We start from the raw sequence: 461,373 nt of genomic DNA, 5'->3' as shown, positions 1-461,373 counted from the left end.
GCTGTTTGATAAGCTGGAGTACGCGTTCCCCGATCGCCATATTACATTGTGGTTCTGGCTGGTGGAAAACTGGCAGGGTGAGCCGTGGGGAAAAGAGGGGCAACCGGGACGATGGGTCGCGCAGAATGCGCTGATTGCCGATGAATTCCCCCCGGCGAATGCACCGGTTATCGAAAAATTAGTACAAACCCCGCAGGCCTGATAAGCGCAGCGCATCTGACATTGTGCATGTTAATTGTCGGATACGGCTTCGCCTTATCCGACCTACAGTTATGCGCGCAGAGTTACTGCGGGTTTTCACTCCAGTCGTCGCTATCGGATAAGTCACCTGCGCTTGGAATGCGTTTCTCTTCTGCCGCCCATTCTCCTAAATCAATCAGCTGGCAGCGCTTAGAGCAAAACGGACGGTACGGGCTTTGCTCGCCCCAGACTACAGGTTTCTGGCAGGTGGGGCAGTTAACGATAGTTTCTTCAGACATAGTGTCTCCTTAGCAACAAGCCAGTTCGAAATCCAGACGTTCAGGAATAACGCCATTCTCGCTATCCAGCGGCACAAAGCGGATGGCAAAGCGGCTCTTATGCCCGGAAATTTGCGGATAAAGCTGTGAGGAGAGATCCAACTGTAAGCGCAGCAGATCGGCATCTTCACCGTTATCCTGGTAGAAGCCATTAAGGCTGGTCTGCTTGCGAAAAGGTGCGGAATTACGAATCAGATCGAGGATCAGATCCAGCGCCTGATTCAGCGGTTCAAGGCTGTTAAGCCAGAGTTCTACCTGTGCGTCGCGCTGCTGCTGTGGCGCATGGAGCCACATGTGTAGCGTCGGCAGATCGAAACTGCAACAGCCGCCAGGAATGCTTAAACGCTGACGCACAAGGGCAATGAGGCGATCTTCACGCAGGAATTGGCCGATACGCGGGGCGGCCATCAGAATGCTGCCGCTGTTTTTCAATTGCTGACGCACTGCATCAATGCGGTTCTGGTCAACGCCCGGCACTTCACTCCAGGCCTGCAATTTACGTTGCTGGCGTTCCAGCTCTTTGAGCATCTCTGTGCGAACGTCGCCGCGTTCAAACACATCCAACAAGTCCCCTAAATTACGAAAAAAATGTAATGCGCTGGCGTGATCCGTGATGGGGAGTTGAGTACGAAGCTGCTGGTTAAGAAATTCAATACGCAGCCAGGTACGCATTTTTTCGTTCAGGGGGTGCTCAAAAAGGATGTGGGTGTGCATTAAGGTTTTTCCTGTGATACAGCCTGTGCCGCGAGCTCAAGATAGCGTGCGTGAAGGCGGGCAACATCCGAAGCGATGGCTTCTGGTGTGCCGTTGTTATCAATGACGTCATCAGCCACCGCAAGCCGCTGTTCGCGCGTCGCCTGGGCGGCAAGTATATGCTCAGCATGCTCCCGCGACACCTGGTCGCGCTGCATGGTACGAAGAATTTGCGTATCGCGTGTAACATCCACCACCAGCACGCGATCGGCGCGGGAAGCGAGATTGTTTTCCACCAGCAGGGGAACCACCCACAATACGTACGGCGAGGTGGCCTGCGCCATTTGCTGCTGGGTTTCTCGCTGAATAAGCGGGTGAAGCAGGGCGTTAAGCCAGGCTTTTTCATCAGGGTTAGCGAAGATTCTCTCGCGTAAGACGCGGCGGTTAAGTGCGCTATCCGGTGTCAGGGTTTGAGGGCCAAAGTGCTCCACAATGGCATCTAACGCCGGGGTTCCGGGTTCGACAACCTGACGGGCGAGGATATCGGCATCAATAACGTTAATTCCCAGGTGAGAAAATGCATCAGCGACGGTACTTTTGCCACTGCCAATGCCACCGGTTAACGCTACGGTATACGCCATTCCTGTGAATCCTGATGAGAATTGATTTGAAAAATCAATTGGTTAAAAACAAAACACTTCAGCGCCTTTTGGTGTGCGCTCATGTTCACCGAACTGATGGTAAATTTATAGGATTGTAGCGTAAAAAAAGTGAAAATCGCAGTCTTGCGAAGCCCTGATTAGTGCGTATGATAACGTTACTGGAGTTGTGCTCTTATAATTAATGCCATTAACCCCAGGAATCCGCACATGCGTATCGAAGAAGATCTGAAGTTAGGTTTCAAAGACGTTCTTATCCGCCCTAAACGCTCTACTCTTAAAAGCCGTTCCGATGTTGAACTGGAACGCGAATTCACCTTTAAACATTCTGGTCAACGCTGGTCAGGTGTGCCGGTTATTGCCGCGAATATGGATTCCGTGGGTACCTTTGCAATGGCAAAAGCGCTGGCGTCTTTCGATATTCTGACCGCAGTACATAAGCATTACAGCGTGGAAGACTGGAAAGTTTTCGCTCAGAACGAATCCGAAGATGTGCTGAAACATGTGATGGTGTCCACCGGCACGTCTGACGCCGATTTCGAAAAAACCAAACAGATTCTGGCGCTGCACCCGATGCTGAATTTCGTGTGCATCGACGTCGCAAACGGCTACTCCGAGCACTTCGTTCAGTTCGTTGCGAAAGCGCGTCAGGCCTGGCCAACCAAAACTATTTGTGCGGGTAACGTGGTCACCGGCGAGATGTGCGAAGAGCTGATTCTGTCCGGTGCGGATATCGTCAAAGTGGGTATTGGCCCGGGTTCTGTTTGCACCACGCGTGTAAAAACCGGCGTCGGTTATCCGCAGCTTTCCGCAGTCATTGAGTGCGCAGATGCAGCGCATGGCCTTGGCGGTCAAATCGTCAGCGATGGCGGTTGTACGGTTCCGGGCGACGTGGCGAAAGCGTTTGGCGGCGGCGCTGACTTCGTGATGCTCGGCGGTATGCTGGCAGGCCACGATGAGAGCGGCGGCACCGTGGTAGAAGAGAATGGAGAAAAATTCATGCTCTTCTACGGCATGAGCTCTGAATCTGCAATGAAGCGTCACGTTGGCGGCGTTGCGCAGTATCGCGCTGCGGAAGGGAAAACCGTTAAGTTGCCTCTGCGTGGCCCGGTAGATAATACCGCGCGCGATATTCTTGGCGGCCTGCGTTCAGCGTGCACCTACGTTGGGGCTTCTCGCCTGAAAGAGCTGACTAAACGCACTACCTTTATCCGCGTGCAGGAACAAGAGAACCGCGTGTTCAACAGCCTGTAATGCGTTGCGCTGGCGCTTCCCGCGCCAGCGCTTATCCCGCACCGCTAATTGCCTCTCCCAAATGAAATATCGGCAGATACATCGCCACCACCAGCGTGCCAATAATGGCGCCGGTCACCACCAGTAGCATGGGTTCCAGCAGTGATGTCAGATCTTCCGCTAGTTGATGCGTTTTCTCACTGTGATAGTCCGCCAGATTTTTCAGCATCTGATCCAGCGCGCCGGACGCTTCCCCGGTTCTTACCAGTTGAATACACAGTGGCGTGAAAACATGAACGTTTTCCATCGCCTGCCAGATGGGGCTTCCCTGCGATATGTCATGATGAAGTCTGCTAATGACGTCCCGCCAGAGCGGTTGAGTGACCGTTTCCCCGACGGTATCCAGCCCCTGTAAGAAGGCGATGCCCGCACTTTGCGTCAGTGAAAGTACGGTAAAAATGTGGCTCAGCATCTGCCCGCGCACCAGATTGCCCATCACCGGCAGAGAAAGCGCGACCTGCGCCTGAAACCGCTGCCAGCGGGGATTGGTTTTCAGTATTCTGCCGGGAAGAAAAGGCAGCGTCAGGAACAGCGCAATCCACCCGTAGTGCAGTTTAACGGCATCCGCCATGTTCATAACGACTTGCGTGAGCATGGGCAGCGGCGTATTAAAGGTGCGATAAATCGCCGTAAATTCCGGCAGCACAAATCCCAACATCGCCACTACCACAGCGATGGCCAGCAGCAAAATGATGCACGGATAGCGCAGCGCTTTTTTCACCTTCTGCGTAATAGCCTGTTGCGCTTTTTGCTGCTGCGCCAGTGCGCGACAGCAGATATCCAGCTTGCCCGTTACCTCCCCGGTGCGGATCATCGCCAGATAGAGCGGGGGAAAAGCTTCCGGCCACTGCCGCAATCCGTCGGAAAGCGAAACCCCTTCCGCCAACCGTTGAGAGAGCGTGCCGAGCAAGGCCTGCCACTGTGGTACAGGATGCTGACGAGCCAGCATTTCCAGCCCATCCGAGAGCGTGAGCCCGGCTTGCAGCAGTGTCGCCAGTTGCTCGATAATTTCGCAGCGCCAGTTTGTGCGCCAGTACGACGTCCTGAGGGTACAGCGGCGTAGCGCCAGCGCGGTAATACCCTGCTTCTGCAATAAAACCAGTGCCGCCGGGCGATTAGGTGCCCACAGCGTTCCATTCCTTTCTTCACCGTGATGCGACAGGCCGCGCCAGCGCCAGAAGTGATTAGCCGCCATGCGGAAGCCCCATCACGCGCAGTAACTCTTCCTGGGTTGTAAGCCCGCGCTCTACGGCCATACAACCGTTCTCAAACAGTGTTGTCATGCCCGCCAAACGCGCTTTCTGCACCAGTTCTTCGGTTCCGCGACCTGCGGCAATGGCGTGGCGCAGATCGGTGTTAAGCGGTAGGATCTCGAAGATCGCCGCACGCCCCAGATAACCGTGATAACAATGCTGGCAACCAGCCGCCTGCCAGTGCGGCAATGCGCGGGGCCAGAGCGCGCGGGGTAGCGGTGCTTCTACACCGTTTTTCTCCCGGCAGTGCGGGCACAGCTTACGTACCAACCGTTGGGCAACCACAAGCTGGAGCGCTGATGAGATCATCCAGCGCGCCACGCCCATTTGTTCCAGGCGCACCAGCGTTTCAACGGTGGAATTGGTGTGCAAGGTAGAAAGCACCAGGTGCCCGGTTTGCGCGGCTTTGATGGCAATTTCTGCCGTTTCACCGTCGCGAATCTCGCCCACCATCACAATATCCGGATCCTGGCGTAACAGGGCGCGCAGTACGCTCTGAAAGGTCAAACCGGCACGAGGATTAATTTGCGTTTGATTCAGCCCTTCGATGGGGATTTCAACGGGGTCTTCCACGCTGCAAATATTGATGTCGCTGCGATTACGTTGTTGCAGGGCACTATACAGTGTCACAGTTTTACCGCTGCCCGTCGGCCCGGTCACCAGGATAAGCCCCTGGGGTTGATTGAGCGCATCAGCAAACAGTGCCAGTTGATCGCCGCTCATACCGAGCTGATGGATATCCAGCGCCTGTTCAACATTGTGCAGCAGGCGCAGTACCACCTTTTCACCGTAACGACACGGCAGCGTGGCGATACGAAAAGAGACGGACTGACCGGCGAGCTCCACGGTAAATTGCCCGTCCTGGGGTAGGCGACGTTCGGCTATATCAAGATTGCCTAACACTTTCAGACGTGCAGTGAGCGTTGCCGCCAGCGAAAGCGGTAGCGTAGAAAACACATGCAGCACGCCATCAACGCGTAACCTGAGACGCAGGTGATGCTCACCCGGTTCAAAATGGATATCTGATGCGCGCTGCAGCAATGCCTGTTCCAGCGTGCGATTCAGCAGATCGACCGCGCTGCGAGAATCATCATTGGCGGCAGGCTGGCTGGCGGTTGCTGTAAGCTGTAAGTGCTTATCCATCCTCTCCTGACTCCAGCACTCGATATCGACGCGTTTTTGTGTCGCAAAACGCAGGGCGTCCATCAGTTCATCCGATGGCGCACCGACAACGGCAATACTTAACACGCTCTGATCGTTGCTAATCAACTGGGCGTGATGTTTTTTACACAGTGCGAGAAGCTGATCCTGTTTCATCGTCGCCTCCGGTTTACTGCGCATCGAAGCGGAAAACATCTTCGCAGGCCTGCTTAAGGGCGCTGTCGCTCTGAATGTTGCAAACGCGAGTCCAGCCGGTCACGCCGTTGGCGTTATCCCAGCCAGGCGTCATGGTGACCGACAGGCCGTTCAGGCTCTCCTGGCCGGTGAGAACAACCACGCCTTTGGCGATACTCATGCCAGAGACATAACGCGTGGTGGTGGGCGAGGGAATGCCGTTACTGCCGCCATCGCAACTGTTCAGCCCGCCGTGGTCGAGGGCGCACAGTTCAATGGCCGTGCGATAGGGGACGAAGGTTTGCAACATGTCGGTGAGCGCGGCTTTGCGCAGGTAGTTTTGGTACGCCGGGATCCCGATGGCGCTTAAGATGGCGATGATGCCGATCACCACCATCAGCTCGATAAGGGTAAATCCTTTTTGCTTTTCCATAATGCACTCCTGGTTGAGATGGCGGGAGTGTGTCAGAGCCGTGAAGCGGGTGCGAGGGGCAAAAATCAATTCAGGAAAGCGCGTTCCAGAGCGTTTTCATGCGTTGCAGAAGACGACATGAAAAATGGAAGGGGATGCGGAAAATGACTGGAGGGGATGTGCTTGTCCGGCCTGCACAGCGAGCAGGCCGGATTGCGGGAACTAACGGAAACGCATGGAGAGGTCTAACGCGCGGACGTGCTTGGTCAGTGCGCCAACGGAGATATAATCCACGCCGGTTTCGGCGAATTCGCGAATGGTGTCAAAGGTTACGTTGCCGGAGACTTCCAGTCGAGCCCGGCCATTAGTGATGGCGACAGCCTGGCGCATCAGTTCCGTGTCAAAGTTATCGAGCATGATGATATCGGCACCGGCTTTCAGCGCGTCTTCCAGCTCTTCCAGGTTTTCTACTTCCACTTCCACCGGCACATCCGGGTGCAGCCAGAAGGCTTTTTCCACCGCCTGACGCACGGAGCCAGAAGCGATGATATGGTTTTCTTTAATCAGGAACGCATCGGAAAGACCCAGACGGTGATTCGCGCCGCCGCCGCAAAGCACGGCGTATTTTAGCGCGGTGCGTAGGCCTGGCAGCGTTTTGCGGGTATCGAGTAATTGCGTTTTAGTGCCTTCCAGTAAATCGACATAGCGACGCACTTCACTGGCAACGCCCGAGAGGGTTTGCACGAAATTGAGCGCGGTGCGTTCACCGGTCAGCAGGACGCGGGAAGGGCCATCGATTTCAAACAGCGGCTGGTTGGCTTTCAGCAGGTCGCCATCGTCTACGTGCCACGTCAGCGTGACATCGTCGCCCGCCAGTTGAATAAATACCTCTTCAACCCAGCGCTTTCCGCAGAAGACGCCGTCTTCACGGGTGATCACTACCGCGTGAGAGCGCGTTTCTGCTGGCAGAAGTTGTGCGGTAATGTCGTTATTGGCATCCACTTCTCCGCCCAGATCTTCACGGAGCGCCTGTGCCACGGCGTTGGGAATGTCGAGATTGATACGTTCCAGAAGCGCGTCACGTCGGTGGTCTGGGTTGTAGCGGCGAGGCGGCATGATAAAACTCCAAATTGGTAACGATTCGAAAGGTTTAAACATGCTACTCTGAACCGAGAATCAGCACCACACATAAGGAGATCCAGCATGTTGTTAGATGAGGGATGGCTGGTGGGCGCGCGTCATGTACCGTCGCCACACTTTGACTGCCGCCCGGACGATGAAACCCCGTCATTGCTGGTTGTTCATAATATCAGTTTACCCCCTGGCGAATTTGGCGGCCCATGGATAGATGCGCTGTTTACCGGCACGCTCGACCCGAACGCCCATCCTTTTTTCGCCGAGATCTCCCATCTGCGCGTTTCTGCCCATTGTCTGATTCGCCGCGATGGGGAAATTGTGCAGTATGTTCCTTTCGATAAGCGCGCCTGGCACGCGGGGGTGTCCGAATACCAGGGCCGCGAGCGCTGTAATGATTTTTCGATTGGCATTGAGCTGGAAGGCACCGATACGCTGGCCTACACCGATGTGCAGTATCAGCAACTGGCGGCGTTAACCCAGGCGCTGATAACGATTTATCCGGCAATCGCCGATAATATGGCAGGACACTGTGATATCGCACCCGTGCGCAAAACCGATCCGGGCCCGGCGTTTGACTGGGCTCGTTTTCGCGCACTGGTCGCCCCTTCGTCAGATAAGGAGATGACATGACGCTGTTTACCACGTTGCTGGTACTGATTGCCGAGCGTTTATTCAAGCTCGGCGAGCACTGGCAGCTCGACCATCGGCTGGAAGTGTTGTTCCGCCGTATCAAACGCTTTTCCTTTGCTGCCACACTGCTGATGACGGCGGTAGCGATGGTGGTGGTGTTTTTAATTCAGCGCGCGCTCGACGGGCTGCTGTTTAACGTGCCGCTGCTGGTGTTCTGGATTTTACTCGGCCTGCTGTGCATTGGCGCAGGGCGCGTGCGGCTGCACTATCACGCATACCTGAAGGCGGCATCGCTCAATGATAGCCACGCGCGTGATGCGATGGCCTGCGAGTTGACGATGATCCACGGCGTGCCATCGGGATGCGATGAGCGCGAGTTTCTGCGCGAGCTGCAAAATGCGCTGATGTGGATTAACTACCGCTTCTACCTTGCCCCGCTGTTCTGGTTTGTTGTTGGCGGCCCGTGGGGGCCGGTGCTGCTGATGGGCTATTCGTTCCTGCGCGCGTGGCAGTCCTGGCTTGCGCGTTATCAGACGCCACATCATCGTTTGCAGTCAGGTATCGATGCCATTTTGCATATTGTGGACTGGATCCCGGTGCGGCTGGTGGGCGTGGTTTACGCGCTGCTTGGTCATGGTGAGAAGGCGCTGCCTGCGTGGTTTGCTTCGCTGGGCGATCGCCATACTTCGCAATACCAGGTGCTGACGCAACTGGCACAGTATTCGCTGGCGCGTGAGCCGCACGTTGACCGCGTTGAGACGCCAAAAGCGGCGGTATCGATGGCGAAGAAAACCTCGTTTGTGGTGGTGGTGATTATGGCGCTGCTGACCATTTATGGGACGTTGGTGTAAGGATTCATGGAGTGGTGCGGGTAGCGCCGGATGCGCTGACGCTTATCCGGCCTACGGGGGGATTTGTCTGCCCGGTATGCGCGAGCGCTCCCGGGCAACGGCTTAGATCGTATCCGCAGGCGGCACGCCGAAATCCGGCATGCCATCTTCCTGCCAGCGCACCAGTTTCAACCGCGTATGGCGATTCGGATCATATAACGGGTCGCCTTCAATCTCCGTGTAATTCCTCGCGTGATACACCAACACATCCTCGCCATCAGGCGTTTGGGTAAAGCTATTATGCCCGGGCCCGTACTGGCGGTTTTCATAACTGGTGGTGAACACCGGCTGCGGTGATTTATGCCAGTTTCCCGGCGTCGTCATATCGGCGTTAAAATCAATCCACAGCAGACCCATGCAGTAGTTTTCATCCGTAGCGCTGGCTGAGTAGCTGACAAAGAGCTTATCGCCATGCACCAGCACCGCGGGCCCTTCGTTGACCAGAAAACCCCGACACTCCCACTCGAACTCTGGTTTACTGAGCATCACCGGTTCACCTTTTATCGTCCACGGGTTTTCCAGTTCAGCCAGATAGATGTTGGAGTTTCCGGCAATCTCCGGCGATTTTTGCGCCCACAGATACCACTGTTTTCCCTGATGATGGAATGTGGTGGCGTCCAGGCTGAAGGTATCGAACGGGGTTTTTACCTGGCCCCGCTCAACCCATTCTCCGCTGAGTGGATCTGCATCATCGCATGTCAGCGCATACATCCGGTGCTGGAACATGCCCAGAGAGTCCAGCGCCTGCGTAGGTGCGGCGGCGAAGTAAATCACCCATTGACCGCCAATCTTATGCAGTTCCGGTGCCCAGATAAGCTCGCACATCGGGCCGCTTTCGGGTTTACGCCAGACAACAACCGGTTCGGCACTGCGCAGCCCGTCAAGGCTGGCGGCGCGGCGGATTTCCAGCCGGTCGTACTCCGGCACCGAGGCGATAAAGTAGTACGCTCCCTGATGCTGCAAAATGAAGGGATCGGCGCGTTGTTCAATAAAAGGATTGGGCCAGTGATTCATTATGCTTTCCTTACGTGCTCGGTGATTTTTTCTGCCTGGTATTCATTCAGTTCACGATAGTTTTCGCGACGTTTTTCCAGATCGGACTGAATCTGTTTCATCAGTTCACGGTCAACTTTCAGCATCCGCACAATTCCGGCGGTAATCAGATACCCGACGCCTGGAATGACGGTAAACAGCAGCATGATACCGTTGAGCGTAGTTTCGCTTTGCTGCTTCGCGCCTGCATCGTAGCCATACCAGGAGAGCAGGAAGCCCACCATTGCGCCTGCAATCGCCAGCCCGACCTTAAGGAAGAAGAGGTTACCGGAGAAGCTGATCCCGGTAATACGTTTACCGGTTTTCCACTCGCCGTAGTCATCGACGTCCGCCATCAGCGACCAGTGCAGCGGGGAAGGGATCTGGTGCAGGATATTGAGCAGGAAGTAGAGCACCACGATCATGACCGTCGCGTGCGGGTCGAAGAAGTAGAAGGCGATAGAGAAAATCGCCAGCGCGATGTTAGTCCAGAAGAAGACCTTGAGCTTACACCAGCGGTCGGTGAGCACCTTCGCCAGCATACTGCCGAACATCATCCCGACGACGCCGAGGCTGATAAACAGCGTGGCGAAATGTGTGCTTTGGCCCATCACCCAGGTCACGTAGTACATGGTTGCTGCCATGCGGATAAAGCCCGGACAGACGTTGCACAGCGTCAGCAGCAGGATACGTACCCACTGGTCGTTTTTCCACACATCTTTCAGGTCTTGTTTCAGCTCATCGTTGGTCTGCACAGCGGGTTTAACGCGCTCGCGCACCGTGGCAAAGCAGAACAGGAACATACACATGCCGATAAAGGCCAGCACGGTCATCGCCATCTGGTAGCCTTTAGCTTTATCACCACCGCCAAACCAGTCCACCATTGGAAGCAGGGTCAATGACAGCAGCAACGTGGCGATACCGACCAGCACGAAGCGATAAGACTGACAGGCGACACGCTCTTTTGGGTCATTGGTGATGACGCTACCCAACGAGCAGTAAGGAATATTGATGGCGGTATAGGTAATCGATAGCAAGAAGTAGGTCACAAAGGCATAGATAACTTTGCTGCTATAAGTCCATTCCGGCGTGGTAAACATCAGTACGCTGAATAACGCGTAGGGGAACGCCATCCACAGTAACCATGGACGAAATCGCCCATATTTACTGCGGGTACGGTCGGCGAGCGCCCCCATAATGGGATCGGTGACGGCATCAATGACGCGAACGGAAAGCAGCAGAACGCCGACCAGCGCCGGGGCGAGACCAAAAATATCAGTATAAAAATAGTTAACGAACAGCATGATAGCGCCGAAGATGATGTTACATCCGGCATCTCCCATGCCATAACCAATTTTCTCTTTGATTGATAACTTATTGTTATTCATTGCCGAAACTCCCTCTGACGGTATGGAGAGAATTATTGGCTGGTGGCCCGCGAAATGCGTTGCAGTATAACGGCGAGGATATGGACTAAATAGCTGAGCAGAGGAAAGTGTGAAGCGGGTAACAGAGTCGGCCCCTTCCACAGGGAAGGGGCCTGAGAAGCGATTAATGTGCCTTCACGGCCGTTTTCGCACCCTTCTGTTTCACCATAAAGCCGACGCCCAGAATGCAGATCCATACCGGGATCAGGTATACGGAAATCGCCATGCCCGGCGTCATCAGCATGATAACCAGCACTGCGACCATAAACAGCAGGCAAACCCAGTTGCCAAGCGGGTAGAACAGCGCCGGGAAGCGCGGTGTAACGCCCTGTTGCTGTTTCGCTTTGCGGAATTTCATGTGTGCAAGGCTAATCATCGCCCAGTTGATTACCAGCGCGGAGACCACCAGCGCCATCAGCAGGCCGAATGCAGATTCCGGTGCCAGGTAGTTGATCAGAACGCACAGCGCGGTCACCACGGCGGAAACCAGAATGGTATTGACCGGTACGCCGCGTTTATCAACGGAGAGCAGCGCTTTTGGCGCATTTCCCTGCTGGGCCAGGCCGAACAGCATGCGGCTGTTGCAGTAGACGCAACTGTTGTAAACGGAAAGCGCGGCAGTCAGAACCACAACGTTCAGTGCGTTAGCCACCAGGGTATCGCCCAGTTCGTGGAAGATCAGAACAAACGGGCTGACATCAGCGGTGACGCGCGTCCACGGCAGCAGAGAAAGCAGAACCGCCAGTGAACCCACATAGAAAATCAGAATACGGTAAATCACCTGGTTGGTGGCTTTTGGAATGCTTTGCTCCGGGTTATCGGCTTCTGCGGCGGTGATACCCACCAGCTCAAGCCCACCGAAGGAGAACATGATGATAGCCATCATCATTACCAGGCCTTGCATGCCGTGCGGCAGGAATCCGCCCTGTTCCCACAGGTTGCGAACCGTCGCCTGAGGGCCCGCGTTACCGCTGAAAAGCAACCAGCCGCCGAACAGGATCATCCCGACAACGGCAACCACTTTAATGATGGCGAACCAGAACTCCATTTCACCAAACACTTTTACATTGGTGAGGTTGATGGCGTTGATCAGAATAAAGAAGGCCGCAGCGGAAGCCCAGGTCGGGATTTCCGGATACCAGAACTGGATGTATTTACCGACCGCGGTGAGTTCCGCCATGGCAACCAGTACGTACAGTACCCAGTAGTTCCAGCCTGACGCGAAGCCGGCGAAGCTGCCCCAGTATTTATAAGCGAAGTGGCTGAATGACCCGGCTACCGGCTCTTCGACGACCATTTCACCCAACTGGCGCATGATCAGGAAGGCTATAAAGCCTGCAATGGCATAACCCAGAATAATGCCCGGACCGGCTGACTGGATAACGGAGGCACTGCCGAGAAACAGGCCGGTACCGATAGCTCCACCCAGCGCAATCAGCTGGATATGGCGGTTTTTGAGGCCGCGCTTCAGCTGGTCGCTGTGCTGTTGACCTTCCATCATGAAACCTCGTGTGTGGTTGTTATTTGTACGTGTGTAATCAAGGAATTCCGTTTCCTGTATTTTTATGTTTACGAAAGAGAGCTAACAAAAATGAGAGGAACTCTTTCGTCCTGGGAAGAATAGTGGTAAGCGCACTGAAATGCACCTGCTTTATGAATGGTTGATGACGGATTGAATAAAAAGAAACCAGTTGTAAGTGTAGCAGCCTGCCCCAGAAGTGGGTAAGCATGTACGTTTAATCAACAATAAATGCATAAATATTCAATTGTTGGTGAAGTGAAACGCTTCAGTTTGCGTAGTTTTCGTATATTTTTCGTTAATTGTACTTCCAACGTGGTAAAGACATTTTTTGTGCAAGGTTACAATTCTGAAACATCATTTCTGTAATGGTGTTAAAAAGTGCGTGGTTTACTGATTTCAATCAAAACCTGTATGGACAGAAGGTGAATACTTTGTTACTTTATCGCTACGAACTTGAAATTGGTAAGACCAATTGACTCCGGGCTAATGGCAGGTACAGGGAACTATGGCCTACAGCAAAATCCGCCAACCAAAACTTTCTGATGTGATTGAGCAGCAGTTGGAGTTTTTGATTCTTGAGGGGACGTTACGCCCCGGCGAAAAACTTCCACCTGAACGCGAACTGGCGAAACAGTTCGACGTATCCCGTCCCTCGCTGCGTGAGGCGATTCAACGTCTCGAAGCGAAAGGGTTACTGCTTCGTCGCCAGGGCGGCGGGACTTTTGTACAAAGCAGCCTGTGGCAGAGCTTCAGCGATCCGCTGGTTGAGCTTCTGTCCGACCACCCTGAATCCCAGTTTGATCTGCTTGAAACCCGTCACGCGCTTGAAGGTATCGCGGCCTATTACGCGGCACTGCGCAGCACTGATGAAGATCGCGAACGTATTCGTGAATTACATCAGGCCATCGAACGGGCTCAACAATCGGGCGACCTCGACGCGGAGTCGAGCGCCGTCGTCCAGTATCAAATCGCCGTGACCGAAGCCGCCCACAATGTGGTGCTGCTCCATTTGCTAAGGTGTATGGAGCCGATGTTGGCACAAAACGTTCGGCAGAACTTCGAGTTGCTGTATGCCCGTCGGGAGATGCTTCCGCAGGTCAGCAATCATCGCACCCGAATTTTCGAGGCGATTGTCGCCGGTGAGCCGGAGCAGGCGCGTGAAGCGTCGCATCGTCACCTGGCCTTTATTGAAGAGATTTTGCTGGACAGGAGTCGTGAACAGAGCCGTCGTGAACGCTCGTTACGTCGCCTGCAACAGCGCAAGGATTGAGTTTTTTCTGGCAGCGGTTTTACCAGAAGATGAGAAAAGCGCCATCAGGCGCACGGCAACTAAACACAGAACCTGTCTTATTGTGTTTTCTCATGAAAGCACAATGGGACAGGTTCCAGATAAATCAACGTACTAGATAGATAAGGAAAACCCCATGTCAGAACGTTTCCCAAATGACGTGGATCCGATCGAAACTCGCGACTGGTTACAGGCGATCGAATCGGTTATCCGTGAAGAAGGTGTTGAGCGCGCTCAGTATCTGATCGACCAGGTGCTGTCTGAAGCCCGTAAAGGCGGCGTTCAGGTAGCTGCTGGTGCAGGTGCTAGCGGTTATGTAAACACTATTGCCGTTGAAGACGAACCGGAATACCCGGGCGATCTGGATCTGGAACGTCGTATTCGCTCTGCTATCCGCTGGAACGCGATCATGACCGTTCTGCGCGCATCCAAAAAAGATCTGGAACTGGGCGGCCACATGGCATCCTTCCAGTCTTCCGCAACCTTCTACGAAGTGTGCTTCAACCACTTCTTCCGTGCACGCAACGAGCAGGATGGCGGCGATCTGGTTTACTTCCAGGGCCACATCTCTCCGGGCGTTTACGCACGTGCGTTCCTTGAAGGTCGCCTGACCGAAGAACAAATGAACAACTTCCGTCAGGAAGTTCACGGTAAGGGCTTGTCCTCTTACCCGCACCCGAAACTGATGCCGGAATTCTGGCAGTTCCCGACCGTATCAATGGGTCTGGGCCCAATCGGTGCGATCTACCAGGCTAAATTCCTGAAATATCTGGAACACCGTGGCCTGAAAGATACCTCTAAACAAACCGTTTACGCGTTCCTCGGCGATGGCGAGATGGACGAACCGGAATCCAAAGGTGCGATCACTATCGCCACCCGTGAAAAACTGGATAACCTGGTCTTCGTGATCAACTGTAACCTGCAGCGTCTGGATGGCCCGGTCACCGGTAACGGCAAGATCATCAACGAACTGGAAGGCATCTTCGGTGGTGCTGGCTGGAACGTTATCAAGGTTATCTGGGGTAGCCGTTGGGATGAGCTGCTGCGTAAAGACACCAGCGGTAAACTGATCCAACTGATGGAAGAAACCGTCGACGGCGATTATCAGACCTTCAAATCCAAAGATGGCGCGTACGTGCGTGAGCACTTCTTCGGTAAATATCCGGAAACCGCAGCCCTGGTTGCAGACTGGACTGATGAGCAGATCTGGGCACTGAACCGTGGTGGTCACGATCCGAAGAAAGTCTACGCTGCACTGAAAAAAGCGCAGGAAACCAAAGGCAAAGCAACGGTTATCCTGGCCCATACCATTAAAGGTTACGGCATGGGTGATACCGCGGAAGGTAAAAACATCGCTCACCAGGTTAAGAAAATGAACATGGACGGCGTGCGTTACATTCGCGACCGTTTCAATGTGCCGGTGACCGACGAGCAGGTTGAAAACCTCTCTTACCTGACCTTCCCGGAAGGTTCTCCAGAGCATACTTATCTGCACGCACAGCGTCAGAAACTGCACGGTTACCTGCCGAGCCGTCAGACCCACTTCTCTGAGAAGCTGGAACTGCCGACTCTGGAAGATTTCGCGCCGCTGCTGGAAGAGCAGAACAAAGAGATCTCTACCACTATCGCTTTCGTTCGTGCCCTGAACGTGATGCTGAAGAACAAGTCGATTAAAGATCGTCTGGTTCCAATCATTGCTGATGAAGCGCGTACTTTCGGTATGGAAGGTCTGTTCCGTCAGATTGGTATTTACAGCCCGAACGGCCAGCAGTACACCCCGCAGGACCGTGAGCAGGTTGCTTACTACAAAGAAGACGAGAAAGGTCAGATCCTGCAGGAAGGTATCAACGAACTGGGTGCTGGCGCATCCTGGCTGGCTGCTGCGACCTCTTATAGCACCAACAACCTGCCGATGATCCCGTTCTATATTTACTACTCCATGTTCGGGTTCCAGCGTATCGGTGACCTGTGCTGGCAGGCAGGCGACCAGCAGGCTCGCGGCTTCCTGATCGGTGGTACTTCTGGTCGTACGACCCTGAACGGTGAAGGTCTGCAGCACGAAGATGGTCACAGCCATATTCAGTCTCTGACTATCCCGAACTGTATCTCTTACGATCCGTCTTACGCGTACGAAGTTGCGGTCATCATGCATGATGGTCTGGAACGTATGTACGGTGAGAAACAAGAGAACGTTTACTACTACATCACCACGCTGAACGAAAACTACCACATGCCGGCAATGCCGGAAGGTGCTGAGGAAGGTATCCGTAAGGGTATCTACAAACTCGAAACCGTTGAAGGTAGCAAAGGTAAAGTTCAGCTGCTGGGCTCCGGTTCTATCCTGCGTCACGTTCGTGAAGCAGCACAGATCCTGGCGAAAGATTACGGCGTAGGTTCTGACGTTTATAGCGTAACGTCCTTCACTGAACTGGCGCGTGATGGTCAGGATTGTGAGCGTTGGAACATGCTGCACCCGATGGAAACCCCGCGCGTTCCGTACATCGCTCAGGTGATGAACGATGCTCCGGCTGTGGCTTCCACCGACTATATGAAACTGTTCGCTGAGCAGGTTCGTACTTATGTACCGGCTGATGACTACCGTGTACTGGGTACTGATGGCTTCGGTCGTTCCGACAGCCGTGAAAACCTGCGTCACCACTTCGAAGTTGATGCTTCCTATGTGGTTGTAGCGGCGCTGGGCGAACTGGCTAAACGTGGCGAAATCGATAAGAAAGTGGTTGCTGACGCAATTACCAAATTCAACATCGATGCAGAAAAAGTTAACCCGCGTCTGGCGTAAGAGGTAAAAGAATAATGGCTATCGAAATCAAAGTACCGGATATCGGGTCTGATGAAGTTGAAATCACCGAGATCCTGGTCAAAGTGGGCGACAAAGTTGAAGCTGAACAGTCGCTGATCACCGTAGAAGGCGATAAAGCCTCTATGGAAGTTCCGTCTCCGCAGGCTGGCGTGGTTAAAGAGATTAAAGTCTCTGTCGGCGACAAAACCGAGACCGGTAAACTGATCATGATTTTCGATTCCGCCGATGGTGCAGCTGACGCTGCACCTGCCAAGGCAGAAGAGAAGAAAGAAGCGGCTCCGGCAGCAGCACCTGCTGCGGCAGCGGCGAAAGACGTTCACGTACCGGATATCGGCGGCGACGAAGTTGAAGTCACTGAGATCATGGTTAAAGTGGGCGACACCATCGCGGCTGAACAGTCTCTGATCACCGTAGAAGGCGACAAAGCCTCTATGGAAGTACCGGCTCCGTTCGCGGGCGTGGTAAAAGAGATCAAAATCAATACCGGCGATAAAGTGTCTACTGGCTCGCTGATCATGGTCTTCGAAGTGGCGGGTGAAGCAAGCGCTGCGGCTCCGGCGAAAGCGGAAGCTGCACCGGCGGCGGCTGCTCCGGCTGCATCCGGCGCGAAAGATGTTAACGTACCAGATATCGGTGGCGACGAAGTTGAAGTTACCGAAGTGATGGTTAAAGTTGGCGACAAAATCGAAGCTGAACAGTCTCTGATCACCGTAGAAGGCGACAAAGCCTCTATGGAAGTGCCGGCTCCGTTCGCGGGCACCGTAAAAGAGATCAAAATCAGCACCGGCGATAAAGTGAAAACCGGCTCCCTGATTATGGTCTTCGAAGTGGAAGGCGCTGCGCCTGCCGCGGCTCCGGCTGCTGCACCGGCTCAGGCTGCTGCTCCGGCACCTGCGGCCGCTCCGGCTCCGGCAGCGAAAGCTGAAGGCAAGTCTGACTTCGCAGAAAATGACGCTTACGTCCACGCAACGCCGGTGATTCGTCGCCTGGCACGCGAATTCGGCGTGAACCTGGCGAAAGTGAAAGGTACGGGTCGTAAAGGCCGTATCCTGCGCGAAGACGTTCAGGCTTACGTGAAAGACGCGGTGAAACGTGCTGAGTCTGCACCGGCTGCTGCCACCGGCGGCGGTATCCCGGGCATGCTGCCTTGGCCGAAAGTGGACTTCAGCAAGTTTGGTGAAATCGAAGAAGTTGAACTGGGCCGTATCCAGAAAATCTCTGGTGCTAACCTGAGCCGTAACTGGGTGATGATCCCGCACGTTACGCACTTCGACAAAACCGATATCACCGATCTGGAAGCGTTCCGTAAACAGCAGAACGCTGAAGCTGAGAAGCGCAAACTGGATGTGAAATTCACCCCGGTTGTGTTCATCATGAAAGCGGTTGCCGCGGCTCTGGAACAGATGCCTCGCTTCAACAGCTCTCTGTCCGAAGATGGCCAGAAACTGACGCTGAAGAAATACATCAACATTGGTGTGGCGGTTGATACCCCGAACGGCCTGGTGGTTCCGGTCTTTAAAGACGTGAACAAGAAGAGCATCACCGAGCTGTCTCGCGAATTGACCACCATCTCCAAAAAAGCGCGTGATGGTAAGCTGACGGCTGGCGAAATGCAGGGCGGTTGCTTCACTATCTCCAGCATCGGCGGCCTGGGTACGACCCACTTCGCACCGATTGTTAACGCGCCGGAAGTGGCTATCCTCGGTGTCTCCAAATCGGCAATGGAGCCGGTCTGGAACGGGAAAGAGTTTGTACCGCGTCTGATGATGCCTATCTCTCTCTCCTTCGACCACCGCGTGATCGACGGTGCTGATGGTGCGCGCTTTATCACCATCATCAACAACACACTGTCTGACATTCGTCGCCTGGTGATGTAATCGAAAAAGCCGGCCTGACGGCCGGCTTTTTTCTGATAATCTCGTTGTCGTTTTGGGGTTATTAGCAACAAAGGACAAAATCGTTTGCCGTTTGTTGTTTCAAAATTGTTAACAATTTTGTAATATAAACGCGGATAGAACGTCCCGGTGGATATGGGCGACAAGAGTACCCAGGACCGCCGGAAATAATTAAGAGGTCATGATGAGTACTGAAATTAAAACTCAGGTCGTGGTACTTGGGGCGGGCCCGGCAGGCTACTCTGCTGCTTTCCGTTGCGCGGATTTAGGTCTGGAGACCGTCATCGTAGAACGTTACAGCACCCTCGGCGGTGTTTGTCTGAACGTCGGCTGTATCCCTTCTAAAGCACTGCTGCACGTAGCAAAAGTTATCGAAGAAGCCAAAGCACTGGCTGAGCACGGTATCGTCTTCGGCGAGCCGAAAACCGATATCGACAAGATTCGTACCTGGAAAGAAAAAGTTATCACCCAACTGACTGGCGGTCTGGCCGGTATGGCCAAAGGCCGTAAAGTGAAAGTGGTTAACGGTCTGGGTAAATTTACCGGGGCGAACACCCTGGAAGTGGAAGGCGAAAACGGCAAAACCGTCATCAACTTCGACAATGCAATCATCGCGGCGGGTTCCCGTCCAATCGAACTGCCGTTTATTCCTCATGAAGATCCGCGCGTGTGGGATTCCACCGATGCGCTGGAACTGAAAGAAGTACCGAAACGTCTGCTGGTTATGGGCGGTGGTATCATCGGTCTGGAAATGGGTACCGTGTACCACGCGCTGGGTTCAGAGATTGACGTGGTTGAAATGTTCGACCAGGTTATCCCGGCTGCCGACAAAGACGTGGTGAAAGTCTTCACTAAACGCATCAGCAAGAAATTCAACCTGATGCTGGAAACCAAAGTAACTGCCGTTGAAGCGAAAGAAGACGGTATTTACGTTTCCATGGAAGGCAAAAAAGCACCTTCTGAAGCACAGCGTTACGATGCCGTGCTGGTGGCAATCGGCCGAGTACCGAACGGTAAAAACCTCGACGCAGGCAAAGCAGGCGTGGAAGTGGACGACCGTGGCTTCATCCGCGTTGACAAACAGCTGCGCACTAACGTGCCGCACATCTTTGCTATCGGCGATATCGTCGGTCAGCCGATGCTGGCGCACAAAGGTGTTCATGAAGGCCACGTTGCCGCTGAAGTTATCGCAGGTAAGAAACACTACTTCGACCCGAAAGTTATCCCATCCATTGCCTACACTGAACCAGAAGTGGCATGGGTTGGCCTGACTGAGAAAGAAGCGAAAGAGAAAGGCATCAGCTACGAAACCGCCACCTTCCCGTGGGCAGCTTCTGGCCGTGCTATCGCTTCTGACTGCGCAGACGGTATGACCAAACTGATTTTCGACAAAGAATCTCACCGTGTTATCGGTGGTGCGATTGTCGGCACCAACGGCGGCGAGCTGCTGGGCGAAATCGGTCTGGCTATCGAGATGGGTTGCGACGCGGAAGATATCGCGCTGACCATCCATGCTCACCCGACGCTGCACGAATCTGTTGGCCTGGCCGCAGAAGTGTACGAAGGTAGCATCACCGACCTGCCAAACCCGAAAGCGAAGAAGAAGTAAGTTTCTGCGCGACGACGCCTGATGGCGCTTCGCTTATCCGGCCTACGATTAGGGAGGCCGAATAAGGCGTCAGCCGTCATCCGGTAAATAAAAAGCGGCTAACCAGCCGCTTTTTTTACACCTGTTACTCTTCCGGTTGCCACGGTGCCTGCGTGTCAAAACGGGTTATTGCCGCTACGTTCTTCGCCGTTTCCTCACCGAAGTCTGCCTGATAGACCCGATCGTCCTGGCTGACAATAAAGCTCATTACTCCAGTTTCGCCATACTCCACCGGCCAGGCTATCAGGGCAAAGCCGTCGGATTGATTACTGTCGATAATGCGAAAACGGTAGCCGTGATAACCTTCTCCCGGCATCACCGGGCTGAACGCTGGCCCCAGCGGGCTCGGTGCTTCGCCGGGCTGTATCGGCCAGTAAAGTCCGTCCTGCTGACCGGCGCTACTGATAAGCTTGCTGGCGTAACGCTGTTTTCTCAGATGGTAATCTTCCTGCGCATCAACGTAGGCGTGCATTGCACCAATCGCCGAAAGTTCGTTGCGCCCGATGGTGCGGGTAATGATTTCATCCTGCGCCGCCTGCATATCAAAATGCCAGCCCGCCTCGGTTTTGACGATCGGCAAGGGGAGCTGCCAGTTATCGGCACCGACATTGATATGCGCAGTATCGCCTTGTTGATCGATGCGATGGCTGATTTTCCAGTCACGTTCAAAACGGGCGACGGCTTCTGGGTCTGCGCCATCCGGCGGTAAAAATTGCCGCCAGTCATCGCCCAACAGCGCGGTAAGCTGTGGTTCATTGCGCGTGGTGACCGCATCGGCAAAAGCTGTTGCGGCGTCGAGGGGATGAGCAAACTGCTGCTGGGCAAAACTCACCAGGGGAAGCGAGAACAGCAGCGAGCTGAGAAAGATCTTTTTCATGATGTGCTCTCTTATCGACGGTGAAATTCACGGTGTTCAGCAGCCCGTTCACGAAGGGCTTCATGGTTGCTGTTACGCACAATGTTACGGCTCTGCTGCCCGCGCTGCGCCTGTTGCTGCCAGGAGGGCCCGCGACTTTCGTTGCCGCTAAAAACATTGTCATGTCGTGTATTCACATGCTGACGGACGTTTTCCTGACGTTGCTGGCGCTGTTCCGGTGTGGTAGCGCTACGCCGTTGCTGCACCGCTTCCTGCCGTTGCTGGCGCTGTTCTGGCGTACGACTATTGAGCCGCTGGTGTATTTGCGCTTTTGATGCTTCACGCTGCGTGGACGTGCGCGGCGTGTCGTAACCACGGTAGTTATCGCGTTGGGCAATGTGCTGTAGCTGTTTCGATGCCGCCTGACGCTGCGCATCTTTTTGCACAGCGGCGATCGGCTGAGACGGCGTTTTAATACCGCCTTCCGCCAGTTTATTCATCGCTGCCTGGCGTTGGCTGTCGCGGGTTACCGGCGTCTGGGTTGCGCTCAGGCCGCCCGATACGTTGGTTGGGTGAAACTGATTTGCCACGCTGTGATTGGGGTAGGGCACCTGATTACGGTACGCCGGGTTATGCTGCCAGCGCAGGGTTTGCCCATTCAAATTCTGCCCCGTGATGTGGTTGAAATTATTGACGTTAATGTTGATGTTATCGCCATTATGGTTATAACCATCCCGGTGATAATCATCATCGTCATGATGATGATGATGGTCGTCGTCATCGTCCCAGTCGATATTGCTGAATAGCGCGTAGGTGGTGGCGACGCCCAAACTGTAGCCAAAGCCTTTTACCAGACTGTTGGTAAACTCTTCGCCGGGAGACGGGGGAATATACACGGGCGGGTAGGCGGGTGTTGGCCAGGTGCCGTACACCGTTGACGGATTGTAGCTCGGCACGTACACCACCTGTGGGTCGGCAGGCTCGATTTTAATGATTGTTGACGATGACGGAGCCGATTTTTGCACGGTTGTTTGCGTGGCGGGCGCCGCAGTTGAGGCCGGGGCAACCGCCGCTTTCGGCACGCTGGTGACCGTTTGCTGTGGCGTCGACTTTAACGCGCCGGTTTGCTGCGCCAGGGCACGCAACTGCTGTACCGCATCCATCACATCCTGCGGCTGTGCCAGGAAGGCATTACCCAGATTTTCGACCCAAACCGGATCCTGCCCCATCATGGACATCAACGTTGGGAAGGCGACCAGCGATTTTACGCTCGCATCCCACGGTTGGTCAGACACGCCCTGAATCGCGGCGTCCCCCTGCAGCGAGGGATGATCCTTCGACCACTGAGCCGCCTGAACGACATTCGCCGGATAGGTGGCAGCCATCAAGACCTGTGACAGCAGGGCGTCAGGGTAAAGCGCAATCGGGGCGACCCATTGGTTAATTTGCGCGGGTGTGTAGGTGGTTTTCACCTCAGGAGCGGTTACCGGTGCTGGCGTGGTCACCGGTGCGGCAACGGCAGCCGCGGGCACGGACGCAGGTTCTTCCGGCGCGCGGCTTTTGACGTACAGCGTACCGGCTGCGGCAAGCAATCCCGCGCTGCATATCAGCGCGAGGACATGAGGCTTAAAGGGCAGGTTCATAGTTATACTCCCGATTTCGGAAGAAATCGTCTGATCGAAGCGCCTGCATTTGGCAGGGATAATGGAGCGTGAGTATAAAGAGACGATAGTTTAATTTTTGACTAATCTTGGGATAAATTGCGCCGATGAATAATCAAGGCAGGGAATTATGTGAGCAAACATTGCAGCTAAAAATTCCCCGTTTAAGGGAAGGGTACTGTTTATAGACCATCCTTAACGATTCAGCCAATATTTTATGTTGCTTTTTTGTAAACAGATTAACACCTCTCTAAAATCCTGCTATTCTGCCCATTGCGGTACCCGGCATACCCCCTACAAACTGCTGTCTCACAGGAGCGTGAAGAAGAGCCGACCGCATATGACAATGAGAGCGAGGAGATACCGTCGTGCTAAAAGAATACCGTGAGCACGTAGCTGAGCGTGCCGCTGAAGGGATTGTTGCAAAACCCCTGGACGCAACCCAAATGGCCGCGCTGGTTGAGCTGCTGAAGAACCCGCCTGCTGGCGAAGAAGAATTCCTGTTAGACCTGTTGATTAACCGTGTACCGCCGGGCGTTGATGAAGCTGCCTACGTCAAAGCCGGATTCCTTGCTGCTGTCGCCAAAGGCGAAGCGACTTCCCCGCTGATCACTCCTGAAAAAGCTATCGAACTGCTGGGCACCATGCAGGGCGGCTACAACATTCATCCGCTGATCGACGCGCTGGACGATGCGAAACTGGCACCGATTGCTGCCAAAGCGCTCTCTCACACCCTGCTGATGTTCGATAACTTCTACGATGTAGAAGAAAAAGCGAAAGCGGGCAACGCTTACGCGAAGCAGGTAATTCAATCCTGGGCTGATGCCGAATGGTTCCTGAGCCGTCCGCCGCTGGCTGAAAAAATTACCGTTACCGTCTTCAAGGTGACCGGTGAAACCAACACCGATGATCTTTCTCCGGCACCGGATGCCTGGTCGCGCCCGGATATCCCGCTGCACGCGCTGGCGATGCTGAAAAACGCCCGTGAAGGGATCGAACCCGATCAACCGGGCGTGGTGGGCCCGATCAAACAGATCGAAGCGTTGCAGGAAAAAGGTTTCCCGCTGGCTTATGTGGGTGATGTTGTCGGCACCGGTTCTTCACGTAAATCTGCGACCAACTCCGTGCTGTGGTTCATGGGTGACGATATCCCGTATGTACCGAACAAACGCGGCGGTGGCCTGGTTCTCGGCGGTAAAATCGCACCTATCTTCTTTAACACCATGGAAGATGCGGGCGCGCTGCCAATTGAAGTGGACGTTAATGACCTGAACATGGGCGACGTGATTGACGTTTACCCGTTCAAAGGCGAAGTGCGTAATCACGAAACCGGTGAACTGCTGGCAAGCTTTGAACTGAAAACCGACGTGCTGATTGATGAAGTGCGTGCCGGTGGTCGTATCCCGCTGATCATTGGTCGCGGCCTGACCACCAAAGCGCGTGAATCTCTCGGCCTGCCGCACAGCGATGTGTTCCGTCAGGCGAAAGACGTGGCGGAAAGCAACCGTGGTTACTCGCTGGCGCAGAAAATGGTTGGCCGTGCCTGCGGCGTGAAAGGCATTCGTCCGGGCGCGTACTGCGAACCGAAAATGACGTCTGTCGGCTCCCAGGACACCACTGGCCCAATGACCCGTGATGAACTGAAAGACCTGGCGTGTCTGGGCTTCTCTTCTGACCTGGTGATGCAGTCCTTCTGTCATACCGCGGCGTATCCGAAGCCGGTTGACGTCACGACCCACCACACCCTGCCTGACTTCATCATGAACCGTGGCGGTGTTTCTCTGCGTCCGGGCGATGGCGTAATCCACTCCTGGCTCAACCGTATGCTGTTGCCGGATACCGTCGGTACTGGCGGTGACTCCCATACCCGTTTCCCGATTGGTATCTCCTTCCCGGCGGGCTCGGGTCTGGTCGCGTTTGCTGCCGCCACCGGCGTGATGCCGCTGGATATGCCGGAATCCGTTCTGGTGCGCTTCAAAGGCAAAATGCAGCCGGGGATCACCCTGCGCGATCTGGTACACGCGATCCCGCTGTATGCGATCAAACAAGGCCTGCTGACCGTGGAGAAGAAAGGCAAGAAAAACATCTTCTCTGGCCGCATCCTGGAAATCGAAGGTCTGCCGGATCTGAAAGTCGAGCAAGCGTTTGAACTGACTGATGCGTCCGCTGAACGTTCTGCTGCCGGTTGTACCATCAAGCTGAACAAAGAGCCGATTATTGAGTATCTGAACTCCAACATCGTTCTGCTGAAGTGGATGATTGCTGAAGGTTACGGCGACCGCCGTACCCTGGAACGTCGTGTTCAGGGCATGGAAAAATGGCTGGCGAACCCTGAGCTGCTGGAAGGCGATGCGGATGCGGAATACGCGGCGGTGATCGACATCGATCTGGCGGATATCAAAGAGCCGATTCTGTGTGCGCCGAACGATCCGGATGACGCGCGTCTGCTCTCTGACGTTCAGGGCGAGAAGATCGACGAAGTGTTTATCGGTTCCTGCATGACCAACATCGGTCACTTCCGTGCCGCCGGTAAGCTGCTGGATGCGCATAAAGGCCAGCTGCCGACGCGCCTGTGGGTGGCGCCACCAACCCGTATGGATGCCGCGCAGTTGACGGAAGAGGGCTACTACAGCGTCTTCGGTAAGAGCGGTGCGCGTATCGAGATCCCGGGCTGTTCACTGTGCATGGGTAACCAGGCGCGTGTGGCAGACGGCGCGACGGTGGTGTCTACCTCGACCCGTAACTTCCCGAACCGTCTGGGTACTGGCGCGAACGTCTTCCTGGCTTCTGCGGAGCTGGCCGCCGTCGCGGCGCTGATTGGCAAATTGCCAACGCCGGACGAGTATCAAACCTATGTCGCACAGGTGGATAAAACCGCGGTCGATACTTACCGCTATCTGAACTTTGACCAGCTTTCTCAGTACACAGAGAAAGCGGACGGGGTGATTTTCCAGACTGCGGTTTAAGGTTTTAGTCTGCTGTGAAAAGCCACTTCTTTTACGAAGTGGCTTTTTTTTGCCGGATGACGGCTGCGTCTTATCCGGCCAACACGTTCTGCAATATCTTGTGTAGGCCGGATAAGGCGTTTCCGCCGCATCCGGCATGAACAACGCGCACTTTATCATCAATTTGGCCTGCTATTACAGGTGCTGTTTATTTTTTCCCACAACTCTTTTCCTGCATAGTGGCAACGACTTCTTTTGCTTTCCCTGATGCAATAAAATCGTGTAGTTTTTTTGCGTTGGAGTCATTTGGTGCTTTTTTGAGTTGGGTATCTAAAGTGTTGAGCGCTTTTTTATTTTTACCAGAAATAACGTAAGCCGTGGCTAATAAAATTGATGCTCTATTATTTCCTGTTTCCACAGATGCACTCAGATGCTCGATTGATTTATCAATTTGGCATGTATTTAATAGCAATATCCCATAGTAAAAATGGGCATCGGGATCATTGGGTTTCAATGACAGCATGTGTTCGTACTGTTTTTCGGCTGTGGCCCTGGCATCTGAAACTCCAATGCCATAGGCCATGTGGTTAACGAGGGCAGTTCGACCAAGTATTTGATAATTTGGGTTTGGCATCGTTCTGATGTAATTATTTAGCAGTTTCATCAGGACTTGAGTATCGCGGAGGGCGCGCTTTTGATCTTCAAGAGAATCAAATCGTGGTGACAATGGTGCAAAGCTATGTTTGTAGATATCTAAAAATACCTGGTCAAGATAACCAACATCGAATTGATATGTTTTTCCCGATTTTGTTTCCGTGACCGGCAGGATTTTTTTAAGGTCATAATGACCATAGGGTTCTGCAAGTGTCGATGTGGAAATAATTATAGTGAATACAAGAGTGAGTATCCCTTTGAAATATGAATGCATACATCCAATCTCCTTAATAATTTTAATCATCAACGAGATAATATTTTGAAAACGCAATATGAGTAAGATCTTTTGCCTACGATGTCTTTATCTGGACAAGGGGAGGAGTGCTCGGCAAAACAGAAAGTGACACGCAGTTATCAGGCTTCGCCTGGAGAAACGCGTGTGTTGTGGGGGGGCAACTTTATGACAGGTCAACAATCGATGCATCCGGCGCCATTATGCTCAGAAGTTGACCCATCGCCCCTCTTTCGCCTCCGAGAGGCACTTTATTTCCATTCCTTCAACCCGCTCCGCTTTTATTCTTCCTGGCGACTGCGATAATTACAGCATGGGTACAATGCAGCGCTGACGCATTGCCTTTGCAGAGGAAGACGATTATGGATTACGAATTTCTGCGCGACGTTACCGGAGGGGTAAAGGTGCGTATGTCGATGGGCCACGAAGTGGTCGGTCATTGGTTTAACGAAGAAGTCAAAGAGAATCTGGCGCTGTTGGATGAAGTCGAAGAGGCGGCGCGTGCGGTTAAAGGCAGCGAGCGCACCTGGCAGCGCGCGGGCCACGAATACACGCTGTGGCTGGACGGTGAAGAGGTAATGATCCGTGCAAATCAGCTTGAATTTACCGGCGACGAGATGGAAGAGGGGATGAACTACTACGACGAAGAGAGTTTATCCCTGTGCGGCGTCGAAGATTTTTTACAGGTAGTGGCGGCCTATCGCGATTTTCTGCAGCAGAGATAAGCATCGATCGGCTTCATCGCATAAAGGCCATCGTTGTCGGTGAAGTCGTTGCTTTCTCAGAGAGGAAAATCCTTAGCGATATGGCATCATGGTATCAGGACAAATGATTTCAGGATATTGAATGTGAAAGCGGTAACGCTCTACGACGTGGCAACTCATGCTGGCGTTTCCTATCAAACGGTCTCCAGAGTGGTGAATCAGGCCGAACACGTTTCCGCGAAAACGCGAGCGAAAGTTGAAGCCGCCATGAAGGAGCTGAATTACATTCCTAATCATGCCGCGCAGCAACTTGCGGGTAAACAGTCACCGCTGATTGGCGTTGCAACGATAAATCTGGCGCTGCATGCGCCGTCGCAGATTGTTGCGGCGATAAAATCACGCGCCGATCAGTCTGGTGCGAGTGTGGTTATTGCCATGGTTGAGTCTGGCGGTGTGGAAGCGTGTGAGAAGGCCGTGCATAACCTGCTGGCCCGACGCGTAACCGGCATTATCATTAATGTTCCGCTGGAGAATGACGATGCGCTGAGCGTTGCCCGTGCGGCCGGGAACGTGCCGGTGCTTTTTCTGGATGTCTCTGAGCGTACGCCGGTTAACAGTATTGTTTTCTCGCATGATGAGGGCGCGCGTCTGGGCGTGGAGCATCTTGTGGCGCATGGCCATCAACGTATCGCGTTATTCTCCGGCCCCACCTCGACCTCTGTGTCAGCTCGCCTGCGTCTGGCAAGCTGGCATGAGCATCTGGAGCGTCATCAGCTACAGCCTTTCGCCGTGCTTGAGGGAGACTGGAGCGCATTATCCGGGTTTCAACAGACGCAGCAGATGTTGCTTAATGGCATGATTCCCACGGCGATGTTAGTCGCCAACGATCAAATGGCGCTGGGCGTTATGCGTGCCATCACTGAACATGGCCTGCGCGTAGGAACGGATATCTCGGTCATTGGTTATGATGATACCGAGGACAGTTCTTGTTACATACCGCCCTTAACAACCATTCGTCAGGATTTTCCTGTTCTCGGGCGAGGAAGTGTCGACCGACTTTTAGCGATGTCCGCCGGCCATAGCGAATCCGGGAATCAGCTTTTGCCTGTTTCTCTCATCCAGCGCAAAACCGTACGCAGGCCCAACACCGAGAGCGTCTCGGGGGAAATGCTGGCCGAGTCGTTAATGCAGTTGGCGAGGCAGGTTTCACGTTTGTAATTCATCCCATCTCTTCCTCCGCTGGCGCAATTAATTTTGAGCCAGCTCACTAATTTCTGAGTACCTCCTTTACGTAAATTGTGGATTCGCGATATATGTACAAAAAATTGTGAGCGAGTAACATAACCCGTAAAGGATAACGCAATGACTTCAGAACAGGATTCACTGGCTGCCGTGCTGGCACGGCGGGACTGGGAGACGCCCGGTGTGACGCAACGTAACAGAATGGCGGCGCACCCGCCTTTTTGCAGTTGGCGATGTGTCGAGGGCGCTCAAAGAAACGAAAGGTCGGATCGGCTGGTAAGCCTGAATGGCGACTGGCAATTCTGCTGGTTCCCTTCGCCCGAGTCGGTACCGGAAAGCTGGTTGCAGGCGGATCTGCCTGATGCCGATACTGTTCCGGTGCCGTCTAACTGGCAAATGCTGGGCTATGATGCTCCCATTTATACCAATGTCACTTATCCGATCCCGGTAAACCCCCCTTATGTTCCTGACCAAAATGCCACTGGTTGTTATTCGCTCACATTTTGTGTGGATGATAAATGGTTAGCCGAGGGGCAAACGCGGGTTATTTTTGACGGTGTGAACTCCGCATTTCATTTATGGTGCAATGGGCACTGGGTCGGCTATGGACAGGACAGCCGGTTGCCGTCTGATTTTGACCTTACAGCATATTTGCAAGCGGGTGAAAACCGGCTGGCGGTTCTGGTGCTGCGCTGGAGCGACGGCACCTATCTTGAAGACCAGGATATGTGGCGGATGAGCGGCATTTTTCGCGACGTCTCCCTGTTACATAAACCGTCGCTGCAAATTGCGGATTTCCACCTCAATACCCATCTTAATAGTGAATACAATCGTGCGCGTCTCGAAGCGGAGGTTCGCATTGCTGGTTACGTCCAGCATGATGTGCAGATTGAACTGCATTTGTGGAAAGGGCAATCGCTTATCGGGCAGGTCAGCGCGCGACCAGGCAGCGCCCCCGTTGATGAGCGCGGTAACTATGCTGAACGTGCCACGCTCTGTTTGCCGGTTGAGCATCCCGCGTTATGGAGCGCGGAAACGCCTGAACTGTATCGGGCCGTCATTCAGTTGCGCACTGCCGATGGCGAATTAATCGAGGCGGAAGCCTGCGATGTAGGTTTTCGCGACATTCGTATTGAAAATGGGTTGTTACGGCTTAATGGCAAGCCGTTACTGATTCGCGGCACCAATCGCCATGAACATCATCCTCTGAACGGGCAGGTGATGGATCGTGAAACCATGATCCAGGATATTTTGTTATTGAAGCAAAATAACTTTAACGCCGTGCGCTGTTCGCACTATCCCAACCATCCATTGTGGTACACCTTGTGTGACCAGTATGGTTTGTACGTCGTGGATGAAGCCAATATCGAAACTCACGGTATGGTACCGATGAATCGATTAACTGATGACCCGGACTGGTTGCCCGCGATGAGCCAACGCGTAACGCGTATGGTGCAGCGCGATCGTAACCATCCCTGCATTATCATCTGGTCATTAGGGAATGAATCCGGACACGGAGTGAATCATGATGCGCTCTATCGTTGGCTGAAGTCTGAAGATCCCACCCGACCGGTTCAATATGAAGGGGGCGGCGCGGATACGGCGGCGACGGATATTATTTGCCCGATGTACAGCCGTGTCGATCAGGACCAGGCATTCGACGTCGCGCCGAAGTGGTCTATCAAAAAATGGCTTTCTCTGCCCGGCGAGCAGCGTCCACTTATCCTCTGCGAGTATGCGCACGCGATGGGCAATAGCTTTGGCGGCTTTGCTAAATACTGGCAGGCGTTTCGACAATATCCGCGCCTGCAAGGCGGATTCGTTTGGGACTGGGTGGATCAGTCATTAATTCAATATGACGAAGACGGAAAACCATGGTCAGCTTACGGTGGCGATTTTGGCGATACGCCGAACGATCGTCAGTTCTGTATGAATGGTCTGGTCTTTGCCGATCGCACGCCTCACCCGGCGCTTTATGAAGCAAAACACGCGCAACAGTTCTTCCAGTTCCACCTGTTGCCCGGTGATAAGCGCAGTATCGAAGTCGTGAGTGAATATCTGTTCCGCCACAGCGACAATGAAATCCTCCACTGGACGTTAAAGCGTGAGGGCAATGAACTTGCTCACGGGGAGGTGGTGCTGGATATCGCGCCGCAAGGGCGTCAGGTCATTACGCTGCCAGAGGTATCAATACCGCATGCGCCCGGACAGTTGTGGCTGACGGTACGCGTGGAGCAACCGCGCGCCACGGCATGGTCGGAGGCGGGGCATATCAGCGCATGGCAGCAGTGGGCGCTGGAAGAGTCATTGGCGGCGAACCGTCCTCCGCTCGCTGATGACGTGCCCACGCTTTCAGCCAATCAGAATGAATATGTCGTAACCGTTGGCGAAAAGCGGTGGCAATTCTGCCGCCAGCAGGGCTGGCTGACGCAGTTGTGGAAGGGTGATGAAAAACAGCTTCTCACACCGCTTACCGATCAGTTTACGCGGGCGCCGCTTGATAATGATATCGGGGTCAGTGAAGTGACGCGGATTGATCCCAATGCATGGGTGGAGCGCTGGAAAAAGGCTGGCCATTATCGTGCCGAGCCGGTGCTTTTAGCCTGTCAGGCCGATGCTCTCTCAGATGCAGTCCTGATAACCACAACACATGCCTGGCAATATCAGGAGGCCACACTGTTTATCAGCCGCAAAATCTACCGGATTGATGGCCACGGTAAAATGCAGATTGATATCAGCGTCGACGTTGCCAGTGGAACTCCCTACCCCGCACGCATTGGTCTGACATGCCAGCTTTCGCAGGTTGAGGACACCGTGAAATGGCTTGGACTGGGGCCGCATGAAAACTATCCGGATCGTTTAAGCAGCGCCTGTTTCGATAGCTGGGAGCTTCCGCTTGATGCTATGCATACGCCATATGTATTTCCAGGTGAAAACGGTCTGCGCTGCGGTACGCGGCAATTGCGTTATGGCACACATCAGTGGCGTGGCGACTTCCAGTTCAATATTGGTCGTTATAGCCAGAGGCAATTGATGGAAACAACCCATCGCCATTTGCTGCAGGAAGAAGCGGGAACCTGGCTTAATCTTGACGGCTTCCATATGGGGGTTGGTGGGGACGACTCCTGGAGTCCTTCCGTATCGCCAGAATTCCAACTAAGTGCGCGTCATTATTATTATCAGATCGTTTGGGAATAATAATGTGAAAATTTATTCGAGTTGAAGAATAAAATGAAAATTGGGCAGGTGTGAACCTGCCCACCTTAGTGCAAGGATTTTTTATGTATTATCTCAAGAATACCAACTTTTGGATGTTTGGCTTTTTCTTCTTTTTCTATTTCTTTATCATGGGCGCATATTTTCCCTTTTTTCCGATCTGGTTACATGATATCAACCACATCAGTAAGGGAGACACCGGGGTCATCTTTGCCTGTATCTCATTTTTCTCGCTATTGTTTCAACCGATTTTTGGTTTAATGTCGGATAAATTGGGTTTACGAAAACATCTGCTGTGGGTTATTACCGGGATGTTGGTTATGTTTGCCCCTTTCTTTATTTATGTTTTTGGGCCGTTATTACAGTTTAATATTTTACTTGGTTCTATTGTGGGCGGCATTTATCTTGGCTTTATTTATAATGCGGGTGCCCCAGCGATTGAAGCCTATATTGAAAAAGCGAGCAGGCGTAGCCATTTTGAGTTTGGTCGGGCGCGAATGTTTGGCTGTGTGGGCTGGGCGCTTTGTGCGTCGATTGTTGGCGTCATGTTCACAATCAATAATGAATTTGTTTTCTGGCTGGGTTCCGGGTGTGCAATTGTACTTGCGGTATTGCTCTATTTCTCTCGTACGGATGCCTCTTCTTCAGCAACGGTCGCCGATGCGGTTGGTGCGAACTCGTCAGCTTTTAGTGTTAAACTGGCTCTGGAGCTATTTAAACAGCCCAAATTGTGGTTTCTATCGCTGTATGTGGTCGGAGTATCCTGCACCTATGATGTGTTCGATCAACAGTTCGCCAATTTCTTCACCTCCTTTTTCGCAACCGGAGAGCAGGGCACGCGGGTCTTCGGCTACGTCACGACAATGGGAGAATTGCTCAACGCCTGTATTATGTTTTTCGCTCCACTAATCGTAAATCGAATTGGGGGGAAGAATGCTTTGCTGGTGGCGGGAATGATCATGTCTGTCCGTATTATTGGTTCTTCTTTCGCGACTAGCGCGGTTGAAGTTGTTATTCTTAAAACGCTGCATATGTTTGAAATCCCTTTCCTGATAGTTGGGTGCTTCAAATATATTACCAGCCAGTTTGAGGTGCGTTTTTCTGCCACTATTTATCTGGTTTGCTTCTGTTTTTTCAAACAGTTGGCGATGATGTTTATGTCGGTGCTGGCTGGTAATATGTATGAAAAAATAGGTTTCCAGGGGGCTTATTTAGTTTTAGGACTGATTGCGCTGGTCTTTACCCTTATCTCAACCGTAACGTTAAGCGGTGCCGGGCCACTGAGCATTGTGCGATCTTCGCAGACGAAAAGTATAAGTTGATACGCAGGAGGCGGAAATGACATTATCAATGAGACAGCGAATCAAAGAGGGAATGCTGTTTACTGATTTAACCGAGGGTTTACCGGAGGAGCGCCTGCGTGGGAAGGAGCTCATGTATGAATATAACCATACCCGTCCCTCAGAGGAAAACCGACGCAGAGAATTAATAGAGAGAATTTTTGCTAAAACGGGGGATAATGTCTGGATTGAACCACCAATGTATTTTTCTTACGGTAAGAATATTACGCTTGGTGAAAATTTTTATGCCAATTTCAATTTGACAATTGTCGACGATCATACGGTAACCATCGGTGATAACGTCATGATCGCGCCCAATGTAACCATTTCTGTTACCGGTCATCCTGTGCATTATGCCCTACGTACACATGGTGAAATGTTCTCTTTCCCTGTCACGATCGGTAATAATGTCTGGATTGGCAGCCATGTTGTCATTAATCCGGGCGTGACCATTGGCGATAATTCGGTCATCGGTGCGGGAAGTGTGGTGACAAAAGATATTCCTGCTAATGTTATCGCGGTTGGCGTGCCCTGCCGGGTTCTCAGGGAAATTACATCGCGTGATAAAGAGTATTACTATCACGACTTAAAAGCTGAGTCGTGACACTGTTTTCATCGTTGTAACAGAATCGGGGCATATTGCCCCGATTCAGTGTTACACCGTCGGTATATTGCGCGCGTAATAAATCTCGCGCATTTCTTTCCATAGCGCAGCGGTAATGTCTTTGCGCTCAATGTCGGTTAAATCTTCCGGTTTGGTGTGGAACATATAGTGTTTCAGGTCGAACTCTTTGAGCATCATCTTGGTGTGGAAGATGTTCTCCTGATACACATTCACATCCACCATGTCATACAGCGACTTCATGTCATCTGACATAAAGTTCTGAATCGAATTAATCTCATGATCGATAAAGTGTTTCATGCCGTTGATATCGCGGGTAAAACCGCGTACGCGATAATCAATGGTGACGATATCAGATTCAAGCTGGTGAATAAGGTAGTTCAACGCATTTAGCGGTGAAATGACGCCACAGGTCGAGACTTCGATATCCGCGCGGAAGGTACATAAACCGCTTTCCGGGTGACTTTCCGGGTAGGTGTGCACGCAGATGTGGCTCTTATCGAGATGCGCCACCACCGCTTCCGGTAGCGGGCCGGGATGTTCGGTTTTATCAATCAGCTTCGGGTCGACGGGTTCTTCGCTCACCAGAATGGTGACGCTCGCGCCCTGCGGTTCATAATCCTGGCGGGCGATATTGAGTATGTTCGCGCCGATGATGGAGCAGGTTTCTGACAGGATTTCGGTCAGACGATTGGCATTGTAGAGTTCATCGATATAGGCGATGTAACCATCGCGCTCTTCTGCGGTTTTTGCGTAACAGATATCGTAAATGCAAAAACTCAGGCTTTTGGTCAGGTTGTTAAAGCCGTGCAGCTTCAGTTTTTTCAATTTTCCTCACCCCCTTAGCGTCACTGTCCAGACAGTGCGTCATGTAGATATTGCGGCAGCGCGAACGCCGCGGTGTGAATAGCCGGGTTGTAGTAGCGACACGCAAGCTTCGCGGTATGGAAGCGCGCCTGAATTATCTCGGCTGATAAATGGCGCAGCGCCGGGTTATCGGTCGCCCAGGCGAAGGTCATAATGCCACCATAATAGGTGGGGATTGCCGCCTGATAGAAACTCACATCATCAAAGTAGTGGCTCAGTTTGCGATGGCTATCGAGCGCCTCGTCCTGCTGGAGGAAACAAACACCGTTTTGCGCGACGAAGATCCCGCCAGGGTTCAGGCAGCGTTTACAGCCTTCATAGAACGCCGAGGTGAAAAGGCTTTCGCCGGGGCCAATCGGGTCGGTACAGTCGGAGATAATCACGTCGAAGGTTTGCGACGTTTGATTGACGAAGTTCACGCCATCATCAATCACCAGCGTAAAGCGCGGATCGTCGTAGGCTCCGGCACTATGATTAGGAAGATACTGGCGGCAGAACGAAACCACGCCTGCATCGATTTCCACCATAGTGATGGTCTCGACGTTCTTATGTCGACTAACCTCACGCAGCATCGCACCATCACCGCCACCAATAATGAGCACATGTTTCGCGTGACCATGGGCCAGCAGCGGAACGTGGGTCATCATTTCATGATAGATAAATTCATCGCGTTCGGTGGTTTGTACCACGCCATCCAGCGCCATTACGCGGCCAAAGGCGGCGTTCTCGAAAATGATCAAATCCTGATGATCGGTTTTCTCATGGTAGAGCACGTTTTCCACCGCAAAATACTGACCAAACTGGTCATGCAGCGTTTCGTGCCACAGGGTGTTATCGGTCATCGTTTGAACCCTCCATTGTTAACACCTTTGAAACAGGCGCAACATAATAGCTAACAATGACCGTGGGCGCACGGTCGTTTTTTCAGCAGGAAGGTAGAGCGTGTTATTTCACGTAGGCGAGAAGGCTCAGGGAGTCGCGAGCCAGCGATTTGCATTTTTTCGCGGTTGGGATACCGATACCACTGAGATCGCGATAGCTGTCTTCGCCGAGCGATTTCATATCGAAGGTGTCGTAATTGCTGAGATCCCACTGATTTTGCTGGGCAAAGAAAACGAGGGCGCGACGAATCTGGCCATTAGGGAGATTTTGGTAACCACAGTCGTTTTTCAGGAACACAAACACCGCAGTGAGATCGGCCATGTCTTCTGCTTCAGACTCGCTTAATGCATAGCTGTGGCTGGACGCAGTCAACAAACATCCAAGCAGCATTGTACGGAAAAACGTCTTCATTTCTTCTACCTTACCTCGTCGAGATTCAACGTTAGCACACTTCCAGACGGTACGTAGAGCCTTTTTCGACGCTTCTTACTTGACCTTCCCGCAAGGGTAGGGTTTAAGCTCAAATATTCACCCGCAGCCAGCAAAAGGATGTAATGATGCACCGTCGTGAATTTCTGAAATTGAGCGCCGCCGTCAGCGTGGCGAGCGCGTTACCGCTCTGGAGTCGCGCCGTTTTCGCCGCCGATCGTCCTGCGCTTCCCATTCCCCCTTTGCTTGCCGCTGATGCGCGCAGCCAGGTGACGCTCACCGTCCAGGCAGGAAAAACGCAGTTTGGCGCTAAAACCGCTACGACATGGGGTTATAACGGCCACTTACTCGGCCCGGCACTTCAGTTGAAGAAGGGGAAACCCATCACCGTCAATATCCATAATCAACTGGCGCAAGAGACTACCGTTCACTGGCACGGGCTTGAGATCCCGGGGGAAGTCGACGGCGGCCCGCAGGGCATTATTCAACCAGGCGGTAAACGCACGGTCAGTTTCACGCCTGACCAACGTGCGGCGACCTGCTGGTTTCACCCACATCAGCATGGCAAAACGGGTCATCAGGTGGCGATGGGACTGGCGGGATTGGTCTTGATTGAAGATGACGATATTCGTCGCCTGATGCTGCCAAAACAGTGGGGCATTGATGATGTGCCGCTCATTATTCAGGACAAAAAATTTAACGCCGAGGGCGAAATTGATTATCAACTTGATGTAATGACTGCCGCTGTCGGTTGGTTTGGCGACACGCTGCTGGCCAACGGTGCTATCTACCCGCAGCACGCGGCACCGCGCGGCTGGCTGCGCTTGCGCCTGCTTAACGGTTGTAATGCGCGTTCCTTGACGATTGCTGCCAGCGATAATCGCCCGCTGTATGTGGTGGCAAGTGATGGCGGTTTGCTCCCGGAGCCGGTCAAAGTCACGGAATTGCCGATGCTGATGGGGGAGCGTTTTGAAGTGCTGGTTGAGACCCGCGACGGGAAACCGTTTGATATCGTGACGCTGCCGGTAACTCAGATGGGAATGGCCGTTGCGCCCTTCGATAAAGCGCATCCAGTTCTGCGCGTACAGCCCGTTACTATCAATGCATCGGGTGAATTACCGGATGTGCTCTCTTCACTGCCTGCTCTGCCCTCATTAGACGGCCTGACCGAACGCAGACTCCAGCTTTCTATGGATCCGATGCTCGATATGATGGGCATGCAGGCGCTGATGAAAAAGTATGGCGCGAGCGCGATGGGCAACATGCAGCACGGTGAGATGATGGGCCACGGTAATAGGGATCATGGCAACATGGGCCATATGAATCATGGCGGCGGGGGTTTTGACTTCCACAATGCTAACCGTATTAACGGCAAAGTGTTCGACATGAGCACGCCGATGTTTGCCGCCAGTAAGGGTCAGTATGAGCGCTGGTTTATCTCCGGCAAGGGCGACATGATGCTGCATCCGTTCCACATTCACGGTACACAGTTCCGGATTGTGTCGGAAAATGGCAAGCCGCCTGCGGCGCACCGCTCGGGATGGAAAGATACGGTTCGTGTGGAAGGGGATGTCAGTGAGGTGTTAGTGAAGTTCGATCATGAAGCGCCGAAAGAGCATGCCTATATGGCGCATTGTCATCTGCTGGAGCATGAGGATACGGGGATGATGCTTGGGTTTACGGTGTAAGAAATGCCCTCACCCTAACCCTCTCCCACAGGGAGAGGGAACCGATTGTGCTCAGGTTTTCTCCCTCTCCCTGTGGGAGAGGGGAACGGATTGTGCCCTGGTTTTCTCCCTCTCCCTGTGGGAGAGGGCCGGGGTGAGGGGAGGCAAATTACTTCACATCATCCGGCAGCGCATACGCGACAATATAGTCGCCCATCTTCGTACCAAACGAACCATGTCCGCCTGCGGAGATGACCACGAACTGCTTGCCATTCGCTTCATACGTCATCGGCGTCGCCTGACCACCTGCCGGTAAACGACCCTGCCACAGTTTTTCACCGTTGCTCATGTTATACGCGCGCAGATAGTTATCAGCGGTTGCCGCGATGAACAGAACGTTACCTGCAGTAGAGATTGGCCCGCCCAGCATCGGCATACCCATATTAAACGGCACAGGAACTGGCATCGGGAACGGCATGCTGTCCTGCGGGGTACCGATACGTTTTTTCCATACCACTTCGTTCGTTTTCAGATCCAGCGCGGAGATGTAACCCCAGGCTGGCTGTTTGCAAGGCAGACCAAACGGCGACAGGAACGGGTTCAGGGTAACGCCGAACGGCACGCCATACTGCGGCTGAATACCGGATTCGGTACCGCTACCTTTCGCGTCTTTCGGCGGCTCCATTGGGTTGCCAGGGCCACGTGGGATCAGTTTTGAGACAAACGGCAGTGCCATCGGGTTGGCAATCGCTACCTGACGGTTCGGGTCAACGGAGATACCGCCCCATTCGAACATCCCCAGGTTACCCGGGAATACCAGTGTGCCCTGCTCAGACGGCGGGGTGAAGATTCCTTCATAGCGCATCTGGTGGAACATCACGCGGCACACCAGTTGGTCGAACATGGTGGCGCCCCACATATCCGCACCGGTTAAATCTTTCTTCGGACGGAAGCTGAGATCCGAGAACGGCTGCGTTTTGGTGACGTAATCACCTTTCGCCGCGCCCTGCGGAACCGGTTTTTCCGGCGCCGGGACGACCAGCTCGCCGTTACGACGATCCAGAACGAAGATGTTACCCGTTTTCGCCGGCGCGTAAATAACCGGGACTTTCTGGCCTTTAACCGTAATATCCGCAAGCGTCGGCTGGGACGGCATATCCATATCCCACAGATCGTGGTGAACGGTCTGGTAACTCCACACCAGTTTCCCGGTAGTGGCATTGAGTGCCACGATAGAGCTGGCATAGCGTTCCTGCTCCGGTGTACGGTTGCCGCCCCAGATATCTGGGGTGGTCACGCCCATCGGCAGATAGACCAGATCCAGTTTCGCGTCATACGCTGCCGGTGCCCAGGAGTTCGGCGAGTTAAAGGTAAAGGTGTGTTCATCCGACGGAATGGCGTTCGGATCTTTCGCGCCCGGATCAAAAGCCCACAACAGCTTACCGGTGTTCACGTCGAAGCCACGAATAACGCCAGACGTTTCACGTGTCGAGAAGTTATCCGTCACCGAACCGGCAATGACGATGGTTTTATCGGTAATAATCGGCGGAGAAGTTGGTTCATACAGGCCCGGCGTAGTATCCGGCATGTTGGTCTGAAGATTAAGGATCCCTTTATTGGCAAAGGTCTCACACAGTTTGCCGGTTTCGGCGTTGAGGGCAAACAGACGACCATCGTTCACCGGTAAAATAATGCGACGCGGGCAGTCTGCCATGACATCGGGACTTGCCGTTTCGGCACGCGCTTCGTGGTAAGAAACACCACGGCAGGTGACGTGCTGGAAGCTCGGATTGGAGTTGAGTTGCGGATCAAAGTGCCATTTTTCTTTCCCGGTTGCCGCATCCAGCGCGAACAGACGCTGGTGGGCGGTACAAAGATAAAGCATGTTGCCGACTTTAATCGGTGTCACTTCATTGGTCAGCTCACCCGGATCGTCTTCGCGTTTAAGATCGCCAGTACGGAACACCCAGGCTTCTTTCAGCTTGTGGACGTTATCCGCGTTGATCTGCTTAAGCGGAGAGAAACGCTGGCCTTCCTGATTACGGCCATAAGCAGGCCAGTCTTGATCCGCCACGGTGGAAATCGGCTCGGCAGTTGTCGCTTCGGCGTTTAACGTACCGTTCACTTCCTGCGGGTCATTGAAGCCAGCCCAGGTCAGGATGCCGCCGCTAATCAGTAGCGCCACCACCAGCGCGGCAACGGCTCCGCTGGATGGGATAATCAGGCGACGCCAGACAAATGGCAAAATCAGCCAGATACCGAAGAAGACCAGAATATCGCTGCGCGGGGTCAGCGCCCAGAAGTCGAAGCCCACTTCCCAGACGCCCCAAATCATGGTCGCCAGCAGGAAAGCAGCATAAAGCCAAAGCGCCGCACGTTTGCTACGCCACAGCATCACCGCCACGGCCAGCATCACCAGGCCGGCGATAGGGTAGTACCAGGAGCCGCCAATCGCGACCAGCCAGCCTCCTCCGATGAGAAGATAGAGCCCACAGATAGCCGCAAAAACGGCCGTGAGCACCACGAGTAACCGTGGTTGTTGTGATTTTGTTTCTGCCATAGAGAATACTCGCGTCAGTTTGTTAATTATTGCTTTCAATTGATTATAGGATTTAACAACTGTGACGGGTATCACAAAATTTGCTTTATTATCCAATTCAGCGGAGAAATCGATTTGCTGGTATACTGACGCGCTTGCCGAACGATGCCTGCGCGTAGCGCCGGGATATCGATAGATTTACCTATAAAATCATATGGTTAGTTTTATGAAACATACTGTGGAAGTGATGATCCCGGAAGCGGAGATCAAAGCGCGTATCGCTGAATTGGGCCGTCAAATTACTGAGCACTACAAAGACAGTGGCAGTGAAATGGTGTTAGTGGGTTTGCTGCGTGGCTCATTTATGTTCATGGCTGACCTGTGCCGTGAAGTGCATGTCTCCCATGAAGTCGATTTTATGACGGCTTCCAGCTACGGCAGCGGTATGTCCACCACGCGTGACGTCAAAATCCTCAAAGATCTGGACGAAGACATTCGCGGTAAAGATGTGTTGATCGTGGAAGACATCATCGACTCCGGGAACACCCTGTCGAAAGTCCGTGAAATTCTTAGCCTGCGTGGGCCAAAATCATTGGCAATCTGTACGCTGCTGGATAAACCGTCCCGCCGCGAAGTCAACGTGCCGGTTGAGTACGTGGGCTTTGCCATTGAAGATGAATTTGTCGTGGGATACGGCATCGATTACGCACAGCGTTATCGCCATCTGCCATATGTCGGGAAAGTGGTTCTGCTGGACGAGTAATCGTCGTTTGGTGTCGGGTAGCGCTTCGTTCGTCCGACCTACCTATCTAAGCCGGGTGAGGCGATGCCGCCGCCCGGCTTTTTAACAGATGTTACTTGTGGTTGGCGTGTTTCAGCTTGAGGTTAGAAATCCCGTTGCGATAACGCTGCTCCAGGGTTTCACGGTTGGTTGCCGTCACATCAAGATCGCGCAGCAGGCCATCGTGAATGCCGTAGGCCCAGCCGTGAACGGTGACTTTCTGCCCACGTTTCCACGCTGACTGCATAATGGTAGAGTGACCCAGGTTATACACCTGCTCCATCACGTTCAGTTCGCAAAGCGTGTCCAGACGGCGCTCCTGCGGCATTTCACCGAGCAGAGAACTGTGTTTGAACCAGATATCGCGAATGTGCAGTAGCCAGTTGTTGATAAGGCCGAGCTCCGGGTTTTCAACCGCTGCCTGAACACCGCCGCAGCCATAGTGGCCGCAGATAATGATATGCTCAACTTCCAGCACATCCACAGCGTACTGAACCACGGAAAGACAGTTCAAATCGGTGTGAATGACCAGGTTGGCAACATTTCGGTGAACAAATAATTCGCCCGGCTCAAGACCGGTTAAACGTTCGGCGGGAACGCGGCTGTCGGAACATCCAATCCATAGAAAGCGCGGTTTCTGCGCTTGCGCCAGTTTCTCGAAAAATCCGGGGTCCTCTTCCACCAGCATTTTTGACCATAGTTCATTGTTGCTGATGAGTGTATCTATGTTTTTCATGGAGGTTAACGACCTGTAACCAAGTAAGTGCGTTGCGCTAATATAGGTCAACTCAACTTTTTTTAAAACCATACATTGAACGCAAGAATTCAAAAGAGATATTCAATGACCATTGCACTGGAACTAAAACAGCTCAAAAAAACCTATCCTGGGGGTGTCCAGGCACTGCGCGGAATCGATCTGCAAGTGGAAGCCGGAGACTTCTACGCGCTGCTCGGGCCGAACGGTGCGGGGAAATCAACCACGATTGGTATTATCAGCTCACTGGTGAATAAAACGTCCGGCTCTGTGAGCGTGTTTGGCTACGATCTGCAAAAAGATGTGGTGAACGCCAAACGCCAGCTTGGCCTCGTGCCGCAGGAGTTTAACTTCAACCCCTTTGAAACGGTGCAACAGATTGTGGTGCACCAGGCGGGCTACTACGGTGTTGAGCATAAAGATGCCATTGAACGCAGTGAAAAGTATTTAAAACAGCTCGATCTGTGGGAAAAACGCAACGAACGTGCGCGTATGTTATCGGGTGGGATGAAGCGTCGTTTGATGATTGCTCGCGCCTTGATGCACGAGCCAAAACTGCTGATTCTGGATGAACCCACCGCAGGCGTGGATATCGAACTTCGCCGCTCAATGTGGGGTTTTTTGAAGGATTTAAACGACAAAGGCACCACGATTATTCTCACCACTCACTACCTGGAAGAGGCGGAAATGTTGTGCCGCAACATTGGCATCATTCAGCACGGTTCGCTGGTGGAAAACACCTCGATGAAGAACCTGCTTTCAAAGCTTAAGTCGGAAACGTTCATTCTCGATTTAGCGCCGAAGAGCCCGCTGCCAACGCTTGATGGCTATCAGTATCGTCTTGTCGACACCTCAACTTTAGAAGTGGAAGTACTGCGTGAGCAGGGAATTAACAGCGTGTTCGCCCAGCTTAGCGCGCAGGGTATTCAGGTATTAAGTATGCGTAACAAAGCGAACCGACTGGAAGAGCTGTTTGTCTCGCTGGTCCATGAAAAACAAGGAGAGCAGGCATGATGCAGCTTTATTGGGTGGCCCTGAAAAGTATCTGGACCAAAGAGATCCACCGTTTCATGCGTATCTGGGTGCAAACGCTGGTGCCGCCGGTCATCACCATGACCCTCTACTTTATTATCTTCGGTAATCTGATTGGCTCACGTATCGGTGAAATGCATGGTTTCAGCTATATGCAGTTTATTGTGCCGGGGCTAATTATGATGTCTGTTATCACCAACGCCTACGCCAACGTTGCCTCTTCATTCTTTAGCGCTAAATTCCAGCGCAACATTGAAGAGTTGCTGGTCGCACCCGTACCGACGCATGTGATTATCGCCGGTTATGTTGGCGGTGGCGTGGCGCGCGGGTTATGTGTGGGCATTCTGGTGACGGCCATTTCCCTTTTCTTTGTGCCGTTCCAGGTGCATTCATGGGTATTTGTCGCGTTAACGCTTCTCCTGACGGCGGTGCTGTTCTCGCTGGCGGGCCTGCTCAACGCAGTTTTTGCGAAAACCTTTGATGATATCAGCCTGATTCCGACTTTCGTGTTGACACCGCTTACCTATCTCGGCGGGGTGTTCTATTCCCTGACGTTACTGCCGCCGTTCTGGCAGGGGCTGTCGCATCTGAACCCGATTGTCTACATGATAAGCGGCTTCCGCTATGGCTTCCTTGGCATTCACGATGTGCCGCTGGTCACCACCTTTGGCGTGCTGGTGATTTTCATCGTCGCCTTCTACCTGCTGTGCTGGTATCTCATCCAGCGCGGACGCGGCCTGCGTAGTTGATTCGCCACTCCCCCGGGTTTTCCCGGGGGAAAAATTAGAGCGTTATCACCGTTATTTCTCCTTATTCCCGCTACAGTATGCTTTTACCAGGGAGGTAAGTCGCTATGTTGGGTTGGGTAATCGCCTGTCATGACGATCGGGCAGAGGAATTGCTCGAACGTCTGGAGAAAAAATTTGGTTCGGTAGTCCAGTGCCGGGCGGTGAATTACTGGCGCGGAATGAGTTCCAATATGCTCAGCCGCATGATGTGCGACGCGTTACATCAGGCAGATTCCGGTGATGGTGTCATTTTTCTGACCGATAAAACCGGCGCAGCGCCTTATCGCGTTGCGGCTTTGATGAGCCATAAGCACGATCGTTGCGAAGTGATTTCGGGTATCGATTTTCCTTTACTCGCCCAGTACTATCCGCTGCGGGAAACGCTCAGCAGCGAGGATTTTCGTAATGCCATTGTTGATCGTGGCCCGGCGGGGGTCAGTAGCCTGTGGCATCAGCAACAAAAAAATCCGCCCTTCGTTCTGTTACATGACGCGTATAAATATTAACCGTATTCATTGATGTTGCTTTTGTTACAATAGCGGCAGTTTTTTGCTGCGGTTTTTATCCATGTTAATGCGCATTGTATTCATGCTGACGTTGCTGCTCTCCAACGGCGCGGCGGCAGCCCTGACGGCCCCGCAAGGGCTTCCTCCTCGTTATATGCAAACCACTGAAGATGCGGCAGTCTGGGCGCAGGTGGGCGATCGTGTTATCACGGTCGGCAATATTCGCGCAGGGCAAATCCTTGATGTGGTGCCTACGTCTGCGGAGTATTACGAATTTCGCTTCGGATTTGGCACCGGGTTTATCGATAAAGATCACCTTGAACCGGTACAGGGGCGACAGCGCGTTGAGGATGGACTGGGCGATTTACATCGGCCAACCAGTAACCAGAACCTGATAACCTGGAAAGATACACCGGTCTATAACGCGCCGGATGCTGGCAGCGCGCCGTTTGGTACGCTGGCGGAAAATCTGCGCTATCCTATTCTGAGCGCGCTAAAGGGGCGGCTGAATCAAACCTGGTATCAAATCCGCATTGGTAATCGGCTGGCCTACGTCAGTTCGCTGGATGCGCAGATGGATAACGGTATTCCGATGCTGACCTATCATCACATCCTGCGTGATGAAGAAAATACGCGCTTCCGTCACACCTCGACCACCACCTCGGTGCGCGCTTTCAGTAACCAGATGACCTGGTTGCGCGATCGGGGGTATGCCACCCTGAGCATGTATCAACTGGAAGGCTACGTGCGCAATAAAATGAACCTCCCGGCGCGGGCGGTGGTGATCACCTTTGATGATGGCCTGAAATCGGTCAGCCGTTATGCGTATCCGGTGCTGAAGCAGTACGGCTTCAAGGCAACGGCGTTTATTATCTCGTCGCGCATAAAAGCGCATCCGCAAAAGTGGGACCCGACATCACTGCAGTTTATGAGCATTTCAGAACTACGTGGTATTCAGGATGTATTTGATTTTCAGTCACATACCCACTTCCTGCATCGCGTCGATTATTCTCGTCATCCGATTCTACTGAGTCGCAGTTACCACAATATTCTGTTTGATTTTAAACGTTCACGTCGGGCACTGGCGCAGTTTAACCCGCATGTGCTCTATCTCTCTTACCCGTTTGGCGGCTATAACGCTGCGGCAGTGCAAGCGGCAAACGACGCGGGATTCCATCTGGCGGTCACGACGGTGAAAGGGAAGGTGAAGCCGGGGGACAATCCGTTCCTGTTGAAACGACTCTACATTTTAAGAACGGATTCACTGGAGACCATGTCGCGGCTGGTCAGCAACCAGCCGCAGGGGTAGAGGAATCAGGCAACCTGAACCGGAATGGCTTTTGCGGTGCGTTTCATCTCATTGTCGCCTTCAAAGTAAGCGACTTTCGGACGCCAGGTACGGGCTTCTTCATCTGGCATGGTGACGAAGCTTGCAATGATCACAATATCGCCCACTTCGGCGCAGTGTGCAGCCGCACCGTTCACCGAGATGATGCGAGAACCGCGCTCTGCCGCAATCGCGTAAGTGGAAAAGCGCTTACCATTAGTCACGTTCCAGATATCAATGGCTTCGTTTTCAAGAATACCGGCAGCGTCAAGGAAATCCTGGTCAATGGCGCAAGAACCTTCGTAGTGCAGGTCAGCCTGGGTCACTTTGACGCGATGGAGCTTACCTTGCAGCATAGTGCGAATCATAACTTCTACCTTTCTACCATAACGATAACAAAGCTGATGTGAATATCAGCTTCAGGAAATTCCTGGCAGTATTGCCCGATTTTGGTTGGGTGTCTACTCATCTGGTGTCGTTTCTTCGCACAGTTTGCGTACAGCTGCGAGAAACTGACGGTAACGAATGTATCTCTCTGATTTTTATCCCGAGTCGTCTCGAGGCGTTAACATTGCCTTGCTGACGTTGGGTTGCTGTTCCAGCGATACTGCGCGCACGGGATGAATGGCTAAGGCCGGGATAATGCAAAGAGTCGCCAACACGCCGCATGATGCGGTATTCAAACAGTTTTTGACGCACACCGATACGGCACGTGATTTTCTGGATATTCATTTGCCGCAGGACATTAAAGCGATTTGCGATCTCAGTACGCTCAAGCTGGAGTCCGGGAATTTTGTCGAAGAGAGTTTACAGGAGCAGTACTCTGACGTGCTTTACTCCGTATCGATGCAGGGGCATTCAGGCTATCTGCATATTCTGCTCGAACATCAAAGTACGCCGAGTAAGAAAATTGCCTTTCGGATGATGCGTTATGCCATTGCCGCCATGCAACGCCATCTTGAGGCGGGTTTTCAGCAGTTGCCGCTGGTGGTGCCTATCCTTTTCTATCAGGGGAAAACATCCCCTTATCCCTACTCAATGTGCTGGACGGATATGTTTGCCTCGCCGGAACTGGCTCGACGCCTTTATTGCGAGCCGTTCCCGCTGGTGGATGTCACCACCATTCCGGACGATGAAATTATGCAGCATCGCCGCGTGGCGATACTTGAACTGCTGCAAAAGCATATTCGCCAGCGCGATTTAATGAAAATGCTGGAGGATCTGGTCACCCTTTTAAGCGCGGAGTACACTAGCGAAAGTCAATTAATCACGCTGGTAAACTATATGCTATTGCGTGGTCATACTGACCAGCCGAAACTATTTTTCCGTGAACTGGGAAGGCGTTTGCCAAAGGAGAAGAAGATGGGAACTGTTGCTGAGTGGCTTGAAGAGCAGGGGATATTAAAGGGAATACAGCAAGGTATGCAACAGGGCGAAAGCAATGCCACGCAACGTGTTGCGGCACGCATGTTGAAAAGCGGCATGTCGCCAGAACTGGTTGCTGAGATGACTGACCTAACCCGCGAAGAAATCGATAAAATACCCGACTGGCGCTGACCGCTGTCAGCGCCAGTTTCGGTCAATCAGCCTAATTCGACAATTTTGTTGTCGATGAGGCGAGCCTGTCCGAGCCATGCGGCCATCAGGATCACCGCACGTTTGCTGCTGTCGGTCAGGTCGAGCAAAGTATCGGCATCGCGGATCTGAATGTCGTCGGCGCGGAAGCCTTTTTCATTCAGATCCTGCTCTGCGATGGCGATCATTTCCTGCTGATCGCGTTCACCGTTTTGCAGTTTTTCAGCCACGCTACTCAGCACTTTATATAAGCCTGGCGCGATCTTACGTTGATCCGCCGTCAGGTAACCGTTACGTGAGCTGAGCGCCAGGCCGTCTTTGGCGCGAATAATCGGCACGCCCACGATTTCAATATCGAAGCCCATATCGGCAACCATTTTGCGAATCAACGCCAGTTGCTGAAAATCTTTTTCGCCGAAGCAGGCGATATCCGGCTGAATCAGGTTAAAAAGCTTGCTGACGATAGTTGAAACGCCGCGGAAGTGCCCCGGTCGGCTGGCACCTTCGAGCATGGTTGAGAGACCCGGTACATCGACAAAAGTATGGTTCTCAGTGCCCTGCGGATAGATTTCCTGCACAGAAGGTGCGAAAACGAGATCGACTTTGCGCTTGTTCAGCTTCTCGCTGTCTTCCTGCAAGGTGCGCGGGTAGCGAGCCAGATCTTCCGGACGATCGAACTGCATCGGGTTAACGAAAATACTGACCACTACCACATCCGCACGTGATTTTGCTTCGTCGACCAGCTTCATGTGGCCATCGTGCAGGTTGCCCATGGTGGGCACCAGCGCCACGCGCTTGCCTTCCATACGCAGACGGCGGATATGCTGACGCAGCAGCGGCAGGGTTTCGATAATTAACACAACGTGACTCCTTAATGGAAACTGTGTTCTTCGCCCGGATAGACACCGGACTCCACTTCAGCCATATACTGCCGCACGGCAGCACGGATGTCGCCCGTTTCGGCGAGGAAATTTTTGGCGAATTTGGGGATATGGCCGCCGGTTATTCCGAATGCGTCGTGCATCACCAGAATTTGTCCATCGGTAACGTTACCTGCGCCAATACCGATAACCGGGATCGCCAGCGCTTCGGTAATGCGTTTCGCCAGCTCAACCGGCACACATTCCAGTACCAGCAGTTGCGCTCCCGCGGCTTCCAGGGCCAGCGCATCGCTCAGCAACCGATCGCCCGCATCGCCACGGCCCTGCACTTTATACCCGCCGAAAACGTTGACCGACTGCGGGGTTAAACCCAGATGACCACACACCGGTACGGCGCGCTCGGCCAGCATTTTGACCGTATCGGCAAGCCACGCGCCGCCTTCAATTTTGACCATGTTCGCGCCCGCGCGCATCACGATAGCCGAGTTTTCAAACGCGTGTTCCGGCGTGGCATAAGCCATAAACGGCAGATCGGCCAGCAGCAGGCAGTTTGGTGCACCGCGACGCACGGCGGCAGTGTGGTAGGCGATGTCTTCAACGGTTACGGGCAGCGTGGATTCGTGCCCCTGCACGGTCATGCCCAGCGAATCGCCGACCAACATCACGTTCAGCCCTTCATCAGCAAACAGTTTGGCGAAGCTGTAGTCGTAAGCGGTAATGGTGGCGAAGCGTTTTTTTTCTTGTTTGTATTTGTTCAGTAAGGAGATGGTGGTCGGTTTCATCATAACCCCTGTTAGCCATAAGTGTTATCGATAGGATTGGCGCATTGTAGGGGATGTGAGTGATGAGTGTTAGCCCTTTATGGTCAAAACCGGCAGGCTGACCTGCCGGTGGTTTCTCAGGGGTAGGTGATAGAGAACGTGGCGGTAGCTTTGAAGTCTCCCCCAACGATCTGTTGATTACCATCCTGCTTAAGTGTGGCGGTAAAGTTCATTACCTGACTCCCCGGTGTTCCGTCAGCGCCGGTGCCAATGATTCCGTTAGAGGCGTCGGCGGTATCGGCATAGGCTTTATAAACCGACGAGATATTATTAGGCTCAAGAATGGTTTCCGGGAAGTGTGAGTTAGTCGCCCCCTTAATTTCGACGCCAACCCCACGGGCATTATTCGTGGTGAGCGTGTTACCGAGCAGTGAAGGTGAAGTAGCAGGAGACGCCGTTGTCAACTTCACCTCAATATTGGTCACCCGATAGCAGTTTTGTAGATTAATGGAAAAGGGAACACTGTTTGCACCGTCAATAACCTCTTTGGGGCTATACTCGCCGAGGCTTACCGTATCCCCATTGGTAACGCTATTACCGCTAAGCGTGGCTGTTTGACAGGTTGGCGAACTTAACGTGATATTAGTAAGGTCGAATTTTTGAAAAATAGATTTTGAAAAAATTCCGTTCCCAGGCGAAAGGTTGGTCAGTTCATAGTGATAGGGGCCATTACTCAGAAGTTCAACGCTGCCAGTGGTGCCTGGATTGAACGTGTTGTCGTTATAAAACTCGATCTTAATGTCGCTGCCAAATCCACCGACGGAAACATAGGAGCCAACGGGAGCTTCACAAATTGTATGTTCTGGGATTAGCGCTAAAGATTGTTGTTCGCTATCCCCAACATAAATATCTACATCAGACGATACCTTCCAGGAGCTGACATTAGTCATATGCATTCTGAAATATAATCCAGTGATGTTGGTCTTAAATAATTTATGCCCTTCAGGCGCAGCAACAGGTGCGGGAACGAAATGGCTGGTGAGCGTAATGGGCGACATAGTGCCGCCCTGTGCGCAATACAGCACACCGGTTCCTCCTTTTTGAGAGGTATCAACTCTCCCCAAAGACAGTGTTATATTGCTCGATTGTAAATTGGCTGCCCTCGGGATCACAAGTTGGCTTGCACCACCGGAGGAAACGATATTGGTGGCATAGCCATCTCCAGTTGGGCCACCATTATCCGATGTTTTGTCACCATTCATATCCTTACTCCCGACGATAAGCGTATCGTTTGAGGCATTGGCACAATGGATATATCCCAATAACAGGATGAGTAAACCCCTTCGCCATTGTGTACTTCCTGAATGTTTTTTTATCTTATCCATTTTTTTCATCCTTGAGAAAACATCGATATAAAATATGCGGCGTTAATCATAATAGGCAGAGACAAAAACGCTGGTTTTAACGACGCCACTGCCAGCCGCTTGTGCGGGATCAACTTTTTGCATTCGTGCGTGAAAACGGTAGGTTGCATTGCTTAATTCGCCCGCACTGACGGGATAAATACTTTGAGAATGACCTTGTGCATCAAGGACGTTAAAAATATTTTGTGCATCCTGCGTTGATAAAATTACCACCCCGACGTTTTGTGCGCCGCTACTCTGTTGGTTAATAAAAACCTGCTGATTGGCGGGTGACAACGCTCCCGATACAGGTAAAAAATCAACCGTCAGATGGGATGGAGTTTTACCACTACTTTGTACACAGTTATTGACGGTGATACTGAAGGGGGCACCGCCTGAATAGAGTTGGTTCACATCAGTATTGCGCTCAAGGTCATTAAGAGTGACGGTTCCAAGGTTGATCTGACCGCCGTTACTGAATGAGATCTGACAACTGGTATTAATAATTGTGGCGGTCATATTTAAATCCGTTGTTGTCGCCACTGCGGTGAGCGAAAACAAGGATCCGGTGACAAGAGCGCAGAAATTAAGTTTCATCTTCAATTACTCATAAGTCACGGTGAAAACCGCGTGGGTGGAGAATTTGCCTGCGTTGACGTCCGCGAGCGTGCTGTTTGCGGCAATCACCATCCTGGCGCTTAACGGCCAGCGGGTAACATTCGCACCAGAGGCTTGTGACACATCGACGATAGTGGTTGGCGGTGTCTTGCAATGGAGTTGAAGAGCACCCGCCCCCTCAGGCTGATTCGTCGTCCATACTTCGGCAGACGCGCCGGTCGCCGCATCACTACCTGACAATGCGTTGCGATAGCCGCCTCCGGTGCTGGCGGAACCATCACAGCCGGTTTGCGGCGACAGCGTCACGCTGGCCTGATGCTTAACCAGCCCCTCACACTGAGAGAACACCAGACTGAAGCTTTTAGTTTTGCTTTTATTGGCCAGTTTATTGAGATACACATCACCCAGATCGATAGTCGTGGTGAGTTGATCTTGTGCATTATGTAATTCTGCAGTACAGGTACTTGCCGTGACGGTTGTCCTGGCGGTCAACGTCAATGAGTTTGGGCCAGCAAGGCTGCAACTTATATTGGTGGCGACAAACAAAAAAAATAGCGTAATTCGTTGATAAAACATGAACTATTTCCGTTAGTTATAATTAAAAACGAACGTGGCTTTGGCCTGAAAAGCCCCGGGACTGATATCGTTAGCCGCATTTAGCTGACGGATAATCCCGGTGAGTTCCATCCCTTGAGCGATTTCATCGGTTGTCCAGTCAACATAGGTGCTTCCATCAAGCGTGAAGCGCGAATTATCATCTTCGCCCCGGCGTTTAAAGCCGACGCCAATACCGCTCGCATCAGCCGAAGAAGCATTATCATTAATTAATAAGGTATTTGATTCCCCGCTACGGTTGCCGTTGATGGTCATCTTAATGCTCGAAATATCGTTATTGCAGTTGGTGGGCGTCACCTTAAAACTGGCCTCGGTAAGTGCGCTTTTCTGGGTGATATCTGCAACACCCATTGTCGGGAAATCGAGATAGTAATTACCGCTGGCAGCGTCGCCGCTGACCGCCGATCCGCTTAACGCGCTAACCCCCATTGCACAGGTTGTCTCTTTGACTGTGGCGGTGAAGTTCACCGTTAACTCCGTCGCCGATAAACATAAAGGTGCCTGTAGCGTTATCAACAACAGAGGCAGTCGTAAATTTACTTTCATGTGCTCTCCAGTCGTGTTAGTTCAATATGCAAGGCACGGCGTTCAACACGACGGTTTTACCTGCCATGGTCGGAGAAGACGGCACCTGGTAGTGAATACGACACTGTCGCTGACGGTTATTTTCCTGCCATGTCACAACCAACTCCCCTTGTTGTTCAATACCCCGGATGAAGGCCTGACTTCCCTGGCCTACGGAACCGAGCGAGAGCCCTTTACTGTCCGTAACATCGGCAGCAAACGGCACGGGCTTGTTATCGCTGCGTATCAGATTAAGGATGGCTGAACGACCGCTATCGGTATCAAAGTGACTGAAAACAACCGAGCCCTGCCGCGGGATAGCGACGGTACTGGTGCTTTTCAGCTCCACATCGTTATCCAGTTCCTCAACGTTGAGTGCGACGGTGTTCTCACGGTAAGGCGAGAGAGAGCTTGTAACTCCATAGCCAAAGCGATCGACCGTACTGTTGCCATAGTTAATGCTTGCGCCCTGTGCGCCTTCCGCATTGACCAGCGCCAGCGTGTCGGAGTCGGTAAAGCTGTCATTGGTAAAGGTCAGCCCATGCTGATGAAGAACAAAGCCGCCGTCAGTGCTTACGCCGTACTGGCGTGAGTGGTCGCTGCTGGCGGAGGCTGAACCTGATAATGTGCCCCATGGCGATTCGTAACTGACAAAGCTGCTAATGGTTTTGAGATCGTCGCTATCCTTCATGGTGCTATAGGCTGTGTTCACACTGTAGTTCCAGCGGTTGTCCTGGCTGTAACCAATTGCGCTGGCGTTATACTGCGAACTGCCCTTGAGATCGGTGTTAACGCTGGTGTTCAGCGTTCTGAACCCGCCTTGCTGGCTACTCCGACCCAGTAGCTTATCGAGCGGTATAGATAAACTCAGATAGACCGAATCGTCTTTATTGTTATCTTCATCGTAGGTGCGCTGCAGGCTGATGCTGTAGCTTGCCCAGCTAAAGGCGTTGCTATAGCCCAGTGCAAAGCTGCTTTGGGATTCACCGGTTACCCAATAGTCCGTCCAGGTACCGTTCAGATAAAACGATCCATAATCGCGATCGCCATTTTTGAGTGACTGGTTAAGGCTGACGCTAAACTGGTTTTTCATTCGGCCATAGCTACCGGGCCCCTGATAATCGCTGTCATAAGGATGGTTGGCCGAGTCGATAAGCGTGAGGGCATCATTAAGACCCAGATAGTTTTCGGTCGAGTAGCGATACGCCGCGATATTGAGCGAGGTTTCCGTTGGCGCGAAATATTTGTTCCACGAAATACGGTAGCTCTGGCCTTTATAGGTTTTGTCCTCCGGAATTTCGGTATGCGACTGGGTCACATCGAAAGAGAATGCCCCGATAGAGGTGTTCATACCCACACCCAGCAACCCAGCCCAATAACCGTTATCCGTCGCCTGCAAACCGGTATATCCGGTAAAGGTGTTCGTCAGGCCGTAGTAGTAAGTTCCCTGGATAAGATTAGGCTTATCTCTGAGATCATCTTTGTTGACCTCACCGGCGCTAAAGTCCCATTTCCCCACGCCAGGGCGCATCATTTGCATGACAGATGAGTAGGCCTGAGAAAAGGTTTTTTTCGACCCATCTGATTCGGTGATAGTGACTTCAAGATCGGCGCCGTAGCCGGCAGGCGTCAGGTCATCAATGGCAAATGGCCCCGGCGGAACGGTGGTTTCGTAAATCTTATAACCGTTCTGAGTGATGGTGACTTTGGCGTTGGAGTTCGCCACGCCGCGGATAACCGGTGCATAAGACGCGAGTGTCGGCGGCAACATTCGGCTTTCGCTGTATAAACGCACGCCGCGAATGCCGACAGAGTCAAAGGTTTCACCGGTAGTGTTGGTTTCACCCATCACTAACTGCGAGCGCAGTTTAGGAATATCGCGCTGCAGGTATTTATCTTGAAACTCGAAGCTGCCGCCTTTGTCTTTGTCCCAGGAATAGTTGCCGTGGGAGCGGAAGTGCCAGCCCCACAGGTTGATCCCGCCCATCAGGCCCGCGTAGCTGCTTTCTGTGGTTTGCCCGGTTGTTTCGCTTCGCCAGCCGTTCACCGTATAAGAGAGCATCGCCGCATTGATGCCTTCATCCCAAAGGGAAGGATCGACATAGTTGGCATAGGTTTTTTGCAGCCAGATTTGCGGAACGGCGATATCGAGCCGCTGATCGTTACTGTTGTAGGCCACGCTGGACTGAGGAATTGCCACGGCCAGGTTGAGGCAACTCTGTGCCGCCTGTTCACGTTTCTGAAAGATTGCGTTGTCCGCCAGATTATCAGGCACCCGGATGTGGAGTTGCAGTAAAGTATTTGGCGTTATACAGGCCTGGGCGCTTTTGCCTTTTTCGGTTTCGATAAAGTCCAGTTTCAGGCTGCTGGTGGCCTGTTCGTTAATGTAGACGCTGACATCATAGCGGCCAGGCAGCGCGGGGTTACCTTCACTGTAACGTGCAACATTGATGTTTCTCGCACCGGCACCCATCAAAAAAGTGTTGTCAAACTCAACAGTTTCTTCCGCTGCCAGGGCATTCTGCGCGCACGACATCAGCCCAGAGGCAATCAGACAGGCGAGGGGTGACAGACGAAGCTTTCTGTCGTTGGATGACCGTTTCATTTCCGCAATCCCTGCTTGGTTTTCTCTAAAGATCAAAGTTTGGTTTTACCATCAATCGCGCCGCCAAAATCATTGATGGCGGAGTACTCGACAACGGCATTCGACGGTGGGGTTGTAAGCCCTTTAACGGCCATTTCAGCACTGCTTTTGGGGGCGACCATGCTGGATTCAACCAGGTATTTTTTGCCGTTAACTGACACATTGACGCCGCTAAACGAAACATAAAATGGTGTGGGGTTGGTTGCTGATAGCAGCACTTTTCCAGCCGCGGAGTGCAAACGCCAGGTGAGCTGTTTTACCGCCTCAGGTGCGTTTCCACTTAGGCCCTCCGGGCGATAAAACAGTTTGATTCGCGTGCGAAAAGCGAGTTGAAGAATGTTTTTATCTTTCGCTTCGGCATCGCTCACTTTTGGCGGCACTTCCAGCGCATTAAACCAGAACACACTCTCCCGATCGGTGGGTAATGTTTGTGAGTTATTCCAGGCGATTTTTACCGTCTGGCCACGTTTGGCATCCACCCGGGAAACCGGTGGCGTGACGGTGAAAGGCACGGCGATGGTACTGGGATCGGCATTTTCGCTGCCTGTATCGATCCACGTTTGGACTAATAACGGACGTGAGCCTTTATTTTCCATGCGTAACGTCACGTCTTTTTGCGCGGCATTATAAATAATGCGGGTGCCTGAGAGCACAATGTCGGCGTGTGCGGATAAACTCGCCCCTGTCATAAGCAGAGCCAGGGTAAATTGACGCATCCTTGTCATAATGATGTCCTTTTATAATTGTGGCGTGCAGTAGAGCACCAGTGCACGCCAAAAACGTTTTACTGATAGGTAACGGTGTAAGCTGCGTTGGTTTTAACAAAACCGGCCGTCACAGCGGTCGCGCTATCTTCTTTTACGTAAGATGCTTTGAAGTTGTAAGTCGCTTTTTTGTTATCAAAGGCTTTAACTTTTACATCCGTAGAGTCGTTAATTTTTACCTGTTCAACGGTAGAGGCGTCTTTTAAATAATGAACCGCTACTGCAACACCGGTTGCCGCCTGGTTAACGGTGTGATCGTTATTCAGCGTTCCCTGGCTATTGCTGAAGAAAACGGAGCCCATACTTAAGTTCGCACTACCTGTAACGGTTGCTTTTGAGCAGTCGACGGTGATTGAGAAAGCTTCAGGTTTTGCACCCACAGCGCTGGCGCTTACGACGCCCGCGTTGGTCACTTCCGCGGTGGTTGCCGTTTGCAGGGTAATCTGACCATCCTGCGCGCCGCCATCAACGTGCAGGTCGCAGGTGTTGTCACTGACCAAACCGGCAAAGTCCAACTGACCGCCATCCAGCGCAAAAGCGGAACTGGTAAACAAGACTAATGCCGCAGCAATAGCACTTTTCTTTAACATGATAATGTCCTTATAAATAAATGAAGGTGAAAAACGTCACCTGAATTAATTATAAAAAAGATATTTTTTGATTAAAAATAAATGAGGTGAATTATAGGAGGGTTCCTTATTTATATATTCAAGTTGTGTATGCTTTATTTTCTTTTTTAGATTTTTTTTGGAAGTTTTAAGATGTTTCAGAAAGGGGGGCGCTGGTCGCGCCGGGTAGGTGATGGGGGGAAGTGGAGGTGAAAAGCAGCCTGGGTAGGCTATTTAAGCTATTAACCAAATGAGGTATATAATTTTTCTATTGGTTTTCATTTGTTGTTAAGCTTTCTTATATTATTTATGCAAAAGATGGTTGTGCATCTCTTTTAATAAAATTAAAAGCAGAAATAAGTATAATTCAAGGGTAAGGGCTGGTTTAAAATGATTCTCATGCAAGAATAACGAATTGAGGAAATGAATATCTTTAATGAGCGCTTTCTGCCTTTCACATCTTCATGACCATTGCGCCGGGCAACAGGTTTGCAAAGCGGTCAATCTGTCTCGTAATGTTTCACCGTCCGGAAACGCCAGTTCCGGCGCAATCTCAAACAGCGGCCACAGCATAAATCCACGATTTTTCATATCGTAGTGCGGAACTGTCAGACGCTCGGTGTGAATCACTGCATCGCCAAACAGCATGATATCGAGATCGAGTGTGCGTGGCCCCCAGCGTTCCGCTTTACGGACGCGGCCCTGCTGCAGTTCAATACGTTGAGTATGGTCGAGAAGCTCTTCAGGAGTAAGCGTGGTTTCCAGCGCCACAGCGGCGTTGAGGTAGTCTGGCTGATCCTGCGGCCCCAGCGGCGGGGTACGGTAAAAAGAGGAGAGCGCGACAATCCGGCTTTGTGGGATTTCACCCAGCGCCTGAATTGCCGCATTGACCTGCTCCAGCGGAGAGGCCAGATTGCTGCCGATTGCGATATACGCAAGGGTCATGCGTTGTTGCTCTCGCGACGCGGCGCGCGTTTACGCGGGCGACGGTGGCGACGGCGGGTATCCGGCTCGTCACCCAGATTGGTGAGCATATCTTTCTGTGCCGGCGGCGCGGCCACCTGAAACTCGCCCCACCATTGGGTAAGACGTTGCAGCTCGGTGTTGCGTTCCGCTTCGGCGCGCAGCGCCAGCAGATCGTAGGCAGCACGGAATTTTGGATGCTCCATTAACTTCCACGCGCGTTTGCCCTGACGGCGAGACATGCGCAGTTGTAGTTGCCAGATATCGCGAATCAGCGAGGTAATGCGTTTTGGAATGGCAAGCGATCGGCAGGCTTCATCCAGCACGTCGTTCATCGCCAGTGCGAAAGCATCATGATACGTCAGGCCGCTTTCCTGGGTAATTTTCTGCGCCATCTCCAGCAGTGGATACCAGAACATTGCCGCGAACAGGAATGCCGGGTTCACGCGCATATCGTTACGAATGCGGTTATCGGTGTTTTTAAAGACCTGGCTGATAATCCGTTCCATCGCGCTGTCGCCTTCTTCGGTGAAGTAGCGAGTGATGGTCGGGAAAAGCGGCTGGAACAGGTTGTATTCGCGCAGCAGCTTATAGGTATCGTAACCGTAGCCTGCCTGCAGCAGTTTCAGCGACTCTTCAAACAGGCGCGCTGGCGGGACGTCGTTGATCAGTGTCGCCAGACGAGGAATAGGTTCTGCGGTCTCTTCGCTGATGCGCATGCTCAATTTGGCGGCGAAACGCACGGCGCGCAGCATTCGCACCGGATCTTCGCGATAACGCGTTTCCGGGTCGCCAATCAGACGAATTACGCCTTCTTCGAGGTCCTGCATGCCGCCGACGTAATCACGCACGGTGAAATCGGCCACGCTGTAATACAGGCTGTTAATGGTGAAGTCACGGCGCTGGGCATCTTCTTCGATAGAGCCGAAGATATTATCGCGCAGCAGCATGCCGTTTTGCCCGCGCTGAGAGGTGGTTCGGTCAGATTGCGCCTCTTCGTGGTGCCCGCGGAAGGTGGCAACTTCTATAATTTCCGGGCCAAACATGACGTGGGCCAGACGGAAGCGACGACCGACCAGACGGCAGTTGCGGAACAGTTTGCGCACTTGTTCCGGCGTCGCGCTGGTGGTGACATCGAAATCTTTTGGTTTTTTGCCCAGCAGCAGGTCGCGAACGCCGCCGCCAACCAGGTAGGCTTCATAACCTGCCTTATTCAGACGATAGAGAACCTTCAGGGCGTTTTCGCTGATATCTTTGCGGGAAATAGCGTGCTGCTCGCGCGGAATGACCGTCATTTGAGGACGGGCGACGGCATTGGCTGCCTCGCTTTCCTCACGGCTTAGCACCTTGCGGCAAAAATTAGCGACTCGGGTAAAAATGGTACACCTCGGTAGTGTCAGTCTTATGGACTAAAAAAATAGCGGCTAATCATAGCTCAGCATCATGCATTTGAGAATGGCGGATTTACAATCGCCCTTCCGGCACGGTGTCAAGCGTCCAGTTATCTACAGCATTTTTCAGTAATTCGGCAAGCGTAAGATCCTGCCACGGTATCACAACGTCCTGCCCTAAAAAGCGTAGCGCCTGGGTTAATACGGGGCGAGGATCGCCTTGTGGCAAGGCAGGCGCATGATTTTGCTTGGAAAGTTTAGCGCCTTCTGCGTTGAGCGCCAGCGGAAGATGAATATAGCCGGGCTCGGGCCAGGCAAAATGACGATAGAGAGAAATCTGGCGCACCGTCGGTTCGATTAAGTCTGCGCCGCGGACAATTTCCGTTACGCCCTGGAAGTGGTCGTCGACCACGACAGCGAGATTATAGGCAAACAGACCATCACGGCGATGAATAATGAAATCTTCCTTTGCCAGACGCGGATCGGCGTGAATGATACCGCGCAGATTATCGTGGAATGCCAACACGGGCTCATTCTGACGAATACGCAGCGCGGCGTTTGCCGCACCAGGGGATAAATCCCGGCAGTGTCCATCATACATGCCGCCAATACTCTGAATGCGCGCGCGGGTGCAGGTGCAGTAATAGCTGAGCCCTTGCTGATGCAGCCAGGCCAGCGCCTCGCGATAAGCGTCATGACGTTGCGATTGCCACAGCACGTCACCATCCCACTCCAGTCCATAATGTTCCAGCTGGCGCAAAATTGTGGTTGCGGCACCGGGAACTTCACGAGGAGGGTCGATATCTTCAATGCGAACCAGCCAGCGACCCTGCAGAGCGCGAGCCTGGAGATAGCTGCCGAGTGCGGCGACCAGCGAACCAAAATGCAGCTCACCAGAGGGGGAGGGGGCAAATCGCCCGATGTAAGGTTGTGATGACATGATTGACTGATTATAGAAACGGCAAGGCGGGAATCGCTCCCGCCTTGAGAATAGTAATGATCATTGGCGCTTGATTAGCCAGCCATCTGTTTTTCGCGGATTTCCGCCAGCGTCTTGCAATCAATGCACAGATCGGCAGTTGGACGCGCTTCCAGACGACGGATGCCAATTTCGACACCGCACGATTCGCAGAAGCCAAAATCTTCGTCTTCTACTTTCTTCAGCGTTTTCTCGATCTTTTTAATCAGCTTACGCTCGCGATCGCGGTTACGCAGTTCGAGGCTGAACTCTTCTTCCTGGGCTGCACGGTCTACCGGATCCGGGAAGTTGGCCGCTTCATCCTGCATGTGTGTAACGGTGCGATCGACTTCATCCCGAAGTTGATTACGCCATGCTTCCAGAATACGACGGAAGTGTGCCAGCTGGGCTTCGTTCATATACTCTTCGCCCGGCTTCTCCTGGTACGGCTCCACCCCAGCGATGGCGAGAATACTCAGGGACGATGTTTTACGGTTTTGCCCTTCTTGCATGTTGCTTCTCCTTAACACGCACTATCGATCCCCGTGTTCGGGGGAAAAATCAGGCCGCTATAAATAGCAGATGCGATTCCGTATGGCAATTATCTAAACGTAACACTTGACAATGCTGTGAGGAAAAGCGTATTTGCGACGCAGCCCGAACACTAAATATCCAGATCACACCCGTGGTAACGTGACGGGCAACGGTGATCTCAGAGTGATGTTATTGGCAGAAAGTTCCGCTTTATAAGCCAGAATCTCCACCCCCCGTTTATGTGCTTCCGCTAATAATTGTGCGTATTGAGCATCAATATGGTGTGCAGGTGCGAAATATTCAATGGCTGAGTGTAAAACAGTGAACAATAACACCGCCCGATCGCCCGCTGCGACAACGCCCATCAGCTCGCGTAAATGCTTCTGCCCGCGCAAGGTCACTGCATCCGGGAAGTAACCGTACTCCTTTTCCGCCAGCGTGACCGATTTCACTTCAATATAGCATCGCGGGCGATCATCTGCCTGTAACATAAGGTCAATTCTGCTGCCCTCTGCACCATATTTCACTTCACTTTTCAGCGAACTATAGCCTGTAAGGGCTGGGATCGTTTCAGAGAGTATCGCCTCTTTGGCAAGCTGATTAGCGCGTTGGGTGTTCACACAAATGAATGCACCGTTTTGGGTTTGCGTAATTTCCCAAGTGTGCGGATATTTGCGTTTAGTATTTTCTGATGTGGAATACCACACGGTATCGCCAGGCGTAGCACAACCGGTCATCGCACCGGTATTTGGGCAATGAAGGGTGAGGGTTTCACCTTCCGGCGTGACCACATCGGCGAGGAACCGTTTATAGCGTTGAATCAGCGTGGCATGCTGGAGAGCGGGCGTAAAATCCATAAGGCGTCCTTGATTATTCTGAAAGTGTCCAGCGCTGGAGCGGGGTATAACGCGTTCGACCGTTAATGAAGTTCGACTCATAGAGCACAAACTCGCTCACCGGGATTTCCCAGTGAAATCCTGGCGCCGGAATTGGCACCGCATGCGCCGTATTGCGTAGCAGCGTTAAATGCGGGTGAAACGGCTGCGGGCTCTGATAACAGCCGCTGCGTGCCGCCTGAGCACGCAGCATATTAGCCAGCTGTAACATCCCGCGCGGCGGTTGACGGGTTCCCAGCCATACTACGCGTGAACGCAACCATTGGCCGGCATCGTCCAGGTGCAGGGTAAAGCCCGGCTGGCGGATGCGCCCCGCGAGTTTTGCCAGCGCGGCCTGCTTTTCAGCGCTCACTTCCCCCAGGAACGCCAGAGTGATGTGCATATTCGCCGCCGCCACCGGCCTTCCGGCATCATCCGGAAAGTTTTCCGCTCGCCAGCGCACAATCTGGCGCTGGATTTTGGTCGGGATCTCAATGGCGAAAAAGACTCTTTTCGACTCAGACATAGTGGGTACTCGGTAATGAATTGTGGCGATGCTACAATGTCCGCCTTTCAATGTTAACCCTTTGGAGCCAAACGTGTCGCAGTTGCCGGTCGCCGCTGTTCTTCCCGATCTTCTTTCTGCCCTGGCGAACGCGCCTGCCGTACTGCTTAACGCGCCGACGGGGGCGGGAAAATCGACGTGGCTACCGCTGCAAATTTTACGCGAAGGCAATATTAGCGGGCGGGTTATCCTGCTTGAGCCGCGCAGGCTGGCGGCGCGTAATGTCGCGCAGCGGCTGGCGGAACTGCTCGGTGAAAAGCCCGGTGAAACCGTTGGTTACCGGATGCGCGCGGAAACCTGCGTCGGGCCGGCTACGCGTCTTGAAGTGGTGACTGAAGGCATTCTGACGCGCATGATCCAGCACGATCCTGAACTGTCGGGCGTGGGGCTGGTGATCCTCGATGAGTTCCATGAGCGTAGTTTACAGGCGGACCTCGCGCTGGCATTGCTGCTCGACGTTCAGCAGGGGCTGCGTGACGACCTGAAGCTGCTGATTATGTCTGCCACGCTGGACAACGATAAGTTGCAGCGCTTGCTGCCTGATGCGCCGGTCATCATCTCCGAAGGGCGTGCGTTCCCGGTGGAACGTCGCTATCAGGCGCTGCCCGCCCACCAACGTTTTGATGAAGCTGTGGCTATCGCCACGGCGGAACTACTCCGCGCAGAGCCTGGCTCGCTGCTGCTGTTTTTACCCGGTGTGGGTGAAATCCAGCGTGTTCAGGAGCATCTGGCCTCGCGTATAGCGTCCGACGTTCTGCTTTGCCCGCTTTATGGCGCGTTGTCGCTTGGCGAGCAGCGTCAGGCTATTCTTCCTGCGCCTGTCGGCAAGCGTAAAGTCGTGCTCGCCACCAATATCGCTGAAACCAGTCTGACTATCGAAGGTATCCGTCTGGTGGTCGATTGCGCGCAGGAGCGGGTTGCGCGATTTGATGTGCGCTCCGGGTTGACCCGGCTGGTGACTCAACGTGTCAGCCAGGCATCGATGACCCAGCGCGCAGGCCGCGCAGGGCGACTGGAGCCCGGTATCTGTTTACATCTGCTGGGAAAAGAGCAGGCGGAACGCGCGGCGGCGCAAAGCGATGCGGAGATTCTGCAAAGCGATCTCTCTTCGCTTCAACTGGAGCTGTTGCAGTGGGGCTGCTATGACCCGCTGCAGTTAAACTGGCTGGATGCGCCACCGGCGGTCAATCTAGCTGCGGCAAGGCGCTTACTGACGCAGCTTCAGGCGCTGGACGGCGAACGTCTGACGGCACAGGGGCAGAAAATGGCGGCGCTGGGTAATGACCCGCGTCTGGCGGCAATGCTGATTGCCGCGAAAAGTGATGATGAGGCTGCCACGGCGGCCCGACTGGCGGCGATTCTGGAAGAGCCGCCGCGCGGTGCGGGTAGCGATCTGGGACACGCGTTTTCGCGCAATCAATCGAACTGGCAACAGCGTAGCCAGCAGTTGCTCAGGCGTTTGAACCGGCAGGGCGGAAAACCGGATAGCGACGCCATTCCCGCGTTGCTGGCGCAAGGTTTTCCTGACCGTATCGCCCGCCGACGCGGGCTGGATGGGCGCTATCAACTGGCGAACGGCATGGGTGCAATGCTCGATAGCGATGATGCGCTAAGCCGCCATGAGTGGCTGATTGTGCCGCTGCTGTTACAGGGCAATGCATCGCCCGATGCGCGTATTTTACAGGCTTACGCGCTGGATATAGACGTACTGGCGGCGCAGTGCCCGCAGTTAATTGAACAGTCCGATACCATCGAATGGGACGACGCGCAGGGTACGCTGAAAGCCTTGCGCCGTAGCCGCGTTGGGCAACTGACGATAAAAGTTCAGCCGCTGGCGAAACCGTCGGAAGACGAGCTGCATCAGGCGATGCTCAACGGTATTCGCGATAAAGGCTTAAACGTTCTGAACTGGACAGAAGACGCTGAGCAGCTACGCTTGCGTCTGCAATGCGCCGCGCGCTGGTTGCCGGAAGAAGCCTGGCCTTCAGTCGATGAGGCGTCGTTGCTGGCGGAGCTCGAAGCCTGGCTGCTGCCGCATATGAGTGGCGTGAAATCTCTACGAGCGCTGAAAAATGTCAATGTCAGGGAGGCATTACAGGCCTGGCTTCCGTGGTCATTACGACAACGTCTGGATAGTGAGCTACCAACTCATTACACTGTGCCCACCGGCAGCCGAATTGCAATTCGCTACGATGATGAAAACCCGCCTGCGCTGGCGGTGCGAATGCAGGAGGTGTTTGGTGAGGCGAGCACGCCAACTATCGCTCAGGGGCGGGTGCCGCTGGTGCTGGAGTTGCTCTCCCCGGCGCAGCGTCCTTTGCAGATTACGCGCGATTTAAGTGCGTTCTGGCAGGGGGCGTACCGGGAGGTGCAAAAAGAGATGAAAGGGCGCTATCCGAAACACGTCTGGCCGGACGACCCGGCGAACACCGCGCCGACGCGGCGGACGAAAAAGTATTCGTGAAAGGTTTTCCCCCTCTTCCTCAAGGGAGAGGGGACAGATTGTGCACATTGGTAAATTCAGTGCATGTTTTCCCCCTCTCCCTGTGGGAGAGGGCCGGGGTGAGGGCATCAGCGCGCACGTTTCCCCCTCACCCTAACCCTCTCCCTCAAGGGAGAGGGGACAGATTGTGCACGTTGGTAAATTCAGTGCATGTTTTCCCCCTCTCCCTGTGGGAGAGGGCCCGGGTGAGGGCATCAGCGCGCATGTTTCCCCCCTCACCCTAACCCTCTCCCTCAAGGGAGAGGGGACAGATTGTGCACGTTGGTAAATTCAGTGCATGTTTTCCCCCTCTCCCTGTGGGAGAGGGCCGGGGTGAGGGCATCAGCGCGCATGTTTCCCCCCTCACCCTAACCCTCTCCCTCAAGGGAGAGGGGACAGATTATGCACATTGGTAAATTCAGTGCATGTTTTCCCCCTCTCCCTGTGGGAGAGGGGATAGAACGAGCGAAATTTGAGAGATATCTTCTTCTGTTCCAAAACAGAAGAACTGAGAATCAGGCCTTTGCGCCTGAATGTTGCGGAGAGAAAGCATGGCGGGGAATGACCGCGAGCCGATTGGACGTAAAGGCAAGCCTGCGCGTCCGGCGAAACAAAAGGTGAGCCGTCGTCGCCTCAGAGATGAGGATTACGACGACGATTATGAGGATGACTATGAGGATGATGAGCCAATGCCACCACGTAAAGGAAAGGGCAAGGGCGGCAAGCCTCGTAGAAAACATGGCTGGTTCTGGCTGCTGGTGAAGCTGGCTATCGTTTTTGCTGTTCTGTTGGCGATTTACGGTGTCTATCTTGACCAGAAAATTCGCAGCCGTATTGATGGCAAAGTCTGGCAACTGCCGGCGGCGGTGTATGGCCGCATGGTTAACCTTGAGCCCGATATGCCCATCAGTAAGAAAGAGATGGTGCAACTGCTGACGGCAACACAGTACCGCCAGGTGACCGCGATGACGCGTCCAGGCGAATTTACCGTGCAGGCCAACAGTATTGAGATGATCCGCCGTCCGTTTGATTTCCCGGACAGTAAAGAAGGGCAGGTGCGCGCGCGTCTGACCTTTGATGGCGATCACCTCGAAACCATAGAGAACATGGAGAACAACCGTCAGTTCGGCTTCTTCCGTCTCGATCCGCGTCTGATCACCATGCTCTCTTCGCCAAACGGCGAACAGCGTCTCTTTGTGCCGCGCAGCGGTTTCCCGGATCTGCTGGTGGATACCCTGCTGGCGACCGAAGACCGTCACTTTTACGAGCATGATGGTGTAAGCCTCTACTCGATCGGTCGTGCGGTGCTGGCAAACCTGACGGCGGGCCGTACGGTGCAGGGGGCGAGTACGCTGACGCAGCAGTTGGTGAAAAACCTGTTCCTCTCCAGCGAACGCTCCTACTGGCGTAAAGCCAATGAAGCGTACATGGCTGTGCTGATGGATGCTCGTTACAGCAAGGATCGCATCCTTGAGCTGTATATGAACGAAGTGTACCTCGGCCAGAGCGGCGATAACGAAATTCGCGGTTTCCCGCTGGCGAGCCTGTACTACTTTGGTCGCCCGGTGGAAGAGCTGAGTCTCGATCAGCAGGCGTTGTTGGTCGGGATGGTGAAAGGCGCCTCTATCTACAACCCGTGGCGTAACCCGAAGTTGGCGCTGGAGCGTCGTAACCTGGTGTTGCGTTTACTGCAACAGCAGAACTTTATCGACCAGGAATTGTACGACATGCTCAGCGCCCGTCCTCTGGGTGTGCAGCCGCGCGGCGGGGTGATTTCACCGCAGCCTGCGTTCATGCAGATGGTGCGCCAGGAGCTGCAGGCAAAACTGGGCGATAAAGTGAAAGATCTCTCCGGTGTGAAGATCTTCACCACCTTCGACTCGGTGGCGCAGGATGCGGCAGAAAAAGCGGCGACGGAAGGTATTCCGGTACTGAAGAAACAGCGTAAGCTGAGCGATCTTGAAACGGCGATGGTGGTTGTCGATCGCTTCAGTGGCGAAGTTCGCGCGATGGTTGGGGGCGCAGAGCCACAGTTTGCCGGGTATAACCGCGCAATGCAGGCACGTCGTTCTATCGGCTCGCTGGCAAAACCGGCGACCTATCTGACCGCGTTAAGCCAGCCGAATCAGTATCGTCTGAACACCTGGATTGCCGATGCGCCGATTTCTCTGCGTCAGCCAAATGGTCAGGTGTGGTCGCCGCAGAACGATGACCGTCGCTTTAGCGGTCAGGTGATGCTGGTGGATGCACTGACGCGTTCGATGAACGTGCCGACGGTTAACCTTGGTATGGCGCTGGGCTTGCCGGCAATTACCGATACCTGGCAGAAACTGGGCGTGCCGAAAGATCAGCTGCATCCGGTTCCGGCGATGATCCTGGGCGCACTGAACCTGACGCCGATTGAAGTGGCACAGGCGTTCCAGACTATCTCCAGCGGCGGTAACCGCGCGACGCTCTCTGCATTACGTTCGGTGATCGCGGAAGATGGTACGGTGCTGTATCAAAGCTATCCGCAGGCCGAGCGTGCCGTTCCGGCGCAGGCGGCATACATGACGTTATGGACCATGCAGCAGGTTGTTCAGCGTGGTACCGGTCGTCAGCTGGGAGCGAAATATCCGGGCCTGCATCTGGCGGGTAAAACGGGTACCACCAACAACAACGTCGATACCTGGTTTGCCGGCATTGATGGCCGCGAAGTGGTGATCACCTGGGTCGGCCGTGATAACAACCAACCGACGAAACTGTACGGTGCAAGCGGTGCGATGTCGATTTACCAGCGCTATCTGGCGAACCAGTCGCCGATTCCGCTGGTGCTGACGCCGCCGGAAGATATTGTGGATATGGGCGTCGATTACAACGGAAACTTCGTGTGCTCTGGCGGCTCGCGTATGTTGCCGGTGTGGACGACTGACCCGGATGCACTCTGCCAGCAGGGTGAGATGATGCAGCAGCAACAGGAGCAGCAGTCGGGCAATCCGTTCGACCAGTCCTCTCAGCCGCAGCAACAGCAGCAACCACAAGAGCAACCGAAGAAAGAAGAGAAAGACGGCGACGGTGTCGCTGGTTGGATCAAGGATATGTTTGGCGGTAATTAATACCGTTAACGCGCAAAGCCCGCTGAGTAAAGCGGGCTTTTTTATGGGCGATTGTCAGAATCTCGTAATCACTAAAATCAATCTATTAACCCTCTGTTTTCATCTGGTTATTTCTTGAACCTTTAATCCACAACCACCCCTATATTGCTTGCTATATCGCCGCCGTTTGGCCTATTATTCGGCGGTTATAATAATAATTCTCGTTTACGTTATCATTCATCATTCCATCAGAGATATACCAATGGCGCATCTGAAAACTGCTCAGCCAAACCACTCGCTGCGTAAAATCGCAGTCGTAGTAGCCACAGCGGTTAGCGGCATGTCTGTCTATGCACAGGCGGCGGTTCAACCGAAAGAAGAAACTATCACCGTCACTGCGGCTCCTGTTTCCCAGGAAAGTGCGTGGGGGCCGGCTCCGACAATCGCGGCTAAGCACTCGGCAACTGCCACCAAGACCGACACGCCGATTGAGAAGACGCCACAGTCTGTTTCGGTAATTACACGTCAGGAAATGGATACTCGTCAGCCTACTACCGTGAAAGATGCAATGGCCTATACGCCGAGCGTTTTCTCAACCCGTGGTAGCTCTTCCACTTATGATGTTGTTTCTATTCGCGGATTTACTGCACCGACCACCGTAAACACCAACCAGTATCTGGACGGTATGAAACTTCAGGGTAATAACTATTCTGAAGTCTCGATGGACCCCTATTTCCTGGAACGCGTTGAAGTTATGCGCGGGCCAACCTCAGTGCTGTATGGCAACAGCAACCCAGGCGGCATCGTGAGCATGGTCAGCAAACGCCCGACCACCGAACCCCTGCGTGAAATTCAGTTTAAAATGGGCACAGATAACCTGTGGCAAACCGGCTTTGACTTCAGCGACGCGATCGACGATGCGGGCGTGTGGTCCTACCGTCTGACCGGTTTAGGCCGCAGCCAGGACACGCAGCAGGAGATGGCGAAATCAACCCGCTACGCGATTGCGCCTTCCTTCAGCTGGCGTCCGGATGATAAAACCGACTTCACTTTCCTGAGCAACTTCCAGAGCGATCCGGATGCGGGTTACTATGGCTGGTTGCCGCGCGAAGGTACGGTAGTTCCTTATGTTGATGCTAACGGTAACTCGCATAAGCTGCCGACCGATTTCAACGAAGGCGAGAAAGATAACAAGATGCAGCGTCGCCAGCAGATGGTGGGCTACAACTTCTCTCACGCGTTTAACGATACTTTCACCGTGCGCCAGAACCTGCGCTACGACCAGGTGAAAACGCTTTATAAAGCGGTGTACGGTTTTGGCTACGACGGCGCGGGTAAAATTAACCGCAACTACGTTCGTTCTGACGAAGCGCTGAATGCCTTTACCGTTGATACGCAGCTGCAATCCAACTTTGCCACCGGTGATGTTGACCATACGCTGCTAACGGGCGTCGACTATTCACGTATGCGTAATGACGTTGACGCGCTTTATGGTTCCGCCAGCCCGTTAGACATGAGCAACCCGCAGTATGGTAATGCGAATGTGTCCATCAACTTCCCATACGCGGTACTCAACCGTATGGAACAGACGGGCCTCTACGCACAGGATCAAATCGAGTGGGATAAGTGGGTGCTGACGCTGGGGGGGCGCTACGACTACGCGAAAACCTCAACTCTGACCCGTTCAAGCAATTCGTTAGCCGAGAAGAACGACCAGCAGTTCACCTGGCGTGGTGGCCTGAACTACCTGTTCGATAACGGTATTTCTCCGTACTTCAGCTACAGCGAATCTTTCGAGCCGACCTCTGGCTCAACGAAAGAAGGCACGCCGTTTGATCCGTCTCGCGGTAAGCAGTACGAAGCGGGCGTGAAGTATGTGCCTAATGACAGACCGATCGTGCTGACGGCGGCGCTGTACCAGTTGACGAAGAATAAAAACCTGACGGCGGATCCGAACGATCCAACCGGTCTGTACAGTGTACAGGCGGGTGAAATTCGCTCTCGCGGCGTGGAGCTGGAAGCAAAAGCGGCGCTGAACGCGAACATCAACCTGACGGCGGCCTACAGCTACACCGATGCAGAATATACGGAAGATACCATCTTCAAAGGTAAGCGTCCGGCGGAAGTTCCGCGTAACCAGGCTTCTCTGTGGACGGACTATACCTTCTACGATACCGTCCTGAGCGGGCTGACCTTCGGTGCGGGTGTTCGTTATACGGGCTCAACGGTGAGCTACTACAAAAACGATACCTCCACAGGCAAGAAAAACGATTCGTTCAACGTCGGTAGCTACACCGTGGCGGACGCGATGGTCAAATACGATCTGGCGCGTTTCGGCCTGCCGGGGTCGTCTGTTGCCGTGAACGTCAACAACCTGTTTGACCGTGAATATGTCTCCAGCTGTTATAGCGAATATGCATGCTACTGGGGTGCGGAACGTCAGGTTGTCGCGACGGCGACTTTCCGCTTCTAATCTCTCCTATCGGGCGCGGTTTATCCGCGCCCTTTGACAAGTTGACGGCTATGCAGGACATCACAACCCCTCCAGATACCACCTTTACACTCGATAACGTCTCGTTTCGGGTTCCTGGTCGCACGCTGCTTCATCCTCTCTCGCTCACCTTCCCGGTGGGAAAAGTGACTGGCCTTATCGGCCACAACGGCTCCGGTAAATCGACGCTTTTGAAAATGCTCGGTCGTCATCAGCCACCGTCGGAAGGCGAGATCCTGTTGGATGGTCAACCGCTCGATAGCTGGAACAGCAAAGCGTTTGCCCGTAAAGTCGCCTATCTGCCGCAGCAGTTGCCGCAGGCGGAAGGGATGACGGTGCGCGAACTGGTGGCGATTGGCCGCTATCCCTGGCACGGGGCGTTGGGGCGTTTTGGCGTTGCCGACCGCGAAAAAGTGGAAGAAGCCATTACCCTGGTTGGGTTAAAACCGCTGGCCAATCGGCTGGTGGATAGCCTCTCCGGCGGCGAACGTCAACGGGCGTGGATTGCCATGCTGGTGGCGCAGGACAGCCGTTGTTTGTTGCTGGATGAACCGACCTCCGCGCTGGATATCGCGCATCAGGTCGATGTATTGGCGCTGGTGCATCGCTTAAGCCAGCAGCGTGGGCTGACGGTTGTGGCCGTACTGCACGATATCAACATGGCCGCGCGCTACTGTGACTATTTAGTGGCGCTGCGCGGTGGCGAGATGATTGCTCAGGGCACGCCTGCCGAGCTGATGCGCAGCGAAACGCTGGAACATATTTACGGTATTCCGATGGGGATACTGCCACACCCGGCAGGTGCTGCGCCGGTAAGTTTTGTCTATTGATGGGTACCTCCTCTTTGATTAGCCGTCGACGTTTACTGACGGCGATGGCTCTCTCGCCGCTGCTCTGGCAGATGCGCCACGCGCAGGCGGCGACGGTCGATCCTCACCGTATTGTGGCGCTGGAGTGGCTCCCGGTTGAGCTGCTGCTGGCGCTGGGCGTCACGCCTTATGGTATTGCCGATATCCCAAACTATAAGCTGTGGGTGAATGAACCCGCACTGCCGGATTCGGTGATCGACGTTGGCCTGCGCACCGAACCCAACCTCGAACTGCTTACCCAAATGAAACCCTCGTTTCTGGTCTGGTCGGCGGGCTATGGCCCCTCAGCCGAGACGCTGGCGAAAATTGCGCCAGGGCGCGGCTTTGCCTTCAGCGATGGGAAAAAGCCACTGGCGCAGGCGCGTCACTCGCTTGTTGAAATGGCGCAACTTATTGGCCGCGAGCCGCAGGCGCAACAGCACCTGCGGGAATATGATGCCTTTGTTGAAAGCCTGAAGCCGCGTTTCACGATGCGCGGCGATCGCCCGTTATTGATGGTCACCCTGTTGGATGCGCGTCATATGCTGGTTTTCGGGCCGAACTGCCTGTTCCAGGAGATGCTCGATTCACTTGGCGTTAAAAATGCCTGGCAGGGCGAAACTAACTTCTGGGGCAGCGTGGCGGTGGGTATCGACCGACTGGCCGCCTACAAAGATGCGGATGTGCTCTGCTTTGACCACGGCAACGACCCGGAAATGCGTAAGCTGATGGCGACGCCGTTGTGGCAGGCCATGCCCTTTGTGCGGGCCCATCGTTTTCAGCGCGTACCGGCGGTCTGGTTCTACGGCGCGACGCTTTCGGCGATGCACTTTGGCCGCGTGCTGGATAACGCGCTGGGAGGCAAAGCGTGAGGAATAAAATCTCCCCGTTTGCTGCCCTGTTGCTGGCGTTGCTGTTTTTCGTCGCGTTGGCGTTAACCTGGTTTAACTTCAATGTCGCGCTGCCGCGTGGGCAGTGGTTGCAGGCGCTTCGTCAACCGAATATCGATTCTATCGACCAGATGTTGTTCCATTACAGCCTGGCGCCGCGTCTGGTGATTTCACTGCTGGTGGGCGCGGGGCTTGGGCTGGTCGGTGTCCTTTTCCAGCAGGTGTTGCGAAATCCACTGGCTGAACCGACGACGCTTGGCGTGGCGACCGGCGCGCAGTTAGGCATGACTGTCACCACGCTGTGGGCGATCCCTGGTGTGTTGGCCTCGCAGTTTGCCGCATTGGCCGGAGCCTGCATTGTGGGGGCGCTGGTGTTTGGCGTGGCGTGGGGTAAACGACTTTCCCCGGTGACGCTGATTCTGGCGGGGCTGGTGGTCAGCCTCTACTGCGGTGCCATCAACCAGCTTATGGTGATTTTCCATCATGACCAGCTACAAAGCATGTTCCTGTGGAGCACCGGCACGCTGACGCAAACTGACTGGAGTATCGTCGAACGCCTGTGGCCGCAGCTGCTGGGTGGGGTGATGCTCACGCTGTTGCTGCTGCGACCGCTGACGCTGATGGGGCTGGATGACGGCGTGGCCCGCAACCTGGGGCTGGCGTTATCGCTGGCGCGCCTGGCGGCGTTGACGCTGGCGATTGTCATCAGCGCTTTCCTCGTTAACGCGGTAGGCATTATCGGCTTCATCGGCCTGTTTGCGCCGCTGCTGGCGAAAATGCTCGGCGCGCGCCGCCTGCTGGCGCGATTGATGCTGGCGCCGCTGATTGGTGCGCTCATTCTCTGGCTTTCTGACCAAATTATTATCTGGCTCACTCGCGTATGGATGGAGGTCTCCACCGGCTCAGTCACCGCGCTGATAGGTGCGCCGCTACTGCTTTGGTTGCTACCGCGTCTGCGAAGCATGACCGCACCGTCGATGAATGCCAGCGATAATGTTGCTGAGGAGCGTTACCACGTGCCTGCGTGGGCCATCGCCGGGCTGGTTGTTCTGCTGGTGGCGATTTTTGCCGCGCTGGCGTTTGGCCGTGATGCCGGGGGCTGGCACTGGGCGAGCGGCACGCTACTGGATGAACTGCTGCAATGGCGCTGGCCGCGCGTGCTCTCTGCATTGATCGCCGGGATGATGCTGGCGGTGGCGGGCTGTATTATTCAGCGACTGACGGGCAATCCGATGGCAAGCCCGGAAGTCCTGGGGATTAGCTCCGGTGCCGCGTTTGGCGTGGTGCTGATGCTGTTTATCGTACCGGGTAATGCTTTTGGCTGGCTGCTGCCCGCGGGGAGCATCGGCGCGGCGGTCACGCTGCTGATTATTCTGATCGCCGCCGGACGCGGTGGCTTTTCGCCGCACCGCATGCTGCTCGCGGGGATGGCGCTCAGCACTGCCTTTACCATGTTGTTGATGATGTTGCAGGCGAGCGGCGATCCGCGCATGGCGCAGATCCTGACATGGATTTCGGGTTCAACCTATAACGCAACCGGGACGCAGGTGCTGCAATCGGCGCTGGTGATGGCGGTGCTATTCTTGCTGGTACCGTTGAGCCGCCGTTGGCTGACCATTCTGCCGCTCGGTGGAGATACCGCGCGGTCTGTGGGCATCGCTCTGACGCCTGCGCGAATTGCGCTGTTGTTGTTGGCAGCCAGCCTGACGGCAGCGGCCACGCTCACCATTGGCCCGCTGAGTTTTGTTGGCCTGATGGCGCCACATATTGCGCGCATGATGGGCTTTCGCCGCACAATGCCGCATATCGTGATGTCTACGCTGGTGGGGGGATTACTGCTGGTGTTCGCCGACTGGTGCGGGCGCATGATGATGTTCCCGTATCAGATCCCGGCAGGGTTGTTGTCGACCTTTATCGGTGCGCCGTACTTTATTTATTTGCTGAGAAAGCAGAGTCGTTAGAAAAGACCCTCACCCCGGCCCTCTCCCTGAGGGAGAGGGGGAAAACTAGCGCTGGTCGGTTCCCTCTCCCGATGGGAGAGGGTTAGGGTGAGGGGGGTTACAGCTGCGCAAACACCTTACGCGCCGCATCAATCGTCTTATTGATATCCTCCGGCGTGTGCGCCACGGACATAAAGCCCGCTTCAAACGCTGACGGCGCCAGGTAAATACCTTCGTCCAGCATCAGATGGAAGAAACGCTTGAAGCGCTCAACGTCGCACTTCAGGACATCCTGATAGCAGGTTACTGTTTTCGTGTCAGTGAAGAAAATCCCGAACATCCCGCCAACATGGTTAACCACCAGAGGAATGCCTGTCTCTTCAGCGGCTTCCAGCAAACCTTCTGCCAGTTGAGTGGTGAGTTCGTCTAAGGTTTCGTGAACGCCAGGTTGTGCCACCTGCGTCAGGCATGCGTAGCCTGCAGCCATCGCAATTGGGTTACCGGAAAGCGTACCTGCCTGATACACCGGGCCGGTTGGTGCTAGTGCGTCCATTACGTCCCGGCGTCCGCCGAATGCGCCCACTGGCATACCGCCGCCGATGATTTTGCCAAGGCAGGTCAGGTCTGGGACGACATTATAGTAAGACTGCGCACCCGCCAGGGCGACGCGGAAGCCGGTCATCACTTCATCGATGATCAACAGCGCGCCAAATTCATCGCACAGTGCGCGCAGGCCCGGCAGGAATTCCGGCAGCGGCGGCACACAGTTCATGTTGCCCGCGACCGGTTCCACGATGATGCAGGCGATCTCCTGAGGGAACTGCTCGAACGCCTCGCGCACGGAGGCGAGATCGTTATAGGTACAGGTCAGCGTGTGTTTGGCAAAATCTGCCGGGACGCCTGGGGAATTGGGCTGGCCGAGGGTCAGTGCACCTGAACCGGCTTTTACCAGCAGGTGGTCGGCGTGGCCGTGGTAGCAGCCTTCGAATTTGATGATTTTATCGCGGCCTGTGAAGCCACGCGCCAGGCGAATGGCGCTCATGGTTGCTTCCGTACCGGAATTCACCATGCGTACCATGTCCATGGTCGGCACCAGTTCGGTCACCAGTTCCGCCATTTTCACTTCCATTTCGGTTGGCGCACCGAAGCTCAGGCCTCGCTCGGCGGCTTCAATCACCGCGTTACGAATGGTCGGGTTGTTGTGTCCCAGCACCATCGGCCCCCAGGAACCAACGTAGTCCACATAGGCTTTGCCGTCCGCATCATACAGGTAAGCCCCATCCGCACGTTCGATAAACAGCGGTGTGCCACCTACGCCGGTGAAGGCGCGTACCGGTGAGTTGACGCCGCCGGGAATAAGTTTCCGCGCTGCGTTGTAGAGGTTTTCCGATTTGCTCATGAAACGGCTCCTGATTCGGGGGAGGAAAATGATTAACGGGCTATTCTAATTATTCCAGGAAGGTTATGAAAGTTTTGCCGAAATGAAACACCTGGCGATTCAGGGGAATTTTTACGCGACGAGGGGCGAGAGGCCCGCTAGAATGCCCCCTTCGGATTTGTATTACCAATTAATGATAAGCAGATGAAAGCAGATTCTTCCTCTTTTGAGTCACAGCAAGTCGCGCGCTTACGTCGTGGCGATACGATACGGCGGTTGTTGAACCGCGATAAAACGCCGTTAAAAATTTTGTTGATGGCCGCGCTGGTCGGCACCGTCGCGGGTTTCATTGGCGTGGCGTTCGAAAAAGCGGTGAATTGGGTGTCGAACCTCCGGATGGCGTCGATTGCCCACGTTGCTGATCACTGGTTTATCGTCTGGCCGCTGGCCTTTATTCTTTCTGGGCTGCTGGCGATGGTGGGCTACCTGTTGGTGAGGCGCTTTGCACCGGAGGCAGGCGGTTCGGGCATTCCTGAAATTGAGGGCGCGCTGGAAGAGTTGCGTCCGGTGCGCTGGTGGCGCGTGCTGCCAGTGAAATTTATCGGCGGGATGGGGACGCTTGGGGCCGGAATGGTACTCGGGCGCGAAGGGCCGACGGTACAAATCGGCGGTAACATCGGGCGCATGATTGGCGATATCTTCCGTATGCGCAGTGCCGAAGCCCGCCATACGCTATTAGCAACCGGCGCGGCGGCGGGGCTGTCGGCGGCGTTTAATGCCCCGCTGGCGGGCATTCTGTTCATCATTGAAGAGATGCGTTCGCAGTTTCGCTATAACCTGGTCTCTATTAAAGCGGTATTCACCGGCGTCATCATGTCGAGCATCGTGTTCCGCATCTTTAACGGCGAGACGCCGGTTATTGAGGTGGGCAAACTGACCAACGCGCCAGTGGACACACTGTGGCTTTATCTGGTGCTGGGGATGATTTTTGGCATCGTCGGCCCCATTTTTAATACGCTGGTGCTGAGAACGCAGGATATGTTTCAGCGCATTCACGGCGGCGAAATCAAAAAATGGGTGTTAATTGGGGGCCTGATAGGCGGCCTGTGCGGCGTGCTGGGGTTGATTGAACCTGCGGCGGCGGGCGGTGGTTTTAACCTGATTCCCATCGCGGCGGCAGGCAACTATAGCGTAGGTTTGCTGCTGTTTATCTTCGTCGCGCGCGTGCTGACCACGTTGCTGTGTTTTTCCTCCGGTGCGCCGGGTGGGATTTTCGCCCCGATGCTGGCGCTTGGCACGCTGCTGGGCACCGCGTTTGGTATGGCGGCCATGAATGTTTTTCCGGGCTACCATCTTGAAGCGGGCACGTTTGCTATCGCTGGTATGGGCGCATTGATGGCCGCGTCGGTGCGTGCGCCGCTGACCGGTATTGTGCTGGTGCTGGAGATGACCGACAATTATCAGCTCATTTTGCCAATGATTATTACCTGCTTAGGTGCCACGCTATTAGCGCAGTTCCTGGGTGGAAAGCCGCTCTACGCCACGATCCTGGCGCGAACGCTGGCGAAACAGGAAGCAGAGCAGGCGGCAAAAGCGCAGACAGCGGCAGGGCAGAATACTTGAACGAATTACCAGGGTATTAGATAATGACCAAAAGAATCGGGTTATTATTTGCCCAGATTACAGTATCAATGGGAGCAAAAAATGAGTGATGACGTAGCGCTGCCGCTGGAGTTTACCGACGCCGCAGCCTCTAAAGTAAAAAACCTGATTGCGGATGAAGACAATCCGAACCTGAAACTTCGTGTCTACATCACCGGTGGTGGTTGCAGCGGCTTCCAGTACGGCTTTACCTTTGACGATCAAATCAACGAAGGCGATATGACCATCGAAAAACAGGGCGTTGGCCTGGTCGTTGACCCGATGAGCCTGCAGTATCTGGTCGGCGGTTCTGTTGATTACACCGAAGGTCTGGAAGGTTCCCGTTTTATCGTGACCAACCCGAACGCGACCAGCACCTGCGGCTGCGGTTCTTCGTTCAGTATCTGATACTTGCCGGGCTATCCGGCAAAGAAAATAATACCGCTCAACAGAAGTGGTAAATATAAAAAGCCTGAATACCTTTGGTGTTCGGGCTTTGTTTTTATGGCTAATAACGCGGAATGTAACTTTTTAATATTAAAGGATTTAATTATGAAATGCGTTAAATTAGCGGCTATTTTGGCATTTACTTTGGCGGGTTCACACAGCGCAATGGCTCTGGATATTCAGCCCGGTGAATGGGTTACTGACCATAATGGTAAAACAAAAGTAACTTGTTACGACGCCACAGCAATTAAACATCTGAAAGAGATGAAAAAAGGCAAAAAAATTAAAGCAGGGAAATGTGTTACGGACATTAAGGACAATAGCAGTACGCATCAGAACACAGAGACCTACTGTAAGACACCCGACAAAGAGTTTTTGATTGCGATGGACATGACAAAAACGAGCGAAACCGAGGTGAAGATCAAGGTGAAGATGGATATTACTCTTGATGGTAAAACATCGAGCGCGGAAGAGGAAATGGTGCAAAAATTTGTTAGCGCACAATGCACTGCCCCATCGAAGTCAACGGCCAAATAATCATCCTTGTCTTTTAGGTTGATAGCGTACTCGACTTAATGCTGCTTATACCGTTCGATAGAAGCGGTAAATATAAAAAGTACCTGAGTGCTAACAGTGCTCAAGCGTGTTTAAAGGCTAATAACACGGAATGTAATTTTTTAATATTAAAGGACTTAATTATGAAGCGCGTTAAATTAGCGGCTATTTTTGCATTTACTCTCGCGGGTTCACAAAGCGCAATGGCTCTGGATATTCAGCCTGGTGAATGGGTCAGGGAAAGTACGGGGAAAACTACCCACGTATGCTATACGGAAAAAATGGTTGCACATTTGAAAAAAATTTCCCCAGGTAATGAAACCACCAGGGAAGGGTGTACGAATAAATATACTAAAAATACCGATACCTTACTGGTAAACGAAACCATCTGTTATAAGCAAGACACTAAAATGCACTCTGTGGTAGAGGAGAAAAAAATCAGCGATACCGAGGTCCGTATGAACATAAAAATGGATCTTGAGAGCGGCGGTAAGAAGTCGAGTTTTAGCACCGAAAGCGTGGAGAAGTTTGTCGGAAAAGAGTGCTCAGAAGCCTCGAAAGGGAAGGCGCAGAAATAATTGTCAGGCCCGATGGTGTTGCGCTATCGGGCTTAATCACATCATTTCCCCGGTTCATCCAGCGCAAAGGTCGGCAACTTCAGATGCCAGTGGATCGCCGCCAGACGAATCACCAGCGTCACTACCATGCCAATCATACTGGCGCTCTCCAGCGGAACGTTGAAGGTATAAAACGCCGTGGCGTGGACGATGCCGCCGATGATACAGGCGGTGGCATAAATTTCCGTTCGCAGGATCATCGGCACTTCGCGCGCCAGCACGTCGCGGATAATCCCGCCGCCGACGCCCGTGATCACCCCCATACAAACGGCGACCAGCGGCCCGGTTTCAGCAAGAAACGCTTTATTTACACCGATACCGACAAACACCGCGAGGCCGACGGCATCCAGCACCGGTAATACCCACTTTGGAAGGCGGCGTGGTTGACGCACCAGCACGATAGTGAGCATACAGGTGACCATCGCCACGACCAGATCGGTAGGATCTTTTACCCAAAAGACCGGGCCGTGATCGAGCGCCATATCGCGGATCGTTCCGCCACCGACGGCGGTGACTACGCCCAGCACCAGCACGCCAAACGGGTCCATACGCAGTTTACCGGCGAGCAGAACGCCGGAAACGGCAAAGACAATTGTGCCAAGAATATCCAGCCAGTAGACGAGCATATTCCGAATTAACCTATCAATTAACCTGCGCGAGGGCAGTACAGAGTTGTTTCGCGGCGAGGATAATACGTGGGCTTGCACGTTCAAACCAGTCGCTATTGAGAGGAATCACCGGGATTGTGAGCTGACTGCCCCAATACTGCTCGATTTTAGGAATTTGACTCGCACCGCCGGCGACCACAATCGCCTGTGGCTGGCGTGTAAGCACCTGCTCTCGGCTCACCTGAGGCCAGGGAACGCGGCTGTCGGCGAAGATGTTTTCACCCCCGCACATTTCCAGCACCTGATTCTGAATCGCGGCTTTGTTGCTGGTAAAGATAGGATTGAACCCGAACTGCAGAAATACCCGTTTTTTGGGCTGATTTGCATAGCGGGCTTTGAGTTCGGCGTAGTCGCGCAGCAACTGGCTTGCGGCCTGTTCCGCTTTTTCGGGGTGTGGGCTCCACTGGGCGATTTCGCGCAGCGTAGCGGCAATGCTTTCCACCGTATGGTTGTCTATCCACACGACTTTAATGCCCAGAGAGCTCAACTGGTTAACCTGTCGCTCGGCGTTCCCTTCACGCCAGGCAAGCACGACATCGGGCTTTAGCGCCACGATACGTTCCAGGTTAATTCCCTGCCATGAAGCGACCTGTTCAATATGCCTGGCCTCGTCAGGATAATCAGAGTAGCTGCTGACGCCAATCGGCGTGATCCCGGCGGCAAAAGCCAGTTCGGTATTGGCAGGGGAGAGAGTAATCACCCGCGGCGCGGCGCAAAGCCACGCCGGGGCAACCAGTGCGAGGGCAAGAAGCCCCGCAAGCCACGGCTTAACCACGCGCCAGCTTCTGCACCAGGGCTTCCACCATCAGGGTGGATTGTTTTGCCGCAACCGCCAGGAACTCATCAAAACTCAGGTGAGACTGCTGGTCAGCGACATCGGAGATGGCGCGAACCACCACGAACGGGACGTTAAAGTTGTGACAAACGTGCGCGATGGCGGTCGCTTCCATCTCAACGGCAACTGCCTGCGGGAAGTTGTGACGGATCTTCGCCAGGCCTACGGAGCCGTTGATGAAGGCGTCGCCGCTGACGATCAGGCCGCGTACCGCATTCAGATTTAATGCCTGAATGCACTCTTGCGCCGCAGAGATCAGTTTTTCGTCAGCTTTAAACCCTGCCGGGCAGCCTGGAAGCTGACCAAACTCGTAGCCGAACGCGGTTACGTCCGCGTCGTGATAGCGCGCTTCATCGGAAACGACGATATCGCCCACCTTCAGCGTCGGTGCCAGGCCGCCTGCAGAGCCGGTGTTGATAATCACGTCCGGCTGGCAACGTTCCAGCAGCAGGGTTGCGCCCATCGCGGCAGCGACTTTACCGATACCGGATTTCAGTAACGCGACATCCACCCCGTTAAGCTGACCCGTATAAATTTCACTTCCGCCGATGGAGAGCGTTTCACGGTTTTCGATTTTGTCACGCAGCAGCGTAACTTCTTCTTCCATTGCGCCAATGATGCCGATTTTCATAGATTTACTCGCGATATGCCCTATTTGGATGCATAGTCTACCATGGGGTTCAGGGGAAGCGCATTTCTCGCGATGGAGAGGCTATGGCAAAGATTGATTTTCGCAACAAAATTAACTGGGGTCGGCGCTACCGCTCGCCAGAAGGCTTCAGCTCTGAGCATGAAATTCTGCAAATATTCGAAAGCGATCGCGGGCGCATCATTAACTCCCCGGCGATTCGTCGTTTACAGCAGAAAACCCAGGTTTTTCCACTGGAGCGCAACGCTGCCGTGCGTACGCGCCTGACTCACTCACTGGAAGTGCAGCAGGTGGGGCGTTATATCGCGAAAGAAGTGCTCAGCCGTCTGAAAGAGAAAAAGCTGCTGGGGGCTTATGGGCTGGATGAGCTGACCGGGCCGTTCGAAAGCATCGTAGAGATGGCCTGCCTGATGCACGACATTGGTAACCCGCCGTTTGGTCATTTTGGCGAGGCGGCAATCAATGACTGGTTCCGCCAACGGCTGGTTCCGGCTGATGCCACCCAACAGCCGCTAAGCCACGATCGCTGCGTGGTTGCTACTTTGCGCTTACTGGAAGGCGATGAGACGCTGAATGATTTGCGGCGAAAGGTACGTCAGGATCTCTGTCATTTCGAAGGTAATGCGCAGGGGATTCGTATGGTGCATACGTTAATGCGCATGAATCTTACCTGGGCGCAGGTCGGTTGTATTTTAAAATATACTCGCCCCGCCTGGTGGGCCAGCGATGTGCCGGCAAGCCACAGCTATTTAATGAAAAAACCTGGCTATTATTTGGCCGAAGAGCACTATATTGCGCGCTTACGTAAAGAACTGGATTTAGCTCCTTACAATCGTTTTCCCTTAACCTGGATTATGGAAGCAGCGGATGATATCTCCTATTGTGTAGCAGATCTTGAGGATGCGGTGGAAAAACGTATCTTTAGCGTCGAGCAGCTTTATCAACATTTACATGATGCCTGGCCTGAACATGGTAAAGGTTCTTTGTTCGCGCAGGTGGTCGAAAATGCCTGGGATAAATCGCGATCCAATTCATTAAGTCGCAGTACTGTCGATCAGTTCTTTATGTATTTGCGCGTCAATACATTAAATAAGCTGGTGCCCTTCGCCGCCCAACGTTTTATTGATAATTTGCCAGAAATCTACCGCGGCGACTTTAATCATGCGCTGCTGGAAGATGAAAGCGATTATAGTCAGTTACTCGATCTTTATAAAAAAGTAGCTATAAAACATGTGTTTAGTCATTCTGATGTCGAGATGCTTGAGCTTCAGGGGTACCGGGTGATTAGCGGGTTGCTGGAAATCTATTCTCCCCTGTTGAAATTATCGCAAAGTGACTTCACGTTGTTGGTTGAGAAAGAGCGTATCGTTTCACTGCCGATAGAATCGCGCCTGTTCCAGAAACTCTCGCGTAACCATCGACTGGCGTATATCGAGGCCGTAAATAAAGTCGCGCGTGACGCAGCAGAATTCCCGGTGATGGAATACTATTATCGCTGTCGCCTGATTCAGGACTATATCAGTGGGATGACCGATCTCTACGCGTGGGATGAATATCGGCGTCTGATGGCGGTGGAATAACCACGAGTTTTGTAAAGATGAACAATAAATTTTTACTTTTTCCAGCGTGTTAAGCGCGGAACTTAGCGTTAGAAAATGACTCTGATAGTCACGTACACAGCAACTTTGCATAATCTGAAATTGAGATTGAAACACATGAAAAAAACCACGTTAGCAATGAGTGCACTGGCTCTTAGTTTAAGTTTGGCATTGTCTCCGTTGTCCGCTAGCGCGGCTGAGACGGCGTCATCCGCCACTACCGCACAGCAAATGCCAAGCCTGGCGCCAATGCTGGAAAAAGTGATGCCGTCCGTAGTCAGTATCAACGTTGAAGGCAGCACGACCGTGAATACCCCACGTATGGGGCGTAATTTCCAGCAGTTCTTTGGCGACAATTCACCGTTCTGCCAGGACGGCTCTCCGTTCCAGAACTCGCCATTCTGCCAGGGCGGTGGGCCTGATGGTGGACAGGGCGGTGGCCAGCAGCAGAAATTCCAGGCGCTGGGTTCGGGCGTCGTGATTGATGCGGCGAAGGGCTATGTTGTGACTAACAACCATGTCGTCGATAACGCGACGACCATTAAGGTGCAACTGAGCGATGGGCGTAAATTTGACGCCAAAATCGTCGGCAAAGATCCGCGCTCCGATATTGCGCTGATCCAGATTCAGGATCCGAAAAACCTGACGGCAATTAAGATGGCAGATTCCGACGCGCTGCGCGTGGGGGACTATACCGTCGCTATCGGTAACCCGTTCGGTCTGGGTGAAACCGTGACCTCCGGTATCGTTTCGGCGCTGGGTCGTAGCGGCCTGAACGTTGAAAACTATGAAAACTTTATCCAGACCGATGCGGCGATTAACCGCGGTAACTCCGGCGGCGCGCTGGTGAACCTGAACGGGGAACTGATCGGTATCAACACCGCGATTCTGGCACCTGACGGCGGCAACATTGGTATTGGTTTCGCTATCCCGAGCAATATGGTGAAAAACCTGACCTCGCAGATGGTGGAATTCGGCCAGGTGAAACGCGGCGAACTGGGTATCATGGGAACCGAGCTGAACTCCGAGCTGGCGAAAGCGATGAAAGTTGACGCTCAGCGCGGCGCATTCGTAAGCCAGGTAATGCCGAACTCTTCCGCAGCAAAAGCGGGGATTAAAGCGGGTGATGTGATCACCTCCCTGAACGGTAAACCAATCAGCAGCTTCGCGGCACTGCGCGCGCAGGTTGGCACCATGCCAATCGGCAGCAAAATCAGCCTTGGCCTGCTGCGCGACGGCAAACCGGTCACCGTGAGCCTGGAACTGCAACAGAGCAGCCAGAATCAGGTTGATTCCAGCTCCATCTTCAGCGGTATCGAAGGGGCGGAAATGAGCAATAAAGGCCAGGAAAAAGGCGTTGTGGTTAACACGGTGAAAGCCGGTTCCCCTGCGGCGCAGATTGGCCTGAAAAAAGGTGATGTCATTGTGGGGGCGAACCAGCAAGCGGTGAAAAATATCGCTGAGCTGCGCAAAATCCTCGACAGCAAACCGTCCGTCCTGGCGCTGAACATTCAGCGTGGTGATAGCTCTATCTACCTGTTGATGCAGTAATCCCCTCTGCCAACCCTTTCCCTTTTCGGGGAAAGGGTTTTCTTATTGTTCTGTGAAGCCTTCCACAACTCCATATTTCTCACCCAGGCTTTGTGCATTTGCACAGTGCGGCGGTTAGCCATCTTTCTTATGCTGTAACCTGCTCACAGGAGGATTACATGGCTGGCTGGCATCTTGATACCAAAATGGCGCAGGATATCGTGGCGCGAACCATGCGCATTATCGACACCAACATCAACGTCATGGACGCCCGTGGTCGCATCATCGGTAGCGGCGATCGCGAGCGTATTGGTGAATTGCACGAAGGGGCGCTGTTGGTGCTTTCTCAGGGCCGCGTGGTGGACATTGACGATGCGGTCGCCAGGCATCTGCACGGCGTGCGTCAGGGGATCAACTTGCCGCTGCGACTGGAGGGCGAGATTGTTGGCGTTATCGGCCTGACTGGCGAGCCGGAGACGCTGCGTAAATACGGCGAACTGGTTTGCATGACCGCCGAAATGATGCTCGAACAGTCACGTCTGATGCACCTGCTGGCGCAGGATAGCCGTCTGCGTGAAGAGCTGGTCATGAACCTGATTCAGGCGGAGGAGAATACGCCCGCGTTAACCGAATGGGCGCAACGTCTGGGTATCGACTTGAACCAGCCGCGCGTGGTGGCGGTGGTGGAAGTGGACAGCGGGCAGCTTGGCGTGGATAGCGCAATGGCCGAGCTTCAGCAGTTGCAAAATGCGCTAACGACGCCTGAGCGTAATAACCTGATCGCGATTGTTTCACTGACTGAAATGGTGGTGCTGAAACCGGCACTGAACTCGTTTGGCCGCTGGGATGCGGAAGATCACCGCAAACGCGTCGAGCAACTCATCACGCGGATGAAAGAGAACGGACAGCTGCGTTTTCGTGTTTCGCTGGGTAACTATTTCACCGGGCCGGGCAGCATTGCGCGTTCTTACCGCACGGCGCGCACTACTATGATGGTGGGAAAACAGCGCATGCCGGAAAGCCGCAGCTATTTTTATCAGGATCTGATGCTACCCGTGCTGCTCGATAGTCTGCGCGGTGGGTGGCAGGCCAATGAGCTGGCCCGCCCGTTAACGCGTCTAAAAGCGATGGATAATAATGGATTACTCAGACGAACCCTGACGGCGTGGTTTCGCCATAATGTGCAGCCACTGGCGACATCGAAGGCGCTGTTTATACACCGTAATACGCTGGAGTATCGTCTGAATCGTATCTCGGAATTAACGGGGCTGGATTTGAGTAATTTTGACGATAGGTTGTTGTTGTATGTGGCGTTGCAGCTCGATGAGCAGCCGTAGCGGAACCGCGAATCACCCTCACCCTGAGGGAGAGGGGAGCGACGGTGCCATGGGCTAAATGTGTGCGGTTTTCTCCCTCTCCCTGTGGGAGAGGGCCGGGGTGAGGGGCTATTTATTCCGCGTCAGTTTTTCCAGATCCGCTTCAATCTCGCTGATCTTATTGGTCACCACTGATTCCAGGTGACGCAGATCGTCCAGGATCTTACGCTTAAGATCCACCTCGGTGCGATCGCGCTGACAAATCTGATCCAGTTCATCAATCACATAGCGCAGGTTAGGGCTAATCTCCTGCACCTCTTTGTATCCCTGTCCAACGCCGTCGGCAGCAACGGTTTTGCGCTGGCGCGGATACTTAAACTTCACGCTTTTGGCGAAAAACTCACCCTTATCCTTCTGGAAGTAGATTTTCAGGATATCGTTGTTGGCTTCCTGCCGGAGGCTGTAACGATCGATTTCATCAGGATTGGTAATGCCCAAACTTTTCAGATTATCGTACATAGCGGTACCCTTGCTGTAATTTACCTATTGAATAATCAGTGAAAAAACCGTTTTCCGCCAGTTTGGAACGAAAAAAAAGCGGGGTAGCCCCCGCTTTAGCCTCTATCTTAATCGATAGTTCGCAGCAGTTCGTTGATGCCCACTTTGCCACGAGTTTTGGCGTCGACTTTCTTCACGATGACCGCGCAGTACAGGCTGTATTTGCCATCTTTTGATGGCAGGTTGCCGGAGACGACAACGGAGCCCGCCGGAACGCGGCCATAAAAGACTTCGCCGGTTTCGCGGTCGTAGATTTTGGTGCTCTGGCCCAGGTATACGCCCATGGAGATAACAGAGCCTTCTTCCACAATCACGCCTTCAACGACTTCAGAGCGAGCGCCGATGAAGCAGTTGTCTTCGATGATGGTTGGGTTAGCCTGCAGCGGTTCCAGTACGCCGCCGATGCCGACGCCGCCAGACAGGTGAACGTTTTTACCGATTTGCGCGCAGGAGCCAACGGTTGCCCAGGTGTCAACCATGGAACCTTCGTCAACGTATGCGCCGATGTTAACGTAGGACGGCATCAGCACGGTGTTGCGCGCGATATACGCACCCTGACGAACGGCCGCAGGTGGAACCACGCGGAAGCCTTCTTTCTGGAAGCGCGCTTCGTCGTAGTCAGCGAATTTCATCGGCACTTTATCGAAGTAGCGGCTTTCCGCACCATCGATAACCTGGTTATCGTTAATACGGAAAGAGAGCAGAACCGCTTTCTTCAACCACTGGTGAGTGACCCACTGGCCGTCAATTTTTTCAGCGACACGCAGCGCGCCGGAATCCAGTAATGAAATAACCTGGTTTACCGCTTCGCGGGTTACGGTGTCGACATTGTTTGGGGTAATGTCGGCGCGACGCTCGAAAGCGGACTCAATAACGTTCTGTAATTGCTGCATTGTTACTCTTTCCATCTGTGTAAAAAAAATGATTACCCTTTATCGTTTGGATTGAGGGCTGCTGTCAACCGTTGTTGTACCTCTAATTGCAGCGCATTATTAAGCGCACGCCGGTCGGCGGTGGCGATTATAAATAAATCTTCTACTCGTTCACCAATTGTCGTAATTCTGGCCCCGTGAAGAGAAATTCCGAGGTCGGCAAACACTTTCCCGACACGTGCCAATAGCCCTGGCTGATCGAGCGCAATCAGTTCGAGGAAAGATTTCCGGTCAGTATGCGTTGGCAGGAAATTCACCTCGGTATCGACGGAGAAGTGACGCAATTTTGCCGGCTGACGACGCGGCTGCGGTGCCTGCCAACTGCGTTGGGTAATGGCCTGTTCCAGCCCAAGACGAATAGCCTCATGGCGATCGGATGAGAGCGGGCTACCGTCGGGTTCCAGCACGATAAACGTATCCATTGCCATGCCGTCACGGGTGGTGAAAATCTGCGCGTCGTGCACGCTGAGGTTACGTCTGTCCAGCTCTGCACAGACCGCCGCAAAGAGGTAAGGGCGATCCGGGCTCCAGATGAAAATCTCGGTGCCGCCACGGGTGGCCTGCGGGCTTAACAGGATCATCGGTTCTGTGAGATCGTGCTGCAACAGGTGGCGGGCGTGCCAGGCAAGCTGATTTGGCGTGTGACGCACAAAGTAATTGGCGCGGCAGCGGTTCCAGATTTGATGCAGCTTCTCTTCGTCAATGTTATCCATGCGCAGCAGGGCCAGCGCCTGCATCTGGTGATGACGCACGCGTTCGCGCATATCCGGCGTGTTATCCATTCCCCGGCGCAGCTGTTTTTCGGTGGCGAAATAGAGTTCGCGCAACAGGCTTTGCTTCCAGCTGTTCCACAGGGTTTCATTGGTGGCACAAATATCAGCAACCGTCAGACACACCAGATAGCGCAGACGGTTTTCCGTTTGCACCAATTCAGCAAACTGTTTAATGACTTCCGGATCCTGAATATCACGCCGCTGAGCGGTGACGGACATTAGCAGATGATGGCGCACCAGCCAGGCAACCAGTTGCGTTTCGCGAGAATTCAGGCCGTGCAGTTCGGCAAACTTCAGCACGTCTTCCGCACCCAGAATGGAGTGATCCCCCCCGCGTCCTTTGGCGATATCGTGAAACAGTGCGGCTATCAGAATCAGTTCAGGATGGGTAAGACGCGGCCAGAGATCGACGCACAGCGGGTGGCGCGGGCGCGTCGCTTCTTCGGCAAAGCTTTCCAGTTTAAGCAGTACGCGAATGGTGTGTTCATCGACTGTGTAGGCGTGGAACAGGTCAAACTGCATTTGACCGACAATGTGCGACCACTGCGGCATATAGGCCCACAGCACGCTATGGCGATGCATCGGAAGCAGGCCGCGTTTCACTGCGCCGGGATGGCGCAGCATGCTGAGGAAAATCGAGCGGGCTTCCGGGATATAGCACAATGGCTGCGCCAGATGACGACGCGCATGGCGCAGGTGGCGCAGGGTTGTGGAGTAAATCCCGGTAATGGTGCTGTTGCGCACCATAATAAAGAACATGCGCAGAATCGCCTGCGGTTCGCGGATAAATAGCGTGTCATCGCGCAGGTCGATAAGCGTGCCGCGTAGCTGAAAATCATCGTCAATCGGGCGCGGTTTTTCATCTTCCGTCAGGGCGAGAATCGCCTCGTCAAAAAGCTGAAGCAGCATATGATTGAGCTCGCCGACGCGGCGCGTCACGCGGTAGAAATCCTTCATCATGTGTTCAACCGGCTGATTGCCTTCGCCGCCGTAGTTAAGGCGCTGGGCGACGCTAAGCTGGCGGTCGAACAGGAGGCGGTTGTCGTAGCGGTTGAGTTCAAGATGCAGGGCGAAACGGATTCGCCACAGCAGATGCAGACACTCATTGAGTTCGTTACGCTCGGCTTCGGTCAAAAAGCCAAAACCGACCATTTCATCCAGCGAGGTGGCGCCAAAGTGACGGCGAGCGACCCACTGTAAGGTGTGGATATCCCGCAGGCCGCCGGGGCTGCTTTTTATATCCGGCTCAAGATTATAGCTGGTGCCGTGATAGCGCTGGTGACGTGCGTTTTGCTCTTCCACTTTCGCCGGGAAGAATTTTTCTGACGGCCAGAAGCCTTCGCTGAAAATGTGTTTTTGCAGTTCCAGGAACAGGGCGACGTCGCCAATCAGCAGGCGTGATTCAATCAGATTGGTGGCGACGGTCAGATCTGAAAGACCTTCCAGCAGGCACTCTTCCAGCGTTCGTACGCTATGGCCCACTTCCAGCTTAAGATCCCAGAGTAGCGTTAATAGCTCGCCAATTTTCTGCGCCTGTTCATCGGGCAGTTTCTTACGGCTTAAAATCAGGAGATCGATGTCGGAAAGCGGATGTAATTCACCGCGTCCGTACCCGCCAACGGCAACCAGCGCGGCGTCTTCCACTTCACCAAAACCGTATTGAAGCCAGAGGCGCTGCAGGAGCTGGTCGATGAATTCGGTGCGCGCTTCGATGAGCTGTTCGGCGGAAATGCCGCTGTCAAAGGCTTCTCCCAGCCACCGCTGGAAAGCATCAAGATGGGCTTTGATGGTGGCAATGTTCAGCATATCCGCAGGCCAGGCACCGGGATTCTGCGGCTGATTGGGAAGGGTGGGGAGTGCGGTATTCGCGAGCTGTTCAGGAAGAGTTTTCATTGATGTTTGCGCCACCCATATAAAAAGCCGGATGACGGCGCAAGCGCCTTATCCGGCCTACTGGAGAGAGCAATTTGTAGGCCTGATAAGATGCGTTGGCATCGCCATCAGGCAAATCAATTATTCGTCGTGCGAGATAACCGCCGGGATGGTGTCATCCTTGCGCAGCGTCAGAATTTCGCAGCCGTTTGCGGTTACCACAATAGTATGCTCGTACTGAGCAGACAAGCTGCGGTCTTTGGTTTTTACCGTCCAGCCATCTTTCATCGTGCGGATGCGGTAATCACCGGCGTTCAGCATCGGTTCGATGGTGAAGGTCATGCCTTCTTTCAGTACCACGCCGCCGTCATCTGCATCATAGTGCAGTACCTGCGGTTCTTCGTGGAAGCCGCGACCGATACCGTGACCACAGTATTCGCGTACCACCGAGAAACCTTCTGCTTCCGCGTACTTCTGAATCGCCGCGCCGATGGTGCGCAGGCGGATGCCCGGTTTTACCATTTTGATGCCCAGATAGAGGCTTTCCTGGGTGACGCGGCACAGGCGCTCGCCCAAAATGGTTGGTTTGCCGACGATGAACATTTTTGAGGTGTCACCGTGGAACTCGTCTTTAATAACGGTTACATCGATGTTAACGATGTCGCCATCTTTCAGATGTTTAGCATCGTCGGGGATCCCGTGGCAGACCACTTCGTTAATAGAGATGCAGACTGATTTTGGATAACCGTGATAGCCGAGGCAGGCGGAGATCGCATGCTGGTGGTTGACGATCCAGTCATCGCAGATGCGATCCAGCTCGCCGGTGCTCACGCCCGGTTTGATGTGCTGCTCGATCATCTCCAGCACTTCGGCTGCCAGACGACCCGCGACGCGCATCTTTTCGATTTCTTCAGGTGTTTTAATAGAAATAGCCATGGAGTTTGTCCATCAGGGTCGAATTTATCGACAATAATTGTGTAAGTGCTATCAATGTTAACAGTCTGAAGCATCCACTACCAGATTGAGAATCAGTTACAGCATAGAGTGCCAACAATTATTGGTGTCTGCGGCGTATTTGTGGTATAAAGCGCGCCGGACTTCCGTTCCATTTGATATACACAGAATGGACTGAAGCGACAATCTCACTTTGTGTAACAACACACACGTATCGACACATGTTCCGGGGTGCCCTTCGGGGTCGGTAATATGGGATACGTGGAGGCATAACCCCAACTTAATCTATAGAGGTTTTAAATCATGGCAACTGTTTCCATGCGCGACATGCTCAAGGCTGGTGTTCACTTTGGTCACCAGACCCGTTACTGGAACCCGAAAATGAAGCCTTTCATCTTCGGCGCACGTAACAAAGTTCACATCATCAACCTTGAGAAAACTGTACCGATGTTCAACGAAGCGCTGGCTGAACTGAACAAGATCTCTGCTCGTAAAGGTAAAATCCTTTTCGTTGGTACTAAACGCGCTGCAAGCGAAGCGGTGAAAGAAGCTGCTAACAGCTGCGACCAGTTCTTCGTGAACCATCGCTGGCTGGGCGGTATGCTGACTAACTGGAAAACCGTTCGTCAGTCCATCAAACGTCTGAAAGACCTGGAAACTCAGTCTCAGGACGGTACTTTCGACAAGCTGACCAAGAAAGAAGCGCTGATGCGTACTCGTGAGCTTGAGAAACTGGAAAACAGCCTGGGCGGTATCAAAGACATGGGCGGCCTGCCGGACGCACTGTTCGTTATCGATGCTGACCACGAACACATCGCAATCAAAGAAGCGAACAACCTGGGTATTCCAGTGTTCTCTATCGTTGATACCAACTCCGATCCAGACGGCGTTGATTTCGTTATCCCGGGTAACGACGATGCAATCCGTGCTGTAACCCTGTACCTGAGCGCTGTAGCGGCTACCGTTCGTGAAGGCCGTTCTTCTGACCTGGCTTCCCAGGCTGAAGAAAGCTTCGTAGAAGCTGAGTAATAAGGCTTGATAACTCCCCCGAAAGTGTCCGAGTTGCAGTAACGAGTAATGTCTACGTGCTGCGGCTCATAACTGGAAGGGGAGAGCCCTTATAGACCAGGTAGTACACGTTTGGTTAGGGGGCCTGTTTATGGCCCCCTTTTTTCACTTTTATATCTGTGCGGATCAACGCCGGGCAGATCAAATCTTCCGAGGATTTTAGAATGGCTGAAATTACCGCATCCCTGGTAAAAGAGCTGCGTGAACGTACCGGCGCAGGCATGATGGATTGCAAAAAAGCACTGACTGAAGCTAATGGCGACATCGAGCTGGCAATCGAAAACATGCGTAAATCTGGCGCGATCAAAGCGGCTAAAAAAGCTGGCAACGTTGCTGCTGACGGCGTGATCAAAACCAAAATCGAAGGCAACTTCGGCGTGATTCTGGAAGTTAACTGCCAGACTGACTTCGTTGCTAAAGACGGTGGTTTCCAGGCGTTCGCAGACAAAGTTCTGGACGCAGCTGTTGCTGGTAAAGTAACTGACGTTGAAGTTCTGAAAGCACAGTTCGAAGAAGAGCGTGTTGCACTGGTTGCTAAAATCGGTGAAAACATCAACATCCGTCGCGTTGCAATCCTGGAAGGCGACGTTCTGGGTAGCTACCAGCACGGTGCGCGCATCGGTGTTCTGGTTGCGGCTAAAGGCGCTGATGAAGAGCTGGTTAAACACCTGGCGATGCACGTTGCTGCAAGCAAACCAGAATTCGTTAAACCAGAAGACGTGTCTGCTGAAGTGGTAGAGAAAGAATACCAGGTACAGCTGGACATCGCGATGCAGTCTGGTAAGCCGAAAGAAATCGCAGAGAAAATGGTTGAAGGCCGCATGAAGAAATTCACCGGCGAAGTTTCTCTGACTGGTCAGCCTTTCGTAATGGACCCGAGCAAAAACGTGGGCCAGCTGCTGAAAGAGCACAACGCTGACGTGACTGGCTTCATCCGCTTTGAAGTGGGCGAAGGCATCGAGAAAGTTGAAGCTGACTTCGCAGCAGAAGTTGCTGCAATGTCTAAACAGTCTTAATTGCACTGTTCGGAGCCGCCTCAGGGCGGCTCCTTTTTGTACCCGTCATGTGAAAATCAGCCAGCTCTTATAGGGGCAAATCGGCAGGAAGCGCATGATGTCACCTGATTTAAATCATCCCATTCGTGACACTCGCAGGAAAGAAAATGGCTACCAACGCAAAACCCGTCTACAAACGCATTCTGCTTAAACTGAGCGGCGAAGCATTGCAGGGGACTGAAGGTTTCGGTATTGACGCAAGCATCCTTGACCGTATGGCGCAAGAGATTAAAGAACTTGTTGAACTGGGCATTCAGGTTGGCGTAGTGATTGGCGGCGGTAACCTGTTCCGCGGTGCAGGTCTGGCGAAAGCGGGTATGAACCGCGTTGTGGGCGACCACATGGGCATGCTGGCCACGGTAATGAATGGCCTGGCAATGCGTGACGCACTGCATCGCGCCTATGTGAACGCTCGCCTGATGTCTGCCATTCCGCTGAACGGCGTGTGCGACAACTATAGCTGGGCAGAGGCGATTAGCCTGCTGCGCAACAACCGCGTGGTGATCCTCTCCGCAGGTACCGGTAACCCATTCTTCACAACTGATTCCGCAGCGTGTCTGCGCGGTATTGAAATTGAAGCCGACGTGGTACTGAAAGCGACTAAAGTCGACGGTGTGTTTACCGCTGACCCGGCGAAAGATCCTACGGCGACCATGTACGAACAGCTGACTTACAGCGAAGTACTGGATAAAGAACTGAAAGTCATGGATCTGGCGGCGTTTACGCTGGCTCGTGACCACAAATTGCCGATTCGCGTATTCAACATGAACAAACCTGGCGCGCTGCGTCGCGTGGTCATGGGCGAAAAAGAAGGCACTTTAATCACGGAATAATTTCCGTCGAGGCCAAATACGGGTAAGATTCCGCTTTAATCATGCGGGTCACATACCCGGTGGCATATTTTAAACAGGACTATACTTAGCGCATCTGTGCTACCGTCTGGTCTGACTGAGACAAGTTTTCAAGGATTCGTAACGTGATTAGCGATATCAGAAAAGATGCTGAAGTGCGCATGGACAAATGCGTAGAAGCGTTCAAAAACCAAATCAGCAAAATACGCACGGGTCGTGCTTCTCCCAGCCTGCTGGACGGCATCGTCGTTGAGTATTACGGCACCCCGACTCCGCTGCGTCAGCTGGCGAACGTCACTGTAGAAGATACCCGTACACTGAAAATCAACGTGTTCGACCGCTCTATGGGCCCGGCTGTTGAGAAAGCGATTATGGCGTCTGATCTTGGTCTGAACCCAAGCTCTGCAGGCACCGACATCCGCGTTCCGCTGCCGCCGTTGACTGAAGAGCGCCGTAAAGACCTGATCAAAGTGGTGCGTGGTGAAGCTGAGCAGGGACGTGTCTCTGTGCGTAACGTCCGTCGCGACGCGAACGACAAAGTGAAAGCGCTGCTGAAAGACAAAGAGATCAGCGAAGATGACGATCGCCGTTCTCAGGACGACGTGCAGAAACTGACCGATGCTGCTATCAAGAAAATTGACGCGGCGCTGGCAGAAAAAGAAGCGGAACTGATGCAGTTCTAATCTGCATTCGTTTGCAGGAAAAAAACGCCGTACAGGAAGCGTATCGCTTTGCTGGCGGCGTTTTGCATTTATACTCTTCACCCTTCAAGTCGCTAAGCTGGACCTTTCATGAAGCAAATAACCGTTCTTGGCTCAACGGGCTCAATTGGCTGTAGCACGCTGGATGTTGTGCGCCATAACGCTGACCATTTCTCCGTAGCCGCGCTGGTTGCCGGTAAAAACGTTGAACGCATGGTCGAGCAGTGTCTGGAGTTTTCCCCGCGTTTCGCGGTGATGGATGACGCCCATAGCGCCGAGGCGGTGAAAATCGCCCTGCGTGAACACGGCAGCCGCACCGACGTCATGTGTGGGCAACAGGCGGCGTGTGAAGTGGCCGCGCTGGATGACGTTGATCAGGTGATGGCCGCCATTGTTGGCGCGGCGGGTCTGGTACCGACACTTGCCGCGATTCATGCCGGCAAAACGGTTTTACTGGCGAACAAAGAGTCGCTGGTGACCTGCGGACGCCTGTTCCTGGAAGCGGTAAAAGCCAGCGGTGCGCAACTTTTACCTGTCGACAGCGAACATAACGCTATCTTTCAGAGTTTGCCGCAAACTTTTCAGCAAGACCTGGGGTACGCTGATCTCGGGCAGCATGGCGTTACGTCCATTCTGCTTACCGGGTCTGGTGGCCCGTTCCGTGAGACGCCAATCAGTGAACTGCGCGCAATGACGCCGGATCAGGCTTGTCGTCATCCGAACTGGTCGATGGGGCGCAAAATTTCCGTCGATTCGGCCACCATGATGAATAAAGGTCTCGAATACATTGAAGCCCGCTGGCTGTTCAACGCCTCTGCCGCACAAATGGAAGTGGTGATTCATCCGCAGTCGGTGATCCACTCGATGGTGCGCTATAAAGACGGTAGCGTCATTGCGCAACTGGGCGAGCCGGATATGCGCACGCCTATCGCCAATGCGATGGCCTGGCCGGGGCGTGCAGATTCCGGCGTTAAACCGCTCGATTTCTGCAAGCTGGGCGCACTGACGTTTAGCGAGCCGGATTACGATCGTTATCCTTGCCTTAAGCTGGCGATGGACGCGTTTGAACAGGGGCAGGCAGCGACCACCGCACTGAATGCGGCGAATGAAATTACCGTTGCCGCGTTCCTGGATTCGCAGATTCGCTTTACTGATATCGCGGCGGCGAACCTGGGTGTGCTCGATGCGATGTCGCTTGCGGAGCCGCAGTCCGTTGATGAGGTGCTGGCGATTGACGCGCGTGCGCGTGATGTGGCGCGAAAACAAGTGATGCGTTTCGCAAGCTGAGGATTATCAGCCTGGGAACTGTCATGGTATTTGTTAGCGTCTGGCTTCAGTGATATAGTCTGCGCCACCGATTGCGCCTCTATTTTCAGGGGCAATCGTGAAAGCCGTGCTTCAACACGGCTTTTTTGCGACAGAAATATCAGTATTCCGGGGTACCGCTCATTCCTTTTCATGGACTAAAAACGCGTTATGTTGTCTGCTAATCAACCAATCAGCGAAAATGTGCCTGCCCACGGGTGTCGCCATGTGGCTATCATCATGGACGGCAATGGTCGCTGGGCGAAGAGACAAGGGAAGATTCGCGCCTTTGGACATAAAGCCGGGGCGAAGTCTGTTCGCCGCGCCGTGTCGTATGCGGCGAATAATGGCATTGAAGCATTAACCCTTTATGCGTTCAGCAGTGAAAACTGGAACCGCCCCGAGCAAGAAGTTAGCGCATTGATGGAGCTTTTCGTGTGGGCGCTGGATAGCGAAGTCAAAAGCCTGCATCGCCACAATGTGCGGTTGCGTATCATCGGTGATACCAGCCGGTTTAACGCCCGCCTGCAGGAGCGCATCCGAAAGGCGGAAGCGATAACCGAAAATAATACCGGGCTGACGTTGAATATCGCCGCTAATTATGGTGGCCGTTGGGATATTATTCAGGGAGTTCAGCGATTGGCTGAACAGGTTCAGGAAGGGTTACTCCGTCCCGATCACATCAGTGAAGATCTGCTGAGTCAGCAAATCTGCATGCATGAACTGGCTCCCGTAGATTTAGTAATTAGGACAGGGGGAGAACATCGAATCAGTAATTTTCTTATCTGGCAAATCGCCTATGCTGAACTTTACTTTACCGATGTTCTTTGGCCCGATTTCGATGAACAAGACTTTGAGGGTGCGCTGCATGCTTTTGCGAATCGCGAGCGTCGTTTCGGCGGCACCGAGCCTGGTGGCGAAAAGGCCTGATGGGGGTAGCTTTTGCTGAAGTATCGCCTGATTTCTGCATTAATTTTAATACCCGTTGTTATTGCGGCGCTGTTTTTGCTGCCGCCAGTCGGGTTCGCCATTGTTACGCTGGTCGTCTGTATGCTGGCCGCGTGGGAATGGGGACAACTGAGCGGATTTAGCTCGCGTACGCAGCGGGTATGGCTGGCGGTACTTTGCGGCCTGTTGTTGGCGGTGATGCTCTTCTTGCTTCCTGAGTATCATCATAACCTTCATCAACCGGTTGTAGAGATTTCGCTGTGGGCCTCTCTGGCGTGGTGGGTTGTGGCGCTGGTACTGGTGTTGACCTATCCGGGTTCAGCGGCGTCATGGCGTCATTCAAAAACGCTGCGTCTGCTGTTTGGCCTGCTGACTATCGTGCCGTTCTTCTGGGGTATGGTCGCGTTACGCGCATGGCATTATGACGACAACCACTACAGCGGTGCGCTGTGGCTGCTGTATGTCATGATCCTCGTCTGGGGGGCGGATTCCGGTGCGTATATGTTTGGCAAGCTGTTTGGCAAGCATAAGCTGGCACCGAAGGTTTCTCCGGGGAAAACCTGGCAAGGATTTATCGGTGGCCTGATTACAGCCGCAGTCATTTCCTGGGCCTATGGATTGTGGGCAAATCTGGACGTAGCCCCCTCAACGCTATTAATATGCTCCATTGTCGCCGCGCTGGCTTCTGTGCTGGGCGATTTGACCGAGAGCATGTTTAAACGTGAAGCCGGTATCAAGGACAGTGGACATTTGATCCCCGGTCACGGCGGAATTCTGGACCGAATTGATAGCCTGACGGCGGCGGTTCCCGTATTCGCGTGCTTGCTGTTGTTAGTTTTCAGGACGATTTAACGGATGGGTCTATGCTGAGCATACTCTGGAATCTGGCGGCATTTATTGTTGCCCTGGGTGTATTGATCACCGTCCATGAATTTGGTCACTTCTGGGTTGCTCGCCGCTGTGGCGTTCGCGTGGAGCGTTTTTCTATTGGTTTTGGGAAATCGCTCTGGCGTCGCGTTGATAAACACGGCACCGAATTTGTTATCGCCCTTATCCCCCTGGGCGGTTACGTCAAAATGCTGGATGAGCGCGTCGAGCCGGTTGCGCCGGAGATGCGTCATTTCGCATTCAACAACAAAACGGTCGGCCAGCGTGCCGCCGTTATTGCTGCCGGCCCTGTCGCTAACTTCCTTTTTGCTATCTTCGCTTACTGGCTGATGTTTATCATTGGCGTTCCTGGCGTGCGTCCGGTTGTCGGTGAAATAACCCCCAATTCGATTGCGGCAGAAGCACAAATTGCACCAGGCACGGAACTAAAAGCCGTAGATGGTATCGAAACGCCTGATTGGGATGCAGTGCGTTTGGCGATGGTCGCGAAAATTGGCGACGAGCGTGCCACCCTCACTGTTGCTCCTTTCGGGAGTGAACAGCGTCAGGATAAAATCCTGAATTTGCAGCACTGGGCGTTCGAACCGGATAAAGAAGATCCTATCGCTTCACTCGGTATTCGTCCGCGCGGTGCGCAGATTGAACCTGTTCTCGCTGAGATTCAGGCCGACTCTGCTGCCAGCAAAGCCGGTTTGCAAGCTGGCGACAGGATCGTTAAAGTCGATGGTCAGCCGCTGGAAAACTGGATGATGTTTGTCACGCTGGTGCGTGATAACCCCGGTAAAGGACTGCGGTTAGATATCGAAAGACAGGGGAGTCCCTTGTCTTTGACGCTGATACCGGATACAAAACACGGTAACGGAAAGGCGGAAGGGTTTGCGGGTGTGGTACCAAAAGTTATCCCGCTACCTGACGAATACAAAACAGTGCGCCAGTATGGGCCGTTTAGCGCCATCGCTCAGGCCACGGATAAAACGTGGCAGTTGATGAAGCTGACGGTTAGCATGCTGGGCAAATTGATCACCGGTGACGTCAAACTGAACAACCTCAGTGGGCCGATTTCGATCGCTCAGGGGGCTGGGATGTCAGCGGAGTACGGGTTGATTTACTATCTGATGTTTCTTGCGCTCATCAGTGTGAATCTGGGTATTATCAACCTGTTCCCGCTCCCCGTGTTAGATGGGGGACATCTGCTGTTTTTGGCGATTGAAAAGCTGAAGGGCGGTCCGGTATCCGAGCGAGTTCAAGACTTTTGTTATCGCATTGGCTCAATACTGCTGGTGCTGTTAATGGGGCTTGCACTTTTCAATGATTTCTCTCGGTTATGAGAGTTAGTTAGGAAGAACGCATAATAACGATGGCGATGAAAAAGTTGCTTATAGCGTCGCTGCTGTTTAGCAGCGCGACCGTATACGGTGCTGACGGGTTCGTAGTGAAGGACATTCATTTCGAAGGCTTGCAGCGAGTCGCTGTTGGTGCGGCCCTCCTCAGTATGCCAGTACGTCCTGGTGATACCATAACTGATGACGATATCAGTAATACCATTCGCGCACTGTTTGCCACTGGCAACTTTGAGGACGTTCGCGTTCTGAGAGACGGCGATACGTTACTGGTTCAGGTCAAAGAGCGTCCAACGATTGCCAGCATCACCTTCTCCGGCAACAAGTCGGTGAAAGATGACATGCTGAAGCAGAACCTTGAAGCATCAGGCGTTCGGGTTGGTGAATCTCTTGACCGCACCACCCTTTCGGATATCGAAAAAGGGCTCGAAGACTTCTACTACAGCGTGGGTAAATACAGCGCAAGCGTTAAAGCCGTTGTCACCCCGCTGCCACGTAACCGTGTCGATCTGAAACTGGTCTTCCAGGAAGGCGTCTCCGCGCAAATCCAGCAGATCAACATCGTGGGCAACCACGCGTTCAGTACGGAAGATCTCATCTCAAACTTCCAGTTACGTGATGAAGTGCCATGGTGGAACGTCGTCGGCGATCGTAAATATCAGAAACAGAAACTGGCGGGCGATCTTGAAACCCTGCGCAGCTACTATCTGGATCGCGGTTACGCACGTTTCAACATCGACTCCACGCAGGTGAGCCTGACGCCAGATAAAAAAGGCATCTACATCACCGTTAACGTGACGGAAGGCGATCAATACAAACTCGATAGCGTGCAGGTGAGCGGTAACCTTGCTGGTCACTCCGCTGAAATCGAAGCGCTGACCAAAATCGAGCCGGGCGAGCTGTATAACGGCACCAAAGTGACCAAAATGGAAGATGACATTAAAAAGCTTCTGGGTCGCTATGGTTACGCTTATCCGCGCGTTCAGTCTCAGCCGGAAATCAACGATGCGGATAAAACCGTTAAGCTGCATGTGAACGTTGACGCGGGTAACCGTTTCTACGTGCGCAAAATCCGCTTTGAAGGTAACGACACCTCCAAAGATGCCGTTCTGCGTCGCGAAATGCGTCAGATGGAAGGGGCATGGCTGGGTAGCGATCTCGTTGACCAGGGTAAAGAGCGTCTGAACCGTCTGGGTTACTTCGAAACCGTCGATACCGACACCCAACGCGTACCGGGCAGCCCGGACCAGGTGGATGTGGTTTACAAGGTGAAAGAGCGTAACACCGGTAGCTTCAACTTCGGTATCGGTTACGGTACGGAAAGCGGCGTCAGCTTCCAGGTTGGCGTACAGCAGGATAACTGGTTAGGTACGGGCTACTCCGTGGGTATCAACGGCACCAAGAACGACTACCAGACTTATTCTGAGTTTTCTGTGACCAACCCGTACTTTACGGTCGATGGCGTGAGCCTCGGCGGTCGTATCTTCTACAATGACTTTAAAGCGGATGATGCAGACCTCTCCTCCTATACCAACAAAAGTTATGGTGTAGATGGCACGCTGGGCTTCCCGATCAACGAATACAACACGCTGCGTGCAGGTCTGGGCTATGTGCATAACGACCTGTCTAACATGCAGCCGCAGGTAGCGATGAACCGTTATCTGGATTCCATTGGTCAGAATGCCAGCAAAACGTCTGATGATAATAACTTCTCGGCGGATGACTTCACCTTCAACTATGGTTGGACGTATAACAAACTGGACCGCGGTTACTTCCCGACGGACGGTTCGCGCGTTAACCTGAACGGTAAGGTCACCATTCCGGGCTCTGATAACGAGTTCTATAAAGTCACGCTGGATACCGCGTCCTACTTCCCAATTGATGACGACCACAAATGGGTTGTTCTGGGTCGTACACGTTGGGGTTACGGTGATGGCCTGGGCGGTAAAGAACTGCCGTTCTATGAAAACTTCTATGCCGGTGGTTCCAGCACCGTACGTGGCTTCCAGTCGAACAACATCGGTCCTAAGGCGGCTTACTATGGCCCGGGCACCGATAACTGTGAAACCACCAAAGACGGTAAACCTGGTATCTGTAATTCAGATGATGCAGTCGGCGGGAACGCCATGGCTGTTGCCAGCATGGAACTGATTGTACCTACGCCGTTCGTGAGTGATAAATACGCGAACTCAATCCGTACGTCCGTCTTCTGGGATGCGGGTACCGTGTGGGATACAAACTGGAAAGACACTGCAGAGACGCGTGCCGCGGGGATCCCTGATTACAGCGATCCAAGCAACATCCGTATGTCTGCGGGTATCGCATTACAATGGATGTCCCCATTGGGGCCGTTGGTCTTCTCCTACGCCCAGCCGTTCAAGAAATACGATGGAGACAAAGCCGAGCAGTTCCAGTTTAACATTGGTAAAACCTGGTAATTGCTCACTTGCAAAGGAATGCAGTGCAGTGTAGTGACGCTGTATAGGCATAGCGTTAAGTGGCCTTCGGGCCACACAAAAAACGGTACCTTCGGGTACGCATGGGATGGTAAGGAGTTTTATTGTGAAAAAGTGGTTAGTAGCTGCAGGTTTAGGTTTAGCAATGGCTGCGTCTGCTCAGGCAGCAGATAAAATCGCAATTGTTAACATGGGCAACCTGTTCCAACAAGTTGCACAGAAAACCGGTGTTTCCAGCACGCTGGAAAATGAGTTCAAAGGCCGTGCCAGCGAACTCCAGCGTATGGAAGGCGACCTGCAGTCTAAAATGCAGCGTCTGCAGTCCATGAAAGCCGGTTCAGACCGCACCAAGCTGGAAAAAGACATCACTTCTCAGCGTCAGACTTTCGCACAGAAAGCTCAGGCATTTGAGCAGGATCGCCAGCGTCGTACCAACGAAGAGCGCGGCAAACTGGTTACCCGTATCCAGACTGCTGTGAAATCTGTTGCAAATAGCCAGAGCATCGACCTGGTTGTTGACGCTAACGCCGTTGCATTCAACAGCAGCGATGTGAAAGACATCACCGCTGATGTACTGAAACAGGTTAAATAAGTAATGCCTTCAATTCGACTGGCTGATCTCGCGCAGCAGTTGGATGCGGAATTACACGGTGATGGCGATATCGTCATCACCGCTGTCGCGTCCATGCAATCCGCGACCACAGGCCATATTACGTTCATGGTGAATCCTAAATACCGTGAGCACCTGGCCGCTTGCCAGGCCTCTGCCGTCGTCATGACCGCAGACGATCTTCCTTTTGCCAACAGCGCGGCGCTGGTAGTGAAAAATCCCTACCTGACTTACGCCCGTATGGCCCAAATTTTAGATACTACGCCGCAACCGGCGCAGGATATCGCTCCCAGCGCAGTCATTGACTCTACGGCGACGCTTGGCAAAAACGTCTCTATCGGCGCGAACGCGGTGATTGAATCTGATGTCGTGCTTGGCGATAACGTGGTGATTGGCGCTGGCTGTTTCGTCGGTAAAAAGACGAAAATCGGCGCAGGTTCACGTCTGTGGGCAAACGTAAGCATTTACCACGACATCGAGATCGGTGAGAATTGCCTTATCCAGTCCAGCACCGTGATCGGCGCGGATGGGTTTGGTTATGCCAACGATCGCGGTAACTGGGTTAAGATCCCACAATTAGGTCGCGTGATTATTGGCGACCGCGTGGAGATCGGTGCCTGTACCACCATTGACCGTGGCGCACTTGACGATACGGTGATCGGCAACGGTGTTATCATTGATAACCAGTGCCAGATTGCACATAACGTGGTGATTGGCGACAATACCGCCGTCGCCGGTGGCGTCATTATGGCCGGCAGCCTGAAAATTGGCCGTTACTGCATGATTGGCGGTGCCAGCGTCATTAATGGTCACATGGAAATTTGCGACAAGGTCACAGTAACCGGCATGGGCATGGTGATGCGCCCGATTACTGAGCCTGGCGTCTATTCTTCTGGTATTCCGCTTCAGCCGAATAAGGCGTGGCGTAAGACAGCAGCACTGGTGATGAATATTGATGATATGAGCAAGCGTCTGAAGGCTATAGAGCGCAAGATCAATCAACAAGACTAAACAGTCACCCACATTGGATTGTCGCCGAATTTATTGGGCTAAGCCCTGTGATGACGGAGCGACATTTATCGGCCTGTCGGCTTTCTGAAAATCCGGCAGGCCGTGTTATTATTGCCATTCAGTATATTTTGACAGGAAGAGTATTTTGACTACCGACACTCATACTCTGCACATTGAAGAGATTTTAGAGCTTCTGCCGCACCGTTACCCGTTCTTACTGGTTGATCGCGTGCTGGATTTTGAAGAAGGTCGTTTTCTGCGCGCAGTGAAAAACATTTCCGTAAATGAGCCGTTTTTCCAGGGGCACTTCCCTGGTAAGCCGATTTTACCTGGCGTGCTGATTCTGGAAGCGATGGCGCAGGCGACCGGTATTCTGGCGTTCAAAAGCGTGGGTAAACTGGAACCAGGCGAACTTTACTACTTCGCAGGTATCGACGAAGCGCGCTTCAAGCGCCCGGTGGTGCCTGGCGATCAGATGATTATGGAAGTCACCTTCGAGAAAACCCGTCGCGGCCTGACTCGCTTTAAAGGCGTTGCGCTGGTTGACGGCAAGGTTGTTTGCGAAGCGACTATGATGTGTGCGCGTAGCCGGGAGGCCTGATCCGTGATTGATAAAACCGCCTTTATCCATCCTACCGCCATTGTTGAAGACGGTGCCGTAATCGGTGCTAACGTTCACATTGGCCCGTTTTGTATTGTGGGGTCCAACGTCGAAATCGGCGAAGGTACCGTACTGAAGTCTCACGTTGTTGTTAACGGCATTACCAAAATTGGCCGTGATAACGAGATTTATCAGTTCGCCTCCATCGGTGAAGTGAACCAGGATCTGAAATACGCTGGGGAACCGACTCGCGTGGAGATTGGCGATCGCAACCGCATTCGCGAAAGCGTCACCATTCATCGTGGCACAGTACAGGGCGGTGGATTGACGAAGGTGGGTAGCGATAACCTGCTGATGATCAACGCGCACGTCGCGCATGATTGCCAGCTTGGCGATCGCTGTATCCTTGCCAACAACGCCACGTTGGCAGGCCACGTAACGCTCGACGACTATGTGATTATCGGCGGTATGACTGCAGTCCATCAGTTCTGCATTATTGGTGCACACGTGATGGTTGGCGGTTGTTCCGGCGTTGCGCAGGACGTTCCACCGTTCGTGATCGCGCAGGGCAACCATGCCACGCCGTTTGGGGTGAACATCGAAGGTCTGAAACGTCGCGGCTTTAGCCGTGAAGCGATTACTGCTATCCGTAATGCGTACAAAGCCTTGTACCGTAACGGTAAAACGCTGGATGAAGCGAAAGTAGAAATCGCTGAACTGGCTGAGCAGTATCCGGAAGTTAAAGCGTTCACGGAATTCTTCGCGCGTTCAACTCGCGGTTTGATTCGTTAATGACTGAGCAGCGTCCATTAACGATTGCCCTGGTCGCCGGAGAAACTTCCGGCGATATTCTTGGCGCTGGCCTGATCCGTGCCCTCAAGGCGCGGGTTCCCAATGCGCGGTTTGTCGGCGTTGCCGGCCCGCGTATGCAGGCAGAAGGCTGTGAAGCCTGGTATGAAATGGAAGAGCTGGCGGTGATGGGGATTGTCGAAGTCCTCGGACGTTTGCGTCGTCTGTTACATATTCGAGCCGATCTCACAAAGCGTTTTACTGACCTGCAACCCGATGTTTTCGTCGGCATTGATGCCCCAGATTTCAACATCACTCTTGAGGGGAACCTGAAGAAGCAGGGCATTAAAACCATTCACTATGTCAGCCCGTCCGTCTGGGCCTGGCGACAGAAACGCGTTTTCAAAATAGGCAGAGCCACCGATCTGGTGCTCGCATTTCTGCCTTTCGAAAAAGCGTTTTACGACAAATTTAATGTTCCCTGCCGCTTTATTGGCCACACCATGGCCGACGCCATGCCGCTGGATCCCGATAAAAACGCGGCGCGGGATGTGCTGGGTATTCCACATGATGCGCACTGTCTGGCCCTGCTGCCGGGTAGTCGTGGCGCGGAAGTGGAAATGCTCAGCGCTGATTTTCTGAAAACGGCGCAAATTCTGCGTCATCACTATCCGGATCTGGAAGTGGTGGTCCCGCTGGTGAATGCCAAACGCCGTGAACAGTTCGAACGTATTAAAGCCGAGATTGCGCCGGATCTGCATGTTCACCTGCTGGATGGCATGGGGCGTGAAGCGATGGTTGCCAGCGATGCGGCACTGCTGGCCTCAGGCACGGCGGCACTGGAATGCATGTTGGCAAAGTGCCCGATGGTGGTGGGTTATCGCATGAAACCGTTCACTTTCTGGCTCGCGGAAAGACTGGTTAAGACGGATTATGTGTCGCTGCCTAACCTGCTCGCCGGACGCGAACTGGTCAAAGAGCTGTTGCAGGATGAATGCCAACCGCAAGCGCTTGCCGATGCGTTGTTGCCGCTATTGGCGAATGGTAAAACCAGCCACGCGATGCACGACACTTTCCGCGAACTGCATATGCAAATCCGCTGTAATGCCGATGAGCAGGCAGCTGACGCGGTTCTGGAGTTAGCACGATGATTGAATTTGTTTATCCGCACACACACTTAGTGGCTGGTGTGGATGAAGTTGGCCGTGGCCCGTTGGTCGGCGCTGTGGTGACTGCGGCGGTGATCCTCGATCCCGCTCGCCCGATTGTAGGGCTGAATGATTCCAAAAAGCTGAGCGAAAAGCGCCGACTGGCGCTGTTTGATGAAATCAAAGAGAAAGCGCTCTGCTGGAGTCTGGGGCGCGCAGAACCCCATGAAATCGACGAACTGAACATTTTGCATGCCACGATGCTGGCGATGCAGCGCGCCGTTGCGGGCTTGAGCATCGCGCCGGAATATGTGCTGATAGATGGTAACCGTTGCCCTGCATTACCGATGCCCTCAATGGCGGTGGTGAAGGGGGACAGCCGCGTGGCGGAAATTAGCGCCGCGTCTATCATCGCGAAAGTGACGCGCGACGCCGAAATGGCTGCCCTTGATGGTATATTTCCGCAGTACGGCTTTGCCCAGCATAAAGGCTACCCAACCGCTTTCCATCTGGAAAAGCTGGCAGAATACGGTGCCACCGAGCACCACCGACGCAGTTTTGGCCCGGTCAAACGGGCGCTGGGTCTGGTATCCTGACTCTATCTACGCCCTCAGTAAGCAACGCGGGATCTAACAATGGCTGAACCACGTTTCGTACACCTTCGGGTGCACAGTGACTACTCCATGATCGATGGCCTGGCGAAAACGGCGCCGCTGGTGAAAAAGGCGGCGGCGTTAGGCCAGCCGGCACTGGCGATCACCGATTTCACCAACCTCTGTGGTCTGGTGAAGTTTTATGGTGCAGGCCATGGTGCGGGGATCAAACCGATCGTCGGTGCCGATTTCCATGTGCAGTGCGATCTGCTTGGCGATGAACTGACACAGCTCACCGTGCTGGCCGCCAATAATACGGGCTACCAGAACCTGACGCTGCTGATATCGCGCGCCTATCAGCGTGGCTATGGCGCTGCTGGCCCGTGGATCGATCGCGACTGGTTAGTCGAACTGAAAGAGGGGCTGATCCTGCTCTCCGGTGGTCGCATGGGCGACGTCGGGCGCTGCCTGCTGCGTGGCAATACGCAACTGGTGGAAGAGTGTGTTTCATTCTATGAAGAACACTTTCCGAACTGCTACTTCCTCGAACTTATTCGTACCGGTCGGCCGGATGAAGAACCTTATTTGCATGCTGCCGTTGCGCTGGCGGAAGCACGCGGTCTGCCAGTCGTTGCAACCAATGATGTCCGTTTCCTGGAAAGCGGTGACTTTGACGCCCACGAAATTCGCGTTGCCATCCACGATGGCTTTACGCTTGATGATCCGAAACGTCCGCGCAATTATTCGCCGCAGCAGTATATGCGCAGCGAAGAGGAGATGTGCGAGCTGTTTGCCGACATCCCGGAAGCGCTCGAAAATACCGTCGAAATAGCTAAACGTTGTAACGTCACGGTACGTCTGGGTGAATACTTCCTGCCGCAATTCCCGACCGGGAATATGAGCACCGAAGACTTCCTGATCGCTAAATCACATGAAGGCCTGGAAGAGCGTCTGGCGTTTCTGTTTCCGGATGAAGAAGAGCGTAAAAAGCGTCGGCCTCCGTATGACGAGCGTCTGGAAACGGAACTCAAAGTTATTAACCAGATGGGCTTCCCCGGTTACTTCTTGATCGTAATGGAATTTATCCAGTGGTCAAAAGATAACGGTGTGCCGGTTGGGCCAGGGCGTGGTTCCGGTGCGGGTTCTCTGGTGGCGTACGCGCTGAAAATTACCGACCTCGACCCGCTGGAATTTGACCTGCTGTTCGAACGTTTCCTTAACCCGGAACGTGTCTCAATGCCTGACTTCGACGTTGACTTCTGTATGGAGAAACGCGATCGGGTTATCGATCACGTAGCGGAGATGTACGGTCGTGACGCGGTATCGCAGATCATCACCTTCGGTACGATGGCGGCAAAAGCGGTTATTCGCGACGTAGGTCGCGTGCTCGGTCATCCCTACGGCTTCGTCGATCGCATTTCAAAACTGGTGCCACCCGATCCCGGGATGACGCTGGCGAAAGCCTTCGAAGCGGAACCTCAACTGCCGGAAATCTACGAAGCGGACGAGGAGGTCAGAGCGCTGATCGACATGGCGCGCAAGCTGGAAGGTGTTACCCGAAACGCCGGTAAGCACGCCGGTGGTGTGGTGATCTCGCCGACAAAAATCACCGATTTTGCGCCACTTTACTGTGATGAAGCGGGTCAGCACCCGGTTACCCAGTTCGATAAAAGTGACGTCGAATATGCGGGGCTGGTGAAGTTTGACTTCCTGGGGTTGCGAACCCTGACCATCATCAACTGGGCGCTGGAGATGATCAACGCCCGCCGCGAGAAAAATGGCGAGCCGCCGCTGGATATCGCCGCCATCCCGCTGGATGACAAAAAAAGCTTCGACATGCTGCAACGCTCGGAAACCACAGCGGTATTCCAGCTTGAATCGCGCGGCATGAAAGACCTGATTAAACGTCTGCAACCTGACTGCTTCGAAGATATGATTGCTCTCGTGGCCCTGTTCCGTCCGGGCCCGTTGCAATCCGGGATGGTAGATAACTTTATCGACCGTAAGCACGGTCGCGAAGAAATTTCCTATCCGGACGTTCAGTGGCAGCACGAATGCCTGAAACCGGTACTGGAGCCGACCTACGGCATTATCCTGTACCAGGAACAGGTGATGCAGATTGCCCAGGAGCTGTCCGGCTATACCCTCGGCGGCGCGGATATGCTGCGTCGTGCGATGGGTAAGAAAAAGCCCGAAGAGATGGCCAAGCAGCGCGGCGCGTTCGAAGAAGGTGCGAAAAAACGCGGTGTTGATGGCGAACTGGCGATGAAAATCTTTGACCTGGTGGAGAAATTCGCCGGTTACGGGTTTAACAAATCGCACTCCGCCGCCTATGCGCTGGTCTCCTACCAAACGCTTTGGCTAAAAGCGCACTATCCGGCAGAGTTTATGGCAGCGGTAATGACCGCGGATATGGACAACACCGAGAAGGTGGTCGGGCTGGTGGATGAGTGCTGGCGAATGGGGCTAAAAATCCTGCCGCCTGATATTAACTCCGGTTTATATCATTTCCACGTTAATGATGACGGGGAAATCGTGTATGGTATCGGCGCGATTAAAGGCGTGGGTGAAGGGCCGATTGAGGCTATCATCGAGGCGCGTAACAACGGCGGCTATTTCCGCGAACTGTTCGACCTGTGCGCGCGTACAGATACTAAAAAACTGAATCGTCGCGTGCTGGAAAAACTGATCATGTCCGGCGCGTTCGACCGGCTTGGCCCGCACCGTGCGGCGTTGATGAACTCGCTTGGCGATGCGCTGAAAGCCGCGGATCAACACGCGAAAGCGGAAGCTATCGGGCAGGCCGATATGTTTGGCGTGCTGGCGGAAGAGCCGGAACAGATTGAACAATCCTACGCCAACTGCCTGCCGTGGCCGGAACAGGTGGTGCTGGATGGTGAACGGGAAACGTTGGGTCTGTACCTGACGGGGCACCCGATAAACCAGTATTTAAAAGAAATTGAGCGCTATGTCGGAGGCTACAGGCTAAAAGACATGCATCCGACAGAACGTGGTAAAGTGACCACGGCTGCGGGGCTCGTCATTGCCGCGCGGGTAATGGTCACCAAGCGCGGCAATCGTATCGGCATCTGCACGCTGGATGACCGTTCCGGACGTCTCGAAGTGATGTTGTTTACCGAGGCGCTGGATAAATACCAGCATTTGCTGGAAAAAGACCGCATACTTATCGTCAGCGGACAGGTCAGCTTTGATGACTTCAGCGGCGGGCTTAAAATGATGGCCCGCGAAGTTATGGATATTGACGAAGCCCGGGAAAAATATGCTCGCGGGCTTGCTATCTCGCTGACGGACAGGCAAATTGATGACCAGCTTTTAAACCGACTCCGTCAGTCTCTGGAACCCCACCGCTCTGGGACAATTCCAGTACATCTCTACTATCAGAGGGCGGATGCACGTGCGCGATTGCGTTTCGGCGCAACGTGGCGTGTCTCTCCGAGCGATCGTTTACTCAACGATCTGCGTGGCCTTATTGGTTCGGAGCAGGTGGAACTGGAGTTTGACTAATACAGGAATACTATGAGTCTGAATTTCCTTGATTTTGAACAGCCGATCGCAGAGCTGGAAGCGAAAATCGATTCTCTGACTGCGGTTAGCCGTCAGGATGAGAAACTGGATATTAACATCGACGAGGAAGTGCATCGTCTGCGCGAAAAAAGCGTAGAGCTGACGCGCAAAATCTTTGCCGATCTCGGCGCATGGCAGGTAGCCCAACTGGCGCGCCATCCGCAGCGCCCGTACACCCTGGATTATGTCCGCCTGGCGTTTGATGAATTTGACGAACTGGCCGGCGACCGCGCTTATGCTGACGATAAAGCTATCGTGGGTGGGATCGCGCGTCTGGATGGACGTCCGGTGATGATCATTGGTCATCAGAAAGGCCGTGAAACCAAAGAGAAAATCCGTCGCAATTTCGGTATGCCAGCACCAGAAGGTTACCGTAAAGCCCTGCGTCTGATGGAGATGGCTGAGCGCTTCAAAATGCCTGTCATCACTTTCATCGACACTCCGGGGGCCTACCCGGGCGTGGGTGCGGAAGAGCGTGGTCAGTCTGAAGCAATTGCTCGCAACCTGCGTGAAATGTCACGTCTGAGCGTGCCGGTTATCTGTACCGTTATCGGTGAAGGTGGCTCCGGCGGCGCGCTGGCGATTGGCGTGGGTGATAAAGTGAATATGCTCCAGTACAGCACCTATTCGGTTATTTCGCCGGAAGGCTGTGCGTCTATTCTGTGGAAAAGCGCGGATAAAGCTCCGCTGGCCGCAGAAGCGATGGGCATCATTGCTCCGCGTCTGAAAGAGCTGAAGCTGATTGACTCTATCATTCCAGAACCGCTGGGTGGCGCCCACCGTAACCCGGAAGCAATGGCGGCATCGCTGAAAGCACAACTGCTGGAAGACCTGGCCGATCTCGATGTGCTGAGTACCGATGACCTTAAAAATCGTCGCTATCAGCGTCTGATGAGTTACGGCTACGCGTAAGCGTTCTTAAGATATTTGCTAAAAAGGGTCACATTGCGTGACCCTTTTTTTTATCTGCGATTCAGCTGGGCTATCATTAGCTAACATTTCCAGGAGGAGCGCATGAATATAATCGCCATAATGGGGCCGCACGGCGTCTACTACAAAGACGAGCCCATCAAGGAGCTGGAAAGCGCGCTACTCGCGCAGGGCTTCAAAATCATCTGGCCGCAAAACAGCGCTGACCTGCTGAAATTTATTGAGCATAACCCGCGTATCTGTGGCGTTATTTTCGACTGGGACGAATACAACGTTGACCTGTGTAGCGAGATCAATCAGCTAAACGAATATCTCCCCCTCTACGCCTTTATTAACACCCATTCGACGATGGACGTAAGCGTCCACGATTTGCGGATGGCGCTGTGGTTCTTTGAATATGCGCTGGGGCAGTCTGGTGATATCGCCACTCGCATCCGCCAGTACACGGATGAGTATCTGGATAACATTACGCCGCCGTTCACCAAAGCGTTGTTTACCTATGTTAACGAAGGTAAGTACACCTTCTGCACGCCAGGGCATATGGCGGGAACGGCGTATCAAAAAAGCCCGATTGGCTGCTTGTTCTATGACTTTTTTGGCGCTAATACGCTGAAGGCGGATGTCTCGATTTCCGTGACCGAGCTGGGTTCGCTGCTCGATCACACCGGCCCGCATCTGGAAGCGGAAGAGTATATTGCCCGTACCTTTGGCGCTGAACAGAGCTACATGGTGACCAACGGCACCTCGACGTCGAACAAAATTGTCGGCATGTACGCTGCGCCCGCGGGCAGTACGCTGTTGATTGACCGTAACTGCCATAAATCGCTCGCGCATTTGCTGATGATGAGCGATGTGGTGCCGCTGTGGCTGAAGCCGACCCGTAACGCGCTCGGTATTCTCGGCGGTATCCCTCGTCATGAATTTACCCGCGACAGCCTGCAACAGAAAGTTGATGCGACTAAAAATGCACAGTGGCCGGTACATGCGGTGATCACCAATTCCACCTACGATGGCCTTCTGTATAACACCAACTGGATCAAGCAAACGCTGGATGTGCCGTCAATTCATTTCGACTCTGCATGGGTACCGTATACTCACTTCCACCCGATTTATCAGGGCAAAAGCGGCATGAGCGGCGAGCGCGTACCGGGGAAAGTGTTCTTCGAAACGCAGTCGACGCATAAAATGCTGGCCGCACTGTCACAGGCTTCGCTTATTCACATCAAAGGCGACTACGATGAAGATACCTTCAACGAAGCTTTTATGATGCACACCTCGACATCGCCGAGTTACCCGATTGTCGCCTCGATTGAAACGGCGGCGGCGATGCTGCGCGGCAATCCAGGCAAGCGCCTGATTACCCGTTCAGTCGAGCGTGCGCTGCATTTCCGCAAAGAGGTTCAGCGACTGCGTGAAGAGTCGGACAGCTGGTTCTTTGACATCTGGCAGCCGGAGGAGATTGATGAAGCGGAATGCTGGCCAGTTTCGCCTGGCGCGGACTGGCATGGTTTTACCGACGCCGACAGTGACCATATGTTCCTCGACCCGGTCAAAGTGACCATCCTGACGCCGGGTATGGATGAGCAGGGTAACATGAGCGACGAAGGTATTCCTGCGGCGCTGGTGGCGAAATATCTCGATGAACACGGCGTGGTAGTGGAGAAAACCGGGCCCTATAATCTGCTATTCCTCTTCAGTATCGGTATCGATAAAACCCGTGCGATGGGCCTGCTACGCGGGCTGACGGAGTTCAAACGCGCCTACGATCTTAATCTGCGGGTAAAAAACATGCTGCCGGATCTCTACGCGGAAGATCCGGATTTCTACCGGAATATGCGCATACAGGATCTGGCACAGGGGATCCATAAACTGATCCGCCAGCACGATCTGCCGCGCTTGATGCTGCGCGCGTTCGACGTGCTGCCCGAAATGAAAATGACGCCGCATCAGGCATGGCAACGTCAGATCAAAGGCGATGTTGAAACGGTGGCGCTGGAAGAGGTGGTGGGGCGCGTTTCGGCCAATATGATCCTGCCTTATCCGCCGGGCGTGCCTTTGCTGATGCCGGGTGAGATGATCACCGAAGAGAGCCGCTCGGTGCTCGATTTCCTGCTGATGCTATGTTCTGTTGGACGTCACTATCCGGGCTTCGAGACGGATATACACGGCGCGAAGTGTGATGAGAACGGTGTTTACCGGGTTCGAGTCTTAAAAAATGGCGAAGGGGTTGCGCATTAAGCCCTGGCACAGGTAACGTGCTGAAAACGATAAAGGAGAATAAGAATGCTGGGTTTAAAACAGATTCACCATATTGCCATTATTGCGACCGATTACGCGAAGAGTAAGGCATTCTACTGCGACATTCTGGGGTTTACTCTGCAGAGCGAGTTTTATCGCGAAGAGCGCGATTCCTGGAAGGGCGATCTGGCGCTGAACGGGCAGTATGTGATTGAGCTGTTTTCATTTCCGTTCCCGCCCGCGCGTCCAAGCCGCCCGGAGGCCTGTGGACTGCGTCATCTGGCCTTCAGCGTTGAGGATATTGATGCGGCGGTCGCGCATTTGCAGACGCACGGCGTAACGTGCGAAGCGATTCGTGTTGATCCCTTTACGAATAAACGCTTTACCTTTTTTAATGACCCCGACGGCCTGCCGCTGGAACTGTATCAGCAGTAGGGCTTGCAACTCTGAGCCCGGCCCGGTAACGTGCCGGGCCAATCCTGGCCTTCTAATGACAACATCATGACGACGCCTGCATTTACTTTATCCCTTGAGCCTCACCGCCAGTTTCTGGTGGCCTTCAGCGGTGGCCTGGACTCCACGGTATTGCTGCATCAACTGGTATGCTGGCGGCAGGAAAATCCATCCGTCATGCTACGGGCAATCCATATTCACCACGGCCTGAGCCAGCACGCGGATGCCTGGGTTGCGCATTGCCAGCAGCAATGCACTGCGTGGAACGTCCCGTTACAGGTTGTGCGCGTGACGCTGGCCCAGGATGGGCTGGGGATTGAAGCGCAGGCCCGGCAGGCGCGGTATCAGGCGTTCAGTGAGGCGTTGCATGCAGGTGAGGCGTTGGTCACGGCGCAGCATCTGGACGATCAATGTGAAACCTTCCTGCTGGCGCTCAAGCGCGGAAGCGGCCCGGCGGGACTTTCCGCCATGCCTGCCCGCATGCCGTTTGCGAAGGGGCTTCTGCTTCGCCCTTTGCTGAATGCATCGCGCGCTTCACTGCTGGCGTGGGCGCAAGCGCACCAGCTCTCGTGGATTGAAGATGAGAGCAATCAGGACGATGCCTACGACCGGAATTTCCTGCGTCTGCGCGTTGTACCTGTGCTAAGCGAGCGCTGGCCTCATTTTGCGCAAGCCACTGCCCGCAGCGCGGCGCTTTGTGCCGAACAGGAGCAACTGCTGGATGAGCTGCTGGCCGGGGAACTGACCCGCCTGGTGACACCGGAAGGCGCGCTGAATCTGCCGCCGATGCTGGCCATGAGTGCCCCTAGGCGTGCCGCGCTGATACGCCGTTGGCTGGCGTTGCATCATGCCGCTATGCCATCGCGCGATATGCTGACGCGTATCTGGGAGGAAATTGTCGAAGCGCGAGAGGATGCGGCCCCGTGTCTGCGTCATGGCGATCATGAAATTCGTCGCTACCAGCAACAACTTTGGTGGGTAAAAACGATTGTATCGCCGGGGGATAAAACGTTTCTTTGGCCTGATATTATCCAGTGCCTGAATTTACCCGTCGGAAGTGTCCGTTTGGCCTCAGGCGGCGACATCCGTCCCCCTTATGAAAATGAAACTGTTTCTATCCGCTTTAAAGCCCCAGGCACGCTGCATATAGTGGGACGAAACGGGGGGCGCAAGCTGAAGAAAATCTGGCAGGAACTGGGCGTCCCGCCGTGGCAGCGCGACACCACGCCGCTGCTGTTTTATAACGATGTGTTGATAGCAGCGGCGGGGCGGTTTGTGACGCAGGATGGGGCGATAACGCCAGGAACTGGTTTACAGCTGGAATGGAAAAAAACGGGCAGCTAAGCTGCCCGTTGTTTACTCAGGATTCGCTCACCACGACGGTGCCGATTTGCGGATGGCTGAAGCTGGTAATGCGGTCGAGGCGCACTTCGCGGCTCTCTCCGCCGGCTTCAAGTACCAGATACTCTACGTTTTTACGCGAGAGCAGGTCGCTGGCTTTCGCTTGCAGCACTTCGCCATCTTTAAGTTCCAGCGTCAGCACGAGGTGATGCTGGCAGGCGAGCTCGAGATTGTCATAGTCATCACAATTGATAGGTTGATAGGTCTCATTCATTGACATAATCGCTCACCAGTAAGTTTGCCGCCGCATAGGCCGCTTTTTCCCTGATCGACTCTGAAAGGGCGCTATCCGCCGCAACTTCATTCAATACTTTCAGTACACAACCCAGCGCATCCGGGATGTACCCTAAATCTCCGCTGGCAATTTCCGCATAGCGTTGACGAATCAACTCACAATAATTGTCCACATGCCCTCCTGTCAGCATTCTGACTCAACCGTGGATGCAAGTTAAGCCTACGAAGATAAACTCTGTTTAGCAAGGTGACTATATCATACTCATTTAAGCATTATCAGCAGGATGAATGTCGGCTCCTGTAAATCACGACAGCCTTTTACCGTTGATTTCGTTACAATGAGCGCCATTTTTACAGGAGCTACTCTATGGCACTGAAAGCGACAATTTACAAGGCGGTGGTCAATGTGGCTGACATCGACCGCAACCAGTTTCTCGATGCGTCCCTGACGCTCGCACAGCATCCATCCGAAACGCAGGAGCGCATGATGCTGCGCTTGCTGGCGTGGATTAAATATGCCGATGAACGTCTCCAGTTTACTCGTGGCCTGAGCGCCGATGATGAGCCGGAAATCTGGCTGCGTAACGACCATCTGGGCATTGATTTGTGGATTGAACTCGGCCTGCCGGATGAGCGCCGTATTAAGAAAGCGTGCAGCCTGGCGAAGGAAGTGGCGCTGTTCACCTATAACAGCCGCGCCGCCGAAATCTGGTGGCAACAAAACCAGAGCAAACTGGCGTCATTCGACAAACTGAGCATCTGGTATCTGGATGATGAACAACTGGCGAAGCTCAGCGCCTTTGCCTCGCGCACCATGACGCTTCAGGCCACGTTGCAGGAAGGTGCGATTTGGTTATCGGATGCTCAGAATAATCTGGAAATTCATTTTACGCCGTGGCAGCAACCGGCATGATCGTTCTCTCACGCGCGGTCACTATCCCGGATGAAGAGATAACCATTACCGCTATCCGGGCGCAGGGGGCGGGGGGCCAGCACGTCAATAAGGCATCGACGGCAATCCATTTGCGCTTCGATATCCGCGCTTCCAGCCTGCCGGACTATTATAAAGAGAAGCTGCTGGCAGCCAGTCACCACTTAATTTCTGCCGACGGTGTGTTTATCATTAAAGCGCAGGAGTACCGCAGTCAGGAAATGAATCGCGAAGCGGCGATTGCGCGGCTGATTGCTGTCATTAAGGAATTAACGGCAGAACAAAAAAGTCGGCGTGCAACCCGACCTACGCGCGCATCCAAAGAGCGCAGGCTGAATGCCAAGGCGCAAAAATCGAATGTAAAAACATTGCGTGGCAAGGTGAATTACTAACGACTGCGGACGTAATAAGAAATCTAAGAGGGATTTGATGGTGAAAAAAGCAATATTGTCGATAGCTGCCGCCGGTATGCTGTTTGCACTGTTTGGGTGTAACAATCGTGCGGAAGTAGAAACGCTGGCCCCGGCGCAAATGGCTGAGTTGAAACCAATGCAACAAAGCTGGCGTGGCATTTTGCCTTGCGCCGATTGCGAAGGGATCGAAACTTCGCTGTTCCTTGCCAAAGACGGTACCTGGGTAATGAATGAACGCTATCAGGGCGTGACGAAAGAGCCGTCGTCGTTTGCCAGCTATGGTACCTGGGCGCGTACCGCCGGGAAGTTGGTTTTAACCGACAGTAAAGGCGAGAAGTCCTGGTATCGGGTGAAAGGGGATAACCTGGAAATGCTCGATCAGGAAGGTAATCCGATTGAGTCCACGCTCAACTATACGCTGGCACCAGTGAAGGCGAGCCTGCCGACGACGCCAATGGCGATGCGCGGGATGTATTTCTACATGGCGGATGCGGCAATCTTTACCGATTGCGCGACCGGCAAACAGATGGCGGTCGCCAGCAATGCGCAATTAGAACGTGATTACGCAGTCGCGCGCGGCACGGAAACCAAACCGGTGCTGCTGGTGGTGGAAGGGCACTTCACGCTGGAAGCCAACCCGGATACGGGCGAAATGGTGAAAACGTTACAACCGGACAGCAATACGAAGTTTATTCCGGGGAAAGATTGTAACTGATCCGGCCTGTAGGTCGGGTAAGTGCAGCACCACCCGACAAAAAAGCCTCGCGATTGCGAGGCTTTTTCATATCCCAACCCGACTTAGCCTTTGATGGCTTTCACCAGGAAATCGACGATATCGCCGGTTTTAATCAGCTGTTTCTCGCCGCTACGACGGTATTTGTATTCGATGTCGTCGTTGTCGAGGTTACGGTCGCCCAGCACGATGGTGTGCGGAATACCGATCAGTTCCATATCTGCGAACATCACGCCCGGACGCTCTTTACGGTCGTCCATCAGCACTTCGATACCCTGAGCACGCAGCTCTGCGTACAGCTTCTCAGCCAGTTCCTGCACGCGGTAGGATTTGTGCATGTTCATTGGCAGAATCGCCACCTGGAACGGAGCGATTGCTTCTGGCCACAGAATGCCACGATCGTCATAGTTTTGCTCAATAGCAGCGGCAACCACACGGGTAACCCCAATACCATAGCAACCCATGGTCAGGATCTGGTTACGGCCATCTTCGCCCTGTACAGAGGCTTTCATCGCTTCCGAGTACTTGGTACCCAACTGGAAGATGTGGCCGACTTCGATACCACGTTTAATCAACAGCGTACCTTTACCGTCCGGGCTCGGGTCGCCGGCAACCACGTTACGGATATCCGCAACTTCAGGCGTCGCGACATCGCGATCCCAGTTGATACCGAAGTAGTGTTTACCGTCGATGTTTGCGCCAGCGCCAAAGTCGCTCATCACAGCAACGGTGCGGTCAATAACCATCGGAATCGGCATGTTTACCGGGCCGAGAGAACCAGGGCCTGCTTTTACCACCGCGCGAATTTCTTCTTCGGTCGCGAAAGTCAGCGGGCTGGCAACCTGCGCCAGTTTTTCAGCTTTGACTTCGTTCAGCTCGTGGTCACCGCGTACCAGCAGCGCAACCAGCGGAGATTTGCTGCCTTCCGCCGCTTTCACCAGCAGTGTTTTGACGGTTTTTTCGATCGGCAGATTAAACTGCTCAACCAGCTCAGCGATGGTTTTTGCGTTCGGCGTATCAACCAGCGTCATTTCCTGAGTCGCAGCGGCGCGCGGTTCTTTCGGCGCAACGGCTTCGGCAAATTCGATGTTAGCGGCGTAATCAGATGAGTCAGAGAAGATCACGTCATCTTCGCCACTCTGTGCCAGCACCTGGAATTCGTGGGACGCGCTACCGCCGATAGAACCGGTATCAGCCTGCACAGCACGGAAATCCAGACCCATACGGCTGAAGATTTTGCTGTAAGCGGCGTACATGGCGTCGTAGGTTTCCTGCAGGGATTCCTGAGAAGTATGGAAAGAGTAGGCATCTTTCATCAGGAATTCACGGGAACGCATCACACCGAAACGCGGGCGAACTTCGTCACGGAATTTCGTCTGGATCTGGTAGAAGTTCAGCGGCAACTGTTTGTAAGAGCTGAGTTCATTGCGAATCAGGTCGGTGATGACTTCTTCGTGAGTTGGGCCGAGTACGAACGGACGATCGCCACGGTCTGCAATACGCAGCAGTTCCGGGCCATACTGTTCCCAACGACCACTCTCTTGCCATAGTTCAGATGGCTGAACTACCGGCATTAACACCTCGATAGCACCGGCGTTGTTCATCTCTTCACGCACGATGTTTTCGACTTTTTTCAGGACGCGCACGCCGGTCGGCAGCCAGGTGTATAACCCGGAGGCCAGCTTGCGGATCATCCCGGCGCGCAGCATCAGCTGGTGGCTGATAACCTCGGCGTCGGCAGGTGTCTCCTTCAGAGTGGAGAGCAGGTATTGGCTAGTACGCATGTTGTTACGGTTCCAGTTGGACGATCGAACAGGCTCAAATCAAGCCTGATGCAAAAAAAAAGTGATTTAGTTTACCAGCGAGAAGGGGATGTCAAAAGAGAGTGTAGTGAATTTACCTGGCCTCCAGCGCAAAGACTTCAAAGCCTGCGGGCGTTACGCGCCAGCGCACGTTGAAATCAAGTAGCCAAACGGCGTAAGTTTTCCCTTCTTCTTCATTTTTACGGTAGGCCGGACGCGGGTCTTGTGACAGCACTTCACGGATAAACTGCTGTAGCCGTGGATACCGTTTTTCCAGCAATAAAATCTGCTGCTGGACTTCGGTGGTAAACGCGATGTCGACAGCGGCCTGTGGCGCGTCCTGCGCATAGCTGGCGTTAGCCTCAGGCAGGGCTTCAGCAAACGGCAGATAGGGTTTGATATCCACCACCGGTGTGCCATCCACTAAATCCAGGCTACCCAGTTCCAGAATCACCTGGTCTTTGTGGGTGCGGATCCCTCGCAGTTCAACCAGCGACATGCCGATGGGATTCGGACGAAAGGTCGAACGCGTAGCGAAGACGCCCATGCGGGCATTGCCGCCCAGACGAGGAGGACGAACCGTGGGGCGCCAGCCGCCTTCCATCGTCTGATGGAAAACAAACAGCACCCACAAATGGCTGAACCCTTCCAGGCCGCGAACGGTATCGGCCTGGTTATAAGGCGCAATCAAGTGAAGTTCGCCGCCGCCGCTTTTCACGAGCCCTGGCTGGCGCGGCACAGCAAACTTCTCTTTATACGGTGAGCGGATAACACCTATCTGCTCGAACTGAAAGGTGCTCATTTCGCCGAGACGTTAAGCGCCGAACCGATACATACGGCTTGACGATAGCAGCCTGGCGTACCGCTGGTGACTTCGCAACTGTGCAGCAGAACCGCGTTCGCTTTCATTTTAGAGGCGTTGATCTGCATACGCTTGCGGGCAGTCGGGATATTTGGCGGAGAGTCCTGATTGGTTGCCTGGCAGGAATCGCCGGAGACTTCACCTAAATCGCGGAAAGGTTTACCGACCAAATCTTCCGCCTTGGTGTAGATTCTCACCGGCGTCGCGCGGACAGGTTTTGGTTTTACGGTTTCCGTTTTAGGCGTAGACGCGGTGCTTTGAACAGGTTCAACGGGAGATCTGTTTAGCATCGAACAGCCGCCTAACATCAGTGCTATTAAACAGATCGGTAAAGCACGCATAGTATTTCCTCGAATTATGATAGACCAGCGCTTATTGAATCAGGTGCTTGCAGAAATGACAAGACGGGCATGCGCCCGTCCTGAAAGATAGTGCTTAGCGAGGCTAACTTACCAGCCTTTTACCGCGCCACCGTTGAAGACTTTGTTGGCCGCTTCGTACACTTCGTCAGACTGGTAAGCCTGTACGAATTTTTTCACGTTTTCCGCGTCTTTGTTGTCTTCGCGAGTCACGATCAGGTTTACGTACGGGGAGTCTTTATCTTCAACAAAGATGCCGTCTTTCGCCGGGGTCAGACCAATCTGGCTGGCATAAGTGGTGTTGATGACCGCCAGCGCGATTTGCGCGTCATCCAGAGAACGCGGCAGCTGCGGCGCTTCCAGTTCAACGATCTTCAGATTTTTCGGGTTCTCGGTGATATCCAGAACGGTTGGCAGCAGGCCAATGCCGTCTTTCAGTTTGATCAGACCCACTTTTTGCAACAGCAGCAGGGTACGACCAAGGTTGGTTGGATCGTTAGGCACGGCAACCTGTGAACCCGGCTGCAGTTCATCCAGTGATTTGATTTTTTTCGAATAGCCCGCGATCGGGTAAACGAAAGTGGAGCCTACAGAAACCAGTTTGTAGCCGCGGTCTTTGATCTGCTGATCCAGATACGGTTTGTGCTGGAAGGCGTTTGCATCGATGTCGCCTTTGCTCAGCGCTTCATTAGGCAGTACGTAGTCGTTGAAGGTCACCAGTTCTACGTCCAGGCCGTATTTCTCTTTCGCTACTTTCTGGGCAACTTCAGCAACCTGCTGTTCCGCGCCGACAATCACGCCGACTTTGATGTGGTTGGGATCTTTCTCGTCCTGACCGCAACCCGCCAGTGCCAGAGTACCGATCAGAGCGCCGACCGCCGCAAAAGTTTTAAACTTAAACGCCATGTTATTTCCTTAACTCTTCGAGTTGTGTTGTCTATTACGTTATTTATGAGTCACAGTCCGAACGATGCGATCGCCAGATAGCTGAATTAAATAAACCAGAACGACCAGTAATACCAGTACTGTATTCATTACCGTCGCGTTATAACCGATATACCCGTACTGATAGCCAATCTGACCCAAACCACCTGCGCCAACGGCACCGCCCATCGCGGAATAGCCAACCAGCGTAATCAGGGTGATGGTGGCTGCATTCACCAGACCCGGCAGCGCTTCCGGCAGCAGGACTTTACGGACGATCTGCATCGGGGTGGCACCCATTGCGCGGGAGGCTTCAATCAGCCCGGTAGGGATTTCCAGCAGGGCGTTTTCCACCATACGGGCGATAAACGGTGCTGCACCGACGGTCAGGGGAACGATCGCAGCCTGCAAACCGATTGACGTTCCGACGATCACGCGGGTAAATGGAATCATCCATACCAGTAAGATAATAAAAGGAATAGAGCGGAAAATATTCACCAGTGCCGACAGAATGCGATACAGCTTGGCATTCTCAATAATTTGCCCCGGACGCGTAACGTAAAGCAGCACGCCCGCCGGTAAGCCAATTACAAAACCGAAAAAGCCGGACACAAAGGTCATCGCCAGCGTTTCCCAGACGCCACGCGCCAGTAACCACATCATTGGCTCAGACATAACCCAGTACCTCTACTTTTACATGGTGTTGTTGCAGCCAGGCAATGGCGGCTTGTGTATCGTTTTGTTCGCCGTGCATTTCGGTCAGCATGATGCCGAACTTCACGCCACCGGCATAATCCATCTGCGCGCTAATAATGTTGTTGTTAACGTTGAAGCGACGCGCGGTCTCGGAGAGCAGCGGCGCATCAACGGATTGACCGGTGAATTCCAGACGTAGCATCGGTACGCTGTCGGCGAATGGTTCGGCTTTGAGGCGCGCCTGATAGTCATCCGGGATGTCCAGATGCAGCGTAGACTGAATAAACTGTTGTGCCAGCGGGGTTTTCGGATGGGAGAAAACTTCGCTCACCGTATCCTGTTCAATCAGCTCACCGTTGCTGATGACGGCCACACAATCGCAGATACGTTTCACTACATCCATTTCGTGGGTGATGAGCAGGATCGTCAACCCAAGACGGCGGTTAATGTCTTTCAGCAGTTCGAGAATCGAACGGGTGGTTGCCGGGTCCAGCGCGCTGGTGGCTTCATCGCAAAGGAGTACTTTCGGGTTGCTTGCCAGTGCGCGCGCAATCGCAACGCGCTGTTTCTGACCACCGGAGAGATTTGCCGGGTAGCTGTCGTGTTTATCGCCAAGACCGACCAGATCCAGCAACTCCGTGACGCGACGTGTCACTTCCTCTTTCGGGGTGTTGTCCAGCTCCAGCGGTAATGCCACGTTACCAAAAACGGTACGGGAAGAGAGCAGGTTAAAATGCTGGAAGATCATACCAATTTGACGGCGTGCTTTGGTCAGCTCGCCCTCGGAAAGTGCAGTCAGCTCCTGCCCACCCACTTCAACGCTTCCCTGGGTTGGACGCTCAAGCAGGTTTACGCAGCGAATCAGCGTGCTTTTACCCGCGCCGGATGCGCCAATGACGCCGTAAATCTGCCCGGCAGGAACATGCAGGCTAACGTTGTTCAACGCCTGTATGGTGCGGTTCCCCTGCTGGAACACTTTGGTGATATTCGAAAGTTTAATCATTAGACTATTTATTATCGCTTATAGGTTTGCCGTGGCATTTTCTTCTGCCAGAAACGGTCGATAGCCGTCAACTGAACGGATGTTAAGGCATCCAGACGTCTAAATCAATCCGGCTTTGTACGATCAGCACTTTATTGCCCGTCGAAACATGAGATACTAACGTCACACGCCTTATTCAGGAGCAACACGGTGGCAAAGTCTGTACCCGCTATTTTTCTCGATCGTGATGGCACGATTAATGTCGATCATGGTTATGTCCATGAAATAGATGATTTTGAATTTATCGATGGCGTTATTGATGCCATGCGTAAATTAAAAGAGATGGGTTATGCGCTGGTGCTGGTGACTAACCAGTCCGGGATCGCGCGCGGCAAATTTACCGAAGCGCAGTTTGAAACCCTGACCGAGTGGATGGACTGGTCGCTTGCCGATCGCGGCGTTGACCTGGATGGCATCTATTATTGTCCGCACCACCCGCAGGGGACGGTAGAAGAGTATCGCCAGGTGTGTGATTGCCGTAAACCGCATCCGGGTATGTTCAAATCCGCCCAGGAGTATCTGCACATTGATATGGCTTCTTCTTATATGGTGGGCGATAAACTGGAAGACATGCAGGCTGCTGCGGCGGCAAATGTTGGCACCAAGGTTCTGGTTCGCACCGGAAAGCCGGTAACAGAGGAAGCGGAACAGGCGGCAGATATTGTGATTAACAGCCTTGCGGACCTGCCTGCGCTTGTTAAGCCGCATAACTAAGGCCGGTTAAAACGGCTTTTTGTGGATAACTCTGTGGGCAAGTGGGTATAAAGTGGGGTGTTGCTGTGGAATGCAGCAGTCAGTCATTTTTCTGTCATTTTTCTATTGCGGCCTTCAGAGAACTCCCTATAATGCGCCTCCATCGACACGGCGGATGTGAATCACTTCACACAAACAGCCGAGTTGGTTGAAGAGAAAAATCCTGAAAATCAGGGTTGACTCTGAGAGAGGAAAGCGTAATATACGCCACCTCGCGACAGTCCGCTAAAGCGCGTCGCAACTGCTCTTTAACAATTTATCAGACAATCTGTGTGGGCACTCAACGATACGGATTCTTAACGTCGCAAGACGATAAATGAATACCAAGTCTCTGAGTGAACACGTAATTCATTACGAAGTTTAATTCACGAGCATCAAACTTAAATTGAAGAGTTTGATCATGGCTCAGATTGAACGCTGGCGGCAGGCCTAACACATGCAAGTCGAACGGTAACAGAAAGCAGCTTGCTGCTTTGCTGACGAGTGGCGGACGGGTGAGTAATGTCTGGGAAACTGCCTGATGGAGGGGGATAACTACTGGAAACGGTAGCTAATACCGCATAATGTCGCAAGACCAAAGAGGGGGACCTTCGGGCCTCTTGCCATCGGATGTGCCCAGATGGGATTAGCTAGTAGGTGGGGTAATGGCTCACCTAGGCGACGATCCCTAGCTGGTCTGAGAGGATGACCAGCCACACTGGAACTGAGACACGGTCCAGACTCCTACGGGAGGCAGCAGTGGGGAATATTGCACAATGGGCGCAAGCCTGATGCAGCCATGCCGCGTGTATGAAGAAGGCCTTCGGGTTGTAAAGTACTTTCAGCGAGGAGGAAGGTGTTGTGGTTAATAACCACAGCAATTGACGTTACTCGCAGAAGAAGCACCGGCTAACTCCGTGCCAGCAGCCGCGGTAATACGGAGGGTGCAAGCGTTAATCGGAATTACTGGGCGTAAAGCGCACGCAGGCGGTTTGTTAAGTCAGATGTGAAATCCCCGGGCTCAACCTGGGAACTGCATTTGAAACTGGCAAGCTTGAGTCTCGTAGAGGGGGGTAGAATTCCAGGTGTAGCGGTGAAATGCGTAGAGATCTGGAGGAATACCGGTGGCGAAGGCGGCCCCCTGGACGAAGACTGACGCTCAGGTGCGAAAGCGTGGGGAGCAAACAGGATTAGATACCCTGGTAGTCCACGCTGTAAACGATGTCGACTTGGAGGTTGTGCCCTTGAGGCGTGGCTTCCGGAGCTAACGCGTTAAGTCGACCGCCTGGGGAGTACGGCCGCAAGGTTAAAACTCAAATGAATTGACGGGGGCCCGCACAAGCGGTGGAGCATGTGGTTTAATTCGATGCAACGCGAAGAACCTTACCTGGTCTTGACATCCACAGAACTTAGCAGAGATGCTTTGGTGCCTTCGGGAACTGTGAGACAGGTGCTGCATGGCTGTCGTCAGCTCGTGTTGTGAAATGTTGGGTTAAGTCCCGCAACGAGCGCAACCCTTATCCTTTGTTGCCAGCGGTTAGGCCGGGAACTCAAAGGAGACTGCCAGTGATAAACTGGAGGAAGGTGGGGATGACGTCAAGTCATCATGGCCCTTACGACCAGGGCTACACACGTGCTACAATGGCATATACAAAGAGAAGCGACCTCGCGAGAGCAAGCGGACCTCATAAAGTATGTCGTAGTCCGGATTGAGTCTGCAACTCGACTCCATGAAGTCGGAATCGCTAGTAATCGTAGATCAGAATGCTACGGTGAATACGTTCCCGGGCCTTGTACACACCGCCCGTCACACCATGGGAGTGGGTTGCAAAAGAAGTAGGTAGCTTAACCTTCGGGAGGGCGCTTACCACTTTGTGATTCATGACTGGGGTGAAGTCGTAACAAGGTAACCGTAGGGGAACCTGCGGTTGGATCACCTCCTTACCTTAAAGAACCGTTCCTTGAAGTGCTCACACAGATTGTCTGATGAAAATTAGCAGTAAAAAATCTCTGCAGGCTTGTAGCTCAGGTGGTTAGAGCGCACCCCTGATAAGGGTGAGGTCGGTGGTTCAAGTCCACTCAGGCCTACCAAATTCGTTCTGATACTGCGTTGCGGAATGACTCGCATACTTCAGTATGCTTCGCCATCCCACGCCTTGTCTCAAAACGAATTACGGTTACAGAGATTGACCTACGATGGGGCTATAGCTCAGCTGGGAGAGCGCCTGCTTTGCACGCAGGAGGTCTGCGGTTCGATCCCGCATAGCTCCACCATCTTTACTGCAAAAACCAAGAAAACTTCAGAGTGTACCTGAAAAGGTTCACTGCGAAGTTTTGCTCTTTAAAAATCTGGATCAAGCTGAAAATTGAAACACTGAATAGTCGAAAGATTATTCGTGAGTCTCTCAAATTTTCGCAACGCGAAGTGAAACATCTTCGGGTTGTGAGGTTAAGCGACTAAGCGTACACGGTGGATGCCCTGGCAGTCAGAGGCGATGAAGGACGTGCTAATCTGCGATAAGCGTCGGTAAGGTGATATGAACCGTTATAACCGGCGATTTCCGAATGGGGAAACCCAGTGTGATTCGTCACACTATCATTACGTGAATACATAGCGTAATGAAGCGAACCGGGGGAACTGAAACATCTAAGTACCCCGAGGAAAAGAAATCAACCGAGATTCCCCCAGTAGCGGCGAGCGAACGGGGAGCAGCCCAGAGTCTGAATCAGCATGTGTGTTAGTGGAACGGTCTGGAAAGTCCGACGGTACAGGGTGATAGTCCCGTACACCAAAATGCATATGCTGTGAACTCGAAGAGTAGGGCGGGACACGTGGTATCCTGTCTGAATATGGGGGGACCATCCTCCAAGGCTAAATACTCCTGACTGACCGATAGTGAACCAGTACCGTGAGGGAAAGGCGAAAAGAACCCCGGCGAGGGAGTGAAAAAGAACCTGAAACCGTGTACGTACAAGCAGTGGGAGCCTACTTGTTAGGTGACTGCGTACCTTTTGTATAATGGGTCAGCGACTTATATTCTGTAGCAAGGTTAACCGAATAGGGGAGCCGAAGGGAAACCGAGTCTTAACTGGGCGTTAAGTTGCAGGGTATAGACCCGAAACCCGGTGATCTAGCCATGGGCAGGTTGAAGGTTGGGTAACACTAACTGGAGGACCGAACCGACTAATGTTGAAAAATTAGCGGATGACTTGTGGCTGGGGGTGAAAGGCCAATCAAACCGGGAGATAGCTGGTTCTCCCCGAAAGCTATTTAGGTAGCGCCTCGTGAACTCATCTTCGGGGGTAGAGCACTGTTTCGGCTAGGGGGTCATCCCGACTTACCAACCCGATGCAAACTGCGAATACCGAAGAATGTTATCACGGGAGACACACGGCGGGTGCTAACGTCCGTCGTGAAGAGGGAAACAACCCAGACCGCCAGCTAAGGTCCCAAAGTCACAGTTAAGTGGGAAACGATGTGGGAAGGCTCAGACAGCCAGGATGTTGGCTTAGAAGCAGCCATCATTTAAAGAAAGCGTAATAGCTCACTGGTCGAGTCGGCCTGCGCGGAAGATGTAACGGGGCTAAACTGTGCACCGAAGCTGCGGCAGCGACACTAAGTGTTGTTGGGTAGGGGAGCGTTCTGTAAGCCGTTGAAGGTGTGTCGTGAGGCATGCTGGAGGTATCAGAAGTGCGAATGCTGACATAAGTAACGATAATGCGGGTGAAAAACCCGCACGCCGGAAGACCAAGGGTTCCTGTCCAACGTTAATCGGGGCAGGGTGAGTCGACCCCTAAGGCGAGGCCGAAAGGCGTAGTCGATGGGAAACAGGTTAATATTCCTGTACTTGGTGTTACTGCGAAGGGGGGACGGAGAAGGCTATGTTGGCCGGGCGACGGTTGTCCCGGTTTAAGCGTGTAGGTTTGCAGACCAGGTAAATCCGGTTTGCTTTAAGACTGAGACGTGATGACGAGGCACTACGGTGCTGAAGTGACAAATGCCCTGCTTCCAGGAAAAGCCTCTAAGCTATAGGTAACATCGAATCGTACCCCAAACCGACACAGGTGGTCAGGTAGAGAATACCAAGGCGCTTGAGAGAACTCGGGTGAAGGAACTAGGCAAAATGGTGCCGTAACTTCGGGAGAAGGCACGCTGATATGTAGGTGAAGCGGTTTACCCGTGGAGCTGAAATCAGTCGAAGATACCAGCTGGCTGCAACTGTTTATTAAAAACACAGCACTGTGCAAACACGAAAGTGGACGTATACGGTGTGACGCCTGCCCGGTGCCGGAAGGTTAATTGATGGGGTTAGCTGTAAGGCGAAGCTCTTGATCGAAGCCCCGGTAAACGGCGGCCGTAACTATAACGGTCCTAAGGTAGCGAAATTCCTTGTCGGGTAAGTTCCGACCTGCACGAATGGCGTAATGATGGCCAGGCTGTCTCCACCCGAGACTCAGTGAAATTGAACTCGCTGTGAAGATGCAGTGTACCCGCGGCAAGACGGAAAGACCCCGTGAACCTTTACTATAGCTTGACACTGAACATTGAGCCTTGATGTGTAGGATAGGTGGGAGGCTTTGAAGTGTGGACGCCAGTCTGCATGGAGCCAACCTTGAAATACCACCCTTTAATGTTTGATGTTCTAACGTAGACCCGTGATCCGGGTTGCGGACAGTGTCTGGTGGGTAGTTTGACTGGGGCGGTCTCCTCCCAAAGAGTAACGGAGGAGCACGAAGGTTAGCTAATCCTGGTCGGACATCAGGAGGTTAGTGCAATGGCATAAGCTAGCTTGACTGCGAGCGTGACGGCGCGAGCAGGTGCGAAAGCAGGTCATAGTGATCCGGTGGTTCTGAATGGAAGGGCCATCGCTCAACGGATAAAAGGTACTCCGGGGATAACAGGCTGATACCGCCCAAGAGTTCATATCGACGGCGGTGTTTGGCACCTCGATGTCGGCTCATCACATCCTGGGGCTGAAGTAGGTCCCAAGGGTATGGCTGTTCGCCATTTAAAGTGGTACGCGAGCTGGGTTTAGAACGTCGTGAGACAGTTCGGTCCCTATCTGCCGTGGGCGCTGGAGAATTGAGGGGGCTGCTCCTAGTACGAGAGGACCGGAGTGGACGCATCACTGGTGTTCGGGTTGTCATGCCAATGGCATTGCCCGGTAGCTACATGCGGAAGAGATAAGTGCTGAAAGCATCTAAGCACGAAACTTGCCCCGAGATGAGTTCTCCCTGAGACTTTAAGTCTCCTGAAGGAACGTTGAAGACGACGACGTTGATAGGCTGGGTGTGTAAGTGCAGCGATGCATTGAGCTAACCAGTACTAATGAACCGTGAGGCTTAACCTTACAACGCCGAAGATGTTTTGGCGAAGAGACATCGAGAAGTAAGCTTGATACAGATTACATCAGAACGCAGAAGCGGTCTGATAAAACAGAATTTGCCTGGCGGCAGTAGCGCGGTGGTCCCACCTGACCCCATGCCGAACTCAGAAGTGAAACGCCGTAGCGCCGATGGTAGTGTGGGGTCTCCCCATGCGAGAGTAGGGAACTGCCAGGCATCAAATAAAGCAGTAAGCCGGTCATAAAATCGGTGGTTGTAAAAGAAATTCGGTGGAGCGGTAGTTCAGTCGGTTAGAATACCTGCCTGTCACGCAGGGGGTCGCGGGTTCGAGTCCCGTCCGTTCCGCCACTTATTAAGAAGCCCTGAGTTAACGCTCAGGGTTTTTTTTCGTTTATTGACTGATTGTTGCGTTTTTAGCAAAAATCCTCTGCATTTTTCACTCTTTTTCTCTCCCATCCACATCGCCATAATCCTCTTTGCTATCAAAACAAAGGATTAAAGAGGAACACTATGTCTATCCCTGCATTTGGTCTTGGTACTTTCCGTCTGAAAGATGACGTGGTCATCGCTTCGGTAAAAACTGCGCTGGAACTTGGTTATCGTGCCGTCGATACTGCGCAAATCTACGATAACGAAGCCGCCGTGGGTCAGGCGATTGCTGAAAGCAACGTACCGCGTGAAGAGATCTTTATCACCACCAAGATCTGGACTGAGAATCTGAGCAAAGAGAAGCTTATCCCAAGCCTCAAAGAGAGCCTGAAAAAGCTGCGCACAGAATATGTCGATTTAACCCTGGTTCACTGGCCATCGCCAAACGATGCTGTTTCTGTCGACGAGTTCATGCACGCGTTGCTGGAAGCAAAAAAACAGGGCCTGACGCGGGAAATTGGTATCTCTAACTTTACGATCCCGCTGATGGAAAAAGCGATCGCTGCAGTTGGCGCCGAGAATATCGCGACCAATCAGGTTGAGCTTTCCCCGTACCTGCAAAACCGGAAAGTGGTGGACTGGGCGAGTGAGCACGGTATTCACATCACCTCGTATATGACCCTGGCTTATGGTAAAGCGCTGAAAGATGAAACTATTGTGCGTATTGCCGCAAAACATAATGCTACACCAGCACAGGTGATTCTGGCATGGGCGATGGGGGAGGGGTACTCGGTTATTCCTTCTTCTACCAAACGTGAAAACCTGGCAAGTAACCTGCTGGCGCTGGATCTGCAACTGGATGCCGAAGACAAAAAAGCGATCGCTGCACTGGATTGCAACGACCGCCTGGTCAGCCCGGACGGCCTGGCGCCGAACTGGGATTAACTCTCCTGCGTGCGGGCGGCAAAGCTGCCCGCATGTTCACTCAGGAAATCAATGAAGGCCCGGATCCGCGGGCTCACTGCTTTATCACTGTAATATACCGCGCTAAACGGCATCTCGACCGGCACGCGATGTTCGGCGAGCAACTCCACGAATTCTCCCCGCTCCAACTCCTTCATAATCATATAATCCGACAGACACGCAATTCCATTCCCGTTCAGGCAGAGCTGTTTAATGGTTTCTCCACTATTGGACGACAGCCCACTGGTAATTTCATGCAACTGACCATCGCAACAGGAGACCGGCCAGGTATTCAGCGTGGCTGGTTCAGTAAAGCCTAAACACAGATGATCCTTAAGTTCGGCAACGGTTTCCGGTTTGCCATGACGCGCGATGTAGTCCGGCGAGGCGACTATCTTACGATAACTGGTAAATAGCGGCCTGGCGCGCAGGCTGGAATCGCTTAACGCCCCCGCGCGAATGGCCACATCTACCTTTCTCTCAATCAGATTGATAAACGTCTCCGAGGAGACCAGAGAAAGCGTGATTTCCGGATAGCGTTCGCGAAAGGGCTTAATCAACGGCGTCAGAAAATTGAGTGTCACAGGCGTCGCGGCATCCACACGTAGCACCCCGCGCGGTACGCGGCGCGTCTCCATTACTTCGTCTTCAGCGGCCGCCATCTCCTGCAGAATTACCTGCACACGTCGGAAATAGCGCTCGCCTTCTTCTGTCAGGCTGAGCTGGCGCGTCGTTCGGTTGAGCAGGCCAACACCCAGCTTAGACTCGAGTTTTTTTACGGCCCGGCTGACCGCCGAGTTGGCCTGGCCAAGCTGCTCCGCCGCACGGCTGAAGCTGCCGCTCTCGACGACGGCAACGAAAATGGCAATTTCTTCTGAGGTAGCTTTCATTGTTGCACCTGATGCAAAATTCAATTGAGATTTTGATGGTTTTTGTTATTAAAACATCCCGGCATACTTCATGTCATCTTAATACTGAATGATGTGGAGTAAATTATGCCTCTGGCGTTACTTGCGTTGACTATCAGTGCTTTTGCGATAGGCACAACGGAATTTGTCATTGTTGGACTGGTGCCAACCATTGCTGAACAGTTATCTATCTCCCTGCCATCCGCCGGCCTGCTGGTGTCTATCTATGCATTGGGTGTTGCCATTGGCGCACCGGTTCTGACCGCGCTCACCGGTAAACTGCCGCGCAAACAGCTGTTGCTGGGGCTGATGGTGCTTTTTACCCTCGGTAACCTGCTGGCCTGGCAGGCGCCGGGTTATGCCACGTTGGTGTTGGCTCGCCTGATGACGGGCCTGGCGCATGGCGTATTCTTCTCAATTGGTTCCACGATCGCCACCAGTCTGGTGCCGAAAGAGAAAGCTGCATCTGCGATTGCTATTATGTTTGGCGGGCTCACGGTCGCGCTGGTTACCGGGGTACCGTTAGGCACGTTTATTGGTCAACACTTCGGTTGGCGTGAAACGTTCCTTGCGGTCTCCGCGCTGGGTGTGGTTGCCTTAATTGCCAGTGCGATTCTGGTGCCAAATAATATTCCCAGCCGTGCGCCAGCCAGTCTGCGTGAACAGGTTAAGGTGCTGACGCATCCACGTCTGCTGATGATTTATGCGGTAACTGCACTCGGCTACGGTGGCGTATTTACCGCGTTCACTTTCCTTGCGCCGATGATGCAGAACCTGGCTGGTTTTACACCAGGCGCGGTGAGTTGGATCCTGCTGGGATACGGCGTTTCCGTCGCAATTGGCAATATCTGGGGTGGTAAACTGGCTGATAAACATGGTGCGGTACCGGCGCTAAAATTTATCTTCGCTGCACTGATGGTTTTATTGTTGGTGTTTCAGTTCACCGCCTCGATTCAGTATGCTGCGCTGGCGACGGTGCTGGTGATGGGGATATTTGCTTTTGGCAACGTTCCGGGTCTGCAGGTCTATGTTGTACAGAAAGCTGAAGAGTATACGCCTTCAGCGGTTGATGTGGCGTCCGGCCTTAATATCGCAGCCTTTAACATTGGCATCGCGCTGGGCTCTGTTATCGGCGGCCAAACGGTGGAGCATTATGGCCTGGCGCAAACCCCATGGATTGGCGCAGTGATTGTTCTGGTGGCATTGTTGCTGATTGCCCTGAGCGGTCGTCTGGATAAGACAAATCGCCTGGTATTAGGCTAATATAAAACGAGTAAGCGCTTGCTTACAGAAGTTCACACAGCTTTATCGCGATTAGCGTTGAAACTGTGAGCAAAAATCCCTATAACTGAAGAACCATCCTGGTAACAGGTTGGTTCTTTGTTTATTGAGGTCAAAAAAAGAAAGTGCGAAAAAATACCTATGCTATGCGTTACATCGCCGGTCAACCAGCGGAGCGAATTTTGCCTCCGCCTGGGATGTATGCAGGTATGGGGCAGGCACTGCCCGCAGGTGCACCATTAAGTACTGAAGAAAATATTCGCGTTCTGGTGTGGAATATCTTCAAGCAGCAGCGTGCCGAATGGCTGTCGGTGCTGAAAAATTTTGGTAAAGATGCCCACCTGATGCTCCTTCAGGAAGCGCAAACGACGCCCGAGCTGGTGAAGTTTGCGACCACTAACTATTTAGCCGCGGATCAGGTTCCTGCATTCGTCCTGCCACAGCATCCCTCTGGTGTGATGACGCTTTCTTCTGCACAACCTGTTTATTGCTGCCCGCTGCGCGAGCGCGAACCTATTCTGCGCCTGGCAAAATCTGCGTTAGTAACCGTTTACCCACTTCCTGACTCGCGTCTGCTGATGGTGGTGAATATCCATGCGGTGAATTTCAGCCTTGGCGTCGATGTTTACAGTAAACAGCTCCTGCCGATTGGCGATCAGATCGCGCATCACAGTGGCCCGGTGATTATGGCCGGTGATTTTAATGCGTGGAGCCGTCCGCGCATGAATGCGCTCTACCGCTTTGCCCGCGAAATGTCGCTGCGCGAAGTCCGTTTTTCTGATGATCAGCGCCGTCGCGCGTTTGGTCGTCCGCTCGATTTTGTCTTCTACCGTGGTTTGAACGTGCACGACGCATCGGTTTTGGTGACGCGTGCTTCCGATCACAACCCGCTACTCGTCGAATTCAGTCCCGGCATACCTGTCAAATAGAGGTGCGTCAGGTCTGCCATGGGCAGACCTGATCCTTCAGTGCTGCCCTTAATTTCAAACACAACCAAGGACAGCACAATGACAACACATTCCCACCATGACAACGTTGAAAAGCAGTTCGGTTCTCAGGCGCAAGCCTATTTAACCAGTGCGGTACATGCATCTGGCCGTGATTTACAGCGTCTGAACGCTCGTCTGGCGGATTTCCCTGAGGCTCACCTGCTGGATTTAGGCTGCGGCGCGGGACACGCCAGTTTTGTCGCGGCGGGTGAAGTGGCGCAGGTCACGGCTTATGACTTATCCAGCCAGATGCTGGCGGTGGTCGCTCAGGCGGCGCGTGATAAGGGGCTGAATAATGTCTCAACACGTCAGGGATTTGCCGAATCGTTGCCTTTTGAGGATGCCAGTTTTGAGGTCGTGATTAGCCGCTATTCGGCGCACCACTGGCACGATGTGGGTCAGGCTCTGCGGGAAGTGAAGCGCGTGCTGAAGCCGGGCGGTACGCTGATTATTATGGATGTGATGTCACCCGGCCATCCGGTACGCGACATCTGGCTGCAAACGGTTGAAGCACTGCGTGATACCTCGCATGTTCGTAACTACTCCAGCGGCGAGTGGCTGGCGCTGACGACAGAAGCGGGGCTGGCGGTGGATAACCTGATTACCGACAGATTACCCCTGAATTTCGCGTCATGGGTTGAACGTATGCGCACGCCCGCGGCGTTGTGCGAGGCGATACGGCTCTATCAGGCGAGTGCGTCTGCAGAAGTAAAAACGTGGTATGCGTTACAGGAGGATGGCTCCTTTACCAGCGATACCATCATGTTTGAAGCGCATAAAGCACGCTAGATACAAAAAAGGCACCGGATAACGGTGCCTTTTTTCTTATTTGCCGATCAGGAATCGGGACGGTCGTTGTTCTTCACAAACAACGTCAGCTGATCGCCCGGTTTCAGGTTGTCAGTATCATCGTTCCAGCGCATCACATCTTTGATGTTTACGCCGTGACGTTTAGCAATACTGGACAGCGAGTCGCCTTTACGTACGCGATAGGTAATGCTATCGCTGTTTTTAGCAAGCTGCGCTGCGCTGTTGCCTGCGCCAACCGTTAAGCTCTGACCAATCTTCAGATTATTGCCGCGCAGGTTATTCCACTGTTTCAGGTCGCTCGCAGACACGCCGAGACGTGATGCGATACCTGACAGGGTGTCACCTGAGCGTACTTTATAGCTGCGGCTCTGCAATGGCGTATTGTCAGCAACCAGCGTTGGCTGGACTGCGGCAATATCACCTGATGCCAGCGATTCACGCAGCTGGTCAGCATGCTTTTGCGGCACCATCACGTACTTCGGGCCACTTGCGCCCAGCGTGGAGCCTTTTACGCCCGCGTTAAACGTCTTCAGCTTGTTGACTGAAATACCCGCCATATCGGCCAGCTGTTTCATGTCAACAGGGCTATCGAGACGTACTCGCGCCAGTGCACGGCTTTCATCTGGTGTTGGCAGTCGCACACCGTAACGTTTACTGTTTTTGAGAATATCGCTCAAAGCCAGCATTTTCGGTACGTAAAGCTTGGTTTCCTGAGGCAGCGGCAGCGACCAGAAATCGGTGGGTTTACCACGCGCTTTGTTCGCTTTCATTGCCTTCATTACACGGCCTTCACCGCTGTTGTACGCCGCCACGGTTAATAACCAGTCGCCGTCGAACATCTTGTTAAGACGCTGCATCATATCCAGCGCTGCTGTTGTGGAGGCAACAACATCGCGGCGTGCGTCGTAACTGCGGGTCTGTTTCAGACCGTAATTGCGCCCTGTGCTCGGAATGATCTGCCAAATGCCTGCGGCATTGGCGCCAGACGTTGCGTGCGGGTCAAAAGCGCTCTCCACTATGGGTAGTAATACCAGTTCCATAGGCATGTTACGTTTCTTAACTTGCCCGGCTATCCAGTACATATACGGCTCTGCCCGTAAAGTTACATCGTGGAGATAGCTCTTATTGCTTAAATACTTCTGTTTCTGTTCGCGAATCCGGGTATTTTCCGGAATTCCCATCTTTAGCTCGTCGCCAATGGAAGCCCACAAGTCCTGATCCTGCGCGTAGAATGTCCCATCGTCCATCCACCGCGCCTGACTTGCAAACTTACCCGCTTCTCCTTGACTAGCCGCAGAAAGGCTCTGTGCGTGCTGTTGGATATTGCCATCGTGCTTTGACGCCTGGCACCCCACCAGCAGGACAGAGGCGAGTAATATCGCTTTTGCCTTCATGTGTGTGTCAATAGTTGCTTAAAAGACGACCGATCATAACGGCGAACTTTTCAAAACGCAACCGCGAAGTATCAGAAGTTGTCTTTCTTTGCCCTTAACCATGCAAAACGCTCAGAAGGTTGTAGCAATTTTGTTTCTTTTGAAATTTCACTAATAAAATCAACATCATCTGTTCTTAGAAAAATATTATTACGACGCTCATTTTTCAGAGTAACGGGGAGTGTCTTTTGATTTTTAGCACGTAACTCCTTAACTTCTCGATAGTATTCATTTATGAACAAATCATGCGGTAGGATGCTCAGGGCAAACTTCATATTTGATAAAGTGTACTCATGTGCACAACAAATTAACGTATCGTCAGGAAGTGCGCTTATTTTCTTAAGTGATTGATACATTTGGGTTGCTGTGCCTTCAAAAAGCCGCCCGCAGCCACCGGAGAACATCGTGTCGCCGCAAAACAGATAAGGCATGTTAAAGAAACAGATATGTCCTAAAGTGTGACCTGGCGTGGCGATGATACAAAATTCATGTCCGAAAACGGACACTTTATCCCCCTCAGCGACCACCTTCGTCGTTCCCTTATCTTGCGTTTCGGCAGGGCCATAAACCTCAAGATATGGAAAGTGCTGGCGCAATTCTGCCACGCCGCCGACATGATCGGCATGGTGGTGCGTCAGGAAAATCGCTTCCGGTTGCCAGTTGTTTTCTTTAATTGCACGCAAAACCGGTGCGGCCTCGCCGGGATCGACAATCAGGCAGCGACCTGCGTCGTCGCTCAGAACCCAGATGTAGTTGTCCTGAAACGCGGGAATACTGTTAAGATTCATAAATTACCTCTTAAAACGAACGGAAGGTTGTGATGAAACCGGCAAGGATACCTCAAACAGTCGCAGCGCCCGGTCATTGGGCTGAAATGCCCTGGGGTGAGTATTATCGCGAGGCGCTGGAGCGTCAACTGAAACCCTGGCTTACGAAACTCTATGGTTTTCATTTGCTTAAAATTGGGAACCTGAGCGCAGAAATTAACACGGAAGCCTGTGCTATCTCACATCAGGTTAACGTCTCGCTGGCGGGCAACCCGATTCAGGTCAACGCCGACCCTCTCTATTTACCCTTTGCCGAGAAGTCGGTGGATGCCTGCCTGCTGGCGCATACGCTTCCCTGGTGTTCAGATCCGCATCGCATGTTGCGAGAAGCTGACCGCGTGCTGATTGATGATGGCTGGCTGATTATCACCAGCTTCAACCCTATCAGCCTGGTCGGCTTGCGAAAGTGGGTGCCCATGCTGCGCAACAAAATTCCCTACAACAGCCGCATGTTTACTCTGACGCGCCAGCTGGACTGGCTGGCACTGCTTAATTTTGAAGTATTGCATCAGGGAAGAGCGCAGGTTTTGCCCTGGACAAAGCAGGGCGGGAAACTGTTGAGTACGCATCTACCGGCGTTGGGCTGTGTGCAATATATTGTAGCGCGTAAACGGACGATTCCGCTGACGCTTAACCCGATGAAGCAGAATAAAGCGAAAAGCCGCATCCCACAGGCCGTGGGCGCGACGCGGCAATATAAAAAGCCAAACGCTTAAGCGTCTGGCTGGTATCCGGTATCTTCCTGGGTTGGAGAGGAGGCTGCCGCGCGTGCCAGTTCATCACAGCGTTCGTTCTCCGGATGCCCGGCGTGGCCTTTTACCCACATCCAGTGAATTTCATGCTGACCCAGTGCGGCATCCAGACGTTTCCACAGATCGACATTCTTAACAGGTTTTTTATCTGCGGTTTTCCAGCCGCGCTTCTTCCAGTTGTGGATCCACTGGGTGATCCCCTGACGCACGTACTGGCTGTCGGTGCTTAATACTACTGCACAGTGTTCTTTCAGCGCTTCAAGTGCGACAATCGCCGCCATCAGTTCCATACGGTTATTGGTTGTCAGATAATAGCCTTCGCTAAAGGTTTTCTCCTTCTGACGATAGCGTAAAATGGCGCCATAGCCGCCAGGCCCTGGATTACCGAGGCATGAACCATCGGTGAAAATTTCTACCTGTTTAAGCATCTCTGGTAGACTTCCTGTATTGAAATCGACACGTAAACGACAAGTCTGACATAAATGACCGATATGAGCACTGCAATTACACGACAGATCGTCCTCGATACGGAAACCACCGGTATGAACCAGATCGGGGCACACTACGAAGGGCATAAGATCATCGAGATCGGTGCCGTCGAGGTGATCAACCGTCGTCTGACCGGAAATAACTTCCACTTTTACCTCAAGCCCGATCGGCTGGTGGATCCTGAAGCGTTCGGCGTTCACGGGATTGCCGATGAGTTCCTGCTGGATAAGCCGACCTTTGGCGAGATTGCCGACGAGTTTATGGACTATATCCGTGGAGCGGAACTGGTCATCCATAACGCATCGTTCGATATCGGCTTTATGGACTACGAGTTCGGCAAGCTGAATCGCGGTATTCCGAAAACGGATACTTTCTGCAAAGTTACCGATAGCCTGGCGCTGGCGAGGAAGATGTTCCCCGGGAAGCGCAACAGCCTCGATGCGTTGTGCTCACGCTACGAAATCGATAACAGCAAACGTACACTCCACGGGGCTCTGCTCGATGCCCAGATTCTGGCCGATGTATATCTGCTGATGACCGGCGGCCAGACATCGATGGCTTTTTCGATGGAAGGGGAAGGGCAGCAGCAACGAAACGATGTTGGCATTCAGCGTGTAAACCGTGCGGGAAGCAAACTACGGGTTGTTTTTGCCTCCGATGAAGAGCTGGCGGCGCACGAATCCCGTCTCGATCTGGTTCAAAAGAAGGGTGGAAGCTGCCTCTGGCGAGCGTAAAACGCCTGTTTTTGCTGTGAAAATAGTCAGGTGGGCGATTTTTGCAGCAAACGATTCAAAACATCATAAAAAGCGTTGACGAGTTCGAGGGTAACCCGTAATATTCGCCTCGTTCCCAAGGGAACACAGCGGAGCGGTAGTTCAGTCGGTTAGAATACCTGCCTGTCACGCAGGGGGTCGCGGGTTCGAGTCCCGTCCGTTCCGCCACTATTCAAAAGGCCTGAATCAGCAATGATTCAGGCCTTTGTCGTTTTAGCTTATTATCGTCCGTTTTCGTTCCCCTCTTAAAAGCATCTATCTTATTCCATATCTTTAATAAAGCATTTCTTAAAACTATAGTTTAAAAACTAAAGACTGCTATTAGTTTAATTATATCTTTATTATGCAGATATAATTTTATAATCTGTACCAACGTTGGGATAGGGATTTAAGGTTAGGATGAAAATATTTTTGTCAGAAATGCTATTATTTTATCTTTGTCGTCATTATTATTGATCGGATGTATGTCTAAGTCATCTATTGATGCCAAAAAAACAGGAGTAGTGTCATCGAGATATGTTAATAATAAAGATTCAGGAACGTATTTAACGGATAAAGATATTTTTGGCAATGAAACTACCCTTGCTGTGTCTGAAGAAGATATCCAGGCTGCAGTAGAAGAAGATGTGTTTCGTGTTCCTCTTAATTCCCAGGTTATCCTGGTTCAGTCCGGTAGTCGTGCCCCAGAGTCGATTATGCAACAGGAAATGAACAAATATTATGTAGTAGCAACTTTCTCAGGGATCCCGGATAAACAGAAACCACTTGCCTGTAATAAAGATGAAAATAAAGATGGGGCAGTTGCTGAAAACATGAACTGGATGCAGGCACTGCGTTTTGTGGCTGCAAAAGGCCATCAGAAAGCGATCATTGTTTACCAGGATACGTTGCAGACAGGAAAATATGATTCGGCTTTGAAATTAACAGTATGGTCCGATTACAAAAATCAACAACTGACCGACGGTATCTCTCTTCGTTACCTGATACGTTTTACGCTGGTGGATGTAGCAACGGGTGAGTGGGCTACCTGGTCGCCGGTGAATTATGAATATAAAGTGATTTTCCCTCATGCCGATAAAAAGGATTCCGATAATGATAAAAAAGCAACCGCAGATGTTACCGAGCAACAGATTTACCAGCTTAAGCAAAAAACATATACCTCGATGGTGAAAGACCTGGTAAATCGTTATCAGTAACCAGTAATGTCTGCCGCCAATTATTATGGCGGCAGACATTGGTATGAAAATTTTTACGTAATCCAGTACATCTCTTTTTTGAGCCAGGCTTTATGTCCGTAAATATTAGGTGCGGGAGAGGTATTTTTAGAAACGATATCTACTGCTTGACTGATGGTCAGCATCAAATTGTTAACATTCCACTCCTTGCTATTTCGTCACTCCGGTATCAGTGGTTACTTCTTCCGGCAATGCATGATTTTTAAGTAACAACCAGCGGCTCAGCACACCCTCCATTCGCTCGTTAATTTGCTTTTCCAGCGTGTCAGTATTCCGTCCCTGCTCGCGAGTGTCCTGATATTGCGTCAGCAGGGACTCCAGAGGAGTTTCCTGGCTAAGCCCTCGTTCTGCCTGCCAGATAACATTTTTGATATACGACAGAGTGATTCCTTCCTTCTCACGCTGCATCACCAAATCAGCAAAAGCATGTAGATCCTGACGAGTCTGCGACCAGCCACGTAATTGTGGACTGCTTTGTGCGCGGGTTTTCAGGGTTTCATTCCACTGTGCGGTAGCCTGCTGCTGTTGCAGGCTTTCCGGCCAGCGGCTGTCAGCAACATGTATCATCTGCATCCCGGTTTCCAGCGGCTGTATCGGTGAGGTATCAAATAACTGTTGCAGTCTGCGCTCATAGTTTTCAAGTTCAGGTGAGCTCATCCACACTGTCGCGGCACCTTGAGCGGTGTCGTTAACCTGCGAGAGTTGTTGTTGCAACGGATATACCTGCCACCGCCAGAGTGCAGTGGCAACGGCCACAGAACAGAAAATGCCTGAGATAAATCCTTTTACCATGTTGCCTTGTTTTGTTCCCCTTTCTGGCGGAGTACTCTCTGCCAGACTGCGTACCTCAACTTTCATATCTGGCAGGTCGGGCAGTGGAGGCACAATTTCGTTCTGATTTGATGTCACGCTTTCCGGCGCATAAACCAGTGTTCTGACCGCAGTTTGCGTTGAAGTATCAGCTTTCTTCTGTTGTGGCTCAAACCGCTTACGCGTATTTTGTACAAAATAGAGCAAATTTTCGACGCGTGGTTGACGGTTCAACTCTACCTGCTGGAGTTTGTCACAGATAAGCTGCAATGCCCGTTCGGTGCGGTACAGCAAAGGCAGGTCTGTTTCCGCGAAAGATATCTGCTGGCGCAAAATATTGCCTGTACGGGTGTTGAGCCAGTCCAGCATTTCAGTACGGGCTGAACCGTTCTGCGGCCAGAATTTATCCCATTCATGACTTATCATTGCAGCCAGTAGTTCCATTCCTTCACAGAAACCAGCCAGCCCCTGTATGCGGGAGCGTGCCAGCGTATAGTACGTTGCGGTATGTAAATCCACGCCATTGGTCTTAAAAATCGTCAGCGCCAGCGATTCTACCAGTTTCCAGTTCGGATCTGGCTGCGACGGATGACTGGCCTTGTTAATTTCCTCCCGGATGGCGCTGAATTCTGGCAGGTCTCTCGGGTCTGCTCCTGTGCTAATGATCTGATTCATAAAACCCGCTCATCCCACAAACTGTATGCGCTTGTTCCGGCAGTGCAATGTTCCCAGCTAATTGATTCATAAGTAAATTCAACCGATTCCTCTGGTTGTCCTTCGCTATCATCAATGGTATGCGGAACATGAAGATGAATACTGGAAATTCTGGCGTTAATCAGTTTTAACTGATAATAACATTCATTCATACCAGTACGACTTGTACGATAGAAGCTGAAGTCACAGCTAAGACATTCGTTTTCAGATATGGCTTTGCCCAGTAAAGGTGATGACTTATCAACGGGTTTTATAATAGTAAGCATCTGATGATTGACATTCTGCTGGCGCGTCAACCCATGTGATAGCCCCATTACCATGATTTGATCACAGTGCGTTAACTGTGCTTTGTTACCGATCGAATCAAGAGAAGAGCATCCCGCTGAGATTAATCCTTGCATTTCCCCATTGAGGGTAAGATAGATAAGGTTTGCCATAATAAACTCCTTCAAATAGATGATTTTTTTGAAAATTCAGTTTTGGTCGCCATCTCCGGAAAAGTACTTTTCGGTAACCACCAGATGCTTAACACGGTGTTCAGTTGTTCGTTAATTTGCTTGTCCAGTGCATCGGTATTTTGTCCCGGCAGACTCAGTAAACGGGAGCGAGCCAGGAGGGAACAGGTAACAGTGTGAAAATCCACGCCATTGGCTATGAACCCCGGCAGGGCATCCGGAGCAGCATCAGCATTGATGGTGCGGAAATAATCGGGTGTGTTCATTTTAAATTCGCATCCGCAGGTGGCACAGGCGTAGTGGCATTATCTGATTCAGAATGGTATTTAATCTGTGCACACATTTTGGGAACCTTTACATAATAAACACCTGAAAATGGGCCTCCTTTACCACAAGAGTGATAGTCCGCAAGGGGAAAGAAAGAAATGTAAAGAGATAATGGCAAGGTAAGAAAGAAGGCAAGAACAACATACCCCCATATGATATTTATCATTTTCATCCATAGTTTCGCTAGTCGGAAAGACAGTGGATGGAATAAAAATAAAAATACCAATACATCAAAATACATCATCACAGGGAAGTATAATAAGATGAAAACATCCTTCCAACTGTAATAAATAGTATTTTCCCCTGTGAAAATGTCTATCATTGTACCGCCACAGGTGTTGGTGAAAAAAATCAGCGATCCGGTAAGCACTACAATAAAAAACAAACTTAAAAGAATGAGTTTCACTCTTTCTTTCAAAGTCATTTTCTTTTCGGCTACTTCCTGTCCTCGGATCATGGGATGTCCTTACCAGTAAGTATTCATTAAAGAAAGTGTAAATGGGTCGGTATATTTCATATTCCATTCCATGATATCCTGCTGGGCCTTAATTCCCTCCCTGACCACTGCAATTAATTTTTGAGATAAACCATATTCTTTATCAAGATAATCCAGTACACTGGTAATTCCGATGCCTATTACAATAGTGAGCATTATACCTGCTGCAATCGGGAGCGTAACAGCAAAACCAACAGACGCCATGCCAGCAACTATAGCTCCTCCAGCCATGACCAGAATCTTCGTCGCGAATATCGTAACAATGATTTTGGCAATGTCCATTGTTATATTGCCGATAAAGGCAGCTACATCATGTTCTGATTTGAATATGAGTTCCACTGCACGCCAGGCGAGTGAAAACCAGATACAAAATTTCGCACCATCCATGATGCCAGCATTAATACCTTTTTTGCCAATACCCAGTTCAAGAATCTGAGGGTTGTTGACTTTATAGCGGGTTCCTCTAAGTATACGACGTAATGATGGATAACCTTTGATTTTAATATAGATCTTCCCGCCATATTTATACTCGATAGCATTAATTCTTAATCCCTTAAGCCGAAGGACCAGTTTCCCTGCATCGACATAAGTTATGAGTTTTGAGATTTTTTTTGCGCCAGTAACACCGTCTCTAATATTTCCCGCATATGTTGTGGCTAAATTCACTGGCTGAATGTTGCACAGGTCATCCACAATCTCCTGTGCCTCCTCCAGTGTTATTAGCATTAAATGTTGAGTGTATTTCTCAAAGGACTCTTCCAGACCTAGCGTATCAAGAATATATGAATGCTGAGGGATCAACTGATTGACAGGCACGTTACCACGCAGGGCATCACCGAGGTAATCTGACCATGATGGGTTCTGATTGCTGAGTTCAGGCATTCCTGCCTCCATATATTCGGTAAATAAACTTAGTGGGCAAATAACAAAGAGTGTCCTGCCTATGGCTGATGAAATTAGTCATGACTACGTCCTGTTCAGCATCATCTGGCAACGGTTATTCAGTACAATGTATCTGGCAGCTTAAATAAGCTGAACAGCCCACCGCTGAATGGGTTATCTTCAGTGTCAGTGTGTACCCGATACATCATCGCGCCACCGTCCACGCTAAAGCGCACGGTAAAGTTGCCGTCCTGTACTCCGGTTAGCTGTCCGGCCCCGAACAGGCGGAACTGCGCCCACGGACCGCTGAAGCTGAGGCTGCGCGGTGCTCCGCCACTGGTTCCTATCAGTGTCAGCTTGCTTTCATTACCTTCCCGCATATTATTCGGCCATACCAGATGGGCGGTATAATTGCGGCCCTGGCTGTAGTCGACTAACTGACCGTCGAGGTTCAGCACGCTACGGCGTTTGTTACCGGAAAGCGAAACGGTTTCCACCGCAAACTGTGTTCCCAGGCCATTTTGTTTGCTGAAGAAGATGTCGCGAATTTTCTGTGCGGTTTCAAGTTGCTGAATAATATCTTCGCGGATAATCACTCCGTCATTGCCATCACGGCTCAGGTCGTTTTCGATAAACAGTTTCAGGTTCTGCTGGTAGAAGGTATCCAACACGCCGTCCGGTTTGAAGAAACGCTCAAACGCATCCAGTGAGGCATCCTGTGTTGCTCGCGGATTAAAAGGATAGTTACCGGCCAGCTGTTCATTGAATGGTTTCACCACATTGTCACGCCAGTCCACTTCCATATAGTGAACGGCCTCCACCATCACCACATGCCAGGCCTGATCGGCCAGTTTTCCCACCCAGCGGTTAAGTGGTGCGGGCAGGGTTTTCGCCATCTGACGGGTGACAAAGATAGGATCGCTGCTGTTCTGGTCAAGGCGTAACTGGACGGCTTTCAGCGCCGATTTCCCCGGCACCGGCGCGTTCTGGATCGCCAGCAGATAGCGGTGCAGTTCAGTTAACTGCTGATACACTGCCTGCATCATGCTTTCTTTATCTTTCTGAACCGCCAGTGTGCTGTTTTCTGGCGCGAACTCATGGCCGAGGCGGGTCAGCAGGCGGTAATCCGGTTCTGCCAGTGCTTCTTCACGAGCTTTGTCATCCAGTTTGTCGGACAGCATCGCAGGTTGTGTGTTATCCCGCAGGGCGGTAAGCGCCCTCTGCAAAGGCTGATCTCCACTGATAATCTGCTCCAGTGCTCTGGTCAGTTGTGCAATGGACTCATAATCCCGGACGTTAAGATTATCCATCCCGGCCCGCCAGGTGGCTGTGTAATCACTGAAATACTGTTCGGTGAGCTGGCGCTGGATCTCTGCACGGTCAGCGTCACTGTATTTCACGCTTTGTGTCAGGTTCAGTACCCATGAATCCATTGCCGTCAGCTCCACCAGTTCATCGCGCTGCTTCACAAAGTAGCTTTGCAGGCCGTAACGGGTAAGAAACTGCGGGACGATAAGTTTGCTGTCATCGGCAGACGTAAACACCTGGTCAAAGGTCGGTCCCACCTGGTCGCGTAGATTGAGGTCGGCGGGCAGTACACCCAGCGCCCGTGTTTTCAGGCTCTGATAAACACGCTGGTAAACCGGCAACTTGCTCAGTTCTTTCTGTGCTGACACAACGGGCTTGTCATACGGCGTCCAGCGGCTGATGGCGTCACCGTCTCCAGTCTGGCGTTCTGCGTGCCAGTCAGTATGGGCGAGGGCGTATTCAAGATGGGACATCAGTTGCGTCTGGATATCGCGCTGGCCGTGGAATTGTTCACTCCAGCGTTTCGCCATATACTGCTTCACTGCCTCATTGTTCCGCCCGCTTTTATCTTCCAGCATTCGCATCACACGCAGCACAGCAAGTTTTTCCTCGCTTTCCGGGGGCGCGGCGTTCATTTCTTTGACCAGCCCGTTAAACAGGGCTGGCAGGTAACGTTGCTCCAGCAGTTGCAGATAGGTTTGCTCCACGTACGGCCCGACACGCCGCCCCTGATACAGACCCATATCCGCCAGGCGGCTGCGGTCGCCCCAGTCGCCATAGGCGAGAGTGGCATCACGTACCGGGTTCAGCAGCGGCAGTTGCAGGTTACCGTAGTCGTCTATTCCCTGAGGCGGTGTGATATCCATAAACGCTTTGGCCTGTTTCAGCACCTGGACGCCGGAAGCATAGTTAGTATTGTAATAATGGTGCCAGCCGGTGATGAGCAGCAGCGCCGCCACGCCGCCCGTTGCGGAAAAGACGGTCAGTCGGCGACGGCTGCTTACCAGCCAGGTACGACTTTCTCCGGCCAGATTCGGTTCGGCCAGTAACGCCTGGGGAAACAAATTGCGGGTGAAATAAGGCGTGGTATCGACCAGCGGCCAGGCCGTCAGCGGGCTGTTGCCCAGTCGGTATTGCCGGGCAGCCGATTGTGTAAAAATATCATCCATCTGACCACGTTGCAGTGATGAGGTGAGATAGACGCCACGCAACATGACGTCCATATTTTCGCCGTCAAGCAAACCATCCAGCAGCGTCATCAGGTATTCCCGGCTTCCCTGCATCTGGCGGGCAAAGCTGAACAGGGAACTGCGCATGTGACTTTGTGCCAGCATCAGATCCGGGAGCGCCTGGTTCATCCTGTCGCACCAGGTTTGCCAGAAGGTATCGAGTTCACTTCTCCAGTCTTCATTTTCATGGGCGCGACGGGTGAATGTGACGCCCAGAATGGCATCGCGATCTTTTTTCTCCAGTGACTGAAACAGCGTGGCAAAACCATACAGCAGATCCAGGCGGGTCAGTACCACATAGACCGGCAACTGGCAGTGAAGATGCTGGCGGATATCCTGCAAACGGCTGCGCAGCGTCTGTAACAGATGCTCGCGGCGGCGTTTGTCGGCTGTCAGCAGGTCAGGTAAATCAAGTGTCAGAATAAGTCCGTTCAGTGGCTGGCGGGTGCGTTTCTCCGCCAGCCAGCCCAGGGCGTGTTCCCATAACCGGCGGTGCAGTACATCGGCATCCGACTGTTCGCAAAGAGTGCCATCAATATCAAAAATGACCGCCTGTTGCCCGACGCGCGGGATGAGATACAGGCGCTGCTCCGCCCCACGGACCACATCAGGGGAATAAATAATGTCAGACGGAAAACCCTCGCGTAGCAGCGTCGTTTTACCGCTGCCAGTCGGACCGATAACCATATACCAGGGGAGCTGCCACAGGTAACGGCGGTTGTCGAGATGGCGTTGCAGACGCAGCAACCAGCGATCAAGGTAACGCTGCTGGGCATTGAGCTCCATGCTGAGTGGATCAATGGCTTCCTCACGCTGTTGCTTTTGCTGTTTTTCAAGCTGTTGCAGACGCTTTATCACACGGACGGTAAGCCACACCAGAGCAATAATCCCCCATGCTGCAGTCGCCAGCCAGCGGTTTGCCAGCGGCTTGAGCCAGTGCTCTCCGTACAACGCCCAGGTCGGGCCTTTCCACCAGATCCATACCAGCAGAAAAATCCATGCCACTATCAGCAGCCAGAAGGCTGAAACCTTAAACCGGGGCATCGCCGGTCTGAGCATAGTTCTCAGACTGGAAAAAATACGGGGTGTCGTTAATCTGAACACAAAAACTCCTGTTATCGCTTATTGTTCTGCCGTGAATTTCTGTTCGAGCTGCTCAAGCAAAGATGGCTCCCAGTCAACGACCATCATTTCCTGCCCTGTTCTGAAAAGCGCCCGATATTGCTGCTGTGCCAGTTGGGCCATTCCGGCCTCTTCTATTAACTGTGCGCTGTAATACTGGCGGTGGAATTGATCGCGCGGATCGCCTGCGGGCAGTGTATCCAGGTACCGCAGTGCGGCTTCCAGTCCCTGCTCGATGAAACATGCTCTGGCGGCCTGTAGCTCCTCACCAGTCTGCGCAGCAGGTGCAGTTTTGCTTCCTGAGCGGGGGGCGAGCCATTGCTTCGTCTGCTCACTGATAAAAGGCGTTCGGTCATTAAACAGCAGCCCGGTAAGTTGGGGCAGGCGTTCGAGAAAGAGGGTGACTTCATCACGAATGGCATCAGCCACCTGTTTGTAACCGAGGCGTAGCGCGGTCTGTGCGGAGAGGTAATGACCGTCCAGCCAGTAAGGGGCCAGTAACAGACTCTTTTCCACCTGCTGCCACAGCATCATATCCGCACTGGTCAGCCGTCCCTGATAATCCGCTACCATATCGGCGGAGACAGCGGCCAGCGGAGTGCGTCCATCACTCTCCGCCTGGGGGGTACTGGAGATGGTCTGCCACAGGGCATGGCGGCGCAGGCGGTAGCCCTGCGGTGAATCAGGCTGGCGCTCGCAGAGAATCGCTGCCACTTTCAGCAGCGTATCGCGCCAGGCTTTATCGTCGTGGCTGTCTATAGTGACTTGCGGAGCCGTGGCAACCGTATTTTGTGCAACGCCACTCACTGGTGTGGCGCTGGTCTGCGGTACATTGCCGGAGGTCGCAGGAGAGGGCGAAGATGCCGGTGCAGCACTGCTAAATGCCCGCTGATACAGTGTAAAAAGTTCATCCGTTGCCTGAGCCAGCTCCGGTGCGTTATGTGTCTGCCAGCACTGTGCCAGTTTCGCCAGTTCACCCAGCAATGTATCGCGCGGCCCGGTGGCGGCATTTTCCGCATAACTGGCTATACCAGCCTCAAAACGTTTTATCACCTGGCTGGCAAAGCGTTTTTTATGCGCCATATTCTGCGGCGCAGCCAGACGCCACCAGTGTTCTGCATACAGCGTCAGCAGACGCAGCGCGAGTAACGGATCGCCAGCGTGTTGCAGGGTTCTCAGCAGGTGTGCCAGCAGACGAAAATCTTTTGTTTCCGAGGCCAGAAGTTTTAGCCCCCGGCGCTGGAGTTCCGGGATATCCAGTTGGCTGTGGGCCAGTGAACCCAGCTTGACGATTTCGCCGTCGATATACTCCCAGTCCGGGTTGTCATCTTTGAGCGCCGAGGCCAGTTTCTCATCCGGCAGGGTTACCATCAGGCTGGCAATCCAGGTCTCTGGTTGACGTAAATCCATAGTTATTACTCCCCCGCCCAGTGGCAGGCGTCGCGTAGCGGTGCAATGACCTGCGACAATCCATCAATGTTAAAAGTCAGCTTTCCGGCGGCATTGTCTGCACCGGTATCCACCGTCAGCGTTTTTGCGCCAAATAACTGCTTAATTTCATCAATCCCGGACAGCCCCCGGCTGGACTCCAGCAGGGTGCCGTTCTCGCGCACAAACCAGTGGCTGCGCAATGCCCGGCTGTCGGCATTCAGGGTGACGGCGATATCATGGACATCCAGCGGGTGCATCAGCGCCACCTGCATCCGGGTGATATTGTCCACGCAGCTGAACATCAGTACCGGACGCGGTGGAACATGGCCAATAGCCGGAGTGGTTATCACCACCGTCGGGCGTTCCCCCGGCACCCGCGTCACCAGTAGCTCTGTGGTGTTGCCCTGACGGCGTTTTTCCTGCTCCGTGGCGCGGGTCCAGGCTTCGCCCACAAAACCGGCTTTGACCAGCGCCCCGTCAAACCCTGACGGGGACAGCGGCGCAAGCAGGCGGTCATAGCAGTCAAGCCGCTCCAGCGCCGCCGTCTCACGGCGACAGGACTGCATGGCCTGTAACGTGGCCGTTGCATCCGGCGGTGTCGCGGTGGCAACCGCCGCTGCCGCACCAGTCATTGATGATGTTTCTGCGGGCGCGGCACTGGCGGGTAAGCCCGCCATCAGGCCCGCGATTAACCATCCTGCCTGCCGGAAAACGCGCATCCTGCTCATAAAACCGCTTCATCCCCTGTGACGGACTCGTCGTCCTGCGCATCTTCCACATCTGCCGTAAAAGCGCCGTCTACCGCCGACAGGCGAATCCGGGCAACTGCCGTGTTAGCCGCCATTTTCTGCAACAGCAGCAGCGAGAGCGGCGGCAGCATGTTGCCGTCGATAACCGACTCCAGCATCCTCGCGCCGTTTTCTGCACGAGTAACACGGCTCATGATTTCGTCCGTCACTTCCGGTTCAATAATCACTTCTGCGCCAAAGCGGCTGCGCAGTACGTTATCCAGGCGGGCCAGTTTCCCGGCAATGATGGTCGCAAGCGTCTCTTTCGACAGCGGCAGGTACGGCACCACTTCCATACGCGCCAGCAGGGCAGGTTTAAAGAAATCCGCCAGCACCGGATACAGGAATTCCTGCATGGTTTCCGGGTCATCCGCGTGTTCGACAATCACCTGGTAGCCAAGGTTGGAGGTCAGGAAGAAGACGATATTTTTACAGTCAATCAGGCGGCCTTCGCCGTCTGCCATCTCACCCTTGTCAAACGCCTGGTAGAACAGGTTGAGGACATCCGGGTGCGCTTTTTCCACTTCATCGAGCAGCACCACCGAGTAGGGTTTCTGGCGGATCGCTTCGGTCAGTACCCCGCCTTCGCCATAGCCGACATAACCCGGCGGAGAACCAATCAGCCGCGAGACGGTGTGTTTCTCCTGAAACTCGGACATATTGATGGTGGTCAGGTACTGGCGACCGCCGTAGAGCAGCTCTGCCAGTTGCAGGACGGTTTCGGTTTTACCGACGCCGCTGGGGCCAGCCAGCAGGAACGCGCCGAGCGGACGTCCCGGACGGCGCAGGTCAGCGCGCGCGGTCAGCAGATGTTTATGCAGGCAGGCAATCGCCAGATCCTGGCCTTTGATGGTGTCGCCAAGCCATTTCGGCAGGTCGGTGATGACCGACATCTCATTCTGCGACAGGCGATTAAGCGGCACGCCGGTCCATTCGGCAATTACTGCGGCAATCTGTTTTTTATCAACGTGCGGGGAGACCAGTAACCGGTCGTTATGCAGGGCGTCCAGTTCGGCAGTGAGCTTTGCCAGCCGCTGCACCGGGGAAACACTCTCACTGATTTCTTCCACGACAGCATCAGTCTCTTCTGCCAGATCCAGCAACGCCCTGCGCAGCGCGATAATTTCCTGTACCAGCGCTTGTTGCTGATGCCAGGCAGCTTCCAGTTCATCCAGCGCCGCCAGCGTTTCATCGTACTGCACCAGCACCTCAGTCATCCGTGAAGTGTCGGTACGCAGCCCGATGCGAAGCTCGCGCTCAAGCTGGCGAATTTCCGCCTCCTGCTGGTGGCTCAGGGTGGTCAGCGCCGAGATTTGCTTCGGTGGCGATGAAAGATTAATGGCTACGCGGGCGCAGGCGGTATCCAGCACATCAATGGCTTTGTCCGGCAACTGACGCCCGGAGAGATAACGCTCGCTCAATGTCGCGGCGGCCTGTAAGGCATCATCGTCAATCAGCACGCCGTGAGAGTGTTCATACACCGAAGAGAGGCCGCGCAGAATAATGGTGGCTTCGGCGGCGTTGGGTTCGCTGACCTTCACTAACTGGAAACGGCGAGACAGCGCGGCGTCTTTCTCGAAGTATTTTGTGTACTCACTCCAGGTGGTGGCGGCGATGGTTTTCAGTTCGCCGCGCGCCAGCGCCGGTTTGAGCAGGTTGGAGATATCCAGCCCGCCCTGCTGGTTGCCCGCACCAATCAGGGTGTGCGCTTCATCTATAAAGAGAATGACCGGCACCGGGGAGGAAATGACCTCCGCCATCAGCCCTTTGAAGCGTTTTTCGAATTCGCCCTTCACCGACGCCCCGGCCTGCAATGCGCCCAGGTCAAGGGTCATGATATCGGTTTTTTTCAGCTTGTCCGGCACCTGGCCTGCCACGATGCGAAGCGCCAGCCCTTCAATCAGCGCGCTTTTACCCACGCCTGCTTCACTCACCACCACCGGATTGTTTTTGCGACGGCGGCAGAGAATGTCGATCATCAGGTCGATTTCGTGGTCACGGCACAGAACCGGGTCGAGCCTGCCGTTACGGGCATCTTCGGTCATGTTTTTGGCGTAGCGGGCAAGCAGACTGTCAGCGGCGTTCGCCAGTGAGCCTGTGCCTTTACCGTCTGCATCCGGCACGACTGATTCCGCCGACTCCTGGGTCCACTGCACAAAGTCCTGTTGCAGACGGTCACGGTTAATACCGGTCAACAGCCGGGCGGCGGCAGGCGGTATATAACGCAGCGGTGAATGCAGCAGGGCCAGCAGCAGTACACCGCCACGCAGTTCGCTGTGCTGCATCTCTGCGGAGGCCAGCAGCCAGCCCTCTTTCAGCCACTCGACCAGCATCGGGGAAAATGCCGGATAACTGTCTGCTGTGCGCGACGTGGCGTAGTTCTCCACCGTCAGCGCCCGGCGAAGCTCATTCAGGTCGATGTCGGCCCGCTCAGCGATCACCCTTAAGTCGCTGCGCACCGATGCCAGCATCTGCAACAGAACATGTGCCACCGTAATTTCCGATGCCTGCTGACTCATGCACTCCGCTGCCGCCGCTTCCAGCGCCTGGCGGGAAAACGGATTAAGATGTTTAACCAGTGAGGCCAGATTAATCTGGATCATATATTGTGTCCTTACCTGGCGAGCAGCCGGTTCAGTTGATGCAGAATATCCTGCGTCTGACTGTCCAGACGCAGCATGTAGAACAGATAAAACAATGCCAGTACCACGATGCCTCCCAGCAAGACGTGTTTTATGGTCAGGCGTTTTATGAGCTGATAACGCCCGCCCTGGGGTTTTTTGTCCTGGTGTAATAAGGGAAAAGGCGCATCGCCGCGTAGTGTGTGAAGGACGTGGTGCAGGCGGCGGTATATCCGTTCAAATTCGTCCAGATTGTGTACCGCGACTTTATATCGCCCGCGAAATCCCAGCGAAAAGCACAGGTACAGAAATTCAAGCAAATCCTGATAACGCTTTGGTTCGCGGATCAGGCGTTCAAGTAGAATGAAAACTTTCTCGCCGCCCCAGGTTTCATTATGGAAATGAACCAGCAGTGACTGCTTGATCCACTCGTTTCGGTTTGACCAGCCATTGCCGAGTGCCGCTTCATCAATAAAAGTACAGAGGATGTAGCGAAACGATACGATAACGCCCGGTTCATAGCCCTGCTCCTGAAGCAACTGTTCCACCGCCTGAATATCCGTGACGACCTGGCTGAACAGGTGCTCCGGCATCATCAGGCTGTGCATGGTTGAAAGGCGCATTACCATGCCGAGTAGCGGTGTGGCTGCATCAATCATCTGATTAATGCTGTTGCCACGCAGAGACAGACGGTACTGGCGGCTGTAGTGTCTTTCACCCGAATCATGCGAAGATGCATTTTCCCACTCCGGTGGGGCGACGGTATCCAGGCTGTCATCCCCATCGGGGAGCAAAACAGAGTGCTCGCTCATGGCCTTAACCTCTTATCGCCCACAACTGGACGCTCAGTTCAGGGAACGAGCCGGAAATGTGCAGTGCCAGCGCCCCGGCTTTTATTACGTCCTGCCAGGCTGTTGCGCCCTTGTCCAGTTCGAAGTAAACATAGCCATCGTGATAAGGTAACTGGCGCGGTGCGGCGGTCCGTGGTGTCAGAGGTACACCGGGTACCTGCACGCTGACCATATCGCGGATTTTGTTGGTTGCGGCAATTTTTGACTGTTGAGTAAACTGGTGGATAAGCTGGCTGTGCTGCATCCGCGCACGTACTGCCAGAATAAAGGTGCTGGACTGCAACAGTGTGGGATCGTTAACCGTGGCGACATAAAACCCGTCCGAGAAGACCAGCGGCAGGTTCTGCGCACGCGGCATCAGTACGGTGTTGAGCGCCCGGCGTAGCTCCGGGATCACCGTCCTGAATGACTTTGTGAGATCCCGGTGATTGTATACATCAACCGCACAGGGCAGACGGCTGTCTTCCGTAAACGTCATCAGCTCGCCCAGCAGGCGAACCAGATCCAGATAAAAGGCTTCCGGATGCAGGGTATGCAGATGGGTGCGATGCGTGAAGTGCATCTGCGTCCGGTTAAGCATCTGTAGCATCATAAACTCGGCCACATCAGCAATCCCGCTCTGATCCGGGGAGCCTATGCGTTTTGCCAGTTCGCTGGCGCGGTTACTGATAAGCCCTTGCACATCACCGGCAAACCCGTTCAGTATCGGGCTTACCCGGATGGCCTGGCAGGTGGGAATAAAACTGTCATCCAGCACCAGGGCACCATTGGGCTGCTGACTGCGGATACGGCATAACGGTAATGTCACCATCGCACTCAGGTCATCCGCGCCGCAGACGATTTTGGGGGCCAGTTGCCCCAGTTCGATTTGCTGCACGTCACCGCCATCGGAGTGCAAATCGCGAACATCAGCGCGGGCCAGCCGGTAACGTTCCGTTCCCTGACCGGCGCTCTGCCGTCCCTCTATTTCGCAGGTAATATCGCTGATGACCGGCAAAGCCAGATAGATGTCCTGGCTTCCGGGCCTGGAAAGGTCAACTGGCTGATACGGGACAGGGAGTTGATCCTGTTCGGGGATATTGAACACGGTGCCATCCGGCATACAGCCAGCCGCGCCGTCAAGCATGAGTTTTCCCTGGGCAAGCAGCTCGGTATTGATCGACAACGATGTGAATCCCCAGGCAAAATCATCCTGTGCGTTCAGCCTTTGGTTCAGCAGATATTCCTGATTACGTTGCTGTTGCTGAAAGTGCTGTGGCAGGGCAAACAATCCCTCGTACCAGATCACCCTGTTTTTCATGGTCGCCATCGTCAGTTTTCCTCTTTTTTCATTTCGATGCTGTTCTGCCGTACATGCACCAGCAAACGGTATTTATGGCCTGAACCTTCCACTGCTTCGATTTGTTTCCACTCAGTGGCCTGGTCATCAGAGAAATAGGCCACAATTCCAATAAACTGCGTTTTTCCATCCAACTTCACTGGCGGCAGGGTTTTGATAGTGTCTGGCAACAGGTTAAAGTCCTGGTGGTCGATATAGTTTTTACCCAGCACATCCGGCAGCGGCGTACTGGCGATCTGGTCATAGTCAGCAGCTTGCAATTTCGAGTCGTCGCTCATGTACACCAGCTGTATATCTACGGCACTTGCTTCGCCATCTGCATTGGTATTGGTATCTGGCTCGGTCAGCAACGTGATCGTCACCTCTGACGTCTGATCCGCCAGTTTCCCGACCTGAATGTCCGGATTCTTTATGACCTGGCTGAGTTTTTTCACTGTCTCGCAGCCTGTCAGGGTGAAACTGAAAAACATCACCATCATGCAGGCGCGTAAATAACGCCTGGTCATGCTTCCGGCTCCCGTTGTTTTTCCCGAAGTACCCGGTCATAGGCCTGGGCATAGACTTCATTGAACAGCATCTCAAAACCCTGTTGTCGGCTGGAGGCCAATTCATCGTAATAATCGCTGTACATTTTCCATGCTCCAGCTGCGTCCAGAGGCTGGCGCAGTTCATGGCTCCGGCGGTACTGCACAAAACGACGCATCAGACTTTGTGGCGAAAACGCATCCAGCAGCACGCGGAGCGACTCTACAATCGCCGCCCGGTTAGCCTCTTCGTGGTGACGGACATTGCGCAGACTTTCACTGACAGCGGCGGGGGCCGCCAGATGTACCGGACTTTTGCCCTCTGCAAACATCACATCAAGCGCGGTGGCGTAATCCATGTTCAGGCGCAGCGGATTATCTTCCAGCGGGCGCAAATGTTTATCCGACAGGCTGTTACGGCGCTGCTGTAAATCGAGCAGGCCTTTTATTGCTGCCTGTAGGGTTCGTCCGGCCTCTTCAAGAAAATGATCCGCATCCTGTGAGTTACGCACAGCAAGCGAGCTGCCCAGACCACGCAACAATGGCGTCACGGCAAGATGGAGCTGTGCGATATCTGTGATGGGAGCCGTTTCATCATGGCGCTCCTGTGGGTCGGGATATACGGGGGGCAGGTCCATAAACGGTACATCTATCACACTATCCCTGACAGAAGTGGATGACCGTTCGGGGACGATCCCCGAAAGTGGACCGCCCGCCATGGTCAGGCTTTCAGACTGGATCGCCTTCAAGGGATCGGCTGAGAAATTGTTAACCACGGTATCCGCAAGCTGGTGACGCAGGGGCATTCCCGGATAGGCAGGCTGGCCTTCCGTTGTCAGCAGCGCATCCTCCAGGCGGTCGCGGTTACTGACAATGGTTTCCGGTGCGGCCATGTGTTCGCTATAGCTCACCAGCTTGCCTTCATGGATAAATACTTTTACTGCCAGTGAGCCGAGCGTGATTTCATCACCCTGGCGCAGCCGCACCAGCCCGGCATCCTGGGCAACCGGAGCCTGGTTAATCATCAGTCCCGGCATCAGACTCTTCAGACAAAATGCACCATCATGTAAAATCACCCGGCAGGCGCGACCGGCAACAGAACCCGCCCTGTCCTGTACTGGCCAGTGGCCTTCAGGCAGATTGCCGATATCTCCGCCATCAGCAGTGAAGAGGCATTTTGCAGCGCGCCCACTTTCCAGTTCGTTGCCGTTCATCACCTGCAATGTCAGTGAGAGAACGGAAGAGGAAGTTTTTTCTTCAGCCATATGCAATTCCATAAAATTAATCCCTGATGTGGAGAGTGACGGACGGCGGCACTTTCGGCTGACCAATAAACGCTGTGCGCCCGATACAGGAGCGGGAGCGATCACCCAGCCGCATTCCTTTTGCCTGCTCAGGAGCCAGATCCAGCCGGAGATCCCAGGCAAGCTGATCCCGTAACAGAAAGGAAATAAACAGGGTCAGCGCCTTGTGATTTTCACCGTCGGGTAAAAAAGAGAGATAACGCGGCATTGACAATTTACTGATCCGCAAAAGGAACTTTCCGCTACGATCAGGCACTCTCGAACCGAGAGTGAAATTCACGCCAATGACTGAACGTCCTGGTACATACCCGGCAGTTTTCTTTTTAGGATTACGCACGCCCAGGCGGTTCTGCTGGGTGGGATCAACAGGTACTTTGCGCAACTGCCAGCTTTCTATACTGACATCCGGCAGATCAAAGCAGTGGCTGACCAGGTTGCACACCACATCCGGCGAGCGCCCCGGCGTTGCCAGTATCCCGGCATAGGCCAGCATCTTGCTGTGATTGATAGCGAGCCTGTCGCGTACACTCTGGTTGCCCAGCCCGACCAGCGAATACATTCTCTGTGAAAATGCATCGGTTCCACCGTTTCGAAAGCAGATGTAATAGCGGTACTTGCGCCAGGCATGATAAGCAAACTGCGTCCAGCGGTGGCTGAACAGATCGAGAAATGCCTTAAGCCCCTCTTCATTCTGCGCAGACTCCTGCGCCATCCGATCCAGGTAGTATCCCGGTAACGGTGACTGACTGCCGGAGAAGCCAAGGAATTTTGTGGTCAGGGTAAACTGCCCGGAATCGCTGCGCTCAAGTGTGCTCAAATCACTGCAAGGAAAAGCAATACTGGCATCCGATTTGAACAGCGCCACTTCCTGCTCTGGTTCAGTACGCAGGGACGGCTCCTGATTCGGCGCGCCATACCTGCGGTACAGCGACTCCATCAGCATATAAAAATTCATCCCGCGCACATCGGGAGGGAAAGCTGTTTCCCCTACATCAGGGCGTGCTGACCTGTGTGCTGCCATTCCCAGGACTCCTGACTTTCCGTGTTAATGATTTTGAGACAGTGAAATGAGTTGATGCTGGCGTACAGGGCGAAGAAGTTCGACAGCACTGACCCCAGTAAATAGATTTCCCCGTCACAGACGAAAGGATCGGGATTGATCCACAAGGTGGTGGAAAGACCGCGAACCGGCACGCCTTTGAACAGGCGATCAACCGGGCGGGATTCCATTCTCTCAATAGCGTCCAGTTTCTGCGTAGAGAGCCGGGCCTGCTGTGGATGATGAATACCGGGTAAGTCAAACGTGCGAAGCACCTGAACCAGCGACTCTCTGTCCAGCAGCGAGAGATAGTTCAGGTTCATGCAGGAAATCAGCGACCAGTGCATGTCGCCATCCGTCACTGGATAGAGCGGGCGGGTCGGGTGCGTAACATTACTGAAAGAAGCGACGGCCGGGTTTTTGTTAACAGCCACACAGATATCACCCGTGTGCAGGGAAACAGGCTGCATCCGGTTAGTGCAGACCAGCGAGGCCGTAAATACTTCACCATCCATCAGGGACCGATTCGGCAGGCTACCATCGGCATGAACAAAAGAAACAGAATGATCCAGACCACGGTGAAACAGGGACGATTTAGTCCGGTGATGCCAGTACACCACTTCACGCTGGTGGCTGTATTCAATCTGGTGCTGAAAACCTTCAAATTCGGGCCAGAGCCGGAACTGCTGACCATTAGCGGATTCGGCAACCTTGCTGGAAACCGATTTTACCCGGAAGATATCGTAGGAATCAGGGTGCCGCTGACTGGCCCGAAGCGGGTACTGTGGCGCGCTGCCATCAGGCCTGACTGGCTCGGCATAATGCGCGAACAAATTCACCGCAGGCGTACAGTAGGGGCGCAGGGAATCTTTACGTAACTTGATATCGACCGGAAGCGGCTGGTTAAAGTGCAGGCGCAGCGTAAAGGCCCGAACCGGAAAATCTTTCGGCAGCGATGCAGCATCCCGTAGATGGAAGAAGAAAAAACTTTCCGGATAGCAAAAATACTCCTGGAGCACGCGATAACCGTTGTGAACATTTTTGGGCCACGGTAACTGTGCATCTTCCCGCTCAAACCCCGCCGCGTCCAGCCACAGTGCCGGTAATGGCAGACGATATTCACCGGCCACCAGTTCAGCATCCATCAGACGCTCTCTGAACCACAGGTAAAGCTGGTGGCGAGTGTAATCATCTTCATTACCCAGCCAGAAAGTGAGTTTATTGAGATCCAGTTCAGCAGGAGAAACCTTACCCTCGGTAATAAAATCTATCTCAATAATGCCTTCCTTGAGGGTGCTGGTGTTACGTACATCCCGGACAGAAAGGGGTTGCAGCCAGATATCCCGCGTCAGGGTAAAGTGGCAGGCAGGAAGCGGTATGGCATCGTCATCAGACAGCACGTCCTGAACAGGAGAAGAAACATCATGGCTGGTTCGTGTTCTGATCAGTTCATTACGGTTTACCTGCACAGGCGTTTTTAGCTCATTTTTAGGGCGATACTCAATTATCGTCATCGCCGGAACCGGGCGCAGATAATTGGGCCACAGCATATTGATTAGCCCGTGTGTAAATTCCGGAAACTCATCTTCCAGTTTTTGTCGCAGATTTCCGGAAAGGAAGGCAAATGCCTCAAGCAGGCGTCCGACATCTGGATCGCTCTCTTTCTCGGCCAGAAAATGGGCAAGATGCGGTTTTTCCTTTGCCAGCAATTTACCCAGCCGACGCAGGTAATCCAGCTCTTCGCGGTAATAACGTTCTTCGAAGGCCATCGGGGGGTTACTCCACTAACCAGTGCTGATGCGTGTCCAGCAGAATGTCAAACTCCAGCACATCCTGGCTGTTGCTAAAATTCAGATACGCCAGAATATGAAAGCGCAGTTCCAGCGGGGCATAGCTATCTTCAGCGGCGGCCATGACCTTCACCTCGGAAATTCGAGGTTCGTAGCGCAGGATGCAGGCGCTAATTGCGTTCTGGACTTCGTTTCTGAAATCACTGGATGCCAGGGAGTCATCGTTTAAATCGGTGATCCCCAGCTCCGGTGAACCGTGGCAACTCCCGGAACGGGTATTGAGCACATTGTGCAGGTTACGGCGCACAGAGCGCAGTAATGTCTCCTTTGAACGCCGACGCAATGACGGATCTGCGGCCTCCCGTATGCGCTCAAAAAGACTCCCTCTGAGGGGATATTCCCGTTCCACTGACATCATTAATCCTTGTCCAGGCGGCCCACCAACGTCAGATCAAAATCAGATCCCATATATTTGAAGTGAGGACGCGCGGCGAGTTTTATTCGGTACCAGCCCGGTTCGCCTTCCACATCCGTCACCTCAACCTTCGCCTGACGCAGTGGTTTTCTGCTGCGCACTTCTGAAGGTGGATTCTCCTGATCGGCCACAAGCTGGTGTATCCAGGTGTTGAGTCCTCTTTCCACGTCTGAGCGCTCTTTCCATGAACCAATCTGTTCGCGTTGCAGTACCTTAAGGTAATGCGCTATCCGGTTGATAATGAACAGATAAGGGAGCTGAGTGCCGAGTTTGTAGTTGGTTTCGGCGCTCTTACCTTCCGGTGAGTTGGGAAACACTTTGGGCTTTTGAATCGAGTTTGCAGAGAAAAATGCGGCGTTATCGCTGTTTTTGCGCATGGTCAGCGTAATAAATCCCTGTTCTGCAAGCTCATATTCACGACGATCCGTGATAAGGATCTCAGTCGGAATTTTGGACTGAAGTTGCCCCATAGCCTCATACATATGCACAGGCAGGTCTTTTACTGCACCGCCGCTCTGCGGACCGATGATATTCGGACACCAGCGGGTTGAAATAAAACTTTCAACCATATTCGCCGCCAGCAAAAACGCTGTGTTACCCCACAAATAGTTTTCGTGGCTCTGGCTGACATCTTCATGGTAGTTGAAACTTTTTACCGGGTTTTCATACGGTGCGTAGGGGTGACGCAGCAGAAAGCGCGGTGCCGTCAGGCCAAGGTTGCGGGAGTCATCCGATTCGCGCAGTGAACGCCATTTGGTATAGCCAGGACCTTCAAAAATAGCGGCAAGATCTTTAATGGCAGGCAGTTCCGTGAATGATTCCAGTCCGAAAAACTCCGGAGAAACAGAGGACAGGAACGGACTGTGAGCCATGGCGCTGACCGCGCTGATATACTTCAGCAGTTTCATATCCGCGGCGCTGTTATCGAAGGCGTAGTTACCGATGACGGCGGCAAACGGCTCCCCACCAAACTGGCCGAATCCGCTCGAATATACGTGGCGGTAGAGTCCTGACTGGGTAATTTCTGGAGAAAATTCAAAATCATCCAGCAATTCTTCTTTAGTGGCGTGCATCAAATGGATTTTGATGTTTTCGCGGGGATCTGCACGATCTACCAGCAGCTTTAAAGAACGCAGGAACGACTCCAGTTCCTGAAATTCCGGTGCATGAAGTATCAGATCCATCTGATGTCCCACGCGGGTATCAATATCAGCAATCATCGCATTCACTGCCAGAATATCGACAGATTCTGCCTCATCGTCATTCTGCAACAACGCGGTAATAAACGCCGTCACACCCTGACGGGCAATGCCATAGCTTTCTGATTCTGGCTTAAAACGTGTCTGTGCCATGATTTCATCAAGCAGGGAGGGCCCGTCGACTGAAGGGGTGGAAACTGATGCTTCCGTTAAGGTATCTGACATACTGAAATCCTTGTACAAAGTTATTTCCGGCCTGCAAGGCCCAGCTCAGCAATAAGTTTTTCACGGCTTTCTTCGTTATCCAGCAACGCCTTAAGCCGTGCGCGGAAAGCGGGCATGTTTCCCATCGGGCCACGCAGGGCGACCAGGGCTTCACGCAGTTCCAGAAGTTTCTTCGTTTCTGGTACACGGGCGGCGATAGCGTCCGGCGACAGATCATTCAGCGATTTCACTTTAAGATTGATATTTAGTTGTGCATCAGGGTGCTCACTGAGTGCTGACGGCACAGTAAATTCCCGTTCAATCTGCGCCTGTTCCAGCACGGCGTTAAAATTGTACCGGTTGACAGCTATTGGCTGGCGTTCATCCAGTGGTGTATCATCTGTGGTGCCCTTCAGATTGCCGGTAACCAGCAAATTAAGGGGCAATTCCACTTCCGCATTTTGGTTATTTACCTTCGAATCATACCTGATATTAATTCGCTCTTTTGGGGCAACGCTGCCGCCATTTTTTGGCTGCTCATAACAATGGTCCATCTGGTTGTGGCCATGAATGCAGCATAATCCGTACTAAAAAATAACGGCAATGCCGCTCCAGTGGCGGTAAAAATAGTGATCTCCACACGTCAATCACAATGCATTTTACGCGTTGAAATAAAATTTAAAAGTACTTTTTCTCCGTTCTAAAGAGAGGTATTCTGCGTTCGGTAATAGATATCAAAAAAACCATCAGACACCAGTGGTGACGCGGGGTGAGCAGGTTCTCTGTAATAAGTGTTAATGTAACATGTTGATTTTAAATTATTATTTTTCTCTTCATCATTTTTGGGAATAGTTAATTGTCTATGTATTTGCTTGGGGTATCAATGATGAGGGAGTTCTTATAGGAGATCCTTAAAAATATCAAAATGATAATTTAAGAAGCCTATGAAATGATGAATATAATATTATTCATGATTCAGCAATGTCTATTATTTTGTATGAAGTAAATCATGAGAAAAAGCACATGTACATGCATTCATGATATTAATATTTATTGAATGCATTATTTAATAAATTTAAAAATGCTTGTTACGGGCGACACTCATTAAGCTCACCTGTCACCCGAATACAAAAAATAGCAAGGTTCCCGGTGTGAGCCGTTTCGCTATCAGCCTGTCGGGAATACACGGCAGGTTATCGTTAAGTAGTTATTAATAACCTTCACAAGGAGTTCGTAAATGCCAACACCATGTTACATTTCAATTACAGGTCAAACCCAGGGGAACATCACCGCAGGTGCCTTCACTGCGGATTCTGTCGGTAACATCTACGTCCAGGGCCATGAAGATGAAATGCTGGTTCAGGAGTTCCTGCATAAAGTCACAGTCCCTACCGATCCTCAATCCGGCCAGCCTTCCGGTCAGCGTGCTCACAAGCCATTCATCTTTACGGTGGCGCTGAATAAAGCCGTCCCGCTGCTGTACAACGCGCTGGCTTCCGGTGAAATGCTGCCGAAAACCGAACTGCACTGGTGGCGTACTTCTGTTGAAGGCAAACAGGAGCATTATTTCACCACCCGCCTGACCGACTCGACAATTGTGGATATGAAACTTCATATGCCGCACTGCCAGGACCCGGCGAAACGCGAGTTTACCCAGTTGCTAGAAGTTTCTCTGGCCTACCGCAAAATCGAGTGGGAACACGTGAAGTCAGGTACCTCTGGTGCTGATGACTGGCGTGCGCCGCTGGAAGCCTAAGCGAAACCAACAACATTCTGCCCTTACGGGCAGAGTGTTGTTTTGTCTGTACCGTCAACAAAAAGCAGTGTCAGTAAAGAGTTACGTTTTATCTATGGGAGATGGCGATGCCGGATACTTCGGCGGTAGCGTGCCTGGATGCAAGCGTAACACCGTACTGTCACAGTGATGTGCCGGTATTCACTGTTTTCCTGTCATCACCAGGGAGGTCATCATGTCATTAAAAGGGCTGCGCTTTACGCTGACGGTGGATGGACTGGTGCCGGAGACGTTTGCGGTGGTGGATTTCCGCCTCACGCAGGCATACTCATCGCCGTTTGTCCTGGATGTGGATGTCGCCAGCGACTCGTTCCGCCAGACGGCGGAGAAGCTGCTGGAAAAGGGGCCGTGCTGACTATCTGGCAGGGCAGCACGGCGCTGCGTTATGTGAGCGGTGTGGTGTCGGGGTTCGGCATGAAGGAGCACAACGGCTGGCAGATGCAGTACCACCTTCAGATACGCCCGCCGTTGTGGCGCAGCGGGCTGCGGCAGAACTACCGTATCTTCCAGCAGCAGGACATTCAGGCCATCTCCGCCACGCTGTTAAACGAGGACGGAGTGACGCAGTGGACGCCGCGCTTTTATGAGAGCCACCCGGCCCGGGAGTTCTGCGTCCAGTACGGTGAAAGCGACCTGGCGTTTCTGACCCGGCTGTGGGCGGAGGAAGGCATTTTCTTTTATGACAGATACGCTGACGACAGCCCGGGGCAGACGCTCACGCTCTGCGATGATGTGGCGGGCCTGCCGGTGTACGGTGAGATACCGTTTAACCCGAACACCCGCGAGGTGACGACGGCGTGTATCAGCCTGTTCCGCTACCAGGCGCAGGTGCGCCCCTCGCAGGTGCGTTCAAAAGACTACACGTTTAAGGTGCCGGACTGGCCGGGTATTTACATTGAGGATGCTGAAAACCTCAACGGGCAGTTAACGCAGTACAAAATACTGGACTGGCCGGGGCGCTACAAGGACGAGCAGCACGGTCAGGACTTCACCCGCTACCGGCTGGAAGGGCTGCGTAACAGTGCTGAAACCGCCACAGGCATCAGTAACTCCCCGGCGCTGTGGCCGGGACGGCGGTTCACCCTGACGGGGCATCCGGTACAGGGAGCGAACCCGAACCGTGAGTGGCAGGTGGTGAGCAGCACGCTGACGGGGAGCCAGCCGCAGGCGCTGCACGGGAGCCGGGGGCAGGGAACGACGCTGAGTAACCATATCACAGTCATCCCGGCAGACCGGACCTGGCGCTCACAGCCCCTGCCGAAGCCGAAGGTGGACGGCCCGCAGAGTGCCGTTGTCACCGGGCCGGAGGGTGAGGAGATTTTCTGCGACGAACATGGCCGGGTGCGGGTGAAGTTTCACTGGGACCGTTATCACGGTATGACGGAGGAGAGTTCGTGCTGGATACGGGTGTCGCAGGCGTGGGCGGGCGCGGGGTTCGGCAACCTGGCGATACCGCGCGTGGGCCAGGAAGTGATAGTGGACTTCCTGAACGGCGACCCGGACCAGCCCATTGTGACGGGCCGTACCTACCACGAGGATAACCGTTCACCGGGCGACCTGCCGGGGACGAAGACGCAGATGACCATCCGCTCAAAAACCTACAAGGGCAGCGGCTTTAACGAGCTGCGGTTCGAGGATGCGACGGACAGTGAGCAGGTGTATCTCCACGCGCAGAAGAACATGGACACGGAGGTGCTTAACGACCGGACGACGGATGTGAAGCATGACCACACGGAGACCATCGGCAACAACCAGAAAATCACGGTGGGGCTGGGCCAGACGGTGACGGTGGGCAGGGAAAATGCCGGTGGCCACGACCAGACCATCACTGTGGCCCATGACCGGAGCATCACGGTACGTAATGACCAGACGCTGAAGGTGGCGAACGACCGGCGGGTGGAGGTCAGCCACGATGACGGTCTGTACGTGGCAAATGACCGAAAGGTGACGGTGGAAGGGAAGCAGGAGCACAAAACGACGGGGAACCATGTCAGCCTGGTGGAGGGAAGCACAGCCTGGAGGTGAAAGGTGACCTGGCGGAGAAGGTGAGTGGCGCGCTGGGGATAAAGGTGGACGGGGATATCGTGCTGGAGAGCAGCAGCCGGATAAGCCTGAAGGTGGGCGGCTCGTTCGTGGTGATACATGCCGGAGGGGTTGACATTGCGGGACCGAAGATAAATCTGAACGGCGGGGGGAGTACGGGGACGCCAGTATCGACGCTGCAGCCAACTGCAATAAAAGCTCTGGCGGATGAGGGGGATTCGGCGTCTGCCCCGGCTGAGCGCAGAGGAAGTGATCGTTCCGGAAGTGGTAATGACTCAGGAGAACATGATGAGCCAGAAAGTGAAGAATCAGTAGTCAGGTTTATGTTTTCGTAACAACAATATTATCCGGATGTATATCACACCATTGCAACATTGTTCATTACATTAATAAAGGATTATAAAATGATCATCATCCCACTATTTTTACGTGAGCGCTCAAACCCTGAAAATGATGCTGACTGGGTGAACCGGATGATGCCCTCAGAAACACAGAGGGGCTTCCCTGTCAATGCAGGGCAGTCCTGTCACGGAAGTATTCATCTGACTATGACAAAGAAAAAAGTCACGATTAACGGGGAGCGGAAGTTATATCACGCTTGATGCCAATGGTATTGAGTCTGCCACTCAGGGGGAGTTTTAGACCAAAACCGGGCATTACGGGCGAAAAGATAAGGCCAATAAGCCAAAAGACTTCCCGAATGTGGCACCTGAAACGACCGAACCTTCCAGTAACTTCAGCTTTTCCTGACAAGGAGTCAACATATGATTATCAGTCCTCCGTTTCTGAGAGATAAAGAGGCGACTCAGTCTGACGCAGACTGGATTGAAGCGATGATGCCTGTCAATGCTCGCCGGGGATATCCTCTCAATGCATCAGCGTCCTGGCATGGGGGCATACATATATCGCATACTGATACAGGCACAGCAGCGGAGAAAGTGAGGGCAATCGCTGACGGGACCGTGGTGTCGTTCCGCAAGCCGTCTCCGCCAGAAAAAAGAGACCAGTTTCCATTGAAGTATGCCGCTGTAAGAGGGACGGATGATGGTTATGTTTTATTGAAACATGAGACAGAAATAGGTTCCGGAGAAGACAGTAAGGTCGTTTTTTACTCTTTGTATATGCATCTCAAGTTTCTGGAAGCAGAGATAAAAGCTGACGCCAAAATTTACCGGAAAGACCCACTTGGCTCTTCCGGAATGACTGACGGCCAGAATGAATTTCACTTCCAGATTTTCTGCGATGATGCCAACATCAGTAAACTGACGGGACGAAAAACGAAGGAACTGGATATTTCGAAAGATGGTCGCACTGATGCGGTTTACGGTGATATCCATTTTTATCTGCCAGCAGGAACAACGTTTTACGATAAAGCCCCCGCAAATAACAGCACTTCCCTGGGCGGGCTTTCTGAGCTGTATACCAGTAGTGCGCCTCTGTATGTCAGCATGAACCTGGTAAAAGGCAACTGTACGATGGTGACCCGACAGAAGAATATGCAGACTGACGGGAAGTATGATCTGCTGGGCGAGCCGCTGGTTAACGCCGATGGTGAAGATTATGAATATAATCTTTATAAAACCGCTATGCGGAATTATAAACAGAGCCCCAGTGCCGGATTTGAGTTGCTTCGTTTTGGCCGGGTTATCAATACGGAAAATGAAACGCTGGTTCCGGCTGACGCACCATTATGGATGACAGTCAGTTATCCAGGTGGAACGGGGGTGGTAAATCTTGCCGCTCCTGATATTAAAAAGTTTAGCGATGCAGATTTCCCCCACTGGACAGGATGGCTGCTGGTTGATGACGACAACGATACACACAGTCAGTGTAATTCGGAGATCATCAGAAAGTTGCAGGAAGAGGGCAGGTTTGAGGCTCAAAGCAACAGGCTTATCTGCTGCTTACCGTTTGAGTGGGAAAAAAGCACAATTGATACCAGGTATAAATGGCTGATGACCGGTTTGCCCTGGGAGCAGTGTACGCCGGAAAAAACGGCTATATGGCAGGTTCCGGGGACGCAGGGAAAAAAGGACCGCGTTCTGATGAATGATGAGGATTATGGCAAGTTCAAACAGCACGTAGAAGCGCTATGTTTTGATTCAGGATCTCTTGGAAGCAGAAGACTGTGGTATTTTGATCCGCGTGGGTTCATTGAAAATTTTAGAAAATGTAATTGGATGAGTTTAGATGAGCTAGCTGCCACATTTCCGAAGTATTTATTTTATTCATCAAGTGGCAACCCTAGAACTGCTCAAAAGCAGCCTGCAAGCGTGTATTCAATAAATCATGCTGATGCTAAAAGTAGAATTGAGTTGCATTATAAATCATTGAACTTAAGTATTAGAAAATATATTGGAGGGGATAAGAAAAGAATATCATTTTTCCTACCCCAGACATTACTAGAAACTGCTCAGTGGAGAGATTTAGGTGGCAGTAAAAGGCTATTGCATGAGTGGGGGTTTGGTCGCTATAACTCAGCGAATCCTGCCACGGAGTATTATACTGTTTTTTATGGTAGAGGGATCATGCAACTTACATGGGCTGGACTGTATAAAAACTACGGTGAATACCGAAATTTTCCAAATCATTCAGGCTTATATACTGATAGATTATACCCTGATGCCCCTCGACTTACTGCCATCTCAACTCATTATACAGCCCATCCCGATGATGCTGGTACCTTGTTTCGATGGTCTCCAAGATTTGATCCCGATATCGTGGCTGAAGATTCATACAACGCTTGTGATTCTGGTGGCTTTTATTGGGTTTCAAAAATCTATAAACACAAAACATCAATGAACAGAGTCGCAGATGAACATTTTACTGCAGACAATGTTGGATTAATTAATCGTTTGGTTAATGGAGGGGCGAATGGATACTATGAAAGGCAAGCGTACTCAAAATTTATAGGACTTTATTTGATGGATGAAGTAAATACTAACGCCACGGTCAGCGTAAGTCCTGCTGGAAAGTCTCGCATTGTTGTAGATTTAACAAAATCATAAAGGCATTACTATGAAATATGCATTTTTCTTTTTGTTCATTTTTACAAAAATTGTATTTTGTAGTGATGCTAATGTTTTATATGTTAATAGTAAAAAAAATATTTCTGTAAAGGTTTTACTGAAAGGTAATGATTCGTTGGTAGTGTCAGTTCTAGATGCCGGCAAGCAGGTTAATCTAGAAAACGTTGATGTATCCTCGGGGAAAAAAAATCACATTACATTTGAAGATTACAATCGTGATGGTTATAAGGATTTTAGTATTTGGCATTTGGATGAGGGAATGGGCACTTATAAAATCTATAGGTTATTTATCTTTTCCCCTCCTGATAAAAATTTCAAAGAGATAAAGCCTACATGTGGCGATGACTTTGTTAACCTAAGGATTGAAGGTCATGATTTGATTAATATGATTTATGACGATAACATTCCAAAGCCATGCTCCATCCCCCTCAAAAGTCTTAAATAATCGCTTTCGAGATGTAAGCGTGAGGGAGAGAGTTCAAGAAATATTTAATCGAAAAATCATAAAAGTGGTCGAAGTGTGGAGAAAAATAAAACTTTATAGCTCTTAGATACAGTGAAATATCACGGTGTGACGTAGGCACAAAGATGCAAAACGGAACACTTTGCATTTTATAAACATAAGCTTGTGAAGAGATGGTGGCTAGCCCATCGGAATCCGCTGTCGGAAGTCGGTCCTAAACAACCCTGGCAACTGTGGTAAAGAACCATGGTAGTGAGCACTGGGGGAACGATCAGGGCGGGATCGTGAATATTATAATGCATATCACGTGAATTTCTGGTTTTAGCTTCTTATCTCGGTTGAAATTTAACCGCTAAAATCATTAGGATTCGAGCAAAGGGACAGCATATTAATATTAAAAATTTACTGGATTCTATTTCTATGATTCCTGACTATCATCAGCCATGAAAAGAAGGCATAACTTGTCAGATATTTTATTGCTCACTATATGCGCTTTCATTGCCGGTTCTGATGAATGGGAGGATATTGAAACCTGGGGGCAGCGGTTACACTGACCAAAGAAATATGGTGATTTTGATAACGGGGTTCCGGTTCATGACCCAATTGTCAGAGCCATTAGCAATATAGACAGAGAAGCATTTCGGTCAATGTTTATTGACTGGATGAACTCTTGCTATGAAATAAAAGATGGAGAAATTATAGCAATAGATGAAAAACAGTAAGAGACTCCTACGACAAAGTAAAACGGAAAGGAGTGATCTATATGGTCAGTGTTTTTTCCTCAGAGAATGGAGTTGTTCTTGGGTAGATAAAAAAACAAGAAAAGTCGAATGAAGGTGTGCCGTGGGTATTGAAGCTGGCCTGTTAGGATAACAGTCAGTGGAAAACATGACGGGCCATTCCTCAGGGACGCTGAACCGGGAATGGCAGGTTGTGGGAAGCACGCTGCTGGGAGAACAGCCGCAGGCGCTGCACGGGAGCCGGGTGCGGGTGAAGTTTCACTGGGACCGTTATCACGGTATGACGGAGGAGAGTTCATGCTGGATACGGGTGTCGCAGGCGTGGGCGGGCGCGGGGTTCGGCAACCTGGCAATACCGCGCGTGGGCCAGGAGGTGATAGTGGACTTCCTGAACGGCGACCCGGACCAGCCCATTGTGACGGGCCGTACCTACCACGAGGATAACCGTTCACCGGGCGACCTGCCGGGGACGAAGACGCAGATGACCATCCGGTCAAAGACGTACAAGGGCAGCGGCTTTAACGAGCTGCGATTCGAGGATGCGACGGACAGTGAGCAGGTGTATCTCCACGCGCAGAAGAACATGGACACGGCGGTGCTTAACGACCGGACGACGGACGTGAAGCATGACCACACGGAGACCATCGGCAACAACCAGAACATCACGGTGGGGCTGGGCCAGACGGTGACGGTGGGCACAAAAAAGAAGGGGACATGACCAGACCATCACGGTGGCCCATGACCGGAGCATCACGGTGCGCAATGACCAGACGCTGAAGGTGGCGAACGACCGGCGGGTGAACGTCAGCCACGATGACGGTCTGTACGTGGCAAATGACCGAAAGGTGACGGTGGAAGGGAAGCAGGAGCACAAAACGACGGGGAACCACGTCAGCCTGGTGGAAGGGAAGCACAGCCTGGAGGTGAAGGGTGACCTGGCGGAGAAGGTGAGTGGCGCGCTGGGGATAAAGGTGGACGGGGATATCGTGCTGGAGAGCAGCAGCCGGATAAGCCTGAAGGTGGGCGGCTCGTTCGTGGTGATACACTCTGGCGGCGTGGATATAGTGGGGCCGAAGATAAATCTGAACGGCGGGGGGAGTCCGGGCAGGGCAAATGAGATATTGCAGATAGAAACAATAACTCAGTACTTCGATAGAAAGCTTCATTTTTCCTCTGACGTCAACTTTAGAGTTGAAACAATTGAAGGCATGGTATTACTTTCCGGCTCAGGTACGAATGGATATATCGATAAGAGTGATACCGAATCTGAATACTGGATCTTCGTGAGATGAGAGACGGTTCAATGAGAAAATTAAATCTTGAAGTCGATGGAAAATCCTATCTTATCGCAACAAAGGACGAAAAGACGGAACTGTGTATAAAAGGGAATACAACTCCTGTAATTGACGACAAACCCCATGAAGTAGAAGTGCCAAACATTTTAATCATTACAAGGAAGAATGCAGATGTTTTGTTCGTTTTGAGAGGTAGTGAAAGCGATTCTTTCAAAATCATGACAGCCCAGGATTTATACGATAAATTTGAATATCAATGGTTCGAACCATTAGCAGATAATTACCGTGAGTTATTGTATGTCAATAATGAAGATTACATTAAAATGGCCTATAGAATATTCTCGTGGGGGGATATCGCAAAGTTTTCTCTGGTAGACAGGCCGTTACTGTCATATCGAAGTGGAGGTTCTGGTGATTGGAAATCAGTTCCTGATGGAGGTGCTGGGTTTTTATTATGTTTAATAGAAAATATTCCATACTGGTCGGATGCTATAGGCCAAATTCCGTTTGCAGTGGGTGCATATCGAACCTTTCATTCCATTGAGGCTACAGTTAATACTGGCATTAATTGGGCTACAGGAAAACCTTGGGATGCGTTATTTCACAATATTGACGCAACTAATGAGTACGATAATTTTTTTGTTTTGAGAGGTGCTCTGTATGCCAGCAAAAAATTTACGTATAGTACGAAAAATTCAGGGGAAACATACCCGGCTGTAGATGTCGTTGAGTCATCTAGAGAAGTGAGCGCAAAGATCTTAGGGGAAAGTATTACCGAAGAGGAATTAGAGAATTATGGTCTCTGGAATGAAAAATAAATTTATATTGAAGATGTTTATTTTTGTCTTTTCTGTAATTGTAATGACGAATGGTTACAGTTTTATATTTTTTATCTACGAGCATTTTTTTTTGATATCTGCACACAATAATGTAGGAATGATATTTATTTCGTTTTTTTTTATTTTAATTGCATCTCCGGTTTTATTGGCTGCAACGTTTATGCCGGTAAAGCTAAGTTTTACGATTTTTTTACTGGGAATTGCTTATTTGTTTTTTGAGTGGTTTTCAATACATCCTCTTCGGGTTTCCCTTATGGGGGGGTGTTTTTCATTAGGTTATATTTTTATTGTGATAGTGAATAGATGTTTTTTCTCTAAAAATAGTCATGAATGAATTTTATATAATGAATATTAATGTTTTTCCTCATATTTGTTTGTTTTGTAAAATTTGTGTTGTAAGAATTAAAGTTAGTCAAAGTATGGGGGATGCCATTGACTGCGGCGGCGTGGTTATTGGTGGCGGCACGGTCAACATCGGTTAATTACTTTTTCCTGTAGCAATACCAGGGAGGTCATCATGTCATTAAAAGGGCTGCGTTTTACGCTGACGGTGGAGGATATTGTTGCGTTATGCTGCCAGATAAGTGGCACTCTGGATTAAAAGCCCGGGTTGAGTGGGAGGTTGATCCAAATACAACTCCTCTGCCTCCAGGCTTTAAGGACAGGGAGAAATTTGAAGCATGGAAGAAAGTTGCGCTAAACAGTTTTAGAAAATATTCAACAGTTGTTGATATCCCGGAATACGGCGCTGAGCTTTGTAGCCTGACCGTTCATTTTCTAACGTGTAATCAGATTAAAGTGACAACCGTCTGCCAGAAGTATGGTACGCCGAATTATCCCATCAAAGAACCCAGAAAGATGAGGGAACCAGCAACATGTCCAGTGAAATAAGTGGTCTGGCTTTTCCGTGTTATGCCCCCCAGCGTTTCCTGAAAATGGGCGATTAATATTATCTGAAGCGCAGGTAAACGCGAACTACCTAAAACAAATCAATAAAACTGAAGAGCTCAAAAACCAACTGTAGTAAACAGGCTGGATTTAGAATTGGCTTTACGTGTAGTCAAAGTCTTCATATTAGTCTGCTTTTTGATGGTACAAATAATAATGAATATAACGATACAAAAGCCTCCCATCCTACTAATATTGCGAAATTATTCCACGCAAGTATTAAAGACCGTAATGCTGGGTATTTTTCCTATTACATACCTGGTGTAGGCACACCATTTCCCAAGATAGGTGAAATGGATTACAGCAACAATGGTCTGGAGTTCGCTACTGGTGGTGAAGATCGAATTAATTGGGCATTATTACGCCTCGTGGATGCTCTTAGCTATTCTTTTGACACTACCCAAAATGGGCTGAATGAGAAGGTGGCAAAAGAGCACATTCCTCTTATGCGCGCTCACTGGCCGATGACTGGTGAGGTGAATCGTCGCAATGTGATTAACCCCTACCTGGAAAAATTACAGGGGCAGTTAGAACAAGCCAGTCCGCGCCTGCTAAACGTAAAGCTATTTATCTACGGATTTTCCCGTAGCGCAGCGGAAGCTCGAACCTTTGTTAACTGGTTGACTCAGTTAGCTTGCCCGCAGAGGCAACAGGTGATGCTGGCCGGTTTAGCTATCAGTATTGAGTTTTTGGGGCTGCTGGATACCGTAGCTTCTGTGGGGGCGGCGCATGTTTTGCCGGGCGCTGCCGGTCATATGGGATGGGCTGATAGTACTCAGCAACTCCCTGATGAGAGGCAGTTTCCCGGCCTGATTAAATGCTGCCGCCACTTCGTTGCCGCGCATGAGCAGCGGCTGTGCTTCCCGCTGGATTCAATCCGTCGTCCAAACGGCAATTATCCTTTATATGCAGAGGAAGTTATCTATCCGGGGATGCACTCTGATGTCGGTGGTGGCTATCCCGTTTGCGATCAGGGGAAGTCCTGTGGAGGTCCAGATGAAATTCTCTCTCAAATTGCTCTGCATGATATGTATCTTGCGGCGTTTGATGCGGGAGCGCCATTATCAGTACATCCATCGTTCATAACCAGTATGATAAAAGATATTTCACCCTCAAGATCTATGTCTGTTTCATCAATTACCGAATTTGATATTGTCCCAGTGCTAACAAAACGCTTCAACATTTGGCGACAAACGCTGCTGAACACCACTTTGCAGGGTACAGAAGAAATGATTGATACGAGGGAGGGTTATCACCCCTATCAACTTGCCCTGGTTCTTGAAAGCGCAATTAGTGACCAGATCGGCTGAATCACCGCCTGGCGTATCGGTCGCTATGCTAATAACAGTCTTCTTGTACAACCTTTTTATATTAAGGCGCCACAACTGGATAAAGATGGACTTGATAAAGAGGCCAAAGCGCGCGAAGAACAAATGGAAAATATCGAAAAAGAACGGGCGAACAAGCAGAAAGGCAATGGCACACTTGATGAAAGTAATCAGGGCATACCTATCCTTGACCCGACGAACGCTCAGTACCAGTTGCGAGAGGCAGCCCGAGAATTTCAGAGCGATTATAAAGGATGGACGCGCGATATTAACGGCAGCGTCACGGAGAGAGCCATTCAGATTCTTGTGGATGTCATTCCTAAATATCCGGTGTATCTGATTAATGGCGATGATGAAGCAAAGGAATATCAACAAATTAAGGCTATGGGAGACGGATTCTATCCACAATTTTTTATTGATTCACTGGGAACGGCAACGCGTACTCAGCCCTGCGCTGAATTACTGGCTCTCTATGATGACCAGGTTCATGACTCCCGCGCTTGGTTTATGCAAAGTTCGCTGGGTGGACGCGAACCCTGGGGCGGTCATTTTCGCTACCGCATGATTTACTTCGGTGATGAGGCTAATAAAGAGCTGAAACAAATCTCGGCAGATGGCGAAGTTGTTGGCGCTCAGCCCACAAACCGGGTCATTTATTGGATGGAATCGAAAACTGTGCGCCGAGGTTAAGTTCTTAAGATTCAGAGTCTGGAGACCGGGAAAATGTAAACATGTAGTGCCTAATCACCCCAGCTCAAACCCATCCGCATCCCGCCATGCCGGAAACTTCTCTCTATACTCCCGCAACGCCGTCATCGACAGCTCAGCATCAATGCGCGTTGCCTGATGCGCGTCGGCGGTGGCGATAATCTCGCCTTGCGGGTTAATCACCCGGCTGTCGCCGCGGTAGTGGTGGCCGTTGCCATCTGTGCCGACACGGTTACAGCCTGCGACGTATGCCTGATTCTCAATCGCGCGGGCGACCAGCAGCGCCTGCCAGTGCAGGGAACGCGGTGCGGGCCAGTTAGCGACGTACAGGACGAGGTCGTAATCGTTGCGATTGCGCGACCACACCGGAAAACGCAGGTCGTAACATACCAGCGGCAGAATGCGCCAGCCGCGCCATTCAAACACCACGCGCTCGTTGCCCGCTTCATAGTGGTGATGCTCATCCGCCATGCGGAACAGATGGCGTTTATCGTAAAAATGCACGTTGCCTTGCGGTTCGACCAGTAAAAAACGGTTCACCGGGCCGCGATCGGTTTGCAGTGCCGCGCTGCCTGCAATCAGGGCGTCGGTACGTTGTGCCTGCATATGCATCCAGGAGATTACCTCCTCCTGGGAAGGCGACTGTTTCGCGGCTTCCATCGCAAAACCGGTGGTAAACATCTCCGGCAGGACGATGACGTCGCGCCCGCTAATCTCTTCCAGTTGACGATCGAAATGGCGCAGGTTGGCAGGGCCATCCATCCACACCAGCGGTTGCTGCAAAAGCGTAATTTTCAAACCAGGCACGGCGGTCAACTCCTTTATTGCAGAGATTAATAACTTTAACACCTTATCAGGCTGTTGCCGTGCTACGGAATATTTCGATAAAAAAAGCTTTTATTGGAAATATCTGATTTGCATTTGGCAGGCTTGCCGCTCACTCTTAAGGGGATGAACAACAAGGGCAGGATAAGCCCGGGAGGAATGATGTATAAGGCAATAACCGCTGTCGCTGCGCTGGTCTTTGCAACCAGCGCCATGGCGCAGGAAGATGTAACTATCAGCAGCCTGGCAAAAGGTGAAACGACCAAAGCGGCGTTCAACCAGATGGTGAAAGGACACAAGCTGCCGGCATGGGTGGTGAAAGGGGGGACATATACCCCTGCGCAAACCGTTACGCTGGGCGATGAATCTTATCAGGTGATGAGCGCATGTAAGCCGCACGATTGCGGATCCGAACGTGTGGCGGTGCTGTGGTCTGAAAAGTCTAAGCAGATGACCGGCCTGTTCTCGACCGTTGATGAAAACACGTCACAGGAAAAATTAACCTGGCTGAACGTGAATGATGCGTTGTCTATTGACGGCAAAACGGTGCTGTTTGCGGCGTTGACCGGCAGCCTGGAAAATCATCCAGACGGGTTTAATTTTAAGTAATCGGTTAGTTTGAGCCTGGAAAACCTTGCCTGATGCGCTACGCTTATCAGGCCTACAAGGTTTCTTCAATATAGTGAATTTGCACTATTTTGTAGGCCGGATAAGGCGATTATGCCGCATCCGGCAAGAACAAAGCGCACATTGTCAGCAATATAAAACGGGGCTTTTCGCCCCGTTTTTACATCACGCTGCTTCAATCTTACGCACTTTCTCCGGCAACTTTACCGGTTTGGTCGCCAGTGCGTCGGCGTCGAAATCATCCACGTTAATACTGCGTAGACGGCTCTCTTCAGCCTTAATCAGAATATTGGCTTCTTCCTGATCGATAAGCCCTTTCGCCAGCGCATTACGCGCCAGTTCATCCAGGCGGGTAAACGGCAGGTTTTTGCCAATCTCTTTGCAGATCCGCTGGTGGATAGGATCGGCCGCCATCACGTCAATCAACGCTTCTTCCAGCAAACCGACCGGGTTATGTTCGCTCGGCGTCAGATACTGACCGCGGCCAATACGGGAGCGTGTGGCACAAGGCGTTTGCAGGATCTTCGCTACCTGATGGTCCAGTTTATCCGACGGTGCATGATAATGGCGACCGGTCGGGAAAATAACCACGCTCAGCGCACCGGCCACAAAACGATTCGGGAAGTTCTTCAGCAAATCATCTATCGCCTGCTCTGCCTGATACAGCGCATCCTGCACGCCCCAGTGAACCAGCGGTAAATCAGCTTCATTACGCCCTTCATCGTCATAGCGTTTCAGTACCGCAGAGGCGAGATAGAGTTGGCTCAATACATCGCCCAGACGCGCGGAGATACGTTCACGGCGTTTCAGGCTGCCACCCAGTACCGCCATTGACACGTCAGAGAGCAGCGCGAGGTTGGCGCTCAAACGGTTCAGATGCTGATAGTAGCGGCGCGTCTGATCATGCGTCGGCGTGGCGCTGGTTAAGCCGCGCGTCAGGCCAAGCCAGAAGCTGCGCACTTTATTGCTGCCCACATGGCCGATGTGTTTAAACAGCAGGTTATCAAACGCTTTCACGTCTTTGTTCTGCGCGGCGGCCATTTCATCGAGCACATACGGATGGCAGCGAATCGCGCCCTGGCCGAAGATCATCATACTACGGGTCAGAATGTTCGCACCCTCAACGGTGATGGCAATCGGCGCGCCCTGATAAGCACGGGCGAGGAAGTTACCTTCGCCGAGCATAATGCCTTTACCGCCTGCGATATCCATTGCATCAATAATTGACTGCTGGCCACGGTGGGTACAGTGATATTTCACAATCGCCGACAGCACCGCCGGTTTTTCACCGAGCATAATGCCGTAGGTAATTAACGATGCCGCCGCGTCCATCACGTAGGCGTTGCCACCAATGCGCGCCAGCGGCTCTTCAATCCCTTCCATCTTACCGATGGAGACTTTGAACTGACGGCGGATATGCGCATACGCCCCGGTTGCCAGTGCCACGGATTTCACGCCGCCTGTCGAGTTCGACGGCAGGGTGATCCCACGGCCAACCGACAGACACTCAACCAGCATACGCCAGCCTTGTCCGGCCATTTTGGGGCCGCCGATAATGTAATCGATAGGGACGAAGATATCCTGACCACGGGTCGGGCCGTTCTGGAACGGTACGTTGAGCGGGAAGTGGCGACGGCCAATTTCCACGCCCGGAGTGCTGGTCGGAATTAGCGCACAGGTAATGCCCAGATTCTCTTCGCCGCCCAGCAGTTTATCCGGGTCGGTGAGTTTAAAAGCCAGCCCCAGCACGGTGGCGATAGGCGCCAGCGTAATGTAGCGTTTGTTCCAGGTCAGGCGCATCCCCAGCACCTGCTCGCCCTGCCATTCGCCCATGCAAACGACGCCAGTATCCGGAATAGCGCCTGCATCGGAACCCGCTTCCGGGCTGGTCAGCGCGAAGCAAGGGATCTCTTGCCCACGCGCCAGGCGCGGCAGATAGTGATTTTTCTGCTCTTCAGTACCGTAATGCTGTAACAGCTCGCCCGGCCCTAATGAGTTCGGTACGCCCACGGTGATCGCCAGAATACCCGACACGCCGGAAAGTTTTTGCAGCACACGCGCCTGAGCATAGGCGGAGAACTCCAGCCCGCCGTACTCTTTCTTAATGATCATCGCAAAGAAGCGATGCTCTTTCAGATACGCCCACAGTTCCGGCGGCAAGTCTGCCAGTTCATGGGTAATTTCGAAGTCGTTTGCCATACGGCAGGCTTCTTCTACCGGGCCGTCGATAAACGCTTGTTCTTCCGCCGTCAGGCGCGGCTGCGGATAGTTATGCAGTTTTTTCCAGTCCGGATTACCGCGGAACAGGTCGCCTTCCCACCAGGTGGTACCGGCATCAATCGCTTCTTTCTCCGTGCGCGACATCGGCGGCATCACCTTACAGAAGGTGCGGAAGACCGGCGCGGAGATCATCGCGCGGCGCATGGAAGGCACGTTGAACGGCACCAGAATAATCGCCAGCGGCACCAGCAGCCAGATATTCCACAACCCTGCCGCGCCAAGTGCGGCGGTCCAGGCCAGTAATATCAGGCTGCTCAGCGTTAAGCTGACGCGGTGATAGAAGAGCACACCGAGTAAAGCAATGGTTGCAACAATACTCAAAATCATCATAGAGAAATGCTCCCTGTCTTGTAGGAGGTCTGACCACTTGTGATAGTATTGTTCTAGTTGATGTCATTTCTTTTAGCAATGTGATTACAAAATAATTACAACTCAGCTCACATTGTTGCCGCTTTCATAGGCACCAAAAATCAAAAGCCATCGTGAAGTGGTGGGCTTTAGCTTCTCGCTGCTGATGCTATCCGGTACACTGTGAAAAAGTTATTTCACCCATACTGAAGGATTATCCTCATGTACCAGGATCTTATTCGTAACGAACTGAACGAAGCGGCAGAAACGCTGGCTAACTTCCTGAAAGATGAAGCCAATATCCACGCGATTCAGCGTGCAGCGGTGCTGCTGGCCGACAGCTTCAAAGCGGGTGGTAAAGTGTTATCTTGCGGTAACGGTGGTTCCCACTGTGACGCGATGCACTTTGCTGAAGAGTTAACCGGCCGCTATCGTGAAAACCGTCCGGGCTATCCGGCGATTGCGATTTCCGATGTCAGCCACCTCTCATGCGTGAGTAATGATTTCGGCTATGAATATGTTTTCTCTCGTTACGTTGAATCCGTAGGCCGCGCAGGTGACGTCCTGCTGGGGATCTCCACTTCAGGTAACTCCGGCAACGTGATTAAAGCGATTGAAGCGGCGCGCGCGCAGGGGATGAAAGTGATCACCCTGACCGGCAAAGACGGCGGCAAAATGGCGGGATCTGCGGATATCGAAATTCGCGTGCCGCACTTTGGCTATGCCGATCGCGTTCAGGAAATTCACATCAAAGTGATCCATATCCTGATTATGCTGATCGAAAAAGAGATGGTTAAAGCGTAAGAACGGCGGGGCTTCGGCCCCGATTAGTTGTGGGGGGTGTAGAATGTGTGAACTGCTCGGGATGAGCGCCAATGTGCCAACCGATATCTGCTTCAGTTTTACCGGGCTTGTTCAGCGCGGGGGCGGCACCGGCCCGCATAAAGATGGCTGGGGAATCACCTTTTACGAAGGCAAAGGGTGTCGCACATTCAAAGATCCCCATCCAAGCTACCAGTCACCTATCGCCAAACTGGTGCAGGAATATCCGATAAAATCCTGTTCCGTGGTGGCGCATATCCGTCAGGCCAACCGTGGCAACGTGGCGCTGGAAAACACTCATCCGTTTACCCGCGAACTGTGGGGGCGCAACTGGACCTACGCCCACAACGGCCAGCTTGACGGTTACAAATCGCTGGAAACCGGCAACTTCCGTCCGGTCGGCGAAACCGACAGTGAAAAAGCCTTTTGCTGGTTGCTGCACAAGCTCGCCGAGCGTTATCCGCGCACGCCTGGTAATATGCCTGCGGTATTTAAATACATTGCGACGCTCGCCGCACAACTGCGCGAAAAAGGCGTGTTCAACATGCTGTTGTCCGATGGGCGCTACGTCATGGCGTTCTGCTCCACTAACCTGTTCTGGATCACCCGTCGGGCACCGTTCGGCGTCGCGACGCTGTTGGATCAGGACGTGGAAATTGATTTTCAGCAGGAGACAACCGCCAACGACGTGGTCACAGTGATTGCGACCCAGCCGCTGACGGGTAATGAAACCTGGCAAAAGATTATGCCAGGCGAATGGCGCTTATTTTGCCTCGGGGAGTGTGTAATTTGACGCCAGCTGCGGCTGTACCACTTCGTGGCTCAGTGGCTTGCTGACGACATAGCGTCCATCGACGACAGAAACGATCGGCGGCTTATGCGTCTGCTGGAAGTAGTCATACCCCGGCTTGAGCTGCTGCCAGAAATCTTTATAGGTTGAGTATTTGTGACGTTCCATATTGGCATCGCTCATGCGGAACGGATAAATGCTCACCTGCACGCTCTGCTGGCCGAAGACTAACGCCCCGGTCACAAACTGGAAGATTTCATCAATACCGGAATCGGTCATTGCATAGCAACCCACCGACACGCACGCGCCGTGGATCATCAAATATTTCCCTTCATAACCGTGTGCGCGGTCATAAGCATTAGGGAAACCGATGTTAATGGCTTTGTAGAAACGGCTGTCAGGCTTGAGCTGGCTGCGTTGTACGGAGTAAAACCCTTCCGGGCTTTTGAAGTCACCCTGGCGACGTTTCGGGCCCAGGCCGCCGGAGTAATTACAGATGCGGTAGCTATCAAGGAGCTGATACGTCTCGCCCATCTTGACGTACAGGTCAAGGGCGCGTTCTTCTTTGAAGATCTGAACGTAAACCGGTGAACCCATTAACTGTTGCTTATATTCTTTACTGACCGGTGTCATCGGGCTGTTGCTGCTCAGCAACCCGGCAAATGACATGCACGGCATAAGAAGCATCGCAATGAAAAATGCGATTTTGCGCATACTACGTGTTCCTTGATAAACAAAAACCACATGCCAGGAAGGCAAGAGAGAGACAAAATCAGAGTTATCTGTCTTTAGAGGGCTCACATTAGCATCACAGCATTTTTTCGCAAGAGGGTGATTATTGTGTTTACAATTAAGTTTTCACGCCTGTGCAAAATTCATCGCATAACACACCTCAATATCAATAAATTGCGTGCCGAAGCCACGGCTGATAAGCAACGCGCCCTCAGGCAAAAATGTCGATGCTTTGCGTAATAGCTCGCATTTTAGCGCCGAATTCAGCGGAACTGCTGCGAGGGGCTGAAAGATAGTGTTAAGATTGATTAACGTTATCATTCTGGGGGAAATATGCCTTTTCTATATGGCTATCCTGTCTGATTCGTACCTCAACGTCTGACAGACACCTTCAGGTGGTGGAAGTGTAAGAAAGGATGCGTTTCTCTCCTCATCGCCCATCATGGAATGATTCGGGGTGAATACCGCTACTCCTTTCTTTTGTTTCGTTAATCACAACGCTGGCCTTAACGGATACCTGCTAACAGTATGATTAAAATAACAAAGGGTCTTGATATCCCCATTGCGGGCGTGCCCAAACAACACATTGATGAAGTTGCGGTAACGCGCGTCGCCGTAAAAGGTGACGATTATGTCGGCCTGCGCCCCTCAATGGCCGTGCAGGAAGGCGATCGCGTACTGAAAGGGCAACTGCTTTTCGACGATAAAAAAATCCCGGGCGTGCGCTTCACTGCGCCAGCCAGCGGCATCGTCAGCGCCATTCATCGCGGTGAGCGCCGTGTACTTCAGTCCGTCGTCATTGATATTGAGGGCGATGATGCGGTTGAATTTCCCCATTTTGCCGCCGATGAGCTGGCAACATTGTCACGTGAAACCGTTGAAGCACAACTGATTGAGTCCGGTTTGTGGACTGCAATGCGTACCCGTCCTTTCAGTAAATCGCCAGCGCCGGGCACGCAGCCAGCGGCGATTTTTGTCACCGCGATGGACACCAATCCGCTGGCCGCCGATCCGCAGCCGATAATTCTTGCCCAGCGCGAAGCGTTTGACGCGGGTCTGACGCTGCTCACGCGCCTCACCGATGGAAAAGTGCACGTCTGCCAGGCGAGCGGCGGCAAGCTCGGTGGCCATCCGTGCGGGCAGGTAACGTTTAATCAGTTCACCGGGCCGCATCCGGCGGGGTTAGTGGGTACGCACATTCATTTTCTTGAGCCTGTTAGCCTCGAAAAACAGGTCTGGCACCTGAACTATCAGGACGTGATCGCTATCGGCAAACTCTTCCTCGACGGTGAGTTGTGGGTGGAGCGCGTGATTGCACTTGGCGGGCCACAGGTGAAACAGCCGCGCCTGTTGCGCACGCGTCTGGGCGCCTCGCTGGAGGAGCTCACGCAGGGCGAATTGCTGGAAGGCGAGAACCGCGTGTTGTCCGGTTCTGTACTCAACGGCAGCCAGGCCGTTGGCCCACAGGCGTACCTGGGGCGTTTCCATTTGCAGGTGAGCGTGCTGAAAGAAGGACGCGAAAAAGAGCTGCTCGGCTGGGTTGCGCCGGGCCGCGACAAATTCTCTATCACTCGCACCACCCTTGGTCACTTTCTGAAGCGCAAGCTCTTTAACCTCTCCACCGATACCCACGGCGGCGCACGCGCGATGGTGCCGATTGGCAGCTATGAGCGCGTCATGCCGCTGGATATTTTGCCGACGATGCTGCTGCGCGACTTGCTGGCGGGCGACTCCGACAGCGCTCAGGCGCTGGGATGCCTCGAGCTTGACGAAGAAGACCTGGCGCTCTGTACCTACGTTTGCCCGGGAAAATATGAATATGGCCCGGTACTGCGCAGCGTGTTAACCCAAATTGAGCAGGAAGGATAAGTGATGGGCTTAAAGCATCTGGTCGAAAAACTTGAGCCGCACTTTACCCACGGCGGCAAGCTGGAAAAATATTATCCCCTGTATGAGGCGGCAGCGACGCTGCTGTATACGCCGGGGCAGGTCACCAAAGGTGCGGCGCATGTACGCGACGCCATCGATCTCAAACGCATGATGATACTGGTCTGGTTTGCGGTCTTCCCGGCGATGTTCTGGGGGATGTACAGCGTCGGTCTGCAAACCATCCCGGCGCTGCATAAACTGTACGGCGCGGAACAGCTTCAGCAGGTGATTGCCGCAAACTGGCACTACAGCCTGGCGCAGGCGTTGGGCGTGAGTTTCGCACCTGACGCAGGCTGGCTCAGCATGATGACGCTGGGCGCGGTCTTCTTTGTGCCGATTTACGCCACCGTTTTCCTGGTCGGCGGCTTCTGGGAAGTGCTGTTCGCGATAATTCGCAAGCATGAAGTTAACGAGGGCTTCTTCGTCACGTCGATTCTGTTTGCGTTGATTGTTCCGCCCACCCTGCCACTCTGGCAGGCCGCGCTGGGGATCTCCTTCGGTGTGGTGATCGGCAAAGAGATCTTCGGCGGCACCGGGCGCAACTTCCTCAACCCGGCGCTGGCCGGACGTGCGTTCCTGTTCTTTGCTTATCCGGCGCAAATCTCCGGCGATCTGGTGTGGACGGCGGCGGACGGCTTCTCCGGCGCGACGCCGCTTTCCCAGTGGGCAAGCCACGGCGGTGAAACGCTGGTCAACGTCGCGACCGGACAGCCGGTCACGTGGATGGACGCCTTCCTCGGCAACATTCCCGGTTCGATTGGTGAAGTCTCGACGCTGATGATATTGCTCGGCGGCGCCATCATCATTTACGGGCGCGTCGCCTCCTGGCGCATTGTCGCCGGGGTAATGCTCGGCATGATCGCCAGCGCCACGCTGTTCAATTTTGTGGGGTCCGACACTAACCCGATGTTCGCCATGCCCTGGTACTGGCATCTGGTGCTCGGCGGTTTCGCATTCGGCATGATGTTTATGGCGACCGACCCCGTTTCGGCGTCGTTTACCGATAAAGGGAAGTGGTGCTACGGCGCGTTGATTGGCGTGATGTGCGTGCTTATTCGCGTGGTAAACCCGGCCTATCCAGAAGGGATGATGCTGGCGATTCTGTTCGCCAACCTCTTTGCGCCGCTGTTTGACTACCTGGTGGTGCAGGCCAACATTAAGCGGAGGAAGTCGCGTGGCTGAAGTTAAAAGTAACGATAGCATCGGCAAAACGCTGCTGGTGGTGCTGGTGCTCTGCCTGGTGTGCTCCATCGTGGTGGCAGGCTCTGCGGTAGGGTTGAAATCCCGCCAGCAGGAACAGCGCGCACTCGATAAACAGCGCAATATTCTCGCCGTCGCCGGGTTGATGCAGCAGGGCATGTCCACCGACGATGTGGCCGATATCTTTAGTGAACGTATCACCCCGCGCCTGCTGGATTTGAAAACCGGCAATCTGCTCGACAGCGACCCGACGTCCTTCAACCAGGCGCTGGCGCTGAAAGACCCGGAACAAAGCGTGCAGCTCGACGCCCACGACGACCCGGCGGGCATTAAACGCCGCAGCAACGTGGTTGAAATCTATCTGGTCAAAGACACCCAGCAAAAGGTACAGGAAATCGTGCTGCCGGTTTATGGCAACGGTCTGTGGTCGATGATGTACGCCTTTGTGGCGCTGGATACGGATGGTCGCACGGTGAAAGGCATCACCTATTACGATCAGGGCGAAACTCCGGGTCTGGGCGGTGAAATCGAAAACCCGAACTGGCGCGCGCAGTTTATTGGCAAAAAAGTGCTCGATGACAATGGCCGACCGGCGCTGAAAGTGGTGAAAGGCGGGGCCCGTCAGGGTGATGAATACGCGGTGGATGGCCTTTCCGGGGCCACGTTAACCGCCAATGGCGTACAGCATAGTTTTGATTTCTGGATGGGCGACCTCGGTTTTGGCCCGTTCCTGAAACAGGTTCGTGAAGGAGTGCTGAATAATGGCTGAACAGGGCGATATGAAAGAAGTGAAGCGCGTACTGGTGGGGCCGTTAATTGCCAACAACCCGATTGCGCTTCAGGTCCTCGGCGTCTGCTCGGCGCTGGCAGTGACCACTAAACTGGAAACCGCATTCGTGATGACTATCGCGGTAACGCTGGTCACGGCGTTTTCGAGCATGTTTATCTCGATGATCCGCCATCATATTCCGAACAGCGTGCGCATCATCGTGCAGATGGCGATCATTGCCTCGCTGGTGATCGTGGTCGATCAACTGCTACGCGCTTTCGCTTATGAGATCTCAAAGCAGCTCTCGGTCTTCGTCGGCCTGATCATCACCAACTGCATCGTGATGGGGCGCGCGGAAGCGTACGCCATGAAAGCGCCGCCGCTGGCGAGCTTTATGGACGGTATCGGTAACGGCCTGGGCTACGGCGCGATTCTGATGATTGTCGGTTTCCTGCGTGAGCTTATCGGCAGCGGCAAACTGTTTGGCATTACGATTCTGCAAACGGTGCAAAACGGCGGCTGGTACCAGCCAAATGGCCTGTTCCTGTTAGCACCGAGCGCCTTTTTCATCATCGGCCTGTTGATCTGGGCGCTTCGCACCTGGAAGCCAGAACAGCAGGAGAAGGAGTAACCGATGGCTCACTATATCAGCCTCTTTGTCCGCGCCGTTTTCATTGAAAATATGGCGCTGGCGTTCTTCCTGGGGATGTGTACGTTCCTCGCGGTATCGAAAAAAGTCTCGACGGCGTTTGGTCTGGGCGTGGCGGTGACACTGGTACTGGGGATTTCCGTTCCGGCGAACAATCTCGTCTACAACCTGGTGCTGCGCGACGGCGCGTTGATGGACGGTGTAGATCTCAGTTTCCTGAGTTTTATCACCTTTATCGGCGTGATAGCGGCGCTGGTGCAAATTCTGGAGATGATCCTCGATAAGTATTTCCCGGCGCTGTATACCGCGTTAGGGATTTTCCTGCCGCTAATCACCGTGAACTGCGCCATCTTTGGCGGCGTGTCATTTATGGTTCAGCGCGACTATAACTTTGGCGAATCTATCGTCTACGGTTTCGGCTCCGGCATCGGCTGGATGCTGGCGATTGTCGCCATGGCTGGTCTTCGCGAAAAAATGAAATATTCAAACGTCCCTGCGGGTTTGCAGGGCTTAGGGATCACCTTTATCACCACCGGTTTGATGGCGCTTGGCTTTATGTCGTTCTCCGGCGTGCAGCTATAAGGGGCGAAGAAAATGGAAATTATACTTGGCGTGGCCATGTTCACCCTCATCGTACTGGCGCTGTCGGTGCTGATTCTGTTTGCCAAATCGAAGCTGGTGAACTCGGGCGATGTGGTGATTGAAATCAACAACGAAGCCGACCGACAGATCCGCACGCCAGCAGGTGACAAGCTGCTGAATACGCTCTCCAGCAACGGGATTTTCGTCTCGTCCGCATGCGGTGGCGGCGGCTCCTGCGGCCAGTGCCGCGTGAAAATTAAAGAAGGTGGCGGTGACATTCTGCCGACCGAACTGGCACACATCACCAAACGCGAAGCCAAAGAGGGCTGCCGTCTGGCGTGCCAGGTCGCAGTGAAGCAGGACATGAAAATTGAACTGCCGGATGAGATTTTTGGTGTCAAAAAATGGGAATGCGAGGTTATCTCTAACGATAACAAAGCGACGTTCATTAAAGAGCTGAAGCTGGCTATTCCGGAAGGCGAGGTCGTACCGTTCCGCGCGGGTGGCTATATTCAGATTGAATGTCCATCGCATAAGGTTGCGTACGCCGATTTTGACGTGCCTGATGAGTACCGTTCCGACTGGGATAAATTCAATCTTTTCCGCTACGTTTCCGAGGTTAAAGAACCGACGGTGCGCGCCTACTCAATGGCGAACTATCCGGAAGAGAAAGGCATCATCATGCTCAACGTGCGTATTGCCACGCCACCGCCGAGCGTGCCGGATGCGCCGCCGGGGATCATGTCCTCTTATATCTGGTCGCTGAAACCGGGCGATAAAGTGACGATTTCCGGCCCGTTTGGCGAGTTTTTTGCAAAAGATACCGACGCGGAAATGGTGTTTATCGGCGGGGGGGCCGGGATGGCGCCGATGCGTTCGCACATTTTCGACCAGCTTAAACGCCTGCACAGCAAGCGGAAAATTAGCTTCTGGTACGGCGCGCGTTCCCTGCGTGAAATGTTCTATCAGGACGAATTCGAACAGCTGGCGCGTGACAATCCTAACTTCACCTTCCATGTCGCGCTTTCGGACGCGCTGCCGGAGGATAACTGGACGGGTTACACGGGCTTTATCCATAATGTTCTGTATGAAAACTACCTGCGCGACCATCCGGCCCCGGAAGATTGTGAGTTCTATATGTGTGGGCCGCCGATGATGAACGCGGCTGTCATCAAAATGCTCAAAGACCTGGGCGTGGAAGATGAAAACATCATGCTCGATGATTTTGGAGGCTGATGATGCTCACGGTATTTCTGGCGACGTTTGCGATTTTTGCGCTGGTGATCCTCGGGATGTCGCTGGGGTACATCATTAAGCGTAAAAGCATCCAGGGTAGCTGCGGCGGGATTACCTCGCTGGGGCTGGAGAAAGTCTGCGACTGCCCGGAGCCCTGTGACGCACGCAAAAAGCGTATGGCGCGCGAAGCGTTGCAGAAAGAGAGGCGGATATTGTAGTGCCGGGGGAGGGGGCGAAAACGCATTAACACCGTGCACATACGGTTCCCTCTCCCAGTGGGAGAGGGGGAGTGTGAAAACCCGGCACAATCTCTCTTCTCACCCACTCTATTTATACTGTATACTTGTCCAGTAACATCCGTAGGGGCTATGTATGCGCAAAATTATCCACGTCGATATGGACTGCTTCTTCGCAGCGGTAGAGATGCGTGATAACCCTGCGCTGCGCGACATCCCTATCGCTATCGGCGGCAGCCGTGAACGACGGGGGGTCATCAGTACCGCCAACTACCCGGCGCGTAAATTCGGTGTACGTAGCGCAATGCCCACCGGCATGGCGCTGAAGCTTTGCCCGCATCTCACCCTTTTACCCGGTCGTTTTGACGCCTACAAAGAAGCCTCTGAGCACATCCGCGAAATCTTCTCTCGCTACACCTCGCTAATTGAGCCCTTGTCGCTGGATGAAGCTTATCTCGACGTCAGCGACAGTGTGCATTGCCACGGCTCTGCCACGCTGATTGCACAGGAAATTCGTCAGACTATCTTCAACGAATTACAGCTCACGGCTTCCGCAGGCGTTGCCCCGGTGAAGTTTCTCGCCAAAATCGCCTCCGATCTCAACAAACCCAACGGCCAGTTTGTGCTCACGCCCGCCGACGTTCCCGCGTTTTTGAAAACGCTGCCGCTGGAAAAAATTCCCGGTGTTGGGAAAGTTTCTGCCGCGAAGCTCGAAAGTATGGGGCTGAAAACCTGCGAAGACGTGCAGAAAAGCGATCTCGCTATGCTCCTGAAACGCTTTGGAAAATTTGGCCGCGTATTGTGGGAGCGCAGTCAGGGGATTGATGAGCGCGCCATCAATAACGAACGGCTGCGAAAATCGATCGGTGTAGAGCGCACGCTGGCGGAAGATATCCACGATTGGCCTGAGTGTGAAGCGATTATCGAACGTCTCTACCCGGAGCTGGAGCGAAGGCTGGCGAAGGTCAAACCCGACCTGCTGATTGCCCGTCAGGGCGTGAAACTCAAATTTAATGACTTCCAGCTCACGACTCAGGAACACGTCTGGCCGCGGCTGAATAAAGACGATTTGATCGCCACGGCCTACAAAACCTGGCACGAACGTCGCGCCGGGCGTGGCGTCCGGCTGGTGGGGCTGCACGTTACGCTGCTTGATCCACAACTTGAAAGACAACTGGTGTTAGGACTCTAATTATGAACATTCGCGCGTGGCAGCCGCATGAACTGCCGCAACTAAGCCAGATTTTCCTGCGCGCCGTCCACGAAACCGCCAGTCAGCACTATTTGCCCGTGCAAATCGCCGCCTGGGGTCAGGTGGATGAGGCGCAGTGGCGGCAAAAATTAGCCTCTTCCGTGGTGCTGGTGGCGGAAGTTGACGGCATGATTATCGGTTTTATCACCGCCGTTGGGCATTACATCGACCTGCTTTTTGTCTCGCCAGATTACGCGCGGCAGGGGATTGCCGGGGCGCTGTTACGAGCATTGCTGGCAAAAATGTTGCCGGGAAAAGTGACCGTCGCGGCGAGCATTACCGCAAAACCGTTTTTTGAACGTCAGGGGTTTGTGCTGGTGCGCGAGCAAAATGTTGAGGCGAGGGGAGAGCGGTTTATTAATTACCTGATGGCGCGAGAGGTATAAAAAAGCCGGACAGTGATGGCCGCCCGGCTTAACGGATATTACTTCGTCGGAATCGCTTTCAGCAGTTCAGTCAGAAGCGTCCAGTAGTGGCCCACGCTTTCGATATGAACCTGCTCATCCGGGGAGTGCGGGCCCGTAATGGTTGGCCCGATGGAGACCATGTCCATTTCCGGATACGGTTTTTTGAACAGACCGCACTCCAGACCTGCGTGGATAACCTGAATGTTCGGCGTCTTGTTGAACAGACGCTGATAGGTTTCACGCACCAGATGCATCACCGGAGAGTTTGCGTCCGGCTGCCAGCCTGGGTAGCTGCCTTTGGCTTCGGTTTTCGCGCCAGCCAGTTTACCCAGTGAATCCAGCATGCTGACCACGTATTCTTTACCGGTGTCGATAAGGGAACGAATCAGGCAGTGGATTTCCACGTTGTCGTCAGTCATGGTCACGACGCCGACGTTCAGGGAGGTTTCAACCACGCCTTTTGCTACGTCAGAGTTGCGGATCACACCGTTCGGCGTGGCGTTCAGCAGGCGAACGAAAGTATCGCGAGACTGCGCAGTCAGCGCGGCTTTATCGTTGCTGACGGACTCCAGCAGTACAGTCAGGTTCTTCTCTTTCTCAGCCAGTTCGTTTTTCAGGATATCCTGATACTGGCTCACCAGCGCTTTCAGCGATTCTACTTTATCCGCCGCCACGGCAACGGTGGAGAACGCTTCACGTGGAATGGCGTTACGCAGCGTACCGCCGTTGAAATCGACCAGACGCAGATCCAGTTCCGCCGCGTGTCCCGCCAGGAAACGCACCAGCAGTTTGTTGGCGTTACCCAGACCGACGTGAATTTCGCCGCCGGAGTGGCCGCCTTTCAGGCCTTTCAGCGTCAGTTTAAAGCTCTGGAAGCCAGCCGGAACAGCTTCGCGATCGAGATGCAGGTTGGAGGTAAAATCGATACCGCCCGCGCAACCCATGTAGATTTCACCCTCTTCTTCAGAGTCGGTGTTGATCAGGATATCGGCTTGTAACCAGTTGGCTTTCAGGCCGAATGCGCCGTCCATGCCAGCTTCTTCGGTCATGGTCAGCAGCACTTCCAGCGGGCCGTGCTCAACCTTATCGTCAGCCAGTACCGCCAGGGCGGACGCCATCCCGATACCGTTGTCGGCACCCAGCGTGGTGCCGCGGGCTTTTACCCACTCGCCATCGATATACGGCTGGATAGGGTCTTTAGTGAAGTCATGAACGGTATCGTTGTTTTTCTGCGGCACCATATCGAGGTGCGCCTGCAGAACGACCGGTTTGCGGTTTTCCATTCCAGCGGTTGCGCCTTTACTAATCAGAATGTTACCGACTTCGTCGCGTTCCGTATGGAAACCTTTTTCTTTCGCCCAGCCGATGATGTGTTCAGCCAGTTGCTCTTCGTGATAAGACGGGTGAGGAATAGAACAAATTTTGGCAAAAATATCCCACAACGGTTGCGGGGAGAGTTGAGACAGTTCCGACACGATGAGTCTCCTTACGGCGTTATGCATCTGGAATAAGTGTAATAAATAGCGAAACAGACACCACAAGCTGCGCTTGCGAGATGAGGTCGAGAATACCACTTTCTGTCTTCTCTGGTAGAACAAACCACGGAAAAAGAGGGGCAGAGTGCCCTTAAGGCTGGTTTTTAGTGCGTCAGATCTCTATAATCTCGCGCAACCTATTTCCCCCTTGAACACTTTTTAAGCCGTATAACACAGGCTGGGATATTTTCACATGAGCGAAAAATACGTCGTCACCTGGGACATGTTGCAGATTCACGCCCGCAAACTGGCAAGCCGTCTGTTACCTGTTGAACAGTGGAAAGGCATTATTGCCGTTAGCCGTGGGGGTCTGGTACCGGGCGCTCTGCTGGCACGTGAACTGGGCATTCGTCATGTTGATACCGTTTGCATCTCCAGCTACGACCACGACAACCAGCGCGAGCTGACCGTTCTGAAACGCGCCGAAGGCGATGGTGAAGGCTTTATCGTGATCGACGACCTGGTTGATACCGGCGGTACCGCAGTGGCTATCCGCGAAATGTATCCTAAAGCACACTTCGTTACCATCTTCGCTAAACCGGCAGGTCGCCCGCTGGTTGACGATTATGTAATTGATATTCCGCAGGATACCTGGATTGAACAGCCGTGGGATATGGGCGTGGTCTTCGTACCGCCTATCGCTGGCCGTTAATTCCCGCAATAAATGCGATTCCAGCGCCCGGCCATGCCGGGCGTTGTTTTTTTTACTGCCTGGCGCGTTACAATAGTCTAAAGCTCGTATTCATGGAGATCATGCGATGTCAGAGGCGAATCTTAGCGAAACCCTGTTCAAACCGCGTTTCAAACACCCTGAAACCTCCACGCTGGTGCGTCGATTTAACCCGGGAAGCGATCCTGCGGTGCAATCTGCCCTTGACGGTAAAACCGTCCCGCACTGGTATCGCATGATTAACCGCCTGATGTGGATCTGGCGCGGCATCTCGCCGCAGGAAATACTTGATGTGCAGGCGCGCATCGTAATGAGCCAGGCCGAACGCACCGACGAAGGCATGCTCGACACGGTGGTCGGCTATCGCGGTGGCAACTGGATCTACGAATGGTCAACCCAGGCGATGCAGTGGCAACAAAAAGCGACGCAGGAAGATGACCCGCTGCTCAGTGGCCGCCACTGGCTGCATGCGTCGAATCTCTACAGCATTGCGGCCTATCCACACCTGAAAGGCGACGATCTCGCTGAACAGGCCCAGGTGCTGGCCAATCGCGCTTATGCCGAAGCGGCTAAGCGTCTGCCGGGCGAAATGCGCGAGCTGGACATCCCTATTCCAGGCGGCTCGCCGGTCAGCGCGTTCCTGCACATGCCAAAAGGCGACGGCCCGTTCCCGACGGTGCTGATGTGCGGTGGGCTCGACGGCCTGCAAATTGATTACTACAGCTTATATGAACACTACTTCGCGCCGCTGGGCATTGCTATGCTCACGCTGGATATGCCGTCGATTGGTGGTTCATCGAAGTGGAAACTGACCCAGGATTCCAGCTATCTGCATCAGCATGTGCTACGCGAACTGCCCAATATTCCGTGGGTTGACCACACGCGCGTTGCGGCGTTTGGCTTCCGCTTTGGCGCGAACGTGGCGGTGCGCCTGGCGTATCTCGAATCCCAGCGCCTGCGCGGCGTGGCCTGCCTTGGCCCCATCGTTCACTGCCTGTTGAATGACCCACTGCGTCAGGGCCGGGTGCCAGAGATGTATCTTGATGTGCTGGCCTCGCGCCTCGGTATGCATGACGCCTCTGATGAAGCGCTACGCATTGAGCTCAACCGTTACTCGCTGAAAACGCAGGGCTTGCTGGGCCGCCGTTGCCCGACACCGATGCTGTCAGGCTACTGGAACAACGATCCGTTCAGCCCGGAAGAGGAGTCGCGACTTATCGTTTCGTCCTCATCAGAGGGTAAACTTCTGAACGTGCCATTCAACCCGGTGTACCGTAATTTCGACAAAGCGCTGAAAGAAATTGCAGGGTGGATCAATAATAGATTTAGTTAATAGATTGCTAAATTTTATTGATTTGGTAAAACAGTTGCATCACCAAAGGAGATCGCAATGACGTTACCAAGTGGACACCCGAAGAGTAGACTGATTAAAAAACTCACTGCGCTAGGCCCTTACATCCGTGAGGAGCAGTGTGAAGAGAACCGCTTCTTTTTCGATTGCCTTGCTGTATGCGTGAACGTTAAGCCAGCGCCTGAAAGCCGTGAATTCTGGGGATGGTGGATGGAAATGGAAGCGGAAGAAGACCGTTTCACTTACAGCTACCAGTTTGGTCTGTTTAACAAAGACGGCAAATGGCAGGCAACCGCGATTAAGGATCCTGAAATTAATGAACGCGTGGAGCAAACGTTGCGTGGGTTTCACGAGAGAGCACGCGAATTACTGGCAACATTAGACTTGAAACTGGAACCGGCAGACGGTTTTGACGACCAGCCGATGCGTTTATCTGCTTAACGCGAAGAGATAATGCCTGATGCGCTACGCTTATCCGGCATACGGGAAAGGTAGGCCGGATAAGCGTAGCGCATCCGGCAAGTATAAAGCACACGTTGTCAGCAATATGAGCCCACCTGATTAGGTGGGCTTTTTTATCAGAACTGGTAAGTCATCCCCAGCGCGACAATATCATCGTCATTGATACCGAGTTTATTATCGCTTTTCAGCTGATTGATGCGGTAATCAACAAACGCGGACATGTTCTTGTTGAAGTAATAGGTCGCGCCCACATCAATATAGTTTACCAGGTCTTCGCTACCGACGTTCTCAATATCCTTGCCTTTAGACAAAACGTAACCCAGTGAAGGGCGGAAACCGTTATCGAACTGATACTGCGCCACCACTTCCACGTTTTGCGTTTTATTAGCAAAACCACCGGAAATTGGCGTCATGTTACGGGTTTCAGAATAGAACGTCGCCAGATAGATATTATTGGCATCATATTTCAGGCCCGTAGCCCAGGCTTCGGCTTTTTTACCCTGACCACGCGGGGCAAGGGCCGCATTTTGCTGATCCGCCGTACGGTCAGAAGAGGTATATGCGCCGCTGATGGCGAAATCGCTGCCGCCAAAATCATAAGCCAGTGAGGTACCAAAACCGTCGCCGTTTTGTTTTTTCACGTCGCGGTTTTCGTTTTTCCCCTGATATTGCAGGGTTAAATCAAGGCCATCCACCACGCCGAAGAAATCGGTATTGCGATAGGTCGCCAGGCCGCTGGCGCGTTTGGTCATAAAGTTATCGGTTTGCGCGGAGGAATCACCGCCGAACTCCGGGAACATATCAGTCCAGGCTTCAACGTCATACAGCGCGCCCAGATTACGACCATAATCGAAAGAACCGAAATTCTTCAGTTTCAAACCGGCAAACGCCAGACGCGTTTTTTGTGTAGAATCGCTTTCCGTTTTATTACCGGAGAATTCAGACTCCCAGCGGCCGTATCCGGTTAAATCTTCATTGATCTGCGTTTCGCCTTTAATACCAAAACGGACATAAGTCTGGTCACCATCTTTGCTATCATAATCACTGATATAATGCATGGCTTTGACTTTGCCATACACATCCAGTTTATTGCCATTCTTGTTATATACTTCTGCCGCCTGTACTGCCGAAGCGGTGGTCAATGCGCTAATCATCATTAATGCCAGAGTGCTTTTTTTCATTTTCCTTTCCTGAGTTTTTAATAAGACAACATTTATAAAAATGGATGCAGATGAAAAAACAGGAAGGGTTGTAACGTTTCTCAATGAAAGATTTATGACAAGATGCGGTGAATGTCAGAATTATATTAAAAAAGTGCCGTTAATTAGATTTGTCATAAAAACGTCAAAACGTGCGGTTAAGGTTACTGATCGCGCGCAATAAAATCCCTCGCTTTCCGCGCTGCCTGTTGGCAAGCGGGCTGACTCCTGATAAAACGTGAACCTGGTTTCATTATTTCACTTTTAACGGCAGATAATCATGAGTGATAGTCAGACGCTGGTGGTCAAACTGGGCACCAGTGTTTTAACGGGCGGATCGCGCCGCCTGAATCGCGCGCACATCGTTGAGCTGGTTCGCCAGTGCGCCCAGCTTCACGCGGCTGGGCATCGAATTGTCATTGTAACGTCAGGAGCAATTGCCGCCGGGCGTGAGCATCTGGGTTACCCTGAACTGCCCGCGACTATCGCTTCGAAACAACTGCTGGCCGCCGTCGGCCAGAGCCGCCTCATCCAGCTGTGGGAACAACTGTTCTCTATTTACGGCATTCACGTCGGGCAGATGCTGCTGACCCGCGCGGACATGGAAGACAGAGAGCGTTTCCTCAATGCGCGCGATACCCTGCGCGCGCTGCTCGATAACAATATCGTGCCGGTGATTAACGAAAACGATGCGGTCGCCACCGCTGAAATTAAGGTCGGCGATAACGACAACCTTTCTGCGCTGGCGGCGATTCTGGCCGGTGCCGACAAATTGCTGCTGCTGACCGATCAACAGGGCCTCTTCACCGCCGACCCGCGCAGTAACCCGGATGCCAAACTGATTACCGATGTGCACGGCATCGATGATGCCCTACGCGCCGTTGCCGGCGACAGCGTCTCCGGCCTCGGTACAGGCGGGATGGGCACCAAATTGCAGGCCGCCGATGTCGCTTGCCGCGCGGGGATTGAGACCATCATCGCCGCAGGCAGCCGCCCTGGCGTGATTGGCGACGTGATGGCGGAAGTCTCCGTCGGTACGCGCTTTCACGCGCAGGACACGCCGCTGGAGAACCGTAAACGCTGGATCTTCGGCGCACCGCCAGCAGGTGAAATCACCGTTGATGAAGGCGCAACCTCCGCTATTCTCGAACGCGGAAGTTCATTACTGCCAAAAGGCATTAAAAACGTGACTGGCAACTTCTCCCGTGGGGAAGTGATCCGTATTCGCAGCCTTGAAGGGCGGGATATCGCGCATGGCGTGAGCCGTTATAACAGCGATGCGCTGCGCCTTATTGCCGGACACCACTCACAGCAAATCGATGCTATTCTCGGCTATGAGTACGGCCCGGTTGCCGTCCATCGTGACGATATGATCACCCGCTAAGGAGTTCACTATGCTCGAACAAATGGGCATTGCTGCCAAACAGGCTTCTTATAAGCTGGCGCAGCTATCGAGCCGTGAAAAGAATCAGGCTCTGGAAAAAATTGCTGATTATCTGGAAACATTTAGCGCAGAGATCCTCGACGCTAACCAGCAGGATCTGGCTGATGCGCGTGCTAACGGCCTGAGCGACGCGATGCTCGACAGGCTGGCGCTCACGCCGGCGCGTCTCTCCGCTATCGCCAGCGATGTGCGTCAGGTTTGCACGCTCGCCGATCCGGTAGGGCAGGTGATTGACGGCGGAGTGCTCGACAGCGGCCTGCGCATCGAACGTCGCCGCGTCCCGCTCGGCGTGATTGGCGTAATTTATGAAGCGCGCCCGAACGTCACCGTTGACGTCGCCAGCCTGTGCCTGAAAACCGGCAACGCAGCGATTCTGCGCGGCGGTAAAGAGACGCATCGCACCAACGCCGCCACGGTAAAAGTGATTCAAAAAGCGTTGCAGGAGTGCGGCTTACCGGCGGGTGCCGTTCAGGCGATCGACAACCCGGACCGCGCGCTGGTCAGTGAAATGCTGCGCATGGATAAATACATCGACATGCTGATCCCACGCGGCGGTGCAGGGTTGCATAAGCTGTGCCGCGAACAGTCGACGATCCCGGTGATCACCGGCGGGATTGGTGTGTGCCATATTTATGTGGATGACACGGCTGAAATTGAACCGGCGCTGAAAATTATCGTCAACGCCAAAACCCAGCGCCCGAGCACCTGTAACACGGTGGAAACGCTGCTGGTGAATCAGAATATCGCGGAACGTTTTCTGCCTGCGCTGAGCAAGCGTATGGCGCAGAGCGGCGTGACGCTGCACGCGGAAGATAACGCCATGGCGTTGTTAAAAGCGGGCCCGGCGCAGGTTGTGGCGGTGAAAGCGGAAGAGTTCGATAACGAATTTCTGTCGCTGGATCTTAACGTGAAGGTTGTGGCTAATTTGGACGATGCTATCGCGCACATCCGTGAGCACGGCACTCAGCACTCCGACGCCATTCTCACGCGCACCCTGAGCAATGCCAACCGCTTTGTGAATGAAGTCGATTCTTCGGCAGTCTACGTGAACGCCTCCACGCGCTTCACCGACGGCGGCCAGTTCGGCCTGGGCGCAGAAGTGGCCGTCAGCACGCAAAAACTGCACGCCCGCGGCCCGATGGGACTTGAAGCGCTGACCACCTATAAGTGGATTGGCTTCGGTGACGATACCATTCGTGCCTAATTAACACCGGGTGATGCAAAAGTAGCCATTTGATTCTCAAGGCCATTGACGCATCGCCCGGTTAGTTTTAACCTTGTCCACCGTGATTCGCACTCGTGAACACGTCCTTTTCCGGGCCGATATAGCTCAGTTGGTAGAGCAGCGCATTCGTAATGCGAAGGTCGTAGGTTCGACTCCTATTATCGGCACCATTAAAATCAAATTCTTACGTAAGATCTTATCATTCTCCCACCAAAAAATTATTTTCATGTAACAGCTGGTGTAAGTAAATTCTATCAACGAAGATCAATCTTATCTACTGACCAAAAAGGCCTGATAGGGCTTCGCTCACTATACATCCGTGGCTGCAGGTTTAGTTGTCCATGTCTACACCACTCCTAAATTTAATGTGTTGGCAATGTGTTCAATAAAGCTCGAACAAATTAGCTCATTATGATCGGTTAATACTTCAACTTCTGGTTGCATGATTGTTTGTCCGTAAAAAGATAACGCGCCCGCCGGGTAGTAGCAGGCGCATTACGCAATAGGTAAACAAGGGAGGAAGTTCAGAAATGTAAATCGGGAAGGTTGTACGCAATGTTCATCGTACTACGTTGTTACGGCTTTGCCGCAACAAGCCAGTTGCCTGCCGCGCTCGCAGAATGTCTACAGCCCGGAGATAAGGAGATTGTTCCTGCCAGCTAAATCCCTTCCTGTCTATACGAACCAGCTCGTATTTTTCTACCAGAAAATTCACGGCATCGGCTAGGGTGATACCGGCATCGATGTGTTCCTTAATCACAGCCTCATTGCAGAATGGCGTGTCGTTTATTGTCAGACCATAGTGCTGTTCCAGCAGACGTGTCAGTAACATTTGCCAGACAGCCACGGGTGACAGGCAGGGCTTCACCGCCCGCTGAGTTGTTGCAGGTAAAGTTTTCATGTTTGCTCTCGTGAAGGTAATTAACGCTGAGTGGGGTAAATGGCGATGTATACGTAGCCGCAACTGCCAAGGGTGTCGGCTTCGCAGGTTAAATCGTTGTGGTACAGGGTAACGCAGTGGGCATGGTGGGTGCTGAGTTCACCAGTGGTCAGCATCGATTCCATCTGGCGGATAAAGTGCGGGAATGTTTCATCCAGCTTCCGGTATTCGATGTCACTGAACTTGCCGGTCATGCTGGCCCGGTCAGCCAGATAATGCAGTCGGTTGCCTTCCTGCACCAGACGGGCTCCCAGACGTGGCGTGATATCACGCTGCAGACCCCATGTGATTTTGCTCATTGATAACCTCTTTATTGTCAGTTCAGGGTGATGCTCATCAGGCAGGCATAAGGCCCCTCGCGGTCCTGGCGGCGTTCGGCGTATACCGCCAGGACTCCTGTGATATCCGGAACGTCCCTGCCGGTGTAATGGCAGACGCTACCGTGCCACTGGTATTTGCCGGTGCAGAAACGAAAGATTCGGGACTCAGGATGCTGGCGGTATATCGTCATTGCCGGGCGTTTACTGATAATTTTCATGTAATACCTCACAGCAGACCGTGTTCTGCGAACGAATAGATTTGCCTGCCGCCGACAATCAGATGGTCAGGGACACGGATATCCACCAGTTGAAGTACCTGAACCAGTCGCTGCGTGAGGGCTTTGTCAGCCTGGCTGGGCGTCGTCTCGCCGGAAGGATGGTTATGCGCCAGTATTACCGCTGCCGCGTTGAAGTACAGAGCGCGCTTGACCACCTCGCGGGGATGTACCTCGGTACTGCTAATAGAACCGGCAAACAGGGTTTCGTGGGCAATCAACTGGTTCTGCTGGTTCAGATACAGCACCCGGAACTCTTCCCGTTCAAGCGCGGCCATATGCAGCCGCAACCACTCCCGGACGGCATGAGTGGAGGTGAAGGCTACCCCAGGCTCATGCAGGTGCCGCTCCAGAGCCCTGAGCGCCCGCTGAATGAGACGCCGGTCCTGTGGCGTTATCTCGCCGGGTAAAAAGGAAAGCTGTTTCATTCGTTGCTCCTCCGGTCAGTCAATGATACGCAAAATGGCGTGGGCTTCAGAATGCTGCAGGGCATAGTCCCGCAGGCGGTAATAGTGCGCGGTCATTGCGTCACACTCTGTACGGCAGGCGTGATGGCTGTATTCAATCAGGCAGACAGCAATGCCTGCGGCTTCAGCACTCATGTCCGCGCCATTGCCGTTCATACCGTTGAACAGATGCCATTTATCGTCAACGTCAGCATCAGGGGCCATAAACGCGCCGCCATTGCTGAGCGTGTAAAAGGACCAGATACCACTGTTGTACTCGTCACAGAAGCGGTCCATCCAGGCGAAAATGCGGGGTTCCAGCGTTATCCATTGTGGGATAGAGCCAAAGTACTGCGGCCAGAAGCAGATACGCTGTTCGTCGGGTATCTGCGTTACGGTCAGTTCAAATTCGGATTCGTTAGCAGCAGATGCGAGGTTGTTTTTTGTCGCTGTTGTCATGGGTATGTCTCCGTCAATAAAAAAACGCCAGCGGCGACGGCTGGCGTATGCGGTAATAATGAGTGTTCGGGAAGATTAAATGTTGCTGGTAAATCATGCGGAGCCAGCAGATGGATACGTCCGTACAGATGCCTGGCTTGCGGGTATAGCGGTTAAGACCTTCACCGGCATCCGGTTCAAAGTTCCATGCCTGCCCTAGTCGTCTTCAATGTTAACGCCGGTGATACTGGCAGGAACTAATGGCCCTGCTGCGCAATCAGCCGATACCCACTACGGTAGGTCATAAAGCGATTAGTGAAACGACTTCAAACCTTCAGAATTATTCATTACTCCCCCCCTGAAAAATAATAAAAAAGCGGCAGAATCGTGAGATTCTGCCGTTAGTTGTGTATGTTCAGAGGAATGATATATATCTGAATATTTTTATAATGCTGATAGGCCGTTTTGTGCCAAAAGCAGAAGCTGGTAATTCGTGTCTAATATACTTCACTTAACGTATATCCCAGCTCTGGTACAGAATATGCAAATTAAATACCCAAGAAGTGGCAGGCTGATTAACAAAGAACTCCTTCGATTATAGGATGATTTGTATCGGCACTCATCACACCATGTGCTCGATTCACGCCGCATAGTCAGTTGAATTTTGCTACTCTGTAAGAGGTGGTAAGCATTATCCAATACGGATTTAAATCAATGGAATAAATGATTATGAGTGAAAATGAAACAATCCCAAAGAAGTCTCACAGCCAGATTAACAAAGCTGTATTCTTTACATCTGCTTTGTTAATTTTTCTTCTTGTCGCTTTTGCCGCTGCATTCCCGGATGTTGCTGACAAAAATTTCAAACTACTTCAGCAACAAATCTTCACGAATGCAAGCTGGTTCTACATCCTTGCTGTGGCCCTGATTTTATTGAGTGTCACGTTTCTGGGACTCTCACGCTACGGTGATATCAAGCTGGGTCCGGACCATGCGCAACCTGATTTCAGCTATCACTCCTGGTTTGCGATGCTTTTTTCGGCAGGGATGGGGATCGGCCTGATGTTCTTTGGCGTTGCTGAACCGGTGATGCATTATCTCTCACCTCCCGTTGGCGCCCCAGAGACTGTTGCGGCAGCGAAGGAAGCAATGCGGCTGACCTTCTTCCACTGGGGTCTGCATGCCTGGGCAATATATGCCATTGTAGCGCTGATTCTGGCCTTTTTCAGTTACCGCCACGGTCTACCTTTAACGCTGCGTTCTGCACTCTATCCCATTATTGGCGATCGCATATACGGACCTATAGGCCATGCGGTTGATATTTTTGCCGTTATAGGTACGGTCTTTGGCGTTGCAACATCGCTGGGTTACGGTGTTTTGCAGGTGAATGCCGGTTTGAACCACCTATTCGGGGTGCCCATTAATGAAACGGTGCAGGTCATTCTGATCGTGGCCATCACGGGGTTAGCGACGATTTCTGTGGTGACCGGCCTAGACAAGGGAATACGTATCCTGTCTGAGCTCAATTTGGGCCTCGCGTTGTTGCTCCTGGCGCTGGTCCTGTGTCTGGGGCCAACTGTGCTTCTGCTGAAGTCATTTGTGGAAAATACCGGCGGTTATCTTTCGGAACTGGTGAGTAAAACGTTCAATCTTTACGCATATGAACCTAAGTCGAGCAACTGGCTGGGGGGCTGGACATTACTGTACTGGGGATGGTGGCTTTCATGGTCGCCATTTGTGGGGATGTTTATCGCACGGGTCTCACGCGGCCGAACCATTCGCGAATTTGTCACCGGTGTGCTGTTTGTTCCGGCCGGCTTTACGCTCATGTGGATGACGGTGTTTGGTAACAGCGCAATCTATCTCATTATGAACCAGGGGGCGACCGATCTCGCCAATACCGTCCAACAGGATGTCTCGCTGGCCTTGTTCAATTTCCTGGAGCATTTCCCGTTCTCCTCCGTGCTGTCATTTATTGCAATGGCTATGGTCATCGTCTTCTTTGTCACATCTGCTGACTCGGGGGCAATGGTTGTAGATACTCTGGCATCAGGTGGGGTGGCAAACACACCCGTCTGGCAGCGAATCTTCTGGGCATCGCTCATGGGAGTTGTTGCAATTGCGCTTCTCCTTGCGGGAGGGCTGAGCGCGCTGCAAACGGTGACAATAGCAAGTGCATTACCCTTCTCCGTGATCTTGCTGATATCCATATACGGGCTGTTAAAAGCCCTGCGTCGAGATTTGACTAAGCGTGAAAGCCTGAGCATGGCGACTATTGCTCCTACGGCTGCACGTAACCCAATTCCCTGGCAGAGAAGGTTACGCAATATCGCGTATCTGCCGAAACGATCTCTTGTGAAACGTTTTATGGACGACATTATCCAGCCTGCCATGACGCTGGTTCAGGAAGAACTGAACAAGCAGGGGACGATAAGCCACATTAGTGACGCAGCCGACGATCGTATTCGTCTTGAAGTGGATTTGGGCAACGAGCTGAATTTTATATATGAAGTGAGGCTTCGCGGGTATAGCTCACCCACCTTCGCGCTCGCCGCAATGGATAATGATGAGCAGCAGACTGACCAACATCGATATTATCGCGCTGAGGTTTATCTCAAAGAAGGCGGTCAAAATTATGATGTGATGGGCTGGAATCAGGAACAGTTGATTAATGACATACTGGACCAGTACGAAAAACACCTGCACTTCCTGCACCTGGTTCGTTGATAGCAAAATGCCGTCCTAGGGGGCGGCAATTATTTATCCCGACCGCAATACGAGGGAATGCAGAATGATTTCACGCTGGCAATGGATTCTGAAGCAAACATTTAAGAAACTCTGGTTCAGAGCTACGTTATTCGCAATTGTCGCGATAATAACGGCTCTTTTATCTATTCTTTTTAAATCAATGATTCCTGAGTCGGTTTCAGTGAAGGTTGGTGCGGAAGCAGTTGATAACATTCTGAACATACTGGCATCGAGTATGCTGGCAGTGACCACATTTTCGCTGAGTATCATGGTCACAGCCTACGGTTCAGCCACTACTAATGTTACTCCCAGAGCAACGCGTTTAGTTGTGGAAGACGTAACCACACAAAATGTACTGGCCACCTTCATTGGTTCCTTTCTCTTCAGTCTGGTAGGAATTATTGCCCTCAATATGGGAGCCTACGGAGAAAGGGGAAGAGTCATTTTATTCATTGTCACACTCGTTGTCATTGCCCTCATCCTCATCACATTGCTTCGTTGGATACAGCATTTGACCTCTCTGGGGAGGGTCGGTGAGACAACAGCAAAAGTAGAACAGGCGGCCATCGAAACATTTATTGCGAGAGCCAGAAATCCCTGTCTCGGCGGATATCCATGGCTTGAGAGCTATGAACAGCCGAAAGGAACGGTTGCAGTTTATCCGAAGAAGATTGGCTATGTTGAATATATTGATATGGAGAAACTCAGCAAGCTGCTGGCCAATGATCCTCGTCATGTATACCTTGTGGCGCAACCAGGCAGTTTCATTCATCCGTCCATGCCAGCTTTGTACCTGAGTCAGGGCCAGGAGTCATCAATCTGCGCCGATTTACTTGAGACGATCATTGTCTCGGATGTGCGTTCATTTGCTCAGGATCCCCGATTTTGTCTTAGCGTCATGGCCGAAATAGCCTGCAGAGCCCTTTCACCCGCAGTGAACGATCCTGGAACCGCAATCGATGTCATTGGCAGAGGTGTTCGTATACTTTCTGCTTACGCGCAGAATAAGTCTCATGAAATTGAAGTGACCTATCCTTCAGTACACGTTGCGCCACTTCAGAACAACGATCTCCTGGAAGACTTTTTCTCACCTGTCGCACGCGATGGTGCCAGTATGAGAGAGATTCAGATAAGAGTGCTCAAAGGGCTATCTATGCTGAGTACGGGTTGGCCTGAGATGTTTGCTGATGCCGCGCACACTCTGGCAATTGAAACATTAGAGCATGCAAATCGCGCTGACCATATAGACTCCGATAGAGAATTCATAAAATCAATTTATTTTGATTTGTTTTTTGATGAAAACGCTAATAAGCAATCATAGTTGTGGAGCAAGCGATTTGGTTGCTAGCGAGACAAGAACAAAGCGTCTGCATGAGAATGGGCGTCTGCTTTGTATTAGAAGAGAACATACTGAGTCTTCATCACTTTTGCAGCAGGCTTTATCTCTACGTAAGACATCGCCTACAATCAAATATTTCGGTTTAATACCAGGAGAACACTAAATGTAGAAATTATGTCTACTCAGTTCGGAACAGACTACTGTTTTTTTATTCCGTAGCTGAGACCATCATATTTCCTCCAGCAAAGGAGATAAAAATGGAAAAATTATTTACCCAGTTTCAGACCGGTGATACTGACCTGGTAAACCGCGTCGTTATGGCCCCCATGACCCGCTCACGGGCAATGACTAGTGATACCGCTGATGAACTGACCGCAAAATATTATCAGCTGCGTGAATCCGTATGGGGCAAACCGGAGGTCGTCCGTGACGGGCTCAGGGATCTGGTTCGCCGCACGGGCGCAGATGAAATTATGGTGAACTCATGGCAAGGCACTCGTCTTTGCCGCTCTTCAGAAATAATGCTGAGTATTCTACCGGAAAGGCAAAAGGATCATTTACCAAAGATAATGACGAGAAAGTCATTGACGAAGCGGGGAAGGGGTTAAGTCATCAATCCATATCAAAATATCAGACGCCTGTTTACGCTATGCGGGCGTCCGCTTTTCGCTCACAGCGGACCTTCAATCCAGTAAGTATGTCGGCTTCGTGCTATGAGTCCAGCGATTATTGCAAGAATCGAAATACGCTAACCAACTGGGATCGGGGTACGTCGGCAATCGAAGCTGCAGGCAGGTAGCTCCTGCAGTGACCTGCTCCCCGTTGATTAGTACACCCCGATGTTAGTAATGTCTTCATAAGCCACATGAGGACATCCCCATGAAGAAGCGTTTTTCCGATGAACAGATCATCAGTATTCTCCGCGAAGCCGAAGCTGGGGTACCCGCCCGTGAACTCTGCCGCAAGCATGCCATTTCCGATGCCACGTTTTACATCTGGCGTAAGAAGTATGGCGGTATGGAGGTGCCTGAAGTTAAGCGCCTGAAGTCGCTTGAGGAAGAGAACGCCAGACTCAAGAAGCTGCTTGCCGAAGCCATGCTGGATAAAGAGGCGCTTCAGGTGGCTCTTGGGCGAAAGTACTGACGACAGACCAGAAGCGGGAAGCCGTGATGTTGATGTGTGATGCGACCGGTCTGTCGCAACGTCGTGCCTGCAGGCTTACAGGTTTATCCCTGTCGACCTGCCGCTATGAGGCTCACCGTCCGGCTGCTGATGCGCATTTATCAGGGCGCATCACTGAGCTGGCACTGGAGCGCAGGCGTTTTGGCTACCGTCGTATTTGGCAGTTGCTGCGCCGTGAAGGGCTTCATGTTAATCATAAGCGCGTGTACCGGCTTTATCACCTCAGTGGCCTGGGCGTAAAACGCAGAAGACGTCGTAAAGGGCTGGCAACAGAACGTCTGCCGCTGCTCCGTCCGGCGGCGCCCAATCTGACCTGGTCGATGGATTTCGTCATGGACGCACTTTCCACCGGTCGCAGGATCAAGTGTCTTACCTGCGTCGATGATTTCACAAAGGAATGCCTGACGGTCACTGTTGCCTTTGGGATTTCAGGCGTTCAGGTCACGCGTATTCTGGACAGCATTGCACTGTTTCGAGGCTATCCGGCGACGATAAGAACTGACCAGGGGCCGGAGTTCACTTGCCGTGCACTGGATCAATGGGCCTTTGAGCATGGTGTTGAGTTGCGCTTAATCCAGCCGGGCAAGCCAACGCAGAACGGATTTATTGAGAGCTTTAACGGACGATTTCGCGATGAATGTTTGAATGAGCACTGGTTCAGCGATATCGTTCATGCCAGGAAAATTATTAATGACTGGCGGCAGGATTATAACGAATGCCGCCCGCACTCCACGCTGAATTATCAGACACCGTCTGAATTTGCAGCGGGCTGGAGAAAGGGTCATTCTGAGAATGAAGATTCCGACGTTACTAACTGAGTGTTGTATCTAATCGTGGGGGCAGGTCACTGGAGATGAAATGGTCTCCAGAGCAAATATCAGGATGGTTAAGGCGAACAAAACCACGTCAAAAAACGCTGCGAATATCACCTGAGACAATTTATAAAACGCTGTACTTTCGTAGCCGTGAAGCGCTACACCACCTGAATATACAGCATCTGCGACGGTCGCATAGCCTTCGCCATGGCAGGCGTCATACCCGCAAAGGCGAAAGAGGTACGATTAACATAGTGAACGGAACACCAATTCACGAACGTTCCCGAAATATCGATAACAGACGCTCTCTGGGGCATTGGGAGGGCGATTTAGTCTCAGGTACAAAAAACTCTCATATAGCCACACTTGTAGACCGAAAATCACGTTATACGATCATCCTTAGACTCAGGGGCAAAGATTCTGTCTCAGTAAATCAGGCTCTTACCGACAAATTCCTGAGTTTACCGTCAGAACTCAGAAAATCACTGACATGGGACAGAGGAATGGAACTGGCCAGACATCTAGAATTTACTGTCAGCACCGGCGTTAAAGTTTACTTCTGCGATCCTCAGAGTCCTTGGCAGCGGGGAACAAATGAGAACACAAATGGGCTAATTCGGCAGTACTTTCCTAAAAAGACATGTCTTGCCCAATATACTCAACATGAACTAGATCTGGTTGCTGCTCAGCTAAACAACAGACCGAGAAAGACACTGAAGTTCAAAACACCGAAAGAGATAATTGAAAGGGGTGTTGCATTGACAGATTGAATCTACAACCGCGCTCTTGATGTCAGACTCCCTGAACAGTTCTCGATAATCGGGAAACTCAGAGCGCATTATCCTGTGGTCACACTCTGCCATGTGTTCGGGGTTCATCGCAGCAGCTACAGATACTGGAAAAACCGTCCTGAAAAACCAGACGGCAGACGGGCTGTATTACGCAGTCAGGTACTTGAGCTACATGGCATCAGCCACGGTTCGGCCGGAGCAAGAAGCATCGCCACAATGGCAACCCGGAGAGGCTACCAGATGGGACGCTGGCTTGCTGGCAGGCTCATGAAAGAGCTGGGGCTGGTCAGCTGTCAGCAGCCGACTCACCGGTATAAACGTGGTGGTCATGAACATGTTGCTATCCCTAACTACCTTGAAAGGCAGTTCGCCGTGACCGAGCCAAATCAGGTGTGGTGCGGTGATGTGACCTATATCTGGACAGGCAAGCGTTGGGCTTACCTTGCTGTTGTTCTCGATCTGTTCGCAAGGAAACCTGAGGGTTGGGCAATGTCATTCTCACCGGACAGCAAGCTGACATCAAAGCGCTGGAAATTGCGTGGGAAGCTTGCGGTAAACCCGCCGGAGTGATGTTCCACAGTGACAGTAATAATGCCGGTGTCAGTCTTTACCACCACTCAGTTTGCCGTTTAACCCGATTGGTGTGATTACTGATGCAGTGAAGACCTTTCCGCATCACATCACTACAAATATTGATTTTTGATTGTTGGATTCGCACCAGATTTCACCTCTGTAGGGTATTCAAAAATGCTCAGTTATTACTGATGCCTAAACTGCAGCGTTGCGGGCAGGTAGCGTTGTAGCGTTTCGGGCGTATCGCCCTCGATCAATTGGCTTATCAGATCATAGCAGTGCCAGGCCAACTGGCGGTTATCCTGCTGTACGGTATCGATACGCAGCGACAGCGAATCATAAAGATAGTGATCGTCAAAGCTCGTCAGATGGATATCTGAGTCGAGTAAATGGTGCTGGCTCATATAGCGCAGTACCCCTTCGAGCAGTCCACAGGCGGCAGTGAACAGCGCCTTAGGCGGCCGCCCAAGTCGCGCGCAGAGTGCGGCGAACATCTCATAGCCTGAGCTCGGGTGGTAGTTACCGTTAATCACCCATTCCGGGCGCAGTGCAATACCCGCCTGAGCCAAACCCTGCGTGAAGCCGGTCAGACGATCGCGTGAAGGCGACAGACGCGACTGACCGCCTAAAAACCAGAACTCATCGCTATGCTTAGGTGCAATGCGGGAAATCAGTTCCGCCGTTGGGGTAATCGAATCAGTCATCACCAGCGGCAGCAGGCTTTCATTAGGACAACGGTCAAACAGCACTACTGGCAGTTGTTGGCTGAGCTTAAGATAGTCGGCATCGTTGTGCATACATGAAGCGACGATCAGACCGTCAACCTGGCGGGAAATCATGTTATTGACCACCACGCTCTCCTGACCGGGGTTTTCATCAGTACAAGAGATCAATAGCTGGACGCCTGCTTCGCGGCACAGCATTTCCAGCTCATGTGAAAAGACCGCAAAGCCGTGGTTGGTGATCTCCGGCACCACCAGTCCGATGGTGTGGCTGCGGTTGTCGCGCAGCGAGCGGGCGTGAATGCTTGGCTGATAGTGCTGCTCACGGGCAATCGCCAGTACTCGCTCACGCGTTTCCTGCGCCACACGCAGCTCCTTACCACGACCGTTCAGTACTAGGCTGGCGGTCGCTTTTGAGACGCCAGCCTGTTCGGCGATATCTTTAATGGTTACGCGTTTAGTTTTCATTACGACGCCATGAGCTTGAGGCAAAACGCTTATTCTACCATGCAAGTTCGCAGCGGCCAGTAGCAGAATGCGTCCGGTGTGATGCCAGAGAACATTAGCTGCCCTGAACAGGCCGGGAAGTAGCGGCAGCTCATCACTCCTTCGCCGCCGTTGATGAAAATCTCCACGCTAGACTGGTCGATGAAAATATGCAGCGAGCGGACGTCTCCGCGCCAGTAACGATAATGCTTCTCGTCGCTGGCCAGACTGGGTCGGGCCAGGCGGATCCCGCTGGCATCGCGTTCAAGGATTAATGCGCCGTCAAAATCGAGGCTCAAAATATCGTCCCCAGTGGTTTGTAGAACGATTTCCATCGGTGCCAGCGGCAGGGAGTTCCCTGCCCAGCCGTGCGCTTCGCCGCGCAGGGCGCTCAGCTCTCGTAGAGGACGTTGGTATAGCTGACCATCGATAAACTCCAGCTCACGCAGGCAGGTCATCTGATGGATCCAGCCGTTGGTGAGGGTCGGTTGAAGCATCTCTTCGCCCTCCGGCACGCCCATCCAGCCGACCAGCAGACGGCGGCCATCACTGGTAAGCATGGTTTGCGGGGCGTAGAACTCAAACCCTGCGTCCAATTCGTGCAGTTCGCCATGCTCGAAGGCCGCGCGGTGGTAGTCGAAATCGCCGCTCATCCACACTGCCGGGTAGGTGTTGAGATAGCGCTCTTTCTCACGAGGCACGCCCTGCGGGCAGCAAATCAGGACATGCTGGTCGCCGAGGGCAAACAGGTCCGGGCATTCCCACATATAGCCCGCGTCGTCCAGGCCATTGATGCCATAACCGGCGATTTCGCCCTGACTCGTCCACTCATGAAGGTCCGCTGAGCTGAATAACAACACCTTGCCACGCTTTTGCAAATCCTGTGCGCCCAGCACCATGTACCAGCGACCTTCGTGCTGCCAGACTTTCGGGTCACGCACGTGGCCGGTATAGCCCTCCGGCAGCGGTAATACCGGGCCGAGTTTGGTAAACGTGCCGTCGGCATTTTCCGTCGCCAGGCACTGCCACGCGGTTCGGCTGCCGTCGTCAAATTTTACGTTGCCGGTATAGCACAGGGTGAGCGTGCCCTGACTATCCACGGCGCTTCCGGAGTAGCAGCCGTTGCGGTCATACTCTTCATCCGGCATGAGCGCGATCGGCTCATGTTGCCAGTGCAGCAGGTCGGCAGAGCTCCAGTGCCCCCAGCACTTGAACTTATGATCGCAGGCGAGCGGGTTCCACTGATAAAACAGGTGATAACGTCCGGCAAATTCAATAAAGCCGTTGGGATCGTTCATCAGCCCGGTCACCGGCGCATGGTGCCAGCGGGGATAGTGGCTGTCGGCCAGCGCGCGCGGCTGGCCCTGCATAACAGCCTGCAAAATCGCAGGCAGGCGTGATGGATGTGACATTATTCAGCGTCCGTTTTGTATTTCAGTACCAGGGAGACGACAAAGGCGACGCCAAAGGCGATAACCATCCCGATAATGTAGTTCAGCAGCGAGCTGGCCTGCACGATAGCCATGCCAGGGATAGCCGTCAGGCCCACGGCGGTCATGTAAACATGCATGGATACCACCCACGCGCCGCCCACCGCGCCGCCAATCAGGGCTGCGATAAACGGTTTTACAAAGCGTAAGTTAATACCAAAAATCGCCGCTTCGGTGATGCCGAGCATGGCAGAAAACGCCGAGGGCAGGGTAATGGCTTTGATTTTGGCATCTTTCGTTTTGAACCACACCGCCAGACAAGCACCGCCCTGAGCGACGTTGGCCATCGCCCAAATCGGCAGCAGGAAGTTGACGCCGATGGATGGGTTGCCCAGCAGTCCCGCTTCGATGGCGTGGAAGCTGTGGTGAATACCGGTAATGACGATAACCGAATAGAGACCGCCAAACAGCAGTCCGGCCAGCCAACCGGCGTGGGTAATCAGGGTGCTAAGGACAAACGAAATACCGTCGCCAAGCGCGCGACCAGCCGGGCCGATAATCAGCAGGGCGATAAAACCGGAAATGATCACCGTCAGGAACGGCGTCAGGATCAGATCCAGTGCATCGGGGATCACGCGACGCAGCTGTTTCTCAACGATGCTCATAAACCACACCGCCAGCAGCACCGGGAACACCGTGCCCTGATAGCCGATCATGGCAATCTCAAGGCCGAAGAAGTTCATGGTGTGGAAACCGGCGGCCACACCCCAGGCGTTGGTGAGCGCCGGGTGAGTCAGGATGCCGCCAAGCGTCGCGCCAAGATAAGGATTACCACCGAACTCGCGGGCGGCGGTGAAGCCAATCAGGATCGGCAGAATAATAAACGCCGCTGAGCTGCACATATCCAGCATGATGTAGATGGCGTTACCCGGGTCGACCCAGCCGTACGTTTTAACCATCCCCAGAAGGCCCATCAACAGGCCGGAGGCGACGATAGCCGGGATGATCGGCACAAAGATGTTCGACAACAGGCGGGCAATGCGCTGGAAAGGATTCAGTTTTTTCGCCGCAATGTCGGCAGCTTCCGATTTGCTGGATTCGCCAATCCCTGCCGCCTGAATAAAGGCGGCGTAGACTTTGTTCACCACCCCGGTGCCGAAGATAATCTGCATCTGTCCGGCGTTACGGAAACAGCCCTTCACCCCATCAATTTTGCCGATGGCCTGCTGATCGGCCAGTGAGTCATCGACCAGCACCAGGCGCAGGCGTGTGGCACAGTGCGCGGCGCTGGCGATATTTTCCTTGCCTCCCAGAAGCGGAAGTAGCGAGCGGGAAATCTGTTCAAAATCCATAGTACCCTCTGAATGCGTATTGATTTTCGAGTTGTCGTCCCGTGGTAGCCGGAGCGCATTCTCTTCGTTGTTATTGTGTCCGGGGCGACGAAACGTATTTTGTCGCCCCGGCGGTTACTGTCGCCAGGTGTTAACCATCAAAACCAGGTTTCCATCTGCATCCCGAACGACCATTCGCCGCCCGATTTAAAACCATTGCTGCCCAGCGCGTCATCGCTGGCGTAATTATTGAGTTTTTTGCTCCAGTCCATCCACGAGGTGTAAAGACGGATTTCAGGACGGCTGAAGAAATCGCCGATGTCGCCAACCTTAAAGGTCGGGGCGAAGGTGAGCTTGTAGAAGCTGCCGTTTACCGCATGGCGATCGTTATAACCTTCAGGTTTGAGATCCATATACTGGTAACTGCCTTCATAAGCGAGGGCGAAGTTTTGATTGATCTCCTGGATCAGACGCATGTTGAGGGTTGCCCACTGGTAGCTGTCGCCATCGACATAACGGTCTTTACTGGTTTGTGCCAGTATCGCCGGGGCGATAAACCAGTTCTTGCTCAGTGGCGTGGTGCCGTAGCTGGCGAAGCGCCAGGTGTTAGCCCCCGAGCGTAACGCGCCGTCAGAGCCGACACCTTTAACTTCGGCACCCAGTCCGTGACCGTAGAGCAGGGCGGTTTTGCTGGCACCTTCACGCAGGCCGTAAAAACTGTCGTTGTGCAACCCGAGCAGCGCATGTACACCGGTATTTGCCGCATCGCCTTTGACCGGATTACCGTTGGTATCCTGGCGTTCGTCGTTGTCTTTTGCCCGCATCCCGCTGACCATCATCTGCACCGGCCCGATGAAATTGTTCATGCTGACGATGTAGTTCTGCACACTGTTGCTGGTATCAGCAATATCGCCGAAGTTACGCCCGTAAAGAGAGAAGTTGCTGCGAACGCTGTCGTTCCACCTGACATCGTAAATACCGCCGCCGGTACCGGCGAGGAACACGACATCCGAGTCGATCCAGTGAATGTCAAAGTTATCCCGGTCAAAGCGTTTCCCGGCCCACAGGGTGGAGCCTTTAAACGGCCCGTCGAAGGTGGGCAAGTTGCCCAGTTCAACAAAGGCCTGACGCACGTTCAAATCACTGGTGCTCGCCGTCCAGTCGTTATAAGTGGTTTGACCGTCGGCGACCATGACTTTGAAGCGGGTCGTTGCCCCGTTATCCAGGGTCTGCTTATGTTCAAGATTCATTTCAACATAGGTATCGGCCTGGTTTCCCAGGCGGCCAATAGCCCCACCGGTTTCCCCTGCTGGCGTCATGTAGGCTCCGGATTTGGTGCTGGCGCCGGAGTCATTCATTATCACGCCGGAGCGGGCGTAGCCGTGGAACTCAAACCCGCTTTTCTCATCGGCTTTTTTCTCCAGTTTGGCGGTACGCTGAGCCACTTCCTGAGTGCTGTCCTGGGTTTTTTGTTGCTGTGTCGTGAGCTGCTGTACTTTCTTCTCTGCCGACTCTGCGCGGGTTTCTGCCGTTTGCGCTCTGTTTTCGGCATCCTGTAAGCGTTTTTCCAGCGCAATTAAACGGGCTTCGATACTGCTGAGATCCGTTTGTGCATGGGCTGAGGCGGCGCCGGTTAGCAAAGCGATAAGAACCGCGAGTGTGCTTTTTCTGAACATATTGATTGCATCCCAAAAGGAAAATAAAAAATTGTGTGTTTTTGCTAAACCGGTTTAGTTGCAATGTTAAGCACGACATTTAACATTTTGAAATTGATTTTGCTAAACCGGTTTAATAAGTGTGATGGATGCAACAAAGTGGACCGCGTACGACGGTATTTAGGATCAAATCTGGCGGTGTAGATCGCGCTGGTATGGCAGGGCAGTCATCGCGCCTTTCGCCAGGGTTGCCAGGGCACCGCAGGTTTGCGCCAGAGCGAGCGTTGGCTCCAGGGCATTGATATCCGCCGGCATCCCGTTGGCAGCAAGGCTGGCAAGCAGTCCGGCGACAAACGCATCGCCCGCACCGGTGGTATCCACGCTGACAACCGGTTTAGCGCTGAAATGGATAAACTGCTGCTGGAATGCGGCGATGACGCCCGCTTTACCCTGAGTCACCAGCAGTAATTCAGGCTGATAACGCTCAGTGATGCTGGCGATCCCCTGCGCGATATCATTACTCCCGCTGATGAGTATCAGCTCTTCTTCGGACAGTTTCACCACGTTCGCCAGACGCAGGGCGCGGTCGAGACAGGCGTGCAACAGGTTCTGATCTTGCCAGAGATCCAGGCGGATATTAGGGTCAAAGCTCACCCGGCCACCGGCACGTTTGATGTTCTCCATAGCCGCGAAGGTAGCACTGCGGCTGGGCTCGGCGCTGAGCGCGATGGAGCAGATGTGCAACCACTGTCCGGCGGCAAACTGTGGCAGGTCTTCTTCAGCCAGGAACAGGTCAGCGCTAGGGCGTACCATAAAGGTAAAGGTGCGTTCACCTTGGTCATCAAGGTCGACCACCACAGTGGACGTGCGGTGATGATCGTCAAGATACATATGGCTGACGTCGACCTGCTCCTGTTGCAGGGTATGACGCATGTAGCGGCCAAACGGGTCACCGCCGACGCGGCCGATAAATCCGCTGTTGCCGCCAAGGCGGGCAACCCCTACCGCCACGTTAGCCGGCGCGCCTCCAGGGCACTGTAGCAAGCGCCCTTCACTCTCCGGTAGCAGGTCCACCACTGCGTCGCCCAGAACCCAAACTTTTGCTTTCATGCTAAAACCCTCCAAGGCTAAACTTAATTAAACCGGTTTAGCATATTAAATCACAGTGAATGAGTGGGGGAAAGTTCCAGCCGGAAAAGCACTGCTCAGGGCATAAAAACGTGAGCCGCCTTACGAAATAGAATTGATTCGACAGCTGTGAAGACTTACGTCCTGGACACAAATGGATCCTGGATAAATTACCATGCAACTTGATGAAATTATCATGTTTTATCTTATTTACAGATAAATCAAAGGGCTTTTAACACCACACTTCTTGGCATAATGGTTAAGTGTAGTAATGCTCGCTCTGGATGGGTTTGCTTCTATGCTGCGCAGGTATTTGTAAGAAATACCCATTCTACTGGCGAGTTGTTGTCGCATCAGGCCAGCGAAACTGCGCAATTTCATCAGCGTTTCTGGAGGGTTTCCTTTAAAACTTCATCGACAAAACCGCTTTTTACCGTAGATACAGTAAGTGCCTCTTCTCTGCCATTATCCCAGCATCCAAGGTTACCGGGTTCTGATGTAGTCTGCCGATATGCAAGAAATGCAACGGCATCATGCTGGTTATGATGCTGTTTAATCTTCATTGTCACATGGACTATTCAGGGAGCGACAAGCGCTCCCACATGAAAACAGAACCACTCGTTTCATTTACGTGCTTCCTCAAAAGTAATCTCATACCCAATACTTCTGATTTAGTAGGGTTCTGATCATATCATGCAGCTCGATTGCGCTCAATTTGACGGTTTTCATCTTTACACAATGCTCGGTTATGATACTTTGTGATAGGCATGACAAGATCTGGCCGTAATTTTTTAGAAGTGAGTTTGCCCGCCACTTCACGGGACAGCATACATCCGGATAAAACCGGTAACAGGAAAGGCTCCACGCTGCATACGGAGGAAACAGAATTAATGAATGATAAATTGCCGCCCTGCGCTGATACCAGGGTGGAACGTGTCCGTCTTAAAGATGGGGATTACTTTTTCCCTGCTGAACCCGCCATAAAAGCGGATTCTTTGCGGACAAAATCGCTCCTTCATCGTTTTAACCACACCGATCCTGCTCATATTGATTCCCGCCTGCTACTGATGAAAGAGTTGCTGCCTGAATGTGGGGAAGGGGTATCTGTCACCACGTCTTTCCACTGCAGCAGGGGGTATAACATTCGTAAGCGTCGTCTCAGCACCGTCTGGCAGATCCTGAAATTCCTGAGAGGATAGTGGACACCAAATATGGTGGACACTATCCATGAAATCATTAACCACAGTGCGTAAAAAAAGCCCTAATTATCCCGTTGAGTTCAAAATCAAAATGGTTGAACTCTCGCATCGACCAGATATCCGAGTCTTTGCGTTTGCCAGCGAGGATAAGGAGTACCAACCGTTACTCGATGATATTCTGGATGGTCCAATGGTTGGGCGTTTTGATACTGAGGAAGCCGGAAAGGCTTTGATCGATGGTGGATTGATTGAGCGTTTGATGTCAACTATCATGCCCTTTATCACTTCAGAGGCCCCTCTACCCGATACGCATCTACGTCGGGAAACAACCTGGTATTATCCACTGGAAGCTATTCGCGAAACTGTTGTAAATGCACTGGCTCATCGTGACTGGACACGCTTTGTTGAGATAGAGATTGGCTTGTATAGCAATCGATTTGAAGTTATTAGCCCAGGGGCGCTGAATAATTCGATGTCGATTGAAAAGATGGTTACAGGTCAGCGATCACCACGTAATACGATTATCATGGAAGTCTTACGTGATTATGGTTACGTTGATTTCAGGGGGATGGGAGTCAGGACAAAGATTATTCCACTAACACAGGCCATGAGTGGCCAACTCCCTGAGTTTACTGCAACAGATGATTACTTGAAAACAATACTTTATCGCTCACCATCTTCTTGATATATAAGGTCTGGCCTTTCCATCCATAAGAAAGGCCATTGCTGTAAAAAATAAATTACCCGCGACTGCAGCCGAAGCTACGGTCGCCATCTCCATATGCTTTTGTATCGAGTTTAGCTAGGTAGTCGAAGCGATTCAGTAATTTATTGTATTCTCCTTCAAAGTTAAAATCATTGACGTCTAAAATATAACGACAATTTTCAGGGTAGTGAACCAATCCCGGATAATCATCCAGTTCCAATCCCAGTGCGCTATACCATGCTCTTACAATCATCATCCTTAAATTTCTTTCAGCCTCATAATCACCTAAATGGTAATAAGCATCTTTATTAAAAAAAAGACCAAGGTGAAAGTGACATTTTCCTTCTTCGGAAAACTCCCGTGCCCAAACATGACGAACACGGTTTGGATATATTCTTTTGCCGTTAGCTGCTCTGGTTCTCTCATTGGCCTCCAACATGGCATTTAATGCATTACGGAAACGGGATATGGCACCAGGCTCTAGATTAGGAAAACAGCAAACAGTGTCACCTCTGTCTAAAATGGGTGGATAATGAACATCAACACGTAACGCCATTGTTCTGGGGAATTCACTGATAGCATCATTGACGACTCGTTCAATATGTTTTTTATAGGCGAGCACATGCTCACCATGGGAACCATGATATAATTCCATGTTTCGATCCTGTCGTTAGCCCTACGGCTTTGGATAGCCGTATATAGTAATATGATCAGACATAGCTGAATGTCTGTGGTTAGTTATATTAATTAACTGTTAATAGTAATGACTGTTATATAATACCTTTCCAACAATAAAACTTGTTATCAACCCATTACCCATGCAGTAAAATAATTAAAAAGCAACTCTGCAATTATAATCACCCAAAGATGCCGTTATCCCAGTGTCTTTTTACCGTGGAAATACTTATTCCTAAGATCTTTGCCACCTTGGATTGAGAGTAATGCTTAGCCTTCTCACTCTGAATTAAATGGGAATATTTACTTCCTTCAGGCCTTCCTAGAATTTTCTTTGATTTTGCTTTGTTAGTAGGCATCTTTTACCCTCATCAAGCTATTAGGTACTAACTCCATACTGTCGAGATGTATGCAACTAAGTGGTTATGCTTAACATTGGTATCAGAAAGTATGGCTTACTTCACCGTTAAAGGGGTTAATAATGATGGCATCTCCTCCTTTCATCGCCTTTTGAGGTGTATCGCCTTCGGCAATCACAGGGACCATTACCGCTAGATCATTTGTGTAATAAATTGGTATCCAGCAATAGCATGATTGTTTAGGGGGAGTTTTATTTCTTTTCAATACTGCTTCAACTCCAAATGTAATAAGTTCAAAGATTGGCATAATCACAATGCTGCTCAAATCAAAAAAACAACCATCGTAGACTGTTTCCTTTATCAGTATGATATTAGATAACCCTCCTGCAATGAGATGTTTGTGGTTCACGCGCCGATCTGTGTAAATAAAAATTGCTTTTTTTACATTGAAACTTTTTATAATGTATGAGAGCTTTTCATGAATTAATTTTTTTTCGCTCTTACCCATCTTATCATGAGGTATTTTGTGCGCATAAAAATCTTGATCGACAACCTCGTTCCGGTGTCGAATGTGAGTGTTCCAGACGGAATAAAAAAACTCTTCGTAAGTTAATTTTGGCTCACCCCGTGCGATTGAGGGGGCCTTCTCTTCAAAAATACAGCCTAATGTTGACTCCAAAGTTTGAGCTATATGATATTGCGATGTTATTTTATTCAATGCTGGGGCTGTGGCGTTTAACAAAAATGATATCACCTCTGACCTAGAATATCCTTTTGCATTGCTATAGTCGTCAATTGCATCAATAGTTGATTTTTTGTTTGCGCTGAAAGTGATGCGTTTTTTCATATGTATCCTTGACTTTCGTTAATGTAAAATGTGATAAACGGTGTGATTTAGTATCTTTTATCGACGGATTGTTTCTGTTAATTAACCCAGCTATTCTTTAGAATAGCTGGGGAGTTATGATTTTGATGCTGCTGTTAATTACAATATACTGAGAAGGTTAATAGGAACCTATCAATGTCTTTGCGTAACCAATAATGTCGGCTGTTAATTTTCTTTGGGCGTGGTAAACCATTAGGCAGCTTGTCTTGGCAAAGCCATTTTCGAATTGTTTGGGCTTTAAGGTTTAATAGATGTGCTAACTCACTTGTGGAAACAAGTTCAGATAGAGATGTTCTGGATTGCTCATATATGCTCATGCTACCACCTCAATGATTGAGATGCAGGCATATACAAAAAGTAATGAAATTAGAAGGGAAAGAAAGGACCAAAAAGAAAACAAAAAAGCCAAGCTTGAATAAGCTTCAGGGTCAGGATCACTACCTTCGCTTGAGCCGGATGAGGTACTTTTAGTTGATTTAGACGCATTACCTTGCGAGTTTTCGGCCTGATTTTTGTGCGAGATGATACGTGCAAAAAAAACGCCCAAAGTTTTATGTCGATTGTTTTTATTGTATAAAGAGTTTTTTTCACTGAGGTGTCCAAGAGCAGCTCGAATCCTGATGTTCACCTGTCTTTCCTGAAATATGGACTCAGCACAGGTTTGTCGCTGCTTACTAGAACGAACAACTTTGATCTTACCCACGACCCGTACTATTCGAGCCTTTGAGCTGGTTTGCGCAGAACTCATCAAAGAATTAGACATAATGCTTTATCTCCTGATTTAAAAGTGGACGATGGAATTTAAACCTTAAAATACACTTATGTCAACGATGGATGTTGTTCTGTAATCTATTGATATTAAATGAAATCAACGCATATCAACGGTTATTTTTTTACAATATTTGCTTGCTGTAAGATCCACCTCTCAATTTTTTCATGCCATTTGCGCAACAGATCTAACGGACGACGGCGGTAGTGTTTTTCCGCCAGTGCACTTGGTTTGTGTCCCATAATTTGAGCAACAATACCTGTTGGCACTTCAACCCATTCAGCAAGAGTGCCAAAACTACGGCGTAAGCCGTGAAGGCTGATATGTGGTAACTCAGCTCGAGCTAACGCTCTGTTGTGTGCTGAACGCGGTTCAATAATTTTGCCACTTTTACTGTTACTTCTGAAAACCCAACCCTCCTTATTTACGTCAGAATTTGGGAATTGCGCTAGCGCACTTAACAGCTCAGAAACATAAGGAGTGAGAGGGATGATACGTTCGCCTTCGATCTTGTCTTTAATCCTCATGCTTGACCATTTGAAATCTACGTCAGACCACCGAAGTGACGCAATTTCTTCACGCCGTGCACCGGTGAGCAAAAGTACCTGGAGATAGGCCGATGCAATGGGATTATTGAGGCTACGTACGGCACTGAACCAGATTTTTAACTGTTCTTTTTGTAAGCAATCTCCCGCTTTACTCGCTGATACTGGAACCACTTTTCTCACGTTATGATCTTGTGCAATATCGCCATGGATTATTCCCTGATATTTTTTCTGGTAATTAGCCCATTTGATAAATGCACGCAACAGACGGTAGGCATGAGCAGTGACGGTAGGCCGATTTTGTCTCTCTGTACTTAGCCATGCGGCAATGTTCTCTGGTGTTAGTTCCGATAACGGTAGGTCGAGTAAGCTAGCCAATGGTCCAGCCGAGGTTGGGCCCCGGCCTCTTTTTTTACTTTCGCCTCCACGGCTGGACAAGTTAATGTGATCGGCAATGTATCGAGTAGAATATGGGCGTTTAGTTTTTGCGCTGATTCCGGCTCTCAATTCTTCAAGGTAATCTTCCCAAGCGCTTGTGAAGGTTACCTTCGTTTTACGAGATTCAGCCTGCTGTGATTCCGCTTCAGCAATTTTTTCTGCCTTAGCTATACGCGGATCTATCCCTGTATCGATTAATGTTTGCAGCCGCCTGGCTTCGGCCCTGGCATCATCAATTCTCCAATCGTTAATGTTGCCAATGGTCATGCGAAGGGTTTTTCCCGCATATACGCTTTGGAACACAAAAGCTTTTGTTCCGCGAGTTGCCCTACATGCCAGGGAAGTTACGTCCGCATCCCAAAGAAATGCCTGGGTTTTTCCTTCAGATAAAGCAAATTTTCGAATGCGCTCGAAGGTGAGTTTTTGTCTTGGAAGTGCCATTTTGGGGCTCCAGATGAGAAATGTTACATCACCATAATGTAACGGCTAGTGTAAGTAAAATGGGGGAATAAACATCAACGCGTGTCAATTTTTATCAACAGGTGTTTTTCATAACACAATGTTTTATAATGAATTGCTTGTTTTAATAGTAGGTTTTTAAAGGGGTGAAAATATAATAACATCGCATTCGTAATGCGAAGGTCGTAGGTTCGACTCCTATTATCGGCACCATTTAATTCAATGAATCACCTCGCTTTCAAGTCATCCACGTTCCCGCTCATGTCATATTTATGATCTTCCAGCTTAAAATCGTGTCAACCTTGCTCGCATAGTCCGTAAAATGCCTGGCCGAAAGATGCCTGTTTCGATGAATCCTTCGAGCGTTTCCCATACCCTATTTTTTTCAATACCCGCACGGAAATTCCTGATGTCTCCCACCTTTTTGTTGATGCAAAACCGACCAGCGATAAGCCACTGCTCGGTTTGCATAAAAGGATCGCTAAATCATCAGCGCTGCAAATACTCCCCTGTGGAAATCACCCTGGCGTAGGCAAAAGCCAGTGCGGCCATCATGGTGGCGTGTACCTGCTCCGCTGGCACGCGGACACCGTTGAACTCTAAATCCAGTGTGGCACAAGCGTCATGCAGAACCGTTACGTCATAGCCAAAATCTGAAGCTGCACGTACGGCAGCGTCGACGCACATATGACTCATAGCGCCGACGACGACCAGTGAGGTAATGCCTTGCTCCTCAAGCAGTTGTCTGAGGTTGGTCTTCAGGAAGGCGTTGGCATAATTTTTCACGATGACCGGTTCGTTGCCTGCAGGCAGCACAGAAGGTTGAATTTTTATCCCATCTGAGTCGGGGACAAATACCGGCATCTCTTTATTCGCGAAAATATGCTGGATATGGAAAACCGGTATAGCGCGTTCGCGGGCTGAAGCAATAACGTTTGCCGCGTTAGCTGCAGCGGATTCGATACCGGTCAGCGGCAATTTTCCTGTCGGAAGATATTCATTCTGCAGATCGATAACAATAATGGCTTCTCTGGTCATGGCGTGTTTCCCTCTGTTGGCTTTACAAATTTAGTACAGACAGTGTGTATCAGGGCAGATAACATGCAAAGTGGCGGTAACGACATATTCAAGGGTGAAAACGACATATGGAGCGGCGATTGACGACTGAAATCGCGATACTTATTTATCCACATGCGCAGCAGGCTGCCGTTCTGGGCCTGATGGATTTGCTGAATTTTGCCGAAAAGATCCGGCTCCGGCATGACGCGAAGGGAACTTCTCCGGTGACGGTGACGCGATGGCTATGTGAAGAGAGTGCAGGTGTCCCGCACAGACTTGAAGACAGCGTCCGGGATCACGAGAATGGCCCTGATGTGATTATCCTGCCCCCGAGCCTGGAAGACCCTCTCCCGGCACTCTCTTCCCGCCCTTATATCGAGTGGCTTTGCGAGCAGCATGCAAAGGGAGCGACGATCGCGTCCGTCTGTGCAGGCGCTTTTTTACTGGGAGAAACGGGGCTGCTCAGGGGACGAACCATCACAACCCACTGGCAATATGCTGAACTTTTCAGTCAGCGTTTTCCTGATGTCAGGCTCGATGTTGATCAGTTACTGATAGATGATGACGATATCATGACGGCAGGCGGTGCGATGGCCTGGGTGGATCTGGGCCTTCGTCTGGTGGACCGCTATTATGGGGCTGCCATTATGATTGAAACCGCCCAGCGTCTGCTGATTGATCCACCAGGTCGGCAGCAGCGTTTCTACAGCGCGTTCTCTCCACGTCTGTCACACGGCGATCGGGCGGTACTGAACGTTCAGCGCTGGTTAGAAGAGACGGGTGTCAGGGAAAGTGCGCTGCCGGTACTGGCAGCCCTGGCGGGCCTGGAAGAACGCACTTTTTTACGCCGCTTTCAGAAAGCGACCGGTATGACGACCACCGAGTATTGTCAGCGCCTGCGCGTGGGGCGAGCCAGGGAAATGCTCCAGTCTTCTCAGCTTCCGCTGGAACGCATCGCGTGGGATGTGGGTTACAGCGATGCAGGGGCCTTCCGGAAGGTGTTTACCCGCATCGTTGGACTGACACCCGGAGAGTATCGCCGGCGGTTTCATCCTTGATTTCACGCCGGGCAGACAGTCGATCACTCAAAACAGCAGTGAATAGCTCAGACCAAAAGTACGACCACGGCCTTTGTAATCGTACAGTGACGCCGGGCCATATCCCGGGCTGTAGTAGAGCGGCGCGCGCTGACCCCAGACGGTGGTGTAGTCACGATCGAAAAGATTCTCCACGCTGAAACTGAGTTTACCCACAGGGAGTTCATAACTCCCGAGCAGATCAACGGTGGTATAACCCTCGATTTTCTCTCCCTGATCGTCGCTCACGTTGAAGGAGGTGGTGCTTTGAACTCGCAGGCTCCAGGGATCGGGTGCCCAACCAATGTATGCCGTCGCTTTTGAAGGACTTGCGACCTTAACATCGTACTTTTCCCAGCTCCCGTTGACTTTGGATTCGGTTTTTAGCACGTTAAAGTTTGCGCCAGTGCTCCAGTCGGTATCCGGAATAAAGTAGTCGATCGCACCTTCGACACCGTAAATACGGCGTTTGTCATCGACCACGCTAATCGTCAGATCTTTATTGGCCTGCACGCTTTTGTCAGAAATTGAGTAGTAAGCCGCAATTTGCGTGCGCAGGTTATCGCCGGTAAAGCGCCAGCCCAGTTCGTAGGAGTCGACCTTGACGCCTTCCAGTTCACTCTCGTTCACATTCACGCTGTTAATTAGCGGAAGATGCCCGTTGACTGCGGGGCCATAAGTGCCGCGTCCATAGTACTTACCAGGGTCAGGCAGTTCCACGCCCTGGGAGAAGTTAAACCATGCCTGCTGGCGTTCAGTCAGGTGAACCAACAGCCCCGCATTAAACAGGAAGTTATCGTAATCGACCGAGCCACCGGGGATAGCATCGGCTGACTGTACCTTCCCGGCAGCAATCTGCTGTTGCTGCGCATAGCCAATGAAATCATCAATCTTGTTCTCTGTGTACTGGTAGCGAACGCCGCCGCTGAGCGTGAAAATATCGTTGATGTCATAGCTTGATTGCAGGAAGGCCGCCAGGTTGGTGATGTCGTACGCTGGGTAGCGCCCGGTGGTATAAATACGCTTATTGTTCATCCCGCCAGACGCATTTGCCTGTGCCAGATCGAAAAACATCTGGTTAGAGGTAAAGCGTTCATGATCCGCATCCAGCCCATAAGTTAGTTGCCAGCCCTCCAGCGGTTGACTGTTCAGCGTCAGTTTCGCACCGTACTGATCCGTGTCCTGCTGCGATGAGGAGAACGCGGTCGCCTGTTTATTGGCATTGACGGTTGGGAAAGGATAGAACTTCAGCGACTCATCGCGATAATAAACCTGACCCACCAGCTCCTGGCCGAGGAAGTCGCTGTTAGAGTATTGCAGACTAATAAGGTGACGTTCAGTGCCTGGAATACGGTCTGAACTCAGGCCGCTGCTGACATAAGGCCTACTGGTTCCGCTAATTGCTGAAAAATCTTTGCCGAGGTTCAAGCCATAATCATCGTCACCCTGGCTTTTATAATATTGAGTGATCAACTGCAGTTGTTGGGTGTCGTCAATGTTTAGCGTGCCGGTGCCCATGACGTCCAGACGGTCAGAATACTGGAGCCCTGTCTGGGTGTTATCGAGCAACGTTGCGTCGCCATTGCCATCAAACCAGCCGCCAAATTTCTGGTACGCCACCGACGCGCGACCGGAGATACGATCGTTCCCGCCCGAGATCGCGCTGGCAATACGTTCATCATGATCTTTACTGCTGTTAAAGCCGCTTTTGATCCCCGACTCAAACTCCACCTGGGTATCTGGTTGGCCCTTCTTCGTCACGATATTAATCAGGCCGCCCGTACTGCCGCCACCGTAGAGCGCGGTGGCGCCGGAGATGACTTCTACGTGGTCGATATTGAAGGGGTCAATCGAGTCCAGTTGGCGGCTGTCGGTGCGCGATGAGTTCAGGCGAACGCCGTCAACCAGCACCACCAATGGACGGCCACGCACATTCATTCCGTAATTGGTACGACTCTGGCTGCTTACATCCAGCCCGGGGATGAGCTGCGCCAGTGCGTCTTTCAATTCTTTACCGCCCTGAATCTGCTGTTCAAGTTCGGCGTTTTCAATCACCCAGGTGGTTTGCGCCATTTCCGCCACCGTTCGGTTAGCGCGGTTGGCAGAAACCACCAATGTGTCGTCGGGAGTCTGTTGTGCGACCGCAGGCGCCATGATGGCGAGCAGCAGCGGGTTAAGCGTCCAGAGCGTATATTTTTTGGCTATCATCGTCATTCCTTTACGCGGGCAAAAAAGTGTTGCCCAAAGAGGCTGAGTAGCAGTTGGAGGTGCAGCCGCTGGCTGCGGTTTTTCCCGGTTACCGCTGCGTCATGGGAGAAGCGCAGGCGATGCGTGAGAACGAATAAATCGCGCGACATGGCGAGATTCAGAATATGAGCAGATGCCTATGCCCTGATGCTGGAGGGACGTTCGGGAATAACCCGATGACGCTGTTAGGCATTTAGCGAGCGTGATAATCAGTTGGGAAGGGGAACATGCGATGTAGCGCGATGTCGTGTTTTCACGAAGAGGCCATTTCAGAATGCGCTGTGCAACGCGATTCCACGCCAGCAGGTTCATGAGCAAAGTTATCATCAGGCAGATTCCACATCATGTGATAATGCGAATTTTGCCGATAGAGTTTCTCATTATCAATACCAATTGTTAGTATTGGTAAAAATAATTTTACAAATAAACACAATTTATGAACGGTTTTGCAATATTGTGGCGGTGGGGATGATTGCCGTTTGGGTGAAAAAAATGTCCAGATGTTCGTGAATAATGCCTTTTCAAGCGAGGTGATAAGCACGTCCCTGTGCTCTGTTCTCAGGCGCGCGAGCGTTTTACCGGCATCCCATTTGCCACAAAATAGGCCGCCAGACTTTTCGGCAGCGCCTCTTGCCCACGAATCCTGTCCGCCATTTTCTCGCCGATCATAATCGTCGTGGCGTTCAAATTGCCGGTGATGATCTGCGGCATAATTGACGCATCTACTACGCGCAGGCCTTCCAGGCCGTGTACGCGGCCTTCGCCGTCAACCACGGCCATCTCGTCGTAACCCATTTTGCAGGTACCACAGGGGTGGAAAGCGGTTTCCGCGTGATTACGCACAAACTCGTCGAGCTGCTCGTCCGTCTGACACTCCACGCCAGGGCTGATTTCCCGGCCACGGTATTTATCCAGCGCGGGTTGATGCATGATCTCGCGGGTGATGCGAATTGCATCGCGGAACTCCTGCCAGTCCTGCTCGTGCGACATGTAATTAAACAGGATCGCCGGATGCTGGTGCGGGTCGCGGGATTTAATCCGCACATGCCCGCGGCTTGGCGAGCGCATTGAGCCGACGTGGCACTGGAAGCCGTGCTCTTTCACCGCGTTCGAACCGTTATAGTTAATCGCCACCGGCAGGAAGTGGTACTGAATATTCGGCCACTCAAATTCCTCGCGGCTGCGAATAAATCCGCCTGCCTCAAAATGGTTGCTTGCGCCCACGCCGGTACCGCCAAACAGCCACTCCGCGCCAATTTTTGGCTGGTTCCACCACTGCAGAGCCGGGTAGAGGGAAACCGGTTCTTTGCACTCATATTGCAGATACATCTCCAGGTGATCCTGAAGGTTCTCGCCTACGCCCGGTAAATCATGCACCAGCGGAATATCAAACTCAGCCAGCAGTTCAGCATTACCCACGCCGGAGCGTTGCAAAATTTGCGGGGAGGCAATCGCGCCTGCGCACAGCAGCACTTCTTTATTTGCTGTCGCTCGGGTCGGAATCGTACTGTCGCCCTCCAGCCACTCGACGCCCACCGCACGTTTGCCATCAAAGATGATGTGATCGGTCATGGCGTGCGTGCGAATAGTCAGGTTGGGACGTTGTTTTGCCTGGTCAAGATAGCCACGTGCAGTGCTGGCGCGACGTCCCTGCGGCGTTACGGTGCGATCCATCGGGCCGAAACCTTCCTGCTGATAACCGTTAAGATCGTCCGTGCGGGGGTAGCCCGCCTGCACGCCCGCTTCAATCATCGCTTCAAACAGCGGATTGACGCCGGGTTTTGAGGTGGTCACGCTAACCGGGCCGTCACCGCCGTGATAGTCGTTTTCACCAATATCGCGCGTCTCAGCCTTGCGGTAGTAGGGCAGGCAGTCAAGATAGCTCCAGTGCTCCAGACCGGGTTCTTTCGCCCAGTTATCGAGATCCAGCGCGTTGCCGCGGATATAGCACATGCCGTTGATCAGTGACGATCCGCCCAGACCTTTGCCGCGTCCGCACTCCATGCGACGATTGTTCATAAACGGTTCCGGCTCAGTCTCATAGGCCCAGTTGTAGCGTTTGCCCTGTAGTGGGAAGGCCAGCGCGGCGGGCATCTGGGTGCGGAAGTCAAAGCGATAATCCGGGCCGCCCGCTTCAAGCAACAACACGGAGGTATTCGGATCTTCAGTCAGACGTGTGGCGAGGACGTTGCCGGCAGAGCCGGCACCAATAATGATGTAGTCAAATTGCAAATAAACCTCCCGGTTAGAATATGGACTGGAATTTACCCATCTCAACCTGGATGGACTTCACCTGGGTGTAACTTTGAAGCGTCATCACGCCGTTCTCGCGGCCAATACCCGAGTGTTTGTAGCCGCCAACCGGCATCTCTGCTGCGGATTCACCCCAGGTGTTGATCCAGCAGATACCCGCTTCAAGCTGGTGGATGACGCGGTGTGCCCGGTTCAGGTCAGCCGTTACGACGCCTGCCGCCAGGCCGTAGTCCGTGTCGTTGGCGCGGCGAATCACGTCGTCTTCAGATTCATACGTGAGGATGGACATCACCGGCCCGAAAATCTCTTCGCGAACGATAGTCATCTCATCGGTGCAGTCGGTAAAGATAGTTGGTGCGACCCAGGCACCGTTATCGAAACCGTCGCCTTTCAGCACATCGCCACCGCACAGTACGCGCGCGCCTTCCTCTTTGCCTTTGGCGATGTAACGCAGCACGTTATCGCGATGCGGGAAGCTGACCAGCGGGCCGAAGTTGGTCTGCACATCGAAAACGTCGCCTGCGCGGATGCGGCCTACGCGCTCAAGGATTTTCTGTTCAAATTCGGTTTTGAACGCCGCCGGAATAAATACGCGAGTACCGTTGGTGCACACCTGGCCGGAGCTAAAGAAGTTCGCCATCATGGCAATGTCCGCCGCGAGATCTAAATCCGCATCGTCGAGGATAACCAGCGGGGATTTACCGCCCAGCTCCATCGTCACTTCTTTCAGCGAAGAGGCCGCAGAGTTGGCCATCACTTTTTTGCCGCTGGCGACGCCGCCGGTGAACGACACCTTGGCAATGCCTGGATGTTCGGTCAGATACTGCCCGGTTTCCGCGCCGATGCCTGGCAAAACGTTAAACACGCCGTCCGGCAGTCCTGCTTCTGTGTAGATTTCTGCGAGTTGAAGCGCAGTGAGCGGGGTAACTTCGCTCGGTTTGAAGATCATCGCATTGCCTGCCGCCAGCGCCGGGGCGGATTTCCACAGGGCAATCTGAATCGGGTAGTTCCAGGCGCCAATCCCCGCGACCACGCCGAGCGGTTCCCGGCGCGTGTAGACAAACGATGACTCACGCAGGGGGATCTGGCTGCCTTCCAGCGCCGGGATCAGCCCCGCGTAATACTCCAGCACATCAGCGCCGGTAACGATATCGACGGTTGAGGTTTCCGAAAACGCTTTGCCGGTGTCGAGTGTTTCCAGCGTTGCCAGTTCGTCATTGCGTTTACGCAGGATATCCACCGCCCGACGCAGAATGCGTGAGCGCTCCATGGCGGTTATGCCCGCCCAGACTTTCTGCCCCTGCCGGGCGCTTTCTACGGCACGATCGACATCCTCGCGTCCGGCGGCCTGCACCGTTGCCAGGGTTTCACCGTTGGCCGGGTTGATGGTCTCGAAGGTGCGACCGCTGGTGGCGGATGTATAACCACCATGGATATAAAGCTGCTGTTCTGCCATTCGGGACATAACTCCTCCTCGGTTAATCGGTCGGTAAATGCTGGCTGATAAAGTGGCTGGTGAGCGATTGCGCGCGGGTGATATCCAGCGGTTTTCCACTGAGTGCGGCGCGCAACCACAGGCCGTCGATCAGAGCGGCAAGCCCATAGCCCGCTTCTTCAGCCTGTTGACGCGGCAATTCGCGACGAAACTCATACACAAGATTGGACAGCAAACGGCGGCTGCTCACTTGCTGCAAACGGTAGAGCATCGGCTGATGCATGCTGCTGGCCCAGAAAGCCAGCCAGGCTTTCATCGCCGCGCCACTGACCTGCGTTTCATCAAAATTGCCGCCTACAATCGCCTGGAGCCGCTGCTCTGCGCTACCTTCCGGAAGGGCATGCAGACGGCTCAATACCGCGTCACGCAACTGGCTGGTGATATCGCGCATGGTCGCTTCCAGCAGGCCATTTTTATCTTTGAAATAGTGGCTGATGATCCCGGTGGAAACGCCCGCCCGACGGGCGATCTGTGCGATCGTTGCATCGTGCATGCCTACTTCATTTATTGCTTCCAGCGTGGCGTCGATCAGTTGCCTGCGCCGGATCGGCTGCATCCCCAGTTTGGGCATTTTTGCCACTCCATTCATCAGCATTGGTTATACATTAAAGCGGTTTTTGATTGGACGTTCAATATAAAATGTGTCTTAATTGTTGCGAATTTGATTTTTAATAGTTGCAAAAACAGTGGGGATACTGGATGACAGACCTTTCACAGACAAGGGAAAAGGACAAAATCAATCCGGTTGTGTTTTACACTTCCGCAGGACTGATTTTGTTGTTTTCCCTGACAACGATCCTCTTTCGCGACTTCTCCGCTCTGTGGATTGGCCGCACGCTGGACTGGGTCTCTAAAACCTTTGGTTGGTACTATCTGCTAGCGGCAACGCTCTATATTGTGTTTGTGGTCTGCATTGCCTGTTCGCGTTTCGGTTCGGTAAAGCTCGGGCCGGAGCAATCTAAGCCTGAGTTCAGCCTGCTGAGCTGGGCGGCGATGTTGTTTGCCGCCGGTATCGGTATTGACCTGATGTTCTTCTCCGTCGCCGAACCGGTGACACAATATATGCAGCCGCCGGAAGGGGCAGGGCAAACCATGGAGGCGGCGCGTCAGGCGATGGTCTGGACGCTGTTCCACTACGGCTTAACCGGCTGGTCGATGTATGCCTTGATGGGGATGGCGCTCGGATACTTTAGCTATCGTTATAATTTGCCGCTCACGATCCGCTCGGCGCTGTATCCAATCTTCGGGAAACGTATCAACGGGCCGATTGGTCACTCGGTGGATATCGCGGCGGTAATCGGCACCATCTTCGGCATCGCCACCACGCTTGGCATTGGTGTGGTGCAGCTCAATTACGGGCTGAGCGTACTGTTTGATATCCCGGATTCGATGGCGGCGAAAGCGGCGCTGATTGCGCTGTCGGTGATCATCGCCACTATTTCGGTGACGTCCGGGGTCGATAAAGGCATTCGCGTGCTGTCGGAACTTAACGTTGCGCTGGCGCTGGGGCTGATTTTGTTCGTGCTGTTTATGGGCGACACCTCATTTCTGCTCAATGCGCTGGTACTGAACGTTGGCGACTACGTAAACCGTTTTATGGGGATGACGCTCAACAGCTTCGCTTTCGACCGCCCGGTCGAGTGGATGAACAACTGGACGCTCTTCTTCTGGGCGTGGTGGGTAGCATGGTCGCCGTTCGTCGGCCTGTTCCTGGCGCGCATCTCACGCGGGCGCACCATTCGCCAGTTTGTGCTGGGCACCTTGATTATTCCGTTCACCTTTACGCTGCTTTGGCTGTCGGTATTCGGTAACAGCGCACTGTATGAAATCATCCATGGCGGTGCCGCCTTCGCACAGGAAGCGATGGCGCACCCGGAACGTGGCTTCTACAGCCTGCTGGCACAGTATCCGGGGTTCACCTTTAGTGCTTCCATCGCCACCATTACTGGCCTGCTGTTTTATGTCACCTCGGCGGATTCCGGTGCGCTGGTACTGGGCAATTTCACCTCGCAGCTGAAAGACATCAACAGCGATGCGCCTGGCTGGTTGCGTGTATTCTGGTCGGTGGCCATTGGCCTGCTGACGCTCGGTATGCTGATGACCAACGGGATTTCAGCGCTGCAAAACACCACGGTGATCATGGGGCTGCCGTTCAGCTTTGTCATTTTCTTCGTGATGGCGGGGCTATATAAATCGCTGAAGGTTGAGGATTACCGCCGTGAAAGTGCCAACCGCGACACCGCACCGCGACCGATGAGCGTTCAGGATCGCCTGAGCTGGAAAAAACGCCTGTCGCGCCTGATGAACTACCCAGGTACGCGCTACACCAAACAGATGATGGAAACGGTCTGTTATCCGGCAATGGAAGATGTGGCGCAGGAACTGCGGCTACGCGGTGCGTACGTTGAGCTGAAAAGCCTGCCACCGGAAGAGGGCGAGCATCTGGGGCATCTGGATTTACTGGTGCATATGGGTGAAGAGCAAAACTTTGTCTATCAGATCTGGCCACGGCAATATTCGGTGCCGGGCTTTACCTACCGCGCGCGCAGCGGGAAATCGACCTACTACCGGCTGGAAACCTTCCTGCTGGAGGGCAGCCAGGGTAATGACCTGATGGATTACAGTAAAGAGCAGGTGATCACTGATATTCTTGACCAGTACGAGCGACACCTCAACTTTATTCATTTACATCGGGAAGCACCTGGGAATAGCGTGATGTTCCCGGATGTTTAAACAAGATGTTTAAATAAAAAGCAGGATCATCACGATCCTGCTTTTCTTTTTATTATTTCTGAATCATATCTACCCGCACGACCGGCGGATCGACTTTCTTATCCAGGCTTCCGTTAATACTGATCATGTTATCGGGTTTTACCGTCCGTCCATCAAAAACCGATTGTGGAATAATGGTGTGGATCGTTCCGGTTTTATCCCTGAACACAAATTTGTCATTGCCCTGATCGTCGATGAGATTGCCGCGAAGCGAAATTGTCGCGCCGTCGTGCATTGTTTTAGCGTGATCGACGGTCATGATTCGCGCATTTTCAGTGCCGCGGTATCCCTCTTCCAGCGCATGAGGGGCGGGAGGTGCGGCATCTTTTTCCAGGCCACCTTTTTCATCGGCAAAAGCGCCAGGAATCAATAATGTGCAAACGAGAGGAACAAGAGATATTTTCATACTACACTCCCTGCGTGTGATTGGCTTGACATATTAAGCGTGGTTGCTATTCCTTAAACTGGCAACGCGATGAATCTTAAAAAGGGTTTACTTTAAAAATCATCGTTCTGCTAAAAATAAGCGAAACGGTGAGGTGTTAAATGTCAAAAGAAAAACAACTGCCCGGTGTTCAGGAGAGTGAACGCGCGCTAAATTTCGAAGCCGCCTGCAGAAATGGGGGATTAATTCTTCTGTTGCTCGTTGTTTTACTGGCAATTGGAGGCTTGTTTTCCAACGGCTATTTGAGTCAAACGATAAAGGTATCTTCAGACCAAAAGTTGCAGGTTGAATATGAACGCTTTGGCAGATTACAAACGGAATTTGCATTAAAAATTTCCGCTAAACCAGCACAAACGGGATTATTCGTTTTCAGCCTGCACGGTGACTATAATAAACATTTTGAAATCAGCAATATTTGGCCGAGGCCAGATAAAATGTACAGCCAGGATAACACGCTATTTTTTGTTTATCATACCGCACAACTGACAGAACCCTTTACCGTCTGGTTATACGCCACTCCACAAGAATTCGGTTATGCCCATAACTCGCTTAGGTTAAATGCCGGGTCAGAAATAGACTTCTGGCAGTTTATCTATCCTTAGGAGAAAAAAGAATGGAGATGATATTTCGTGCACTTGCAATCTATCTGATTTTACTGGTTGTATTTAAAATCGCAGGGCGCAGAGCCCTGTTGCAGATGACCAGTTTCGATCTGATATTATTATTGATTATCAGCGAGGCAACTCAGCAGGCCCTATTAGGGAATGATTTCTCTGTCACCGGTGCGATGCTGACAATCATCACGCTGATTGTTGTGGATATGCTTTTTGGGATGATGAAAAAATATTTTTCCGGCGCGGAGTCGGCACTGGATGGTTCGCCGGTTATTTTGGTTGAAAACGGGACAGTGTTAAGGGAAAAACTTAAAAAGGTGGATGTCTCTTGCGATGACATACTTGTCGCCGCGCGCCAAAATCAGGGCATTACAGAGCTGGAGAAAATTAAATATGCCATACTTGAACGTAATGGGCATATCTCGATTATCCCGTTAGAAAAATAAGGAGCACCTGATGGAAGAAACCCTCTATAACGATTCAAAAACCACCGGTGAACTGACCAAAATGGCCGCAAATGCGCTGCTGGAACGTGGCTGGCGTTTAACCACCGCCGAGTCATGTACGGGGGGTAACCTTGCGTCGGCACTCTGCGCAGAAGAGAACACCGCGGCATTTTATGATATTGGCGTGGTGACTTTCAGCGATGCGGCAAAGCAAAAAATGCTGAATGTTCAGGCCAGCACATTAGAAAAGTTTAGTGCTGTCAGTGAACAATGCGTGCGGGAAATGTCTGCAGGCGCACTGGCTCAGGCTGGGGCTGATATCAGTATCGCGATTAGCGGTTATGCCGGCCCGGATGGGGGAGACGACGGTACCCCTGCGGGGACTGTCTGGTTTGCATGGAACTTTCGCGGTCAAATAGAAACGGCACGGATACTGTTTACGGGCGAGTGCCAGGATGTCGTCGAAAAAGCGGTTCGCTACTCTCTTGCCATTTTGGTTGAACAACTCTCCCTTTCGACGTCATCCCGGCGATGACGGGGTTAAGCGCCTTTTTTCTCGGCCTGGGTATTAATATTCCCCACGGCGAGATCGGTTAGTTTGAGATCGGTTTTCTTCTCTTCTTCCAGCGTGGCTGTGAGCAGTTTTAACGCATTTTTATACCCTAACTGCTGCGCCAGCGTGGCGAGCGTACCGTAACTGGCAATTTCATAATGTTCGACTTTTTGTGCCGCCGCGATAAGCGCGGCATCGCGAACATTGTTTTTTTCGGTACTTTCAATGACCTCATTGGCTTCCTCAATGAGACCCTCCATCGCGACACATTTCATGCGTTTAATTTTTAGGCCGGATTCTTGTTCAACGATCTGATCGATACGCTCAATATGTCCGTGCGTCTCCTCAAGGTGCGCACTAAAAGCGGCACTGAGTTTTTCACTGGCGGTGGAACGTGATAATTTGGCTAAGGCACGGGTTAACTGCTTTTCTGCGCTGTAGGTATCGGATAGCAGGTGAATAAAAACATCTTCAATGGTTTTAATATTCATAATTCTCTCCGGATCATAATAAGCCACGAGGCCGAAGACTCGCGGCTTATTCATATATTTTATTTAATTAAAGGCTACTTATCGGATTTACGGCCACCGCTGTGGCTATTCTGGCCGCCTTTTTTACCCGCTTCAGATGCACGCTGCGGGTCATTTTTGAAGTTACCGCCGCTGTGCTGGCCACCTTTACGGCCTGCGTCAGAGGCTTTATCTCGATCTTCTGCGAAATTACCGGAACCACCACGATGCTCTGCCATATTCAATACCTCATATTTTACTATGTCAGGATGATGCAAATTTTATTTCGCATCTCATGTCGTTCAGGAATTAACTCTAGCGGTTATTGAGTAAAGATCAAATTGCGTTCTGTGGATGTAACTAAATATTCTTGTTAAATAAATCACGCTACGCGCTTCGCTTCAGGGTAAATATTTTATGAAGAAAGATGAGTAAATGAAGCGGATAGCGATAGAACGTAAATTTATTTTTTCATCAATGCTCACTCTCATGTTGGATGAGAATGTTTACGCTTCTTTACGTTAGATTTTCCCTGCTCGTGTATCTCCCAAAATAATATAAGATTATTCTTGGTGGGAAAAGTAATAAAAAAGAAAGAACAGGTATGTTTTTCCATATGTGTTATTGCTTTTCTCCTCATAAGGCGTAGGCTATCGTGCATCTGACAGGAGGACGAATGCCTTTAAATGCGCTGAAATTGTTCAAAATACTTTCTGATGAAACACGGCTGAGTATTGTTCTGTTACTCAGAGAGTCAGGCGAACTCTGCGTCTGCGATCTGTGCACAACACTGAAACAATCACAGCCGAAAATCTCCCGCCATCTGGCTATGCTGCGCGAAAGCGGGTTGTTGCAGGATCGCAAACAGGGGAAATGGGTGCACTATCGTCTTTCGCCGCATATTCCCGCATGGGCGGCGCAGGTGGTTGAGCAGGCCTGGGCAAGCGAGCGCGATAGCCTCCAACGCATGGCGCAAAAGCGGGAAGCGAATGGCGGCACGGCAAACTGTTGCTAAAAAAATTTAACTAAACATATCTGTTTTGGCGTATGTATTGATTTGGGGAGGTTGTATGTTACTGGCAGGCGCAATTTTTGTCCTGACCCTTATTCTGGTTATTTGGCAGCCGAAAGGATTAGGCATTGGCTGGAGCGCAACGCTTGGCGCGGTGCTGGCGCTGGGGTTCGGTGTGGTTCACGTTGATGATATTCCGGTCGTGTGGAATATCGTCTGGAACGCTACGGCAACCTTTATTGCCGTGATTATTATCAGCTTGCTGCTGGATGAATCGGGCTTTTTTGAATGGGCCGCACTGCATGTCGCGCGTTGGGGCAACGGGCGAGGGCGTTTGTTGTTCACCTATATCATCCTGCTTGGCGCTGCGGTGGCGGCGCTGTTCGCCAACGATGGCGCGGCGTTAATACTTACGCCGATCGTGATTGCAATGCTGCTGGCGCTCGGGTTCAGTAAAAGTACAACGCTGGCGTTTGTCATGGCGGCGGGGTTTATCGCCGATACCGCCAGCCTACCGCTCATCGTTTCTAATCTGGTCAATATCGTCTCGGCAGACTTCTTCCGCCTGGGCTTCACGGAATACGCCTCGGTGATGGTACCGGTCGATATCGCGGCCATTGCCGCAACGCTCGTGATGTTACATCTGTTCTTTCGCAAAGATATACCGCCTGCCTACGACCTTGAACGCCTCAAAGACCCCGCAAAAGCGATTAAAGATCCGGCGACATTCCGCACCGGCTGGGTTGTCCTGCTTCTGCTACTGGCTGGCTTTTTTGTGCTGGAGCCGATGGGGATTCCGGTTAGCGCCATCGCCGCGGTGGGCGCACTCATTCTTTTCGCGGTGGCGAAAAGGGGAGAAGCAATCAATACCGGAAAAGTGCTGCGCGGCGCGCCGTGGCAGATTGTCATTTTCTCGCTGGGTATGTATCTGGTGGTCTACGGCTTACGTAACGCGGGGCTGACGGAATACCTTTCCGGCGTGTTGAACATGCTGGCGAATAATGGCCTTTGGGCCGCCACGCTGGGTACGGGGTTCCTGACCGCGTTTCTCTCTTCTGTGATGAACAATATGCCGACGGTGCTGGTTGGTGCGCTTTCGATTGATGGCAGTAGTGCATCCGGTGTCATTAAAGAGGCGATGATTTACGCCAACGTGATTGGCTGCGATCTGGGGCCAAAAATCACGCCCATTGGCAGCCTGGCAACGCTGCTGTGGCTGCATGTGCTTTCTCAGAAGAATATGACGATTCGCTGGGGATATTATTTCCGCGTCGGGATTATTATGACGTTACCGGTGCTGCTTGTTACCTTAACCGCACTGGTATTACGTCTCTCACTCACACTGTAATGAGAAACTGAAATGAGCAATATCATCATTTATCACAACCCGGCCTGCGGCACGTCGCGTAACACGCTTGAGATGATCCGTAACAGCGGCACAGAGCCAACCATCATTCATTATTTAGAAAATCCACCTTCGCGTGATGAGCTGAGCACACTGATTGCCGATATGGGCATCAGTGTGCGGGCGCTGCTCCGTCAAAACGTGGAGCCCTATGAAACGTTAGGGCTGGCCGAAGATCGGTTTAGCGATGCCGAACTGATGGCATTCATGCTGCAATACCCTATTTTAATCAACCGCCCGATCGTGGTAACCCCGTTGGGCACGCGTCTGTGCCGCCCGTCTGAAACGGTGCTGGATATATTGCCGGATGCGCAGCAACGCGCGTTCAACAAGGAAGATGGTGAAAAGGTGGTGGATGAACAGGGTAAGCGGCTGAAATCCTAATCGCTCGGCTTTGTCGGGGGCGCTGTGCTTACGCGACCTACGGGTTAACTCCGACCCGTAGGTCTGATAAGCGCAGCGCCATCAGGCAATTACAGTGTTCCGGTACCGCCATCTGAACACCATACCTGCCCGGACGCGTACGAACACTCGTCGGAGGCAAACAGCACATACAATGGCGCAATTTCCACCGGCTGCCCTGGACGACCCAGCGGGGCGTCGGCACCAAACTGCTCAACCTTCTCCTGCGGTTGCCCGCCGCTGGTTTGCAGCACTGACCAGTATGGCCCCGGTGCGACAGCATTCACCCGAATACCGCGCGGCCCCAGTTGTTTTGCCAGCGATTTGGTCAATGCCACCAGACAGGCCTTAGTTTGCGCATAATCAACCAAAATCGGGCTGGGTTTAAATGCCTGAACGGATGTGGTGTTGATAATTGATGCGCCCGCCTTCAGGTGACGAAGTGCGGCTTTGGTCAGCCAAAAGGCGGCATAGACGTTGGTTTTGAAGGTGGCGTCAAACGCTTCGGTCGTGAGATCTTCCAGCGATTCACAATACTGCTGTCGTCCGGCGTTATTCACCAGGATGTCCAGTTTACCCAGTTGCTCTACCGTCTGTTCGATCAGCGAATGACAGAAATTTTCATCCCGCAAATCACCGGGGATCGCTACCGCTTTGACCCCTTCCGCTTTCATGACCTCAATAACGCTTTTCGCATCTGACTCTTCTTCAGGCAGATAGTTGATGACGACATTCGCGCCCTCTCTGGCGTAGGCAATGGCTACCGCGCGCCCAATCCCGGAATCACCGCCGGTGATCAGTGCACATTTCCCTTTCAGGCGGCCGTGACCGCGATAGCTCTCTTCGCCATGATCGGGCTCGGGGATCATTTTCGAATCCAGGCCTGGCGGTTGCTGAGTTTGCGTCTGGAAAGGGGGACGTGGGTATTGTGGATTTAACGTGTCGCGATCGGCCATAAATATCTCCTTAAGCATAGGTTATCAGTAATGAATGTGGATATTTTCCTTAATAGCAGCGATATAAATATCAAGAACTATTAAGCCTATACCAAAACGTTTCAGCCGATATTTATTTGAGATTTTTCTTTGCGTTACTGATGATATTTCAGCCCCTTATTGAGGGGCTGAAAAAGATTAACGGGTACTTACCGGTGCGGCGTCGATTTTAATTCTTAACAGAGAATAAGGTTTCTGGCGCATATCTTTACCCTGATGGAAACCGGGTTGACGGTGCAACTGGTTTACCGTGAAGTAGAGATAACCATCATGCCCAACAGAGAGCGTATCCGGCCAGAGAATTTGCGGGCCATGGGCGATGGTTTGCCAGGTGCCGTGTTTATCCATTTTACGGATGGCGTTGCGTTCATAATCGCCTGCATAAACCGCCCCGTTGGCGTCACTTTCAAGACCATCTGACGCGCCTTTTTCACCGAGATCCTGAACTGCGGCGGATAATTGTGCCTCAGTAATGCTCGGATCGCGCAGTAATTCTGTTGAAATGGCAAACAGATGTCGCCCTGACAGCGGGCAGTAGTACAGCGTTTTGCCATCCGGGGAAAGGGCGATACCATCCGAGGCGACGCTAAACGGCGCAGTTGTGCCATCCGCATGACGCTGAAGCAGCGTTTCACCCTCGACGATTGGCACAAAACCTTTTTCCGGAGAGGTGGAACGATCGCCCGTCAAGCGACGTACCGCCTTACCGGAATCCAGATCCACGACAATGATGCCACCGATACCGGATAACGAAGAGTCGGTGATATAGGCGACACCTGCTTTCCCGACGCGATAATCAAACCGCACATCATTGATATAAGTTGCGGGCAGGATGACATCCGAATGCAGCACAAGCGTTTTAACGATTTTGTTGCTCTGTAAATCAATCGCGACAAGTTTCGCGCCCCCGTCGACCGGTTTTGAAAAGCCGGGCGCAGCCGTGTCCAGCACCCACAGTTTTCCCTGACCATCAGCGACAACGCTCTGCACACTTAAAAAGCGTTCGCCGGGGCGTGCGTTATCCGCTTTGTTTACGGTGGCATCCGGGTAAGGAACCGCTGTGCCGTTTTTAATTTCAGCGACAGTAAAGGGGACGTCGTCTCCCCAGCGCGGGAAGTTCACAAAGATTCGCCCTGTTTCGGTAACCGTAACGCCTGTTGGCATCGCGCCGCTAAAGGTCGCCACCACTTCGGGGTGGCCGATGGCGCGATCGGCGGGCAATTGCGCCAGAGAGACCGCTGCCGGAACCGATGCGGCAAATGTCGTTAAGGGTGCAGCAACCGAGGCGAAACTGATTGCCAGTGCGATTAGGGTTTTACGCGTTTTAACGTTCATAATTTCCTGCCTGAATAGAATCAATGGTGACATTACGGGCTGAAGAGTAGGGCGTGACGGCAGGCAGAAAAAGCCGTTGAAATGAACAGGACTTACATGCGAAAAGCGAAAATACCCGAATAATGGCCCGGGAAATGAATATTGCCCGGCGATTTATCCCAGACGATGTCAATAAAAGAACGACATTTCGTGACATAAAATCTTTAAAACTAGACAGTTGTCGACTTTTTATCTTAAAGTTTTGTGTTCTCAGCCGGACAAAATTAGTATCCGGTTGCTAAATGGTTAAATAATATTTTGTCTTATGTAAATGACTGACCCGTCTGATAAAGGGCCAGCGTGCATGATGGCGCTTGCAAGCAAGACAACACACCTCTTTTGGGAGAATCTATGCGTTCCTCTGTGAATAACACTGAAAGCCGAACTTTCTTCGGTCATCCTTATCCGCTTGGCTCACTCTTCTTTACGGAGATGTGGGAGCGTTTCTCGTTTTACGGTATTCGTCCGCTGCTGATTCTGTTTATGGCGGCAACCGTTTATGACGGCGGCATGGGGCTGGCGCGTGAAAACGCCTCGGCGATTGTGGGGATTTTTGCCGGTACCATGTACCTGGCGGCATTGCCGGGCGGCTGGCTGGCGGATAACTGGCTTGGCCAGCAAAAAGCCGTCTGGTACGGCTCGATTCTGATTGCGCTGGGCCACCTCTCCATTGCGCTATCGGCGTTTATGGGCGACAACCTGTTCTTTATCGGCCTGATGTTTATCGTGCTGGGTTCCGGTCTGTTCAAAACCTGTATCTCGGTCATGGTCGGTACCCTCTATAAAAAGGGCGATGCGCGCCGTGACGGTGGTTTCTCGCTGTTCTACATGGGCATCAACATGGGCTCGTTTATCGCGCCGCTGATCTCCGGCTGGCTGATTAAATCGCATGGCTGGCACTGGGGCTTTGGTATCGGGGGCATCGGGATGCTGGTGGCGCTGATCATCTTCCGCGTCTTTGCCGTTCCGTCGATGAAACGCTATGACAGCGAAGTCGGCCTGGATTCCACCTGGAATAGCCCGGTAGCGAAGAAAAACGGCGTCGGAGCGTGGCTGCTGGCGCTGGCTGTTGGGGTGGCAATTATCATCACCCTGATTGCGCAGGGCGTGATAGTGATCAATCCGGTCGCGGTCGCCAGCGTGCTGGTGTACATCATTGCGGCATCGGTTGCGCTCTACTTTATCTATCTGTTTGTCTTTGCGGGGCTGAATCGTAAAGAGCGCGCGCGCCTGCTGGTGTGCTTTATCCTGCTGGTTTCTGCCGCGTTCTTCTGGTCTGCCTTTGAGCAGAAACCGACCTCATTCAACCTGTTTGCCAACGACTACACCAACCGCATGATCGGCGATTTTGAAATTCCGGCGGTATGGTTCCAGTCTATCAACGCATTGTTCATCATCCTGCTGGCTCCGGTATTTAGCTGGGCGTGGCCGATGCTGGCGCGCAAAAACATCCGTCCGGGCAGTATCACTAAGTTTGTGATTGGTATTCTGTGTGCGGCAGCGGGCTTTGGCCTGATGATGCTGGCGGCACAGAACGTGCTGAGCAACGGCGGGGCGGGCGTATCGCCGTTCTGGCTGGTGGGCAGTATCCTGATGCTGACCCTGGGTGAGCTGTGTCTGAGCCCGATTGGCCTGGCAACCATGACCCTTCTGGCCCCGGAAAGAATGCGCGGCCAGATGATGGGGCTGTGGTTCTGCGCCAGTGCGCTGGGCAACCTCGCGGCGGGCCTGATTGGTGGTCACGTGAAGGCCGACCAGCTTGATATGCTGCCAGACCTCTTCGCGCGCTGCTCTATCGCGCTGCTGATTTGTGCGGCGGTTCTGATGGTGTTGATTGTGCCGGTACGCCGTATGCTGGCGAATGCCCAGACACCGAATGACCAGAAACCGGTGACTAACGCCTGATAGTCACGCCTTCAAAATCGGCGCGTCAGCGCCGATTTTTACTTCACCGATGTTAGAAAGAAGATAACTGTTCATTTTATTCTTTTTCGCAAGGAATAATATTTTCGCAGTACAGCAGCCGATTATCCTTAGACCAGTAAAAGCGCATATTCTCATTTAAATCAACGATCCACTTAAAGACACCCGCATTCGCTAACTCTACACAATACTGCTCATACGATGTTCTTCCCGCGAAATGTCTTTTCGCCGCCACGCGTGTTAAAAACTTACTCGCATTTGCGTTAATTTTGATAATACCCCGGCTACTCTTTACCGCCACATAATTATCGGATGTGGTGATGACCTTGACGTTCCCCGTAGCGACAAAATAGATGTAATAAGAAACATTATTGCGCTGGAGCTCTGTAAAAAAAGAAAGGAAATCCGACTTGCATCTGACCTGCTCGAAGTGCGATTTGAGCATTACCCTAAATTCCATTTTGCCCCTGCTAAGCACGTGATCTTAAGTGTTATTGAAGTGTTGTTAGTTGTGAAATAATTTACATGCCAACTAATTAGAATTCTCATAGTTAGCGTTTCGTATCTTAAGTACAATTTAAGAACGGCAATAGCATTTCATTTGTTACTGGATATTGCTAACAGTCCAGCGCTGGCTTGGCTCAGCCGGTAAGCGGGTAGTGGCAAGATTGCGCAATGTTTCACTCTGCCTGCGCAAAAAAATATTTTTACTCGGAAGGTGATTTTTCGCAAGTTCGAAAGTGGTGGGCATGCCACTCATTCTTATCGCTAATCAATAATTGGTCGTTAACTTGCCTTAATTGGCAATTATTGTTGTGAGTAAATGTTATGGAAATAGCATTATTAGGTGTGTAAATCCTAAGTGTGTATTTAAATTTCTGAGTGCAAATTGTAGCGATTAATATTCTGAAGGGGGATATTAGCCTGATATAAGATTATTACTTGTATGGGAGGGAAGTTGAGTAACAACCTGAGCGTGTGGCGCAACGTAGGCGTGCAAAAGATTTATAAGGGCTACAGCGACACCCAGGGAATGCTGAGGAAGGCAGAAAGCGGAACTTAACACCGTGCACAATCGGTTCCCTCTCCCTTGAGGGAGAGGGAGAAAGCCGGCGCAGGTTTTGTAGGCCGGGCAAGCGCAGCGCCCCCGGCAATGTCACCGGGCTAAAAACACCTGCGGCGCATCGCATTCAGGATGCGTCTGCACCTGCACTTCCGCGCCGTACCAGCGCGCCAGCGTCTCAGCCTGTATCACCGCGTCAGGCGCTCCCTGCGCAACTACCATGCCCTCATACAGCAGCACAATCTTGTCGGCCCACAGCGCGGCAAGGTTTAAATCATGTAGCACCACGCACACATGGAGTGCTCCTTGCCGGGTCAGTCGTTTCAACAAACGCAGCAGATGCTGTTGATGGTACAGATCCAGCGCCGAGGTGGGCTCATCTAAAAATAACCAGCCACGTGGTGAACCCTCACACCATAGCTGCGCCAGCGCTCGTGCCAGCTGGACGCGCTGCTGCTCACCGCCGGAGAGCGACGCATAACGTCGACCCGCCAGCGGCAGACACTCGGTGAGCTGCATCACCTGCTGAATCACGGCGTTTTCCGGCTGTTGCGTCCATGGCATGCGCCCCATACCAATTACTGCTTCAACCGGCCAGTCGAAGCCCATCTGCGTCTGCTGAAGCATCACCGCGCGCAGGCGAGAAAGCGTGTTGGCCTCCCAGCTCTCCAGCGTTTTACCCGCCAGCCAGCGTTCGCCGCCGGCGGGCGCAAGATAACCGGTCAGTAAGCGCAGCAGCGTCGATTTTCCCGCTCCGTTAGGGCCGATGAGCGTCAACAGTTCACCGCGTTCAAGACTGAGTGACACATCGCGGATAATCAGCCGATTCGCCACGCGGTAATGCAGATTTTTCACGCTCAGTGAATCAGCCATGTTGCCCTCCGCGACGGAAAATCAGCCATAAAAACCATGGCGCGCCGAGAATGCTGGTCAGCAGGCCGACCGGCATTTCCGCCGGGGCGACCAGCGTGCGGGCAAAGGTATCGGCTATCAGCAAGAGTAGCGCGCCCGCGAGAACTGAACCGGGAATAACGGCACGATGATCGGCCCCCAGCCACATGCGGATTAAATGCGGCACCACCAGGCCGATAAAGCCAATCACACCGCTCACCGCTACGGCGGCGGCAACCAGCAAGGCGCTGCAAACCAGCAACAGTCGCTGAACCGAATGCACGTCCACGCCGAGATAGTGTGCCTCTTCTTCGCCGAGCTGGAGCAGATTCAGTGCCGCAGCCAGACGCCAGATAATAAACACGGTGGGCACCATCAGCGAGGCGACGGTCAGCAGCGTTGACCACTGCGCCTGCCCCAGACTGCCCATACCCCAGAGGGAAAGCTGACGTAGCTGGGCGTCATTACTCACCCACGACAAAACGCCTACCGCCGCGCCGCATAGGGCGTTAATGGCAATACCGACTAACAGCAAGCGCGACAGGGAACTGTCGCGCTGGCGGCTAAGCAGGAAGATCACCACCGTCGCCGCCAGCGCGCCGAAAAAGGCTGCTAGCATGGGGGCGTAAAGCATAATCAGCGGCGGCAGCGTCAGAGGTAACACCACCCATAACGCTACCGCGAGCGCCGCGCCGCTGCTGATACCGAGCAGGCCCGGATCGGCCAGCGGATTGCGAAACAACCCCTGCATCACGCAACCGGCCAGCGCCAGCGAGCCGCCGACAACCAGCGCCAGCAATACGCGCGGCAGGCGGATGGTGAACCAGATTTGCCGCAGCGTTTCATCACTGTGATTCCACAGCAGGCTAAGCGGCAGGCGCAACGCGCCAAAACCGCTCGCCGCCAGCGTTCCCACCGCCAGCATCAGCGCCAGCGTAATGAGGGAGAGGGTGATTCGCCGTGACATCAGGGCAGCGACTCCGCTTTGGTACGCAACTGCTGAATTGCCTGTGGCGTACGTACGCTAAACCCGAGCAGCGCCATATCATCTATCGCCAGAACCTGTTTGTGCTTTCCGGCAGGCGTTTGCGCAAGCCCCGGCAGCTTCCACAGATTCGCTTCGCCGCCAATCGCCGCTAACCCGTCGGCGGGGATCACCACCAGATCGGCCTGGCTTGCGATCACGCCTTCCTGTGAAAGCGGCTGATAGCGGGCAAAACCCTGCATCGCATTCTTTAACCCGGCAGCGCGAATGGCCGCATCTGCCGCCGTTTGCTGCCCGGCGGCCATCGCGTTCATGCCGCCGTGGTTGAGAATGAACAGCACTTTTTTGTCGAGCGGCGTGGTGGGCAGTGCGGCAATGGCCTGACGCACGCTGTTGCGCAGCGTTTCGCCTTCCGCTTCACGGTGTGTGGCTTTGGCGATGACCTGCACTTTCTCATCAATCACGCTGAGATCGTTACGGCTCGGCACGCTAATCACCTGCACATTGTTCTGCTCAAGCTGTTTGAGCACCAGTGATGGTTGCGCCTGCTGGCTGGCGAGCACCTGCGTTGGGCGCATCGCCAGAATGCCTTCGGCATTGAGCTGGCGAAGATAGCCGACATCCGGCAGTTTGGCTGCTTCCGGCGGCCACTGGCTGGTGCTGTCACGCGCGACGAGCGAAGACTGCGCCCCGAGCGCGTAAACAATCTCGGTCACGTCGCCGCCCAGGGCGACCGTCTTCTCCTGCACAGCCGCCAGTGCCGCTACGGGCAAGGCGACCAGCAGGGCGAGCCATTTTTTCATGCTGCCAGCCCTTCCGCCGTGAGTGCATCAATCTGTTTGCGCCACTGTGCCTGTTCCGGCTGGCCTTCAGTGCGCTGACCGTAAAGCTGGGCGATTTGCGTGCCGTCGTGGGCGAAAATTTCCAGGCTGGTCACGTGACCGTCAGCGGTCGGTTTGCGGGTGACCCAGCTTTCGGCAATATGATCTTCCAGCAGATGCAGCGTGAATGCCGGGTTGAAAATATTCAGCCAGCCTTTCATTGGCACCACTTTTTCCACCACGCCGGTGAAGATCTGCACGCAGCCACGGTTGCCGACGAAGACCATGATTTCATTAGCGTCCTGACGCGCGTTATCCAGAATTTGCGCCAGTGCGCTGTTGGGCACTTTACAGGCGAGGTCGTCACCGACCAGCGAAAATGCCTGCTGACGCGTCAGGTTGTGGCGCTTAAGCAACGTGAAGAATTGATGCACATCGGTCATCGCACGCCATTCGCTATCAACGGTTGCGGCGTCGGCGTGGCTTTCGCTGGCGGCATTTTCTGCGGGTTTCAGCACCAGGGTTGCATTATCGCTAATGATAAAGCGCGCCAGTACATCGGCCCACGCGGTCATGTCGGTGCGCTCGGTGGCGTAGACTTTCAGCAGCGCATCGCCCTGATGGTCAAAGAACTGAATGCTCTGGCGTTCGCCGCGCGCGGTCATCTCTTTGATGTGGAAAACGCTGGCCCACTGGTGCAGGAACAGGCGCAGGTCAAGGGCGCGTGGGTTGAGGATCAGCCCCGCATGGCCGCTCAGGTGTTGGTTGATAAATTCGCCAACCTGCTCGTGTACCGCATATTCGTTACGGCAGATGCACTTGGTTTCGCCAACGGCTTCCAGTGCGGCAAGAATGTCGCGCACGTCGCTGGCAAGACGCTCCGCGTCATGGCCCACGCGGGCAAAGGTTAACTCTGCCTCGCTGATATTCATTAATGCTGCGATGTCACGCGCGTACTTACCCGGATTTTGTTCTTTTAGCTCAAGCCAGCGTGTGTAGTGATTCATTGTCTCTTCCTTCCGATGAAGCCCCGGCGACGCGGGGCGATGCCGTTACCACTGATAACTTACGAAAATTTTCCCGTTGCGCCCGTCCTGCGGAATGCCCTGCGGTGACCAGTACTCTTTATCGAAGGCGTTGCCCAGCACCAGCGTGGTGGTGACGCCTTTCAACTGTTGCTGGCCTTCGTAACTGACGTAGAAGTCGTTAACCGCGTAGCCCGGCTGCTTGCTGTAGCTGCTGCTGACGTGGGTGGAGCGATCCGCGAACGTCCCAATCCAGCCGACCGAGAAGCCACTGTGCGCCACCGGAATATTCAGCTTACTGGTGACGGTATCCGGGTTAATGCTGGAGATATACTCCCCGGTGTCGGTGTCTTTCCCGCGCGTGCGGTTGTAGGCCACGTCGAGGCTGAACAGATCCGCGCTATATTTGGTCATCACGTCCCAGCCCCAGATTTTGGCGTTCGGCACGTTATAGGACATGGTCGTTGCCGCGGCGAAATCGACCGCGGTGGAGATGTAATCCTTCGCTTTGGTATCAAAGTAGCTGGCTTTGAATTCGAGGGAATCGTTGGCCAGCATCAGGTCGTCGAAGCGCAAACCAAATCCGTATTCCTGCGTTTCGTTCGTTTCCGGGCGCAGATTCGGGTTCGGTACCCAGTAGTTAGTGTAGAAGCTACCGATGGAGAAGTGCTTCGAGTCGTTGTACATCTCGCCCATCGTTGGCGCGCGGAAGGCCTGCGCGTAGGAGCCGAACAGCATCAGCCAGTCGGTCGGGTTGACGGTCATGCCTGCGCGGGAAGACCATTTATCGGCATCCACATCGTCGTAACCGTCGCTGCTACCGCGATAGTTGTCGTAACGCGTGCCGCCAAGCAGGGTTATGGGCAAGTCGCGAAGGGTGATTTCGTCCTGAATCCAGCCAGAGCTGAAATCGATTTTCGCTTCCGGGAAACCAGTGGTGACGCCGCCGGGTTCCTGCTCCTGGCGATAGTATTCACCGCCGTAGGTCAGCAGGTGAGAGGCGAAGGCATCGCTAAACAGACGGCTACGGTTTTCCACTTTTCCGCCTTTGGTGGTCTGCTTGCGGAATTCGCCGGTGTTATCGATGTTTTGCGCGTTGATACGTGCTTCTGACCAGTAGATTCTGGCGTCGGCGTTCAGCCAGTCATTGCCCTGCGGCGCGAGTTTATAGGTGAGTTGTGCATCGCGTTGAATGGTTGAGCGATCAACCATCGGGTTGCTGCTGGTGGAGGCTTCGATGGTCTGCGGGTTTTTTGGTTCTTGTGCTTTGTTGTTGTAGTAGCGGAATGCGCCGCCCAACGTCTGAGCATCGTCAATTTTCCAGCTTCCTTTCGCCAGCATGTTATTGATCGACTCATCGTTTGGCGCCGTTGAACCATCGCCCTGACGCAGATCGCCACGATCGCGGCTCGACCAGGAGACGATGCCATCAAGCGTATCCGTGCGGCCAAAGGCGCTTGCGCCCATGCCGATGCTGTGATCGCCCGTCGCCCCGGTGCCAAAGACGCGGTATCCGCTGCTCTGGCCATCACGCAGCAGATCTTTCGCATCTACCGTGTCGTAGGAGATCACTCCGCCCAGCGCGCCGCTGCCGTACAGCAGCGCTGACGGGCCGCGTACGACTTCAATACGCTTGATTAACGCCGGGTCAAGAAAGGTGCTATTGAGGTGACCCGTATCGGTGCCCTGGCGCACGCCATCCACCAGAATCAGCACGCCGCGGCGATCGTAGCCGCGCATATTGACGTCCTGACCGTTGGTACGGCCTGTGCCGTCGAGCGTAATGCCCGGCACGGTGCGCAGCAGGTCAGCGGCGGAACTGGCGGTTTGATTTTCAGGTTCAGCGGTATCGATGACGCTAACCATCATCGGCGCTTCAAATGCGCTGCGGGCGTTACCGGTGGCGGTCACGGTCATGGTCATGGTATCTGCGGCAAAGGCGGTGACGGGCAGAATACCGGCGATGGTCAGGGCCAACAGCGTCGGGCGCTGCGGGGCAGATTGCAGGCGTAGCATAACAACTCTCCATGAGGAAAATGAAAAATTGCTGGCTGCCTGGGAGTCACCTGGGTGGCTGGCGAAAGGGATGATTTATTTAGTCAGGATCAATTTGCCGGATTGTGTCTGGCGAAGCTGATAGTGTTGGCCATTGTGCTCTATCAATACCGACCCCTCGTCGCCGAGCAACGCTTTACTGTTAATAAGGCGTTTCCCGTGCGAAGGATAGGGCGAAGCGCTGGGCTTTGTCCGACCTTCTGCTGTGTTATTCATACCAGGCTCGCTCCGTTATGAAAATGATAACTAAGTCGATAACGAGAAGCATTATCAATATGTATTGATTTGTATCAAGCTTTTTTTTACGGAAAAGAGATATTGGGAGGGGAAATGTGCGCGCTGATGCCCTCACCCCGGCCCTCTCCCACAGGGAGAGGGAGAAAGCCAGTGCAGAACTCAACACCGTGCACAATCAGTCCCCTCTCCCTTGAGGGAGAGGGTTAGGGTGAGGGGGGAATGTGCGCGCTGATGCCCTCACCCCGGCCCTCTCCCACAGGGAGAGGGAGAAAACCAGTGCAGGACTCAACATCGTGCACAATCAGTCCCCTCTCCCTTGAGGGAGAGGGTTAGGGTGAGGGGGAAATGTGCGCACCGATGACCTCACCCCGGCCCTCTCCCACAGGGAGAGGGAGAAAACCGGCGCAGGACTTAACATCGTGCACAATCAGTCCCCTCTCCCTTGAGGGAGAGGGTTAGGGGGGAATGTGCGCGCTGATGCCCTCACCCCGGCTCTCTCCCACAGGGAGAGGGAGAAAACTGGCGCAGAACTCAACAGCGTGCACAATCAGTCCCCTCTCCCTTGAGGGAGAGGGTTAGGGTGAGGGGGGAATGTGCGCGCTGATGCCCTCACCCCGGCCCTCTCCCACAGGGAGAGGGAGAAAACCAGCGCAGAACTCAACACCGTGCACAATCGATCCCCTCTCCCTTGAGGGAGAGGGTTAGGGTGAGGGGGAACAGGCCGCACTCCCCCTACCAACTCACATCGCATCAAACAAATAACTCACCGACAGCCCCACGCCGTAATTGCGTCCCGGTGCCGGTTCGTAATAACGCCCGTTGCTTTCGTTGACGATAACCGAGCCCACATACTCCTTATCAAACAGGTTATCGACGCGGGTATAAACATCCACCACCCAGTTATCCGCCACGAACTTATAGCCGCTGTTCAGTGCCGTGACCGTGTACGCGGGAGCCTGCTCAGTATTCGCATCATTAGTCTGAATATCGCTCATGTAGCGCATTTCCGCGCCTGCATACCAGCCTTCTTCCGGTACCCAGCCCAGTGAGGCGTAAGCGCTGTTGCGGGCAATGCCTGGAATGCTGTTCCCACTTTGGATCGTACTGCTGGCGTCTTCGCGATAGGTTGCATCCAGCCACGTCCAGGCGAGTTTGGCGCGCCATGCGGTGGCAAACTGCTGATCCCACGCCAGCTCTACGCCGCGACGGCGTGTTTTTCCGGCATTTTGATAGGAGGTACGCCCGTTATCGCTGGCGGCAACCACAATCTCATCCTTTGTATCGGTGTTAAAGACGGAAAGGCTGGCAAGGCCGGTGCCAACCTGCCACTTGCTGCCTGCTTCAACGGTAGTATTCGTCGCTGGCTGTAAGCCAAAGTTCAGCCCGGACTGCCCATCAGGGCGGTACGACAGTTCATTAATCGTCGGCGTTTCGAAACCACGCCCGGCGGAGAGATAAACGTTCCAGCCCGGCGTCACGGCGTATTTCAGTGCGGCCGCCGGGAGCCATTTGTGGTAGCTCGCTTCGCCGCTGTCGTCGCCATTTTTACCCACCACATAATGATCGTTGGAATCAAACCATACTGAGCTGTAACGTACTCCCGCATCGAGACTCAGGGCAGAGGTGAGCTGCCAGTTGGTCTGAATGTACGGGTCGAGGTTCCACATCAGGTTACGTTCATTGCGACGCATATCGCCCTTCGTCCCCAGATCGTAATGGCCGTTCTGATAGACAAAGTTTTCATACCCTTTGCGCTGTTCGGTCATCGTCTCGTAGTCGAGGCCCGTGGTGATGGAATACGGCAGGAAGCCGCTCTCTTCGTGGTGCGTCCAGCGGGTATCAATGCCCTGGTAGCGGCGCGTTAGATCAATCACGCCACCCGGATGCGTTTCGCTGCGCTGCTGCACAAAGTACGGAATAGACTGGTACTGCACGGTTTCACGGATACCGGCCCAGGTCATCACGCTCAAATCATCGTGTTCACCTAATCCTTGCTGATAACGCAATCCAGCCTGCGTCTGTTTGACGGTCTTGCGCGTGCGGTACTGTTCGCCGCGCGGCGCTTGCGCCGGGTTATCTTTCCACTCTTTACGGGTTAAACCGCCCGGATCGTCGGCGGTGATATCTACGCTGTTGAGCTGTAATGTCAGGCTGCCGGTGTCATTAACCTTCACGCCCAGTTTGGCATTGAGCAGGTTTTTGTGTGCGGCACTGTTATCGCGAAAACCGTGCGTAGAGAACCGGCTGCTGGAAACGGTGTAATTCACGTCGCCTTTCTGCGTGCCATCACCCACCGCCCCCGTGGCTTTTAACCCGGTGCGCCAGGTGCCGAAACTGCCGTAATAGTTGCTGCTTTCGATTGTCGTTGGCTGCCTTCCGGTTTCCGTTTCCACGTTCACTACGCCGCCGGAGGCGTTGCCATAGAGTGCGGAGAACGGCCCGCGCAGCACGTCGATACGCTCAATTGAACCAATATCGATATTGGAGAGTTGCCCCTGACCGTCCGGCATGGTCGCCGGAATACCGTCCACGTAAAGCCGGAGTCCGCGAATACCAAAGGTCGAGCGCGCGCCGAAACCGCGAATCGACATCTGTAAATCCTGGGCGAAGTTCTGTCGGTTCTGAATTTGCAGGCCCGGCACATCGGCCAACCCTTCAGAGAGGTTGATGCGCGGCGCGGCGTGACGAATATCCTCGCCGTAATTCACCGAGACCGCGGCTGGCGTGTCTAATGCGGAAAGCCCGGAACTGGCCGCCGCGCTCACAATCATGGTTTGTTCACCGTCAGCCGCAGCGGCGACGGATGAGGCATCCTGCGCGTAAACGCATGAAACCGGTGCCAGCGCAAACGAGGCCGCCAGACCGGAGAGGGGCAGAGTTAATTTCATCTGTGTGTTTTTTATAGGAAAGGGAAAGAATTCAGGCGGGCCAATGGGCCCGCCTGCAAGCGCATTATTTACCGGTGTATTCGAAGACGATAATCGAACCCGGGTTGCTCAGGTTGTGCGTCGGATGGTTAGACTCATCCATCACGTTACCGAAGTTATCGGTGGCAACGAAAATTTTACGCGTATCCGGGCTGACCACCACCATGCGGTAGCGGTTGGCGGTGTGGAAGTATTTCGCCACGTCGCCCTGCACGTTTTTCTTATCGGCGTTCAGCAGAACGCGATAAAGCGCGCCGTTTTTCATCGAGCTGATGATGATGGAGTTACGCCAGCTTTTGATCACGCCATCTGCGGGGTAGTACGCTACGCTTGACGGTGCAATAGTCGGCCAACAAATGTACGCAGAATCCGCGCTGCAGCTGGCGTCGTTATAGGTGTAGCCCTCTTTGACGGTGAAGAAGGTTTTGATTGGCGCTTTAAAGTCAGCGGCTTTCCATTCACTCTCTTTTTGCACCGGTACGCCAGCCGGAATATGGTTCGGATCCCATTTCAGCGACGGGCAGTTTTCAGCTTTCGAGTAGTTTGCGTAAACGTAGGCCTGATCGTCCTGGAAGCCCGCTACGTGCGGCCAACCGTAGTTTCCACCCGCTTCCAGAATGTTGAGTTCATCGTCAGAAGATGGGCCCTGTTCAGAGGCGTAAAGGGTATCGCCAACAAAGACCAGCCCTTGCGGGTTACGGTGACCGTAAGTGAACAGGTGGCTTTTAATGCCGTGAATAGTCGGGTTATCTTCCGGAATAGAACCATCGGTATTCAAACGCAGCACTTTACCGGCATAAGCGGCGTAATTTTTATTTTTCAGCTCATCTTCAGTTGGAATTCGCTGAGCATCGATAGGTTTGCAGAAATTCGCGCCCTGGTTATGCCCTTGCTCACCGATAGTATAATAAAGTTTACCATCCGGCCCAAAGCGCAAACGCCCACCGTTGTGGTCATTCCCCGCCGGAAAACCTGCCAGGATCTCTTTTTCGTTACCCAGTTTTTGAGTTTTTTCGTCATATTCCAGACGAACAATTTTGGCGTGTTCTTCATTACCGTTCATATAGGTATAAGCGGTATACACATAATTATCGCCACCCGCTTTCATAAAGTTTGGCGATAAAGCCAGACCTAAGACACCTTCGTGTTGCGGGCCGGTATGGACGCCGCTCAGCGTAATCGCGACTTTTTTCTCGCCGGTTTTTGGGTCGATGCGATCGATAGAAGCGGCTTTACGTTCGGTTACCCATAAATATCCATCCGGGCCCCACACCATATCCCACGGCGCATCCAGGCCGCTGGTCAGGACGTGCGCGGAAAAGGGCTCATTGGCCTGGACTTCCGGGTGCTTTGCCGATGAAGCATGACTTGTGGTTGCGGCATAGCTAACGCTACACAGGGCGAGTGACAACGCCACCGCCTGGCTGATTCGTTTGGTTTTATTATTTAACATTGCTGGCTCCATACCATAGAAATAGCTTCAGATTTATCTGAAGCTATCGGGATGGAATAACTATTGTCTGTGCGTCACAGTTTGTCAAATTGTGACAAGTTATGTGAAAGGTTATGATTGATGTAAATGTAATTACAAAAAAGAATAAGGCGTCAACGTCTCCTCTTTATGGATTAGGAATTTTACAAGTCAACGTGGAATATTTTAATAAGATGATGCGATTGATTGAGGATAACTATTGTCATGGCGTGAAAAAAAATATTAATGACATGATATTTAAATTTTTTGACTGAGTTATAAAAAATTTTTATTCATGTTTTTGAGGTTGAAAGGGAATTCTCTGAAGAAAAGTTGTCGCCTATTTAATAGGTATGATAACTGATGCATTATATTGTTGTTAAGTAGTTTTTGATTATTTGTAAAACCATGCGATAAAGCAAGACGCTTTAGCGCATGGGAATATAGAACAATGAAAACGTACGGAATTAGTGATGGGTCTGACGGGGGAGATAATTGGCGTTGGAGTGGCCGGCAGTCAGGGCTTCAATACTCTGTTCTTGCCACAGCAATCCCTGTAACGCAAACCACGGCATGTTATCAAGCCAGGTCAGATGCTCCTGCGTTTCAATTCCTTCAACGATCACCTGGTAGTGGTTGGCGCTGAAGTAGTGCAGCAGCGAGGCCATCAACTGCTGTCCGTTTTTCTTTTCACACAGGTTCCACAGCAGATTTTTATCCATTTTAATAAAACGGAACGACTGCATCGCCAGTGCGCCAAACCCGGCATAGCCCGCGCCAAAATCATCCAGCCAGAACGAATATTTATCGCCCAGCGCATCGATGGCAGGGTTGCGTTTTACCAGGGTGCTGGAAAACTCGCTCACCTCGAAATGCAGGCAGCCGATCGTTTTTACACAATCGGCAATAAAGTCATCGTTCAGCAAGTGCAGCGTGGCTTCGTCAACATTAATAGTGACCATCACGTCATTTTGTTGAAACCACCACTGATAGCTCTTCACCAGCGCAATTTGCTCCTGCAAAATGCGGGCGCGAAGCTCCTCAGACGCCTCGCTAAAGAACTGCTCTACGGTGATGGCCGTGCTTCCCGGAACCTGCGTGAACCGGGTTAAGCACTCAACGGCAATCATTTTGCCTGCGCGGTCGAACATTGGCTGAAAAACATAGCGCAGTCCGGTTGGCTCGGCGGAGGTCAGCGACATTTTCCGGGAGTGTCCTCGTTTTATTTAAAGGTCACGTCAATATTAGCTGACGCGTTGAATTTGCCTACTTTCGGCGTTGCGCTAAGCCATTTCAGGCTGGCGAGAAAATTACTCTCCACGACGCTCCCGTTCACATAGCCCAGCTCCGTTGGCGTGTTCATGTTAATCCAGGTGTTCGGCGAATCGGCGCGGGAAAGCAAAATCCCGAAACCGCTGTTCTGTTCCGGCAGAATGACCTGGTTATCCTGCGTCGGGTAGGTGGTACTGAAGTTCGCCATCAGGGTCTGTTTTTCACAATCCTGGCCCTGACCGGTCAGGTCGGCGCGAATGCTGAACGGCACTTGTTTCTCAATCTTCCCGACCACGGCATTACGCGCCGGGATCGCGCCAAAGTTTACCGTTTCGCCGTTGTTGGCTGAGACGGTGATTTTCGGGCTACAGGAGATGAACCTGATATTGCCAAGCCCGGAAACATAAGCGCGGAAGTTGCTGTTTGGCTGGTTGTTTAAGCCGCCTTCACCATCGACCTGGAAGGCGGCATATTTGCTCTGATCGTTAATCACACCGTTGGAAGGCGGTGGGTTGCCGGTTGCTTTGATATAAATAGCGTAGGATGCCGTGATGGTCTGCGGAAGCGCAGGGGGCCTGCACCGTCCACCCGCCGTCCGTTGGCATACTGTACCAGGGCCAATGTCGGTACTTTTGATTTTGGTTGGATCAATATCTGTTCCAAGGAAAGTCACACCGACTTCCAGCGAATTGTGGATAGCCGACATCTTAACGTCCGGATCCCACCACAGGTAGGCATCTTCCCCCTGCGGGTGGTTATTCGTATCCGTGCATTTAAAGGTCGAGGTAAAAGTTTGTGAGCGCCACAACACGGTGCCTGCCGTCAGATTGGCGGTAGAAACGTTGATCTGATGATCCAGCGGGATGATCTGCTCTACGCTACCGTCGCTGGCGCGCTTACAGGTCAGCGCATAGCTGCTGGTGGAGAATAGCGTGCCGGACAAAATCAGCAGAAGCAGCCCGGTGCGCGGCAGTGGATTAAAAATCCGCATGGTAAATATCCTTTAGTTCCGGTTACAGGTGATAGACACAACCTGGTAACCACCGGGTTGATCGCGATCGACAGGAGGCAGTTCAGGTATCGGCAGGGTGCAGGACGCGCTGTCGTCATCGCCCCATTTCACCCGCAGACGCTCGCCGCTTTCGATGCCCGCCACATAGGCTTCGCCGCGCGTGCCGACCACGCCGACGTTAACGCCCTGCTGGTTAAAGATATTGGCGCCAATCATTGGCGCAGAACCGTCCGCCAGTTTGGCGTGGATCAACAGGCTGTGGCCAAGATGCGTTTCAAACTCGACGCGGCCAATAGCACGCTGTGTCGGGACGATATCTTTTGCCGCCAGCGGGATTTCCATTCCGTTACCAATATCTGAAGTACGCAGTGCGACGCGGTTGTGGCGATACGGCATTGCAGAGGTCAACACCGCATAGCCAAACCGGTCGATTGCCACCCCTGGCTGGTTTTCCAGACGCACGCCTTGCGCGCTCGGCGCTTTCACCAGCACAAAGGTGTTTTGCAGTGGCTGCGACAGCGTTACGCCGCCAGAGTGTGCCACTATGCCACCAGAGACGTTGAGGGACGTCTGTTGATAGTTGTTGTTGTAGTTGTAGCCCAGCGCCACGTTACCCATGCTGCCCATATAACCCAGGTTTGCTACGCTGGTGTCACCGCCATACTGGGAATGACCACTCTGGACGAAGTAGTTCATGCGGTGGTCATCCAGCAGCGTGCCGCTCAGGCCCGCACTGTAGCCATCGCCGCTCTGTTTACTGTGCGAGGCGTTAAAGGACGCGACGGTTTGGTTATCCGGGCTAAAAATGTTGAACGGAATTGATACGCTGACGTTGACGCTGTTGTCGCTGTAGCCATAGTTACTGCGGCTGCTTTGATAGAACAGGCTGTAGTTCACTGAATGGAAGCTGGTGTTGATCCCGGTCTGGATGGTGCGGTCATACGATGAGGTGTTCCAGTAGTTCTGGCGGGTAAAGGTGGCATACAACGACGCCCCGGCCACGTGCTGGTTGACGGTCAGTTCGACACGCTGGCGTTTGTTGTTATAACGCATTGATTCGTAATAACGACGGCGCTGGCTCTGGGTTGCCCATGACGGCGCGCCGCTGTTATCGCCTTCCTGATCGTAATACTCCGTCTGGTAGAAACCGTTTTTCCAGTTGGAGCGTTCGGTCACCGCATCTGAGAAATCATAGAAGCCGGAAGTGGAGTAACGATAACCCGCAATTTGTAGTTCGGTGCCCAGCGCGTTTAGCGATTTCGAATACAGGAAACGGACGCTGGCGCCGCGTTTACTGTCGCCGGAAGCCAGATCGGTGTCGGACCAGGACGCATCGACGGACGCCGCGCCGTAGTCGCCCATATTCTTACCGATACCCAGCACGCCGGAGCGGTAGTTTTCAGCCACGATTATCCCGCCGTACGGGGTGATGTCCCAGCCCGCGCCGTGAGAAACCGTACCCTGAATAAAGTTTGGTTCGTAATCGGTGGTGCCATCGTGATATTTCCCGGCGGTCACCTGATATTCCCAAATCCCTTCACGCAGCATATTCGGCACGGAGGAGTAGGGAAGCGTGAAGTTATGGCGCGTACCATCGGCTTCAATCACCGTGACGTCCAGGTCACCGCTCAGGGTACTGGGGTGAATATCATTCAGGGCAAACGGCCCTGGCGGTACGACGGTGCTGTAAACCGTATAGCCGTTCTGGCGCACTTCCACGCGGGCGTTACTGTTAGCGACGCCGCGCACCACCGGCGCGTAGCCGCGGCGACTGTCCGGCAGCATTTCCGGCACGCTGGAAAGTTGTGCGCCACGGAACTGGAAGCTATCGAAAACGTTGTTATTGGTGTTGCTCTGACCAATTAAGACGCGGCTGCGCCACGGCACAATGTCCGTTTCCGCCCAACTGGACACCGAGTTCCACTGCGCGTTTCGTCCGCTCTCTTTCGAGACGGTTGCGTTGTTGCGAAAGCGCCAGGCACCAATATTGATACCGTTATTCAGCGTCAGGAAGGAGTAGTCGCTATCGTGCTTTGCCCCGTTGCTGGTGTAACGGGAATGGCTACCGCTGTAGGCATAGTTAGAGTATGCGGCGTTGATCCCGTCGTCATACACTTGTGGTGAAATCATTCCCTGCGGGCGCGGTTCAAGCTCGGTTTGTGGAACGGAAATATCCAGCTCCTGCAATGCCGCATTCCAGCTAACGCTGCTGCCGGGGATCCCTTTGACCAGATCGTAACACGCGCTGCTTCCTGCCGTTTCTGGCACCAGAACGCCATATTGACGGAAGCTCTCTGCATCTAAACAAAAATAGCCTGGGGTATTGGGGCCATCTTTTTTAAATTCAACGTCGCGGTGATCGACGCGAACTTTATTCAGATAAATATCAAAGGGATAGTGACCCGGCAGGATATCATCGCTGTTGGATAAGCTTTGCACAAGCGAGGCATTGTCAGCCCCGTGGATAAAAGAGGTATTGAACTGTTCTTCCGCGTTAACAAACGGCGTCGCCAACAATGGCATTGTTGATACGTAAACGGCGCAACGAATTCGTTGCGCCAGACGTCCCGGTGTAGTCCTTATCTTATGGCTGGCCATTGTACTTATCCCTTATTCCAGGCGGATGTCTTTAATTTCCGTGTGTCCGCCAAAATCATTAATAAAGGTGAAAGAGAGCTGATCGGCGATAGATGCGCCGGCCGGTAAGTTGATGCGCAGTGAATCCATCGGATTAACCATATCGGCATTCACTTTCCAGGTTTTGCTGGTGCCATTTTTCAGGGTCAACGTACCAAAAGTGATGTGCAGCGGGCCGTTATTGGTGACCACCAGCTGATTACCTTGTTTACGCCAGCTCAATGCTTCCACTTCTTTTTGCAGGGTGGTTTTCAGCGTGGTTGGACGATAAAAAAGTTTCACGCGAGTGCGTATGGCAATTTGCAGAACGTTCTCTTGTTTTGATGCAGGGGGAATTTCCTGAACGTTAATCCAGTAGACGGTTTCTCGATCGGTCGGTAAGCCTGCGCCAGAGTAGATGAAACGCAAAATAGCGTCTTTATTGCCCGCCAGTTTTAAAATCGGTGGAATTGCCTGCATCGGTAAATTCTTAGGCGTAGCGGATGAATCTCCGGTATCCAGCCAGGTCTGAACCATCCATGTTTCATCCGTATCGTTATGAATGGACAGCGCGGCGGATTTTTCATTGCCGTTATAAATCACACGCGTTTGATCGACCTGGATACCCGCAGATGCCTCTAATGACGCCAGCAGTAATAAGGCTGCTACTATTTTTTTCATTTACCTGTTCCAGTTATATTTTATTAGCCATCCGTGGCTAACATCCGTTATCCGTAATTATTTGTATTCGATGGTGAAGGTCGCGCTGGCGTTTGCAGTACCGGCAGTCACTTTGTCCAGGAATGATTTGTAACGTGCTTTCAGGTTAAAGGTCGCGGTACCGCTGGCATCGCCAGTGGTGGCAACATTTACCCATGGGGAGCTGGCATCGGCATCCTGGTTAATCGGGATGATTTTTTCGTCGTTAGTCAGAATTTCAATACCGACGCCGCCTGCCTGGTCAACGGAGAGCAGGTTCGGGTTACCCGCAACTGACGGGCCATCGAAGCGCAGGGAGTAATCGCCCGCTTCGCATTTTTCCAGGTTGATGGTGAAGGCTTTGGAGGCGGTGACATCGCCTTTATTGGCAAATGCACTGGTAGGATATTTACCAATGAAAACGTCTTTATTCTGGTCACCAGAGGTCACAGTACAGGTGGATTCGATAATTTCACCGGTAAAATTGACTTTGCCATTTGTTGCATAAGCATTCATTGCTGATGCGGAAATAATGAGAGCCGCAATCGGCAGCAATTTCTTATTCATTTTAACTCCATGTATTTTTTTTGAAAAACGACATAAGTAGTCAGCACTGAAAGTGAATGCAGTGCAGCCAGGCATGCAACCAGCCAGTGCAGGCAAGTTGAGTGCGATGAAATTTACAGCAACAGTTTGATTACAAGGATTGTTTTAATATTTTAATGGGTTGTTATTGATAGGTAGAAACAGTTGATTAGAGCTCATATTTATGTTTTATCGGAAAAACCCTGGAATATTCGTAAGTTAGGCTAAGTCATTTCCTAAATGAGAATTGATTATATATTGGCATCAATCAATTAAACCGAATACATTGATAGATAAAAGCAATAAGAACAGGTTAGCAATTCTGATAAGATCATCCGCCATATAAATGAAAGACGCGGTTCTCTTTTTTAGCAAAAAGAGGCATATAGCGTTTGCTCCGGCATATGTGTTTTTAAACAATAATTTTACGACTTAACAGCTAATTCACATATTGAATACAGATAAATCTATTCTGTATTGAACTCGCCTGGCATTATTGCAAAAACTCGGCATATTTATGGAACTCAGCCACTTTCAGGTTTGAGTGATATCGGCTTATTCGCAGTTAGCTTATTGGTGAACTCGCATTAACCCTGTCAGGGCGGTTGAGTGCAGTTTCCTCTGGTCAGAGAATTATGGACGAATCATACGTGAAGCAGGGTTTGTTTGAGAGTGTGGCGATTATTCGCGAGGCTCTGAAAAAAGGGTGTCTGGTTGATATTCATAGCAAAAACACCGATGTGCTTTGCAAAATTCAAAAACTGGATGCGTCTGGTTTTTACGTTCCATGGGAGGGCGATGCGCCGGACGTTGAAGAAAATCTCGCGGTCGAAATTTTTGCCGATACCGGGAAATTCGAATTCCATGCTGTGGCTTCAGCGCTCCAATCCCGCGAGGGCGAAAACTGGCTGTATATTCACTATCCCAATGCGATCAATGTGACGCAACGCCGTAAGCATCCCCGTTTAACGTTTAGCGATCGTCGTGTTTACACCGCGCAGGGTAAATTTAACGATGGCCTCTATTACCAGTTTCGCATTAAAGATCTGTCGCCGGGAGGCTGTGCGCTGATTACGCATGATAGCGAACGCGCTCAGGCGCTGGTCAGAACGACGCTACGCAATATTGAGTTAGATTTCGGCAGCCACGGAACGCTTGCCGCAGATCTGTTTGTGTTAAGCAGTGAAAAAATGGCAGCGCCTGATGACGATGGGGCCCCCGCCTGGCATCTCTCTTGTCAGTTTAAACGTATCAGTGAACCGATGCGGCGGAATCTCGACAGCATAGTGATCAAACTGCTGCTGGAAGAGAAGCGCTTGCATCGTCTGTAGCAACATGCCTTTTCAGGTGGTCGGCTTTATACCTAAAAGGTATCCTTCCTTTCTTTATAAGGTATTGGTTTTCAATATAAAAATAACTTATAGATTCTCCCTCTGCTAAAAAGAACCACAGATGGGGAAGAGCAAATGCATAAAGCAGGCGATGAACTGATCAAAAGCGTGATTGATATCCGCTTCTCGGCAGTGCAGTGGCGGGTTGTTGCCATCTGCTTTTTGGTGGCGCTGTTTGACGGTTTTGATACGCAGGCGGTGGCTTTTACCGGGCCCGCGATGATCGAGGCTTTTGGTGTGGAGATTAAAAATCTGGCACCGGTACTGACGGCGGGGATTGTGGGCATGACCGTGGGCGCGATGCTACTGGGCATGCTGGGCGACAGAGTGGGCCGACGCATTACCTTGATGGTCTGCGTGCTGATTTTCTCCGTTGCCACGCTGTTAACCGCATGGAGCACCCATCTTGATTCCATTTTTGTACTGCGCGTCATTGCCGGGTTTGGCATGGGCGGCGCCACGCCGGTGCTACTGTCGCTGGCGGCGGAGTATTCACCGCATCGCCACCGTGGGCTTGTGACCACCGGCGTGCTGCTGGCGCTCCCCGCAGGCGCTATGTCTGGCGGCCTGCTGGCCGCAGAACTGTTACCGCGTTGGGGATGGCAAAGTATTTATCTGGTTGGCGGCGCCGCGCCGTTGCTGTTGCTGGGCGTGATTCTCTTCCTGCTTCCCGATTCGCTGGAATCCCTTTACGCTCGCCGCAGCGCTAAGTCGCTGAAAAAAGCTAACGCGATTCTGAGCCGTATCGCCGGACGAGAAGTGGTTCTGCCGGAGACTTCCGCTCAGGATGCCGCCGTTACCGCCCAACCTGTTTCCCGTCTTAGCCATCTGTTCAGCGGCTCTCTGCGTCTGACCACCGCGGGCATCTGGAGCGTCTACTTCTTCAACTGGGTGGCGTGGTTTATGCTGCTGTCGTGGCTTCCCACGCTGCTCAAGCAGGCTGGCCTCGCGCCCGCCGATGCGCCCTACGCCTCGGTAACGGTCAATGCCGCGTTTATTGCCTTTGCGCTGCCTTTGTCGTGGTTCCTGCCGCGTATCAACACGCTGAAGATCCTCTATCTGATGTTTGCCGTCGGTATCGCCGTTGCGCTGGCATTGAGCGTTGCGATACCTCAACAGCTTTGGCTGAGCGTGTTTCTGCTTATCGCCCTCGCCGGATTTGGCGTCGGTGGACAGCAACTGGCGTTAAATTATCTGGTGGTCGCCACTTATCCCGCGGCTGTCCGCGCCACTGCGATGGGGTGGGCGATTGGCATGGGACGCATGGGGGCGATTGTGGGCTCAGCCATCGGCGGGCTTGTGCTGAGCAGCGCGGGCACGGGCGGCTTCTTCCTGGTGCTGATTGTGCCGCTGGTCATCTCCTTTGCCAGCCTGTTGCTGCTGCGCCGCCGTTACGTGCAGCAGCAGGCGGCGCAGGATGGGATTGCGGTTCACTGACCGCTCGCGGGACGCAGTAGATTTTTGCAACGTTCAACCAGCGGATTGGCCTCATGTTTACGATAGCTCAGGATGATGGGCGAGGTGACATGAGGCTCCTTTACGCAGACATAACGCACGCCCTCATGGTGAATTTGCTTTGCTGATTCAGGTACCAGTGCGACGCCTAAACCTGCGGCAACCAGCGCGAGTGCTGTTTGCATATCATTCGCCTGCTGACGCTGGTCGATACTCAGATGATGTTGCTCAAATATGCGCAGCGTGTGATCCGCGTAGCCCGGACGCGGTTGTGCAGGGTAGAGAATAAACGGCTGCTGACTCAGTTCGGCCAGGCTTATCGGGTCGCCATTTCGCGCGTGGTTGCCCGGTAGCGCGGCCACCAGTGGCTCCTCACGGATCGTTAACTGCTCAATCTCGCTGTCATGCAGATAAATACGGCCAAAGCCAACGTCAATCCGTCCTTTCTTCAGCGCGTCGATTTGCCGCAGCGTGACCATCTCCTGCATCTCAACAGCAATATCATTCTCATCGTGAAGCCGCCGGATAAGCGAGGGCAGCGCTCCATAAAGCATGGAAGGCGCAAACCCGATGCTCAAACGTGCGCGTGAGGCATGGGCAATCTGCCGGGTTTGGTGCGCGATCTCTTCCAGTCGGTTAAAGAGCGGCTCGATTTGCTGATAAAGATAAGTACCGGCTTCGGTCAGCGCCAGCGGGCGGGTACGTGTGATGAGTGTGACGTTCAGTTGTGATTCCAGTTGCTGGATTTGCCGACTCAACGGCGGCTGCGCGATGTGAAGGTTTTCCGCCGCCCGCGAAAAACTCAGCGTGCGGCACACTTCCTGGTAGTAGCGCAAATGGCGCAGTTCCATGCATTCTCCTGCGGTAAAGGGTTTTATGAGTGTTTATCTTTTCTTAATGGTGATGATTCACTGTAGTCCATTTTTTTCAGCGAGAGATCCCTAAGAACAGTTGACCTCACTGAACGCTTTACCCCCCTCTGGACATTCTTTGTGGAATCCTTTAAACGCCTGGTTTTATCTGGGTTGCTCTCTTTTCTTTGCCGTCGAAAATACGTTTTTGCGGTGTCCGATTGCTCACGATAATTACGTATATTGATCGATTTCCCTGAACTATTCTTTAGAGGGGTATTCATCTTGAATTAAGAAGTGTTGCTAATAAAAGAAAAGGGAAACCTAACTATAAATAACGGTGATTGATTAATTTATTTGTTTTTTTAGTGCTACGAAGATGTTTCTACAAGCGAGTGTTTAGAGGGGTGATTTTATCAAAGTGACGTTTTGTGCTTAAGGTGTGCTTTTCTAACGTGTTGAAACAGATCTTTTTTTTACTTTAACCCTTCTTGCGGTAGGGGGGTGTTTGTATGATTTAATGATATGCGATCTTATTAACAAAAATCTTACATTGTTAGTGTGGATATGGTGTTTAGGTTGTGTTAGATTTTTCTTAATGAAAATTCTCAAAAGAAAAATTTTTCAATTTTACTGCTGAGTGATCGGGTGAACTTTGTGGTTGCAAGGTCAGTGAACAGGCTATTGATCAGTATCATTAATGATTTTGATGTATTAATTCGTAGTGAGGTGCTTATTTTGCCTCAGGAATAATAATTGGAACCTGGTCATGAAAAGCAGCGTGAGTGAAAAGGATGGCTCCTCTGAAAATATCAGTCTTATTTCCGATTATTGTTATGGCAATAGTGATGCAGATCCCCCCGGCGATCGCCGCCCCCGCTCCGGCCTGGGCGTCTCGCCCGGATATTGCGCAGGCAGCGGTGGTGGATTTGAAAGAAAGCGTTCTGTTTGCGCTTAATCGCGATCCCTCCGTTAACGAGCAGGCCGCCCAGCTTGGAATAGGAGAGGGCATGGTGGATGAAGCGCGCAGCGCATGGTTTCCGCAGGTTGCGCTGTCTGGCAGTACCGGACATAGCCGGACGACGGATTCCAGCGGTTCGATGAACAATTCCGCCCAGTGGGGAATGAGCATTACCCAGCTGGTATACGACTTTGGTCGTACCAATAGCGCGATCGATAAACAGTCATCACAACGGGATAGCTACCGTTTCCAGTTAATGAGCACCTTCACGAGCGTTGCGGAGGAAACGGCGCTTTCCTACATCGATATTTTGCGTTATCAGGCGTTGATTCGTGTCTCTGAAGAGGGCTGGAAGGCGCTGGATAACGTCCGTCAGTTGTCAGAGTACCGGGCAAACGCGGGGCTCAACTCCCGTTCCGAAGTGTTACAAACCGAAACCCGGATGGCCGGCATGCAGGCGACGCTTGAGCAGTATCGCGCCGGGCTTGAGAGCGCGACGGCTCGATTCGGCGTGCTGACCGGGATCACCGCCAAAACCTATCGCCCTTTGCCTGAGGCTTTAGCCCTTGAGCAAAAACCGCTCTCCGAAATTGAATACTCCCATATTCCGGCGGTGATGGCCGCCGAAGCTAACGAGCAGGCATCACGTTACAACGTCGAAGGCGCAAAATCCGAACACTGGCCGTCGGTCAGTGTTCGCGGAGGGCGCACGCGCTATGAGTCCAGCAACCGTAACTACTGGGATGATCAAATCCAGGTGGTGGTCGATGCGCCGATTTATCAGGGCGGTGCCGTTTCAGCGCGTATCGCTCAGGCGCAGGAAGCGCGCAAAATGGCCTCTTCGCGCGTAGAGCAAGCCAAATTCGACGTGCTGCAAAAAGCCTCCGTTGCCGCCGCCGACTGGCGTGGTGCACAGGGGCGCGAAGCCGCGGGAGCGTTGCAGCATCGCAATGCGATTCGCACCCGTGACGTTTACAGGGATGAGTACAAATTGGGCAAACGCAGCCTCAATGATTTGCTCAGCGTTGAGCAGGATGTGTATCAGGCTGCTTACTCGCAAACCCTTGCTGATTTCGATGGCTGGACTGCGGCGGTGAACTATGCCGCCGCAACAGACAATTTATTGCCGTTAGTAGGAATTCAAAAACACATAACCTCGACACTACCGGAACTGAAATAGCCCGCAAAAAATAAATGCGAGCCAGATTGTGAAAAATGGGATTGATTTCTCAGGGGATCCCTTATTCGCCATCTCAGGAAAAACGCAGTTCCGCAGATACTTACAAGGAGCCTCCTGTGTCTAAAACAATCAATATCATCGCCCGTAAAACCGCCAGTAAAACAGTCCTCAACAGTGAGGGGAATCTCTCCATTTTACTGACCGAACCGAGCGTAGTGCAGATTCAGGGGGCGCCGGCAAACGTCGAGCGATATGTTCGTCAGGGAAAAGACCTGCTCATCTACATGAAAGATGGCTCGGTCATCCGCTGCAGCAACTATTTTTCAGCCTTTGGCGAAGAGAACGGAAAACAGTCAGAACTGGTGTTTATGGATGACAACCAGCAACTGACCCATATCACTTTTGCCGAAACGGGCGAAAGCCTGGGCATGGGCCAGGTTGCGCTGACGCCGCAGGCGACGCCAATTGCCAGTATTGAACCTTTTATCGAACAGAGCGCGCTGGATAACCTGCCGTGGGGCTGGATTGCAGGCGGCCTGCTGCTGGGCGGCGGCGTAGGCGCACTGCTGGTAAATGATGATGGTGGGGGGAGCCATACCACTGTCATCGATAATACCAGGCCGGTTGAGACGGCAAAGCCGTCGTTTGTTGTCTCTGACGATCAGGGTGACAAGCAGGGCGTATTGAGCAGCAATGCGCTGACCGATGACACCACCCCAACGTTCTCCGGCACCGGGCAGCCGGGTAGCACGATTCAAATCAAAGATGCCAGCGGTAACACCGTCGCCAGCGCGATGGTCAGCAGCGACGGCACCTGGAAAGTGACGTTACCGACCCAGGATGCAGGCTCGCATACCTGGAGCGTGGTGCAGATCGACGGTAGCAAAACTACCGATGGCGGCAAAATCACCCTGGAAGTGGTGACGGCGAAGGCCAGTATTACCGCAGATACCGTGAGCGGCGATAACGTCGTCAACGCAACAGAAGCGGCCAGCGCCGTTATCGTCAGCGGACAGTCAAAAGAGCTCGCGGCGGGCACCACGCTCACTGTGACGCTTAACGGCAAAACGTACACCACAGAAGTGGGCGCAAACGGTAGCTGGCAGGTTTCGGTGCCTGCCGCCGATATCGGCAAGCTGGCACAGGGTACGCATCAGGTCAAGGTCACGGGTACGGATAGCACCGGCAATATCATCACGGGTGAACAAACCCTGATGGTGGATACCCAGGCACCAAATACGACAATCAATAAGCTGACTGATGACAACGTTCTTAACAGCGGTGAGCTGGCGACAGCGCAAAGCCTGAGTGGTACAACCGACGCCGAAGAAGGGCAGACGGTCACCGTAAACATTGGCGGCAAGAGCTGGACGACCACCGTCCAGGCTGGCGGGAAATGGCAGATTTCCATCGATGCCGACGCGCTTGCAACGCTCCCTCAGGGGCCGAATGCCATTACCGTCACGGTCAGCGACAAGGCGGGTAACGAAACCACCACGAAGGGCAGCGTGACAATAAGCAGCGTCGGGCCAGCCCTCACGGTGGATAGCCTGACTGCTGATAACGTATTGAATGCTCAGGAGCAGTCGGAAGTGCAGATCCTCAGCGGTACCACCGATGCCGCGCCGGGTAGCAAAGTGGAAGTGACCATCAATGGCACCACGATAATCGGCGCGATCTCCAGCGACGGGAAGTGGAGCGCGCCGTTAACCCCTGCGCTGATTAGCCAGCTTGAGCAGGGGCAGCACACGGCCCAGATTACCATCACCGATGCGGCGGGCAACGTCAGCAGCGGTGAGCACACCTTCACGATGGCGGCGGAAGCGCCGGTAATCCAGATTGATGAGATCAATGGTGCGCACACGCTGAATGCGGATAGTGTCAGCCAGCCGTTGACCATTTCCGGTACCACTAACCTTGCGGTGGGCACTGAATTAACCGTTACTCTGAACGGCCAGGTTTATCAGTCTACCGTTGAAAGCGCGCAGGGCGGGGGCAACAGCTGGTCAGTCATTGTCCCGGTGGAAGACCTGGTGTCACTGGATAACACCACCTACGCGGTGACCGTCGCGGGGGCCAACGCGATTGGTAACGCGGTGGAAAACAGCGGCAAGCTGGTAGTGGATACTTTATCGCCAGTAGTAACGCTGAATACCGTCGCTGGTGATAATCTGCTGGGCGTGGACGACGTGGCGCAAAGCCAGTACATCACCGGTTCTGTCAGCTATGCGAAACCGGGCGATACCGTCGCTGTTTCGTTGAACGGCATTTTGCTGGGCAACGCTGTCGTTAAAAGCGATCTGAGCTGGGAGATGGAAGTGACCTCCGCGCAGTTGCAGGCGCTGGGCGACACCGAAGTGAATATCACCGCCACCGTGACCAACTTCAGCGGCAACAGCGCCACGACTCACGGGGCATTCGTGATCAGCGCTAACCTGCCGGGTCTCGGCGTGGACATCGTCTCCGGTGATGACATCATTAACGCCATCGAACTGAATCAATCCCTGACCATCAGCGGTACCAGCAGCCATATTCAGGCGGGCACGACCGTACAACTGGAGATCAATGGTCAAGCGTTTACCGCGCAGATTGGCCCTGGCGGGCGCTGGCAGACGGGCATCAGCAGCGACCAACTGAAAACGTTGGTTGACGGGCAGGACAGCCTGACCATCACCGTCTCCGCAGATGACGGCTACAACCAGGCAACCGGTAGCCACAGTGTGACCGTCGATCTCAACCCGGTGGCGATTTCCATCAACCCGGCGACGGGCGATGACATGATCAATGCCGCTGAAAAAGGGGCGGGGATCACACTGGAAGGTCTGACGCAGAACGTGGAAGCGGGCCAGACCGTGGTGATCCGTATTGGCGGTGCAACCCTGACCGCTACCGTAGAGGGCGACGGTAGCTGGCATTGCGACGTGCCGGCAAGCGTGCTGTCGAATCTTGCCGATGGCGCGGCGGATATTCAGGTCAGCGTGACCAATACCAGCGGCAACACCGCCAGTAGCGGTCGTCAGGTCACTGTCGATACACAACCTCCGTCTGTCAGCATTGACTCCCTGACCGATGACAACATTCTTAACGCGGCAGAAGCGACGCACACCGCCGGGCAAATCCTGAGCGGCATCACCTCGGCAGAGCCGGGGCAGACTGTCACAGTTCGCCTCAATGGTAAATCCTACCCCGCTGAAGTAGCAGATGATGGCACCTGGCGCCTGACCGTTCCGAAAGCAGATTTAACCGCGCTGGGTCAGGGCGCGCAAAGCGTCACGGTGACCGTACAGGATCGCGCAGGCAACAGTAGCACCACATCACAGGAGATTCTGGTCGATACGCTCGCACCGACGGTGATTATCGACACATTCACCGCCGATAACGTGATAAACCAGGGCGAGCATCAACTGGCGCAGGTGATTTCCGGCTCCAGCACCGGGGGCATCGCGGGTGATAGCGTGACCGTCACGCTGTACTACGGCACTGGCAGTGACGCACAGACAGAAACCTTCACCACCGTACTGGATGCCGCTGGCCGCTGGAGCATCGGCGTCGCGGCTGACAAGATTCAGTCCCTTGCCGCAGGTGAGGCGAAAATTACCGCCAGCATTACCGACAAAGCCGGTAACACCGGTGAGAGTGAAAATGTCTTTACCGTGAGCCTTGCCGCGCCGGAAATCGCCATTAATCGCGGTGTGGCAAGCGACGATGTGATCAACGCCATCGAAAAAGGCCAGAGCCTGGAGGTGAGCGGTAGCAGCAACCAGCCGGGCCGTCAGATAACGCTGATCCTCAACGGGCGTGAATACCAGACAACCGCCGACGCGCAGGGTGACTGGTCTGTCACGATCACCCCGGCAGACCTCGCGGCGCTGGGCGAAGCGCAATACACCCTCAGCGCAAGCGTGACCGATAGCGCGGGCAACAGCGCCTCAACCAGCCATAACGTGGTAGTGGATACCGCCGCGCCGCAGGTGGTGATCACCGGGCTTGATGGCAACGACAGCGTCATCAGCCTCGATGAAGTCAGCACCGGGCAGATCCTGACGGGCTACGTGGTCAACGCGGAAGCGGGCAGCACTGTCACGGTGACCGTGGGCGGCATTAGCAAAGACGCCATCGTGAACGGTGCTGGCGAATGGAACATCGAATTAACCAAAGATGAACTCACCGCGCTGGGCGATGGTGAACTGAACTTTACGGCGGAAGTCACCAACGTCCACGGCAACCGTGGCACAGGCGAATATCAGGCCGAAATTGACGCCACTCTTCCGGGGATCCGCATCGACACCGTGGCAGGTGATGACGTGGTTAACCTGATTGAACAGGGCGCGCCGGTAGTGATCAGCGGTACGGTAAGCGGTGCGAATACCGGGGCGGATGTCCTGGTCTCCGTGAATGGCAAGGATTACAGCACCACGCTGCACGCGGACGGTACCTGGTCGGTGACCGTTCCGGCGATCGATGTTGCACGCTGGCCGAACGACGCGCTGAAAATTGATGCCAGTGTCGATGACCACGCCGGAAATACCGGCTCCTGGCAGCATACGATCGATGTGGATCTCGATACCGTGGCTATCTCAATTGAGAACGTCACCGCAGATAACGTGATTAACGCCACCGAGCAGGGGCAGCCGCTGGTACTGAAGGGGACGACCTCCGGTGTGGAAGCGGGCCAGACGGTGACCATTCTGTTTGGGGGTCATCAGTACACCACCACCGTTGATGAAAATAACGGCTGGAGTTACACCCTGTCGCCATCTGACCTGGCTTCGCTGCGCGAAGGTGACGCGACGGTGCAGGTGAGCGTCAGTAACCAGAACGGTAATCAGGCGCACAGCGCACAGGTTTACGAGGTTGATCTCAGTGCACCGACGATTGTGCTCGATGCGGTCACCGGTGATAACGTGATTAACGCGGCAGAAGCCACTGCCGGGTTTACCATTCAGGGCCAGAGCAACGCGGAGATGGGCCAGAAAGGTCAGGTGACCTGGAATGGAAAAGCGTACGAGGTCGTCGTTCAGGCCGATGGTAGCTGGAGCGCGCAGATCGATGCGGCGGATGCGGCGCAGGTACCGCAAGGCCCGCAGCAGGTCGTGGTCACTCTGACGGATAAAGCCGGAAACAGCACGACAACCACGCAAACGCTGCTGGTGGATACCCAGGCGCCTGTTGTCACCATTGATAAGGTCGGCGGCAGCGACAACACGCTGAACAGCACCGAACATCGCCAGTCGCAAATTATCAGCGGCAGCGTGACGGACGCAGCGGCGGGCGATATTGTCACCGTTGCGGTAGGAAGCTGGAGCATCACCACCGTGCTGGACGCCGCCGGGCGCTGGAGCGTTGGGATGCCTGCGGATTCCGTCCTCGATCTCAAGGAAGGCAAGCAAACTATTCTGGTGACCGTCAAAGACAGCGCCGGAAACATTGGCACGGGCAGCCATGACTTCAATGTCGCCCTGGCCGCGCCGGAAATCGCTATCAATGCGGTAGACAATAACGGCGTTATCAACGCGCAGATGCGTGGCGAAGGCATTACGCTTACCGGCACCAGCAACCAGAAAGGTGTTGAGGTAACCCTGACCCTCAACGGCAAAAATTACACGGCCACCACCGATGCTGAGAGCGGCGTCTGGCAGGTCGCGTTATCGCCTGCCGATTTGGCGCTGTTAGGCGAGGCCGGTTATACGCTGGTTGCCAGCGTCACTGATGCCGCGGGCAACAGCGCCAGCGCAAGCCAGGCCATCCTGGTGGATACCGCATCCCCGGTGCTGCAAATCGACGGCCTGCAAAACAATAGTGATGATGTCATCAACATTGATGAACTGGCCACAGCGCAGACGCTGACGGGTTCTACCCAGAATGTTGAAGCTGGAAAAACGGTGACCATCACCATCGGCGGTCAGGATTATGAGGCGCGGGTTGAGGCTAACGGTACCTGGGAACTGGAACTTCCGAAGGCGATGCTGGAGGCCTTAGGCGATGGTCGCCTGACGGCGACCGCCTCTGTCACTAACGAACATGGCAACAGTACGCAAAGCCAGTATCAGTTCACCATCGATATCGACAAACCGGGCATTCGTATCGATACCGTGTCGGGCGATGACGTTATCAACATCCTCGAACACCAACAGGATTTACTGATCAGCGGTACGGCGCAGGGCGCGGAAGCGGGCGCGGATGTGATTGTGACGATCAATGGCGTTTCGCACACCACCACGCTGCATGCCGATGGAAGCTGGTCTGTCAACATAGGTTCGCAGGAAGTGGCGGGCTGGAGCGGCAGCGAAGTCGTGATTGGCGCAAGCGTTGCCAACATCAACGGCAACCAAAGCGCCATTGAGCATAAAGTTGAACTGGATCTCAGTGCGGCTGCGATCACCATCGATCCTATCACCGCGGATGACGTTCTCAATTTGACCGAGCGCGGCGAGCCGTTGACTCTGGGCGGTGCGGTTGTGGGCATTGAAGACGGTCAGTATGTGACGGTTACCTTCGCGGGCCATCGCTATGATGTTGAAGTGGCTGGCGGTCGCTGGACGCTTGAGGTTGCCGCGGTGGATATGGGCAGCCTGAAAGAGGGCGAGGCCAGCATCCGCGTCAGCACCAGCAATATCAACGGCAATAGCGCATCGGCGGAACGTCAGTTTGTGGTCGACGCCACGCCGCCGACCATCAGCATCAACACGGTTGAAGCGGATAACCAGGTCAACGCGCTGGAAGCGGAGGCCGGTTTTGACATTAGCGGTACCACCAACGCCGAAGCGGGCCAGAAGGTTATTGTTAAATGGCTGGATGACACCTATACCGCCGACGTCACGAGTGACGGCACCTGGCGCGTACACATCGATGGTGTACAGGACGTCACGACGCTGGCGCAGGGGATGCAAACCGTGGCTGTCAGCGTGCAGGATAAGGCGGGCAACACCAGCAGCCAGACGCACAGTGTCAATGTTGACACGCTTGTTCCGGAACTGACGCTGACGCCGGTAACCGGCGACAACAAACTGAACGCCACTGAACTGAAACAGGCGCAGATTATTTCGGGCTCCTGCCTGAATGCGGAACCGGGCTCCCTCGTTACCGTCACCTTTAATAACAAAAGCTACACCACGGTGCTGGACGACAACGGCAACTGGCAGTTGGGCGTGCCGCCAGCAGGCAATCTGCTTGCTGGTGAATATCCGCTGGAGGTTACGGTCACCGACAGCGCGGGCAACATCGACACGCTGACCAGCATTGTGGAAGTGGTGCTGGATCTGCCGTTAATCGCCATTAATCAGGTAGCGGCTGACGATGTGGTTAACGATGCAGAGAAAGCCGCAGGCATCACCATCACGGGTACGAGCAATCAGTCGGATCGCGACATTCTCGTGACCCTGAACGGGCGCGATTACACTGTCAAAGCTGATGGCGATGGCAACTGGCAGGTCACCGTTCCTCCGGCGGATTTAGCCGCGCTGGGCGAAGCGAACTATACGATCACCGCCAGCGTCACTGACGAAACGGGCAACCATCAGAGTACCAGCCGTCCGATCACCGTGGATACCGCTTCACCGCAGGTCACCATTACGCGGCTGGCGGATGATGATGTGATTAACCTTGAGGAGAGCGGGCAGGATCAGTTCATTAGCGGTACCGCGAAAAATGCCGAAGTGGGCAGCAACGTCGTAGTGACGTTGGGCGGACAAACTTTCGAGACGACGGTTGAAACTGGCGGCGTCTGGACGGTTACCATCCCGAAAGATACCTTCAGCGCCTTTGGCGACGGCCCGTTAACGGCGACCGCGACGGTCACTAACGGTCGTGGCAACAGCGGCAGCGCAGACTATGAATTGAGCGTGGATACCGGTGTACCGGGTCTGCGTATTGATACCGTGGCGGGTGATGACGTTATTAACATCCTGGAAGCCCAGGGCGATATCACCATCAGCGGCACCAGTACGGGCGTGGCGAAAGGGCATGATGTCACGGTCACCATTACCGGAATGCGAGATGGCGTGGTGGAAACCACCACCTATACCACGCAGGTGAATGGTGACGGTCGCTGGTCGGTGATCGTACCGGAGACGGATGTCAGCCGCTGGCAAAACGGCGAACTGAGTATCGTCGCCAGCGCACAGAACATGTCAGGTAACGCAGGCAGCAGTTTCGGCCATCTGGCACAGGTTGATTTAAACGCGGTGGCGGTGAGTATCGATCCTGTCACAACGGATAACGTAATCAACGCTGAAGAACGTGCAAACGGAATTACGTTGACCGGCAGCACCTCCGGTATTGAAGTCGGACAGAGCGTGACGGTGACTTTTGCCGGGCATGAGTATCAGGCTCGGGTGGAAGATGACGGAAGCTGGCACGTCGATCTTTCAACGGAGGATTTAGCGTCGCTACGTGACGGTTCCGCCAGCGTGCAGGTGAGCGTCAGCAGCGTTAACGGTAATCAGGCCGATGCGGGGCGTCAGTATGAGGTTGACGTTACTCCGCCTGCATTAAGCGTTTCCAGCGTCGCGGGAGATAACGTCATTAACCTGGCCGAAGCGCAAGGCGGCTTTGTGGTCAGCGGCTTCAGCGGCGCAGAGCAGGGGCAAACGGTACAGGTTGAATGGAACGGCGAATGGTTTAGCGGCACGGTGGCTGACAACGGTGCATGGAGCATCACGCTGCCAGCAGCACAGAGCGCACTGCCGCAGGGCAGTTTTGAACTGAATCTGAAAGTCAGCGATCTGGCGGGCAATGAAACCCGTATCACGACCGACGTCAATGTGGATACCCTGCCGCCGGTGATTACCGTGGATAATATTGCCGGCGACAATATCCTGAATGCTTCCGAGCACGGTCAGGCGCAAATCATTAGCGGTACGTGCAGTGATGCGGAAGCCGGGGCGATTATTACGGTTTCTATCGGCGGGAAAAACTACACCACCGCGCTGAACAGCGACAATAAATGGAGCATTGGCTTACCGGCTTCTGCGGTTTCCGCATTGAACGAAGGAAGCAACCCGCTGGTGGTGACGGTTTCGGACAAGGCGGGTAACGCAGGCCGCCTGGAAAGCACCGTCACGGTGAATACCGCACAGCCAGAAATCACCATCAACGCGATTGCCAGCGATGACATCATCAACCTGAACGAAAAAGGTCAGGATCTGGCGATCACCGGCACCAGCAACCAGCCGAATCAGACCATTACCGTCACGCTGAACGGCGTGCTGTACACCACTGTGGCAAACGTCGATGGCGACTGGTCTGTCACTGTGCCGCCGTCAGCCTTGTCGGGACTGGGTGAAGCCAGTTACACCGTGACCGCCAGCGTGACCGATACGCTGGGCAACCACAAAACCGTCAGCCACGATGTGCTGGTGGATACGACGCTGCCGCTGCTGACCATCGACACCATTGCTGGTGATAACGTCATTAACGATGACGAAATCAAAACCGAGCAGACCATTAGCGGTCGCGTGGTGAACGCGGAAGCCGGGCAAAAAGTCTATATCGATATCGGGCTCAGCGAGCCGCTTGAAGCCATTGTGCAGGCGAATGGTACCTGGTCGGTGAACGTCAGCGCGGAGGCGTTGCAGAGTATTGGCTATGGCGACCTGACGGTGAAAGCCTGGGTTGAGAACCAGAACGGTAACCGGGGCGACGCCAGCCGTGAGATCCTGCTTGATGTCTCCTATCCGTCGATTCGTGTCGATACGGTGGCAGGCGATGACGTGATCAACGCCATCGAACTGGGCAATTCTCTGGTGCTTTCCGGCACATCAACCGGGCTGGATAACCTGAAAGGGCTGACGATCGTCATCAATGGCGTGAACTACGATGCCGCGCTGGATACCCAGGGGAACTGGCAGCTTCTCTTCTCGCCGCAGACGATGCAAACCTGGCCGGAGGGCCCTCTGGTGATTGCGGTTAGCGGCACCAACGCCTCGGGCAACGTGCAAAACATTGCGCACACGGTTGAGGTCGATACGCAAGCCGTCGCGGTGTCGGTGAATACCCTGTTTAGCGACGATCGCCTGAATGCGGTTGAGCAAGGCGCTGAACAAACGCTGACCGGCGAGACGCGCGGCGTCGAAAATGGTCGCGATGTCATCATCACCCTGAACGGTAAACAGTACACGGCGACGGTGAATAACGGGGCCTGGAGCCTGACGTTGAGTGGTTCAGACCTGGGCGCGCTGCGTGACGGTCAGACAACGGTACAGGTTTCTGTCTCTAACGCCCACGGCAATACCGCCAGTGCGGAACGCCAGTTCGTGGTCGATACCGAATCCCCGATGCTGACCCTCCACACGGTCGCGGGCGACAATATTATCAACAGCGTGGAAGCCACTGCAGGGGTTACCCTCAGCGGCACAACGAATGCGGAAGTTGGCCAGACGGTCACCGTATCCGTTGGCAACCAGACGCTGGGAACGGCACTGGTACTTGCGGGCGGGATCTGGAGCATGGTCGTTGATGCCAGCACGCTGAATGCGCTGGGGCAGGGCTCACACGATCTGACCGTCGCGGTGACGGATAAAGCCGGGAACAGCACCTCGCTGGAGCACAGTGTTCTGATCGACACGATAGTACCAACCATCACTCTCGATAGGCTGACGGCTGATAACGTGCTGAACGCGACCGAAGCGGGTCAGGCGCAGGTGATCAGCGGCAGCAGCACAGGGGCGGCCGCCGGAGACAAAGTCGTGGTGACGCTGGGCGATCACACCCATTCGACCATCGTGGACGGCAGCGGGCGCTGGAGCGTCGGGGTGAAAGCCAGCGATCTGGCGGCGCTCGATGACGGTGATCATACTATTCAGGTGGCGATCACGGATGCGGCAGGCAACGTCGGGACGGACTCGTTCCCGTTTGCCATCGACACGGCAGCACCGGTTCTAACCATCGCAGAGATCGCCGGAAACGATCTCCTGAGCAGCGACGAGCGCGGTACAGATCTCACCGTGTCCGGTACGTCAGATATTCTGACCGCAGGCGTACAGGTGACCGTTCGTCTGAACGGCAAGACCTACTACGGCGTAACGGAAGCGAACGGTAACTGGTCGGCGATTGTGCCGAAAGAAGATCTTCCGGCGCTGGTGGACAACCATCAATACGACGTCAGCGTGAGCGCGACGGATGCCGCCGGGAATACCGGAAGCGCCAGCCGTCCGCTGGATATTCAGACCAGCCTGCCGCGCGTGACCATTGATGCCATCACTGCTGATGATGTGGTGAATAATGTTGAAGCGGCGGCGGGGATCGTCATCACCGGCTCCACCGATGTGGCGGTGAGTAGCGTGACCGTCACCATTGGCGGGCAGACGTTCACAGGCGATCAGGTGGTGCTGACGGACGACGGTACGCGTTGGTCGTTGGCGCTCGACGCTGACACCCTTTCCGGGTTGGGCGATGGCGCACTGACGGTCAACGTCACCGCGACGGATGAATATAACAACCAGGGCAGCGCCGAGCGCGAAATGACTATCGACGCCAGCCTGCCGGGGATCCGTTTCAACACGGTTGCAGGTGACGACATCATTAACGCCGCCGAGCTGAATCAGTCTCTGTGGGTGAGCGGAACCAGTGAGCATATTGCGAAAGGGACGAAGTTCACGCTGACGTTGATGGATGGCGATAGTGAGATTTTCTCGTCTGATGACGTCATGATCGGCAATGACGGACGGTGGATCATCGAAATTCCAGCCGAATACGTCGGTTCAATGAATGACGGCACGGTCACCCTGACAGCTAGCGGCGCGAATATTTCGGGCAACACCATTTCTGTCAGCCACGATGTGGATGTAGTGACCGCCGGGCCGGCTATCGCGATTGACGCGTTCAGCAACGATAACATTATTAACGCCAGCGAAGCAGCGACGGAACAGGTGCTTTCCGGCACCAGCGTGGGTACTGCCGCAGGTAACCCGGTAGTGGTGTATGTCGGTGGCCAGCGACTGGATACCACCATTAAAGCGGACGGCACCTGGGAAGTGACGGTCACCGACGCGATGTTTGCCGCCATTAAAGACGGCAGCGTTGCCGTTGAAGCCAGCGTGACGAACTCGCAGGGAAATAGCGCCAGCGCCAGCGGGACGTTTGTTCTCGACACCACGCCGCCAACGCTTTCGGTGAACCCGTTGACCGATGACAACGTTGTCAACGCCAGCGAAGCGCAGGTGACACAGATCCTGAGCGGTTATACCAACGCGGGTGAAGGGCAGACTGTCACGGTGAAAGTGGGGGATGAAACCTTGCTGGCCGACGTCAACGCCGAGGGTACCTGGCAGGTGAGTGTGCCAGCCAGCGTGTTCGACGGCATTAGCAACGGCAGCGTATCGTTTGCCGTCAGCGTCAGCGATGTCGCCGGAAACAGCACGACGCAGAACAGCGTGGTGAACGTCGACACCGTTATCCCACAGGTCACCGTGAACCCACTGACCGGCGATAACATCATCAACGCCACCGAAAAGGGCCAGGCACTGGTGATTGACGGCGGCAGCACAGACAGCGCACCGGGCGACACGGTTATCGTGACCGTGAACAACGTGGAATATCACACCGTCGTCGACAGCAACGGTGAGTGGCGCGTTGGCATTCCGGCCAGCGAAATGGCCAAACTTAGCGAAGGCGACAACAACTTCACGGTCGTGATTGCTGACCGGGCCGGGAATGAACAGACCGTCACCCATGACTTCACCGTCAACACCGGCAAGCCGCAGCTGGACATCGATACTCTGGCCGAAGATGGCGTACTCAACGCAACCGAAAAAGGCCAGCCGCTGACCATTAGCGGAACCAGCGATCTGCCCGCCGACACCGAGGTGCTGGTGACGCTGGCAGGGCTGAGCTACATCGCGAAGACCGATGCCACCGGTAAATGGAGCGTTGAGGTGAGCGCAGCTGATCTGGCAACGCTTGGCGAAGCAAACTACACCGTAAGCGCCAGCGCCGTGGCGGGTGATGGTAACAACGTGACCACCACGGAACCGTTGCTGGTCGATACCAAAGCGCCGGTGGTGACCGTCTCTATCATCGCCGCCGACGACATCATTAACAGTACGGAAGCGCAGGGTTCAGTGCTTATCGGCGGTAGCGTAACGGGCGCGGTATCAGGCGATCGCGTCGTGGTCACCCTCAGTGGTCTGGCTGCGAAAACCGCAACGGTGGATGCCGCAGGTAACTGGAGTGTCTCCCTGACGCCAGCAGACATGGCGATGCTGGGCGACGGGCCGTTGACGGCAGACGTGGCTATCACCAACGCCCACGGCAACGTGGGCTCTGGCAGCCGTGATTTCACCCTCGACACGGGTGTACCGGGGATCCGTATCGATGCCCTGACCGGCGATAACGTGCTGAACATCGCCGAACTGGCGCTGGATGTGTGGGTCACCGGGATGACTTACGGCGTGGAGCCGGGGGCGACGGTCACCGTCACTATCGGTAGTGATATAAGGCAAACGACCGTTAACCCGGACGGCAGTTGGGCATTCAGCGTTCCACAGAGTGTGGCTGGCGGCTGGACGGGGGAAATTACCGTTGAGGCGTCCGTTGAGAACAGCGCAGGTAATGTCGCTGTCATCCGCCAGGATGTGCAGATTGACAACGCACCGGTATCGGTGGCGATGGATGTGATCACCGCCGATAACGTGCTTAACGCCGCAGAAAAAGCAGGCGAGGTGGTGCTGAGCGGCACAACCAGCGGCATTGAAGACGGGCAAGTTGTGACCCTCACCGTGGGCAATAAACAGTTTACCGCCACGGTGAATAACAATACGTGGAGCACGACCGTTCCCGCCGGTTCTCTCGCCGCGCTGCGCGACGGCGAAGTGACTGTGCAGTTGAGCGTCAGTACAGTCAGCGGTAACAAAGCAACCAACAGCCACACCTTCGAGGTTGACACGCACGCACCGGTGCTGGCCATCGACCCGGTGACGGCTGACAACATTCTGAACAGTACCGAACTTAGCCAGTCACTGACCTTAACCGGCACCAGCGATGCAATCGGTCAGACGCTCTCTCTGACGCTGAACGGCAAAACGCACGACGCCGTCGTGGGGAGTGATGGTCGCTGGTCATTGAATGTGAGCGCAGCGGATCTGGTCGACCTGAACGACGGGCTGAATGACATCAAACTGGTCATTACAGATGCGGCGAACAACCGCACCGAAACGACCCATTCCGTGCTGGTCGATACGGTTGCGCCAACGCCAACCATCAACACGGTGGCGGGTGATGACAAGATCAACATCACTGAACTTGGCCAGGCGCTGGTCATCAGCGGCGGCACCACGAACGGCACGACGGGCGATAAAGTGAGTGTGGTGCTGAACGGTAAAACGTACACCACGCAACTGGATGCGAACGGTAACTGGAGCGTTGGCGTGCCGGCGGCGGATATGGCCGTGCTGGAAAGTATCGGTTATGAAATCAATGTGACCGTGACCGATAGCGCGGGCAATAGCCAGTCGCTGCAACACACCATTAACGTTGATACCGGTATTCCGACACTGCGCTTTGATACGTTGTCTACCGATGGGGTGCTTAACGCCATTGAACAGATGCAGCCTCTGGCGGTATCGGGAACCAGTTCACTGGCCGAGGGTACGGTGGTGACCGTCACGCTCAACGGCGTGAATTATCAGACGCAGACTGAGGCAGGCGGCGGGTGGTCGGTTTCCGTTCCGGCGGATGCGCTGGCGAAACTGGGTGAAGCAGATTATACGCTGACCGCCAGTGCCGCAGGCAGCAGCGGAAACAGCGTGACGGATACAACGTCGCTGCTGGTGGATACCCGCGCACCGACGATCACCATCCTGCCGGTGTCCGACGATGACATTATCGGTATGACCGAAATGAACGGTGTCGTGACGATTAACGGTACGGTAAGTGGCGCGGCTGAAAATGATGTGGTGACGGTGATTATCGCCGGGCAATCGCATACCACAAACGTGAAGAGTGACGGCACCTGGACGGTCGAGTTAGGTGCAGGCGAACTTTCTGCACTGGGCAGCGGGCCGCTGACCATTACTGCGAGCGTCACCAATGGGCATGGCAATATCGGCTCCGGTCAGCACGGTATCACGCTTGATAGCACCGAACCGGGCATTCGTATCGATAGCGTCACCGCGGATAACACTCTGAACCTTGCTGAGCGCGCATCAGAGCTGGTGATCAGCGGGACAACGACTGATGTCGCCACGGGCAGCATTGTGACGGTTAGCGTTAACGGTACTACCGTGGGGACAGCGGCAACGCAGGCTGATGGTTCGTGGTTGCTGCAATTGACACCAGACCAGATGAAAAACTGGAACGGGGCGTCGATCACCGTGAACGCCAGCGTGGCGAACGTGAGCGGTAATGATGCCGCGATTAACGAATCCGTGGCGCTGGATCTGCGTGAAACCTCCGTTTCTATCAATCCGGTGACGGCGGATAACGTGGTCAACGGTGCGGAAAAATCGGGCCAAATCGTTCTGACGGGCGACACCACTAATATCGACAACGGGCGTACCGTGACGGTGACCGTGAACGGCAAGCAATTCACCGGCACGGTGCAGGATAACGCCTGGAGCGTCACGCTGGATGCGGGGGCGCTGAACGGGCTTCGCGACGGTGATGCCGTCGTGCAGGTGAGCGTGTCTAATGCCAGCGGCAACAGCGCCAGCAACAGCCTGAACTTTGTTATTGATACCACCGCGCCGACGATCTTCATCGATGCGGTTACCGCAGATAACGTGCTGAACGGTACGGAAGCGCGCGGTGAAGTGGCGGTGTCGGGCACCACCACGGCGGAAGTGGGCCAGACGGTCACGGTCAATATTGGCGGCGTTGAACAAACCGCACTGGTGACCGCAGGCGGCATCTGGACAGCGCTCTTTGCGGCCGATGCGCTCAGTCATCTGGCGCAGGGGTTAACCACGGTTAACGTCAGCGTGAGCGATAAGGCGGGTAACCCGGCGTCCGGCAACCACACCTTCCTGGTGGATACCCAGGCACCGACAGTCGCGGTAAACGATCTGACCGCCGATAACATCATCAACGCGGCGGAAAAAGGCCAGGCGCTGGTGATCAGCGGTACGACCGTTGATGCGAAAGTGGGCGATACGGTGGTGGTTGAGTTTAACGGTAAACCGTATACCACACAGGTGGATGCCAGCGGCACATGGCGCATTGGCGTCACCGCAGAAGATATGGCGACCCTGCCGAACGGCAGCGGCGAACTGAAGGTGACCATCACCGACAGCGCCGGGAACAGCTCGTCCACCACGAAAGACTATCAGGTCGATCTGGGCGTGCCGACGCTGACCTTCGCGGATATTGCCGATGACAATGTGCTTAATGCCATCGAACGCGGCACCGACCTGGTGATCAGGGGTAGCAGCAGTGGTCTGGCAGAGGGCGCTATCGTGACCGTCACGCTGGGTGGGCGCGACTATACCGCGCAAACCGATAACAGCGGCAACTGGTCACTGTCGGTTGCGCCGTCCGACCTGGCCTTGCTGGGTGATGCGGGCTATACGGTTAGCGCCAGCGCCAGCAGTGCCAACGGTAACCCGGTTTCCGGCAGCACGCAGTTGCAGGTCGATACCCGCCTGCCGGTGGTGCATATCGATCTGGTCGCGGGCGATGATGTGATTAACGCGAGCGAAGCGGGCCAAAATCTGACGATCTCCGGTTCGGTGAGCGGCGCTGCGCCAGGCGATAGCGTGCAGGTAATTGTTGCGGGCAAAACGCACAACACCACCGTTGAGGCGAATGGTCTCTGGTCGGTCACCGTCGAGAGCACCGACGTTGCCGGTTTTGGTGACGGCCCGCTGACTATCGATGCCAGCGTGCAGAATGCCCACGGTAATACCGGTTCGGATAGCCGTGATATCGCGGTCAATACCGGTACGCCGGGGATCCGTTTTGATACGGTTGCCGGTGATGATGTGATTAACAGCATTGAGCAGGGCCATGCTCTGGCGGTGACGGGAACCAGTAGCGGGCTGGCCGAAAATGCCATCGTTACCCTGTCCGACGGTCAGGGTGAAAGCTGGACCGGAAGTGTCAACGCTGACGGTAGCTGGGCCGTCTCTGTGCCACAAAATGTGGTCGCAGGCTGGAGTGCGGGCACGGTGCAACTGAGCGCCACGGCGCAGAACAGCGCCGGGACGACAACCGCAATGGATCACCAGGTCACGGTAGATATCGCGCCGGTGGCAATAACCATCGATACCTTCACCGCCGATAACGTGCTGAACGCGATTGAGCGCGGTGAAGCGCTGACGGTGAGCGGCTCAACCCGCAACGTGGAAAGCGGGCAGACCGTCACCGTGATGCTGGCGGGCAAAGCCTGGACCGCACAGGTGCAGGATGACGGAAGCTGGCAGTTTACCGTGCCGACAGGTTCGCTGAATACGTTGCGTGATGGCGCGGCAAATGCCACCGCCAGCGTCACCAATCAGCATGGGAACAGTGCCAGCGCCGAGTGGGCATTCAGCGTCGATGCTTCCGCGCCAACGCTGACGATTGCGGCGGTGACGGCGGATAACGTCCTGAATAAAGCCGAAGTCGAAGGCGCGGTCACCCTCAGCGGCACCACCAGCGCTGAGGCAGGGCAGAGCGTCACCGTGCTTATCAACGGCCAGTCCTATGGCGACCCGGTGACGGTGAACAGCGATGGCAGCTGGAGCCTGACACTTGCCAGTAATGCACTCGCAGGCTTGCCGCAGGGTAGCGCCAGCGTGACCGTTAGCGTGACCGATAAAGCCGGTAACAGCAGCACCGCGACGCAGCAACTGACCGTTGATACCGTTGCGCCGACGGTGACCATCGACCTGATTTCCGGCGATGACATCATCAACGCCGCAGAGCAGAACCAGGCGCTGGTCGTCACCGGAAGCAGCGTCGGCGGCATGGCGGGCGATCGCGTGAGCGTGGAGGTGGACGGCAAATATTACACCACTCAACTGGATGCACAGGGGCACTGGAGCGTGGGCATTCCGGCTGCCGATATGCAGGCGCTGGGGGCGGGTCAGCAGCACGTAAATGTCTCAATTACCGATAGCGCGGGTAACACCGGCACCGAGTCACGCCCGATCGTGGTGGATAATGGTCAACCGTGGCTCAAGTTTGAAGCGATTGCCGGTGATAACGTGCTGAACGCCGTTGAACAGGGCGTTAACCTGACCCTTAACGGTACCAGTGATGGTCTGGCGGCGGATACGTGGGTGACGGTCACGCTGAACAGCAAAGCGTACCGCACGCAAATTGATGCCAGCGGTAACTGGTCGCTGGAAGTGACGCCTGCGGATCTGGCGCAGATTAGCGACGGCACGTACACCGTAACGGCAAACGCCAGCAGCGAAGCGGGTAACCCGGCGTCGGGCTCCGCGCAACTGGTTGTGGATACCCGCGCGCCAACCGTTACCATCAACGCCATTACCGACGATAACGTTCTTAACAAGGATGAATCTGCGCTTGAAGTGGTGGTGAGCGGCAAGGTCTCCGGCGCGGCAGAAAACGACATTGTGTACGTTCTGCTGGCAGGGAAAACCTATGAAGCGACCGTTGACGCCAGCCTGAACTGGCAAGCGACAATCCCGGCGAACGAACTCTCCGCGATTGGCGATGGCGCACTGACGATCACCGCCAGTGTCACCAACGGCCACGGCAACCTCGGCACTGCCCAGCATGATTTCATGGTCGACTACAACGAGCCGGGTATCCGTTTCGATATCGTGGCGGGCGACGATGTGATTAACCTCAGCGAACATAACCAGTCGCTGGTGGTGAAAGGCAGCAGTGAGGATCTGCCGGTTGGCGCGAAAGTCACGCTGGTTATCGGCGCGAAAAGCTACAGCGGCGTGGTGGCCGCAGACGGTAGCTGGTCTGTCGGTATTGATGCGGCGGACGTGAAGCAGTGGAATGAAGGCAAACTGGAAATGACCGTCAGCGCCAGCAGCGCGGCGGGAAATAAGGTTGAGATTAGTCATGAAGTCACCGTTGATCTCGCGCCTGTCTCCGTCTCGGTGAATGACGTTACCGATGACAACGTCCTTAACGCGCTGGAGATGAAGCAGCCTCTTACGCTCAGTGGCAACACCACCGGCGTTGAACAGGGGCAAACCGTCACCCTGACCTTTGGCGGCAAGGTCTACACCACCACGGTTGGTGCTGATGGCGCATGGAGTCACACTATTCCAGCGGCAGCGCTTTCGGCCCTGCGTGATGGCACGGCGCAACTGTCGGTTGAGGTCACCAACAAAGTCGGTAACCCGGCGAGCACCAGCCATGAATATCAGGTGGATACCACGCCGCCGCACATCACGCTGAACCCGATAACAGCGGATAACGTGATTAATATCGCTGAAGCCGAAGCCGGTGTGGTGGTCACGGGCACCACCAACGCCCCGGTGGGGACAACGGTTACCCTGACGCTGAATGGTGTGGACTACAGCGGCAGCGTACTGGCTGACGGCACCTGGCAGGTTGATCTGTCACCAGACGCGCTGGCAACGCTGGCTACCGGGCAATATACCTGCACGGTCACTATCGCTGATGCGGCGGGTAACCCGGCCACCCTCAGCCAGACGGTTTCGGTCGATATCATGGCGCCAACGGTGAGTTTCGATATCACGGCGGGCGACGACATCATTAACCTGGTAGAACATGGTCAGGCTCTGGTGGTCAGCGGGACGACGAGCGGCACTGTCGCCGGCAATCAGGTCACCGTCACCGTGGGCGATTACACCGTCAGCACGGTGGTGGATGCCAATGGCAAATGGAGCATTGGTGTTCCGGCGCAGATTGTTTCCGCGCTTAACAACGGCACGGTCAATATCAGCGCAACCGTCACCGACAGTGCGGGCAACGCCACCACCCAGGGCAAAGTGGTTACGGTGAACACCTCCAATATTCTGTTGACGATGGATACTCCGGCAGTCGATGGCGTGCTGAACGCCAGCGAGCAGGGGAAAACATTGACGCTGACCGGGTCGAGCAGCGGCCTGGCGGAAGGCAGCGAAGTGACGATCACCCTGAACGGTAAGAACTATACGGCAACGGTAACGGGCGATCGCTGGACAACGACTATCCCGAAAGCCGATCTGGCCTTGCTGACGGACGGCCAGCGTTACACCATTTCGGTGAGCGCGGAAGACAGCGCGGGCAATATCGGCCAGGCGGGGCAATCTCTGCTGGTTGACACTACGCCGCCAGAAATCATCATCGCCCCGGTATCGGGCGACGGGTTGCTCAACGCGCTCGAGCAGGGGCAGGCGCTGGTGATTAACGGCTCTACGACGGCGGAAGCCGGGCGGACGTTGACACTCACCGTCAATGGCAAGAGCTATACCGCGACGGTAAACAGCGATGGCAGTTGGCAAACCACGATCCCGAAAGCGGATGTGGCCCTTATGGGCAACGGTACGATTCAGGTGGATGCGATGGTCAGCGACGCGTCAGGCAACCTGGGTAGCAACAGCGAGACCTTCGTTGTCGATACCGTGGCGCCCGTGGTGACGATTAACGTTGTCGCCGGGGACGACCTGGTGAACCAGCCGGAACAGCTCGTGGCGCAGAAAGTGAGCGGTAAAGCGGAAGGCGCTGCCGGTCAGACCATCACCGTGGAACTCGCTGGACGCACCTATACAGCGAAAGTGGCGGCGGATGAAAGCTGGGAAGTCACCGTACCGGCGCTCGACTTCGTCGGCCTGGTGGATGGCAAGTACACCATTACCGCGACCGTGAAAGATGCCGCAGGTAATACCGGCAGCGGTACACATGACGTCACCCTGAGCGGTGAAAAACCGGTTATCGCCATCAATACCGTCGCGAAGGATGACGTGATCAACGCCGCCGAAAGAGGGCAGAGCCTGACCATTTCCGGCACCACCACGGCACCACAAGGACAGAAAGTGGTAGTGACGCTCAATAACGTCACCTATGAAACCACCGTGCAGGCGGGCGGGATCTGGTCGGTGCTGGTGGGTACAGTGGCACTGATGGCGCTGACCGACGGCAATGCCTATGAGATCAAAGCCAGCGTCACTAACACCATCGGCAACAGCGGGGAAAGCGTCCACGGCATCAGCGTTGATCTGACGCCACCGCAGATGGCTATCTCGATTGATAGCCTGACCAGCGACAGCGGGTTAGTCGGCAACGACTTTATTACCAACGTTGGCAATGTGGTGCTGAACGGTAAACTCGGCGCGGCACTGGGCCTCGGTGATAAAGCGCAAATCAGCCTTGATGGCGGCGTAAGCTGGATTGATCTGGTCGTCAATGGCACCCAGTGGAGTTATGCCGATGGCCGCACGCTTGAAGACGGTACGCATAACTATCACGTGCGCGTCGTCGATCAGGCGGGCAACGTCGGTGCTACCGACAGCCAGAACGTGGTACTTGATCGCGTCGCGCCGGACGCCAGCCAGAGCATCATTATCGACCGCATTTCAAGCGATACAGGGATTGCTGACGATGACTTTATTACGTCCAGCCAGACCTACTCGCTGGAAGGACGACTGGGCGCAGGGCTGAAGGCGGGCGAACATCTGCAAATTCGTGTCAACGGCGGCGCGTGGATCGAGCTTGAAGTGAATGGCACCGACTGGATCTACGCCAACGACGCGAAGCTGAATGATGGTACGTACGCCTACCAGCTCCGTGTGATTGACGATGCGGGCAACGTCGGCCAGACCGCCAGCAAAACCGTCACGGTCGACACGGTACGCCCGGATATGACGAACCTGGTCACCATCACGCATATCTCGGAAGACAGCGGCCTGAGCGACAGCGACTTTATCACTAACGATAAAACGCTGACGATCCACGGTTCGCTGGTGAGCACGCTCCAGCCGGGTGAATACGTACAGATCAGCATGGACGGCGGCGTGACCTGGGTGAATACCGTCGCTATCGGCACCTCCTGGTACTACAACGACACCCAGGTTCTGGACGATGGCAAGCACGAGTATTGGGTGCGCGTGGTCGATGCGGCGGGCAACGTCGGGGCGACGGACAGCGCGACGGTCACCATCGACACGGTCAAGCCGGACGATGCGAAAACCATTACGGTGGACAGCATCTCCGATGACACCGGGTACAGCGATAGTGACTTCCTGACCAATGACACCTCTATCACCCTGTACGGTACGCTGGGGGCGGAACTGAGCGCAGATGAACGCGCCCAGATAAGCCTCGACGGTGGCAAAACCTGGATTGATGTGGTGGTCAACGGCACGAACTGGCGCTATATCGACACACGCGTGCTGGATGACGGTGAAAACCTGTATCAGCTGCGCGTTGTCGATAACGCCGGAAACGTTGGGCAGACGACACAGCAGATTGTCACGGTGGATACCAATGCACCGGGCGGCGTCACCAAAGTGGTGGGCTACACCGATAATACCGGGTCGGATACCGGAAACTTCGGCGCCAATACCGTCACCGATGAACGCTTACCGGTACTGCGCGGCACGCTACTTGAAGCGCTGAAAACGGGCGAGTTTGTCCGGGTTTATGACAGCAACGGCGACTATCTGGGCCGCGCCAGCGTGACCGGTACGGAGTGGACGTTTGCGCTGACGGAACCGCTGCGCGATGGTCAGACCTACGGTTATCAGGCAGCGGTTGTTGACGCCGCAGGTAACGAGGGCACGCTCTCTGACGTGATGAACTTTACGGTTGAGCTGCCAATCACCATTAACACCCAGGATACGCTGGATTCGACGCCGATTATCAGCGGTACGTTGAACTTTAACCGCTATGCGGATGAGTATCTGGAAGTGACGATTGCCGGTACAACCTATAGCTCACGCACGGGCGATGTGGTTATTGAACCGAACAAAAACAGTTGGTATGTGCAGTTGCAGGATTCGCATGCGCTGAATGTTGACACCTATGACGTCACCGCCGTGCTGTTCAACAAAGATGGCCAGGAGATCAGCCGGGATAAAACCGGCAGTGAACTGACCGTTTCGGCGGCACCGGTGATCAGCTTTAGTTCTACGGCGGCCACCAGCAGTGACAGCGGTACAGCGATGACCATTGGTGAGGACGGAACCTGGCGCATTCTGAGCAACTCCACCATCTTTACGCAGAATGGCACCACGTCTTCGACGCTGGGATCGTTTAACTCCGTGTCGCTCAACGGAACCGACCGCCAGCAATCGTCGTCGTTTATCGACTTTGACCGCGACGGCCTGATGGACTTGTTAGGATCGGATACGGAATACGCTAACGGGCAACAGTCGTTTAAGTACAACAGCGACGGCACGTACACCACGTTCCAGGTGGGATCTTACGGGGTTAACGGACAAACCAACGACGGTAACGCCAACACCTACTCATGGTGGGCAGGCATTGTGGGTATCGACTTTGATGGTGATGGCTTCGTTGATGTTGCCTATGGTGATGGAACGCCTAATGACTCCGAAGCGCGGGGGGGTTATGACTCTCAGTTGGTCATGAACACCGACGGAACCATTCTTGGGTTCGATAAGACGGGGGCTTATGTTTACTCACCGACGACCCAGGACGGCGTCGCCTCGACCAACAACAACAACGCTCAGCCTAGCCGTGAACTGTCGGGTGTTGACCTGAACAACGATGGGTATGTGGATCTGGCTTATCACGGTACGGGCGGCAGCAACGTTACATCGAAAGGTGGTTCGAGCTCGTCGGACAAACGTTTGGTGATTGTCAGCAACGGCGTGAATGATGCCGGCAATATGACGCTGACGAATACGCAGGTCGTTACCGATGTGTTCTATGGTAATACCGGCACGACGGCTAACCGCTTTACCACCATGATGTGGGCAGATTTGAACGGCGATGGTTTTATGGATCTGTTCATTGGCGGACTGGGTGGACAAGGTGGAAGCTATGGTGCCAACAGCGCAATCTACTACAACGATGGTAAAGGAAACTTAACCCTTGCCTCCAATGGTGTTGGGGCGGGTTACAGCGTGCAAAACTTCGGCGATGAGATCAGCAGCATGACCTCTATCGCCGTGGACTGGAACGGCGACGGCAAGATGGATGTCATCGAAATTGCCGGAGAAAGGGGCAATACCAGTCTGGGGAATGCGAACAACATCGTTGCGCTATGGACTAACCAGGGAACGAACGTGAACACCGGACAGGTAAACTGGAGTATGCCGCAGACGCTGCTGCAGAACGCCAACCTGAGCGGAACCTACGTGAGCACCGGCGGCCTGGCGATTGACCTCGACTATGACGGCGACCGCGACCTGGTGGTATTCAGGGCGCAGGGTGGCGCAACCGCCTACGTCGAAAACAAGAGCGTCATCAAAGACGGCACCAGCATGATTCTGCGTCTCACCGACGCCAACGGCATCAACATCTTCTACGGCAACACGGTGCTGTTGATTGATGAAGCCACAGGCAAAGTGGTGAGCTCGCAAATCATCAACCCGCAGGGTGGCGTCAACATGAACGACTCGACGGCGCTGGTCTACTTCTACGGGCTGGATGCCAGCAAGTCGTACAGCGCGGTGTTGTTGGCGAACGGCCAGCACTACGGCGGTGTCGAGAACTTTGCCTTTGATGACTCCGGCGCACTGACAACGGTTGCAAATGTCAACAGTACGTGGTCTGGCCTGAAAGCGGTGGAGAAAAACCACGCTTACGTCCTGACGGCTGAAAGCGGAGATAAAGCCGCCGATAGCGCGCTGGCTGCCAGTGATGGCAGTAACACCACGGGCATTATGGGGACGGGCTATAACGACACCCTGTATGCCACGGCGGGCACGCACGTATACAACGGTGCGGGCGGCAGTGTGGTGGTCTCCGATGAAAACGTCTGGAGTTCGACGGGCGGCATGGACATCGTGGACTACAAACTGGCGGGCGATACGGCGCTGAAGATTGACCTGAGTAATGCCAACGCGCAGGAAACGGGCTTTGGCAAAGCGACCTTCGTCAATATTGAAGGCGTGGCGGGCGGCGGCGGCAACGATGTGTTTACCGGTAGCACCGACGACAACATCTTCGAAGGCCGCGGCGGTAACGACACTTTCAACATCGGCAATGGCGGCCAGGATACGCTGCTCTACAAACTGCTCAACGGGGCTGACGCGACCGGCGGCAACGGCAGCGATGTGGTGAAAGGCTTCACCCTCGGCACCTGGGAAGGGACGGCAGACTCGGATCGTATCGATCTCAGCGATCTGCTTCAGGGCAGCGGCTACACCGCCAATGAAAGCGCGCACTACATCAACGGCATTGCACAGATGGACGATCCGAACAGCGAATTGTTGAGCTACCTGAAGGTCACCACGGAAGGCAGCAACACGTTGATTCAGGTTGACCTGAGCGGGCAGGGCGGCGATTTCACCACCCTGGTGACGCTGAACGGTGTCCAGACCGACCTTGCCACCCTGCTGGCAAACCATCAGTTAATCGTAGGCTAACCCTTAACAGACCCGTCCGCCGTGCGCGGCGGGTCTTTGCAGTTCTTTAGCGGCAATGGAGAAATCCTGTCAGCCGTTTTCAAATCTTTACCGCGTGGCCGGGATAATGGTGAACGGTTTAACCGGACAAACCACTGGCTTATCCTGCCAGGCTGCCACAGGAAGTGATAATAATGAGAACACGAACACAACATGAACCCTGGCTGTTGGCGCTGCTCAGCGTCGCCCGCCACTATCGCCTCGATTTTTCCGAAGAGAACGTTCGCGTTGCGGTGAATCAGGGCCACAATCATTCAGCGCGCGAAATACAGGAAGATATCGCGCGCCAGTTGGGGCTGGGGCTACGTTACACGCCGCCCGACCTGACGCTTATTGACCCCTGGCGACTGCCGCTGATTGCCGTGCTCGACAATGACGCCGTTGCGGTGATCTCGCGCATGGACGGCGAAGGCAATTTTATCCTGCTGATGAGCGGCGACGGCGAGCAGCAAACGGTGGTCAACCGCGACGAGCTGGCTTCCCGCCTGACGTCGCTGGCCGTGGCGAGGCCGCAGGATACCATTCCTGACGTGCGCGTCGATGAGTACATCAAACCCTATAAGAAAAACTGGTTCTGGCAGCTGGCGCTGAAAGACTGGCGTCGTTATAGCGATATTATGCTGGCCGCGCTGGTGGCTAACGTACTGGCGCTGAGCGGCATGATTTTTTCGATGCAGGTGTATGATCGCGTGGTGCCCTCTCAGTCAGAAGCTACCTTGTGGGTACTGTTTGGCGGCGTGATGCTGGCGATTACCTTTGAATTCACCATGCGTATGATTCGAGTTCATATTTCCGATATCGTTGGGAAAAGAGCTGACTTGCGCATCTCGGATCGCGTCTTTGCGCGCGCTTTGCGCCTGAAAAATAACGCCCGTTCCAAATCGACCGGGACGTTTATTTCCCAGTTGCGTGAACTGGAATCGGTGCGAGAACTGATCACCTCTACCACCATCAGTACGGTCAGTGATATCCCATTCTTCCTGTTGTTTGTCTTCATTTTGTGGATGATTGGCGGCCCGCTGGTCTTCGTGGTGCTGCTCGCGATTCCGCTGTTGCTCATCCCCGGCATGTTGATCCAGAGGCCGCTGTCGAAACTGGCTAACGACGGTATGCGCGAAAGTGCGATCCGCAACGCCACGCTGGTGGAGGCGGTGCAGGGCATTGAAGATATCAAACTGCTGCGCGCCGAACGCCGCTTCCAGAATCAGTGGAACAACAGTAACGATGTTGCCGCGTCTATCAGCATGAAGCAGCGCTGGCTCACGGGGTTATTGATGACCTGGACGCAGGAGGTGCAGTCGATTGTTTATGCAGTGGTGCTGCTGGTGGGCTGCTATCTGGTGATGAACGGCGATATGACCACCGGTGCGCTGGTGGGAACGTCGATTCTGGCCTCGCGCACTATCGCGCCGCTGGCGCAAATCTCTGGTGTCTTATCGCGCTGGCAGGCAGCGAAAGTGGCGCGCAAAAGCCTTGATGAATTGATGAAGCGCCCAGTGGATCAGCCGGAGCCGCGCGAGCGCGTGCATCGTACCAATCTGAACGGTAACTACCTGCTTGAAAATGTGGGTTTTTACTACGATGAAGAGGAAAAAGTTAACGTCCTGTCGATACCGAAGCTCGAGATTAAAGCCGGTGAGAAAGTGGCGATTCTTGGCCGCAACGGCTCGGGTAAAAGTACGCTGCTGCAACTCTTAGCCGGGATGCAGGATCCGCAGACAGGCACGGTTCAACTTGATGATATCAGCCTGCCGTTGCTGGATGTTGCCGATGTGCGGCGTGACATGGCGTTTCTCAGCCAGAATGCGCGTCTCTTTTTCGGCTCGGTGCGGGAAAACATCACCATGGGCAGGCCGCTGGCCTCTGATGACGATATCCAACGCGCGCTGGCCATGAGCGGGGCGCTGGAGTTTGTACGTCAGCAGAAAAATGGCCTCAACTATCAAATTCTGGAAGGGGGATTTGGCCTCTCGGGTGGACAGCGTCAGGCGCTGCTGCTGGCGCGCATGCTGATTACGCAGCCGAATATTGTGCTGATGGATGAGCCAACGGCCTGGCTGGATGAAATTAGCGAACAGCGTTTGATTGGGCATCTTGAGCAATGGATTGGCCGTCGCACGCTGGTGATTGCCACCCATCGCCTGGCGATCCTCCATCTGGTCGATCGCATTATCGTGCTGGATAAGGGTAAAGTGGTTATGGATGGCCCGCGCGATGTCATTCTTAAGCAGCAACGTCCCGCTGAGGCGGCAAAACCGGCACAGACCGTTCGGCGTGCCACATTGAATCGCTCGGCGGCGGACAGCAGCAAGGAGGAGACGGTATGAGACGCGAAGATCTCTATGATGGACACTTCAATGAGCCTCCCTTGCCGCGCGCGACGATTGTCGCCTGGGCGCTGGCTCTGCTGCTGGCGCTTTTTGTGGTCTGGGCCTGGTTTTTTGAACTCGACGAGGTGACGACCGGTAGCGGCACCGTGGTGCCTTCCTCCCGCGAACAGATTATTCAGTCGCTGGAAGGCGGCATTTTAACGCGCCTGAGTGTGAAAGAGGGCGATATCGTTGAACGTGGGCAGGTGCTGGCACAGCTCGACCGTACCAAAACGGAGTCCGGCGTGCAGGAGAGTATTTCTCGCTACAACGCTGCGCTGGCGCGCGCCGCGCGGTTGAATGCGGAAGTCAACGATACCCCCCTGACCTTCCCGGAAGAGTTGCAGCATTATTCTTCGTTGATCGCGCAGGAAACGCGTCTGTATGAATCACGTCGCAGCAGTTTAACAGAAGGCATTAAGGGGCTGCGTGAGGGCATCGTGCTGGTCGATCGCGAACTGGCGATGACCCAACCGTTAGTGCGCAAAGGGGCGGCCAGTGATGTGGAAGTGCTGCGTCTGCAACGGCAAAAAAACGATCTTAACAGCCGTATCACCGAAATGAACACGCAATATTATGTTCGGGCGCGTGAGGAATTATCGAAAACGGAGGAGGAAATTGCGGCTCAGCGATCCGTCATTCGTGGACGTACCGATTCTCTCGATCGTCTGGAATTTACTGCGCCGGTCACTGGTATTGTAAAAGATATCGAAGTGACCACCGTGGGCGGCGTCATCCCACCGAATGGCAAATTAATGAGTATGGTACCGCTTGACGATCAGATGCTGATTGAAGCGCATATTTCACCGCGGGATGTCGCATTTATCCATCCCGGCCAGGAAGCGTTGGTAAAAATTACCGCTTATGATTATTCCATTTATGGAGGGCTGAGTGGTGAAGTTGTCATGATATCGCCCGATACGATTCAGGATGATGTGAAGCGCGATGTTTACTATTACCGCGTTTATATTCGCACTGACCACAACTTTGTTGAGAATAAAAATGGCCATAAATCCCCCATTTTTCCGGGCATGATTGCGACGGTGGATATCCGCACCGGCAGTAAAACGGTACTCGATTATTTGATTAAACCGTTTAATAAAGTGCAGGAAGCGTTACGCGAGCGGTGACGGTTCCCTCACCCTAACCCTCTCCCTGAGCGTGTGCCAATGGTTAAATTAGCGCGGTTTTCTCCCTCTCCCTGAGGGAGAGGGCCGGGGTGAGGGGGAAAGCTCATAAACCCACTCCCTCTCCCAACTCCCCACTAATCCCTCTGTTTTTTATTTTCAGCCTGATAATACCACCCGAAATTATATTCTATAAATATTCATGTTTACCGTTTGTGTACTATTTTAGTGCATGATCATTTTACGTTAATAAAATGTTTTATCAGGATTGTCTAATTTCGAATTCATACATCAAATAAGCCAACTTGATCCTGTTTTTACATTTTGTTACATGTGCCCGCTGTCCATTTCTGAATATTTCAATAACGTATGAATCGCTTCACAAAGAAGCACGTATGAATAGTCAATTTGCACCGTTCATACTCTTAAAACTAAATATAATGATGGTGGCTTAATATGAAAAAAATTCTCGCAGTCGTTATTCCTGCCATTCTGGCCGCAGGCGCAGCACACGCAGCAGAAATCTATAACAAAGACGGAAATAAACTCGATTTATATGGCAAGGTTGATGCTCGCCATATTTTCTCTGACGACAAAGGTGCCGATGGCGATAACACCTATGTTCGTTTCGGTTTCAAAGGGGAAACGCAGATCAATGACCAACTGACCGGTTACGGCCAGTGGGAATACAACATTCAGGGCAACAAAACCGAAGACGGTGCGGACACCGCAACCCGTCTGGCGTTTGCCGGCCTGAACGCAGGCGAATACGGCAGCTTCGACTATGGTCGTAACTACGGCGTTATCTACGACGTAGAAGCCTGGACCGATATGCTGCCGGTGTTCGGCGGGGACTCCTACACCCAGACCGACGGCTTCATGACCGGTCGTGCGAACGGCCTCGCGACCTACCGTAACACCGGCTTCTTCGGCCTGGTTGATGGCCTGAACTTTGCTATCCAGTACCAGGGCAAGAACGGTGGCAGCGGTGAAACCAACAATGGTCGCGATAACGTGCTGAAGCAGAACGGCGAAGGTTGGGGCGGTTCCGTATCCTACGAATTTGCTGAAGGCTTCGCGGCTTCCGCGGCGTACTCCGGTTCTAAGCGTACCGACCAGCAGCAGACACGTACTCAAAACACCGCAGAAAACGCAGAAGCCTGGGCGGGTGGTCTGAAATATGACGCGAACAACCTGTACCTGGCGGCGACCTATGCGGAAACCCGTAACATGACCGGCGTAAGCTATAAGGATGCTGCAAACACTGACCTGACTGCTGTGTTCGACAAAACCAAAAACATCGAACTGGTTGCTCAGTATCAGTTTGATTTCGGTCTGCGTCCATCCATCGCCTATTTGCAGTCTCGCGGCGACCATAATGGCTCTGGCGATATGGATATCGTGAAATATATCGAAGTGGGCGCGAACTACTACTTCAATAAAAACATGGCTGTCTATGCAGATTATAAAATCAACCTGCTCGACAGCGATAATGCCGATGTTCAGCGCTTTGGTCTGAATACAGATAATCAGGTCGGTATCGGCGCTGTTTACCAGTTCTGATTAGCCTGAATACGCCAGCATTGACGCTGGCGTAAGCTTTACAACCCTCAATGCCTGTTATTTGCCGGATGACATTATGTTATTCGGCAAATAATTTTTAGCCTTTTTCCTGCTGTCCTTATCTCTGTCATTCCTTTATTATTGCGCGTCGAAAAAGTGCGCAGCGCAGGAAAGAGTGAGATTTTGCTGAAGACCATCCCATTATCGTTAACCCTTCTGATGGGCATGTTCCTGACAGGCTGTCACTCCTCGCTTTCCAGCAATCCCGTTGACACGCTGGATAACAATACTTCACTACACACGCTCTGCGACGCCCCCCTCGACCGCCAAATAGCGCAACTTTCCCGCAATCATTTTGCTCGCCAGCGTTCCACCGCGCTGGTGATCGGCGTGATTTCACATAATCAGCCGCCACAACTCTTCAGCTATGGTTTTACGGATTCCGATAGACGCGTGCCGGTTACCGGCGATACGCTTTTCGCTTTAGGGTCGGTGACTAAAGGCGTGACCGCCGAAATTGCCGCCCTACAGGTGCAGAGAAATAAGCTGACGTGGCATTCGACGCTCCACGAATTATTGCCTTCTGCGAAAGAGCTGAGTCCGGACGCGCAAAAGATTACCGTCGAGCAACTTGCCAGCCATACGGCGGGTTTGCCAAGACAGGCTTTTGATTTACCGATGCTGGGTAAACTGGTGCGCTATGTTTTTACCGGTGAACAGTTTTACGATGACCTGGATCGCGGTGAGTATCAGGATTATCTCAGCACCTTCCGCGCGCCGGATAACGTTCAGGTGAATTATTCCAATCTGGGTTACGCCATTTTAGACAGTGCGCTTGAGCAAAGCGCCTCGCGAACGATTCCCGAAATGGCACAGCAGGATATATTCATCCCGCTAAAAATGTTGCACACGGGCTACGTGCCGGAAACACTCCCCGGCTATATTCTGCGTGCGCGTGGTCAGGCGGGCGACCAGCCAAAGTTTATTGCCCGTGGCGAAGTGGTACCGGAGTGGCGCTTCAGCCATGATATGGTCGGCGCCGCGTCGCTATGGTCAACAGGAAACGATCTGCTGCGTTATTTGCAGGCGCATCTCTCCGGCTCCGGTGACACCCAACTGGATCACGCTTTTGCCGATGCCATGACACTTCGCCGCTTCCAGAGTGATGACAATGCCGCGGCCCTGGGCTGGCTCGGCTATTCCGCCTATGGTCAAACGCTGCTTTACCAATCCGGTTTTATTGGGGGGTACAGCAGTTATATCGGCCTGGATAAACGCCACGACAACGCCATCGTGGTACTGCAAAACAGTTTTAACTGGCAGAACGATATTGGTCATCGCCTGTTGTTGCGCATGGCGGTCGCCAGCGATCATCCCCGGATCTGCGCGGCGCAGTAACCCGCGAGCCCGCTTGTTGCTGCTACGTGTGTCGCGAAATGGTCATATCGCGCGCGATTGACCCATGACAAGGCGGCGCTGTTCCTCTGCTCCGTATAATCAGGCCTGTTTGCTCACTGATGGTATGAAAAATGGCTTATCAACTTAACCTTAACTGGCCGGAGTTTCTTGAGAAATACTGGCAGAAAAAACCTGTTGTACTGAAGAAAGCGTTCGCTGACTTTGTTGATCCGATCACCCCGGATGAACTGGCTGGCCTGGCGATGGAACCCGAAGTCGACAGTCGACTGGTAAGCCATGCCAACGGAAAATGGCAGGCGAGCAATGGCCCGTTTGAGCATTTCGATGGCTTAGGTGAGACGGGCTGGTCGCTGCTGGCGCAGGCGGTGAACCACTGGCACGAACCATCGGCGGAGCTGGTGCGCCCGTTCCGTGTCCTGCCGGACTGGCGTCTGGACGATTTAATGATCTCCTTCTCCGTGCCGGGTGGCGGCGTGGGCCCGCATATCGATCAGTATGATGTGTTTATTATTCAGGGCATGGGCAGCCGCCGCTGGCGCGTGGGTGACAAACTGCCGATGCGCCAGTTCTGTCCGCATCCGGCTTTGCTGCATGTCGATCCGTTTGAACCGATCATCGATGAAGATCTGGAGCCGGGCGATATCCTTTATATTCCGCCGGGATTCCCGCACGACGGTTTCACCCACGAAACGGCGCTGAACTATTCCGTTGGCTTCCGTGGGCCTAACGGACGCGATCTGATCAGCAGCTTTGCTGATTACGCGCTGGAAAACGATCTCGGCAGCGAACACTACAGCGATCCGGATCTGACCGTGCGCGATCACGCAGGGCGCATTGAAGAGTATGAACTTGAGCGCCTGCGCGGAATGATGATCGAGATGATCAGCAAGCCGGACGATTTTAAGCAGTGGTTCGGAAGCTTTGTCACCACGCCGCGCCATGAGCTGGATATCGCCCCGGCAGAGCCGCCTTACGCGCCGCAGGAAGTGGTAGACGCGCTGATGGACGGAGAAACGCTGGTGCGTTTGAACGGACTGCGTGTGCTGAGCGTGAACGGCAGCGTTTTCGTTAACAGTGAGCCGCTGGATGTCAGTGACGCGGCGGCGGCTGATGCGCTCTCCCGTTATACGACGCTTGGCAAAGCTGAGCTGGGCGAGGCGTTAACTAACCCGGTGTTCGCTGATGAGCTGACGGCGTTGATTAATCAGGGATATTGGTTCTTCGACGAGTAGTGCGCTTTTCCCCCTCACCCTAACCCTCTCCCTCAAGGGAGAGGGGACAGATTGTGCACATTGGTAAATTCAGTGCATGTTTTCCCCCTCTCCCTGTGGGAGAGGGCCGGGGTGAGGGCATCAGCGCGCACGTTTTCCCCCTCACCCTAACCCTCTCCCTCAAGGGAGAGGGGATTGATTGTGCACGTTGTTAAGTGCTGCGCCGGATTTCTCCCTCTCCCCGTGGGAGAGGGCCGGGGTGAGGGCATCGGCGCGCACATTTCCCCCTCACCCTAACCCTCTCCCTCAAGGGAGAGGGGACTGATTGTGCACGTTGTTAAGTGCTGCGCTGGTTTTCTCCCTCTATCTGTGGGAGAGGGCCGGGGTGAGGGCATCGGTGCGCACATTTCCCCCTCACCCTAACCCTCTCCCTCAAGGGAGAGGGGACTGATTGTGCACGTTGCTAAGTGCTGCGCCGGTTTTCTCCCTCTCCCTGTGGGAGAGGGCCGGGGTGAGGGCATCGGTGCGCACATTTCCCCCTCACCCTAACCCTCTCCCTCAAGGGAGAGGGGACCGATTGTGCATGTTGCTAAGTGTTGCGCCGGTTTTCTCCCTCTCCCTGTGGGAGAGGGCCGGGGTGAGGGCATCGGTGCGCACATTTCCCCCTCGCTCTAACCCTCTCCCTCAAGGGAGAGGGGACCGATTGTGCACGTTGCTAAGTGCTGCGCCGGTTTTCTCCCTCTCTCTGTGGGAGAGGGGACCGATTGTGCACATTGCTAAGTGCTGCGCCGGTTTTCTCCCTCTCCCTGTGGGAGAGGGCCGGGGTGAGGGCATCGGCGCGCACATTTCCCCCATTTTGCATTTCCCCACCATACGCGGTATAACAACACCTTCATCTGGATGTTTAGATGTCCATACGTTTAGAAGGTCATAATGCAAACAACACAACAACAAGGTGGGCAACTCAAGCGCACCATGAAAACGCGTCACCTGATAATGCTGTCGCTGGGTGGTGTCATTGGCACAGGGCTATTTTTCAACACCGGCTATATCATCTCGACCACCGGCGCGGCGGGAACATTACTGGCCTATCTGATTGGTGCGCTGGTCGTCTGGCTGGTGATGCAGTGCCTCGGCGAACTCTCCGTTGCAATGCCGGAAACCGGGGCATTTCATGTTTACGCCTCCCGCTATCTCGGCCCGGCAACCGGGTATGCTGTCGCCTGGCTTTACTGGCTTACCTGGACAGTCGCGCTCGGTTCCAGCTTCACCGCCGCCGGATTCTGTATGCAATACTGGTTCCCGCAGGTACCCATTTGGGTGTGGTGCCTGGTGTTCTGCGTGCTGATTTACGGCCTGAACGTTATCTCTACGCGCTTCTTTGCCGAAGGTGAATTCTGGTTCTCGCTGATCAAAGTGATCACCATTATTGCTTTCATTATTCTCGGCGGTGCAGCCATCTTTGGTTTTATCCCGATGCAGGACGGTTCACCGGCGCCAGGGTTGCATAACATTACCGCTGAAGGCTGGTTCCCCCACGGTGGCTTGCCAATCCTGATGACCATGGTGGCGGTGAACTTCGCCTTCTCAGGTACTGAACTCATTGGCATTGCCGCCGGGGAAACGGAAAATCCGCACAAGGTTATTCCTGTTGCCATTCGCACCACCATTGCCCGTTTGATTATCTTCTTTATTGGCACCGTTTTTGTGCTGGCGGCGCTGATCCCCATGCAGCAGGCTGGCGTAGAGAAAAGTCCGTTTGTGCTGGTCTTCGAAAAAGTCGGGATTCCGTATGCGGCGGATATCTTTAACTTTGTCATTCTGACGGCGATTCTGTCGGCCGCGAACTCGGGGCTTTATGCCTCCGGGCGCATGCTGTGGTCGCTTTCTAATGAACGCACGTTACCGTACTGTTTTTCTCGCGTGACGAAAAACGGCGTGCCGCTGGTGGCGTTATCGGTGAGTATGCTGGGCGGCGTGCTGGCGCTCTTTTCCAGCATCATTGCGCCGGATACGGTGTTTGTTGCGCTGTCGGCCATTTCCGGGTTTGCCGTTGTTGCGGTGTGGCTTAGCATTTGCGCCTCGCACTTTGTCTTCCGTCGTCGCCATCTGCAGCAGGGCCGGGCGCTGAGCGAATTGCAGTACCGCGCGCCGTGGTACCCGCTGGTGCCGGTGTTGGGCTTTATCCTTTGTCTGGTCGCCTGTGTGGGCCTGGCGTTTGACCCGAGCCAGCGCATCGCGCTTTATTGTGGGTTGCCGTTTGTCGCGCTGTGCTATGGCGCTTATTATCTGACGCGTTCCCGTCAGCCTGTTCAGGAGATCCAACATGCCGCAGAGTAATCCGTTAACCGCCATTCTCGACGCTGAACCGTTCGTATTGCTGGATGGCGCAATGGCCACCGAACTGGAAGGGCGCGGTTGTAACCTGGCCGATAGCCTGTGGTCGGCGAAAGTGTTGATGGAAAATCCGACGCTGATTCGCGATGTGCATCTCGACTATTTCCGTGCCGGGGCGCGGGTGGCGATAACCGCCAGCTATCAGGCGACACCCGCGGGTTTTGCAGCGCGTGGGTTGGATGAAGCACAGTCTCGCGCATTAATTGCCCGTAGCGTTGCACTGGCGCAAGAAGCGCGAGAGCGGTATCTAACGGAAAATCCGCAGGCGGGAACGTTGTTGATTGCTGGCTCGGTTGGGCCATATGGCGCGTATCTGGCCGATGGTTCGGAGTATCGCGGTGATTATCAACGTAGCGCGGAAGAATTTCAGGCATTTCATCGCCCTCGCGTAGACGCGTTGCTGGAGGCCGGGGCCGATCTGCTGGCCTGCGAAACGCTGCCGTCGTTTGCGGAAATCTCGGCGCTGGCGGCATTGCTGGCAGAATATCCCGAAGCCCGTGCCTGGTTCTCTTTCACGCTGCGCGATGCGCAGCATCTGAGCGATGGCACGCCATTGCAGGATGTGGTGGCGGCGCTTTCCCGCTATCCGCAAATTATTGCGCTAGGCATTAACTGTATCGCGCTGGAAAACACCAACGACGCACTCGGCTATCTGCATAGCCTGACACCGCTGCCGCTGGTGGTGTATCCCAATTCCGGCGAGCACTACGATGCGGTGAGTAAAACCTGGCACCATCACGGTGAAGCGTGCGATACCTTAGCGCACCATTTACCGCAATGGCTGGAGGCGGGGGCGAGGCTGATTGGCGGCTGCTGTCGGACGACGCCTGCGGATATTGCGGCATTAGCGGCAGTTCGTGGGCACTGATGCATTCCCCCTCACCCTCAAGGGAGAGGGGCCGATGGTGCCCGCTGATTTTCTCCCTCTCCCTGTGGGAGAGGGCTGGGGTGAGGGGATAATCCACCGCTTTCCCCATTTTCCATCTATCTAATCCCACTTTTTTTCTAAAAACGAAAAGGCATTAACAAGACCTTTTAATTCCTTTATCAAAATTCAACGCCCGGAAATACTGCACCCATAACAAGACACAGAGGGAGCAGACAATGGCTATTTCATCGCGTATTTCACTCTTCGCCGCCGCCGCACTGATCGCATTTCAGGCACAGGCCGTGGACGTTACCATCGCATACCAGACTTCCGCCGAACCGGCGAAAGTCGCGCAGGCGGATGACACTTTCAGCAAACTGAGCGGTGCAAAGCCGGACTGGCGCAAGTTCGACAGTGGTGCGAGTATCGTTCGGGCACTGGCCTCGGGCGACGTACAAATCGGGAATCTTGGCTCCAGCCCGCTCGCGGTCGCGGCCAGCCAGCAGGTGCCTATTGAAGTCTTCCTGCTTGCCTCGCAGCTCGGTAATTCCGAAGCGCTGGTGGTGAAGAAAAATATCACCAAACCAGAAGATTTAATCGGCAAACGCATTGCCGTGCCGTTTATCTCCACCACGCATTACAGCCTGTTGGCTGCGCTGAAGCACTGGGGCATTAAGCCTGGGCAGGTGCAAATTCTCAACCTTCAGCCACCGGCGATTATTGCCGCCTGGCAGCGTGGCGATATTGATGGCGCATACGTCTGGGCCCCGGCGGTTAATGAGCTGGAAAAAGACGGCACCGTGCTGACTGATTCGGAAAAAGTGGGCCAGTGGGGATCGCCAACGCTCGACGTGTGGGTCGTGCGTAAAGACTTTGCTGAGAAGCATCCTGACGTGGTGCGCGCGTTCGCGAAAAGCGCTATTGATGCCCAACGTGCATACATCGACAACCCGGAAGCCTGGCTTAAGCAGCCGGATAACATCAGCAAGCTGGCGCGCTTAAGCGGCGTACCGGAAGCGGATGTACCGGGGTTGGTAAAGGGAAATACCTATCTCACCGCCGACCAGCAGGCAAAAGAGCTGAACGGCCCGGTTAACAAGGCCATTATCGACACCGCCGAATTCCTCAAAGCGCAGGGGAAAGTGCCTGCGGCGGCGACGGATTACAGTCAGTACGTGACCGATCGCTTTGTGAAATAAGGAGTCTGTGATGCTGCAACTTTCTCATCTTTATGCCGATTACGGCGGTAAGCCGGTGCTGGAGGATATCAACCTCACGCTGGACAGCGGTGAACTGTTGGTGGTGCTTGGCCCGTCAGGCTGTGGCAAAACCACGCTGCTGAACCTGATTGCCGGATTTGTACCGTATCAGCAGGGCAGCATCACGCTCGGTGGAAAACGTGTAGACGGGCCGGGCGCAGAGCGCGGTGTGGTCTTCCAGAACGAAGGGCTGCTGCCGTGGCGCAATGTGCAGGACAACATCGCGCTGGGGCTTCAGTTGAGCGGAATGGCGAAGGCCGAACGGCTGGAAATCGCCCGCGAAATGCTGAAGAAAGTCGGGCTGGAAGGGGCGGAAAAACGCTTTGTCTGGCAGCTTTCCGGCGGTCAGCGTCAGCGTGTCGGAATCGCCCGCGCACTGGCGGCAAACCCGCAGTTACTCCTGCTGGATGAACCGTTCGGCGCGCTGGATGCTTTTACCCGCGAACAGATGCAAACCCTGCTGCTGAAACTGTGGAATGACACCGGTAAGCAGATCATGTTGATTACACATGATATTGAAGAAGCGGTCTTTTTAGCGACAGAACTGGTGTTGCTTTCTCCGGGGCCGGGCCGCGTGATGGAGCGCTTGCCCCTCGACTTCGCCCGTCGTTACGTGGCAGGGGAATCCTGCCGCAGCATTAAATCAGACCCGCAGTTTATCGCCATGCGCGAGTACGTACTGAGCCGGGTATTTGAACAACGGGAGGCCTTCTCATGAGCGTCGTTGCCAATGATAAACCGCGCCTGAAAACGGTGAAGTGGCGCTGGCCGCTTTCCCGCCAGATAACGTTAAGCCTGGCGACGCTGCTGGTGCTGTTAACGGTATGGTGGGCGGTGGCCGCCCTTCAGCTTATCAGCCCACTCTTTCTGCCGCCGCCGGGGCAGGTGCTGCAAAAACTGATTGTTATTGCCGGGCCGCAGGGCTTTATGGATGCCACCCTGTGGCAGCACCTTTCGGCGAGCCTGGCGCGTATTCTGGTCGCGTTGCTGGCCGCTGTGCTGATTGGCGTCCCTGTGGGAATTGCAATGGGCCTGAACGCCACGGTGCGCGGTATTCTGGATCCGATTATCGAACTTTACCGCCCGGTGCCGCCGCTGGCCTACTTGCCGCTGATGGTTATCTGGTTCGGTATCGGGGAAACCTCGAAGATCTTGCTGATCTACCTGGCGATTTTCGCCCCGGTCGCTATGTCGGCGCTGGCTGGTGTAAAGAGTGCGCAGCAGGTACGCATTCGCGCTGCGCAGTCGCTGGGCGCCAGCCGTCGCCAGGTGCTGTGGTATGTGATTCTGCCAGGCGCGCTGCCGGAGATCCTCACCGGGCTGCGTATTGGCCTGGGCGTAGGCTGGTCGACGCTGGTTGCGGCTGAACTCATCGCCGCCACGCGCGGATTAGGATTTATGGTGCAATCTGCTGGTGAGTTTTTAGCGACGGATGTCGTGCTGGCAGGCATTGCGGTGATTGCGATTATCGCGTTTGTATTAGAACTGGGGCTGCGCGCATTGCAGCGTCGTCTGACGCCCTGGCATGGAGAAGTGCAATGAGTGAACGCCTGACTGTTACCCCACTGGGGCCGTATATTGGTGCAGAAATTAGCGGTGTGGATTTAACCCGCCCACTGAACGATAACCAGTTCGAACAGCTTTATCATGCAATGCTGCGTCATCAGGTCATTTTCTTGCGTAATCAGGTGATTACCCCTGAACTACAGCGTGACCTCGCATTGCGATTTGGCGATCTGCATATTCACCCGGTATATCCTCACGCGCCTGGCGTGGAGGAAATTATCGTTCTGGATACGCATGACAATAATCCACCGGATAACGATAACTGGCATACCGACGTCACGTTTATCGACACGCCGCCTGCGGGCGCGATCCTGGCGTCGAAAGAACTACCTTCTACCGGCGGTGATACGTTATGGGCAAGCGGTATTGCGGCGTGGGAGGCGCTTTCTGAGCCGTTCCGTAAACTGTTAAGCGGATTGCAGGCAGAGCACGATTTTAAGAAATCGTTCCAGGAATATAAATACCGCAAAACCGAAGAGGAGCATCAGCGCTGGCTGGAAGCAGTGGCCAAACATCCGCCACTGTTGCATCCGGTGGTGCGCACGCATCCGGTAACGGGCAAGCAGGCGCTGTTCGTTAACGAAGGATTTACGACGCGAATTGTGGATGTGTCGGAGAAAGAGAGCGAGGCGCTGCTGAGTTTTCTGTTTGCGCATATCACGAAACCAGAATTTCAGGTGCGCTGGCGCTGGCAGCCAAACGATGTGGCGATTTGGGATAACCGTGTCACGCAGCACTACGCCAATGCCGATTATTTGCCGCAGCGACGGATTATGCACCGGGCAACGATTCTGGGGGATAAGCCGTTTTATCGTGCTTGATGGGGGAAATGTGCGGGCTGATGCCCTCACCCCGGCCCTCTCCCACAGGGAGAGGGGGAAAACCGGCGCAGAACTTAGCAACTGTGCACAATCAGTCCCCTCTCCCTGGAGGGAGAGGGTTAGGGTGAGGGGGAAAAGCCGGCGAAGAACTTAACAACCATGCACAATCACTCCCCTCTCCCTTGAGGGAGAGGGTTAGGGTGAGGGGGAAAAACCACCCACTAGCGCAGAATTTTCTTCTCAGCCAAATCCAGCGCAAAGTAGCTAAAGATAAGATCCGCACCCGCGCGCTTAATCGCACCCAGACTTTCCAGCACGACTTTCTCTTCATCAATCGCACCCGCCTGAGCGGCGAATTTGATCATCGCGTACTCACCGCTCACCTGATATGCACCAATCGGCAGCTCTGTACGTTCACGAATATCCCGCAAAATGTCCAGATACGGACCCGCCGGCTTCACCATCAGACAATCTGCACCTTGTGCTTCATCAAGTAGTGATTCTCGTATTGCCTCGCGGCGGTTCATAGGATTCATCTGATAGGTTTTACGGTCACCTTTCAGCGCTGTGCCTGCCGCTTCGCGGAACGGGCCATAGAACGAGGAGGCGAATTTAGTGGAGTAGGACATGATTGCAGTATCGGTAAATCCGGCAGCGTCCAGCGCCTGACGGATTGCCTGCACCTGACCATCCATTGCCGCAGACGGCGCGATGAAATCTGCACCTGCCGCTGCGGCAACCACCGCTTGCTTGCCCAGATTCAGCAGGGTTGCATCGTTATCCACACCGTGATCGCACAGCACGCCGCAGTGGCCGTGAGAGGTATATTCGCAGAAGCAGGTGTCGGACATGACAATCATTTCCGGCACGGCGTCTTTACAGATGCGCGACATACGCGCCACGAGGCCGTCTTCCTTCCAGGCATCGCTGCCGGTGGCGTCGGTGTGATGCGAAATACCGAAGGTCATTACCGAGCGGATACCCGCATTCGCAATACGTTCGATTTCGCGGGCGAGATGTTTCTCCGGGATACGCATCACGCCTGGCATGGCGTCGATGGCCTTGTAGTCGTTGATCTCTTCTTCAACAAAGATCGGCAACACCAGGTCGTTTAAGCTCAGTGTTGTCTCTTCAAACATAGCGCGCAGCGCTGGCGAGCGGCGCAGACGGCGTGGGCGAGTGATTAAATCGGTCATGATTTGCCTGATGTTTGTGGAACAGACCTCCATTGTAACCGAATCATCACCGGGATGTTTTACTAAAGTTGTGCTTATAAAGGGGGAAGGCAGGGGGTGGGTAGCGCAGCAAATTTCAGGAATATCTTAAATTATTTCAAATGATGAATGATGATATTTTTACGTGTTTTTTATATATAAGGTTTTATTTGGTTTTAATGGTATTCATAGATACTAATTTTATTTTTGATGGTGTTGAGTGTTTTTGTTTTTTTATAGTTTTAATGAATTGTTTTTTCAAATTTTGGTGGTGAATAATTTTGTTTTTTTCTTTGATGAGAAATGAGGGGGCTTTAGGCTGGAGAGTGGTGTTATGTATTGAAATTATTGGGGTTAATTTTTCCTGCGCTGCACCTTTATTATTTATTTAAGTTGTCCGGATACAGACATTAAGTAAAGATTAATTGAACCTTTTACTTCGTGCATCGCATAATCGTGAGGCAACAATCTCTTTATTGCATTGTTAATTGATGGACCAACGAATATACGTCCCTGAGGAGGGATGACAAATGCACTCCTGGAAAAAGAAACTTGTAGTATCACAATTAGCATTGGCTTGCACTTTGGCAATCGCCTCTCAGGCAAATGCTACTACTTATGATACTTTTGGGTATCATGATGACGCAGCCACCCTCTACAATTGGGGTGACAGCACTAAAAATGATCATGACTATCTGACCTACGGTGGTTATGTATATGACCACGCAGCTGATGGTTATTTTGATACCACTTTCAGCGGCGACACTGTGAATGGTGTAATTTCTACCTATTATCTGAACCATGACTACGGTACAGATACTGGCAATACCCTGAACATTACCAATTCAAATGTTCATGGTATGGTTACATCCTACCAGATCGGTTACGGCGACTATGTCTGGACCAACGGTAGCGATTATACTGGCCACGACTGGGTTGATGGTGACATCTTCACTCTGAACATCGCTAATTCTACGATTGACGATGATTTTGACGCCTTCTACTTCACCGATACTTATCTGGATGCAGACGGTAAAACGTCTAAGACTGATTATGATCGCCTGGTAACCGCCGGTCTTGGCACTGCTGTTACTCTGGATGTTGAAAGTAACATCAATATCAGCAACAACTCCCATGTTGCAGGCATTACTCTGGTTCAGAACGACTTGGGTAATGAAACTTATAACACTGAAGGCCATCAGTGGGACAACAACATCGTTGTTAATAACTCTACTGTAACTTCTGGTTCATTAACCGAAGACGAGCAATCAGATCGTGGTCATTTCGGCAACTCTGTTGAACCAAGTGACTACGGCAATGGCGCATCTGCTGCTGATGATGTTGCATTAGCCTTTATTGATGATGCAACTTCTGATTATCGTATGGTCAACAACGTTACTTTCAACAATTCCCAGTTACTGGGCGATGTTGTATTTGACAGTACCTGGAACGCAAACTTTGATGCGACAGGTCACCTGGTTGACAACTCTACCTCTGTTTACACACACGGCGGTTGGGCGACTGACGATCAGAACGTTGATCATCTGAAACTGACCCTGAACAACACCAAATGGGTTGGTTCAGCGAATATCGATTATGACGTTGTTGTTGCCGACGAAGCATTCTATGACGTTGCGCCAAACAGCCTGAACCCGTACGCTTCTTACTCTGAAGATGGCTGGAACCGTGTTGATAACGCTAATGCATTCCAGAGCGGCGTATTCGACGTTGTTCTGAACAACGGTTCAGATTGGGAAACCACTAAAGAATCTCTGATTGATACCCTGGCTATCAACAGCGGTTCTCAGGTTAACGTGAGCGCAGATTCTTCCCTGACTTCTGACACCATTACCCTTAACGGTGGTTCTTCAATGGAAGTCAACGGTGAAGTTAACACCGATCACCTGACCATTGATACCTTCTCAACCGTTAACTTCGGTGAAGATACTGCTTCAGCCTGGACATCAGCACCGCTGTATGCCAACACCATTACCGTTACTAACGGTGGTGTGCTGGATGTCAACACCAACATGAATGACATCTCCAGCGTATTTGCAACTGATACCCTGGAACTGACCAGCGGCAACGTTAAAGATAACCACGGCAACGTTTACGCAGGTGTGTTCGACATTCATAGCAATGACTACATCCTGAATGCAGACCTCGTCAACGATCGTACCAACGACACCAGCAAAGCTAACTACGGCTATGGTGTTATTGCGATGAACTCTGATGGTCACCTGACTGTTAATGGCAACAACGACATTAACAACGGCGACGAAGTTGACAACAGCTCTGTTGATAACGTTGTAGCTGCTACCGGTAACTACAAAGTTCGTATCGACAACTCAACTGGCGCTGGTGCGGTTGCTGATTACAAAGGCAAGCAGCTCATCTATATCGATGACACCAAAACCAACGCTACCTTCTCTGCTGCCAACAAAGCTGACCTGGGTGCATACACCTATCAGGCACAGCAGAAAGGCAACACGGTTGTTCTGCAACAGATGGAGCTGACCGATTACGCGAACATGGCGCTGAGCATCCCGTCTGCAAACACCAACGTGTGGAACATGCAGCAGGATACCCTGAACAATCGCCTGAACACCTCTCGTCATGGCTTTGAAGACAATGGCGGCGCGTGGGTGAGCTACTTCGGTGGCAACTTCAACGGCGACAACGGCACCATCAACTATGACCAGGATGTCAACGGCATCATGGTCGGTGTTGATAGCAAAATCGACGGTAACAACGCGAAATGGATCGTTGGTGCTGCAGCTGCATTCGCCAAAGGCGACATGAATGACCGCACTGGTCAGGTGGATCAAGACAGCCAGTCTGCCTATGTCTACTCTTCTGCACGCTTCGCGAACAACATCTTTGTTGATGGCAACTTAAGCTACAGCCGCTTCAACAACGACCTGAGCGCAACCATGAGCAATGGCGAATACGTGGATGGCGACACCACTGCCGATGCATGGGGCTTTGGCTTGAAACTGGGCTACGACTGGAAAATCAACGACGCGGGTTACGTAACGCCGTACGGTGCGATTTCTGGCCTGTTCCAGTCTGGCGATAGCTACAGCCTGAGCAACGGTATGGATGTAGGTAGCCAGGACTACGACAGCCTGCGTTATGAACTGGGCGTTGATGCTGGTTACACCTTCAACTACGGTGACCAGGCTCTGACGCCTTACTTCAAACTGGCTTATGTGTATGACGATGCTAACAACGATACCAACGTCAACGGCGACAACATTGACAACGGTGTTGAAGGTTCCGCAGTACGCGTAGGCGTGGGCAGCCAGTTCAGCTTCACCAAAAACTTCAGCGCTTACACCGGTGTTAACTACCTCGGCGGCGGCGATGTTGATCAGGATTGGGGCGCAAACGCTGGTGTTAAATACACCTGGTAATGGCTCTCCGGTAGACGGGGAAGGCAACTTCCCTGTTTAACTGAAACGTTACTCATGCCCGTCATTGCAATGGCGGGCATTTTTACATGGATGGTAGAAAATGCCTGCATTGAGTAAACCACTGAGCGAATTTGTTACTCTTGATAAGCACTTATCTCCTCGCGGTATCCATTTTGATTTACCGGCTGGCACCATTATCTTGCCGGAAGACAAAAAGACAGAAGACTATACCCTCGTTATCTCACAAGGCTCGGTTTCTATTAACCGCAATCCGGGCAATATCATGTTTGGCATGTCGCAAAGCCCGGCGATTTTTGGCCTTGTCGGTGCCATTATGAAGATCCAGCAGGACTACACCATTACGACCGAAAGCGATTGTCGCGGCTATTATCTGCCCGTGCAGGATACGCTACATTGTCTGACGCGCTATCAGCTTTGGCGCGAAGCGCTCTATTGGGTGACCTGGCAACATCGTATGCTGGAAATACGTGACGCGCAGTTGATTGGCTCCAGCAATTATCAACAGATCCGCAGTACGTTGCTGGTGATGGCGAAGTGGAATGATAATTTGCGCGCAAGGGTGGGCGTGATGAGGTTTATCCAGCACAGAACGAATATCTCGCGCTCGGTCATTGCCGAAGTGCTCTCCGCTCTGCGTAAGGGAAATTATATCCAGATGGAAAAGGGCAAACTCGTCAGCATCACGCGTTTGCCCTACGACTATTAAGAACCAGGAACGGGCAGTGGCTGATTACCGCTAAGTTCCGTCACCAGATTATTGATACCGTCGCTCATATTGACGAATCGGGTAAGCGGAGAACGGGTGACGACGACAAAAGCGCCCACGTTTTCCTGCGGGATCATTGCCATGTAGGTAATAAATCCACCGCCGCCGCCCGTTTTCTGAATAATTCCGGGGCGACCGTTTTTGGGCGACATATAGACCCATCCCAGACCTAACGCATCCGCCTTACCGGGCACATCCATACCTACAACCCGTGTAAGCTGATTACGCTGATAAATCAACGTCTGCATCCGATCTGCCTGATTACTGCGATGATAGAAATCAGAAGACAAATACTGTTGCATCCAGCGCATCATATCACCAGGTGTGGAATACACTCCGCCGCTGCCGACTGCAGCCAGCGTGTTGTTGCACGGGCTGGCACCTTTCTCGGCAACCATCAAACGACGGCACTGATCCGGCGACGGCGTAAAGGTCGTATCTTTCATGCCCAATGGGCGGCTGATTTGCTCTTCAAACAGCTGTGAATAAGGCTTACCGGCGGCATTGCCCAGTGCATCGGCTAGCAGGTCGAAGGCCAGATTCGAATAGCTGGCCTGTTTACCCGGTGCCGCTTTCAGCGTTGCATTATTCAGATAAGACCAGCGTTGCGACTGAGTCGGCCAGACAAACACCGGGCGATGCGCCGCGCCGCCCGGCTGCTCACGCGGTAGACCGCTGGTGTGCGTGGCGAGGTTGACCAGGCGAATTGGCGAGCCCTGGTAGGTCGGCACATGCGCGCCAGGTGGGGCGTACTTGCTTAACGGATCGTCAAGCTTCACCACGCCCTGGTCGAGCAGCTTCACCAGCATCTCGCTGGTCATCAGCTTGGTCAGCGACGCGATACGAATCACAGAATCTAACTGAGGATGCACGTTGTTGCCCGGGCGGGTTTCACCAAAGCTGCGGAAGACGCGCTGGTTTCCATCGATAACCACCAGAGCCATCCCCGTGGCGCCGCTGCCGTAAAAGATATGGTTAGCATAGCGGTCGACAATGTCAGAAGCGAAAACGGGGTCGGCGATGGACTGAGCCGCCTGGACCGATGTCAATGACGCCACGCAGAGCGCGGCAGAAAAAAGCAGACTACGTTTCAACGAAGGCATCCATAAATGAAAGGGGAGAACAGTGCTTACTTATATACACCGTGAATCGGCACCTGAGAAAGCGCCATTAAACGCTATCATAGCGGGAAAAACGTAACGGTGAGTAACCGTAGATATGAAACTTTGTATTGAAGACACACTTTTGTGATCCGTCGCGTATGATAGATAAGATGAATATTCCATCCGTGTCGCTGAATACGGTTAAAAATTGAGTCAAACCGTTATGGAAACCTCGTTACAACTGAAATATCGTTAAGGCGATTTTGCACCTTTCACCGGCGAACTAAGCGCCTGTTTATCGGTCTCATTGTGCGGTTATCTCTCGTTTTTACGTGGTATCCCTTTGGTTGCAGCACATGCTGCGACAGGACTTGTGTTGTACACAGCAAACGCCAGAACCATAAGAAGTTAGCAGGAGAGCATTATGTTTAAGTCTTTTTTCCCCAAGCCGGGGCCTTTTTTTCTCTCGGCCTTTATTTGGGCGTTGATTGCCGTCATTTTCTGGCAAGCGGGTGGAGGAAGCTGGCTGCTGAACCTGGTTCATGCGTCGAAGGATGTGCCGATTAGCGCAGCCCGCTTCTGGTCGCTGAACTATCTGGTGTTCTATGCTTTCTACGCGGTTTGTGTCGGGCTCTTCGCGCTTTACTGGTTTGTGCGCAGCCCACATCGCTGGCAGTACTGGTCGGTACTGGGTACCGCGCTGATTATTTTCGTCACCTGGTTTTTGGTGGAAGTGGGCGTGGCGGTCAACGCCTGGTATGCCCCGTTCTGGGATCTCATCCAACAGGCGCTGACCTCGCCAAATAAAGTCTCCATTAACCAGCTCTATCAGGAAGTTGGTATTTTCCTTGGCATTGCCCTGATTGCCGTCACCGTCGGGGTGCTTAATAACTTCTTTGTCAGTCACTACGTCTTCCGCTGGCGTACCGCAATGAACGAACACTATATGGCGCACTGGGATCACCTGCGTCATATCGAAGGTGCCGCGCAGCGTGTGCAGGAAGACACCATGCGCTTTGCCTCCACGCTTGAAGATATGGGTACCAGCTTTATCAACGCCATCATGACGCTGATTGCCTTCCTGCCGGTGCTGGTTACGCTCTCGGCCCACGTGCCGTCGCTGCCAATTCTTGGCAGTATTCCATATGGTCTGGTGATTGCCGCGATCATCTGGTCGCTGATGGGCACCGGGCTGCTGGCGATTGTCGGTATCAAACTGCCTGGGCTGGAGTTTAAAAACCAACGTGTGGAAGCGGCGTATCGTAAAGAGCTGGTCTATGGGGAAGATGATGAAACCCGCGCTACGCCGCCAACCGTGCGTCAACTGTTCAGCGCCGTGCGCCGTAACTATTTTCGTCTCTATTTCCACTATATGTATTTCAACATTGCCCGTATCCTGTATCTTCAGGTCGATAACGTTTTCGGTTTATTCCTGTTGTTCCCATCGATTGCCGCTGGTGCAATCACGCTGGGCCTGATGCAGCAGATCCTCAACGTATTCGGTCAGGTGCGCGGCTCGTTCCAGTATCTGATTAGCTCCTGGACGACGCTGGTGGAATTGATGTCTATCTACAAACGTCTGCGCAGTTTCGAGCACCAGTTGGATGACAAAGATCTCCAGGAAGTGACCCACACATTCAGTTAATTTCTACAAGGAAGCCGCACGATGACGCCAGTATCACGTTATGTCTCACTCCCGTTAACGTTGCTGGCGGGGCTGATATTAAGCGCGTGTACCAGCCAACAGACACCGACGCTGAAGAAGGGGGAGAAGCCCGTTGATGTGGCGTCGGTGGTGCGGCAAAAAATACCGGCCAGCGTGAAGGACAGAGATGCCTGGGCGCAGGCGCTGGCAAAAACCTTCGAAAGCCAAAAGCTGGCACCGACAAAAGAGAACATCTGTTCGGTGCTGGCGGTGGCACAGCAGGAATCGAACTATCAGGCAGATCCCGCCGTACCAGGGCTAAGTAAAATCGCCTGGCAGGAAATTGACCGTCGCGCCGAGCGTATGCATGTGCCGCTGTTTCTCGTACATACCGCCCTGAAAATCACCTCACCAAACGGTAAAAGTTACAGCGAGCGGCTGGACAACGTGAAAACAGAAAAACAGCTGAGCGCGATTTTTGACGACTTTATCAATATGGTGCCTATGGGGCAGACGCTGTTTGGCTCGCTGAACCCGGTACATACGGGGGGGCCAATGCAGGTGAGCATTGCTTTTGCCGAGGCACATACGCGTGGTTATCCGTGGAAAATGGACGGCACCGTACGTCAGGAAGTCTTCAGTCTGCGCGGTGGGTTATGGTTCGGCACGTATCATTTGCTGAACTATCCAGCCAATTACACTGCCTCTATTTACCGATTTGCAGACTTCAACGCGGGTTGGTACGCCAGCCGTAACGCCGCATTCCAGTATGCGGTTAGTAAAGCAACCGGGGTTAAGCTGGCGCTGGATGGTGATTTAATCCGCTATGACAGCGATGAGGCGGGGAAAACCGAGCTTGCGGTACGTAAGCTTGCTGACAAACTGTCGATGAGTAATGATGAAATCCATCGCCAGTTGAAAAAGGGCGACAGCCTGGCGTTTGAAGAAACCGAGCTTTATAAAGGCGTGTATAAAATAGCGCAGCAGAAAACCGGCAAAACGCTGGTGAAAGAGATGCTGCCAGGTATTCAACTGGAAAGCCCGAAGATCACGCGAAATCTCACCACGGCGTGGTTTGCGAAACGCGTCGACGACCGTCGGGCGAAGTGTATGGCGAACTGATATTAGCGCTGGCGACGCCAGCGCATCACTAACGCCACGAAGCCTAAAATCGCACAACCGCCCAGAAACGGCACCAGACCAAACAGGGTACCGACAGCAAGCCCCATTTCTACACGCGGGCGACCCGTATCCTGCATTTGCATCAAATGCTCATAAACGCCAGGCGCGTGCACCAGCAGGTTGAGCAATTGCGCGCCGGCCCAAAAGCAGAGCAGGACAAACACCACGTAGGCGACGTTACCCGGCGCGGAAGAGGCGCTTTTTTTCCCATTAAGGATGAGCTTTGACAAGGCGAAATCTGTCATAAAGACCTCCCGGACTTCATTACATGACCGTGATACTGGCATGAGTGTGACAGCCTTCCTCAATGTGCAGTATAAGAATTATGGTAATTTCGGTTAAGGATTCGTCCTGGATTGCGCGGAGTTGTGTCACGATCACAAATTAAGAATGTAAACATTTTACTAACATTCAGTAATTGCTGTTTACACCACAGATACGCGGCGAGGGATATGTGAAAATGCTTTTTTTATCTCCGGAGCCGTTATGAATTTACCTGCTAAAATTCGCCGTGACTGGCACTACTATGCGTTCGCTATCGGTCTGATTTTTATTCTTAACGGCGTGGTTGGCTTGCTGGGTTTTGAAGCGAAAGGCTGGCAGACCTACGCGGTTGGGATGGTCACGTGGGTGATTAGCTTCTGGCTGGCGGGGTTAATTATTCGCCGCCGCCCGGAGGACGACGGCGCACAAGAGGGGGCTAACTAGCCCCTTACATCGAGGTTTTAAGGGCGCTGTCGGCCTGATGGCGTTCCAGTGCCAGCTCAATCAAACGCGTAATCAGCGAGGTGTAATCCAGCCCGCTCGCCTGCCACAGTTTTGGATACATGCTGATGTTGGTGAAACCTGGCAGCGTATTAATTTCGTTAATGACGACTTCATTTTCGGCTGTCAGGAACACATCGACGCGTGCCATGCCGCTGCAACCCAGCGTCTGATACGCCTGCACGGCAACATCGCGAATTTTATCGTTGATATTGGCCGGAATCGCCGCCGGAACGACCACTTTCGCGCCGTTATCATCAATATATTTAGTGTCGTAAGCGTAGAACTCGCTGTTCAGTACAATTTCGCCGCAGGTGCTGGCCTGCGGTTCATCATTGCCCAGCACGGCGCATTCGATCTCCCGGCCTTTAATGCCCTGTTCAACCACCACTTTGTGGTCAAACTCAAAGGCCAGCGCCACGGCCTGTTGATATTGCGCTTCGCTGTTGACCTTGCTGACGCCGACGGAAGAGCCCTGGTTGGCAGGTTTTACAAACAGCGGCAGGCCCAGTTTCGCTTCTACTTCCGCAAACGAAATACGGTTACGGTTGCTGCGCGTCAGGGTAATAAACGGCGCGATAGCCAGCCCGGCGTCGCGCAGCAGTCGCTTGGTGACGTCTTTGTCCATGCAGGCGGCAGAACTCAGCACATCGGAACCCACAAACGGCAGATTCGCCACCCGCAGCATACCCTGCAGGGAGCCATCTTCGCCGAGCGTGCCGTGAACAATCGGGAAAATGACGTCAATGGCGCCCAGTGGCTGACCGCTCTCGGCGTTAATCAACTGCTGCGAGGTTTTCCCTGGAATTTGCGCCAGCGTCACATCAGAGTGGCGAAGGGCGATTTTTGCCGGGTCCTGCGCATTCAGCAAATAGTTTTGCGCATCGTTTATGTGCCACTGCCCCTGCTTATCAATGCCGAGCAGTACCACATCAAAGCGTGTTTTATCAATGGCTTCAACGATATTCTTAGCCGATTGCAGCGACACTTCGTGCTCTGCTGATTTCCCGCCGAAAACAATCCCAACCCGCAACTTCGCCATCTTTAATTCCATCCGTTCCAAACGCAAAGCACATAACATACCACGTGATTTCCGGGCTATCTGCCATAATCTTTAACTTTATTGCAGGCAGGAGAGCCGATGAAAATCACGCGCTGGCTGGTATTTGCGGGGCTTATCGCTCTTGGCTATGGGGGCTATCAGATGCTGCCATCCTGGTACAATCCATTTACGCCGTTAATGCTTAACGATCCGCCGGGGCTGGTCACGCGCTGGAAGCTGAAAGCGATTACGGATGCGCAGTGTCAGACGCTGCTGGACGAGGCAAATCAGCAAAAACTTATCAGCACACAACGAATGGCACCGAGCGGTGGCGCCTGCCCGCTCACGGATGTGGTACAGGTGCGTGATTTTGGCACGGTGAAGCTAAGCAATCGCTTTCTCGCCAGTTGCCGCCTGGCACTGAGCAGCGCGTTATATGTGGAACAGCAGGTTAAGCCCCTTTCCCGGAAAATGTTAAACAGCGAAGTGACGCGCATTGATCATCTGGGGAGTTTTGCCTGTCGCAATATTTATCATCGCGCCGACGGCCCGCTGAGCGAACATGCCACGGCAAATGCGTTGGATATCAGCGCGTTCCATCTGGAAAACGGCAAACAGGTTAGCGTGCTGAAGGGCTGGAATCAGCCGCAAACCCAACCGTTCCTGCAAACGCTTTTGGCCTCAAGCTGCCAGTATTATGGAAATGGGCTTGGGCCAAACTATAACGCCGCGCACGCCAATCATTTTCATCTCGGTATGCGCGGCTACGGGCTTTGCCGCTAAGCATAACTCTCTTTTTGGTGGGAATTAAAACGTGAGATCGTTCACAGAAAATAGCAAATCAATGATAAAATCCTAAACTCACCGCGAGCGCATCTCTGACAATACCGACTGCCATACAACTTGCTACCCTGTGCACTTGTCCGCATAAGTGAACGAAAACGCGTCGTTATGGAATCCTGGAAGGTTAATCTCATCTCTGTCTGGTTTGGCTGCTTCTTTACCGGCCTCGCCATCAGTCAAATTCTGCCCTTTTTGCCGCTCTACGTGGCGCAACTGGGCGTCACGTCTCATGAATCGCTCTCAATGTGGTCAGGGTTGACGTTCAGTATCACTTTTCTGGTTTCGGCGATTGTCTCGCCCATGTGGGGGAGCCTGGCGGATCGTAAAGGGCGCAAATTGATGCTACTGCGCGCGTCATTGGGTATGGCGATCGCCATTTTGCTGCAAGCCTTTGCCACCAACGTCTGGCAGCTGTTTATTCTGCGCGGCGTGATGGGGCTGACGTCGGGATATATCCCCAACGCGATGGCTCTGGTGGCTTCACAGGTGCCACGCGAGCGGAGCGGCTGGGCGCTGAGTACGCTCTCTACCGCGCAGATTAGCGGGGTCATTGGCGGGCCGTTGCTCGGTGGTTTCCTGGCGGATCATATGGGTCTGCGGATGGTCTTTTACATCACCGCGTTTTTGCTGATGATAAGTTTCCTGGTCACTCTGTTTTTAATCAAAGAGGGTGTGCGCCCTCAGAGCAGCAAAGCAGAGCGCCTGAGTGGCAAAGCGGTATTCGCTTCGCTGCCGTATCCGGGGCTGGTGATAAGTCTGTTTGTCACCACCATGGTGATCCAACTGTGTAACGGATCGATTGGCCCGATTCTGGCCTTGTTTATTAAATCGATGGCACCGGACAGTAATAATATCGCGTTCCTGAGCGGGATGATCGCCGCGGTACCGGGCGTATCGGCGCTGATCTCCGCGCCACGGCTTGGCAAGCTGGGCGATCGCATCGGCACCGCGCGCATTCTGCTGGCGACATTGTGCTTTGCGGTGGTGCTGTTTTTCGCCATGTCGTTTGTGACCACGCCATTCCAGCTTGGCGTGCTACGCTTTTTGCTCGGCTTTGCCGATGGCGCGATGCTGCCTGCGGTGCAGACGCTGCTCCTCAAGTACATCAGCGAGCGCGTAACCGGGCGAATTTTCGGCTACAACCAATCGTTTATGTATTTAGGCAACGTTGCCGGGCCGCTCATCGGGGCGTCTGTCTCTGCGATGGCGGGTTTTCGCTGGGTGTTTGTGGCCACGGCGATTATCGTGCTGATTAATATCTGGCAACTGATGGTGATGCTGCGGCGCAGTAAAACCGCGCGGTAGTCAATTCCGAACTTGTACTGCCCCCTCGCCCCTTCGGGGAGAGGGGGAATAGGTCGAACTACTCAGCCCACACATTTTGACGCTTCAGCTCCGCATTAACCTTGTTGTTAATCTCCTCCAGTAATCCCGGAATATCGCTATTACAGTCGGCGTAAATTTTATTAAATCCATCTGCCGTTATCTGGCGCACCGGGATCCAGTTCGGAATTTGCGGCATATAGCGCCCATCTTTCGCGTAAGTTTGCGCGAAGACTGCCCATTTAGGATCGGGATGATAATCAGCGATTGCCAGCTTTTTGTTCACCGGTAACCTGACGACAGGCATTGAGCTACTGTGTACCGCCATGCCAATTTCCTGCCCTTCAGGTGAAATCATAAATTCGAGAAACTTCATCGCGGCCGCTTTGTGCTGGCTGGTTTTCATCAGGAATGCGGTGGTACCTTCCGCCATTGAAGTTGTGCCTCCCGGCCCGGCTGGCGGTGGCACTACCGTGTAGGCCGCTTTACCCGGATCTTTATCAAACAGGGCGATGTGATACGGGCCAGAGGAGTACATTCCACTTTGACCTGAGCGATAAGAGGTGTTCGCGTCGGCGGTGGTCTGATTGATTGCGCCCGGTTGCGATACACCTTCACAAACCATGCTGCGCATAAAGGTCATTGCTGTGACGGCCTCTTTGCTATCGAGCGCGCCCTTAAATTTGCCGGGTTGCGTCGCGACCAGATAGTTGCCGCCTGCCTGCCAGAGATAAGAAGAGGAGAACGAACTGGCGTAACCGCGCGTAGTGGCGAGCGGCATCACAAAGCCATAGGTGTCGTTTTTGCCATTGCCATCCGGGTCATCGAAGGTAAACGCGTGCGCGACTTTTTTTAGTTCATCCCAGGTGGTTGGGGCTTTCATACCGAGTTTATTCAGCCAGTCCTGGCGGATAAACAGAGCATAAGTATGTGCTGAGGTGGGAACGCCATAATATTTGCCGTCGGGCAGTTGTGTTGATTTCCAGGCTGCCTCATAAACATCCGCGCCGTGTTTCAGTTTTGTCGGATCAATTTCATCAACAATCCCCAATTGCACCATCTGCCCAACAATAATAGCGTCATTAAATACGACATCCGGTAATGCATTTCCGGTAGCGGCGCGTGCCAGACGCTGGTCAAAATCGGTCACCGCATTGAAATATTTAATGGAAATGCCGGTCTGTTTTTCAAAAGTATTTGCCAGTTTTTGATAAATGACTTTGGAATCATTGCTGGCACGAATCCACACGTGAAGTTCTTCCGCTGAGGCGAAGTGTGAAAGTGAAAATAAAATAGCCAGACTCAGTGCTCTGGTACGGTATCGCATAGTGGAACTCCTGTTCTGTGTCGAAATAAAACATTGTTTCTATATTGCGGTGCGATACCGGGCGGCGGCAAGTGGGTAAAAAACCAGAGAAAATGTGACAGTAGTAAAACTATTTCCGAAAAATGTGAGCTGAAAGAGGGATTACGTTTTGATGACAGGATAAACGGCACAAAATATTTTTCTCATCACCAGAATATCTTTCATTTTTTATGACCGCTCACGTTTTTCCCTTGTGCAGCAGGGAATGACAACCATGATAAAAATGTAAAAATAGTGTCATCTCACTGTCATCTCACTTTTATACAGTCGCTTCGATTTTATTTATTTAGCGTTTTCATGGAGATGAGAATAATGAAATACAGCGCACTCTTTGTCGCGTTATTACCTCTGCTGGCAACCCCGATTATTCACGCAGAAACCACTGCCGCACCCGCGCTTGATAGCCGTGCAGCGCAGGGTGACATTACTGCCCCCGGTGGCGCGCGCCGTTTGAGCGGTGACCAGTCGGCGGCGCTGCGCGCGTCGATCATTGATAAACCGGCGAAAAACATAATTTTGTTGATTGGCGATGGTATGGGGGATTCCGAAATTACCGCTGCGCGCAACTACGCGCTGGGCGCGGGCGGTTTCTTTAAAGGTATCGATGCGCTACCACTGACCGGACAGTACACCCACTACGCGCTGGATAAAAAAACCGGCAAACCGGATTACGTCACTGATTCCGCTGCCTCCGCCACCGCATGGAGCACCGGTGTGAAAACCTATAACGGCGCGTTGGGCGTGGATATTCATGAGCAGCCGCATCAAACGCTGCTTGAGCTGGCAAAATCTGCGGGCCTGGCAACGGGCAATGTTTCAACCGCCGAATTGCAGGATGCGACCCCCGCGGCACAGATTTCTCACGTGACGTCACGTAAATGCTATGGCCCAAGTGTGACCACGGAAAAATGCCCGACGAACGCGCTGGAAAAAGGCGGGAAAGGCTCCATTACCGAGCAACTGCTGAACGCGCGTGCAGACGTCACGTTAGGCGGCGGTGCAAAAACCTTTGCTGAAACCGCCACCGCGGGCGAATGGCAAGGCAAAACCCTACGCGAGCAGGCGCAGGCGCGCGGCTACCAGCTGATAAGCGATGCCAGTGGACTGGCGAGTATCACCGTGGCGAATCAGGATAAACCCCTGCTGGGACTGTTCTCTGACGGCAACATGCCGGTGCGCTGGGAAGGGCCGAAAGCATCCTATCACGGTAACATTGATAAACCCGCCGTAACCTGCACGCCAAACCCGAAACGCAACGACAGCGTGCCGACGCTAGCGCAGATGACCGAAAAGGCCATTACGCTGCTGAGTAGCAACGAAAAAGGCTTCTTCTTGCAGGTGGAAGGCGCGTCGATCGACAAACAGGATCACGCGGCGAATCCGTGTGGACAAATTGGTGAAACGGTCGATCTGGACGAGGCCGTACAAAAAGCGCTGGCGTTCGCACAGAAAGACGGAAACACGCTGGTCATCGTCACCGCTGACCACGCGCACGCCAGCCAGATTGTCGCGCCGGAGACCAAAGCGCCGGGCCTGACCCAGGCGCTGAATACCAAAGACGGCGCGGTTATGGTAATGAGCTACGGTAACTCGGAAGAAGAATCGATGGAGCACACCGGCACGCAGGTGCGCATTGCCGCGTACGGCCCCCATGCGGCGAATGTCGTTGGCCTGACCGACCAGACCGATCTTTACTACACCATGAAGTCCGCGCTTGGTCTGTAATATTTCCACTATTTCCGACGGCTAAATAGCGCCGTCGGCTTGTTTTATTTCCGCCAGCGTTCAGAATTATTAGGATTGTCTTATATAAGGATAGTGCAATGAAACTCGCAATACTGGGTGCTTTTGTTTTTGGTCTCTGCTGTGTTTCTACCGCAGGTGCGGCAGATCAAACATTAACGCCGCAGCAGCAGCGCATGCGTGACTGTAATGCGCAGGCCACGGCGAAAACAATCAAAGGTGATGAGCGCAAAACTTACATGAGCGCGTGCCTGAAAGGGCAGGATGCGGCGAAAGAGAAAGGTGTAACGCCTCAGCAGCAGAAAATGCGCGAATGTAATGCAAAAGCGACCGAGCAGTCATTAAAAGGCGACGACCGTAAGAAATTTATGAGCGCCTGCCTGAAAAAATCCGCTTAACGCAATCTCTTTTATGGCAAGAAAAACGCCCGGTAGGATTTTACCGGGCGTTTGTGACTGATGAGAAACGCAACATTGCCTGATGCGCTACGCTTATCAGGCCTACAAGGTGTCTGCTAAATATTGCATTCGCAATGTTTTGTAGGCCGGATAAGGCGTTTGCGCCGCATTCGGCAAGAACAAAGCGCACGTTGGCAGCAATCTGAAACGCCCGGCCGTTTTTAGCCGGGCATTTTTATTTAGAGAATCAGGCTTTACTCATTTTCTCTGATTTATCCATGCAGGCTGCCATGGCTTCGATGACGGCTGAACGGAATCCTTTCTCTTCCAGTACGCGAACGGCTTCGATAGTCGTGCCGCCCGGCGAGCAGACCATATCTTTTAGCTCACCCGGATGTTTACCCGTTTCCAGCACCATTTTCGCGGAACCCATTACCGCCTGTGCGGCAAATTTATAGGCCTGCGCGCGCGGCATCCCCCCCACAACGGCCGCATCAGCCATCGCTTCGATAAACATGAACACATACGCCGGTGCGGAACCGCTGACGCCAACGACCGGATGAATCATCTGTTCGGCGATAATCTCGGCTTCGCCAAAACAGCGGAAAATGTTCAGTACATCGGCGGTATCTTCCGGCGTAACCAGCGCATTTGGCGTAACGGAGGTCATGCCTGCATTGACCAGCGACGGTGTGTTGGGCATCGCGCGGACGATTTTCCGATCGTGGCCGAGCGCGCGAGCCAGTTGATCCAGGGTGATGCCCGCGGCAATTGAGACCACCAAAGAATCTTTATTAAAACTGGATGCGACTTCGCTCAGTACTTTGATCATGATGCCTGGCTTCACGGCACCGAAGACGATGTCCGCCACCTGGGCGACTTCCTGTGCGCTTTCAGCTGCGTTAATACCGAACTGATCGTGCAGGGCGGCCACTTTATCCGGCGATGGGGTATAGACCCAAATCTGGCCCGGCAGCACCTGACCGCTGGCAATCAGGCCGCCAAGAATTGCTTTACCCATATTCCCGCAGCCGATGAAGCCAATCTTCTTGTCCATGATGTCTCCCATTGTGTGTTTTTTTATTAGTGTACCTTTATAGGCGATTTGTCGCGACGAGTAACCCGAACATTACGCGACAGCACGCGACGGGCGTGTCATCATTGCGTACCGTTTTGCAAAGTCAGGAGAGGTCATGACAATTTGGGTTGATGCGGACGCCTGTCCGAACGTTATCAAAGAGGTGCTGTTTCGTGCGGCGGAGCGTACCCAAACGCAGGTGACGCTGGTGGCGAATCAGTATCTGCGCGTGCCTCCCTCACGCTTTATTCGGGCGATGGTTGTGCCAAAAGGTTTTGACGTCGCGGATAACGAAATTGTGCGTTTATGTGAGCCGGGCGACCTGGTGATCACGGCTGATATTCCGCTGGCGGCTGAAGTGCTGGAGAAGGGCGCGGCAGCGTTAAATCCACGCGGTGAGCGTTACAGCAATGCGACGATTCGCGAGCGTTTAACCATGCGTGATTTCATGGACACCCTGCGGGCAAGCGGCGTGCAAACCGGCGGGCCGGGCACATTAAGCCAGCGCGACAGGCAGCAGTTTGCCGCGGAACTCGATAAATGGCTGCTGACGGCAAAACATCCTTAACGTGAATTTCGTCACAAAAATGTGTTACCGTTTGCATCGTCTGCTGGCTTGTCAACGAAGCCTGCTTTCGTGTACATTTATCTAAACAATAAGTGACACTTTTTCTTTACGCCTTTGTGCGTGCTGTTTTCAGGCTCATTTGCGCCAGTTTGGCAAAGCCTGGATAGTGCTGTAACTCTACATTTACACTTACTTGTGTACTAGTTTGGTGATATCATTCTTAATTCAGATATGCGTCCCGCATCTTCACCGTTCCAGGGAGAACGCCAGGTCATGACTCAGCCTATTTTTTTGATTGGCGCGCGTGGTTGTGGAAAAACAACTATAGGTCAACGGCTTACCCATGCCTGTGATTTTCATTTTGTGGATACCGATCAGGTGCTGCAACAGCGGGCCGGCATGACGGTCGCCGATATTGTGGTGCGCGAAGGCTGGGCGGGATTTCGTGCCCGCGAGACGCAAACGCTGCAATCCGTCACCCAACCGGGTACGGTCGTGGCCACCGGCGGGGGGATTGTGCTGGCGGAAGTGAATCGTGATTTCATGCGTAAAAACGGCGTGGTCATATACCTTAATGCGCCAGTCTCCGTCCTGGCGGGCCGCCTTGAAGCATTCCCGGAAGCGTCCCAGCGTCCAACATTAACAGGCAAACCCATTAGCGAAGAAGTGGCAGATATTCTGGCGCAACGCGATGCGCTTTATCGCCAGACGGCCCATCACATTGTCGATGCCTCAGCCTGCCCGGATGACGTGGTTGAGCAAATTCTGACCGAACTGCGCCTGGCGCGCGCCTCCTGATTCTGGCATTGCCTATACTTAATGTTCTGACAGTCAACATAAGGAAGAGCAATGCCGACCAAGCCCCCCTATCCACGTGAAGCGCGAATCGAAACGGTAGAAAAAGGTGCAACGGATAAAACCGTCACCTGGTATCAGTTGCGGGCCGATCACCCCGAACCGAATACACTGATCAGTGAACACACGACGATGCAGGACGCGCTTGATGCCAAGCAGCGCTATGAAGATCCTTCCAAAAGCTAATTCCTCTCAATAAGGCCCTGGTAATAAAGTGGTTATTTCGGGCCTTAATCACACTTTTTACTTATCGCAACTGTTATTAAAAGGTTAAAGTTAAGTTATATCAGGAGCGTGCCGGAATCGTCCGGAACCTTTACATTCCGCCTGATAAATGAACTGCTACGCTTCTGAACGGTGTTTTTTCATCCATCCAGGTGGCTAAGTGGTTAAAAGAGCCGTGTGCAGGCAGTGGTTGTAAAGAAGGTACATAACATGAATACGACGTTGGCGATTCTGACGGTAGGGGTTGTACCCGTCAAAGAAGTATTGCCACTACTCACTGAGCACATCAGGGAAGATCAGATTACCCATAAGAGTTTGTTAGGGAATCTGAGTCGTGAGGAGGTTATGAAGGAGTATGGGGCGCAACCGGGAGAGGAGACTATCCTGGCGTTGCTTAACGATAATCAACTGGTGGAAGTCTCACGTTCGAAGATTGAGCGTGACCTGCAAGCCATTATTGAGGTACTGGATAATCAGCAGTATGACGTCATTTTACTGATGAATACGTTTAAGCTGGAGCATCTTGTTGCGCGCAACGCGATGCTCATCGAGCCTCAGCGGATTATTCCACCGTTAGTGGCGTCCATTGTAGAAGGTCATCAGGTTGGCGTGATTGTTCCCATTAAGGAGATCCTTCGCGCGCAACAGGAGAAGTGGCAGATTCTGCCCTCTGAACCCTACTACGAACTGGCAAACCCGATTCACGGCACCGATCTTGAACTGGTGACCGCCGGGGGAAAACTTATCGAGCAGGGCGCAGATGTATTGGTGCTTGACTGTTTAGGCTTCCATCAGCATCACCGTGATTTGTTACAAAAAGCGCTGGATGTCCCTGTTTTACTGTCAAATGTGCTGGTCGCCAGGCTGGCGGCAGAATTATTGGTTTAACACTCTGATTTCGCGTGACAGGCTTCTGTTCGCAACCCTATATTGAGTCATTAAACACAAGACAATAAGGGCCTGTTTATGCTTCAAAGCAATGAATACTTCGACGGAAAAGTGAAATCCATTGGTTTTACCAGCAGCAGCACCGGGCGCGCGAGCGTCGGCGTGATGGCGGAAGGCGAGTACACCTTCGGCACCGCGCAGCCGGAAGAGATGACGGTAGTCAGTGGTGCGCTGAATGTGTTGCTACCTGGTGCAACCGAGTGGCAAGTGTATACAGCTGGTGAAGTGTTCAACGTGCCCGGCAACAGCGAGTTCCATCTGGAAGTGGCGGAACCGACGTCTTACCTTTGTCGTTATCTGTAAGTGTGTCTCCTTCCTGCTGCGGCAGGAAGGAGATATGAAGCCTTAACGCTGTGCTTCCCCGCCTAACCCTTCCACCAGGCTCTTAATCAGAGCAGCCAGTTCCCCGGTCATCAGAATAAAGTCAGCGTCAAAACGTGCGGCGTAGTCTTCTCTGTCGATATCTTCGTTCTGATCACGCAGTTCATCGCTGAACTTCAAACGTTTAATTGAACCGTCGTCGCACATCACGAACTGAATACGTTGCTGCCAGTCGAGTGCCAGCTTGGTCACCAGCTTACCGGCTTCGATATGTACCGCGATCTCATCGCAGACCAGATCCTGTTTCTTCGCGCGGATCACGCCGCCATCTTCGAGGATCGCTTTCAGTTCAGCTTCGTCGAGGATCTGGAAGCTTTGCGCCGCCGAGCCGGAACGCACCCATTCGGTCAGCGTCAGTTCGATCGGGTTTTCCATCGTCAGCGGGACAACCGGCAGTGAACCCAGGCTTTTACGCAGCAGGGCGAGGGTGTCTTCCGCTTTTTTCGCGCTGGCGCAGTCGACCATAATCAGACCGTTCACGGTGTCGATCCACATCATCGTCTGGCTAAAACGGCTAAAGGCGCGAGGCAGCAGAGAGTGCAGCACTTCGTCTTTCAGCGAATCTTTCTCGGTTTTTTTCAGCTTACGGCCCTGATCGGCTTCCAGCTTGTGGATCTTCGCTTCCAGCGCCTGTTTCACCACCGGAGACGGCAGGATCTTCTCTTCTTTACGGGCGCAAATAATAATCTGGCCGTTGGCCGTGTGGGTCAACGCATCGCTTTGCGACGATCCCATCGGCGGAACCCAACCGGTTTTCGCCATGTCCTGGCTTCCGCACGGGGTGAAAGTCCATTCAGCGAGCTGTTTTTCCATCTCTTCGGCGCGCAAAGAAATGTCGCGGCTGAGACGATAAACCATTAAATTTTTGAACCACAGCATGATATTTCCCACGGCTTTATCGTTAAATTCAGCGGGCATGATAACGAATTGTCTCTATGCTTGCATTGTTAATCGGGGAATTTCAGAAGGAGCGTTCTGTGCGTATTGGGATTGATCTGGGCGGTACAAAAACGGAAGTTATTGCGCTAAGCGACAAGGGAGAGCAGCTGTTCAGGCATCGCTTACCCACGCCGCGTGACTATCGGGAAACGATTGAAAACATTGCTCATTTGGTGGAAATGGCGGAAGAGGCGACCAGGCAAATCGGCACGGTGGGGATAGGTATTCCCGGCTCGATTTCGCCCTACACCGGGGTGGTGAAAAACGCGAACTCCACGTGGCTGAACGGGCAGCCGTTTGATAATGATCTCAGCGAGCGTCTGAGCCGGGAAGTGCGCCTGGCCAACGATGCTAACTGCCTGGCGGTGTCCGAAGCGATTGACGGCGCGGCGGCGGGGGCACAAACGGTGTTTGCGGTGATTATTGGTACCGGCTGCGGCGCAGGCGTGGCGATTAACGGGCGCTCGCACATTGGCGGTAACGGCACGGCGGGCGAGTGGGGGCATAATTCGCTACCGTGGATGGACGACGACGAGCTGCGCTATCGCGCTGAAGTGCCGTGCTATTGCGGAAAGCAGGGCTGTATTGAGACCTTTATTTCCGGTACCGGCTTTGCGACCGATTATCATCGGCTGAGTGGAAAAGCGCTGAAAGGACGCGAGATCATGCAGCTTGTTGAAGAGGGCGATGCGCTGGCGGAACAGGCGTTTAGTCGTTATGAGCAGCGCCTGGCGAAATCGCTGGCGAACGTGGTGAATATTCTCGATCCGGATGTGATTGTGCTGGGTGGCGGGATGAGCAACGTTGACCGTTTGTACAAAACGGTGCCGGAATTAGTGAAACCATGGGTGTTTGGCGGTGAATGTGAAACGCCGATTCGTAAAGCGGTGCACGGTGATTCCAGCGGCGTGCGCGGCGCGGCGTGGTTGTGGCCGTTGTAGGGGGAGAATTGTGCGCGCATTTCCCCCTCACCCTAACCCTCTCCCTCGAGGGAGAGGGAACCGATGGTGCCAGGGTTTAAGTGGGTGCGGTTTTCTCCCTCTCCCTGTGGGAGAGGGCCGGGGTGAGGGCATCGGTGCACACATTTCCCCCTCACCCTAACCCTCTCCCTCGAGGGAGAGGGGACCGACCGTGCCAGGGTCTAAGTGGGTGCGGTTTTCTCCCTCTCCCTGTGGGAGAGGGCCGGGGTGAGGGCATCGGTGCGCGCATTTCCCCCTCACCCTAACCCTCTCCCTCGAGGGAGAGGGATCGACCGTGCCAGGGTTTAAGTGGGTGCGGTTTTCTCCCTCTCCCTGTGGGAGAGGGCCGGGGTGAGGGCATCGGTGCACACATTTCCCCCTCACCCTAACCCTCTCCCTCGAGGGAGAGGGAACCGATGGTGCCAGAGTTTATGTGGGTGCGGTTTTCTCCCTCTCCCTGTGGGAGAGGGCCGGGGTGAGGGCATCGGTGCGCGCATTTCCCCCTCACCCTAACCCTCTCCCTCGAGGGAGAGGGAACCGACCGTGCCAGAGTTTAAGTGGGTGCGGTTTTCTCCCTCTCCCTGTGGGAGAGGGAACCGATGGTGCCAGAGTTTAAGTGGGTGCGGTTTTCTCCCTCTCCCTGTGGGAGAGGGCCGGGGTGAGGGCATCAGCGCGCACATATCCCCCTCACTCCACCGCAAACACCTTATCCAGCCTGCTATACCCCAGCCCGTTAATTTTCTTCACTTTTATCTGAACCGGAATGCGCTCTTTCATCGCCTCTACGTGGCTAATCACGCCAATGATTTTGCCGCTGGCGTTGAGCGCGTCCAGCGCGTCCAGCGCCGTGTCGAGGGTTTCGCTGTCCAGAGTGCCAAAGCCTTCGTCAAGGAACAGCGAATCGATACGCGTTTTGTGGCTCACCAGGTCAGAAAGCGCCAGCGCCAGCGCCAGGCTGACGAGGAAACTTTCGCCGCCGGAGAGGGTTCGGGTGTCGCGCACCGCGTCTGCCTGCCAGGTGTCGACCACTTCCAGTTCCAGCGCTTCACTGGCTTTACGTTGCAACAGATAGCGCCCGTGCAGGCGGCTAAGCTGGTCATTCGCCAGCCACACCAGATTATCCAGCGTCAGCCCCTGGGCGAATTTACGGAATTTATCGCCCTCTCTGGAGCCAATCAGCGCGTTCAGGTGCGCCCAGTCTTCTACCTGCGCGCTGGCTTTTTCAATCTCCAGCAGCAGGTTTTGTTGCTGGCGGCGGTTCTCTTCATCCTGTTTCACTTGCTGGCGAAGCTCGCCCTGACGAGCGCTGTTCTCGCGCAATTGTTGGGACAGGTGCGATAGATGAGTTTGTACCTGCTCAAGCGCGGTATCATCGTTGAGCGTCGTTGGGCGTTGAGCCAGATGACGTTGCAGGGCATTTTGCGCCTGCGTATCCAGCGTGCGGCACTGCTGAAGCTTGCTCTCAAGCGACACTTTCAGTTGCTCCAGACGCTCACGCTCAGGCAGTTCCAGCAACGCCGCCTGAAACGCCGCGCGATCGCTGAACGGTGATTCCGCCAGTGCCTGAGCAAATTCGCGCTCGGCCTGTTGCAGGCGCGCTTTTTCCAGTGCTTCCTGCTGCGACAAGGTTTGCCACTGGCTGGCGAGCGAGATGCAATCGTTGTGGATCTGCTGCCATCCCTCCAGCGACATGGGGGTTGTCTCTTCGATTTCACACACAGGCAGCGTATCCAGCAACGGCTGAAGCTGAGCGAGTTTTTGCTGCGTTTCACCGTGCTGCGTCTGTTGGCTTTGCCAGAGCCGGCTTTCCTCTTCGCGCGCCGCCAGCCAGACGTTCTCTTCGCCGGAAAGAGGTGCTGTGAGCGAAAGCGTCGTCAGTTGAGCCTGCAACGCTTCGCGGCGCTGGCTGAGTTCGTTCTGCGCCAGCGTAATCTGCTGCTGAAGGTCGGTTATCTGCTGCTGTAAATTCAGCCGTTGACTGTGCTGATAAAGCTGCTGTTCGTACTCTTCCTGTGTGCCAAGCCACTCGCTAATCGCTTCCTCAGCGCGAAGCGTCACGCCTAACGCGGCCGTTACGTCCTGCCATTGTGATGTAAGTGCTTGCTCCTGCTTAGAAAGAGACTCCAGCTCGCTTTCTTCAACCTGCTGTTGTTTTTGCAGGGCATCCTGCTGGCCGCGCAGGGTTGCACCTTCTTCCGCCAGACGTTTGACGTCGCGCTCCAGTTCATCGCGACGCGCCTGATTGACACCGGGCGTCAGCGCCTGGTATTGCGCAATCGCCGGATGTTCGGTGGCACCGCACAATGGGCAGGCGCAACCGGGTTGCAGCCTGGCGCGTTCGGCTTCCAGGCGCACAATCGTCGCTTCCATCTCGCATAATGCACGCACATCGCTCAGTTGCTGGTTTTGCACTTTATAGCGCTGGCGGCGATCGGTCAGCTCTGCGGTCAGTTTTTCCAGTTGCTGGCGGCGATTATCCTGCGCTTCAACCAACTGTTGACGCCGTTTTTGCAGCGGAAGAAAACGTGCATGCAACGTAGTGAGCTGCTGGCGCAGCGGGCGGGCAGCGCTGTGCGCGTTAATGGCGTCGCTGGCTTCGGCAAGATTCAGCGTAAGCGTGGAGGCCGGTAACTGGGCAAGCTGTTTTTCCAGCGTACTCAGGCGCTGCTGGTTGTTCTGCAACTGTGCGCTTTCTCGCGCCTGTAAAACAAATGCCGCGCGCCAGCCGGTGAGTTCGCTGCCCCAGTGTGCAAAACGCTTGTTCTCCTTAAGCCATTGGTTTAGCTGAGTTTGCGTCTGCTGCAACCCGCGCATCTGTTCGATAGCCGTGGCGCGGATGCGGTTACGGCGGGTGGTTGCTTCATGTAAGCGAGCATTTACTTGCAGCGTCTGCTGCTGGGTTCTGGCGAGGGTTGCGGCTTGTTCCTGAAGATGTGTCCAGCGTGGGCGCAGAAGTTCCGCCGGTTGGGCACGGCTGAGCGTTTCCAGCTGGGGTTGCGCTGTCGCCAGAGCCTGTTCTGCGGCGGCAAGCGCTTCTCGGGTGGTATGCGTTTCGCGCGTCAGTTCATTCTGACGCAGCAACCACTGTTGCTGATGTTGTGCGATCGTCTGCTGCTCCAGTGCGGCTTTCTCTTCGAGAGTAAGCGCCTGCAAACTTCCCTGCAGTGACTGTTGCTGCTCTTCACTCAGCAGCACCATCCCGGAGGATTGCGCCTGGAGTTTCTCCAGCTCGGTGCGTGCCTGTTTATGTTTTTCAAAAACTTGCGCAGAAATTCGTCCATATATTTCCGTGCCGGTGAGTTCTTCCAGCAGCTCGGCGCGTTCTTTGGGACGCGCATTAAGGAACGCGGCGAACTGCCCCTGTGACAGCAACATTGAACGGGTAAAGCGGCCGTAATCGAGCCCGCTCAACGACGCGATAAGCTCGAGCTTATCTTTGACTTTATCGGCCAGAATTTTGCCGTCATCGCGACGCGCCAGTTCAACGCGCGGGGCCTGCAGGTTGCCATCCGGCTGATTGCGCGCGCGGTTCTGGCTCCAGAACGCGCGATAGGCCACGCCCTGCACTTCAAACTCAACTTCCGCCAGACATTCAGCGGTGTCGCGGGTCATCAGATCGTTTTGTGATTGCGACACCGTGTTGAGGCGCGGCGTTTCGTGATACAGCGCGAGGCAAATGGCGTCCAGCAGAGTGGTTTTTCCCGCGCCTGTGGGGCCGGTGATGGCGAACAGACCGTTGCTGGCAAACGGTTCGGCGGTGAAATCGATTTTCCACTCGCCCTTCAGTGAGTTGAGATTCTTCAGGCGCAGGCTGAGGATTTTCATGGCTGCGGCTCCTCATCAAGCGAGTGAACGGTGAGATCAAACAGCGTTTTCAGGCGCGCCTGCCGGGATTCTTCTAGCGTTTCCAGCGCCAGACGACGCTGGAAAACCTCTTCAACTTCCAGTTCGCTTAGGGTTTCACGCAGGCTGTTGTCCAGAATGCGCTGACGCTGTTCGCGGCTGCGGCGGATCAGCAATACATCAACGGGCAAATCATCGGTAATGACCTGGATTTTACGCTGAATATCATGCAGATACTCATCGCTGGTGATTTCAATATCCAGCCAGACCGGGGGCTCTGACGGGGCATCGCGATACTGTGCCAACTGGCTGCTGATGCTGTCAAAGTCGCCCTTAATGACCGCCAGCGGTTGCGTAGCGGGCACGTCGAGTGGCGTCACGTCCTGAAGTTTACCCTCGACAAAGGTCACCTGATTGACGCTTTTGCTTTTCCCCGTTTCATCAAAGCTGAGCGGGATAGGCGAGCCGCAGTAGCGAATATGTTCGCTGCCGCCGATTTTCTGCGCGCGGTGAATATGCCCCAGCGCGATGTAATCGGCAGGCGGGAAGTTTTGCGCCGGAAACGCATCCAGTGTGCCAATATAAATATCACGCACGGCATCGCTTTTGCTGGCACCCACGGTGGTCAGGTGACCGCTGGCGATTATCGGCAGCGGGCGATCGCCACGCAGTGCGCAGGCCTGCTGGTATTGTTTCTGATAGTAGTCAGTAATGGTTTCCAGTAAATGCTGCTGTTTTTCCGCACCGGAAAGCCCGGCCTGGCTGACGACGATATCGCGCGGACGCAAAAATGGCACCGGGCAGAAAACAGCGCCAGGTGTGCCGTCGCGGCGGTTGAGAATAAAAGGTTCATGCCCGGCGCTGGCGATCACCGTGGTATTGAGAAACGACAAAATATCGCGGGATTCATTCAGCGTGGCGACGGAATCATGATTTCCGGCAAGCACCACCAGATGACAGCCGGTTTGTTGCAGATTTACCACAAAGCGGTTGTAGAGTTCGCGCGCATAGCTTGGCGGCGAGCCGGTATCAAAGATATCGCCCGCCACAATAATGGCGTCGACCTGTTCGCGTTGCGCGGTCTCCAGCAGCCAGTTCAGAAACGCATCGTGTTCTGCGGCACGGCTTTTACTGTAAAAATTCTGGCCTAAGTGCCAGTCTGAAGTGTGAAGAATTCGCATCGTCGTCCCTGTGGGGAAAAAAGCATAGCCGGGATTATACATTCCCCGACCGCAGGATCGACGGGTGTATTCCGCGAGTGTCATATTTCGTAAAGCGCCATCATTTTACGGTCATGTTTTTCATAAAACTGTCATAAATCTGACGCATAATGACGCCGAATGTATACTGATGGCTAAAAAAACAGGGCATAAAATGGCGAGACGCATTCTGGTCGTTGAAGATGAAGCACCCATCCGCGAAATGGTCTGTTTCGTGCTGGAGCAAAACGGTTTCCAGCCGATTGAGGCGGAAGATTATGACAGTGCGGTGAATCAGCTCAATGAACCCTGGCCCGATCTGATTTTGCTCGACTGGATGCTACCGGGCGGCTCAGGGCTACAGTTTATCAAACATCTCAAGCGTGAAGCGCTGACCCGCGATATCCCGGTCATGATGCTGACGGCGCGCGGTGAAGAAGAGGATCGCGTACGCGGTCTGGAAACCGGCGCGGATGACTACATTACCAAACCCTTTTCCCCGAAAGAGCTGGTGGCGCGGATCAAAGCGGTGATGCGGCGTATCTCTCCGATGGCGGTGGAGGAGGTGATTGAGATGCAGGGCCTAAGCCTTGATCCTACCTCGCATCGCGTTATGACCGGCGAAAATCCGCTCGATATGGGGCCAACCGAATTCAAACTGCTGCATTTCTTTATGACGCACCCTGAACGCGTCTACAGCCGTGAGCAATTGTTGAACCATGTCTGGGGCACCAACGTCTATGTGGAAGATCGCACGGTGGATGTGCATATTCGCCGCCTGCGCAAAGCGTTGGAACAGAGCGGCCACGATCGTATGGTGCAAACCGTTCGCGGCACGGGCTACCGTTTTTCGGCTCGTTTCTGAATGTTGACAGGAGTGTGACGCGTGCTGGAACGGCTGTCATGGAAAAGACTCGCCTTTGAGCTTTTCTTGTGTTGTCTCCCGGCCCTGATATTAGGGCTTATTATTGGCCATCTTCCCTGGTTTCTGCTGGCGGCAGTGACCGGACTGTTGATTTGGCATTTCTGGAATCTTCTGCGCCTTTCCTGGTGGTTATGGGTCGATCGCAGCATGACGCCGCCGCCGGGGCGCGGTAGCTGGGAACCGCTGCTCTACGGTCTGAATCAGATGCAACTGCGTAATAAAAAACGCCGCCGTGAACTGGGTAATCTGATTAAACGCTTTCGTAGCGGCGCAGAATCACTACCCGATGCGGTGGTGTTGACCACAGAAGAGGGCGCAATCTTCTGGTGTAACGGCCTGGCGCAACAACTGCTTGGTCTGCGCTGGCCGGACGATAGCGGGCAAAATATTCTTAACCTGTTGCGTTATCCGGAATTTACGCAGCATCTTAAGCAACGCGAGTTTCTTAAACCGCTGCATCTGGTGCTCAATAATGGGCGTCATCTGGAAATCCGTATCATGCCTTATACCGACCGGCAGTTGCTGATGGTGGCGCGCGACGTCACCCAAATGCACCAGTTGGAAGGCGCACGGCGCAACTTCTTTGCCAACGTCAGTCATGAACTGCGTACGCCATTGACGGTTCTGCAGGGCTATCTTGAGATGCTTCAGGAGCAGGTACTGGAAGGCGCGACGCGTGAAAAAGCCCTGCATACGATGCGTGAACAGACGCAGCGTATGGAAGGGCTGGTGAAGCAATTACTGACGCTATCGAAAATTGAAGCCGCGCCGACCCTCACCCTCAATGAAAAAGTGGATGTACCGATGATGCTGCGGGTGGTTGAGCGGGAAGCGCAAACGCTAAGCCAGGGCCAGCATGAACTCCATTTTGAAATTGATGAGGCATTGAAGGTGCTGGGCAATGAAGATCAACTGCGCAGTGCGGTGTCAAACCTGGTTTATAACGCGGTGAACCATACGCCCGCCGGCACGAAAATCACCGTGCGCTGGCAGCATGCGCCGCACGGTGCGCTGTTTAGCGTCGAGGACAACGGGCCTGGCATTGCGGCGGAACATCTTCCCCGTTTAACCGAGCGTTTTTACCGGGTGGATAAAGCGCGCTCCCGGCAAACTGGCGGCAGCGGCTTAGGCCTGGCGATTGTGAAACATGCGTTAAATCATCATGATAGCCGCCTGGATGTTGAAAGCCAGCCAGGAAAAGGAACACGCTTTAGTTTCCTGCTGCCGGAACGTTTAATTGCCACATAAAGCGCCAGATTTAGCACTTGTCACGATGAGTTTCCACAGACCAGCTTCGGCTGGTCTGTTTGCTTTGCAGTCAATTTCCCATCGGATATTTTATGAACAACTGGCGCTTTTTTGTTCGCATGATCAGCCATGTGTTTTTCCTATATCTGGTTAATCGTTCCAGGTTTGTATTTAGTATTAGTATAATCGTCTGGTTTTGCGATCCCATATTGCTTTAAAACGTTATAAGCGTTTAAATTGCGCCTAATGCAGTAGGAATCAGACTGTATTTACGTAGCAAATCAAAAAACTATTCTTCCTCACGCTACGAAGGGAGCATATCCCGCTGAGTTTGTTGCTTGTTTCCTCTGAAAGATTCCGTTGGAGCGAGCGCAAAGTTTTTTATTTGTACAACACCACATCCACAGGCAGTAGTTACATATGACCCATCAGTTAAAAACACGCGATATCATCGCTCTGGGCTTTATGACCTTTGCGTTGTTTGTCGGCGCTGGCAACATTATTTTCCCTCCAATGGTTGGTTTACAGGCGGGCCCGAACGTCTGGATCGCCGCGCTCGGCTTTTTAATTACCGCAGTCGGTCTGCCTGTGTTGACCGTTGTCGCGCTGGCAAAGGTCGGCGGTGGTGTTGATAGCCTCAGTACGCCAATCGGTAAAGTCGCAGGGGTTCTGCTGGCAACCGTTTGTTATCTCGCTGTTGGCCCGCTGTTTGCGACGCCGCGTACCGCGACTGTCTCCTTCGAAATCGGTATTGCCCCGCTGACGGGTGATGGTGCGATGCCGCTGTTTATCTACAGCCTGGTCTATTTTGCGCTGGTCATTCTGGTTTCCCTCTATCCAGGCAAACTGCTCGATACCGTCGGCAACTTCCTGGCACCAATGAAAATTCTGGCGCTGCTGGTGCTTTCCGTGGCGGCGGTTATCTGGCCGGCTGGCCCTATCAGTCATGCTCTTGAAGCGTATCAAACGGCACCGTTTTCTAATGGTTTCGTGAATGGTTATCTGACTATGGATACCCTTGGCGCGATGGTATTTGGGATCGTAATCGTGAACGCGGCCCGCTCCCGCGGCGTGACCGAGGCTCGCTTGCTGACTCGCTATACCATCTGGGCTGGCCTGATGGCCGGCGTTGGCCTGACGCTGCTGTACCTGGCGTTGTTCCGCCTGGGCTCCGATAGCGCGCTGCTGGTTGATAAGAGCGCAAACGGCGCGGCGATTCTGCATGCTTATGTGCAGCATACCTTCGGCGGAGCGGGTAGCTTCCTGCTGGCGGCGCTGATCTTTATCGCTTGTCTGGTTACGGCGGTTGGCCTGACCTGTGCGTGCGCGGAATTTTTCGCGCAGTATCTGCCGCTCTCTTATCGCTCGCTGGTGTTTATTCTGGGTATCTTCTCGATGGCGGTCTCCAACCTGGGGCTGAGCCACCTGATTCAGATCTCCATTCCGGTGCTGACGATGATCTATCCGCCCTGTATCGCACTGGTTGTATTAAGCTTTACCCGCGGTTGGTGGCATAATTCGACTCGCGTAATTGCACCAGCGATGTTTATCAGCCTGATGTTTGGTATCCTTGACGGCATCAAAGCATCGGCCTTCGCTGATGTGCTGCCTGGCTGGACGGCGCGTTTGCCGATGGCGGAGCAAGGCCTGGCCTGGCTGCTGCCGACGGTGATAATGGCGGTTCTGGCGATTATCTGGGACCGTGCCGCAGGCCGACAGGTAACGTCTAACGCGCATTAATTTTCGCGCGATAACAACATGTTCAACCACGGGACTTCGCGTCCCGTGGTTTTTTGTTTTTTGGTAAGAAATGGCACTGGAAACGATGGAAAACAACAAGCTGAAGCGCGGGCTCAGTACCCGGCACATTCGCTTCATGGCGCTAGGATCAGCAATTGGAACCGGGCTGTTTTATGGTTCCGCTGACGCAATCAAGATGGCCGGGCCGAGCGTGCTGCTGGCCTATATTATCGGTGGCGTGGCGGCGTATATCATCATGCGCGCGCTGGGCGAAATGTCGGTGCACAACCCGGCAGCCAGTTCCTTCTCGCGCTATGCGCAGGAAAACCTCGGCCCGCTGGCAGGCTATATCACCGGCTGGACATACTGCTTTGAAATCCTGATTGTCGCTATCGCCGACGTGACTGCCTTCGGCATCTACATGGGGGTCTGGTTCCCCGATGTGCCGCACTGGATTTGGGTGTTGAGCGTGGTGATGATTATTTGCGCCATTAACCTGATGAGCGTGAAGGTCTTTGGTGAGCTGGAGTTCTGGTTCTCCTTCTTCAAAGTCGCCACCATCATCATCATGATCGCCGCCGGTTTCGGCATTATCATCTGGGGGATTGGCAACGGCGGGCAACCGACGGGCATACATAACCTCTGGAGCAACGGTGGCTTCTTTAGCAACGGCTGGCTCGGCATGGTGATGTCGCTGCAAATGGTGATGTTTGCCTACGGCGGTATCGAAATCATTGGTATCACCGCGGGTGAAGCGAAGGATCCGGAAAAATCCATTCCACGCGCTATCAACTCGGTACCGATGCGAATTCTGGTGTTCTACGTGGGCACGTTATTTGTGATTATGTCCATCTACCCGTGGAACCAGGTAGGCACCAATGGTAGCCCGTTCGTGCTGACTTTCCAGCATATGGGCATCACCTTTGCCGCCAGCATCCTGAACTTTGTGGTGCTGACCGCATCGCTTTCCGCGATTAACAGTGATGTGTTTGGCGTGGGGCGTATGCTGCACGGTATGGCTGAACAGGGTAGCGCACCGAAAGTGTTTGCTAAAACCTCACGGCGCGGCATTCCATGGGTCACCGTCATGGTGATGACCGTTGCCTTGTTGTTCGCGGTGTATCTGAACTACATCATGCCGGAAAACGTCTTCCTGGTTATCGCCTCGCTGGCGACCTTCGCCACCGTGTGGGTGTGGATTATGATCCTGCTCTCGCAGGTGGCCTTCCGTCGTCGTCTGTCGCCGGAAGAAGTGAAAGCACTGAAATTCAAAGTACCTGGCGGCGTTACCACCACCCTCGTTGGCCTGATTTTCCTGGTCTTTATCATCGGCCTGATCGGTTATCACCCGGATACGCGCATTTCCCTGTACGTGGGGTTTGCATGGATTGTGCTGCTGCTGATTGGCTGGATGTTTAAATCGCGTCGTAGCCGTCGCTAATATGCGCAATTTGTCAGTCTGATAAGCGAAGCGCTATCAGGAAAAACCAGAAAGCCCGGTTAGCTTCAGTCGCCGGGCTTTTTTACGCCCCCAATCTCCACCCCTCAAAAACGACGAAAAGAGGAGTAGGGCGGAAAGGGCTTGTGGCAAGGTGAGCGCATTGTTAACTGAGGGGAATTAAACGATGTTGAACGCCTGGCATCTGCCTGTCGCACCCTTTATAAAGTCGCACGACGATCGCTTGTCGATGACCTTGTGGTTGCGCGGAAACGACCTGCCGCAGCGCATTACGATGCGTGCGGAAATCGACAATGAAGAGTGCGTCCTGCCGATGAAACGCCTGAGCAAATCACCTGTTCCGGGTGTGACGGTCTGGCGTGGTGAGATACCGCTTGATAGCGGGCAACCGCGCCGCCGCTATGCTTTTAAATTATTATGGCAAGATCGTCAGCTTTGGTTTGCGCCAAAGGGGTTTAGCCGCATTCCGCCCGCAAAGCTTGAGCTATTTGCGGTTGATGTGCCTGACAGCGGCCCGCAATGGGTGGCCGATCAAATTTTCTACCAAATCTTTCCTGACCGTTTTGCCCGTAGCGACACGCGTACGGCCGAGCAGGACAAGGTCTATTACCATCATGCCGCCGGACACGACATCATTCTGCGTGACTGGGATGCGCCGCTTACGGCGGATGCGGGCGGCTCTACGTTCTATGGCGGTGATCTCAACGGTATCAGCGAAAAGCTGCCGTACCTGAAGAAACTTGGCGTGACGGGGCTGTACCTGAACCCGGTTTTCACCGCGCCAAGCGTGCATAAATATGATACCCAGGATTATCGTGAAGTGGATCCGCAGTTTGGTGGTAACGAGGCGCTGCTGCGCCTGCGCGAAAATACCCAACGCGAAGGTATGCGCCTGATTCTTGACGGCGTGTTTAACCACAGCGGCGATACACATGACTGGTTTGATCGGCAGAATAACGCAAGCAGCGGTGCATGCCATAACGCGTCGTCGCCGTGGCGCGACTGGTACAGCTTCTCGCCAGAAGGCCGTGCGCTGGACTGGTTAGGCTATCCGAGCCTGCCGAAGCTCGATTATCAGTCCGAATCGCTGGTCAACGAAATCTACCGCGGAGAAGAGAGTATTGTACGCCACTGGCTGAAAGCGCCGTGGAACATGGACGGCTGGCGGCTGGATGTGGTGCACATGCTCGGTGAAGGCGGCGGTGCGTATAACAATTTGAAACACGTGGCCGGAATGACTCAGGCGGCGAAAGAAACGCACCCAGAAGCGTATGTTTTCGGGGAACATTTTGGTGATGCGCGTCAGTGGTTACAAGCCGATACGGAAGATGCGGCGATGAACTACCGCGGCTTTACGCTGCCGATTTGGGCGTTTCTGGCCAATACCGATCTCTCTTACGATCCGCAAAACATTGATGCGCAAACCTGCATGGCGTGGATGGAAGAGTATCGTGCGGGGCTGTCGCATCAGCAGCAGTTGCGGATGTTTAATCAGCTTGATAGCCACGATACTGCACGCTTCAAAACGCTATTGGGCAAAGATGTCGACCGCTTAGGGCTGGGCGTGGTGTGGTTGTTCAGCTGGCCTGGCGTACCGTGTATCTATTACGGCGATGAAGTCGGCGTGGACGGTGCGAACGACCCGATGTGTCGTAAGCCGTTCCCGTGGGATAAAAGCCAGCAGGACGGTGAGCTGCTCGCGCTGTATCAGCGGATGGCGAAGCTGCGTAAAAAGAGTGAAGCCTTGCGGCGCGGTGGCTGCCAGGTACTGTACGCCGAAGATAACGTGGTGGTCTTTGTCCGTGTTCTGAAACGGGAACGCGTGCTGATTGCCATTAATCGCGGCGAGGCGTGTGAAGTGGTGCTGGAAGATACGCCGTTGCTGAGTTTTAACACGCTCATGCAGCGGGAAGGCAGCGGCGAAAATCAGGATGGCGTCCTGACGCTGCCTGCACGATCGGCCACGGTCTGGTCCGGCGAGTAAATCAGGGGTAAAGCGGGGCGGTCAGATTATGGTTAATCACCGCCTCGCGCCACCAAAGCTGTGCGAGCCCTTCATGACCGTTGCGCCAGGCGATATAGGCCACATCTTTTTGCCGACACGAGACTACCGATTTTTCTACCAGCTCGCCGGATGCTATCCAGGGGTGAGCAATATGGCGCGGCAGGAATCCGCAGCCTAATCCGGCGCGCAGCAGTGTGACTTTAGAGTGAAAATCGTCTACCCGGATCTGTGCCTGCTCATCAATCAAATTGGAGCTGATTGGACGGCAGTGTTGGGCGCTGTCGCTGATAACCACAGCACGGAACTTGATCATTCTTTCTGTACTAATGGGCTCCGCTTCGCCCGCCAGAGGATGCGACGGAGCAATGACGAACGCGTTATCCAGCATGCCGAGCATCTGCCACGACCACGCCGCGGAGGTGGGGGGATCGTTGATCGCTCCCAGAATAATATCTGCACCATTATGGGTTAATTCTTCCCACGATCCTGCCAGCGTATGGTGACTGAAGTTCAAACGAGTTTGCTTGTTTTGTGCGTAAAAATCTTCAATAAGCGGTAGCAATGCGGAAAACGGGAACGAGTCATCAAGGGCGATGGACAGCTCTTTTTCCCAACCAGAATTCACCTGTATTGCCTGTTTTTCCAGATCTTTCGCGGCATTGAGCAACAATCGCCCTTTTTCCAGCATCATTCGACCGGTATCAGTAAATTTGGCCCGATGTCCGGAACGATCAAGCAATGTGATATTCAGATCACTTTCCAGTTTTTGCACCATATAGCTCAGTGCGGCGGGCGTTTTGTAAAGCGACTCGGCTGCAGCGGCGAAACTTCCGTGTCGGTCAATCGCGTCAAGAATAAGTAAAACGTCCAGATTTATTCGCATAATATTAAAGATACCCGGAAAAAAATCTCATTAGTTGTAACAAAGGTATGTCGAGTAATTCCACTGATTAATTTTCGATAATCAATAGGTTAAATGAAAAATAAAGGTAACTCATTCATTTCATAACATAATATTTATCATCATCGTATCGTAAATTTTCTTTAATAACTCGTTAAAAATTTCCCGCTATACTCATCCTGCAAACTCATTCACTATCCACCTGTCATTTAGTCCTAAAATTTCTACTTAACTCATTGCTTAAGAAGGTGTTTTTATGTCTATTCGGGAACTGATCGATCCATCTAACTCCACTCTCATTTTTATCGACCATCAACCGCAAATGTCCTTCGGTGTAGCGAATATCGATCGTCAGACGTTGAAAAATAACACCGTAGCACTGGCCAAAGCCGGGAAAATCTTCAACGTTCCAACCATCTATACCTCGGTTGAAACCAAAAGCTTCAGTGGCTATATCTGGCCAGAATTGCTGGCTGTTCACCCGGAAATTAAACCGATTGAACGCACCTCCATGAACTCCTGGGAAGATGAAGCTTTCGTGAAGGCGGTAAAAGCCACCGGACGTAAAAAGCTGATTATTTCTGCCCTGTGGACTGAGGTTTGTCTGACCTTCCCGGCATTAATGGCGCTGGAAGAAGGTTTTGAAGTTTATGTGGTGACTGACACCTCTGGTGGTACTTCAGTTGATGCGCACGAACGCTCCATCGATCGTATGGTTCAGGCGGGCGCTGTGCCGGTTACCTGGCAACAGGTGCTGCTGGAGTACCAGCGTGACTGGTCACGTAAAGAAACTTACGACGCGGTGATGGATCTGGTTCGTGAGCACAGCGGCGCCTATGGTATGGGCGTGGATTATGCTTATACCCTGGTTCACGGCGCGCCGGAACGTAAAGCGTAATGACGGCGACGGGGGGCGATTCGCTCCCCGTAAAATGCGACAGCAAGGAAAACCGTCATGACGCAAAAACATGTAACGCTGGTAATTACGCATGCGCTACGCCCGGAAGATGCGGACCAGTATGAAGCCTGGCTCGGCAAAATCATGCCCGTTGCCGCAGAGTATCCCGGCCATCTTGGGGCCAACGTGATTCGCCCGGCAGATGGGCAGGGTGCCTGGAATATCATCATTCGCTTCGATACCCTGGAGCACCTTTACGCCTGGACGCAGTCCGAAACGCGCAAACAACTGGTGGATGAAATCACCCCGTTGCTCGCCGAAGGTGACCACACGGAAGTTCGTACCGAAGCGGCGTTCTGGTTTACGCCACCGTCACCGCACGTGCGTCAGCCAAAACAGTGGAAACAATTTCTCATCACGCTGCTGGTGATTTTTCCCAGCACCAATCTGGTGCCGTGGATAACCGGCGCGCTGTTCCCCGCCCTGCAGGGCTCCTTGCTGCTTCATTTCATTAACGATGCCTGTGTGGTTGCGCTGGTTGTCTGGCTCTGGATGCCCATCGTGACCCGACTATTCGCCGGATGGCTTAAGAAAGCCTGATCCGGTTTGAGGAGAGTGACATGTCACAAAAAGCCACACTGATCCTGAATCAGGGTCGAATTCACACGCTTGATCGTCAGCATCCGCTGGTGGAAGCGGTGGCGATTGCCAACGGTAAAATTCTGGCAACAGGCAGCAACGATCAGATGATGTCTTACGCGGGCGAGGGCACGCAGATTGTTGATCTGAAAGGGCATACGGTGATCCCTGGCCTGAACGATTCCCACCTCCACCTGATCCGTGGCGGTTTGAATTACAACCTGGAATTGCGTTGGGAAGGCGTACCTTCGCTGGCCGACGCGCTGAGAATGCTTAAAGATCAAGCCGATCGCACGCCATCGCCGCAGTGGGTGCGCGTGGTGGGGGGCTGGAGCGAATTCCAGTTTGCCGAACGCCGCATGCCGACCATTGAAGAGCTGAACGAAGCTGCGCCGGATACACCCGTTTTTGTGCTGCATCTTTACGATCGCGCGCTGCTCAACCGCGCGGCGTTGAAAGCTGTCGGTTACACCAAAGAGACGCCAAATCCGGCGGGAGGGGAAATCGTTCGTGATAACAATGGCAACCCGACCGGGATGCTGATTGCCAAACCGAATGCGATGATCCTCTACTCGACGCTGGCGAAAGGGCCGAAACTGCCGCTGGAGATGCAGGTGAACTCCACCCGTCAGTTTATGCGCGAACTGAACCGCCTTGGGCTGACCAGCGCTATTGACGCCGGCGGCGGTTTCCAGAATTACCCGGAAGATTACGAAATTATCGAACAACTGCATGCAAAAGAGCAGATGACGATTCGTATCGCCTATAACCTGTTTACCCAGCGGCCAAAACAGGAACTGGAAGATTTCGAACGCTGGACGGATATGCTCAAACCGGGCCAGGGCACCGATTTCTATCGTGCCAACGGTGCGGGCGAGATGCTGGTGTTTTCAGCGGCGGACTTCGAAGATTTCCTCCAGCCACGCCCGGATCTGCCGGAAGGGATGGAAGATGAGCTGGAGCGCGTGGTGCGCCATCTGGTCGAACACCGCTGGCCGTTCCGTCTGCACGCTACGTATGATGAATCGATCAGCCGCATGCTGGATGTGTTCGAAAAAGTGAACCGCGATATTCCGTTTAACGGTCTGCACTGGTTCTTTGACCACGCAGAAACCATCACTGAACGTAATATCGAACGTGTTAAAGCGTTGGGCGGCGGGATTGCGGTACAGCACCGTATGGCGTTCCAGGGGGAATACTTCATCGATCGCTATGGTAAAGATGCGGTGAAACATACGCCTCCGGTGGCCAAAATGCTGGCTGCTGATGTGCCCGTCGGGCTGGGTACGGATGCTACCCGTGTAGCGAGCTATAATCCGTGGACGGCGCTTTACTGGCTGGTTTCTGGCCGTACGGTTGGCGGTATGGCGATGTATGACGATGAAAACCGTCTGCCGCGCGATGTGGCGCTGGAACTGTGGACTGCAGGCAGCGCCTGGTTCTCCAGCGAGCAGGGCAAAAAAGGGCGTATCGAGAAAGATCAGCTTGCCGACCTGGTGGTGTTGTCGAAAGACTACTTCAGCGTGCCGGAAGAAGAGATTAAAGGTATTGAATCGGTGATGACCATCGTGGATGGCAAAGTGGTTTATGCCGCCGGTCACTTCACGCCGCTTGCACCACCTGCGATTCCGGTGGTGCCTGACTGGTCGCCGGTGGTGAACGTGCCGGGCCATTATCGCTCAGCACCGCCAGTTGCCGGGAAAATGGGCGCAATTGTCCAGATGCACCAGTGCTGTGGTAGCTGTGGCGTACACGGCCATCAGCATGATATTGCACGTAAATCATCGATTCCTGTCTCCGATGAACAGGCATTCTGGGGCGTGCTGGGCTGTTCCTGCTTCGCGTTCTGATACTCTAACTCACCGGATGGGGCTCCCCATCCGGTTTTTGTTGTTCTCTTTTTAAAATCCTTTCTCTTTGCAAAGATTAATGGCGTAAATGCAACACTTTGTGTCAATCTGCGTTTATTCGTGCTGGCTAAAGGTGGAAACATGGACGAGCTGGTAATCCTTGGCTGTATCGTACTTTTCTTCGCGCTGGTGGTGGTGCCCATCCTGGCGATTGTCGCCATTAATCGTACTTCCACCATGCGCTACGAGATTTCGCTGCTTCGTCGTCGGCTTGAGGCACTGGAGCAACGCGGTGTCGCTGATGCGCCAGAGCCAAAACCTGTCGCGGTGGTTGAACCGGTGATTCCCGTCGCCCCTTCCCAACCTGCGGCAGTCAATCCCTGGCAGCCCACTGAAAAAGAAGAACCGGTATCGCTGCCCGTGCGTGAGACGTCGTCGGCATTTGGCGGTGTCTTCACCTCGCTGCTCCGCTGGTTTATGCAGGGTAACCCACTGGCTAAGCTGGGTATTCTGCTGCTGTTCCTTGGGCTCTCTTTCCTGTTGCGCTATACGGTCGAGCACGCGCTGTTCCCGCTGGAGCTGCGTCTTGTGGCGACGGCGCTTTTCGCGGTGGTGCTGTTGGCTATCGGCTGGCGATTGCGCCATAAGCAGCGTGTCTATGCGTTGATCCTGCAAGGTGGCGCGACGGGCGTGCTTTATCTCACCGTTTTTGGTGCGTTTCGCCTGTGGCAAATGCTGCCGATGACGCTGGCTTTTACGCTGCTGGTGTTGATTTGCGCGGCAAGCGTTGGTCTGGCGGTGCTGCAAAATGCCCTGAGCCTGGCAATGCTGGCGAGCCTTGGCGGCTACCTGGCACCGGTGCTCCTCTCTACGGGAAGCGGTAACTACGTTGCGCTGTTCTCGTTCTACCTGCTTCTGTCTATTGGCATTCTGGCGATTAGCGCGCGGCAACACTGGCGCGAACTGAATCTGTTAGGGCTGCTTTTCACCTTTGGGGTGGGTGGCTTGTGGGGCATGAATGATTATCGCCCTGAATATTGGCTTAACTGTCAGCTATTTCTCATCGCCAATATCCTGATTTTCGGCATCCTGAGCGTGCTGTTCTCCTGGCGATCGCAGGAGAAGGGCAAACGTGTGGTTGACGGCGTGCTGCTCTTCGCGCCACCGCTGATTGGCTTTGGTATGCAGTACGTCATGACGCAGCACATGACTTATGGCCCGGCGATCAGCGCGCTGGGCTACGGTGCGTTTTATCTGGCGCTGGCGTGGCTGGTGCTGCGACGATTCCCGTCTGCGGAACGTACGCTGGTGCTGGCCGCCCTGGCGCTGGGCGGTGCATTCACCACGCTCGCCATTCCGCTGGCGCTTTCCGCGCGCTGGACGGCAATGGCCTGGGCACTGGAAGGCGTGGGTGTGCTGTGGCTGGGGATGCAACAGCAGCAGCGGCGCATGAGTTTCAGCGGCACTGCGCTATTAATACTGGCGCTGGGCAGCGGCATCTGGGCGCTGGCGGACGAGACAACGCCGCTCTCCATCATGATGATTTTCGCCGTGCTCAGCCTTTGCTGGCTCGCCGCCGCCTGGCTGTGGCGTGAAGAAATACGGCGTCTGAGTCTGGCGCTGTTAATCGGCGGCGTCGCATTTTGGGTGATTGCCCTCGCGGGGGCGGCGCAGCTCATTACTGACCAGGACGCAACCTCAGGATTTGTCCTGCTCGCGTTGATATCCCTCTCTGCCTGGGTCTGGCGTTTTATGCGCCAGCGTCTGGCATGGGGAGAACTCGGCTTTGCGCAGTGGCTGCTCTGGCCTGCCATGCTGCTAATGCTGTCCGAGCAAATTCATCAGCAGCAGATTTTCGCCGCAGGCTGGCATAATCTGGCGTGGATGATTGCCCTGCCGTCTGCGTTCACGCTGCTTTATCGTGATGACGGCGCAGTGCCAGCACGTCTTTCGCAGGGGCTGCATCTCGCCTTGTTATGGATGTTGATGCTGGCGTTTGGCGTAGAGCTAGTGTGGTTTGTGCAGTCACTGCCGTGGGGCATGCAGGGGTGGCAGAGCGGTCTGCTGATGGCGGCGGGCGGCATAACCATTTTGCTGGTACATGCCGCGCTTCGTCGGGACTGGTGGCCTTTCTGCCGTTGGCCGGAACTTTACAGCGGCGTGGCGATTGCTCCGGTGGCGGCCCTGCTGCTCGGTTTGCTGGTCGTGACCAACTTACAAAGCGGCGTGGTCTACCGACAGCTCTATCTGCCGTTGATGAATCCTCTGGAGGAGGGGGCGGCTTTTGCGCTGCTTGGGCTTTATGTTGCAGAGCGTTATGTCCGGCGCCATCTGCCGTCGGCGTGGCGCGCATCCGGTGCGTTGCTGCTCGCCGGGCTGGCTTTCTGGTGGCTGAATGGCATGCTGATGCGCGCGCTGGCATGGTATGGCGATATTGCGTGGGACTTCAGTGCGCTCTGGCATTCACGCCTTGTCCAGACCACCTTTGCGCTGTTCTGGATGTTTATCGCGCTGGTTATCATGATTCGGGCAACGCGCAGCGTATCGCGAAAAATGTGGTTATCTGGCGCTGTGCTATTAGGTGTGGTGATTATCAAACTGATGCTGGTCGACAGCGCAGGCGGCGGTGGTCTGGCGCGTGCGGTGGCGTTTATTGGTGTGGCGATACTGGTACTTATCGTCGGCTATTTCTCGCCGTTGCCACCCAAAGCAGGAGAGCAAAAATGAAACGGATAAAAGCGATTGTTTGCAGCGTGCTTCTGACGGGCAGCTTTTCGGCTATAGCGGCGGAATCCCCGCGAGACTACGCCACGGGAATGACGCTGGAAACATCTTCGTCATCGCCGTGGTATCGCGTGGCGTTACCTCGAGAGGTCTATCAGCACAGCGCCTGGCCCGATCTGCGGGACGTTCGGGTATTTAATCAGCAGGGGGAGCGTGTTCCCTTTACGTTAATGACGAAGCCAACGCCACCTGCCGTAGCGGATTCGGTCGCCCTGCGCCTGTTTCCTTTAGCGGCCTCGCCGCTCGCCTCGACGGATGCCAGCGCGCCGCAGACGATCCGCCTGAAGGCCGCCAATGGCGTGGAAATTAATCTTCAGGGCGATGAGGCAAAATCGGTTGGCCAGAGCTATTTACTGACTTTACCGGATAGCCGGGAAGCCTCGCTGCGTCTGACGCAGTTGCGGCTGGATTGGGCGGCGTCGAGCGCAAACTGGCAGGGTAAAGCATCGGTTTACGCCAGCCGGGATCTCAGCCACTGGCAGCGCGTTCAGGAAAATGCGCCGTTGATGGATCTTTCCCGTGATGGCGATCGATTAAAGATGAACACCGTGGCCGCCGAACTGACATTGTCGCCTGAAGGTCGGCGCTACTTGCTGCTGGTTCTCGATCCACAAACGCCTGTGCCGGCGTTAAAAAGCGTAATGGCCGTGGCGCAACCGCAAGAGCCGCTTACTGAGCGTATTCAGCTGCCAGCGGCGGCCGTTAAAAACACATCAACTGAAGCTATCTGGCGATGGGATCGGCCACAACCGCTGAGCACACTTTCCATCATGCTGATGAATGAAGGTGTGTTACCGGTTGATATCACCTGGCGAAGCGATGAGAAAAGCGAGTGGCGGCCACTGGCGAAAAGCGTGCTGTTTAACGTCAACGATCAAACACAGGAGGCGTTCCCGCTCTCTGGAAACGTTGTTGAGGCCATTCGTATCACCACGGTGGATGCCCATCTGCCGCAGACGCTGCCGAGGGTGACCGGGGAGCGTGAGGCTAAAGTGCTGGTTTTTAACGCGCAGGGCAAAGGCCCCTATATGCTGGCCTGGGGAAATAAGGCGGCGGAAAACGCGGCGTTGAGTCTGAACCAGCTCATTCCTGAATCGCTCCCGGCGAGCAAAAATGTCGAGACGCTGCCCTGGGCGCAGCCGCTGGAGGCCGTAAAACTGGGCGGTGAGGCGCGGTTGCAGGCGGTGAGTGCCGGTGAACAACAGAAATTGTGGGTTGCCCTTGCGGTGTGGGCGGTGCTTATCGTGGGCGTGGGGGCATTACTGATAGTGGCGTGGCGAATCTGGCGAGAAGTCCGGCGCTAAAGACAAAAAAGGCTCGCCTGCGCGAGCCTTTTCTTCATCCGCCGATTACAGGCTGGAGACGTTTTCGGTCAGGTATTTTGCTACGCCGTCCGGGGACGCCGCCATACCTTCTTTGCCTTTTTCCCACTGAGCCGGGCACACTTCGCCGTGCTCTTCGTGGAACTGCAGCGCGTCAACCATACGCAGCATTTCGTCGATGTTACGGCCCAGCGGCAGATCGTTAACGACCTGGTGGCGAACAACGCCGTTGGCGTCGATCAGGAAAGAACCACGCAGCGCCACGCCCGCGTCCGGGTGCTCGATGCCGTAGGCTTTCTGGATTTCGCGTTTGATGTCAGCAACCATCGCGTATTTCACTGCACCGATGCCGCCTTTATCGACCGGGGTGTTACGCCATGCGTTGTGAACGAATTCGGAGTCAAAGGACACACCGACCACTTCTACACCGCGTTTCTGGAACTCTTCGTAGCGTTTATCGAACGCGATCAGTTCAGACGGGCAGACAAAGGTGAAGTCCATTGGCCAGAAGAACAGCACGGTGGCTTTGCCGTTGGTGTGCTGTTTGAAGTTAAAGTTTTCAACGATTTCGCCGTTACCGAGCACTGCCGCAGCGGTAAAGTCAGGTGCCTGACGAGTAACCAGAACCATGGGTTCTCCTTTGAGTATAGAAAGTAAGTAGTACGCAACGCGTGCCAGTATAGAGAGTGATCCGCGATGACTCAAAGAGGCTACAGCAATCGATATTTAACGTTCTGCCTATTAATAGACAAATGTTTGACAGGCCAGGGTTAAAGCTCGCGTGCTTTGGCCTGCGCCATCATCTGCGGGTAAAACTGCCAGAACTGTTTCTCAAGTTGCGCATAATGCTGGTCTAAATCGTGCCAGGAGTCGCGCAGGGCGTCCAGTTTCGGACGTCGGCTGGCCATACCGTTAAGCACGCGCTGAATAAATTCCATCTCGCGATAGCGCTCCAGCCAGCGTTCTGACCACAGATACTCGTTCAGATTCACGAAGCGCGGCGGTGAAGCGGGCAGAATCAGCGATACCTGCTCGTGAGCGTACTCGACGAACTCCGGCAGCGCCATTTGTGGCGAAAGCTGCGACCAGTGGCGCGAGAGGAAATGATCCCACATGACATCCAGCGTAATGGGCGCGACGCGCCGCGTCTGCGGGCGGAACCATTCCAGCGCTTCCTTCACCTCAGGCAAATTATCCGTCAGCACGTCAATGCGACGATGCATGTAAATCCCGTCGACGACCTCGGTGGGGTAGCGGTCATCCGGATTGCCGCGCACAAAATCAGCCAGCAGATTACCGGACAACGAGCTGTCGGCGAGGTACGCAAGATGCAGGTGAGCTAAAAAATTCATCGATTATTATCTATCCAGAGGGGGATAGGGTTGCAGGGAGAACGCCCCGGCACTAGACTACCCGCCTCATTATTAAGTCCAGAGTCTTAGAGTCATGCGCCTTGCCGATTTTTCCTTTGAATTACCTGAATCCCTGATTGCCCACTATCCACAGCCTGAGCGCAGCGGTTGCCGCTTGCTGTCGCTGGACGGGCCGACAGGCGCGCTGACGCACGGTACTTTCACCGATCTGCTCGATAAGCTCAACCCTGGCGATCTTCTGGTCTTTAATAATACCCGCGTCATTCCTGCGCGACTGTTCGGTCGCAAGGCCAGCGGCGGCAAGATTGAAGTGCTGGTTGAACGTATGCTCGATGATAATCGTATTCTGGCACATATTCGCGCTTCTAAAGCGCCGAAGCCGGGAGCGGAACTGTTGCTGGGCGATGACGAAAGCATCAATGCGACCATGGTCGCACGTCACGACGCGCTGTTTGAAGTGCAGTTTAACGATGAGCGTCCGGTACTGGATATTCTTAACAGCATCGGCCACATGCCGCTGCCGCCGTACATCGACCGCCCGGATGAAGACGCCGACCGCGAACTTTATCAAACCGTTTACAGCAGCCGCCCTGGCGCTGTCGCGGCCCCCACTGCTGGCCTGCACTTCGACGAGCCGCTGCTGGCTAAATTGCGGGAAAAAGGCATTGATATGGCGTTTGTGACGCTGCACGTGGGGGCAGGAACTTTCCAGCCGGTTCGCGTTGAGAGCATTGAAGAGCACACCATGCACTCCGAATATGCGGAAGTGCCGCAGGAGGTGGTTGACGCGGTGCTGGCAGCGAAAGCGCGCGGTAACCGCGTGATTGCGGTAGGAACCACCTCCGTCCGTTCGCTGGAAAGCGCGGCGCAGGCGGCGAAAAACGACCTGATTGAACCGTTCTTCGGTGATACGCAGATCTTTATCTATCCGGGCTATCAGTACAAAGTGATTGACGCGCTGGTGACCAACTTCCACCTGCCGGAATCGACGCTGATTATGCTGGTTTCCGCGTTTGCGGGTTATAAACACACCCTGCATGCCTATCACGAAGCGGTAAAAGCGGAATATCGCTTTTTTAGTTACGGTGATGCGATGTTTATCACGTACAATCCGCAGGCCATTAACGAACGTCCCTGAGTGGGGCGTGTTTTTCCCCTCTCTCTCAGGGAGAGGGCCGGGGTGGGGGTGAACCTCATCCCGCAACATTAACCATCAGACTGTCTCTCTGATGCAGGAGAATAGCGTGAAATTTGAACTGGACACCACCGACGGACGCGCACGCCGTGGCCGCCTGGTCTTCGATCGTGGCGTAGTGGAAACGCCTGCTTTTATGCCCGTCGGTACCTATGGCACCGTCAAAGGCATGACGCCGGAGGAAGTTGAAGCCACTGGCGCACAGATTATCCTCGGTAACACCTTCCACCTGTGGCTGCGCCCGGGTCAGGAAATCATGAAACTGCACGGCGACCTGCATGACTTCATGCAATGGAAAGGGCCAATTCTCACCGATTCCGGCGGCTTCCAGGTCTTTAGCCTTGGCGATATTCGTAAGATAACCGAACAGGGCGTACACTTCCGTAACCCGATCAACGGCGATCCTATTTTCCTCGATCCGGAAAAATCGATGGAGATTCAGTACGATCTCGGTTCCGACATCGTAATGATCTTCGACGAATGCACGCCGTACCCGGCAGACTGGGATTACGCGAAGCGCTCTATGGAGATGTCGCTGCGCTGGGCGAAGCGTAGCCGCGAGCGTTTTGACAGCCTTGGCAACAAAAACGCCCTGTTTGGCATCATTCAGGGCAGCGTTTACGAAGATTTACGTGATATCTCCGTTAAAGGTCTGGTAGATATCGGTTTTGATGGCTACGCTGTCGGCGGCCTGGCAGTAGGCGAACCAAAAGCAGACATGCACCGCATCCTGGAGCACGTTTGCCCGCAAATTCCTGCTGACAAACCGCGTTACCTGATGGGCGTCGGTAAACCAGAGGATCTGGTTGAAGGCGTGCGTCGTGGTATCGATATGTTTGACTGCGTTATGCCAACGCGTAACGCGCGCAATGGTCATCTGTTCGTGACCGATGGCGTGGTGAAAATCCGTAATGCGAAGCATAAGAGCGATACCAGCCCACTCGACGCTGAGTGTGATTGCTATACGTGTCGCAATTATTCACGTGCGTACTTGCATCATTTAGACCGTTGCAACGAAATACTGGGCGCACGTCTCAACACGATTCATAACCTTCGCTACTATCAGCGTTTAATGGCTGGTTTACGCAAGGCTATCGAAGAGGGTAAATTAGAGAGCTTCGTGACCGATTTTTACCAACGTCAGGGGCGCGAAGTTCCAGCTTTGAACGTTGATTAATATTAATAATGAGGGAATTTTAATGAGCTTTTTTATTTCTGATGCGATAGCAGCACCGGGTGGCGCAGCACAGGGCAGCCCGATGTCTCTGATTCTGATGCTGGTAGTGTTTGGTCTGATTTTCTACTTCATGATCCTGCGCCCACAGCAGAAACGCACCAAAGAGCACAAAAAGCTGATGGACTCCATCGCCAAAGGTGATGAAGTGCTGACTAACGGTGGTCTGGTTGGCCGCGTAACCAAAGTAGCTGAATCCGGCTACATTGCTATCGCGCTGAACGACACCACTGAAGTGGTAATCAAACGTGACTTCGTAGCTGCCGTTCTGCCGAAAGGCACCATGAAGGCGCTGTAATTTACTGTTTTCCCAAAGGGAACTGCCGTGTTAAACCGTTATCCTTTGTGGAAGTACATCATGCTGGTCGTCGTGATTATCGTCGGCCTGCTTTACGCACTTCCCAACCTGTATGGTGAGGATCCGGCTGTTCAGATCACTGGTGCGCGCGGAGTCGCCGCCAGTGAGCAAACGCTGATCCAGGTCCAGAATACTTTACAACAAGAAAAAATCACCGCGAAGTCTGTGGCACTGGAAGAGGGCGCTATTCTTGCGCGCTTCGACTCCACCGACGTCCAGTTGCGTGCCCGTGAAGCGCTGCTGACCGTGCTGGGTGATAAATACGTCGTGGCGCTGAACCTTGCTCCTGCAACCCCGCGTTGGTTGGCGGCCATTAAAGCCGAACCGATGAAGCTGGGTCTTGACCTGCGTGGTGGTGTTCACTTCCTGATGGAAGTGGATATGGACACGGCGCTCGGTAAGCTTCAGGAACAAAATATCGACAGTCTGCGCAGTGACCTGCGCGAGAAAAACATTCCGTATTCCAATATTCGTAAGTCAGATAACTATGGTCTGACGATTCTGTTCCGCGACAGCGCGGCACGCGATCAGGCGAATACCTGGCTGAGCTCCCGTCATCGTGACCTGGTTATCACTAATCAGGGCAGCAACCAGCTGCGCGCGATAATGAGCGATGCGCGTCTGAGCGAAGCGCGCGAATATGCGGTACAGCAGAACATCAACATCCTGCGTAACCGTGTAAACCAACTGGGTGTGGCTGAGCCTGTGGTACAGCGTCAGGGTGCAGACCGCATCGTCGTTGAACTGCCGGGTATTCAGGATACCGCGCGCGCCAAAGAGATTCTGGGCGCTACCGCGACGCTGGAATTCCGTCTGGTGAATACTAACGTTGACCAGTCCGCTGCCGCATCTGGCCGTGTGCCGGGCGACTCGGAAGTGAAACAGACCCGTGAAGGTCAGCCGGTTGTGCTGTACAAACGCGTGATCCTGACCGGTGACCATATCACCGATTCCACTTCCAGCCAGGACGAATACAACCAACCGCAGGTTAACATCTCGCTGGATAGCGCAGGTGGTAACACCATGTCTAACTTCACCAAGGACAACATCGGTAAACCGATGGCGACTCTTTTCGTGGAGTACAAAGACAGCGGTAAGAAAGATGCGAACGGTCGTGCCGTGCTGGTGAAACAGGAAGAGGTGATTAACATCGCTAACATCCAGTCTCGTCTGGGTAACAGCTTCCGCATCACCGGTATTAACAACCCGAACGAAGCACGTCAGCTCTCACTGCTGCTGCGTGCCGGTGCGCTGATTGCGCCGATTCAGATTGTTGAAGAACGTACCATCGGCCCAACTCTGGGTATGCAGAACATCAAGCAGGGTCTGGAAGCGTGTCTGGCTGGCCTGGCAGTTTCTATCCTGTTCATGATTTTCTTCTACAAGAAATTTGGTCTGATCGCGACCAGCGCACTGATTGCAAACCTGGTACTGATCGTCGGTATCATGTCACTGCTGCCAGGGGCCACGCTGAGTATGCCGGGTATTGCGGGTATCGTGCTAACCCTTGCGGTGGCGGTCGACGCCAACGTACTGATCAACGAACGTATCAAAGAAGAGTTGAGCAACGGGCGTTCGGTGCAGCAGGCAATCAACGAAGGTTATGCGGGCGCATTCAGTTCCATCTTTGATGCGAACATCACCACGCTGATTAAAGTTCTGATCCTGTATGCAGTCGGCACCGGGGCAATCAAAGGCTTTGCTATCACCACCGGTATCGGTGTGGCAACGTCGATGTTTACCGCAATTGTCGGTACGCGTGCCATCGTAAACCTGTTGTATGGCGGCAAACGCATCAACAAGCTGTCAATCTGAGGAGTGCGTTGTGGCACAGGAATATACTGTTGAACAATTGAACCATGGACGTAAAGTCTATGACTTTATGCGCTGGGATTACTGGGCTTTCGGCATCTCTGGCCTGCTGTTGGTAGCTGCCATCGTCATCATGGGCGTGCGCGGCTTCAACTGGGGGCTCGATTTCACCGGTGGTACGGTAATCGAAATTACGCTGGAAAAACCGGCTGAAATTGACGTGATGCGCGAAGCGCTGCAGAAGGCGGGCTTTGAAGAGCCTCAACTGCAGAACTTCGGTAGCAGCCACGACATCATGGTCCGTATGCCGCCGACTGAAGGCGAAAATGGCGGCCAGGTGCTGGGGAGCCAGGTTCTGAAGGTGATTAACGAATCCACCAATCAGAACGCGGCGGTGAAACGTATCGAGTTCGTTGGGCCGAGCGTGGGGGCAGACCTTGCGCAAACCGGGGCAATGGCGCTGATCGTGGCGCTGATCTCCATCCTCGTTTATGTCGGTTTCCGCTTCGAGTGGCGACTGGCGGCGGGCGTGGTTATCTCACTGGCGCACGACGTTATCATTACGCTTGGGATCCTGTCGTTATTCCATATCGAGATTGACCTGACTATCGTGGCATCGTTGATGTCGGTTATCGGTTACTCATTGAACGATAGCATCGTGGTTTCTGACCGTATTCGTGAAAACTTCCGCAAAATTCGTCGCGGGACGCCTTACGAAATCTTTAACGTGTCACTGACCCAGACGCTGCACCGTACGTTGATCACTTCCGGTACGACATTAGTGGTTATTCTGATGCTGTACCTCTTTGGTGGTCCGGTACTGGAAGGCTTCTCACTGACCATGCTGATTGGTGTCTCTATCGGTACGGCTTCTTCTATCTATGTTGCGTCTGCACTGGCGCTGAAACTGGGTATGAAGCGCGAGCACATGCTGCAGCAGAAAGTCGAGAAAGAAGGGGCGGATCAACCGTCAATTCTGCCGTAAGACGACTTTTCCGTCAGAATCGGAATCCCGGTCGCAAGGCCGGGATTTTTTTTATTACAGCTCTGCCAATATTCGTTACTCTCCGTGGATGGCCTTTGACATGGAGTAACGCCAGTGACCATCACTTTTGAATCCCTTTCTCTGCAAACCGTACCGCAGCCAGCCGTCTGGCATCATCTTCCCTCCGTTACTTTAAGCGATGACACCCTGCGTGAGCGTAAAGCCAAAGTACTGGCCGGAATGGCATCCCGCGCGCTGGACACGTTGGTGATATATGCCGACAAAGAGCATGGCGGTAACTTTGAGTACCTCACCGGGTTTATTCCACGTTTTGAAGAGGCGCTGCTGGTTTTGCATAGCGAGGGCGACGCCGTGCTGGTGCTCGGCAATGAAAACCTGAAGCTGGCGGCCCATGCGCGGCTGGAAAACCGCGTAGTTCACGCCCCGTGGTTTTCTCTGCCTAACCAGCCGATGGATAATCAACAATCCCTGCCGGAGGTGCTGCAAAATGCCGGGATTGTTGCCGGAAAAAACTATGGGCTGGTGGGCTGGAAACTGTTTACCGGCGCGCAAGATGACGCCTGGAAAATGTTTGATCTCCCGTGTTTTATCGTAGATGCGATTCGTCAGGCGGCAGGGCCGGATGCCACGTTGTGCCATGCCACCGGGATATTTATCTCGCCAGAGCACGGTGCGCGCACGGTCAACAACGCTAATGAACTGGCTCACTACGAGTACGGCGCAAATCTGGCCTCAACAGCGATCCTTGATGCACTGAACGCCATCGCGTTGGGCAAAACTGAAAAAGAGATTGGCGCACTGCTGGCAGCACAAGGGCAGCCGAATAATGTGGTGATGATTGCTGCAACCGGCGATCGTTTCGCCAAGGCCAATCTTTATCCTGGCGACAAACGTATACAACGTGGTGATAAGTTCTCGCTCACCACCAGTTACAAAGGCGGTCTGAGCAGCCGCGCCGCGTATGTGGTGGCCGATGAAAGCGAGCTGGCACCGGAGGTGGCAGATTATCTCGACGTGGTAGCGAAGCCCTACTATCGCGCCGTTGCGACCTGGCTCACCCACATTCGCCCCGGTATGTTGGGCGGTGAGATGTATGCGCTGATTGAACAGGTATTGCCGAAATCTGAATACCACTGGCACCTCAATCCGGGACATCTGGTGGCGGATGAAGAGTGGCTGTGCTCGCCAATTGGCCCGAACTCTGCTGCACCGCTGCGCAGCGGTATGCTGTTGCAAATCGACATTATCCCATCGCGTGCAGGTTACGCCGGAGCGAGTATTGAAGACACCATCGCGCTGGCGGATAAAACGCTGCGAGACGAACTCGCACAGGCCTATCCTGAACTCTGGAACCGCGTGTTAATGCGGCGTCATTACATCAAAGAGCATTTAGGTATCAGCCTGCCGGACGAGGTGTTGCCGTTCTCAAATACGGTGGGGTATTTACGCCCATGGTTGCTCGACCCAACGCGAGCGTTGGTGTGTACTGAGTGATAAACTATCTGCAATCCTTAATTTAAGAACTGAGCAACTATGGCCATCATCCCTAAAAACTACGCGAGGCTGGAAAACGGCTACCGCGAAAAAGCACTGAAACTGTTTCCGTGGGTCTGCGGGCGTTGCTCGCGCGAGTTTGTTTACTCAAATCTGCGTGAGTTAACGGTTCATCACATGGATCACGACCACACCAATAACCCGGAAGATGGCAGCAACTGGGAGCTATTGTGCCTGTTCTGTCACGATCACGAACATTCGAAATACACCGAGGCCGATCAATACGGCACGACGGTGATTGCCGGGGAAGACGCCCAGAAAGACGTCGGCGAAGCGAAGTACAACCCGTTCGCCGATCTGAAAGCAATGATGAATAAGAAGTAATAAAAAAGCACCGACGTTGGAGCGTTCGGTGCTTCAGATAGCTGACAACGTGCGCGTTGTTCTTGCCGGATGCGGCGCAAACGCCTTATCCGGCCTACAAAATTGTGAAAATTCAATAAACTGTAGAAAGGTTGTAGGCCTGATAAGCGCAGCGCATCAGGCAATGTTGCGTTTGTCATCAGTCTCAAGCACCGACGTTGAGAACGTTCGGTGCTTTTTTCTGATTAGAAGTTGTAACCCGCCACCAGGTACCAGCCGAAGCCGTTGGATTTAATCGGCTCAGCCTGCCAGACCGGCTCGTCACCATCTTTCCACTGACCACCGTTGTGGAAGTAACGCGCAACGACCGAGTAATGCCAGTGATCGTAGTTCAGCGCCAGAATATGGCTGGAAGCGATAGAGTTGCTGGTACGGTACTGATCGTCGCCCAGGTCTGAACCCCAGTCGAAGTTGGTAAAGCCGATGTAGCTCAGCTTACCGCCCCACAGGTCAGTAATCGGAACGAAGTATTTGATTTTGAAACGATAGCCATCCCACTCGTTTTCGTTGGATGCGCCATAGTTCTGCCACTGATATTTGGCATACACGTTCAGAGACAGCCCCATCGGCAGTCCAGTATCGATATCGGTACCCAGACCCATATACCAGGTGCTCTGACGGCCTTCGCTGTTGCGACCCATATCGTAGATATAGTTATTCGCGAAATACCACTCTTTGAACGGGCCAAAGCTCAGATCGGTGTTGGTCAGCTTGTCGATAGAGAAACGTGGCTCGATTTCCATAAACAGCGGGGAACCGTGGTTCCAGATCCCACGGGAGTTGCTGTCGCCGCCGAAGAAACGCGGTGCATCGACGTAACCGTAGAAATCAAACCAGTCTTTTTTAGCGAACGCTTCATATTCCAGATAGGTGTCGTTACGCAGTGTCGGCCCGAAACGGGTATGGTAACTCCCTACCACGTTGACGCTCTGATGCCACCAGTCGGAAAGATACTGTGGTTTGTCATTTTCTGCTGCACTGGCAGTGAAAGACGCGGAGAGTGCTACGAAAGCACCGGCTGCTAATAATGTTTTTTTCATATGTTTGCCACTGATAAAAAATCCCAAATGGGAATGAAAGTAAGCGTCGAAGCTTTACAAAATGTTTCGTATTTCTGCGTGCCTATTATAAGAATCATTGCTCACAAAAATCAGTTACGGGTCACACATTTTTCATCTACGTAATCGATTGCGTTCACGTTTGCGTAGATTAAACGGCGGCGATTGTACCTGTCACATCAATGATTGCCAATCTGATTAGAAAAGTAGTGAATGAAAAAAGGGGGGAGTGAATGCGCCAGGTGCGTCTGGCGCAAGGCGTGACTTACTGAACGGTAGCCGGCTGAATATCGTGAACGCGAACAAAACCGAGTTGATCTGGCGTGATGCCATTCAGCTGTAGCGGAATATCGACATCGCTGGGCGCAAGAATACTGGCTGGCGCGTTAATGAGCTGATTCTGCACGTTAACTTCCTGGAAATTGTCGGTAGTACCCTGAATCTGCCCGTATTCTACCGTACCGCTGAATGCCGGTAGCGCGTCGTTAGACTCGCCCTGAATACGCAGGGTCACCGCTGTACCCTGCGCATTTGGCGCGATGTTGCGCAAAGACATGCGCAGCGTACCTATCTGGCTCTTCAGCAGGGCAGGGGTATTGGAACCCGGAATGATATAAACACCGCTGGCAGATTTGGCGTTTAGCGCGTTCTGCTGGGTGATCTTCACCGTTTCCTTGTTCAGTTTGGTCATTTCCTGGTTGAGCGTACTGATACTTTCGTGCATCTGACGAACCTCGGCTTGCTGTGCGCAGGCAGTCAGGCTAAAGAGGCTTCCCAGTACGGCAATTCTTAGGTAACGTCTTGTCATTATGTCTGTTTCCTTATGGTCGGGATCACGTAATGGTAGATCGCAAAAAAGATTCTGGCATCGATCCATTGTCTCAAAAACGCTCTTCCTTTGTTGTCGAGCCATATCAGGGTAAAATAGGTTTCAGTTACCACCTCATAGTCAGGACGATGTATGCACTGCCCATTCTGTCTCGCCGTAGATACCAAAGTGATCGACTCTCGTCTGGTTGGCGAGGGCTCCTCCGTCCGCCGTCGTCGGCAATGCCTGGTTTGCAACGAACGTTTCACCACGTTTGAAGTGGCTGAACTGGTGATGCCGCGCGTCGTTAAAAGCAATGATGTGCGCGAACCGTTCAACGAAGACAAGCTGCGTAGCGGCATGCTAAAAGCGCTGGAAAAGCGTCCCGTCAGTGCCGATGACGTTGAGATGGCGATTAATCACATTAAATCGCACCTGCGTGCTACTGGGGAGCGTGAAGTGCCGAGCAAATTGCTGGGCAATCTGGTGATGGAACAGCTTAAAAAGCTCGATAAAGTCGCTTACATCCGTTTCGCCTCTGTTTATCGCAGCTTTGAAGACATCAAAGAATTCGGCGAAGAGATCGCTCGTCTACAGGACTAAGCTATGCACGACGAAATGTACATGGCGCGCGCGCTGAAACTTGCCGCGCGTGGTCGCTTCACCACTCATCCTAACCCCCGCGTCGGTTGCGTCATTGTCAATCAGGGCGAAATCGTTGGTGAAGGTTTTCACTACCGCGCCGGAGAGCCGCACGCGGAAGTTCACGCGTTGCGGATGGCGGGCGAAAAAGCCAAAGGGGCGACGGCCTATGTGACGCTCGAACCTTGCAGCCATCATGGTCGCACGCCGCCATGCTGCGATGCGTTGATTGCCGCAGGTGTTTCCCGCGTGGTAGCCGCTATGCAGGATCCGAATCCGCAGGTGGCCGGACGCGGGCTTTATCGCCTGCAACAGGCGGGTATTGACGTCAGCCACGGTCTGATGATGAGTGAAGCGGAAGCGTTGAATAAGGGCTTCCTGAAGCGCATGCGTACAGGCTTTCCGTATGTTCAGCTTAAACTTGGCGCGTCGCTGGACGGGCGTACCGCGATGGCGAGTGGCGAAAGTCAGTGGATTACCTCGCCGCAGGCCCGTCGCGATGTGCAGCGTTTGCGCGCAGAAAGCCACGCAATTCTCACCAGTAGTGCCACCGTCCTGGCCGATGACCCGGCGTTAACCGTGCGTTGGCATGAGCTGGGCGCGGAGACGCAGGCGCTATATACAGAGGAAAACCTGCGCCAGCCGGTACGTATTGTTATCGATAGCCACAACCGCGTCACGCCGGAGCACCGCATCGTCCAGCAGTCTGGCGAAACCTGGTTTGCCCGTACCCGAAGCGATGAACGTAACTGGTCAGAGAGCGTAAAATCGATTATTACGCCGGAACATAACGGTCATGTTGATTTAGTTTTGCTGATGATGCAGCTTGGCAAACAGCAGATAAACAGCATCTGGGTAGAAGCCGGGCCGACGCTTGCCGGCGCGCTGATTCAGGCGGGTGTGGTCGACGAGCTTATTGTTTACGTAGCGCCTAAACTATTAGGCAGCGATGCGCGCGGATTATGTGTTCTGCCGGGGCTTGAGAAACTGGCCGACGCCCCCCATTTCAAATTCAATGAGATACGCCATGTAGGCCCGGACATTTGCCTGCATTTGACGAACGCGTAATGCCTCCTGAAAAGGGAAGCAGCGCACAGAATATTATGATAAAATCCGCCCCCCTGCGGGGCAAATGAACCCAAAGGAAGAGTATGAACATTATTGAAGCTAACGTTGCTACCCCGGACGCTCGCGTCGCCATCACCATTGCGCGTTTCAACAACTTTATCAACGACAGCCTGCTGGAAGGTGCGATCGACGCCCTGAAACGCATTGGTCAGGTCAAAGATGAAAACATTACCGTTGTTTGGGTGCCTGGCGCTTATGAACTGCCACTGGCGGCTGGCGCACTGGCAAAAACCGGTAAATATGACGCGGTGATTGCACTGGGTACGGTTATCCGTGGCGGTACTGCACACTTCGAATATGTCGCTGGCGGGGCAAGCAATGGCCTGGCGCACGTCGCTCAGGACAGCGAAATCCCGGTAGCCTTTGGTGTTCTCACCACTGAAAGTATTGAACAAGCCATCGAACGCGCTGGCACCAAAGCCGGTAACAAAGGTGCAGAAGCTGCACTGACCGCGCTTGAGATGATTAATGTATTGAAAGCCATTAAGGCCTGATTTTTTGTAAGGGGAATTCCGTGAAACCTGCTGCTCGTCGCCGCGCCCGTGAGTGTGCCGTTCAGGCGCTTTACTCCTGGCAGTTGTCCCAGAACGACATCGCCGATGTTGAATACCAGTTCCTGGCGGAACAGGACGTCAAAGATGTAGACGTAATGTACTTCCGTGAACTGCTGTCCGGGGTGGCGACTAACAGCGCGTACCTCGATGGATTGATGAAACCTTACCTGTCCCGTCTGCTCGATGAGCTGGGGCAGGTAGAAAAAGCGGTGCTGCGTATCGCGCTGTTCGAACTGTCTAAACGTGATGATGTGCCGTATAAAGTGGCCATCAACGAAGCTATCGAACTGGCAAAAACCTTTGGCGCTGAAGACAGCCACAAGTTTGTCAATGGCGTGCTGGATAAAGCAGCTCCGGCAATCCGCCCCAAGAAAAAGTAATCTGCAGGCCGGTGCGAATGCGGTTGATACCGTGTTCCCCGGCCTTGTTTTATTCTTCTGCAGAGGCATAACGTATGGCATGCGGCGAATTTTCCCTGATTGCCCGTTATTTTGACCGCGTAAAAAGCGCCCGCTTTGATGTTGAAACCGGAATCGGCGACGACTGCGCGTTGCTCAATCTTCCCGAAAAACAAACCCTGGCAATCAGCACCGACACTTTAGTGTCCGGCATTCATTTTCTTCCTGATATCGATCCTGCCGATCTGGCGTATAAAGCGCTGGCCGTGAACGTCAGCGATCTCGCGGCGATGGGCGCAGACCCGGCATGGCTGACGCTGGCCCTGACCTTGCCGTCGGTAGATGAAGCCTGGCTACAAGCCTTCAGCGATAGTCTGTTCGAACAACTCGATTACTACGATATGCAGTTGATTGGCGGCGACACCACCAAAGGCCCGCTCTCCATGACCCTCGGTATTCACGGCTACGTGCCTGTCGGCCGGGCGCTGAAGCGCTCGGGCGCAAAACCGGGCGACTGGATTTACGTCACCGGTACGCCGGGCGACAGCGCTGCCGGGCTGGCGATTCTACAGAACCGCCTGACGGTGAGCGACGAAACGGACAGCGCGTATCTGGTTCAACGCCACCTGCGTCCGACGCCGCGTATTCTACAAGGGCAGGCATTGCGCGACCTCGCCAGTTCGGCGATCGATCTTTCCGACGGCCTGGTTTCTGACCTCGGTCATATTCTTAAAGCCAGCGAATGCGGCGCGCGCATTGACCTGGATGCACTCCCGTATTCTGAAGCGATGCAGCGTCACGTTGACGGCGAACAGGCAATGCGCTGGGCGCTTTCCGGCGGAGAAGATTACGAATTGTGCTTCACCGTACCGGAACTCAACCGTGGTGCGCTGGATGTGGCACTGGGCCATCTTGGCGTGCCGTTTACCTGCATCGGCCAGATGAGCGCTGACGTAGACGGCATGCATTTTCAGCGCGGCGGCGACGTCGTGACGTTCGACCATAAAGGATTTGATCACTTTGGCTAGCAAAGACGTGGCGAAAAGCCGCCTCAATTTACGCAATCCCTGGCACCTGCTGGCGGTTGGTTTCGGTAGCGGCTTAAGCCCGATAGTCCCCGGCACGATGGGCTCGCTGGCAGCGATTCCGTTCTGGTATCTGATAACCTTCCTGCCCTGGCAGCTCTATTCGCTGGTGGTAATGCTGAGCATCTGTATCGGTGTCTACCTGTGCCACCAGACGGCAAAAGACATGGGCGTTCACGACCACGGCAGCATCGTGTGGGATGAGTTCGTCGGTATGTGGATTACCTTGATGGCACTGCCGACGATGGACTGGCAGTGGGTCGCCGCCGGGTTTGTGATTTTCCGTATTCTCGATATGTGGAAACCCTGGCCGATTCGCTGGTTCGACCGCAACGTGCACGGCGGCATGGGGATTATGGTCGATGACATCGTCGCCGGGGTGATTTCGGCGGGGATATTGTATTTTATCGGGCATCATTGGCCGATTGGGATAATTTAGGATTGCGTGGGGGGGCCCCTCACCCTAACCCTCTCCCACAGGGAGAGGGAACCGACCGCGGATATATTCAAGACCTGCTCTGGTTTTCACCCTCTCCCTGTGGGAGAGGGCCGGGGTGAGGGGGGCCTTACTTAAACCCCACCACCGGATGCGGCTTATACGGCGTTTCCAGCTCCGCAATGTGCTCTGGCTTCAGCGTTAAATCTACCGCGTTCAACAACTCATCTAACTGCTCTTCCCGCGATGTCCCGATAATCGGTGCCGCCACGCCCGGTTTGCTTAACAACCACGCCAGCGCTGTCTGCGCACGGGTGGCGCCAAGATCGTCCGCCACGTGCGCCAGTCGGTCGGCAATTTGCGCATCATTCTCTTCGGTGGTGCTGTAGAGAGTGTTGCCAAATTCATCGGACACCAAACGCGCTGTCGTTTCGCCCCACGGGCGGGTTAAGCGCCCCCGCGCCAGTGGGCTCCAGGGGATCACCGCCACACCTTCACGGTTGCAAAGCGGCAGCATCTCATTCTCTTCTTCACGATAAATCAGATTGTAGTGATCCTGCATGGTGACAAACGGTGCCCAGCCGTGCTGTTTTTGTAGCGCCAGCGCATGAGCAAACTGGCGTGCGTGCATCGACGATGCGCCGATATAACGTGCTTTCCCGGCTTTGACCACATCGTTCAGCGCCTCCAGCGTTTCCTCGATCGGCGTGTTGTAATCCCAGCGGTGAATTTGCAGCAGGTCGACGTACTCCATTCCCAGGCGTTTCAGGCTGTCATCGATGGAGCGCAGAATTTGCGCGCGGGAAAGTCCTTCCGCCAGGTCGCCGACCTGATGATACACCTTGGTCGCGACCACAACGTCTTCACGGCGAGCGAAATCACGCAGGGCGCGGCCCACAATCTCTTCGCTGCTGCCGTCGGAATAGCTGTTTGCGGTATCGAAGAAATTAATGCCGCCTTCAAGGGCGCGTTGAATAATAGGGCGGCTGCTCTCTTCGGGTAGGGTCCAGGCGTGTTTGCCCCGATCCGGTTCGCCAAAGGTCATGCAGCCCAGGCAAAGACGGGAAACCCGAAGGTCGGTGTGTCCTAAGAGGTTGTATTGCATGGTTCCGCTCCTGCTTTTAAGGTTTGCCTTTAAGCATAGCAGGAGCGGAGAGGAGGGTTATGCCAGCCAGCTCGCGATTTTCGCTTCAATGCCTGCCGCGTCCAGACTAAGGTCGGCGCGGATCTCTTCCTGAGTGCCTTGCGGGATGAAGAAATCAGGCAGGCCAAGGTTGAGCACCGGTACTGCCTGACGATGCGCCATCAGCACCTCGTTCACGCCGCTGCCTGCACCGCCCATGATGGCGTTCTCTTCAAGCGTAACCAGCACGTCGTGCTGCGCTGCCATCTCAAGAATCAGGCTTTCATCGAGCGGTTTCACAAAGCGCATATCTACCAGCGTGGCGTTGAGTTTTTCGGCGACCGTTGCGGCTTCAGGTAACAGCGTACCGAAGTTCAGAATGGCGATTTTCTCGCCCTGACGTTTCACCACGCCTTTGCCGAGCGGCAGTTTCTCCAGCGGCTGAAGTTCTGCGCCGGTACCGCACCCGCGCGGGTAGCGCACCGCGCTCGGGCCATCGTTGTAGTGATAGCCGGTATACAGCATCTGGCGGCATTCATTTTCATCGCTCGGCGTCATGATGACCATTTCAGGGATGCAGCGCAGGAACGAGAGATCGAATGCGCCCTGATGCGTCTGCCCGTCAGCACCGACAATCCCCGCGCGGTCAATGGCGAACATCACCGGCAGCTTCTGGATAGCCACATCGTGGATAACCTGGTCGTAAGCGCGTTGCAGGAAGGTGGAGTAAATTGCCACAATCGGCTTGTTGCCTCCAATCGCCAGGCCTGCGGCAAAGGTCACCGCGTGCTGTTCGGCAATCGCCACGTCAAAATACTGGTCAGGGAATTTTTTCGAAAATTCGACCATGCCGGAGCCTTCACGCATGGCAGGCGTGACCGCCATTAACTTGCGATCTTTAGCCGCTGTTTCACACAGCCAGTCGCCGAAAATTTTCGAATAAGAGGGTAGGCCGCCGCTGCTCTTCGGTAATTTCCCGCTGGTATGGTCAAATTTCGGCACCGCATGGAAGGTAATAGGATCTTTTTCGGCGGGCTCATAGCCGCGCCCTTTTTTGGTCATGATGTGCAGGAACTGCGGGCCTTTCAGGTCGCGCATGTTTTTCAGCGTATTGACCAGACCGAGCACATCGTGGCCGTCGACCGGGCCGATGTAGTTAAAGCCCAGCTCTTCAAACAGCGTGCCTGGCACGACCATGCCTTTGATATGTTCTTCGGTACGCTTGAGCAGTTCTTTAATCGGCGGCACGCCGGAGAACACTTTTTTTCCACCTTCGCGCAGAGAAGAGTAGAGCTTGCCGGAAAGCAGTTGCGCCAGGTGGTTGTTCAACGCGCCGACGTTCTCGGAAATCGACATCTCGTTGTCGTTCAACACGACCAGCATGTCAGGTTTGATATCGCCCGCGTGGTTCATCGCTTCAAAGGCCATGCCTGCGGTGATTGCGCCATCGCCAATCACGCAGACGGTGCGGCGCTGTTTCTCTTCACGCGCGGCGGCGACAGCGATGCCGATCCCGGCAGAAATGGAGGTCGAGGAGTGGCCGACGCTTAATACGTCATATTCACTCTCACCGCGCCACGGGAACGGGTGCAGGCCGCCTTTCTGACGAATAGTGCCAATCTTGTCGCGGCGTCCGGTCAGAATTTTATGCGGATAGGCCTGATGACCCACGTCCCAAATCAGCTGATCGAACGGCGTGTTGTAGACATAGTGCAGCGCCACGGTGAGCTCCACCGTGCCAAGCCCGGAGGCGAAGTGTCCGCTGGAACGGCTCACGCTGTCGAGCAGATAACGACGCAGTTCATCGCACAGCTTCGGCAGGCTCTCTTTTGGCAGCAGGCGCAACTCCTGAGTGGAATCGACCAACGCCAGGGTCGGGTATTTGGCAATATCAAAACTCATCAGAGACTCATTTATTGTTTATTTGTCGCGCAGGATGATGTAGTTCGCCAGCGCTTCCAGTGCAGTAGTATCCAGTGACTGTGCGGCCAGTTCAGTTAACGACTGACGGGCCTCTTCAATAAGGTCACGGGCTTTAGTGCGGGCTTGCTCAAGGCCCAGCAGTGCGGGATAGGTGCTTTTGCCTAATTGCTGATCGGCACCCTGGCGCTTGCCGAGGGTCGCAGTATCGCCCACCACATCCAGAATGTCATCCTGAACCTGGAATGCCAGGCCAATACATTCAGCGTACTTATCCAGCAGTGGCAGGGCGCTGCGGCCTTTCTCGCCCGCGCTCAATGCACCTAAACGCACAGCGGCGCGAATCAACGCACCGGTTTTATGACGATGAATACGCTCAAGCGCTGCGAGATCAACATGCTTACCTTCAGCATCGAGATCCAGCGCCTGACCACCGCACATTCCGGCGACGCCGCTGGCCTGAGCCAGTTCGGAAACCATCGCCAGACGATCGCGATCCGACACATGGGTCATCGGCGCATCACTCAGTATAGAAAACGCCAGCGTTTGCAGGGCGTCACCGGCCAGAATTGCGTTCGCTTCGCCAAATTTAATGTGGCAGGTTGGCTGGCCGCGACGCAGATCGTCATCGTCCATTGCCGGAAGATCGTCATGCATCAACGAATAAGCGTGAATGCACTCGACGGCGGCAGCGGGGGCGTCCAGCGTGAGCTGATCGACGCCAAACATTTTCCCGGTCGCGTACACCAGGAACGGGCGCAGGCGTTTACCGCCTAATAGTGCGCCATACTGCATCGCTTCAACCAGCGGAGTGTTCTGAAAGGGCTGAGGCTCAATAAAACGCCGCAACGCGCTGTTGGCGTGTTCGACGCAGGCATTTAGCTGCTGCGAAAAATCCATTTATTCATTGTCCGGCGTGAAAGGGGTCAGAGAGGCATTGTCGTTATCGGCCAGCAGGATCTGCACACGTTGTTCCGCCTGTTGCAGTTTGGCCTGCCCCTGACGCGCCAGTTGCACGCCGCGCTCGAACTCGTTCAGTGCCTCTTCCAGCGGAAGATCGCCACTTTCGAGACGATTAACGATCTGCTCCAGTTCAGTGAGTGCAGTTTCGAAACTGGCCGGGGCTTCATTTTTCTTTGGCATAGTGAATGATCAGCTCTTTTTATATCGCGATGGCGACTATGGTAGCCCAGTCGCGCCCTGAATCAAATAACACACAATGGTATATGGGAAAGCGCGCAGCTTAACCACGAAGATGGTATACTCCGCGACCTGGATGCAGGTACCCCGGTGCGCTGCAGTACAAATTTTACCTACAGCCCGCATCGGGCTTGCCAACGAACCATTGCCGCCATGAAGTTTATCATTAAATTGTTCCCGGAAATCACCATCAAAAGCCAATCTGTGCGGTTGCGCTTTATTAAAATTTTAACCGGGAACATTCGTAACGTTCTAAAGCATTATGACGAGACGCTCGCCGTTGTTCGTCACTGGGATCACATCGAAGTCCGCGCGAAAGATGAAAATCAGCGTCTGGATATCCGTGACGCCCTGACCCGCATCCCGGGCATCCACCATATTCTTGAGGTTGAAGATGTACCGTTCACCTCGCTGCACGATATCTTCGAAAAAGCGCTGGTGCAGTATCGCGATCAAATTGAAGGCAAAACCTTCTGCGTACGCGTGAAACGTCGTGGTAAACACGAATTCACCTCGATTGAGATCGAACGCTATGTCGGCGGCGGCCTGAATCAGCACGTTGAATCCGCGAAAGTGAAGCTGACCAACCCGGACGTCACCGTTAACCTGGAAATCGAAAACGATCGCCTGCTGCTGGTCAAAGGCCGTTATGAAGGTATCGGCGGTTTCCCAATCGGCACTCAGGAAGATGTGCTATCGCTGATTTCCGGCGGTTTTGACTCCGGTGTTTCCAGCTACATGCTGATGCGTCGCGGCTGTCGCGTCCATTACTGCTTCTTTAACCTCGGTGGCGCGGCGCACGAAATCGGCGTTCGTCAGGTGGCGCATTATCTGTGGAACCGCTTCGGCAGCTCTCACCGCGTGCGTTTCGTCGCAATCAACTTCGAACCCGTGGTTGGCGAAATCCTTGAGAAAATCGACGATGGCCAGATGGGCGTGGTGCTGAAACGCATGATGGTGCGTGCGGCATCGAAAGTGGCTGAACGCTACGGCGTACAGGCGCTGGTCACCGGTGAAGCGCTGGGCCAGGTTTCCAGCCAGACGCTGACCAACCTGCGTTTGATTGATAACGTCTCCGACACGTTGATTCTGCGCCCGCTGATCTCCCACGATAAAGAGCACATCATCAATCTGGCGCGTGAAATTGGCACTGAGGACTTTGCGCGCACCATGCCGGAATATTGCGGCGTGATCTCGAAAAGCCCGACCATCAAGGCGGTGAAGGCGAAAATCGAAGCGGAAGAAGAGCACTTTGATTTCAGCATTCTCGATGACGTGGTGGCGAATGCCAACAATCTCGACATCCGCGAAATTGCGCAGCAAACCGCGCAGGACGTGGTGGAAGTTGAAACCGTTAGCGGCTTTAGCTACAACGATGTGATCCTGGATATTCGTTCCGTTGATGAGCAGGATGACAAACCGCTGAAAATGGAAGGCGTGGAAATCGCTTCACTGCCGTTCTACAAGCTGAGCACTCAGTTCGGCAACCTCGACCAGAGCAAAACTTATCTGCTGTGGTGCGAGCGCGGTGTGATGAGCCGCCTGCAGGCGCTGTACCTGCGCGAGCAGGGCTTTGCCAATGTGAAGGTTTATCGCCCGTAAGTGCATGGTTGTTGCTGAAGAAAAAACCTCGCGATGCGAGGTTTGAGACTGATGACAAACGCAGCATTGCCTGATGCGCTACGCTTATCAGGCCTACAAGGTTTCTGCAATATATTGAATTTGCGCTATTTTGTAGGCCGGATAAGGCGTTTACGCCGCATCCGGCAAGAACAAAGTGCACTTTATCAGCAATCTGAAACCTCGCGATGCGAGGTTTTTTTATGGCTGCGGTTGTCGGATGACGGCTGCGTCTTATACGACCGACAAGATACCCAGGCCATCGGGCATTTCAAACGCGTTACTCGTAGTAGTTATAGATTCCCGCGGCCATCACCAGTTGTGACGCGACTTCGTGGGCTTTCTCACGCCCAACCAGCAGGTCGATAATCTTCAGGCCAAAATCAATCGACGTGCCTGGCCCTTGGCTGGTGAGCAGGTTTACGCGCGGATCCCACGCGACGCGTCGGTCCATCCACTGATCTTCAGGGATCTGATCCTTCAGCGTCGGGAAGCCGGTCATGTTGCCGATGGGGAAGAGATTGTGCGGCACCAGTACGGTGGCGGGAGCGGCGCAAATCGCGGCGACAATCCGCCCGGAGAGATGGAACTGACGCACGGTTTCAACCAACAGTGGGCTATCGCGGAAGCATTCTGCGCCTTTGATGCCGCCCGGCAGGATGATGATGTCGTAATCGCCATCGGCGACTTCCACCAGCGGGGCATCGGCCAGCAGCTTCACGCCGCGCGAGCAGACGATGGTCAGGTTGCCATCGCTGGCGACGCTTGCCGTGGTGACGTTAATGCCGCCGCGAACCAGCAGGTCGATCGTGGTGACGGCTTCCGTCTCTTCACTACCAGGTGCGAGGCAAATCAGTGCCGACGCGCTCATATTCACTCTCCTTACGTTTAATCTGTTCATACAGGCGGGTGTTTTCCGGCAGGCTAAGCCCGTGGGCGCGGGCGCGTCGGAGCAGGTAACCGGTGATATAGTCGATTTCCGTATGTCGCAGCGCCCGTACATCCTGAAGCATGGAGGAGATATTTTCTCCTGTGCGTTCAATCACCTGGGTGACGTAAAATAGCAGATTTTCCGTCGAAGTATGAATGCCTTCCCGCGCCATGGTGTGCGCGACTTCCGCGCAAATAAGCTCAACCTGCGGTAAATGTTGGCTCAGTTCTCCGTTCGGGCAGTTCATCAACGCGGTCAATGGGTTGATCACACAGTTGACCGCCAGCTTGCGCCACATTGCCGAGTGGATGTTATCGTGCCAGGCGACATCGGGTAGAACGTCCTGCAGGGTAACCGCCAGATGGCTGTAATCGCGATCGTAGTGTTTGGCCGGGCCAATATGGGTGGTGCCGTTGGCGACATGGATGATGATGTTGCCGTCACGGCGGGCGGCCTGCGTGGTTGCGCCCAGCAGCAGCGGCTGCGTAACGTCGTTCAATTCTTCGACGGTGCCCATGCCATTATGGATAAGCAAAATAGGGGATGTTGCCGGCAGCTTCTTCGCCAGCGCTTTTACCGCGTCGGAGACCTGCCAGGCTTTAAGTGTCACCAGCAAAAGATCGCTGTGCGCCAGAAAGTCGGGGTCGTTGGCGGTAACGGACTGATTAAATACCGTGCCATCCAGCTCAAGCAGATTTACGCTACAGTAAGGCTGGGGGACGCGAAGCCAGCCCTGAACATCAAATCCTTTTTTATATAACGCCGTGAGCCATAGCTGGCCCAGCGCGCCACATCCTAGTACTGTAATTTTCACACTGCCTCCTGAACGGCGTTGACACCCAAATTATAGCTTCGGGCGCTAAGCTTTCGGGGATAACAAGTTGAGTTATGCCGCGTTGCAGGTATTATGCAACGCAAAAGTCACTGAGGGAGAGGAAAAGATGCCATCTTTCGATATTGTCTCTGAAGTTGATCTTCAGGAAGCACGCAACGGCGTGGATAACGCGGCCCGTGAAGTTGAATCACGTTTCGATTTTCGTGGCGTAGAAGCGAAAATCGAGCTGAATGATGCGAATAAAACCATCAAAGTGCTGAGTGAGTCTGATTTCCAGGTTAATCAGCTGCTGGATATTCTGCGTGCCAAGCTGCTCAAGCGCGGCATTGAAGGGGCGTCTCTTGATGTGCCGGAAGAGTTTGTGCACAGCGGGAAAACCTGGTTTGTGGAAGCGAAGCTGAAGCAGGGGATTGAGAGCGCGATTCAGAAGAAAATCGTTAAGCTTATTAAAGACAGCAAGCTGAAAGTGCAGACGCAAATTCAGGGCGAAGAGATTCGCGTGACCGGGAAATCCCGCGATGATTTGCAGGCGGTGATGGCGCTGGTGCGCGGCGGTGATTTAGGCCAGCCGTTCCAGTTCAAAAACTTCCGCGATTAAGCTGTAATGCCGGATGGCGGCTTCGCGTTATCCGGCTTATGGGAGTGTCGCTCTGTTGTAGGCCCGATAAGCGAAGCGCTATCGGGCATTTCAGGCTCAGGCGACGATAGCCTGCTCCACCTCAAACCGGTTCGTCACTTTGCTGTCGATTTTAACGTAAGCCGAGCGCTCTTCGCCTACCAGCAGCACCTCTTTAATGCCTTCTTTCGCCAACAGCCGCGCCTTCAGAGCCTCATCAACCTCGACGTCGTCGGGAATTTCAATGCGTAAACTGCTGACATAAGCCGGTTCACTCATGGTGATGGCCACCAGCATCCACACCGTCGCCAGCAATGCGCCTGCCAGAAACACCGTTTGCGAATCGAAAAAGCCGTCAATCCAGCCGCCCAGCGAGCCGCCAATCGCCACGCCAAGGAACTGGCTGGTGGAGTAAATACCCATCGCCGTGCCTTTGTAGCCCGCCGGAGACTCTTTACTGATAAGTGACGGCAGAAGCGCTTCCATCAGGTTGAAGGCGAGGAAGAAAATCTGTACGCCTGCCACCAGTTCCCAGAAATAATTACCGGAGCCCCACAGCACTATCTCAGCAATCAGCAGCAGTGCGATACACAGCAGGAAGACGCGCTTCATTTTGCGCTTCACTTCGGCATAAATAATAAACGGCACTACGGTGATAAACGAAACCAGCATGGTGACCAGATAGATTTTCCAGTGCTCGGGGGCCGGGAAACCTGCCGCTTCCAGTTGCCCTGGCAGGGCGACAAAGGTCGACATCAACAGAATGTGCAAACACATAATGCCGAAGTTCAGGCGCAGCAGTTTGGGCTCCATCAGCACTTTGCTAAAGCAGCCTTTCACCATGCCGGATTCACGGTTGAGCGTATGATTATGACTGTTTGGCACCACCCAAAGTGTTAGCAGGATAGCCAGCGACGCGAGGATGGCGATCATCCAGAACAGCGCGTGCAGGCCCAGTTTGTGGGTAATAATCGGCCCTAATACCATCGCAATCGCGAAGGTAACACCGAAGCTCACGCCAATAAAGGCCATCGCTTTCGTGCGGTTTTGCTCACGAGTGAGGTCGGAAAGCAGCGCCATGACGGCGGCGGCGATCGCCCCGGAGCCTTGCAAGGCGCGGCCAAGAATAATGCCCCAGATGGAGTCAGAGAGCGCGGCAATCACGCTACCGGCGACAAAAATCATCAGCCCGCCAATAATCAGCGGTTTGCGGCCAATGCGGTCGGAGAGTAAACCAAAGGGGATCTGGAAGACGGCTTGCGCCAGCCCGTAAATACCAATCGCCAGGCCAATCAACGCTTCGCTTGCGCCTTGCAGCGCCATACCGTACGTGGTCAGAACCGGCAGAACCATAAACATGCCGAGCATGCGCAGCGAAAATACGGCCCCTAAACCCCAGGTGGCGCGCAATTCCCCCGGCGTCATTTTGTAATCGTTCATTCCCACCTCATTATTAATCGCCCCATAGTGTAGTGCGGAGCGCAGGCAGGGTAAACAGAGTGTTAATGAGCAAATATTACATTCGTGAATTATTTGTGCGGTATAGAAAAAGGCCCCTGTGCGGTATTGAGGGTCAGTTAAGGACCGATTCATTTTTCAGAGCATCTTCCCGTTGCGCTCCTGTTTTGCTCCGAGCCATATAAATTGTGCTGGCGCAGGGAGCACGCAGGGGGCGGCCAATCGCCGCCGCCCCCTGCACCCCCGGGCTCCGGCGGAAAAATCGCCGCTTCGCGGTTCCCTCAGCTTATCCCTTACGGCTTTCGGGTCGGGCGCGAGGTAACATCCCTGTAAAGCCGCGCCCTCAGCCCACATCCATGTGGGCTGCCCCGGCCTCCAGGGAACGCTTCGGCGATTTTGACGCCATCAACGGCGGTGCGGTCTTTAATTTAACAGCAAAAACCAATGTATCTGAAACCGACGAGTCCCCGCTGGATTGGCGAAGGGGGGCGCGGTTGACCCCCCTTTACCCGTTCACTGACGCAGATGCCACATGTAGCGCAAAACATAAAGTGAATGGAACTTTGCGCTTAACTGACCGGTATTACCCGTGTGGGGCCCCGGTTTGAAGGTCAGATAGCCTGACGGATCTCGTCGATCACCTCGAGCGAACGCAGTGCATCGGCGGCGTCAATAATTGGCGTCGCCTCACCCCGAATGACGGCAATAAAGTGATTCAGTTGCAGGATGAACGGATCGATGGCGTTGATATGCAACGTCTCACTGATAAGCGGCTCGTGCCAGCCGCTTTTCTCACCGTAGTGCCACCAGCGCATCTGCGGTATCGCCAGCGCGCCCAGCGTGCCGGAAATCAGGTAGCAGTTTTCCGGTGTATGCGCGTAAATCGGGTTCTCCGCCGAGTTCATTTCCCAACTCCACGGGCTAACGCTGCAATCGCTTAATACCGCGCTGCCCAGCGTGCCGCGTGCGAAACGCAGATTCACCACCGCGCTGTCCTCGTTAGCAAATCCGCGCGTTTCGCTGGAGGCCATCGCCTGCACCTCTTCAATTTCGCCCAGTAAATAGCGCATCAGGTCGATATCGTGCACCAGGTTAACCAGCAGCGGCCCTGCGCCGGGCTCGCGTCGCCAGCTTACCTCAAAATAGTCCTCCGGCTTTTGCAGTATCCAGTGGGCGGAAACGGCGACGATATTGCCGAGTTTACCGCTGTCGATGAGTGTTTTCGCTGCCGCCGTTAGCGCATTGTGGCGGCGATGATGGCCGACTAAAATCGGCACGTTGTGCGCAAGCGCGGCGTCCACCAGTTCACGCGCGCGTTCAGGGGATTCTGCCACCGGTTTTTCCACCAGCACCGGAATACCGCGTTTTACACAGGCCAGCGCACAGGGCACATGCAGCATGTTCGGTGTAGCGTTAATCACTCCGTCTGGCCTGATTTCATCCAGCATTGCTTCAACGTCGGCAAACCACGGCACATCGAGATCGGCGGCCAGTTCCCGCGCCTGGTCGGAAGGATCGGCAAGCGCCACCAGCGTGGCCTCTGACGCCTGCTGAATCACGTTGATATGTTTGCGCCCGATAGCGCCCGCGCCGATAACGGCGAGTCGTGTCGAATTCATGATGGGCTCCTGAGCGAGGTGGTAACGGGAGGAACATTGTCGGGTTGGCCTGAGGCAAACCAGCCTTTTGCCGCGACGCCAAGCACAGTGAGCAACGCCGGAATGCCAAGCAGCAGGAAGACGGTTTCAAATTTGAGATCCATCGCCAGCATTTCAGCGCCAGCAAAGGCGCTGAGGATCGCCCCGATACGCCCGACACCGTGCATCCAGCTTGAACCGGTGGCGCGCGCCTGGGTGGGATAAAAGCGTGCAGAGAGCGCGTTCATGCCGGTATTCGCACCGTTCAGGCAGGCGCCGCTAATCAGCGCCAGCAGGCACAGCAGGGTGAAGCTGGCGGCCGCAAAACCAATCGCCATCGTCACCAGCCCGCCAACCGCAAAAATGGCTCCCAGGGCCCGATGTGGATTAATGCGATCCATTAACCACCCGGCGAACAACGAGCCTACCGTGCCACCTGCCTGATAAATCGCAGTCATAATGGCTGCCTGGCTTACGGTGAGACCAATCTCTTTTACCAGCGTCGGCAGCCAACTGCCGAGGATGTAAACCAGAAATAGCCCCATAAAGTAGACCAGCCACAGCATCAGGGTGCCGAAACGGTACTGAGGCGACAGTACAATACGCATCGCATTCCCGCTGACAGGCTGTGTTGGCAATACGAAGCTGACGTTATCGCTTATTTTGCCCGGATAGAGCCGCTGGAGGATCGCGCAAATCTGCCTGGCAGGAGCTTGCTTAATCACCAGGAAACGCACGGATTCCGGCAGCTTCCACAACAAAATCGGCACAAACAACAGTGGCAAAATACCGCCCAGCGCCATCAGTGAATGCCAGCCATACAGGGGGATCAGCCATGACGCGGTAAAACCGCCAATCGCCGCCCCGAAGGTGAAACCGCAGAAAATCACGGTGATGATGAACGAGCGCTTCCGTTCAGGCGCATATTCCGAGACCAGCGTACTGATATTAGGCATCGCGGCACCGAGACCCAACCCGGTCATAAAGCGGAAGAAAATCATCTGTTCGATGTTTTGCGAAAAAGCGGTAGCAACCGTCCAGAAGCCGAAGAAGAACACGCTGTTGATGATGATCTTCTTGCGCCCCAGCCAGTCGGCAAGTGGGCCAGAGAACATGGCCCCCAGCGCCAGGCCAATCAGCGCGGTGCTGATCACAAAGCCCAGTTCATGGTTGCTGACGCCCCATTCCTGTTTCAGCACCGGGGCGATAAATCCCATGATGGCGATATCAAAACCGTCCAGCGCAATCACGGCAAACCCTAAAAAAATCACCAGCTTCTGATAGCGGCTAAGTGGCTGGGTATTGATTAACTCTCTGACGTCCAGGCGTTGAGTCTGTGCCATAACGATTCCTCGGGTGAGTGATTCACAGGAAGGACTGCGCGGCGTTAAACAGCAGCTGTGCGCGTTGTTGAGCGGGAAGGGCACCTTGCGCGCCTGCCAGCGGGACTTCGAGAGATACGGGGATTGTGGCAGGCAGCGCTGCCAGCAAACCGCGTAAATCGAGGCCGCCTTCGCCCGGCACTTTTCGTGCGCTGCGCGCCTGGTAAATCAGCTCATCGGTGGTGTCAGGCATTTGCGCGGGAGCATCACACAACTGCATATAGTTCAATTGCGCGGCGGGAATATCCGCTAACGTTGTCAGTGATTCTCCCGCGCGCCAAAAATGGATAGCATCGACCAGAATGCCGACGTTGTTCTGGCCGCTGGCGGTGATCACCGTCTGCGCGTCGTGTACGGTTTTCACCGCCGTCCACGGCATCGGTTCGAGGTTCATGGTCAGGCCGTACTGTTTCCCGGCCTGTGCCAGACGCGCCAGATTCTCCGCGCAGCGTGTGACGTTTTCGTCATTGCCGGCGACCAGTACCTGTTGCGCTTCAAGACGTGCGGATGTTTCCAGAAACGTGTGAAGCGCTTCCAGATTGAAGTCTGGCGTCAGGCGAACAATCTCCACGTCCGACACGCGAACGCCCGTCTCACGCAGAGCGGCGAGGGTTTCGCGTACGGTAGCAGTGTCGCCCAACATATCGTAGTCAGGGTCTGTCGGGGTAGCAGGAAGCAGGCGCAGGCCAACATGCGTAAAACCCGTTTTGGCGGCGATACGCACCTGTTCCGGTGGCGGAACATCGAGCATCGTCAGGGCAGCGAGAGACAAAGAACGCGTGTTCATAGGGACTCCAGTACAGTTGCAGGTAAGATGTTTTTCTATTTTTACCGTCCCTGGCAAAGCGATGAGTTACGCTGTTTTTGTTATGTTTGCGGCAAGGTTTTTTCCCACCAGGTACCCGAAGGTCATGGCCGGGCCAAGCGTAATGCCGCCGCTGGGGTAGAACCCCTGCATCACGCTCGACATATCGTTCCCCACGGCGTACAGGCCGGGGATGGGCTGGTGTTGGTCGTTCAGCACCTGCGCCCGTTCATCGGTCAGCAGGCCGCTGAACGATCCCAGCGAGCCTGGCAGAATACGCACGGCGTAAAACGGCCCCTGTTTTATCGCACCCAGCGTTGGGCTGGGGTGATGTGTGGCATCGCCCTGCGCACAGTTATAGGCGGATGCGCCGCGTTGAAACTCATCATCCACGCCGCGTTCGGCATAACCGTTGAAGCGTGCGACGGTTTCAATCAGTGCGGCTTCATTAATCCCGCATTTTTTTGCCAGCGCTTCCAGCGTCTCGCCGGACTGCAGATAGCCGTTACGCAGCCAGGCCTTAACGTTAAACGGCGTGGGGCGAGCATGACCTAATCCGTAACGGCTCAGCGTGCGCTGATCTGCCAGCAGCCACGCCTGTGGTTTTTCCCCTTCCGGGGTGGCGGTAATTAACGCGGCGATAAAATCGTGATAGGAATCGGCTTCGTTGGTGAAGCGTTTACCATTCGGTAATACGGCGATAAACCCCGGCTTGGCACGCTCCACCAGATGCGGGAACGCAAGCTGTAAGCCGCTGGCCAGCGTGACGCGGGAAACCGGTGCCCAGGCCATGGGATGTTTGAGATTGCGATCAAAATGACCGCCAGCCGCCTCGCCCAGTCGAATGCCATCGCCCTGGTTTCCCGGCGGCGCGGCAGAGAAGTGACCGTAGCCATGACGCGCGTGCGCCACCTCCTGCGCCAGCCGGGCTTTATCATGTGGGAAGCCGCCGCAGGCCAGTACCACCGCGCCGGCGTTGACGGTAATCTCGCCTTCATCGCTATCGAGCACCGCGCCAATAACCTGATCGTTGTGCTTCAGCAAGCGCGCAACCGGGGCGTTCAACAGGAACTGAACGTCTGCATCCAGCGCCGAGCGCAGCAAGCGCGCGACCAGCGCATTGCCATTCACCAGATGCTGCCCACGCCCGTAGCGCAGACGCTGCCAGTTGTGCCTCAGAAGGCGTCGGGTGGCGTAGAACGCAGAACGCGGCGAACGGGTCGCGTTGAAAAAATGCGCCATATCCGCGCCGCCCGCAATCCCCATTCCTGCCAGACTGATGGTCTCCAGCGGGGCGCGTAGACGGTGCAGCCAGTTACCCAGCCCTCGACCATCGTAAGGCTGTGCGGTGACCGAACGCCCACCGGTGGCAAAACCGGGGGAGTTGTGGAAATCCGGCATTTTGCTGCCGGAAAGAAATTGCACCGCGGTACGTGAGCGAAAGAAATCGACCATCTCCGGGCCGTAGCGCAGAAATGTCTGCAAGCGCGCATCAGCAGGGCGGCCATCCATTTCCGCGTTCAGGTAGGTGAGGGGAGCGTCTTCATCCTCATTGATGCCTTCTTCTCGCGCCAGTGGATTACGCGGGATCCATAACCAACCGCCGGACCAGGCGCTGGTTCCGCCAATAACCGGCTCTTTTTCCGCGACCAGTACGCGTGCGCCGTGCAGCGCGGCGGTCACGGCGGCGGATAACCCCGCGGCGCCTGACCCGACCACCAGAACATCGACCTTTACCTGCCTGCTCATGATGTGCTCCTTATTGCAGCGGGGAGAAATCGGTCGGGCGCATCAGCACCGATTCCAGACGCTCAACCGCCGCTAGCTCGCGATTTTTACGCGAGAACGTCAGCCAGCGTTCGTCCTGGGCCATGCGGCCACGGCGAACCAGGCGGTCATCCAGGCTTTCATACGCCCAGATATGCACCACCTGATTCACCACGCCAATTTCGGTAAAGAAGAAGCCAATCAGTTTGCCGAGATGCTCGGTTTGCACCGCATAGGCATCACTTTTATACAGCGCCAGCCAGTCAGCCATTTTCAGGGGATTGATGGTGTAAGTGCGTTTTTCGTAGATCATGTCGTGCTCCAGGTTAAAGGGATTGTTGTTGAACCATATGTTTTGCGGCGAGATAGCCGAAAGTGAGCGCAGGGCCGAGCGTTATGCCGGGGCCGGGATAGGTACCGGCCATTATCGAATCCATGTCATTACCGACCGCATACAGGCCCGGAATGACTTCGTTTTGTTGATTCAGCACCTGTGCGTCGGCGGAGGTCATCAACCCGCGCGAGGTGCCTAAATCGCCGGTGTAGAGGGTGATTGCGTAGAACGGCCCTTGTTGAAGTGGGGCGTTACAGGCATTTGGCTGATGCGCCGGATCGCCCATCGCCCGGTTGTAGCTGTTTCCGCCTTTTCGAAACTCGCTGTCGGTGCCATTAGCCGCATCGCGGTTATAACGTGCTACGGTCTCTTCCAGCGTGCCAGGATCGAGATTGAGCTGCAGCGCGAGCGCGGCGAGGGTATCGGCTTTGTGTAAATATCCCGCTTTTACCAGCGCATCGTTATTGACCGGTGCCGGACGCGCGAGGCCGAGGCCGTAATTTTTCATCGCCAGTGCATCGCCAATCAGATAGCAGGGCGCGTTTTCCGGCTGCTGCTGCATCGCGCTGGCGAAGTGATGGTAGGAGTTCGACTCGTTCACAAAGCGAACGCCGCGTTGATTGACGGCAATGACGCCCGGTTTAGCGCGATCGGTAACCAGATGTGGGAAGCGCTCTTCCGTGCCGTCCGGGTGACGTAAAACCGAAACCGGGGCCCAGAAAAAGTTAGAAGGAAGATCGGGGCCTTCTTGCGCGCTGACGCGGCTCGCCAGTTGAAATGCTGCGCCATCGTTGGTGGTGGGCGACATGGTGAAATGTTGCTGTGTCGCCGGACGGAACCGCGCGGCAATCTGCCCGGCGGCAAAACCGCCTGCCGCCAACACGACACCGCAGCGGGCGTACAGTTGTTCTTCTTTACCTTCACGTTTGAGGGTGACGCCAGTGACGCGCCCCTGTTCTTCAATTAACGCGGTGACGTTGACATTCAGCGCCAGATCCAGCCCTTTGCGCAGGGCCAGCGTCGCCATTCGTGCAATTAGCGCGTTGCCCATCGCCAGACGTGTCCCGCGAGGGTGACGCAGGCGATCTCGACCGTAGCGCAGCAGCAGACGCGAACAGTGGCGAAAGGACGTCCATGAACGGCGCATATCCAGGAAGTGTTGAATGTCGACGCGATTGACCATCATGCCGCCAAACAACAGCATGCCTGGCGGTGGAGAGCGCAGCGTGTTGAAGTGCTCGCCCAATTCGCGGCCATCAAACTCAACGACTTCCAGCGCGCGCCCGACATCTACCGCCCCGGCTTCATCAGGATAATAATCGGGCGAAAGCGGGCGCAGGCTGTATTTCACCGCACCTTCTTGTTCAAGAAAGGCCAGCGCCTCACGTCCCGATTCGACAAATGCATCAACCAGTGCCGGGCGATAGTTTGTGTCACCAATAATGGTGCGCAGGTAAGTTTTGATAGCATCTGGTGAACCGCTTTTGCCCGCTTCGCGAGCCTGATCGGTATCGTTGATCCACACCGCGCCGCCGGAAATCGCCGACGTGCCGCCAAAGTGGGGGGCTTTCTCCAGCATCAGCACCGACAAGCCTTTGCAGCAGGCCGTGACCGCGGTAGCAAAGCCCGCCGCGCCGCTGCCGATCACGATCACATCCCAGCTTTTCATGCGGCTACCTCGTGCTCGCCAGGCATTGCGCCAATAAACTGGCCCATCAGTTTCATCTGCGCCAGCGCCATTTCCGGGCCCGTTTGCACGCTGCAGCCGCGCGTTTGCGCAAAGGCCAGCAGCGGGGTGATCACCGGCGCTGTTACTACATCGGCTACGTGGGTGCTGTTTTGCAACGTATCGAGCAGCGGTTGCGGCAACGGTAGCGGATCAAAACCCTGCATTCCTGCCGGAGAGCCGTTCACCAGCAGGTCGAGGCCTTCAAGGGTAGCGGGCAGTTCACCGAGATGGACTTGCGGAAAATGCGTCGCCAAACGGTTTTCCAGGCGCTGACGCATGGCATTATCCTTGTCATGCAGCGCCAGATGGCTGATACCCGCTTCACACAATCCCCAGGCAATCGCGCTACCCACGCCGCCGCAGCCAGACAACAATGCGCGTTTACCGGCGGCGGTAAAATCGTGCGCTTCGGCGGCAAGCCGGAATCCCACGCCGTCGAGCATGTCACCTTCCAGGCGACCATCAGCCAGCTTACGCACCACATTTACTGCATTAAGGTGACGCGCGCGCGGCGTCAGGCTGTCCAATAGTCCTGCGACGCGCTGTTTATGGGGTACGGTCACCAGCACGCCGCTCATGTTCTGCCAGCCGCGCAGAGCGTTCAGATAATCGGCAACCGCTTCCGGGGCAATATCGACCGGGATCATCACCTTGTCCATCTGCGCCTCAGTAAAGTAACGGTTGAAGTTTTCCGGTGATTTCACCTGGGTGATGGGATGCCCGAGCACAGCAACAATTTGCGTAAATCCACTGACCATTTCTCACCTCACTTGTTAATTAAATGTTTAATGAGTATTTCAGTGGATCCGGTGACCAACAACGCAGAATTCGGACAGGTGGGTTGTTAATCGCACTAACAGTGCGATAATCGCAGTAAATGGGCTTGTTTGTTGCGAAAGTGTGAACAACTATGCAAAATCAGATTCATTCCCGCGATTTGATTGTCGGCCTGCAAAAAGGGCTGGCGATTATTCAGCTTTTCTCCAAAGAACATCCCCGTCTGACGGTACCGCAGGCGGCAAAACTGAGCGGCCTGACGCAGAGTGCGGCGCGTCGATTCTTTCTGACGCTGGTTCACGATCGTTATCTTTGCACCGATGGTCGCTACTACTGGCTGACGCCCAAAGCGCTGCGGCTGGGGCAGGCGTACGTCGATTCCGCCCAGTTTCCACGCATGGTGCGCCCCATCGTTGAGTACATCGCCAGCCGAACGGAGGAGCATGCGTCGGTAGGGGTGATTGATGAAAACGAGCTGGTGTATATCGCGCGCAGTAAACATACGCCGTTTAACTCAACCTCTGTGCGCCTTGGCGAGCGTGTACCGGTGTACTGCACCGCGGGTGGGCGTTTGTGGCTGGCGTCACTGCCGGAAGCGGAGTGTGAAGCGGTGCTGAAGCAAGTCAAACGCGAACGTCGCACGCCTTACACCGCCGTCGAGATTGATGAGCTGATGGCGCGTATTGCGCTGGTGCGTCAGCAGGGCTACGCCACCATCGAGCAGGAATTTGAAATTGGCATGCTGGTGGTCGCCGTGCCGCTGGCCGACAGGGAAGGGCTGTACTGGGGGGCGTTGAGTTTAACCAGCCATCAGTCGCGTACCTCGCTGGAGGCGCTGTGCCGCGATCATTTGGATTTGCTGTATAGCGCGCGGGAGATGCTGGTGAGTTAGACCCTCAACTTCATACTCACAGACAATAAAAAACCCGCCGCAGCGGGTTTTTTCACATCCTTAAAACCTTACCAGACGTACGTCAGCAGGCTTTGGGAGTTCGGAACCATAAAGTCGATGGACATCATGACTGAGAGTGCGGTAATGGCGATGATGGAGAAGCCGAAGAGCTTACGCGCCCAGACCTTATCATCTTCCACGTTATAACCGCGCAGCGCCATGCCGAGCCACCACACGCTGACCGCCGCGGCAACAATCAGGTATTTATACCCTGCGTAGCCGCCGAGTGTCAGCATCAACGTGGCGATTGCAAACGCCACGATGTACAGCGTGATGTGGTTTTTCGCCACCGAAATGCCTTTCACCACCGGCAGAACCGGAATGTTCGCCGCCTGATAATCCTTGAAGCGGAAAATCGCGATGGCGTAGGAGTGAGGCATCTGCCAGAGGCTGAAAATTGCCAGCAGGATAGCCGCGCCGCTGTCAAACGTACCGGACACCGCGCAGTAGCCAATCACCGGCGGCGCAGCGCCGGAGAGAGAGCCAATCAGCGTGCCGTAGACGGAGTGGCGTTTCATGTACAGGCTGTAAACGCCGACATAAACCACAAACCCCATCACGCCCAGCCAGCAGGCCAGCGGGTTAGCGCCGAACCACAGCAGCATGAAGCCAGCAATACCCAGCAAGGTGGCGTAGACCAGCGACGTTTTAGGCGCCATCAGTCCTTTGACCAGCACTCGGTTTTTCGTACGTTCCATCTTACGGTCGATGTCACGATCGATGTAGTTGTTGAATACACAACCCGAGGCGACCACCAGAGACACGCCAATCAGCGTCGCGACAAACAGCGGATAATCAATGCTGCCCTTGGAGGCCAGCAGGAAACCGCCGATCACGGAGATCAGGTTGCCAAAAATGATGCCTGGTTTCGTTACTTGCAGGTATTGCTTAAACATCATACTTGCCGCTCTTAGTGAACCATCATGTTGTAGTTCAGGTTCCACATAATCCAGATGGAGCCCACAACCACGATGGCAATGATGATCACGGTGAAGATAAACGCAGTCAGGTTCCAGCCTTCGTCAGACTTCGAGTTCATGTGCAGGAAGTACACCAGGTGTACCAGAATCTGCACCACCGCCGTTACCAGAATGGTTCCCAGAATCACCGCCGGCGACGCGGAACCCGTCATCACCATCCAGAACGGAATAACCGTCAGGATGATGGACAGGATGAAGCCCGTCATATAGGACTTCACGCTGCCGTGGGATGCGCCGTTGTGATCGGTAGAATGACTCATTACATCGCCCCCATCAGATAAACTACAGAGAACACACAGATCCAAACCACGTCCAGGAAGTGCCAGAACAGACTCAGGCACATGATACGGGTGCGGTTAGTGCTGGTCAGCCCGCGACGGGAAACCTGAATCATCAGCACAGCCATCCAGATAAGACCAGAGGTGACGTGCAGACCGTGGGTACCGACCAGCGCGAAGAACGCGGACAGGAAGCCACTGCGATCCGGGCCCATACCTTCAGCAATCAGGTGATGGAATTCATAGATTTCCATCCCGATGAACCCTGCACCAAAGAGGAAGGTCAGGGCGAGCCAGGAAACGACCTGGCTCTTGTTGTTTTTGTACATGGCGATAGCCGCCATGCCATAGGTGATGGAGCTGAACAGCAGCAGGAAGGTTTCCACCAGAACGAACGGCAGTTCGAAGATGTCCTTACCGGTCGGGCCGCCCGCAGTGCCGTTTACCAGCACCGCGTAAGTAGCGAACAGACAGGCGAACAAAATACAGTCGCTCATCAGGTAGATCCAGAAACCGAATACCTTATTCGGGCCTGCATCGTGGTGCCCATGTTCGTGCGCGTGGGCGTTATGCGCCAGAGTATCAGTTGCCATTTTTCAGCCCTGCCTTAGAAATCTCATCGAAATGCTGGTTTTCCAGTTTTTCGACTTCAGCGACCGGCACGTAGTAGTCCACGTCCTCGTCGAAGCTTTTCACAATCCAGCTGATAACAATGCCCGCGAAGCCGACGATTGCCATCCACCAGATATGCCAGATCATGGCGAAACCGAAGAGAGTGGCGAAGGCGGCAATCACGATGCCTGCACCGCTGTTTTTCGGCATATGAATTTCTTCATATTTCGCTGGCTGTTTGTACGCTTCGCCTTTCTCTTTCATTTCCCAGAATGCATCGCGTTCATGGATCTGCGGCACAATGGCAAAGTTATAGAACGGAGGCGGGGAGGAGGTTGCCCACTCCAGCGTACGGCCACCCCATGGGTCACCGGTCAGATCACGGTTCTGATCGCGGTCGCGAATAGACACGTAGAACTGAATCAGCTGGCACAGGATACCCAGAGCAATCAGCGCCGCACCACAGGCTGCAACAACCAGCATGGTGTGGAACTGCGGGTCAATCTGCTGGCTGAGGCGACGGGTCATACCCATGAAGCCCAGCACATACAGCGGCATGAACGCCACGAAGAAACCGATGATCCACAACCAGAATGCACGTTTACCCCAGGTTTCGTTCAGGGTGAAACCAAAGGCTTTCGGCCACCAGTAGGTCAGGCCAGCGAAGCAACCGAAGACCACACCACCGATGATCACGTTATGGAAGTGCGCAATCAGGAACAGGCTGTTGTGCAGCACGAAGTCTGCGCCCGGTACCGCCAGCAGTACGCCGGTCATACCCCCTACAGAGAAGGTCACGATGAAGCCGATAGTCCACATCATCGCGGAGTGGAATACGATACGGCCCTGGTACATGGTGAACAGCCAGTTGAAGATCTTCACCCCGGTCGGGATGGCGATAATCATCGTGGTAATACCGAAGAAGGCGTTAACGTTCGCGCCCGCACCCATCGTAAAGAAGTGGTGCAGCCAAACGATGAACGACAGGATGGTAATACACACGGTCGCCCACACCAGTGAGGTGTAGCCAAACAGGCGTTTACGCGAGAAGGTTGCCGCGATTTCGGAGAAGACACCGAACACTGGCAGAACCAGGATGTACACTTCCGGGTGGCCCCAGGCCCAAATCAGGTTGATGTACATCATCATGTTGCCGCCCATATCATTGGTGAAGAAATGGGTGCCCAGATAGCGATCCAGGGTCAGCAACGCGACGGTAACCGTCAGAATTGGGAAGGACGCAATAATCAGGATGTTGGCGCACAGTGATGCCCAGGTAAATACCGGCATCTTGAACATGGTCATGCCCGGTGCACGCATCTTGATAATGGTGACGAAGAAGTTGATACCCGTAAGCGTTGTACCGACACCGGAGAGCTGCAACGCCCATATCCAGTAATCGACCCCGACGCCTGGGCTGTATTCAATTCCCGACAATGGCGGATAGGCCAGCCAACCGGTCTGCGCGAACTCACCGACGCCCAGAGAAAGGTTAACCAGGATCACACCGACAACCGTGAACCAGAAGCTCAGGTTGTTCAGGAACGGATACGCAACGTCACGCGCACCAATCTGCAGCGGAACCACGAGGTTCATCAGACCGATAACGAATGGCATCGCCACGAAGAAGATCATGATTACACCGTGAGCGGTGAAGATCTGATCGTAGTGGTGCGGCGGCAGGAAGCCCGCCTCGCCCGCAGAGGCCAGCGCCTGCTGGCTACGCATCATGATGGCGTCGGCAAAGCCACGCAGCAGCATGACGATAGCGACGATGACATACATAATGCCAAGGCGTTTGTGGTCGACTGAGGTCAGCCACTCTTTCCAAAGGTAGCTCCACTTACCGAAATAAGTGATCGCTGCCAGTATCGCCAGTCCCCCGACGATAATTGCAGCTATCGTTACCATGACAATTGGTTCATGGAACGGCACTGCATCCAGTGTCAATTTTCCGAACATCGTTTTCTTCCTCGGCCCCTTAGTGAGCGGCTTCCGCGTGGCTCATGTCCATGCCTTCCATCCCTTCATGCGCTGCGTGCTCGCCTGCCGGTTGGGACATGTTCATGTTTGTGTCGTGAGACATAAATTTGCCCGTAATAGCCTTAAACAAATCCGGTTTCACGCTGGAGAAGTACTCCACCTTGTTGTATTCACTCGGTGCAGCCACTTTCTCGAATGCCGCCATGTCATCCATGGTGTTCGCAGACTGTTTCGCTTTCGCGACCCACTGGTCGAACGCGGCACGATCCGGCGTCGCAATGGCTTTGAACTTCATACCAGAGAAGCCCGGGCCACTGTAGCTGGCGGAAATACCGTCATAGATACCCGGCTCGTTCGCGATCAGGTGCAGGTTAGTCTGCATACCGGCCATCGCGTAGATCTGGCTACCCAGACGCGGGATGAAGAAGGAGTTCATCACGGAGTTCGAGGTCACTTTGAACTGCACCGGAACGTTCGCCGGGAAAGCGATTTCGTTAACGGTAGCAATGCCCTGTTCCGGATAGATGAAGAACCATTTCCAGTCCAGAGAAACCACTTCAATAGTGATAGGCTTCTCGTCATGGGCTAACGGTTTGCTTGGTTCAAGTGCGTGCGTGGTTTTCCACGTCAGTACGGCGAGGAAAAGAATGATCAGGATAGGAACCGTCCAGACCACAGCTTCCACTTTATTGGAGTGTGACCAGTTCGGGCTATACTTCGCATCTTTATTATTCGCACGGTACTTCCAGGCGAAACCAACTGCCATCAAGATGGCGGGAATAACGACAATCAACATCAGGCCGAAAGCCGTCAGTATGAGCGAACGTTGCTCCAGTCCTATCTGTCCTTTGGGGTCAAGAAGTGCAGAATCACAACCACTGAGTAAAACCGTGCCTGCGATTAATGACAACCATCCCAAACTTTTATTGTATTTCCTGAGTCTCATGTAACGACCTCAATTCCACGGGGTTTGGTGGCGCTTAAAGCGTGTGGGTATTTTACGGGAAAGTTACATTACTGTAAATGCGAATGGCTCTCTGTCAGTTATCTGTTACTGGGTTCTGCCGTTGATGTCACATATGTTGCCAATTGTGTCTATTTTTCAGGCAGATCGCCCGTTTGGCGGGCGTTATAACGAAAGGGGGATAAAAGGGTGATATGAAATGTCAATTGGTATAACCATTGTCAATAATATACAAATAATTAACAATTAATCATCAAAACAGCGACAAATCAGTAAAGGAAAAATAATAGAACAGATGCTGAATCGGTTAACGAAATAAACTACTTTTTATTGGTTCCAGTAATTTCCAGAATTCTAAAAAGCACGAAACAACAAATTATCCAGTTGGTTCATGGCGAGCCCAAAATAATTACCTACGGTGACTACTCTGGGCTCACGGGATTTGCGCTGTGCTACATCTGATGCGTTTTACGTAGTGCAAGATAATCGAGCACGCAACCGACCAGAATTCCCGCGATGGCAATCAATGCCCCGGCTTCCAGAACGGCGGCTAAGAAGGAAAATGATGCCAGCTCCAGTGCATCAATTATCAGCATGATCAGCCATGCGCCTAATATCAGCGCGCCGATAAGCAACAGACGCAGGGCAAAGCGATAACCTCCGCTGTAGGTGCTGCGCGGCATAAACTGCTCGGTTTGCTGGGTATATTCCAGCGTCCGGCGGCAGACGAGCAGCAGTAAAATCCCCGGGACGGCGGCGACAACCGAGAACAGATAGAATGTCGGCCAGCCGTGCGCTTCAACGAACCAACCGGCGATGGGGCCAACGTAGACGCGTCCCACCGCAGAAAGTGCCGATAACAGAGCGAACTGGGTGGCTGAGAATGACTTGTTACAGAGAGTCATCAGCAGTGCAACAAACGCCGCGGTGCCCATTCCGCCGCAGAGGTTTTCGAAGAAGACTGCCGCGCCCATCGAGATGAGATGTTTATCGGTCACCGACAGTAACCAGTAACCAGCGTTGGATGCGCCCTGCAGGATGCCGAAAATCAGCAGCGCGCGGAACAACGTTAAACGCTGCATTAACACCCCGCCGTACAACGCGCCGAGAATCGTGGCGAACAGACCAAGCGTTTTGTTCACCATCCCAACTTCTCCGGCATCAAAACCGACGCCGCGAATCAAAAAGGTGGTGGTCAGACTCATGGCGAAGGCATCGCCCAGCTTGTACATCACGATCAACAACAAAATCAGCCACGCATTGTTGCGGCCAAAGAAATCTTTTAACGGTGCGACGACTGCCTGTTCAAGGCTGCGTGGCACAGGAATAACATCGCTGGGCTCCGGTGCGAGAAGGGTAGCGATAATACACGGCACCAGCAGCGCCGCCATCAGCCAGTACATACCCTGCCAGCCAAGATACTTGTCAGCCAGCCACAGGGCGAGGCCGCCGGAAACCAGCATCCCCAGGCGATAACCCAGCACGCTGATCGCTGCACCTGCGCCGCGCTCTTCCGCAGGCAGGACATCGGTTTTCCAGGCGTCGAAGACAATATCCTGCGAAGCGGAGCAGAAGGCGATCACGACCGCCAGCGCCGCCATCCAGCGCAGCTGCGAGGCGGGATCCAGGAAGCCCATCGCGGCAATGGCGATCAACAGTAAACATTGCGTGGTCAGGAGCCAGCCGCGACGGCGGCCCAGGAACGGCGGCGTATAGCGATCCATCACCGGCGACCAGAGAAACTTAAAGACGTAAGCCTGACCAACGAGAGAGAAGAAGCCGATCGTTTTCAGATCGATGTTTTCAACGGTCATCCACGCCTGCAACGTCCCGGAGGTAAGTGCAAGAGGTAAACCGGAGGCGAAACCAAGAATCAGCAGAATGGCCGATTTCGGTTGTTGGAAAATACGTAAATAATGGCTGGACATGTTCTTATAGCACTGACCCGACGTGAAGTCGGGTCAGCTTAAGTGGGATTAACGCGCGTTTTGCTTGATAAAGTCGTGGACGCTGGTGTCCTGAGACATATCTGCGATGGTATCGGTCAATACGCTGTTTACTGCATTAGCGATATTTTTGTTCGATGCCTGGAAAGCCCCTTCTACGGAGTAGCTGGCGCGATAGTTTTTAGTCATCTTATTGCCGTTCTTCGCGGTTGCGATGATGGCAATGTCCGCTTTGGTGGAGATGTTGTAACGCACGTTGCCCTGTGAAACATCCGCGTACAGGTTGCTGACGATGATCTGCAGGTCGACCGCGCCGTTAGGCCCAATCATATAACCGCGCGCGGTCATCTGTTTTTCCAGCACTTCCTGTAACAGGAAGCGCAGGTCGCGAGAGGCCGTCAGGGTGACCTGCTGGTTATCGCGGGTGACTTTGGCCAGCGCCTGATCCTGACGCTGGTCGGCGCCGTTGATGCTGACGGTAACGCCCATCAGGCTAGGATCCTGCTGTGGCAGGGTCATCTTAGGTGACACGTCAATGGTGGTCGGCGGTGTGGCGCAACCTGCCAGCATAAACAGTGCTACTAAGGGAAAGAGGATTTTTTTTAACATGTTCAGGCTCTCAAACGCATTGTTTACTGAAAATTCCCGCCATCATATCATCGCCAACGGCAAGGGGAAGTAGGCAATGCATGTAAATTCATCGTGTTGTGCGTTTTATAGCCTTATGCCGCAACAATGTTGGCGGCGGCGGGGCGTATAAGGCATGAGAAGGCAGTTAACTTCATTGGTTTGTACCTTTACATCAGACAAACGCTAATTTTTTGTTGTTTTTGTGTAATGGAAACGGTAAAAGCGGCTAACATTTAAAGGGATAGACGGCATCTCAACGTTGTCGGAGGAGTAACTTCATGATGATACGTGAACATATAGAAGAAAAATTACGGGCCGCGTTTGAACCTGTGTTCCTCGAAGTGACGGATGAGAGCTATCGTCACAACGTACCTGCGGGTTCGGAAAGCCACTTCAAAGTGGTGCTGGTCAGCGATCGTTTCACCGGTGAACGTTTTCTCAATCGCCATCGCATGATTTATGGCACCCTGGCGGAGGAGCTGGCTTCCACGGTGCACGCCCTGGCGTTGCACACCTACACGCATAAAGAGTGGGAGGGGTTACAGGATACTGTCGTCGCATCACCGCCTTGTCGTGGCGCGGGAAGTCTCGCCTAGAAAAGGCATTTGCAACGAACGGAACTTTTCCAGTATGTTGCGTACAGATTTATGAGAAAACGGCCTGCGGGCCGTTTTGTTTTGTCTGAAAAATGGACAACTTTGACCTTTTTAAGACAAAAATTCGCCGGGAATTGTGAAAAAAGCCGCATCCAGGCATAACAACCGTTCTCGACTCATATCAGTGATGTCGCTATAATGCGCGTCTTATTTTTCGGAATGTCTTCGGGATGATTCTGGCGACACGGAATGTGAATCTGATTTAAAGAGGACATCCCGGTATTGCGAGGCAAAACTCAGAGTTGACCGAGCACTGTGAATTTTTTGAGGTAACAAGATGCAAGTTTCAGTTGAAACCACTCAGGGCCTTGGCCGCCGCGTAACGATTACTATCCCTGCTGACAGCATCGAAACTGCTGTAAAAAGCGAGCTGGTCAACGTAGCGAAAAAAGTACGCATTGACGGCTTCCGTAAGGGCAAAGTACCAATGAATGTTGTTGCTCAGCGTTATGGCGCATCTGTTCGCCAGGACGTGCTGGGCGACCTGATGAGCCGCAACTTCGTTGATGCGATCATCAAAGAGAAAATCAACCCGGCTGGCGCACCGAACTACGTTCCGGGCGAATACAAACTGGGCGAAGACTTCACCTACGCGGTTGAATTCGAAGTGTATCCGGAAGTTGAGCTGAAAGGCCTGGAAGCTATCGAAGTTGAAAAACCGGTTGTTGAAGTGACCGAAGCCGACGTTGACGGCATGCTGGATACCCTGCGTAAACAGCAGGCGAACTGGAAAGATAAAGACGGCGCAGTTGACGCTGAAGACCGTGTTACCGTTGACTTCACCGGTTCTGTAGATGGCGAAGAGTTCGAAGGCGGCAAAGCGACTGATTTCGTACTGGCAATGGGTCAGGGTCGTATGATCCCAGGCTTCGAAGACGGTATCAAAGGTCACAAAGCGGGTGAAGAGTTCACCATCGATGTCACCTTCCCGGAAGAGTACCACGCTGAAAACCTGAAAGGTAAAGCGGCGAAATTCGTTATCAACCTGAAAAAAGTTGAAGAACGTGAGCTGCCTGAACTGACTGAAGAATTCATCAAACGTTTCGGCGTTGAAGATGGTTCTGTTGAAGGTCTGCGCGCAGAAGTGCGTAAAAACATGGAACGTGAGCTGAAAGGCGCTGTACGTAACCGTGTTAAAACTCAGGCGATTGAAGGTCTGGTAAAAGCGAACGAAATCGACGTTCCGGCAGCTCTGATTGACAGCGAAATCGACGTTCTGCGTCGCCAGGCTGCTCAGCGTTTCGGTGGCAACCAGCAACAAGCGATGGAACTGCCGCGTGAACTGTTCGAAGAACAGGCTAAACGTCGCGTCGTCGTGGGTCTGCTGCTGGGCGAAGTGATTCGCACCAACGAACTGAAAGCTGATGAAGCTCGTGTTGCAACACTGATCGAAGAAATGGCGTCTGCCTACGAAGATCCGAAAGAAGTGATCGAGTTCTACAGCAAAAACAAAGAACTGATGGAAAATATGCGCAGCGTCGCTCTGGAAGAACAGGCTGTTGAAGCGGTTCTGGAAAAAGCGAAAGTGTCTGAAAAAGCAACTTCCTTCAACGAACTGATGAACCAGCAGGCGTAATTTCGCTTCCTGCGTTTAAAGTTTGAGCAAAAACCCGTTGCCTTCTGGCAGCGGGTTTTTTTTATCGCACTGATAGACAGCGTAAGCGTGATAAAACACAGTTTCGGTGTTAGCGTAACGGCAAAATATTGTTATGCTTGAAATAGGGTGGATTCATCCCCATAAAAGGGGAAGTATTAGCTGCGATGGCTGGTAAACCGTCCACAAGGTACAATCAGTGCAGCAGGTTTCATTTTTTTATCCAGGAGACGGAAATGTCATACAGTGGCGAACGAGATAACTTTGCACCCCATATGGCCCTGGTGCCGATGGTCATCGAACAGACCTCCCGCGGTGAACGTTCTTTTGATATCTACTCCCGTCTTCTTAAGGAGCGCGTTATCTTTCTGACCGGCCAGGTGGAAGACCACATGGCGAACCTGATCGTGGCGCAGATGCTGTTTCTGGAAGCGGAAAACCCGGAAAAAGATATTTACCTGTACATTAACTCCCCAGGCGGCGTCATCACCGCCGGGATGTCGATTTATGACACCATGCAGTTCATCAAGCCTGACGTGAGCACTATTTGTATGGGCCAGGCGGCGTCCATGGGCGCATTCCTGCTAACCGCAGGGGCGAAGGGTAAGCGTTTCTGTCTGCCTAACTCACGCGTTATGATTCACCAGCCGCTGGGTGGCTATCAGGGGCAGGCGACGGATATTGAAATCCATGCTCGCGAAATCCTGAAAGTGAAAGGGCGCATGAATGAACTTATGGCTCACCACACGGGTCAATCTCTTGAGCAGATCGAACGCGACACCGAACGCGATCGCTTCTTGTCTGCTTCAGAGGCGGTAGAGTACGGCCTGGTCGACTCCATCCTGACCCATCGTAATTGATGCCCAGAGCGTGAGTGTGCCGCTATACTATGTATGGGCGGCACAACGCTTGCGAAGCGGCTTGCGCTTGAGAATGGCATTTGCGTCGTCATATGCGGCACAAAGAACTTAAAAAGAGGTTTTGACTCATGACAGATAAACGCAAAGATGGTTCGGGCAAACTGTTGTATTGCTCTTTTTGCGGCAAAAGCCAGCACGAAGTGCGTAAGCTGATCGCCGGGCCGTCAGTGTATATCTGCGACGAATGTGTTGATTTGTGTAACGACATCATTCGCGAAGAGATTAAAGAAGTGGCGCCGCATCGTGAACGTAGTGCATTGCCGACGCCACATGAAATTCGCCATCACCTGGATGACTACGTCATCGGTCAGGAACAGGCGAAAAAGGTTCTGGCTGTAGCGGTGTATAACCACTACAAACGTCTGCGCAACGGTGATACCAGCAACGGCGTAGAGCTGGGCAAAAGTAACATTCTGCTGATTGGCCCGACCGGCTCCGGTAAAACGCTGCTGGCTGAGACGCTGGCGCGCCTGCTGGACGTACCGTTCACCATGGCAGACGCCACCACCCTGACCGAAGCCGGTTATGTGGGTGAGGACGTCGAAAACATCATTCAGAAGCTGCTGCAGAAATGCGATTACGATGTACAGAAAGCCCAGCGCGGCATTGTCTACATCGATGAAATCGATAAGATTTCTCGTAAATCTGACAACCCGTCTATCACCCGTGATGTATCGGGCGAAGGCGTACAGCAGGCGTTGCTGAAACTGATTGAAGGCACCGTGGCTGCCGTTCCACCGCAGGGTGGGCGTAAACATCCGCAGCAGGAGTTCTTGCAGGTTGATACCTCCAAAATCCTGTTTATCTGCGGTGGCGCATTTGCGGGCCTCGATAAAGTTATCGCTAACCGTGTAGAAACAGGTTCCGGTATCGGCTTCGGCGCGACCGTGAAATCGAAAACCGATAAAGCCAGCGAAGGCGAACTGCTGACGCAGGTTGAGCCGGAAGATTTGATCAAATTTGGTCTGATCCCGGAATTTATTGGTCGTCTGCCGGTGGTTGCAACACTGAATGAGCTGAGCGAAGAAGCGCTGATTCAGATCCTGAAAGAGCCGAAAAATGCCCTGACCAAACAGTATCAGGCGTTGTTCAATCTGGAAGGTGTGGATCTCGAATTCCGCGATGAAGCGCTCGACGCCATTGCCAAGAAAGCGATGATCCGTAAAACCGGTGCGCGTGGTCTGCGCTCTATCGTCGAAGCTGCGCTGCTCGATACCATGTACGATCTGCCTTCCATGGAAGACGTCGAAAAAGTGGTTATCGATGAGTCGGTCATTGGCGGTCAGAGCAAGCCACTGCTGATTTACGGTAAGCCGGAAGCGCAGCAAGCCTCTGGTGAATAATTCGCCAATTCATACAATCAGTTAATCAAAAAGGGGGGATTTTATCTCCCCTTTTATTTTTCCGTAATCATGGCGTTGAATGTGTGGAATACATCCCCATATACTGACATACATGTTAATGATGGCATGACGCACACTTGTGTCATCTGATTACCTGGCGGACATTAAACTAAGAGAGAGCTCTATGAATCCTGAGCGTTCTGAACGCATTGAAATCCCCGTATTGCCGTTGCGCGATGTGGTGGTTTATCCGCACATGGTCATACCCTTGTTTGTAGGGCGGGAAAAATCTATCCGTTGCCTTGAAGCCGCCATGGATCATGATAAAAAAATCATGTTGGTTGCGCAGAAAGAAGCATCAACGGATGAGCCGGGTGTAAACGATCTTTTCACCGTCGGGACCGTGGCCTCTATTTTGCAAATGCTGAAGCTGCCAGATGGCACCGTAAAAGTGCTGGTTGAAGGCTTGCAGCGTGCGCGTATCACCACGTTGTCGGATAACGGGGAACACTTTTCGGCAAAAGCGGAATATCTGGAATCACCGGATATCGACGAACGCGAGCAGGAAGTGCTGGTTCGTACCGCGATTAGCCAGTTTGAAGGCTACATCAAGCTAAACAAAAAAATCCCACCAGAAGTGCTGACGTCGCTGAACAGCATCGACGACCCTGCACGTCTGGCTGACACCATCGCTGCGCACATGCCGCTGAAACTGGCGGACAAACAGTCTGTGCTCGAAATGTCCGACATCAACGAACGCCTTGAATATCTGATGGCGATGATGGAGTCGGAAATCGATCTGCTGCAGGTTGAGAAACGCATTCGCAACCGCGTCAAAAAGCAGATGGAAAAATCTCAGCGTGAGTACTATCTGAACGAGCAAATGAAAGCTATTCAGAAAGAACTCGGTGAGATGGACGACGCGCCAGACGAAAACGAAGCGCTGAAGCGTAAGATCGACGCGGCGAAAATGCCGAAAGAGGCGAAAGAGAAAACCGAAGCCGAACTGCAGAAGCTGAAAATGATGTCACCGATGTCAGCCGAAGCGACCGTGGTTCGTGGGTATATCGACTGGATGGTGCAGGTGCCGTGGAATGCGCGTAGCAAGGTCAAAAAAGACCTTCGTCAGGCGCAGGAAATCCTGGATACCGACCACTACGGCCTTGAACGTGTGAAAGACCGTATCCTTGAGTATCTTGCGGTTCAAAGCCGTGTGAACAAAATCAAAGGCCCGATTCTGTGCCTGGTTGGGCCGCCGGGGGTGGGTAAAACCTCGCTGGGTCAATCTATCGCCAAAGCGACTGGACGTAAGTACATTCGTATGGCGCTGGGCGGCGTGCGTGACGAAGCGGAAATTCGCGGTCACCGTCGTACCTACATCGGCTCCATGCCGGGTAAATTGATTCAGAAAATGGCGAAAGTGGGCGTTAAAAACCCGCTGTTCCTGCTCGATGAAATTGACAAAATGTCGTCCGATATGCGCGGCGATCCGGCGTCTGCTTTGTTAGAAGTGCTGGATCCAGAGCAGAACGTGGCGTTCAGCGATCACTATCTGGAAGTGGATTACGATCTCAGCGACGTGATGTTCGTTGCGACCTCGAACTCCATGAACATTCCGGCACCGCTGCTGGACCGTATGGAAGTGATTCGTCTCTCCGGTTATACCGAAGACGAGAAACTGAACATTGCCAAACAGCACCTGCTGCCGAAGCAAATCGAACGTAACGCCCTGAAAAAAGGCGAACTGACGGTTGATGACAGCGCGATTGTCGGCATCATTCGTTACTACACCCGTGAAGCGGGCGTGCGTAGCCTTGAGCGTGAAATCTCGAAACTGTGCCGTAAAGCGGTGAAACAGCTGCTGCTGGATAAATCCCTGAAGCACATCGACATTAACGGCGACAACCTGCACGATTACCTCGGCGTTCAACGCTTCGATTACGGTCGTGCGGATGACGAAAACCGTGTTGGTCAGGTGACTGGCCTGGCATGGACGGAAGTGGGTGGCGATCTGCTGACCATCGAAACCGCGTGTGTGCCGGGTAAAGGTAAATTGACCTATACCGGTTCCCTGGGCGAAGTCATGCAGGAATCTATTCAGGCTGCGCTGACCGTGGTACGCGCGCGTGCAGAAAAACTGGGTATCAACCCGGATTTCTACGAAAAACGCGACATCCACGTTCACGTGCCGGAAGGGGCAACGCCGAAAGATGGCCCGAGCGCTGGTATCGCCATGTGTACTGCACTGGTTTCTTGTCTGACGGGCAACCCGGTTCGTGCCGATGTGGCAATGACAGGGGAAATCACGCTGCGTGGCCTGGTGCTGCCGATTGGTGGTCTGAAGGAAAAACTGCTGGCAGCACACCGCGGTGGTATTAAGACGGTTCTGATTCCTGATGAGAATAAGCGCGATCTGGAAGAGATTCCGGACAACGTTCTGGCCGATCTTGATATTCATCCGGTGAAACGTATCGAGGAAGTTCTGGCCCTTGCGCTGCAAAATGAGCCCACTGGCATGCAGGTTGTAACCGCAAAATAGTGACCTCGCGCAAAGAGCGTCAATAAAAACAGGGCTGGCAGGTGAAAACACACTTGCCAGCCTTTTTTTGTCTCGCTACTTTAAGACCCTGACAGGGCTGTTATCGACAACTATTGTTGTAAGGGCATGACAGTCCTGATATAACTGCTGCGCGTTGCACCGTGAAGGATTCAGGTGCGATATAAATAATAAAGAGAGGAAGAGAACAGTGAATAAATCTCAACTGATTGACAAAATTGCTGCGGGTGCGGATATCTCCAAAGCTGCGGCTGGACGTGCGTTAGACGCTTTAATTGCTTCTGTTACTGAATCTCTGCAATCCGGGGATGATGTTGCGCTGGTAGGTTTTGGTACTTTTGCCGTTAAAGAGCGTGCTGCCCGTACTGGCCGCAACCCGCAAACTGGTAAAGAGATCACCATCGCTGCAGCGAAAGTACCAGCGTTCCGTGCAGGTAAAGCACTGAAAGACGCGGTAAACTGATCGTTTTCCCGTTTGGGAATGTGAAACAGTACAAGGGCGCATCGAACGATGTGCCTTTTTTTATGTCCAAAATGTCACTTTCTGCGAGTTTCTACGCGTTTCGGGCTGACAACGGCCCCGTTTTCTTGTCAAAATACGGCCTCACGCGCAGCGGTCGAGACGTGCTATGCTGCACGAGGTATTTGCTCTGAATTTGCCGGGTTGTCAGCAACCTGCGGCAGGACGGGTATAAAAGTCACCTACAGCGGAGTGTTGTTACACCATGATGGACAATTTACGCACGGCAGCCAATAGCGTCGTGCTCAAGGTAATTTTCGGTATCATTATTGTGTCGTTCATTTTGACCGGCGTAAGTGGCTATCTGATCGGCGGCGGCAACAACTATGCCGCGAAGGTGAATGGCCAGGAAATCAGCCGCGGTCAGTTTGAAAACGCTGTTGCCAGCGAACGTAACCGTATGCAGCAGCAGATGGGCGATCAATTCTCCGAACTGGCGGCGAACGAAAATTACATCAAAACGATGCGTCAGCAGGTGCTGAGCCGCCTGGTGGATGAAGCGCTGCTCGACCAATACGCCAAAGAGCTGGGCCTCGGCATTAGCGATGAACAGGTGCGCAAAGCGATCTTCGCCACCCCGGCCTTCCAGAACGAAGGTAAATTCGATAACGCCCGCTACAACGCGCTGGTGAATCAAATGGGTATGACCGCCGATCAATACGCGCAGGCGCTGCGTAACCAGCTGACCACTAACCAGCTGATTAGCGCCGTTGCCGGAACTGATTTTATGCTGCCAGGTGAAACCGACCAACTGGCTGCGCTGGTTTCCCAGCAGCGTGTGGTGCGTGAAGCCACCATTGACGTTAACGCGCTGGCGGCAAAGCAGCAGGTTAGCGATCAGGACGTTGCCAGCTACTACGAACAGAATAAAGGTCAGTTTGTTGCGCCGGAGCAGTTCCGCGTAACTTACATCAAGCTTGATGCGGCGAGTATGCCGTCTTCCGCGTCTGAAGAGGATGTACAGGCTTACTATGACCAGCACAAGGATGAGTTCACTCAGCCTGAGCGTAAACGTTACAGCATCATCCAGACGAAAACCGAAGCCGATGCCAAAGCTATCCTTGATGAGCTGAACAACGGCGGCGACTTTGCAGCGATTGCGAAAGAGAAATCCACCGACGTTATCTCTAAACGTAACGGCGGCGATATGGGCTGGATGGACGATTCCGCCACCGTACCGGAACTGAAAGACGCGGGCCTGAAAGAGAAAGGTCAGTTGTCTGGCGTAATCAAATCTTCCGTGGGCTTCCTGATTGCCCGTCTGGACGATGTTCAGCCGGAACAGGTGAAACCACTGGCGGATGTTCATGCGCAAATCGCTGACAAAGTGAAACAGGAAAAAGCGCTGGACGCTTATTATGCGCTGCAACAGAAAGTGAGTGATGCTGCCAGCAGCGACAACGACTCTCTGGCGAGCGCAGAGCAGGTTGCGGGCGTCAAAGCGGCGGTGACCGGCTGGTTTGGTCACGATAACGTCCCGGCTGAATTGAACTTCAAACCGGTTACTGATGCTATCTTCAACGGCGGTTTGGTGGGCGAAAACGGCGCGCCGGGTAACAACTCCGATATCATCACCGTCGATGGCGATCGTGCTTTCGTGCTGCGTGTCGCTGAGCACAAAGCGGAAACCGTGAAACCGCTGGATGAAGTGAAAGCGCAGGTGACCGATATCGTTAAGCACAACAAAGCGGAACAGCAGGCGAAACTCGATGCTGAAAAACTGCTGGCTGCGCTGAAAGACGGTAAAGGGGACGATGCGATGAAAGCCGCTGGTCTGCACTTTGGCGAAGCCAAAACCCTGAGCCGTACCGGTCAGGATCCGCTGAGCCAGGCAACCTTCGCTTTGCCGTTACCTAAGCCGGGTAAACCAAGCTTTGGTATGGGCAACGACATGCAGGGCAACGTGGTTCTGCTGGCGCTGGACGAAGTGAAAGCGGGTGAAATGCCGGAAGCGCAGAAGAAAGCGATGGTTCAGGGTATCACCCAGAACAACGCGCAAATTGCGTTTGAAGCATTGATGAGCAACCTGCGTAAAGCAGCGAAGATTAAGATGGGCGACATTGTCGACCAGCAACAATAATCGGAACCTTCCTCGCATTAATTTGTAATGCGATGCACACCTCAAAGGCCGCTTTCGCGGCCTTTTCCACATTTGAAATCTGCCTTTTGAATTGTTTTTCGCACCTCGCTATGGTGGCTTCGCTATCAATCAACAAGGAGAAATCAGTATGAAACGTGGAATCAAAATGCTGGCGATTGCCGCAGTCATGTCTTGCATGGGGATGAGTTTAAGCGCACAGGCAGCTTCCACTGCCGGGGCAAAACCGACAGCGACGCAAAGCGCGCAGGCCAGCTCCGAACCAACGAAAGCGGTGCCTGCTGTGAAAACCGATGATGAGGGTGGCAGTAAAGTCAGCATCAACTCGGCCTCGGCGGAAGAACTGGCGCAGGCAATGAACGGGGTGGGGCTTAAGAAAGCGCAGGCAATTGTCAGCTATCGCGAAGAGTACGGCCCGTTCAAAACGGTGGATGACCTGAAGCAGGTGCCGGGAATGGGCAACGCGCTGGTGGAACGTAATTTGAGCCATCTCACGCTTTAATTGCTTCTCACGGCTTGCGCTGGCGTCAAAGTTTGCCAGACTAAAGAGGTCATACCAGTGGTGTGACCTCTGACTCTTCTAATAACATGTAAGGCTATGGCGCTATGCAGACAAAAATTAAAGTTCGCGGGTATCACCTGGACGTGTATCAGCACGTCAATAACGCCCGATATCTGGAGTTTCTCGAAGAGGCTCGCTGGGATGGGCTGGAAAACAGCGCCAGTTTCCAGTGGATGACCGCGCACCATATCGCCTTCGTGGTGGTGAATATTAATATTAACTACCGCCGCCCGGCGGTGCTGAGCGATGTGCTGACGGTAACCAGTAAAGTGGAGCAGCTAAACGGGAAAAGCGGCGTATTAAGCCAGGTAGTCACACTCGACCCGGAAGGGCAGGTCGTGGCGGATGCATTGATTACGTTTGTCTGCATTGACCTGAAAACGCAGAAGGCGTTGCCTCTGGAAGGGGAATTACGCGAACACCTGGAGCAGATGGTCGCGTAAGTGCACATTGCCCGGTGGTGCTTCGCGTACCGGGCCTACAAATGGCCGCCAGGCCGGGCAAGCCATGTAGGCCGGATAAGGCGTAAGCCGCATCCGGCGGTTACGCCGCACATCGCCTGATGCGCTTTGCTTTTAAGGCCTACAACCCGGTTTTCTGCTTCATCGCTGCCGCCACGCCGACTTTATCCGCCAGATAGTGGTTCAGCCCGTTAGCCCGCAGATGGCAGGACGCGCAATGCCCGCAGCCATCGCCTTTAATGCCGTTATAGCAGGTCAGCGTTTCATTACGCACCAGGTCGAGTTTGCCCCAGTAGTCCGCCAGCGCCCAGGTTTCGGCTTTATCGAGCCACATCAGTGGCGTTTCGAAACGAATATCTTTTGCCATGCCGAGGTTCACCGCGTGATTCAGCGCCTTAACAAACTCGTCGCGGCAGTCCGGGTAGCCGGAAAAATCGGTTTCACAAACGCCCGTGATGATCGCTTCTGCCTGTACCTGATAAGCGTAAATCGCCGTCAGAGTCAGGAACAGAATATTGCGTCCCGGCACGAAGGTATTCGGAATACCGTCAGCGTCTGGTTCATAGTCCGGCACCGGAATACTGTCGCGCGTCAGGCTGCTGACCGCCAGTTCATTAAGCAGGGTGACATCGAGCACTTTATGAGCACGCGCGCCCAGTTTTAATGCCAGTTCACGGGCGACGTCGATCTCTGCGCGATGACGCTGACCATAATCAAAAGTGACGCAGTGAACCTCATCATATTGATGGAGCGCCTGCACCAGGCATGTAGTGGAATCTTGTCCGCCGCTAAAGACGACAACCGCGCGTTTCATAGCATTTCCTGTTGATGACGATAAAGACGCTATGGTAACGCGCGGGCAGCGTGGCGACCAGCTTCTTCACCGTGTTGACGGCGGCAGCCAGGCCTGGGTGAAATCAAACCAGCCGCGCGCGTTAAGGTGAATGCCGTTTACGCCCGGCGGCGCGCTGATTTGGTATTGATAGTTAAACAGCGGCGTGAGCATGCCTTCTTCCATTAACAGGGTGAAAATAGTTTTCAGCGCCGCGATGCGCTGTGCTTCGTCCTCCAGCGCCTGCGCGGCATCCAGCGCGGTAATCAGCGCTGAGTAACGTGACTCGCTCAGTATGGCGGGCCATAACGGATCGCAGCGCAGCCACTGCTCAAGGGTGTATTCCGGCATTTCGCCAATCAACCGATCGCCCATTAGCAGATCGGCCTGATCCAGATCCGGATAATCGTCCCAGCTTTTCGCATCGTGGAAGCAGAGCGTCAGTTCACAGCCCTGATGCGCCAGCGCCTGTTTAAGCTCCCCGGCCATGGTGTGCAACTCAACAGGCAGGTGATAATGCAGCGTTAGACGCGGCGGCAGGGGCGTGTCGTCTTCCGGTGCTGGCGGAATCGCCCAGCCGGGAAGCAGCGCCTCGCTGGGGGTTATCAGATTTTCATCTACCGGCAATGATTCCAGCAGGCCGCTGTGATGAATCAGCGAAATCACCCGTTGCGCCTGGGCTCTCGACAGCCGTGAACTCTGACGAAACGTCAGGTAGCAAAAGCCGAGGCTGATGCTGTTGCTCACCAGCCGTAGCTGACTGAGTTCTTCCGCTTCGCCGACCGCGATTTGCACCGGATGACGGCAACTGGTGCCCAGATCCTGTTCGAAAAGCTGTGGGGTGATCCAGAACTCGATCGCCTGTAACAGCGGATGCCCCAGATGATAGCGATGGTGACTTTCCAGACGCACCAGATCGGGCTCAAAGATCTTCAGCTGGAATGGGCCACAGCCGAGCGTGGGATCGTCGGGATGCGCCAGCACGCTGCAATAGCTTGCCAGCCGATGCGGCAACCAGTAATCCGGGTGCGAAAGCGTAAAGCTCAGGCACTGGGCGTGGGGCTGTGCTACCTGTTCCACGCTGGCGAACAGTTTGCGCAAACCGGGCAGCGTCAGCAGCATTTCCAGTCGTTGCTTAAGCTGGGCCGTTTCGATGGGGTCGCCGTTGTGCCAGTGCAGGCTGGAGCGAATATAGAACTGCCAGCGTAGCCCGTCTGCTGATACTTCCCAGTGGTGCGCAAGATCGCCTTCCGGGCGAGCGGTATTACGGCCAAAGCGAGTCAGTCCGGAATGAATTTGCCCGGCTAAATGCTGTTCGGCGCGACCCACCAAAAAGCCGGGATGCAACGGTTCCAGCGGACGATAGTAGGGGATGCGCAGCGTCGGCGTATTGTTCTGCCACTGGCCGCCCAGAAAAGGGTGCAGCAGCGCGCGCAGTTCCACCGGTGCCAGTTGCGCCAGTTCCAGCGCATTGTGTTGCTGACCGCTGTTTAACGCCAGCTCCATCATCTCATTACGCAGTGCGTCCGGCGTCGTGTGGAAGGTCAGCGTACCGCGCTTCCCGCGCCCGGACTGCGCCTGCCAACTGAGCCAGCCCGCCTCGCTCGCCTGACGCAACAGGGTACGCACATGTCGCTCGCTGCAAAAACAGCGCGTCGCGAGATCGGCAATGGTGACCTGCTGCGGCGCACCGGAAGAGGGCAGCCACAGACGCTGAAACTGGTTTAATCGGTTTAGCAGTCGCATAAAAACCCGGAACAATAAATGTGAACAATTCAGTATTACTTCCGTATATCTCAGGCAATACTGGTACGCAAGAGAGCGGGATCACAGGCCGAGATAAAATGGCAAAACTGGCGGCATTTGATATGGATGGCACTCTGCTGATGCCCGATCATCGGCTGGGTAATGAGACGATCGCCACGCTCAAGCGTCTGCGCGAACGCGACATTACGCTGACCTTCGCCACGGGTCGGCACGTGCTTGAAATGCGTCCGCTAATTGATCAACTGGCGCTCGACGCTTTCCTGATTACGGGCAACGGAACCCGTGTTCACTCTCTGCACGGCGATGTCATGCATCGCAGCGACCTCGCCCCGGACGTGGCCGATGAAGTGTTGCATGCCCGCTGGGAGACCCACGCCAGCATGCACGTTTTCAACGATAACGGCTGGTTCACCGGCAAAGCGATTCCGGAAATGTTGCAGGCGCATAGGTACAGCGGCTTTCACTATCAACTGCGCGATTTGCGGCAGATCCCGGCCCATGAGGTGACCAAGATCTGTTTCTGCGGCGATCACGATGATCTTGCGCGTCTGAGCATTCAGCTACAAGAGGCATTGGGCGATCGTGCGCATCTCTGTTTTTCGGCGGTTGATTGTCTGGAAGTGTTGCCTGTGGGCTGTAACAAGGGCGCGGCGCTGACGGTGCTTAGCGCGCAGCTTGGCCTGACGATGCAAGAATGTATGGCATTTGGCGATGCGATGAACGATCGCGAAATGTTGAGCCTGGTCGGGCGTGGCCTGGTGATGGGCAACGCGATGGGGCAACTGAAAGCGGCATTGCCGCATCTACCGGTTATCGGACACTGCCAGAATCAGGCGGTCTCTCACTATTTGACACATTGGCTGGACAAACCCAACCTTCCTTATTCCCCCGAATAATGAGACCTTTCCAGCAAGCCGGGATGATAAGCCCGGCTTTTTTTCGCTTATCGGGCCAGCAGGCACTCAATTTCTGCCTGCCACGGTGCGAGATCGCCGATATTTTCCTTCACCCATTCAGTGTTGTAGTAGGTATCCAGATATCGCTCGCCGCTGTCGCACAGCAGCGTCACGATTGATCCGCTGCGCCCCTCTTTATGCATCCGCGCGGCGAGTTGCAATGCGCCCCACATGTTGGTGCCGGTGGAGGCGCCAACCTTACGGCCTAACTGGCCCTCCAGCCATTGTGCGGTTGCCACGCTTGCTGCATCCGGTACCCGTAGCATGTCATCGACCACATCAGGAATAAAGGAAGGCTCGACGCGTGGGCGGCCAATCCCTTCAATTTTACTGCCAACGCTGCTGCGCAGGCTGCCGTCGCGGCTTTGCCAGTAGTCCATAAACACCGAGTTTTGCGGATCGACCACCATTAACTGTGTGTTATGCCCCTGGCAACGAATGTAGCGGCCAATTGTCGCCGATGTGCCGCCGGTACCCGCGCTCATTACAATCCAGTCAGGGATTGGGTTAGGTTCATGGCTCATCTGGCGGAAGATGCTGTCGGCAATGTTGTTGTTTCCGCGCCAGTCGGTTGCGCGTTCGGCGAAAGTAAACTGGTCCATATAGTGACCGTTCAGTTCACGCGCCAGCGTTTCGGAGGCGGCATAAATTTCGCAGGCGCTGTGCACGAAATGGCAGCGTCCGCCGTAAAACTCAATCTGCTCAATTTTGCGTTTTGCCGTGCACGAGGGCATGACGGCGATAAATGGCAGCCCCAGCAGACGAGCAAAATAGGCTTCCGAGACGGCTGTGGAACCGGAAGAGGCTTCAATAATGGTCGTGCCTTCTTTGATCCAGCCGTTGCACAGGCCATACAGGAACAGCGACCGCGCCAGACGATGTTTCAGGCTGCCGGTGGGGTGGGTGCTTTCATCTTTTAAGTAGAGCTGAATACCGGGAAACGCCGGCAGCGACAGACGAATCAGGTGCGTGTCGGCGCTACGTTGATAGTCGGCGTTAATTTCGCTGATGGCATTTTTGACCCAGGTGCTGTTCATGGCGAGTTTCCATTTGTCATTTTGTGCCTAGCTTAGCGAAAGATGCGGAAAAAATTGTTGCTATCTCCACTTTAAAATAGACTTACAGGAGAAAAATTTTCTCCTGAGGTGGGCAATGTTAGATAAAATTGACCGCAAGCTGCTTTCGCTGCTGCAAACGGACTGTACCCTCTCTTTGCAGGCACTGGCCGATGCCGTTAATCTGACCACCACACCCTGCTGGAAGCGGCTCAAACGGCTGGAAGATGACGGCATTTTGCTTGGGCGCGTGGCGTTGCTGGATGCGGAGAAACTGGGGCTGGGCCTCACCGCGTTTGTGCTGATAAAAACGCAACATCACAGCAGTGAATGGTATAGTCGTTTCGTGAATGAAGTCAGCCAGATGCCCGAGGTGCTCGGCTTCTGGCGTATGGCCGGCGAATATGACTACCTGATGCGGGTACAGGTCGCCGACATGAAACGCTACGATGATTTTTATAAAAGCCTGGTGAATCGCGTCCCCGGACTCTCGGACGTCACCTCAAGTTTTGCGATGGAACAGATTAAATACACCACAGCGCTTCCCATCGAATAACACTATCTCTGGAATTTTACTGCGTGCGATTATTTGCTCAATTAAGCTGGTACTTCCGCCGGGAGTGGCGTCGCTATCTTGGCGCCGTCGCGTTGCTGGTGGTTATCGCCATTCTTCAACTGATCCCGCCGAAGGTGGTGGGTTACGTTGTTGACGGCGTCACCCAACAACACTACACCGCGACGACCATCTGGATGTGGATTGGCCTGATGGTGGCAATTGCCATCGTGGTTTATCTGCTGCGTTATGTCTGGCGCGTGCTGCTGTTTGGTGCGTCCTATCAACTCGCGGTCGAACTGCGGGAAGACTTTTATCGCCAGTTGAGTCGCCAGCACCCGGAATTTTATCTGCGTCACCGCACCGGTGATTTAATGGCGCGCGCCACCAATGATGTTGACCGTGTTGTCTTTGCCGCCGGGGAAGGTGTGCTGACGCTGGTCGATTCGCTGGTGATGGGCTGTGCGGTGTTAATTGTGATGTCCACGCAAATCAGCTGGCAGCTTACCTTACTGGCGCTGTTACCGATGCCGATTATGGCGCTGGCGATTAAGCGCTACGGCGACATGCTGCATAATCGCTTTAAGCTGGCGCAGGCGGCATTCTCAAGTCTGAATGACCGTACACAAGAGAGCCTGACCAGTATTCGCATGATTAAAGCCTTTGGCCTGGAAGATCGCCAGTCGGCGCTGTTCGCCGCGGATGCGGCGGATACCGGGGCGAAAAATATGCGCGTGGCGCGTATTGATGCCCGTTTTGACCCGACGATTTATATCGCCATCGGTATGGCAAATCTGCTGGCTATCGGCGGCGGAAGCTGGATGGTACTTCAGGGCACGCTGACGCTCGGTCAGTTGACCAGCTTTGTAATGTATCTTGGTTTAATGATCTGGCCGATGCTGGCGCTGGCGTGGATGTTTAATATCGTCGAGCGCGGCAGCGCCGCCTACAGCCGTATTCGCGCCATGCTGATGGAAGCGCCGGTGGTCAATGACGGCAGCGAATCGGTGCCTGACGGGCGCGGCGTGCTGAAGGTCGCCATTGAGCAGTTCCATTATCCGCAGACGGAAAAAGCCACGCTGACGAAAGTCCATTTCACGCTACAACCGGGGCAGATGCTGGGCATTTGCGGCCCGACGGGCTCCGGGAAATCTACCATTCTGTCACTGATTCAGCGTCACTTTGATGTGGAAAAAGGCGAAATCGATTTTCACGGTATCGCCCTGCCAAAACTCAAACTGGATGCCTGGCGCAGCCGCCTGGCGGTTGTCAGTCAGACACCGTTCCTTTTTTCCGACACCGTAGGCAATAATATTGCCCTTGGCCGTCCTGGCGCGACTCAAGAAGAGATTGAACACGTGGCGCGTCTTGCCAGCGTCCATGAGGATATTCTGCGACTGCCGCAGGGCTACGATACGGAAGTGGGCGAGCGTGGGGTGATGCTCTCCGGCGGGCAGAAACAACGCATTTCGATTGCACGCGCGCTCTTGCTCAATGCCGAAATCCTGATCCTTGACGATGCGCTCTCGGCGGTAGACGGACGTACCGAGCACCAGATTTTGCACAACCTTCGCCTGTGGGGCGAAGGCCGCACGGTGATTATTAGCGCGCATCGTCTGTCGGCGCTGACGGAAGCCAGTGAAATTATTGTGATGCAGCACGGGCATCTGTGCCAGCGCGGGCAGCATGAACAGCTGGTGACGCAGCCGGGCTGGTATCGTGATATGTATCGCTATCAGCAACTGGAAGCGGCGCTGGATGAAGAACCGTCGGAGGTGACCGATGCGTAATTTTGGTCAACTGTGGCCGACATTAAAAAGATTGCTGGCCTACGGTTCACCGTGGCGAAAACCGCTCTCTATTGCGGTGGTGATGTTATGGGTGGCGGCAGCGGCGGAAGTCTCGGGGCCGGTGCTGATAAGCTACTTCATCGATAATATGGTGGCGAAACACACGTTGCCGCTGGGCACCGTTGCGGGGCTGGCGGCGGCGTATATCGGCCTGCAACTGCTGGCGGCGACGCTGCACTATAGCCAGTCGCTGCTGTTTAATCGCGCGGCGGTTGGGGTGGTGCAACAACTGCGTAGCGACGTGATGGACGCCGCGCTGCGCCAGCCGCTCAGTGAATTTGATACGCAACCCGTAGGGCAACTGATTTCGCGCGTCACCAACGACACGGAGGTGATCCGCGATCTCTACGTCACCGTTGTGGCAACGGTGCTGCGCAGCGCCGCGCTGATTGGCGCGATGCTGGTGGCGATGTTTAGCCTCGACTGGCGCATGGCGCTGGTGGCTGTTTGTATCTTCCCGGCGGTACTGACGGTGATGGTGATTTACCAACGCTACAGCACGCCTATCGTACGTCGCGTGCGCACGTATCTGGCGGATATCAACGATGGCTTTAACGAAGTGATCAACGGCATGAGCGTGATTCAGCAGTTCCGTCAGCAGGCGCGCTTTGGCGAACGTATCGGGGAACACAGCCGTCAGCACTATCTGGCGCGTATGCAAACCCTGCGTCTTGATGGCTTCCTGCTGAGACCACTGCTAAGCCTTTTTTCCTCGTTAATATTGTGCGGGCTGTTGATGCTGTTTGGCTTCACCTCGGTGGGCACCATTGAAGTGGGGGTGCTGTATGCGTTTATCAGCTATCTGGGACGTCTCAATGAACCGCTGATTGAACTCACCACCCAGCAGTCAATGCTGCAACAGGCGGTGGTGGCCGGTGAGCGCGTATTCGAGCTGATGGACAGGCCGCGCCAGACCTACGGTGACGATACGCGTCCACTGGACAACGGTGATATTGAGATTGATAACGTCTCCTTTGCTTACCGCGATGACCGAATGGTGTTGCAGGATATCTCGCTGTCGATTCCCTCGCGCAGTTTTGTGGCGCTGGTGGGGCATACGGGCAGCGGCAAAAGCACGCTTGCCAGTTTGCTGATGGGATACTACTCGCCGAACGCCGGCGAAATTCGCCTGGGTGGTCGCCCGCTTGGCAGTTTGAGTCATCAGGTGCTACGTCAGGGCGTCGCCATGGTGCAGCAGGATCCGGTAGTGCTGGCCGACTCTTTCTTCGCTAACGTTACGCTTGGCCGTGATATCAGCGAAGCGCAGGTATGGCAGGCGCTGGAAACGGTGCAGCTGGCGGAACTGGCGCGTGGGCTGAGTGATGGTATTTATACGCCGCTGGGCGAGCAGGGGAACAATCTCTCCGTTGGGCAAAAACAGCTGCTGGCGTTGGCGCGCGTGCTGGTCGATACGCCGCAGGTGCTGATTCTGGACGAAGCCACCGCCAATATCGACTCCGGTACCGAGCAGGCGATTCAACAGGCGTTGGCTGCCGTGCGTGAACACACCACGCTTGTGGTGATTGCGCACCGGCTTTCCACCATCGTCGATGCTGATACCATTATGGTGCTGCATCGTGGACAGGCGGTGGAGCAGGGTTCGCACCAGCAACTGCTGGAAGCGAAAGGCCGTTACTGGCAGATGTATCAGCTTCAACTGGCCGGTGAAGAACTCGCCGCCAGTGCGCAGGATGAAACGCTGACTGCCTGATGTGATGCTGGTCAGTTAAGGGCCGATTCACTTTTCAGAGCATCCTCCCGTTGCGCTCCTGTCTGGCTCCATGCCATATAAATCGTGCAGGCGCAGGGAGCACGCAGGGGGCGGCCAATCGCCGCCGCCCCCTGCACCCCCAGGCTCCGGCGGAAAAATCGCCGCTTCGCGGTTCCCTCAGCTTATCCCTTACGGCTTTCGGGTCGGGCGCGAGGTAACATCCCTGTAAAGCCGCGCCCTCAGCCCACATCCATGTGGGCTGCCCCGGCCTCCAGGGAACGCTTCGGCGATTTTGACGCCACCAACAGCGGTGCGGTCTTTACGTTAACAGCAAAAACCGGTGTATCTGAAACCGATGAGTCCCCGCTGGAAATCGGCGAGCCGGAGAATGGAAGACAAGGTCAGTCCGCCATGGATGGCGGACTGAGGCGAACCGAGACAGGACGTCGAGTTTCGCCGTGCCGCAGGCTGGAGTTCGGAGGAGAGCGTAGTGCGAAGCACCGATTTCCCTGCGGGGCCGCGGGGATTGCGAAGGGGGGCGCGGTTGCCCCCCCTTTGCCCGTTCACTGACTCAGATGTTACATATTGCGCAAAACATAAAGTGAACGGAACTTTGCGCTTAGCTGACCATCATTAACGGACTGATGCACTTTTTTTAAGCAATTTGCTAACAGACGCACCAGCGCGTGCAATTCAACCACGCATCATGCACTCGCATGGTGCGTTTTTGTTTCATTTCCAGCTAATGCCTGTGCACCGCCATGTGCCTGACGCCATTAACCGCCAATTCCCTCTCAATTTTCATTTCTGGCACGCCCCTTGCTTTATCTATTTCGTGTAGCAGCAGCCATTACCGAATTCTGACTGGAGGGGATCTATGAAGCTGGTTACCGTGGTAATCAAACCATTCAAACTCGAAGACGTCCGCGAAGCGTTGTCTTCAATTGGTATTCAGGGACTGACCGTGACGGAAGTGAAGGGCTTCGGTCGTCAGAAGGGGCATGCCGAGCTGTATCGTGGCGCGGAGTACAGCGTGAACTTCCTGCCGAAAGTGAAGATTGATGTCGCGATTGCTGACGACCAGCTTGATGAAGTCGTGGATGTGGTGAGCAAGGCGGCGTACACCGGAAAAATTGGCGACGGTAAGATTTTCGTCACCGAGCTGCAACGTGTGATTCGTATTCGTACCGGCGAAGCCGACGAAGCGGCACTGTAATTCCTGGCGCACAGTGATAGGGATCGAGAAAATGAAAATAGCAAAATTGAAAACCGGTTTGGCGGCTCTGGCGCTGTTGCCGGGTCTGGCGATGGCGGCTCCGGCGACGATCGATAAAGCCGATAACGCCTTTATGATGATTTGTACCGCGCTGGTACTGTTTATGACCATCCCGGGAATTGCCCTGTTTTACGGTGGTCTGATTCGTGGAAAAAACGTTCTCTCTATGCTGACGCAGGTCGCGGTCACCTTCGCGCTGGTCTGCGTGCTGTGGGTGGTCTACGGCTATACGCTGGCCTTCGGCACCGGCGGCAGCTTCTTCGGTAACTTTGACTGGGTGATGCTGAAAGGCATTGCCCTGACCGCACCGATGGGCACCTTTTATCAGTATATCCACGTTGCCTTCCAGGGGTCGTTCGCCTGTATTACCGTTGGCCTGATTGTTGGCGCGCTGGCGGAGCGTATTCGCTTCTCTGCGGTACTGATTTTCGTGGTTATCTGGCTGACGCTCTCTTACATTCCGATTGCGCACATGGTGTGGGGCGGCGGTCTGCTGGGCTCTCATGGCGCACTGGACTTCGCGGGTGGTACGGTTGTACACATTAACGCTGCGGTTGCGGGTCTCGTCGGGGCGTATCTGATTGGCAAACGCGTGGGTTTTGGCAAAGAAGCGTTCAAACCACATAACCTGCCGATGGTGTTTATCGGTACCGCCATCCTTTACTTCGGCTGGTTTGGCTTCAACGCGGGTTCAGCGAGTGCGGCGAACGAAATTGCCGGTCTGGCTTTCGTGAACACCGTTGTGGCAACGGCGGCAGCGATTCTGGGCTGGGTCTTCGGTGAATGGGCGCTGCGCGGTAAACCGTCTCTGCTGGGCGCGTGTTCCGGGGCGATTGCAGGCCTGGTGGGAATTACTCCAGCGTGTGGCTTTATCGGTGTCGGCGGCGCGTTGATCCTCGGTATTGTTGCGGGACTGGCCGGGCTGTGGGGCGTTACCATCCTGAAACGCTGGTTGCGTGTGGATGATCCTTGCGATGTCTTCGGCGTTCACGGCGTGTGCGGCATCGTGGGTTGCATCCTGACCGGTATCTTCGCCTCTACCTCCTTTGGCGGTGTCGGTTACGCGGAAGGCGTCACCATGGGCCATCAGGTGCTGGTACAGCTTGAGAGCATCGGCATCACCATCGTCTGGTCGGGCATTGTGGCCTTCGTTGGTTACAAAGTCGCAGACCTGACCGTGGGGCTACGCGTGCCGGAAGAGCAGGAGCGTGAAGGGCTGGATGTTAACAGTCACGGCGAGAACGCGTATAACGCCTAATCAGTGCTCACAAAAAGCCTCCGCAAGCGGAGGCTTTGAGACTGATGACTAACGCGAAATTGCCTGATGCGCTACGCTTATCAGGCCTACAAAGATTCTGCAATATATTGAATTAGCAAGATTTTGTAGGACGGATAAGGCGTTTTCGCCGCATCCGGCAAGAACAAAGCGCACTTTGTCAGCAATCTGAAGCCTCCGCTTGCGGAGGCTTTTGCTTTCAGACGTCAACCTATCCGCGATTACGCATCACGCCTTCCTGTACCGTCGATGCCACCAGCACGCCATCCTGCGAATAGAACTCGCCGCGTACAAAGCCACGCGCGCTGGAGGCTGAGGTACTTTCCACGCTGTACAGCAGCCACTCGTTCAGGTTAAACGGACGATGGAACCACATGGAATGGTCAATCGTCGCAACCTGCATCCCTTTTTCCAGGAAACCGACACCGTGCGGCTGAAGCGCGACCGGCAGGAAGTTGAGATCGGAGGCATAACCCAGCAAATTCTGGTGTACGCGTAAATCATCCGGCACCGCCCCGTTAGCGCGCAGCCAGACCTGACGTTTCGGCTCGGCGACGTGGCCTTTCAGTGGGTTATGGAACTCCACCGGGCGAATTTCCAGCGGACGCTCGCAGAGGAATTTATCTTTTAACACCTGCGGTAACAGATGCTCCAGCGAACGGGCGATATCGGTTTCTGACGGCAGGCTCTCCGGCGCGGGCGCATCGGGCATGGTTTTCTGATGCTCGTAACCCGGCTCTGGTGCCTGGAATGACGCGGTCATATAGAAAATCGGTTTACCGTTCTGAATCGCCGACACGCGGCGAGCGCTGAAGCTGTTACCGTCGCGCAGCACTTCAACGTCATAGACAATCGGCTTCAGGCTGTCGCCTGGGCGCAGGAAATAGCTGTGAAACGAGTGAATCAGGCGTTCTACGGGCACCGTTTCTTTTGCGGCATAAAGCGCCTGACCCACAACCTGGCCGCCAAATACCTGACGCAGCCCCAAATCTTCGCTCTGCCCGCGGAATAATCCTTCTTCGATTTTTTCCAGATTCAACAATGCCAGTAAGTTTGAAAGCGCCTGACTCATAAATGTCCTCAATAATATTTTTCATCGCCGCGGCGAGGGATGAGCACAGTATAACGCAGTTTTGCAGCTGGTCCGATGGGTGCAAAAGTCTGAATAAAAGGTACTTTGCAGGAAAAAAAAGGAGATCTGTGCCACACTTAACGCGTTATGACTGTTTATGAATGGTCGCTCTGGCAGGAAAAAATCCTGCAGATGCATGAGCGAAAAGGAGAACGCAATGAAAATCGTGCCAATGTTAAGTGGAATAGCCATCGCCGTCGCCCTGTCTGCCTGTGCAGATAAGAGTGCTGATATTCAGACCCCAGCGCCAAATCCGAGCGCGGCGGGCGCTACACAAGGCGCTATTCAGCAGCCGAGTGTAACGGGTACCGTTTGGATCCGTCAGAAAGTGGCCCTGCCACCCGATGCCGTGCTGACCGTTACGGTTTCTGATGCCTCGCTCGCGGATGCACCGTCCAAAGTTATCGCTCAGAAAGTGACGCGTACCGAAGGGAAACAGGCACCCTTTAGCTTTGTGCTGCCGTTCAACCCGAAGGACATCCAGCCTAATGCCCGAATTCTGTTGAGCGCAGCCATTACGCTGAATGATAAGCTGATCTTTATCACTGACACCGTGCAGCCCATTATCAATCAGGGCGGCACCAAAGCTGACCTGACGCTGGTTCCGGTACAGCAGACGGCCATGCCAATGCAACAAACCGGTGGTGCGGCAACGACCGTACCCTCAACGTCGCCAACCCAGGTTAATCCGTCTTCTTCGGATCCGGCGCCGACGCAAATCCCGTAATCAACCTTGCCTGATGCGCGGGGCTTATCAGGCCTACAAGGTTTCTGCACTATTTTGTAGGCCGGATAAGGCGAAGCCGCATCCGGCAAGAACAACGCGAACGTTGTCAGTAACCTGTAATGCCCTCCTCGCGAGGGCATTTTTTTAGTAGATCCAGCGGTACTTCTGCAAATCAATCTTCCCACCGCCTGATACCTGCACGCCCTCGGCGAGCAGCGCCTGTCGCTGGCGCTGTAAATCCGGGCCGGTAAGGGAAATGGTGCCGTGGCGATTCACTACCCGATGCCAGGGCAATGTAGAGCCTTCCGGCAGTCGCTTTAATACGCCACCAACCTGCCGCGCTGCACGTGGCGAACCCGCCAGACGTGCCACATCACCGTACGTGGTGACGAAGCCTTCCGGGATCGAGGCGACAATTTGCCAGACTCGCTGGGGAAAGGAATCGAGTGCGTCCATAGTCTGTTCCTGATAAACCAGCGTTCAGCATAATCAGCAACCTGCGTGCTGTGAAGGGGCGATTGCGCAAGAATCCAGCAGGTAACCGCAGATGGCTTGCAATTGCATGGCACTGCAGGGATAATGCGCCAGCGCGTTAGGTAACTAACGCTCTCAATGGGGGCTCTGTTGGTTCTCCCGCAACGCTACTCTGTTCACCAGGTCAGGTCCGGAAGGAAGCAGCCAGGGCAGATGACGCGTGTGCCGGGATGTAGCTGGCAGGGCCCCCACCCAATTCAGCTCTCCGCAATAACGTTCTCCTCTCTCAACAATACCACGACTTCTTTCATCGCCTCTGAGTCGCGGCAAAGCCGTTAAATGATTTTGCGTAAGCAATGCGTATTTTGCTGCCCGGCAAGCGTCTGCCAGATCGGCTGTAATGATTCGAAGGCATTACGCAATGTTTCATCCGGCAGCGTAAAAGGCAGGCGCAGGTTGCGTTCAAACGCGCCCGCCAGCCCGAAGCGCGTGCCTGTGCCCAGATGAATTCCCACGCCTTCCGCCTGGGCGGCAAACTGCGTCGCCAGCATTTCGGGCAGCTCAACCCAGAAAGAGAGTCCGCCTTCAGGCTGGGTAAAGCGCCACTCCGGAAAATAGTTTTGCATGAGTGCGGCGCACATGTCGCGACGTTGCGCCAGCATCGCTCTTCTGGCAGGCATTAATTGGTCACTGTTTTCCAGTAACCACAGCGCCGCTAATTGTTCCAGCAGGGGGGAGCCGAGATCGAGCGTATCGCGTGCCTGAATCAGCGACGCGAGCGTGCGTGTTGAGGCCCGAACCCACCCTAAACGTAAACCACCCCAGAAACTTTTCCCGGCAGAGCCGATGGTAATCACCGGGGCATCGGCATTGAAAGCGGCCAGCGGCGGGGGAGGTGGGGCGTTGTACCATAAATCGACCATCGTTTCGTCTACCACCAGCGTGGTGCGCGTGCGAGCGCTAAGATCGGCAACAATCTGCCGTGTGGCGTGGTCCATACAGCGACCGGTGGGATTGTGAAAATCAGGCATCAGCCATGCCAGACGCGGCGCGGTCTGCGCGATGATGGCCGCCAGCCCGTCGGTATCCCAGCCCTGCGTGGGCAAAGATAAACCCACGGGGCGGCAGGATGCGCCCTGAATCGCGGCAATCGCTAACGGATAAGTAGGATTCTCAACCACCACGCGATCGCCCGGCCCGGTCATTGCACGTAACACCAGCGCCAGCCCGCTGAGCGCGCCGTTCACCAGCATAATCTCGTCCGCTTTTGTCGGCAGGCCGCGTGCGCAGTAACGATGCGCAATGGCTTCCCGCAGTACCCTTAATCCATGCTGGTCGTAGCCCGTGTGGTGCAGATAGCCTGGCAGCATGGTTAATGCATGGCTGTAGGCCTGATGAATTTCAGCGCCCGCACTCAGCGCGGCGGTAGAAAGATCCAGCGCCTCAGGTGCCGACATGCGGGTCGGAATCTCTCGGCGGCCTTCCGGTAACATTACCCACGAGCCGCTACCGTGGCGACTTTGCAGATAGCCTTCATCCCGCAGCTGCGCCAGTGCGCTGGCGATAGTGGTACGACTGACGCCCAACACCGCGGCAAATTCACGTTCGCCGGGCAAACGACTCTCCAGCGGTAATCGCCCATCAAGGATCAGCAAACGCAGCGCCTGCGCCAGCTGCCGCCAGAGCGGAGTGCGTGAGTTTGTCTCCTGCCAGTGGCCCAGCAGGCGTACCAAAGAGTGTGATGCCGAGCGTCGTGGTGTCATATGCAGTCCACTTTTTAAAAACTGGTCATTAATCATAAGTCCATTTTCACCGATGATGAAGTCCTGAACGCTTATTTTGAGGTGCATCATGCTCCGTCGACTTATCCAGCTTTATATCGGTTTGGCTCTTTACGGTGTCTCCACGGCGATGTTTGTTCGTGCGGATCTGGGGGCGGATCCATGGAACGTATTTCATCTCGGCGTCGCCAGCCTGCTGTCGATGAATATTGGTCTGGTGATTATCGCCACCGGCGTCCTGGTGCTGCTGTTCTGGATCCCCCTGCGCCAGCGTCCGGGGTTGGGTACGGTCAGTAACGTGATTGTGCTGGGGCTGACCGCCGATGCGACGCTGGCTATTCTGCCGCCGCTGGAATCTCTGGTGGCGCGTAGCGCGCTGCTGGCTGCGGCAATTGTGGTGAATGCACTGGCAACGGGGATGTATATCGGCGCGGGCTTCGGCGCGGGGCCGCGCGATGGCCTGATGACCGGGCTGCACGCGCGTACCGGCTGGTCGGTACGGATGATTCGCACCACGATTGAACTGTCAGTGCTGGTAATTGGCGTGCTGCTGGGCGGAACGTTTGGCGTGGGCACCGTGCTGTATGCCCTGGCGATCGGCCCCTTAATTCAGCTCTGCCTGCCGTGGTTTCGTCAACCCACCGGCACGCGTAGTGCGGCCGTCATTTCCTGAGCGCAGAGTTGCGGGTGCGCTACGCGTTTAGCGGGTAGCAGAACTAAACTTATCAACAGACGCGGCCAGGTTTTCTGGCTGTGCTGTCACTTCGGAGGTTTATCTGATGAAGTATGTTGATGGTTTCGTTGTGGCTGTTCCCGCGGAAAATAAGGAGGCGTACCGCGAGATGGCCGCAAAAGCAGCGCCGCTGTTTAAAGAGTTCGGCGCAACCCGCATTGTCGAATGCTGGGCGGATGATGTGCCTAACGGCAATCTGACCGATTTTCGCATGGCGGTGCAGGCAGAAGAGCACGAAGAGGTGGTCTTCAGCTGGATTGAATACCCTTCTAAAGATGCTCGCGATGCGGCAAATGAGAAAATGATGAACGACCCGCGCATGAAGGCGCTGGGGGAGTCGATGCCGTTTGACGGACGACGTATGATCTACGGGGGTTTCCTGCCCATCGTCGACGAGTAGCCAGGCTGGCTGTGCGGCGTGCCGCCAGCCAGACGCATGTCAGGAGACTTTGGTAAACAAGCGGTGGCGGTCAATCACCTCACCGTCACCGCGAAAAATCCCGCCGCCCGTATAATGCAGCGTTTGCGGCCATTCAGGCTCGGGCTTCACGCGTGCGGCGACCACTTCAAAAATAAAGAAATTGTAGCGCTCGACCAGCGCGTCATCATACAAACGACACTCAAAGCTGGCGTGACATTCTGCAATACCCGGCGCAGCAACCCGCTCGCTTTTTTCTGCCGTAAGATCAAAATGGGCGAACTTATCGGTGCTGTCGCCGCGACAATTGCCGATGCCGGAGACGATATCCACCATGCTGGCATCGGGCAGATTAATCACACATTCGCCGCTCTGGCGGATTAAGGCATAGCTGACGTTGCCGGCGGAAATCATCAACCCCATCAGCGAGGGGGAAAACTCAAGTATGGTGTGCCAGCCCAGCGTCATAATGTTGTTTTTGCCCTGCCAGTGGCTGCTGACCAGCACCACCGGGCCGGGCTCCAGCCAGTGACGCACATCTTCCAGAGGCCAGTGTTGCTTGTTCATTGCGCTCTCCTTCTCATTGGCTTTACCGTAAGCATAGCCCTTAGTGCGAGCGCAAATTCTCCTCGGCCCAGATAATAAAATCAGTTTTTGGCAGCGCTTTGCTGTACAGCCAGCCCTGGCCGTAATGCACGCCGTGCTGATATAACCACTCCTGCTGGCAGGCATTTTCGATCCCTTCGGCCACCACATCCAGCTTCAGGCTTTTCGCCATTTCGATGATATGCGGCGTCACCTGCTGGTATTCCAGCGCATCCACAAACGATTTATCGATTTTCAGGGTATCGACTTCCAGATCCTGCAGATAACGCAAACTGGAATACCCGGTGCCAAAATCATCAATGTAAATCGCATGCCCCGCTTTGCGATAACTTGCGATGGCAGGCAACGTGGTGGTTGGGTCGGCAAAACCACGCTCGGTCAATTCCAGGGCGATTTGCGAGGGCAATACCTTGCTGTGATTAAGTTGCTCTTTTAATAACGCTGGAAGCGTGGCAGAACGAAGATCCTCAACCGAAAGATTGATGGAGATGTGGAGATCCGGATGAACATGAAGCCATTTCCCCAGGTCGTGGAATACGTTTTTTACCACCGTTTCCGTAAGTCGGGTGATAAGCCCGGTTTGCTCAGCGAGCGGAATAAAAATTTCCGGGGACAAATAGCTGCCATCGGCTTGCTGCCAGCGTGCCAGCGCTTCAGCGCCAACAATTCGCCCGCTTTTTAGCGAAACAATCGGCTGATAGTGAACGGTAATGGCCGATTCATTTAAGGCGTCGAGCATACGGTGGTGGGGGGACTGCAGGCGCCGTAACAGACGCATAATAAACCAGGCGGCTAACAAACTGATTAAGATGCCAATCGGTAACCAGATAAGCAATTGATGATGCCAGCTGGCGACTTTAGGTTGTACCGGCGACCAGGTGACCACCGCCAGATCAAGCTCGGGATAATGCCGCACGGTGTAGATAGTGTGATTGACCGTCAGGGTTTCCAACCCCTCTTTTTGCATGCGTTTGAACACCGCAATATCAATCGGCTGGCTGCTTGCCAGCACGCGGTCTCTCACCGTGCCCAGAAGCGCAGACTGAATATTGCTGAGCTCAGAGGGAATCACGTCGATAAAGGAAAGCGGGTCGATAATCACCATATGCTGCTTGCTGGCGACAGCAATCATATGATGGTCAAGGCCAAGATCGTTCTTCGCGGTAAACCAGGTTCGGTAACCATCAGGTGTCACGCGATCGGGTTCCGGATAGGTGATGGGGGCGCTTTGCACCTCCAGCGAGGAGCAAATCGGCGTTGAGCCCTCAAGATAAAGCACTTCCTGAACATAGCGCCAGGAGTAGGAGAGGCGGCGCATTTCAAGCAGTTGCTGCGGGCTACAGCCCGGATTTTTGGAGGCGTCAATCTGGACAAGCGCGGCTTTCGCTTGATCCAGCACCTGCAGCGTGCGCGCCATCACGCGCGAAGCGTAGAGTTCCTGTTCATCCCTGAACTGGGCGTCCGCTTCTTGATGAGCCAGCCAGATGCTCAGTAAAATCGGCAAAAAAATTGCCAAAATGAGCACGCCCGTCACCAGACCCACCAGATGTCGTGTTGTCACAGCGTTGTCCTTAATGTGGCAAAGTACGACAAGTATATCCCATTAAAATAATAAGCTTATTAAACAATAGGGTTATTCTGAGATTGACTGCGCAAATTATCGCCGATGCGCCAGCGCGCGCACCAGGCGATCGCCGGTCATCTGCACGCCCTGCACCATAATGACCAGCGTCACGACCGTCGCGACCATGATTTGATCGTTAAAACGCTGATAACCGTAACGAATGGCTAAATCGCCCAAGCCGCCGCCGCCAATCACGCCCGCCATCGATGAAAAACCAATGAGCATCACCACTGTTAAAGTGATCCCCGCCAGCAGGGCCGGCAGCGCTTCCGGTAGCAGCGCTTTGCTGATCACGTGCCAGGTGTTGCCGCCCATTGAGAGCACTGCCTCAATTCGCCCGGAATCCACTTCATCGAGCGCATTTTCAGTGAGTCGCGCGAAGAAAGGAAAGGCGCCAATGGTAATGGGAACAATGGCCGCCGTGCTGCCGAGCGTTGTGCCGATCAATAACCGGGTGAACGGGATCAGCGCAATCAGTAGCACAATGAACGGCAGCGAACGTTCGGTGTTGACCAGGGCACCCAGCAGCGCATTCAAACGCGGCATCGGTACCAGCCCGTGGCGGCGGGAAATAAACAGCAGCACGCCCAATGGCAGGCCGATAAGTACTGTCAACAGCGCCGCCAGCCCCACCATATACAGCGTCTCCAGCGTGCCGTTCAGGAGAATAGGCCAAAGATCGTCCCAGCTCATGCGACCACGCATAAAGGCCTCCCGTTGATACCGTGACGCGCCAGAAAGCGACGTTCTTCATCGGCATCGCCTAACAGCATTTCACGCAGGCGCGACCAGGGGGAGACCAGCAGGTCGGCAATTTTTCCGCTCTCCTGCAATTCACCGTTTTCCAGCAATGCGGCGTGGTCGCAGAGGTTTTTCACCACTTCCAGTTGATGGGTGATGAGGACAATCGTCAGCCCAAGCTGACGATTGATGGTGTCGAGCAGCGTTAACACCGAGGCGGTGGTGTCGGCGTCCAGTGCGCTGGTAGCTTCATCGCATAGCAGCACATCCGGTTTCGCCGCCAGGGCGCGGGCAATACCGACGCGTTGCTTCTGGCCGCCAGAAAGCTGGGAGGGAAACGCCTGCGCTTTATCTGCCAGTCCGACTAAAAACAGCAGTTCTTCAATTCGCTGCTGACGTTCCGTTTTCGCCACGCCCGCGATTTCCAGCGGAACCGCGATGTTGTCCGCCACCGTACGCGCATGGAGCAGATTAAAGTGTTGAAAAATCATGCCCGTGCGCAGGCGGTGCGCCCGAAGTTGGGTTTTATTGAACAGAGTGATGTCGTCATCGTTGAACAGAATGCGGCCCGCCGTGGGCCGTTCCAGTAAATTCAGACAACGAATCAGCGTGCTTTTCCCCGCACCACTCCGCCCGAGAATACCGTAAATTGCCCCTTTCGGGACGTGAAGCGAGACGTTGTTGAGCGCCGGTCGGCCTGTTCCGGCGTACTGTTTACTTAGCCCGTCGAGCGTAATCATGACTGGGGCGCACTGACCGGGATCACCGAACCGTTGTAGTGCTGGCGGATAAATTCCGCAACCTGAGGTGAGGTCAGATCTTTCGCCAGTTCTTTGATGCGCGGATCGTTGGCGAGCTGCGGGTTCGTCACCAGAATATTGGCATACGGATTGTGGGCCGCGCTTTCCAGCCCCAGCGCATCTTGTGCGGGCGTTAATCCGGCTTCCAGCGCGTAGTTGCCGTTAATCACAGCCAGATCCACATCGTCCAGCGACCGCGGGATCTGCGGCGATTCGATCTCCAGGATCTTCACATTATGGGGATTTTCGACAATATCGTTCGGCGTCGCGAGCGTACTCGCCGGATCGTTGAATTTGCCGTCGAGTTTTATCAGCCCTTTACTTTGCAGCAGGAACAGCGCGCGGCTTAAGTTTGTAGCGTTATTCGGCACGGCGATGGTCGCGCCTTCGGGCAGTGATTTCAGATCTTTATGCTTGTGAGAATAAATACCCAGCGGTTCTATGTGCACCGTTGCCGCCACGGCGAAGGTTTTTCCTAATGCTTTTTCCTGGTCCTTCAGATAAGGCACGTGCTGGAAGTAGTTTGCATCCACGTCACCATTTGCCAGCAGTTCGTTAGCGTTGACTCCGCTGGTAAGTTCCACCACTTGCAGGTCGAGTGACGGATCCTGTCTTTTTATAAAGTTGAGAATTTCCGCGTGCGGAACCGGGTCTGCGGCGATGCGCAGCGGTGCCGCGTAAGCGCTCCAGGCCAGAGAAAGAGAGAGCGCGATACCTACCAGTTTGAATGCAGCATTTTTCATGGTGTGATTCCTTTATTATTGTTTTCAGGCGATAAGTTGTTCGCTGCGAGCGCGAAGCACATCGGAATAGTGACGTTCCGCGACGTCCGGATGTGAACGCAGGCGTCCTTTTAAGTAATTCCAGCCCACGTCGCGCAGAAGCGGATTGTGCGGGTCGCTTTGCGGCCCGTGCGCTTCTCGCGCCAGTGCTTCCGGCAAATCGTAGACGGGGACGACCGCATCCAGTTGGGCTCCGAGGAAGAAAGCGATCGACAGGCGTTCCTGATGGGCGGGGGGCGAAACCACGCGGTGCACGGTCGCGCGCAGATACCCATTGGTCGCCAGTTCGAGTAATTCGCCGATGTTGACGACAAAACTGCCCGGCAACGGGGCGGCATCGATCCACTCACCTTCACGTATCTCGACCTGTAACCCTTTTTGTTGATCCTGCAACAGGAAACTGAGGAAGCCGGAATCTTTATGCGCCCCTACGCCCTGGGTGCTGCTTTGTGTTTCCTGCTGGCCCGGATAGCGAATCAGCTTGATATGTTCGTTAGGTTTGTCGCCATACAACGTATCAAAGGCATGGGCAGGCAGTTGCAGCGCTTGCGCGAATGCGCGCAGCAGCGTCATTGCCATCTCCGTCATCGCACGTTGCCACGCCAGAAGTACCGGCTTCAGCGTCGGCAGCGCCTGAGGCCACAGATTGGGCCCCTGTAAGCGCAGCCAGCGCGGATCGTCTTCCCTCAGATGTAGCGCCTGACGCTCCGCGCCAATATCAAACTGCTCGCGCCAGTCGGGTTGGCCGCGTGTCAGTTCGGCTGCGCTGCGGTTGTAACCGCGAAAATGCGGGGAGTGCACCATCGCCACCTGCTGTTTTTGCGCGTCGGGTAGGGCAAAGAAATGTCGGGCCTGATGCTGGAGCTGCTGCGAAAGGGTTTCATCAACGCCGTGATATGTCAGGTAAAAGAACCCTACGTCGCGTGCGGCATGACGCAGTTGTTCAAGAAAAGCATCGCGTTCAGCGGCAGAGTGATAGTGCGCCAGATTGAGAACGGGCAGTGTCGTCAGGCTCATTGTTATCTCCGGAGTGCTGGGGGAAAAGGGCATTTTTATGAGTGAAGGGATAACAACAACAACGCATGATGATCGCTCCTGATGAGATGAGATAGCGCCAGCGTGCCTGATTCGCTGACGCGTCACCAATAACGATATTTTCTATTTTATGCCGCTGCGGGGTGCTGAGCTTTTGCGAAAAAGTGATAAGGGAATAGCCATGGAAAGCGCAGGGTTGATCGCGACGCATTAATGCCTTAGCATATTGTTATGTTATAACATATATGTTGAGGGCGTTATGAAAACCAATATCCATCCGCATTATCGTACCGTGGTCTTCCACGACACCAGCGCCAACGAGTATTTTAAAGTCGGTTCGACTATTAAGACCGATCGTGAAATTGAGCTTGAAGGAGAGACCTATCCCTATGTCACTCTTGAGGTTTCTGCGAAGTCGCATCCGTTCTATACCGGAAAACAGAAGTCGTTTTCCAGCGAAGGCAGCGCCGCGAAATTCCGTCAGCGCTTCGGTCGTTTTCTTGATGTGAGAGGCCAGTAATGCAGGTTCTGAATTCATTACGCAGTGCAAAACAACGCCACCCGGACTGCCAGATTGTGAAGCGCAAAGGGCGGCTGTATGTCATTTGCAAAACCAATCCGCGTTTTAAAGCGGTGCAGGGTCGTAAAAAAAGACGTTAATCTTTTCCATTATTGCGCCACTGTTCCAGGGTTTTTCGCTGCTTGCCGTCGGCATCGAAGTTGTCGGCGGCAAGCCAGTGACGAAACGCCGTATCAAGCGCAGGCCATTCGCTATCCAGAATCGAAAACCAGTCCGTATCGCGGTTATGCCCCTTAATCACCAGCGCCTGACGAAAGCGCCCCTCAAACTGAAAGCCTAAACGCAATGCAGCATTGCGCGACGGTTCATTCAGGCTATTGCATTTCCATTCGTAGCGACGGTACCCGAGCGTATCAAATGCGTAGCGCATCAGTAGCCACTGGGCTTCCGTCGACATCGGGGTGCGGCTAAGTAGCGGCGAAAAGTGCACGTGCCCAACCTCCACCACGCCATTATTGGCATCAATGCGCATTAGCGACAGTGAGCCCACCGGCTTATCGGTATTTTTATCAATCACCGCAAAATGGATGGGATCGCTGAGGTTTTCCACGCTGGCAACCCACTGGCGAAACTCGTCCACACAACTGTCGGGTTCACGCAGCAGCCACGTCCAGCTGCGCGTATCAGCGGCAAGCTGGTGGGCGGCGAACAGCGCGTCAGCGTGATGAACGGCCAGGGGCTCCAGACGACACCAGGCGCCGTCAAGCACCACTCGTTCCGGATGAGGACGCGGTTGCCAGTCGGGTAACGCATCGCCAATGGGTTGATTAAACTGATTAAGCTGACTCATAACCTCTCCTTGCTGTAAGTGGACGAGTTGAGAGTAGAGACTTACTGGTTCCATAAAAAGTGCCAGATGTGTATCTTCTGATGGTGCCACGAGGAGCCCTGATGAATATTCCTGATGATCCCTTTTTTACTTTCCTGCAACGCGCGCTGGCTATGCGCGGCCCGCAGACGCTGCAGCGCGGTCTTTACAATGCGCTGAGAGACGCCATTTTGCAGGGGCAACTACAGGCAAACTGCCGTCTTCCCGGTTCGCGCATCATGGCGCAGCGGCTGGCGATTTCCCGCAATACGGTCAACAGCGCGCTGGAGCAACTGGCGCTGGAAGGCTATTTGCTGCGCGACAGGCAGGGCACGCGCGTGGCGTCACTCCCCAAAACGCAGGCAGCAGCTTCATCGCCGGCGTTACCCGCCTCCGTGGCCGGGCGGTTTCGCCAGCTCCCGCCAGCGACGCCGCGTGAGTCGCCGCCGATGCTCTTTACACCGGGAACGCCCGCCATTAACTATTTCCCCTTACCGCTGTGGCGGCGGTTGCTCGATCGTACCTTGCGGGAGGAGGGGAGTTTGCTGCTGGGCTACGGTGATTCTGCCGGAGAAGCGTCGCTTCGCGAGGCGATTGCCCGTCACCTCGCGCTTTCACGGGGGATCCACTGCGATGCCAGCCAGGTGATTATCACCGAAGGTGCGCTGGAGGGGGTGAATTTTTGTACCCAGTTGTTGAGCGAGCCGGGGCAACTGGCCTGGGTGGAAGAGCCGGGTTACTTTGGCGCAAAAAGCGCCTTTCTGGCGGCGGGGTTACAGCTTGAGGGAATTCCTGTCGACGATGAAGGTATGCAGTTTGCGCAGGCCGCGTCGACGCCACGTCTTATTTTCACCTCTCCGTCGCATCAATATCCCACGGGGAGCGTGCTGAGTGCGGCGCGGCGTCTGGCGCTGCTGGAGTTTGCGCATCGCGCCGGTGCGTGGATCATTGAGGACGATTACGACAGTGAGTTTCGCTACAGCGGTGAGCCTATCCCGGCGATGCGCGGAATGGTAAGCGATGCGCCGGTCGTTTATTTGGGCACCTTCAGTAAAACGCTCTTTCCGTCGCTGCGGTTAGGTTTTATGGTGCTACCGCCTGCGCTGGTTGCCGCCGCACAACCGGCCATTCGCGCCTTGCTGCGCGGTGGGCATCGCGCCGAGCAACGCACGCTGGCGACGTTTATTGAGGAGGGACATTATGCGCGGCATCTGGCGGCGATGCGACGGCTTTATCGTAAACGGCAATCACAGCTACGCGAGGCACTGGCACAGGCGTTGCTGGTTCCGCATCAGGTGCTGGCCGGGGAGGGAGGGCTGCACCTGATGGTGCTTATCGACGGGATTGATGATGTGGCAGTGGTAAAACTTGCCCGCCAGCAGCAGATGTCACCGGCGGCGCTCAGTCAGTTTTATCTGGATGTGCAGCATCAGCGTTCTGGACTGGTGCTGGGATATGGCAATACGTCCGCATCGCGCTTTATTCCAGCGATACGGACGCTACAGCGGATTATTGCGTCGTTTCCGCGCGGGTTAGAGTGAAAACATCGTAGAATGAGAGTTCACCTTTTCTGGCGACCATCTTTTCCAGCTGCGCGCGGGCCTGCGCGCTGACGCGTGGCGAATTCTTAATGGCTTGAATTAACTCGTCCGGCACGAAGCGCGTGTTGTACCACTCGCCGTTATAGCAGACGCGGAAATCCAGCACGTCGATATCTTCGTAGTGATAACGCGGATACACGTCAAAGAAGAAAAACGCATTCAGCAGGGCAAACAGTACCCACAGCAGCCAGACGGAATCTTCCAGTGTTTCAGAGCGCATCATGACAATCAGCGTGGCGAAAAAGGCCGCGTACATCGCCAGGAACAGACCCGGGTGGTTGCGGATAAAACTGATGCTAAAGCGCGGCCTGTTGTCGCGCTTTTCACGAACATTCAGCTCATCGATGGTTTGTGTAAGTAATCGCTGGATTTCTGTCATAATAGGGCTCTGCAACTCAGGGCGGATTCCCCTATTCTATGTTGCATTAACCGATGCAAAAAGTAACAGATTGGTTGCGAAAAAGCATAACAGTCGCATTAGCTCAGCATTTTAAGAATGCGGGCCGGATTGCCGCCCACGACCGCGTTATCAGGGACATCCTTCACCACGACCGCCCCGGATGCGACGACAACGTTATTCCCGAGGGCTACGCCTGGGTTTATCACCGCGCGTCCGCCGATCCAGACATTATTTCCGATAACCACCGGTTTACCATATTCATAGCCGCTGTTGCGCTCGGTCGCATCCAGAGGATGGGTCGCCGTATAAATATGGACTCCCGGCGCGAGCATACAATTATCACCGATGGTAATAGGGCAAACGTCCAGCATTACGCAATCAAAATTGGCGTAGAAATTGGCGCCCAGCGTAATGTTATAGCCGTAGTCGCAGCGGAAATTGGGCTCAATATACGCATCGTGACTTTTATCGAAGAGTTCAGCCAGCAACTGATGGCGTAATGCTTTTTCGTCGGGCGACGAATGGTTGTAGCGGTGCAATAACTGTTTAGCGCGCAGGCTATCGGCTCTGAGCGTTGCATCAGCCGGGCGATAGAGTTCGCCGGCGATCATTTTACGTTTCTCTTCACTCATTGTGACACTCCTCGTCAGTTAAGAGTGTTCACCATAAGAGGCGCAGATATAATTGGGAACGTTCCCTGTTTATCAATGTGAAGTTAATCACAAACTTACCAGGGTAAGCGGAACGTTACGATCGTGAGTTAACTTGACTGACGCCTGTAGCGATTGCAGGAAATAGTGATTAGCGAATAAATTTCCAGACAGTGGACGGGATCTTGTCGTACAGCTTATTCATCGTCAATTCTGCCAGACGATGATCGGCTGCTGAGTAAAATACCGCCAGTTCATTGTCAGAAAGTTCATATTTATTTTTTTCAATAACGCGTTCCAGCGTATCAATTGACTGGCAACGGCGCAGTCGCATCAAATAATCCGTTTTAGTTAATGGTTTCTCAGACATAATTCACCCATGTGATTGTAATTATCTTAACAAGAGAGACTAACAGGGTTAGCCCGGCTGGCATTGACGAAACAGCGGAAGAGTTTGTTCCCTGACTTGCGCCATTTTTGCAAGTCTTCACTATTTATGCCGTAGTTACTGAACAACATGAAAGTATCATCCAGATATTCGTCAATTTGTGCAATCAATTTATTATCTTCGTTGTACTTAATTTTATAATTAAGCGCAAAGGTTGCGATATGCTCGATCAGCTCATTGAGTTGAAGGTTGATAGCCGAGGTGGGATCGTTAACCCAACCGTGGTTACTCTCTTCAAGATTGGCGAGGCAGTCGTGATAGAGCGTTTCGCAGAGGAATCTGAGTTGCGCGATATCATGCCTTTTTGGCGAGTATTCGTCCATAACACATCCCCTTATTCGTGAGTAAACGACGAGAACAATCAGTGTGTGGGATGGGGTAACTACTGGCTAACCTGGCGCAGACGCACAGTCCTTATGCACTAACTATAATCTACTCTGAAAGAGATTTCACCGAGCTATTACGAAAAATTACAATTAAGTCTCTTTTTCTTTATTCCCCGATTATGAAATGCGGCTTAGATTAAGATTTTTCAATGTATTGCCAGAAAACAAAATTTGATTCATTAGAATTCATTCACTTACCCTTTATCCACACAATTCATACGGCGTGCAATTGCCTGGATTTTCAGCAGGTGTAAGACCATTCGCAACGAAGATACAGAGAAAACATCTTTCACTTCGGAGTTTTCCTAAACTTTTAAACGCTGGGATCTTCACGGCGATGAATCATCACTATTTAAGATAACACGCTTTTTTTATTATAAAATTTTATTACTGCATTTTAAAAACGTTTATAGCGATAAGTGCGATTATAAAAAACCATAAAAAAGGGCCGCTCGCGCGACCCTTTGTCATCGTCAGTAACAGTTAGTGACGTTCAACCGGATGGCTGTGTTCAGTTTCTTCAACTTTGCGGCCAAAGCGGCGGCGAACCACCACGAAGAACACCGGAACGAAGAAGATAGCCAGAACCGTTGCCGTGACCATCCCGCCCATTACGCCGGTACCTACCGCGTTCTGTGCGCCGGAGCCTGCGCCGGTACTGATAACCAGCGGCATAACCCCGAGGATGAACGCCAGCGACGTCATCAGGATTGGACGCAGACGCATACGTACCGCTTCAAGCGTGGCTTCAATCAGGCCTTTGCCCTCTTTTTCCATCAGATCTTTGGCGAATTCCACGATAAGTATCGCGTTCTTCGCCGACAAGCCAATGGTTGTCAGCAGGCCCACCTGGAAGTAAACGTCGTTAGTGAGGCCACGGAAAGTAGCGGCTAACAGCGCACCGATAACCCCCAGCGGAACCACCAGCATAACGGAGAACGGAATCGACCAGCTCTCGTACAGCGCCGCCAGACAGAGGAAGACCACAATCAGCGAAATCGCATACAGGGCAGGGGCCTGGTTACCAGAGAGGCGTTCCTGGTAAGACATCCCGGTCCAGTCGTAACCGATACCCGATGGCAGTTTACCCGCCAGCTCTTCCATCATCGTCATCGCTTCACCGGTACTTCTTCCCGGTGCCGCCTGACCGAGGATTTCCATCGACGGCAGACCGTTATAGCGTTCCAGACGTGGTGAACCGTATTCCCAGCGAGACGTTGAGAACGCGGAGAACGGCACCATCTGACCATCAGAACCACGGACGTACCAGTTGCTGATATCTTCCGGCAACATGCGGTACTGCGCTTCAGACATCACGTACACTTTCTTCACACGACCACGGTCGATGAAGTCGTTGACGTAGCTACTACCCCAGGCAGCGCCCAGCGTGGTATTGATGTCGCTGATAGATACGCCCAGCGCCTGTGCTTTTTCCTGGTCGATATCAATTTTGAACTGCGGCGTATCTTCCAGGCCGTTAGGACGCACGCCGACTAACAGATCCGGGTGCTTAGCCACTTCACCAAACAACTGGTTACGCGCCTGCGTCAGTTTTTCGTGACCCAGACCGCCCTGGTCAATGAGCTGGAAGTCGAAGCCGGTCGCCGTACCCAGTTCAACAATCGCTGGCAGGTTAAAGGCGAACACCATCGCATCTTTAATCTTCGAGAACTCACCCATCGCACGTTGAGTGATGGCTTCAACCTTGTTCTCTTCGCCCGGACGATCCGCCCAGTCTTTCAAAGAAACGAAGGCGATACCGGTGTTCTGACCACGACCCGCAAAACCAAAGCCGTTAACCGCAAACACGGACGCAACGTTGTCTTTCTCTTTGGTGAGATAGTAATCGGTCATCTCATCCAGCACTTTCTGCGTACGTTCCTGCGTTGCCCCTGCCGGAAGCTGGGCCATACTCAGGAATACGCCCTGATCTTCATCTGGCAGGAACGAGCTTGGCAGACGAACGAACAGGAAGGCCATGCCGACCACGATGATGATATACAGCAGCAGATAACGACCGGTGCTGCGCAGGATGTTGCCTACGCTGTCGGTGTAGTGGTGCGTGCTCTTATCAAACATGCGGTTGAACCAACCGAAGAAGCCTTTTTTGCCTTCACCGTGATCGCCTTTGGCGACCGGTTTGAGCATCGTGGCACACAGTGCCGGGGTCAGAATCAAGGCCACCAGTACGGACAGTGCCATCGCCGAAACGATCGTGATGGAGAACTGACGGTAGATTGCCCCGGTAGAACCACCGAAGAACGCCATCGGGATAAATACCGCCGACAGTACCATCGCGATCCCGACCAGTGCGCCCTGGATCTGGCCCATCGATTTACGCGTCGCCTCTTTCGGTGGTAGACCCTCGTCGGACATCACACGTTCGACGTTTTCTACCACCACGATGGCGTCATCCACCAATAGCCCTATCGCCAGCACCATCCCGAACATCGTCAGGGTGTTGATGGAGAAGCCAAAGGCGGCAAGGATAGCGAAGGTACCCAGCAAGACGACCGGTACTGCGATCGTCGGAATCAACGTCGCGCGGAAGTTTTGCAGGAACATGTACATCACGATGAACACCAGAAGAATGGCTTCAATCAGCGTTTTCACCACTTCGTTGATGGAGATCTGAACGAACGGTGTGGTGTCATACGGATAAACAATCTGCAAGCCTGACGGGAAGAACGGCTCCATCTTCTTCAGTTCGGCACGGATAGCTTTCGCGGTGTCCAGCGCGTTCGCACCGGTTGCCAGCTTGATACCCAGACCGGAAGCCGGTTTACCGTTGAACTTCGCGATGATGTCGTAGTTCTCACCGCCCAGCTCAATCTTCGCCACGTCGCGCAGGCGAACCTGCGACCCATCCTGATTCACTTTCAGCAGAATTTTGCCGAACTCATCGGTGCTGGTCAGACGCGTTTGCGCGATGATAGAGGCGTTAAGCTGCTGGCCCTTCACCGGCGGCGTACCGCCTAACTGGCCGGCTGCAACCTGGGCGTTCTGTGCTTTGATCGCTGCGATAACATCAACCGGAGTCAGCTGGAAGTTGTTCAGTTTGGTCGGATCCATCCAGATACGCATCGCGTACTGAGAACCAAACAGCTGAACGTCACCGACGCCAGACGTACGGCTGATCGGGTCTTTCATGTTCGCCGCAACGTAGTCGGAAATATCTTCCTGGGTCATGGTGCCGTTGGTGTTAATGACACCAACAACCATCAGGAAGCTACTGGAGGACTTCTCAACGCTGATCCCTTGTTGCTGAACTTCCTGCGGCAGCAACGGTGTTGCCAGCGACAGTTTGTTCTGTACCTGTACCTGCGCGATGTCCGCGTCAGTACCGGATTCAAAGGTCAGGGTGATCTGTACCGTACCGGTAGAGTCACTGTTGGAGGACATGTACATCAGGTTATCGATACCGTTCATATTCTGTTCGATAACCTGTGTGACGGTGTCCTGCACCGTCTGGGCATCAGCGCCCGGATAGGTCGCGGAGATCGTCACGGCTGGCGGCGCAATCGTTGGATATTGCGCTACCGGCAGTTTCATGATCGCGAGTCCCCCGGCAAGCATGATGATGATAGCAATCACCCATGCAAATATCGGGCGATCGATAAAGAAATTAGCCATGTCTTAACGGCTCCTGTTTAAGTTAAGACTGAGTTTTTTCTGACGCTGCGCCGGCTGCGGCTTGTTCTTTATTGTCAGAAGTCACTTCCTGCGCTTTCACCTGCGCGCCGGGACGGACTTTTTGCAGGCCGGTGATAATCACACGGTCGCCGTCTTTCAGCCCTTCAGTGACCAGCCATTTATCGCCAATCGCCTGGGTTGCTTTAATATCACGCGTTTCAACTTTATCGCCTTCACCGACCACCAGCGCAGTCGCATCACCACGCGGCGTACGGGTCACGCCTTGCTGAGGAACCAGCAACGCTTTCGGATTCACACCTTCCTGCAGACGTGCACGAACGAACATGCCAGGCAGCAGAGTATGGTCCGGGTTCGGGAAGATAGCGCGCAGGGTGATAGACCCGGTGGTCTGATCAACCGTCACATCAGAGAACTCTAATGTGCCGCTCTGCGGATATTTAGTACCGTCATTCGTTACCAGGTCGACTTTCGCTTTGCCGTTTTCCTGCTTCAGCGTGCCGTTTGCCAGTTCCTGTTTCAGACGCAGGAAGTCGTTACTGGATTGCGTCACATCAACGTAGATAGGATCCAGCTGTTGCACGGTTGCCAGCGCGGTAGATTGCCCGTTCTGTACCAGTGCGCCTTCCGTGACCGCGGATTTACCGATACGGCCGCTGATAGGGGAGGTGACTTTGGTATAGGCCAGGTTGATACGCGCGGTTTCAACCGCTGCTTTGGCAGCAACAACGGCAGCGTTAGCCTGCTGTGCATCCGCCTGCGCGGTGTCGTAGTCCTGTTGACTGATGTACTGCGTACCCAGAAGTTTCTGGTAGCGCTTCACGGTCAGTTGAGCAATATTGGCAGCTGCCTGGGCTTTCGCCAGGTCACCTTTCGCGCTTTCGTAAGCGGCCTGATAAGTGGCAGGATCGATCTGATACAGAGACACGCCCGCCTCAATATCGCCGCCTTCAGTAAAGTTTCGCTTCAGAATGATACCGCTGACCTGCGGACGAACTTCTGCAATACGATACGCGTTGGTGCGTCCAGGGAGTTCAGTCGTGATTTGAAGAGGTTCAGATTTGAGCGTCACAACGCCAACTTCTGGCATCTGCTGCGCTCCTTGTTGAGCCCCTTTGTCGTCACATCCTGTAAGCGCTAAGCTGCCTGAGAGCATCAGAACGACCGCCAGAGGCGTTAACCCTCTGTTTTTGTTCATATGTAAACCTCGAGTGTCCGATTTCAAATTGATCAATGGTTCAGCGTCCACAAACCCATTGCTGCGTTTATATTATCGTCGTGCTATGGTACATACATTCACAAATGTATGTAAATCTAACCTCTGTAAATTCACCAACCTATGGCACGAAAAACCAAACAAGAAGCCCTTGCCACACGTCAACACATCCTCGATGTGGCCTTGCGTTTATTTTCTCAGCAGGGCGTATCCTCAACCTCGCTGGTGGATATTGCCAAAGCGGCAGGTGTCACGCGCGGCGCTATCTATTGGCATTTCAAGGACAAGTCGGATTTATTTGGTGAAATCTGGGAGTTATCAGAATCCAGTATCAGCGATCTTGAGATTGAGTATCGGGCAAAATTCCCCGACGATCCACTCTCAGTTTTAAGGGAAATATTAGTCTATATCCTTGAAGCAACGGTAGTAGAAGAGCGTAGACGTTTGATGATGGAGATTATATTCCATAAATGCGAATTTGTCGGTGAAATGGCCTTATTACAACAGGCTCAGCGGAATCTTTGCATGGAAAGTTATGACCGCATTGAGCAAGTGTTAAAAGATTGTATATCTGCACAAATGCTGCCTGCCAAATTGTTAACCCGCCGCGCCGCCATCCTGATGCGCAGTTATGTCTCTGGAATTATGGAGAACTGGCTCTTTGCGCCGGGTTCATTCGATTTGAAAAAAGAGGCGCGCGACTACGTGGCGATTCTGCTGGAGATGTTTCAGTTCTGCCCGACGCTACACGAGAAATCAGGTTAATCAGAAAATTCGTTATTACCAGGAATAATCCTGGAGAGTGGCGCTATTCCGTCGATTGCAGAAGTGCTATTCTGCGCACGCGTTTATCCCCCGGGTTTCTCCGGCTTTTGCAATCACTCATGTTAAAACTATGCTGCATAACATTCGCTCGCGAAACACATTTTTCGCTTTTATAGTCGTTATTGCATGTCTTTTCTGTGCTGTCACCGCCGCGCAGGCGCGTGTCACCAGCGGTAACGACCTTCCGGATCGTGCCGAAATTCAGGCACAAATCGATGCTATCAATAAGAAGAAAGATCCCACCCCAGCGGACAAGCTGGAGCTGCAGGATTTGACCGAAACTCTCCAGTTCCTGGATAAAATCGATCGCGTCAAAGATGAAACCATCCAGTTGCAGAAGAGGGTCGATCAGGCCCCGGCGCAGCTGCGCGAGGCCACAGAGAAACTGAATGCGCTGAGCGACGTCGATAATGACGATGAAACACGCAAAACGCTCTCGACGCTGTCGTTACGCCAGCTGGAAGCGCGCTTAACGCAGATGGTCGATGACCTGCAAAATGCCCAGAACGATCTGGCGACCTACAATACCCAACTGGTTTCGTTGCAAACGCAGCCTGAGCGTGTACAGAACGCCATGAATGCGGCGTCACAGCAGCTACAACAGATTCGCAATAGCCTGAACGGCACCACGGTCGGGGAAGGCGCGCTGCGTCCTTCTCAGCAAACCATGTTGCAGGTGCAGCAGGCGCTGCTGAATGCCGAGCTCGATCAGCAACGTAAAAGCCTGCAGGGCAACACCACGTTGCAGGATACCCTGCAAAAACAGCGTGATTACATTACCGCGTACAGCACCCGCCTTGAGCACCAGCTTCAGCTTTTACAGGAAGCGGCTAACAATAAACGTCTGACGCTGACCGAAAAAACGGCACAGGAAACCGCCTCGCCGGAAGATACGGCACGCATTCAGGCGAACCCGCTGGTCAAACAGGAGCTGGAAATCAACCACCAGTTAAGCCAGCGCCTGATTAACGTCACCGAAAGCGGTAACCAGCTGGTTCAGCAAAACATCAGAGTGAAGAACTGGCTCGACCGTGCGTTGCAATCTGAGCGCAATGTGAAAGAGCAGATTGCGGTGCTGAAGGGTAGCCTGCTGCTCTCGCGTATCCTTTACCAGCAGCAACAGACGCTGCCTTCCGCCGATGAACTGGAAGACATGACCAACCGCATTGCGGACTTGCGTCTGGAGCAATTCGAAATTAACCAGCAGCGTGATGCCATGTTCCAGAGCGAAGATTTTGTCGCCAAACTGGAAGAGGGTCACGCCAGCGAAATTACGCCGGAAGTGCATGACGCGCTGCTGCAACTGGTTGACGCGCGTCGTGAGGCGCTGGACTTAATTAACAAACAGCTGGGGAACCAGCTGATGATGGCTATCAACCTGCAAATCAATCAGCAGCAGTTGATGAGCGTATCGAAAAACCTTAAAGAGATCCTCACCCAGCAAATCTTCTGGGTAAACAGCAACAAACCGATGGGCTGGGACTGGATTAAATCCTTCCCGGGCGCGCTGAAGGATCAGTTCAAGGCGATGAAAATCACCGTAAACTGGGAAAAAGCGTGGCCAGCCGTCTTCATCGCCTTCCTGGCGGGCCTGCCGCTGCTGCTGATTGCCGGGCTCATCCGCTGGAAACTGGCCTGGCTGCGTGCGTATCAGGCGCGTTTAGCGGAACAGGTCGGGCAACTACGCAACGATAGCCAACTGCATACGCCAAAAGCGATTCTCATCGACCTGATAAGAGCCTTACCGGTGGTATTAGTGATTCTGGCTGTGGGCCTGATTCTGCTGACCATGCAGCTCAACATCAGCGACCTGCTGTGGGCGTTTTGTAAAAAACTGGCGACCTTCTGGCTGGTCTTTGGCTTGTGCTGGAAAGTACTGGAAAAGGACGGCGTCGCGGTACGCCACTTCAATATGCCAGAACAGCTCACCAGCCACTGGCGTCGTCAGATTGTGCGCATCAGCCTTGCATTGTTACCGTTGCACTTCTGGTCTGTCGTGGCGGAGCTTTCGCCACTGCATCTGATGGACGACGTGCTGGGCCAGTTTGTCATTCTGCTGAACCTGCTGCTGATTGCCATTCTGGTGTGGCCGATGTGCCGCGACAGCTGGCGTGATAAAGAGTCGCACGGGCTGCGTCTGGTCACGATTACCGTGCTGTCGCTGGTACCGATTGGCTTGATGGTGCTGACGGCGACGGGCTATTTCTATACCACGCTGCGCCTCTCTGGCCGCTGGATTGAAACCGTCTACCTGGTGATAGTCTGGAACCTGCTTTATCAGACCGTTCTGCGTGGTTTAAGCGTCGCGGCGCGGCGTATCGCCTATCGCCGTGCGGTCGCGCGTCGTCAGAACATTGTTAAAGAGGGCGCGGAAGGGGCGGAGCCCCAGGAGGAGCCGACCATCGCTCTGGAGCAGGTTAACCAGCAGACGCTGCGTATCACTATGTTGCTGATGGTGTGTCTGTTCGCGGCAGCGTTCTGGGGGATCTGGTCAGATTTAATTTCCGTCTTTACCTATCTCGATAGCATTACGCTGTGGCATTACAGCGGCACGGAAGCGGGTGCCAGCGTGGTGAAAAACGTCACCATGGGCAGCTTGCTGTTTGCGGTGATAGCGGCCACCATTGCCTGGGCGCTGATCCGCAACTTACCGGGCCTGCTGGAAGTGCTGGTGCTCTCACGCCTGAACATGCGCCAGGGCGCATCCTACGCCATTACCACGATCCTCAACTACGTGATCATCGCCGTTGGTGCAATGACGGTATTTGGCTCGCTGGGCGTCTCGTGGGACAAACTGCAGTGGCTGGCGGCGGCGTTATCGGTGGGTCTCGGTTTTGGTTTACAGGAGATTTTCGGTAACTTTGTGTCCGGTATCATTATCCTGTTTGAACGCCCGGTACGTATTGGTGATACCGTGACGATCGGCACCTTCTCCGGGACGGTCAGCAGGATCCGTATTCGTGCGACGACCATCACCGACTTTGATCGTAAAGAGGTGATCATCCCGAACAAAGCGTTTGTCACCGAGCGGCTGATCAACTGGTCGCTCAGCGATACCATTACGCGTGTGGTGATTAGCCTGGGCGTGGCGTATGGATCCGATCTCGATAAAGTGAAAGAGATCCTGCTGAAAGCGGCGATGGAGCACCCGAAAGTGATGCACGATCCAGAGCCGATAGTGTTATTCACCACCTTCGGTGCCAGCACGCTGGATCACGAGCTGCGTCTGTATGTACGTGAACTGCGCGATCGTAGCTACACCGTCGATGAGCTGAACCGCACCATCGATCGTTTGTGCCGTGAAAATAACATCAATATCGCGTTTAACCAGCTGGAAGTTCATCTGCACAATGAGAAGGGCGATGAAGTGACGGAAGTGAAGCGTGATAACAACGGCGGTAACAATCTCGCGATAGCGGATTAATACCTCTGTTGTTGGCCCGGTGAGCGCAATGCCACCGGGCGTTTATTCAGCGCGATTGCCCGAGGCCGACGCCAGCTTCTTCGCGAAATCGCGTTTCACCATCTCCAGCGCGCTTAATACCACTTCCGGCGCGATATCGTGACTCTCCAGCAGCATAATCAAATCGACCGCCAGCTTAACGTCATCCGGCGCGTTTTCAAGCGACATACTTTCCCCTTTAGCGCGTCAGGCGCGCCAGTACGTTTTCAATGTCCTGCAAAGCCTGCCGGCAGCGAGCCAGCCGGGCATCAAAGGCGGTAATTTCGCGGCTGAGCCGCTGCTGCTCATCAAAGGTGGCCGCCTGCGCAAGCTGTTGCTCACGCGTCTGTTTCATCTCCAGCAACCGGCGTTCAAACTCCTGGGTTTGCAGGCGCTTACGCTGCCAGCGCGTCTGCGCGGGTGAGGCGCTATCCCAGACACGCAGTGACCAGGCGTCACTTTCCCGGCTGATCGCCTCAAGTTGCGCAGCCAGTTGTTCAGCAAGCCAGGCCACCTGCGGAAGCTGCTGCTGCTCAACCGCGCGCTGCAACTCGCTGAAATTCTTCTGCGCTTCATTCAGGCACGCCTGTAGCGTGGTGCTGCGGGTGTGAAAAAGTTTCCTGTCGAAGCGGGGTGTCAGGGTGGCGTGCTGCGCCAGCGGCGCGATGCGCACTTGCAGCCGTGCAAGCTGGGCTTCCAGCGTTTGTAAAAGCTGCGCTATTTTCACGCCAATCTCCGTCGTATTTTTTATCGGCTATGCTACATTAGCAGCTGGTATTGATAACGATTCTCGCAATGCAACGCACTATTTTAATCATTATTGGCTGGCTGGCGGTAGCCCTGGGCACGTTAGGCGTGGTTTTACCGCTGTTGCCCACCACGCCGTTTATCCTGCTCGCCGCCTGGTGCTTCGCGCGCTCGTCGCCGCGTTTTCACCATTGGCTGCTTTATCGCTCCTGGTTTGGCGGCTATTTGCGCCACTGGCAAAAGTATCGTGCTATGCCGCGCGGGGCAAAGCCTCGGGCTATTATCCTAATTCTGGTGACCTTCGCTATCTCTCTGTGGCTGGTGAAGATGATGTGGGTACGCATACTGTTGCTGGTGATTCTTGCCTGTCTGCTGATTTTCATGTGGCGGATCCCGGTGATTGATGCGGAACAACAAAAGCCGTAAAGCGCATCAATGGTGTTGCAATTCTTATCAGCAGTCAGTAAATTCGACCGTTTTCGAGCACAGGCGCGCCGGTCAAAAGTTAATCAAATGTAACTTTGGCCCATTATGCACGCCTCGAGTAACATCGTTTTAAGCAGGCACAAACCTATGACCGCTACTGCACAGCAGCTTGAATTTCTGAAGAACAGCATTAAAAGCATTCACGACTATCCGAAGCCGGGCATTCTTTTCCGCGACGTCACCAGTTTACTGGAAGATCCGAAAGCTTACGCCCTCAGCATTGAACTGCTGGTGAATCGCTATAAAGATGCGGGTATCACTAAAGTCGTCGGTACCGAAGCGCGTGGTTTCCTGTTTGGTGCACCGGTAGCCCTGGCGATGGGCGTAGGTTTTGTTCCGGTACGTAAGCCGGGTAAACTGCCGCGCGAAACCATCGCGGAAAGCTATGAACTGGAATACGGCACCGATCAGCTGGAAATTCATGTTGATGCCATTAAACCGGGCGATAAAGTGCTGGTTGTGGACGATCTGCTGGCAACCGGTGGTACGATTGAAGCGACCGTTAAACTGATCCGTCGTCTGGGTGGTGAAGTGACTGACGCCGCATTCATCATCAATCTGTTCGACCTCGGTGGTGAGCAGCGCCTGGAAAAACAGGGCATCACCAGCTATAGCCTGGTTTCCTTCCCGGGCCACTAAGCAAATCCCGATACTGAGCCTCGCCGTATTGGCGGGGCTGTGATAGCATTACCCCCCTCGTGAATCCACCTTCCAACGTCTCAGAGCCAGCCAATGAGTTATCAGGTCTTAGCCCGAAAATGGCGACCACAAACCTTCGCTGACGTCGTCGGCCAGGAACATGTGCTGACTGCACTGGCGAACGGCTTGTCGTTAGGGCGCATTCATCACGCCTATCTCTTTTCCGGCACCCGTGGCGTCGGTAAAACCTCTATCGCCCGTTTGCTGGCGAAGGGGCTGAACTGCGAAACCGGTGTTACCGCTACGCCCTGCGGCGTATGCGATAACTGCCGTGAAATTGAAGAGGGGCGCTTTGTCGATTTAATCGAAATCGATGCCGCGTCGCGCACGAAAGTTGAAGACACGCGCGATCTGCTCGATAACGTCCAGTACGCACCGGCGCGCGGGCGTTTCAAAGTCTATCTGATCGATGAAGTGCACATGCTTTCCCGCCACAGCTTCAACGCACTGTTGAAAACGCTGGAAGAGCCGCCTGCACATGTTAAATTCCTGCTGGCAACGACTGACCCGCAAAAACTGCCGGTCACCATTCTTTCTCGTTGCCTGCAATTCCACCTTAAAGCGCTGGATGTCGAACAAATTCGTCATCAGCTTGAGCATATTCTCGGTGAAGAGAAAATTGCTTTCGAGCCACGCGCGCTACAACTGCTCGCCCGTTCAGCAGACGGCAGCCTGCGTGATGCGTTAAGCCTTACTGACCAGGCGATTGCCAGCGGGGAAGGTCAACTGACCACCGCATCGGTCAGCGCCATGCTGGGTACGCTTGATGATGACCAGGCGCTCTCATTAATTGAAGCGCTGGTGGCCGCTGATGGCGAACGTGTGATGGCGCTGGTCAACGAGGCCGCACAACGAGGCATTGAGTGGGAAGCGCTGCTGGTCGAGATGCAAAGCTTACTGCATCGCATTGCGATGGTTCAGCTATCGCCATCCGCGCTGGGTAGCGATATGGCCCCGGTTGAGCAGCGGATGCGTGATTTAGCGCGAACTGTGCCGCCTACCGATGTTCAGCTCTACTACCAAACCTTGCTGATTGGCCGCAAAGAACTGCCTTACGCGCCAGATCGCCGGATGGGTATTGAGATGACGCTGCTGCGCGCGCTGGCATTCCATCCGCGTATGCCGCTACCGGAGCCGGAGGTGCCTCAGCACAACTTTGCCCCGCAGGCCGCGACAGCGATGATGACGCCGCCACCGGTTCAGCCGCAGGCTGCGCCCGCGCCACGCGGGCCGGATGTGCCGCTACCTGAGTCAACGAATCAGGTGCTGGCCGCCCGCCGCCAGCTTCAGCAGGGCAACGCAGGAGCACCCAAAACAAAAAAGAGTGAACCGGCAGCCGCTTCCCGCGCGCGGCCGGTGAATAACGCTGCGCTGGAAAGACTGGCTTCGGTAACGGAACGCGTTTCTTCGCGTCCTGCACCGTCGGCACTCGAGAAAGCACCGGCGAAGAAAGAAGCCTATCGCTGGAAATCCACCCTGCCGACCCAAGAGGTCAAAGTGGAGGTGGCAACGCCAAAAGCGTTGAAGAAAGCGCTGGAGCATGAAAAAACGCCGGAACTGGCCGCAAAACTGGCCGCCGAGGCTATTGAGCGCGACGAGTGGGCCGCGCAGGTGAGCCAACTGGCGCTGCCAAAGCTGGTTGAACAGGTAGCGCTGAACGCGTGGAAAGAGCAAAACGGCAGTACGGTCTGCCTGCATCTGCGCCCTACCCAGCGACATCTGAACTCGCCGGGCGCGCAGCAGAAGTTGGCCGAGGCGCTTGGCACGTTATACGGCGCACCCGTTGAATTGACTATCATTGAAGATGATAATTCAACCCAGCGAACGCCGCTTGAGTGGCGTCAGGCCATTTATGAAGAGAAACTCGCGCAAGCGCGCGAGGCGATAATCGCGGATAACAATATTCAGACGCTGCGTCGATTCTTCGACGCGGACCTGGACGAAGAGAGTATCCGCCCCATTTGATCGTGAGCCTGGCTTATGGTCGTCACCCTTGAATGAAAGAGAGAAGCCTATGTTTGGTAAAGGCGGTCTGGGTAACCTGATGAAACAGGCCCAGCAGATGCAAGAAAAAATGCAGCAGATGCAGGAAGAAATCGCGAAACTGGAAGTGACCGGTGAATCCGGTGCAGGTCTGGTAAAAGTGACCATCAACGGTGCGCACAACTGCCGTCGCGTGGAAATCGACCCAAGTCTGCTGGAAGATGACAAAGAGATGCTGGAAGATCTGGTTGCTGCGGCATTCAACGATGCGGCGCGTCGCATCGACGAAACCCAGAAAGAGAAAATGGCCTCCGTGTCCTCCGGTATGCAACTGCCGCCGGGTATGAAGCTGCCGTTCTGATGCAAACCAGCCCGCTGTTAACTCAGCTAATGGAAGCACTGCGCTGCCTGCCGGGCGTTGGCCCGAAGTCTGCGCAGCGCATGGCGTTTACGCTGCTGCAACGTGACCGCAGCGGCGGAATGCGTCTGGCGCAGTCGCTGACCCGCGCTATGTCGGAAATCGGCCACTGCGCCGATTGCCGCACCTTCACCGAGCAGGAAGTGTGCAACATCTGTTCGAATCCGCGTCGTCAGGAAAACGGCCAAATCTGTGTGGTGGAGAGTCCTGCGGACATCTACGCCATTGAGCAGACCGGGCAGTTTTCTGGCCGCTACTTCGTGTTGATGGGCCACCTGTCGCCGCTCGACGGCATCGGGCCTGATGATATCGGCCTCGACCGCCTGGAGCAGCGTCTGGAAACGGAATCGCTCAGTGAAGTTATCCTCGCCACCAACCCGACGGTGGAAGGGGAGGCGACTGCCAACTACATCGCCGAGCTGTGCGCTCAGCACGGTGTGGAAGCCAGCCGAATCGCCCATGGCGTGCCGGTGGGCGGCGAACTTGAGATGGTCGATGGCACCACGCTGTCGCACTCGCTCGCGGGTCGTCATAAGATTCGTTTTTAATCAAACGAGAGCAGGATTTTCTGCTCTCGCTTGAAATTTTCCCCCGCTATCCCCATTTCCCTCTCAACGCATTTTTACCTTGTAATTGGCATTGAGGTATTTTCGACATGAAAGGACAAGAAACTCGTGGTTTTCAGTCTGAAGTGAAACAACTTCTGCACCTGATGATCCATTCCCTGTATTCCAATAAAGAAATTTTTCTGCGTGAGCTTATCTCTAACGCCTCGGATGCGGCAGACAAGCTGCGTTTCCGTGCGCTCTCCAACCCGGACCTTTATGAAGGTGACGGCGAGCTGCGCGTGCGTGTTTCCTTCGATAGAGATAAGCGTACGTTGACCATTGCCGATAACGGCATTGGTATGAACCGTGATGACGTCATTGACCATCTTGGGACTATCGCCAAATCGGGTACCAAAGCGTTCCTCGAATCGATGGGCTCTGACCAGGCGAAAGACAGCCAGCTGATTGGTCAGTTTGGCGTAGGCTTCTACTCGGCGTTTATCGTGGCCGATAAAGTGACTGTGCGCACCCGTGCGGCGGGCGATGCGCCAGAAAACGGCGTGTTCTGGGAATCAGAAGGTGAAGGCGATTACACCGTAGCCGACATCACCAAAGCCGATCGCGGCACCGAAATTACCCTGCATCTGCGCGAAGGCGAAGATGAGTTCCTTGACGACTGGCGCGTACGTTCCATCATCAGCAAGTACTCCGACCATATCGCGCTGCCGGTTGAGATTGAAAAACGAGAAGAAAAAGACGGCGAAACCGTTATCTCCTGGGAGAAAATCAACAAAGCACAGGCGCTGTGGACGCGTAATAAGTCTGAAATTAAAGACGAAGAATATACTGAGTTCTACAAACACATCGCCCATGACTTTACTGATCCGCTGACCTGGAGCCACAACCGTGTTGAGGGGAAGCAGGAGTACACCAGTCTGCTGTACATCCCGTCTCAGGCCCCGTGGGATATGTGGAACCGTGACCATAAACATGGCCTGAAACTGTACGTGCAGCGCGTGTTTATTATGGACGACGCCGAGCAGTTCATGCCGAACTACCTGCGCTTCGTGCGTGGTCTGATAGATTCTAACGATCTGCCGCTGAACGTGTCCCGTGAAATCCTGCAGGACAGCGCGGTCACGCGCAGCCTGCGCGGCGCGCTGACCAAACGTGTCCTGCAAATGCTGGAAAAACTGGCGAAAGACGACGCGGAAAAATACCAGACCTTCTGGAAGCAGTTTGGTCTGGTTCTGAAAGAAGGCCCGGCGGAAGACAGTGCTAACCAGGACGCCATTGCTAAGCTGTTGCGCTTTGCTTCTACGCACACGGACTCTTCAGAGCAGACCGTTTCGCTGGCAGACTACGTTTCCCGCATGAAAGAAGGGCAGGAAAAAATTTATTACATCACCGCTGACAGCTATGCGGCAGCGAAAAGCAGCCCGCACCTGGAGCTGCTGCGTAAGAAGGGCATCGAAGTTCTGCTGCTTTCTGACCGCATCGACGAGTGGATGATGAACTACCTGACTGAGTTCGATGGTAAGCCGTTCCAGTCTGTGGCTAAAGCCGATGAATCCATCGACAAGCTGGCAGATGAAGTGGACGAAAGCGCCAAAGAAGCGGAAAAAGCGCTGACGCCGTTTGTTGAGCGCGTGAAAACCCTGCTGGGCGATCGCGTGAAAGAGGTACGTCTGACGCACCGCCTGACGGATACCCCGGCGATTGTCACTACCGACGCGGACGAAATGAGCACACAGATGGCGAAACTGTTCGCCGCTGCGGGCCAGGCCGTGCCGGATGTGAAGTACATCTTTGAACTTAACCCGGATCACGTTCTGGTGAAACGCACGGCGGACACCCAGGATGAAGCCCAGTTTAAAGAGTGGGTTGAACTGCTGCTCGATCAGGCTCTGTTTGCAGAGCGCGGAACGCTGGAAGATCCGAACCAGTTTATCCGCCGTATGAACCAGCTGCTGGTGTCGTAAGCACTACCCCCTCACCCTAACCCTCTCCCTCAGGGAGAGGGGATCGATTGTGCCCATGATTCATTTGGTGCCAGTCTTTTCCCTCGAGGGTTAGGGGACCGATTGTGCACGTTGTTAAGCCCTGCGCCGTTTTTCTCCCTCTCCCTGTGGGAGAGGGCCGGGGTGAGGGCATCAAACCGCACTTTTCCCCCCATTAACCGTTTCAGCGCCGCCCCGCTTCCTTGAGCCAATGGCGCGTTGGTGGTATCGTTTAGCGCTTTTGAAAAATTTAGACAACCTTTGAGGGGATTTTCGCAATGCGTATCATTCTGCTTGGCGCTCCGGGCGCGGGTAAAGGAACTCAGGCTCAGTTCATCATGGAGAAGTACGGTATTCCGCAAATCTCCACCGGCGATATGCTGCGTGCCGCCGTGAAATCCGGTTCTGAACTGGGTAAACAAGCCAAAGACATCATGGATGCTGGCAAGCTGGTTACCGACGAACTGGTTATCGCACTGGTTAAAGAACGCATCTCCCAGGAAGATTGCCGTAACGGTTTCCTGCTGGACGGCTTCCCGCGTACTATTCCGCAGGCAGACGCCATGAAAGAAGCGGGCATCAACGTGGATTACGTGCTGGAATTCGACGTGCCGGACGAACTGATCGTTGACCGTATCGTGGGTCGTCGCGTTCACGCGGCATCTGGCCGTGTTTACCACATCAAATTCAATCCGCCGAAAGTGGAAGGTAAAGATGATGTGACCGGCGAAGATCTGACCACCCGTAAAGACGATCAGGAAGAAACCGTGCGTAAACGTCTGGTGGAATACCATCAGATGACTGCACCGCTGATCGGCTACTACTCCAAAGAAGCGCAGGCGGGTAACACCAAATACGCGAAAGTTGACGGTACTAAAGCCGTTGCAGACGTTCGCGCTGAGCTGGAAAAAATCCTCGGCTAAGGCCGATGCTCTCACCCGGCGCTGTCCGGGTGAGAACCTTTCTCATTTTACCTGTCGCTGTGATTGGTTCCGTTTCCTTTTATTTCCGCTACAATTGTCTCTCGATAAATGGATAAGAGGCGGTAATGCGTTATAAAAAAACAGGAATTCTGCTGGTAAACCTCGGTACACCCGATGCGCCGACCGCCGACGCGGTGAAACGCTATCTTCGGCAATTCCTCAGCGACCGACGCGTTGTCGACACTTCCCGCCTGTTGTGGTGGCCGCTGTTACGCGGTGTTATTCTGCCTATCCGTTCGCCGCGCGTGGCGAAACTCTATCAATCCGTATGGATGGAAGAGGGCTCGCCGCTGATGGTATACAGCCGCAGACAGCAAAAAGCGCTGGCTGAACGTCTGCCAGAGATGCCCGTCGCGCTGGGTATGAGCTATGGCACGCCGTCGCTGGAAAGCGCCGTTAATGACTTGCTGGCGCAGGATGTTGACCATATCGTGGTACTGCCGCTGTATCCACAATACTCCTGCTCGACGGTTGCCGCCGTGTGGGATGAACTGGCGCGCATTCTGGGGAAAACCCGCGCTATTCCGGGCGTTACGTTTATTCGCGATTATGCGACCGATCACGACTACATTAAGGCGCTGGCGGGAACGGTGAAGGCCTCTTTCGCACGCCACGGTGAGCCGGATTTGCTGCTGCTCTCTTATCACGGTATTCCGCAGCGTTACGCCAACGAAGGCGATGATTACCCGCAACGTTGTCGCGATACCACACGCGCGCTGGTTTCCGCGCTGGAAATCGATCCGGATAAAGTGATGATGACCTTCCAGTCGCGCTTTGGCCGTGAACCGTGGCTGACGCCGTATACGGATGAAACGCTGAAGATGCTGGGTGAAAAGGGCGTGAAACACATTCAGGTGATGTGTCCGGGCTTCTCCGCCGATTGCCTGGAGACGCTGGAAGAAATCGCGGTGCAAAACCGGGAAGTGTTCCTCGAAGCGGGTGGTGTGAAATATGAATATATTCCGGCGTTGAACGACTCACCGGAACATATTGATATGATGCAGGCGCTGGTGACGCCGCACTGCTAGCGTAAATGCAGTTGTTCGACAAAGAAAGCCGCGCCGTCCCGCAGCGCCTGGTCGGCGGTTTTCAACATTCGTGAATAGTGTAAGAACGCATGCAGTACGCCGGGATACATCACGTAACGGCTGGCCTGCTGGTGCGCCTGAAGCGTTTGGTGCAGCAGTCGGCTGTCGTCGATCAGCGGATCATATTCCGCACCGGCGATAAAACAGGGCGGCACGTCACGTGTGAGATCGTTATTGAACAGGCAGTACCACGGCGATTCTTTGTCCTGTTCATGACGCAAATAAGCGCTTTCATAACTTGCCAGATCCTCGCGCGTTAACCCATCCCAGCTTCCGCCCATTAGCCGGCGGCTGACTGAATCCTGCAAACCATACAGCCCGTACCACAACAGCGTGGCAACGACCTTGCCACAATAAATGTGGTGATCGCGCAGCCACAGAGCGCTGGCGAGCGCCAGCATTGCACCTGCAGAGTCGCCCGCAAAGCCGATGTTATCCATGTTGATGTGATATGCCGTGTCGCGGCGCTGGAAAAACTGGCAGACAGCGACCGTCTCTTCAATGGCCTGTGGGAAGCGGGCTTCCGGCGATAAGGTATAGTCGATACCGATCACCGTACAGCCAGTATATTTTGCCAGCAGACGCATGATGCGGTCGTGCGTGTCGAGATTGCCGAGAATAAACCCGCCGCCGTGCAGATAAAAGAGTGTCGCCGGACTTTCTGGCTGCGGTGAGTAAATCCGCGTAGCCACGGTGCCGAACGGCGTGGGCACCACGCACTCAACGGTGGCCATCTCGGGTGCACCCTCGTTCCAGAATTGTCGTTCGCGCGTGTAGTAATCGCGCTGAACTTCCAGTGTTGCATCGGCGGGCCAGGGCGGCAAGTCGGGCCGCTCGAATTGCATGACCTGCTGCATTTCTGCCGAGATTTTCTCCAGTACGGGGATCTTATTTTCCGCTTTCATCACGCGCTCCTTATCATCCTTGCGCTATTGTAGAGTTCCCGGCGCGAGAAACTGCGATCCCGCTGACCGATATTGAACGCTGACCTGCACGACGTTCGTCGCATGCGGCTGGTGGAATGTGCTACCATTTCTCGCTCGGCTATCCACCAGTAAACAGAATCATGAAATTTCCCGGTAAACGTAAATCAAAACACTATTTTCCCGTTAACGCCCGCGATCCGCTGTTAAAACAAATTCAGCCGGAAAGCGAAAATGGCGTCTCCTGGGTGGTTGGCATCGACCAAACCCTGGTGGATATCGAAGCTAAAGTCGATGACGCGTTTATCCAACGCTACGGCCTGAGCGCCGGGCATTCGCTGGTAATTGAAGATGATGTCGCGGAAGCGCTGTATCAGGAACTGGTGCAGAATAACCTCATCACCCATCAGTTTGCCGGGGGAACCATCGGCAACACGATGCACAACTATTCGGTGCTGGCAGACGACCGCTCTGTGCTGCTGGGGGTGATGTGCCGTAATGTAGAAATTGGCGGCTACGCGTACCGCTATCTTTGCAATACCTCCAGCCGTACCGATCTCAACTATTTGCAGGGCGTTGATGGCCCCATTGGTCGCTGCTTCACGCTGATCAGCGAATCCGGCGAACGCACCTTCGCGATTAGCCCAGGCCACATGAACCAACTGCGCCCGGAAAGTATTCCGGAAGCCGTGATCGCGGGCGCGTCTGCGCTGGTGCTGACCTCTTACCTGGTGCGCTGCAAGCCCGGTGAGCCGATGAAAGACGCCACCATGCAGGCGATTGCCTACGCGAAAAAATACAACGTGCCAGTGGTGCTGACCTTGGGCACCAAGTATGTGATTGCCGATAACCCGCAGTGGTGGCAGGAATTTCTCAAAGAGCATGTCTCGATTCTGGCAATGAATGAAGAAGAGGGCCTGGCGCTCACCGGGCTGGACGACCCGCTGCTGGCCTCCGATAAAGCGCTGGACTGGGTGGATCTGGTATTGTGCACCGCCGGGCCGGTAGGGTTGTATATGGCGGGCTTTACCGAAAACGAGGCAAAACGGAAAACTCAGCATCCGCTGCTGCCGGGAGCCATTGCCGAATTTAACCAGTATGAATTCAGCCGTGCAGTGCGTTATAAAGATTGCCAGGAGCCGCTGCGCGTTTACTCGCACATCGCGCCCTATATGGGCGGCCCGGAGAAAATCATGAATACCAACGGGGCAGGCGACGGCGCGCTGGCGGCACTGCTGCACGATATCACCGCCAATAACTACCATCGTACTAACGTGCCGAATTCCAGTAAACATCAGCATCACTGGCTAACCTATTCGTCGCTGGCGCAGGTGTGTAAATATGCCAACCGGGTGAGTTATCAGGTACTGAACCAGCATTCCCCGCGCCTGACGCGCGGCCTGCCGGAAAGGGAAGATAGCCTCGAAGAGGCGTACTGGGAAAGGTAGTATTGTGTGTTGCCCGGTGGCGCTTCGCTTACCGGGCCTGGAACGTTTATGTGAATTTGTAGGCCGGATAAGGCGAATCCGCCATCCGGTACACAATGTTTAGCCTGTCACCGCCTCTTCAAGCGGCGGTTTTTCTAACAAGCCCAGCATGGTTTTCGCAATCTCACGCTCGCCCATTACCACCTGATTGGCACCGCGTTCGCTGATATACGCCACTTCATCGTCATAATGCGCGCGGGCGATAATCTCAATGCCCGGGCATTTCTCGCGGGCGGTGGCGACAATCTCTCCGGCCTCGTAACCATTCGGAATGGTCAGCAGCAGCCAGCGCGCGCAATCCAGATGCGCCAGGTTCATTATTTCCTCATTTGCGGCGTTACCCAGCACCGCACGAATACCGCGCTCGCGAAGCTCATCGACGCGCGTGCGGGACGTTTCAATCACCACCAGCGGAATACCCTGCGCCATCAGCTTCTCGCCGAGCAGGCTACCGACACGACCGTAGCCAACCAATAGTGCATGATTACAGATATCCACCGGGATTTGTTTCTCATCCTCAATCGCTTCTTCAAGCGTTTGCTCTTCCAGCGTCTCGGTTTTCTCGAGATATTTTTCCAGCAGAGTAAACAGAATCGGGTTGAGCATAATCGACAGAATGGCTCCTGCCAGCACCAGGTTCTGCCCGGCCTGCGGGAGGAGATCCAGCGCCATGCCGAGCCCCGCCAGAATAAAGGCAAATTCGCCAATCTGCGCCAGGCTGGTGGCGATGGTCAGCGCGGTACGCTGTGAGTGACCAAACATACGCACAAGGAAGAATGCCGCTAACGACTTACCAAAGACGATAATAGCCAGCGTGCCGAGCACGGCCAGCGGCTGCTCAATCAGAATCATCGGGTCAAACAGCATACCGACGGAAACGAAGAACAGTACGGCGAACGCGTCGCGCAACGGCAGCGTATCGTGCGCCGCGCGGTGGCTGAGTTCAGACTCGTTCAGCACCATTCCGGCGAAGAACGCACCGAGTGCGAAGGAAACATCAAACAGCTCAACCGCACCGAAGGCGATGCCCAGCGCCAGCGCCAGTACAGAAAGAGTAAAGAGCTCACGCGAACCGGTGGCGGCGCTACGTGAGAGGATCCACGGCACAAGACGGCGACCTACCAGCATCATGATGGCGATGAAGGCGATAACCTTACCGATAGTCATCGACATATCGAGCACCAGTGAAGCCAGCCCGACGTCGCCTTTTTCCATCATGCCCGCAACGGCTGGCAGCAGAACCAGCGTTAACACCATCACCAGATCTTCAACAATCAGCCAGCCGATGGCAATCTGCCCCCGCTGGCTATCAATCAGTTGGCGTTCTTCCAGCGCGCGCAGCAGCACCACGGTACTGGCGGTGGAAAGGCAGAGGCCGAACACGATACCGGTCATTAACGACCAGCCGAGCAATGACGAAAGTGCCATACCCAGCAGCGTCGCCACCGCTATCTGCAGAATTGCACCGGGAATGGCGATGGCCTTTACCGCCATCAAGTCTTTTAGTGAGAAGTGCAGACCGACGCCAAACATCAGCAGAATCACGCCCAGTTCCGCCAGTTCAGGTGCCAGTTGCGTATCGGCGACAAAACCCGGCGTGAATGGCCCGGCCAGGACGCCTGCTAATAAATAACCGACTAAAGGAGATATGCGTAATCTGTTGGCAATCATGCCAAGGAAAAATGCGAGAACAAGACCACCAACAATGGTGGTGATAAGCGGTGTGGCGTGATGCATTCCGTCTCCTTTCGTGGTGGTGCGTTGTTCCATTTTTGGCTCAGATGCGTGACATCATCCGGAAAACCAAAAAACCTTGTAATAGTTTATGACAAAATGGGGCATCATGTTTATGAATAAATGTTGAATTTTAATAAAAAAAGGAATTTATGATCGGAACAACCCCAAAAGTGGGATTGGCTGAGGAATAGTAAGGGAAATGCCGCAGTAGCTGGGGTAGTGCGCAGCCAAAGTTTGACTTTGGCTGCGTTAAACTTACTGTTTTTGTCGATTATCAGGCAGGAATATGGTCAACATCCCCAGAAGTGGTAGGAAAGCACAGATTTTATAGACCAGTTCGATGCTGGTGTGGTCAGCAACCAGCCCCAATACCGCAGCCCCTAAGCCGCCCATGCCGAAGGCAAAACCGAAGAATAAACCGGAAACCATGCCAATTCGGCCAGGTAAGAGCTCCTGGGCGTATACCAGAATCGCCGAAAATGCGGATGCGAGGATAAATCCAATGATCACCGTTAAAATACCGGTCCATTCCAGCGATGCGTAGGGTAAAACAAGCGTAAACGGTGCAACGCCGAGGATAGAGCCCCAAATAACATATTTACGCCCGATTTTATCACCCACAGGCCCGCCAATCACGGTTCCCGCCGCAACTGCAAACAGGAAGGCAAAGAGGTGTATCTGCGCATTTTGGATGGATAAGCCAAACTTATGCATCAAATAAAAGGTGTAATAGCTGCTGATACTCGCCATGTAGAAGTATTTTGAAAAAATAAGCATCAGAAGGACGCAAACGGCCAGAATCACCTTGTTGCGCGGCAGCGGATTAATAATCGCGGCTTTAGGTTTACCTTTATTTATGCGGTGCTGTGCGGCGTACCAGCGGCTGATTTGCGCCAGCACGACAATGGCCAGCAGCGCCGCCAGTACGAACCAGGCGACGTTGCCTTTACCGTACGGGGCGATGATCACGGCAGCCAGTAGTGGCCCTAACGAACTGCCAAAGTTACCGCCGACCTGGAAGATCGACTGCGCCAGACCATGACGGCCCCCGGACGCCATGCGCGCCACGCGCGAGGATTCCGGGTGGAAAACAGATGACCCGGTACCGACCAGCGCGGCGGCCAGCAGAACGGTATAGAAACTGCCCGCCAGTGCCAGCAGAATCAGGCCGCTCAGGGTAAAGCACATGCCAACCGGCAGCGACCACGGCATCGGGCGCTTATCGGTCACGTAGCCGACCACCGGTTGAAGCAGCGAGGAGGCAAGCTGGAAGGTGAGGGTAATCATCCCGATTTGCACGAAACTGAGCGAGAATTCAGCTTGTAGCAGCGGGTAGATAGCCAAAATTAACGACTGAATCATGTCGTTAAGCAGGTGTGAGAGGCTGATGGCCCCGAGAATTTTAAACGACGTGCGTGCCTGTTGCTGGGGCGCAGAGGAGCCGGACAGCCCAGGACTGGTTTCACTGATTGCCATAGATTCCACTTATATTTGATGGTGCGATGTTGGAGATAATCGATGTTGTAATAGTTATCAGCCTAAGATACCTGTCTGCGGCGTATGAAGGAAGTCTCATTTCTAAAATGAAATTCGACTATTCTTTCAGAGCGTTGTAATTTCGGCACTTGTCATTCAATCAGGGAGCGGATCATGAAATTTGTTCGACGGGGCATAGCGCTGGCGATGCTGGCGGCGCTGTCTTTGGCAAGCACGGGCGTTCAGGCCTGGGAAAAAGATAAAACCTATAAAATCACAATATTACATACCAACGATCACCATGGTCACTTCTGGCGTAGCGAGTACGGTGAATACGGTTTAGCGGCGCAAAAAACGCTGGTGGACGGTATTCGTAAAGAAGTGGCCGCAGAAGGCGGTAGCGTGCTGCTGCTCTCAGGCGGCGATATCAATACGGGCGTTCCTGAGTCTGACCTACAGGACGCCGAGCCCGATTTTCGTGGCATGAATCTGGTCGGTTACGATGCGATGGCCGTCGGCAATCACGAATTCGATAACCCGCTGAGCGTGCTGCGCCAGCAGGAGAAATGGGCAAAATTCCCGTTCCTGTCGGCCAATATTTATCAGAAAAGTACCGGCGAGCGCCTGTTTAAACCGTGGGCGATCTTCAAGCGTCAGGATCTCAAAATCGCCGTGCTTGGCCTGACGACCGATGACACCGCGCGCATCGGCAACCCGGAAAACTTTACTGATATTGAGTTTCGTAAGCCTGCCGAAGAAGCGAAGCTGGTCATTCAGGAACTTCAGATGAATGAAAAACCTGATTTTATCATCGCCGCTACGCACATGGGTCACTATGACAACGGTAACCACGGTTCTAACGCACCGGGCGATGTCGAAATGGCGCGTAGCCTGCCTGCCGGGGCGCTGGCGATGATTGTGGGTGGTCACTCACAAGATCCGGTTTGCATGGCGTCGGAGAATAAAAAGCAGGTCGATTATGTGCCAGGCACGCCGTGCGCGCCGGATAAACAGAACGGCATCTGGATTGTGCAGGCCCATGAGTGGGGTAAATACGTTGGGCGCGCCGATTTTGAGTTCCGCAACGGCGAACTCACGCTGGTGCATTATCAGCTGATCCCGGTGAACCTGAAGAAGAAAGTGACTTACGATAACGGGCAAAGTGAGCGCGTACTTTACACGCCGCAAATCCCGGAAAGCGCGCAGATGCTCTCGCTGCTGAGCCCGTTCCAGAATAAAGGCAAAGCGCAGCTCGGCGTGAAAATTGGTACGGTGAATGGTCATCTGGAAGGCGACCGCAGCAAAGTCCGTTTTGTGCAGACCAACCTTGCGCGGGTGATTCTTGCGGCGCAAATGGCGCGAACCGGCGCTGATTTCGCGGTGATGAGCGGCGGTGGGATTCGTGATTCCATCGAAGCGGGTGATATCACGTACAAAAGTGTTCTGAAGGTGCAACCGTTCGGCAATGTTGTCGTTTACGCAGATATGAATGGCAAGGAAGTCACGGATTACCTCACCGCCGTGGCGCAGAAGAAGCCTGACTCCGGGGCGTATCCTCAATTTGCCAACGTCAGTTTTGTGGCGAAAGAGGGCAAGCTTATTGATCTCAAAATCAAAGGTGAGCCTGTCGACCCGGCAAAAAAGTATCGCCTGGCGACGCTTAACTTCAATGCCAGCGGCGGTGATGGGTATCCGCAGATTGATCAATTACCGGGCTATGTGAACACCGGGTTTATTGATGCGGAAGTGCTGAAGCAGTTTATCGAACAGAACTCGCCGATAGATGTGAACGCTTACGAACCGAAAGGGGAAGTGCGCTGGGAATAAGGGCTTTACCCCTCACCCGTTCCCTCTCCCGCAGGGAGAGGGGAGGGATTGTGCTCAATGTAAATACGAACTTGGTTTTCTCCCTCTCCCTGCGGGAGAGGGCCGGGGTGAGGGGAAGACTGGCACTCAATCTCTACGCGCAATATCCGCAAATTTCGCATCAAGAATTTTCGCCAGATCGCTTGCCGCGAGTTCAATATCCAGCCCGCGCTTGCCGCCTGAAACATAGATGGTGGCAAAATCCTGCGCGGGCGCATCAATCACCGTCGGCAGGCGTTTTTTCTGCCCCAGCGGGCTGATACCGCCGACCAGATACCCGGTTGTACGCTGCGCCACCATCGGGTCGGCCATATCAACTTTTTTCGCGCCCAGCGCCTTCGCCACTTTTTTCAAATCAAGCTGACCGGCCACCGGCGTGACCGCCACGGCCAGATGCTTCATATCGCCATTGATGGCAACCAGTAAGGTTTTGTAGACCTGGTCCGCATTCAGACCCAGTTTACGCACCACTTCGTCACCAAAGTTGGTTTCGCTCGGATCGTGATCGTAGGCGTGAATCTGGAAAGAAATTTTGTTTTTTTCGAGTAACTTAACGGCGGGAGTCATAATCATCCTTTCTTACTACTAAACAGACATCCTCTAAGCATACGCCTCTGAGCTGGCTAAAAAATAGTATTATCTTGCGCAATAGTAATGGAAGTGATGATGACTTTGAGCGACAATCAAAAGATCCGAAGTGCGAACTTCGGGATAATAATAATGATGAAATTCCTCTTTGACGGGCCAATAGAGATATTGGCCATTTTTTTATTTCAGCATCTGTGGCAGGTTGCCTTCGCCGTACAGATGCAGCGCCCCAACCGCCACCACATAGCGGCCCGGCGGCAGCGCCAGCAGCATATCGCGCCACGCCTGATTACGCTGCACCATCAACACATCATACAGCGACTGGCTAAAGGTATTCGGTAGCGGTGAATTTCTGTCCGTTGGCGGCTGTTCCAGCCACCAGCCAATCATCACCTGCAACAACCGCGCGTTGGTGTGCCAGTGGGTAAGAGTGTCTTCCAGCAGCGCCAGCCCGTTATCAGGCAACTGGAGTAACAATGCAATCTGACTTGATGCGCCCTCCAGTTCCTGAATGGGAAGGGAAGCCTGCCGTGCCGCCTGCAAAAGTTGATAATCAATCCCGTAATCCGGGCGCAGGCCCAGCTTTTGCGCCTGCGTTGCCTGCATCACCATCGCGATTTGCCACAGTGGCTGGGTATCGAAACGCGCAAGCGGTAAGCCTTGCTCATCGGCCAGTTTTTCAAGCCTGGCAAGCTGCGTCGCCGTCAGGCGTTCGGCCAGGGGAGCACAAACAGGAAGGTTGTCAAAAGGTGCTTCATTGCCGGAAATATCTGCCTCAACAATCAGCGCATCGGCCTGCTGGAGCTTCTTGACCAGCTTCGGCGGCAGCGGCGACATATCGCGCGTGCCCATATGAATACTGCCGACAAGATGAAGTTCGCGACCGCCAGGCAGTGAGATATCGATGGCGGGCCAGCTATAGGGGGCGCCTCGCAACGCGTGCCACAAACGTTTTAGTTTATTTAACAGACTCATCCGCGCTCCCTTTGAGAAAGGTTCATGCTAGCGCGGCCATCGAAAAGGTGCAAACTCACTCCTGACATTGAATCAGGAGGGAGTGAGGGTTATGCCTTTGGTTTAAACCGCAGCAATCGGTTCGCGTTGCTCACGACCGTAATGGACGAGAGCGCCATTGCCGCGCCAGCGACTACCGGGTTGAGTAGCGTACCCGTTATCGGCCAGAGAATACCGGCAGCGATAGGAATACCCAGAGAATTGTAGATAAACGCGCCCAGCAGGTTCTGCTTCATATTGCGCAGCGTGGCGCGGGAAATCGCCAGCGCATCCGCAACGCCCATCAGGCTGTGACGCATCAGGGTGATGGCCGCCGTTTCAATGGCCACATCGCTGCCGCCCCCCATGGCGATACCCACTTCTGCCTGCGCCAGTGCGGGCGCATCGTTGATGCCATCGCCGACCATCGCCACTTTCTGCCCCTGACGTTGCAGATTTTTAATGGCTTCGGCTTTGCCGTCCGGCAGTACACCTGCGATCACCTCATCAATACCCGCTTCTTTTGCAATGGCATTGGCGGTGGTTGGGTTATCGCCGGTTAGCATAACCAGACGGTATCCTTCGCGGTGCAGGCGCTCAAGCGCCGCAACGCTATCGGCACGTAGCGGATCGCGGATGGCGAACAAAGCAGCGGCTTTGCCGTCGACGGCCAGCAGCACCGGCGTGGCACCCCGTGAAGCCTGCGCGTTGATTTCACTTTCCAGTTCAGCGGTTGAGATATTCTGTTCATTGAGCAGCGCCTGGTTACCCAGCAGCAGTGTATGACCCTCTGCTTCGCCGCTCACGCCCAGCCCGCGCAGGGTGCGGAAGGCGTTAACCTGCGGCAGCGTTGCATCGCCCGCTTTTTCCAGAATTGCCCGCGCTAACGGGTGGTTTGAACCTTGCTCCAGCGCGGCGGCAAGACGCAGCGCCTGCGCTTCTTCAACGCCTGAGAAGGTTTTCACTGCCACAACCTGCGGCTTACCTTCCGTCAGCGTGCCGGTTTTATCAAACACCAGCGTGGTAAGTTCGCTGGCCCGTTGCAGCGCGTCGGCATCACGCACCAGCACGCCGTACTCAGCCGCACGACCCACGCCAGAAATAATCGACATCGGCGTTGCAAGACCGAGGGCACACGGACAGGCGATGATCAGTACGGTGGTGGCGATCACCAGAGTGTAGACAATCTGCGGTGCCGGCCCGAAGAAGTACCAGATGGCGGCGCTGAACAGCGCGATGGCGACTACGGCAGGCACGAAGACCGCCGAAATTTTATCCGCCAGTTGGCCGATTTCGGGTTTACTGCTTTGCGCCTGCCGCACCATTTTAATTATGCGCGAAAGCGTAGTATGGCTGCCTACCGCGCTGGCGCGGAACAGAACGGAACCGTCCTGTACCACCGTCCCGGCGTGAATAGCATCGCCATGACTTTTTTCTTGTGGCACCGGTTCACCGGTGAGCATCGCTTCGTCAAACCAGGCTTCACCCTGAGTGATTTCGCCATCGACCGGCACGCGGTCACCGGTGGTCAGGCGCAACGTCATACCTGGCAAAACCTCGGCCAGCGGCACGGTTTTTTCACCGTCTTCCGTCACCACACGAGCAGACGGCGGCGTCAGATCGAGCAGTTTCTCCAGCGCTTTTGATGAACGCTGACGGGCGCGGGCTTCCAGCATATGCCCGAGGTTAATCAGACCGATGATCATCGCGCTGGCTTCATAATAGAGATGACGCGCCTCCATCGGGAACCACTGTGGCCACAGGTTGACGCTCATCGAATAGAGCCACGCCACACCGGTACCCAGCGCCACCAGCGTATCCATCGTCGCGGTGCCGTTTTTCAGGCTTTTCCACGCGCTGCTGTAGAAGTGGCCACCGGCGAAGACCATGACGGCCAGCGTTACCAATCCGATGACAAGCCACAGTGAGCGGTTGGCGTCGGTCACCATCATGTTGTCGCCGATCATTCCCCAAATCATCACCGGGATACCGACCAACAGCGCGACAATGGCCTGCCAGCGGAAGCGCTTCATGGTGGCGAGCGCGGTTTCCTGCTGACGTTCACGACGTTTGAGATCATCTTCAATCGCTTCCGCGCCGTAGCCTGCTTTCTCTACGGCGTGGACTAAATCCGCGGCGGAGGCGCTGCCCATTACCAGCGCAGTGCGCTCCGCAAGGTTTACCCGTGCCTGTGCGACGCCCGGTACCGCCTGAAGGGCTTTTTGCACGCGAGAGACGCAGCTGGCGCAGCTCATTCCGTTGATCAGCAACTGCTGGCTGTCGTCCAGATCCTGGGCTGCCGGAAGCGCAGGGGTGACCGCTGTCAGGGCTTCCGACGGGATTACTGCTTCCGCCAGCGGTTTAGCCTTTGGGTGGCTTAACTCTGCGCCGTAACCCGCTTCAATAATGGTTTCGATCAGCGCTTCCGCACTGGCGCTACCGGTGACGTGGGCTTCGGTGAGGGTGACATCAGCCTGTTCAACGTCAGGACGTTTTTCCAGGCTCTCTTTTACACGTTTAACGCAGTGACCACAGGAGAGGCCATCAAGCGTCAGGTCGATAGTATTGGACATAACAGACTCCTTATCTTCTGAGTGTGAATAAGCTTAAACCTTCCCGCAAGGGGAAGGTCAAGGCCGTAGTGAACAATTACCGGAATTCCTTTTAGCCGGGCTTTAGTGCAACCTAAACAGGTTATACTTGGGCGAGCGATACCCCAGCATTTGGAGAAGAGGATGAACATCAGCGATGTTGCCAAAAAAACCGGTTTAACCAGTAAAGCGATTCGCTTTTATGAAGAGAAGGGGCTGGTGACGCCACCGCTGCGCAGCGAGAACGGTTATCGTAGCTACACCCAAAAACATATCGACGAATTTACGCTGTTACGTCAGGCGCGCCAGGTAGGATTTAATCTGGAAGAGTGTGGCGAACTGGTGACGCTGTTCAACGACCCGAAACGCCACAGCGCTGATGTGAAAGCGCATACTTTGCAGAAAGTCGCTGAAATTGAAAAGCATATCAGCGACCTGCAGGCGATGCGTGATCAACTTCTTGCGCTCGCGGCGTCATGCCCTGGCGATGATGGCGTGGACTGCCCGATCATTGACCACTTATCGGGCTGTTGTCAGCATAAAAAACAGGCTTAACGTTTTACCTGTTCAAAGAGTCGAACGCGCAGCGTAATACCTTCAACTGCTACGACTTCAACTTTTGACCCCGCAGGCAAGTCGTCATCAGCAATCACGGGCCAGGCGCTGTCGCCCACCCGAACTTGTCCACGACCATTCACCAGGGCGTTATCCAGGGTAAAACGCTGCCCCACAAGTTGTTGTCCGCGTTGATTAAGCTGGCTGTCGGCGGGTTTCTGCTCTTTAACCTGGCGCGCGAGCCATTTTGACCACAGCCACGCCGCCAGCAGCGTCAGGATGCAGAATATGACTGCCTGCCACTCCCAACTGACGGGCAGGATCCAGGTCAGCAGGCCGGTGATCACCCCGGCAACGCCGCTCCACAGCAGATAACCGTTGCCACCCAGCATCTCGGCAGCCAGTAACAGGCCGCCGAGACTTAGCCAGAAAATATGCGGATGAGCCAGAATCATCTCGACCATTATCTTTTCCGTTCGTTGGCGCTGTCTTTAATCAGTTCGGCCACGCCTGCAATAGAGCCCATCAGACTGCTGGCATCCAGAGGCATCATGACGACTTTGCTGTTACTGGATGAACCAATTTGCTGGAGCGCTTCGGTGTATTTCTGCGCGACGAAGTAATTGACCGCCTGAATGTCCCCGGCAGCAATGGCTTCTGACACCATTTTGGTTGCGCGCGCTTCCGCTTCTGCAGAACGTTCACGGGCTTCCGCTTCAAGGAAGGCCGACTGACGTTCACCTTCCGCCTTGAGGATCTTCGACTGTTTTTCCCCTTCGGCTTTAACGATTTCCGCCTGACGAATACCTTCCGCCTCCAGAATATAGGCACGTTTTGTACGTTCGGCTTTCATCTGGGCGTTCATCGACGCAATCAGTTCTGCGGGCGGGCGAACATCGCGGATTTCGATACGGGTAACTTTAATGCCCCATGGGTTGGTGGCTTCATCAACGATATGCAACAGACGCGTGTTGATGCTGTCGCGCTGGGAGAGCATTTCATCCAACTCCATAGAACCCAGCACGGTACGAATATTGGTCATGGTCAGGTTAATGATCGCCAGTTCCAGGTTGCTTACCTCATAGGCAGCCTTTGGCGCATCAATGACCTGAATAAAACAGACGGCGTCGATGGTGACGTTGGCGTTATCTTTGGAGATAACTTCCTGAGACGGAATATCTAAAACCTGCTCCATCATGTTGATCTTACGACCAATCCTGTCCATGAAGGGGACAACAAGGCTGAGCCCAGGCTGAAGCGTATTGGTATAGCGGCCAAAACGTTCGACCGTCCATTGGTAGCCCTGAGGAACGATTTTGACGCCAGCGGCAACCACCACCAGCACAACAAAAATCATGATAGGGATAAATATCAGCATGAAACCTCCTGTTAAACCGTCCGTATAGATACGCGGCATGTGCCGCTGCTGAGGTTAAGTATATCGACTACCATGACGAAATTCGCCTGCCAGATTTTGATATTGCTTCACTTTAGACCTAAAGTCCGGAACAAGACATTTTAAAAGAACTGCTAACTGTGTTTTAAAAAAGCCCCTCTTAAAACCGGTAGTAAAAAGAGGGGAACATCATGCAGACACTACTATCGTTTTTTAACGTATCGGGCAGCACGAAGGCCAGCAGTGTTAATTCTTCATTTCTCTCATGATGTTCATCATAAAATCTGTTGAGAATCATTGCTGACGGAGACGCTATCTGCGGCAAGGAGGAAGCCCACCGCAGCTTCATGTCTGTTTTCGTCACCTGAGGCAACCAATGCAGTGTGATCTTCATGGAGGATTACGCTGTGTCCTGCAATGATCTCAGCGTTCCGCCAGACGTTTATCATGAGCAGTCTGGGTACTGGAACGGCTATAAAATCACAGAACGTAAGGTTAATAAAAAGGTTCTGAAATACTTAAAAAAGAACTTTTCTGACGGAATAAACGTTACTGGAGAAGAGAAAAGGCGTTCTCCAATATGCGCGGTGAGCGCCATTTTTATTGCATCAGCGAAATAGATAAATTCGATTAACGCCTCATCCTTAAAAATCGTTACACTGTGTCCATTAGTCCGGAACAGGAGTTTCAAATAATTATGAAGGAAGGCAACGCGATTCTGCAATTAACAGGCGTGGGTTATCGCATCGGTGAACGGCAAGTGCTAAACGATATCAATTTCAGCATTGCGCCGGGTGAGTTTAAGCTGATAACCGGCCCCTCGGGCTGTGGTAAAAGTACATTATTAAAAATCATCGCTTCGCTATTAAGCCCGAGTGAAGGAACCATTCAGTTTAAAGGACAGGATTACACCACACTGTCCCCAGAGCAGTATCGCCAGCAGGTTTCCTACTGCGCGCAGACGCCCGCTTTGTTTGGCGAGACGGTCTATGACAACCTGATTTTCCCCTGGCAGATCCGGAATAAACGCACCGAACCGGATACCTTTCTGGGCTTCCTGACGCGGTTTGGCTTACCTGAAGAGACGTTATCAAAATCAATCAACGATCTTTCTGGCGGTGAAAAGCAGCGTATTTCCCTGATCCGCAACCTACAATTTTTGCCGGATGTTTTATTACTGGATGAAATTACCAGTGCACTTGATGAAGAAAATAAGCATAACGTGAACGATATTATTCATCGCTATGTGCGAGAGAAAAATATTGCTGTGCTGTGGGTCACCCACGATAAAGATGAAATAGAACATGCGGATGATGTCATTACATTACCGCTCTCGGGAAAGGATGTGCAGGAGGCCACCCATGAATGAACATGCCATTACCAATGAATCGCTGGCGCTCTCAATGGTATTAGTGCTGGTGGCGATTTTGGTGAGCTACCGGGAAAAGCTGGCGCTGGAAAAAGATATTATCTGGAGTATTTGCCGGGCGGTTGTACAGCTGATTATTGTTGGCTATGTGCTGAAATACATTTTCAATGTTAACCACGCGATTCTGACGCTGTTAATGGTGCTGTTTATCTGCTTTAACGCCGCGTATAACGCGCAAAAACGCAGTAAATACATCAGCAAAGCGTTTATGTCGTCGTTTATCGCCATCACCACCGGGGCCGGGTTAACGCTGGCAGTACTGGTCTTTTCGGGCTCGATTGAATTTACGCCGATGCAGGTGATCCCCATTTCCGGGATGATTGCCGGCAATGCGATGGTGGCGGTGGGGCTGTGTTACAACAATCTTGGGCAGCGCTTTAGTGCTGAGCAGCAGCAGATTCAGGAGAAACTTAGCCTGGGCGCAACGCCTAAAATGGCGTCTGCGAGGCTTATCCGGGAAAGTATTCGCGCGTCGCTGATCCCAACCGTGGATTCGGCAAAAACCGTCGGACTGGTGAGTTTACCGGGGATGATGTCAGGGCTGATTTTTGCGGGGATTGACCCGGTAAAAGCGATTAAATATCAGATAATGGTGACGTTTATGCTGTTATCGACGGCCAGTTTATCAACGATTATTGCCTGCTATCTGACGTACCGGAAATTCTACAATTCACGCCATCAACTGGTGGTGTCGCAGTTGAAGAAGGGATGAAACCGCACACAACGCCCTCACCCCGGCCCTCTCCCACGGGGGGAGGGAGAAAACTGCAGACACTTAAACTTCGGCACGATCGGTCCCCTCTCCCTCGAGGAAGAGGGTTAGGGTGAGGGGGCAAATGTACGCACAAATCCCCCAACCAGCACGAGATCAGTACAGCAGCGAATATAACTTACGACGATACTTCGACGCCAGTGCATCACCGGTACCTAACGCGGCCAGGATCTCTTGCAGCATTTTACGCGCCTGACCATCAGCCGCGCCGAGGTCTTTTTGCAGATGGCTGAACAACAGTTCCAGCGCTTCTTCATTACGGCCTACCTGATGCAGTTGTAATGCCAGCTGCGATGCCAGGGCGGCATCTTCCGGGTTCTGTGCAACCTGCTGTTGTAACTGCTGAATTTCCGGCGTATCCGCGGCCTGTTTCAGCAATTCAATTTTCGCCAGCAGCCCCTGATAGCGGGTATCCTGATCCTGTAATGGCACGGTTTTCAGTACGGCTTCCGCGTCTTCAGAACGGTTCAGGGCGATCTGCGTTTCTGCCAGCAGCAGGCCAATCTGACTATCCTGATTCGACATGGACCACGCATCTTTCAGCAGCGGCAGCGCGTCGGCATAGTTGCCTTCCTGCATCAGCTCCATTGCCTGCTGGGCTTTCAGCTCTTCTTCACGCGGCAGCACTTTATCGAGCAAGGCGCGAATAGCTTCTTCCGGCTGTGGGCCCTGGAAACCGTCCACCGGTTGACCGTTCTGGAACAGGTAAACCGTGGGGATAGCGCGCAGGCCAAACTGTGAAGCCACCATCTGCTCAGCGTCGCAGTCAACTTTTGCCAGAATAAACTGACCGTTGTACTGGGCAGCAAGGCTTTCCAGCACCGGCGTCAGCTCCAGACAGTGCTGGCTGCGTTCAGACCAGAAGTAGAACAGAATCGGCGTCGTGACGGATTGTTCCAGCGTCTGGTGCAGGTTAGCTTCGGTAATATTGACGATATTCTGTACGGACATGAGCCACTCTCTTTTGTCGGTTTCCGTAATATATGGGGGCACGGCGCCCGGCTTCAACTTAGAACCTATCCCATTCGGCTATTTTATTTGCCAGTTTGGCCTCGGGCAGTGCTCGAAATCCTCACGCACTACGTTTACGCTCCGGTTTCTGCGCGCTGTCCGTGTCCAAACTGCCTGCAACAATTACGCCTGGTGGGACAGGCTCTTAGCCGCGTAAAATTTTGTCCATCGCGCGGGCCGGCAGCAGGCGCTTCAGCCAGCCAACGGCATGGGTAACCAGCGTCACCGGGTAACGCAGTTTGGGTTTATCGCTGATAAAGGCGTGGCGCACTTTTTCCACGACCGCGTCCGGGCCAAGCGTAAAACGCGAGGCAATGCCGGGATTCTCGACCGGTTTATCCTGCTCGATTTGATTCACGTTGTCGGTGAAGCGTGTACGAATCGGGCCAGGTTCAATCAGGCTCACTTTTATGCCCGTGGTGTGCAGCTCCATGCGCAGCGCGTCAGACCACGCCTCGAGCGCATATTTGCTGGCGGCATAGGCACCGCGACCGGGCGTAGAAATAAGCCCCATGACCGATGACGTCATCACGATGCGGCCTTCGCCGTGCGGAATCATCGCCGGAAGAAGACGCTGAGTCAGCTGATGGGCGCCAAAAAAGTTGGCGGAAAATTGCTGCTCCAGTTGCGTACGGGTCAGGGTACTGAGCGGGCCATAAACCCCGAAACCGGCGTTATTGAACAGGCCAAACAGGCGATTGCCGGTCAGGGCGATAACCTCATCGGCGGCACGGTCGACGCTTGCCGGGTCATCGAGATCCAGCTCAATACCCATAAGCCCCATGCCGTTCATCCGTACGGCGTCAGCAGGGTTGCGGCAGGCCGCCAGCACGCGAAATCCCTGGCGCTTCAGCTCAAGGGCGCTTTCCAGACCAATACCGCTTGAACATCCTGTAATTAAAACCGTTTTTTGCATAACTTTACCTGAGAACGCCCCTTTATATTCAGGAGTCGTGATTAACTAGTGGTGCCAGGCGTGTCGCCATCCAGTCGGCGATAAACGGTTGGGCGTCACGATTGGGGTGAATACCATCATCCTGCATCCACTGCGGTTTGAGATAAACCTCTTCCATAAAGAAGGGCAGCAGTGGGATAGTGAATTCCTGGGCAAGCTGCGGATAAATCGCGCTAAAGGCTTCATTATAACGGCGTCCGTAGTTTGCGGGCAGACGAATTTGCATTAACAACGGCTCAGCGTTGGACGCTTTAATTTGCTGCAATATGGTGCGCAGGGTTTGTTCGGTTTGCTGAGGCTGGAAGCCGCGCAGGCCGTCATTACCGCCCAGTTCAACCAGCACCCAGCGCGGTTTATGCTGTTTCAGCAGTGCGGGCAGGCGCGCCAGCCCCTGTGCCGAGGTGTCGCCGCTGATGCTGGCGTTAATCACCTCTGTTTTCGGCTGCCATTTGCTGTTGAGCAGGGCAGGCCAGGCCGTATTGGCGGCCATACGATATCCCGCGCTCAGGCTATCGCCGAGAATCAACAACGTGTCTGCGGCGACAGCGCGGAAGCTTAACAGAATCAAAAACAGGACGGGCAAATGCCAGCGGAAAACGTGCTTGAAGTTCATCATCTTAAGAAATCCGTCGGTCAGGGAGAGCATGAGCTTTCCATCCTTACCGGAGTTAACCTGATTGTCAAACCGGCACAGACCATCGCCCTGATTGGTGAGTCGGGGTCAGGGAAGTCGACGCTGCTGGCGATTCTCGCCGGGCTGGATGACGGCAGCGGTGGCGACGTAAAACTGCTTGGGCAATCGCTGACGACGCTGGATGAAGAAGCGCGGGCACGTTTGCGGGCGCAGCATGTCGGTTTTGTTTTCCAGTCCTTTATGCTGATCCCGACACTTAACGCATTGGAAAACGTCGAACTTCCGGCGCTGCTGCGTGGCGAAAGCGACAGTCAGAGCCGGGGCGGCGCGAAAGCGTTGCTCGAACAACTTGGCCTTGGCAAGCGTCTGCATCATCTTCCCGCCCAGCTTTCGGGCGGTGAACAGCAGCGCGTGGCACTGGCACGCGCCTTTTATGGCCGCCCGGAT

General features: G+C 53.7%; 380 protein-coding genes, 5 tRNA genes, 3 rRNA genes, 1 other RNA gene, 11 pseudogenes and 1 other annotated feature (2 of these 401 only partly in view). Of the genes and pseudogenes, 213 read left to right on the top strand and 187 right to left on the bottom strand.

The features are described 5' to 3' along the window. A protein-coding gene (mutT, locus tag ACOXYR_RS17695; RefSeq protein ID WP_421355794.1) for an 8-oxo-dGTP diphosphatase MutT crosses the window boundary here: on the top strand, window positions 1-202 show its 3' portion. It extends 197 nt beyond the left edge of the window; only the last 202 of its 399 coding nucleotides appear in the window; its start codon lies beyond the left edge, outside the window; its stop codon occupies window positions 200-202. Between the two features lie 82 nt (window positions 203-284). Here the strand turns inward: mutT and yacG are convergent, their stop codons facing one another. Genes yacG through coaE form a run of 3 tightly spaced genes read right to left on the bottom strand, consistent with a single transcriptional unit; the run spans window position 285 to window position 1,852 of the window. After that, on the bottom strand, window positions 285-479 hold the full coding sequence (yacG, locus tag ACOXYR_RS17690) for a DNA gyrase inhibitor YacG (RefSeq protein WP_189623665.1): 195 nt from the start codon (window positions 477-479) through the stop codon (window positions 285-287). 9 nt (window positions 480-488) lie between these two features. After that, entirely contained in the window at window positions 489-1,232 is a 744-nt protein-coding gene (gene zapD, locus ACOXYR_RS17685; RefSeq protein ID WP_108475552.1) for a cell division protein ZapD, read from the bottom strand. After that, window positions 1,232-1,852 carry a dephospho-CoA kinase gene (coaE, locus tag ACOXYR_RS17680; protein WP_421355795.1) on the bottom strand — a complete coding sequence of 207 codons (621 nt, stop codon included), beginning with the start codon at window positions 1,850-1,852 and terminating at the stop codon, window positions 1,232-1,234. The genes zapD and coaE overlap by 1 nt, the downstream gene beginning before the upstream one ends. A gap of 228 nt (window positions 1,853-2,080) precedes the next feature. On the opposite strand from coaE, the gene ACOXYR_RS17675 reads away from it, so the two are divergent. Next, window positions 2,081-3,124, top strand: coding sequence for a GMP reductase (locus ACOXYR_RS17675; RefSeq protein ID WP_108475554.1), 1,044 nt, complete (start codon window positions 2,081-2,083; stop codon window positions 3,122-3,124). A gap of 31 nt (window positions 3,125-3,155) precedes the next feature. Here the strand turns inward: ACOXYR_RS17675 and hofC are convergent, their stop codons facing one another. The 4 genes from hofC to nadC all read right to left on the bottom strand — a co-directional run bounded on the left by hofC (window position 3,156) and on the right by nadC (window position 7,279). After that, a complete protein-coding gene (gene hofC / locus ACOXYR_RS17670) occupies window positions 3,156-4,358 on the bottom strand; it encodes a protein transport protein HofC (protein WP_421355796.1) in 1,203 nt (400 codons plus the stop codon). After that, window positions 4,348-5,733 carry a type II secretion system protein GspE gene (gene gspE, locus ACOXYR_RS17665; protein WP_421355797.1) on the bottom strand — a complete coding sequence of 462 codons (1,386 nt, stop codon included), beginning with the start codon at window positions 5,731-5,733 and terminating at the stop codon, window positions 4,348-4,350. Before gspE ends, hofC begins: the two co-directional genes overlap by 11 nt. Window positions 5,734-5,746: 13 nt before the next feature. After that, window positions 5,747-6,184, bottom strand: coding sequence for a prepilin peptidase-dependent pilin (ppdD, locus tag ACOXYR_RS17660; protein ID WP_421355798.1), 438 nt, complete (start codon window positions 6,182-6,184; stop codon window positions 5,747-5,749). Window positions 6,185-6,385: 201 nt separating this feature from the next. Continuing rightward, the gene (nadC, locus tag ACOXYR_RS17655; RefSeq protein ID WP_108475557.1) at window positions 6,386-7,279 is read right to left on the bottom strand and encodes a carboxylating nicotinate-nucleotide diphosphorylase; all 894 of its coding nucleotides are present in this window, start codon (window positions 7,277-7,279) and stop codon (window positions 6,386-6,388) included. Window positions 7,280-7,366: 87 nt separating this feature from the next. Between nadC and ampD the strand changes: the two genes are divergently transcribed. Next, window positions 7,367-7,930, top strand: coding sequence for a 1,6-anhydro-N-acetylmuramyl-L-alanine amidase AmpD (gene ampD / locus ACOXYR_RS17650; RefSeq protein WP_421355799.1), 564 nt, complete (start codon window positions 7,367-7,369; stop codon window positions 7,928-7,930). Continuing rightward, on the top strand, window positions 7,927-8,781 hold the full coding sequence (gene ampE, locus ACOXYR_RS17645) for a beta-lactamase regulator AmpE (protein ID WP_108475559.1): 855 nt from the start codon (window positions 7,927-7,929) through the stop codon (window positions 8,779-8,781). Before ampD ends, ampE begins: the two co-directional genes overlap by 4 nt. A 102-nt stretch (window positions 8,782-8,883) precedes the next feature. Here ampE and ACOXYR_RS17640 read toward each other — a convergent pair whose 3' ends face one another. The 3 genes from ACOXYR_RS17640 to aroP form a co-directional block, all read right to left on the bottom strand. After that, a complete protein-coding gene (locus ACOXYR_RS17640; protein WP_421355800.1) occupies window positions 8,884-9,834 on the bottom strand; it encodes a glycoside hydrolase family 43 protein in 951 nt (316 codons plus the stop codon). Then, window positions 9,834-11,240: a glycoside-pentoside-hexuronide (GPH):cation symporter gene (locus ACOXYR_RS17635; RefSeq protein ID WP_108475561.1), complete on the bottom strand. Its 1,407-nt coding sequence runs from the start codon at window positions 11,238-11,240 to the stop codon at window positions 9,834-9,836. Before ACOXYR_RS17635 ends, ACOXYR_RS17640 begins: the two co-directional genes overlap by 1 nt. 163 nt (window positions 11,241-11,403) lie before the next feature. Continuing rightward, window positions 11,404-12,780, bottom strand: coding sequence for an aromatic amino acid transporter AroP (aroP, locus tag ACOXYR_RS17630; protein ID WP_108475562.1), 1,377 nt, complete (start codon window positions 12,778-12,780; stop codon window positions 11,404-11,406). A 526-nt stretch (window positions 12,781-13,306) separates the two neighbouring features. Between aroP and pdhR the strand changes: the two genes are divergently transcribed. The 4 genes from pdhR to lpdA all read left to right on the top strand — a co-directional run bounded on the left by pdhR (window position 13,307) and on the right by lpdA (window position 20,414). After that, window positions 13,307-14,071, top strand: coding sequence for a pyruvate dehydrogenase complex transcriptional repressor PdhR (gene pdhR, locus ACOXYR_RS17625; protein WP_015965898.1), 765 nt, complete (start codon window positions 13,307-13,309; stop codon window positions 14,069-14,071). Window positions 14,072-14,225: 154 nt separating this feature from the next. Continuing rightward, entirely contained in the window at window positions 14,226-16,889 is a 2,664-nt protein-coding gene (gene aceE, locus ACOXYR_RS17620; protein WP_108475564.1) for a pyruvate dehydrogenase (acetyl-transferring), homodimeric type, read from the top strand. A gap of 14 nt (window positions 16,890-16,903) precedes the next feature. After that, complete coding sequence (aceF, locus tag ACOXYR_RS17615; protein ID WP_421355801.1) at window positions 16,904-18,787, top strand: pyruvate dehydrogenase complex dihydrolipoyllysine-residue acetyltransferase; 1,884 nt, start codon at window positions 16,904-16,906, stop codon at window positions 18,785-18,787. Window positions 18,788-18,989: 202 nt separating this feature from the next. Next, window positions 18,990-20,414 (top strand): dihydrolipoyl dehydrogenase, encoded by a 1,425-nt coding sequence (lpdA, locus tag ACOXYR_RS17610; RefSeq protein WP_108475566.1) that lies wholly within the window; start codon window positions 18,990-18,992, stop codon window positions 20,412-20,414. Between the two features lie 124 nt (window positions 20,415-20,538). Here lpdA and ACOXYR_RS17605 read toward each other — a convergent pair whose 3' ends face one another. Both ACOXYR_RS17605 and ACOXYR_RS17600 read right to left on the bottom strand, forming a co-directional pair. After that, window positions 20,539-21,330, bottom strand: a complete 792-nt coding sequence (locus ACOXYR_RS17605; RefSeq protein ID WP_350435559.1) for a DUF2950 family protein — start codon at window positions 21,328-21,330, stop codon at window positions 20,539-20,541. An 11-nt stretch (window positions 21,331-21,341) separates the two neighbouring features. Continuing rightward, window positions 21,342-22,952: a DUF3300 domain-containing protein gene (locus ACOXYR_RS17600; protein WP_421355802.1), complete on the bottom strand. Its 1,611-nt coding sequence runs from the start codon at window positions 22,950-22,952 to the stop codon at window positions 21,342-21,344. 386 nt (window positions 22,953-23,338) lie between these two features. Here ACOXYR_RS17600 and acnB point away from each other — a divergent pair, with 386 nt between their 5' ends. Continuing rightward, on the top strand, window positions 23,339-25,936 hold the full coding sequence (gene acnB / locus ACOXYR_RS17595) for a bifunctional aconitate hydratase 2/2-methylisocitrate dehydratase (RefSeq protein ID WP_108475569.1): 2,598 nt from the start codon (window positions 23,339-23,341) through the stop codon (window positions 25,934-25,936). 187 nt (window positions 25,937-26,123) lie between these two features. Here the strand turns inward: acnB and ACOXYR_RS17590 are convergent, their stop codons facing one another. Next, window positions 26,124-26,843, bottom strand: coding sequence for a tetratricopeptide repeat protein (locus tag ACOXYR_RS17590; protein WP_407732070.1), 720 nt, complete (start codon window positions 26,841-26,843; stop codon window positions 26,124-26,126). 380 nt (window positions 26,844-27,223) lie between these two features. Between ACOXYR_RS17590 and yacL the strand changes: the two genes are divergently transcribed. From yacL to lacA, 5 genes are all read left to right on the top strand, one after another. Further along, window positions 27,224-27,586 carry a protein YacL gene (gene yacL / locus ACOXYR_RS17585; protein ID WP_108475571.1) on the top strand — a complete coding sequence of 121 codons (363 nt, stop codon included), beginning with the start codon at window positions 27,224-27,226 and terminating at the stop codon, window positions 27,584-27,586. Between the two features lie 114 nt (window positions 27,587-27,700). Continuing rightward, window positions 27,701-28,783 carry a LacI family DNA-binding transcriptional regulator gene (locus ACOXYR_RS17580; RefSeq protein ID WP_146745446.1) on the top strand — a complete coding sequence of 361 codons (1,083 nt, stop codon included), beginning with the start codon at window positions 27,701-27,703 and terminating at the stop codon, window positions 28,781-28,783. A 144-nt stretch (window positions 28,784-28,927) separates the two neighbouring features. Further along, a complete protein-coding gene (locus ACOXYR_RS17575; protein WP_421355803.1) occupies window positions 28,928-32,005 on the top strand; it encodes a beta-galactosidase in 3,078 nt (1,025 codons plus the stop codon). 83 nt (window positions 32,006-32,088) lie between these two features. Continuing rightward, window positions 32,089-33,345: an MFS transporter gene (locus ACOXYR_RS17570; protein WP_415727710.1), complete on the top strand. Its 1,257-nt coding sequence runs from the start codon at window positions 32,089-32,091 to the stop codon at window positions 33,343-33,345. Window positions 33,346-33,361: 16 nt separating this feature from the next. Then, a complete protein-coding gene (gene lacA / locus ACOXYR_RS17565) occupies window positions 33,362-33,967 on the top strand; it encodes a galactoside O-acetyltransferase (RefSeq protein WP_113858275.1) in 606 nt (201 codons plus the stop codon). A gap of 51 nt (window positions 33,968-34,018) precedes the next feature. On the opposite strand, the gene speD is transcribed toward lacA, so the two are convergent. The 3 genes from speD to ACOXYR_RS17550 form a co-directional block, all read right to left on the bottom strand. After that, window positions 34,019-34,813 carry an adenosylmethionine decarboxylase gene (gene speD / locus ACOXYR_RS17560; protein WP_108475576.1) on the bottom strand — a complete coding sequence of 265 codons (795 nt, stop codon included), beginning with the start codon at window positions 34,811-34,813 and terminating at the stop codon, window positions 34,019-34,021. A gap of 20 nt (window positions 34,814-34,833) precedes the next feature. Next, window positions 34,834-35,694 carry a polyamine aminopropyltransferase gene (speE, locus tag ACOXYR_RS17555; RefSeq protein WP_113858276.1) on the bottom strand — a complete coding sequence of 287 codons (861 nt, stop codon included), beginning with the start codon at window positions 35,692-35,694 and terminating at the stop codon, window positions 34,834-34,836. 103 nt (window positions 35,695-35,797) lie between these two features. Further along, a complete protein-coding gene (locus ACOXYR_RS17550; protein WP_108475578.1) occupies window positions 35,798-36,145 on the bottom strand; it encodes a YacC family pilotin-like protein in 348 nt (115 codons plus the stop codon). A 146-nt stretch (window positions 36,146-36,291) separates the two neighbouring features. Between ACOXYR_RS17550 and cueO the strand changes: the two genes are divergently transcribed. Then, window positions 36,292-37,851 carry a multicopper oxidase CueO gene (cueO, locus tag ACOXYR_RS17545; RefSeq protein WP_421355813.1) on the top strand — a complete coding sequence of 520 codons (1,560 nt, stop codon included), beginning with the start codon at window positions 36,292-36,294 and terminating at the stop codon, window positions 37,849-37,851. Between the two features lie 148 nt (window positions 37,852-37,999). Here cueO and ACOXYR_RS17540 read toward each other — a convergent pair whose 3' ends face one another. Beyond that, window positions 38,000-40,390, bottom strand: coding sequence for a glucose/quinate/shikimate family membrane-bound PQQ-dependent dehydrogenase (locus ACOXYR_RS17540; protein ID WP_421355804.1), 2,391 nt, complete (start codon window positions 40,388-40,390; stop codon window positions 38,000-38,002). Between the two features lie 205 nt (window positions 40,391-40,595). Here ACOXYR_RS17540 and hpt point away from each other — a divergent pair, with 205 nt between their 5' ends. Further along, complete coding sequence (gene hpt, locus ACOXYR_RS17535) at window positions 40,596-41,132, top strand: hypoxanthine phosphoribosyltransferase (protein ID WP_015965881.1); 537 nt, start codon at window positions 40,596-40,598, stop codon at window positions 41,130-41,132. Window positions 41,133-41,223: 91 nt separating this feature from the next. On the opposite strand, the gene can is transcribed toward hpt, so the two are convergent. Further along, window positions 41,224-41,886 carry a carbonate dehydratase gene (gene can, locus ACOXYR_RS17530; protein ID WP_421355805.1) on the bottom strand — a complete coding sequence of 221 codons (663 nt, stop codon included), beginning with the start codon at window positions 41,884-41,886 and terminating at the stop codon, window positions 41,224-41,226. A 105-nt stretch (window positions 41,887-41,991) separates the two neighbouring features. Here can and ACOXYR_RS17525 point away from each other — a divergent pair, with 105 nt between their 5' ends. From ACOXYR_RS17525 to ACOXYR_RS17510, 4 genes are all read left to right on the top strand, one after another. Then, window positions 41,992-42,918 (top strand): ABC transporter ATP-binding protein, encoded by a 927-nt coding sequence (locus ACOXYR_RS17525; RefSeq protein WP_113859205.1) that lies wholly within the window; start codon window positions 41,992-41,994, stop codon window positions 42,916-42,918. Further along, window positions 42,915-43,685: an ABC transporter permease gene (locus ACOXYR_RS17520; RefSeq protein WP_108477003.1), complete on the top strand. Its 771-nt coding sequence runs from the start codon at window positions 42,915-42,917 to the stop codon at window positions 43,683-43,685. The genes ACOXYR_RS17525 and ACOXYR_RS17520 overlap by 4 nt, the downstream gene beginning before the upstream one ends. Before the next feature lie 104 nt (window positions 43,686-43,789). Further along, window positions 43,790-44,230 carry a PTS sugar transporter subunit IIA gene (locus tag ACOXYR_RS17515; RefSeq protein ID WP_108477002.1) on the top strand — a complete coding sequence of 147 codons (441 nt, stop codon included), beginning with the start codon at window positions 43,790-43,792 and terminating at the stop codon, window positions 44,228-44,230. A 61-nt stretch (window positions 44,231-44,291) separates the two neighbouring features. Then, a complete protein-coding gene (locus tag ACOXYR_RS17510; protein ID WP_421355806.1) occupies window positions 44,292-45,539 on the top strand; it encodes a polysaccharide deacetylase family protein in 1,248 nt (415 codons plus the stop codon). A 5-nt stretch (window positions 45,540-45,544) separates the two neighbouring features. Here ACOXYR_RS17510 and panD read toward each other — a convergent pair whose 3' ends face one another. Then, window positions 45,545-45,925, bottom strand: a complete 381-nt coding sequence (panD, locus tag ACOXYR_RS17505; protein ID WP_015965876.1) for an aspartate 1-decarboxylase — start codon at window positions 45,923-45,925, stop codon at window positions 45,545-45,547. Window positions 45,926-46,196: 271 nt separating this feature from the next. On the opposite strand from panD, the gene ACOXYR_RS17500 reads away from it, so the two are divergent. Then, the gene (locus ACOXYR_RS17500; protein WP_375876926.1) at window positions 46,197-47,114 is read left to right on the top strand and encodes an Rpn family recombination-promoting nuclease/putative transposase; all 918 of its coding nucleotides are present in this window, start codon (window positions 46,197-46,199) and stop codon (window positions 47,112-47,114) included. A 26-nt stretch (window positions 47,115-47,140) separates the two neighbouring features. On the opposite strand, the gene panC is transcribed toward ACOXYR_RS17500, so the two are convergent. From panC to thpR, 15 genes and pseudogenes are all read right to left on the bottom strand, one after another. Then, window positions 47,141-47,992: a pantoate--beta-alanine ligase gene (panC, locus tag ACOXYR_RS17495; RefSeq protein ID WP_421355807.1), complete on the bottom strand. Its 852-nt coding sequence runs from the start codon at window positions 47,990-47,992 to the stop codon at window positions 47,141-47,143. An 11-nt stretch (window positions 47,993-48,003) separates the two neighbouring features. Continuing rightward, window positions 48,004-48,795 carry a 3-methyl-2-oxobutanoate hydroxymethyltransferase gene (gene panB / locus ACOXYR_RS17490; RefSeq protein ID WP_108476998.1) on the bottom strand — a complete coding sequence of 264 codons (792 nt, stop codon included), beginning with the start codon at window positions 48,793-48,795 and terminating at the stop codon, window positions 48,004-48,006. 116 nt (window positions 48,796-48,911) lie between these two features. Then, window positions 48,912-50,159, bottom strand: a complete 1,248-nt coding sequence (locus ACOXYR_RS17485; protein WP_421355808.1) for a fimbrial protein — start codon at window positions 50,157-50,159, stop codon at window positions 48,912-48,914. A gap of 42 nt (window positions 50,160-50,201) precedes the next feature. Then, window positions 50,202-50,774, bottom strand: a complete 573-nt coding sequence (locus ACOXYR_RS17480; protein WP_189623650.1) for a fimbrial-like protein — start codon at window positions 50,772-50,774, stop codon at window positions 50,202-50,204. Window positions 50,775-50,780: 6 nt separating this feature from the next. Continuing rightward, window positions 50,781-51,371, bottom strand: coding sequence for a fimbrial protein (locus ACOXYR_RS17475; protein ID WP_421355809.1), 591 nt, complete (start codon window positions 51,369-51,371; stop codon window positions 50,781-50,783). Between the two features lie 12 nt (window positions 51,372-51,383). Continuing rightward, on the bottom strand, window positions 51,384-51,956 hold the full coding sequence (locus ACOXYR_RS17470) for a fimbrial protein (RefSeq protein WP_108476994.1): 573 nt from the start codon (window positions 51,954-51,956) through the stop codon (window positions 51,384-51,386). Between the two features lie 16 nt (window positions 51,957-51,972). Further along, a complete protein-coding gene (locus tag ACOXYR_RS17465) occupies window positions 51,973-54,579 on the bottom strand; it encodes an outer membrane usher protein (protein ID WP_421355810.1) in 2,607 nt (868 codons plus the stop codon). A 32-nt stretch (window positions 54,580-54,611) separates the two neighbouring features. After that, window positions 54,612-55,343 (bottom strand): fimbrial chaperone, encoded by a 732-nt coding sequence (locus ACOXYR_RS17460; protein ID WP_113859195.1) that lies wholly within the window; start codon window positions 55,341-55,343, stop codon window positions 54,612-54,614. Between the two features lie 59 nt (window positions 55,344-55,402). Next, window positions 55,403-55,972 carry a fimbrial protein gene (locus ACOXYR_RS17455; RefSeq protein WP_350435573.1) on the bottom strand — a complete coding sequence of 190 codons (570 nt, stop codon included), beginning with the start codon at window positions 55,970-55,972 and terminating at the stop codon, window positions 55,403-55,405. 480 nt (window positions 55,973-56,452) lie between these two features. Then, window positions 56,453-56,935, bottom strand: a complete 483-nt coding sequence (gene folK, locus ACOXYR_RS17450) for a 2-amino-4-hydroxy-6-hydroxymethyldihydropteridine diphosphokinase (RefSeq protein ID WP_113859194.1) — start codon at window positions 56,933-56,935, stop codon at window positions 56,453-56,455. Beyond that, the gene (gene pcnB / locus ACOXYR_RS17445) at window positions 56,932-58,332 is read right to left on the bottom strand and encodes a polynucleotide adenylyltransferase PcnB (RefSeq protein WP_229837691.1); all 1,401 of its coding nucleotides are present in this window, start codon (window positions 58,330-58,332) and stop codon (window positions 56,932-56,934) included. Before pcnB ends, folK begins: the two co-directional genes overlap by 4 nt. 62 nt (window positions 58,333-58,394) lie before the next feature. Further along, window positions 58,395-59,284 (bottom strand): annotated as a pseudogene (gluQRS, locus tag ACOXYR_RS17440) (tRNA glutamyl-Q(34) synthetase GluQRS). Window positions 59,285-59,358: 74 nt separating this feature from the next. Beyond that, window positions 59,359-59,814 (bottom strand): RNA polymerase-binding protein DksA, encoded by a 456-nt coding sequence (dksA, locus tag ACOXYR_RS17435; protein ID WP_002463986.1) that lies wholly within the window; start codon window positions 59,812-59,814, stop codon window positions 59,359-59,361. A 165-nt stretch (window positions 59,815-59,979) separates the two neighbouring features. Beyond that, complete coding sequence (gene sfsA / locus ACOXYR_RS17430) at window positions 59,980-60,693, bottom strand: DNA/RNA nuclease SfsA (protein WP_108476987.1); 714 nt, start codon at window positions 60,691-60,693, stop codon at window positions 59,980-59,982. 13 nt (window positions 60,694-60,706) lie between these two features. Next, the gene (gene thpR, locus ACOXYR_RS17425; RefSeq protein ID WP_108476986.1) at window positions 60,707-61,237 is read right to left on the bottom strand and encodes an RNA 2',3'-cyclic phosphodiesterase; all 531 of its coding nucleotides are present in this window, start codon (window positions 61,235-61,237) and stop codon (window positions 60,707-60,709) included. 73 nt (window positions 61,238-61,310) lie between these two features. On the opposite strand from thpR, the gene hrpB reads away from it, so the two are divergent. From hrpB to fhuB, 6 genes are all read left to right on the top strand, one after another. Further along, on the top strand, window positions 61,311-63,740 hold the full coding sequence (hrpB, locus tag ACOXYR_RS17420) for an ATP-dependent helicase HrpB (protein ID WP_421355811.1): 2,430 nt from the start codon (window positions 61,311-61,313) through the stop codon (window positions 63,738-63,740). A gap of 569 nt (window positions 63,741-64,309) precedes the next feature. Continuing rightward, complete coding sequence (gene mrcB / locus ACOXYR_RS17415; RefSeq protein ID WP_421356394.1) at window positions 64,310-66,853, top strand: bifunctional glycosyl transferase/transpeptidase; 2,544 nt, start codon at window positions 64,310-64,312, stop codon at window positions 66,851-66,853. 241 nt (window positions 66,854-67,094) lie between these two features. After that, complete coding sequence (gene fhuA / locus ACOXYR_RS17410; protein ID WP_350437304.1) at window positions 67,095-69,305, top strand: ferrichrome porin FhuA; 2,211 nt, start codon at window positions 67,095-67,097, stop codon at window positions 69,303-69,305. Continuing rightward, window positions 69,251-70,153, top strand: coding sequence for a Fe3+-hydroxamate ABC transporter ATP-binding protein FhuC (gene fhuC / locus ACOXYR_RS17405; RefSeq protein WP_421356395.1), 903 nt, complete (start codon window positions 69,251-69,253; stop codon window positions 70,151-70,153). Before fhuA ends, fhuC begins: the two co-directional genes overlap by 55 nt. Further along, window positions 70,153-71,043, top strand: a complete 891-nt coding sequence (fhuD, locus tag ACOXYR_RS17400; protein ID WP_421356396.1) for a Fe(3+)-hydroxamate ABC transporter substrate-binding protein FhuD — start codon at window positions 70,153-70,155, stop codon at window positions 71,041-71,043. The genes fhuC and fhuD overlap by 1 nt, the downstream gene beginning before the upstream one ends. Continuing rightward, on the top strand, window positions 71,040-73,022 hold the full coding sequence (fhuB, locus tag ACOXYR_RS17395; protein WP_421356397.1) for a Fe(3+)-hydroxamate ABC transporter permease FhuB: 1,983 nt from the start codon (window positions 71,040-71,042) through the stop codon (window positions 73,020-73,022). The genes fhuD and fhuB overlap by 4 nt, the downstream gene beginning before the upstream one ends. Window positions 73,023-73,119: 97 nt before the next feature. Here fhuB and hemL read toward each other — a convergent pair whose 3' ends face one another. After that, entirely contained in the window at window positions 73,120-74,400 is a 1,281-nt protein-coding gene (hemL, locus tag ACOXYR_RS17390) for a glutamate-1-semialdehyde 2,1-aminomutase (protein WP_421356398.1), read from the bottom strand. A gap of 183 nt (window positions 74,401-74,583) precedes the next feature. On the opposite strand from hemL, the gene clcA reads away from it, so the two are divergent. From clcA to ACOXYR_RS17370, 4 genes are all read left to right on the top strand, one after another. Further along, window positions 74,584-76,002 (top strand): H(+)/Cl(-) exchange transporter ClcA, encoded by a 1,419-nt coding sequence (clcA, locus tag ACOXYR_RS17385; RefSeq protein ID WP_421356399.1) that lies wholly within the window; start codon window positions 74,584-74,586, stop codon window positions 76,000-76,002. Window positions 76,003-76,083: 81 nt separating this feature from the next. Beyond that, entirely contained in the window at window positions 76,084-76,428 is a 345-nt protein-coding gene (gene erpA / locus ACOXYR_RS17380; protein ID WP_108476977.1) for an iron-sulfur cluster insertion protein ErpA, read from the top strand. A gap of 144 nt (window positions 76,429-76,572) precedes the next feature. After that, entirely contained in the window at window positions 76,573-77,004 is a 432-nt protein-coding gene (locus tag ACOXYR_RS17375; RefSeq protein WP_421356400.1) for a hypothetical protein, read from the top strand. Window positions 77,005-77,165: 161 nt separating this feature from the next. After that, window positions 77,166-77,600, top strand: coding sequence for a DUF3617 family protein (locus ACOXYR_RS17370; protein WP_421356401.1), 435 nt, complete (start codon window positions 77,166-77,168; stop codon window positions 77,598-77,600). 41 nt (window positions 77,601-77,641) lie between these two features. Here the strand turns inward: ACOXYR_RS17370 and ACOXYR_RS17365 are convergent, their stop codons facing one another. The 3 genes from ACOXYR_RS17365 to mtnN are packed head-to-tail and all read right to left on the bottom strand — an operon-like array spanning window position 77,642 to window position 79,773. Further along, window positions 77,642-78,265: a TRIC cation channel family protein gene (locus ACOXYR_RS17365; protein WP_108476976.1), complete on the bottom strand. Its 624-nt coding sequence runs from the start codon at window positions 78,263-78,265 to the stop codon at window positions 77,642-77,644. Between the two features lie 16 nt (window positions 78,266-78,281). Continuing rightward, window positions 78,282-79,082, bottom strand: coding sequence for a vitamin B12 ABC transporter substrate-binding protein BtuF (gene btuF / locus ACOXYR_RS17360; protein WP_421356402.1), 801 nt, complete (start codon window positions 79,080-79,082; stop codon window positions 78,282-78,284). Beyond that, window positions 79,075-79,773, bottom strand: a complete 699-nt coding sequence (gene mtnN / locus ACOXYR_RS17355) for a 5'-methylthioadenosine/S-adenosylhomocysteine nucleosidase (protein WP_113859181.1) — start codon at window positions 79,771-79,773, stop codon at window positions 79,075-79,077. The genes btuF and mtnN overlap by 8 nt, the downstream gene beginning before the upstream one ends. A gap of 83 nt (window positions 79,774-79,856) precedes the next feature. Between mtnN and dgt the strand changes: the two genes are divergently transcribed. From dgt to cdaR, 3 genes are all read left to right on the top strand, one after another. Continuing rightward, window positions 79,857-81,371: a dGTPase gene (gene dgt, locus ACOXYR_RS17350; protein WP_421356403.1), complete on the top strand. Its 1,515-nt coding sequence runs from the start codon at window positions 79,857-79,859 to the stop codon at window positions 81,369-81,371. Between the two features lie 135 nt (window positions 81,372-81,506). After that, window positions 81,507-82,940 carry a serine endoprotease DegP gene (degP, locus tag ACOXYR_RS17345; protein ID WP_108476972.1) on the top strand — a complete coding sequence of 478 codons (1,434 nt, stop codon included), beginning with the start codon at window positions 81,507-81,509 and terminating at the stop codon, window positions 82,938-82,940. A 158-nt stretch (window positions 82,941-83,098) separates the two neighbouring features. Next, entirely contained in the window at window positions 83,099-84,256 is a 1,158-nt protein-coding gene (gene cdaR, locus ACOXYR_RS17340) for a DNA-binding transcriptional regulator CdaR (RefSeq protein ID WP_108476971.1), read from the top strand. A 108-nt stretch (window positions 84,257-84,364) separates the two neighbouring features. Here the strand turns inward: cdaR and ACOXYR_RS17335 are convergent, their stop codons facing one another. The 4 genes from ACOXYR_RS17335 to map all read right to left on the bottom strand — a co-directional run bounded on the left by ACOXYR_RS17335 (window position 84,365) and on the right by map (window position 89,306). Then, window positions 84,365-84,754: a DUF3461 family protein gene (locus tag ACOXYR_RS17335; RefSeq protein ID WP_015965851.1), complete on the bottom strand. Its 390-nt coding sequence runs from the start codon at window positions 84,752-84,754 to the stop codon at window positions 84,365-84,367. A 107-nt stretch (window positions 84,755-84,861) separates the two neighbouring features. After that, window positions 84,862-85,686, bottom strand: a complete 825-nt coding sequence (gene dapD, locus ACOXYR_RS17330; RefSeq protein ID WP_108476970.1) for a 2,3,4,5-tetrahydropyridine-2,6-dicarboxylate N-succinyltransferase — start codon at window positions 85,684-85,686, stop codon at window positions 84,862-84,864. A gap of 32 nt (window positions 85,687-85,718) precedes the next feature. After that, complete coding sequence (glnD, locus tag ACOXYR_RS17325; RefSeq protein ID WP_108476969.1) at window positions 85,719-88,391, bottom strand: bifunctional uridylyltransferase/uridylyl-removing protein GlnD; 2,673 nt, start codon at window positions 88,389-88,391, stop codon at window positions 85,719-85,721. A 120-nt stretch (window positions 88,392-88,511) separates the two neighbouring features. Further along, window positions 88,512-89,306 (bottom strand): type I methionyl aminopeptidase, encoded by a 795-nt coding sequence (gene map, locus ACOXYR_RS17320; RefSeq protein ID WP_108476968.1) that lies wholly within the window; start codon window positions 89,304-89,306, stop codon window positions 88,512-88,514. Window positions 89,307-89,627: 321 nt separating this feature from the next. Between map and rpsB the strand changes: the two genes are divergently transcribed. The 20 genes from rpsB (at window position 89,628) to tilS (ending at window position 113,238) form a co-directional block, all read left to right on the top strand. Continuing rightward, window positions 89,628-90,353 carry a 30S ribosomal protein S2 gene (gene rpsB / locus ACOXYR_RS17315; RefSeq protein WP_015965847.1) on the top strand — a complete coding sequence of 242 codons (726 nt, stop codon included), beginning with the start codon at window positions 89,628-89,630 and terminating at the stop codon, window positions 90,351-90,353. 203 nt (window positions 90,354-90,556) lie between these two features. Next, window positions 90,557-91,408, top strand: a complete 852-nt coding sequence (gene tsf, locus ACOXYR_RS17310; protein WP_015965846.1) for a translation elongation factor Ts — start codon at window positions 90,557-90,559, stop codon at window positions 91,406-91,408. A gap of 146 nt (window positions 91,409-91,554) precedes the next feature. Then, window positions 91,555-92,280 (top strand): UMP kinase, encoded by a 726-nt coding sequence (gene pyrH, locus ACOXYR_RS17305; RefSeq protein WP_015965845.1) that lies wholly within the window; start codon window positions 91,555-91,557, stop codon window positions 92,278-92,280. A 143-nt stretch (window positions 92,281-92,423) separates the two neighbouring features. After that, window positions 92,424-92,981: a ribosome recycling factor gene (gene frr, locus ACOXYR_RS17300; protein WP_015965844.1), complete on the top strand. Its 558-nt coding sequence runs from the start codon at window positions 92,424-92,426 to the stop codon at window positions 92,979-92,981. A 108-nt stretch (window positions 92,982-93,089) separates the two neighbouring features. After that, on the top strand, window positions 93,090-94,286 hold the full coding sequence (ispC, locus tag ACOXYR_RS17295) for a 1-deoxy-D-xylulose-5-phosphate reductoisomerase (protein ID WP_113859179.1): 1,197 nt from the start codon (window positions 93,090-93,092) through the stop codon (window positions 94,284-94,286). A gap of 189 nt (window positions 94,287-94,475) precedes the next feature. Next, window positions 94,476-95,234: a (2E,6E)-farnesyl-diphosphate-specific ditrans,polycis-undecaprenyl-diphosphate synthase gene (gene ispU / locus ACOXYR_RS17290; protein ID WP_108476966.1), complete on the top strand. Its 759-nt coding sequence runs from the start codon at window positions 94,476-94,478 to the stop codon at window positions 95,232-95,234. Between the two features lie 12 nt (window positions 95,235-95,246). After that, on the top strand, window positions 95,247-96,104 hold the full coding sequence (gene cdsA, locus ACOXYR_RS17285) for a phosphatidate cytidylyltransferase (protein WP_108476965.1): 858 nt from the start codon (window positions 95,247-95,249) through the stop codon (window positions 96,102-96,104). 11 nt (window positions 96,105-96,115) lie between these two features. Continuing rightward, window positions 96,116-97,468: a sigma E protease regulator RseP gene (gene rseP / locus ACOXYR_RS17280; protein ID WP_421356404.1), complete on the top strand. Its 1,353-nt coding sequence runs from the start codon at window positions 96,116-96,118 to the stop codon at window positions 97,466-97,468. A gap of 29 nt (window positions 97,469-97,497) precedes the next feature. Further along, window positions 97,498-99,918: an outer membrane protein assembly factor BamA gene (gene bamA, locus ACOXYR_RS17275; protein WP_108476964.1), complete on the top strand. Its 2,421-nt coding sequence runs from the start codon at window positions 97,498-97,500 to the stop codon at window positions 99,916-99,918. A 124-nt stretch (window positions 99,919-100,042) separates the two neighbouring features. Next, window positions 100,043-100,528, top strand: coding sequence for a molecular chaperone Skp (gene skp, locus ACOXYR_RS17270; protein WP_108476963.1), 486 nt, complete (start codon window positions 100,043-100,045; stop codon window positions 100,526-100,528). A gap of 3 nt (window positions 100,529-100,531) precedes the next feature. Beyond that, the gene (gene lpxD, locus ACOXYR_RS17265; RefSeq protein ID WP_108476962.1) at window positions 100,532-101,557 is read left to right on the top strand and encodes a UDP-3-O-(3-hydroxymyristoyl)glucosamine N-acyltransferase; all 1,026 of its coding nucleotides are present in this window, start codon (window positions 100,532-100,534) and stop codon (window positions 101,555-101,557) included. Between the two features lie 145 nt (window positions 101,558-101,702). Then, on the top strand, window positions 101,703-102,158 hold the full coding sequence (gene fabZ, locus ACOXYR_RS17260; protein WP_015965836.1) for a 3-hydroxyacyl-ACP dehydratase FabZ: 456 nt from the start codon (window positions 101,703-101,705) through the stop codon (window positions 102,156-102,158). A gap of 3 nt (window positions 102,159-102,161) precedes the next feature. After that, the gene (gene lpxA / locus ACOXYR_RS17255) at window positions 102,162-102,950 is read left to right on the top strand and encodes an acyl-ACP--UDP-N-acetylglucosamine O-acyltransferase (RefSeq protein WP_108476961.1); all 789 of its coding nucleotides are present in this window, start codon (window positions 102,162-102,164) and stop codon (window positions 102,948-102,950) included. Continuing rightward, a complete protein-coding gene (gene lpxB, locus ACOXYR_RS17250; RefSeq protein ID WP_421356405.1) occupies window positions 102,950-104,098 on the top strand; it encodes a lipid-A-disaccharide synthase in 1,149 nt (382 codons plus the stop codon). The genes lpxA and lpxB overlap by 1 nt, the downstream gene beginning before the upstream one ends. Beyond that, complete coding sequence (gene rnhB, locus ACOXYR_RS17245; RefSeq protein WP_108476959.1) at window positions 104,095-104,691, top strand: ribonuclease HII; 597 nt, start codon at window positions 104,095-104,097, stop codon at window positions 104,689-104,691. The genes lpxB and rnhB overlap by 4 nt, the downstream gene beginning before the upstream one ends. Before the next feature lie 39 nt (window positions 104,692-104,730). Continuing rightward, window positions 104,731-108,213 carry a DNA polymerase III subunit alpha gene (dnaE, locus tag ACOXYR_RS17240; protein ID WP_108476958.1) on the top strand — a complete coding sequence of 1,161 codons (3,483 nt, stop codon included), beginning with the start codon at window positions 104,731-104,733 and terminating at the stop codon, window positions 108,211-108,213. Between the two features lie 12 nt (window positions 108,214-108,225). Continuing rightward, entirely contained in the window at window positions 108,226-109,185 is a 960-nt protein-coding gene (gene accA / locus ACOXYR_RS17235) for an acetyl-CoA carboxylase carboxyl transferase subunit alpha (RefSeq protein WP_108476957.1), read from the top strand. 102 nt (window positions 109,186-109,287) lie between these two features. Next, window positions 109,288-111,441 carry a lysine decarboxylase LdcC gene (gene ldcC / locus ACOXYR_RS17230; RefSeq protein ID WP_421356406.1) on the top strand — a complete coding sequence of 718 codons (2,154 nt, stop codon included), beginning with the start codon at window positions 109,288-109,290 and terminating at the stop codon, window positions 111,439-111,441. 45 nt (window positions 111,442-111,486) lie between these two features. After that, window positions 111,487-111,876 (top strand): VOC family protein, encoded by a 390-nt coding sequence (locus tag ACOXYR_RS17225; protein ID WP_407732096.1) that lies wholly within the window; start codon window positions 111,487-111,489, stop codon window positions 111,874-111,876. A gap of 66 nt (window positions 111,877-111,942) precedes the next feature. Continuing rightward, window positions 111,943-113,238: a tRNA lysidine(34) synthetase TilS gene (gene tilS / locus ACOXYR_RS17220; RefSeq protein ID WP_421356407.1), complete on the top strand. Its 1,296-nt coding sequence runs from the start codon at window positions 111,943-111,945 to the stop codon at window positions 113,236-113,238. Window positions 113,239-113,254: 16 nt separating this feature from the next. Here the strand turns inward: tilS and rof are convergent, their stop codons facing one another. Together rof and ACOXYR_RS17210 are read right to left on the bottom strand one after the other, a co-directional pair. Then, a complete protein-coding gene (gene rof, locus ACOXYR_RS17215) occupies window positions 113,255-113,515 on the bottom strand; it encodes a Rho-binding antiterminator (protein ID WP_015965827.1) in 261 nt (86 codons plus the stop codon). Next, entirely contained in the window at window positions 113,502-113,702 is a 201-nt protein-coding gene (locus tag ACOXYR_RS17210; protein WP_015965826.1) for a YaeP family protein, read from the bottom strand. The genes rof and ACOXYR_RS17210 overlap by 14 nt, the downstream gene beginning before the upstream one ends. A gap of 194 nt (window positions 113,703-113,896) precedes the next feature. On the opposite strand from ACOXYR_RS17210, the gene ACOXYR_RS17205 reads away from it, so the two are divergent. From ACOXYR_RS17205 to nlpE, 3 genes are read left to right on the top strand one after another with little or no spacing between them, the layout of a single operon-like run. Continuing rightward, on the top strand, window positions 113,897-114,442 hold the full coding sequence (locus ACOXYR_RS17205) for a YaeQ family protein (protein WP_189623626.1): 546 nt from the start codon (window positions 113,897-113,899) through the stop codon (window positions 114,440-114,442). Beyond that, a complete protein-coding gene (arfB, locus tag ACOXYR_RS17200) occupies window positions 114,439-114,852 on the top strand; it encodes an alternative ribosome rescue aminoacyl-tRNA hydrolase ArfB (protein WP_108476951.1) in 414 nt (137 codons plus the stop codon). Before ACOXYR_RS17205 ends, arfB begins: the two co-directional genes overlap by 4 nt. Window positions 114,853-114,889: 37 nt before the next feature. Continuing rightward, the gene (nlpE, locus tag ACOXYR_RS17195; RefSeq protein WP_373300326.1) at window positions 114,890-115,588 is read left to right on the top strand and encodes an envelope stress response activation lipoprotein NlpE; all 699 of its coding nucleotides are present in this window, start codon (window positions 114,890-114,892) and stop codon (window positions 115,586-115,588) included. Window positions 115,589-115,671: 83 nt separating this feature from the next. Here the strand turns inward: nlpE and proS are convergent, their stop codons facing one another. The 6 genes from proS to metN all read right to left on the bottom strand — a co-directional run bounded on the left by proS (window position 115,672) and on the right by metN (window position 121,252). Beyond that, entirely contained in the window at window positions 115,672-117,390 is a 1,719-nt protein-coding gene (proS, locus tag ACOXYR_RS17190) for a proline--tRNA ligase (protein WP_189623625.1), read from the bottom strand. Between the two features lie 112 nt (window positions 117,391-117,502). Further along, window positions 117,503-118,210 (bottom strand): tRNA (N6-threonylcarbamoyladenosine(37)-N6)-methyltransferase TrmO, encoded by a 708-nt coding sequence (tsaA, locus tag ACOXYR_RS17185; RefSeq protein ID WP_421356408.1) that lies wholly within the window; start codon window positions 118,208-118,210, stop codon window positions 117,503-117,505. Further along, the gene (gene rcsF / locus ACOXYR_RS17180; RefSeq protein ID WP_015965820.1) at window positions 118,207-118,611 is read right to left on the bottom strand and encodes an Rcs stress response system protein RcsF; all 405 of its coding nucleotides are present in this window, start codon (window positions 118,609-118,611) and stop codon (window positions 118,207-118,209) included. The genes tsaA and rcsF overlap by 4 nt, the downstream gene beginning before the upstream one ends. Window positions 118,612-118,719: 108 nt before the next feature. Then, window positions 118,720-119,535, bottom strand: a complete 816-nt coding sequence (gene metQ / locus ACOXYR_RS17175) for a methionine ABC transporter substrate-binding lipoprotein MetQ (protein WP_108476947.1) — start codon at window positions 119,533-119,535, stop codon at window positions 118,720-118,722. Between the two features lie 39 nt (window positions 119,536-119,574). Next, complete coding sequence (locus ACOXYR_RS17170) at window positions 119,575-120,228, bottom strand: methionine ABC transporter permease MetI (protein WP_015965818.1); 654 nt, start codon at window positions 120,226-120,228, stop codon at window positions 119,575-119,577. Next, window positions 120,221-121,252 (bottom strand): methionine ABC transporter ATP-binding protein MetN, encoded by a 1,032-nt coding sequence (gene metN / locus ACOXYR_RS17165; protein WP_421356409.1) that lies wholly within the window; start codon window positions 121,250-121,252, stop codon window positions 120,221-120,223. The genes ACOXYR_RS17170 and metN overlap by 8 nt, the downstream gene beginning before the upstream one ends. Window positions 121,253-121,441: 189 nt before the next feature. Here metN and gmhB point away from each other — a divergent pair, with 189 nt between their 5' ends. The 8 genes from gmhB (at window position 121,442) to dkgB (ending at window position 128,683) form a co-directional block, all read left to right on the top strand. Beyond that, window positions 121,442-122,005: a D-glycero-beta-D-manno-heptose 1,7-bisphosphate 7-phosphatase gene (gene gmhB, locus ACOXYR_RS17160; RefSeq protein ID WP_231825318.1), complete on the top strand. Its 564-nt coding sequence runs from the start codon at window positions 121,442-121,444 to the stop codon at window positions 122,003-122,005. A 421-nt stretch (window positions 122,006-122,426) separates the two neighbouring features. Then, a 16S ribosomal RNA gene (locus tag ACOXYR_RS17155) occupies window positions 122,427-123,967 on the top strand. A gap of 70 nt (window positions 123,968-124,037) precedes the next feature. Beyond that, window positions 124,038-124,114, top strand: a tRNA-Ile gene (locus ACOXYR_RS17150). Between the two features lie 107 nt (window positions 124,115-124,221). After that, window positions 124,222-124,297: transfer RNA gene (locus ACOXYR_RS17145), tRNA-Ala, on the top strand. 173 nt (window positions 124,298-124,470) lie between these two features. Continuing rightward, window positions 124,471-127,374 (top strand): 23S ribosomal RNA (locus ACOXYR_RS17140). A gap of 95 nt (window positions 127,375-127,469) precedes the next feature. Next, window positions 127,470-127,585: ribosomal RNA gene (gene rrf, locus ACOXYR_RS17135) — 5S ribosomal RNA — on the top strand. Together the 16S, 23S and 5S rRNA genes with 3 tRNA genes alongside form the textbook arrangement of a ribosomal RNA operon. A 55-nt stretch (window positions 127,586-127,640) precedes the next feature. Then, window positions 127,641-127,717, top strand: a tRNA-Asp gene (locus ACOXYR_RS17130). Window positions 127,718-127,879: 162 nt separating this feature from the next. Beyond that, window positions 127,880-128,683 carry a 2,5-didehydrogluconate reductase DkgB gene (dkgB, locus tag ACOXYR_RS17125; RefSeq protein WP_113858691.1) on the top strand — a complete coding sequence of 268 codons (804 nt, stop codon included), beginning with the start codon at window positions 127,880-127,882 and terminating at the stop codon, window positions 128,681-128,683. Here the strand turns inward: dkgB and yafC are convergent. Beyond that, window positions 128,680-129,591, bottom strand: coding sequence for a DNA-binding transcriptional regulator YafC (gene yafC / locus ACOXYR_RS17120; RefSeq protein WP_108474687.1), 912 nt, complete (start codon window positions 129,589-129,591; stop codon window positions 128,680-128,682). The two genes, dkgB and yafC, sit on opposite strands and share 4 nt — an antisense overlap. Before the next feature lie 105 nt (window positions 129,592-129,696). Between yafC and ACOXYR_RS17115 the strand changes: the two genes are divergently transcribed. The 3 genes from ACOXYR_RS17115 to ACOXYR_RS17105 all read left to right on the top strand — a co-directional run bounded on the left by ACOXYR_RS17115 (window position 129,697) and on the right by ACOXYR_RS17105 (window position 132,668). Next, window positions 129,697-130,872, top strand: coding sequence for an MFS transporter (locus tag ACOXYR_RS17115; RefSeq protein ID WP_113858692.1), 1,176 nt, complete (start codon window positions 129,697-129,699; stop codon window positions 130,870-130,872). A 143-nt stretch (window positions 130,873-131,015) separates the two neighbouring features. Continuing rightward, window positions 131,016-131,819 (top strand): endonuclease/exonuclease/phosphatase family protein, encoded by an 804-nt coding sequence (locus tag ACOXYR_RS17110; RefSeq protein WP_108474689.1) that lies wholly within the window; start codon window positions 131,016-131,018, stop codon window positions 131,817-131,819. Window positions 131,820-131,897: 78 nt separating this feature from the next. Beyond that, on the top strand, window positions 131,898-132,668 hold the full coding sequence (locus ACOXYR_RS17105; protein WP_421356596.1) for a class I SAM-dependent methyltransferase: 771 nt from the start codon (window positions 131,898-131,900) through the stop codon (window positions 132,666-132,668). A 47-nt stretch (window positions 132,669-132,715) separates the two neighbouring features. Here ACOXYR_RS17105 and mltD read toward each other — a convergent pair whose 3' ends face one another. Continuing rightward, window positions 132,716-134,083 (bottom strand): murein transglycosylase D, encoded by a 1,368-nt coding sequence (gene mltD / locus ACOXYR_RS17100; protein WP_108474691.1) that lies wholly within the window; start codon window positions 134,081-134,083, stop codon window positions 132,716-132,718. Between the two features lie 71 nt (window positions 134,084-134,154). Next, window positions 134,155-134,910 (bottom strand): hydroxyacylglutathione hydrolase, encoded by a 756-nt coding sequence (gene gloB, locus ACOXYR_RS17095; RefSeq protein ID WP_108474692.1) that lies wholly within the window; start codon window positions 134,908-134,910, stop codon window positions 134,155-134,157. A 32-nt stretch (window positions 134,911-134,942) separates the two neighbouring features. Between gloB and ACOXYR_RS17090 the strand changes: the two genes are divergently transcribed. Next, window positions 134,943-135,665, top strand: a complete 723-nt coding sequence (locus ACOXYR_RS17090) for a class I SAM-dependent methyltransferase (RefSeq protein WP_189624305.1) — start codon at window positions 134,943-134,945, stop codon at window positions 135,663-135,665. Here ACOXYR_RS17090 and rnhA read toward each other — a convergent pair. Then, window positions 135,662-136,129 carry a ribonuclease HI gene (rnhA, locus tag ACOXYR_RS17085; protein WP_108474694.1) on the bottom strand — a complete coding sequence of 156 codons (468 nt, stop codon included), beginning with the start codon at window positions 136,127-136,129 and terminating at the stop codon, window positions 135,662-135,664. The two genes, ACOXYR_RS17090 and rnhA, sit on opposite strands and share 4 nt — an antisense overlap. Before the next feature lie 63 nt (window positions 136,130-136,192). Here rnhA and dnaQ point away from each other — a divergent pair, with 63 nt between their 5' ends. From dnaQ to ACOXYR_RS17070, 3 genes are all read left to right on the top strand, one after another. Continuing rightward, window positions 136,193-136,924, top strand: coding sequence for a DNA polymerase III subunit epsilon (dnaQ, locus tag ACOXYR_RS17080; RefSeq protein ID WP_108474896.1), 732 nt, complete (start codon window positions 136,193-136,195; stop codon window positions 136,922-136,924). Window positions 136,925-137,054: 130 nt separating this feature from the next. Continuing rightward, a tRNA-Asp gene (locus tag ACOXYR_RS17075) sits at window positions 137,055-137,131 on the top strand. Between the two features lie 296 nt (window positions 137,132-137,427). Next, entirely contained in the window at window positions 137,428-138,159 is a 732-nt protein-coding gene (locus tag ACOXYR_RS17070; protein ID WP_421356597.1) for a lipoprotein YafT, read from the top strand. A gap of 189 nt (window positions 138,160-138,348) precedes the next feature. On the opposite strand, the gene ACOXYR_RS17065 is transcribed toward ACOXYR_RS17070, so the two are convergent. From ACOXYR_RS17065 to tssB, 18 genes are all read right to left on the bottom strand, one after another. Then, window positions 138,349-139,683, bottom strand: coding sequence for a VasL domain-containing protein (locus tag ACOXYR_RS17065; RefSeq protein ID WP_350436497.1), 1,335 nt, complete (start codon window positions 139,681-139,683; stop codon window positions 138,349-138,351). Continuing rightward, window positions 139,680-140,159, bottom strand: a complete 480-nt coding sequence (locus tag ACOXYR_RS17060) for an Hcp family type VI secretion system effector (protein WP_015965803.1) — start codon at window positions 140,157-140,159, stop codon at window positions 139,680-139,682. The genes ACOXYR_RS17065 and ACOXYR_RS17060 overlap by 4 nt, the downstream gene beginning before the upstream one ends. 11 nt (window positions 140,160-140,170) lie before the next feature. Beyond that, on the bottom strand, window positions 140,171-140,443 hold the full coding sequence (locus ACOXYR_RS17055) for a hypothetical protein (protein WP_421356598.1): 273 nt from the start codon (window positions 140,441-140,443) through the stop codon (window positions 140,171-140,173). Continuing rightward, a complete protein-coding gene (locus ACOXYR_RS17050; RefSeq protein ID WP_421356599.1) occupies window positions 140,440-140,961 on the bottom strand; it encodes a DUF1240 domain-containing protein in 522 nt (173 codons plus the stop codon). The genes ACOXYR_RS17055 and ACOXYR_RS17050 overlap by 4 nt, the downstream gene beginning before the upstream one ends. Before the next feature lie 9 nt (window positions 140,962-140,970). Further along, the gene (locus tag ACOXYR_RS17045) at window positions 140,971-141,882 is read right to left on the bottom strand and encodes a hypothetical protein (protein WP_421356600.1); all 912 of its coding nucleotides are present in this window, start codon (window positions 141,880-141,882) and stop codon (window positions 140,971-140,973) included. A gap of 119 nt (window positions 141,883-142,001) precedes the next feature. Next, entirely contained in the window at window positions 142,002-145,463 is a 3,462-nt protein-coding gene (gene tssM / locus ACOXYR_RS17040; RefSeq protein ID WP_478212403.1) for a type VI secretion system membrane subunit TssM, read from the bottom strand. A 78-nt stretch (window positions 145,464-145,541) separates the two neighbouring features. After that, on the bottom strand, window positions 145,542-146,957 hold the full coding sequence (gene tssA / locus ACOXYR_RS17035; protein WP_421356610.1) for a type VI secretion system protein TssA: 1,416 nt from the start codon (window positions 146,955-146,957) through the stop codon (window positions 145,542-145,544). Next, on the bottom strand, window positions 146,957-147,700 hold the full coding sequence (gene vasI, locus ACOXYR_RS17030) for a type VI secretion system-associated protein VasI (protein WP_421356601.1): 744 nt from the start codon (window positions 147,698-147,700) through the stop codon (window positions 146,957-146,959). Before vasI ends, tssA begins: the two co-directional genes overlap by 1 nt. After that, window positions 147,697-150,363, bottom strand: coding sequence for a type VI secretion system ATPase TssH (gene tssH, locus ACOXYR_RS17025; RefSeq protein ID WP_421356602.1), 2,667 nt, complete (start codon window positions 150,361-150,363; stop codon window positions 147,697-147,699). The genes vasI and tssH overlap by 4 nt, the downstream gene beginning before the upstream one ends. 11 nt (window positions 150,364-150,374) lie before the next feature. After that, window positions 150,375-151,193, bottom strand: coding sequence for a type IVB secretion system protein IcmH/DotU (gene icmH, locus ACOXYR_RS17020; RefSeq protein WP_421356603.1), 819 nt, complete (start codon window positions 151,191-151,193; stop codon window positions 150,375-150,377). A 4-nt stretch (window positions 151,194-151,197) separates the two neighbouring features. Next, window positions 151,198-152,541 (bottom strand): type VI secretion system baseplate subunit TssK, encoded by a 1,344-nt coding sequence (gene tssK, locus ACOXYR_RS17015; protein ID WP_421356604.1) that lies wholly within the window; start codon window positions 152,539-152,541, stop codon window positions 151,198-151,200. 2 nt (window positions 152,542-152,543) lie between these two features. Continuing rightward, window positions 152,544-153,050 (bottom strand): type VI secretion system lipoprotein TssJ, encoded by a 507-nt coding sequence (gene tssJ / locus ACOXYR_RS17010; protein WP_421356611.1) that lies wholly within the window; start codon window positions 153,048-153,050, stop codon window positions 152,544-152,546. Between the two features lie 23 nt (window positions 153,051-153,073). Further along, entirely contained in the window at window positions 153,074-154,360 is a 1,287-nt protein-coding gene (gene tagH, locus ACOXYR_RS17005; protein ID WP_350436506.1) for a type VI secretion system-associated FHA domain protein TagH, read from the bottom strand. Between the two features lie 16 nt (window positions 154,361-154,376). After that, window positions 154,377-155,420: a type VI secretion system baseplate subunit TssG gene (tssG, locus tag ACOXYR_RS17000; RefSeq protein WP_350436507.1), complete on the bottom strand. Its 1,044-nt coding sequence runs from the start codon at window positions 155,418-155,420 to the stop codon at window positions 154,377-154,379. Beyond that, a complete protein-coding gene (gene tssF, locus ACOXYR_RS16995) occupies window positions 155,387-157,207 on the bottom strand; it encodes a type VI secretion system baseplate subunit TssF (RefSeq protein WP_421356605.1) in 1,821 nt (606 codons plus the stop codon). Before tssF ends, tssG begins: the two co-directional genes overlap by 34 nt. A gap of 7 nt (window positions 157,208-157,214) precedes the next feature. Then, window positions 157,215-157,643, bottom strand: a complete 429-nt coding sequence (gene tssE / locus ACOXYR_RS16990) for a type VI secretion system baseplate subunit TssE (RefSeq protein ID WP_015965790.1) — start codon at window positions 157,641-157,643, stop codon at window positions 157,215-157,217. Between the two features lie 2 nt (window positions 157,644-157,645). After that, the gene (gene tssC, locus ACOXYR_RS16985; RefSeq protein ID WP_421356606.1) at window positions 157,646-159,127 is read right to left on the bottom strand and encodes a type VI secretion system contractile sheath large subunit; all 1,482 of its coding nucleotides are present in this window, start codon (window positions 159,125-159,127) and stop codon (window positions 157,646-157,648) included. A gap of 20 nt (window positions 159,128-159,147) precedes the next feature. Next, entirely contained in the window at window positions 159,148-159,660 is a 513-nt protein-coding gene (gene tssB, locus ACOXYR_RS16980) for a type VI secretion system contractile sheath small subunit (protein WP_421356607.1), read from the bottom strand. 683 nt (window positions 159,661-160,343) lie between these two features. On the opposite strand from tssB, the gene ACOXYR_RS16975 reads away from it, so the two are divergent. From ACOXYR_RS16975 to ACOXYR_RS24805, 12 genes and pseudogenes are all read left to right on the top strand, one after another. Further along, window positions 160,344-160,862 carry an Hcp family type VI secretion system effector gene (locus ACOXYR_RS16975; protein ID WP_421356608.1) on the top strand — a complete coding sequence of 173 codons (519 nt, stop codon included), beginning with the start codon at window positions 160,344-160,346 and terminating at the stop codon, window positions 160,860-160,862. A gap of 214 nt (window positions 160,863-161,076) precedes the next feature. Continuing rightward, a pseudogene (tssI, locus tag ACOXYR_RS16970) lies at window positions 161,077-163,279 on the top strand (type VI secretion system tip protein TssI/VgrG). A gap of 213 nt (window positions 163,280-163,492) precedes the next feature. Continuing rightward, window positions 163,493-163,694: pseudogene (locus ACOXYR_RS16965) on the top strand (DUF2345 domain-containing protein); the annotation flags it as partial. 14 nt (window positions 163,695-163,708) lie between these two features. Then, window positions 163,709-165,952 carry a M23 family peptidase gene (locus tag ACOXYR_RS16960; protein ID WP_421425937.1) on the top strand — a complete coding sequence of 748 codons (2,244 nt, stop codon included), beginning with the start codon at window positions 163,709-163,711 and terminating at the stop codon, window positions 165,950-165,952. A gap of 10 nt (window positions 165,953-165,962) precedes the next feature. Continuing rightward, window positions 165,963-166,418, top strand: coding sequence for an XAC2610-related protein (locus tag ACOXYR_RS16955; protein ID WP_421356746.1), 456 nt, complete (start codon window positions 165,963-165,965; stop codon window positions 166,416-166,418). Window positions 166,419-166,823: 405 nt separating this feature from the next. Beyond that, window positions 166,824-167,241: pseudogene (locus tag ACOXYR_RS16950) on the top strand (ISAs1 family transposase); the annotation flags it as partial. An 83-nt stretch (window positions 167,242-167,324) separates the two neighbouring features. Next, a pseudogene (locus ACOXYR_RS16945) lies at window positions 167,325-168,468 on the top strand (type VI secretion system Vgr family protein); the annotation flags it as partial. Between the two features lie 11 nt (window positions 168,469-168,479). Next, entirely contained in the window at window positions 168,480-169,289 is an 810-nt protein-coding gene (locus ACOXYR_RS16940; protein WP_421356590.1) for a hypothetical protein, read from the top strand. Window positions 169,290-169,654: 365 nt separating this feature from the next. Then, entirely contained in the window at window positions 169,655-169,792 is a 138-nt protein-coding gene (locus tag ACOXYR_RS16935; protein ID WP_421356589.1) for a hypothetical protein, read from the top strand. A 58-nt stretch (window positions 169,793-169,850) separates the two neighbouring features. Beyond that, window positions 169,851-170,201, top strand: a pseudogene (locus ACOXYR_RS16930) (DUF3304 domain-containing protein); the annotation flags it as partial. Between the two features lie 101 nt (window positions 170,202-170,302). Then, a complete protein-coding gene (locus tag ACOXYR_RS24810) occupies window positions 170,303-171,568 on the top strand; it encodes a T6SS phospholipase effector Tle1-like catalytic domain-containing protein (protein WP_421447821.1) in 1,266 nt (421 codons plus the stop codon). Further along, the gene (locus tag ACOXYR_RS24805; RefSeq protein WP_421417675.1) at window positions 171,569-172,276 is read left to right on the top strand and encodes a T6SS phospholipase effector Tle1-like catalytic domain-containing protein; all 708 of its coding nucleotides are present in this window, start codon (window positions 171,569-171,571) and stop codon (window positions 172,274-172,276) included. Between the two features lie 54 nt (window positions 172,277-172,330). Here ACOXYR_RS24805 and ACOXYR_RS16920 read toward each other — a convergent pair whose 3' ends face one another. Then, a complete protein-coding gene (locus ACOXYR_RS16920; protein ID WP_421356588.1) occupies window positions 172,331-173,101 on the bottom strand; it encodes an amidohydrolase in 771 nt (256 codons plus the stop codon). Window positions 173,102-173,281: 180 nt separating this feature from the next. Between ACOXYR_RS16920 and ivy the strand changes: the two genes are divergently transcribed. Beyond that, window positions 173,282-173,728, top strand: a complete 447-nt coding sequence (gene ivy / locus ACOXYR_RS16915; protein ID WP_208638235.1) for an Ivy family C-type lysozyme inhibitor — start codon at window positions 173,282-173,284, stop codon at window positions 173,726-173,728. Between the two features lie 183 nt (window positions 173,729-173,911). Here the strand turns inward: ivy and fadE are convergent, their stop codons facing one another. Beyond that, a complete protein-coding gene (fadE, locus tag ACOXYR_RS16910) occupies window positions 173,912-176,356 on the bottom strand; it encodes an acyl-CoA dehydrogenase FadE (protein WP_421356587.1) in 2,445 nt (814 codons plus the stop codon). Window positions 176,357-176,596: 240 nt separating this feature from the next. Between fadE and lpcA the strand changes: the two genes are divergently transcribed. Both lpcA and ACOXYR_RS16900 read left to right on the top strand, forming a co-directional pair. After that, complete coding sequence (gene lpcA / locus ACOXYR_RS16905) at window positions 176,597-177,178, top strand: D-sedoheptulose 7-phosphate isomerase (protein WP_015965778.1); 582 nt, start codon at window positions 176,597-176,599, stop codon at window positions 177,176-177,178. A 43-nt stretch (window positions 177,179-177,221) separates the two neighbouring features. Then, window positions 177,222-177,989 (top strand): class II glutamine amidotransferase, encoded by a 768-nt coding sequence (locus ACOXYR_RS16900; RefSeq protein ID WP_108474698.1) that lies wholly within the window; start codon window positions 177,222-177,224, stop codon window positions 177,987-177,989. Here ACOXYR_RS16900 and dpaA read toward each other — a convergent pair. Next, window positions 177,960-178,700 carry a peptidoglycan meso-diaminopimelic acid protein amidase gene (gene dpaA / locus ACOXYR_RS16895; protein WP_108474699.1) on the bottom strand — a complete coding sequence of 247 codons (741 nt, stop codon included), beginning with the start codon at window positions 178,698-178,700 and terminating at the stop codon, window positions 177,960-177,962. The two genes, ACOXYR_RS16900 and dpaA, sit on opposite strands and share 30 nt — an antisense overlap. 546 nt (window positions 178,701-179,246) lie before the next feature. On the opposite strand from dpaA, the gene ACOXYR_RS16890 reads away from it, so the two are divergent. The 9 genes from ACOXYR_RS16890 to ACOXYR_RS16850 all read left to right on the top strand — a co-directional run bounded on the left by ACOXYR_RS16890 (window position 179,247) and on the right by ACOXYR_RS16850 (window position 186,957). Further along, window positions 179,247-180,587, top strand: a complete 1,341-nt coding sequence (locus tag ACOXYR_RS16890; protein ID WP_350437002.1) for a Na(+)-translocating NADH-quinone reductase subunit A — start codon at window positions 179,247-179,249, stop codon at window positions 180,585-180,587. A 3-nt stretch (window positions 180,588-180,590) separates the two neighbouring features. Beyond that, entirely contained in the window at window positions 180,591-181,829 is a 1,239-nt protein-coding gene (locus ACOXYR_RS16885) for an NADH:ubiquinone reductase (Na(+)-transporting) subunit B (RefSeq protein WP_108474897.1), read from the top strand. Further along, window positions 181,822-182,616, top strand: coding sequence for a Na(+)-translocating NADH-quinone reductase subunit C (locus tag ACOXYR_RS16880; RefSeq protein ID WP_421356586.1), 795 nt, complete (start codon window positions 181,822-181,824; stop codon window positions 182,614-182,616). Before ACOXYR_RS16885 ends, ACOXYR_RS16880 begins: the two co-directional genes overlap by 8 nt. After that, the gene (locus ACOXYR_RS16875) at window positions 182,609-183,247 is read left to right on the top strand and encodes an NADH:ubiquinone reductase (Na(+)-transporting) subunit D (RefSeq protein ID WP_015965772.1); all 639 of its coding nucleotides are present in this window, start codon (window positions 182,609-182,611) and stop codon (window positions 183,245-183,247) included. Before ACOXYR_RS16880 ends, ACOXYR_RS16875 begins: the two co-directional genes overlap by 8 nt. 3 nt (window positions 183,248-183,250) lie before the next feature. Continuing rightward, a complete protein-coding gene (gene nqrE / locus ACOXYR_RS16870; protein WP_015965771.1) occupies window positions 183,251-183,847 on the top strand; it encodes an NADH:ubiquinone reductase (Na(+)-transporting) subunit E in 597 nt (198 codons plus the stop codon). Window positions 183,848-183,859: 12 nt separating this feature from the next. Then, a complete protein-coding gene (gene nqrF / locus ACOXYR_RS16865; RefSeq protein WP_113858700.1) occupies window positions 183,860-185,083 on the top strand; it encodes an NADH:ubiquinone reductase (Na(+)-transporting) subunit F in 1,224 nt (407 codons plus the stop codon). Window positions 185,084-185,085: 2 nt separating this feature from the next. Continuing rightward, window positions 185,086-185,301, top strand: a complete 216-nt coding sequence (gene nqrM, locus ACOXYR_RS16860; protein WP_167405928.1) for a (Na+)-NQR maturation NqrM — start codon at window positions 185,086-185,088, stop codon at window positions 185,299-185,301. Between the two features lie 154 nt (window positions 185,302-185,455). Next, window positions 185,456-186,511 carry a DNA polymerase IV gene (gene dinB, locus ACOXYR_RS16855; protein WP_113858701.1) on the top strand — a complete coding sequence of 352 codons (1,056 nt, stop codon included), beginning with the start codon at window positions 185,456-185,458 and terminating at the stop codon, window positions 186,509-186,511. A gap of 2 nt (window positions 186,512-186,513) precedes the next feature. Beyond that, window positions 186,514-186,957, top strand: coding sequence for a GNAT family N-acetyltransferase (locus ACOXYR_RS16850; protein WP_421356585.1), 444 nt, complete (start codon window positions 186,514-186,516; stop codon window positions 186,955-186,957). 38 nt (window positions 186,958-186,995) lie between these two features. On the opposite strand, the gene pepD is transcribed toward ACOXYR_RS16850, so the two are convergent. Next, window positions 186,996-188,453 carry a cytosol nonspecific dipeptidase gene (pepD, locus tag ACOXYR_RS16845; RefSeq protein ID WP_421356584.1) on the bottom strand — a complete coding sequence of 486 codons (1,458 nt, stop codon included), beginning with the start codon at window positions 188,451-188,453 and terminating at the stop codon, window positions 186,996-186,998. Window positions 188,454-188,706: 253 nt separating this feature from the next. Between pepD and gpt the strand changes: the two genes are divergently transcribed. The 3 genes from gpt to crl all read left to right on the top strand — a co-directional run bounded on the left by gpt (window position 188,707) and on the right by crl (window position 190,975). Beyond that, complete coding sequence (gpt, locus tag ACOXYR_RS16840) at window positions 188,707-189,165, top strand: xanthine phosphoribosyltransferase (RefSeq protein ID WP_015965764.1); 459 nt, start codon at window positions 188,707-188,709, stop codon at window positions 189,163-189,165. 106 nt (window positions 189,166-189,271) lie between these two features. Then, window positions 189,272-190,516: an esterase FrsA gene (gene frsA, locus ACOXYR_RS16835; RefSeq protein ID WP_108474709.1), complete on the top strand. Its 1,245-nt coding sequence runs from the start codon at window positions 189,272-189,274 to the stop codon at window positions 190,514-190,516. A 57-nt stretch (window positions 190,517-190,573) separates the two neighbouring features. Then, window positions 190,574-190,975: a sigma factor-binding protein Crl gene (gene crl / locus ACOXYR_RS16830; protein WP_108474710.1), complete on the top strand. Its 402-nt coding sequence runs from the start codon at window positions 190,574-190,576 to the stop codon at window positions 190,973-190,975. A gap of 137 nt (window positions 190,976-191,112) precedes the next feature. Here crl and phoE read toward each other — a convergent pair whose 3' ends face one another. Beyond that, window positions 191,113-192,177, bottom strand: a complete 1,065-nt coding sequence (gene phoE / locus ACOXYR_RS16825) for a phosphoporin PhoE (RefSeq protein ID WP_108474711.1) — start codon at window positions 192,175-192,177, stop codon at window positions 191,113-191,115. Window positions 192,178-192,475: 298 nt separating this feature from the next. Between phoE and proB the strand changes: the two genes are divergently transcribed. The 3 genes from proB to ACOXYR_RS16810 all read left to right on the top strand — a co-directional run bounded on the left by proB (window position 192,476) and on the right by ACOXYR_RS16810 (window position 195,034). Continuing rightward, complete coding sequence (gene proB / locus ACOXYR_RS16820; RefSeq protein WP_108474712.1) at window positions 192,476-193,579, top strand: glutamate 5-kinase; 1,104 nt, start codon at window positions 192,476-192,478, stop codon at window positions 193,577-193,579. 10 nt (window positions 193,580-193,589) lie between these two features. Then, a complete protein-coding gene (gene proA / locus ACOXYR_RS16815; protein WP_421356583.1) occupies window positions 193,590-194,843 on the top strand; it encodes a glutamate-5-semialdehyde dehydrogenase in 1,254 nt (417 codons plus the stop codon). A gap of 115 nt (window positions 194,844-194,958) precedes the next feature. Then, a tRNA-Thr gene (locus tag ACOXYR_RS16810) sits at window positions 194,959-195,034 on the top strand. Window positions 195,035-195,423: 389 nt separating this feature from the next. On the opposite strand, the gene ykfI is transcribed toward ACOXYR_RS16810, so the two are convergent. From ykfI to ACOXYR_RS16780, 6 genes and pseudogenes are all read right to left on the bottom strand, one after another. After that, on the bottom strand, window positions 195,424-195,765 hold the full coding sequence (ykfI, locus tag ACOXYR_RS16805; protein ID WP_003031349.1) for a type IV toxin-antitoxin system toxin YkfI: 342 nt from the start codon (window positions 195,763-195,765) through the stop codon (window positions 195,424-195,426). A 20-nt stretch (window positions 195,766-195,785) separates the two neighbouring features. Next, a complete protein-coding gene (locus tag ACOXYR_RS16800) occupies window positions 195,786-196,103 on the bottom strand; it encodes a type IV toxin-antitoxin system YeeU family antitoxin (RefSeq protein ID WP_003031347.1) in 318 nt (105 codons plus the stop codon). Window positions 196,104-196,120: 17 nt separating this feature from the next. Then, window positions 196,121-196,342 (bottom strand): DUF987 domain-containing protein, encoded by a 222-nt coding sequence (locus ACOXYR_RS16795; RefSeq protein WP_421356582.1) that lies wholly within the window; start codon window positions 196,340-196,342, stop codon window positions 196,121-196,123. Between the two features lie 8 nt (window positions 196,343-196,350). After that, a complete protein-coding gene (locus tag ACOXYR_RS16790) occupies window positions 196,351-196,827 on the bottom strand; it encodes a JAB domain-containing protein (protein ID WP_003031345.1) in 477 nt (158 codons plus the stop codon). A gap of 15 nt (window positions 196,828-196,842) precedes the next feature. After that, window positions 196,843-197,304: an antirestriction protein gene (locus ACOXYR_RS16785; protein ID WP_003031344.1), complete on the bottom strand. Its 462-nt coding sequence runs from the start codon at window positions 197,302-197,304 to the stop codon at window positions 196,843-196,845. Between the two features lie 112 nt (window positions 197,305-197,416). Next, a pseudogene (locus ACOXYR_RS16780) lies at window positions 197,417-197,509 on the bottom strand (DUF905 family protein); the annotation flags it as partial. 503 nt (window positions 197,510-198,012) lie between these two features. On the opposite strand from ACOXYR_RS16780, the gene ACOXYR_RS16775 reads away from it, so the two are divergent. The 6 genes and pseudogenes from ACOXYR_RS16775 to ACOXYR_RS16750 form a co-directional block, all read left to right on the top strand. Beyond that, window positions 198,013-200,010: a BCCT family transporter gene (locus ACOXYR_RS16775; RefSeq protein ID WP_016245729.1), complete on the top strand. Its 1,998-nt coding sequence runs from the start codon at window positions 198,013-198,015 to the stop codon at window positions 200,008-200,010. A gap of 64 nt (window positions 200,011-200,074) precedes the next feature. Then, entirely contained in the window at window positions 200,075-201,352 is a 1,278-nt protein-coding gene (locus tag ACOXYR_RS16770; protein WP_003036928.1) for a DUF2254 domain-containing protein, read from the top strand. Window positions 201,353-201,627: 275 nt separating this feature from the next. Continuing rightward, a pseudogene (locus ACOXYR_RS16765) lies at window positions 201,628-201,771 on the top strand (oxidoreductase); the annotation flags it as partial. A gap of 478 nt (window positions 201,772-202,249) precedes the next feature. Continuing rightward, window positions 202,250-203,370, top strand: a protein-coding gene (locus tag ACOXYR_RS16760; RefSeq protein ID WP_096147877.1) for an IS3-like element ISSen4 family transposase whose coding sequence is annotated in 2 segments (ribosomal slippage) — window positions 202,250-202,508 and window positions 202,508-203,370 — 1,122 coding nt in all. Because the reading frame shifts where the segments join, the coding sequence is not laid out codon by codon here. Window positions 203,371-203,399: 29 nt separating this feature from the next. Continuing rightward, window positions 203,400-204,137 (top strand): annotated as a pseudogene (locus ACOXYR_RS16755) (IS30-like element IS30 family transposase); the annotation flags it as partial. Between the two features lie 9 nt (window positions 204,138-204,146). After that, window positions 204,147-204,751: pseudogene (locus ACOXYR_RS16750) on the top strand (IS3 family transposase); the annotation flags it as partial. 165 nt (window positions 204,752-204,916) lie between these two features. Here ACOXYR_RS16750 and ACOXYR_RS16745 read toward each other — a convergent pair. The 6 genes from ACOXYR_RS16745 to ACOXYR_RS16720 form a co-directional block, all read right to left on the bottom strand. Next, window positions 204,917-205,921 carry a LacI family DNA-binding transcriptional regulator gene (locus ACOXYR_RS16745; RefSeq protein ID WP_003029591.1) on the bottom strand — a complete coding sequence of 335 codons (1,005 nt, stop codon included), beginning with the start codon at window positions 205,919-205,921 and terminating at the stop codon, window positions 204,917-204,919. A 29-nt stretch (window positions 205,922-205,950) separates the two neighbouring features. Further along, window positions 205,951-207,351: a sucrose-6-phosphate hydrolase gene (locus tag ACOXYR_RS16740; RefSeq protein ID WP_003029589.1), complete on the bottom strand. Its 1,401-nt coding sequence runs from the start codon at window positions 207,349-207,351 to the stop codon at window positions 205,951-205,953. Continuing rightward, window positions 207,351-208,721 (bottom strand): sucrose-specific PTS transporter subunit IIBC, encoded by a 1,371-nt coding sequence (locus ACOXYR_RS16735; protein ID WP_000345204.1) that lies wholly within the window; start codon window positions 208,719-208,721, stop codon window positions 207,351-207,353. Before ACOXYR_RS16735 ends, ACOXYR_RS16740 begins: the two co-directional genes overlap by 1 nt. 137 nt (window positions 208,722-208,858) lie before the next feature. Further along, the gene (locus ACOXYR_RS16730) at window positions 208,859-210,376 is read right to left on the bottom strand and encodes a carbohydrate porin (RefSeq protein WP_421356142.1); all 1,518 of its coding nucleotides are present in this window, start codon (window positions 210,374-210,376) and stop codon (window positions 208,859-208,861) included. A gap of 165 nt (window positions 210,377-210,541) precedes the next feature. Further along, window positions 210,542-211,465 carry an aminoimidazole riboside kinase gene (locus ACOXYR_RS16725; RefSeq protein WP_003029584.1) on the bottom strand — a complete coding sequence of 308 codons (924 nt, stop codon included), beginning with the start codon at window positions 211,463-211,465 and terminating at the stop codon, window positions 210,542-210,544. A gap of 228 nt (window positions 211,466-211,693) precedes the next feature. After that, on the bottom strand, window positions 211,694-211,837 hold the full coding sequence (locus tag ACOXYR_RS16720; protein ID WP_223870241.1) for a helix-turn-helix domain-containing protein: 144 nt from the start codon (window positions 211,835-211,837) through the stop codon (window positions 211,694-211,696). 536 nt (window positions 211,838-212,373) lie between these two features. Here ACOXYR_RS16720 and ACOXYR_RS16715 point away from each other — a divergent pair. Both ACOXYR_RS16715 and ACOXYR_RS16710 read left to right on the top strand, forming a co-directional pair. Then, entirely contained in the window at window positions 212,374-212,682 is a 309-nt protein-coding gene (locus tag ACOXYR_RS16715) for a maltose acetyltransferase domain-containing protein (RefSeq protein WP_003029582.1), read from the top strand. A gap of 28 nt (window positions 212,683-212,710) precedes the next feature. Then, window positions 212,711-213,367, top strand: a complete 657-nt coding sequence (locus ACOXYR_RS16710; protein ID WP_003029581.1) for an ATP-binding protein — start codon at window positions 212,711-212,713, stop codon at window positions 213,365-213,367. 55 nt (window positions 213,368-213,422) lie between these two features. Here ACOXYR_RS16710 and ACOXYR_RS16705 read toward each other — a convergent pair whose 3' ends face one another. The 6 genes and pseudogenes from ACOXYR_RS16705 to ACOXYR_RS16680 all read right to left on the bottom strand — a co-directional run bounded on the left by ACOXYR_RS16705 (window position 213,423) and on the right by ACOXYR_RS16680 (window position 218,557). Continuing rightward, complete coding sequence (locus ACOXYR_RS16705; protein ID WP_003029579.1) at window positions 213,423-214,043, bottom strand: inovirus Gp2 family protein; 621 nt, start codon at window positions 214,041-214,043, stop codon at window positions 213,423-213,425. A 461-nt stretch (window positions 214,044-214,504) separates the two neighbouring features. After that, window positions 214,505-215,269, bottom strand: coding sequence for a hypothetical protein (locus ACOXYR_RS16700; RefSeq protein WP_003029576.1), 765 nt, complete (start codon window positions 215,267-215,269; stop codon window positions 214,505-214,507). Window positions 215,270-215,403: 134 nt separating this feature from the next. Beyond that, window positions 215,404-215,625 carry a helix-turn-helix domain-containing protein gene (locus tag ACOXYR_RS16695; protein WP_003847740.1) on the bottom strand — a complete coding sequence of 74 codons (222 nt, stop codon included), beginning with the start codon at window positions 215,623-215,625 and terminating at the stop codon, window positions 215,404-215,406. Then, window positions 215,622-216,071 carry a hypothetical protein gene (locus ACOXYR_RS16690; RefSeq protein ID WP_032296090.1) on the bottom strand — a complete coding sequence of 150 codons (450 nt, stop codon included), beginning with the start codon at window positions 216,069-216,071 and terminating at the stop codon, window positions 215,622-215,624. Before ACOXYR_RS16690 ends, ACOXYR_RS16695 begins: the two co-directional genes overlap by 4 nt. A gap of 105 nt (window positions 216,072-216,176) precedes the next feature. Next, window positions 216,177-217,516, bottom strand: a pseudogene (locus ACOXYR_RS16685) (tyrosine-type recombinase/integrase). Between the two features lie 492 nt (window positions 217,517-218,008). Next, window positions 218,009-218,557, bottom strand: a complete 549-nt coding sequence (locus ACOXYR_RS16680; protein WP_189624284.1) for a cysteine hydrolase family protein — start codon at window positions 218,555-218,557, stop codon at window positions 218,009-218,011. 119 nt (window positions 218,558-218,676) lie between these two features. Between ACOXYR_RS16680 and ACOXYR_RS16675 the strand changes: the two genes are divergently transcribed. Then, the gene (locus ACOXYR_RS16675) at window positions 218,677-219,636 is read left to right on the top strand and encodes a GlxA family transcriptional regulator (RefSeq protein ID WP_421356141.1); all 960 of its coding nucleotides are present in this window, start codon (window positions 218,677-218,679) and stop codon (window positions 219,634-219,636) included. 27 nt (window positions 219,637-219,663) lie between these two features. Here ACOXYR_RS16675 and iutA read toward each other — a convergent pair whose 3' ends face one another. The 5 genes from iutA to betI all read right to left on the bottom strand — a co-directional run bounded on the left by iutA (window position 219,664) and on the right by betI (window position 226,220). Beyond that, window positions 219,664-221,862, bottom strand: coding sequence for a ferric aerobactin receptor IutA (gene iutA / locus ACOXYR_RS16670; protein WP_421356140.1), 2,199 nt, complete (start codon window positions 221,860-221,862; stop codon window positions 219,664-219,666). A gap of 2 nt (window positions 221,863-221,864) precedes the next feature. Then, window positions 221,865-222,011, bottom strand: a complete 147-nt coding sequence (locus tag ACOXYR_RS16665; protein WP_421356139.1) for a hypothetical protein — start codon at window positions 222,009-222,011, stop codon at window positions 221,865-221,867. A 448-nt stretch (window positions 222,012-222,459) separates the two neighbouring features. After that, window positions 222,460-224,133, bottom strand: coding sequence for a choline dehydrogenase (betA, locus tag ACOXYR_RS16660; RefSeq protein ID WP_421356138.1), 1,674 nt, complete (start codon window positions 224,131-224,133; stop codon window positions 222,460-222,462). Window positions 224,134-224,146: 13 nt separating this feature from the next. Further along, window positions 224,147-225,619, bottom strand: coding sequence for a betaine-aldehyde dehydrogenase (gene betB, locus ACOXYR_RS16655; protein WP_421356137.1), 1,473 nt, complete (start codon window positions 225,617-225,619; stop codon window positions 224,147-224,149). Window positions 225,620-225,632: 13 nt separating this feature from the next. Beyond that, complete coding sequence (gene betI / locus ACOXYR_RS16650) at window positions 225,633-226,220, bottom strand: transcriptional regulator BetI (RefSeq protein ID WP_108474727.1); 588 nt, start codon at window positions 226,218-226,220, stop codon at window positions 225,633-225,635. A 128-nt stretch (window positions 226,221-226,348) separates the two neighbouring features. Between betI and betT the strand changes: the two genes are divergently transcribed. Then, complete coding sequence (gene betT, locus ACOXYR_RS16645) at window positions 226,349-228,382, top strand: choline BCCT transporter BetT (protein WP_189624275.1); 2,034 nt, start codon at window positions 226,349-226,351, stop codon at window positions 228,380-228,382. A gap of 52 nt (window positions 228,383-228,434) precedes the next feature. Here betT and ACOXYR_RS16640 read toward each other — a convergent pair whose 3' ends face one another. Then, window positions 228,435-228,827, bottom strand: coding sequence for a YdeI family stress tolerance OB fold protein (locus tag ACOXYR_RS16640; protein ID WP_108474730.1), 393 nt, complete (start codon window positions 228,825-228,827; stop codon window positions 228,435-228,437). Between the two features lie 140 nt (window positions 228,828-228,967). Between ACOXYR_RS16640 and ACOXYR_RS16635 the strand changes: the two genes are divergently transcribed. The 3 genes from ACOXYR_RS16635 to ACOXYR_RS16625 are packed head-to-tail and all read left to right on the top strand — an operon-like array spanning window position 228,968 to window position 230,461. Continuing rightward, the gene (locus ACOXYR_RS16635) at window positions 228,968-229,468 is read left to right on the top strand and encodes a hypothetical protein (RefSeq protein WP_421356136.1); all 501 of its coding nucleotides are present in this window, start codon (window positions 228,968-228,970) and stop codon (window positions 229,466-229,468) included. 11 nt (window positions 229,469-229,479) lie between these two features. Then, complete coding sequence (locus ACOXYR_RS16630; RefSeq protein ID WP_407732155.1) at window positions 229,480-229,926, top strand: DUF421 domain-containing protein; 447 nt, start codon at window positions 229,480-229,482, stop codon at window positions 229,924-229,926. A 10-nt stretch (window positions 229,927-229,936) separates the two neighbouring features. Continuing rightward, the gene (locus tag ACOXYR_RS16625; RefSeq protein WP_421356135.1) at window positions 229,937-230,461 is read left to right on the top strand and encodes a 2-oxo-tetronate isomerase; all 525 of its coding nucleotides are present in this window, start codon (window positions 229,937-229,939) and stop codon (window positions 230,459-230,461) included. A 5-nt stretch (window positions 230,462-230,466) separates the two neighbouring features. On the opposite strand, the gene ACOXYR_RS16620 is transcribed toward ACOXYR_RS16625, so the two are convergent. Both ACOXYR_RS16620 and ACOXYR_RS16615 read right to left on the bottom strand, forming a co-directional pair. After that, window positions 230,467-230,970, bottom strand: a complete 504-nt coding sequence (locus ACOXYR_RS16620) for a YciE/YciF ferroxidase family protein (RefSeq protein WP_108474734.1) — start codon at window positions 230,968-230,970, stop codon at window positions 230,467-230,469. A 74-nt stretch (window positions 230,971-231,044) separates the two neighbouring features. Continuing rightward, a complete protein-coding gene (locus tag ACOXYR_RS16615) occupies window positions 231,045-231,227 on the bottom strand; it encodes a con-10 family general stress protein (protein ID WP_108474735.1) in 183 nt (60 codons plus the stop codon). Window positions 231,228-231,664: 437 nt separating this feature from the next. On the opposite strand from ACOXYR_RS16615, the gene ACOXYR_RS16610 reads away from it, so the two are divergent. Genes ACOXYR_RS16610 through arsC form a run of 3 tightly spaced genes read left to right on the top strand, consistent with a single transcriptional unit; the run spans window position 231,665 to window position 233,789 of the window. After that, the gene (locus tag ACOXYR_RS16610; protein WP_421356134.1) at window positions 231,665-232,003 is read left to right on the top strand and encodes a metalloregulator ArsR/SmtB family transcription factor; all 339 of its coding nucleotides are present in this window, start codon (window positions 231,665-231,667) and stop codon (window positions 232,001-232,003) included. A gap of 55 nt (window positions 232,004-232,058) precedes the next feature. Then, window positions 232,059-233,348, top strand: coding sequence for an arsenic transporter (locus ACOXYR_RS16605; RefSeq protein WP_421356133.1), 1,290 nt, complete (start codon window positions 232,059-232,061; stop codon window positions 233,346-233,348). 12 nt (window positions 233,349-233,360) lie between these two features. Continuing rightward, window positions 233,361-233,789, top strand: a complete 429-nt coding sequence (arsC, locus tag ACOXYR_RS16600; RefSeq protein WP_113858723.1) for a glutaredoxin-dependent arsenate reductase — start codon at window positions 233,361-233,363, stop codon at window positions 233,787-233,789. Window positions 233,790-233,878: 89 nt separating this feature from the next. On the opposite strand, the gene ACOXYR_RS16595 is transcribed toward arsC, so the two are convergent. Both ACOXYR_RS16595 and ACOXYR_RS16590 read right to left on the bottom strand, forming a co-directional pair. Further along, window positions 233,879-234,763, bottom strand: a complete 885-nt coding sequence (locus tag ACOXYR_RS16595) for an SDR family oxidoreductase (protein ID WP_113858724.1) — start codon at window positions 234,761-234,763, stop codon at window positions 233,879-233,881. Window positions 234,764-234,940: 177 nt separating this feature from the next. Then, a complete protein-coding gene (locus ACOXYR_RS16590) occupies window positions 234,941-236,137 on the bottom strand; it encodes an L-dopachrome tautomerase-related protein (protein WP_421356132.1) in 1,197 nt (398 codons plus the stop codon). 390 nt (window positions 236,138-236,527) lie between these two features. Between ACOXYR_RS16590 and ACOXYR_RS16585 the strand changes: the two genes are divergently transcribed. After that, window positions 236,528-238,081 carry a peptide MFS transporter gene (locus ACOXYR_RS16585; protein WP_108474741.1) on the top strand — a complete coding sequence of 518 codons (1,554 nt, stop codon included), beginning with the start codon at window positions 236,528-236,530 and terminating at the stop codon, window positions 238,079-238,081. A 76-nt stretch (window positions 238,082-238,157) separates the two neighbouring features. On the opposite strand, the gene ACOXYR_RS16580 is transcribed toward ACOXYR_RS16585, so the two are convergent. From ACOXYR_RS16580 to ACOXYR_RS16515, 14 genes are all read right to left on the bottom strand, one after another. Then, window positions 238,158-238,559: a DUF1398 family protein gene (locus ACOXYR_RS16580; RefSeq protein WP_108474742.1), complete on the bottom strand. Its 402-nt coding sequence runs from the start codon at window positions 238,557-238,559 to the stop codon at window positions 238,158-238,160. A gap of 696 nt (window positions 238,560-239,255) precedes the next feature. Continuing rightward, complete coding sequence (locus ACOXYR_RS16575; protein WP_421356143.1) at window positions 239,256-240,017, bottom strand: heme ABC transporter ATP-binding protein; 762 nt, start codon at window positions 240,015-240,017, stop codon at window positions 239,256-239,258. A 10-nt stretch (window positions 240,018-240,027) separates the two neighbouring features. Further along, the gene (locus tag ACOXYR_RS16570) at window positions 240,028-241,020 is read right to left on the bottom strand and encodes a FecCD family ABC transporter permease (protein ID WP_421356131.1); all 993 of its coding nucleotides are present in this window, start codon (window positions 241,018-241,020) and stop codon (window positions 240,028-240,030) included. After that, a complete protein-coding gene (locus tag ACOXYR_RS16565) occupies window positions 241,020-241,841 on the bottom strand; it encodes a heme/hemin ABC transporter substrate-binding protein (protein ID WP_421356130.1) in 822 nt (273 codons plus the stop codon). Before ACOXYR_RS16565 ends, ACOXYR_RS16570 begins: the two co-directional genes overlap by 1 nt. Next, window positions 241,838-242,866, bottom strand: coding sequence for a hematinate-forming heme oxygenase ChuS (chuS, locus tag ACOXYR_RS16560; RefSeq protein ID WP_350436432.1), 1,029 nt, complete (start codon window positions 242,864-242,866; stop codon window positions 241,838-241,840). The genes ACOXYR_RS16565 and chuS overlap by 4 nt, the downstream gene beginning before the upstream one ends. A 45-nt stretch (window positions 242,867-242,911) precedes the next feature. Next, window positions 242,912-244,900: a TonB-dependent hemoglobin/transferrin/lactoferrin family receptor gene (locus ACOXYR_RS16555; RefSeq protein WP_421356129.1), complete on the bottom strand. Its 1,989-nt coding sequence runs from the start codon at window positions 244,898-244,900 to the stop codon at window positions 242,912-242,914. Window positions 244,901-244,975: 75 nt separating this feature from the next. Then, a complete protein-coding gene (gene hemP, locus ACOXYR_RS16550; RefSeq protein ID WP_108474749.1) occupies window positions 244,976-245,155 on the bottom strand; it encodes a hemin uptake protein HemP in 180 nt (59 codons plus the stop codon). Between the two features lie 761 nt (window positions 245,156-245,916). Further along, window positions 245,917-248,064, bottom strand: coding sequence for a TonB-dependent receptor PqqU (gene pqqU / locus ACOXYR_RS16545; protein WP_421356128.1), 2,148 nt, complete (start codon window positions 248,062-248,064; stop codon window positions 245,917-245,919). 64 nt (window positions 248,065-248,128) lie between these two features. Beyond that, window positions 248,129-249,556 (bottom strand): glucose/sorbosone family PQQ-dependent dehydrogenase, encoded by a 1,428-nt coding sequence (locus ACOXYR_RS16540; RefSeq protein ID WP_421356127.1) that lies wholly within the window; start codon window positions 249,554-249,556, stop codon window positions 248,129-248,131. 485 nt (window positions 249,557-250,041) lie between these two features. Further along, window positions 250,042-250,776, bottom strand: coding sequence for an EAL domain-containing protein (locus ACOXYR_RS16535; RefSeq protein ID WP_108474754.1), 735 nt, complete (start codon window positions 250,774-250,776; stop codon window positions 250,042-250,044). Between the two features lie 20 nt (window positions 250,777-250,796). Continuing rightward, a complete protein-coding gene (locus tag ACOXYR_RS16530; protein WP_421356126.1) occupies window positions 250,797-251,837 on the bottom strand; it encodes a fimbrial protein in 1,041 nt (346 codons plus the stop codon). A 12-nt stretch (window positions 251,838-251,849) separates the two neighbouring features. Next, window positions 251,850-254,456 (bottom strand): fimbria/pilus outer membrane usher protein, encoded by a 2,607-nt coding sequence (locus ACOXYR_RS16525; RefSeq protein ID WP_421356125.1) that lies wholly within the window; start codon window positions 254,454-254,456, stop codon window positions 251,850-251,852. A gap of 12 nt (window positions 254,457-254,468) precedes the next feature. Next, the gene (locus ACOXYR_RS16520) at window positions 254,469-255,155 is read right to left on the bottom strand and encodes a fimbrial biogenesis chaperone (RefSeq protein ID WP_053275383.1); all 687 of its coding nucleotides are present in this window, start codon (window positions 255,153-255,155) and stop codon (window positions 254,469-254,471) included. A 57-nt stretch (window positions 255,156-255,212) separates the two neighbouring features. Further along, window positions 255,213-255,740 carry a fimbrial protein gene (locus tag ACOXYR_RS16515; RefSeq protein WP_108474757.1) on the bottom strand — a complete coding sequence of 176 codons (528 nt, stop codon included), beginning with the start codon at window positions 255,738-255,740 and terminating at the stop codon, window positions 255,213-255,215. 653 nt (window positions 255,741-256,393) lie between these two features. Between ACOXYR_RS16515 and ACOXYR_RS16510 the strand changes: the two genes are divergently transcribed. Continuing rightward, window positions 256,394-257,089: a flagellar brake protein gene (locus tag ACOXYR_RS16510; protein ID WP_108474758.1), complete on the top strand. Its 696-nt coding sequence runs from the start codon at window positions 256,394-256,396 to the stop codon at window positions 257,087-257,089. A gap of 135 nt (window positions 257,090-257,224) precedes the next feature. Beyond that, entirely contained in the window at window positions 257,225-258,586 is a 1,362-nt protein-coding gene (locus ACOXYR_RS16505; RefSeq protein WP_421356124.1) for an MFS transporter, read from the top strand. On the opposite strand, the gene ACOXYR_RS16500 is transcribed toward ACOXYR_RS16505, so the two are convergent. Beyond that, window positions 258,580-259,455 (bottom strand): LysR family transcriptional regulator, encoded by an 876-nt coding sequence (locus tag ACOXYR_RS16500; protein ID WP_108474760.1) that lies wholly within the window; start codon window positions 259,453-259,455, stop codon window positions 258,580-258,582. The genes ACOXYR_RS16505 and ACOXYR_RS16500 overlap by 7 nt on opposite strands. An 848-nt stretch (window positions 259,456-260,303) precedes the next feature. Between ACOXYR_RS16500 and ACOXYR_RS16495 the strand changes: the two genes are divergently transcribed. The 13 genes from ACOXYR_RS16495 to tauD all read left to right on the top strand — a co-directional run bounded on the left by ACOXYR_RS16495 (window position 260,304) and on the right by tauD (window position 301,638). Further along, the gene (locus ACOXYR_RS16495) at window positions 260,304-261,596 is read left to right on the top strand and encodes a TolC family outer membrane protein (protein ID WP_229837730.1); all 1,293 of its coding nucleotides are present in this window, start codon (window positions 260,304-260,306) and stop codon (window positions 261,594-261,596) included. A 116-nt stretch (window positions 261,597-261,712) separates the two neighbouring features. Continuing rightward, window positions 261,713-286,999 (top strand): Ig-like domain-containing protein, encoded by a 25,287-nt coding sequence (locus tag ACOXYR_RS16490; protein WP_421356123.1) that lies wholly within the window; start codon window positions 261,713-261,715, stop codon window positions 286,997-286,999. Between the two features lie 173 nt (window positions 287,000-287,172). Then, window positions 287,173-289,365, top strand: coding sequence for a type I secretion system permease/ATPase (locus ACOXYR_RS16485; RefSeq protein ID WP_421356122.1), 2,193 nt, complete (start codon window positions 287,173-287,175; stop codon window positions 289,363-289,365). After that, a complete protein-coding gene (locus ACOXYR_RS16480) occupies window positions 289,362-290,537 on the top strand; it encodes a beta-barrel domain-containing protein (RefSeq protein ID WP_108474764.1) in 1,176 nt (391 codons plus the stop codon). Before ACOXYR_RS16485 ends, ACOXYR_RS16480 begins: the two co-directional genes overlap by 4 nt. Window positions 290,538-290,990: 453 nt before the next feature. Next, a complete protein-coding gene (ompC, locus tag ACOXYR_RS16475) occupies window positions 290,991-292,097 on the top strand; it encodes a porin OmpC (protein WP_350437146.1) in 1,107 nt (368 codons plus the stop codon). A 183-nt stretch (window positions 292,098-292,280) separates the two neighbouring features. After that, complete coding sequence (locus ACOXYR_RS16470) at window positions 292,281-293,495, top strand: serine hydrolase domain-containing protein (RefSeq protein ID WP_421356121.1); 1,215 nt, start codon at window positions 292,281-292,283, stop codon at window positions 293,493-293,495. Window positions 293,496-293,626: 131 nt separating this feature from the next. Further along, entirely contained in the window at window positions 293,627-294,748 is a 1,122-nt protein-coding gene (locus ACOXYR_RS16465) for a ribosomal protein uL16 3-hydroxylase (protein WP_108474766.1), read from the top strand. A gap of 912 nt (window positions 294,749-295,660) precedes the next feature. After that, window positions 295,661-297,067 (top strand): S-methylmethionine permease, encoded by a 1,407-nt coding sequence (gene mmuP, locus ACOXYR_RS16460; protein ID WP_421355814.1) that lies wholly within the window; start codon window positions 295,661-295,663, stop codon window positions 297,065-297,067. Next, on the top strand, window positions 297,054-297,992 hold the full coding sequence (gene mmuM, locus ACOXYR_RS16455; protein ID WP_421355815.1) for a homocysteine S-methyltransferase: 939 nt from the start codon (window positions 297,054-297,056) through the stop codon (window positions 297,990-297,992). Before mmuP ends, mmuM begins: the two co-directional genes overlap by 14 nt. Window positions 297,993-298,228: 236 nt before the next feature. Beyond that, window positions 298,229-299,191: a taurine ABC transporter substrate-binding protein gene (gene tauA, locus ACOXYR_RS16450; protein ID WP_108474770.1), complete on the top strand. Its 963-nt coding sequence runs from the start codon at window positions 298,229-298,231 to the stop codon at window positions 299,189-299,191. Window positions 299,192-299,201: 10 nt separating this feature from the next. After that, window positions 299,202-299,969: a taurine ABC transporter ATP-binding subunit gene (tauB, locus tag ACOXYR_RS16445; RefSeq protein WP_421355816.1), complete on the top strand. Its 768-nt coding sequence runs from the start codon at window positions 299,202-299,204 to the stop codon at window positions 299,967-299,969. Then, window positions 299,966-300,793, top strand: a complete 828-nt coding sequence (gene tauC / locus ACOXYR_RS16440) for a taurine ABC transporter permease TauC (RefSeq protein WP_189624253.1) — start codon at window positions 299,966-299,968, stop codon at window positions 300,791-300,793. The genes tauB and tauC overlap by 4 nt, the downstream gene beginning before the upstream one ends. After that, complete coding sequence (gene tauD, locus ACOXYR_RS16435; protein ID WP_108474773.1) at window positions 300,790-301,638, top strand: taurine dioxygenase; 849 nt, start codon at window positions 300,790-300,792, stop codon at window positions 301,636-301,638. The genes tauC and tauD overlap by 4 nt, the downstream gene beginning before the upstream one ends. Window positions 301,639-301,859: 221 nt before the next feature. Here the strand turns inward: tauD and hemB are convergent, their stop codons facing one another. Then, entirely contained in the window at window positions 301,860-302,834 is a 975-nt protein-coding gene (gene hemB / locus ACOXYR_RS16430; protein ID WP_015965655.1) for a porphobilinogen synthase, read from the bottom strand. 548 nt (window positions 302,835-303,382) lie between these two features. Here hemB and ACOXYR_RS16425 point away from each other — a divergent pair. Continuing rightward, the gene (locus tag ACOXYR_RS16425) at window positions 303,383-306,268 is read left to right on the top strand and encodes an autotransporter outer membrane beta-barrel domain-containing protein (protein ID WP_421355817.1); all 2,886 of its coding nucleotides are present in this window, start codon (window positions 303,383-303,385) and stop codon (window positions 306,266-306,268) included. Between the two features lie 100 nt (window positions 306,269-306,368). Continuing rightward, window positions 306,369-306,995: a helix-turn-helix domain-containing protein gene (locus ACOXYR_RS16420; protein WP_108474775.1), complete on the top strand. Its 627-nt coding sequence runs from the start codon at window positions 306,369-306,371 to the stop codon at window positions 306,993-306,995. Here the strand turns inward: ACOXYR_RS16420 and ampH are convergent. Then, entirely contained in the window at window positions 306,992-308,149 is a 1,158-nt protein-coding gene (ampH, locus tag ACOXYR_RS16415) for a D-alanyl-D-alanine-carboxypeptidase/endopeptidase AmpH (RefSeq protein WP_421355818.1), read from the bottom strand. The two genes, ACOXYR_RS16420 and ampH, sit on opposite strands and share 4 nt — an antisense overlap. A 433-nt stretch (window positions 308,150-308,582) precedes the next feature. Here ampH and sbmA point away from each other — a divergent pair, with 433 nt between their 5' ends. Both sbmA and ACOXYR_RS16405 read left to right on the top strand, forming a co-directional pair. Continuing rightward, entirely contained in the window at window positions 308,583-309,803 is a 1,221-nt protein-coding gene (sbmA, locus tag ACOXYR_RS16410; protein ID WP_108474777.1) for a peptide antibiotic transporter SbmA, read from the top strand. Window positions 309,804-309,824: 21 nt separating this feature from the next. Beyond that, a complete protein-coding gene (locus tag ACOXYR_RS16405; protein ID WP_113858755.1) occupies window positions 309,825-310,925 on the top strand; it encodes a DUF1615 domain-containing protein in 1,101 nt (366 codons plus the stop codon). A gap of 2 nt (window positions 310,926-310,927) precedes the next feature. Here ACOXYR_RS16405 and ACOXYR_RS16400 read toward each other — a convergent pair whose 3' ends face one another. Further along, on the bottom strand, window positions 310,928-311,230 hold the full coding sequence (locus ACOXYR_RS16400; protein ID WP_108474779.1) for a DUF2755 family protein: 303 nt from the start codon (window positions 311,228-311,230) through the stop codon (window positions 310,928-310,930). Between the two features lie 241 nt (window positions 311,231-311,471). Here ACOXYR_RS16400 and ACOXYR_RS16395 point away from each other — a divergent pair, with 241 nt between their 5' ends. Further along, a complete protein-coding gene (locus tag ACOXYR_RS16395; RefSeq protein ID WP_108474780.1) occupies window positions 311,472-311,693 on the top strand; it encodes a DUF2754 domain-containing protein in 222 nt (73 codons plus the stop codon). A gap of 4 nt (window positions 311,694-311,697) precedes the next feature. Here ACOXYR_RS16395 and ddlA read toward each other — a convergent pair whose 3' ends face one another. Further along, a complete protein-coding gene (gene ddlA, locus ACOXYR_RS16390; protein WP_113858757.1) occupies window positions 311,698-312,792 on the bottom strand; it encodes a D-alanine--D-alanine ligase in 1,095 nt (364 codons plus the stop codon). A 99-nt stretch (window positions 312,793-312,891) separates the two neighbouring features. Between ddlA and ACOXYR_RS16385 the strand changes: the two genes are divergently transcribed. Both ACOXYR_RS16385 and ACOXYR_RS16380 read left to right on the top strand, forming a co-directional pair. Beyond that, window positions 312,892-313,575 carry an extensin-like domain-containing protein gene (locus ACOXYR_RS16385; protein WP_421355819.1) on the top strand — a complete coding sequence of 228 codons (684 nt, stop codon included), beginning with the start codon at window positions 312,892-312,894 and terminating at the stop codon, window positions 313,573-313,575. A 168-nt stretch (window positions 313,576-313,743) separates the two neighbouring features. Next, window positions 313,744-314,940, top strand: a complete 1,197-nt coding sequence (locus ACOXYR_RS16380) for a multidrug efflux MFS transporter (protein ID WP_113858758.1) — start codon at window positions 313,744-313,746, stop codon at window positions 314,938-314,940. A 58-nt stretch (window positions 314,941-314,998) separates the two neighbouring features. Here ACOXYR_RS16380 and ACOXYR_RS16375 read toward each other — a convergent pair whose 3' ends face one another. Next, a complete protein-coding gene (locus ACOXYR_RS16375) occupies window positions 314,999-316,312 on the bottom strand; it encodes an ABC transporter substrate-binding protein (RefSeq protein WP_421355855.1) in 1,314 nt (437 codons plus the stop codon). A 309-nt stretch (window positions 316,313-316,621) separates the two neighbouring features. Between ACOXYR_RS16375 and phoA the strand changes: the two genes are divergently transcribed. Both phoA and ACOXYR_RS16365 read left to right on the top strand, forming a co-directional pair. Then, entirely contained in the window at window positions 316,622-318,049 is a 1,428-nt protein-coding gene (phoA, locus tag ACOXYR_RS16370; RefSeq protein WP_421355820.1) for an alkaline phosphatase, read from the top strand. Between the two features lie 98 nt (window positions 318,050-318,147). After that, window positions 318,148-318,465, top strand: a complete 318-nt coding sequence (locus ACOXYR_RS16365) for a PsiF family protein (RefSeq protein WP_113858761.1) — start codon at window positions 318,148-318,150, stop codon at window positions 318,463-318,465. A gap of 247 nt (window positions 318,466-318,712) precedes the next feature. Here the strand turns inward: ACOXYR_RS16365 and proC are convergent, their stop codons facing one another. Beyond that, window positions 318,713-319,522, bottom strand: a complete 810-nt coding sequence (gene proC, locus ACOXYR_RS16360; protein ID WP_108474787.1) for a pyrroline-5-carboxylate reductase — start codon at window positions 319,520-319,522, stop codon at window positions 318,713-318,715. Window positions 319,523-319,658: 136 nt separating this feature from the next. Between proC and ACOXYR_RS16355 the strand changes: the two genes are divergently transcribed. From ACOXYR_RS16355 to ppnP, 5 genes are all read left to right on the top strand, one after another. Beyond that, window positions 319,659-320,111: a YaiI/YqxD family protein gene (locus ACOXYR_RS16355; RefSeq protein ID WP_113858762.1), complete on the top strand. Its 453-nt coding sequence runs from the start codon at window positions 319,659-319,661 to the stop codon at window positions 320,109-320,111. A 273-nt stretch (window positions 320,112-320,384) separates the two neighbouring features. Further along, window positions 320,385-320,909: a shikimate kinase AroL gene (aroL, locus tag ACOXYR_RS16350; protein WP_108474789.1), complete on the top strand. Its 525-nt coding sequence runs from the start codon at window positions 320,385-320,387 to the stop codon at window positions 320,907-320,909. 51 nt (window positions 320,910-320,960) lie between these two features. After that, window positions 320,961-321,152: a YaiA family protein gene (locus tag ACOXYR_RS16345; protein WP_108474790.1), complete on the top strand. Its 192-nt coding sequence runs from the start codon at window positions 320,961-320,963 to the stop codon at window positions 321,150-321,152. Window positions 321,153-321,401: 249 nt separating this feature from the next. Continuing rightward, a complete protein-coding gene (locus tag ACOXYR_RS16340) occupies window positions 321,402-322,079 on the top strand; it encodes an AroM family protein (RefSeq protein ID WP_108474791.1) in 678 nt (225 codons plus the stop codon). Window positions 322,080-322,157: 78 nt separating this feature from the next. Further along, window positions 322,158-322,442 (top strand): pyrimidine/purine nucleoside phosphorylase, encoded by a 285-nt coding sequence (ppnP, locus tag ACOXYR_RS16335; protein WP_015965634.1) that lies wholly within the window; start codon window positions 322,158-322,160, stop codon window positions 322,440-322,442. Between the two features lie 42 nt (window positions 322,443-322,484). Here ppnP and rdgC read toward each other — a convergent pair whose 3' ends face one another. Further along, window positions 322,485-323,399, bottom strand: coding sequence for a recombination-associated protein RdgC (gene rdgC, locus ACOXYR_RS16330; RefSeq protein WP_108474900.1), 915 nt, complete (start codon window positions 323,397-323,399; stop codon window positions 322,485-322,487). Window positions 323,400-323,497: 98 nt separating this feature from the next. Here rdgC and mak point away from each other — a divergent pair, with 98 nt between their 5' ends. Then, window positions 323,498-324,400 carry a fructokinase gene (gene mak / locus ACOXYR_RS16325; RefSeq protein WP_421355821.1) on the top strand — a complete coding sequence of 301 codons (903 nt, stop codon included), beginning with the start codon at window positions 323,498-323,500 and terminating at the stop codon, window positions 324,398-324,400. 705 nt (window positions 324,401-325,105) lie between these two features. On the opposite strand, the gene sbcC is transcribed toward mak, so the two are convergent. Together sbcC and sbcD are read right to left on the bottom strand one after the other, a co-directional pair. Next, complete coding sequence (gene sbcC, locus ACOXYR_RS16320) at window positions 325,106-328,243, bottom strand: exonuclease subunit SbcC (RefSeq protein WP_421355822.1); 3,138 nt, start codon at window positions 328,241-328,243, stop codon at window positions 325,106-325,108. Continuing rightward, window positions 328,240-329,442, bottom strand: coding sequence for an exonuclease subunit SbcD (gene sbcD / locus ACOXYR_RS16315; protein ID WP_421355823.1), 1,203 nt, complete (start codon window positions 329,440-329,442; stop codon window positions 328,240-328,242). Before sbcD ends, sbcC begins: the two co-directional genes overlap by 4 nt. 193 nt (window positions 329,443-329,635) lie before the next feature. Here sbcD and phoB point away from each other — a divergent pair, with 193 nt between their 5' ends. The 5 genes from phoB (at window position 329,636) to malZ (ending at window position 336,816) form a co-directional block, all read left to right on the top strand. After that, window positions 329,636-330,325 (top strand): phosphate response regulator transcription factor PhoB, encoded by a 690-nt coding sequence (gene phoB, locus ACOXYR_RS16310; RefSeq protein WP_108474901.1) that lies wholly within the window; start codon window positions 329,636-329,638, stop codon window positions 330,323-330,325. Between the two features lie 21 nt (window positions 330,326-330,346). Continuing rightward, entirely contained in the window at window positions 330,347-331,633 is a 1,287-nt protein-coding gene (gene phoR, locus ACOXYR_RS16305; RefSeq protein ID WP_108474795.1) for a phosphate regulon sensor histidine kinase PhoR, read from the top strand. 420 nt (window positions 331,634-332,053) lie between these two features. After that, window positions 332,054-333,373 carry a branched-chain amino acid transporter carrier protein BrnQ gene (gene brnQ / locus ACOXYR_RS16300; protein ID WP_108474796.1) on the top strand — a complete coding sequence of 440 codons (1,320 nt, stop codon included), beginning with the start codon at window positions 332,054-332,056 and terminating at the stop codon, window positions 333,371-333,373. An 85-nt stretch (window positions 333,374-333,458) separates the two neighbouring features. Further along, a complete protein-coding gene (gene proY, locus ACOXYR_RS16295) occupies window positions 333,459-334,814 on the top strand; it encodes a proline-specific permease ProY (protein ID WP_113858766.1) in 1,356 nt (451 codons plus the stop codon). A 184-nt stretch (window positions 334,815-334,998) separates the two neighbouring features. Next, a complete protein-coding gene (gene malZ / locus ACOXYR_RS16290; protein ID WP_421355824.1) occupies window positions 334,999-336,816 on the top strand; it encodes a maltodextrin glucosidase in 1,818 nt (605 codons plus the stop codon). Between the two features lies 1 nt (window position 336,817). Here the strand turns inward: malZ and ACOXYR_RS16285 are convergent, their stop codons facing one another. After that, window positions 336,818-337,720, bottom strand: a complete 903-nt coding sequence (locus ACOXYR_RS16285; protein WP_108474799.1) for a LysR family transcriptional regulator — start codon at window positions 337,718-337,720, stop codon at window positions 336,818-336,820. Between the two features lie 274 nt (window positions 337,721-337,994). Here ACOXYR_RS16285 and ACOXYR_RS16280 point away from each other — a divergent pair, with 274 nt between their 5' ends. The 5 genes from ACOXYR_RS16280 (at window position 337,995) to ACOXYR_RS16260 (ending at window position 345,213) form a co-directional block, all read left to right on the top strand. Further along, on the top strand, window positions 337,995-338,636 hold the full coding sequence (locus tag ACOXYR_RS16280) for a hydrolase (RefSeq protein ID WP_015965623.1): 642 nt from the start codon (window positions 337,995-337,997) through the stop codon (window positions 338,634-338,636). 57 nt (window positions 338,637-338,693) lie between these two features. Continuing rightward, window positions 338,694-339,236, top strand: coding sequence for an antibiotic biosynthesis monooxygenase (locus ACOXYR_RS16275; protein ID WP_108474800.1), 543 nt, complete (start codon window positions 338,694-338,696; stop codon window positions 339,234-339,236). A 20-nt stretch (window positions 339,237-339,256) separates the two neighbouring features. Beyond that, window positions 339,257-341,125, top strand: a complete 1,869-nt coding sequence (locus ACOXYR_RS16270; RefSeq protein ID WP_108474801.1) for an amidohydrolase — start codon at window positions 339,257-339,259, stop codon at window positions 341,123-341,125. Window positions 341,126-341,266: 141 nt separating this feature from the next. After that, window positions 341,267-343,852 carry a DUF2339 domain-containing protein gene (locus ACOXYR_RS16265; RefSeq protein ID WP_421355825.1) on the top strand — a complete coding sequence of 862 codons (2,586 nt, stop codon included), beginning with the start codon at window positions 341,267-341,269 and terminating at the stop codon, window positions 343,850-343,852. Continuing rightward, window positions 343,849-345,213, top strand: a complete 1,365-nt coding sequence (locus ACOXYR_RS16260) for a DUF3999 domain-containing protein (protein WP_421355826.1) — start codon at window positions 343,849-343,851, stop codon at window positions 345,211-345,213. The genes ACOXYR_RS16265 and ACOXYR_RS16260 overlap by 4 nt, the downstream gene beginning before the upstream one ends. A gap of 45 nt (window positions 345,214-345,258) precedes the next feature. Here ACOXYR_RS16260 and ACOXYR_RS16255 read toward each other — a convergent pair whose 3' ends face one another. Beyond that, window positions 345,259-345,861, bottom strand: coding sequence for a peroxiredoxin (locus tag ACOXYR_RS16255; protein ID WP_113858772.1), 603 nt, complete (start codon window positions 345,859-345,861; stop codon window positions 345,259-345,261). Between the two features lie 140 nt (window positions 345,862-346,001). Further along, a complete protein-coding gene (acpH, locus tag ACOXYR_RS16250) occupies window positions 346,002-346,583 on the bottom strand; it encodes an ACP phosphodiesterase (protein ID WP_113858773.1) in 582 nt (193 codons plus the stop codon). Between the two features lie 94 nt (window positions 346,584-346,677). On the opposite strand from acpH, the gene queA reads away from it, so the two are divergent. The 7 genes from queA (at window position 346,678) to yajD (ending at window position 354,087) form a co-directional block, all read left to right on the top strand. Further along, window positions 346,678-347,742: a tRNA preQ1(34) S-adenosylmethionine ribosyltransferase-isomerase QueA gene (queA, locus tag ACOXYR_RS16245; protein ID WP_108474806.1), complete on the top strand. Its 1,065-nt coding sequence runs from the start codon at window positions 346,678-346,680 to the stop codon at window positions 347,740-347,742. A gap of 106 nt (window positions 347,743-347,848) precedes the next feature. Beyond that, window positions 347,849-348,976, top strand: coding sequence for a tRNA guanosine(34) transglycosylase Tgt (gene tgt / locus ACOXYR_RS16240; protein ID WP_108474807.1), 1,128 nt, complete (start codon window positions 347,849-347,851; stop codon window positions 348,974-348,976). Between the two features lie 22 nt (window positions 348,977-348,998). After that, window positions 348,999-349,331 (top strand): preprotein translocase subunit YajC, encoded by a 333-nt coding sequence (gene yajC / locus ACOXYR_RS16235; RefSeq protein WP_108474808.1) that lies wholly within the window; start codon window positions 348,999-349,001, stop codon window positions 349,329-349,331. A 27-nt stretch (window positions 349,332-349,358) separates the two neighbouring features. Next, window positions 349,359-351,206 (top strand): protein translocase subunit SecD, encoded by a 1,848-nt coding sequence (gene secD, locus ACOXYR_RS16230; protein WP_421355827.1) that lies wholly within the window; start codon window positions 349,359-349,361, stop codon window positions 351,204-351,206. Window positions 351,207-351,216: 10 nt separating this feature from the next. Continuing rightward, window positions 351,217-352,188, top strand: coding sequence for a protein translocase subunit SecF (secF, locus tag ACOXYR_RS16225; RefSeq protein ID WP_015965612.1), 972 nt, complete (start codon window positions 351,217-351,219; stop codon window positions 352,186-352,188). A gap of 114 nt (window positions 352,189-352,302) precedes the next feature. Then, window positions 352,303-353,703, top strand: coding sequence for a M24 family metallopeptidase (locus tag ACOXYR_RS16220; RefSeq protein ID WP_421355828.1), 1,401 nt, complete (start codon window positions 352,303-352,305; stop codon window positions 353,701-353,703). Window positions 353,704-353,742: 39 nt separating this feature from the next. Continuing rightward, on the top strand, window positions 353,743-354,087 hold the full coding sequence (gene yajD, locus ACOXYR_RS16215; protein WP_108474811.1) for an HNH nuclease YajD: 345 nt from the start codon (window positions 353,743-353,745) through the stop codon (window positions 354,085-354,087). 224 nt (window positions 354,088-354,311) lie between these two features. On the opposite strand, the gene ACOXYR_RS16210 is transcribed toward yajD, so the two are convergent. Together ACOXYR_RS16210 and ACOXYR_RS16205 are read right to left on the bottom strand one after the other, a co-directional pair. Next, on the bottom strand, window positions 354,312-355,166 hold the full coding sequence (locus ACOXYR_RS16210) for a nucleoside-specific channel-forming protein Tsx (protein ID WP_108474812.1): 855 nt from the start codon (window positions 355,164-355,166) through the stop codon (window positions 354,312-354,314). A 283-nt stretch (window positions 355,167-355,449) separates the two neighbouring features. After that, complete coding sequence (locus ACOXYR_RS16205) at window positions 355,450-355,992, bottom strand: SadB/YajI family lipoprotein (RefSeq protein WP_108474813.1); 543 nt, start codon at window positions 355,990-355,992, stop codon at window positions 355,450-355,452. 153 nt (window positions 355,993-356,145) lie between these two features. On the opposite strand from ACOXYR_RS16205, the gene nrdR reads away from it, so the two are divergent. The 6 genes from nrdR (at window position 356,146) to pgpA (ending at window position 360,238) form a co-directional block, all read left to right on the top strand. Beyond that, window positions 356,146-356,595 carry a transcriptional regulator NrdR gene (gene nrdR / locus ACOXYR_RS16200; protein ID WP_108474814.1) on the top strand — a complete coding sequence of 150 codons (450 nt, stop codon included), beginning with the start codon at window positions 356,146-356,148 and terminating at the stop codon, window positions 356,593-356,595. A gap of 3 nt (window positions 356,596-356,598) precedes the next feature. Continuing rightward, a complete protein-coding gene (gene ribD / locus ACOXYR_RS16195) occupies window positions 356,599-357,702 on the top strand; it encodes a bifunctional diaminohydroxyphosphoribosylaminopyrimidine deaminase/5-amino-6-(5-phosphoribosylamino)uracil reductase RibD (protein ID WP_421355829.1) in 1,104 nt (367 codons plus the stop codon). 83 nt (window positions 357,703-357,785) lie between these two features. Further along, a complete protein-coding gene (gene ribH, locus ACOXYR_RS16190) occupies window positions 357,786-358,256 on the top strand; it encodes a 6,7-dimethyl-8-ribityllumazine synthase (RefSeq protein ID WP_001021161.1) in 471 nt (156 codons plus the stop codon). 20 nt (window positions 358,257-358,276) lie between these two features. Further along, window positions 358,277-358,696: a transcription antitermination factor NusB gene (gene nusB, locus ACOXYR_RS16185; protein WP_108474816.1), complete on the top strand. Its 420-nt coding sequence runs from the start codon at window positions 358,277-358,279 to the stop codon at window positions 358,694-358,696. 74 nt (window positions 358,697-358,770) lie between these two features. After that, on the top strand, window positions 358,771-359,742 hold the full coding sequence (gene thiL, locus ACOXYR_RS16180; RefSeq protein ID WP_108474817.1) for a thiamine-phosphate kinase: 972 nt from the start codon (window positions 358,771-358,773) through the stop codon (window positions 359,740-359,742). Then, entirely contained in the window at window positions 359,735-360,238 is a 504-nt protein-coding gene (gene pgpA / locus ACOXYR_RS16175; RefSeq protein ID WP_421382121.1) for a phosphatidylglycerophosphatase A, read from the top strand. Before thiL ends, pgpA begins: the two co-directional genes overlap by 8 nt. A 127-nt stretch (window positions 360,239-360,365) precedes the next feature. Here the strand turns inward: pgpA and ACOXYR_RS16170 are convergent, their stop codons facing one another. From ACOXYR_RS16170 to xseB, 4 genes are read right to left on the bottom strand one after another with little or no spacing between them, the layout of a single operon-like run. Further along, complete coding sequence (locus ACOXYR_RS16170; RefSeq protein ID WP_108474819.1) at window positions 360,366-361,340, bottom strand: aldo/keto reductase; 975 nt, start codon at window positions 361,338-361,340, stop codon at window positions 360,366-360,368. Between the two features lie 57 nt (window positions 361,341-361,397). Continuing rightward, entirely contained in the window at window positions 361,398-363,260 is a 1,863-nt protein-coding gene (dxs, locus tag ACOXYR_RS16165) for a 1-deoxy-D-xylulose-5-phosphate synthase (protein ID WP_421355831.1), read from the bottom strand. Between the two features lie 18 nt (window positions 363,261-363,278). Then, window positions 363,279-364,178, bottom strand: coding sequence for a (2E,6E)-farnesyl diphosphate synthase (gene ispA / locus ACOXYR_RS16160; RefSeq protein ID WP_113858778.1), 900 nt, complete (start codon window positions 364,176-364,178; stop codon window positions 363,279-363,281). Continuing rightward, on the bottom strand, window positions 364,179-364,421 hold the full coding sequence (gene xseB, locus ACOXYR_RS16155; protein ID WP_108474822.1) for an exodeoxyribonuclease VII small subunit: 243 nt from the start codon (window positions 364,419-364,421) through the stop codon (window positions 364,179-364,181). A 210-nt stretch (window positions 364,422-364,631) separates the two neighbouring features. Here xseB and thiI point away from each other — a divergent pair, with 210 nt between their 5' ends. Beyond that, complete coding sequence (gene thiI, locus ACOXYR_RS16150) at window positions 364,632-366,080, top strand: tRNA uracil 4-sulfurtransferase ThiI (RefSeq protein ID WP_421355832.1); 1,449 nt, start codon at window positions 364,632-364,634, stop codon at window positions 366,078-366,080. A 298-nt stretch (window positions 366,081-366,378) separates the two neighbouring features. Here the strand turns inward: thiI and yajL are convergent, their stop codons facing one another. Together yajL and panE are read right to left on the bottom strand one after the other, a co-directional pair. After that, on the bottom strand, window positions 366,379-366,969 hold the full coding sequence (gene yajL, locus ACOXYR_RS16145; RefSeq protein WP_108474824.1) for a protein deglycase YajL: 591 nt from the start codon (window positions 366,967-366,969) through the stop codon (window positions 366,379-366,381). After that, the gene (gene panE / locus ACOXYR_RS16140) at window positions 366,932-367,843 is read right to left on the bottom strand and encodes a 2-dehydropantoate 2-reductase (RefSeq protein ID WP_108474825.1); all 912 of its coding nucleotides are present in this window, start codon (window positions 367,841-367,843) and stop codon (window positions 366,932-366,934) included. The genes yajL and panE overlap by 38 nt, the downstream gene beginning before the upstream one ends. 127 nt (window positions 367,844-367,970) lie before the next feature. Here panE and ACOXYR_RS16135 point away from each other — a divergent pair, with 127 nt between their 5' ends. Beyond that, complete coding sequence (locus tag ACOXYR_RS16135; protein ID WP_108474826.1) at window positions 367,971-368,462, top strand: YajQ family cyclic di-GMP-binding protein; 492 nt, start codon at window positions 367,971-367,973, stop codon at window positions 368,460-368,462. Window positions 368,463-368,558: 96 nt separating this feature from the next. Here the strand turns inward: ACOXYR_RS16135 and ACOXYR_RS16130 are convergent, their stop codons facing one another. From ACOXYR_RS16130 to ACOXYR_RS16095, 8 genes are all read right to left on the bottom strand, one after another. Beyond that, window positions 368,559-369,920: an MFS transporter gene (locus tag ACOXYR_RS16130; protein ID WP_421355833.1), complete on the bottom strand. Its 1,362-nt coding sequence runs from the start codon at window positions 369,918-369,920 to the stop codon at window positions 368,559-368,561. A 629-nt stretch (window positions 369,921-370,549) separates the two neighbouring features. Continuing rightward, the gene (locus tag ACOXYR_RS16125) at window positions 370,550-371,557 is read right to left on the bottom strand and encodes a Gfo/Idh/MocA family protein (protein ID WP_421355834.1); all 1,008 of its coding nucleotides are present in this window, start codon (window positions 371,555-371,557) and stop codon (window positions 370,550-370,552) included. Next, on the bottom strand, window positions 371,554-372,918 hold the full coding sequence (locus tag ACOXYR_RS16120) for an MFS transporter (protein ID WP_108474829.1): 1,365 nt from the start codon (window positions 372,916-372,918) through the stop codon (window positions 371,554-371,556). The genes ACOXYR_RS16125 and ACOXYR_RS16120 overlap by 4 nt, the downstream gene beginning before the upstream one ends. A 22-nt stretch (window positions 372,919-372,940) precedes the next feature. After that, on the bottom strand, window positions 372,941-373,744 hold the full coding sequence (locus ACOXYR_RS16115; protein WP_415729040.1) for a sugar phosphate isomerase/epimerase family protein: 804 nt from the start codon (window positions 373,742-373,744) through the stop codon (window positions 372,941-372,943). A 66-nt stretch (window positions 373,745-373,810) separates the two neighbouring features. Beyond that, window positions 373,811-375,511 (bottom strand): FAD-dependent oxidoreductase, encoded by a 1,701-nt coding sequence (locus ACOXYR_RS16110; protein WP_421355835.1) that lies wholly within the window; start codon window positions 375,509-375,511, stop codon window positions 373,811-373,813. Between the two features lie 10 nt (window positions 375,512-375,521). Continuing rightward, window positions 375,522-375,842: an NIPSNAP family protein gene (locus ACOXYR_RS16105; protein WP_015965584.1), complete on the bottom strand. Its 321-nt coding sequence runs from the start codon at window positions 375,840-375,842 to the stop codon at window positions 375,522-375,524. 13 nt (window positions 375,843-375,855) lie between these two features. Further along, window positions 375,856-377,532 (bottom strand): FAD-dependent oxidoreductase, encoded by a 1,677-nt coding sequence (locus ACOXYR_RS16100; RefSeq protein ID WP_421355836.1) that lies wholly within the window; start codon window positions 377,530-377,532, stop codon window positions 375,856-375,858. Further along, window positions 377,529-378,350, bottom strand: a complete 822-nt coding sequence (locus tag ACOXYR_RS16095; RefSeq protein ID WP_350435226.1) for a shikimate dehydrogenase family protein — start codon at window positions 378,348-378,350, stop codon at window positions 377,529-377,531. The genes ACOXYR_RS16100 and ACOXYR_RS16095 overlap by 4 nt, the downstream gene beginning before the upstream one ends. Before the next feature lie 152 nt (window positions 378,351-378,502). Here ACOXYR_RS16095 and ACOXYR_RS16090 point away from each other — a divergent pair, with 152 nt between their 5' ends. Next, on the top strand, window positions 378,503-379,261 hold the full coding sequence (locus ACOXYR_RS16090) for an IclR family transcriptional regulator domain-containing protein (protein ID WP_108474834.1): 759 nt from the start codon (window positions 378,503-378,505) through the stop codon (window positions 379,259-379,261). A gap of 68 nt (window positions 379,262-379,329) precedes the next feature. On the opposite strand, the gene cyoE is transcribed toward ACOXYR_RS16090, so the two are convergent. From cyoE to ACOXYR_RS16055, 7 genes are all read right to left on the bottom strand, one after another. Continuing rightward, window positions 379,330-380,220, bottom strand: coding sequence for a heme o synthase (gene cyoE / locus ACOXYR_RS16085; protein WP_108474835.1), 891 nt, complete (start codon window positions 380,218-380,220; stop codon window positions 379,330-379,332). Window positions 380,221-380,231: 11 nt separating this feature from the next. Next, on the bottom strand, window positions 380,232-380,561 hold the full coding sequence (locus tag ACOXYR_RS16080; RefSeq protein WP_108474836.1) for a cytochrome o ubiquinol oxidase subunit IV: 330 nt from the start codon (window positions 380,559-380,561) through the stop codon (window positions 380,232-380,234). Next, complete coding sequence (locus ACOXYR_RS16075) at window positions 380,561-381,172, bottom strand: cytochrome o ubiquinol oxidase subunit III (protein ID WP_108474837.1); 612 nt, start codon at window positions 381,170-381,172, stop codon at window positions 380,561-380,563. The genes ACOXYR_RS16080 and ACOXYR_RS16075 overlap by 1 nt, the downstream gene beginning before the upstream one ends. Beyond that, entirely contained in the window at window positions 381,162-383,153 is a 1,992-nt protein-coding gene (gene cyoB / locus ACOXYR_RS16070) for a cytochrome o ubiquinol oxidase subunit I (protein ID WP_108474838.1), read from the bottom strand. The genes ACOXYR_RS16075 and cyoB overlap by 11 nt, the downstream gene beginning before the upstream one ends. A gap of 19 nt (window positions 383,154-383,172) precedes the next feature. Further along, window positions 383,173-384,120 carry a cytochrome o ubiquinol oxidase subunit II gene (gene cyoA, locus ACOXYR_RS16065; RefSeq protein ID WP_108474839.1) on the bottom strand — a complete coding sequence of 316 codons (948 nt, stop codon included), beginning with the start codon at window positions 384,118-384,120 and terminating at the stop codon, window positions 383,173-383,175. A gap of 470 nt (window positions 384,121-384,590) precedes the next feature. Further along, a complete protein-coding gene (ampG, locus tag ACOXYR_RS16060; RefSeq protein ID WP_421355837.1) occupies window positions 384,591-386,066 on the bottom strand; it encodes a muropeptide MFS transporter AmpG in 1,476 nt (491 codons plus the stop codon). 48 nt (window positions 386,067-386,114) lie between these two features. Next, entirely contained in the window at window positions 386,115-386,693 is a 579-nt protein-coding gene (locus ACOXYR_RS16055; RefSeq protein WP_108474841.1) for a lipoprotein, read from the bottom strand. Between the two features lie 299 nt (window positions 386,694-386,992). Here ACOXYR_RS16055 and bolA point away from each other — a divergent pair, with 299 nt between their 5' ends. The 9 genes from bolA to ACOXYR_RS16010 all read left to right on the top strand — a co-directional run bounded on the left by bolA (window position 386,993) and on the right by ACOXYR_RS16010 (window position 397,407). Next, window positions 386,993-387,310, top strand: coding sequence for a transcriptional regulator BolA (gene bolA / locus ACOXYR_RS16050; protein WP_108474842.1), 318 nt, complete (start codon window positions 386,993-386,995; stop codon window positions 387,308-387,310). Between the two features lie 337 nt (window positions 387,311-387,647). Further along, window positions 387,648-388,946 (top strand): trigger factor, encoded by a 1,299-nt coding sequence (gene tig, locus ACOXYR_RS16045; RefSeq protein ID WP_421355838.1) that lies wholly within the window; start codon window positions 387,648-387,650, stop codon window positions 388,944-388,946. A 254-nt stretch (window positions 388,947-389,200) separates the two neighbouring features. Beyond that, a complete protein-coding gene (gene clpP / locus ACOXYR_RS16040) occupies window positions 389,201-389,824 on the top strand; it encodes an ATP-dependent Clp endopeptidase proteolytic subunit ClpP (protein ID WP_003021624.1) in 624 nt (207 codons plus the stop codon). Between the two features lie 128 nt (window positions 389,825-389,952). Next, window positions 389,953-391,227, top strand: coding sequence for an ATP-dependent protease ATP-binding subunit ClpX (gene clpX, locus ACOXYR_RS16035; RefSeq protein ID WP_015965568.1), 1,275 nt, complete (start codon window positions 389,953-389,955; stop codon window positions 391,225-391,227). 184 nt (window positions 391,228-391,411) lie between these two features. Continuing rightward, the gene (lon, locus tag ACOXYR_RS16030; RefSeq protein WP_108474845.1) at window positions 391,412-393,766 is read left to right on the top strand and encodes an endopeptidase La; all 2,355 of its coding nucleotides are present in this window, start codon (window positions 391,412-391,414) and stop codon (window positions 393,764-393,766) included. A 208-nt stretch (window positions 393,767-393,974) separates the two neighbouring features. Beyond that, window positions 393,975-394,247 (top strand): nucleoid-associated protein HU-beta, encoded by a 273-nt coding sequence (gene hupB, locus ACOXYR_RS16025; RefSeq protein ID WP_015965566.1) that lies wholly within the window; start codon window positions 393,975-393,977, stop codon window positions 394,245-394,247. Between the two features lie 262 nt (window positions 394,248-394,509). Then, window positions 394,510-396,384, top strand: a complete 1,875-nt coding sequence (ppiD, locus tag ACOXYR_RS16020; RefSeq protein ID WP_108474846.1) for a peptidylprolyl isomerase — start codon at window positions 394,510-394,512, stop codon at window positions 396,382-396,384. Window positions 396,385-396,532: 148 nt separating this feature from the next. Then, window positions 396,533-396,904 (top strand): helix-hairpin-helix domain-containing protein, encoded by a 372-nt coding sequence (locus ACOXYR_RS16015; protein ID WP_421355839.1) that lies wholly within the window; start codon window positions 396,533-396,535, stop codon window positions 396,902-396,904. Window positions 396,905-397,008: 104 nt separating this feature from the next. After that, the gene (locus ACOXYR_RS16010; RefSeq protein ID WP_015965563.1) at window positions 397,009-397,407 is read left to right on the top strand and encodes a YbgC/FadM family acyl-CoA thioesterase; all 399 of its coding nucleotides are present in this window, start codon (window positions 397,009-397,011) and stop codon (window positions 397,405-397,407) included. Between the two features lie 139 nt (window positions 397,408-397,546). Here the strand turns inward: ACOXYR_RS16010 and queC are convergent, their stop codons facing one another. Further along, on the bottom strand, window positions 397,547-398,239 hold the full coding sequence (gene queC, locus ACOXYR_RS16005) for a 7-cyano-7-deazaguanine synthase QueC (protein WP_108474848.1): 693 nt from the start codon (window positions 398,237-398,239) through the stop codon (window positions 397,547-397,549). Between the two features lie 66 nt (window positions 398,240-398,305). Next, window positions 398,306-400,003, bottom strand: a complete 1,698-nt coding sequence (locus ACOXYR_RS16000) for an SgrR family transcriptional regulator (RefSeq protein WP_421355840.1) — start codon at window positions 400,001-400,003, stop codon at window positions 398,306-398,308. 98 nt (window positions 400,004-400,101) lie between these two features. Between ACOXYR_RS16000 and cof the strand changes: the two genes are divergently transcribed. Continuing rightward, on the top strand, window positions 400,102-400,920 hold the full coding sequence (cof, locus tag ACOXYR_RS15995; RefSeq protein ID WP_189624334.1) for an HMP-PP phosphatase: 819 nt from the start codon (window positions 400,102-400,104) through the stop codon (window positions 400,918-400,920). Window positions 400,921-400,967: 47 nt separating this feature from the next. Here cof and ACOXYR_RS15990 read toward each other — a convergent pair whose 3' ends face one another. Beyond that, window positions 400,968-402,017: a PLP-dependent cysteine synthase family protein gene (locus tag ACOXYR_RS15990; protein WP_421355841.1), complete on the bottom strand. Its 1,050-nt coding sequence runs from the start codon at window positions 402,015-402,017 to the stop codon at window positions 400,968-400,970. A 115-nt stretch (window positions 402,018-402,132) separates the two neighbouring features. Here ACOXYR_RS15990 and ACOXYR_RS15985 point away from each other — a divergent pair, with 115 nt between their 5' ends. From ACOXYR_RS15985 to amtB, 5 genes are all read left to right on the top strand, one after another. Next, entirely contained in the window at window positions 402,133-402,591 is a 459-nt protein-coding gene (locus tag ACOXYR_RS15985) for an Lrp/AsnC family transcriptional regulator (RefSeq protein ID WP_015965558.1), read from the top strand. A gap of 23 nt (window positions 402,592-402,614) precedes the next feature. Beyond that, window positions 402,615-404,378: a SmdA family multidrug ABC transporter permease/ATP-binding protein gene (locus ACOXYR_RS15980; RefSeq protein ID WP_350435233.1), complete on the top strand. Its 1,764-nt coding sequence runs from the start codon at window positions 402,615-402,617 to the stop codon at window positions 404,376-404,378. After that, a complete protein-coding gene (locus ACOXYR_RS15975) occupies window positions 404,371-406,149 on the top strand; it encodes a SmdB family multidrug efflux ABC transporter permease/ATP-binding protein (RefSeq protein WP_108474853.1) in 1,779 nt (592 codons plus the stop codon). The genes ACOXYR_RS15980 and ACOXYR_RS15975 overlap by 8 nt, the downstream gene beginning before the upstream one ends. Window positions 406,150-407,026: 877 nt before the next feature. Next, window positions 407,027-407,365 carry a P-II family nitrogen regulator gene (glnK, locus tag ACOXYR_RS15970; protein ID WP_421355842.1) on the top strand — a complete coding sequence of 113 codons (339 nt, stop codon included), beginning with the start codon at window positions 407,027-407,029 and terminating at the stop codon, window positions 407,363-407,365. Window positions 407,366-407,396: 31 nt separating this feature from the next. Beyond that, window positions 407,397-408,683, top strand: coding sequence for an ammonium transporter AmtB (amtB, locus tag ACOXYR_RS15965; RefSeq protein ID WP_108474854.1), 1,287 nt, complete (start codon window positions 407,397-407,399; stop codon window positions 408,681-408,683). A 229-nt stretch (window positions 408,684-408,912) separates the two neighbouring features. On the opposite strand, the gene tesB is transcribed toward amtB, so the two are convergent. Beyond that, window positions 408,913-409,773 carry an acyl-CoA thioesterase II gene (gene tesB, locus ACOXYR_RS15960; RefSeq protein ID WP_108474855.1) on the bottom strand — a complete coding sequence of 287 codons (861 nt, stop codon included), beginning with the start codon at window positions 409,771-409,773 and terminating at the stop codon, window positions 408,913-408,915. Window positions 409,774-409,990: 217 nt separating this feature from the next. On the opposite strand from tesB, the gene ACOXYR_RS15955 reads away from it, so the two are divergent. Then, window positions 409,991-410,560 (top strand): YbaY family lipoprotein, encoded by a 570-nt coding sequence (locus tag ACOXYR_RS15955; RefSeq protein WP_113858796.1) that lies wholly within the window; start codon window positions 409,991-409,993, stop codon window positions 410,558-410,560. 144 nt (window positions 410,561-410,704) lie between these two features. Here ACOXYR_RS15955 and ACOXYR_RS15950 read toward each other — a convergent pair whose 3' ends face one another. Beyond that, the gene (locus ACOXYR_RS15950; protein ID WP_108474857.1) at window positions 410,705-411,016 is read right to left on the bottom strand and encodes an MGMT family protein; all 312 of its coding nucleotides are present in this window, start codon (window positions 411,014-411,016) and stop codon (window positions 410,705-410,707) included. Between the two features lie 166 nt (window positions 411,017-411,182). Between ACOXYR_RS15950 and ffs the strand changes: the two genes are divergently transcribed. After that, window positions 411,183-411,279: signal recognition particle sRNA small type (gene ffs / locus ACOXYR_RS15945), an RNA gene on the top strand. A gap of 90 nt (window positions 411,280-411,369) precedes the next feature. On the opposite strand, the gene yczR is transcribed toward ffs, so the two are convergent. Further along, complete coding sequence (gene yczR, locus ACOXYR_RS15940) at window positions 411,370-412,797, bottom strand: MocR-like transcription factor YczR (RefSeq protein WP_421355843.1); 1,428 nt, start codon at window positions 412,795-412,797, stop codon at window positions 411,370-411,372. Window positions 412,798-412,885: 88 nt separating this feature from the next. Here yczR and yczE point away from each other — a divergent pair, with 88 nt between their 5' ends. Together yczE and ACOXYR_RS15930 are read left to right on the top strand one after the other, a co-directional pair. Next, a complete protein-coding gene (gene yczE / locus ACOXYR_RS15935; RefSeq protein ID WP_108474860.1) occupies window positions 412,886-413,488 on the top strand; it encodes a membrane protein YczE in 603 nt (200 codons plus the stop codon). Window positions 413,489-413,594: 106 nt separating this feature from the next. Beyond that, window positions 413,595-413,948, top strand: coding sequence for a DUF1428 domain-containing protein (locus tag ACOXYR_RS15930; RefSeq protein WP_108474861.1), 354 nt, complete (start codon window positions 413,595-413,597; stop codon window positions 413,946-413,948). A gap of 39 nt (window positions 413,949-413,987) precedes the next feature. On the opposite strand, the gene ACOXYR_RS15925 is transcribed toward ACOXYR_RS15930, so the two are convergent. From ACOXYR_RS15925 to ACOXYR_RS15900, 6 genes are all read right to left on the bottom strand, one after another. Further along, window positions 413,988-414,533 (bottom strand): flavin reductase family protein, encoded by a 546-nt coding sequence (locus tag ACOXYR_RS15925; protein WP_421355844.1) that lies wholly within the window; start codon window positions 414,531-414,533, stop codon window positions 413,988-413,990. A 40-nt stretch (window positions 414,534-414,573) separates the two neighbouring features. Beyond that, on the bottom strand, window positions 414,574-416,133 hold the full coding sequence (locus ACOXYR_RS15920) for an EAL domain-containing protein (RefSeq protein ID WP_108474863.1): 1,560 nt from the start codon (window positions 416,131-416,133) through the stop codon (window positions 414,574-414,576). Between the two features lie 96 nt (window positions 416,134-416,229). Continuing rightward, the gene (locus ACOXYR_RS15915; RefSeq protein ID WP_421355856.1) at window positions 416,230-416,889 is read right to left on the bottom strand and encodes a methionine ABC transporter permease; all 660 of its coding nucleotides are present in this window, start codon (window positions 416,887-416,889) and stop codon (window positions 416,230-416,232) included. After that, window positions 416,886-417,677, bottom strand: coding sequence for a methionine ABC transporter ATP-binding protein (locus ACOXYR_RS15910; protein ID WP_108474865.1), 792 nt, complete (start codon window positions 417,675-417,677; stop codon window positions 416,886-416,888). Before ACOXYR_RS15910 ends, ACOXYR_RS15915 begins: the two co-directional genes overlap by 4 nt. Next, window positions 417,674-418,480 carry a MetQ/NlpA family ABC transporter substrate-binding protein gene (locus tag ACOXYR_RS15905; RefSeq protein ID WP_421355845.1) on the bottom strand — a complete coding sequence of 269 codons (807 nt, stop codon included), beginning with the start codon at window positions 418,478-418,480 and terminating at the stop codon, window positions 417,674-417,676. Before ACOXYR_RS15905 ends, ACOXYR_RS15910 begins: the two co-directional genes overlap by 4 nt. A 24-nt stretch (window positions 418,481-418,504) precedes the next feature. Further along, window positions 418,505-419,536: an isopenicillin N synthase family dioxygenase gene (locus ACOXYR_RS15900; protein ID WP_421355846.1), complete on the bottom strand. Its 1,032-nt coding sequence runs from the start codon at window positions 419,534-419,536 to the stop codon at window positions 418,505-418,507. 277 nt (window positions 419,537-419,813) lie between these two features. Here ACOXYR_RS15900 and ACOXYR_RS15895 point away from each other — a divergent pair, with 277 nt between their 5' ends. Beyond that, window positions 419,814-420,074 carry a type B 50S ribosomal protein L31 gene (locus ACOXYR_RS15895; RefSeq protein WP_015965539.1) on the top strand — a complete coding sequence of 87 codons (261 nt, stop codon included), beginning with the start codon at window positions 419,814-419,816 and terminating at the stop codon, window positions 420,072-420,074. Continuing rightward, window positions 420,074-420,214 carry a type B 50S ribosomal protein L36 gene (ykgO, locus tag ACOXYR_RS15890; protein WP_005125190.1) on the top strand — a complete coding sequence of 47 codons (141 nt, stop codon included), beginning with the start codon at window positions 420,074-420,076 and terminating at the stop codon, window positions 420,212-420,214. The genes ACOXYR_RS15895 and ykgO overlap by 1 nt, the downstream gene beginning before the upstream one ends. Here the strand turns inward: ykgO and ACOXYR_RS15885 are convergent. After that, the gene (locus tag ACOXYR_RS15885) at window positions 420,211-420,924 is read right to left on the bottom strand and encodes a GNAT family N-acetyltransferase (protein ID WP_407732205.1); all 714 of its coding nucleotides are present in this window, start codon (window positions 420,922-420,924) and stop codon (window positions 420,211-420,213) included. The genes ykgO and ACOXYR_RS15885 overlap by 4 nt on opposite strands. A gap of 101 nt (window positions 420,925-421,025) precedes the next feature. Here ACOXYR_RS15885 and pdxR point away from each other — a divergent pair, with 101 nt between their 5' ends. After that, a complete protein-coding gene (pdxR, locus tag ACOXYR_RS15880; RefSeq protein WP_421355847.1) occupies window positions 421,026-422,483 on the top strand; it encodes a MocR-like pyridoxine biosynthesis transcription factor PdxR in 1,458 nt (485 codons plus the stop codon). On the opposite strand, the gene ACOXYR_RS15875 is transcribed toward pdxR, so the two are convergent. From ACOXYR_RS15875 to acrA, 6 genes are all read right to left on the bottom strand, one after another. Next, the gene (locus tag ACOXYR_RS15875) at window positions 422,452-422,922 is read right to left on the bottom strand and encodes a YlaC family protein (protein WP_108474870.1); all 471 of its coding nucleotides are present in this window, start codon (window positions 422,920-422,922) and stop codon (window positions 422,452-422,454) included. The genes pdxR and ACOXYR_RS15875 overlap by 32 nt on opposite strands. Window positions 422,923-423,020: 98 nt before the next feature. Then, on the bottom strand, window positions 423,021-423,575 hold the full coding sequence (gene maa, locus ACOXYR_RS15870) for a maltose O-acetyltransferase (protein WP_421355848.1): 555 nt from the start codon (window positions 423,573-423,575) through the stop codon (window positions 423,021-423,023). A 169-nt stretch (window positions 423,576-423,744) separates the two neighbouring features. Continuing rightward, window positions 423,745-423,963 (bottom strand): HHA domain-containing protein, encoded by a 219-nt coding sequence (locus tag ACOXYR_RS15865; protein WP_015965534.1) that lies wholly within the window; start codon window positions 423,961-423,963, stop codon window positions 423,745-423,747. A gap of 26 nt (window positions 423,964-423,989) precedes the next feature. After that, window positions 423,990-424,364, bottom strand: a complete 375-nt coding sequence (gene tomB / locus ACOXYR_RS15860) for an Hha toxicity modulator TomB (RefSeq protein WP_015965533.1) — start codon at window positions 424,362-424,364, stop codon at window positions 423,990-423,992. A gap of 546 nt (window positions 424,365-424,910) precedes the next feature. Further along, window positions 424,911-428,060, bottom strand: a complete 3,150-nt coding sequence (acrB, locus tag ACOXYR_RS15855; RefSeq protein ID WP_108474872.1) for a multidrug efflux RND transporter permease subunit AcrB — start codon at window positions 428,058-428,060, stop codon at window positions 424,911-424,913. Window positions 428,061-428,082: 22 nt separating this feature from the next. Continuing rightward, window positions 428,083-429,276 carry a multidrug efflux RND transporter periplasmic adaptor subunit AcrA gene (gene acrA / locus ACOXYR_RS15850; protein ID WP_108474873.1) on the bottom strand — a complete coding sequence of 398 codons (1,194 nt, stop codon included), beginning with the start codon at window positions 429,274-429,276 and terminating at the stop codon, window positions 428,083-428,085. Window positions 429,277-429,417: 141 nt separating this feature from the next. Here acrA and acrR point away from each other — a divergent pair, with 141 nt between their 5' ends. After that, the gene (acrR, locus tag ACOXYR_RS15845) at window positions 429,418-430,059 is read left to right on the top strand and encodes a multidrug efflux transporter transcriptional repressor AcrR (RefSeq protein WP_108474874.1); all 642 of its coding nucleotides are present in this window, start codon (window positions 429,418-429,420) and stop codon (window positions 430,057-430,059) included. Window positions 430,060-430,189: 130 nt separating this feature from the next. Next, window positions 430,190-433,543 (top strand): mechanosensitive channel MscK, encoded by a 3,354-nt coding sequence (mscK, locus tag ACOXYR_RS15840; RefSeq protein WP_108474875.1) that lies wholly within the window; start codon window positions 430,190-430,192, stop codon window positions 433,541-433,543. Between the two features lie 42 nt (window positions 433,544-433,585). Here mscK and rsmS read toward each other — a convergent pair whose 3' ends face one another. Together rsmS and priC are read right to left on the bottom strand one after the other, a co-directional pair. Further along, a complete protein-coding gene (gene rsmS, locus ACOXYR_RS15835) occupies window positions 433,586-433,750 on the bottom strand; it encodes a pleiotropic regulatory protein RsmS (RefSeq protein ID WP_108474876.1) in 165 nt (54 codons plus the stop codon). A gap of 10 nt (window positions 433,751-433,760) precedes the next feature. After that, window positions 433,761-434,288, bottom strand: a complete 528-nt coding sequence (gene priC / locus ACOXYR_RS15830; RefSeq protein WP_421355849.1) for a primosomal replication protein N'' — start codon at window positions 434,286-434,288, stop codon at window positions 433,761-433,763. A 68-nt stretch (window positions 434,289-434,356) separates the two neighbouring features. Between priC and ACOXYR_RS15825 the strand changes: the two genes are divergently transcribed. The 8 genes from ACOXYR_RS15825 (at window position 434,357) to hemH (ending at window position 442,453) form a co-directional block, all read left to right on the top strand. After that, a complete protein-coding gene (locus ACOXYR_RS15825; RefSeq protein WP_041686299.1) occupies window positions 434,357-434,734 on the top strand; it encodes a DUF454 family protein in 378 nt (125 codons plus the stop codon). A 147-nt stretch (window positions 434,735-434,881) separates the two neighbouring features. Next, window positions 434,882-435,433 carry an adenine phosphoribosyltransferase gene (gene apt / locus ACOXYR_RS15820; RefSeq protein ID WP_015965525.1) on the top strand — a complete coding sequence of 184 codons (552 nt, stop codon included), beginning with the start codon at window positions 434,882-434,884 and terminating at the stop codon, window positions 435,431-435,433. A gap of 93 nt (window positions 435,434-435,526) precedes the next feature. Next, window positions 435,527-437,458, top strand: a complete 1,932-nt coding sequence (gene dnaX / locus ACOXYR_RS15815) for a DNA polymerase III subunit gamma/tau (RefSeq protein WP_189624347.1) — start codon at window positions 435,527-435,529, stop codon at window positions 437,456-437,458. Further along, window positions 436,792-436,855: a sequence feature (DnaX frameshifting element), on the top strand. Its footprint overlaps the gene before it by 64 nt. A 49-nt stretch (window positions 437,459-437,507) precedes the next feature. Continuing rightward, window positions 437,508-437,837 carry a YbaB/EbfC family nucleoid-associated protein gene (locus tag ACOXYR_RS15810; RefSeq protein WP_108474879.1) on the top strand — a complete coding sequence of 110 codons (330 nt, stop codon included), beginning with the start codon at window positions 437,508-437,510 and terminating at the stop codon, window positions 437,835-437,837. Continuing rightward, complete coding sequence (recR, locus tag ACOXYR_RS15805; protein ID WP_015965522.1) at window positions 437,837-438,442, top strand: recombination mediator RecR; 606 nt, start codon at window positions 437,837-437,839, stop codon at window positions 438,440-438,442. The genes ACOXYR_RS15810 and recR overlap by 1 nt, the downstream gene beginning before the upstream one ends. 107 nt (window positions 438,443-438,549) lie before the next feature. After that, a complete protein-coding gene (gene htpG, locus ACOXYR_RS15800) occupies window positions 438,550-440,424 on the top strand; it encodes a molecular chaperone HtpG (RefSeq protein ID WP_421355850.1) in 1,875 nt (624 codons plus the stop codon). 296 nt (window positions 440,425-440,720) lie between these two features. Next, window positions 440,721-441,365 (top strand): adenylate kinase, encoded by a 645-nt coding sequence (gene adk, locus ACOXYR_RS15795; RefSeq protein WP_113858868.1) that lies wholly within the window; start codon window positions 440,721-440,723, stop codon window positions 441,363-441,365. Between the two features lie 125 nt (window positions 441,366-441,490). After that, on the top strand, window positions 441,491-442,453 hold the full coding sequence (hemH, locus tag ACOXYR_RS15790) for a ferrochelatase (RefSeq protein WP_108474882.1): 963 nt from the start codon (window positions 441,491-441,493) through the stop codon (window positions 442,451-442,453). On the opposite strand, the gene aes is transcribed toward hemH, so the two are convergent. Further along, window positions 442,450-443,418 carry an acetyl esterase gene (gene aes / locus ACOXYR_RS15785; protein WP_421355851.1) on the bottom strand — a complete coding sequence of 323 codons (969 nt, stop codon included), beginning with the start codon at window positions 443,416-443,418 and terminating at the stop codon, window positions 442,450-442,452. The genes hemH and aes overlap by 4 nt on opposite strands. Window positions 443,419-443,579: 161 nt before the next feature. Here aes and ACOXYR_RS15780 point away from each other — a divergent pair, with 161 nt between their 5' ends. After that, entirely contained in the window at window positions 443,580-444,884 is a 1,305-nt protein-coding gene (locus ACOXYR_RS15780; RefSeq protein WP_421355852.1) for an inosine/guanosine kinase, read from the top strand. Between the two features lie 99 nt (window positions 444,885-444,983). On the opposite strand, the gene ybaL is transcribed toward ACOXYR_RS15780, so the two are convergent. After that, a complete protein-coding gene (gene ybaL, locus ACOXYR_RS15775; RefSeq protein ID WP_421355853.1) occupies window positions 444,984-446,660 on the bottom strand; it encodes a YbaL family putative K(+) efflux transporter in 1,677 nt (558 codons plus the stop codon). Window positions 446,661-446,915: 255 nt separating this feature from the next. Further along, the gene (locus tag ACOXYR_RS15770) at window positions 446,916-448,136 is read right to left on the bottom strand and encodes an MFS transporter (RefSeq protein WP_113858811.1); all 1,221 of its coding nucleotides are present in this window, start codon (window positions 448,134-448,136) and stop codon (window positions 446,916-446,918) included. A 174-nt stretch (window positions 448,137-448,310) separates the two neighbouring features. Between ACOXYR_RS15770 and ushA the strand changes: the two genes are divergently transcribed. Next, entirely contained in the window at window positions 448,311-449,963 is a 1,653-nt protein-coding gene (ushA, locus tag ACOXYR_RS15765) for a bifunctional UDP-sugar hydrolase/5'-nucleotidase UshA (RefSeq protein WP_421355854.1), read from the top strand. 126 nt (window positions 449,964-450,089) lie between these two features. Here ushA and ybaK read toward each other — a convergent pair whose 3' ends face one another. The 3 genes from ybaK to copA form a co-directional block, all read right to left on the bottom strand. Further along, entirely contained in the window at window positions 450,090-450,569 is a 480-nt protein-coding gene (gene ybaK / locus ACOXYR_RS15760) for a Cys-tRNA(Pro)/Cys-tRNA(Cys) deacylase YbaK (RefSeq protein WP_421356514.1), read from the bottom strand. Between the two features lie 201 nt (window positions 450,570-450,770). After that, entirely contained in the window at window positions 450,771-451,565 is a 795-nt protein-coding gene (locus ACOXYR_RS15755; protein WP_113858814.1) for a TraB/GumN family protein, read from the bottom strand. An 89-nt stretch (window positions 451,566-451,654) separates the two neighbouring features. Further along, window positions 451,655-454,156 carry a copper-exporting P-type ATPase CopA gene (gene copA / locus ACOXYR_RS15750; protein WP_421356515.1) on the bottom strand — a complete coding sequence of 834 codons (2,502 nt, stop codon included), beginning with the start codon at window positions 454,154-454,156 and terminating at the stop codon, window positions 451,655-451,657. A gap of 162 nt (window positions 454,157-454,318) precedes the next feature. On the opposite strand from copA, the gene cueR reads away from it, so the two are divergent. Next, entirely contained in the window at window positions 454,319-454,729 is a 411-nt protein-coding gene (gene cueR, locus ACOXYR_RS15745) for a Cu(I)-responsive transcriptional regulator (protein WP_015965507.1), read from the top strand. On the opposite strand, the gene ACOXYR_RS15740 is transcribed toward cueR, so the two are convergent. After that, window positions 454,726-455,193, bottom strand: a complete 468-nt coding sequence (locus ACOXYR_RS15740; protein ID WP_108474891.1) for an NfeD family protein — start codon at window positions 455,191-455,193, stop codon at window positions 454,726-454,728. The two genes, cueR and ACOXYR_RS15740, sit on opposite strands and share 4 nt — an antisense overlap. Beyond that, complete coding sequence (locus ACOXYR_RS15735) at window positions 455,193-456,107, bottom strand: SPFH domain-containing protein (RefSeq protein ID WP_108474892.1); 915 nt, start codon at window positions 456,105-456,107, stop codon at window positions 455,193-455,195. Before ACOXYR_RS15735 ends, ACOXYR_RS15740 begins: the two co-directional genes overlap by 1 nt. Before the next feature lie 715 nt (window positions 456,108-456,822). Here ACOXYR_RS15735 and fetA point away from each other — a divergent pair. After that, window positions 456,823-457,494: an iron efflux ABC transporter ATP-binding subunit FetA gene (fetA, locus tag ACOXYR_RS15730; protein ID WP_421356516.1), complete on the top strand. Its 672-nt coding sequence runs from the start codon at window positions 456,823-456,825 to the stop codon at window positions 457,492-457,494. Then, on the top strand, window positions 457,487-458,266 hold the full coding sequence (gene fetB, locus ACOXYR_RS15725; RefSeq protein WP_108474895.1) for an iron efflux ABC transporter permease subunit FetB: 780 nt from the start codon (window positions 457,487-457,489) through the stop codon (window positions 458,264-458,266). Before fetA ends, fetB begins: the two co-directional genes overlap by 8 nt. 156 nt (window positions 458,267-458,422) lie before the next feature. Here the strand turns inward: fetB and ACOXYR_RS15720 are convergent, their stop codons facing one another. From ACOXYR_RS15720 to tesA, 3 genes are all read right to left on the bottom strand, one after another. After that, a complete protein-coding gene (locus ACOXYR_RS15720; RefSeq protein WP_108474093.1) occupies window positions 458,423-459,277 on the bottom strand; it encodes a co-chaperone YbbN in 855 nt (284 codons plus the stop codon). Window positions 459,278-459,482: 205 nt separating this feature from the next. Further along, window positions 459,483-460,253, bottom strand: coding sequence for an SDR family oxidoreductase (locus tag ACOXYR_RS15715; RefSeq protein ID WP_421356517.1), 771 nt, complete (start codon window positions 460,251-460,253; stop codon window positions 459,483-459,485). A gap of 28 nt (window positions 460,254-460,281) precedes the next feature. After that, the gene (gene tesA / locus ACOXYR_RS15710) at window positions 460,282-460,908 is read right to left on the bottom strand and encodes a multifunctional acyl-CoA thioesterase I/protease I/lysophospholipase L1 (RefSeq protein ID WP_407732216.1); all 627 of its coding nucleotides are present in this window, start codon (window positions 460,906-460,908) and stop codon (window positions 460,282-460,284) included. Between tesA and ybbA the strand changes: the two genes are divergently transcribed. Next, window positions 460,876-461,373, top strand: the 5' portion of a protein-coding gene (gene ybbA, locus ACOXYR_RS15705; protein ID WP_407732217.1) for a putative ABC transporter ATP-binding protein YbbA. It continues 189 nt past the right edge of the window; only the first 498 of its 687 coding nucleotides appear in the window; the start codon lies at window positions 460,876-460,878; its stop codon lies off the right edge, out of view. The genes tesA and ybbA overlap by 33 nt on opposite strands.

Origin of the sequence: Pseudocitrobacter faecalis, assembly GCF_965231525.1 — a bacterium.
In the GTDB taxonomy this organism is placed as follows: domain Bacteria; phylum Pseudomonadota; class Gammaproteobacteria; order Enterobacterales; family Enterobacteriaceae; genus Pseudocitrobacter; species Pseudocitrobacter faecalis.
Note: the sequence above shows the minus strand (reverse complement) of the source record. Positions and strands in the feature narration are given on the sequence as shown.

Coding starts and splice junctions, on each gene's coding strand:
- tsaA (WP_421356408.1), bottom strand. CDS start 118,210: ATGAGCACCTTTCAGTTCGAGCAGATAGGTGTTATCCGCTCACCGTAT.
- aceF (WP_421355801.1), top strand. CDS start 16,904: ATGGCTATCGAAATCAAAGTACCGGATATCGGGTCTGATGAAGTTGAA.
- ACOXYR_RS16850 (WP_421356585.1), top strand. CDS start 186,514: ATGAACATTCGCGCGTGGCAGCCGCATGAACTGCCGCAACTAAGCCAG.
- ACOXYR_RS16205 (WP_108474813.1), bottom strand. CDS start 355,992: ATGACAAGACGTTACCTAAGAATTGCCGTACTGGGAAGCCTCTTTAGC.
- queA (WP_108474806.1), top strand. CDS start 346,678: ATGCGCCTTGCCGATTTTTCCTTTGAATTACCTGAATCCCTGATTGCC.
- fhuA (WP_350437304.1), top strand. CDS start 67,095: ATGGCGCATCTGAAAACTGCTCAGCCAAACCACTCGCTGCGTAAAATC.
- tssE (WP_015965790.1), bottom strand. CDS start 157,643: ATGTCAGTGGAACGGGAATATCCCCTCAGAGGGAGTCTTTTTGAGCGC.
- ACOXYR_RS16075 (WP_108474837.1), bottom strand. CDS start 381,172: ATGGCAACTGATACTCTGGCGCATAACGCCCACGCGCACGAACATGGG.
- ispU (WP_108476966.1), top strand. CDS start 94,476: ATGTTGTCTGCTAATCAACCAATCAGCGAAAATGTGCCTGCCCACGGG.
- ACOXYR_RS17605 (WP_350435559.1), bottom strand. CDS start 21,330: ATGAAAAAGATCTTTCTCAGCTCGCTGCTGTTCTCGCTTCCCCTGGTG.
- ACOXYR_RS15975 (WP_108474853.1), top strand. CDS start 404,371: ATGCGTAATTTTGGTCAACTGTGGCCGACATTAAAAAGATTGCTGGCC.
- speE (WP_113858276.1), bottom strand. CDS start 35,694: ATGACCGATAACACCCTGTGGCACGAAACGCTGCATGACCAGTTTGGT.
- ACOXYR_RS16595 (WP_113858724.1), bottom strand. CDS start 234,763: ATGGCCGATCGCGACACGTTAAATCCACAATACCCACGTCCCCCTTTC.
- ACOXYR_RS17370 (WP_421356401.1), top strand. CDS start 77,166: ATGAAGCGCGTTAAATTAGCGGCTATTTTTGCATTTACTCTCGCGGGT.
- ACOXYR_RS15930 (WP_108474861.1), top strand. CDS start 413,595: ATGAAGTATGTTGATGGTTTCGTTGTGGCTGTTCCCGCGGAAAATAAG.
- hemH (WP_108474882.1), top strand. CDS start 441,491: ATGCGTTATAAAAAAACAGGAATTCTGCTGGTAAACCTCGGTACACCC.
- ACOXYR_RS17365 (WP_108476976.1), bottom strand. CDS start 78,265: ATGCTCGTCTACTGGCTGGATATTCTTGGCACAATTGTCTTTGCCGTT.
- betI (WP_108474727.1), bottom strand. CDS start 226,220: ATGCCCAAACTGGGGATGCAGCCGATCCGGCGCAGGCAACTGATCGAC.
- ACOXYR_RS17635 (WP_108475561.1), bottom strand. CDS start 11,240: ATGAATAACAATAAGTTATCAATCAAAGAGAAAATTGGTTATGGCATG.
- tssJ (WP_421356611.1), bottom strand. CDS start 153,050: ATGATGGTGATGTTTTTCAGTTTCACCCTGACAGGCTGCGAGACAGTG.
- ACOXYR_RS16640 (WP_108474730.1), bottom strand. CDS start 228,827: ATGAAAATATCTCTTGTTCCTCTCGTTTGCACATTATTGATTCCTGGC.
- ACOXYR_RS16725 (WP_003029584.1), bottom strand. CDS start 211,465: ATGAAAGCAAAAGTTTGGGTTCTGGGCGACGCAGTGGTGGACCTGCTA.
- ACOXYR_RS16110 (WP_421355835.1), bottom strand. CDS start 375,511: ATGAGCAGGCAGGTAAAGGTCGATGTTCTGGTGGTCGGGTCAGGCGCC.
- ACOXYR_RS16735 (WP_000345204.1), bottom strand. CDS start 208,721: ATGGATTTTGAACAGATTTCCCGCTCGCTACTTCCGCTTCTGGGAGGC.
- nrdR (WP_108474814.1), top strand. CDS start 356,146: ATGCACTGCCCATTCTGTCTCGCCGTAGATACCAAAGTGATCGACTCT.
- ivy (WP_208638235.1), top strand. CDS start 173,282: ATGTATAAGGCAATAACCGCTGTCGCTGCGCTGGTCTTTGCAACCAGC.
- tssF (WP_421356605.1), bottom strand. CDS start 157,207: ATGGCCTTCGAAGAACGTTATTACCGCGAAGAGCTGGATTACCTGCGT.
- ACOXYR_RS16425 (WP_421355817.1), top strand. CDS start 303,383: ATGCACTCCTGGAAAAAGAAACTTGTAGTATCACAATTAGCATTGGCT.
- ACOXYR_RS16395 (WP_108474780.1), top strand. CDS start 311,472: ATGAATTTACCTGCTAAAATTCGCCGTGACTGGCACTACTATGCGTTC.
- ribD (WP_421355829.1), top strand. CDS start 356,599: ATGCACGACGAAATGTACATGGCGCGCGCGCTGAAACTTGCCGCGCGT.
- yczE (WP_108474860.1), top strand. CDS start 412,886: ATGCTCCGTCGACTTATCCAGCTTTATATCGGTTTGGCTCTTTACGGT.
- ACOXYR_RS15825 (WP_041686299.1), top strand. CDS start 434,357: ATGCAACGCACTATTTTAATCATTATTGGCTGGCTGGCGGTAGCCCTG.
- coaE (WP_421355795.1), bottom strand. CDS start 1,852: ATGGCGTATACCGTAGCGTTAACCGGTGGCATTGGCAGTGGCAAAAGT.
- ACOXYR_RS16615 (WP_108474735.1), bottom strand. CDS start 231,227: ATGGCAGAGCATCGTGGTGGTTCCGGTAATTTCGCAGAAGATCGAGAT.
- proY (WP_113858766.1), top strand. CDS start 333,459: ATGGAAAACAACAAGCTGAAGCGCGGGCTCAGTACCCGGCACATTCGC.
- ykfI (WP_003031349.1), bottom strand. CDS start 195,765: ATGAAAACTTTACCTGCAACAACTCAGCGGGCGGTGAAGCCCTGCCTG.
- nqrE (WP_015965771.1), top strand. CDS start 183,251: ATGGCTCACTATATCAGCCTCTTTGTCCGCGCCGTTTTCATTGAAAAT.
- ppiD (WP_108474846.1), top strand. CDS start 394,510: ATGATGGACAATTTACGCACGGCAGCCAATAGCGTCGTGCTCAAGGTA.
- ACOXYR_RS15770 (WP_113858811.1), bottom strand. CDS start 448,136: ATGGCAATCAGTGAAACCAGTCCTGGGCTGTCCGGCTCCTCTGCGCCC.
- ACOXYR_RS16705 (WP_003029579.1), bottom strand. CDS start 214,043: ATGGAATTATATCATGGTTCCCATGGTGAGCATGTGCTCGCCTATAAA.
- ACOXYR_RS16540 (WP_421356127.1), bottom strand. CDS start 249,556: ATGTTAAATAATAAAACCAAACGAATCAGCCAGGCGGTGGCGTTGTCA.
- ACOXYR_RS15955 (WP_113858796.1), top strand. CDS start 409,991: ATGAAAATCGTGCCAATGTTAAGTGGAATAGCCATCGCCGTCGCCCTG.
- pdhR (WP_015965898.1), top strand. CDS start 13,307: ATGGCCTACAGCAAAATCCGCCAACCAAAACTTTCTGATGTGATTGAG.
- ACOXYR_RS17065 (WP_350436497.1), bottom strand. CDS start 139,683: ATGAATCAGATCATTAGCACAGGAGCAGACCCGAGAGACCTGCCAGAA.
- proB (WP_108474712.1), top strand. CDS start 192,476: ATGAGTGATAGTCAGACGCTGGTGGTCAAACTGGGCACCAGTGTTTTA.
- ACOXYR_RS16875 (WP_015965772.1), top strand. CDS start 182,609: ATGGCTGAACAGGGCGATATGAAAGAAGTGAAGCGCGTACTGGTGGGG.
- ACOXYR_RS16265 (WP_421355825.1), top strand. CDS start 341,267: ATGGACGAGCTGGTAATCCTTGGCTGTATCGTACTTTTCTTCGCGCTG.
- ACOXYR_RS16775 (WP_016245729.1), top strand. CDS start 198,013: ATGAGTGAAAATGAAACAATCCCAAAGAAGTCTCACAGCCAGATTAAC.
- dnaX (WP_189624347.1), top strand. CDS start 435,527: ATGAGTTATCAGGTCTTAGCCCGAAAATGGCGACCACAAACCTTCGCT.
- proS (WP_189623625.1), bottom strand. CDS start 117,390: ATGCGTACTAGCCAATACCTGCTCTCCACTCTGAAGGAGACACCTGCC.
- aes (WP_421355851.1), bottom strand. CDS start 443,418: ATGAAAGCGGAAAATAAGATCCCCGTACTGGAGAAAATCTCGGCAGAA.
- ACOXYR_RS16605 (WP_421356133.1), top strand. CDS start 232,059: ATGTTACTGGCAGGCGCAATTTTTGTCCTGACCCTTATTCTGGTTATT.
- ACOXYR_RS17600 (WP_421355802.1), bottom strand. CDS start 22,952: ATGAACCTGCCCTTTAAGCCTCATGTCCTCGCGCTGATATGCAGCGCG.
- mrcB (WP_421356394.1), top strand. CDS start 64,310: ATGGCGGGGAATGACCGCGAGCCGATTGGACGTAAAGGCAAGCCTGCG.
- ppdD (WP_421355798.1), bottom strand. CDS start 6,184: ATGGAAAAGCAAAAAGGATTTACCCTTATCGAGCTGATGGTGGTGATC.
- ACOXYR_RS16690 (WP_032296090.1), bottom strand. CDS start 216,071: ATGTCTAATTCTTTGATGAGTTCTGCGCAAACCAGCTCAAAGGCTCGA.
- ACOXYR_RS16480 (WP_108474764.1), top strand. CDS start 289,362: ATGAGACGCGAAGATCTCTATGATGGACACTTCAATGAGCCTCCCTTG.
- ACOXYR_RS16795 (WP_421356582.1), bottom strand. CDS start 196,342: ATGAAAATTATCAGTAAACGCCCGGCAATGACGATATACCGCCAGCAT.
- ACOXYR_RS16800 (WP_003031347.1), bottom strand. CDS start 196,103: ATGAGCAAAATCACATGGGGTCTGCAGCGTGATATCACGCCACGTCTG.
- maa (WP_421355848.1), bottom strand. CDS start 423,575: ATGAGTGAAGAGAAACGTAAAATGATCGCCGGCGAACTCTATCGCCCG.
- sbcD (WP_421355823.1), bottom strand. CDS start 329,442: ATGCGAATTCTTCACACTTCAGACTGGCACTTAGGCCAGAATTTTTAC.
- ACOXYR_RS17520 (WP_108477003.1), top strand. CDS start 42,915: ATGATGCAGCTTTATTGGGTGGCCCTGAAAAGTATCTGGACCAAAGAG.
- acrR (WP_108474874.1), top strand. CDS start 429,418: ATGGCACGAAAAACCAAACAAGAAGCCCTTGCCACACGTCAACACATC.
- ACOXYR_RS16105 (WP_015965584.1), bottom strand. CDS start 375,842: ATGATCTACGAAAAACGCACTTACACCATCAATCCCCTGAAAATGGCT.
- zapD (WP_108475552.1), bottom strand. CDS start 1,232: ATGCACACCCACATCCTTTTTGAGCACCCCCTGAACGAAAAAATGCGT.
- ACOXYR_RS16790 (WP_003031345.1), bottom strand. CDS start 196,827: ATGAAACAGCTTTCCTTTTTACCCGGCGAGATAACGCCACAGGACCGG.
- arfB (WP_108476951.1), top strand. CDS start 114,439: ATGATCGTTCTCTCACGCGCGGTCACTATCCCGGATGAAGAGATAACC.
- adk (WP_113858868.1), top strand. CDS start 440,721: ATGCGTATCATTCTGCTTGGCGCTCCGGGCGCGGGTAAAGGAACTCAG.
- thiI (WP_421355832.1), top strand. CDS start 364,632: ATGAAGTTTATCATTAAATTGTTCCCGGAAATCACCATCAAAAGCCAA.
- icmH (WP_421356603.1), bottom strand. CDS start 151,193: ATGAGCGAGCACTCTGTTTTGCTCCCCGATGGGGATGACAGCCTGGAT.
- ACOXYR_RS17460 (WP_113859195.1), bottom strand. CDS start 55,343: ATGACAAGGATGCGTCAATTTACCCTGGCTCTGCTTATGACAGGGGCG.
- ACOXYR_RS17550 (WP_108475578.1), bottom strand. CDS start 36,145: ATGAAGACGTTTTTCCGTACAATGCTGCTTGGATGTTTGTTGACTGCG.
- ACOXYR_RS16355 (WP_113858762.1), top strand. CDS start 319,659: ATGACAATTTGGGTTGATGCGGACGCCTGTCCGAACGTTATCAAAGAG.
- ACOXYR_RS16120 (WP_108474829.1), bottom strand. CDS start 372,918: ATGGCACAGACTCAACGCCTGGACGTCAGAGAGTTAATCAATACCCAG.
- cyoB (WP_108474838.1), bottom strand. CDS start 383,153: ATGTTCGGAAAATTGACACTGGATGCAGTGCCGTTCCATGAACCAATT.
- tauD (WP_108474773.1), top strand. CDS start 300,790: ATGAGTGAACGCCTGACTGTTACCCCACTGGGGCCGTATATTGGTGCA.
- tilS (WP_421356407.1), top strand. CDS start 111,943: ATGACGACGCCTGCATTTACTTTATCCCTTGAGCCTCACCGCCAGTTT.
- ACOXYR_RS15755 (WP_113858814.1), bottom strand. CDS start 451,565: ATGAGTCTGTTAAATAAACTAAAACGTTTGTGGCACGCGTTGCGAGGC.
- ACOXYR_RS17640 (WP_421355800.1), bottom strand. CDS start 9,834: ATGAATCACTGGCCCAATCCTTTTATTGAACAACGCGCCGATCCCTTC.
- vasI (WP_421356601.1), bottom strand. CDS start 147,700: ATGAGCAGGATGCGCGTTTTCCGGCAGGCAGGATGGTTAATCGCGGGC.
- phoB (WP_108474901.1), top strand. CDS start 329,636: ATGGCGAGACGCATTCTGGTCGTTGAAGATGAAGCACCCATCCGCGAA.
- panD (WP_015965876.1), bottom strand. CDS start 45,925: ATGATTCGCACTATGCTGCAAGGTAAGCTCCATCGCGTCAAAGTGACC.
- ACOXYR_RS17115 (WP_113858692.1), top strand. CDS start 129,697: ATGCCTCTGGCGTTACTTGCGTTGACTATCAGTGCTTTTGCGATAGGC.
- ACOXYR_RS15715 (WP_421356517.1), bottom strand. CDS start 460,253: ATGCAAAAAACGGTTTTAATTACAGGATGTTCAAGCGGTATTGGTCTG.
- ACOXYR_RS16900 (WP_108474698.1), top strand. CDS start 177,222: ATGTGTGAACTGCTCGGGATGAGCGCCAATGTGCCAACCGATATCTGC.
- tssK (WP_421356604.1), bottom strand. CDS start 152,541: ATGGCGACCATGAAAAACAGGGTGATCTGGTACGAGGGATTGTTTGCC.
- metQ (WP_108476947.1), bottom strand. CDS start 119,535: ATGGCGTTTAAGTTTAAAACTTTTGCGGCGGTCGGCGCTCTGATCGGT.
- tagH (WP_350436506.1), bottom strand. CDS start 154,360: ATGGCTGAAGAAAAAACTTCCTCTTCCGTTCTCTCACTGACATTGCAG.
- ACOXYR_RS16940 (WP_421356590.1), top strand. CDS start 168,480: ATGAGAAAATTAAATCTTGAAGTCGATGGAAAATCCTATCTTATCGCA.
- chuS (WP_350436432.1), bottom strand. CDS start 242,866: ATGAATCACTACACACGCTGGCTTGAGCTAAAAGAACAAAATCCGGGT.
- yajD (WP_108474811.1), top strand. CDS start 353,743: ATGGCCATCATCCCTAAAAACTACGCGAGGCTGGAAAACGGCTACCGC.
- ACOXYR_RS15900 (WP_421355846.1), bottom strand. CDS start 419,536: ATGAGCCTGACGACACTGCCCGTTCTCAATCTGGCGCACTATCACTCT.
- ACOXYR_RS16500 (WP_108474760.1), bottom strand. CDS start 259,455: ATGGAACTGCGCCATTTGCGCTACTACCAGGAAGTGTGCCGCACGCTG.
- tssG (WP_350436507.1), bottom strand. CDS start 155,420: ATGGCAGCACACAGGTCAGCACGCCCTGATGTAGGGGAAACAGCTTTC.
- hpt (WP_015965881.1), top strand. CDS start 40,596: ATGAAACATACTGTGGAAGTGATGATCCCGGAAGCGGAGATCAAAGCG.
- ACOXYR_RS16280 (WP_015965623.1), top strand. CDS start 337,995: ATGTCTATTCGGGAACTGATCGATCCATCTAACTCCACTCTCATTTTT.
- ispA (WP_113858778.1), bottom strand. CDS start 364,178: ATGGATTTTTCGCAGCAGCTAAATGCCTGCGTCGAACACGCCAACAGC.
- ACOXYR_RS16465 (WP_108474766.1), top strand. CDS start 293,627: ATGGCTTATCAACTTAACCTTAACTGGCCGGAGTTTCTTGAGAAATAC.
- crl (WP_108474710.1), top strand. CDS start 190,574: ATGACGTTACCAAGTGGACACCCGAAGAGTAGACTGATTAAAAAACTC.
- ampE (WP_108475559.1), top strand. CDS start 7,927: ATGACGCTGTTTACCACGTTGCTGGTACTGATTGCCGAGCGTTTATTC.
- ispC (WP_113859179.1), top strand. CDS start 93,090: ATGAAGCAAATAACCGTTCTTGGCTCAACGGGCTCAATTGGCTGTAGC.
- malZ (WP_421355824.1), top strand. CDS start 334,999: ATGTTGAACGCCTGGCATCTGCCTGTCGCACCCTTTATAAAGTCGCAC.
- phoA (WP_421355820.1), top strand. CDS start 316,622: ATGGAGATGAGAATAATGAAATACAGCGCACTCTTTGTCGCGTTATTA.
- ACOXYR_RS16510 (WP_108474758.1), top strand. CDS start 256,394: ATGGACGAATCATACGTGAAGCAGGGTTTGTTTGAGAGTGTGGCGATT.
- ACOXYR_RS17515 (WP_108477002.1), top strand. CDS start 43,790: ATGTTGGGTTGGGTAATCGCCTGTCATGACGATCGGGCAGAGGAATTG.
- ACOXYR_RS16090 (WP_108474834.1), top strand. CDS start 378,503: ATGCAAAATCAGATTCATTCCCGCGATTTGATTGTCGGCCTGCAAAAA.
- hofC (WP_421355796.1), bottom strand. CDS start 4,358: ATGGCGGCTAATCACTTCTGGCGCTGGCGCGGCCTGTCGCATCACGGT.
- dksA (WP_002463986.1), bottom strand. CDS start 59,814: ATGCAAGAAGGGCAAAACCGTAAAACATCGTCCCTGAGTATTCTCGCC.
- ACOXYR_RS17205 (WP_189623626.1), top strand. CDS start 113,897: ATGGCACTGAAAGCGACAATTTACAAGGCGGTGGTCAATGTGGCTGAC.
- htpG (WP_421355850.1), top strand. CDS start 438,550: ATGAAAGGACAAGAAACTCGTGGTTTTCAGTCTGAAGTGAAACAACTT.
- pdxR (WP_421355847.1), top strand. CDS start 421,026: ATGAATATTCCTGATGATCCCTTTTTTACTTTCCTGCAACGCGCGCTG.
- ACOXYR_RS16010 (WP_015965563.1), top strand. CDS start 397,009: ATGCAGACAAAAATTAAAGTTCGCGGGTATCACCTGGACGTGTATCAG.
- ACOXYR_RS17575 (WP_421355803.1), top strand. CDS start 28,928: ATGACTTCAGAACAGGATTCACTGGCTGCCGTGCTGGCACGGCGGGAC.
- ACOXYR_RS17525 (WP_113859205.1), top strand. CDS start 41,992: ATGACCATTGCACTGGAACTAAAACAGCTCAAAAAAACCTATCCTGGG.
- ACOXYR_RS17045 (WP_421356600.1), bottom strand. CDS start 141,882: ATGCCTGAACTCAGCAATCAGAACCCATCATGGTCAGATTACCTCGGT.
- clpX (WP_015965568.1), top strand. CDS start 389,953: ATGACAGATAAACGCAAAGATGGTTCGGGCAAACTGTTGTATTGCTCT.
- glnD (WP_108476969.1), bottom strand. CDS start 88,391: ATGAAAACTCTTCCTGAACAGCTCGCGAATACCGCACTCCCCACCCTT.
- tsf (WP_015965846.1), top strand. CDS start 90,557: ATGGCTGAAATTACCGCATCCCTGGTAAAAGAGCTGCGTGAACGTACC.
- ACOXYR_RS17070 (WP_421356597.1), top strand. CDS start 137,428: ATGTCTAAGTCATCTATTGATGCCAAAAAAACAGGAGTAGTGTCATCG.
- ACOXYR_RS16770 (WP_003036928.1), top strand. CDS start 200,075: ATGATTTCACGCTGGCAATGGATTCTGAAGCAAACATTTAAGAAACTC.
- dkgB (WP_113858691.1), top strand. CDS start 127,880: ATGTCTATCCCTGCATTTGGTCTTGGTACTTTCCGTCTGAAAGATGAC.
- ACOXYR_RS15895 (WP_015965539.1), top strand. CDS start 419,814: ATGAAAACCAATATCCATCCGCATTATCGTACCGTGGTCTTCCACGAC.
- ldcC (WP_421356406.1), top strand. CDS start 109,288: ATGAATATAATCGCCATAATGGGGCCGCACGGCGTCTACTACAAAGAC.
- tauA (WP_108474770.1), top strand. CDS start 298,229: ATGGCTATTTCATCGCGTATTTCACTCTTCGCCGCCGCCGCACTGATC.
- ACOXYR_RS17335 (WP_015965851.1), bottom strand. CDS start 84,754: ATGTACGATAATCTGAAAAGTTTGGGCATTACCAATCCTGATGAAATC.
- ACOXYR_RS17475 (WP_421355809.1), bottom strand. CDS start 51,371: ATGTTTTATCAACGAATTACGCTATTTTTTTTGTTTGTCGCCACCAAT.
- hemP (WP_108474749.1), bottom strand. CDS start 245,155: ATGAATAACACAGCAGAAGGTCGGACAAAGCCCAGCGCTTCGCCCTAT.
- ampD (WP_421355799.1), top strand. CDS start 7,367: ATGTTGTTAGATGAGGGATGGCTGGTGGGCGCGCGTCATGTACCGTCG.
- ykgO (WP_005125190.1), top strand. CDS start 420,074: ATGCAGGTTCTGAATTCATTACGCAGTGCAAAACAACGCCACCCGGAC.
- aroP (WP_108475562.1), bottom strand. CDS start 12,780: ATGATGGAAGGTCAACAGCACAGCGACCAGCTGAAGCGCGGCCTCAAA.
- yacG (WP_189623665.1), bottom strand. CDS start 479: ATGTCTGAAGAAACTATCGTTAACTGCCCCACCTGCCAGAAACCTGTA.
- rpsB (WP_015965847.1), top strand. CDS start 89,628: ATGGCAACTGTTTCCATGCGCGACATGCTCAAGGCTGGTGTTCACTTT.
- ACOXYR_RS15810 (WP_108474879.1), top strand. CDS start 437,508: ATGTTTGGTAAAGGCGGTCTGGGTAACCTGATGAAACAGGCCCAGCAG.
- ACOXYR_RS16960 (WP_421425937.1), top strand. CDS start 163,709: ATGATTATCAGTCCTCCGTTTCTGAGAGATAAAGAGGCGACTCAGTCT.
- xseB (WP_108474822.1), bottom strand. CDS start 364,421: ATGCCAAAGAAAAATGAAGCCCCGGCCAGTTTCGAAACTGCACTCACT.
- ACOXYR_RS15985 (WP_015965558.1), top strand. CDS start 402,133: ATGTTAGATAAAATTGACCGCAAGCTGCTTTCGCTGCTGCAAACGGAC.
- ACOXYR_RS16535 (WP_108474754.1), bottom strand. CDS start 250,776: ATGTCGCTGACCTCCGCCGAGCCAACCGGACTGCGCTATGTTTTTCAG.
- ACOXYR_RS16405 (WP_113858755.1), top strand. CDS start 309,825: ATGACGCCAGTATCACGTTATGTCTCACTCCCGTTAACGTTGCTGGCG.
- ACOXYR_RS16525 (WP_421356125.1), bottom strand. CDS start 254,456: ATGGCCAGCCATAAGATAAGGACTACACCGGGACGTCTGGCGCAACGA.
- ACOXYR_RS16785 (WP_003031344.1), bottom strand. CDS start 197,304: ATGACAACAGCGACAAAAAACAACCTCGCATCTGCTGCTAACGAATCC.
- yacL (WP_108475571.1), top strand. CDS start 27,224: ATGGATTACGAATTTCTGCGCGACGTTACCGGAGGGGTAAAGGTGCGT.
- ACOXYR_RS16420 (WP_108474775.1), top strand. CDS start 306,369: ATGCCTGCATTGAGTAAACCACTGAGCGAATTTGTTACTCTTGATAAG.
- rof (WP_015965827.1), bottom strand. CDS start 113,515: ATGTCAATGAATGAGACCTATCAACCTATCAATTGTGATGACTATGAC.
- tauC (WP_189624253.1), top strand. CDS start 299,966: ATGAGCGTCGTTGCCAATGATAAACCGCGCCTGAAAACGGTGAAGTGG.
- acrA (WP_108474873.1), bottom strand. CDS start 429,276: ATGAACAAAAACAGAGGGTTAACGCCTCTGGCGGTCGTTCTGATGCTC.
- tesA (WP_407732216.1), bottom strand. CDS start 460,908: ATGATGAACTTCAAGCACGTTTTCCGCTGGCATTTGCCCGTCCTGTTT.
- bamA (WP_108476964.1), top strand. CDS start 97,498: ATGGCGATGAAAAAGTTGCTTATAGCGTCGCTGCTGTTTAGCAGCGCG.
- ACOXYR_RS16365 (WP_113858761.1), top strand. CDS start 318,148: ATGAAACTCGCAATACTGGGTGCTTTTGTTTTTGGTCTCTGCTGTGTT.
- fhuC (WP_421356395.1), top strand. CDS start 69,251: ATGCTACTGGGGTGCGGAACGTCAGGTTGTCGCGACGGCGACTTTCCG.
- ACOXYR_RS16630 (WP_407732155.1), top strand. CDS start 229,480: ATGGAGATGATATTTCGTGCACTTGCAATCTATCTGATTTTACTGGTT.
- ACOXYR_RS17055 (WP_421356598.1), bottom strand. CDS start 140,443: ATGAACACACCCGATTATTTCCGCACCATCAATGCTGATGCTGCTCCG.
- can (WP_421355805.1), bottom strand. CDS start 41,886: ATGAAAAACATAGATACACTCATCAGCAACAATGAACTATGGTCAAAA.
- ACOXYR_RS16665 (WP_421356139.1), bottom strand. CDS start 222,011: ATGTCGCGCGATTTATTCGTTCTCACGCATCGCCTGCGCTTCTCCCAT.
- gpt (WP_015965764.1), top strand. CDS start 188,707: ATGAGCGAAAAATACGTCGTCACCTGGGACATGTTGCAGATTCACGCC.
- ACOXYR_RS16700 (WP_003029576.1), bottom strand. CDS start 215,269: ATGAAAAAACGCATCACTTTCAGCGCAAACAAAAAATCAACTATTGAT.
- tig (WP_421355838.1), top strand. CDS start 387,648: ATGCAAGTTTCAGTTGAAACCACTCAGGGCCTTGGCCGCCGCGTAACG.
- ACOXYR_RS16635 (WP_421356136.1), top strand. CDS start 228,968: ATGTCAAAAGAAAAACAACTGCCCGGTGTTCAGGAGAGTGAACGCGCG.
- rseP (WP_421356404.1), top strand. CDS start 96,116: ATGCTGAGCATACTCTGGAATCTGGCGGCATTTATTGTTGCCCTGGGT.
- ACOXYR_RS16715 (WP_003029582.1), top strand. CDS start 212,374: ATGAATGATAAATTGCCGCCCTGCGCTGATACCAGGGTGGAACGTGTC.
- ACOXYR_RS16585 (WP_108474741.1), top strand. CDS start 236,528: ATGCGTTCCTCTGTGAATAACACTGAAAGCCGAACTTTCTTCGGTCAT.
- ACOXYR_RS16130 (WP_421355833.1), bottom strand. CDS start 369,920: ATGAACGATTACAAAATGACGCCGGGGGAATTGCGCGCCACCTGGGGT.
- aceE (WP_108475564.1), top strand. CDS start 14,226: ATGTCAGAACGTTTCCCAAATGACGTGGATCCGATCGAAACTCGCGAC.
- ACOXYR_RS17510 (WP_421355806.1), top strand. CDS start 44,292: ATGTTAATGCGCATTGTATTCATGCTGACGTTGCTGCTCTCCAACGGC.
- ACOXYR_RS16115 (WP_415729040.1), bottom strand. CDS start 373,744: ATGAACACGCGTTCTTTGTCTCTCGCTGCCCTGACGATGCTCGATGTT.
- ACOXYR_RS16270 (WP_108474801.1), top strand. CDS start 339,257: ATGTCACAAAAAGCCACACTGATCCTGAATCAGGGTCGAATTCACACG.
- tomB (WP_015965533.1), bottom strand. CDS start 424,364: ATGGACGAATACTCGCCAAAAAGGCATGATATCGCGCAACTCAGATTC.
- dapD (WP_108476970.1), bottom strand. CDS start 85,686: ATGCAGCAATTACAGAACGTTATTGAGTCCGCTTTCGAGCGTCGCGCC.
- lon (WP_108474845.1), top strand. CDS start 391,412: ATGAATCCTGAGCGTTCTGAACGCATTGAAATCCCCGTATTGCCGTTG.
- ACOXYR_RS16570 (WP_421356131.1), bottom strand. CDS start 241,020: ATGTCACGGCGAATCACCCTCTCCCTCATTACGCTGGCGCTGATGCTG.
- tesB (WP_108474855.1), bottom strand. CDS start 409,773: ATGAGTCAGGCGCTTTCAAACTTACTGGCATTGTTGAATCTGGAAAAA.
- lpdA (WP_108475566.1), top strand. CDS start 18,990: ATGAGTACTGAAATTAAAACTCAGGTCGTGGTACTTGGGGCGGGCCCG.
- panB (WP_108476998.1), bottom strand. CDS start 48,795: ATGAAACCGACCACCATCTCCTTACTGAACAAATACAAACAAGAAAAA.
- ACOXYR_RS16515 (WP_108474757.1), bottom strand. CDS start 255,740: ATGAATAAGAAATTGCTGCCGATTGCGGCTCTCATTATTTCCGCATCA.
- thpR (WP_108476986.1), bottom strand. CDS start 61,237: ATGTCTGAGTCGAAAAGAGTCTTTTTCGCCATTGAGATCCCGACCAAA.
- ushA (WP_421355854.1), top strand. CDS start 448,311: ATGAAATTTGTTCGACGGGGCATAGCGCTGGCGATGCTGGCGGCGCTG.
- recR (WP_015965522.1), top strand. CDS start 437,837: ATGCAAACCAGCCCGCTGTTAACTCAGCTAATGGAAGCACTGCGCTGC.
- ACOXYR_RS15910 (WP_108474865.1), bottom strand. CDS start 417,677: ATGATTACGCTCGACGGGCTAAGTAAACAGTACGCCGGAACAGGCCGA.
- ACOXYR_RS15885 (WP_407732205.1), bottom strand. CDS start 420,924: ATGAGTCAGCTTAATCAGTTTAATCAACCCATTGGCGATGCGTTACCC.
- ACOXYR_RS16580 (WP_108474742.1), bottom strand. CDS start 238,559: ATGGAATTTAGGGTAATGCTCAAATCGCACTTCGAGCAGGTCAGATGC.
- ACOXYR_RS16505 (WP_421356124.1), top strand. CDS start 257,225: ATGCATAAAGCAGGCGATGAACTGATCAAAAGCGTGATTGATATCCGC.
- mltD (WP_108474691.1), bottom strand. CDS start 134,083: ATGAAGGCAAAAGCGATATTACTCGCCTCTGTCCTGCTGGTGGGGTGC.
- ACOXYR_RS17060 (WP_015965803.1), bottom strand. CDS start 140,159: ATGGCAAACCTTATCTATCTTACCCTCAATGGGGAAATGCAAGGATTA.
- ACOXYR_RS16695 (WP_003847740.1), bottom strand. CDS start 215,625: ATGAGCATATATGAGCAATCCAGAACATCTCTATCTGAACTTGTTTCC.
- cyoA (WP_108474839.1), bottom strand. CDS start 384,120: ATGAGACTCAGGAAATACAATAAAAGTTTGGGATGGTTGTCATTAATC.
- ACOXYR_RS16255 (WP_113858772.1), bottom strand. CDS start 345,861: ATGGTTCTGGTTACTCGTCAGGCACCTGACTTTACCGCTGCGGCAGTG.
- ACOXYR_RS17225 (WP_407732096.1), top strand. CDS start 111,487: ATGCTGGGTTTAAAACAGATTCACCATATTGCCATTATTGCGACCGAT.
- folK (WP_113859194.1), bottom strand. CDS start 56,935: ATGACCCTTGCGTATATCGCAATCGGCAGCAATCTGGCCTCTCCGCTG.
- ybaL (WP_421355853.1), bottom strand. CDS start 446,660: ATGCATCACGCCACACCGCTTATCACCACCATTGTTGGTGGTCTTGTT.
- dxs (WP_421355831.1), bottom strand. CDS start 363,260: ATGAGTTTTGATATTGCCAAATACCCGACCCTGGCGTTGGTCGATTCC.
- ampG (WP_421355837.1), bottom strand. CDS start 386,066: ATGTCCAGCCATTATTTACGTATTTTCCAACAACCGAAATCGGCCATT.
- rnhA (WP_108474694.1), bottom strand. CDS start 136,129: ATGCTTAAACAGGTAGAAATTTTCACCGATGGTTCATGCCTCGGTAAT.
- mscK (WP_108474875.1), top strand. CDS start 430,190: ATGCTGCATAACATTCGCTCGCGAAACACATTTTTCGCTTTTATAGTC.
- ACOXYR_RS16495 (WP_229837730.1), top strand. CDS start 260,304: ATGCAGATCCCCCCGGCGATCGCCGCCCCCGCTCCGGCCTGGGCGTCT.
- degP (WP_108476972.1), top strand. CDS start 81,507: ATGAAAAAAACCACGTTAGCAATGAGTGCACTGGCTCTTAGTTTAAGT.
- rdgC (WP_108474900.1), bottom strand. CDS start 323,399: ATGCTGTGGTTCAAAAATTTAATGGTTTATCGTCTCAGCCGCGACATT.
- ACOXYR_RS16625 (WP_421356135.1), top strand. CDS start 229,937: ATGGAAGAAACCCTCTATAACGATTCAAAAACCACCGGTGAACTGACC.
- ACOXYR_RS16260 (WP_421355826.1), top strand. CDS start 343,849: ATGAAACGGATAAAAGCGATTGTTTGCAGCGTGCTTCTGACGGGCAGC.
- ACOXYR_RS15740 (WP_108474891.1), bottom strand. CDS start 455,193: ATGGTCGAGATGATTCTGGCTCATCCGCATATTTTCTGGCTAAGTCTC.
- fetB (WP_108474895.1), top strand. CDS start 457,487: ATGAATGAACATGCCATTACCAATGAATCGCTGGCGCTCTCAATGGTA.
- ACOXYR_RS16720 (WP_223870241.1), bottom strand. CDS start 211,837: ATGCGACAACAACTCGCCAGTAGAATGGGTATTTCTTACAAATACCTG.
- iutA (WP_421356140.1), bottom strand. CDS start 221,862: ATGATAGCCAAAAAATATACGCTCTGGACGCTTAACCCGCTGCTGCTC.
- ACOXYR_RS17105 (WP_421356596.1), top strand. CDS start 131,898: ATGACAACACATTCCCACCATGACAACGTTGAAAAGCAGTTCGGTTCT.
- mmuP (WP_421355814.1), top strand. CDS start 295,661: ATGCAAACAACACAACAACAAGGTGGGCAACTCAAGCGCACCATGAAA.
- ACOXYR_RS16890 (WP_350437002.1), top strand. CDS start 179,247: ATGATTAAAATAACAAAGGGTCTTGATATCCCCATTGCGGGCGTGCCC.
- yczR (WP_421355843.1), bottom strand. CDS start 412,797: ATGACACCACGACGCTCGGCATCACACTCTTTGGTACGCCTGCTGGGC.
- pqqU (WP_421356128.1), bottom strand. CDS start 248,064: ATGAAATTAACTCTGCCCCTCTCCGGTCTGGCGGCCTCGTTTGCGCTG.
- ACOXYR_RS16610 (WP_421356134.1), top strand. CDS start 231,665: ATGCCTTTAAATGCGCTGAAATTGTTCAAAATACTTTCTGATGAAACA.
- pyrH (WP_015965845.1), top strand. CDS start 91,555: ATGGCTACCAACGCAAAACCCGTCTACAAACGCATTCTGCTTAAACTG.
- erpA (WP_108476977.1), top strand. CDS start 76,084: ATGAGTGATGACGTAGCGCTGCCGCTGGAGTTTACCGACGCCGCAGCC.
- ACOXYR_RS17050 (WP_421356599.1), bottom strand. CDS start 140,961: ATGATCCGAGGACAGGAAGTAGCCGAAAAGAAAATGACTTTGAAAGAA.
- ACOXYR_RS16015 (WP_421355839.1), top strand. CDS start 396,533: ATGAAACGTGGAATCAAAATGCTGGCGATTGCCGCAGTCATGTCTTGC.
- clpP (WP_003021624.1), top strand. CDS start 389,201: ATGTCATACAGTGGCGAACGAGATAACTTTGCACCCCATATGGCCCTG.
- tauB (WP_421355816.1), top strand. CDS start 299,202: ATGCTGCAACTTTCTCATCTTTATGCCGATTACGGCGGTAAGCCGGTG.
- tssH (WP_421356602.1), bottom strand. CDS start 150,363: ATGATCCAGATTAATCTGGCCTCACTGGTTAAACATCTTAATCCGTTT.
- ACOXYR_RS15990 (WP_421355841.1), bottom strand. CDS start 402,017: ATGAACAGCACCTGGGTCAAAAATGCCATCAGCGAAATTAACGCCGAC.
- yafC (WP_108474687.1), bottom strand. CDS start 129,591: ATGAAAGCTACCTCAGAAGAAATTGCCATTTTCGTTGCCGTCGTCGAG.
- nqrM (WP_167405928.1), top strand. CDS start 185,086: ATGCTCACGGTATTTCTGGCGACGTTTGCGATTTTTGCGCTGGTGATC.
- cyoE (WP_108474835.1), bottom strand. CDS start 380,220: ATGATGTTTAAGCAATACCTGCAAGTAACGAAACCAGGCATCATTTTT.
- ACOXYR_RS15875 (WP_108474870.1), bottom strand. CDS start 422,922: ATGACAGAAATCCAGCGATTACTTACACAAACCATCGATGAGCTGAAT.
- ACOXYR_RS15865 (WP_015965534.1), bottom strand. CDS start 423,963: ATGTCTGAGAAACCATTAACTAAAACGGATTATTTGATGCGACTGCGC.
- ACOXYR_RS16000 (WP_421355840.1), bottom strand. CDS start 400,003: ATGCGACTGCTAAACCGATTAAACCAGTTTCAGCGTCTGTGGCTGCCC.
- queC (WP_108474848.1), bottom strand. CDS start 398,239: ATGAAACGCGCGGTTGTCGTCTTTAGCGGCGGACAAGATTCCACTACA.
- frsA (WP_108474709.1), top strand. CDS start 189,272: ATGTCAGAGGCGAATCTTAGCGAAACCCTGTTCAAACCGCGTTTCAAA.
- ACOXYR_RS16080 (WP_108474836.1), bottom strand. CDS start 380,561: ATGAGTCATTCTACCGATCACAACGGCGCATCCCACGGCAGCGTGAAG.
- nadC (WP_108475557.1), bottom strand. CDS start 7,279: ATGCCGCCTCGCCGCTACAACCCAGACCACCGACGTGACGCGCTTCTG.
- rsmS (WP_108474876.1), bottom strand. CDS start 433,750: ATGTCGCTTGAAAACGCGCCGGATGACGTTAAGCTGGCGGTCGATTTG.
- metN (WP_421356409.1), bottom strand. CDS start 121,252: ATGATTAAACTTTCGAATATCACCAAAGTGTTCCAGCAGGGGAACCGC.
- ACOXYR_RS16340 (WP_108474791.1), top strand. CDS start 321,402: ATGAATACGACGTTGGCGATTCTGACGGTAGGGGTTGTACCCGTCAAA.
- ACOXYR_RS16100 (WP_421355836.1), bottom strand. CDS start 377,532: ATGAAAAGCTGGGATGTGATCGTGATCGGCAGCGGCGCGGCGGGCTTT.
- ACOXYR_RS16620 (WP_108474734.1), bottom strand. CDS start 230,970: ATGAATATTAAAACCATTGAAGATGTTTTTATTCACCTGCTATCCGAT.
- ACOXYR_RS17590 (WP_407732070.1), bottom strand. CDS start 26,843: ATGCATTCATATTTCAAAGGGATACTCACTCTTGTATTCACTATAATT.
- ACOXYR_RS16095 (WP_350435226.1), bottom strand. CDS start 378,350: ATGGTCAGTGGATTTACGCAAATTGTTGCTGTGCTCGGGCATCCCATC.
- ACOXYR_RS17470 (WP_108476994.1), bottom strand. CDS start 51,956: ATGAAAGTAAATTTACGACTGCCTCTGTTGTTGATAACGCTACAGGCA.
- ACOXYR_RS17675 (WP_108475554.1), top strand. CDS start 2,081: ATGCGTATCGAAGAAGATCTGAAGTTAGGTTTCAAAGACGTTCTTATC.
- ACOXYR_RS16345 (WP_108474790.1), top strand. CDS start 320,961: ATGCCGACCAAGCCCCCCTATCCACGTGAAGCGCGAATCGAAACGGTA.
- ACOXYR_RS17375 (WP_421356400.1), top strand. CDS start 76,573: ATGAAATGCGTTAAATTAGCGGCTATTTTGGCATTTACTTTGGCGGGT.
- ACOXYR_RS16135 (WP_108474826.1), top strand. CDS start 367,971: ATGCCATCTTTCGATATTGTCTCTGAAGTTGATCTTCAGGAAGCACGC.
- ACOXYR_RS17465 (WP_421355810.1), bottom strand. CDS start 54,579: ATGAAACGGTCATCCAACGACAGAAAGCTTCGTCTGTCACCCCTCGCC.
- sbcC (WP_421355822.1), bottom strand. CDS start 328,243: ATGAAAATCCTCAGCCTGCGCCTGAAGAATCTCAACTCACTGAAGGGC.
- hemB (WP_015965655.1), bottom strand. CDS start 302,834: ATGACCGATTTAATCACTCGCCCACGCCGTCTGCGCCGCTCGCCAGCG.
- map (WP_108476968.1), bottom strand. CDS start 89,306: ATGGCTATTTCTATTAAAACACCTGAAGAAATCGAAAAGATGCGCGTC.
- cdaR (WP_108476971.1), top strand. CDS start 83,099: ATGGCTGGCTGGCATCTTGATACCAAAATGGCGCAGGATATCGTGGCG.
- ACOXYR_RS15915 (WP_421355856.1), bottom strand. CDS start 416,889: ATGAGCTGGGACGATCTTTGGCCTATTCTCCTGAACGGCACGCTGGAG.
- tssB (WP_421356607.1), bottom strand. CDS start 159,660: ATGGACCATTGTTATGAGCAGCCAAAAAATGGCGGCAGCGTTGCCCCA.
- ACOXYR_RS17455 (WP_350435573.1), bottom strand. CDS start 55,972: ATGTTAAAGAAAAGTGCTATTGCTGCGGCATTAGTCTTGTTTACCAGT.
- dnaE (WP_108476958.1), top strand. CDS start 104,731: ATGGCTGAACCACGTTTCGTACACCTTCGGGTGCACAGTGACTACTCC.
- ybaK (WP_421356514.1), bottom strand. CDS start 450,569: ATGACTCCCGCCGTTAAGTTACTCGAAAAAAACAAAATTTCTTTCCAG.
- ACOXYR_RS16385 (WP_421355819.1), top strand. CDS start 312,892: ATGAAAATCACGCGCTGGCTGGTATTTGCGGGGCTTATCGCTCTTGGC.
- ACOXYR_RS15950 (WP_108474857.1), bottom strand. CDS start 411,016: ATGGACGCACTCGATTCCTTTCCCCAGCGAGTCTGGCAAATTGTCGCC.
- rcsF (WP_015965820.1), bottom strand. CDS start 118,611: ATGCGTGCTTTACCGATCTGTTTAATAGCACTGATGTTAGGCGGCTGT.
- ACOXYR_RS17090 (WP_189624305.1), top strand. CDS start 134,943: ATGAAACCGGCAAGGATACCTCAAACAGTCGCAGCGCCCGGTCATTGG.
- ACOXYR_RS16520 (WP_053275383.1), bottom strand. CDS start 255,155: ATGAAAAAAATAGTAGCAGCCTTATTACTGCTGGCGTCATTAGAGGCA.
- sfsA (WP_108476987.1), bottom strand. CDS start 60,693: ATGGATTTTACGCCCGCTCTCCAGCATGCCACGCTGATTCAACGCTAT.
- ACOXYR_RS16210 (WP_108474812.1), bottom strand. CDS start 355,166: ATGAAAAAAACATTATTAGCAGCCGGTGCTTTCGTAGCACTCTCCGCG.
- amtB (WP_108474854.1), top strand. CDS start 407,397: ATGAAAATAGCAAAATTGAAAACCGGTTTGGCGGCTCTGGCGCTGTTG.
- acpH (WP_113858773.1), bottom strand. CDS start 346,583: ATGAATTTTTTAGCTCACCTGCATCTTGCGTACCTCGCCGACAGCTCG.
- cueO (WP_421355813.1), top strand. CDS start 36,292: ATGCACCGTCGTGAATTTCTGAAATTGAGCGCCGCCGTCAGCGTGGCG.
- yajC (WP_108474808.1), top strand. CDS start 348,999: ATGAGCTTTTTTATTTCTGATGCGATAGCAGCACCGGGTGGCGCAGCA.
- acrB (WP_108474872.1), bottom strand. CDS start 428,060: ATGGCTAATTTCTTTATCGATCGCCCGATATTTGCATGGGTGATTGCT.
- brnQ (WP_108474796.1), top strand. CDS start 332,054: ATGACCCATCAGTTAAAAACACGCGATATCATCGCTCTGGGCTTTATG.
- fhuD (WP_421356396.1), top strand. CDS start 70,153: ATGGGTACCTCCTCTTTGATTAGCCGTCGACGTTTACTGACGGCGATG.
- dgt (WP_421356403.1), top strand. CDS start 79,857: ATGGCAAAGATTGATTTTCGCAACAAAATTAACTGGGGTCGGCGCTAC.
- accA (WP_108476957.1), top strand. CDS start 108,226: ATGAGTCTGAATTTCCTTGATTTTGAACAGCCGATCGCAGAGCTGGAA.
- ACOXYR_RS16275 (WP_108474800.1), top strand. CDS start 338,694: ATGACGCAAAAACATGTAACGCTGGTAATTACGCATGCGCTACGCCCG.
- ACOXYR_RS16125 (WP_421355834.1), bottom strand. CDS start 371,557: ATGAATTCGACACGACTCGCCGTTATCGGCGCGGGCGCTATCGGGCGC.
- lpxD (WP_108476962.1), top strand. CDS start 100,532: ATGCCTTCAATTCGACTGGCTGATCTCGCGCAGCAGTTGGATGCGGAA.
- ACOXYR_RS15780 (WP_421355852.1), top strand. CDS start 443,580: ATGAAATTTCCCGGTAAACGTAAATCAAAACACTATTTTCCCGTTAAC.
- fadE (WP_421356587.1), bottom strand. CDS start 176,356: ATGATGATTTTGAGTATTGTTGCAACCATTGCTTTACTCGGTGTGCTC.
- nqrF (WP_113858700.1), top strand. CDS start 183,860: ATGGAAATTATACTTGGCGTGGCCATGTTCACCCTCATCGTACTGGCG.
- aroL (WP_108474789.1), top strand. CDS start 320,385: ATGACTCAGCCTATTTTTTTGATTGGCGCGCGTGGTTGTGGAAAAACA.
- lpxB (WP_421356405.1), top strand. CDS start 102,950: ATGACTGAGCAGCGTCCATTAACGATTGCCCTGGTCGCCGGAGAAACT.
- ddlA (WP_113858757.1), bottom strand. CDS start 312,792: ATGGCGAAGTTGCGGGTTGGGATTGTTTTCGGCGGGAAATCAGCAGAG.
- hemL (WP_421356398.1), bottom strand. CDS start 74,400: ATGAGCAAATCGGAAAACCTCTACAACGCAGCGCGGAAACTTATTCCC.
- ACOXYR_RS16055 (WP_108474841.1), bottom strand. CDS start 386,693: ATGTTAAAAAAAATCCTCTTTCCCTTAGTAGCACTGTTTATGCTGGCA.
- glnK (WP_421355842.1), top strand. CDS start 407,027: ATGAAGCTGGTTACCGTGGTAATCAAACCATTCAAACTCGAAGACGTC.
- ACOXYR_RS16485 (WP_421356122.1), top strand. CDS start 287,173: ATGAGAACACGAACACAACATGAACCCTGGCTGTTGGCGCTGCTCAGC.
- ACOXYR_RS16745 (WP_003029591.1), bottom strand. CDS start 205,921: ATGAAAACTAAACGCGTAACCATTAAAGATATCGCCGAACAGGCTGGC.
- ACOXYR_RS16590 (WP_421356132.1), bottom strand. CDS start 236,137: ATGAACGTTAAAACGCGTAAAACCCTAATCGCACTGGCAATCAGTTTC.
- ACOXYR_RS16530 (WP_421356126.1), bottom strand. CDS start 251,837: ATGCGGATTTTTAATCCACTGCCGCGCACCGGGCTGCTTCTGCTGATT.
- ribH (WP_001021161.1), top strand. CDS start 357,786: ATGAACATTATTGAAGCTAACGTTGCTACCCCGGACGCTCGCGTCGCC.
- mmuM (WP_421355815.1), top strand. CDS start 297,054: ATGCCGCAGAGTAATCCGTTAACCGCCATTCTCGACGCTGAACCGTTC.
- ACOXYR_RS15720 (WP_108474093.1), bottom strand. CDS start 459,277: ATGTCCGTACAGAATATCGTCAATATTACCGAAGCTAACCTGCACCAG.
- ACOXYR_RS17480 (WP_189623650.1), bottom strand. CDS start 50,774: ATGAAACTTAATTTCTGCGCTCTTGTCACCGGATCCTTGTTTTCGCTC.
- ACOXYR_RS16935 (WP_421356589.1), top strand. CDS start 169,655: ATGAATATTAATGTTTTTCCTCATATTTGTTTGTTTTGTAAAATTTGT.
- ACOXYR_RS16380 (WP_113858758.1), top strand. CDS start 313,744: ATGGAATCCTGGAAGGTTAATCTCATCTCTGTCTGGTTTGGCTGCTTC.
- yajL (WP_108474824.1), bottom strand. CDS start 366,969: ATGAGCGCGTCGGCACTGATTTGCCTCGCACCTGGTAGTGAAGAGACG.
- ACOXYR_RS15735 (WP_108474892.1), bottom strand. CDS start 456,107: ATGCTGATATTTATCCCTATCATGATTTTTGTTGTGCTGGTGGTGGTT.
- sbmA (WP_108474777.1), top strand. CDS start 308,583: ATGTTTAAGTCTTTTTTCCCCAAGCCGGGGCCTTTTTTTCTCTCGGCC.
- betB (WP_421356137.1), bottom strand. CDS start 225,619: ATGTCCCGAATGGCAGAACAGCAGCTTTATATCCATGGTGGTTATACA.
- thiL (WP_108474817.1), top strand. CDS start 358,771: ATGGCATGCGGCGAATTTTCCCTGATTGCCCGTTATTTTGACCGCGTA.
- arsC (WP_113858723.1), top strand. CDS start 233,361: ATGAGCAATATCATCATTTATCACAACCCGGCCTGCGGCACGTCGCGT.
- phoE (WP_108474711.1), bottom strand. CDS start 192,177: ATGAAAAAAAGCACTCTGGCATTAATGATGATTAGCGCATTGACCACC.
- dpaA (WP_108474699.1), bottom strand. CDS start 178,700: ATGCGCAAAATCGCATTTTTCATTGCGATGCTTCTTATGCCGTGCATG.
- cof (WP_189624334.1), top strand. CDS start 400,102: ATGGCAAAACTGGCGGCATTTGATATGGATGGCACTCTGCTGATGCCC.
- ACOXYR_RS16975 (WP_421356608.1), top strand. CDS start 160,344: ATGCCAACACCATGTTACATTTCAATTACAGGTCAAACCCAGGGGAAC.
- mtnN (WP_113859181.1), bottom strand. CDS start 79,773: ATGAAAATCGGCATCATTGGCGCAATGGAAGAAGAAGTTACGCTGCTG.
- fetA (WP_421356516.1), top strand. CDS start 456,823: ATGAAGGAAGGCAACGCGATTCTGCAATTAACAGGCGTGGGTTATCGC.
- ACOXYR_RS16730 (WP_421356142.1), bottom strand. CDS start 210,376: ATGTTCAGAAAAAGCACACTCGCGGTTCTTATCGCTTTGCTAACCGGC.
- cueR (WP_015965507.1), top strand. CDS start 454,319: ATGAACATCAGCGATGTTGCCAAAAAAACCGGTTTAACCAGTAAAGCG.
- proA (WP_421356583.1), top strand. CDS start 193,590: ATGCTCGAACAAATGGGCATTGCTGCCAAACAGGCTTCTTATAAGCTG.
- copA (WP_421356515.1), bottom strand. CDS start 454,156: ATGTCCAATACTATCGACCTGACGCTTGATGGCCTCTCCTGTGGTCAC.
- ACOXYR_RS16555 (WP_421356129.1), bottom strand. CDS start 244,900: ATGCTACGCCTGCAATCTGCCCCGCAGCGCCCGACGCTGTTGGCCCTG.
- gspE (WP_421355797.1), bottom strand. CDS start 5,733: ATGAAACAGGATCAGCTTCTCGCACTGTGTAAAAAACATCACGCCCAG.
- dinB (WP_113858701.1), top strand. CDS start 185,456: ATGCGCAAAATTATCCACGTCGATATGGACTGCTTCTTCGCAGCGGTA.
- ACOXYR_RS16740 (WP_003029589.1), bottom strand. CDS start 207,351: ATGTCACATCCATCACGCCTGCCTGCGATTTTGCAGGCTGTTATGCAG.
- ppnP (WP_015965634.1), top strand. CDS start 322,158: ATGCTTCAAAGCAATGAATACTTCGACGGAAAAGTGAAATCCATTGGT.
- apt (WP_015965525.1), top strand. CDS start 434,882: ATGACCGCTACTGCACAGCAGCTTGAATTTCTGAAGAACAGCATTAAA.
- betT (WP_189624275.1), top strand. CDS start 226,349: ATGACAGACCTTTCACAGACAAGGGAAAAGGACAAAATCAATCCGGTT.
- ACOXYR_RS15905 (WP_421355845.1), bottom strand. CDS start 418,480: ATGAAAAATGCTGCATTCAAACTGGTAGGTATCGCGCTCTCTCTTTCT.
- ACOXYR_RS16885 (WP_108474897.1), top strand. CDS start 180,591: ATGGGCTTAAAGCATCTGGTCGAAAAACTTGAGCCGCACTTTACCCAC.
- dnaQ (WP_108474896.1), top strand. CDS start 136,193: ATGAGCACTGCAATTACACGACAGATCGTCCTCGATACGGAAACCACC.
- ACOXYR_RS17170 (WP_015965818.1), bottom strand. CDS start 120,228: ATGTCTGAGCCAATGATGTGGTTACTGGCGCGTGGCGTCTGGGAAACG.
- ACOXYR_RS16285 (WP_108474799.1), bottom strand. CDS start 337,720: ATGCGAATAAATCTGGACGTTTTACTTATTCTTGACGCGATTGACCGA.
- ACOXYR_RS16565 (WP_421356130.1), bottom strand. CDS start 241,841: ATGAAAAAATGGCTCGCCCTGCTGGTCGCCTTGCCCGTAGCGGCACTG.
- gloB (WP_108474692.1), bottom strand. CDS start 134,910: ATGAATCTTAACAGTATTCCCGCGTTTCAGGACAACTACATCTGGGTT.
- ACOXYR_RS16680 (WP_189624284.1), bottom strand. CDS start 218,557: ATGACCAGAGAAGCCATTATTGTTATCGATCTGCAGAATGAATATCTT.
- ACOXYR_RS16955 (WP_421356746.1), top strand. CDS start 165,963: ATGAAATATGCATTTTTCTTTTTGTTCATTTTTACAAAAATTGTATTT.
- proC (WP_108474787.1), bottom strand. CDS start 319,522: ATGGACAAGAAGATTGGCTTCATCGGCTGCGGGAATATGGGTAAAGCA.
- bolA (WP_108474842.1), top strand. CDS start 386,993: ATGATGATACGTGAACATATAGAAGAAAAATTACGGGCCGCGTTTGAA.
- ACOXYR_RS17485 (WP_421355808.1), bottom strand. CDS start 50,159: ATGGATAAGATAAAAAAACATTCAGGAAGTACACAATGGCGAAGGGGT.
- ompC (WP_350437146.1), top strand. CDS start 290,991: ATGAAAAAAATTCTCGCAGTCGTTATTCCTGCCATTCTGGCCGCAGGC.
- lacA (WP_113858275.1), top strand. CDS start 33,362: ATGACATTATCAATGAGACAGCGAATCAAAGAGGGAATGCTGTTTACT.
- ACOXYR_RS15925 (WP_421355844.1), bottom strand. CDS start 414,533: ATGAACAAGCAACACTGGCCTCTGGAAGATGTGCGTCACTGGCTGGAG.
- clcA (WP_421356399.1), top strand. CDS start 74,584: ATGAAAGCAGATTCTTCCTCTTTTGAGTCACAGCAAGTCGCGCGCTTA.
- tssC (WP_421356606.1), bottom strand. CDS start 159,127: ATGTCAGATACCTTAACGGAAGCATCAGTTTCCACCCCTTCAGTCGAC.
- ACOXYR_RS17540 (WP_421355804.1), bottom strand. CDS start 40,390: ATGGCAGAAACAAAATCACAACAACCACGGTTACTCGTGGTGCTCACG.
- ACOXYR_RS16710 (WP_003029581.1), top strand. CDS start 212,711: ATGAAATCATTAACCACAGTGCGTAAAAAAAGCCCTAATTATCCCGTT.
- rnhB (WP_108476959.1), top strand. CDS start 104,095: ATGATTGAATTTGTTTATCCGCACACACACTTAGTGGCTGGTGTGGAT.
- tssM (WP_478212403.1), bottom strand. CDS start 145,463: ATGCCCCGGTTTAAGGTTTCAGCCTTCTGGCTGCTGATAGTGGCATGG.
- ACOXYR_RS16400 (WP_108474779.1), bottom strand. CDS start 311,230: ATGACAGATTTCGCCTTGTCAAAGCTCATCCTTAATGGGAAAAAAAGC.
- ACOXYR_RS17570 (WP_415727710.1), top strand. CDS start 32,089: ATGTATTATCTCAAGAATACCAACTTTTGGATGTTTGGCTTTTTCTTC.
- ACOXYR_RS16170 (WP_108474819.1), bottom strand. CDS start 361,340: ATGCAATACAACCTCTTAGGACACACCGACCTTCGGGTTTCCCGTCTT.
- nlpE (WP_373300326.1), top strand. CDS start 114,890: ATGGTGAAAAAAGCAATATTGTCGATAGCTGCCGCCGGTATGCTGTTT.
- lpcA (WP_015965778.1), top strand. CDS start 176,597: ATGTACCAGGATCTTATTCGTAACGAACTGAACGAAGCGGCAGAAACG.